The organism is Arthrospira sp. PCC 9901 (genome assembly GCF_059013425.1).
Genome location: NZ_CP102296.1, coordinates 4,743,875 through 5,205,247, shown reverse-complemented (window position 1 = coordinate 5,205,247; position 461,373 = coordinate 4,743,875). Strand labels below are relative to the sequence as shown.

The window sequence follows — 461,373 nt, the reverse complement described above, 5'->3', positions numbered from 1 at the left end:
ACAGACAGGAAAAGGTGGGGATTCCTAGATGGTAAGAACCGATGAGAGAAACGGTGATTAAAAAAATGCCGATCGCTTTGGCGGTTGTTAATTGTACCCGTCCGCTGGCGAGGGGACGAAATCGCTTTTTGGGATGTTGGCGATCGCGATCAATGTCTTGAATGTCGTTGAAAATATAGACGGCTGATGCCATCATGGAAAATAGGACAACCATTAAAATGCCGTTGGCGATCGCATTAATTTCTCCTAACCTACCCCCAAAAATTACCCCCGCCAAACAGAACAGATTTTTCGTCCACTGGTGGGGACGCAGCAACTTGATTATATCCCCAATTTCTCCCGATTTTTCTGGGGTAACTTCTGCCGAATTGGGATTAGATACCCGGGTAGATTCCGGTTTAATTTTTATACCAAATTTAGGTTTCATCACACCCCTTTATCGAAAGCAGTTGTGTATCATCATTATAACAGTTAAGACAACTGTTTGAGCAGCCAAAGGATTTTTTCTTTGACGGGTTTACGGTGTGCGGAACCTGCCTTTTCTGCCTGAATTTTATCATAGTTTTTCTGAAACCAATCGTAACTTTCCTGGAACATATCATCATTGGAGTATTTGGGTTGCCATCCCAAATTTAACAGGGGTTCAACATCGAAATAAAACTCTTTATGATAGGTGAGATAATGCCAAGGTGCGAGGGGGCTTAAACCGACAATATCCAATAGTCTCAAGGTGCCAATTGTCAAAGTGGTGGGGAGACTTTTTACCTGAGAATCAGTACCCGCATAGCTAATTAAATGTTCCAAACCTTCCCTAAGATTCCCAAAGCGATCGCTTCCGACATTATAAATTCCTGGTTTTCCTAAATCCAAGGCTAATAGGTAAGCGTCCATTAAATCCAGAGCATGAATAAACTGGAATTTTATATTTCCATCCCCGATAACGTAGACATTTCGCCCTTCTTGAATCCACTCAAATAGAATCTGAAAAATGCCTAACCTTCCCTCCCCCAAAATCGTCCGCGGGCGAATTACTATTAAGGGTAAACCTTGGCGATCGCAAACCTCACGGACTGCTAATTCTCCCGCCAATTTTGCGCGTCCGTAAATCTCCACAGGTTGGGGTTGAGTATCGTTAGTAATGGGACATTTTGGGTCGCCAAATAAGGCACTAGAACTCATGTGAATAAAACTGCTAACCCCGGCTTTAGCAGCTTCCTCAGCTGCGATCCGACTCCCTTCGACATTCACTTCCCAAAACTTATTTCCCGACTTGGTAAGGGGAACTAAAGCGACATTATGATGAACGATATCAACCCCTTTCATGGCGGCGGCGACACCTTGGCGATCGCGAATATCGCAGTTAATATATTCAAGATCCTGGGGGCGAGTTGGATCTTCCCAAATATCTAGTATTTTGACTTCTTCTCCCCGTTGCGACAACCGACGGGCGATCAGATTTCCTAAAAAGCCGGAACCCCCTGTTACCAGATGTTTCATGGACTACCGCTAACCTTCCAAATAATGACTCTCCCAGCATCGTAAACTAATGTGGCTAATTCGTAAAGGAATTGGATCGGCGGGTAATTATAAAACCATAATCGAGGGGCGATCGCCATAGAATTATCAACCTTCTCTGGACGACAACCTACTACTTTTTGAACCGGAAAATCACAGGATTTAAACATGATCCGACTTCGGAAACTGTGGGGTTTATTGCAGTATAAAATAACGGACTCTAGGGGCCAATATTTTTCCTGCTTTAACCAATAACGCAATACCCGTGCATTATCAAAGGTATCTAAATAGGTTTTATCTCGGACATTTTGGGGAACTAAAACCTGTAAATCTGGGCGCAATTGCTGGAGAAATTCCCCTGCATAATCTTCCTCAGATTGGGAATGTCCGAAGGGATTACCAGGCGCAACAAACACGCGAGAATTGGGTTCAGCATCGGCGGCTAACTGACAGATTACGGCTTTAAAATAAGGGGATAAGTTATCGACGGCTGCAGTGGCTTCTGTAGCGGTTAATCCCTCGGTTACGATGATATAATCAGCCATTAGTTATCAATTCCTCGGTAATTCTCGAACACCCATTTCAGACTACGACGCATTCCTTCTTCTAGGGAAACTGTAGGATAATAGCCTAATTCTCGTTGGGCTTTGGCGACGGAACAGGCGATGGTTTTATTCATTTCTGATAATACATGAATTTTCTGCTGATATAATCCTAAACTCTGCAAAGTGCCATCAACTAAGGTGGCAATATCTCCGGTAATTCCGGGTAATTTTAAACGTTTGTGGGCGCAAGTTTGGTTAAATTCTGATTCTAGCAGTTTCTCGACTGTATCGATAATTTCATTCATGGAATAGGGGCGATTATCGGCTATCCAGTAGGTTTCACCGTTGGCTTTTTCGGATTCGGCTGATAGCAAAAGTCCTTGACAGAGATTGTCTATATAAGCCATCGATCGCAAATTATTTCCATCTCCTACAATGGGACCTTTTCCATCCCGAATCATTTGGAAAAATAGGGTTTGTCGGGGGGGTTGGTTTGGCCCGTAAAACCAGGGCGGACGGACGATAACGGTTTCTATTTTTCCTGATTGCTGCATGGAAATAACGGCTAACTCCATCAGCATTTTGGATTTGCCATAATTCATATAGGGATGGTAGGGGGATTTTTCATCAAATAAATGATCGGGGTGGGGATTGCAACCACAGGGAGAATTAGAAGAGACAATCACAGCCCTTTTGACGCGATTGGTGACGGCGGAATTTAACAGGTTTTGGGTTCCGTTGACATTGATATGATAAAATTCGGAAACGCGCGGAGGGTGAATGATTCCGGCGGTATGAAATAGAATGGCATGATTCGCATTTTCACAAAAGCGATCGCAGTCTTGGGGATTCCGCAAATCTCCGACAATCACTTCAATTTTATCGGAGAGGTTTTTCAGAATTTTGGGGTCTTGACCGGGTAAAATTAGACAGCGAATAATCTGATTATTTCTGGGTTGGGAAAAAGCCTCAATATCTGGAAGTCCTTTAACTAGGGCTTTTACCAAACTGAATCCCAACCAGCCTAATGCACCTGTAACTAAAACTAGATCACTCATGGTTTCTCTCTGGTCCTCCTAGAATAATTAACGGAATTTCTCCTTGTAGGGTGACAAACTCCCCCCTATCAGGATCATAAACCCAAGCGTGAATAGTGGTTTCTCCGGGGGGAATATCCCGCGCGGAAAGTTCAGCGATCCAACCAGATTTTGAGTAGCGATCGCTATGGAAATATTCGGCCACCTGGGGGGTTTCCAAATCGATCGCGGTGTCGGCGAAGAAAAAGTCCTGGTCGCTATATGAAAAAAAGACGCGATCGGGTTGTTGGTCGCGATCGCCAAACGCCGCCCAACCGTTTAGCATAAAGCGATCGCCGGGGTTTAAAGTTAAGGTGGCGAGGGGGGGATTAATATAGCCGTAAATGCTTTCAGGTTGGCGGTTAAAGCCGGGGTTAGGGATGCCATCAAGAACTACTTTAATCTGAGTTTCTCCCGCCAAAGGTAGTAATTCTGAGGATTCCCCTATCTTGATCCATGCTTGAATTGATGTATTTTCATACAGATTAAAAACTGCTGTTTCTATGGCAGCCCGCCAAAAATTTTGGTCAATCTCTGGGTAAGAAATTGCTGTGGCTTCTGAAGACTTGGAAAGTATCATCAGCTGATTATTGTCATCAACTAGCTGGGGATTAAGTTGTAATTTTCCGTGCAATATAATCCAGCCATTTTCATGGTTTTGGGAAAACACACCTGGGGAATTGTCCCAGACGATCGCACCATAATTTTCGGAACTCTTGATAAATTGTAGTTGAGGACTGTCAATAAATCCCAAATCATTTAAGACGATCGCTGTTTGTTTAAAGCGATCGCGAGAGGGGATAATTTCAAACCATTTCCAGCAGCTATCAGAGCGATCGTCCCAAACTTGGATCACCTTCAGACATCTGGTTATCTGCTGAGAAATTTGCCGATATTCTTGACCTTCGTTAATGGCATATACTGAATTAATTGCGGTTAGAAAAATTATCACGATCGCTACACCAGTTAATCCCCGTTTACCGGGAAGAAGGGGAACCTCTCCACTGGCGAAATATAACCCAATTTGTAACACCGCTACCCACAAAAAGAGGGAATTGCTGATATATCTGGAACCCAAAGCAAAATCTAATCCTAAATCGGTAAATAATGCGGCTTCAACCCTGCCAAAAGTGGTAATGGCTGCAAATAGTAAGGCGAACAATGCTAAACTAATCCAGGGGGCGACAGTTTTTAAAAATTGGAACCCGTTTTTTTGATATCCCCAGGCGATCGCACCCCCAAAGCTGAATAATACCAAAACCCCCAAAATATTGGCTAATGGCACAGAATAGAAACCTAGAGGCGCTCCTAATAGGGTGACAAAAAACCGCACCCAAAACACTGGATGATTGAGCAGATACAACAGGTTAAAGTTGCTGGGATTGTTGCTGTCATATCCCAGCAAATAAACGGCGGTAGTAATGGCAAATAATCCTAGCCATATCAGGCTGTTTTTTAATCCTGATTTGATGGGAGTATGGCTTAAAAAAACTGTGGGTAAAATCGCCAACCATGCTATAATGCCTTGGGCTAATGTGAAGCTGGCAATGAGGATGGGTAGAGTCGCCAAAATTAGGCTATTTTTGGCTGGTGGTGAATTGAGAACCCAGAGAGAAGTTGTCACGCACAGATTAACTAGAAATATCCCCAATTGTAATCCCCACAGCCAATTTTGATACTGTCCTAGGGAAAACAGAATCAGACAGGATAGACCATTAATAATGTGGAATTGGCGGGAGTGCGAAATATCTGGATAACATTGGCGAGAAATTTTGACAATTAACATCCCGTTAAGGATGGCAAATAACACCCCGATTAAGATTTCATAAATCTTCTCCCAACCGGAAATAAATGCCAAGGGGACGATAATTAATCTCAGGAAAAAGTAGCGATGATCATTGTACATTTCGGCAAAATCGCTTAACCCAGCTTTTCCCTGGGCTATTTTCTCAAAGATGGTGGCGATCGCCCATTCATCCCAGTGGGGAACTCTCACGCCGTAGATGATCACAAATGCCATTAAAATGACAACCGGAATCAGGTAGAAAGCCGTGGTGGGTATAATTGTTATTTTTCGGGGAATTAACAACATTATTGATGGCAGAAATTAGAACAGTTTTGGCAGTTGGTAATTATTCAACAGCTTTGGTCTAAAAACTGTAACGCATTCCGTCGAGCGATCGCCATAATCGACCCTTGAGGATTCACGCCGGGGGCGGTACATAACAGACTCCCATCAGCAATATAAAGATTCTCAAAGCCATGAATTTTGCCAAAGGAATTGACCGCACACAGGCGACGATTTTCTCCCATAGGACAGGAGGAAAACAGATGAACCGTCATCAAATTGGTACTCGCCGCCGGGAGAATTTCCGGGATGCGATCGCCATCGTCTCTCTTCAACCGCCCAAAACCCGACAAACTGGGATAAACTGCGATCGCCCCCGCCTCAAATAGCAGTTGAGACAATTTCCGCAAACCTTCACCCAAATTTCGCAAATCCTCACCCGTGAGGCGATAGCGCACCAAAGGATCGCGAAAACCGGGGAGGGTACGCACCGACCCCCGACCGGAGGCGGTAATCATGGCATAATAAATCGCCATATTTTCCCAGTGGCGGTGTACCTCCCCCATATACTCAGGATGATCCACCATTCCCACCGACAGGTAAGGGGGGGAACTAATCGAACAGCCAAAACTGAACCGGGGGGCGAACTCCTTAACCTGATGGACGGGAACCCCCATATCAAGGGCGTTAACAGGTTCGGAAAATTGAGCGATCGCCTTAACCGTCGGATGCAGTTGTAGAGAATTCCCAATATTGTCAGTAATCCCACTGCGCCGCAACAAAGCCGGGGTTTGGATAGCCCCGCCACAGATAAACACCGTTTCCGCCTCAATTTCGCCCGTATTAGCCCACATAGTCCACTTTTTACCTCGGCGACCAATTCGGTTAATTCGCGTCTCTGAGCGCAACCTACACCCCGCCCGTAAAGCGCGAGGTATAAAGGTTTTAGTCATTGACTGGCGGGTTCCCTTGGGTGGTAAATTCGGGTCATCCTGGGTTTCATAGCGAAACCAGCGCGGCACTTCTAGGGACTCCCAGCCCAACTTGATAGCCCCTTCGTGGAGTTTCAGAGAGGCGGCGGGGGGTTTTCCTGGTAGGGAACAGACAGTAACAGCCTCTTCGCAGGCTAGAAAATGGGGTAACAGGTCAGCATCTTCTAAGCCTTCCACCTCAAACTCAGTCCGCCACCTCTCCAATATCTGCGCCGGGGTTCGATGGTACAGCCCGCTGTTGATTTCGCTACCTCCCCCCACACAGCGACCTTCGACATATTGAACTTTGGGGGTTCCTAGGGCTGCTGTTAACCCCCCATTGCGATATTTCTGCACCATTTCCTCCTGGGAAAAGGGCGCACAGGACTCTAGGGGAAGAAAAGCGCCTTCTTCGATAAGTAGCACATCCCGTCCGGCTTCGGCTAATAAACAGGCGGTAATTGCACCCCCAGGACCGGAACCAATGACGGCAATTTCACAGGATTGGGGTTCAAACATGGCGATCGCATTGATTGGAATTAACCAAAGATTGCCAACACAGTACCACTAAACTCTCATAAAAGCGCATCAAATCCCGACAGGGGCTAAAAGGGGAATTTTTCCAGGCTTCGATTTGTTGGCGACGAAGCTGGTGGGGTTGACGATGAAAGGGTGAGGCGTTTAGCCATCCCCAGCAGTCGAAAATAACGGTTAATAGCCAGATGGGAAATTGCAGATAATCGGGCATTCGCCTATGTTGTTCCAGGACAAATCGCACGACATCATTATGATAAAATTCGCGGGTTTCCTCGGTGGGGGTGCGATCGCAAATAATTGAGTAACAGAGGGCGGAGGCGGTACTATTAAATACTTGGGTCATGGCTATCAATGGGATTGACTGATTTTTCAAAGTTAAGTGGCGATCGCCAATTACAGCCTGTTCAGAAATCATCTGATCACCTCTCAAAATCTGGATCCCACTCTGGGATCCAGATTTAGGGTGAGGGCAATGTATTAAGCGACTGGTGAACAAGGTCAGGGCAATGTATTAAGCGACTGGTGAACAAGCTGTAACTCAACAACTGTTTCCTTACCGATATTTAGCACAGAAACCCCGTTTTAGTCGTGGCTCATAGTATCGGGGGGGAAATTGGGGGAGTTTCCCGGAGCGCGAACCTACTACCCATCGATCTGATAACATATAATTTATTGTATAGTCGTGTCGCGACGGGTGGAATTGGTAGAGGCGATAATTTCAATGCAAAAAATTGTTGTTGGTCTTTCAGGAGGGGTTGATAGTTCCGCAGCAGCGGCGATTCTGCATCACCAAGGATATGAGGTGGTGGGGTTAACCCTATGGTTAATGCGGGGTAAGGGTCAATGCTGTTCCGAGGGTATGGTAGATGCAGCCCATATCTGCGAACAGCTTGGCATCCCCCATTATATTGTCGATAGCCGAGATCTGTTCCAAACCCATATTATTGATTATTTGGTGGAAGGATATGGGGCGGGGATTACTCCTTTACCCTGTTCCCAGTGTAATCGTGCGGTTAAGTTTGGCCCGATGCTGGGTTATGCTTCTACGGAGTTAAATATTAACCACATCGCTACCGGTCACTATGCTAGGGTTTCCTATAATTCACAATGCGATCGCCATCAGTTAAAACGAGCCGTCGATCGCACTAAGGATCAGTCTTATTTTCTGTATGATTTAACTCAGGATATACTCGCGGGTGTGGTTTTTCCCTTGGGAGAAGTCCCGAAATCCGAAACTAGACGCATCGCCGCTCAGTATAACCTGAAAACTGCTGATAAACCCGAAAGCCAAGACCTCTGTTTGGTCGAGGCGAATGGTTCTATGCGCGCCTTTTTAGATAAATATATTACTGGGAAAAAAGGCGAAATTGTCGATACGGAAGGCAGGGTTTTGGGGGAACATGATGGCATCCACCACTATACTATCGGTCAACGCCGAGGCTTGGGAATTTCGGCACCAGAGCCATTATATGTCCTGAGTATTGACCCCGGACGCAATCGGGTAGTAGTTGGCGATCGCGATCGCATGACTCAAACTGAATGCACTATTAGGCGCGTTAATTGGGTATCCATTGCGCCGCCTTCTGAACCTATCCGCGCCGAGGTACAAATTCGTTATCGCAGTAAGCCATTACCCGTAACCGTGGTTCCTTTATCTTCCGAAGCAGACCCCCAAATTGGTAGCAGAGTCCGACTGATTTTTGATGAGCCTATTTTCGGCATTACCCCCGGTCAGGCGGCTGTATGGTACTCCGAAGATTTACTCCTAGGTGGCGGCGTGATTGAACGTCCGACCAGTTAACCCATAACCCCAAAGTAGAAGAGGCCTGTTCTCCCTATCTTGGGGCTTTCTGGTACGGGGAGGCGATCGCCGAAGCGCTACCAAACCACCTTTCGTGGTATGTTTTCTAAGCAAGTTATCCGATTCAGATAGAATGCCGACAATTTTAGCGATCGCCAATGGGAAAGGTGGAGTTGGTAAAACCACAACCGCTGTCAATCTCGCGGCTATACTTTCCAGCAACTTCTCAACCCTCCTAGTAGATACAGACCCCCAGGGTTCTGCTATGTGGTGGGTTGAACAGGGAGAAATGCCCTTTGATGTCTCAGAAGAAACCAATCCCAGTCTCCTGAAACAGTTAAGGAAAGTTCAACAGGTGCAAATGATTGTCGTCGATACCCCCCCAGCCTTGAAATCCGAATCCCTAGCCGCCGTAGTCCAGGTAGCTGATTATCTAATTTTACCCAGCCAAGCCGCACCCATGGATTTAGTAGCTTTAATGGCTACTGTACGCGATCGCGTCGCCCCCATTAACATTGATTATAAAGTCCTGCTCACCAAAGTTGACCCCCGCAGTATTGGAGATGCTTTTGAGGCTCAAAAGTCCTTGCGGGAATCAGGTATTCCAGTTTTCCAGAATTTTATTCGCTCCTACAAAGCCCATGAACGCTGTCCCCTAGAAGGCGTTTCCATTATTAGGTCTCGCAGCAAAAATGCCAGAGAAGCAGCATCAGACTATCGGCGCGTCGTAGCCGAACTCCTGAGAAGCCTAAAATAAAACCCCAATACAGACAGACATCCCCCGCCGTCCATGGGACTCGAAGGATGTCAGTAGAACCAGAATTATTGGAACAGCCTAGAGTTGTTTAACCTCAGAAGCCAACTTAGCAACCATATCCTTAGCGCTGCCAAATAGCATCATAGTTTTGTCCTTGTAGAACAAATCATTATCAACCCCAGCAAATCCCGTACTCATACCACGCTTAATCACAATAGTATGCTTGGCTTTGTCAACATCCAGAATCGGCATTCCGTAGATGGGGCTATTTTTATCTTCCCGCGCCGCCGGGTTAACCACATCATTAGCCCCAATCACCAAAGCCACATCAGTCTGTTCAAATTGGGGGTTGATGTCATCCATATCATACAACTGCGGATAGGGAACATTCGCCTCGGCTAACAGAACGTTCATGTGTCCCGGCATTCGTCCCGCCACCGGGTGAATCGCATATTTAACATCCACCCCCAAGGATTCTAGCATATCCACCAGTTCCTTAACCGAGTGCTGTGCCTGAGCTACAGCCATGCCATAACCGGGAACAATCACCACAGACCGAGCATACCCCAACATCATCGCCCCTTCTTCCGGGTCGATATTGCGAACGCTCTTATTGGTTGCACCACCAGAAGCGCTAGGCGCTGCCGCTGTACCTTCACCCGTACCAAACCCAGCAAATAGGACGTTGGTAATCGAGCGGTTCATCGCCTTACACATGATCACCGTAAGGATAATACCAGAAGCACCTACCAAAGCCCCAGCAATGATCAGCAGGTTATTCATTACCACAAAACCCGCCGCACTAGCAGCTAACCCTGAGAACGAGTTTAACAGGGAAATCACCACAGGCATATCCCCGCCACCAATGGGGATAACAAAAAGCACTCCCAGCACCAGAGAAATGCCCACTAAAGCCAGGAAAACGGGGACGTTGAAGGGTTGTACACAGATATAAACACTTGCGCCTACAAAGCTAATTAACAGGGCTAGGTTAAAGGGTTGTTGCAAGGGAAACAGAATCGGAGAGCCACTCATAATCCCTTGCAGTTTGGCAAAAGCGATGAGGGAGCCTGTGAAGGTGACACCGCCAATTAAAACCCCTAACACCGCTGTAACAGTAGTTGGTAGGGGGGGAGCATCAGCGGTGGCTAAATAGCGCCAGAACTCGCCTACAGCCACCATAGAAGAAGCAGCACCACCGAGACCGTTAAACAAACCGACCATCTGAGGCATATCAGTCATTTCGACTTTATAGGCGGCGATGCCACCAATAGCGGAACCTATGGCGATCGCTATCAGAATTGTGCCGTAGTTGAGAACCTGCTGATTAAGAAGAGTAGCCACGATCGCAATTAACATCCCAATAGATGCCAAGATATTCCCATTGCGAGCCGTTGCTGGAGACCCCAACTTTTTCAGACCAAAGAAAAACAGGGTTACCGCCACCAAATAACTCAACTCGATGCCTGTTGGTAGAAAGTCGATCATGCTTTAACCTCCTTTTTCTTGAACATTTGCAGCATCCGGTCAGTAACCAAAAAGCCACCCACAACATTAATAGTAGCCAACACCACAGCCACAATACCCAGAATCACCGTGATGTTCCAATCCTGTTCTCCGGCAATAATAATCGCCCCTAAAACCGCAATTCCTGAGATGGCATTAGCGCCAGACATTAGGGGAGTGTGTAGGGTTGGTGGCACTTTCGTAATCACCTCAAACCCGGCAAATGATGCCAGGACAAAAACAAATAAAGCCGAAATCAGAGTTTCTGTTGTCATTCAATATCTCCAGTAGCTTGGAAAGCGTCTAGCTGTTCGTCACCGTACTTTTACCCAGTGACCCAGCGGGGGGAGCCGCTCCCCCCTCACAAATAGGGGAGTATAGACCTGATACCCTTGAGGCTAGAGATGCCTGTGGTCTGTACTATTGACCCACAGGAACTCCCAAAGCCTCTTTAACCCGTTGGGAACGAATTTCCCCGCCGTGGGTAACACAGGCTCCATCGAGGATGTCATCTGCGAAGTTTAGATCAAGTTCTCCCTCCTTGGTTACCATCAGCTTTAAGAGGGCTGAGAGGTTTTTAGCATATACCTCGCTGGCATGAACAGGCATCGAGGCTGGCAGGTTAATGGGTCCCATGATGGTGACACCATTTTTCTGGATGTTTTTACCTGGTTCTGAACCTTCGCAATTTCCCCCCTGTTCGGCGGCTAGGTCTACAATCACTGAACCGGGTTTCATTTGATCCACCATGTTAGCGCTGACTAAAACGGGGGCTTTTTTGCCGGGAACTTGAGCCGTAGTAATCACCACATCAGAGGCAGCCACGTGCTGGGTTAGCACTTCCTGGGTATGTTGTTTGGCTTGCTCTGAGATTTCTTTGGCATAGCCTCCCTCGGCGACCGTATCTTCCTCTAGGGTGACATCTACGAATTTAGCCCCTAAACTTTGGACTTGTTCTTTGACTTCTGGGCGAATGTCAAAGGCTTCTACGATCGCTCCTAAACGCCGTGCTGTGGCGATCGCTTGTAGTCCGGCTACCCCCGCCCCTAGAACTAAGACCTTAGCCGGTCTGATGGTTCCGGCTGCCGTGGTCAGCATCGGGAAGTATTTAGGCAAATTCGCCGCCGCGATCAGAACTGCCTTATATCCGGCAATATTAGCCTGGGAGGATAGGGCATCCATGCTTTGAGCGCGACTGGTGCGGGGGACCATTTCCATACTGAAGGCTGTCACCCGGCGATCGGTTAATTTTTGGATCAGGGTTGGCTCTCCCAAGGGGTTGAGAAATCCGATTAATACTGCCCCCTCAGCCATTTTGCCAACTTCGTCTTCTTGTGGCGGACTCACTTTCAGCAGGATATTGGCTTCTCCCCACAACTTGGCTGAGTCCGTAATCACGTGGGCTCCCGCCTGCTCATACAGAGCATCCGAGAAACAAGACCCTTCTCCTGCTCCGGCTTCCACATAAATCTCTAAGCCTTCTTTCACCAGACGAGATACTACGTCCGGTATCAGGGCCACTCGGCGTTCATTAACATTTAGTTCTTTGGCGATCGCAATTTTCATCAAAAACTCCTATATCTCAAACTCCGTCCCTTTTCGACGGCTTGACCAAAATCTTTTCGCGCTCGCGATCGGGTTTAGCACTCCTATTTGTTTGTGGCAATTGATTAGTGACGAGCGAAACCCGTCCCTATTAGGGGTCGAGAATGGAGTCGCCTCCATCCCCTCCCATTCAGAACCGTGCGTGAAAGTTTCCCTTCACACGGCTCCTAGTCTGATTGCTCCATTGTTAGGGATACAGCGTTGGCGTTATCTAGTGCCGTCTTATCATCGTGACAGTGGCGGTGCAGTAATTGAAGATTCTTGTATTCATCCTTTCCACCTAGGTTTCGAGGTACAATATGGTCAACTTCAACTAAATCTGACGGGGTAAAGTATTGCCCGCACCAGGCACACCTACCTTTTTGCTTTTTGAGTAGTTTGGCTACCCTTGTTGGCGTATCGATTGCCTGTCCTTTCCTGGTTGACCAGTAAGTCCAATTTCCGTCGTATGGTGTTGCATCCGGGCGTATCAGGGTATGTCTGACAATTGGCGTCCAGTTATGCTTATATAGATGTAACCCATCTTTGGCTTGGAATATCCATTTCTCCTGTCTTTCTTTCCCATTACTGAGTTTAACCATTCCCGGTTTAAAGTATTTACTCAGCTTTTCATGACTTGCCTTTCCGCATCTTGAGACTGTCCATGCCCGTAACATTTGCCAGACTGTGTAGTCTAGCTTATTGAAGGTTTCTGTTGAAACTACCCCCGAATAGTAATTCGACCACCCCCTAATGATTGGGTTTAGTTTACTAATCAGGGCTGATTGGGGTGCTGTTTTATGTTGTTTGATTACACCCTTAATCGCTTCTGTATGGGCTTTAACTGCTTTCTTGCTGGGGGTAATGTGGGTTTTGTGACCGATTAATCGACTTGCTGCTCCCCCAGTTTTCCCAGATTTGTGTCTTCCTACCGGGTATTGCCTGATATTGAATCCTAGAAAGTCGAACCCAGGGTTCTCTGCTTTGTCGTTGTACTCAATAGGGTTGAGTGTGTGACAGATTCGAGTTTTTTCAGGTTTAATCTCTAGTCCTACAGGTTTTAGCCACTCGGAAATTGCAGTTTTGCATTGTTCAATGATTCCTAGGTCTTTTGAGATTACCACGAAATCATCCGCGTACCTTATTAGGGTAGCCTGAACGGTTCCCCTTTTCTTGGGATACATTGCCTCGATTAACCTAACCATGCCCAACAGTGCGATGTTGGCTAGGAGTGGACTTATTACCCCTCCTTGTGGTGTCCCCGTTTCTGTATCCTCAAATACGCCGTTATCCAATACGCCCGCCTTGAGCCATTGTTTCAAGTCTCTCTTTAGACTACTTGGACAGTGAATTTTGGACAGTAGGTAATCATGGTTTATTCGGTCAAAGCACTTTGCTATATCTGCGTCCAGTACATAATATTCACCTTTGTTGATACTTTGGTAAATCCTGGCTATCGCATCGTGGGCTGACCTTCCCGGTCTAAACCCGTAGCTTGTACCCTCAAACTTCGCCTCCCACTCGGGTTCTAGCGCCGACTTTACCAAGGCTTGCCTTGCTCTATCTTGGATTGTGGGTATCCCTAGAGGGCGTTTTTCATCCCTTCCAGGTTTTGGAATCCACACCCGTCGCAGTGGTTGTGCTTTGAGGTTCCCCTTAATACTTTTGACAAGTTCCAACCTTTGCCTCGGTGAGATTGCTCTCATTCCATCGACTCCAGCCGTTTTCTTGCCTTGATTGTCTTGGGTCACTCGCCGCACCGCTAAGAGCCTGGCGTAGTATGATTTCACCAATAGACGTTGCAACTTTCTAGCCTTTGCATCCTGTCCCGATTTAGCTGCTTGGAATATCCTCTTTTGGAGCTTAAAGACGTATCGCTGAACCTTAGCCCAGTTGACACTTCTCCATACATTCGTAGTCTTGGTAAGTTTCGGTTTGCCGAATCCCTTACTTTCTCTCGATTTCGTCATATTGACCCCTACTAGACTTTATCCTTGCAATCAAACCGTAACCTGTCAGCATATCCCTGTCATTACAACCGGGCGTTGGCTTCTGGTCACATCTCACCCCCTAATGGGCTTGCGCTTACACTTGTCACTACTGACCACCTCGACCAGATAATCAGAGCCTAATAGGGGTTAAAACGTTCCGTTTATATGGGCATTCCATCTTTAGATTTGTCCTATCCACCGAGGTACTTTTAAAGGTCTGTGAAGGTAGTACCTGTAGTCCCCTTCTTTTCCCTTTGCTCTTTTGAACGCAGCGTATCAACCTCTTTCGCTACTTCATAGTTACGATGGTTCAAGCCGGACATTCGGTTTCCCTAATCATGGATGGTTGGCAGTGGTCTCGGTTCTGGCGTTAGGTTACGCCTCGGAGCCTTCCGTTTCCCGCTTCAATCCCAGGTTTGTGATTCCTGGAACTGGGGGTGGCTATCGCCGTTACCCTCACCTCCGTATCGCACCTCCTCAGGTTACGATTTATTACGATTTGTTACAGAGGATGTTGACCTTGGGTTCCCTGCCTTGATTTGGTATCGATATGATACAAATCGTCGGGACATATAAACAGTTATGGGGATGGTCAGGAGTGCGTTCCTTATATTCAACCGAGGGGTTGAAATCCCCACCAGGCGGTTATTTCGGGTATTGCAACCCTATTTCATGCCTGAACGTCTCGCACACAGGATTCTATGATAGCGATCGAAATTTGATCTGCCTTGGGAAAGCGCGTCATATCAGAACATTTGTCATTTTTTGATGACAACCACTACATCTGACAGCACCCCACCTAGCTGGCCGTCTGGGTTGAAGTAGCTAATCAATCAAAATGTGCAACCTTTGCTACAACAGGCTAATCACTGCTACCACAGCAACTCGACACAATGATGATGATTGTGTCAGAATGAGTGTCTAGTTTGACATCATAATCGTAGTTGTTCCCATTGATTGATATCTTTAGTTTGTCTTTATTTCGAAAATAATCCTTTAACCATAAGTCAAATTGTTACCGCCGTTACACTTATCGCAGGAGTTTGTATCAATGAAAATCCGTTCTCTAGTTTCTGGTTTGACACTGACTGGCTTTTTGTTGGGAGCTTTTCCGACTCTGGTTATGGCGCAATCAGGTCCTGGTGTGACTTTGTTTGGTGGACCGGAAAGGGCGAATTTGCTCAATTTCTTTCTACAAAGTGGCCGCTCTGGTCGCCGGGACCGCTACAGATTAAGAATTCCGTCTAGGAAGTTAAATATGGCTGTGGCTCTGATCTCGATTTCGTATCCTGAGCATTTCGAGGGTAGATTTGACCCAGAGCGCATTGAGGTTCGTATCGGTGATCAGTCAATTCCCCTAGAGGACGTGATCTGGGATGCCGAAAACAATTTTCTTGAAATCTATCCAGAAGAACCCATCCCAGCCGGACAGTCTTTAGAAATTGTGATGTCAAACGTCAGAAATCCTACTTTTGGCGGGATGTTCCACTTTAATGCTAATGTTCGCAGTCCCGGTGATGTGCCTCTGTTGCGCTATGTTGGTACTTGGGTCCTCAGTATTGATTAACAGATGCTGGGGCGGTTGAGTTGATTATCGCTCAACCAACTTGCTGTCAGGTTTTCTGGAGTGTATGTGGTAAAATAAGAGATTGTGATTTTAACACTGATTGTGGGAGGATAGGCAAATGGCTCAACAAACGCTCAAAGGAACTAGCCGTAAGAAAAAGAGAGTATCTGGGTTTCGGGTACGGATGCGGACTAGAAATGGTCGTGCGGTGATTAGGTCTCGCCGGAAAAAAGGACGGTCACGGTTATCTGTTTAAGGGGTTTAACTGTCAAAGCAGTGGTCATAACCCTGATACGCAAGCCATGGGCTCAAATTGGTGATTGATATGAGCCCTAGCTTATATTCCCGCCCGGTGATGCGCCCTCCCTGGTCTAGGTGTCCACTGCTATAACTGATCAAATCAAAATGTTGCCTCAAGTAAATCGACTGCGCGCTCCCAAAGATTTTAAGGCAGTCTATACTAGGGGACTACATCGTAAAACTGCTCATTTAACCCTGAGAGCATTAAAACGGTTAGTTCCGCCTGAGATGGATGCAGGGGTCCCCGCGAGTAGGTTTGGTATTTCTATTAGTCAGAAGGTTAGCAAGCGGGCGGTGCGACGAAATCTGCTCAAACGACAAATTAGAGCGGGACTGCGACAGTTATTACCAACAATCTCGCCAGGTTGGGATGTGGTGATTGTGGTCAAGCCAACGGCGATCGAGTGCAATTATGCAGAAATTCTGCGAGAATTAGAAAAGTTGTTAGTACAAGCAGAGGTTTTACATGGGCATTCGGGAGGAGAGCTTTTATGAAGGTGGGCCCCATATTGGTGATCTGATTATAAATTTACTGATCGGATTTACGATTATCGGCTTGCCTTTGACTGTGGGAGCAGTGGTGCGCGCACTGTGGCTGCGTTATCGTATTACTAATCGCCGGGTTTCTGTGATTGGAGGATGGATGGGACGCGATCGCACTGATGTGGTGTACTCAGAAATTGTGAGTGTCGCCAAAGTGCCCAGGGGACTGGGAGCCTGGGGAGATATGGTGCTAACCCTGAAAAATGGTAACCGTCTGGAACTAAGAGCTTTACCGAGATTTAGAGAGCTTTACGACTACATTAGTGAAAAAATTGCTCAAAAACAGGGAAGATCGCCGGGTGTGATCGGTCAGTAACTTAAAATTCACCTATAGTGGTTGATTATATTTCCTTGTGGTCATAGACAATCAGGAAATATAGATTCAATCAGATGGCGCAAAAAAGTTCCACCCTGGGAACTTAATTGTTAAAATTTGTATAAAAAATCAAGCAGCTAGGTTAACTCTTGACGCATGGACTTTGGTATTGGGTTTCTTTCCAACAATTTGATGTTACCGATCCTGGATTTTTTCTACGGGATCGTCCCTAGTTACGGTTTGGCGATCGTAGCCTTAACTCTGGTGATTCGTTTTGCACTATATCCGCTGAATGCGGGGTCAATTCGGAATATGCGGCGGATGAAGGTGACTCAACCGCTGATGAAAGAGCGAGTGGACAAAATCCAAAAGCTCTATAAAGATGACCCGGTGAAACAACGGGAAGAGATGAGCAGAGTATATAAGGAATTGGGTAATCCTCTGGCGGGTTGCTTTCCACTACTGCTACAGATGCCAATTCTATTTGCTTTGTTTGCTACCCTGCGAGGATCACCCTTCTCGGATGTTAACTACGCCATTGACCTGCAAATTTTTCCCCAAGAACAAATTGAGCAAATTCAACCGCAAATATATAAGAGTAAGGCTCAGAATGTTTATGTAGCAGATGGTGTTCACTCTTCCGTACAGGCTTTGATTGATACTGGTAATAATTTGGCAGTGGGACAAAAAACCCAGGTGAAATTTCAAACAGCACAAGGGGAAAGTCTACAGTCAAAGCTGGATAGTTACGAAAACCCCAAAGTTAAACCCCATTGGATGGTAACTAAAGGGGAAGATAAGGTTCAGATTGATGATGAAGGGAATTTGGTAGCTGTCAAACCGGGTGAAGTGACAATCCAAGCCAGCCTGAAAGGAATTGCTGCTGATAAGGGATTTTTGTTTATTGATGCCTTGGGACGGGTAGGAGCTTTTGATGATGATGGTAATATCCACTGGGATATAGTGGGCATGATTTTGGGATTCGGGATTAGTTTGTATATTAACCAGGTCCTCTCTGGTCAAAATCAAGGTAGTTCGGGTAATCCTCAACAAGATACGGTTAACAAAATCACGCCAGTTTTATTTACGGGGATGTTTTTCTTCTTCCCACTACCGGCTGGTGTTTTACTGTATATGCTGATTGCTAATATTTTCCAAACAGGTCAGGCGTTTATCTTGTCGCGAGAACCTTTACCGGAAAATCTCCAGAAAATTGTGGAGGAGTCGGAGAGACAAACCGGCAAAAAAGACAAAAAAGACAAGAAACCAGGTGAAAGTGGACGTGCTTCACTTCCTTTTGAACCAGGCGGACATTCTAAGAAGAAGGCATAAACTAAGCAATGGACAAGACTCAAATTAGTCGAGGTCAGGAGTGGATAGAGGAACTCCTAAAACTCGGAGATATTTCGGGTGATGTTGTCCCTACGCAGGAGGAAGACTCCTGCTGGTTAACCATTGACAGTCCCAATCTATCCCCTGAACAGGCTAAAAATCTGATTGGTGATGGTGGTGAGGGACTCGATTCGATTCAGTATTTGGTTAATACGATTCTGAATTTGGGGAAAGACAACGGTGAAAAAGTGGCTTATACTGTGGAGCTAAATGGGTATCGTGCCCGCCGCTACCAAGAGTTAAGAGCTTTGGCGGAAAATGCGGCGAGTCAGGTGCGACAAACGGGGATAGAGTTGGAAATTAAGTCTCTATCTTCGGTGGAACGACGGCTAATCCATAATATTCTCAAGGATAGTGAGGGTGTGGAAACTTATAGTCAGGGGAGTGAACCCGATCGCCGTCTAGTGATTAAAGTGAAAGCCTGACAAACATTTTGGCACAATAAGCGACGACCACAAGATTATGGATGCTATTTACATCCCTCATTTGCTTAATGCACATCAGCGGACGGTGGAGTTCCAGTTTGAGGAGTTTATCCCGGGTTTGGATACCCTGACTCCGGTGCGAGGGTATATGCGAGTTAGTCATAAGACGACATTTTTGGATGTCCAGGGTCGTGCGGAGACGATTGTAACTTTGACTTGCGATCGCTGTCTGAAACAGTACAACCACCGTTTGAAAATTCTGACGAATGAGGCGATCTGGTTAGAAAAATCATCTGATTACCAGATCGCTGAAGAGGTGGAGGTGGCTTTTGAAGATTTGGTGGAAACCCTAGACCCTCAAGGGCATTTTTCTCCTACGGATTGGTTTTATCAGCAGTTGTGTTTGGAATTACCAGGTCGTCAACTGTGTGACCAGGATTGTCAACTACCCACGGCTCCGACTGAGGTTTCGGAATCAGTAGATTCAGCGATAGATCACCGCTGGGCAGCCTTGGAAGCGTTAAAAAAACAATTATCTGGATAAAAAAGCCATGAGCCAATTTAACCAGGAGTTTGAATTATTACTGCGATCGCGCTATCCGGTGATTTATATTCCCACATTAGAGGAGGAGCGCCTTGAGTTAACTATCAAGCAGGTAGGTTTGAACCAAGGAAATCGAGCGGTTTATGTGTGGGATTTTGTAGAAGGTTACAACGAGGGAAATCCTAATGATATGGGATTTGCGGTTCGCAACCCCCTCCTTGCCTTGGAGTTTGTGGAAAAAGTGCCGGACACGACACCGGCGATCTTTATTTTGCGAGACTTTCATCGGTTTTTAGATGATATTTCCATTTCTCGTAAAATCCGTAACCTGGCGCGTCGCCTCAAGTCTCAACCGAAAAATTTGGTGATTATTTCCCCCCAAGTTACTATTGCTGAAGACCTCAGCGAAGTGATCACGATTCTGGAATTTCCATTGCCCGATCGCCCCACTATTGCTAAGTCGGTGGAAAGCCTATTGATGGCAACGGGACAAACCCCGGAACCGCGTTTGTTAGATGAAATGGTGCGCTCGTTTCAGGGTCTGTCTCTGGAGCGCATTCGCCGGATTTTGGCTAAGGCGATCGCTAATCATGGGGAACTACAACCCAGTGATATAGAGCTGATTTTGGAAGAAAAACGCCAAACTATTCGCCAAACTCAAATTTTGGATTTCTACCCCGCTAAGGAAAATATATCTGATATTGGCGGACTCGATAACCTCAAAGATTGGCTACTGCGGCGGGGCGGCGCTTTTTCGGAACGGGCGCGACAGTATGGATTGCCCTATCCCCGTGGTTTGCTACTGGTGGGGATTCAGGGGACGGGTAAATCTCTGACGGCTAAGGCGATCGCTCACCATTGGCATTTACCCTTATTACGTTTAGATGTGGGGCGGTTGTTTGCGGGACTGGTAGGGGAGTCAGAATCTCGGACTCGCCAAATGATTCAGTTAGCAGAGGCTCTCGCTCCCTGTGTCCTATGGATTGATGAAATAGATAAAGCCTTTGCGGGGGTTGATGGTAAAGGGGATGCGGGTACAACTAGCCGGGTATTTGGCACTGTGATCACTTGGTTGGCTGAAAAAACTTCTCCGGTTTTTGTCGTGGCTACCGCTAATAATATCCAATCTTTACCGCCGGAAGTTCTGCGTAAGGGTAGATTTGATGAGATATTTTTTGTCGGTTTGCCTAACCAAGATGAGCGGAAAGCGATTTTTGAGGTACACCTAACTAAATTGCGCCCCCAAAGTCTCAAAAATTACGATATCGATCGCCTAGCTTATGAAACGCCGGATTTCTCTGGGGCGGAAATTGAGCAAACTTTGATTGAAGCTATGCACATTGGTTTTAGTCAAAATCGTGATTTCACCACTGAGGATATACTGGAATCCGCCAGTCAGATGATACCTCTGGCTCGTACTGCTCGCGATCAGATTCAATTTTTACAGGATTGGGCGGCGGCGGGTAAGGCTAGATTGGCTTCCCGACAAGATAGCCTCAATAAGCTATTTTAGACGGGGATTAGGCTATTTCATTTGTGGCTCGCCTTGATGTGGTCCCAATGTTCGCTATCATCAGGTTTTATTGAGTCGATTGTTTTTGGCGATCGCGATCAGATAATAAATGTTTCCCAAAATACTATGAGTCTTTATGGCATCTTTAAGTTTTTAGTCGGTGTGTTCCTAGCTATCTTGATTTTGGCGGGCGCAACTCTGGCCGCGGCTTTGTACTTTGCCGCTAGGTTGACGGAACTCCCCCAACGACCGACTTTTGCTACTGATCAACCAGTGGTGGTTGAAACAGCCAGCACCCCTACTCCTGAACCTACTCCTGAGCCTGAGCCTGAACCTGAGCCACAATTAGAGGAGGGGACCTATCGGGCGCGCGTGGTTCAACCCATTGGGTTAATTATCAGGGAGAGTCCTAGCCTTGATGCTAACCGGGTCGGTGGGGTCGGATATCAAGAAGAGGTTATCGTTTTGGAAGATAGCCAGGATAGACAATGGCAGCGGGTTCGCGCCGCCACTGATGAAGGTCGCACCGGTTGGGTAAGGGGTGGCAATACCGAGCCTATTAACTAAATCCTTGGCTTGACGGAAGATGTGATCTGGAACACAACTTTAACCATGAGGCGATCGCACTTAGGGTATGAAACCCATCACCAATTTCCATCCGTAAATTCACTGATTCATTTGATCGCGATCACTGCCAAATCTGGGAAAACTTGGGATGATATATAACACTTACCTATTTTGAGCATCAAAGCTCACTCATCTTTCGTAGTATCTCACTGGATTAGTGTCTAAAACAAGGCTAACAATTCAGAACGCGGTTTTCATCAGATATAAGCGGCCTCTTGGGTCGCTTTTTTTTGCTCCTGTAGGCGGCCCTCAGAACTAGCCTATAGCAATCTTTCAAATACTAGAGGGAATTTTGACAGAGCGTAAAAATTCGGCACTTTCTTCGGGAACAGATGTATTAATATACATTCCGCTTCCCAGTTCAAAGCCGGCGGTTAAGGAAACGCGGGGAATGATGGCAATATACCAATGGAAATAATCCGTGCGCTGTTCAGCCGTGGGTATGGAACGAATGGTATAGTTAAAATCGGGGTTGTTTAAACCAAAATAAAATTGAGACATTACTACTTTGAGGGTTTGGGCTAAATCCTCTATTTCTAAATCCGTAATTTCATCAAAGGAAGAAGCATGATTACGGGGAAAAACCCATGTATGAAAGGGGGAAAGCGCCGCGTAGGGAATAAATGCGGCAAAATGCTCCCCCGTGTAAATAATGCGATCGCCTGCTTTGAGTTCGTCTTTGAGGGTGCGACAAAAAAGACATTCTCCCGTATCATCGTAGTAGCGGACTGCTTCTCTAGCGCGATCGCGCCATTGATAGGGAACAATAGGAAGGGCTGCAATTTGGGAGTGAGGATGTTCTAAAGAAGTCCCAGCACTTCCTCCGTGGTTTTTAAAAATAATGATGGTTTCAACTCTAGGGTCTTTTCGTAGTTCGCCATAGCGTTGGCGATAGACCCGGAGAATATTGCTAATGTCTTTAATATCCATCAAAGCAATATTTAAATCGTGGCGAGGGTGTTCGATTACTACTTCATGATATCCCACTCCCGACAGGGATTTAAAGATACCTTCACCATGACGAACTCGTTGACCAACATCAGAGAGAGCCGGATATTTATTCCCTACTACTCTCACTCGCCAACCACCATTATCAGCCAGTCGTAAACACTCTTGAGTTCCGGTTAGATGTTCATTTCCGGGACAAAATGGACAGTCATCTCGGTAGGTAGGTAAGGGTTCTAATTTAGACAAGGGGGGCGCAAATTCATGGGGTCTTTTCGCCCTTTCTGAGGCAATAATTACCCAGTCTCTAGTGATTAAGTTTTGTCGTAGTTCAGTCATGATACTTTCCTAGTTATGAGCCTAAATAGGCGTTTTTAGGGGGTTAACTACGGTCGATTTGTTGCCTTTCTATCGCTTCAAAAAGAGCCTGAAAATTGCCTTCACCAAATCCTTGTGCTGACTGACGACGTTCTATTAATTCCCAGAAAAAAGTGGGTTGATTAAAAATTGGATGGGTGAAAATTTGCAACAGCATTGATGCTGAATTTGAAGGATGCCAGTCTACTAAAATTTGATTTTTTTTGACGAGTTCCCAATCTTGCTGTAGTCGGTAAGCAGCTCCCCTAGCCTCGATTGTATCATAATAATTTTCGGGAATTGATAAGAATTGTAAACCCTGATTTTTGAGAAAACCAACGGTTTCAATAATGTTGGTTGTCGTCAGTGCAATATGTTGTATTCCTGAACCTCGGTTAAAATTCAAAAATTCTTGAATCTGGGAATTTGGGGAGGCGGGTTCATTGATGGGAAATTTAATTTTTCCTTGGGGGGATGTCATCACCTGACTGTATAAGCCAGAGTAATCAGTTTGAATGTTAAAACTTTGTTCGGGGTTGAGTCCTAAAACAGAATTGTACCAGTTTGCCGCAACATTGAGATCACCTACTTCGACATTTAAGACGACATGATCAATGGCTGTTAAATGAATCGGCGATCGCTTTAGTTTAATCGGGTATTGACAGCCGGGAAGCCATTTATAAGGGGAAATAGCCTTAACTTCGATCAGGGAATGTTGCAAGGAACCCCAACCGGAAATAATTCCCCATTGACTAGCAGCGATCGCACTATCATGGCTTTGTACGGGTTGCAGAAGTTTTGCGCCGCCAGAAATAGCGCGATCTATTGTTTGGGATAAATTGTCTACCCGAAAGGCTATATCAGCAATTCCGGGGGGGTGTTGGCGGAGAAAGTTAGCCACCGGACTCTGTGGGTGGCGGGGTGAGGACAGGAGGATATAAATTTGACCATTAGCCATGGTGATTGTATGATGGTGATCATTGATGTTTTGTCCCACCTCCTCAAATCCGAATTTGTCGATAAACCAGTTGCGAGATACTATGGCATCCTCAACATAGATATGAATGTGGTCGAACTCCATAAATTAGTGATGACAATTTAGCCATAATTGAGACAATCCACCTTTTAGTATAAGAGATACAGACAAGCGATCGTGGGTAAATTAACTCAGTGAGGATTTAATAAACCAACCTCCCAAATTTTCCCAGTTTGTTTCACCTTAAAGCAACCGCAAGACTCCAAAAATTTGGGTAATTTTTTGCTATGATTAAATTGGCGAAGTAAATTATTGATAGGTACATGATATTTGGTCATAAAATGACTCGCTAAAATTGATATATGCACTAAAGAATTAGGGGATTTTTGAGTGATTTCTTTCAGAATACTAACTAACGCCTTTTCTAAATCATCGCTGGATTTAATTGTTGTCGGTGTAGTGTTTGATGTAGTTGCATTGACAGTCTGGGGTGGTAAGTTATCCGTAGAGATAGTGAAATTTTCATTAAATAACGTCACATAAGTCTGAGATGTATCTGAGATTTTATGCACCGCAAAAATCAGAGGGTTTTTGATAAAAATATCCTGAACTTTAAAATCCACAAAGTGTTCAGAAATTACCTGGATTAACGTCAATTTATATTGATGATGATAAAGGCTAGAGATTTTGGTTAGCTTAATCCAATAGCAATTAGTGCGCTTTTGTTCGGCTACAATTAACTCTTGCAATTGTTGCAGCAATTCTTCCACTTTGGGAATAACTTTTTTTGAGGATGATAAGGAATATTTTTGAGTCGTGCCATTTTGACTATTAAATACCACAATTTGGTCTTGATCTTTGCGGACATGATAAACAGTCAAACCGTGAGATTGTAAAGTATTACAGAGATGAATTAAGGCTTGATCTGATGAGCAAACCAGCACTTCTCGCGCCGTAGGATAGTGTACAAAAATTGATGACCCCACCGTTGCCATTTTCAAATCCGCGCTATCCTTTCCTGCGGGTACATGAATCAATTGATAGCCTCGTTGATGAAACTCAGCATCTTTTTTGCCTAAACTGCGCCAGTTCGCAAAAGCCACCCTAATTTGTAAAGGATAATGACAGATTTTTTCTAAAAACTTTTCTGCGTCAGCGTCTAGCTGAATATTTTCCGCATCAAGTAGTAGAATACTCGCTCCATTATCAATCATTCCATTACCATTTAAGTTAGGAATCGAAGCATTTAGATGTTGGTTTTTATCGTAATTTAGGAGTTGCTGAAGTTTAGGCTTGAGTTGATTAAAGGTATTAGTAGCGATCGCCTCTGAATTTAGCAGAGATTTCAGATAAGATCTCACCCTAGATAGCAATACTTCGGGGTTAGGCGCTTGACCCAACCCGTGATTCAATTTAGCTAACAGTTTAGTTTTATACTCAGGTTGTTCCCAGGAAACACTCTGATAGCGGATATGTAAGCACTCCGGGTGCTGTTGTTGAAACGACACAACGGTTTGATAGATCAGGTTACTGATCTGATTAACCGCCGTAGTTCCATTATTTGTCTGTGACACGAGCGACTGATGGGGCATACCCCTACACAAACCGTCAAAATTTGTTATCTATTATTTAGATTAGCATGAAGGATGGCGATCGGGTTAAATTGGGTAAGTAATATTCTCCCGCCTCCGAAATCGGGCCAATCCCTAACCCTTTAGGGTCTAATCACCCACTCCCCAATATTATACCCCCGGCGGCTGATCATGAGATCATACTTGGGTAGAATCTGGCTGGGGAAGACTCAGCCAACCATGTTGATCGGGGAAGAGTTAGGGGATAATGGTTCGATCGCACCATAATTGAGGTTTGAGAAGTACCATGATTAACTGGATTATGTCACAATATAAAACAGTTAATTTAAAAACTGTAAAAATCATGGCACGAGATCTGCGGGGATTTTTGAAAATATTAGAAGAACGGGGACAGTTACGAAGAATTAGCGCCCTGGTAGACCCGGATTTAGAAATTGCCGAAATTTCCAACCGAATGCTACAGTGTGGTGGTCCGGGGTTGTTATTTAAAAATGTCAAAGGTGCCGCTTATCCGGTAGCAGTGAATCTGTTGGGGACGGAACAACGGGTCTGTTGGGCGATGAATATGGAACAGCCCCAGGAGTTAGAAGAATTAGGTAAAAAACTGGGGATGTTACAGCAACCTAAACCACCTAAAAAAATCTCCCAGGCGATAGATTTTGGTAAGGTTTTATTTGATGTGGTGAAAGCCAAACCTGGGCGGAATTGGTTTCCTCCCTGTCAGGAGGTGGTGATTGAGGGAGAAGAGGTAGATTTAACTAAAATTCCCATGATTCGCCCCTATTCTGGTGATGCGGGAAAAATTATTACTTTAGGATTGGTAATCACTAAAGATTGTGAAACCGGAACTCCTAATGTGGGCGTATATCGCTTACAATTACAGTCTCATAATACCATGACTGTTCACTGGTTATCCGTGCGTGGTGGCGCGAGACATCTGCGGAAGGCGGCGGAAAATGGTAAAAAGTTAGAAATTGCGATCGCCCTAGGTGTTGATCCGCTGATTATCATGGCGGCGGCTACTCCCATTCCCGTAGATTTATCTGAATGGTTATTTGCGGGATTATATGGGGGTTCTGGGGTACAATTGGCTAAGTGTAAAACGGTGGATTTAGAAGTTCCCGCAGATTCCGAATTTGTCCTAGAAGGAACTATCAACCCAGGGGAAGTGCTACCCGATGGACCCTTTGGTGATCACATGGGTTATTATGGGGGTGTCGAAGATTCGCCACTGATTAGGTTTCACTGTGTCACCCACCGCCATGATCCCATTTATTTAACTACTTTTAGCGGACGACCACCCAAAGAAGAGGCGATGATGGCGATCGCCCTTAATCGGATTTATACTCCTATTCTGCGCCAGCAGGTATCAGAAATTTGTGATTTCTTTTTACCAATGGAAGCCCTCAGCTACAAAGCCGCAATTATTTCCATTGATAAGGCTTATCCCGGACAAGCGCGGCGCGCGGCTTTAGCCTTTTGGAGTGCTTTACCGCAGTTTACCTATACCAAATTTGTGATCGTGGTGGATCGAAATATTAATATCCGCGATCCGCGCCAAGTAGTATGGGCGATCGCCTCAAAAGTTGACCCATCAAGGGATGTATTTATTCTCCCCCATACCCCCTTTGATAGTTTAGATTTTGCGAGTGAAAAAATTGGTTTAGGGGGAAGGATGGGTATTGATGCGACCACCAAAATCCCCCCAGAAACCGAACACGAATGGGGGGAAGCCCTAGAATCTGATCCAGATGTCGCTAAAATGGTGGAACGTCGCTGGGCTGAGTATGGGTTAGGAGATTTGAATTTAAATGAAGTTGACCCTAACAAATTTGGCTACGAAATGAACTACATTCAGTGACCAAAACCAGACTTTAGGGGCGGGTTTATTGGTGCTATTTACCGCTATTTACAGCCAATAAATAAACCCCAAAACCCGCCTTTTATGAGTTGATTTAATCAAAAATTGCCCCCCGATTTTTCAAGTCAAACTTGGCATTTTCCGAAAGTCCGATCGCCCCTTTAAATTTAGCGTTTTCTACTTTAGCATTAGTCAAAAAAGCACCACTCAAATTAGCCCCTCGCAAATCTGCGCCCTTGAGATTAGCCTCTTTCAAATTCACCCCAATTAAATTAGCTTCCGTCAAATCAGCATTAGTTAAATCATGTTTTTGACCCCCATGATTAGAAATTTTCCAAATCACACGCCACTTAGGGTCTAACTGAGTGTCATCATTAATTAAAGTACCACTCAAATTAGCACCCCTAAAATCAACATTGAGTAACATAGAACCACGCAGATCTGCACCAATCAGATTAGTATTATTTAGTTGTGCATATTGCAGGTTAGCATTACTCAAATTAGCCCCAATTAGTTTGCTTTGAGTTAAGTTAGCCTGTCTGATATCCGCGCCAATTAGCTGACCATAAATCAAATTTACACCACCCATACTGGTACTAAATAGTTTAGCCTTATTCAAAGAAGCCCCCATCAAATTAGCCCCATTCAAATAGGCTTTAGTCAAGTCTGCACCCCGGAGATTAGCATGACCAATATCCGCATTAATTAAATTAGCTTCTATCATTTCTGCTAGACTCAAATTTGCTTGAATAAGGGTAGCATTCATCAAATTAGCTTTATTCAGATTAATGCTATTAAGATCAGCCCCTTGAAGTTGAGCGCCAATTAAAATAGCCTTGTGAAAATCTCGCTCCCCTTGAGCATAAGATGCTAGTAATGTTTCAGCATTCATCTGGCTTTTATCTCCTAGTTAAAATTAAACGGTAATTTTCCGGGTCGTTAATATCAATATCATCAATGAGTCGTGGGAGGTTAAAAAACACAAAAATATGCTACTATGGAGAGGTTTAAGATGATAATGAATTACTCCTCACTTGGTGTGGTTTCCTGGTTTTCTGTTCCGGTATGGTCGTCCACAGATTGGGATTTTTGGCGACGATTTCGGCGGGCTGATTTCATCAGTTTAACCTGATAAGGATCAGCATCCGATCGCCAATAAACTCTATGTCCTCGAATTTCCGCGCAGTGTTCCTCCAGACATTTTAACCAACCTCCGAGGGTTTGAATAGCTGATTTGTCATCCAGAAGCCCCCAGTCTTGTTCCTGACTGGTAAGTTTAGCAAACTTTTCATACGAGGGATAGTCTGGGGTAACGAAGGCTTCCTTAGCATAAAGAATCGGAGCATTAGCACCCTGATAACTTCGATAACTGACCTGGAGATCTCGCAGGTCGATCGCCATTTTGGTTTGTAGGACCGGATGGGGATTAGTATCAAAATCAGGATAAAATAAATAGGTGATTTTCGGCGTTTTAATGTGAAATTTAATCAACGTTGTTCCTTCTAAGCGTCCAATCGTCCGATGGGCGCAACCCTCATACACCCTTAACAGGGGGTCGAGTTTCTCTAGGGCGCTAATATGAACCCAAAGGGAGTTTTGGCGCTTCTGACCTATTTCGCTATTATAACAGCATTCAGCAATTATATCAGGGTTCCCCATACTATAAAGCATGACATCAGCCAAAGCACAAGCCTTCTTATAGCTACCAAATAACCCTTTAATATCATTTTTAACCTGTGGAGACAAATCCGACAATTTCGGGCGTTTTTCAAAGTGACTCAGGGCTAGATAAACCAGCAAATCTTGGCGACGACGATCTGCTACTTTTTCCCATTCTTGTGAGTTAGTGGCTTGCATAATTACCTTAAAAGCGCGTTTAATAGTTCCAAATTCTGCCTCAATTTCGGAAGTTTTTGGCAGTTCTGACCCCACCGGAAGCCGACCGCGATCGCACAAAAACTCTATCAAAGGTTGCAGGAGTTCTTGATATTCTTCAAAACGCTTAACCTGGACACAAATGCGGGGAGAAGAAACTCGCGATCGAAATCGGGAGGCGCGAAAATTCTCAGCTTCTGATTCATCTCTAAATACCAAATAAACACCCAAATCAATCGGGATAGAATCCACATTCAAAACCTGATCAATATAGATTTTCAACTCCTCTTGCTGGTAATACTTTTGAAAGGTATTGCGATTAGTAATCACCCCATCGCCATAAGCAATAATACCACGATCGCAATCATCAATCAAAATTTGCGCCGCCACAATTAACACCCTTTCCGTTAACTCCCAAGACCGAATTAATGCTTCCCGTCTTTCCACCTGACATTCAATCACATTAATCACATAACCCAGATTCACAATTTCCGATACAATTTGGGCAGTTTCTGGGGAATAGTAAGGGTCCCAACCTGCTGAAAAATAACCGCGATCGCTTATTTGTTTTAAATCACCTCCATAACCACAACCATAATCAAAGAAACTGCTATTTTCCCGAAATAATCCCGCTTCCAGCGCCAGGCGTACAGGGCGAGATAAACTTTTCCGAATTATCGCAGCTTTGTGGCGTTCAATGCGAGGAGTAATCGTAGCTGTTTCCCATTCCTGATCAGACAGATACACCACCTGATGATCCTGAATCGCCACACCACATCTAACCAGATGATTTAACCAACCTTGGCGGGTTCCAATACTGCTATAAAGTCGAGTTTTTTTACTCAACAATCCTAGCTTTTCCTCCATCTGGGTTAATTGGTAAAAACTGTCATAAAGGGGATAGTCCGCCGCCACAAAAGTTTCTTTACGGTGTAGGATAGGCGGGTTATTGCTGTTAGTATAGTTAGAAAAATTTACTCTACCCCTAGGGACTAGCACTTGATAACTCGTGGCTAAATCCGGGTGAGCATCTGTATCAAAATCTGGGTAAAATAAATAAGAAATAATCGGTTTATCCGTATGAAATTTAATCAGAGTTGTGGGGGGAACTGGGTTAAGCGCTTGGCGGGCTAGATGTTCATACAGGCGCAGCAGCGGGTCAAGGCGGTTAAGGGCAGAAATATGCACATACAGCGCGGCGGGGAGTTTTTTACCAATGGGGCTTTGGTGACAACAATGGGCGATCGCCCTAAGTTGATGAAGGGCTAGTAAAAGCTGGTTAACCCTCACACAGGCTTGCTGGTAGCTACCAAAAGTGCGATCGATTTCCTCATGCCACTGTGTCGAAAGGTCACTAAATCGGTTAATCTGGGGGGGAAGCTGAAATTCAATCGCTTTCTGGGCTAAGTATAAAATCAAATCATCGGCGGTGGGGTGAACATTTAAACCCCTTGGTGGGCGGTGATTGATGGCAAAATCCCAACTGTCACTGCTACACTGAATGACATCATGGCTGTCCATTACAACTGATCTCCACAGTCGGACTATCTTGGCAGCTATTATATGACATAAAGACCTCCAGGAAAATTCCTCCCTTGCCTTTTTTCAACAAGATTGCTATATATTTATCAGTTTCCGTCAAACCTTAACCGAAATTTTAGATGATTGCGATCGAATATTTATCTATTGCCATTGCTATGCTGCTGTTAGCTAGTGTCATTGCTAGTAAAGCTGCCAGTCGCTTAGGTGTTCCTAGTTTGCTACTGTTCTTAATCATTGGCATTTTAGCAGGTTCCGAAGGTATAGGGGGTATTGAATATAACAACCCCGAATTAACCAGGGCTGTCGGAGACTTAGCCCTGATTATTATTTTATTTTCCGGCGGACTAGATACTAGGTGGGCGAAAATTCGTCCCGTGTTAATTCCCGGACTCACTCTTGCCACAGTAGGAGTCGGGTTAACAACTCTTTTATTAGGGACTTTTGCTTGGTTTGTTCTCGGTTCCTTTTCCACCTTTAATATCGGCATAGAAGGACTTAATTGGACTGAAGGATTATTGCTAGGGGCGATTATTTCTTCTACTGATGCAGCCGCCGTCTTTTCAATTTTGCGATCGGGTAATTTAGGTCTGCGGGGAAATCTGCAACCTTTGCTAGAATTTGAATCTGGCAGTAATGACCCCATGGCCGCTTTACTAACTGTTCAAATAGTGCAAATTGTCGTATCAGGGGAGTTATCATTCTGGCATTTAGCCATCTCAGTCATTGTGCAAATTTTTCTGGGTCTGGCGATGGGATATGGTTTGGGTAAGGGTACAGTTTGGGCAATTTGTAGCATGAATTTAACTGCTGAAGGGCTATATTCTGTAATGACACTCGCTCTAACTTTGCTCACCTATGGTTTAAGTACCGTTGTCGGTGGTAATGGTTTTCTGGCTGCTTATATAGCAGGTTTAGTGGTTGGCAATTCCCAGCTTCCTAGCGCCGGAAAAAATATTTTTAGTTTCTATGAAGCTCTAGCTTGGCTGATGCAAATTATCATGTTCTTAACCCTAGGGCTGCTAGTTTTTCCATCCCAACTTCTTCCGATCGCTTCCGTGGCCATAGCAATGGGTTTATTTTTAATTTTCGTAGCGCGTCCCATTGCTACCCTTTCTTGTCTATCATTAGTAAAGATGCCAATCAAAGAAAAACTATTTGTTTCTTGGGTAGGTTTACGGGGGGCTGTTCCCATTGTTTTAGCAACTTTTCCTTTAACCGCTGGTATTCAAGGTGCTAATCAGATTTTTAATATCATCTTTTTTATGGTGATTTTGTCTTTACTGCTTCAGGGTCTATCCCTATCACCTCTAGCTAAGAAACTTGATTTAATGGCGGAGTCAGAAAATTAAAAATCTCAATTTGCGGGCTAAAATTATCATGAAAATCAACATATTTATAGGGGCGATATTGGCGGTTATTTTAGTCGCCTGTACACCCCAACCAAGCACCATAACAGGTCAGCAACAATCGGGGTTAGAATCAACTACAACCGAAAAATTTACCGATGCGGCTCAAACCATTGATATTAGTGAAATTCAAGCTATAGCCGGACAAACTGTTTATATTCCGGTTTACTCTCATATCTATTTCCGCAATACCCAACAGGCTTATAATTTAGCCAGTACACTTAGTATTCGCAATACAGACCCAAATTCTCCCATCATTATCACTTCTGTTAGTTACTACAATACTGATGGTAATTTGGTGAAAAGTTACCTTGATAGTGCCTTAAAAATGCCACCTCTCGCCAGCATGGAGTTTTTTATTGAACAAAGCAATACTAGCGGGGGTTCTGGTGCTAATTTTCTGGTTGAATGGGTATCAGAAAGCGCCGTTTCTGAACCGATAATGGAATCAGTAATGATTGGTGTATCAGGAACCCAGGGGTTAGCTTTTACCAGTCGAGGACAAGTAATTAATAATCAACCATAGATAATTAGATGGTTTTCAGAACCCCCTCGCTGGGGGAGAGGGTTACTTAACTACAGTCGATTAAAATTCATCCTCAAGAATAACTGCCAGAACCCGCTCAATGATATAATCGGGAGTGGTATTAGTATCTTCATCCAGCAAAACTACAATAGTCATTTCCTCATCAGGAAGATGCCATAAGGCTGATGAATAACCATCTATTCCCCCAGTGTATCCCCAAACATCTCCCCATTCTTTAGCATCCCAACTATTAACTCCTAAGCCATAAAAACCCCCCTCATGATCTGGAAACCAATTAATCATTTGATCAAAGGTATCCTCATTTAGGAGTTCATCGGTCATAAATAGGGTTTCGGCAAATTTTCCTACATCATAAGCACTGGAAATTAAGCCACGATCGCCTAAACCAGTGCCTAATTTTTCCGGACTGATGCAATTTTGACAACTCTTGTGTTTCGGGGGGGGAGTTTCGCGGTATTCGGTAAAGGTATCCTTTAAACCGAGGGGGTCAAAAATCCGCGATCGCATTTCTTGATAGAGAGGATTTCCGGTTACTGCTTCCACAATCAACTCTAGCAAAATATAGTTAGTATTCGAGTAACAATGACCCGCGCCAGGAACCCCCAGAGATTCTAAATTATCTGCCAAACAGATAGCCTCTTTAGCCGTCCAAAACTGATTTTTTTCCCGTTGACTAGCGGCTTGTTGAAACTCATCAGTTTCCAGGTAATCATCTAAACCGCTGCTATGATTAAGCAATTGTCGAATGGTAATTTTATCGCTATTTTCCAGGCGATCGCAGATTTCCTGATCCAGCCATTTCGTCAAATTATCTTCTAAATCAAGGCTACGATTTTCGTATAATTGTAAAACCACCGTAGCCACAAAAACCTGACTAATACCACCAATCCGAAAGCGATCGCGACGCTGGACTTTATGGCGTTTGGTAACATAAGAAAAACCCGATGCTATCTCATATTTGCCTTCAGGAGTTGCCACATAAAGAACTCCCCCCGGCACATTTTGTTCCGCCGTCGCTTCATCTAAAAGAAATTGTAAACTTTCAGTTAAGGCCATCATCATTACAACTAGAGTGTATTATAGTTTAGGATTAGCTATAATATCATTATCCGGCCAAGGAATCACCTTTTGAGTCGCCAAATATTCAGCCACAGCGATCGCGCCATAGCGGTTGAGATGACTAGGGTCAGAGAAATAGTCATAACTATCTGACCAGCGCCACCCCAAATCGAGAAAAACCAAACCAGTTTCAGCAGCCACCCTCTCCATGTGTTCACGGAATTTCTCCTCATAGGCACTGCGAACCGGGTCAAAATAATGATCAGTTAGTGGCATATTGACAAATACCACAGGAATCCGAAATGATTGAGTATAAGCGATTATATTCTTCAAAGATTGGGTCTGAATGCCGTCTAATTGAAAATTTTGATAATCGCTATCATAATAACCGGAAACCTTAGCATGATTTTGATAGTAAATTTCCGGGTCAAAGCGCACCGATAAAGGCAAAAATCCATTGGGCAAAAATCTAGCTTCCTCCTCGGTTTCTGCCTCGGCTAATTCCTGTTGTTCCGAGGGGGTTGGCGGGGTAGCAAAGGCGCGACCATTAGCAAGAGATTGTAAAACTGCCTTGAAGCGATCGCGCTGTCTATAGACTTGGGAAACCTGGGAAATTTGTTCTTGAATAGCCTGTTGAAACTGCTGTTGGTCCCACCTTCCGTCTAGGGCATTTTCCGTCAATGCTATCAAAGTTTCCTGAAGATTTGGGGGTGGTTCAAAGGAATCTGGGGGGACAATTTGAAAAGTTCCTTGGCTAATTTGTTGATAGGCTTCTGATGCAGAAATCGCCTGATAAGTCCGGTCTTCTCGACCACTATTTAGCGCCCGCACCCCATCAGCTAAAATAATCAACTGAGGCAATTGTTCTGGGGGCAAAATCCGCCGAATAATTAAATCAACAATTTGCACTGTTGCCCCATTTATGCCAAAATTAAACACCCGTAAAGGCGGATGACCTTCTGCTACCAATCCCCTACTCAAAACCTCTGGATCAATGCCTCGCAAGGCGCGAGAACTGCCGATAATTAGTATATCTGGGGGTCTTTTATGGGTGGCGATATATTGTTGATAGCGGACAATCTGTTCATCTAGTTGTTGGCTGCGGAAAGTCGGGTAAACAAATTGCGACAAACGGCATTGAGTATCATCAACATCACAAGCAGCAGCGATCGCCGAATTTCCCGGTCGGGAAGTAAAACCAGAGTCATTAAAAACCCCATCACCTTCACTCACAGCCAACACCTGTAAACTCGATAGCCAACCCGTGGGGGGGTCTTGTGTCAAGGTAGGGACTTGTTCCCCTTCAGTTTCCGCCTCCGAAATATCAGCAGAGATAGCAGTCATAGCAATAGAATCAAGCAGACTCCCCACCAGGCGATCGCTCTGCCAAACCATCAGCAATCCCAGTAGCCCACAAGCCACAGCCAGAGCGCGTTTCTGATACCTCTGAGAGGTTTTTTCAACGACAATATCTGGGCAGTTTTTACTGGTAAATAACTGAGAAGCCATCAAAACTTGGCTAATGGTTTCGCTCAGGTGATGCAGTGCTGATAAAACCTGAGATGATGGCAAATCACTATCTGCACCATCAACATTAATAGCCGGAGAAAATACCAACTGTCCGACCTGTTCTCCCACCCCCGTGGCGGTTAATTCTGAGTCGATAAAATCTTCCGAAGCAGTTAATGGTTGATCTATCTCCGTCGGTTTTAAGGAAATACCATAGCGCCAGAGGGGGTGTTTTTGACCCGCCCGCCGTCCATAGATGCGGACTCCTTCCACCCCTTCAATTCCTTGGGCTTGTAAAAATCTAGCGATCACGAGGGCGACGCGAGACTGAGAAGGACAAGTAGGCGCTTCTGTCATCACATGGATAAATTTCCCCTTGCGTAACGCCAGAACTTTAATTCCCCCGGTGGCGAGTTTAGTTTCTAGGTCAGGGTTAATCAGACGTTCAATTTGGAATTTAATCGCATCGATATCCCCTTGGGCGGCGAGGGTCTGGGTGGGGGTTTGCAGGTCGGGATGTTCAAAAGCAGGTAAATTTAGCCAATCAATCCAAGTCGGCTTTTGGGCTTCTTTACCTGTGGGGCTGATTTCTACGCCGTAAATAGTGGCGGCGCGAATACCTTGGGGGCCGATCGCATTTAAAATTTCCCCACAAGCCGTGACAACGGTTTCCTTCTGGGGGGAGAGGCGACGACGATGATTTTTCCCATCCCCTAATTGGTGACAAAACAGGTGTAGGGTAGATTCTTTCAGAGTCGCCCTAAGTCCAATATCTAGTGGCGCTAGTTTTTGATTAAGCAGAATGGCGATCGCCTCAGAGTCTCCCCACCGCGCCCAATCTTTCAGAATGCGATCAGGGGGAGTTAGGTCAATCCGTAGCATCCAATCTGCTTGAGTTTCCCCTTCCACCCGTAGTAAAATGCAGGCATCGCGGAACTCTTGTAGTTGCAATTCCCGCAGCCTACTGGCTATAGGTTCCGCTAATAGGGAAGGGTCTGGGCTGTAGGCTGACTCACACAGTACCCATAACCGCCGCCGTTTAGATCTCCATAGGGTTGATTTGTCGCCTTTATAGTTGCGAATGCTGACTTTGACGCTGACCCCTAACCCACCCAGGATTTCGCTCAGAATACTGGCGATCGCATCAGGATTACCCCGGCGGGCTAAATTTTCCGGGGTTGCCACTAGGGCAGGTTCCACCGGACTATCGGGAGGGGTAGCTAGGTCAGTTGGTGGCTGCTGATTTTCCGCCTCCGTGTCATTAACCGGGGTAATGATGACCCGGGGCGCGTCAGAAACAGTAGTCGTTGAGGAAGATTGGCGATCGCCAATGAATGTGCGATCGGCTATATCTCCCAACCATTTACGCAGTCCCACACCCTGACCCTGATCTCCTGTTGACCGGTTAGGGGTCTTTGTAGCTGTTTCTGTAGCCGAAGTCGGATAATCCAGTTTAACCGTCCACTCCGGGCGTTTAGCACCTGTCTCGCGACCCGAAACAAATATCTTATAAATTTTCGGCGCATCGCGGGGCAGTAAAGATTCTAGCGGCCTGCGGTCTAAAGCCATCTTGAATTGAGACACCACCACCGTCTCTCGAGGAGAGGGCAGTCCCTCGCACAAAATATGTAAATGATTCCCTCGCAACCTGGTCTGTACCTCAACCCCGGCTGTGGCGATCGCATCAATTGACCATTGCGTTAATCCTGAATAATCCCTAACCACGCGCTACATTACGCCAAAATAAGTTACAATCTACCCAATGCGCGAAACGTTCAGTGCATACTATCCGGCTTAAACCCCTGAAAGAATCAACTGACCTCGCTTTCAAACCCTTTGCAGCAGAGACAAGCCACGGCTTGTCTCTAGCTTACTGTTTTTATGTTCGTTTTGAGAGTCTAACCGGCTAATTAAGCCCCGACAATACCATTATACATATTCCCATAGTCAATTTTCCCAGGGGACGCGGTAGCGACCCGCCCCCACATATTCAGCATAACTCAGCGGCCTCTCTTACGGGAAGGTTGCCCCGGATAACATCTTCTGGCATAGTTAGCTTAACCAACTGTTGAGGCAAGTTACAGATGTCTTCTGCTGATGATACCCCTGTTTCCGACCCTATAGCCCCGAAAACCCCCCTTTTACCTTCCGATTTGCTTTTGGGGTTGGCCACAACCCCTGTGGTTGTGGCTTTTGCTGCCATTCCTATAGTGCAAGAGTTGGTGTTGAGTCTCAGTGAGGGTAGCGAGGAAGTTTTCCGAGGCGCGCGCTTACCCGTCCTCCATTTTCCTAACCAGGGAAGCTACTAGCCTCCCAACCTTCCCTGGATGTTTATTTCCCCCAGAATTACTCACCAAATACAGGTAATAAATTCAGCAGCCCGAATTGATGAATAAGGGCTGATGGGGCGGGCATATTTACCCTAGGGGGAAAGCCGATTACCTGGGGTAAATATAATATCTGGCAATATTTCCCAAAAATGTCTCTCACTGATTATAGCACAACCAGGGCTAATTTAATTGATAAATTAGATACAATCATCGAAAATTTGATAGTTTGATGATGGGAGTTTATTAGAAATTTCTGGGGAGATATTTTACCGAATGTCTACCGGGCAAGTATAATGACTAAGATATTCTTGCTAACCACGGAACAGGCCCTATGAGTTCACTGGTCCAATCCTCAGAACCAATCCCTAGCGCAGTAGTGTCATCTAACGTCACTGCAGGAGCTTCTGAACTGTTGTTAAGGAATCGCCTAAAAATTGTCGAAGATTTATGGGAAAGTGTCCTACGTCAGGAGTGCGGAGAGCAATTGGTAGATTTACTTCTACAGATGCGATCGATGACCTCACCAGAAGGACAAGCATCGCCGGATTTACAAGCCAATGTCTGGCAAATTATCAAAGATCTTGATATCAATGCAGCCATTAGAGCAGCGCGAGCATTTGCCTTGTATTTTCAACTGATCAACATAGTCGAGCAACATTATGAGCAGCGCGAGCAAGAGTTAGCCTATGCTCATATCAAACAACAAGGACCACCAGAGAGTCCGTCAGACAAGTCGAATCGCTCAATTTTTGAAACTCGTCATCAGCGCTTTTCCACAGCCGAAGAAACACCAGTGGAGCTATTAAATCAAACTAGCCAACGCCAAAACGATCGCGATTTAGCCACATTCCATAACCTATTTCCGATGCTGCAAAGGCTAAACGTCCCCTCCCAGGTGATTCAGCGGCTACTAAATCAACTCGATATTAGGTTAGTATTCACAGCTCACCCCACAGAAATTGTACGCCATACAATCCGCACCAAACAGAGGAGGATAGCCAAAATTCTCCAGCAACTAGACACAGTAGACGAAAGTTATGGCAAAGTAGACAATAAAGATCCCGAAGCCACCGGGTTAGTAAAAACTTGGACAGGTGAACTACAAGAACAACTAACCGAAGAAATAAGGCTGTGGTGGCGTACTGATGAACTGCACCAGTTTAAGCCCACAGTTTTGGATGAAGTCGAATATAGTTTGCACTATTTCCAGGAAATCTTATTTGATGTAATTCCCCAACTGTACCAAAGGATTAAACAAACCCTACACCCCTGTTTTCCGCACCTGAAACCACCCAACTACGATTTTTGTAAATTTGGGTCTTGGGTGGGAGCCGATCGCGATGGTAACCCGTCAGTCACCCCGTCAGTAACCTGGAAAACAGCCTGTTATCAACGGGGTATGATTATAGACAAATACATTCAGGCTGTGGATCATCTAAATCAACTGTTGAGCCTATCTCTGCATTGGAGTGACATTTTACCAGAATTACTCGAATCTCTAGATCGCGATCAGGTACAACTTCCAGAAGTTTATGATCAGGTAGCCATCCGCTATCGCCAAGAACCCTATCGGCTCAAACTATGCTACATACACAAGCGTCTACAAAATACCCGCGATCGCAATCAGAGACTTTCTACCAGTAACGAAGTAGAAAGGGAACGCGAGCGCATTGTCACCAAAGAAAACGCCGGAAGTCTGTACAATTCAGGCTCCGAATTTCTGAAGGAATTAAAGCTAATCGAGCGGAACCTGCTAGCCACAGGTATCCAATGCCGAGATTTAGAGAACCTCATCTGTCAGGTAGAAATTTACGGCTTTTATCTAGCGCGGATGGATATGCGGCAGGAATCCTCCGTACATAGTACAGCCTTAAATGAAATTGTAGACTATCTGCAACTACTAGCCAGGCCCTACGATGACCTCACCGAAGCCGAGCGCACCCTGTGGCTAACCACAGAATTGCAAACCCGCCGCCCCCTCATTCCCGCCGAGTTACCCTTTTCCCAAAAAACCTGTGAAACCATTAACACTTTCCGGGTCATGCGAGAATTACAGCAGGAATTTGGTCAGGAAATTTGCCAAACCTACATTATCAGCATGAGTCATGATGTTAGTGACCTGCTAGAGGTGCTGTTGTTAGCCAAGGAAGCCGGACTGTATGATCCAGCCACAGGAATTGGTAATTTGCAGGTAGTACCCCTGTTTGAAACCGTAGAGGATCTTAAAAAAGCCCCCTCAGTAATGAAAGACCTGTTTGAGTTACCCCTATATCGCGCACTGCTTGCGGGTGGCTACCAAAAATATCAGCAGGTCAGCCAAGATATGAACGCCTCCCTACAGGAGATTATGTTAGGTTACTCCGACAGTAATAAAGATTCGGGGTTCCTCAGTAGCAACTGGGAAATTCACAAAGCCCAGAAAGCCCTACAAACCTTGGCGGAATCTTACCATGTCAGTATTCGCATCTTCCACGGTCGCGGTGGCTCTGTGGGACGCGGCGGCGGACCGGCTTACAAAGCCATTTTGGCTCAACCCGGTAAAAGTATTAATGGCCGCATTAAGATTACCGAACAGGGAGAGGTTCTCGCCTCCAAATATTCTTTGTCTCAACTGGCTCTGTATAATTTGGAGAGTGTAGCCACAGCCGTGATTCAAGCCAGTTTACTCCATACCGGGTTTGATGAAATTGAACCCTGGAATCAAATTATGGAAGAGTTATCTGTGCGATCGCGATCGTGTTATCGAGCTTTGATTTATGAACAGCCAGACCTAGTTGATTTCTTTGAGCAGGTAACACCCATTCAGGAAATTAGCCAACTGCAAATTAGCTCCCGACCCGCTCGCCGCCAAAATGACAAGAAAAAAGATATTTCCGGTTTACGGGCTATTCCTTGGGTGTTTAGTTGGACTCAGAGCCGCTTTTTGCTACCCTCTTGGTATGGGGTCGGTACAGCCATAGAGCAGTTTATTCAAGAAGAACCCGAGGAAAATATCAAACTGCTCCGTTACTTTTACATTAAATGGCCATTTTTCCGCACCACCATCTCTAAGGCGGAAATGACCATGGCTAAAGTTGACCTAGAAATGGCTCATCACTATGTGCGGGAGTTGAGTCATCCTAAAGATCGCGATCGCTTTGAGGATTTATTTCAGCGCATAGCCAAAGAGTTTAATCTGACCCGTCAAATGGTTCTGGAAATTACCGGACAGCAACAGTTACTAGATAATGATCCCGTACTTCAGCGCTCAGTGCGACTGCGTAATGGCACAATTATTCCTCTCGGTTTATTGCAAGTGTCTTTACTCCAGCGCCTGCGTCATCATGGAACTTCTGCTACTCCCGGCGTAATTCATTCGAGATATAGCAAAGGGGAATTGTTGCGCGGTGCTTTATTAACCATCAACGGTATCGCCGCCGGAATGCGTAACACAGGCTGATCATCTCCAGACCAGGAGATATTGTCAGTCGCCAACTATCACCAGTGGGGAGTTTAGGGGTCTTGGCCCTTAGACTTCCACCGGCTGCTATTTAGCCATTTCCTTGCTACCACAGGAAAAACGTGCTATTGATTAGGGGTATTTTTCAGACGTTCCGGGGGCGGGTTCCGTGAGTTGACTGGTTTTTCCAATGGCATATCTAGCACCCGCCCCTACAGTTCACGCTATCGCAATTTATGTCTGTACAACTTGTACCTTTGCATATCCCTAGTGGTTGGGCAATTCTGCACAATTCTTTTGGTGATGTAGACCCAGTGATCGAACATGGCTACATTATCAATGGTGAGTTTTTTAATGAAAATTTGCTATCCGCTAAACCAATTGAGTTCAACGGAACAGACTGGGTGACAGTGGGTGACAGCTATCTGTTGCAGTTAGGATGGTATCCTGAATATCGTCCAGAAGGCTGTTATCGCTTAACCGTCAGCCAGGGAAGTGGTGATCAAAAAATTGTGGTTAAATACGAGTCTAAAGAACGGGAGGAAATTCGTCAGGTTCTACAGCGTTGTTTGGGTTGGGTTTCCCGTCGTGTGGGTATAGATGAAATTGGTAGCCTACTAGAAATTGAAGGCAAACAAATTGATAAAAATCCGCTAGGTTTCCGGGGAGTCCGCAAAAAAATTGTGGGGATTTCCGGGGATAAACTCAATAGATTAACCTATAGTCAGGTGGGTTGGTGGTCGCCTGTTTACTATGAGGTTTGCAATATGGCTTATCTCGATCAAAAATCAAATCGGATAGACTATAATGGCTTTACACCAGAGAACAAGATGGCATAATAATGCTCACCAAAAACTTACTTGATTGAGGAGATTTAAACACTAATGGTCGTGTCTGAACAAAATCAACAAGCATCCACATATACAGACGATCGCTTTTTTAACCTGCCCTTGTTCGATATCTTAATCGAGTTCTTTAATGAGGATGGTTGGGTTTATAAAGAAATCGAACATCGCCGAGTCGTGGCTTTGGGAATTGAGGGCAAAAATGGTCGTTTTGATTGCTATGCGATCGCCCGGGAAGAGGAAAAACAAATCACGGTTTACTCGATTTTTCCGGTGAAAGTACCAGACTATAAACGCCAAAATATCTCGGATTTTGTCACCCGGGCTAATTATGGCATGGTGATTGGTAATTTCGAGATGAATTTCTATGATGGGGAAATTCGCTACAAAACCAGTTTAGATGTAGCAGGCGATCGCTTAACTCCCGCTTTAATTAAGCATTTGATTTATACCAATGTTTCGACAATGGATAAATTTCTCCCTGGTATTATGTCGATTATTTACGGCAATATTTCACCAGAAGAAGCCATATCACGGTATTAATTAAGTGGGTCAGTAGGGGCAACCTTCTCTGGTTGCCTATCCTTTCCCACCCCAATAAACCTGACTAAACACTTGACAAAAAAGCAGATTTATGGTATGTCTGCTTAAAATCTTTGTGGCCAATCGTCACCAACCCGGATGGTCAAATCCGAATTAATTGCACCAGTAGAAGAAGCCCTAACCGTACCAAAACCGATATATTCTTGCAACATTTCAGCACTAGCTAAATCTCCCCCCTGGACAATAATCTGAGTCGATCGCATAGTATAAGGCAACCCCGGCACAACATAAACATTATTAAAGCCCTGCTTAAACAAATAATCCGCGACTCTTTCGGCTGCTTGTGGGTTTCCAGAGGCATTTTGTACGGCAATTTTAGTACGTTTAGACAATTCCTGATAACCCGATCGCTGTAATGGTCCAGGTAAGACAAACCCGGTAGAATCCACCCGAAAATATTGAGCCATAATGCGATCGCGTGCCGCGTCATCAACCACCCAATAACTCGTATATCCGCCCATGTCTCGCCCAGGTAACATCACCATTCGCACCTGTTGCGGTTCCAAATTCAACCCAAACTTAACCAGAGTCAGCATCTCCTCAAAATCCAAATTAGTATCAACATACTTCAACATCACCCGAATAATCTGAGGAATACGCGGCAACACATCAGGACTCTGTAAACGTTCTCGAATAGCCTCCATTAAAGCCTGTTGGCGTTGAATCCTGCCAATATCTCCATAAGCATCACTACGGAAGCGAGCAAAATGATCAGCCTGATCACCATCAATAGTTTGCCATCCCGGAGATAAATCAATCTCCAACTGTTGGGTATTATCCCGATAGGACATCGGATAGGGAACAAACACCTCCACCCCCCCCAACAAATTCACCAACTCCTTAAAAGCGCCCGTGCTAACCCGGACATAGCGGTTAATCTGCACCTGATTAAGAGTATCGGCTACCACCTCCGTAGCCAAGGAAGCGCCGCCCCAATAGTTAGCCTCATTAATCTTACCCACACCCATACCAGGGATAAAAACCTCGGTATCACGGGGAATTGATAGCAAATTCAGATGGCGATCGCTCGGATTAAAATTCACCAAGATCATGCTATCACTGCGACCCCCAAAAACTTTCCCATCTTGTTCCTCCTGTGGTAGGGGGGGATCTATCCCCATGACCAAAATATTCACAGGTCGGGACAGACGAAACCGAAAGCGATCGCGCCATAATGAATTGAGAACCATCGATGCACTTTGTGGCTGTTCCGGTTTCAATGGAGACAGCAAAGCCGTTAGCGCCCCCAAAGTCGCCGAAGCGCTAGTAATGATCAGTGCAATAAAACTCAAAAATATTACCCGCAGGACTTTAGGTTGTCTTTGGTTGGTGGTGGGATAACTCATAAAATCGCCAATATCCTTTAATCTTGAAAATGAAGTCAACTGAAGCTCAAAACTTTAAATCGCATGATACCCGTTATTCTCGCAGGTGGTAAAGGTGAGAGGTTCTGGCCTCTGAGTCGTCGTATCCGACCCAAACAATTTCTCAGTTTAGACGGTAGTGGTCAAAGTTTATTACAAAGCACAGCAGAACGCTTGCTACCCTTGAGTAAAGGTGGTCCGGGTTTGTGGGTGATTACCTCCGCACTCCTAGAAAATGGAGTTCAGCAACAGTTACCCGATATCCCGCCCGCAAATATTTTAGCCGAACCCCAAGGACGAGATACCGCCCCCGCCGTCGCCTGGACTGTGATTGAAGTTGTCCGTCGCTATGGGGAAGATACCGTGATTGGCTTTTTCCCGGCTGATCATTGGATTGGAAAACCGGATATTTTCCAGGAGGCGATTAAATCAGCGGAAAATTTAGCTATCAGTCAGGATCTAATTGTCACCCTGGGGTTACAACCTCAATATCCGGCTACAGGTTACGGTTACATTGAACAGGGCGAAAAAATTGGCACTTTTGGCGATTTCACTGCTTATCGGGTAGCCCAGTTTACGGAAAAACCTGATCAAGAAAGGGCTGATCAATTTTTGGCTACTGGTCGCTTTAGTTGGAATGCGGGAATTTTTATATTTCGGGCTGGGGTGGTTCTTCAGGAATTACGCACCTATGTCCCCGATTTGATTACCGCCCTGGAAGCTGAAGGAGCCAAGGCTTATGCTAACATTGAAAAAATCAGCATTGACTATGCACTGATGGAAAAAACCCAGAAAGCCTGTGTTTTACCAGTCTCTTTTGGCTGGGATGACCTGGGAGATTGGAATTCCTTAGAACGTCTTTTACCGAAACAAAATGGCAATGTGGCATTAGTCCGTCATTTGGGACTCGATACCCAAGATTCTATTCTGTATGGGAGTGATGAAAATGAGGTGATTATTACTATTGGGGTTCAGGATTTGGTGGTTGTTCGCGATGGTAATGTGACTTTGATTGTTGATAAGAACCGCACCCAGGATATTAAAAAGGTCTTGCCTCAGTTGGAGGATGATCCTGATTTGAGAGAACTTTTATAGGGAGGGCTGGCTACTTATCTGGTAGGGTGCATCTATCTTTGAGATGACAAAGGATAAATCTTGAGCAGCCATTGCTATAAGGCGATCGCTTTCTTTGGTACTATTACGGTTGATTGTTCAAGTAAAACAGCTAAAACAGCCTAGGGGAAAAATGAAAACACGAAAACTTGGTAAATCGGACATTGAAATCACCCCGATTATTTTAGGGACTTGGCAAGCTGATAAACGTTGGTGGAAAGGTATTGAAAAAGCCGACTTAATCCAGGCTATGCAGCAGGCGGTTGACCTGGGAATTACTACCATTGACACTGCGGAAATCTATGGTGATGGTATCTCGGAACAACTGATAGCTGAGGCGTTGTCAGATAGACGCGATCACCTAATTTATGCCAGCAAGGTATTTGCGACCCATTTACAATATGACCAGGTAATTGAAGCGTGCGATCGCTCCTTAAAAAATCTGGAGACCGACTATATAGACCTGTATCAAATCCACTGGCCAACGGGTTCGTTTAATACAGAAATTGTGCCGATTTCCGAAACCATGGCCGCCCTAAATTTGCTCAAACAACAGGGGAAAATTAGAGCCATTGGAGTCTCAAACTTCTCCAAAACTCAACTCGAAGAAGCCAGCCAATATGGGGCTATAGATAGTATACAGCCTCCCTATTCTCTATTTTGGCGAGATGTGGAACGGGAAACCATGGCTTATTGTGTAGAACAGAAAATCTCAATTCTCGCTTATTCTTCCCTAGCCCAGGGACTTCTGACCGGAAAATTCGGAGTTAATCATCAGTTTGATCCAGAAGATCATCGACTCAAAAATAAACTCATCCAAAACCCAGAACATTATAGCCGGGTTCAACAAGCAATTAATCAGTTACGCCCCATAGCAGCAGACAAACGCTGTACGGTAGCACAATTAGCACTTGCATGGCTAATTTGTCAACCCCAAACTAACGCGATTGTCGGGGCTCGTAATAGCAGCCAGGTTGAGCAAAATGTGCAAACTATCGACATTCAACTTTCCCCAGAAGAGGTCAGCCAAATAGACCAAATTGGGCGTATAGTTACGGATCATCTGCAAAACGAATATCCAATTTTATGGAAGTTTTGAAAAATGGCGATCGCTCAAGCAGATAGTGGCAAAGGGTAAATTTTCAGGGTTTCAAGAAAGAAAATGGCAGTTAGTTAACTAACGCAAAACTTACATGGTGACAGCCAAAATAATCCGTTCATTACGGGGCTACATGAACTTGAAAAGGGCAGCATCAATGGAGACTAAGGCAAGTGTTTAACTTAGCTAAATAGTACAGTCACTAAGTTATCGAGTCACTGTTGATTCAATGAATTGGGAAATTGGCTAAGACTGCCTCTAGTTAAGAGAAGCAGCCATAGACTGAGATGAAAAAATTTCGCGAGATTCTTGTCGTACCTGTCCACTCATGGCGGCTACTTGCAAGTTAGCAAAAGCATTGAGTTCAATAGCATCATATTGAGAATTTTGGAGAATGTACCGGAGTTGATTTTCAGCTTCCAAGGTTAAATAACCAGTGGCGATCGCTTGTTGGACTACATCTTGAATACACAGCATAGTGAAATTACGGAGTTGTAATGGGTTTAAACTATATTTAGTATCCCTCTTTGTCAAGATAAAGGCAGTGATTCTGATATAGTGTTACCTGTGATTTGCGGCTGATCAGCATCTGATCTAAATCTCCACTGACTAGGTGAGCCAGATCACGGGTATCCATGATTATAGGTCTAGTTGTATGTACAGGGTTGAGTTTTCCCCAACCTCTTGCCTGCCTGGATCGCCATAATTTATGATGAGCCGAGGGATGATCTGATCAGTAATGGAGGGGAAATGATGGCAACAGACGACCTACAACAACATCTAAACAGTTTAGGCGATCGCTACCCTAAACTAGGACAGGCATTAGAACAAGCAGCAAAAGCCCTGAAAGACTCAGGCACTCCCATCAGTGAGCAGTTGCTGCAAGGGTTGATTAACTATAACCGTGATTTCGCCAATTTCCAACAAAAACTACAAAACCGGGGACAAACCACCGCCGTAGTCGCGAGATCCCTGGTAGATTTACAGCAGTTATACCAAAAAGTAGCCCCAGCCACAGATGAGGGAGCCATTCCTCAGCAGGTTTTATCCTTGCTAGAGCAAATTCTCCGGCTGACCCACAGCGAACAGAAAGACTTTGCACCCCTACAACAAGCCCACAAACAAGCCCAACAACTCAAACAGCACATTTCCCAAGCTGATCTGAAATCAGACCCACAGCTAAAAGCATTGGTGACCGGACAGCACCCCCTCAACATTCTACTAAACTTGGTGAATAGCGGAGAACAACTCAATGATGAACAGTGGGCAAAATCGGCAGAAATTCTCGACAATACTTTTGGTAAATCTTTGGGGGTAGCTATTTCCAGAGGAAAAATTGTCAGTCAGTCGGGGGGGTCAACTACCACTCAACCGCCATTGAATGTGACAGCAGTTGAACGTCCCACGGCTAACCCAGATATTGTCATCCTAGAAGAACCTACCACTACGAAGGCCCCCAGTGATGTGATTATTGTTCCCAGTGTGGAAATTAACCCGAAACCTTTAACTATTGATGGCCAAAATATTGTGTTCGGCAATACTGCCATTGTCGGTCAGCCTACGGGGAAACCGGAAGTTAAACCGGGAACTGTGGGGCTGCGTGTGAGAGTGCATTTACAGGGATTAGGCGATCGCGATTTTGGCGGCGGGGAATATGCTGGAACTAAGGGTCAAGGTCGCCGCTTGGAGGCTTTCCAAATGGCGATTAATCCTCCCATTCCCGGTTTGGATATACAATACATGGCTCATATTGCTCAAGTTGGTGATAGTCCCACAGCGTCCAACGGTCAAATGGTGGGAGAACCGGGACAAAATCGCCAAATAGAAGGGTTTGCGATTAAGCTGGCTGGACCAGAAGCTCCGAAATATGATGTTTTCTATAATGCCCATATTCAAAACAAGGGAGATGTTCCGGTTTGTAGTAATGGTCAATATTGTGGTACTCGTGGGCAATCTTTACGAGTTGAGGGGATAAAAGTTTGGGTAGAACCTAAAAAATAGTCCCCCTTGGTCAATCTCCCTCTAGGGCTACCAGTAAACATAATAATAGGGCTTCTGTCCACTCAACTACAGCCCCATAGGTGTCTCCGGTATGCCCACCTAAACGGTAGTTTAACCAGGTTCCGGTCAGAATAGCGATCGCACTTCCCCCAAGCAGTAAACCCACAGCCACCAGCCAGCGTCCGGGTTCTAACCAAATCTGTAACCCACTCAATCCGGAAAGTAGCAAAACCCCAGGGAGTAAATCTAACGGCGAATAGGTTAAATCTTTGTGAAATGCTCCCTTTCCTTGTGCCTTCAGATAAGGATAACGAGCGATCGCTACTAACTGTCCCCAGCGTCCCCAAGCAGCCACCCCCATCAAAATTAACCAGCGTGTGCGGTCTAAATCAGCGAGGGCGGCGGTTTTCAGCAGTAAAATAGCTACGGCGGCGATCGCCCCAAAAGCTCCCGTCAAACTATCAGCCATCACCTCTAAGCGTCGCTGGGGGTCAGTCACAGCCAACCCATCAGCAGTATCCATCGCCCCATCTAAATGCAGTCCCCCAGTAATCCCAATCCAACCTACCACCACCAAAGCCGAGCGCGTTAAGACCGGACAGCCTAGCAACTGCAAACCCATGTCAGCCAGCCCTAACAATCCCCCAATCATTAACCCCATTACCGGGGCGAGTCTAGCAATTCCCCGAAACTCTAACGTCCAAGACGGAGGAATAGGTAAGCAGGTATAGAAAGCCACAGCAGCAGCTAAAGCCGCTCGTAGCTGTACCATATACCTAATCAGCGATCGCCAGACTGTCTCAAAACTCATAAAACTTAAACTTCAATTTTGCCATAGCTCTATAATATTTCTTAGGTTGTGCCACAATTGAGATCAAACCTGTTGGGGGTCTAAACATATACTCTAATACCGCCAAGATAGTTCATCCTGGCTATGGAAAGTCAAAAGTCAAGAAACATCAAGAAAATCTGATCAGATCGACTTTCACAGTCCTACCTTTGCTACAATTGTGTATAAAGTTAGATCTCCAACACACCCAGGCTGAAATATAATCTCAGCTACCGGGTTATGGGTAGATTTTTGAGAAGAATGCAAGTGGCGAGACAATCTAAGTAGTAAAATTACTCTGTTTTTCTCAAAACTTGCTTCGTTAAGCCTTATACGGTCAAAGGTTCAGGCGAAAAATCTGTCATACCTAGGGTGCTAAATTGTCCTAAACTCTCTGCGTGAAACTGACCTTATAACTATCGGCTTAACTAGGTAAAGGTCCAGGTGGCGATTTTGGTTTAGGAGAAACTATAAAACTAGAGGCTTTTGCTCTATGAGTTACGATCAATTAAATTGCAGGGTGTCTGCTCCATGTATTATCGATACCGGAATCGTTGTTAACAAGCGCGATATGCAGAAGTTGCTGGTTGACCTCGGTCGGGTTCGTTATATACATATCCAAGACAACCAGGTAAAAAGCCAAGGCGAAGGTCAGATCCTGGAAGTGTTTGCGGATCAACAGCAGGCTACTCTCATTGCTAACCATGCTTTGTATTTGAATGTTTACAGTTTTGATTATCTGGAACTGAAACAATCCTCCGATAATGAAACCTATTTCGACTTAGTGCAAGATGGGCGACTACTGCGATTAGTTCCTATGTCTAATCCTTTAGAAGACCAGGCGACCAGGAACTTACAAGCCGCCGCCTTTGATGCAGTCATGGATCAAGTCCTATCAAATAACTGGGATACCCCCATTGATGATGATGATTGCCCCTTTTAATTGTCATCAATTGATCTGATTTTCTCAGTTTTGTAGTTAGACTTCATGCCCCAATCATTTTCGTTTCAAATACAGACTCGCTGCACTCACACTCACGCGAGGGCAGGAGTTTTTGTCACTCCCCATGGTATCGTGGAAACCCCCCGATTTATGCCAGTGGGAACCTTGGCTAATGTCAAAACTTTGACCCCGGCTCAACTCCTGGATACCGGCGCTCAAATGGTGCTATCCAATACCTATCATTTGCACCTACAACCAGGGGAAAAAATTGTGGCGGCGGCGGGGGGAATACATAAGTTTATGGGCTGGAATGGTCCGATATTGACCGATTCAGGCGGTTTTCAGGTTTTTAGTCTCAGTGAAATGCGGACGGTGACAGAAGCAGGAGTACGGTTTCGATCGCCTCACGATGGGGCAATTATTGAATTGTCCCCAGAACGCTCCATTGAGATACAAAATCAATTGGGGGCTGATGTGATTATGGCCTTTGATGAGTGTCCCCCTTATCCAGCTTCTAGGGAAGATGTGGTCGCAGCCACCGCGCGCACTGTTAGATGGCTAGAACGCTGCATAGCTGCTCATGACCGACCAGAGGCAGCCCTGTTTGGTATCGTACAAGGAGGAGTTTACCCAGATTTACGGGTGGCAGCAGCTAAAAAATTAGTAGAATTTGATTTGCCAGGTTATGCCATTGGAGGGGTGAGTGTCGGTGAACCTACCGATTTAATGGAAATGGTGGTTCGCGTCACTACCCCCATTTTGCCAGACCATAAGCCTAGATATTTGATGGGGATAGGAACTTACCGGGAAATGGCACAGGCGATCGCATCTGGTATAGATTTATTTGATTGTGTCATTCCTACCCGTTTGGCTCGCCATGGGGCGGCTTTGGTGGCCGGAGAACGCTGGAATTTGAAAAATGCCCAATTTAGAGAGGACTTTCGCCCCCTCGACCCATCTTGTCCTTGTTACACTTGCCAAAATTTTAGCCGCGCCTATATTAGTCATCTGGTACGCGCTAAGGAACTTTTAGCCTATACTCTCCTGAGTATTCATAATGTTACTGAACTGATTAGGTTTACTACCCGTATCCGAGACGCGATTTTGGGCGATCGCTTTACTGACGAGTTCGCACAATATTTGCAAGTTCAATCCTAACCCTAGCCCGATAAACTGACAAATCATCGCTAAAATGAGAATTGTCGCAAAGATTTGTTAAAATTCTGTAAGCCATATTTTAGTAAGAGGTTAATTGATTCATGGAAGCAGCACTGCTATTGGCAAAATTGCCAGAAGCCTACTCGATTTTTAGCCCGGTTGTTGATATTTTGCCCGTTATTCCCGTCTTTTTCCTGCTGTTGGCTTTTGTGTGGCAAGCTGCTGTCGGTTTCCGATAAGCCCAAACCAGCTCAGGCTATCGGTTCTATAGTGAGGCGTGAAATCCCACAGCCTAGCGTGCCGATAGCCCCTAGTAACAATATTAAGCGCCAACTTCACTGGACTTATGCCATCATGTTGCTAGGTTGAGGTGGTCTTAATCAGGATTTCAGAAATAAAGTTCTTATGTCTACTAATGCGATCGCCCTGTGCAAGTATGTTGTTGTATTGACAACTATAGTTTTAACTCAGGCAGTTCCCCCCTCTGTGGTAGCCCGGTCTTCTCAAGAGGTTGTTAGTCAAATCACTGCTACAGAGTTTTTTGAGCGCGGTGTAGCACGCTACCAACGGGGAGATAAACAAGGGGCGATCGCTGATTTTACCCAAGCTATTCGCCTCAACCGTAACCATGCCCTCGCTTACTATAACCGGGGAGTGGTAAGGTTTAGGATCGGCAATAACTTGACTGAGGCGATCGCTGATTTTACCCAAGCTATCCGCCTTAATCCTGAATATGTTGATGCCTACTATAATCGTGCCATTGCCCGTGTCAAAGTTCAACAATACTGGCCCGCTATTGATGATGTTACCCAGGTGATCAGCCTCGACCCCTCTCATGATCGGGCTTTCTACCTGCGGGGATTAATTTATTCCGAAAATCTTAAAGATTATCAAACCGGGATTAATGATTTTACTGAGGCGATCCGCCTTAACCCCAGAAACTCAGCACCCTATTTTAAGCGCGGGAATGCTCGCTATCGCATTGGCGATCGTGAAAGGGCTATTGATGACTATAACAAGGCCATTGATATCAACCCATCAGACCCGGAACCTTATTATAACCGAGCCATCAGTCGCTACCAAATTGGCGATCGCCAAGGCGCTATCTTTGACCTACAGAAGTCCGCAGACCTATATCTGGATTTGGGTAATTTCGAGAAATACCAAAAGGCGATCGATACCTTAGAAAAATTTGAGAATTAATTCCCGTTAGCACACACCTTTACCGAATCTTTACAAACTTCCGGCAAATTTTACCAAAGTTTTATAGACTTGGTGTTATGTTTTGCCTAGAATGTGGGTAGACGGGTGTTAGATACTTAACCTTAGTGTCCGTCTGACTCCTGTACCACAGGACAGACATAGAGACTAAACAAAGTATCGCATCTATAATATAGCATTTTTCCCGGTTTCCTGTCGTCATGGGCTGGGTTTAGGGACATATTTTAAGGATTTGATCAGAACTATCAGTTTTGATCAGTTTTGATCGCGGCAGTCTCAAGGGTCAGTCAGCACCCCCGGCTGAAGCACGGGGGCTTCGTGCCCCCCGCTTTCAGGTAGCTGACCAGCTTAAGCCTTAACTGGCTACGTTCAGAGCAAGAGTTAAAGTTCCTACCCTGGAATGCGTGCTAGTTCCAGGCCCTAGAACCAAATCGTTAAACAGTTCTAAGGGGTTAAGACAGTGCGATTTGGAAAGTACCGACTCTGAACATTAGCGAAGCAAACGTTACGAGCAATCAGAACAGACGCAACAATGTCTAACCATATTTTCGTTTTAGATACCAACCGCAAGCCCCTGACACCGTGCAAGCCAGGGATGGCACGATCACTGCTCAAAGCCGGGAAAGCATCGGTATTTCGACGCTACCCATTCACCATTATTCTAAACAAGGAGGTTGACGCTAATCCTGAACCCCTCGAACTAAAATTAGACCCAGGCTCTAAAGTCACTGGAATTGCCTTAAAGCAAGGGAATCATATTATCTTTGCTGCCGAGTTGCAGCACCGAGGACAGCAGATTAAAGAAGCATTGCTCTCTCGTCGTCAACTCCGACGTTCTCGACGAAACCGCAAGACCCGATATCGACCAGCTCGGTTCTTGAATCGGACTCGTCCCGAAGGTTGGTTAGCTCCCAGCTGGCAGCATCGAGTAGATACTCTAATGACCTGGGTTCACCGATTTCCTAGACTTGCCCCAGTTGGCCGCATTACCCAAGAGCTAGTACGGTTCGACCTGCAATTGATGGAAAACCCTGAGATATCAGGTGTTGAGTATCAGCAGGGAGAATTACAAGGCTACGAAGTCAGGGAATACCTGTTGGAGAAGTGGGGCAGAACCTGTGCTTACTGTGGGGCTCAAAATGTACCACTTGAAGTTGAGCATATCCAGCCTCGGTCTAAGGGTGGCTCTGACCGGGTTTCTAACCTGACGATGGCTTGCCACTCATGCAATCAAGCCAAAGGCAATGGGGACATTCGGGATTTTTTATCGGGCCAGCCTGATGTCCTGAGTCGTCTTCTCAGGCAGGCCAAATCACCCCTTAAAGATGCGGCTGCCGTTAACTCGACCCGATGGGCCTTGTTCAAGGCTCTGAAAGCAACAGGACTCCCAGTTACCACAGGAACGGGCGGACAAACGAAGTTCAATCGACTGAGGCTCAACCTACCTAAAGCTCACTGGCTTGATGCTGCCTGTGTTGGACCAGTCGAATCACTCGAAGTTCTGACTTCAAAACCGTTGCTGATTTTAGCAAAGGGGCATGGAACCCGTCAGATGTGCGGGACGAATAAGTACGGATTCCCTACTCGTCACCGCTCCAGGAGGCAAATTCATAAAGGCTTTCAGACTGGCGACATGGTGACGGCTACGGTCACAGCGGGGAAGAAAATTGGCTCATATCTAGGACGGGTTCTCTGCCGTGCGTCTGGTAGTTTTGATATTACCACCGCTTCGGTACGGGTGGCAGGCATCAGCCACAAATACTGCCAACCCATTCACAGGAAGGATGGTTACGCCTATGCTTGAAAGATTGACGGGGACTAAAGTCCCCCTGTCGCGTTTCCTCCCCGGTCTAAAGACACGGGGCTTCCACGCTCCCAAGAGGTTTACGTGATGAATTATGGGTTCACCCACTATCATCAGACGACCTTGGACGAGCAACTCCTTTACAACCACTTGCAAAAGTTGGTTGGGGTGTCATCCCCACAGGAGATGCTTGCTTCTTTTCGTTGTCTGTTTTTGGGTGACCAGGAATATCAAGTCACGGAAGTTTGGGAAGCCTTGGAAAGAATTGTTGATTCCGAATCAGTCCGCGATCGCTTTCCGTTTATAATTAACCGCTGCTGCTATATTTTGGTTAACCAATGGCAGAAGCAGTCCCGTCTACAGTGGGCTATTCCAGAACTGATTGATCTACTTCTCATAGAACCGACTACTTTACCCTCTTCCTGGACCGCTCATCGTTTGCGTAGATTACTCTACAAATTTGTGCAAACTGACCAATATCAGGCACTACGTCGGCTCGCTAATGCTTTTAAAGATAGCACCAAACCCGAACCCGATTGTCAACCCAAGCTAGAAAATTTGATTGTTCGTTATCCCTATCTGTACGAACATTGTTTTTTGACCGATCATAGTGAAATTGATCAACGTCAGCAAATTCGGAAAATGCAGGAGGCGGCGGGACGTAAATTCGATCGCGACTTGTATCAATACATTACTTATCAACAAAAAACTACCATCCAGGAATTGGGCGTAAATCCTCCCCATAATCCTACCCTATTGAGCGATCGTAAACTTAGCCAAGCTATTGACCACTTTACCGGACAAGTAGATGGGGGATACACCTATAACGAGTCCTCTCAACTATTTCTGAAACAGAGTAGTAAGGCCAGTTCATATCATGCTTTTAAAGGGGAGCTATATGAGTATTTGACAAACTCTATGGATGGTAAATATGCTAACCGTTACTTTAAAAGGCGGCTGGAGCAAACCCTAAAAGATACCCTATCCCACAATGATTCTCATAGCGTTAACAGTAGTCTAGTTGCCGGAACCTGTAAAAGACTATTCGATTTTTTGGTAGTTGAAAGCGCCCAAAAACCTCAGCATTTTGTCTTAGTTGACCTCACCAATAACCTAGGCGTTACTAACGTCATGGGTTTAATGCTAAAAATTGTTTTGGTATGTCGGCAAACCAAACGAGAACTAGAAAAACGATTCGCTGTGTTATTTACGCATTATGGCAATTTTGAACGACCCCAAGTTGTTTGGCTGGTTGAGTCCCTGGAAAATCTAAATATTGCTTTTAGCACTCATTTCGGAGCATCCGCTATGCGATCGCTCAAGATTTCCTAGACTAGAGTGGGGAGGGAAAATCAATCATCATCAACCCTCCCCCCCAACCAACAATATAGCCCTTTAATTAATTATTAATTAGCAGGGTTTGTTGTTCCTCATGTAAATCTTGGAATAACGGGGTACTGAGGTAACGTTCGCCGTAACTCGGTTGAATCATCACAATTAACTTATCTCGATTTTCTGGTCTTTGAGCCACTTTAATCGCCGCACACAAAGCCGCACCCGAGGAAATCCCAGATAGTAACCCCTCTTCCCTCGCTAGACGGCGACTATAGCTAAAGGCTTCGTCATCACTAACTGTAATTACCTCATCAATTAGGGCTACTTTCAGCACCTCTGGGACAAATCCTGCACCAATACCCTGAATTTTGTGGGGTCCAGGTTCACCACCAGAAAGAACCGGACTGTTAGTGGGTTCAACGGCGATCGCTTTTAATTGTGGTTTCCGTTGTTTAAGCACATCCGCCGCCCCCGTGATTGTACCACCGGTTCCCACTCCCGCGATTAAAATATCAACCCGTCCATCCGTATCATGCCAAATTTCTTCAGCCGTAGTGCGGCGGTGAACCTCTGGATTAGCCAAATTGTTAAACTGCTGTAACATATAGGTATTGGGAACCGTATCGACCAGTTCATAAGCGCGCTGAATCGCTCCTTTCATCCCTTTAGAACCGGGGGTTAATTCTAATTTAGCTCCATAGGCGCGGAGCATAGAACGCCGTTCTAAACTCATGCTATCAGGCATCGTTAAAATTAACTCATAGCCTTTCGCCGCCGCTGTCATAGCCAACGCAATGCCAGTATTTCCTGATGTCGGTTCCACTAGGGTAGTCTTACCTGGAGCGATCAAGCCTTCGAGTTCCGCAACTTCGATCATATATGCTCCAATGCGATCTTTAACTGAAGCTGTCGGGTTCATCCCTTCGAGTTTAACCACAATTTGAGCTAAACAGCCTTCAGCTTGAGGAATTCGATTCAGTTGTACCAAAGGGGTACGACCAATCAATTCTGTGATGTTGTGAGCAATACGCATGGTGATCTCAATAACTACAGTTAACCTCAATTCTATAGTGATTTGGGCAGAGAAAAGTCAACCGTGAACCTGACCAGTGTGGAAAGCAGAAATTGTCAAACTTTCAATATATATGCTAAAATAAGGGGCTTTTTGCTGATACTTCCCCATAATTGAATGCCCACATATCTGCGGCAATTTAATCATAATTAACCTAGTATATCCTCGATATATTATGTTATAATCATGGTTAAATCCACAGATGGGAGATACCATAAAAGTTAAATTTGAGGTAATTAAAGTTGCAAAAGTTTAACCGAGTTAGTCATCCACAAAGACAAAATCAGTTAGAAAAGTTAATTGAACGCTTGGGATTATCTACTCAACAGAAGATTGCATGGCAATTACTTGATTTGGCACTAACTCATCCCAGTGTTTCCACTCAGGATAATTATGAACAACTGGAATTTGTTGGTGATTCCGTGGTGCGTCTGGTGGCTTCAGAACTTTTGTTAGAAACCTATCCTAATGCACCCGTGGGAGAGTTTGCGGCGGTGCGATCTATTTTGGTGAGCGATCGCATTCTGGCGGAAATTTCTGATAGCTATGGTTTGGGAAGATATTTGCTCGTGGGAGGAAGTGCTACCCGCGATCGCCTGGGAGAAGAATCTCGTTTAGCAGATTGTTTTGAGGCTGTTTTGGCTGCACTTTATCTCAGCACCAATACCCTAGAGTTAATTCGTCCTTGGTTAGATCAGCACCTGCTAGAGCGAGCTACTGAGATTTTTAATGATCCGGCTCGCCAAAATTATAAGGCTGCTCTCCAAGAATGGACTCAAAGTTGCTATAAAATTTTGCCCCAATATAAAGTTAATGAAACAGGTTATGCTGGTGATGAAGCGCGGTTTACCGCTTCCGTGTGGCTGAGGGGGGAACAATTAGGTACAGGAACAGGTAGAACTATTAAGGCTGCTGAACAGGCGGCGGCTCGTGTGGCTTTTTTATCAGTAGCCAAAAATGGAGGAGAAACAGATAATGAATGACCCGATTAAAATAGCAGTTCTCGGTACAGGACGCTGGGGTGTCCACTTGATCCGAAACTTTCAAAATCATTCTGGGTTTGAGTTAATAGCAGTAGCTGATAGCAATTCCGAACAGTTAAAAGCTGTGGGAGAACGATTTACACTCAACCCTGAACAAATGTTTGAGCATGGGTTGGCGGCTCTGGAAGTTCCGGGACTACAAGCTGTGGCGATCGCTACTCCCGCCTGCACTCATTATGACTTAATTTCAGCCGCGCTACAACGTGGGTATCATGTCTTAGCTGAAAAACCTTTAACCATAAACCCCGCTAAATCTTGGGAACTTTGGGAACTGGCTCAACAGCAAAATCGACAATTATTTGTCGATCATACCTATCTATTCCATCCAGTAGTTAACCAGGGTAAACAAGTCCTTGCTCAAGGTGTCTTAGGTCAACTACGCTACGGCTATGCTACCCGCACTCACCTAGAACCTGTCCGACAAGATGTTGATGCTCTTTGGGATTTAGCGATTCATGATATTGCTATCTTTAATACCTGGTTGGGTCAAAAACCTGTAGCCGTACAAGCCACCGGAACTGTCTGGCTACAAGGCGATCGTCTTTTGCAAACCGAGGATAATTCCCCAGCCTTTCCCGATAGTAAACCAGGTTTATCTGATTTGGTAGTAGCTACCCTCACTTACCCCGATAACTTTCGAGTTTTCCTACATCTATGCTGGTTAAATCCTGACAAACAGCGCCGTTTAGCAGTCGTCGGAAGCCAAGGAACATTGATTTTTGATGAATTATCCTCCGAGTCTCCTTTAACCCTACAACGCGGCTATTTAGAGCCTGTCAATGGTGGCTGGAAAGGAGCAGGTCAAAGTCGGGAAGTTTTACAGGTCGAACCTGGGGAACCTTTAAAACAAGTATGCGATCGCTTTTTTCAATGTGTTAAAGCCAATCAACCCTGTCCAATTTCTTCCGGTAAAATCGGAGCCGAATTAGTCGATATTCTGTGGGGTTTAAGTCAATCTCTACAAACAGGAGGACTCCCTCACCCCGTCCGTGATAATTCCTCAGAGACTTAAACAAACAAAAAGCGCCCCCCGACCGGGAGGCGCTCTATTTAATCCAAGCTATAAATTAGCCGATTTGAGGTGCAACCAAAGCTACAGGCTCAGACTCAGCAGAAGCCAAATCTAAGGGGAAGTTGTGAGCGTTGCGCTCGTGCATTACTTCCATACCCAGGTTAGCGCGGTTGATGACATCAGCCCAGGTGTTAACTACCCGACCGCTGGAGTCCATTACGGATTGGTTGAAGTTGAAACCGTTGAGGTTAAAGGCCATGGTGGATACACCTAAAGCGGTGAACCAGATGCCGATTACCGGCCAAGCACCCAAGAAGAAGTGCAGGGAACGGCTGTTGTTGAAAGAAGCATATTGGAAGATCAGGCGACCGAAGTAACCGTGAGCTGCCACAATGTTGTAAGTTTCTTCTTCTTGACCGAATTTGTAACCGTAGTTTTGAGATTCGATTTCGGTGGTTTCACGCACCAAGGAAGAAGTTACCAAAGAACCGTGCATCGCGGAGAACAAAGCACCACCGAATACACCAGCAACTCCCAACATATGGAAGGGGTGCATCAGGATGTTGTGTTCTGCTTGGAACACCAACATGAAGTTGAAGGTTCCAGAGATACCCAGAGGCATACCGTCGGAGAAAGAACCTTGTCCGATGGGGTAGATCAAGAATACTGCACTAGCAGCGGCAACAGGTGCGCTGTAAGCTACGCAGATCCAAGGACGCATTCCCAAGCGGTAGGACAGTTCCCACTCACGACCCATGTAGCAGAATACACCGACCAGGAAGTGGAAAATTACCAACTGGTAAGGGCCACCGTTGTAGAGCCACTCATCCAAGCTGGCTGCTTCCCAAATGGGATAGAAGTGCAGACCGATCGCATTGGAGGAAGGAACAACCGCACCAGAGATGATGTTGTTGCCGTACAACAGAGAACCAGCTACGGGTTCGCGGATACCGTCAATGTCCACGGGAGGAGCAGCGATAAAAGCGATGATGTAGCAGATGGTAGCAGTTAGTAGGGTAGGGATCATCAGAACACCGAACCAGCCTACATAAAGGCGGTTGTTGGTGGATGTTACCCAGCTACAGAACCGTTCCCAAGCGTTGGCGCTCTCGCGCTGCTGAATGGTAGTAGTCATGTTGGATATGATTGCTATATTGAGTTTTCGAGGTACTTATCCGGCAGTTGTTTTTCTACCGTGTATATAATATGACACACTCTGTTAAGGTTTGTAAAGGGGTTGAGCCACATTTATTTTAATGGCTGTCATAAGTAGAGCTTATCATCAATTCAACCATAATCGAGTCGAACCCTGAGAGAGCCTGTGGTTCCAGGCGACTATCGGCGGCTTGGGATATAATCATCAGCAACTGAGAAACACGAGAGACGGGGGAACCGCAAATGTCAGTTGAACTCACTGCCAATACTAGCCCCGAAACTGCTACCGAAACGGACTGGGAACCCCCCATGCCGCCCACAGACTTGATTTTTGATGATGGAGAGCCTTTGGAAAGTAACCGTCACCGCATTGCTATGAACGTCCTGATTAGGTCATTGCAACAGGCTTGGAGCGAGCGCCATGATTTCTATACAGGCGGGAATATGTTTATTTACTATAGCAGCGAACAAGCTAGGAACCGAGATTTTCGCGGGCCAGATTTCTTTGCGGTGTTAGATGTAGATGGCACCAAAGAACGACAGGGTTGGGTAGTATGGCAGGAAGGGGGTCGCTACCCAGATGTCATTGTGGAGCTAATGTCTCCCAGTACCGCCAGAGTAGATAAAGGAAAGAAAAAGGATCTCTATCAGCAGATATTCCGAACCCCAGATTACTTTGTATTTGACCCGTTTGAAGCCAACGCCTTTCAAGGATGGCATTTGCATAGTTCGGGAGGTTATCAGCTTTTAGAGGCGAATGAGCGAGGTTGGCTGTGGTGTGAGACCTTGGGCTTTTGGCTGGGAACTTGGTCGGGAACTATAGACCGTGAGGAGGCAATTTGGCTGCGGTTTTATGATACGGAAGGTAATTTAGTGTTGTTACCGGAAGAAGCTGAACGCCAAAAGGCTGAATCCGCCGAACAACGAGCCGAAGCCGCCGAACAACGAGCCGAACGTCTGGCGGAAAGGTTGCGCGCGCTGGGTTTAGATCCAGAGGAACTATAAAAGAGGCGATCGCACAACATCTACTTTCTAGGTAATTTACCCAACGCCTTCCCAGTGGGAGAATGTCTGTGGGAGCCAGTCCCCAAATCGGGAAAGTTGGGGATATAATCATCAGCAACTGAGAAATACGAGAGACGGGGGAACCGAAAATGTCAGTTGAACTCACTGCCAATACTAGCCCCGAAACTGCTACCGAAACGGAATGGGAACCCCCCATGCCGCCCACAGACTTGATTTTTGATGATGGAGAGCCTTTGGAAAGTAACCGTCACCGCATTGCTATGAACGTCCTGATTAGGTCATTGCAACAGGCTTGGAGCGAGCGCCATGATTTCTATACAGGCGGGAATATGTTTATTTACTATAGCAGCGAACAAGCTAGGAACCGAGATTTTCGCGGGCCAGATTTCTTTGCGGTGTTAGATGTAGATGGCACCAAAGAACGACAGGGTTGGGTAGTATGGCAGGAAGGGGGTCGCTACCCAGATGTCATTGTGGAGCTAATGTCTCCCAGTACCGCCAGAGTAGATAAAGGAAAGAAAAAGGATCTCTATCAGCAGATATTCCGAACCCCAGATTACTTTGTATTTGACCCGTTTGAAGCCAACGCCTTTCAAGGATGGCATTTGCATAGTTCGGGAGGTTATCAGCTTTTAGAGGCGAATGAGCGAGGTTGGCTGTGGTGTGAGACCTTGGGCTTTTGGCTAGGAACCTGGTCAGGAACTATAGACCGTGAGGAGGCAATTTGGCTGCGGTTTTATGATACGGAAGGTAATTTGGTGTTGTTACCGGAAGAGGCCGAACGCCAAAAAGCCGAACAAGCTCAACAGCTTGCTGAGGCCGAACGCCAAAAAGCGGAACAAGCTCAACAGCTTGCTGAGGCCGAACGCCAAAAGGCTGAGGCCGAACGCCAGAGGGCAGAACGTCTGGCGGAAAGGTTGCGCGCGCTGGGTTTAGATCCAGAGGAACTATAAAAGAAGCGATCGCACAACATCTACTTGAAATATTTATAGACATAGTTCCCCCTTGAGCAGCAACCATGCTAGGAATTACTCACGCTCAAGTTCCCTTTGTAGGTGATTAAAGTCGATCGCAAATAGATCTACTTTTTGGCGGATTAAAGCCTTCAGCAAGTCGCGACGATTTAAACCAGCTATTGGCGCTGCTTTGTCGTGAGGAATTTTACTTTTTTGATACCAATAGATAGCTGCCAAATCTGGAACCGGCAAACCTGAAATGGGAGAAACTCCTCTGGAGGAGATCTGGCTTGTCTTTTCAGCCTGGAAATTGTCCAGAAACGCAGAACCCGGTTTGTTAAAGAAACCGGGTTTCTTGTCTTATAATCGCGTTTTCTTCCGAGGCGCGGGAGAACCGCGTAATAATCCTTCGGTACTAAGATCCTCATCAATTTCTTCCCAACTAATCCCATAACCGCCGCCACAAATAACCCATTTTCTAACTGTTCTGGGGTAGCTTTTAATAGTCGAGGAAACCAAGCCAAAGGAACTGTAATAGTCCGTTTATTCATTAATAAAACAATACAATTATCTTCATATATCAGATATTTTTTACTCGAATATCAGTCTGAATTGTCCTATTCATACCATGACTCCAAAAATTATTTTACACAGACTGAGTTCCATAAGTAGCTAGTATTGTTAATCTATTGGCTCCGGTGTTATGCGCTTGTACCGGGGTTACAGCATGGTGAGAGTGAGGGCTAAATCGAAATAGATAGGCTTGGAAAGGAAGATATGAAACTTGCGATCGCGTTATCATTTTACCCTCAATTTGTTCCTGTAGTAACAGCACACCTCCCGAAAATTGTGGTTTTGGATCTGGAAACAAAAGCAAGCGAAAAGTCTCACCAAAGGGGTTTCGATCGCTATGAGTGCCAATTTTATCTCCATCGTAGAGTCGGTGTCCAGTCAAGCTGACAAGGGTAGCTGGGGGAGAATCTACAAAATTGCAGAGACGGGTGACTAAGGTAGGTTCTTGCAAAGTTTGTACTAGGTCGTTAAATACACCACCAAAAATCGAAGCTACAGTTAACAGGTTACAAACTTCGTGTTCATAAAATGCTTCTTGTACCCGCAGCCAACGAAAAGGTAAAGCGTTAAGTGCATCGAAAAGTTGCTGGCAAAAATCTATATTTATAGCATTGGGCAGCACAGCATGAGGATAAGGAAGAGCAGACTCAAATTGGGAACGCAGTTCAGTTTCACTGCCCGGAAATAAATTTTGAAGCTCAAAGATAGATTGACTCATTACACATATTCCTCAAATAATTGACTGTTATCAGAATGATTCAAGTTCAGGGATTCTGTGCGGGCACCCCAAGTGAAAATAACAGTCCACCGACCCTCAGTTTTGGTGGCAGAATGCACCTGACTTACAGAATGATAGGAGTTATTGCCGATTCGGAACAAAACCCAGCTATCTCGCTGGTGAGGGATGCGCTTAATCGGCAGTTCTTTGGCGTTAGGGTGAATGCAAAATTCACCGCCTGAAAAGTTTCTCTCGCCCAGCATCCAGCACAAACGTAGTTTCTCCCCGTGGTCATTTGCATCATTATGAATTTCAATTTCATCGCGATCGCCCAGATAGTGAATTACTACCAGACTCTCGGTACAGGGACTGCCGGCTAAGATAGAAGCAATTTCTAGGACATCTTGGCAATTAGGTGCAGCAATTAGCGCTTGAATTACCGAATTATTCCCGGCTATTTCAGGAGACAATACGGCATCGTATTGAGAGTAAAAGTCTGCCAAATGGCGACGCATAGGTACTGTTTTTATAGCTGCCTCAAAACAGTCTATGTGTTTTCCAACTAATTGATTTCCTGCACAGTGAGGATATGGCTTTGCCGACAGAAATGCGGTTAATTCTGCCTCTAAAGCTTCTATGAAACTATCGTGCAATATATTTTTCATTATATCTTGCCTTGTTTTGATATTCATTTTAATTAAATCTGAATCTTTTTTTTGAATTTACCAATCATCATCTTGACTAAATACCAGCCCCAAAAACCTTTCTTACTTAAGTCCAATAGAATTAATATAGGCAAGAAGAATAATAAATAACTGCAAGTGATGCCCCACCAACCCGTACCCGATAAGTAAAGACGTTGCCCGGACAGTTGCAGGCTATTTAAATTTGTTGTATCAATTAAAATTTGAGTTGCCGAGGGTGGCCAGCACAACATGAGTAAAATGCTTAATTCAACCACCACTTTTAGCCAGCTTGTATAGCTACTGGGTGAAAGCTTTTTAGGCAATCCTGCTATCTTAAGCTGACTTACTTCAATGGTTTCTCTCAAGTTATATATTTGATATTTTTCGGGGCAGTCCACTAAAATTCTGACTATGACATAATCTCCTGGCTCTAAATCTAACTTATTTTTATTAATTTCAATATTTGGCAATTGATTTTTATCTTTGGTAATTTGAACTTTTATTTCCTCCCCATCATTGGTTTCTGCATAAGCTAAAATCACGCGAGCATTGCTTTTATCAAAGCCACTCAAATGAATCGGCCATTCTACTTGTGACTTGCAGTCTTCTGGTTTAATCCGTTGATTGCCTGAGTTACGCAGAATAACGATTAATACGCCACCATTAATGATTTGAATGTCTCCTACTTTAATGTCTTGATTTTTGACCGGGCTACTTTTCGGAAGAGGTTCAGAAGATATCACCTCAAAAGAAAGCGCTCTGTAATTTTGTTGCCAGTAAAACAGGATTGTGAAAAAGGTGCCTAAAGCTGTGATGGCTATCCCCCAAAAATTTACATTATGCCATTGGGATTTTAATCCGTTTAACAGAAAATCTAATAAAGTGTAAATCATGGATGCTTTGCTGTAATTACAAGGGGGTTAACTTATTTCCTACTATTTTCAATAGCTTTTGTCATATATTAATTGTGATATTTTTACTGTCTGTGTCCAAATGTCATAACAATATTGGTTCGATCGCCAGATTTTTTAGGAATGGGTGTGATATCATGGGGCGTGTCTTTTCCCATCAAAAAAATCACAGCATGGTTCGGCAAAGAAGGGTAAACAATCGGGGGTTTCTCTGGACGATCCGGGTGCCAAAAGCGAAAATCCCACTTACGGAGAGACGATCCAGGTACTTGCAGCAGCCAGTTAATTCTTACTATCAATTGCCCGTTACAAGTTCCATCCGCATGGTTGAGAATTCGTTCTCCTTCTCGAAGGCGATAGGAAAATATCTCTCTTTGAGCCGTTACAGACACCCCGGTCAAACGAGCTATTTGTTCTACCATTTCCGACTTTTGAAGACGCTGCATCAAGGTTTTAACAATTTCGGGACAGCCACGGGTTTGACTCCAAGCCACAATATCCAAACTATCTTGGCTGTAAATATCTCCAATTCTCCGAGTCCAAGGGGCCGATCTCATTGCTTTTACCAGGGCCTCGAATTCTTCTGGAGGCAGCATGGGAGTTAGTTGAAAGGATGGCGTTGCGGAAGTTAAATTAAATTGAACATTAGGGTTAGAGTCCGTTAACCAAGGAGATGATGCATTTATTACTGGCCCTGGATTAACTGAAGATGTCAAGGGTTCAGCGATCCGGGTTTTAGTCACTGAAGGTGTGCTTTTTTCTTGGAGTGGATTTTGCCGATTACCGACCCAAGCAAACCACTGTATGTCTGGTGGCAAATCTTCTCCCTGGTAGGGACGTAAGGTGACAAAGGAATGACAATCTTCAGTGACCACAATTAGCTCTCCCGGCTCTAGTTGGTTATCTGAAATCAGAACTGGGCGATCGCTTAATTCTGCTACCAAACGGAAAATCTGAACTACAGGAGCATCTAATTGCTTTGATGACCGAGGCATCCAAACTCCCCAAGCTAGAATATTTGTGTCAGCAAAAATGTTTTCTTTCTTTGGACAACCAAGCTGCTTTAATACAGTAGTTATCGTCTGGTTATGACGCGGCCCGACTAGAAAGATATCGTCAATTTTTATCCCTGGTTGGCACGGAATAACTGCGTCGGCACTCAAAAAATCCTGAATGCTATTCAGTGAGAATTTAACCTCATCGTTAGTCTGAATATGTATGGGATTGCGGATGGTAATCATGGGTAAATTTATCGGGGATGATTAATAGCTGGCATCCAATTTAATGGCGACTGTCGGAATGTCTGTTTGACGACACTGGCTGCATAGTTAGCACCAACTTGCTCCAGATCGCTCACTAGATAATCTGCTTCTTGACAAATTATTTTTTCTGTGGAAACATACCATTCCAGCAATTGATAATTTAGGTGCAATTTTCCCTCTGGGTCGGCTACACTTCGATGCAGCGATCGACTAATTGCTGTGGACTGTAGCCCTGTTGCTCCATCAGCAAGGCAGTCATCAAGGTCACATCGTCCTAGCAAAACTCCTATATAAGATTGCACCAATTCAGCAGCACGAGAGTCAACGGATGGCGGGGATAAAAAATAAGCAACTCTATGACAAACATCCTGGCGAATCAAGGCCATTGTTAAACTATCTGCTGTCAGTTTATCTCGCCAAGGAGACAAGGATTTTGCCGTTCGCTTAAGCAGGTATTTCCCCTCTGCTGTGGACAGTTTTAAATTGAGCAGACTACTATAAATTGCTGTTAACAGAATTGAGTCAGACAAGGAGAAAAAAGCACTATCTCGATCGTGGAGGTCATCCACCGATCGCCCAAACATACAAAGCCAGAAACGCTTTTGCATCTCTGGTATAAGATTGGCCTCCAAGCAGCCACCCTGTTCTATTTCAATCACGGGAACCACCCACCGCAGAATATACATTCTCACCAGATGAATGAGAATGTACTCCTCGGCTTTAACTCCACATTCGCGAATAGTTAAAATTCGTTGTTCTTCGGTGTTAACCAGCTTTAAAATAGCCGCAGCCATCCCCCCCTCATCAGGCAAGTTATACTCGATATTGCCAACTTTGATTTGCATTTTAATTTCTATGAGTAATTTGTATGAGTCAGGGCTGGTTGAGCAGATGTTTCCCTTTCCTATTCATGTCCGCTTGCGGAAAGTTTCTGCAACAGAGTTGTCGCCATTTCACGCATTTGGACTGTACGGCTGCGATTAACCGCTTGGCGAGCAAAAATTTTCGCTTGGGAAATATCCCCATCAATACTCCAACGGTGTGCCCAAAGTAGAGAAACACCGGCATCTTTGCGAAAGACTTTTTTGAGTGCGACTCCGGCTTCTTGACCTCGCCCTTGCTGAATGGCTTGGTATGCTATTTTTAGTAGTGTCTCTTGGGATTCCCGTCCGCCGATCGATTCAGCGCTATTAGCGATACAGCCACCGTAACAGGAACGGTCTTCGGCAAATTCGCAGGTATCACAGCGATCGTACACTTGCGGGCGATCGTATTTTTCATCAATAACTCGTTTGTAATAAGCCATTAATTCCGAGAAGTTATCAAAGTCTGTCAGTTGGGTTCGTTCCAAATCGGATAACGCATAACACCGAAAAACTTCTAGGGCTGGGTTCACGTCAATAACTGGGCCACAAGAACGAAAGGCAGCACTTTTGGGCTGTGTTAGCTGAATTCGACCCAGTTGTTCGGGCGTGAAAAAGCACTTAGGTAGCGGACAATCGAGATAGGCTTGAATGTGTTGCCAGTAGGCTGCTTCCAGAAATTCAGCTATTCTTGGGGCTACAGCGCGATACTCTGATGGACTTAATACTTGGACTTCCGGTGATGGGTTCAGTTCTGGATAGGCAACTGTCCAGCGCAAGTATTCAACGCCAAAGGATTCACACACATCTAAAATTTCTTGGTAGTTGAAGTCCTGACGCCAAATATTAAAGCCGATGTTAACAGGAATGCCCAGGTTAAGAGCAACGTCAATGTTGTGCAGGACTAACTCGTATTCACTGCTTCGCCGATAGTCCCGACGCTCGTTGAGATTAACTAGCAGTCTAAGGCGATCGCGATAGGGTTTCAGTTTGAGAATTTCATTGGTATTGCAGATGCCTCCCGTAAAAATAGTGGCATCACCCAAAGCGGGTTCAGCCATCGACTTTTCTAAGAGATAAACCAGGTCTTTATATAAAAAAGGTTCACCCCCAATAATATTCAGATGAAAATTTGGACCACTGCGACCGATAAACTGCACCACCCGATCGACACTTTCACGAGTTAAAACTGTCTTTTTTCCTGACTTACCCATCTCGGTGGAGGCAAAACAGTAGGCACAGTAATTGCTACACTTGTCAATAACAATCAAATTCATGGAATCTACCTAAAATTGATGTTTTGAGATTTTACTGGTGGGCTAAAAGTTGCTGCGTTTAGACTCTATTGCCAGTTAGTTATAATGTCAGCAGCCCTTTTACTCTTAGCCATTTGAGGATTCATCTGTGCTACTTGCTCGATCGCCTCTAAAGGCAAGGTGCGAAGATAACGTTCAAACCGTTTAGTTGCGCCACAATGATTTTCTGGAGTTTCCGGATCGCTCAAATCAAATGCCGGACACCCATGTTCGCAAACAAATCTCGCGGGACAAGTCCGACATTCTTTTTCGTATTTGTCTGTCTTCCCATGAAATCCATGTAATTTCTGCTTCCACCAATCTGGATTGAACCCATCTGGATCGAGTATATTTCCGAGTAAGTAATTTTGGACATTTCCGCTAGAACCAGCGCAACCACAAGGATAAATTTCACCAGTTTTCTTAACAACAATCATATTAATTCCTGCGTGGCAAAAAGGATTGTCACACCTTAACTGAGCCAGAAATTCTTTAGCAGAAGGTGCAGCTAGATGACGCTGGATTTTGGCTAACATTCGCGTCTCTACAATTGCCCCCTCATAGCGAATGAGACTGTCTAAGTTATCTTTAAGAACTCTAAATATTTGCTCCTCGGTTAAAGGTGTGGCACCCGTTCCGTGTCCCACTGCCGAGGCAATATTCAGATGAAAAGCTGTAATTCCTAGTTGGTAGAAAGTTTCGTAAATTTGGGGAACTAATGTCCAATTGTGAAGATGAATAACGGCGATCGCCCCTGAAAAAATACCTCTGGAACGCAATCGCTTTAAGTTATGAATCGTCTTTTTGAAGCCACCTCTCACCTGATTGTGTACGTCTTCTGGGCCGTCTATGGATGTGCCAATCTTCACTCCATGACGCGCAAATACATCAATATGCTCGTCATTTAGTAGAGTTAAATTACTTTGCAAACCAAAGTCTACTGTTTTGCCCTTGTCTCCCATAATTTTGACGGCCAAGGTGCAGGCTTCATCGTACCATTGAGCCCTTTGAAGCAATGGTTCTCCACCGTGAAAGATTAGTTCAATATGAGATTTTCGCGAATACTCAGCGATTCGTTCTATGGCGATCGCGAAACTATCGATATCAAATAAAGGAACTTCTTTTCCTGGAGTTTCTACTTCGGCATAGCAGTAGCTACAATGTAAATTGCAGACATTAGTTAGCTCGATATGAAGTTCGTGAACGTTTCGGAGACTGACCCACGAACGATTGATGGCGGAATAACTACTGCTAACCGTGTTGTCAGGTAAAGTTTTCATCTTGGCGCTTCCGTTAGGTTATCCAAACTCACCGCGAGTTTTTTTGCCTCTCAAACAAAACGAGTTTAGTCTAGTAGAAGGAATCTAATAGAAGAAATTTTATTTGCAGAGGGATGGGCTATTTGTCCGAGAGGCGATCGAGCAGTTATTCTGAGTTGTAGATACCAATCTAATCTTCAGTTAAAAATTTGCTATCCTTAACTCAAAAGAACTGGCGGTGTCTAAGTACCTTTATTGTATTTGTGATAAACGTAATATCCAGGAACGGTGCTTTCGCCTTCTGAGGGAAAGACATGATCCTGAGTCAACTTCCGCTCGTCATCAATCAAACTAAAAAACTCTTCCTGTGAAGGTAGGGTGCTGGATACCGATTCTTGCGGCTGAGTGCTTTCTGATTCCTCCGATTGAGTCCGGAACAACTCTGGAACGTGAAAGTGATTAGAAGTATTTTGAGACATGGCTATAGCCCTATTTCAGTAAACTTAGAATATTTCCTACGCGCTGTTTCATACAAGGTAGGATCTCTGATAGAACATGACAATAAAATCCACCTATTGCAGCTAGTGGTTTTTTAGCGGAATAGTTTTCAACAGGTGTAAATTACTATTGTACTGCTTCTATATTATCTTAATCTATATCCGCGAAAGTAATCAACTCTGGAAAGTGGGATTTAGTACCCAATTTTTCCCAGTGCCCTGAAAAAAATTAGTAGGATTTGGTAGGATTTGGTTCCCGGTGATTGACAAAGTAGGATTTGGTAGGATATAGTTCTTGCTTTAAGATTAAGTCTCTGTATTTTTACTGATGAAAAATATTGAAGAAGTGTTAGAGTGGGCTGAAAAGCTGATCCTTGAGAAAACCGGCGAACCTCTCAAGCCTATAGAGGAAGCCATACTCAAGGGTGTGTGGTCAGGGAAAAAGTATGCTCAAATTGCTAAAGAATATAATAATTGTCGTGAAGCTCACGTTAAGAAAGAAGCCGCTAAGTTATGGGAAAAGTTACGGGAAGAATTAGGAGAAGACCTGAATAAATATAATTTTCGTTCCAAGGTAGAGAAAAAACATCGGGTTTCTCAAGGATCAAATTTTGGTTACTGTGTACAAATTAATGAGGGAAGTATTCATCTTTGGGGGGAAGGTTTACATCCTGTTAAAGAATTGCAAACCCGATCGCCCTCTTCCCCCGACTCTTCTCCTCACTCTTCTTCTCATTCTTCCCCCACCCAAAATTCTTCACCCATTATCGACTTAATCGACGCCCCAGACCTCACGGACTTTTACAACCGCACCACCGAACTAAATACCCTCAAACAGTGGATATTACAAGACCAGATCCGCTTAATTACCATCTATGGATTAAGTGGCATTGGCAAAAGCGTATTAACCAGGCAACTCATCGAACAAATCAAGCCTGAATTTGACTATATTATTTGGAAAAGTCTCACAGAGACTCCCACCTTTTCCTCCCTGAAAAACCAACTGCAACAATTTTTTTACCAGTCACAAAATCCCCCATTTCCTACAATAATTGATTATTTCCGTCACTGCCGTTGCTTAGTCATATTGGATGACCTACACAATCTTTTTAAAAGCGGTGCATTGGCGGGGGAATACTTGACAGACTTTAAAGAATACCGGACAATTTTTCGGAAAATTGCCAAAAACCATCATCAAAGTTGCGTGATTCTCCTCAGTTGGGAAAAACCTAGAGCCATTGCTACCTTAGAAGCGGAAACACACTCCACCCGCACGTTACACCTGAAAGGATTATCAGCCGATGCTGAGGAAATTTTGCGATCGCACCAATTAACCGACTCCGACAAATGGCCGGAATTAATCAACCTCTATCAAGGACATCCTACCTGGTTAAATATCATCGCCTCAACCATAGTCGAACTATTTGATGGTAGCGTTTCCCTATTTTTAAGCCACAGCGAGGACATCTTTTTAGGTGACTTAGAACCCATTTTAGAATCTCAGTTAGAACGATTATCCCAATTAGAACAACAGGTGATTTCTGGTTTCCGAGACCATCAAGCGATCGCCCTTTCTGAACAACCCACTAATCCTGAATTATCCCCATCTGAATTATGGTCAGCCATCCAATCTTTAGTTAGACGGGGGTTGCTAGAAAAAATATCAGAGGGAGAGCGAGGAATGTTTCAACTGCATCCGATTTGGCAACAGTATCTTAAATTTAAGCTAAGTTAGAATAGTTTAAAGAGAAAAACTAGGAGAATCCCTAAAATGCGTTCACCTTTACCCCTGTTTACCGTTGAAGACTATATCATCGCTGAAGCCGAAAGCACCATTCGCCATGAGTATATGGGCGGTTATGTGTTTGCTATGGCGGGTGCTAGTGAAGAACACAATCTCATTGCCGGTAATCTTTATGCCTTATTACGTTCTCATCTGCGGGGGAGTTCCTGTCGGGTATTCATGTCTGATATGAAAGTCAAAGTTCAAGACGATATTTTTTATTACCCTGACTTACTCGTGACTTGTAACCCCGAAGATAATCACCGATACTTCAAAACACAACCTAACCTAATTATTGAAGTGCTGTCAGAAAGTACCGAAAGCACTGACCGACGAGAAAAATTAATGAACTACCAAACCTTAGAAACTTTGAAGGAATATGTTTTAGTCTCTCAAGATGTTATGCAAGTGGAAGTCTATCGTCAAGAAACTCCGGGGAATTGGACAGTTCAAATCTTAGGAGAAGATAATCAGTTAACCTTGGAATCTGTGGGGCTAACTGTGACCGTGGCGCAAATTTATGAAGATGTATTGAATGTGGGTCAGTGAATTTAAGCACAAAAAAGCGCCCCCCTGGTGGGAGGCGCTCTATTTAATCCAAGCTATAAATTAGCCGATTTGAGGTGCAACCAAAGCTACAGGCTCAGACTCAGCAGAAGCTAAATCTAAGGGGAAGTTGTGAGCGTTGCGCTCGTGCATTACTTCCATACCCAGGTTAGCGCGGTTGATGACATCAGCCCAGGTGTTAACTACCCGACCGCTGGAGTCCATTACGGATTGGTTGAAGTTGAAACCGTTGAGGTTAAAGGCCATGGTGGATACACCTAAAGCGGTGAACCAGATGCCGATTACCGGCCAAGCACCCAAGAAGAAGTGCAGGGAACGGCTGTTGTTGAAAGAAGCATATTGGAAGATCAGGCGACCGAAGTAACCGTGAGCTGCCACAATGTTGTAAGTTTCTTCTTCTTGACCGAATTTGTAACCGTAGTTTTGAGATTCGATTTCGGTGGTTTCACGCACCAAGGAAGAAGTTACCAAAGAACCGTGCATCGCGGAGAACAGAGCACCACCGAATACACCAGCAACTCCCAACATATGGAAGGGGTGCATCAGGATGTTGTGTTCTGCTTGGAATACCAACATGAAGTTGAAAGTTCCGGAGATACCCAGAGGCATACCGTCGGAGAAAGAACCTTGTCCGATGGGGTAGATCAAGAATACTGCACTAGCAGCGGCAACAGGTGCGCTGTAAGCCACGCAGATCCAAGGACGCATTCCCAAGCGGTAGGACAGTTCCCACTCACGACCCATGTAGCAAAATACACCGACCAGGAAGTGGAAAATTACCAACTGGTAAGGGCCACCGTTGTAGAGCCACTCATCCAAGCTGGCTGCTTCCCAAATGGGATAGAAGTGCAGACCGATCGCATTGGAGGAAGGAACAACCGCACCAGAGATGATGTTGTTGCCGTACAACAGAGAACCAGCTACGGGTTCGCGGATACCGTCAATGTCCACGGGAGGAGCAGCGATAAAAGCGATGATGTAGCAGATGGTAGCAGTTAGTAGGGTAGGGATCATCAGAACACCGAACCAGCCTACATAAAGGCGGTTGTTGGTGGATGTTACCCAGCTACAGAACCGTTCCCAAGCGTTGGCGCTCTCGCGCTGCTGAATGGTAGTAGTCATGTTGGATATGATTGCTATATTGAGTTTTCGAGGTACTTATCCGGTAGTTGTTTTTCTACCGTGTATATAATATGACACACTCTGTTAAGGTTTGTAAAGGGGTTGAGCCACATTTATTTTAATGACTGTCATAACTAGGGCTTATCATCAATTCAACCATAATCGAGTCGAACCCTGAGAATGCCTGTGGTATCAGGCGGCTATGGGCGGCTTGGGATATAATCATCAGCAACTGAGAAACACGAGAGACGGGGGAACCGCAAATGTCAGTAACTCACTGCCAATACTTGCTCGGAAACGGGGAAGGAGACGGACTGGGAACCCCCCATGCCACCCACTGATTTCCAGTTACAGCCGAGAAGTCGCACTAAACATTACCCTCACCCTCAATCCCTTTCCCGCCTGCGGAGAGGGACTTTCAAGGGGTATTGCATGATTACTGAAAGGGCTGTAAAAGACGATCGCACTAGAGAAAATTGATGGCATTGGTAATTTTACAAGCCACCAATCGTCTCAACTTCAGTAATCAAAAATTGCGGCTTATTATGGTAATGTAGCATTTGTTTTGAAAAATGAAAGTGCCTTACAAATTCGATGGTCATCACTTCCTCTTATGCTTGTTAAGCCTAATCTTAACGTTACTGGTGTCTAGTAATCCGGGAGTTGCCCAACAAACGGGTGAGCGGTTAGTAGTTGAATTAACCCCAGCAGAACAAGCGTATATTCAGGCTAATCCAGTTATCCGAGTTCATGGGGAGTCGGGTTGGCCGCCTTATAACTTTGTTAAGAATGGTAATCCTACAGGATTTAGCAATGAGTATATTAAGATGATCGCGGAAAAAGTGGGGCTGCAAGTTGAGTTTATGGTGGGTCCAACTTGGTCGGAATTTATGACGATGTTGGCTCAGAAAGAAATTGATGTGGTCACTAATATGGTGATCACCGAAGAACGTCAGAAATTCGCGCTCTATTCTGAGCAATATGTATTTGACTTGGTGAATTCTTTGTTGACGCGCAAAGATGGGGAAGATTATACTGATATTGAACAGCTTAAAGGTAAAAACTTGGCGATTGTCAGAGGTTTCTTTTTCGAGGAAATCTTAACCAAATACTATCCTGAGATTAACCTACTGTTGACTAACAACACCTTGGATGCCATGAAGCAGGTGGAAGCGGGGAGAGCCGATGCTGCTTTAGAAAGCCATGCCACTTTTAACTATTATATTGAACGCTATTTTTTGACAGAATTAATCAGTCGTCCTCTGATTAATCACCCTCATTTCTCGAATGTACCTCAATATTTAGGCATCCGCAACGATCGCCCAATTTTGAAATCAATTTTAGACAAAGCTATGGCAGCGGTTTCGGAAGAAGACTATGCCAATCTCCTTCGCCGCTGGTATTTGGCTGCGGATACCGCCAGCTTTAATTTTACCAGAACAGAATTGGAATATTTATAAGATAAAGGTGAGATAAAAATGTGTGTTGACCCTAATTGGATGCCCCTAGATGCAATCATTGATGGGCAACATACGGGGATGAGTGCAGACTTCATGCAATTGTTGAGAGACCGGATTGGCATCCCAATTACGCTGCTTAAAACTCAGACTTGGGTAGAAAGTATTGAGCAATTTAAACAGCGACAATGTGACATTCTCTCCCTAGCTGTGGCTACGCCAGATCGCCTAGAATATGCCAACTTTACGAGACCCCATCTTGAGTTACCTTTAGTGATTGCGACGCGAGAAAGGGAACCGTTTATTCCCGATATCAGGGATGTTCTTAATCACAAAATTGGCATGGTTAAAAGCTACGCTTTTGTAGAAATATTGCGGAACCAATACCCGGATATGCAAATTGTGGAGGTGGCTTCGATTGAGGATGGTTTACAGCAAGTAGAACATGGGCATTTGTTTGGCTATGTGGATGTTTTACCGACGACTTCATATACTATTCAGAAACGATTTCCTTCCCTGAAAATTGCGGGTCGATTTGATAAAATTTTGGCTTTGAGTATTGCGGTTCGTAATGATGAGCCGGAACTTCTGACCATTTTTAAAAAAGCGATCGCTTCTATCGATGAAAAAGCCAGACAAGGCATCATCAACAATTGGATTTCTGTTCGATATGAACAAGGTGTCGATTATCGGGCTATTGGGCGATTTGTATTCATCGGGCTAGGGGTTTTAGCGATTGTTCTGTATCGCCAATATTTACTACAAACTTATAACCGCAAGCTGGAAAAAATCTCGGTTACGGATCCTTTGACAGGCTGCTTCAATCGCCTAAAAATTGAAAAATGCTTGCAGGAACAGGAGTCTCTTTTCCATCGAAACGGACAGAAATTTAGCGTGATTCTCTGTGATATCGATTACTTCAAAAAGATTAACGACACCTTTGGGCATCTCCCGGGAGATGCTGTATTAATCGAAATGGTGGCACTGTTCCATCAAAGACTGAGGAAAACAGATATTTTAGGGCGATGGGGTGGTGAAGAGTTTATCATCATCAGTCCCCAGACTGATTTATGGGGAGCGAAGGCTCTAGCTGAGGCACTACGTCAAGATTTAGCCAGTCACCAGTTTCCCACGGTTGGTTATCAAACGGCTAGTTTTGGGGTGGCTGAATTTCACAGCGGTAATTACTCCATCAGCCATCTAATCAGCCAGGTGGATGAAGCCTTGTACAAAGCGAAAGAAAGAGGTCGTAACTGTGCGATCGCCTATCAACAAAGGCAGGTCATGTAGTCAATGATCATCATCCTGGTGGGGGATGGATAAGTGGCTTTCTTTAGCAGTCGGTACAATATAGCACAGAACAGGCCATCAATAGCCAGAACCCAAATTAGTGGTTGAGCTATAAATGTATGTCACTGGTATTTAAAGGACTTTAATCAATCAATGACTGGCTGAATTCTTGTAAACCTTGATGGTTTAAAATCTGAATTTGCGAACCATTAACTGCAATTAAACCTTTTTGGCTCAATTTAGCAAATGCCCTTGATAGTGTGGCCGGAATAGTTCCTAATAAGGAGGCGAGTTCACCTTTATTTATATCGAGAGTAACCAGACGATCAGTCTCCCTACCAGAATTGATTTGTTGAAAATCGCGATTACTTAAATTTAACAAATAGGCTGCCAATCGCTGTGGGACATCTTGAAATGAGAGAGAATCAATTAAAGAGGTTAATTCTCGCAGATGTTGACAAAGACTGGTCAGTAGATTAACTGAGACAGTAGGAGATTGATGTAGTACCTTTAAAAAAAGTTCACGGGGAAAGAATACTAACTCTGTCGGTTCTAAAGCTGCCGCCGAATTCGGGAAAGGTTGACCATCTAAAGCAGGAACTTCGGCAAAGTAATCTCCGAGTTGGAAGATATGAACAATTTGCTCTTTACCATTGGCCGAAACTTTAAATACTTTAACCTTACCCATTTTCACAATAAAAAAACCTATGGCAGGGTTACCTTGATTAAAAACCATCTCAGATTTGGCAAAGTTTTGAATTTTAGCAATTTGTGTAAAAGGCATTACTTCTGATTCACTTAATCCAGAAAATAGCAATGTTTGAGACAACCAATTATTTAACAACAAGGGATCTATCATGAATAATTAATGATAATTTTAATCTTGAACAAAGTTGATGATATTTGCAATTATCAACATAGTTAATTTGTGAATTTAGACTAGGGAATAAGTGTGAGCATTATTTGATGAGATTATCTCAAGTATAATTGCCGAACTTTGAAGATGTTATGAATTATACCACATCTGTAGCAGAATTATACTATTTTGTGGAAATAAGTTACATGGTGTTAATTGATATATTTTATAATTATATAATTAATTAGGCATTAAAATATACTAGGACATCAACAGGAACATATAAGCCATAATACTTATTATTATCAAAAAATGGTTGAGTAATTGAGGATCACCAGCCACAATTTAAGAATTTCTACAGATGATTTTTGACTTAAGTCAAAGAAATTGATCCGGTTACCATCCTAAATTTAGCTTGACCGGAAGAAAACTTGACATCATGGCAAACCTAACATTAGATAGAGTGACGACTACAGGTGGTTCTTCCAGGCAATTTAGTCTTCCCACCTGGTTGGTGCTAATTTGCATTGTGACGTTCACTGTCCTCATCTCAGCGGGTGCAGCAATTTATAAAAATGCGCCTCCTATACCTGCAACAATTGTTTCTCCACAACAGGAGATGATTCTCAGCCAAGCTGAGATTCAACAGGGTCAAGAAACTTATTTAGCCCGTGGCGGACAGCACATTGGGAGTGTTTGGGGTCATGGGAGTTATCTGGCCCCTGACTGGACAGCAGATGTATTGCACCGTTGGGGATTAGCGACAGCGGGGGTTATTTATAACAGCAATCCTGTTTTTACCCAAGAGGATTTAGAATCGCTACCAGATATCGATCGCGCTACTTTACAAATTCAGGTAGAGAAACAATTTAAAACCAATCGATATGACCCAGAAACCAAGGCTTTAACCTTAACTGAAGCTCAAACCATTGGTTTACAAAAAGTCTTTGAAGACTATCAAACCTGGCTTTCTCAAGGGTCGGTTGTGCATTCTATTCCTAGTGGTTGGTTTACGGATAATACCCAAATCCACAACGTTACCGCATTCTTTGCTTGGACGGCTTGGGCAGCTTCAGCCAATCGTCCCAATGCGCCCTTTTCCTATACGGCGAATTTTCCCCATGATGATCTGATTGGCAATCAAGCCCCGCCTCAGTTTCTGATTTGGTCAATTGTATCAGTGATTGTGTTAATTGCAGCGATCGCCGTATTTCTGTTTATTTATCTCACCCAAGAAGACCCAGAAGAAGTCCAGGTAGTCACAGAACGTCCCAGTATTCGCCTTGCCACCCCTAGCCAAAAAGTGACCACCCTATTTTTTGGGGTCGCCATGGCTCTGTTTTTAGTGCAAATTCTCATGGGGATGGTGACAGCACACTATGCCGTAGAAGGGGATGGTTTTTATGGTGTACCGTTGCAACAGTATTTACCCTATGCAGCCTCTCGGACTTGGCACTTACAACTGGCTGTCTTTTGGATTGCCACTTGCTGGTTAGCAGCGGGACTCTATTTTGCACCCCGATTTGGCAAAAATGAACCACTAGGACAATCCTGGGGGAATGCCGGTTTGCTAACAGCTTTGACCATTGTGGTGGTCGGTTCTCTCATCGGTGCTTGGGCTGGAGTACAAGGGCTTTTAGGAGATAAAAGTTTTTGGTTTGGACACCAAGGCTACGAATATGTCGAACTCGGTCGCCTTTGGCAACTGCTACTAATTGGCGGTATGGTGTTTTGGCTGTGGTTAATGTACCGAGCCTTGAAACCAGCCTTAAAAGCAGAAGGAAGTAAAACCGGACTGAATCACTTTTTCCTATATAGTGCGATTACAATTCCCCTGTTTTATGCCTCGGGGTTAATGTACACCAACCATACCCCTTTGAGCATTGCAGAATATTGGCGTTGGTGGGTAGTTCACCTGTGGGTAGAGGGGTTTTTTGAAGTCTTTGCAACGGTTACAATCGCCTATTTATGCAGTGAACTTGGATTTCTTAAACGTTCTTCAGCCCTGCGAGCAACCTATCTGACTACCATTCTCTATCTCGGTAGTGGGGTAATTGGCACTCTACACCATCTGTATTTTTCGGGAACTCCAGTATTTATTACTGCAATGGGGGCTGTAGCTTCTGCTTTAGAGGTTGTTCCTTTAACCCTGATTGGTTTTGAAGTCGTTAAATCCATTCGACTCTCTCAAGAAGCCCAAGGATTTTATCGAGTTCCCCTCAAATTCTTTATCGGGACTTGCTTCTGGAATTTAGTAGGGGCTGGAGTATTTGGATTTTTGATTAATCCTCCCATTGTCCTCTACTACTCTCAGGGAATTAACACCACTCCCATTCATGCTCACTCGGCGTTATTTGGGGTCTATGGCTCTTTAGCCTTAGCCCTGATGCTATTTGCCTTACGGGAAATTACCCCAGATCATGCTGGGAATGAAAAACTATTTAATTTGTCATTCTGGGGCATTAATATCGGTCTGGTGATGATGATGGTATTTGGCTTGATTCCCAGTGGTTTTTATCAACTGGTACAATCAGTCAATTATGGCACTTGGTACGCCCGCAGTGCTGAGGTGATTAATTCGTCTTGGATGCACTGGACTGTATGGCTAAGGATTCCTGGGGACATTGTTTTTAGCCTAGGTGCTTTACTGATGGTTCTGTGTGTGTTGCGTTCAATTATCGCAATTTTTCAACAACCCACCCAACCCCAACCTGATGCACCTTTAACTGCTGATTATCCTATGTAACCATGATGTATAAAAGATTGAGATTTTACCTCAAACTTATTTTCTGATGAAGCAACGAAAAACCGATGCTAATGTACACATTCACAAGGTAAAAAATGACGACTTTATTTGAAAAGCTGGGCGGTAAGGATGCCGTTAACCTAGCTGTAGACAAGTTTTATGAGCGGGTTTTAAATGACGATCGCATCAAGCATTTCTTTGTTAATACGGATATGAAAAAACAGCGATCGCACCAGAAAGCCTTTCTCACCTATGCCTTTGGTGGCAGCGATAAATATGATGGGCGCTATATGCGGGAAGCCCATAAAGCCTTAGTCGAAGAACAAGGTCTAAGCAGCGAACATTTTGATGCAGTAGCAGAAGACCTAATGGAAACCCTAAAAGAAATGGGAGTTCCTGATGACTTATTAGCAGAAGTTGCCGCTGTAGCCGCGGCCCCGCAACACAAAAAAGATGTCTTAAACCAGTAAGTCAAAAAAACTTAGCCTTTTCCTTTATCCGGGAAAGGCTGGCTTCCCTCTAATCGTCAAAAAAGGAACAAAAGCCATGAATATTCGCGCTCAAATTTCCATGATGTTTCATCTGGACAAGTGCATTGGTTGCCATACCTGTAGCGTTTCCTGTAAAAATATTTGGACCGATCGCCAAGGCCCCGAATATATGTGGTGGAATAACGTAGAAACCAAACCAGGAACAGGTTATCCTACCCAATGGGAAAATCAAGAACAGTATCAAGGAGGCTGGAAAAAACCAGAAGGTAAGGAAAAAATCGAGTTACCTTCCACCAACAAAGTTAAAGGTTTAGCTAATATTTTTCATCAACCCTACTTACCTACTATTGATGATGATTATGAACCTTGGACTTACAAATATGAAGACTTATTTAACGCCCCAGCTAGTGACGATCAACCCACCGCTAAACCCATTTCGCTAATCACTGGAGACGAAATCGATATCAAGGCAGGTCCCAACTGGGATGATGACCTCGGTGGTTCCCCAATTTACGCCAGCAACGACCCCAACCTAGAGGCAATTAGCGAACAAGATCGGCAAACCTTATTTGAAATCGATCGCCTTTTTTTCTTCTATCTTCCTATCTGGTGCATTATATAAACGGGGAGAAGATGGCATGGTTTTAGTCAATCAAAATGTCTGTCGGGGTTGGCGTTTTGGAGTCACCGCCTGTCCCTAAAAAAAAGTTTATTATAACTGGAAATCAGGCAAATCAGAGAAATATATCCTCTGTTTCCCCCGCTTAGAAACGGGTCAACCCCCCGCTTGTTTCCATTCCTGTGTCGGACGCATTCGCTATCTGGGAGTTCTGCTTTATGATGGCGATCGCATTCAAGAAATCGCCTCCTGTGATGAATCAGAATTAGTCACAAAACAACGGGAATTAATCCTCAATCCATTCGCTCCCGAAGTCATTGCCCAAGCCGAAAAAGATGGGGTTAATACTTCAGTCATTGAAGCCGCCCAAAAATCCCCAGTTTAGAAATTCGTCAAAGAATGGAAACTGGCTTTACCTCTGCATCCAGAATTTCGCACCTTACCCATGTTATTCTACGTTCCGCCTTTGCTTCCGGTATTAGGACGGGTAGACAACGGCACCTATAACACCAATAGCGACAACTTTTTTGGCAACTTATAACAGGCTAGAATCCCCATTGAATACTTAGCCAAAATGTTGACAGCCGGAAATAAAGACTTAATTAAAGAAACCTACCGCAAGTTGATTTCTGTACGATTATCTAAACGGTTGCAAGAAGTTGGAGATTTAGATGCTGACAAAGTGCAAGAAGCAATTTCCCAAGCCGGTTTAACCCCTGAAGCGAAGAAATCTATCGCTTGACTTCTCTGGCAACCTGGGACGAACGATTTGTCATTCCTCCCATGCACAGGGAATATGCCATTTCAATGATTGAAGATACTCAACTGCATAAGGGAGAAGTTGGAGTGGGTTTCAGCACCAGACCAGCGAGAGGACTGTCAACCAATTATTAACACTATAACATCAGTATTTCCTGAGAAATTTTCTCCCAGACTCTCTCAGCAAATACATCACTAAATAAGCCAAATCATCAGCATGAATTCATGGGCGAAAGGAAGGAAACCAGAAAACACACCTCACTGCCCAGCTTGATTGTGTGACACAGACTTATCCGAATATTGAGCCATTTTTAGCAGATTTTGTTCAGTTTTTGCAAAATACCCCCACCCCCAACCTAGAAGAAATTTACACCAGCACCTTTGATCTGAATCCAACTTGTTACCCATATCTGGGATATCAACTGTTTGGAGATGGCTATCAACGGGGATAATTCTTGGTTAAATTAAAAGAAAAATACCAGGAACATAACTTTATTGATAACAGTCCAGAATTGCCGAATCATTTAACCATTTTCCGGGAATTCTTGGGTTAGTTAAAACCAGATATCAACTAACTCAACAATTAATTAATGATGGGTTAGTCCCCGCGTTGAAAAAATTAAAGCAGGGTTTAAAGAGCAGAAGCCCTACGGTCAGCTTTCAGAGAGTTTACTGATGATTGTTCAGCCAACTTTAAACCCCGTCACTGAGGTCACTTATTGGGATTACTCATTCCCCAGTCGGTCTGAGCTTGGAATGGCGTACCTTGGCGGTTATATGTCCTATAAGGAACGGGTTTATCCTTGGCATTTTTAACCTTTTTTGGTTTAATCATGTTAATGATTCGCCGAGCATTTCCACCGAGAATTAGGGCGATTACTTCGGTGATGGATGTTGTCCTATTAGTCGGGTTATTTGTGCAAGTTGTTGCCGGAATTTGGACAGCAATATTCTATGGTTGGGGGTCATCCTGGTATGCAGGGGCAGCAGTTCCTTATCTGTGGTCAGTTTTGCAATTTAACCCCAATATTTCCCTAGTCGAAAATTTACCTTTGATGGTCAAAGTTCATATAGTGGGAGCTTTCTCATTGGTAGGATTATTCCCCTTTACTCGGTTAGTTCACTTCCTGTCTTTACCGATTCAATATATCTGGCGATCGCCCCAAGTAGTAGTTGGGAATCAGTCCGTCGGTGCCGTGACTCACTCCGAAAGCAAACTTTAACCAAAAATCCCCTAAAAACAGGAGACTTAAAACTATGTCTCAAGCTAATTCCCATCAAATTCAAGCCCAACAAAACCTCTGGTTAGCCACTCTTGGCTTTGCCGTTTCCTTTGCTTGTTGGGGAATTGAGCCTGTGCCTTGTTGCTCAATATGACCTTTTTGCGTAGTGGCACCATAAACACGCTCACGAATAATTTGCTGATGTATTCTGGAAAAATCAGGGAAATTACAAGGAGTAGCATTCATGTTAAATAAATTTATTAAAGTTTTCCTCATCTCTGCTGTTATCTTTGGGCTGGCAATATTGAACCATACACCCGCAGCCATAGCCGCCGAAAATGGTCAAGTTTGATTTGAACAATCCTGTGGGGGATGTCATACTTTAGATGGCACGGGGAAAGGATTTGCTCCCGACTTACAAGGAGTCACAGAAAACCGCGATCGCCAATGGTTAATTAATTGGATTGCTGAACCGGATAAACTGATCCAAAATGGCGATCCTCTCGCCCAAGAAATTCTCGCCAAATATAATGGCGTTCCCATGCCCAATATAGGATTAACTCTCGAACAAAGCGAAGCAATTGTTGACTATCTGGCTGGAGGAAATCAACACTTTACGGAAGCAAAAAAAGCCGCCCTATTAGCATTTTTTGAACAGCAAAATGCGGTGGTCAATGAACCCGCAGCTACGGAGATTTTTTGCACTTCCTTAACCCATAGTTGGCAATTAGTATTAATGGCTTTAGGAGGTTGCTTAATCTTACTGATTCTGAGTAATTTAACTTGGCGCGATCGCTTTACCGGAGTTCGCAACAAATTAGTCGAAAAATCAATGCAGCATTAAACCCAACCCACTAACTCTGAGTGAGATTTGGGCATAAATTCGGAAAAAAAACGAACCCTGGACTTCTATTATGAATAACCCCTAAAAACGCCGGGAATATCAACAAGCGAGAGGGAAAGGTGGTTTTCGTCGCAGTAGTTGGGATTAAGTGTTAGAAATTATTAGCGCATCCATCACTCATACTGTTAAAAAAGAAGGAGCCGATCGCATCATTGGATTTTCTCCAATTCCCGCCCTGTCTATGTTGAGTTATGCAGCGGGTTCGCGATTTTTGCAACTTTTAGGACTGGTACAATTATCATGGAGAAATTGACCCCTTATTAACCCTACTGGAGAATGGCGATCGCCATTTATCGGTCACCTTTACCGACTTCTCCGATAACGAATCAACTTGCCAACGGGAAGTCCCCGTCAAATATCTAGAAACCGCCAATGGCAGCCTAAAAGTCACCACCATTTATGACCTATTAATGGCGCAATTTGGAGTTACTCGAGGCTTAGGGGGAGACTATCCCGAAAACTATGACGATGAAACCAAACCTTATACCCCCGCATGGCAAGAAAAATTCACAGGAATTGACCGACAAACCGTGATTCAACTAGCCCGTGAATGGGCAGCAAATGCCGAAATTACCGAAGGCAAATCCAGCATTATTATTGGTGCCGGGATTAACCATTGGTATCACAATAATCTCATGTATTGTGCCGCTATTGTCGGCTTAATTCTCTGTGGCTGTGTCGGTCGTAATGGGGGAGGATTAAATCACTATGTGGGACCAGAAAAATTAGCCCCTAATTCTTCTGGGAGTACCCTAGCCTTTGCCTTAGACTGGCAAAAACCACCGCGATTACAAAATACGCCCAATTTCCACTATGTTCATTCCGGTCAATGGCGCTATGAACGGACTCTATTTGAAAGTGTGAATCGGGAGGATCTGCGATCGCTTATCATGAAGAAACCCCCAGGATTTAATCTTCTGGTTAGGGGTCAATAACTACCGATGTGGGGAACGATAGAAGGGACGTTTAACAACCGTTGCGGGGTAGATTTGATTACGGATTTCTACTTCTACTTGGCTGCCGATTTTGGCTAATTCTACGGGAACATAGGCTAAGGCGATCGCCTTTCCCAGGGTAGGCGACATCGTGCCGCTGGTAATTTCTCCCACCACTTCGCCGCCAGCCTTCACAGGATAACCGTGGCGGGCAATATATCGGCCCTGCATTTCTAGCCCCACTAACCGCCTCGATAAACCCCCGGATTTTTGCGCTTCTAGGGACTCACGACCGATAAAGTCCCCCTTCTCATCCCAATGGATTAACCAGCCTAAACCAGCCTCTAAAGGGGTGCTATGGGTATCAATATCTTGCCCATACAAAGCCATTGCCGCTTCTAAACGCAGGGTATCTCTAGCCCCCAAACCACAGGGCGTGGCTCCCACTTCTATTAACTCCCGAAATAGATTTACTCCGGTGTCGGGATTTACCATGACTTCAAACCCATCCTCTCCCGTGTATCCAGTCCGGGCGATAAATGCAGGTTTTCCGAAAAGGGTAGTTTCTATATGTCCAAAATTGGCAACTGCTGATAAGTCCGCTTCTACTAGGGATCCAAGGACAGCTTCCGCTTGGGGTCCCTGGACTGCAATTAATACCTGGCTGCGAGATAGGTCTTCTAGGGCGACTCCGGTTCCTTCCAAATGGGCGACCACCCAAGCCTTATCTCTGGACTTGGTGGCTGCATTAACAATCATCATTCCCCGCTGGTTTCCCGTGGCTGGGTCTAAGCCTTGGTAGTAAAAAATCACATCATCCAATATGCGGCCACTGCCATTTAATAGGACTGTATATTGGGCTTGACCGGGTTGCAGACGACTGAGACTAGAGGGAAATAGGGGTTCGAGGGCATTGATTAGCTGTTCACCTTCGAGGTAAAATTTGCCCATGTGGGAGATGTCAAATAGTCCCACTTGCGATCGCACTGCTTGATGTTCTTGGGTAATACCGGAATACTGAACCGCCATTTCCCAGCCCGAAAAGGGAACCATCCTGCCTTTTAGTTCAACGGATAGGTCATACAGAGGGGTGCGAGTCAGGGTTGGTTTCATTGCCGGAGTCCACGGTAATGGGATAAGGATCTATTTTAAAGCAAACTTTCACAACTGCGATCGCCTCCCTGGAAACTCTCCGTGGTGGACCTGGGCGGTAGGGATGCCACAATTTCCATGAAATCATCCGTATTTTCACGCAATTAAATCGGCAAGTAATTTCCCTAATTAAAATGTTCCCTATTTACAGAAACTTTACAGTAATTTCCCTCACTGCGGTAGCAATCTTTATATAAAACCAGTTATTTTGAAAATGCAAAGGATGAAGAAAAGTTAGCGGGGCTTGAGTTATGAAATCTAATTATGCTAAAACATTAATCGGAAGTGCGATCGCCGCCACCTGCATGATCGCAGCTACTGCTACCACCGCCACGGCTGGACAGTTTCACAATGGCTGGAACTACGGAATTGATGCGAAAGGTGACGGTTCCGGTGGTGCCCAATATGATATCTACGGTATGGCAACCATGCAAACCTCCGATACTATATGGGTTGCCTTAACAGGCGGTACACCATTGGCGGGAGTTGCTGACCGTACAGCAGCGGATGGTAATATTGGCTGGGGTGACTTGTTCTTCAATTTCACCGGAGATGATTTCCTAACCGCCAGCCAAAATAACGCTCTCTTTGGTGTGCGTTTTGCGGGAACCAATGACTCCGGCGCGTCTGAGGTGGGTGTTTATAGCAATGTTCGCGCTAAAAGTGTGACTAGAACTAATAACGGATACAACAGCCTGCAACACTACTACAACTCTGGATTTTATCGCCAGAACACCATGGGTACTGACATCGCTACCAGACAGGAGGCTTACGACTATTTCGGTCAAAGAACTTCTATCGATAACGTGATCGCCTCTGGTAACTTGGTTGGTGGCATTAATATGCACTCCCAACAGGAATTGTTAAATGCTGGCTTAGATTTTGGTAACTTTAACCGAGCGGGAACCCAGACCTTTGGTTTCAGCTTCAGTAAGTCTTTGATTGGCAGTGGTGACTATTTAGCCAGCCTATTCCTAGAATGTGGTAATGATGGTGTAGCCTTGGCGGGAAGTGTCTCTGTCCCGGAACCCGGTACTCTTGCTGGTTTAGCTTTGCTGGGTGTGACTTTCATGGGTAGCAAAGTCCGCAAGGGTCAAAAAGCCTAATCAACGTCAAAATTAAATGGAGTGCGATCGCCATTGCAGCCCCTCGCCCTTTTTGGGAGAGGGGTTTGACGTGAGAAGTCTCAGATCAGATTTAGTCGATCGCATCGGGTTCATTTTCAGGTAAGGTTTGTAGAACAGCGATCGCTTTCTCCAGTAACTCCGCGATGGCTAACCGATATTTTGCCTTGTTCACTGAGATTCACTGAAAATTCATGCACCCGATTGATTGGCTGATTGTCCTAGTTTACCTAATCTTGACCATGGCGATGGGACTCTACCTGTCGCGGAAAGGGTCGAAAAGTTTGGCGGATTTCTTTGTTTCTGGTCGATCGCTTCCCTGGTGGTTAGCTGGTATCAGTATGGCTGCTACTACCTTTTCCATCGATACCCCCCTCTATATTACCGGGGTTGTGGCTAACCGGGGAATTGCCGGAAACTGGGAATGGTGGACCTTTGGCATCTCCCACGTGATTATGATCTACATTTTTGCCAAAATGTGGCGGCGATCGGAAGTTCTCACGGATGCGGAATTGACAGAATTACGCTATGGCGGTGATATGGGCGCAATTTTGCGGGGGGTGAAGGCCTTTATTTTTGCCGTCCCCATGAATTGTATTGCGATCGGTTATGCCATGTTAGCCATGGTTAAGGTGGTTGATGCTTTGGAAATTTGGCAAAGTTTGGGTATTGAGGCGGGAGACAATAACCTTAAACTTTTTAGTGTGGTTGGGGTCAGTATTTTTGTCTTGATTTATGCCGGTTTGGCGGGACTTTGGGGAGTCGTAGCCACCGACTTTTTCCAGTTTTTTCTGGCATTATTTGGGGCGATAGTTGTGGCATATTTTGCCCTGGGAAGTGTCGGGGGGATTCACTCCCTGGTTGAACAGGTGCCGATCGCTTATCCTGACCAAGATATTTTGTCTCTACTTCCCGTTAATTTTGGCGGCGGCGAGGGTTGGATTAGTTTTAGTAAAACGGCGGGAATTACCGCTAGTACATTTTTCGCTTATATCTTTCTTCAGTGGTGGTCTTGGCGACGCAGTGACGGCGGCGGGGAATTTGTCCAACGATTTGCAGCCGCCAAAAATGAAGCCGACGCAGAAAAGGCGGCTTGGACTTTTAATATTATGCACTATGTGATCAGAACCTGGCCTTGGATTTTGGTGGCTTTGGCTTCTGTGGTGCTGTATCCTGATTTAGCCGATAAGGAATTAGGCTATCCTAAGTTAATGTTAGATTTCCTCCCCGTGGGAATTTTGGGGATGGTGGTTGCGTCGTTATTAGCCGCGTTTATGAGTACGGTTTCCACCTCCATTAATTGGGGTGCATCGTTTATTACCAATGACCTCTATTTGCGGTTTGTCAAGCCGACAGCCACTCAAACTGAGTTGGTATTGGTGGGTAGGTTATCGTCGGTTTTAGTCACGGTTTTAGGGGCGATCGCTGCCTTTTTAGCCACGGATGTAGCCACAGTTTTTCGCCTGGTAATTGCCATTGGTACGGGGTCGGGTTTAGTATTAATATTGCGGTGGTTTTGGTGGCGGGTAAATGCGGCGGCGGAATTAAGTGCGATCGTCGGTAGTTTCTTGGTGGGAATGGTCACGAGTCTTTCCCCTTGGTTCAAAATTGAAGACTTTGGTTGGCGGATAATTTTTATCACCATTAGCGTGACTTGTTTATGGGTGATTGTCTTAGTATTAACTCCCCCAGAGTCCGAAACCACCCTAGAAACATTTTATCAAAAAGTGCGACCAGGAGGACCCGGTTGGAGTCGGGAAAGGATGAAAACTGGTTTATTTCCCGCCCAGGATTTAGGCTTAGATTTACAACGGGTTTTAGCCTCTATATTTTTATTGCTGGGGTTACTATTAGCGACGGGAGGATTTCTACTCCTACAACAGGCGATCGCATGGATATCACTAATTGTGGCGGTTATAGGTGGTGTCTGGTTGCGACATTTATCAAGGCTGAAAATTCAACCGACACCCAGACCGGGATTAGATGATCCCATCTAAACTGAGGGCTAGTCATGGTGTGATACGCCTACAAATGGCTGCTATAATAATGCTGGTCAAACATGGCAGTTATAATTTATCATGAGTGCAAATTCTACCAACACCGGAGCCGACGCTATTGATGTGGCGATCGCCCAAGGACTGGATTTTGATGGGAGTCCCATTCCCCCAGAAAAGCTAGAACTATATCATAAAGTGATGGCTTTGGAAGGACAGCGCCAACGCAGTGGGGTTAGTAATACTATGCGATCGCGCATCGTCCGCATTGGAGCGAAACATATCGCCCAGTCGGAACTAAACCAGATGCTAGAAGCGGCAGGTTTTGCACCCCTAAAAGATAAAGAAATCGAGTTTTATTATAACAAATAACCCTCGGGTTTGCTGGCGGCTCATTTCTAATCGCCATGGCTTGACCATTAAATATCTGGTTGGGCTATGGCGATATTAACTCAATCTTTAATTATGCCATATTCCAGAACTTTTGTGAATGGGTAAAACCGATGAAAATTGAATCGATTAACTTGCAGTATTTTAAAAAATTTCGGCACCTGGAGTTGGATTTTACGGACTCGGAAACCGGATTAGCAAAAGATTTGATTGTTTTAATCGGAATGAATGGTGCTGGCAAAACCAGCATTTTACAAGCTATAGCAGCCACTTTAGGGATGGCAACGGGTCGGATCCATCACTTTCATGACTTAAAATGGCTGGGATTTAACTATGAATTATTAGGGAGTAATTGGGGAAAGTTTGAGCCAGGGGTTGCCGTAAAAGTTCAATTTTCATCTCCGGAAATTAAGGCGATTCAAGAGTTTTATCAAAATCTGGAAGGCTCTGGTTATTCTCATGCTCCGGCTCAAGAAAATGTGGTAACTATTAAATGGCGAGATGGACGAGTTCAGGCTGAGACAGCGGCTGAACTTTTCCAATTTAAGGGTAGAGAATATGCCAAAAAATTGGTACGTTCCCACGGATTTAATGTCTTCGAGCGAGTGGGTACAGTGCTGTGGTACACAGAACAAAGAACTTCAACTAGCTTGACTACTGAAGATCCAGATAAAACAGTTGAAATTACCGATGATATTCTGCGCGATCGTTTATCTAAGTGGCGACAGTTTCATCAAGATATTAAATCGGGTAAAATCAAAAATTTACGACCCGGACAAAGAGATTTATATGGGGATCTCGAACGTGCTTATCAAGCTATTTTTCCCGAACGGAGTTTTGAGGGTCCTGTGCTACGAGAGGGAGTAGATGACATTTTAAGTGAGCCTTGGTTTTACCTGTATGATAGTAAGAATCAGTACGAAATTTCGGAAATGTCGGGAGGAGAGCGATCGACTTTTCCCATATTGGTAGATTTTGCTAGTTGGAATATTCATAATTCAGTGATTTTAATTGATGAAATTGAACTGCATTTACATCCGCCTATGCAACAAGCATTACTGAGATCTTTGCCGAAACTTGGGAAAAACAATCAATTTATAATTACTACTCATTCGGATTATATAGAGCAGCTAGTCCCCGATGCAAATATTATCAGATTCGAGATATAGTTATGAGTGTAATTAGTGGTGGAAAAACTATTTTTTGCGAGGGGAAGGAAAGCAGCTTAGATTATCGTTTCCTTAATCGATTAGTTGAGGATATATCAGGCGATCGCCTTTTAATTGACAATCGCCTAAACTGCTGCGAGGTTAACGTTGGGGAGTCCTTTTTACTAACTGGATAAATTCGGATCGATAGCCGTGTAAATCAACTCCTTTGGATGATTCTGCTAATTGTAAGACTTGTGGAAAACTGGAATTTCCGCGATACTGGGAGTTTCTTAACAGCATCCCAAACTCAGCCACAGCCGCCGCAAATCGGAAGTTATCCGAGGTTTGATTCAGGGGAAGACTACGGTTAATTATGGGTTGTTCAATTAACCGGGATTCGGTGTCCGTTGGGGGTTTATAACGGAGTTTCAACCTCATTAATTCATTGCTATTATAGGCTTCTGAACTGACGACATTTTGCTGATAAGTTAACTGATCCACCGCCGGTAAATTTACATCGGATTCTACACCAACGGGGATAATTTCATAAAGGGCTGTTACGGAATGTCCCGCCCCAATTTCTCCCGCATCTTTGGTATCATCATGAAAGTCCTGATTTTCCAGGCGGCGATTTTCATAGCCAATTAACCGATAGGCTTGAACTTGGGCGGGGTTAAACTCTACTTGAATTTTCACATCTTTAGCAATGGTAAATAGGGTTCCGGTTAATTCGGTAGACATCACTTTTTTGGCTTCCATTAGGTTGTCTATATAGGCATAGTTACCATTGCCATGATTCGATAGTTTCTCCATTTTGGAGTCTTTATAATTCCCCATACCGAAGCCTAACACGGTTAAATAAATACCGCGATCGCGATAAGATTCAATCAACCGCACCAATTCCGCATCACTGGATACACCCACATTAAAATCGCCATCAGTAGCCAGAATTACCCGATTATTTTTGGCTTCACTTAGCATCCTGGTAGCTAACTCATAGGCTAATTTAATACCTTCACTGCCAGCGGTTGCACCTTGGGCTTGTAAGCCATCTATGGCGGCGATAATTTTCTGTTTTTCATTACCAGGGGTAGGAGGTAAAACCACACCAGCCGCCCCCGCATAAACAGCGATCGCCACCGTATCCTGTTCGGTGAGTTGGTCAACTAATAACTTAAATCCTTCCTTCAATAGGGGTAGTCTATTGGGCTGATTCATGGAACCAGATACATCCAATAAAAATACCAAATTACTAGGGGGTAATTCCTCGATCGCTAAAGTTTTACCCTGTAACCCAATATGAACTAATTGATGTTGCGGGTTCCAAGGGGCTGAGGATACTTCTGTGGTAACTGAAAAGGGTTCTTCGCCTTGGGGTTGAGGATAATCGTAGGAAAAATAATTAATCAATTCCTCAATTCGGACTGCATCAATGGGCGGACGTTGACGCTGGTTAATAAAGCGGCGTATATTACTATAGGATGCTGTATCAACATCAATCGAGAAGGTAGACAGGGGATTAGCTGCTACTAATTGAAAGTTATTTTCGGCAATTAAATCATAGGTTTCTGTGTTGGGAATTTCGGCATCCAATTCCAGCGGTATTGGTGACGGTGTGGCTGGTGTTAAGCCTGCATCTAAATGGGTTTCCCCTACGGGAGGGGTAGCTAACTCCCGTGGAGGAGACTGTAAGGATCTATTATAGGCATCATCACAGGAGGTAATTAGCAATACTGGTATCAAGCTAATTCCGACTAGCCAAGGTGAAGATTTGCGAGTAATCATTTTGCTGTCATCCTCACTAATTATTAGAGGTTGATAATCAGGCTTAAACCAGCATTATCTGGGGAATCATCACCAGTCAAGGACGAGGTACAGAAGTAGGATTTAGGAGAAACATGGCTCCTTGTTGAGCGATTTCCTCAGATAGATAGATTTGTTTAATGCTGACTAAACCTTCCTGAACGAACATATCCCGCAGCATAGCTTTTTCCCCACTATTAAAAACCTTCTCATAGTAGACTTCCTTAATCCCTGTAGAAATAATCAATTTCAGGCAATAAATACAGGGTTCTAAGGTGACATAAATACTGGCACCAGCGCAGCAAATACCATGTTTGGCGGCTTGAGCGATCGCATTAGCTTCAGCATGAACCGCCCGCGAAGGTAGGGTTTGACTAGCATCACAACTACTAAGTCCAGGATAACAGAAACCCTGGGTAGTACAGTGAACCGAACCGGAGGGGGAACCATTATAACCGGTTGCGAGAATTTGCCTATCTTTGACAATTACCGCCCCCACTGGGAAAGCCAAACAGGTTGATCGGGTGGCTGCTAGTTTAGCAAACATCAAAAAATACTCATCCCAGGTAGGTCTGATGGGGGGTTGGTAATTGGGCGCGATATCTTCCATAACATTAAACCCCGAAACCTGTCGATCCAAATCCATTATAACCCCTAAAGGTTGAATTGAGTTGTTCTACGGCTTCAACTTCGACCCGTACAATTGGCGAGATGACCATCTGGGCGATTTTCATGCCTATTTCTACTTGAAATGAGGTGGTGCCATGATTAATCAAGATCACGCCAATTTCTCCCCGATATCCGCCGTCAATGGTTCCGGGACTATTTAAGACTGTGATTTGGTGTTTGAGGGCTAAACCGCTGCGAGGACGGACTTGGGCTTCGGTGTTGGGGGGAAGGGCGATCGCAATTCCTGTGCGGACTAAATGACTTTTACCAGGGGGGATTTCTATATTTTCCACTGAGAATAAATCCAGCCCGGCATCATCTTCATGGGCATATTTGGGCAAAATGGCTGATGGTTTTAGTTGCTGAACTTCGAGTTTCATGATGGCTATATTTTCCAAGAGTTTAATTCCTAAGTATTGGGGCTGATTGTTGACCAGTTTACTTGACCGGATAACTTAGGGAGCGAGTCGGCTTTTACCGAGGCGATTTTTTTGATACCATTGGGCAATGGCTGGAGTCCATTCTTGTAGATGCGGCCACATCAAATCACAGAGTTTTTGGATTTCTAGTTGAGCGTCTTTTTTATAGCGCAAATCCAGAAAATGTAGAAGCGATCGCAAATTGAAACTCACGACAAAATGCTGTCGGTAGTCAAAGGGAATTTTACCCCTAGCGTGTTCTTCTGACAAACCATTATCTAAATCGGCTTTATAGCGTTTAGCTGCTTCTAAACACCAGTCTAAATCAGCTTGTCGCTGTTGGGGGGAATAATAGTATTTTTTTCCTTGGCGGTCTGTGTAGTCTCCTACTGGACGCAAATAAAAGATATCTTCCAAGTCTTTTTTGTTTTCGGCAAGTTCAAGGATCTGATTTCCCGTATACCGATAAGAATTGTGAACCACAATCCCATTAGCCACGAAATTATGCCAGGGTCCTTCAACCTCCAGATCATAAGTCATTTGTTTTCCAATATATTCGATTTGAGTGACTTTGACCGGATGTGCTTTGAGTTTTCTACCAGTAGGTTTGGGTTTGCTTTTCCAATCTTTTACTGTCAGCATTGGGTGGTAAGATTTGGCAAATTCAGCCTCTTGATTTTGCTGATGAATGTATTCATGACATTCTTTACACAAAGTCACCAAGTTATCGAATGAATAAGCCCGAGATTGATCGGCGAAAATCGGCACTAAATGATGGGCATGAAGGACACCGCCACGAGTTCCACATCTCTGACAAATATAATTAAACTTCTCATGCACTTGCGGGGCAATATCTCTCGTCCATGCACCAATCAATTCTCTTTCGGTAGATACGCCTCCCTTCCAGAAATTAGATTCTTCTCCTTTTTTGGTATATTTTTTGGCGTTTTCTTGGCGCTGGCGACGACTGTCTTCTGAAAGGTTCAAATGATAACCGTATCTACCTTTATTCCAAGGCTTGTTTGAACCTTGGGGTCTTTTATTCAAATTCAAGCCATATTTGTAGATCCACTTTTTGATACTTTCTACAGAACATCCTGCTAATTCTGCCATTTGATTAGCATAAAGTCCTTCTTTCAATCGCTCTTCAAGCCAATCTTGATCGCGATATATACCCGCACCCACAATTGTTTTTAACCCTTTTTTGTATCCCGGCACTATCTGAATATTATGCCGTTTTGCCCACAAACGAATTGTGGCTTCTGAAACACAACACATCTCAGCAATTTCCCGGACGGTGAAGCCTTGATTTGCCTGAAAATCTAACCAATTTTTGTGCGTATAAAGCGCCTCATTTCTCACGACTCCATTGCACATCAACTCGCCATCTTTTGTCATCGCCAAAACTTCGTGATTTTCGTCAACTATCAAACCCAAAGCATCGCCCATGGTCTGCCAACCTGCACTGGTTAAGAGACGGTGATTGATGGTACAATTTAGGGTTTTTCCATCCGCAAGGGTCAGCCGATAGACGGGTTGCAAACCACTACACATCACATTATTGACATGACCGATTTGGAAAGTTCCGGTTTCCTCATTCAGAACCCGCAGGGACATTTTCTGAATCCGTTTCTTGCCATCGCGACGGTATTCTCCCGGGGGTTCGCCGTTGCGACCGATAATTTGGCGAGTCCGAATCGCTTTTTCTCCATTTTCCCAAACATCATATAAATCGGCAATTTTGATTTTTCTCAAACTGCCACTGGCTTGAATAAAGGTGACTTCTGTATCACCATCTAAACATTGGACATCGAAGGAAATTCCCACGCGATGAGTACGTGCTTGCTGCATCACACTATGGGGAAAATAGCCACAGTTAAATGTGATGCTAGGATGTTCTAAGGGGCCGTAGTGTCCACGCTCCCCTGCTAGTAGACGCTTAACAATTATCTCCCCCGCTTCCAATTCTGACGGCCAATGGCTTCTACCATCAAAAACAAACTTGTCTGTATAGTCCTGGTGCATCGCTGCATAAATTACCTGTTGCGGGTTGTGGGTTTTAGCGATGACTTCAACTCGGAACCGATCCATTATGATTAAAAAAAACGCCTCTATCTATTAAACCCTAGAATGGCAACTATGCAGTTATCAAAACGATTTACCCAGGCTGTGACCTACGCGACGGAATTACACGCTAATCAGGTTCGCAAGGGGTCTGGGGTTCCTTATGTGGCGCATTTGTTGGGGGTGGCGAGTTTGGCCCTAGAATATGGGGCCGATGAGGATGAAGCGATCGCCGCCTTACTTCATGATGCGATCGAAGACCAAGGGGGAGTGAAGACGGAAAAAGAAATCCGGCGTAAATTTGGCGATCGGGTCACGGAAATTGTGAAAGGCTGTACAGATAACCATCAGACCCCATTACCACCTTGGCGGGAACGTAAACAGGCTTATATTGCACATATTCCCACGGCTTCGGCTTCTGTGCAGTTAGTGTCTGCTTGCGACAAACTTCACAACGCCCGTTCGATTTTAAAAGATTATCGAGAAATTGGAGAGCAATTATGGGATCGCTTTAGTGGCAAGCGGGACGGTACGCTGTGGTATTATCGATCATTAATAACTGCTTTTCGTGCTGGGGGACTAACGCCCTTGGTAGATGAATTAGATCGGGTGGTTTCAGAACTTGAACGGCTAGTTAAAGCAAATTAAACCCTAATTTACTGGAAAGCTAATGGCAACTGTTCGTTTGGAAAATATTACCCGTAGTTATGATAGCGCTACGGCGATTGAGGGGATTAGCCTAAATATTCCTGATGGTCAGTTTTGGGTGTTGGTAGGACCTTCGGGCTGCGGTAAATCAACGATTTTGCGGACAATTGCGGGTTTAGAAAAAGCTACCAGTGGCGATATTTATATAGGCGATCGCTTAGTTAATGACATTATGGCACGCGATCGCAATGTGGCTATGGTATTTCAGAATTACGCCCTTTATCCGCATTTGACGGTCGCAGAAAACCTGGCTTTTGGTTTAAAAATGCGGGGGACTGATAGCACTAAGATAGAACAACGGATTCAGGAAGTAGCGCGATCGCTATCTATTGAACATCTGTTAAGCCGCAAACCTAAACAATTGTCGGGGGGTCAACAGCAACGGGTGGCTTTAGGTAGGGCGATCGCCAGGGAACCTGATGTGTTCCTTTTAGATGAACCTCTATCTAATTTAGACGCACAATTACGAGACGATACACGCGCGGAACTGAAGCAACTTCACCAGCGCCTAGGAATTACCACAATTTATGTGACTCATGATCAGGTTGAGGCTATGACCTTAGCCGATCGGATTGTGATTTTAGAACAAGGTCGTATCCAACAGGTCGGGACTCCTCAACAGGTTTACAGTAAGCCTGCTAATAGGATGGTTGCCACTTTTTTGGGTAATCCTCCCATGAATATTATCCCGGCTACCTATGGTAATAGTTTATTTTGGGTGGGTAGTCAATCGGTGGCTTGTCCGATGGTTATTCGGGAGAAAATACACCCCCAGGAAGGACAGAGATTTGAGTTAGGAATTAGACCGGAACATTTACAATTAAACCTCAGCGAGTCGGAAACTGATCCGGTTGAAAAAGATGTTTGGGCTTTGGATAAAGTCCCTCTGGAATTAGAAGTTAGTGTGGTTGAACCCCTAGGACGGGAAACTTTAGTGAGGGCTACCTGGCCATCGAATGACCCGAAAACTGTGCAGGGAAACATATTACAATTGATGGCTTCCCCCAGTGTGCGTGTGCGTCCTGGCGATCGCATTCCAGTCACCCTAGATTTAAACTATTTAATGATTTTTGACCCGGCTACTGGGAAAGTTTTATAATCAATCATCATCGGTGGCTCGCAGACTAGAGGCGATCGACCTCCAATTGTCGTTGCTATAATGGTTAAATATCAACCACTATCAACCCCACGGAGGAATTTTTTATGGATACTCAGAAAATTATCAACAATCCTGAATCGAATCGGGAAGATAATCAGGTTTCGATTCAAGAACAATTCCATCAAGAAATTGAACAAACCCCCGATGAAATTTTAGCGATCGCTTTAGAATTTCTACTATTTATGAGGTCTCGCGCCTCGGATTCATCGCGATCGACAGCAGCATCAATCCTTAAAACTCTGGAAAAAATTGGTCAATGGGAAGGAGATGACTTGGAGGAATGTTTAGAGTTAGTCCATACATCTCGTGGTCAATTATATATTTCCACTGATGACACAGATACTCAAGCATTGAAAGCAGACTAACAGATTATATGTATTTATTAGATACCAATCACTGTAGTTTAGCCATGAATCATCAACCGGATATTATGGCTAGGTTAGCAGAACTTTATCAGTCCCAAATTTGTACTTGTGTGATTGTACAAGCCGAGTTAATTTATATGGCGGAGAATTCTCGACAGCGAGACAATAATCTGAATCGGGTAATCGAGTTTTTGCAAAATATTTTGATTTACGAAATTGATTCAAAGACTGCCGAAATTTATGGCTCATTTCAAGCAGATTTGATGAACAATTTTGGACCAAAAGAGAAAAATAAACGCCGTAAAACTCGACTGATTGATATTGGAGTCAGTCAACACGACTTATGGATTGCTTCAATTGCATGGCAACACAATCTGATTTTAGTTTCAGCAGATAGTGACTTTCAACGAATCCAAACGGTGCGGGATTTGACTGTGGAAAGTTGGTACAGACCAACTAACTAAACTTGAGGCGATCGCCTGCTCTATGTGGTCGGCTTAACCTAGTCAAATCGACCATTAGGTGGCTGAAATAAGACGCTGTAAATAGGGGATTATAGGGGATTATGACCAGCATATTGACATCAAAAACTGCCCCAATGATGATGAGGGAATGACTAAGTAATAAGCTACCCGATGACCTAGTTTTGTTAGGTTACTTACTAAAAATAACCATCACCCAACTTGGCTTATATCTGCTGGAATAAGTAATTCATGGCTTCCCCCTGTGTGTGCGTCATGGCGATCGCATTCCAGTCACCCTAGATTTAAACTATATCGGTGGCTCGCAGACCAGAGGTGATCGACCTCCAATTGTCGTTGCTATAATGGTTAAATATCAACCACTATCAACCCCACGGAGTAATTTTTTATGGATACTCAGAAAATTCTCAACAATCCTGAATCGAATCGGGAAGCTAATCAGGTTTCGATTCAAGAACAATTCCATCAAGAAATTGAACAAACCCCCGATGAAATTTTAGCGATCGCTTTAGAATTTCTACTATTTATGAGGTCTCGCGCCTCGGATTCATCAACGGAAAAAACGACAAAGGACGCATCAGAAACATCTAACAAACTGTCTCAATTACCTTATCGTCAAGCGTCCGGAAAATCTCTAGTAGATTACCAAGGAGAATGGGTAGGAGATGATTTTGAAGAATGTCTGCGACTGGTTTTAGATAGCCGTAGCCAGGTCAATTTATCCAACCATCAGCCATTTTAAAGTATGTATTTACTAGACACGAATCATTGTAGTTATCTAATCAGAAAAGAAGCGACCGTATGGGAAAAAGCGCTGGCGATCGGTACAGAAAACTTGGCTACTTGTGTGATAGTTCAGGGGGAACTTATTTTTATGGCTGAAAAGTCGGCACAAAAGACACAAAACTTAGCTAATGTCAATGATTTTCTACAATACTTGCGGATTTATCTGACTGATGAAACGACAGCGGTTATTTATGGGCAAATTAAAGCAGCGTTGTTCGATCAGTTTGCTCCGAAAGAAAAAAGCCAAAGACGAAAAACTAAAATTAGAGATATTGGTTTTGATGATAATGACCTATGGATTGCTTCAATTGCATGGCAACACAATCTGATTTTAGTTTCAGCAGATAGTGACTTTCAACGAATCCAAACGGTGCGGGATTTGACTGTGGAAAGTTGGTACAGACCAACTAACTAAACTTCAGGCGATCGCCTGCTCTATGTGGTCGGCTTAACCTACTAAAATCGACCATTAGGTGGCTGAAATAAGACGCTGTAAATAGGGGATTATAGGGAATTATGACCAGCATATTGACATCAAAAACTGCCCCAATGATGATGAGGGAATGACTAAGTAAGAAGCTACCCGATGACCTAGTTTTGTTAGGTTACTTACTAAAAATAACCATCACCCAACTTGGCTTATATCTGCTGGAATAAGTAGGCGTAGCCAGGACAGATTATCGACATAGTAAACCTAACTAATAAGTGATATTTTTGATGACATTATCACCGATTAAACAGTTAGTTATAATCCGCTCAATTCCTAAATCTACTAATCTCTCAAAGTCTATAATCTTGTCTACAGTCCAGACTACTATATCAACTCCTTTATTCCGAGTTTCCTGAATTATACTAGGTTGGTCTAATATCACTTGATATTGACTACTTAAAATGGCATTACCGGCGGCTTCTGCTTTGCTAATTTGTTGGGGTAGTTGTGAAGCATTCACTACAAAATATCCCAGTTTTATTTGAGGATCTGACTGGCGACATTGCCATAGTAAATCTTCGTCAAAGGATGTTAAAATAGTGCGATCGCCTAAATGGGCTTCCTGGATCAGACCCAGGAGAGTTTTGATTTCTAAGTCCGACCATATAGCATGGGGTTTAATATCAAAATACAGCCATCCCTTAATCGATTGTAGGGCTGCTAATGCCTCCTCTAAGGTGGGGATACGTTCTCCCCTATAAGACTCCGCAAACCACGCCCCAGCGTCTAATTCTTTCAGTTCGGAAATGGTTTTTTCGCGGATAGTTCCGGGGCTTCCAGTAATCCGATTTAGGCTTTTGTCATGAAAAACCACAGGGACACTATCGGCGGTAATCTGTACATCAAATTCTATGGAATTTGCCTGATTATAAATGGCGGCGAGTAATGCGGTTAAGGTATTTTCCGGGGCGATACTAGAAAATCCTCGATGGGCAATTATTTCTACACTCAAGGTGACATCCTCATGGTCTAATTGTGCTGATTTAAAAATTCGGAAATGGTTTGATTGAAGCATTCTGATGCGACTAAAAACGGCCAGTGATTGCCCGGCACTTGTTTAATAGTTAGATTGGTGAGATACTTTTGATAGGGTTTTAATTGCCATTCCATACGATTAACTCCCCTTTCCGGTTTGACCAGCAGGGTCGGTAGAGCGATCGCTTCTGTTAATCCCGGAACTTTCATCACTTCTAAAAATATTTCATTGCGCGCGCTAATGCTAAACTTACTCCCCCATTTTCCATCGGGTTTGGCTTCCATGGCTGCGGCAAAAACTTGCTGTTGCTGAGGACTCCAACCGGAAAACTGTCTGAGTTGTTTAGCTTGGGTTTCAGCGGCGGTGAAACTCTCAAAAGGTCCCATACATTTTAAGGAGTCTAATTTACGATACACTATGGGAAGGGTTAATTTTAGCACCCCGGGCATTTTAGTGATGAAAATAGGATCGACTAAAATCATACAGCGGAAACGTTCGGGGTGTTTTTTTGCCCAAATAGGTAGTAATTTACCCGTCCAAGAATGACCTAAAATGTGGGCGTTGTCCCAGTGATGGTGATCCATTAACTCTTCTAGGTCGGCGATCGCGTCATCGAATGTATAACCGTGATCTGGTTTGTCGCTGTCTCCGTGACCTCTCATGTCAGGGGCGATGATATGATAGCGATCGCCCAGATATTCTGCTAAACTTGTCCAAACTAGGGCATGATCGGCTAGTCCATGTAGAAGCAACAACGGCTGTTGACCGTTAGGGTTCCACTCTAAATAGGAAAGTTTCAGGGTTTTTAATTCTAGGGTTTGGCGAGTCGGTGACATAGCAGAAATCACAAATTTTGATTAAGGATTGGGAATCGCCCCTACTGGTGAACAAGATTAATGATAATCTTAAATGAAATCATCAATTTTGGCAACTAGGCTGAACTTGAAAATCTGGGACTGATAATTTGTCGATGAGCTAAAATTGACAACAGTTTGGTTATGTTTTCGCGCTTTACCCCTAATTTAACCCATGATTCCACCTTCTGATTCTAACACAACTGAACAAGTAAAAAACGCCCTAAAACGTTTTTGGGGTTATGATGATTTTCGTTTCCCTCAGCAGCAGATTGTTGAGACTATTATCGCTGGTCAAGATGCCTTAATTGTTTTGCCTACTGGCGGTGGTAAATCTATCTGTTTTCAACTGCCAGCTTTATTAACCAATGGCTTAACTATTGTGATTTCACCTCTGGTAGCTTTGATGGAAAATCAGGTAAGAGAATTACACGATCGCCATTTAAGTGCGGGTATTCTCCATAGTCAAATGTCCCCCAAACAGCGGCGAAAAACTTTGTATGATTTGGAAAAAAACAGCCTACGATTGCTATATTTATCACCGGAAACTTTATTAAGTAAACCCCTGTGGAATTTAATCTGTAAACCCCAGGTTTCTATTAATGGTTTGATTTTAGATGAATCTCACTGTTTGGTTCAATGGGGGGATACATTTAGACCTGATTATCGCCGTTTAGGGGCGGTGCGTCCCACTTTATTAAAACATAAACCACCAGGTAGCAAAATAGCGATCGCTGCCTTTACCGCTACCGCTGACCCCACTGCCCAAAACACCATTAAAACCGTTTTAAAGTTACGAGATCCTCAAGAATTTATACTGAGTCCATATCGAGACAATTTACACCTACAAACTAGGCGGGTTTTTACTCCCAATGGACGGCAAAAATGCCTGCTAAGTTTTCTGGAAAAACATCAAAATCAAACCGGTTTGATTTATGTTCGCACCCGTAGAGATAGTCAAGAATTGACAGCTTGGCTGGAGAAATTGGGCTATATAACCGCCCATTATCATGCTGGACTATCGGCGGAAAAACGGCGCAAAATTGAATCTCAATGGTTAGAAGGTACCCGGCAATTTGTGGTGTGTACTTCTGCTTTTGGGATGGGAATTAACAAGCCAAATGTCCGCTGGGTAGTTCAGTTTCAACCCCCCCTATTACTATCAGAATATATCCAAGAAGTAGGAAGGGCTGGACGAGACGGAAAACCAGCAGAAGCCTTGACTATTCTCTGTGAACCCACGGGATGGCTGTATCCCGAAGATAGACAAAGACTGTGGTTTTTGCAAGATAATTTTCGCCAACAAATGATGGCCGCTAAACCCTTGATTAAAAAACTTCCCAAAAAAGGCAATTTAGAAACAGTCATCAGTCGTTTTCCCGACAGTGCGATCGCCTTGTCTCTTTTGCATTCTCAGGGAAAATTAGAGTGGGTTGATTTGTTTAATTATCAAATCAAAGATACATCACTATCTTTAACTGAAAATTCTAACACAGTTGCGATTCGCCAAATGACTCGCTATTTTGCTACCCGTGACTGTCGCTGGAAATTTATACTAGAGGCGTTTGGCTTTGGGACAGAAGCACAATCATTTCGCTGTGGTCATTGTGACAACTGCGATCGCCATCGGTCTTAAATTAGTGGCGATCGTCAATTTATTAATGCTATAATTGAAGTCTACACTGTTACCCCAATTTTCTGCCATGATTAAAAGTTGGATTAAACGGCATCCTAAGCGCATCTATTTTTCATTTTTTGCCTTGGTCTTCCTAATTGGTTGTTTGGGAATAGTCGCGGCGGTCTTGTCTTCATTTATCCAGAGACGAGATAGACAAAATGAAAAAGTCGCCCGAGAAGTCTTAACCGAGTTACTGCAAAACCAAAGCCAACAGCTTTTTCATTATAATCGATTCACCGACAATTTAGATGCTTTATATGGCACAACATCTCAGGGTAGACCAGGGTATAACTTTGCGATGAATGTTAATCAAAACCTGGCTTTAATTAATGCTATACCCACCAATTCACGTCTGCCTAATTTTGCTGGTGCTGTATTTATTATTCCTGGAGATTACCTCATACAAACAGTGGCGGCAATTTGTAAAAGTCAGGATAAATTACCGGCTCCGCTTCAATTATCACGGGGTAACTCTCCCGTGGTTGAATGTCCTGATGGTTCAGAGTTAATCATTTCTTTGGCTAGTGCTTTATTGGCAGTTACTGATGAAAATGTTACTCAAAATGTCGGAGGAGTTTGTATAGTACATAATTCATCTAATCAGTTGCGTAAACCGCCCAGAGCAGATGCGATCGCCCCCCCAGAAACTGGAGGAAACAGAATTAAATGTCCTGCGGGTTCTTCTCTCAAAAAATCTTGGGTGATTCCCGTTAGTTAATCGCCCAGTAACTATGGACTACAGTAGATGATTACCCCAGCATCTCTCATATTGTTATGTCCAAAAGTTACCTATACCGAAAAGAGAAATCATAGGTTAAACTAGAATATTGTTGTAAAATTCATTAGTTATGTCTGATCTCAATCAACCCCTGATTTATCCTCATACCCGCCAAAGTGATCAAGTAGACGAATATCATGGCATCCAAGTAACTGACCCCTATCGGTGGTTAGAAGATCTGGACTCTGAGGAAACCAAGGCTTGGGTAACAGCCCAAAATCAGGTAACATTTGATTACCTCTCCACCATTCCCAGCCGCCAAAAATTAAGCGATCGCTTGACCCAATTATGGAATTATGAAAGATATAGCATCCCTTTTCGAGAAGGTCAACGCTATTTTTACTTTAAAAATGATGGCTTACAAAACCAAAGTGTTCTCTATGTAATGGACTCATGGGAAGGCGAACCCAGAGTTTTATTAGACCCAAACCAACTGTCAGAAGATGGAACCGTTGCCTTATCAGGAATTGCCATTAGTGAAGATGGGAATTTAATCGCCTATGGTCTTTCCGCATCAGGTTCCGACTGGCAAGAATGGAAAGTTATGGATATTAACACCCTCAAACCACTCGAAGATCATCTCAAGTGGATTAAATTTTCCGGTGCATCTTGGACTCATGACCATCAAGGATTCTTTTATAGTCGCTATGATGAACCCAACGAAGAAACTCAATTTGAGGATATTAACTATTACCAAAAACTGTTTTACCATCGCCTAGGAACCCCTCAATCAGAAGATGTTTTAATTTACCAACGTCCTGACCAAAAAGAATGGGGTTTCAATGGATTTGTCACCGAAGATGGTCAATATCTGATTATTTCTGTATGGCGAGGAACCGACCCCAAAAACCTAGTCTTTTATCGCGATTTAACTAAACCTGATAGCCCCGTAGTCGAATTAATATCCGAATTTGAAGCCGAATATAGCTTCATTAATAACCAAGGAGAAAGATTTTGGTTTAAGACCGATTTAGATACTCCAATGGGTCGAGTGATAGCCATTGAGATTAACACCGGAAATCGCCATCAAATCATCCCAGAAGCCATGGAACCCCTGGAAGGAGTCAGCACCCTAAATAATCAGTTTGTTGCCCTGTACCTCAAAGATGCCCGTTCCCAGGTGAATATTTTTAACCTAGATGGAACCTTAGTCCGGGAAGTAGAGTTACCTGGTATTGGTTCAGTGGGGGGATTTGATGGTAAACGAAACGACACAGAAACCTTTTATTCCTTTACCAGTTTTACGACTCCTCCCACAATTTATAAGTATAACATAGTCACAGGAGAAAGTCAAATATATCGCCAGCCAACTGTCGATTTTAACCCGGAAGATTACCAGACAAATCAGGTTTTTTATAGCAGTCCTGATGGCACAATGGTTCCCATGTTTATCACCCATAAAAAGGGCTTAAAACTGGACGGCAATAACCCCACAATTCTTTATGGATATGGTGGCTTTGGCATCTCCTTAACCCCTAATTTTTCGGTAAGTCGTTTAGTATGGATGGAAATGGGAGGCGTGTATGTTGTGGCTAACCTGCGGGGGGGTGGCGAGTATGGTCAACAATGGCATCAAGGGGGGATGACACTTAAAAAACAAAATGTTTTTGATGACTTTATAGCAGCGGCTGAATGGTTAATTCAACACAATTATACCCAGGCAAATAAACTAGCTATATCTGGTGGTAGTAATGGCGGTTTATTAGTGGGTGCTTGTATTACCCAACGCCCAGAATTGTTTGGGGCGGCACTACCAGCAGTGGCGGTAATGGATATGTTACGCTTCCATAAGTTTACCATTGGCTGGGCTTGGACTTCTGAATATGGTTCCCCTGAAAATGAGGAAGAATTCCAAGTGCTTTATAGTTATTCTCCCCTGCATAATTTACAGCCAGGAACAGCCTATCCTGCTACTTTAATCACCACGGGAGACCATGACGATCGCGTAGTTCCCGCCCACAGTTTTAAGTTTATCTCAGCCTTACAAGCCGCCCACAGTGGCGACAACCCCGTGTTAATTCGGATTGAAACTAAAGCCGGACATGGGGCGGGAAAACCGATGGCTAAAATCATCGAAGAAATTGCTGATCAGTTTGCTTTTTTAGTGCGAGTTTTAGACATTAATTAAAATTCCCACTCAAACAGCCAGTATTATTCGGACTTGGAAACAATCACTTCTACCGGACGTAAAAGGCGATCGCCATATTGAAATCCCCGCCGGACAATTTTGGTGATCGTTTCATTTTCGAGGTCGGGATTAACTTCGCGATCGATAATTTTACACACATCAAAATCCGGTTTTTCGCCCTGAAAATCAATAGTGAGCACCTCTCGTTTTTCCAGGGTATTGAGTAATTTTTTATGAATGCTGCCGATTAATTGGGGAAAACGGGCGATCGCTTTGGGATCGGGTTGGGGGTTATTGTGCAAATATTCCATCAAAAAATCGAGAGAATCCACAACCTCTAGTAGTTCTAAAAAAAGCATTTCTAGCCGGGCAAATTCTTCCTGTTCTTTACCCATTAATGCTTGTTGCATTAAAGTTTTTTCTTGGAGAAGCTGCCCTATTTTTTGTTGAATCTCGTCACGAAGTTCGGCAGGAATTTCGAGTTTGCTTGCATGATTCATAATCTTAAATACTCAAAAATTGAATAAAGATTTTTTGTCCTAATTGTTGAGCCACCTCGCCGGATTTTTCCGCGCCAATGGCTGACGATAGATCATCAAATTCGGAAATCATCTCGAAAACTGGAATCGGTTTTTCAAGTTCCGAGAAATCCTGTCGCTTAAACCGCTGAATGGGTGGTAAAACCGGATGCAAATAATCAGCAATTAAACGTTCTTTGTCATCCATCAAGGCTTTTCTCGCCCTAGCAATTAAATCGGGGGAGTATTTTTTCCGCTTCATTGCCATCGCAAAAGCCTTGGTAATTTCAGCCTTAGATGCCGAAGGAGAAACCTCTAAAACCTGATAAGGGTTAGGATTGGGTAGTTGATTTGACATAATTTAATAAATTCCACATTGACGATAAATCTGCACAAATTCGGGGTCATTGGGGCAAATTTGATGCGCCCAACGGGCAAATTGTACGGCAGTTTCCCCGTTCATTTTACCTTCATTAACTCCCGCAATTAAAATTTCTATTAACATAGCAGCAATATGTCGCTTCACTTTCTGATTATGGCAGTTTTTGGCGCGACGTACCGCATCATTTAAATTAGATTGCATCAAACCAATAATTTCATTAACCTCAATCTCAAATTCTAAGGCTTCAATTACATAAATTAAACGGGGGTTTTTACTATCGGTTTTTTGCAGTTCTCGAAGCTGAGATAAAGCTCGATTTTTATCAATTTTATGATGCTGTAAATTTTCGCAAATTTCTTGAATACGAGATTCAACCCAATAGCTACAGGAGGCTTCAGTTCCCAATAATTGATACCAAAAATCGCTAAAAGCCAGATGGTCTGATAAACTGTTTAACGCCTGACGCTGAGACTCACATAAGCGCTCAAGTTCTCGATGCCATTCTGGGTGCGATCGCCATTCATTTTTGAGAGCATTTAAAGCCGCGATTGACTCTCGCCAGCGTTGTTTTTGCAGATAGTGAATTCCCTCGGAATAAGCTAAAAATTTTTGGGCAAAATATTCGTTTTTTTGAGAAGAGTTAAATTGGTAACTCCGAGAAGGTTTAAGTTGGATAGCGCGTTCTCCATCTCCGTCAAATGCCGCCGCCACAGCCAAACCCCAGGAGGTATAAAGCGCGGGCAAAATATTGGTTTCTGTTGATGCAGAATTGGAAGTTTGAGGAATCTTAATATTGCTAAATTGATGTCGATAGCGATGGTAACATCCCGGCAATAAAATTAGGTGATTAATTTGGGCTGCTTGATGGGGGAACTTTTTAACTAATTTCAGGGCGATCGCATCCAGACGAAATTGATCTCGCAGTTTCAGATACTCGGCTAAGTTATCGTCTTTTAAGCTATCGATCGCCGTTTCTAGGGTAGCCAGAAAATGACTAAAAATTTCCTCAATATCAATGGAAATTTGCGGCAGCCAAGGAATATTTTGCAAAGCCGGATCGCGCTCTAAATTCGCTAAAGCCGTCGTAGCCGCGACCACCCAATCCCGGCGGGTGTGGCTGTTAATCTGAGCATTATAATAGGTAGCGATCGCCCAATTATGCAGAGATTTACAATCGGCGTTTTTTAGCCAAACTTGTTCCGTGATTTGGGCAATTTTTGGCCAATCTTGACCCTCCCAAATTTTAGCTTCTAGGCGCGGCAAAATATGGTTATTGAGATTAGCTTCAACCACCGTATCTGAGCCGTAACTATGTAAAAATTGACGGCTCATAGCACCAGCATTGTCCAGGTTATTATCATCAACCAACTGTTGAATAGACAACATCAATTTTAAGCGATCGCGCCCCCTTAATGTGCGGACAATTTCCAATTGACTTTTAACCTGGGGATGGGATAGCGATCGCCATTCCACTTCAGCCTGTTGAAAATCACCCTGTTGGAGGTAAGCAAAACCACGCAGATATTTAATTTTTTCTCCTGAATGTCCCTGCAAATGTGCGATCGCCTGTTGCCAATTTGCTGTTTTTAGGGAAACAATTGCCAAGCGAATTTGGGTTTCTGTTAATTCCGGGAGTAACTGATATGATTTTTGGTAAAATGATATAGCCTGTCCTAAATTTCCCGACTTTTCCGCCCCAAGTCCTTGACTATAATAGTCTTTTCCTTGCATCACCCGGTTTAGTGTCCCCCGCAATGTTTGACCATCTTCGCGCTCGAACTTATCTAAGGCTAAATTAATCACATTTAGGGCGGAATTAAATTCACCATTTTTCGCTAAATTTACCGCTTTTTCTAATGCTAATTCATACTGATTTTGTCCCTGAATATATCCTGAACAATCGGCGATCGCTTCTTCTAGCAGTGGAATGGGAAATAATGTTTTCGCTCGCTCAAAACTCAGTTTCCCTTTTTTATAATCTTTTTCTTGGCAATATTTTTGACCTTCTGTAAATAATGTCCTAAATTGATTATATTTCATCATTTTGTGTTCACAGCGAGCGATCGCCTGATTGACAATACTGATATCAAGAATTGTTCGACATTTTTTATATGTTGACAAAGCCTTTGATAAATTTGTCGTATCCAGCGGATCGCCAGCATCAGATTTTTCTAAAGCCTGAGCCGAAGCGATGATGCTTTTAGCAAATTTGATTTTCTGTTTCCACGAATTAATCTCTGACTTAAAATCAGTTAACAAATTCCCCATCAATAGCTGTCGCAGTTTTTGCTCAACCAAAGCCGGGGAATTTGACCATTTGCTAAGAGTAGATTGCCCCTTTTTAGTAGCCTCAATTAGCTTTTTTTTGGCAGCAAGTTTTTGGGCGGTTTTGATGTCCTGCTTAGTGACAGAAACTTTCTTAAAGAAATCAATAATTTCTACCTTAAACAGTGCGTATGTCAGAGCATCAACCCAATTAATAATTGCATTCATAGGCAGTATTCTGGTAAGTTTTGGATAAAAATCACTTCCCCAACTTCGATCTTATTTTCTCTACCTTTTAGATTCGGGTTCGTTTCGATTAATTGTGGCCAGCGCGACCCCTCCCCATAAAACTTGCGCGCAATTCTCGACAGGGAATCTCCCCGTTGAACCGAGTAGTAAAATCCCCCACAGGATGCCGGGCTATTTTTATCGATTTTCGGTTTATTCAGGGAGGGAAGAAATCGAGCAGTTTCTATAACTTCTGTAGGATAAACCGAGGCAGTTTGCACATCAGATTCACCGCTGATAAATCTTCCCAAGGCAATTCCCAAAAGTAAAATTATGATGCCCATTACCAACAACAACTGTTGGATATTTTGAGAGGATTTAGGGGCGGCAATAACCGCAGGTTCAACCGCCAATTGGGGGAGTTCTTGCAGTTGCCGAATGAGGGTGAGATCAGTTTCGCAGTTGGGGCAAATATTGCCCTCAATTTCGGCGCGACCGCACACCGGACAGGTGAGTTTAATCGTCATCGTGTCAATCCTGTAGCAATAGTTCCTGTGGGTAATTCCCGATCTAAATAGGGAATAATCTCAGCCTGGAGTTCTTGCAGCAGGCTATTAGCTTGGCTGCCATTTCCTTGCTGTAATGCGTTCAACAATTGATTAAATTTGACCTCCATACCTCCCGCTTGACTGGGGTTAAGATGGTGAATGCGGCCGATCTCCTCCCGAATTACCACAATCAGTTTGACGCTATCGGGAAGGTTATCAAACTCTCGTTTGCTATCTTCTATTAATTTTTGCAAGCTGGCAATATTCTTGCTATTCAAGGCTTGTTGCAGTTGAGCTACTAAATTCCGCAACCGATATTTTTGATCTTCATGGATTAGCTGATCGCACACTTCCAGCGCTAATTCAAATCGCATTATGAAAATCTTGGCAATATCTAACTCATCATTAGCAAATTCTTCTAATTCCTTGAGTTTGCTTTCAGCTTGGTTAAGGCGATCGCGCTGCACTTGACCATTATAATAAATTTGGTTAGCCGATCGCACCACTTCCCCGGCGATTTCATTAGCACGTTTCACACCGATTTCCGTTAAGTTACCCGCCGCATTCAGTTGTTTAATTCGTTCCTCAACCTGGCGAGAAATCTCCTCATTAACTCCCCCCCGCGAGAATGAACAACTAACTTTAACCTGAGGATTATTCTTGAGAGCCGCCGTCATTTGCAGCGAGTTATTTTCCTCGTCAAGTTCCACCGTCACTAAAATTTCCGTACCTTTTGGATAGGGGCGATCGAGCGCTAACCACATATCCCCGATCCGCTCGTCTTGAAATCGGCGATCGAGTTCCTGGCGGACGCGATCTGGGCTAAAAAATTTAAAGTGAATTAGCGATTGTCCGTCCGCTTCAGTTTTAAAAGTATGGAACTTTTGCACCGGAAGAATATCGCCCTGACTAATGATTACAAATCGCGGCTCATCCACCAATTCAATGCAATAATCACGGGAAACAGTCGTGACTTTTTCCGTAAGTCCCGCCGCCACGATCGCCGCCCCTTCCGCCACCGCATACATGGGGCGATCGTGAACCACAACTTGATGTTGGGGGAAGGCTTGGCGGATTTTTTGTTGCACGATCGGCACCTGCGCGGAACCGCCAACTAACAGAATTGCATCAATTTGATCGAGGGGATAATCTGAATATTTAATCGCGTCCTGAGCAATTTTTACTGAGCGATCGATTAACGGTTCGATGCGTTTTTCAAACTCTTGGCGACTGATGGTAACTTGAATCGGAATTGCCATTCCCATTTCATCAATTAAATGTGCCGAGGTAATAATTTCCGCTGCACCTTGGGTACTCAGTCTAATTTTCGCCTGTTCCGCCTGAATTTTCAATTCCGCCAGCAGCCGCACTCGTTGATAATGCGGCATTTTTTTAATTAAGCGATCGACATTATCGAGGTTTTCAATCCGGGCGATTTCCTGTTTGGCAAATTCCACAATACAGTTATCAAAATCGTCCCCACCTAACCACAAATCCCCCGATTTGGCTGACTCAATAAATTGATTACCAACCGAAGTAATAATCGAACAGTCCAAAGTACCCCCACCAAAGTCATAAACTAAGATGGTACTCACCTCATCTGAGTCCGGACGATAACCATAGGAAATAGCTGCTGCTGTCGGTTCTGGGAGAAGTTCCCGGAGTTTTAATCCGGCTTTTTGCGTGGCGATTTCCGTGGCGTATCGCTGCTTATCATTGAAATAAGCGGGAACGGTAATTACAGCTTCTGTAATGCGGCTAGTTTGCCCCGATCGCTCCTGATAAGTTTGGGCATTACTGACAACTTTTTTAAGAATTTCCGCCGATATATCTTCCGGTAGATATTCCCGTCCACCCAACCAAACCGATAGGCTATTTTCCGTCCCTTTACTGGATTTATTAATCTGATAATTGAAGCGAGATAATTGCTCTTGCACAACCGGATCATTAAAGCCTCGTCCGATTAGTCGCTTGATTGAAATAATGACATTTTCCGTGTCTCCATCGCCCAGTTGGCGATAGGCTTGTTCACCCACGATTAACCCATTGCGATCCGCCGCCACCACTGACCTGGTTAATTTGCGATCGGGCGGTGAGTTCTCAGCAGCAGTCACTACATTGACCTCAGCCCACTTAAAAGCTGCTACTGAATTGGTAGTCCCCAAATCGATCCCAACTATATTTCCCATGATTAATTGACCCTTGATTATTTATACTTTAATTGTCTGCCGCCATTTTGGCAAGCTTGATCCGAAAATTTTAACAAATCTTAACTATCATGATTTATCCAGTTCTTAATTTAGGAATATTGTCGCTCAAGTAAGAGTTATCACAGAGCAGTTTTTTGGCGATCGCCTGCTGTTTGAGAAAATGGGAGTTGAACTCCTGCGGGTTACTGCCTAGTCCTAACTTATACATCACTTCTTTGGCGGCAGTCGAACGATTATCAAATCCCATCGAGTCCGCAGTTAGCGCTGATAAAGTGTCCTGTTTTTCAAGATTTAAGGCTTGTCGCCAATAGGTTAGCGATGCCTCAATTTGTAATGCTGCTGTCAGGGCTGTTGCTAATTTTAAGGTTGACCAGTAGTGATTAGAATCGAGTTTTATGGCTTTCAGATAACACAAGCAACTAATCACTAAAGAATCGCGGGAATTTTTGATAATCGTTGTGGCTTCCTGTTTGGCGGTTTCCATTCCCACCACATCAATTGATATCCCCAACATTTTGATAAAATGGCGATCATAGTTGCCAGAAAAAATGCCATCTCCCCAGAATGAACTATAGCTGCGATCGTACATTTCTCCGGCTTGAAAAAAGATGTGAGGATCTTGGGATTGTTCGGCTTTTTGATAAAGTTTATAACCCTCTGGATTCAAGGTTTGCATTTTGGCGATCGCTGCATTATTTGCCCTCCTCGGTATAGTGGGAGTCATCGGTTTTGGTGGTTTTGGTGGTTTCGGTGGTGATGGTGGTGCAGGTGGTGGTGGTGATGGTGGTCTATTTGTAAGATTGGAAAGATTGGTCAAAATAGCCGAATTTGATTGAATGGGAATGGGATTATTGACATTATCTTGATATTGGTAATTAGGATGAACCCCAGAATTTAATCCCCATTTTTCTTCGAGTTGATAAATGGCGAACGGCGCAGCCCATACCCTTTTGAAGGCTGTATAAAATAAATGCAATACCCAACGTAAAAATATATTTAATAGTGAAACTGATATGATGACAGCTATAAAAGTCCCGAATCCATTCATTAAACTCGCTAATACCCCGAAAATGCTCATCAATACTGACATCCAAAATGCCAGCCAAGCATAAATATATAAGACAAACACAAACCAGATGGCGAAATAAGCTGCTAGTTTTGCTTTCCGTTTCAGAAAATAAGCAGTTAGAAAATATGGTGATATATTCGATAGTAAAAATAAAGGCAGAAGAATTACCCCAGCACCTACCTCATTGATGGCGAATAAAGACAGAAGGAATACTAAGCCAACAATACCAGCCCCAATTTTCCAGATGTTCGTAAAGATGTTATAAGCCTTTTGGAGTTGAGTTTCAGGATCGGTTTCGGAACCGGGAACCGGTCGATCGCGCCACAGAATTTGTAAATACCAAAAAATAAAGTCACGAATCAGCTTAACTTGAATTTGCGTGCCGTCTTTCAAATCAAAGCATTGTCCGTCTTTGATAGCTTGAGGATTGACAAATTTACCGAGTTCCCGTCCATCTAAATAAATGGTAAAATTTTGCCATCCCTTCTCCCAGGAAACAACCAATCTTTCGGGTCCCCCTGGTTGTAGTGCATATTGCTCTTTAAACACCATTCAAACCCTCAAATAAAATAATTGTTTCCTTGGTCCTGCGAATCTAAAAAGCTGTTGTGTCGTGGCGTTTGGCTGAATAGAAAAACCTCCCCGATCAGATCGCCAAGTTTGGTGAATTGATCACACAACTGACCGAGGGGAGGTGAATCATCAGAAGCGGGGGAATTTTCACAGAGGAGATATTCGCCACTTTTGACGATCGCCCAAAATGCGATCGCCGATAGTATCAGACCCAAAATCGTCCTGTGGCTGATGGTTTTCATCTCCTGGTCACCTGGGAGATGTCGTCGCGCGCGCCAACTGGAATAGACCATTGCTCACCTTTGCTCGAATGTTCTATGGAGTTATCGACAAATTTCGCAGGTTTTACGCAATCGTCATATTTCTTTACAAAGTGAGCGATCGCCGCAGAGGTCAATCACCCCAAAACCCCTTATCCCCCAATTTGGGCAAATCTGTTAACTTAGTGATGGCATAGCAGCCACTAACTTACGGAATAACTAAAATCTGACCTTATACATTTCCCACAATTCCCCCGACTGTTTTTTAACAATCTTAGCCCCAGCTTTTTTAATCAAACTTTCCCAATTTTCCAGAGATTCTAAATAAACCTCCGTTCCCAAATAAGTCTCTAAAATCGCCCAATCTTCTGCTAGGGGTAGTTCCCCATTGAGGATATCAAATACCAAAATTCCCTGTGGTTTTAAGACTCGTTTAACCTCCGCCATAACTTCTAGCCAATATTCCAGGGGATAGTAACAACTAAAGCCAGTGGCTATAGCTAAATCAAACTTTCCAGTTTCGTACTGTAACTGGTTGGCGGGGGCTAGTTCAACCCCCTTAAATAACTTAGAATTTAACTGAGGACCTCGGGAATTCAAACCATCTCTAGCCACGGAACTAATTTCTTGACCATGAAATAAAGCATTCCATTCTCGCCAGGGATAAATTAAAAAACTTACTCCGCAACCAATATCTAAACAATATTGATTTTTCTGAGGTTTGGCTAACTCCCAAAATGGGGAAGTGAGTTTTTGTTGGAGAGTTCCCGAAATGCGATCGCGAAAAATCGGCATATTTTCGACTTCTTCGGGGAGTTCAAAAGGTTCGCCTTGATATTCCTGGTTAAAACGGCGGGCTACGGAAGTAATTTGGGACTGCCACTGGTCAGCAGTCCCGCCAGTTGATAATCCGAAAAATCCCAAGGAAGGGTTAGAGTCTGGTTTTTTAGACATTATAGCTGATACAAATTAGCGCTTCGAGCCTTTTAGGGCTTTAGAAAAGTTTTGGCGATAGGAACGATTAGCGATCAACAAAATCGGCCATAATAATGATAATGAGACACGATTTCCAAAACTCTTTTCAAAGTTGGTGCGCCCAAACCCAGACCAAAACTTCCAGACTCCACCAACATAGACGATTAATAGTGCGATCGGAATTAGGACATTCATAATATGACTCTGCTTGCCTAATTTAAGTGGTATTAGCGATTATCTGTCATCTTATCAGAAATTATCAAAGGTCTGCAGATGTTCCCTCAGATGCGATCGCCCTCAAATCTTCTGGGGTGTTACAATTGAGGAGCATCTGGGATTCTACAGTTCCGACTGATATAGGTGTTACGGGAACCTGATCTAGCCACCGTTGCAGCGATCGCTCTCCAGTTGCCATAAATTCCTGTAAAGATTCTAAAGCCTGGTGGCGGTAGAATCCACAGAGAGGTTCCCACCGCGACCCATGACGGGGAATCATAGCCAAATGGGATGGTGGGACCACAGTTAACTGCTCCTTCCAGCCTCGCAAAATATCGGGTTGTAGTTGAGGTAAATCGCAAGCCAGCAACAATAGCCAAAGACAGTCAATTTGACTCAACCCAGTAGCCAAAGCCACCATTGGACCCTGACCGGGGTTAGTTTCCATCAGCAAATGATAACTAGCCCCCACAGCCTGGTAACGTTCTGGCCAAGGTGTTAATACATAGACCTGCTGAGAACAACTCCCCGCCGCCTCAACCACCCGGCGCAGTAGGGGAACCCCCGCCACGGGAATTAAAGCCTTATCCCGACCCATGCGAGAACTACGTCCCCCCGCCAGAATTAAAGCCGCCAGGAAATTATCAGCCATTCCCAAAGACCTAAATTAAGCCATCCATCTGTAACTCTTCAATAATTTGTAACCCGCGCGGATCACCAACCCGTAGCAGAGAAGACTTAGCATCATCGCGGACACTCAAATCCTCATCCTCCTCTAGGGCTTCAATTAAGGCATCGATCGCCCCAGCATAGACCACATTAGAAGGTAATTCTCGGCTTAACTGTCCCAAAGACCAAGCGCAGTTACTGCGAACCGCAGCCACCTCATCCCCACGCAAAGCCTCAATCACCGGGGGAATAGCTTTGACCACCCCATCATATCCCACCTTAGCCATTTGACCCAAAGAACTAGCCGCCCAGAGTCTCACGGCGGGAATATCAGTTTTAATAGCCTCTAGGAGAGTATCTAAAGCCCTCGGATCGCGACAATTTCCCAAAGCCCAAACCAACCCCTTGCGGACATAACCATTCCAATCGGAATTATATTGTTTAATTAGGGCTTCCACGGCATCCGGGCTAGGATTACGCCCCAAAGCATAGGCGACGCTTACCCGCACGAGGGGGCAGGAGTCCTCTAGTAAACTGATCAAAGGTGCGATCGCCCGTTGGTCTTGAAGTTCACAAAAAGCCCGCGCCGCAATCATCCGGTGTTGCGGTTCCGGGGACTCAAGCAACGGCAACATTTCCTCTGGATCTGGCTTAGGGGCTTCTTCCTCTTGCCAATGGTCTAGGGGACTATCAGCGGTTTGCTCAAAATTAACTACACTCAGATCTTGATCCTCCATAATTTCGATTCTACCAAAAAATTGGTTTTCTATAACCCCCATACTAAATTGATAATTAGTTTGGCGATCGGGGGTGTGGGGGGTTTATCATACAGTAGCTGGGCCATGGGGTGAACATTTGCCCCTTCTTTCCGGGTCAAGGTTAGCGCCGCCTTAATCCTCACCCGCCCTAGAGCATGGATCATTTATAATAGGTCACAGCGTCAGGCTTTCATGGTAGGCTTTAACCAATGAGATAAATCTGTTTCTAGTAGTTCTTGAAGTTTAAGGATATCTTCTCGATACAAATCCTGTAGTAACTGCCTTTCTTCCTCGGCTAAAGGCAAGGCAGCTTTGCTTTGATAATTCGCAGCCAGTAAGCGATCGCGGATTTTTTGTCTGGTAGCTTCTGACAGAAATAAACGCAGTATAGATGCCACGGTCTTTCTCACCAGATTCTGAGTTCTTAAGACAGTATTAACGGTCTGGTTTTTGGGAACAGCGGCTTTTTGTGCCCGCTTGGAAGTATCGGGAATAAATGTCGGGTCAACCCCAATAAACTCATAAATATCCTGCATGAAAGCCGTCGCAGACTCTTGTAAATCATCATATAAATAAACTTTGATATTATCTCTGCCAAATGCCTCAAAAAAAGCAGCCAGAGGTTCCGCATATAAACCTTTTCTGATGGTGAAAGATGTAATCGGATCTTTAGTGGCTTGGGCAGATAAACTCGGCACATTCTTGCCGCCAATAACGTCTCTAATGTGCATTAAATAGTCCGAGTAAGCTCGTTCAACCGGATGACGCAGAATAGCAATTAACTTAGCATTGGGTAATAATTTATAAATCTTCGGGATGGAAGTTTTATATTTAAATAAATAGTTAGGAGAAACTTCGCCGATCGCCTTCTCATTCGTGACATTTTTAAACAAATCCGTATATTTATCTAAGGTGTCAATTCGCGATGGTTTACGGCTTTCCTCTAAACTCCATTCTCTTTCTAAAAAATTGGTTTCCTTAACCGGACTCATATAAACTTCCGGGTGTTGATTGAGATAATTGTAAATGGATGTAGTGCCAGACTTTTCTACACCAATAATCAAGAAATTAGGTAATTTAACTTGGTTCATAACTGCTTAATCAGACTCCTTTATTAATTTCTCTAGGATAATTTATCGGCTTTATATCTGCTTAACTAAACCCAAAGATTGAGGTTGATAGCCCAATTTTTCATACAAACTCAGAGCGGGTTTATTGTTAGTAAAAACCTGTAAACTGATTTGGCGATCGCCTCTGGTTTTAGTCCATTGTTCCCCATAATTCATCAAAGCCGCCCCAATTCCCCGTCGTCGATGTTCTGGGTGAACATAAACCAGAAAAATATGAGAAATCCGATCGCCTGTCACCTGATTAATAGCAGTTCCCATCCATAAACAGGCGATCGGGGTGATGTTTGGACCGCCGGACATTTCCACCCACCAGAGAGGGGTTTGGGGTGAGAAATACTGTTCTACAGTGTTCGCCAGGTGAGAGAAATCCTGATCGGGGTACAATTCCCGATAGGTGCGATTCATGAACTTAACCAACAAAGAGCGATCGCGAGTAGATCCAGAACGGATAGTATAACCGGTGACCAAAATTTCAGACACGGATCATTAATTTATGAACAATGGGGGCCATCTGCTCTATAAAACTTAAACAAAACCGGACATAGCCGGATATTGATGTTTATTTCTGGCTTCGTCCGGGACTGTCGGCAGCACCCCGTCCACAAGTGTAATCGTCGGAACCAGGCGATTTTTCTAAATTTATACTGGCGTTCAAATCTCTATCAATCTTCAAGCCACAGTTCTGACATTCAAAAGTCCGACGGACTAGGGGCATTTGTTGACGATGGCCACAGTTAGAACAAAGTTGACTGGATGGATAAAATCTATCCGCAATCATTAACTTTGAACCATAACGTTCTGCCTTGTAACCTAGTTGCCGACGGAACTCATAAAATGAAGCATCAGCGATAGAACCCGCCAAACCATGATTTTTCAGCATACCTGACACATTCAAATCTTCAATGACTACTTGGCTGTGGTTCTTAGCCAAGAAAGTAGTTATTTTATGAATCGTGTCCCGCCGAATGTTTGCTACTCTTTGATGTAGCTTTTGAACTTTTAAGAGACATTTAGCCCAATTTTTTGAGCCTTTGACTTTGCGACTTAAATGACGTTGTAATCGAGCTAGTTTTTGGGTGGCTGCTTTATAAGCCTTGGGATTAGAGAATTGGGTCCCATCGGAGCAAGTCGCCAAATTGTTAATTCCTAGGTCAACCCCGATTCTCTCTCGATATTTAGGTGTAATTTCTGGTGTGATTTCTACGAAAAAGCTAATATACCAGTCCCCTGCTTGGCGGGCTATAGTGACTTTCTTAACCCAACTTTCGGGTAGAGCCTCAAATGTAGAAACCCAGCCCACAAAAGGCAGCTTATGGCGAGTTCCTGACAACTTGAATGGCTTTCCGGAATTGTCAAGGGTAAAGCTATCATGGTAGCCTTTCTTCTTAAATTTAGGATAACTACTTATTCCCTTGAAGAAGCGCTTAAAGGCATCCCCTAGATTAATGAAGGCATATTGATAAACTTTAGAAGACAATTCGGACATCCAAGGATATTGAGGTTTCACATAATTCGTAAAAACCTTTTTGATGGAGTTGACGTTAGGCTTGAGTCCCTCTTCATAAGCTGACATCCATAAGTGTAATCCCCAATTAAACACGAACCGAGCATAACCCGCGTGTTTGGCCATCAAGGTGCGATGACGGTCATTGAGTTTTAGTTGGGTACGGAAGGCTTTGTAAACCATCATTGCATTTTACCATAAATCCTGCTTTTATTATTAGGTTGTGAGCAAAATTCGCCATTGTCCGGGGTTTAACCGTATATCAATTATTGAGTGGCGAATCTTCTGAAGTATTATACGCTATTGTCGTAAGATGTCCTGCAAATCTACGACTAAATCATGGCTCCCCAGAAGAGTTAATCACTCCCATAGGTGCTGGTGCTTGCATATCACCCGGTAGGAAAATACGCGCACTAACGGCGACCAAAGCCAACAGAAAAATCATAACCACCAACAGTGGCGCGATATATTGACGAAAAAAAGCCATAACGGGAACTCTAGCAGTTAGTTATCAAAGGGAAAAAATCTGAGAGTTAATTGTAACCCTGATTGACCAGAAATGCCAAACTTACAGGGATGAACCCAACATTGTGCGGGTGTCTGGCTGGGGGAGTGCTAAATTAGTGGAATGTCCTAATATATTGCCATAATTCCATAAACTACCGAAGCCCTAAAATCCCTAACTGTGGACGATATCGATCGCTACTATCAACTTCTGAACGTCAAACCTGGTGCTTCCCTAGAGGAAATCAAACAGGCTTATCGGACTCTAGCATTATTATGGCATCCCGATCGCTATCCGGCCGACTCCCATATTCAGTATCAAGCCACAGAAAAATTCAAAGAGATCAACTATGCTTACGATCGCCTCATGACCCTATTAAGGGATCCCAACTTCTCCCCTTACCCAGTCATCTCCCCGCCGCCACCCCCCCCACCAGTAACCGCCACACCTATTCAGCGCCCACCAAGACCCCCGAAAGTCAATCCTAGCGAACCCGAAACCAGTGACGAACTCATCCCCTGGGGTTGGTTAACCGGGGCATTTTTCAGTTATACCCTAGTAGGTTGGATTTTAGGATATTTAGACATTTACCCAGGGACGTGGTTATTAGTCGCATTGGTTTGGGTAGGACTATCCCTAGAAGCCAGTTATGGTTCCCAGACCCAGTATCCTTGGTTAATTTCTCTGATGATAGCGGGAGGAATAGCGGGAGCGATCGCCGGAAGTCAAGCGGGGGGGCTAATTACCGCGATCGCCTGGGCTATAGCCGGAACTGCTTTAGGGTCAATTATCGGTTCCGATAGTAACTCACACACGATTATTTGGGGGTTTAGCTTCACCGGAATTTTAGCGATCGCTGGTTGGGTAGCCGGGGCTGAAACCGGGAATGGTTTAGGATCTCTAATTGGGGGAATAATTGGTTCTTCGACTGGGTGGATAATTGGCATTATTTCTGATGCTATGTTTCAAGTCAAAAAACGCGGCGGCGTTGGTAGTTGGTTCGGATTTCAATTAGGAGCGTGGTTAGGAGCGTGGTCAGGAGCCGGGTCTGGGGCAGTCAGGGCGGCGATCGCCAACACCGGACTTGATGCGATCGTCGGCGCTTGGGGAGCCATTGCCATTATTTTTGGCGTAGTCGCGCAAATGGTAGCCGGGGAAAAATTATTGGTTTCCTTCAACAAATTTTATACCGCTTTGATATTAGTTTCGATTTCCGGCTTAGGATTGACATTAGGTAAACTTCTATCAAATTAACGTAAATTTTCTCCATAACCTACGGATTAGTATAATCAACACCCGAAAATAAAACTAGGGTCAAAATCTTGAAATTGAGTGGACAACAATGAAACTAGATTTACGCCAATTTTTTCGGGCGTGTAACCCCGCCAAAACCATAGACGTAGGGAACCCGGAAGAGCGAAAATATTATATCAATTTTTCCCAAGTTCGCGGAGGTACACTCATTGAACAAATTGCTCGCACCATTTCCCGTCTCTCCCCCGATAGCCCAACCTGTCAACTGTTTACCGGACATATCGGCTCGGGAAAATCGACAGAATTATTGCGCCTGAAAGCCGAATTAGAACAGCAGGAATTTCATGTAGTCTACTTCGAGTCCTCTAAAGACTTAGATATGGCTGATGTAGATATTACTGATATCCTGTTGGCGATCGCCCGTCAGGTCAGCGAAAGTGTAGAATCAATGAACATCAAACTGAACCCCATAGGCTTTAAAAACCTGATTCAGGGTTTACTTGATGTCATTAACACCCAAATTAATGTCAAAGCAGAACTGGCCATCCCTGGACTCTCGGAACCGGGGGAATTTTCCCTCACCGTCGGAATTGGTAAACTCACCGCTAAAGCCAAAGACTCCCGCGACCTGCGATCGCTATTACGACAATACCTCGAACCGCGCACTAATAATATCCTGGAAGCCATTAATCAAGAATTACTACTTCCAGCCATTCAACAACTCAAACAACAGGGAAAAGCCGGGTTAGTCGTCATTATTGATAACCTCGACCGGATCATGAATTCCAAAAGCGCCACCGGACGACCACAACCAGAATATTTATTTATCGATCGCGGCGACCAACTCAATCAACTTCAGTGCCATGTCGTTTATACTATTCCCATCGGGTTAATTTTCTCCAGCGACTTGGGACGACTAACCAGCCGATTTGCTAGTGAACCTAAAACACTACCCATGGTTCCGGTTAAATTTCCTGATGGTACACCATACCCAGAAGGTATTGAACATCTCCGAAAAATGGTCATGGTGCGAGCTTTTCCCGCTATTGACCTCAATAATTATACTCATTTAATTACTAAGGTTTTTGATAGTGCAGAAACTCTCGATCGCCTCTGTATTATGAGTGGTGGTCATGTCCGCACTTTACTCGCCCTCCTGTATAGTTGTTTACAACAAGAAGATCCACCTATTGTCAGGAGTATCTTGGAAAATGTCATCCGCCAACGTTCTCATCAGTTACTGTTGGCTATATCATCAGAAGAATGGCAACTCTTACGTCAGGTCGCCCAAACTAAAAAAATTATGGGTCTCAGGGAATATCAAACCCTCTTACGCAGTTTATGGGTCTTTGAATATCGCCATGAGGATGAATATTGGTTTGATATTAATCCAGTTATCGCCGAAGCCCATCAATTTAATCTGATTGACCTTTAATAGTTAGTTAGTATTAATACAGCTTGTTCGCAAGTAACTTAAAACATTACCCTCACCCTAAATCCCTCTCCTAGGCAGGGAGAGGGACTTTGAAATCGTATTACATGATTACTGAAAGGGCTGTACACCAATTTTATCGTAAAATGTTACCGATGTCAATACCGGTAAACTTTGATGATTAAAGGGACAACCAAACTATTAGGAATTGTTGGCTATCCTGTGGAACATTCTATGTCCCCAATTATGCACAACGCCGCGATCGCTCATCTCGGCGTTGATTATGTCTATGTACCCTTTCCAGTGGCTCCTGACCAGTTAGCATCAGCTTATCGAGGCTTTCAAGCTATCGGTGTTCAGGGATTTAATCTCACCATTCCCCACAAACAAGCCATTATTCCCCTACTAGATAATGTGTCTAAATTAGCCACAGCAGTAGGGGCAGTTAATACCGTTTGGTACAGTGATAAAGGTTGGAGTGGTACTAATACAGATGTAGCGGGTTTCTTGGCTCCTCTCAAGGATTTAAACTGCTGCAATTGGCATGAAAAAATCGCCGTAATTTTAGGTAATGGCGGCGCGTCTAGGGCCGTAGTCGCTGGTTGTGCTGAATTGGGAATGGCAGAAATTCATATCGTCGGCAGAAACCCCCAAAAGTTAGAAGAATTGAGGCAAAGTTGGCTACATTCTCCCCTTCCTATTAAGGTGAAGATTCATGATTGGCAGGAATTAAACCCCTTAATTAAACAAGCAGATTTATTGGTAAATACTACCCCGGTGGGAATGTCTCCCCATATCGATCGCTCTCCGGTAGATGCCGAAAATTTTGAGGGTTTAAAATCTGGGGCGATCGCCTACGATTTGATTTACACTCCCCGCCCTACCCGCTTTTTACAACTGGCTAAAAATCAAGGTGCTGTGGCGATCGATGGCTTAGAAATGCTGATTCAACAAGGAGCCGCCGCCCTGGAAATTTGGCTACAACAACCCATCCCGATCTCAGTAATGCGTCAATCTTTAATCATCGATAATTGAGCTATAATGGTAGGGGACGGGTCGGCTGTTAATTGTCAATTCCCCAGGACTGTTTTTGGGAACCCGCCCCTGGGGAATGGTGCATTAGTACCGACAGACTAAGACCCTAGCAAGTATTTTTAGGTACAATTTACATATTAAGCATCAATACCCTGGGGACGAAATTATGATAACCCTATATATTGTCTGTCTAACGGTGGGTGGAGTATGTGTCATATTAGCCGCTGTGGAGGGATTAGACGGTGTAGAGTTTGAGGGCGAATTTGATAGCGATGTAGAATTAGAACATCGCAGAGATGATACCGAAAACCAGCCCAGCCATAGATCCAAAAGAAAAACTCTCCGGTTAAGGCTGCCTTTTGGGAGTGTGCGCTTCTGGACTTTTGGGGTGTGCTTTTTTGGGTTGACCGGAACAATTATGTCAGTTTTGAACCCCGACTTAACCCCGGCTTTTGTGGCTACAGCAGCGATCGCTATTGGGGTGTCCTGCGGAACTGCTGTCGTGTGGGTCTTTGATATTCTGCGATCGCAACAAGCCAACAGTTTAGTTCAATCCCATGATTTCATTGGTCTATCCGCCATCGTGGAAATTCCCTTTAATAGAGACAGTCGTGGAAAAGTACGCCTCAGCGCCGGAGGGTCCGTGCTGTATTTGAGCGCAATTACTGAAGAAAATCAGGAATTTTCCCAGGGCGATCGCGTTTTTGTGGTAGGAATGGAGAAAAATAAACTTTTGGTGGTATCAGAAGCATCCTTCGGAGTCTCAGAAGCATAATCGACAAGTCCAACGTCAGGGTAAGCGGATAGGATGACCCGACATTTCACCTTTTAAATGTTTGCTCAAACCCTTTTGGGGGAAAAACTATGAATCAGAAATTTGTTGCATCTTTAGACACACAGAACCAAGAAATAGTCGTCTTGGTAGCCCAGGCACAAATTCCGACTCAAGGAAGAAACACAAATCAGCTAAGTGATCAGATTATAACTGCCCTACCCATAGCCCTATCAATTTTTGGAGTATTGGTTTTAATCTGGTTTCTCAATGTCTTTATGCAGATTTGCAAACCCAGTGAGGTCCTGATTTTGTCTGGTCGCAAACATCGTACCAAAGACGGACGGGAGGTAGGTTATCGGGTGATTTTTGGTGGACGGGCTATTTGTATTCCCATTCTGGAAACCGTCAAAACCATGGACTTGCGGACAATGCCAGTTCCCGTTGAAGTCAAAAACGCCTACTCCAAAGGGGGAACACCCCTAAATATTCAAGCGATCGCCAATGTGAAAATCTCCAACGATCCTGAAGTCGTCGGAAATGCGATCGAAAGATTTTTAGACCGCGATCGCTCCGAAATTGCCCGCGTTGCTCGCGAAACCCTAGAAGGAAACCTGCGGGGAGTTGTTAGCACCCTCACCCCCGAACAGCTTAACGAAGACCGCCTACGGTTCGCTGAACATATCGCTGAGGATGTTTCCAGGGATTTAGCCAGATTAGGATTACAATTAGACACCCTCAAAATTCAGAGTGTCTCTGATGATGTCGATTATCTTAACTCCATCGGTCGGCGCGAAATTGCTCTCATTGCCAGAGATGCCGAAATTGCCGAATCTAATGCTGTCGCTGAAGCTGAACAGGTAGAAGCCGACTGTCGCCGCCAATCGGAAGTCGCCCTAAGTCAAGCCAGAACCTTTGTCCAAAAGAAAGAAAACGAACTGCGGAAAATTCGCGCCGAACTTGAACAGCAAGCTAGGTCCGAAGAAGAACGCACCATCGCTGCTGGGAAAGAAGCCCGCGCTAGGGCTGAACAACTCCTGCAAACTGTCCGCGCTGAGTTGGAAAGGTTACGACTCGAAGCTGATACCGTCCTACCTGCGGACGCGGAACGACAAGCTAGGGAACTGCAAGCCAGAGGTAATGCGGCCGCTTTAGCGGAAAATGCCCGCGCGGCGGCGGAAGTAAACGACCTGATTAACGCAGTTTGGCAGGAAATGGGCGACGACGCATCGGAGCTGTTTTACTTACAACAAATCGAGATGGTATTGCGGGAAGCTGCCCAAATTCCCCGCCGGGTTGGTCTGGAATATGTCAATGTGATTGATAGTGGAGACGGAGAAGCGATCGCTGGTTTGGTTCGCGCCTATCCCGAAATTTTCCGTCAATTCCTCGAAAGTGTCGATCGCACTTTGGGAATTAATGTATCTAGGACTTTGGGGAAACATAACAACCAGACATTAAATAACAATCAGTAAATTTCATGGCAGCTCAACACAGGTATAGGAATTATGGAAATTATCATCGCTTTATTAGCAGCCCTAGGTTTAGGAACCGGAGCCACTGTATTTATTATCCGCAATCTCTACTATATTTGTCAGCCTAGCGAAGTGTTGATTTTTGCGGGTAGTCGTCGCTCAACAGAAAATGATCGCACTGTGGGATATCGCCTGGTGAAAGGTGGTAGCAGCATTCGCACACCCCTGTTAGAACAAGCCTTTCACATGGATTTAACCAATATGATTATTGAGTTAAAGGTGGCTAATGCTTACTCGAAAGGAGGCATTCCTTTACAGGTTGATGGGGTGGCGAATATTAAAATTGCTGGGGAAGAACCCACAATTCATAATGCGATCGAGCGTTTATTGGGGAAAACTCGCCAGGAAATTGAACGCATTGCTAAAGATACCCTGGAAGGAAACCTGCGCGGGGTCTTAGCAAGTCTTACCCCTGAACAGGTCAATGGGGATAAATTGGCTTTTGCTAAAAGTCTCCTCGAAGAAGCTGAAGATGATTTACAACAACTGGGGTTGATTTTGGATACTCTCCAAATTCAAAATATTTCCGATGAGGTGGGGTATCTTGACTCGATTGGACGACAACAACGGGCGGAATTGTTTAGAGATTCTCGTGTTGCTGAAGCACAAGCTAAGGCTGATGCTGCTATCCGTACTGCGGAAAATCATAAAATGACTCAGTTGAAAAAGTTGGAAACTGAGGTAGAGGTATCTAAGGCGGAAGCTGAACGCCGGGTGGCTGATGCTATGACTAAACGGGCGGCGGTGGTCGCAGAGTCGGAGTCGGAAACAGCCGCTGAGGTCGCTAGGACTCAGGCTGAGGTCTCTGTTCAAAAAGAAAGGATTAAGCAGGTAGAACAGCAACTACAAGCTGATGTGGTCGCACCAGCAGAAGCGGAATGTAAAAAGGCGATCGCTAGGGCGCGTGGGGATGCTGCCCAAATTATTGAAGATGGGAAAGCTCAAGCTGAAGGTACACGACGGCTGGCTGAGTCCTGGAAAGCAGCCGGTCCTAATGCTAGGGAAATTTTCCTTTATCAGAAGTTGGAAGTCTTACTAAAAACTATGGCTTCTACTGTTCCTGAAATTACTGTTGATAGTGCTACTATTGTTGATGCTAATAAGGGGAATACAGCTTCTAAAATGGCGGCGTTTTTGGAAGAGTTGCGCCAAACTACCGGTATTGATGTGGCGGCGGCTGTCCAAAATTGGGGCGGCGGTTCTTCTCAACCTCAACCTGCTTCAACAGCTAAAAATCTCAAATCTTCCCGCACTAATGGTCAAGCTGTACGCCGCACTAATGGCGCTGCACCTAAGCCAGAAGATACTACACAAAGCCTACAGACCGAGGTTAAACAACTACTTGATCATGTCGCACAAAATACTAAGAATAATGCTGAGGCTGAAGAGGCGATCGCTCAGGCTTTGCGACAGTATCCTAACTTCAAGCGTCGTTTACAGATGGTTTTCAAGTCTCAGGGAACTCAGGCGATCCGAAATATGTTTAATCACCCTACTATCTACATCCCTACCGCTATGCTGCAAATGTGGCTAGAACAGGATTAGATTCTATTCCCCCCTCTCCTCTAGGGTGGGGGATCTGTCTCTGGATCGGTCTATGCACAAAATGGCGTTTTTGTCAATAGGTCTAAAAATCGACCCCGCTTTCAACCCCAAAACTCGTGCATCGCCAGTTTTATTTTTTGCTCAGATAATAATTATAACCGCCACATAATCAGGGTTGTAGCCTTTATTTTGGCAAATAGACAAAGTAACCCCTTGGGTGCGATTTCCTAGAGCATAGCATAACCCCCATAATCTCGTCAACTTTTGGCGAGGTATTTGCCCTAAAATTGTATCAATTCTTAACAATATTTTAAAAATCAAATTTATCTAGCCGTATAAATTAGCAAAATTTATGTAATTTTCCGATTTGAGAACAATTAATAGAGGGTGTAGGTGTGGGGAGGTTTATATTCAAATTAATGTGATTGGATCTCATTTAACCTCTGACGTACTGCTTGCATATCCTGCCACATTAACCATTTAGGTTTACCAACATCTCGGGAGGAATTTCTGAGTAGGTATGCGGGGTGAAAAATCGGCATACATTGACGACCTTCCCACTGAAACCACTGACCGCGAATTTTAGTAATCGGGCGTTTATCTCCTAGAAGAGACTTAACTGCAGTCGCCCCCGTGAGGAGGATAATTTGAGGATTAATGAGGCGGATTTGTTCTAATAGATAAGGCTTACAGGCTTGGAGTTCTGAAGCGGTTGGGGTGCGATTTTCCGGGGGACGACAGCGGATAGCATTAGAAATATAAACTTCGGTATCTGTACTAAGTCCTACGGAGTCTAAAATCTTATCAAGAAGCTGTCCAGATCTACCCACAAAAGGAAGACCTTGTTCATCTTCATGTTGTCCTGGTGCTTCTCCGATAATCATAATGGGGGCGGTGGGGTTACCACGACCAATCACAGCATGAGTGCGGTTTTTTCCAAGTTGACAGCGCGAGCACCTATTACAATGATCAGCAATTTGTGCAAGAGTTTGATAGGTTCCCGGCGGTATGGGAGTATGAGCATTTTTGGGAATTTCTTCTAGGTCAAAATCTACGGACTCAGGGTCTTGATTAAGACTAGGAATATCGAAAAGGCTGAGTTGTTGGTCTTGGTTAGACATGAATTTCTAAGTAAAAGTTCAAATCCTGGTATATGCTGAACTGGGATAGTTGCAACTATGAGCCACACCAGTCATTATATATCTAACGGGACTGCTAAGGATGAACCGATTATGTTCCCTAACCCACTATTTCGCGATCGCACTCATGCCGGGGAGGAACTAGCTCAGGTAGTTATTGATAAGATTACCACCGACTCCCCTGGGGCTATGAGTCCGTTGGTGTATGCTTTACCGAGGGGGGGTTTACCCGTGGCTGAACCGATAGCCCGCCGTTTGGCTTGTCCCCTCAGTGTAATTGTGGCTAAAAAAATCACCCAGCCAGATAATCCCGAGTTAGCATTAGGGGCTGTTACTGCTGATGGTTATGTGATTTGGTCTAACCGTCGTCCTAGCCAGTTTTGGGAAAGCCATTCTATTCTGCGTGACGCACAAGAAAAAGCCTATAGTCAATGGCAGGAATTCGCCACCTATTGTCCTTCTAATTCGGTTAAGGATAATTTAATTATAGTAGTTGATGATGGTATTGCTACGGGTATGACTATGGTAGCGGCGATTAAGGCTTTGCGATCGCAAAAACCCGGCGCTATTTGGATTTGTGTTCCCCTCGCACCTATCGAGTTAGTCAATTCTTTACAACAGTTATGCGATCGACTAATTATCCTAGCCACACCAGAAGTTTTCCTGAGTGTTAGCCGTTTTTATCAGGAATTTGACCAGGTGGAAACTACTATAGCGATCGCCTGTCTCCAGCAGCAAACAGAATGGTTATCTTAGATTTTGATATGGGAGGCAATAATTATCATCATCTCAAAGTTTTTACCCAGCTACTTGATTAAATTAGTCTACCCTCATCTTGATAATTAATCAGATCATTTTCCTCAGTTTCCAGGTGAAACTCAATACGACTTTGTATAACTATTTCATCAATTACATCTGGTGCTTTTCCTTGTGTTAAAACTGCATCAAAACGGTGCATCAGTTCGGGGATATTGATGACTTCTTCTATAGACTCTAAATATCTTTGAACAATAGCTTTTATATGATATTTAGCTGTAGCTTGTTTCTTAACTTGATCTAAAACTTCCTCCGGTGGCTGTTCAGTTTTCACAACAAAGGTAATAGGGTATCTCTGTACTTTATCGATATCTAAGAAATATTTACCAGCATCAATAGTTTCTGTCACTTGGAAGAATTTACCTAGGGGTTTCATCACAAAATCTATACCACCATCATTCGCATTAGTTCTACCAGTTTTATACAAAATTAAGTATTCAGTATTTAGACTATTAGGAGACCCAGTAGATTTTTTGCTCTCCGTAATACTGTTTTAAAATCGCATAACTCACAATTTCAAACACTCTGGCATCTACATCCTTGTTTAACAAACTGCGAATAAACTCAATAGCTTGTAAAGGTTCTTGGTTATGAATCTCAATCATCTGTTTACAATAGATAATAAACTGATTAAAAGACTGTCTTCTGGCTATCACAAAAGCATCTATAATATCTATGATTGCCTCAGCAATGTTGATTTGATTACCATTGATAGAAACCTGAAGCAGATTTTCATTTATCCAGTATCTATTAGTTTTTGTATCTCTAATTACCGGTACATAAGATAAAGTGGGGAAGTATTTTTTAAACTCCTGATTTAGTCGATGATTCAGGGCATGATTTTGCAGTTTATTCCCAAAGGGAAGTTGTCTTTGTCTCTGTAAAAGATTAATAAACTGAGCCCCTTCATAATCATCATAGCCACCTCTAATGTGAAATTTATTATTGAGATAGTCTTCAACTAATACATAGATAGCATAGTGGTTAGCAAATCCAGCCCGTGATTTAGAACCTCGATTAGCAGCTTTGGTTTTAAGATTGAGATATTGCAATAACTCACTATTTATCAAAACTTGCTCTCCCTGATTGGGAAAATGAGAATTGAGAATTTCGATAATCTTTAGAGTGAATTCATGCTGTAGTATCGGCATCAAAAATACTGGGTTGAATGAATTAATTTTGGGGACAATTGGTATTTTTTTTAGTCTGATTTTTCGGTGGTGGCAGTAGCTTTTCTCCTTGGTATTCTTGCCATCCTAAAACCCGCCTTAGACCAATTTTAAGATATTCTTCTTGAGATTCTATACTCATAGAAATTCGTCCTAAGCGTTTAGCTACAGCCGCAGTGGTAAAAGTTCCAGCAAAGGGATCAAGTACCAAATCATGTGTGTTGGTACTTGCTAGAATAATTCTTTCTAACAATGATTCTGGTTTCTGTGCTGGATGATTTTCATATTCTGCCATGCGATACCTTACACGGGGAAAATACCAGACATTACCAGGCACTTTTTCACTGTTGTATTGAGTAGGTACTGGTTTTCTATAATCAATTAATTTACGTTGTGCGCCAGTCTTGGCTTCCACTTTAATATCGGCTGAATTGAAAATATAATTTTTCTGGTCTTTCACGCAATGAAGTATGGGTTCATACATAGACCCAAAATATTTCTTTGCTTGCACTCCAGAACTATCATAATGCCAGACAATACGACTAAGAATTGACATTTTTTTCCGCAAGTAAATATCAAAGTATGGCATAGATTGAGTGCTGGTCATTACATATAATGTTCCGTTAGGTTTCAATACCCTGACACATTCATCAAGCCATTGATATGACCAATTGATATAATCTTCTTCGGAATTCCATTGGTCATGAAACTTGGAAAATTTCTTCCCTATATTGTAGGGAGGATCTGCAAAAATCAGATTCACAGAATTAGCTGCAATTTGACTAGATAAAATCTGAATTGCATCTCCATGAAATATAGTATTTCTATCATCTTGATACCGTTGAAACATAAGGATATATCGCCTTTAAAATTAGCCGCCACCCGATATTTTAGCCAGACAAGTAATCAGTTCATCAATTTCTGATGGCTGAGTGAAATAATGAACGCAGGCGCGAATACAGTCGGGGTCGAGGATAGTTCGCACTAAAATATTTTCCGATTCTAAGGCTCTGACTATCTGTGGGTGGGGGAGACTTTGGGTAACTTTAAATGATACTAAACCCGATTCTGGTGGAGAAGTGCGTAAACAATCAATTTGGGGAAGTTCTGATAAACGTTCCCATAGGTATTGACTAAGATTACAAATTTGTTGATAACGTTCGGTGGCAGTTCCCCATTGGTTATGAATAGCGATCGCCTCTCGTAAACCCACCATCAAAGGATAAGCTGAGGTGGCTATTTCATAGCGTCTTCCGTCAGATTTCCAATTAGTCGGTGTTCCCCTTTCGTCAACTTCAATACCCCGCCACCCGATAAAAGTAGGACTCAGATCTGATACAGCATCAGGACTGACATATAAACCCCCTAAACCCTCTGGACCACATAACCATTTATGACCCGTAAAACCATAAAAATCTACTCCAGATTCCGCTAAATTTAACGGCAGAACCCCTACAGACTGCGCCGCATCCACCAATACCCTAACCCCTCCTGAAGCGGCTTTACAGGCTTGCATAATCGCGGTGAGAGGCAAAACCTGTCCTGTATTCCATAAGATATGACTAATTACTACCAGGCGAGTGTTGGATTTGATTCGAGATGCGATCGCCTCTACCGGATCACCCTCATTTAAAGTCTCTAACAGGGGACAGACAGATACCTCTATCTGAAACCGCCGCACCAATTCCCCCACCGTAGCCACTACCCCAGGGTGTTCACAATCCGAGATTAACAGATGATCTCCCCGTTGCCAATCAATCCCCCATAGGGCAATATTACAGCCTACGGTCACATCTTCCGTCAGGGTAATAGTTGCAGATTGTACCCCTAACTCAGAGGCGATCGCCTCCCGTGTTAAGCCTAACTCCTGCTGAACCCAGCTATTTACCTTTTGGGAAAAAGGACCACACTCCTGGACAAACTGATAGGATTTGATAATCTTATCCATCGAGACTTGTGGCAAGGGTCCCTGTCCCCCATAGTTAAAATATGCCTTATTCTCCAAAGCTGGAAAATGTTGTCGGTGGGTTTCTAATGACTTGTTCATGGGTATCAGATATCGCCTTATGATCCACTTTTACCACGAATTTTCAACAACTAACCCATCTACATCAGAATTGGTGCTACCATAGCCTATAATCATAAATTTACCTTGCCCATCCTCAACAATATTAATGCTGATCGAAGATCAACAGCTTTTATTTTACCAACGTTGCGATCGACGGGCCTTTTTAGATGTCTACGGCGATCGCACCCTGAAAGAACCCCCTAGCGACTTTCTCCTCAAATTGATAGCTGATAGCGTCACCTATCGAAAAACTATCATTGCCGATCGCATTTATTCACAGCCTAAATATCCCCCACAAGACTGGGAAGCCGGAATGCAAGCTACCCTAGAATTGATGCGGCAGGGAGTAGATTATATTTACCGTGGGGTGTTATTATATCATAGCCATTCCTCCGATTCTGCTTATGGCGATCGCTCCTTTTTTGACCAACTTCCTGAACAGGTAAGTTATCTCAGTCGCCCAGATTTGCTAGTCAAAAAACCTGGGGCTTCCCAGTTTGGTGATTGGCTGTATATTCCCCAAGATATCCGCCTAGGAAAACGTCCGAAACTTGATTATCAAATTGTAGCCGTATTTCATGGGGAAATATTGGCGGCGATTCAAGGGGTAATGCCAGAAGAAGTGGTGCTACTATTACGCGATCGCGGTGCTTATTCCGTAGACCTCAAACAGCGACTTCCTCAAATGCGGGAAATTGTCCAGGATTATCTGACTCTGATCCAAAACTCTCAGGAACCGGAGATTTTTATCAGTCGCCAAAAATGCAGCCTATGTCAATGGTATACTAACTGTCATGATATTGCTAAATCCCAAAAAAATCTCTGTTTATTACCAGGAATTACCCCCATTCGTCAAACTCGTCTTAATAGTTTAAATTTGACCAGTGTTGAGTCTCTAGCACAAACTCAACCCGAAATCCTCCAAACTTATCCAGAGTTTGATGATGGTGTCGCTGTACAAGTAATTAGGCAGGCTGAATCTGTCTGGAAAAATCAAGCTATTCTCAAGCAAGATATTGATGATATTACTAATATTAAATCATCGAAAAATGGCAGCAAGAAATATCTACCCGATCCCTTTTGGTTACAAGCACCTGTAGAACTATATTTTGATATTGAAGCACAGCCGGATCTCAACTTAGATTATCTTCATGGTGTGTTGGTAGTTGATAGGCGATCGCAAAGGGAAAAATTCTATCCCTTATTAGCCGAAACTACCGCCGATGAACAAATAGCCTGGGAGCATTTTTTAACCCTCGTGTGGCGATATCCCATTGCGCCAATTTTCCACTTTTGCGACTATGAAGCCAAAACTATTAGCCGTTTGGCTAAACTGTATCAGACTCCATCTTATTTGTGGCGACCTTTGATTAAACGCTTAGTTGATGTTCATTATCAAATTGTAGAAACCGTCACATTACCTGTGGAAAGCTACGCCTTAAAATCGATCGCACGCTGGATGGGTTTTGAGTGGCGAGATGCTAAGGCTAATGGCGCGCAATGTGTTTGTTGGTATGAGGAATGGTTAAAAACAGGCGATCGCAGTTTATTAGATGCGATCGTTCGTTATAATGAAGATGATTGTCGTGCTACCTATCACGTTAGACGGTGGTTAGCCGATTTTATCCACAGTCAATCTGTTGGCGCAGAAGTCAATTTTTTGTAGGTCAACTTTGTAATAGGTAAATAATGAGTCACTTGTTTAAATTTGAGGATGATTTTGTCTCTTCCCTACGCTGTATTCCTATGGCGGTTCGCTACAAACTCGATACCTGTGGGATTAAATTAAAACTAGCCCACTGGAATCAATTTCCCCTGTCGGTGCGTCAACAATTAATACAACACCCGACCGAAACCCAAAACGATATTAATACCTATCGTAATTTACTGCAAGATTTAGCGAGTAAATATACAGATATACCCCTAAAAGATTTGCCAGTTGATTCACAGCCACCTTGGTTAGATGCTACTCAGGTTCCGGAAATCGTCCAAAATAAAGCCGCCGAAACCAATTTACAAATTTCTGTAGAACAGTGGGAAAAACTCACACCTATCCAGCGTTTTGCATTGATTAAACTCAGTCGTTCTAACCATGAAAACGCCAACTTTATTCCAGCCATGAAAGAGTTTAACTTAACAGATGCGGGGTAGTTGTTCCCCACTGAGTAAGTCAATCATGCGAGTAGAGCCGATTTTACTTCGCATAGTCACTAATCCCCCAGCTTTGTCTTGAACTTGACCAATCACAGACGCTTGGGGATTTTTTGCAGTTAAAATTGAGCAGGTTTTTTCAACATCCTTAGCAGGTATAAAAGCCACAAAACGACCTTCATTCGCCACATAAATAGGGTCAAAACCCAGAATTTCACAGGCTCCTTGGACATCTTCCCGGATGGGTAGTTGATTCTCGTCTATTTCCATTTGTAAGTTACTGGCTGTCGCTATTTCATGTAAAGCACTAGCTAAACCACCTCTAGTTAAATCCCGCAAACAGTGAATTTCTACCCCCGCATTTAATAATTCTAAAACCAGGTCAGCCACTGGTGCAGAATCACTTTCAATTGTTGTTTCAAATTCCAACCCTTCACGCACTGCCATAATAGCAATACCATGACGACCTAAATCACCACTAACTAAGATAATATCACCTGGCTGGACAGACTCAGGACAAATCCTTAATTCATGTTCAATAATTCCAATTCCCGCTGTATTAATAAATATGCCATCTCCCTTGCCGCGATCTACTACTTTGGTGTCCCCGGTAACAATCTGAATATCAGCCCGTTTAGCTGCCATTTGCATCCTTTGAATGATTTGCCATAAAGTGGTCATGGGTAGTCCTTCTTCGAGGATAAATCCCACGCTAAGATATAAAGGACGCGCCCCCGCCATAGCTAAATCATTCACAGTTCCATAAATTGCCATTGAACCGATATCTCCCCCTGGAAAAAATAGGGGATTAACCACGTATGAATCTGTGGTCATGGCGATTTTTTTTCCGGTTAAAGTTAGGGTGGTGGCATCATGAGGACTATCTGATGATGTGCCGAATGCGGGACGAAACATTTGCTCAATTAATTGATTCATTAATCGTCCACCACCACCGTGGGCTAATAAAACTTGGGGATAGTTTTCAATGGGAATAGGACAGGTTAAATTAAAGTCGGGGTTGCTTTCCATGGGTTGATTAATTGGCTCAAATTTGCTGTTTCTCAGATGTTCTTGTATAATATACAATATCTTTGATAACTGTTAAAGACACTGTGGCTGATAAATTTTACAGCTATCCCCGATTTTGGATCTATACTATCACTTTATTTTTGGGCTATACTGTGGCTGGGTGGTTCCTGGCGGCGTTTCAGGTTCCCTGGTTGGTGTGGTTAATCACTTTCGCGGTTATCCTACATTTGGCTAAGGTCGGGGAAGAAGCTATTGTTTTGGCGAATGCTTGGCTAGTTTTGGTTATGTTTATTGGCACTATTCTCAAGACATGGCCAACGGTGTGGCTGCCAGATTTACCATTCCAAAATGCACCCCTTTGGGCGATGATTTTAATGGGATTATGGGCTTTTTCTATACTGCTAATTATGGCTTTAGCATGGGGTCGCACTATCCTATCTACGGTGGGTTTAAATGACGATCGCCTTTTTTATATACTGCTGGGTATCCCGGTGTTCGCTTTCCTGGTCGGTTCGGTAATTTTTCGCTTAGGTTGGATGATTTAATATGAATAGGAAATCTCAACAATATCAGAGAAATTTACCTCGGATTAAACCCCCAAATCCTGATGACTATTTACAAAAAATGAACCCCGAAGTCTTGGCAAGTTTTAACCCACAACAACTGGCGGAAATTCGCCAAACTTTAGATGCAGCTATACCCAAACCTTCCCCGAAAATTGTCGATCTGAGATTTACTGTCGATTTGATTATAGATCGGTTTTATGTGGTGGTTTTCGTGGGTAAAGAACGCCGACAAAAAAAGCGATCGCCTTTCTTTACTCAAGCTAATAAAATTGCTAATATCATAGCCGCTTCCTTATTGCTCATCGGCTTAAACCTGATGATTAGTGCTATCATATTTCTGGTGCTATATTTAATCAAATCAGCTTTAGGCATTGACTTATTTCCAGGGGAACACCTGATAGACATTTTACCTATCAATTAAAATTTTAATCCTCACTTTATAATTGGTCTGGTGCGTCAGTCATCAATTATCGGGTTTTTCTCCTGGTTTTCCCTGTCTGACGCACCCTACTATATAATTGGTCTAATAATCTAATACCTTTCCAAGTAATTCCCCCGTGGGGTAGGGCGGGTTTATTAATATCGTCGTGGGGAATTGAGAATTGACAGCAGAACCCGCCCCTACAATAATTAATTATTAATTATTAATTATTAATTAATTCTGATTGAGGGTGAGGGTAATATTTTAAGCTATTTCCGAACAAGTATTCTGGTGCGTCAGAAATAAATTATCGTGTTTTTCTGATGGTTTCTGGTGTCTGACGCACCCTACTGTAATAACTCGGTTTCTCCATGGTGACGGTAACGATAATAGGCGGCGCAAGCGCCTTCCGAAGAAACCATGGGCGCACCGAGAGGATGTTCTGGTTTACAGCGGCTTCCAAAGGCGGGACACTGATGGGGTTTTTTGATTCCCTGCATAATTTCACCGCTAATACATTCGCTATAATTATCCGGTTGTGGCGGTGACAAATTAAACCGATGTTCTGCGTCAAATTCCGCGTAGGGCGATCGCAACCCTAAACCACTTTCGGAAATTTCTCCTATGCCGCGCCATTGACGATTGACTACTTCAAATACTTGTGATATAATGGTTTTTGCCGTCTTATTTCCCTCTCTTTGTACCGAACGAGTGTATTGATTTTCTAATGTAGCTTGTCCCTCTTCTAGCTGTTTAATACATAGATAAATCCCCTGAAGAATATCCACAGGTTCAAAACCAGTCACAACAATGGGAATATTATATTTTTTTACAATCGGCTCATATTCAGTGTATCCCATCACTGTGCAAACATGACCAGCCGCTAAAAACCCCTGTACTCGACAGTTAGGACTAGATAAAATAGCCGCGATCGCCGGAGGAACCAACACATGAGAAACCAGCATCGAAAAATTCTCAATTGAGAGTTCTTTCGCTTGATAAACCGCCATAGCTGTAGCGGGTGCTGTAGTTTCAAAGCCGACCGCAAAAAATACCACCTGTTTGTCAGGGTTATTCTGAGCAATTTTTAAACTATCTAAAGGGGAATAAACGATGCGAATATCTCCCCCCATAGCCTTAACTGAAAGCAAGTCTTTTTCGGTTCCAGGGACTCGTAACATATCCCCAAAGGAACAGAGAATAGTATTAGGAAGGGTGGCTATTTCAACAGCGCGATCAATTAGTTGAATGGGAGTCACACAGACGGGACATCCAGGGCCATGAATTAAAGTAATTTGTTCAGGTAATAACTTGTCAATGCCATATTTAACAATGGAGTGGGTTTGTCCCCCACAAATTTCCATGATTGTCCAGGGTTGGCTAGTAATAGATGCGATCGCCTGAGCGTATTTTTGGGACAATTCCAAATCCCGATACTCATCCACAAATTTCATCTTGATATGTCCCCATAAGCTGCTGTGATGTTATTCAGCTTGACCATGATAGATGAAAGGTGGATCAGTTTTGGTAGTCAAAAAAACCGCCTCAACTAATAAGATCCTACCCTTCACCTAATTGTTGTCATTAACGGAATGGTGGAGAAAAGAGTAAACCCCCATTAGTCCATAGCTCATTTTCATTGCGAGGAAGATTAAACTGGGAACCTGCACCTAAATTGCGATCGTAAACTTCCGCGTAGTTTCCGACGTGCCTAATCACCCTAGCAGCAAAATCATTAGTTAAACCCATTCCTGTACCTAAATCCCCTTCCACCCCAAGAAAACGGCGAATGGTAGGATTCTCGCTAGTTTGGGCAATTTCTTCGACATTAGCTTGAGTAATTCCTAGTTCTTCGGCTTCAAACAAAGCAAATGTCACCCATTTGACGGTATCAAACCAAGCTGAGTCATTATTGAGGGTTACAGGTCCGAGGGGTTCCTTAGACATAGTAACATCCAGGATAATGTGATCATTGGGGTTGGGAAGAGTGCTGCGACGAGCCAGGAGTTGAGATTTATCAGAGGTCATACCTTCACAACGACCCTCAGCATAAGCCGCATAGGCGGGGTCAGCCTGTTGGAATGTGACGGTCTCAAAGGTGATACCCCGTTCGCGCATATTATCAGTAAGATTAAGTTCGGTGGTAGTTCCCGCTTCTACACAGACGGCGCGATCCTGAAAATCTTCTAAGCTGGTAATTCCACTATCTGCGCGAACCATCATACCCTGACCATCATAGAATGTGGTAGGGGCAAATTCCATCCCTACAGATGTATCACGGCTGAGAGTCCAGGTAGTATTGCGTGAAAGCATATCTACTTCCCCTGCTCTCATGGCTTCAAAACGTTCTGTGGAATCTAAGTTCCGATACTGAACTGCATTAGGGTCATCAAATAAGGCTGCTGCTACGGCTTTACAGACATCTACATCTAAGCCAGAGTATTCGCCACTCTGATCAACAAAACTGAAGCCAGGAATACCACCATCTACCCCACAAATGAGGAATCCTCGGTTTTTGACAACATTTAGGCGACTTTGACCGCTGCCTCCGGCGGCTGGTCCGTCAGAACCTGGAGATCCTCCGGGTTCACAAGCTGTGAGTGATAAGACTGACAAGCAACTTACCAATAATAGAAAACCCCGTTTACGCATAGTTTTTGAATTGTCTTTGAATCGGTTTACATATCGCCACTAAGCTACCCACTATTAAGGTTTGCACCTATGAGGGAGACTTAAGAGAATAGGGAGAGCCCAATTAATTTGCCATCCTACTACAGGACTACCTTACAACAGCCTGAGAAGGGAGTTGACAATTTTCATAAGCTTACCTTAACCTGGCGATATCGTTCGTGGACAATTTCAAGGGAGTTTGACATAAATTGGCTATGCGATCGCGATCTTCGGGGAAATTGGGGGGGGTAATATATAGAGCGATCGCACACCAGACTCCGTCCCTATTGAATATTAAGCCATTGATTCCCCAGACAGACGAGCCTCGGCTAGGTCACGAATTAGAGATATACGAGAGTTGATATACTCATCCAACATATCCCAATCATGACCATTGATGCTTGACTGACTCTTTAGGCGACCCATCAAGCACTGAACTAGGCTATCATCATCCAGACTTACTAGCTGTGAAGGTTGGGTATTTTCAACTAAAGACCAAAGTTGACGGAGCATTGTTGGAGTCATAAGACCTCCTTATGGTTTGTTCATTTTCTCCCCAAAGCCGGGAGTGGGTGAGCGTCTTAGATATGCAGCCTGTTCACACTAATCTTAAATTTGTGGTGGCCGCCTTTATTTTTTCTTTATAGTCTCAACCATAACTCAAATTCGCCTGATCAAACATCAAATTACACAAGATTTCACATGATTTACAAATCTCTTAACTAACTGAAGCATAACTTGACATAAAGGGTTAATTGTAATAATTTATACAAACTTATGGCAGATAATTCTCAGAGAGTCTTCTAGTGGTAGCTGATCTGCTCAGTTATGGAGGCTAATTATTGATAATTATTAATTACCCACCGCCACAGGGGATGAGTCGAACCCTGTTGGCGAATTTTGAGGACTTGTCTTTCTAGGCGTTGGCGATAACGAAGGGGGAAACCCATAAGAATGTTGCGACTTTGCCAAAGTAAGGTGCTGGTAGTCATGCCTAGACATATACCTAAACCGATCGCAGATAGGCGATTATGAAATAGGCCGTGGCGGACTGTAGCCCAGGTAAAATGTTCCATGAGTAGGGAAATGTCCGATCGCATTCCCCACAAACTCAGTGAGCCAATAACCAACCATAATAGGATAATCACCAGCCAGCGACTCCAAACTATCAACTCATGGAGTCGTTTCATTTGAGTTTTCAGGACTGGATCATCTAATGAGGGTTCAGGATAGGACATGGGACTGTAATTATTTATTTTTCCCTAGACACTGGCTGAGGTTCATCATTAGGGACGATGGTTGACTTAGACGCTTTGCGATCGCGCCACCAACCTAGAAGGGTACTAGCAATAAAAATACTAGAGTAGGAACCTGCAATAAAACCTATAATCAGGGTGAGGGCAAAATATTTGAGAGTTTCCCCGCCAAACAGGAAAATGCAAAACAGGGGTAGGATGGTGGTAACTGTGGTATTGATAGAGCGCGCCAAGGTTTGGTTAACGGCATTATCAACGACTTCCCCGGTAGAAGCATCAGGCATTTGTTTCAAGATTTCCCGGATGCGATCGTAAATTACCACGGTGTCATTAACAGAAAATCCGATAATTGTCAAGAGGGCTACTAAAAATAGGGTATCGGCTTCTAAGCCAAAAACCAGACCGAAAATGGAGAATACCCCCATAGTCAGAAAAACATCATGGAATAGGGCGACAAATGCAAATACTGCATAGTCAAACTGGAACCGGAAAGTTAGATAGACGGTAATTCCGGCGAAAGCGACGAGTAAGGCTTGGAGTCCAGAAATAAAGATTTGACGGCCGAGAGTTGGTCCCACGGTGTCGATTTGGGTAGCGAGGGGGTCAAAAACTCCGATCGCCTCTCGCAAGGCGGCTTCTAGCTGAGTTCGTTCATCAACATTGAGGTTTTTAGTGCGAACGGAAACAATTTGGCGATCGCGTTGAATGGGGTCTTTATCCAAAAGTTGAATGGAACTGCTACCCAAGTCCTGAGCCTGCAAAACTTCCCGCACCTGGTCAATCTCAATGGGGCCATCACAATTACCGGGAACAGTGCAATCAAGTTCCAACTGGAGGCGAGTTCCTCCCACAAAGTCTAGTCCGGGGCGTATGGGTGCGCCAATATCAGGATTAGTCCAGGAAATTAACATCCCCACTATTCCGGCGAGGATAACCGCCGCCGAAATCATCCACCAAAGCGATCGCCGTTTTGTCACACTAAAAGTCATAGTTTCAGATCAAGCCATAATTTAGGGGCAACACAAGAGTTGAGAAAACCATCAAACCTAATTAGTCTTAGGGAGATTTGGACAAAACAATTCAGGCTTGCGGAACTCAGGTAAACTAATCACGGTAAACATGAGAGTGCGGCTAAAGGTAACAGCGGTAAACATACTCACGGCCACCCCCAAACCGAGGGTAAGGGCAAATCCCTTCACCAGTCCAGTTCCCAGCCAGAACAGAGCGGCACAAGCAATACCAGTGGTAACATTTCCATCCAGGATACTGCCAAAAGCCCGATAAAAACCAGACTCGACGGAACGATAGAGGGTTTTTCCGGCTCGGAGTTCTTCCCGGGTGCGTTCAAAAATCAGGACGTTAGCATCAACAGCCATACCGATACTAAGGATAAACCCAGCAATTCCCGGTAGGGTAAGGGTAACTCCCAAGAGGGCAAAAATGGCTAGGGTAAATAGGGCGTAAACCACCAAAGCCACATCAGCGATCGCCCCTGGTAGGCGATAATAAGCCACCATAAAAATTAGCACCAAAATCAAGCCGCCACTGCCGGCATAAATACTGCGCTGAATGCTATCACGTCCCAGAGTTGCACCGACGGTGCGGTTTTCGACAATTTCCACCGGAACCGGAAGCGCTCCCCCTCGCAATTGTACGGCGAGATCATTAGCTTCGGCGGCGGTAAAATTGCCGGTAATTACGGCACTTCCCCCGGTAATTCCGGTATCGGCAAATTCCACGGAAACGGTGGGAGAACTTAACAGACTGTCATCTAAAAAGATGCCAATGGTGCGCCCTGTCCCGGCCAAATTTTTGGTAAGTTCAGCAAAATTTCTGCCGCCTTCACTATTAAACCGCAGGACAATTTCCCAACCATTCCCCCCTTGAGTGGGTTGGGGGAAGGCATCTTGTAGCTGCTGGCCGCGAATTATGGGTTCTTTATAGAATGAGGCGATCGCCTGATTACTTTCATCGAGTTGTTGGAGGAGTTGTTCGAGTCTATCATCGTCTCCGGTGGCGATCGCCTGTCTTAAATCAGCATCTAATGCTCGATTAACCTGTATTTCCGCAAAAAGCTCTCCCTCAGTCCCCGGTCTTTGCTCCCGGAAATCCAACTGAGCCGTCCCTCCCAAAACCCGTTCCGCTTGTTCTGGGTCACTGACACCGGGGAGTTGCACCAGAATCTGATCATCTCCTACAGTTTGCACCACAGCCTCAGAAACACCCAAACCGTTGACACGGTTTTCGATGACACTCTGAACCCCCTCCAAAACCCGCTCATCAATGCGTGGCACATCATCGGAGGTTTGCAACTGAATTGTGAGTTGAGAACCACCCCGCAAGTCTAGTCCCAGGCGAATAGGAACCCGGACCAAAATAATCAGGGAAGTGATGACCAGGAGTAAGATCAGGAAAAGGAGCGATCGCTGTTTTCGCATACTGAATTCAAAATCAGGGATAACGACTCATTTTATCATTAAAATCCGATCCCACGCCGAACTACCAGGAAAGCCATGGAACTTCACCCCAACTCAACCCAGAAGTCCAGACGCGGAACCCATTAAGCTATACCTGGTGGGATAACATCTTCTGAACCGCCTCCAGAACCTGTTCCGGCTGTACAATCGTCAACCTTTCCAACATCCCGTTATAGGGGGTAGGGATATCCTGGGAGGAAAGCCGCAACACAGGAGCATCAAGTTCATCAAAGAAATTATCATTAATCGAGGCGGTCAGTTCCGCCCCAATTCCCCCGGTTTTCATGCACTCTTCCACAATAATCACACGGTGAGTTTTCCGAATCGACTCGCCAATGGTATTCAGGTCTAAAGGCTTGAGGGAAATTAAATCAATCACCTCTGGGTCAAAACCCTGTTTCACCATAGCCGGAACCGCCTGCATCACATGATGGCGCATCCGAGAGTAGGTAAGAATCGTAACATCTTTACCCGATCGCACAATTTCCGCCTGGTCAATAGGAACCAAATATTCCTCTTCCGGTAGATCTTCCTTGAGGTTATACAGCAGGACGTGCTCAAAGAACAAAACCGGGTTATCATCCCGAATTGCCGATTTGAGTAGACCCTTAGCATTATAGGGCGTAGAACAGGCGACAATTTTTAGACCGGGAACCGCTTGGAAATAGGACTCTAGGCGTTGAGAGTGTTCGGCTCCCAATTGACGACCCACCCCGCCGGGTCCACGAATTACCAAAGGCATTTTAAAGTTACCCCCGGAAGTGTAGCGCAGCATTCCACCATTATTAGCAATTTGGTTGAAAGCCAGCAGCAGGAATCCCATGTTCATCCCTTCGATTATGGGTCGCAGTCCGGTCATAGCGGCACCAACTGCCATCCCTGTGAAACTATTTTCAGCAATGGGGGTATCGAGAACTCGCAGATCCCCATATTTCTTATGCAAGTCTTTGGTCACTTTGTAGGAACCACCATAGTGACCTACATCTTCCCCTAGAACCAATACAGCAGGATCGCGAGCCATTTCTTCGTCAGTGGCTTGACGCAGTGCATTAAAAAGTAGAGTCTGTGCCATGAAGATTATCCGAGTATAGTGGATTAATTATTTTAACCAGGGAAGGCGACACAAATATAGAGTAGGCGCGACTCTGTAGGGGCGGGTGCTAGAGTCGCCATGAGAAAAACCAGCCCACTAAAAGCGATCGCCCTAACCTAACCCTAAACCTAACCCACCATTCCCACCGCCAGTAGGGGCGGGTGCTAGAGCAGCCACGGGAGAAACCAGCCCACTAGCTGCACCCGCCCTAACCTAACCCTAACCCTAACCCACGATTCCCACCGCCAGTAGGGGCGGGTGCTAGAGCAGCCACGGGAGAAACCAGCCCACTAGCTGCACCCGCCCTAACCTAACCCTAAACCTAACCCACGATTCCCACGGCCAGTAGGGGCGGGTGCTAGAGCAGCCACGGGAGAAACCAGCCCACTAGCTGCACCCGCCCTAACCCACGATTCCCACCAGCCCACTGAAAGCGATCGCCCTAACCCACGATTCCCACCAGCCCACTGAAAGCGATCGCCCTAACCCACGATTCCCACCGCCAGTAGGGGCGGGTGCTAGAGCCGCCACGGGAGAAACCAGCCAACTAGCTGCACCCGCCCTAACCCACGATTCCCACCGCCAGTAGGGGCGGGTGCTAGAGCCGCCATTGTCCAAACCAGTCCACTGAAAGCGATCGCCCTAACCTAAACCTAACCGACGATTCCCACTTTAGTTGGGGTTATGGGGCGACTTAGGGGGGATATAGGCGCTTTGTGAGTTCGTCCCCGGTCAACTCAACGGGTAATAGTCGCCAGATTATGGGGAAATCGTGGTAGTATGAACCTCCTCCCAATGGAGACGGTAAAGCTGGAGGGGTTGCTCCTTACCTTTCACTCGAATCGGGGGCATTTTTTCCAGGGGTAAACTATGGTCGCCCAGTTTCTTAAATGTACTTGCAGAAATCATAATTTCTCCGGCTTGGGCGGCACTACAAATGCGGCTAGCCACGTTCATAGTATCACCAATATGGGCGTATTGAATTAATCGATCAGAACCGATATTTCCGGCGGCTACAGGTCCGGTATTTAAGCCTATGTGAATTTGCAAAGGTTCCGCATAATCCTTTGTCCAGCGTTCGTTCATGCGGCGGACAGCCCATTGCATATCAATGGCTGCTTTAACTGCTCTTTCCACATCATCTTTGCGGGCGTAGGGAGCCCCCCAAACCGCTACTAAAGCATCACCGATATATTTTTCTAAGGTTCCTTGATAGGGGAAAACAATATCCTCTACCATGACTTTAAAGTATTCATTCAACATAGATATTACTTGGCGGGGTTCCAGCCGAGAAGACATTTGGGTAAACCGAGTAATATCAGAAAATAAGGCCGTAACTTCAGCTTCGATAATTTCTAGTTTGCCTTCTTCCCGTAGTTTGCGACTCACCGCCGGAGCAAAAAATCGCTCTAGTTTGTTACGCATTACCGCTTCTTCCTGCATTTTTTGGCGCAGTTCGGCGTTGTCTATCGCAATAGCCGCTTGATTGGCTAAAGTGCTTAAAAACTCCACATCTTCATTAGAATAAACATCAGACATCGATAGATTATCTACATATAAAACCCCAATTACTTTATCTCTGGGTTTGAGAGGAACGCACACGGAAGCATGAATAGCCTGGTAAAGAATTGACTCAGAATCCTGAAAACGCTCGTCTACATGGGCATCTGAAGTTAAGATGGCGTTCCCAGTTTCTAGGACTGTATTAGTAATACTTTTACTATAAAAATATTCATCCTCTAACACTTGAGAACGATAACGAACTGCTTTTTCTTCGAGGGCTTTAGTTCTCTTGTTCACCAATAAAATTGCCGCCCGATCAACCCCCATAATTTTAAACAGTAAATCTAGGATTTTATCAAGTAGTTTATTCGTGGATTCTGGGGATGATAATTGTTTGCTAACATCTAATAATATTTTGAGTTTATCTACGGCTCGCAAATGGGTATCGGATGACCGCAGATTAAGAACTGAGTGACCATCTTGTTCTTCGGGTTCCAATAAATCCTGCATCCCAATCATATCTGAACGGGGAGAAAACTGGGTAACTACAGCCGTGGGCGATCGCTCAACGTGGGGGGACTTTTTCGACGAGGTGACACCGGAGGCGACAAATTTTAACACCACCCTCCCTAAGCGGAGTACATCTCCATCTTTCAGTGGACAATTTTGGATCATGGCTTCATTGACAAAGACATGATTACTGCTGTTGCGATCGCTCACAGTTACCCGGTTGTCCTGAACCTCAATCACCGCGTGTTGTCGGGACAGACTCATATCTGTAATACAGATAGTATTATCCCGGCTACGCCCGATGGTATTGACACCGCGCATTAACTCATAAGTGACCGGACTCGATGTATCGGGGTTATAGATTAGATATGGCACGTTCGCTCAAGTTTAGCCCTAAGATAACATAGTGAAGATCGTCCCTGATGTGGTAGCAGAAAGAATTTATCTGGTTAGATGAGACAATTAAGCACCGGATCTTTTTTTCTCCTGACTCTATGTATCTGAAAACGCTACATCTCCGACAGTTTCGCAACTACGAAGCTCAAGACGTGGCGTTTGATGCTCCCAAAACTATTTTAGTGGGCAACAACGCTCAAGGAAAATCCAATCTACTCGAAGCCGTCGAATTGCTGTCTACCCTCAAAAGTCATCGGGTTAACCGCGATCGCGATCTGGTTTTGGACAATCATGCGATCGCCCAAATTACTGCTACCCTTGAGCGTGATAGTGGTACACTTGACCTGGCTTTGACTTTGAGGAGTCAAGGTCGCCGAACAGTTGCTATCAATGGTCAATCGGTCAAACGTCATCTTGATTTTCTCAGTATCCTTAATGTTGTCCAGTTTTCTAGCCTGGATTTGGATCTTGTGCGCGGTGGTCCGGCTGAACGCCGCCACTGGCTTGATCGGCTTCTGATTCAACTAGAACCAGTTTATGCCTATATGTTAGATCAATATAACCAGGTGTTGCGACAACGTAATGCTTTGTTAAAACGGGGACCCATGGCAGGAACTACCCCCGAAGAATTGGCCGTTTGGGATGCTCAATTGGCAGTGGCTGGGGCGCGGGTACTCCGTCGCCGCGATCGCGTTATTGAAAGGCTCGAACCTTTAGCGCGGATGTGGCATCAAAGTATTAGTGGCAGTAGGGAAACCCTCAATATCACCTATCAGCCTAACATTGAACCCCCTTCTAAACAACAACAGAGGTGGTCTCGGTGGGCTCCTGAACAGGTACAACAGGCATTTTTGACCAAAATTAGCACCAGAGCGATCGCCGAACGTTCTCAAGGGTTGACTCTAGTCGGCCCCCACCGTGATGATGTCATTTTTACCATTAACCAAACTCCCGCCCGCCAATATGGATCATCCGGTCAGCAGCGGACTTTGGTTTTAGCCCTCAAGTTGGCGGAATTGCAACTAATTGAGTCCGTCATCGGTGAACCCCCTTTACTTCTGTTGGACGATGTATTAGCAGAACTTGACCCCCATCGCCAAAATCAGCTTCTACAAGCCATCTCTGAGCGATTTCAAACTCTGATTACTACTACCCATTTAGGCGCTTTTGACCATCAGTGGTTGCAACAAAGCCAAATTCTCATGGTTGAACAAGGCAAAATTACTGATTTTTTCTGATTTTGCCAAATTTGATACCACCCAAAATCAAAATTAGCTGCTAACATATCTATCTAATGTTTTGTAGACCACTATTATCATACTGATTCAACATGAAGCGACTTTCTGTATTAGCATCTGCTATGGCGATCGCCGCCACCGTTTCCTTGGCTGCTACTGCGACTACCGCTTGTGTGTTCAGCAGCAAAGGTCAAGCTACTGAAGGGGCTGCAACTACTAAGTTGACCTCTTTCTGGCATAATATCAGCCTTTTTAAATCCGACTATAAAGCGATCGCTGCCATTGCTGGTGTCACTGGGTTGGCTGCCGCTGGTGGGGCTTATGCCTATCGCCGGATGGCTATTTCTACCCAACACCCAGAAGCCCCTGGCGGTTCCCTTGATCTTAATGATGACATCATTACCGAAAATACTGCGATCGAAGCCGAACAGCCCACAGAATCAGAAGTGGTTGCTATCAAATAACTTGACCTCAATTCCAGTTTAGGACAGTACAATTATGGGGTGTGATTTACTCGCACCCCTTTTTCGCGCCCCTCCATCCTTAATCACCTTGCCCCTCAATCAACCCCTTCATAGTGAAGATTATATCTAAGCTAAAAATCCCCGGAAAAGCTCAATATAAAATTATCACTATCCTGGCATTTTTGATATGTTTAATCATGCCATTATTTTTGCCTTATTTCTGGATTTTACCCCCCCAAAAAAGTTGTGATATAACCATTTATATAACCGGAAATATATTACATACAGATATCTTGGTGCCAGTGCCAACCTCAGTATTTGACTGGCATCAGTTTATCGACTTATCAGAAGTTGGGAGACAAACCTCTGGCAATTATCGATATCTAGCCATGGGTTGGGGCGATCGCCAAGTTTACCTAGAATCTCCCACCTTCGCTGATTTGCAATTAACAACCGCCCTGAAAGCATTATTTATACCTACTCCATCAGTTTTGCGAGTTCAAGTATATCAGACCCTCCCAGTAGCACAAGATTTACAACTCCTTAATATCAGTGAGGATAATTACTTAAAATTGGTCGATTTTCTGCAAAATTCCTTTAAACTTGACTCCGCCGGAAATCCCATCAGAATCGGCTATGGTTATGGTATCAGAGACAGTTTTTATGAAGCCAAAGGTGTTTATTCCATTCTCAGACATTGCAATACATGGATAGCAGAAGCATTACGGACCGCCCGGGTGCAAACCCCACGCCAGCCTAGCTTACCCATTTTGCTACTCAACAAAGCTAGAAGCAGTTGTTAAATTACCTACTTCCTAGGATAGATAAAAGTTAAATGTTGTGCCATTAAGATTATCTTTTGGTTAAAACTAGCGGGTATAATTTTGGGGATGCCTTCAAAAATGCCCCCCTAGGGGAGACTTGGCAAAAAAATATTTTGGTTTCATCTCCGAACAACTATATTTTTTCAGGACTCAAGCTATAATTTCCTCAAGACCAGATGCTAGAGAAAGTGGGTGCAAATTTAAGTCGCCGATGACATCAAGGGAAAATCAAATGTCCGACAATGAAAATGGGTCTATATCAGGTGTATATTTGACCGTTAACGATAGCTTATCCAATAATTCTTGTGATTGTTCTGATTATTCAGAAGTGGAACCGACCAACCATCTGCAAGAGGAACTTGCCGAATTACGTCGTCATGTAGTCCAACTGCAACAGGAAAATCACAGTCTGAGGCAAAAATTACAGCAGCAGAAAATTAATGTGATTGCCAATCAGTCCAATTCCATCAATTGTCACCACCTGTTACAGATGGTAATTGATTATGTTCCTCAAGCCGTTTTTTGGAAAGACTGTAACTCTGTTTACTTGGGATGTAACCGTCAATTTGCGGAGAAAGTCGGATTACAAGACCCCAGAGAAATTGTGGGTAAAACTGATGATGATTTACCTTGGACTCCTCAAGAGGCTAAATTGTATCAGGAATTCGATCGCCAAGTTATATCCTCAAAATCGCCTCAAATCAAAGTCAGAGGAACCCGCCACCTAGTCCAAGGTAAAGAAATTCTGGCCGAAACTACCAAAATTCCCCTTGATAATCACCAGGGAAATATAGTTGGAGTGTTGGGAATATTAGATGATATTAGCGATCGCCTACAACAAGAGGAACTACTCAAACAACGACTCGCAGCCATTGAAGCCAGCACCGACGGTATCGCTTTACAAACTGCCGAGGGAGTATTTACCTATGTTAACCGTGCTTATTTAGAAATGTTCGGCTACAGCCAAGCTGAAGATATTTTAGGCAAAACTTGGCAGGAATTATATGCTCCCGATGAGATAGAATATATCCTGCGAGAAGTCTCTCCCGTCTTTGCGGCTGAAAATGAATGGCAAGGAGAACTCCGTAGTCGTCGCCAAGATGGTAGTTTCTTCATCCAGGAGATGTCTCTAACTAAAAGTGTCGCTGGGGTGGTGTGTATTTGCCGTGATGTTACCGAACGCAAACAGGCTGAAGCTACCTTAATGCTTTATAAACAGGCTGTGGAAAGTTCTAGTGATGCGATCGCTATGGCTGATGCACAGTGGAATCACTTTTATCAAAATCCCGCCTTTTCCGAGATGTTTGGGTGTGAAACCCCAGAAGAATTTAACCAAGTATTTGGGGGGATATCTGGCGCTTATACTGACCCGCAAATTCCCCGACAAATTTTTGCTGCCATTAGCCAAGGCAAAAACTGGGTGGGTGAAGTCGAACACCGTGCTAAAAATAACCGTGTCTTTCAGGTGTTACTGCGCGCTAGTGCTATCAAAGATGGTCGGGGTAATATTTTGGGTGCTGTAGCATCTTTAACTGATATTACAGCCCGGAAAAAAGCCGAAGCCAGCCTGCGGGAAATCACCTCCGATCTTCAGGAAGCCCAGGAATTAGCCCATATTGGCAATTGGGAATTGGATATCGACACTGGGGAACTTACTTGGTCTGATGAGGTATTTAGGATTTTGGGCTTAGACCAGACCTTGGGTATACCTTCCGTAGAACAATGTCTGCAATGCTATCACCCCGAAGATAGACCATTGGTTGAGAAAGCCCTAGCAGAAACTCGCAATAATGGAACTACTTGTCAGGCAGAAGCCAGAATTATCAAGGATGAAAACTCAGTTAGCTATGTTCATATTAAGTTTAAGGCAATTTTAAATCACGATAACCAAATTGTCAGCCTGTTTGGGACGATTATGGATATTACTGAGCGGAAACGGGCGGAAATTCGCCTCCAACAACAGACCGAGAAACTAGAAAAAGCCTTAGCTAAACTCAAACGCACCCAAACCCAACTAATTCAGAGTGAGAAAATGTCTGGCTTAGGACAAATGGTCGCGGGGGTGGCTCATGAAATTAATAATCCCGTGGGATTTATTGTTGGTAATGTCTCTCACCTGGAAGAATATACCCAGGATTTACTGTTGGTTATTGAATCCTATCGACAATATTATACAGAACCACCATTGGCAATTACAGAATTAATCGAAGAGATTGATCTCAATTTTTTAATTACTGATATTCCTCAGTTGATTAATTCCATTCAGAATGGCGCTAGAAGGATTCAGGAAATTGTTAACTCCCTGCAAAGTTTTTCCCGATTGAATGAGTCGGCAATTAAGGAAATAGACCTTCATCAGGGGATTGATAGCACTTTGATGGTCTTGAAAAGTCGCCTCAGACCCTTACCGGGAGAGCGGGAAATTGTGGTGATTAAAAATTACGGTTATTTGCCTAAAGTTGAGTGCTATGCTGGCCAGATAAATCAGGTGTTTTTGCATATATTTAATAATGCTATTGATGCCGTAAAAAGCCCCGAATGTCAGCAATCTGCTAAGGAACCTACACTGACAATTACTACTGGTTTAACTAAAAATAACCTGGCATTTATTCGCATTGCTGATAATGGAGTGGGTATACCTGAAGAGTTGCGATCACGCATTTTTGACCCATTCTTTACCACTAAGCCTGTGGGTCAGGGGACTGGGTTGGGTCTGTCCGTTAGCTATCAAATTGTCGTCGATTTGCACAAAGGGAAGTTAAACTGCATATCAGAACCCGGTGTCGGTTCAGAGTTTTGTATTCAGATCCCCATACATAGCCACGAGAACACCTAGCACCTTCACCTAGCACCTTCAGCAATTATAGCCTAGCCGGGGAGTTTGGGCAGTTCCGCATCCCTCCGGCTAATGGCTAGAGTATCTTAAACACGGGCCATTACCCCCAACTTTAACATATTCAGATGCAAAATTGGGTTTTTGATCACATAATCTTCACAATTGCTGTTTATATTTGGTAGATAGTTGTAATGGAGGTCATTCAGTAACCGACTCTGGGGGAACTAAAAGCCTGATGGCTGGTTACCGGACTGTTATGGGAGTGGTTAGTAAAACCCATTGGTCAATACCCTGGGGTCGTGGAGTCGATAATTGGGTGGTTCGGAGTAATATAAATGATTTTCTCAATCCCCCCCTCTCCCTGTTACCTATTCCTGAGCTTCTGTGTTGATGGGATTGTGTGAAATTATCAAACTAGATTTATCGGATTGAATCGGTGTCGCACTATTCCTAGTTAATACACTGTGGGGACAAAATTATGATATTTGATATTTTATGGGTGGAAGAAAACCAGGATTTTAACTCTACTTTAGAGGATGCGATCGCCTTGGAGCAGTTTAATATTATCTGTGCAGAAGGCGGGAACTGGGCGGTGCAAATCGCTAAAGAAATCAAACCGCATCTCATTATCAGTAGTTTAAATTTGAGCGATCGCAATACCTATAGATTTATTCATCGGCTACAGCAGAATCAGAAAACCGCTGATATTCCCGTCATCCTAATTCAATCAGAATCGGCGGTTAGTTCTCGCTCCCTGGGTTTTCAATTGGCACGAAATCATTATGTGACTACTGCGAAAAACGTCAATAATTTGATTAAAACCATCTTTAATGACCTGAGCAGAAAAACCGCATCTCGCTCAATTTTTATGCCCTACGTGGCTTAATCTCATTTCACATAAAAATCTTAATCGGGAAACCGGAAACCGGATCGGCACTTGGTCGGTTAAAATGTAAGGACGGCAACCGGACTTCCTAAATATGACGATTATATTAACTAATGATGATGGAATTGATGCACCTGGAATTAAAGCCTTATCGGCCGCTGTAAAGAGTCCCTGTCTTTGGGTCGCTCCCCGCGATCACCTTTCCGGCTGTGGTCATCAGGTCACCACGGCTACCCCCATTAATATATCACGCCTTTCTCCCACTCATTATGCGATCGCTGGAACTCCTGCCGATTGTGTTCGCCTGGCCATTAGCCATTTATGTCCAGATTTGTCCTGGGTTCTCTCAGGGATTAATGCCGGGGGTAATTTAGGTGTTGATACCTACATATCTGGGACTGTAGCCGCTGTTAGAGAAGCCGCTATACATGGCATTCCGGCTATTGCTATTTCTCAGTATCGAAAAGGCGGTAAACCAGCCGACTGGGAACGCGCGACTCGCCTCACCCAAGCCGTCTTGGAAAACCTGCTTAATCAACCTTGTTTACCGCGCAGTTTCTGGAATGTCAATCTCCCCTATCTACAGCCAGAAGAACCAGACCCGGAAATGGTCTTCTGTACTCCCTCCTGTGACCCGCTTCCGGCTAAATATCAGGTGAATGGGGAACAATACCAATATATCGGAGATTATGGTCAACGCGATCGCACCCCTGGTACAGATGTAGATGTTTGTTTCAGCGGCAAAATTGCTATTAGTCAAATTTTCCTCTAAGCCACAGGGGTTTCTGGTACTCTCAATCTCTCCTGTCTACTATCTGTGACAATTCTTAACACTATTTTTAAGCAAATAGGTTTAAGGTAGAAAATCGGGCGGTATAATCAGCCGTTTCCCCAAGATAATACATCTGCTGTAAAATCTCGTTAACAGATCAAATAAATTTACTATGAGTGTTAATCTAGCCACCCAGTTGCGGGAAGGAACCAAAAAGTCCCACACCATGGCGGAAAATGTGGGTTTTATCAAATGCTTTTTAAGAGGGACAGTTGAGAAAACCTCCTATCGGAAATTAGCCGGGAATCTCTACTTTGTCTATACGGCAATGGAAGAGGAAATGGATCGCCATAAAAATCACCCCGTCCTCTCGAAACTATATTTTCCTGAGTTAAACCGCAAGTCTGCTATTGAGCAGGATTTATTGTTCTACTATGGTAGCAACTGGCGGGAGGAAGTTCAGCCTTCCGAAGCGGCTCAGACTTATGTGGCTAGAATTAGAGAGATTTCTGAGCAAGATCCGGTTTTGTTGATTTCTCACCTGTACACCCGTTATTTGGGAGACCTTTCGGGGGGACAAATCCTGAAAGGTATTGCTCAAACAGCGATGAATTTATCGGACGGTCAAGGAACTCAGTTTTATGAGTTTGACGAAATTCCTGATGAGAAGGAATTTAAGAACAATTACCGTCAGATCATGAATGATTTGCCGATTGACCAGGAAACAGCCGATCGCATTGTGGAGGAAGCTAATGCGGCTTTCGGAATGAACATGAAAATGTTTAATGAACTCGAAGGCAATTTGGTAAAAGCGATCGGAATTATGCTATTTAATAGCTTAACTCGCCGACGCGGTAAAGGTTCCACAGAACTAGCGACCGCTACTGACTCGGTGAACTAACGCCATAAGCAGGGGTGGGGTAAACTCTGAGTTAAACCCCTTCCCCTTTTAAGGCTCGATCGCACTGTTGATACAAGTGCTGTAGACTGCCACCATTGTCTATGATCACATCCGCGCGATCGCATTTTTCGCTCAAAGGCATTTGGCTATCAATTCTAGCTTGGATCTGTGTAGGAGTTAGGGAAGATCCATGTCGCTGGATAAGTCGCTGTTTTTGGGTAGACGGTGAACAGTACACCACCCAAATTTCCGTGACTAAATCAGTCATATTCGCTTCAAATAACAGAGGAATGGCTAAAACCGCCGTAGCTTCTGCTAAATGAGACTGTTTTTCTAGTTCTTGGCGTTTTTCCAGGAAGCGATCGCGCACAAAAGGATGGATTTGGCTTTCTACCCATTGCCTTTCCGTTAAGCTATTAAAGATAATATCCCCCAACTTGCCTCGATTTAAGCTACCATCGGAGTAGAGTAAATCTGAGCCGTAGCGAACCGCCAAAGTATTGAGAACAGGTGAGTTAGGCTCTACCGCTAGGCGAGAATAAATGTCCGCATCCCATATCGGTAGTTTATGGGTAGCAGCCAAATAGTTAGAAACAGTGGTTTTCCCCGTACCAATACCGCCTGTCAAGCCAATTAACCGCATGAGTGAGTCAATCAAATACTACAACTACCACTACAGAAGTGAGAATGGGGTGCGAAAAGGGAGGATCTCATAAACTTGTAACCAGTTAGGGAAGGGGAGCAGATAATTATGAACCCAGTACACCATATGCAGTTAGTGCTGATCCCGGTTTCCTGTGCCAGTTTGATGGTTCTGGATATCCTCTCCATTATACCACAAAACTTTTTCGATATCCGGTATAACAGAGCGATCGCTCAACCAATTGTACCCGAACCCAACAGCACCAACACCATTACCCATCAACAGGGAAACCAGACCAACATCACTGGGGGACAACTTTCGGGAAATGGGAGTAATCTGTTCCACAGTTTTACCCACTTTAACGTAGAATCCGGCGCTGTGGCGAACTTTATTGCCACTCCCGAAATCCAAAACATCCTCACCCGTGTGGTGGGTGGGGATGCTTCCCGCATTAACGGACTTTTGCAGGTCACAGGCGGCGCTTCTAACCTGTTTTTAATCAACCCAGCCGGGATTTTATTCGGTGCGGGTGCGCGGTTAGATGTTCCAGGTTCCTTTACCGCTACTACGGCTTCTGGTATCGGTTTTGGCGATCGCTGGATGAGTGCGATCGGTGCAAATGATTATAGCACCCTAGTCGGCACTCCCAACGCCTTCGCCTTTGGGACTAATCCTGGTAGCATTGTCAACGCCGGAGAACTCGCCGTTACCCAGGGAGAACAAATCACCCTACTGGGGGGAACTGTCATCAATACCGGGTCACTGGTAGCTCCTGGGGGAGAAATTACCATGGCGGCGGTCGAAGGTGAAAATATCCTCCGCATTTCCCAAGCCGGACACCTTCTCAGTTTAGAAGTTAGTCCAGCCGCCTCCCCTGATGGATTATCAACTAATCTTACCCCCCTATCCTTGCCGGAACTACTCACCGGAGGGGACGAAAATTATGCCACCGGAGTCAATATTTTAGCTGATGGTCGCATACAACTAACTGGTTCTAATACCCCCATTACTCCTAATCCTGGAGTTGTGGCTGTGTCGGGAACCATCGACACCGACTCCACTATTTTTAACCATTCCCCCCAGATTAACATTTTTGGCGATCGCATCGGAATTTGGGGTGCGAATATCAGCGCCTCCGCACCAGATAACGGCGGTACAATTAGAATTGGAGGTGATTACCTCGGACAGGGTACTGTTCCTAATGCCATCTATACCCTCATCGATGATAATTCTACCCTAGCAGCCAACGCCACCACTAACGGAGATGGCGGCAGGATTATTATTTGGTCTGACGGACATACCCAATTTTCCGGCAATATTTCCGCACAAGGACAACACCAGGGAGGGTTTGTAGAAATCTCCGGTCTCGAAACTCTCAGCGTTGATGGTAGTGTCAATTTGCGCGGCGGAGATGGTAACTTAGGAACCCTACTTTTAGACCCTTTAAATATCAGGATTGTAGACTCCGAAGCCTCTCCCAATAATAATATCGACTTTGATGGTGTAGTCACCGCTGACCAAGGACCAGCAGAATATACCCTCTCCCAAACTACCTTGGAAAATTTAGCCGCTGATGCTGATATTACTCTGGAAGCACGAAATGATATTCGCATCGACCAGTTATCTAACCAAAAACTCGACTTGAGAACTACCACCGGAACCGTGACTTTCCGCGCTGATGCTAACGGAGATGGTCAGGGTTCTTTTATCATGCACAGTGGCGATACTATCTTAACTAGAGGTGGTAATCTCAATATTTTTGGTGTCAATATTGCTACCGGGAATATTAGAACCAGTGGCGGAGATGTTAATCTAACTGCTAGTGGTATTGGTCAGATTAATACCGGGGTTATATCTACTGCTAATAGTGATAATATGGGCGGTGATATTACTCTCCGTAGTAGCCAGGGTTCAATTACTACTAATAATCTGCAAACCGACGGGAGATTTTCCGGCGGGAATATTACTATTAATAGTGGTCGGCAAATTTTCACCGGTCCCCTATCTTCCCAGGCGACTGATACAACCGGAGTCGGGGGAAATATCCAACTAGAAGCCAGTCGGGAGATTTTTTTAGAGGGTATCAATACTTCTGGCTTTCGGGGTGGTGGTGATGTGTCTATTATTAGCCAGGGTAGTCGGATTATTATGGATGATACTAATAATCGGACGAGACCATCTCGGATTATTACCTCCTCCGTTAGGGGTGAGGGAGGCGATGTCTTGATTACCACTAGCGAGAGTATTGATTTAGGTGCGATCGACTCGCGCGGACGGCAATCTGGTGGTAATATTACTTTGGATGCTGGTATAGAAATTAGTGTGGGTGCTATCTCCACCGGGGTTTGGGATGGTCTACTATCTCCTGATACTACAGGGGGTAATATTATGTTGACGGGAGATACTATTAATCTTAATGGTGGTCTTTCCGGGAGTGGGTCTCTATTATTACAACCTGCTTCACCAACCCAAGATATTAGGTTAGGTAGAAACTCGGGACTCTCTGCTAACTCTTCGCCAACAGGAGACCCTTTATCTCTGAATTTTAACAGCTTGGAATTGTCACAAATTACTAGGGGGTTTTCCGAGATTATTATTGGTAGGTCTGATTCTCAGGGGACTATTTATATTGAGGGAGATCTCAGGTTTCAAGACCCCGTGATGATGCGATCGCCTCAAGGTAGAATTATCGCCACTGGTGATGAAAGTTTACCCACCATTAGAGGTGTAGGGAATTCTAGCTTAACCTTACAGGCGGAAAATGAGATTATTCTCGGAAATCTCGTGACAGAAGGCGGAGATATTCGCGTAGTTAGTCAATCGGATATCATCCAAATAGAAGGAATCCACACCCTCCAAAATGGGTCTAATCAAGGCAATATTTTATTACGAGGTTCCGAAATTAATTTAGTCGGCGGTTCTAATTCAGTTCGTGGTAGCGGTTCTTTAGGATTAGAACCCAGCAATTCCGGTCAAATAATGACTTTGGGAAGTGAGGAAAATACCACTGGTTTAGATATCAAGTTATCAGATATAGACGCTTTAGCGCCGGGGTTTGAAAGGATTATTATTGGTAGTCCTGATGGAAATAGTATCATAGAAATAGCCCAAGATATCACCTTTACCAGTCCCGTTTTATTACAATCTTCCGGTGATTTAGGTCAAATTCTAGCGGCGGGAAATATTACCGGAATTGGTGATGCTTCCATCTCCTTACAAGCTGATGGTGATATTCGCATTCGTGACATTAATACCAGTGGCTTAAATATAGACATTAATAGTGCTAGAGGTGAGGTTATTACCGGGAATTTGCAGTCGGGAGGTAATATTAATATACGGTCTCAAGGGAATATTCAGACCGGAGAACTTCGCTCTAATGCAAGTTTAGATAATCTGGCTTTTCGGACAATTGACCTCAGCAGTCAGCGGGGACAAATTACAGTTGATGGCAATATTTTGGGGGATGCAACCTTTTTAAGTCTCGTAGGTCGGGATGATATCCAAACCGGAAATATCACCGCCGGACGTGGTATGAGTTTAAATAGCGATCGCGGAACCATTACCACCGGAAATCTGCAAATAGCATCCCCTGATAGCCTCGACAGTAGCATTAATATCACCGCCTTGGGAAATATTAACACAGGTGATATCAGCACCGCTACAGACGCAGGAACAGGCGCAAATATTACCATTACTAGCAGCCAAGGAGGAGTGCAAAGCCGTAATCTTAACACCTCCGGTTCCACCGCCGGAGGGTCTATAGAAGTACAAGCACCAGACAACATTTTTCTAGGTGCTATTAACACCAATTCCTCCCAGGGAAATGCGGGTTCCGTCCGGCTAACTAGCGATAATGATATTCAAGTATCCCTAATTAATACAGAAGCCGAATTGCGGGGAGGTTCCCTAATAATTGACACCTCTCGATTTTTCCGAGTTACAGATACCTTTGAAGCCATGAATGGTGTAGAAGCCAGTATCTCTACTATCGGTTCAACAAGTAGCGGGACAATTAGATTACCCGCTTTTTCCACCCCTCTAGTTATTGGTGATTCTAGTCAAAATGGGACGGCTGGAGCCATTACTGATGGTCAATTAACCGCTGGTGCAGATACTACAATTATCGGCAATAATTTTGAGCCTAACTCAATTAGACAAACCCCCATTAACCAAACCATTACAACCGAGAATGAAAATTTATCTGATGTAGAAACCACCGCATCTTCTGTTTCTAGTATCCCCGAAAATTTAAGTAACAATAACTCTAACGCCTCCGACAGTGATCAGAATATCTCCGGTAATTCCAATCATGATGCAGAGTCACCCCTAATTAATTCCAACACCGAAGCCAACCCCGACATAGACCGGGCTGGAGACCTCGTAATTCAGGTAGAACCAACCACCGTACCTACTGACCAAATGGCTCGTTCTCCCTTAGTTTCCTCCGTGTTGCAAATTGATTTATTCCGAGGTCGTGAATTTATCAACTATTTCGGCAATAATCTCAATAAAAACACCGTTGATGACCAAAGTATCCGTCAAACCCTCAGCGATATTGTCCGTATCACCAACTACAAACCCGCGATTATTTATGTATCCATACAACCCCAGCAACTAGAATTAAGATTACTTTTACCCAATGGGGAACCAGTCTTTAAAAGCGTTGCAGTTAATCGTGAGGAACTCCTACAAGTAGCGCGGGAATTTAGCCATCAAATTCGCACCCCCCAAAATTTCCAAGATACTCAGTATAAAGAATCAGGACAACAATTATATAATTGGTTAATTGAACCCATCAAACAGGAGTTAGAAAAACATGGCATTGATATCCTAATTTTCTCAATGGATGCTGGTTTGCGTACCCTCCCCCTAGCCGCATTATATGACGGGGAACAGTTCCTAATAGAACACTATAGCCTCAGTCTGATTCCTAGCCTCAGCCTCACTGATACCAGTTATGTTAACCTGCAAAATGCTAGAGTTTTGGCTATGGGTGCTTCTGAGTTTCCTAATTCTCACCTACAACCTTTACCAGCAGTTCCCCTAGAATTAGATTTAATTGTTGGTGAAAAAATGTGGCCGGGTAAGTCCTTTTTAAATGAAGAATTTACCATAGCTAATCTTAAATACCAAAGGGAACAGGCGGAATATCAAATTATTCATTTAGCGACTCATGGAGAATTTGTGTCCGGGGGTGCTGACCGTTCTTATATCCAATTTTGGGACCAAAAGTTATGGTTAAATCAACTGCGAGAGTTACGACTAAATCAACCTCCGGTAGAATTATTGGTATTGAGTGCTTGTACTACGGCTGTGGGGGATGAAAAAGCGGAATTGGGATTTGCTGGACTAGCTGTTCAAGCTGGGGTGAAGTCGGCTATGGCAAGTTTATGGTATGTTAGTGATGCGGGAACTTTGGGATTAATGACGACATTCTATAATGCTCTAACTGCTACTCCCATTAAAGCAGAAGCCCTCCGACAGTCTCAATTGGCGATGTTAAACGGTCAGGTACGTTTAGAAAATGGCTACCTACTTAGTGAGGCTAACATCAGCACTCGTCGCGGCGCGATATCGACTCCAGTCCCCCAAGAATTAGCCAGACAAAACCCGGTTGATTTATCTCATCCTTTTTACTGGGCTGGGTTTACTCTTATTGGTAGCCCTTGGTAATAATATATAGTAGGCTGCATCAGAACAGCCCACACCGATAAAAACCGGATAACTGACGCACCAGCTATAATCATCGCCTTTTGGTTAAATTTAATAAGTAGCCTAGAATACAGACATCAACTCAAAACTATATTAGCTATGCCTAAGTCAAAAAGCGATCGCATTAATCCCAAAAATCTCGACCCAGAACTTTATGAGCGTCTGAAAGCAGAGTCCAAAGCACCCTATCGAGGACTGCGACAGTTTATATATGTATCCTTCGCCGCCTCTGGATTAATTGGGGCGGTAGTATTTTTGGCTCAACTCCTGTCAGGAAGGGATGTAGCCACCGCCTTACCCAACTTTGCGCTTCAGGTGGGGGTCGTAGCCTTAATGGTGTGGCTGTTTCGCCTGGAGCAGCGATCGCCCAAATCCAAGTAACAAAACTTCATGTCCCTAAACAAAAATACATATTTCGCAAACAACCGACAAAAAAATAAAGAAAATATTACGAAATTTGAGATTTTGTTATGGTACCTGTCATAATAATAACATAAGCTCAATTGGGGTCAGCCCAAATAAAGGCCCTAAATATAAATACCCGTTTTCGTTCAATTGGGGTCAGCCATAGCAGGAACCAAGGACTAAAGCAGGTATTAACCCATGGTTGAGCTGCTCAAGCACTTGTTAACTCCTGTTTCTGATAAAGACCCTAAACATATCAAATCCAAAGCCAGCTACCCAATTGGGTAGCTGGCTATTTTAACCCCCACAGGTCTAGGGAGAGTGAAACCCGCCCCTAGAGAGGGCTACTCACCAAATAGGGAGAGTTAATCGCCTGAACCTTCCCGGCGTTGACTAAAGCCTGATAGACAAATGCTGCTACATCGGCGCGGGTGGCCACACGATTGGGATTGAGTTGGCTTTGGTTAGGATAGTTAACCACCAAATTTCCGGTTGTGGCTCCCGCAACAGAGGGAAGCGCCCAAGCCGGGATCTCGCCCGCATCTTGATAGATGGAGAGGACATCGAGATTGTCCGACTGGTAGCCAAGTCCTTGAGCCAAACCCACAATGCTTTGAATGCGGGTAATGGGGTCATTGGGTCGAAACTGACCGTCAGGAAATCCGGAAATAAACCCACCTTGATAGGCGGATTGAATGGCTTGATAACCCCAGAAGGTGCTGGGAACATCAGGGAATTGAGATCCTGATTGTTGGGCGGCGGGGGTAAAAGCATTTTTGACGATCGCCGCAAACTGTACCCTGGTGACTGGCTCATCAGGACGGAAAGAACCATCCTCAAATCCTGACATAATCCCCAGGCTAACTAATGCTTCCATATAGGACTGCGCCCAATGTCCTTGTAGGTCAGAAATAGTGCCAACTTCCAGACCCAAGTTAGGGGGGGTCACAGCCGCCAGTACATATTCAACGAGTCCATAAATGCGGCTTTCGTCGATTTCATTACCTACTGCAGAGATGCTGTTACCTCGGGTGGCATTATATAAATCGTAGCGCTGGTTATTGCGGATCAGGTTCTGACCCGGATCCCCTGCTGTTCCTAGGTTGGGTTGTGCAGTAGCGATCGCCACAATACCATCACGCTGATTATTTTCGATCAAGTTATTGCGTAAAATCGGTTTAGCCGTATGGGAAATCATCACCCCGTCCCGGTTGTCCACAATCTGGTTTTCCACAATTTTCGGGGCGGAATCATCATTAATCGAAATACCAAAACCAGTATTTTGAAAGAGATTTCCCCTAATTAGTCCACCACCAGAACGAGCCACCGAAATACCATTACCATCATTTTGGGCAAAAATATTGTTAGTAATGGTGGCGTTACCTTCAGCACTGATAAAAACCCCATCCCGTTTGCTATTGACAAAGGTTGAGTTACTGATGGTCGGGTTAGACGATTCAACCCATATCCCAGTCCCTCTGGTGTTGGGGTTGGTAATGGTCACTCCCAAAATTTGAGGGTCTCCCAAGGTTCTGATAGTCGCATTTTGACGAGCCAGACTGGGACTGACAAAATTACCCCCACCAATAATCAGCACATTCCGACCATTATTAGACTGATCACCCAGTAGGATAACCCCTGGTTGGATGTTAATCGGAAATGCCTCCCCCGTGTCTGGGCTATAGGTTCCCGGAGCCAACTTAATAGTCGTGCCGGCGGTAGCCCTGGACATAGCATAAGTGATGGTACGGAAAGGAGCCGCTTGAGAACCGGTTACCGTGTCGTTATCCGTTCCCGTGGAGGAGTTAACGTAGATGATTTGGGCTTGTACTAGGTATTCTGGGGAGTTTTGGGAGGTTGGTAATTCATTGGCGATCGCTTTAGGAGTTATGGCTAAATCGGCGATCGCAGCTAGTACCAACGGCGTAGCTAGTAAACTCATACCCCGCCGCCAAAACCCAAAAGCCTTCGGGCTGGGTGTATGATCGCCGTAGGGAGTTTTGCTGGTGAGAAAATACTTATCTTTCATGTAATCGACTTAATATTGGGGATTTATATGCAACCATAGCCAGGTAACTCGAATCGGAAAACCGATATAAAGTTCCATATACCTAGGCACTGGGGACAAAATTTTGAACATCTCTGAGAATTTTAGCTGATGCCGACAACAACTGAGGAAATCGGGGACTTTTATTTTAACTTCCTCAAAGCCGCTATCCCCCAACTGATAGGGATTTAACCATTTTCTCGAAATTTATGGAGGCGATCGGCCAATTTAGGCAAAAATTTTTGGAACCATCTGCCAACCCCCTCCGTCATTTTTGTAAGTATCAGCGCTCTACTTGGCCCATTACTGACCGTGCGATCCAAAATAAGCCCCAGGGCATAACCAACTTGCCCTACTTAAAAGGAGACAGTTGGCCATTTCTTAGAACCCAAGCAATTACAAACCTCAAAAATGTAGTGTTTGTAACTGTTCGTGTATCGGGTGTTTAGAGGAGTTTCTAGTTAAAATTGGTTCAGCCATTGCCAGGGTAACGATTATCTGTTAAGCTAGTTGTGATTTTTTGCGATCTCCCTATAATGTTGGAGGAATTCTCTTAAATCATAGTTTGAGCGGTAATATCGGCAAAAAACCCCATCTAGTTCTAACAGACTTTTCCCGTCTTTTCCTATCACAAATAGGGAAAGAGATTCCGGGTTTTGCTGGCATGGTTCAGGAATACTAAGTGTCAAAACTGGTTTGCCAAATCATCAGCTTTAGCCAAATTACCGTAAAATTACCCTAAATTTATCGGCAAACCTACCGAATATCCAGACTGCTATTGTAGAATCCCAATTGTCGAAAATTATTCATTTGTCCAACATTCGTGAGGAGCACTTATGTCACAGGTAGTTGACCCCACCGAGTTTCAAGTCATTTTTACAGCCAACGGAGCCGTTATAGTTGGTAATCCCAACCAATCTAACCGCATTCGGGGAACCGCAGATGCTATTCGCATGCAGGGTGGCGATCTCGCAGATACCCTAACCGCTGGTGACAACCCCAACATGGTTATCTACGGCTTCGGCGGTAATGACTCAATAATTGGTGGCGAAGGCGACAACGAACTATATGGTAACCAAGGAAACGACACCATCTATGGCATAGCAGGTAATAACCTAATCTATGGCGGTCAAGGTGATGACCTAATCTATGGTGGTGATGGTAATAACAGCCTATCCGGTGACAAAGGTAACGATACCCTAGTCGGCGGTACTGGTAATGACATCATACGTGGTGGTGATGGAGAAGATTTAATCTATGGTGGCGGTGGTAATAACCTACTATTTGGGGAAAAAGGCAACGATACCATCATAGGTGGCCCCGGTAATGACACCATATACGGTGGTCAAGGTGATGACCTCATCCAGGGTGGCGATGGTAATGACTTCCTAGCCGGCGACAAAGGCAACGACACCCTAACAGGTGGTGCTGGTGCTGATACCTTTGCTATCACTGCTAATGCTAACCTAACCCGTGATGTCATTACCGACTTCAATAGTGCCGAGGGAGACATAATTGCCCTACGCGCTGGTGCCGGATATGACTTAAACTCCTTCCAGACTGTAGCCACTGCCGCAGACGCTGGTGGGTTAAGCGGTTTAGTGTACATCCAAAGCACAGGCGTTTTACTATTCAACGGCGAAGAAATAGCCGAATTCTTCGGTACTCCAGATATTACAGCTTCCGATTTCGAGCTATTCTAAGGTTAAAATCCTTGGCGTAGGAGTTAAGTCGTATTGCTTCCATTTTGGGAATAGCAGATTGCTCCTCGATTCTCAATAGTAATTTGTTTAACAGTAGGGTTAGTAATAACCCTACTTTTTTTATGGCATTAATCACACAGCCTATAGCCGAAGGTATCAGGCAATCAATAGCAAAACTATTGGACTGTTTTCCGGATGAATGGCCTCTCGCCTAGAGAATAGGAGTAGTTTGATCTAATGCTGAAAATTTCTGCACATGAGATTGAGGACATGACCTGATCAGATACCTGATCAAATATTCTCAAGCCCGAGGCCATCTAACCATTAATACCCTTTTCAGCCTTTTTAACACCTAATTACTCAATGGATAGTTTGACCTAAGCCATGAGCCTTTGTAAAAGGAAAGTCCCTAACTATGTCACAGTTTATTGAAACCCCTCAAATTGAAGAATTGCCCGACGGAAGTTTAATCTTTCGAGGGGCTACCGACCAGGAAAATTTTTTTGCTGGAGAGTCCGGTGATGATATCATTACCGGCGGGGATAGTGACGACACTTTGTATGGTGGCCTTGGCAATGACACTATTGATGGTCGTGGTGGTAATGACCTGATTTTGGGAGAAGAGGGACATGATTCCCTTATCGGTGGTTCTGGTGATGATACTATCTATGGCGGCGAAGGAAACGATACCATCGACGGCCAAGAAGGTAATGATGTCTTATTTGGAAACCAGGGTCAGGATCTAATTTATGGTGGTCCTGGTGACGATACTATTTATGGCGGTCAGGATAACGACACCATCGATGGCGGTGAAGGCAATGATATAATCTAGGGAAACAAGGGTGATGACCTGATTTTTGGTGGTCCCGGTAACGATACTATTTATGGCGGTCAGGATAACGATACTATCTATGGCGGCGAAGGTGATGATCTCCTGTTTGGGGATAAGGGTGATGATCTCATCTTTGGTAATGCGGGCAGAAATACCCTTTATGGTGGCGAGGGTAATGATACTCTTTACGCGGGAGATGATGGGAATTTACTTTTTGGAAACCAAGGGGATGATCTTCTAATTGGTGGTGCTGGTAACGACAGTATGTATGCAGGTCAGGGTAATGATACTGTCTTGGCGGAAGCTGGAGATAATACCATCTTTGGGGATATTGGAAATGACAGCATTGTGGGTGGGTCTGGCAATGATTTGATGTTCGGTAATCAGGATGATGATACCATCATAGCTGGTTCTGGAAATAATACACTTTACGGCGGTCAAGGTAATGACCTTCTAATTGCGGGTGATGGCAATGATATTCTACACGGTGATCAAGGTAATGATACCTTGATTGGTAGTGCGGGTTCTGATACCTTTGTTTTCTCTTATTTTGGTGAGGAAAATGCGGATACATTGCTGAACTTTAACCCAGACCAAGACCAAATTCATCTGTCGGGTTCGGCATTTACGGCTTTAGGTGATAGCTTGGAAATGGGAGAATTTACGACTATCGAGAACTTTATTCCGGGTCAAACTCCCACCCAAGGTGCTAACTTAATCTACGACTCTAATAATGGTCAGTTCTATTATATTGATGAACAGGGCAATATTTCCAGGGTCGCTAATTTGGGAGTTAACTTAGGTTTGAGTGATGATAATTTTGAAATTATCTAACCTCGGTGGTTGGCTTGCTTAAACCTCAGTTAAGATGGGTTGATAAATCCATCTTTTATTTTTGGTAAATTGACGATTAAAGATTAATGTATTTATGTCAGTAGCTTCGGGTTTAGAACTAAAACGACAAGTTGCCCAACAATTGATGGCAATGGGTTTAATTTGTCAGCAAAATGGGGATTGGGAAGAGGCAATATCACTTTATCAACAAGCGATATCAGAAGCACCTAATTGGTCGGATCTATATTATTATCTGGGTTTGGCACAGTATAAACAGGGTGATTTATCGGAGGCTATTTTTTGTTATCAACAGGGTATTTTAACGGCTAATAATAACCCGAATTCTGCCAATATCAGCATTTGTAATATTCATTATAACCTGGGTGTTTGCTTACAGGATTTGGGTCAAGTTGACCAGGCAATTGAAAGTTATAAACAGGGAATTTTAATTAATCCTAAACTTATCAACTCTTATAATAATTTGGGATGTTTGCTTATCCAAAAAGGAGAGTGTGAAGAAGCCGCGAGAGTTTTAGAATCTGCTATTAATGAATGTGAGGAAGATGAAGTTATTTATATTAATTTGGCTCAAGCATTCTTGGGTTTAGAACAACCAGAAAAAGCTATGCTGGTTTGCCAAAAAGCGATTGCAATACAGCCGGAGAAAAGCACGGGCTACTATCATCTGGCTTGTGCATTACAAAGGTTGGGTAAACATCAGCAAGCTCTGGAATATTTGGAAAAAGTATTAAGGTTAAATCCTGAGTTTAAGTCGGCTTTATATCATCAAATTGATAGCTTAATTGAGAGGGGTCATATTCAAGAAGCGATCGCTCATTTACAAAGGATAGTTACTGATGATAATCCTTGGATTAATCATTATTGTAATCAATCGGAAAAACTTACCCCTAACAATGAGTGGGAAAATGCTAAAGCAGCTTGTGGTAGTTTTTTGCGTGCTTTAAAACAACCGGATATTTCCACTAAAGTTATAGATTATTTTGCCCAAATTCATGTTCATTTGGGTAATGTTATGGTAGAATATGGGGAACCGAAAAAAGGCGAATATCATTATCATAAAGCACTTTTAGCGAATCCTAAATCTAGCTTAATTTATCTACGGCTAGGATATTGTCTCAGTCAACAAGGTAGAGAAAATGCCGCGAAAATTATTTATCAAATTGCTGGGCTAAATTCTACGACAGATGCGGCTAATTTACCAGTAATTAAAGATAAATCAAATCCTGGAATAATTGAGGGCGAAAAAAAATGTGATGGTCTCAATTGTCGCCCCTGTCTTGACCAAATTATTAAATCGTTTAATCCTCGGAGTCTGGGGTCAGAAATATATCAACTAAATTTTGATAAAACATTAATTCAAAACTCGCCATATCAGTCTGTGGATATCCTCAATAATGGCAGAGTTTGGGTAGCACCCCAAAAAAATGAATGGATGATTTGTAATGCGATCGCTGTTTGGGATGATCAGGATCAGTTTGTCCCTAAATTATCTCGGAATTATCCGGGTCAATTACCCAACTGTCAGAATTATCACCCTCATAAATCTTTGAAAATTGCGGAACTTCCGCCCTCAGAATTCGTCGAAGGAACCGTAGCCGTTTTATCTGGCTTATCGGGACACATATACTTTCATTGGATGGTAGATATTTTACCCAGATTTGACATTCTGATCAATCAAGGGTATAATATCTCTCAGATAGACTTGTTTTTGGTTAACAGTTATCAACAACCATTTCAGAAAGAAACCCTGATTAAATTAGGTGTTCCTCTGTCCAAAATTATCGAAAGCGATCGCTATCCCCATATTAAAGCAGAAAGGTTGATTATTCCATCATTTCCCGATGCTTTGGGGTGGCTATCTTCCCAGTCTTTAAAGTTTCATCGTCAGCATTTTTTACCAGCCGTTAAAACTGCCAAGTCTAACTTACCATCTCGCCTTTATATAAGTCGAAATCAAGCAAGTTATCGGCAAGTATTAAATGAAAGTGAGATTATTAACTATCTGGAAAAATATGATTTTATCCCCATCAATTTGGAATCCCTGACCCTCGAAAAACAAGTGTCATTGTTTGCTAATGCTGAGGCAATTATTGCCCCCCACGGTAGCGGTTTAACTAATTTGATTTTTTGCGAACCAGGGACAAAAATAATTGAGTTAATTTCCCCCCATTATATCCGTCATTATTACTGGGTAATTAGCCAACAATTGGGGTTGCACCACTATTACATTAAGGGAGAGGGATTTGACTGCTATCCTATCCGAAAACTGATGTATCCTAACCCTCTGACGGAAGATATTTTGATTTCTCAAACTTCTCTTACCAAAATAATAGATATTCTCGGGATTACCAAATCTAAAACTATGGTTTCTTTTTCTCCCACCCCTATTCGTCAGCTTCCTCAGACTCCAGGTATCAACCAAAACGGATACCATAAAACTGGGGAATTGGACTCACTTAATCAACGGTCTGAGTCTATGTTATATTCCTCATCAACTGTACCCCAAAAGCCTGATAAAGTCAATAGTAGCTTATGGAGTTCTCCAGATGATTTAGAAGTTTATTTACAAGGGGCAGAATCCCTATATAATCAAGGGCATTATCAACAAGCAGCCGAGGCTTGTAAACGGGTAATATCTCAGCGTCCAGATGCCCGTAGTTATAAACTATTAGGTAATGTGAGACAAGCGCAAGGACAGGTTGAAGAAGCTAAACGCTGGTATGCGAAGGCGATTCAACTGCAACCTAATTTTGCGGAAGCATTTACGAATTTGGGGACTATTTACGCGCAGCAAAAACAATGGCAAGAAGCGATCGCCTGTTACCAAAAAGCGATATCCTTGCAGCCGAAACTGGGGGCGGCTTATCGGAATTTAGCTAGGGCGTGGACGCAGTTAGGAAAAACTACAGAAGCGACAGAATGTTGGTATCATGCTTATTCCATAGATCCGGAACTTATCTCAGCGGAAGAACATCTAAATCTAGCCACTAACCTCATGGAAATGGGGCTAATAACACAGGCGGTTTCATCCTATTGTCATGCTATCGAAGCTGACCCTAATTCTCAGGAGGCTTATCGTCATTTAGGGGAAGCAATTAAACGTCACCAAAAACTAGATTATCATGATTTAGAATATCAAGAAAAGTTGACGATACAGGCGACTGGAAGCATCAAGAATCAGTCTGCCAAGCGGCGGCGGATGCGATTAGCCTCTGATGCTTCTGTTGACTTGGGAGATAACCCCAAAAATCAAGGTTTTTTCGCAAAAGTTAAAGGTTGGTTTTCCGGAGGAAAGGAAGGTTATCAGTTAAAGTCTGCTAACCCTAATTATCCCAGACAGCCAGAACCAGATCAGATTTATAATGATTTGTCTTTGGAACCGACTTTCCGGGAACCTTATCAACGTTTTTCTGATATCTGGATGGGCAATGAAACGCCAGAAATTAAGGATTTTTTGGCTGACCAAAGTTTGAGAATTGATGATTATTTACAAAGGGCAGAAGCGGCGGCTAAATTAGGTAATTTACCGGAAGCATTTAACCAGTGTAACAATGCTTTGAAATTACAGCCTAATTTACCAGAAGCCTATAAGATTTTAGGACAAATTGAACAGGCGCAGATTCATCGGGAAGCTGCCCAGACTTTCTATGAAAAGGCGATTAGTTTGGGTTTGCATGATGCGGAAGTTTATCTGAATTTAGGGAGTTTATACGCTTATCATCAACAGTGGGAGAAGGCTATTGTATGTTATCATAAATCCTTGGATTTGCAGCCTAAATCTGCTATGGCTTATTGGAATTTAGCGAAGATTTGGCGGCGGCTGGGTAAAAATGTAGAGATGATTGACTGCTTATATGAGGCTTATTGTTTGGAACCTAATAAGGTGAAGGCTGAGGCACATTTACAGTTAGGAAATAATCTGCTAAAATATGGGCAGAAAACTCAGGCGATCGCCTGTTATCAAAGAGCAATTGAACGGGATGGAAATTTAACTCTAGCCCGCCAGAAACTCCTGGAATTAGAGCGATTAGAGACTACTGCGCCTATGGCAGATCCGCCGGATATTCAACTCAATAGTAAAGCGGAAGTTGCCGATATTTACGAGGTTGAATTAAAAGAGAATAACTCGGATGTAAATGTTCCTGATATTGATGGTGAAATTAAACGGGCAGAATCTCATATAATGGCTAAGGAATTTGCGGAGGCGATCGCAGTTTGTGAACAGCTATTAACTAGGGAAACAGATAATCCCAGAATTTACAAAATTTGGGGTAATGCCCTCCAAGGCTTAGGACAAATTCAGGAGGCGCGAGAAAAGTATAATCAAGCGCTGGCAATTGACCCTAATTTTGCTGAGGTTCATGCTAATTTAGGCAGTCTCTACGCCCGTGAAAAAGCCCTAGAAGAGGCGATAAATTGCTATCAGCGTGCTATTGCCATTAAGCCGAATTTAGCGGCTACACACCGCAATTTAGCCCGGATTTGGAAGCAGTTAGGGAAGGTGGAAGAATGGGCAAAATCTTGGAATCAAGCCCTAGCTTTGGAACCGGAAGGGGGTTCAGCTAAGGAGGATATTTATTTAGGTCATGCTTTGATTGAACAGGGAGATTTGCCAGGGGCAATTACCTGTTATCAGCGGGCGATTAAAGCTGAAAAATGTTCGGTAGAATTGTATGGACATTGTGGCGAAATTTTGATTTCACAAAAACGCTGGCAAGAAGCTATTAATGTTTATCGTCAAGGTGTGGAAAATTACCCCAACCAATCAGATTTTTATGGTAAGTTGGGTCAAGTATTGGTGGAGATGGATAAATGGGATGATGGGATTTTGTTCTATCAAAAAGCTGTGAAAATGAATCCTGAGTTGGTGTGGGCTTATTATGATTTGGCTGATATCTTCTTTGAGAAGGGGGAATTTGAATCGGCAATTTCCTACTATCAAAAAGTTGTGGAATTGGAACCACACAACTGGGAAGCATATCATAGTTTAGGTGATGCTTATCAGCAACAGGGTTTAGTTGATGAAGCGGTGGAGGCTTATCAAAAGGCGATCGCCTTAAAGGATCAGGAATAATGGATGATTATTATGTTTGATGTATGGTGGCGGGGGGAAAGTTGTTAATGATGATGATCATCTTTTGGGGGAACAGGATCATAGCCGCCTGGGTGAAGGGGATGACAGCGCAAAATACGAGCGATCGCCATCCATCCACCCCGAAAAATGCCAAAGCGATCTATTGCTTCCATAGCATATTCTGAACAAGTGGGATAAAAGCGGCAAGCGGGAGGAAGCACCGGAGAAATCAATGACTTATAACCCTTAATCAAACCAATTAATATCTGTTTCATCTCAACTATCCAACATGACAACTTGGGGAGCTAATACCATAGTATCCTGTTCTTGAATAATGCGTCCAATACCGAGAAACTGACCGGATTGGTCATCTACCCGTAACACGGCATCGACATTTCCCGCGACGGGAACCCGCTGTCCGTGACACCAACGTTTTGCATCTTCGGAACCTAGGGCGATCGCCTGTAAATGAGTCAAAGCCAGAGAGGGGTCAAGGGGTTTAAACTTTTCCCGCTTGACCAGATCTTCCAACTCTTCGATAGTCAAACTATTTGCCAAGCTAAACCCACTGGACTGTAGGCGAACTAAACCCGCGAGAGTCCCCCCGGTGTTCAGACGTTCCCCCAAATCCCTAGCAATAGAACGGATATAAGTTCCCGGACCACAGGCGATCGCCAATTCCACCTCTGGAAACTCCCCAGATCGCCAACTCAAAACATCCAACCCAAACACCTCCACCGTCCGGGTGGGAACTTCCACCACCTCACCCCGTCTGGCTCTCTCATATAAGCGCTTCCCCCCCACATGAATAGCACTATAATAGGGTGGCTTTTGCTCAATTTTACCGATAAATTCAGGCAACAGGGCGGCGATATGTTCCAGTTGCAAATGAGAAGCCGATCGCACCTGTAAAGTTTCCCCCTCCAGGTCATCGGTGGCGGTGGTAATTCCAAAGCGAATCACTCCCCGATAGGCTTTCTCAGAGGACAGAAATTGCAGCAGGCGGGTAGCCCTTCCCAATGCAATAGGTAGCACCCCAGTCGCGGCCGGATCAAGGGTTCCTGCGTGTCCTACCCGCTTTAGGTGTAACATACGCCGAACCCTTGCCACACAGTCATGGGAAGTCCACTCCTGTGGCTTATTCAAATTAAGGAACCCCTGCAAATCGGCCATCAATCTTAAATAGTGATCTGATCAATTGCGGTAAAATCGGCGGAAGTGAGATTATCCACACCAACCACAATAGCCACAAAAGCGCGATTAGGATCGAAACTTTGCCTAAGTCGGATCACGGTGCTATCTTCTAGTTCCCCTTCCAGTCCCACAGAAGTACCGGAGACAAACTCTAGGTTAGTAGATCGCAGACCACCCGTGAGCAAAATTTGATCGTCACTCCGAGTATAATCCATAATGACATCGGCTTCGCGAATGTTGACTCCCCCACTGAGGGAACTCACCACAAAGGAATCGCGACCCTCCCCACCAATGAGAGTATCAGCGCCAGTGTCTCCCGACAGCAGATCATTCCCATCGCCACCATACAGGATATCATCGTTTTTACCACCGAAGAGGGTATCGTTTCCATCCCCTCCATACAGCCAGTCATTAGCTAAATTGCCAAACAGCAGATCATCTCCGGCTTCACCATAGAGGGTATCTGCTTCTTGACCGCCATAGAGGGTATCATTACCATTGCCCCCATAAAGCAAATCCCGGCCTTGGTTGCCAAATAATAGGTCATTTCCAGCTTCTCCCAACAGGGTATCAGAACCGGCCTTACCATAGATGGTATCATTGTTGCTACCCCCAATAAGGAGTCGGGTCCGTCACCTCCAATAATGCGATCGGCGGCAGCAGTCCCCCTCACGGTTTCCCCGGCTGAGTCGGTGACAGTAATTTCATTAACTGAACCATTGCTACTCACGGTTTCCCCAAAGTCGGAAGTTCCATTTCCCAAATTATCACCGGAATTATTAGTTCCTCCGTTGACGGAACCTTCTGGGGGAATAATCAGATCAGCGGGTAAGGTATCCACACTGAATAGCTCATCTAAAATCCGTGGATCGATTATAACTCCTACAGATGACATAATAACTCCTAATTTTTTTTAAGTGGGTTTTATTGACTGGAATAAATACCCCGTTCCCTTAATTGTTGCATAAAAAACTCTTCTAGGGAAAGGCGGGATAAATTCATCGATATCAGTTGAGCATTGATATCCTGTAGATGGGCGATAAATTCCTGGGGGTTGCCTTGCAGATTACCGCGCCAATAGTCTTGTTCGATTTCCAAGTTGGTTACCCATTCCTCCAGTTGTTGAGGATTACCACCTTTGCCACTCACGGAATAGGTTTCAGTGATTCCTAATAATTCATCCAAAGAACCGATGGAAATGAGTTCTCCTCGTGATAAAATGGCAACGCGATCGCATATTTTTTCGACATCTGACAGGACATGACTGTTAAAAAATATGGTTTTTCCTTGCTGTTTGAGTGATAAAATAATCTCTCGGATTTGATAACGACCCATGGGGTCAAGACCGGACATAGGCTCATCTAAAAATACCACTTCTGGGTCATTAATTAAGGCTTGAGCCATGCCAATCCTTTGTAGCATTCCCTTAGAATACTGTCGCATCTGTTTTTTGATGGCCGCTGATTTTGCCAGTCCGACTAAATCCAATAATTCGGGAATCCTTTGGCGACTAACTGCTTTCGGGATTTGGAAAAGTTCCGCCGCCAACTCTAAAAATTCCCACCCGGTCAGATAGTCATAAAAATAGGGGTTTTCTGGCAAATAACCCACTCGCTGTTTTACTTGGCGATCGCCAATAGGTTGCCCCAATAAATAAGCTGCGCCAGAAGTGGGACGCACCAAACCTAGTAACACTTTAAATAAAGTCGTTTTCCCGGCTCCATTTTGTCCCAAAAGCCCAAAAGTTTCCCCCTGATATATACTCAGACTACAATTAATCAGGGATTCAATTTTTTGATTCATCCAAAATCCCGTCCGGTAAAATTTACCTAACTTCTCGGTGCTAACTACCGCCGGGGGTAAATATTTCGGTGATTGGGGGGGTATAGTTTCAGCCTGATTCATCGGTTTTTGCTTATATGAAGACGCTCGATCTCAATCTTAATACAAATGTTCATAGCTAGGTTTAACCCGGCATCTAAAGCCTTTTGACTGGCTTCTGGGTGGCTGATTCCCAACTGACCCCAGACGGTTTTCGCCCCAACGGCGATCGCCTCATCAACAATTTCTGGTAGATATTGCGAACCTCGAAAAACATTGACAATATCAATCGTTTCCGGGACCGCCTGCAAATTCGGATAACAAGGTTGACCCTTGACCTCTGTTAATAAAGGATTCACCGGATAGACCCGATAGCCCCGGTTTCGCAAAAATTCAGCCACCATGTAACTAGGGCGCGAGGGTTTGTCGGAATGACCATAAACGGCGATCGTCTGCGACTCCGCCAACACCTGAGCCATTGCGGTATCATCTTGGTTGAGATCAAGCATATTCTGCATATCCTCAGACTTTAGCGCCGATGATAACCCCATCGCGGCGTTTTCCGCATCTGGAAAAGGGAAGATCTTGATTGAATCTAATTGCTACTGGGAGTCGATAACCTTGAACCGATTTACCGATAATCATACCGAGCATCATACCGAGCATCATACCGAGCATCATACCGATAATAATTATGCCCCACCATCACCACCATACCTAGATGGTTGGTGCTTACATGGACGAGATCCTGAGTTTGTCCGATCGCTAATGCCAGTTTTGGGATGGTTTTACCAGCACTATTTTCGGGTCAAAATGGACGGCTGGCAGCATCTTCGAGACTCAGGCAGAATGTTAATTGTCGGTTCCCATAATGGTGGCTTGGCTGCACCAGATATGCACATGGGTTTATATGGCTGGGCCGATCGCTTTGGCTGCGATCGCCCTCTATATGGTTTAATGCACCCCAAAGTCTGGGAAATGTCCCCCACAGTTGCTACTCAAGCCGTGCGGTGTGGTGCTATTCGCGCCCATCCCCGAATGGCGATCGCCGCCTTACAAGCAGATTATCCCGTTTTGGTTTATCCAGGGGGGCCAGAAGATGTGTTTCGCCCCCACAATATGAGAAATCAGATTTATTTTGCTGGGCGGCGTGGGTTTATTAAATTGGCCTTACGCACCGGGTCTCCTATTGTTCCCCTCATTTCCCATGGAGCCCATGATACCCTCATTGTCCTCGCTGATTGTTATCAACAGGCTAAGATCCTCCATGATTTGGGGATGCCTTGGTTACTCGATATTGACCCGGAAGTGTTCCCCATTTATTTGGGACTCCCCTGGGGGTTAAGTATTGGTCCTTTGCCTAATATCCCTTTACCAGGGGAAATCTATATTCGCATCTGTGAACCTATTGTCTTTCAACGCTATGGTCGAGAGGCGGCGGGCGATCGTGATTATGTCGAGTCCTGTTACCAATTGGTCAAAACTCAGATGCAACACCAACTCGATCGCCTTGTCCTCCAGGTCGAGAAATCCTGAGTTTCCCTCTCTGGATAGTTATGCAAATCTTAAATCTTTATTAATTTGGAAAACTGCGATCGACAAAAATTAACACCCCCCAATTTAATCACAACAGCTATAATCCCCCAATTCTCGCCCTTCTTCCCTCCATCCCATCCCTCAATCACCATGATTTACCGTTCGGGATCAAGGTATTCCTAATTAGTAGCTATTGCTACCCGGTTCAAATTCTGGCATAATTAGTCAGTAGCTCAATACAGTGATCCGTTCTTTCATTTTTTTTAACCTGCTACTAACCATCCGTTAAATATCTCCTCTTAGTCTCGTGGTAATCTGGCTAAATAGTCAGGCATTACCCGGAAAATTTTGGAGTTGATTAGCGCCAAATTTAAACCTAGTAAAAAAACCATTTAAAATGTCTACCAAACAAATCATCCGTTGTCCCAATTGCGGTTCTCACGCCGAACGCTATCACAGCCATACAGTCATTAAAACCCAGTGTCACACCTGTGACTATTTAATGATTACCTGTTCTGAAACCGGAAAAGTCTTTGAAGCCTACGCCCCTGGCTTATATGCCAGTGTATTGCAAGCCGTCAGCTAACCTATCAAACCTATCAACTGATTTATGGCCACCCTCTTCCCAGGGTGGTCTCGTTGACAAAGCCTAATTAACTCAATATATTAAGAAATATTAATCATCTCCCTAAGACATCTATGACTAATTCCATTGAAATCTATACTTGGAGTAGCTGTCCATTTTGTTTACGAGCTAAGGCTCTCCTCAAACGCAAAGGCTGGGAGTTTACCGAATATGTGATTGATGGAGATGAAGAAGCTCGCGATCGCATGGCTGCTAAATCCAATGGACGGCGTTCTGTTCCCCAAGTCTTCATCAATGGTCGCCATATTGGTGGCTGTGATGACCTCCACGCCTTAGAAGCCCAAGGTCAGCTTGATTCCCTACTTAGCGCTTAGTTTAACAAAACCCCCAGCAGCAGTCTGGGGGTCGTCCTGATAACTTTTATTAATATCATTAATGAAATTTGCTTTTATTATTGACCCCATCGCTAATCTAAATCCCGCCCACGATAGCACTGTTGCTATCATGGAAGCCGCCCAAGTAATGGGTCATGAAATTTGGATTACTCAAAGCCATCAACTAAGTGTAATTGCTGGGAAAGCCTGGGGAACCCTCACCTCCCTTCATTTAACTCCTATTACTAGGCGCGATCAGACTTGGGTGGTCAACTCCCCCTGGTTTGAGTTGGGCGCTTCCACATTACAGCCCTTAGAAGCCATGGATGCAGTCTTTATGCGGGTTGACCCCCCCGTAACTGTTTCTTACCTATATACCACTTATATTCTCGACTATATCGACCCCACCAAAACTTTAACCGTTAATGCTCCCCAAGGGTTACGCGCTGCTAATGAAAAAATGTATGCCCTCCAGTTTGCTGATGTCATTCCTAAAACTATTGTTAGCCGCAAAAAAAAGGTGATTCGGGAATTTGTCGAACATGAGGGCGCAGCAGTTTTAAAACCTTTGGGTGGTAAGGCGGGTGAGGGTATTTTGTTTCTGGAACCAGACGATCGCAACTTTAATTCCCTCGTGGAAATTAGCACCCGCCAAGGTGTTGAACCTGTCATGATTCAAACCTACTTACCCGCCGCCAAAGATGGCGATAAACGCATTATCTTGTTAAATGGTGAACCTATTGGGGCTGTTAATCGCATTCCTACTGGTAAAGAGTTTCGGGGAAATATGGCCGTCGGCGGTCGCGTCGCTCAAACTAAAATAAGCGATCGAGAGTTGCATATTTGTCGCCGAGTTGCCCCCAAATTAATTGAATCCGGACTATATTTCGTCGGTCTTGATGTCATTGGTGGTTATCTCACAGAAGTTAATGTCACCAGTCCTACTGGGATTAGGGAAATCGATTTACTAGACCATGTAAGTTTGGGTTCTCAGGTGATTCAATGGGTAACCTCTCAAGTTACCCAAATGATTCATAATTCCTGATACATTACCCCGTCGGTTCCCTTTTTCTTAGGGGTTGTGGAGGATAAAAAATTCATATCCATACCATTCGTGATACTCGCGATATATTTCCACCTCCCGTTTTTCCATGTCTAAAATTTTCAACCCCTCCTGATTGTCTTGATAAATTCTATACAGATGATTAATCCTCTCCTCCAAGGGGTTATAGTAATTTAACCAACCCCTCTCTGGTAGCGTGAATTGGTTAATTATTTCATATCCGCAATTAGCAATAATCTCCGATAACTCCCATAGATTTTTCATGGCTGGATAATCAGCTTGCCAAAAATCATAAACCTCCGACGGTGGATTATCCCGTAACCACACTAACTCACTCACCATCATATAACCACCCGATTTGAGATAGGATTTTAATTGCTTTAATCCCGTCTCGAAACCCATAATATAGATGGAACCCTCAGCCCAAATAATATCAAAACTAGATGGCGGAAAATTTAGGGATGACATACTTTGATTTAAACAGGTTATCCTCTCCCCAAAACCTTCGGCGATCGCCTTTTGTTTAAGACTGTCTAAATAAGGTTGATGAATATCGATCGCCGTAATTTCTCCATCCGTTAATCTCGCTAATTCCAGAGTGGACGACCCCGGACCACAACCTATATCTAAAATCTTCCGTTGAGACAAACTTGGTAGCATCCTAAACCCTTGTCTAGTATACTCATCACCCCCCGGACTTTCCCTCAATAAATCCCTATGAATTTCCCAAAAAATCTCATTCATCATTAACTTTTCGCCTGAAAATCTTTAAAAATTGTCTGAAACCCGTACATCAATCTATGTACATTATTAACATCACCCGGAATTATACCACACTCCCATTTTCGCTTCCGACTCGCTAACAACTTCCCCGCTACTTCTGACACACTATTCGACACAAAATAACAATCTCCCGCTACCCGTAACTCCGAGGCTAAAGATAAAAACGCTTGGGCTACTTCTGGCTGTAATTGGGAGGCAGAATATTCACAATTAACCCCCAATAAAATCCGCGACGCGCGAGGTTCCCGCCCGTTATTTCGACAAGCATCCGCCTCCATTTTATATAATACGCAGATATCGCAATCATACAAAACTCGCAGCCGCCCGTGGACTTTCACCCCGATATGTATTTCTAAAGGTGGCTTATTGGCAAATTCAATAAGTCCGTGAGTATAGGGCTGTATTTGCTCATAGATTTTCCCCGGACGTTGACGAAATATTAACCTATCTGTAGCCTGTTTCGTTACATCCTTATAACTGACTTTACCTCCCTCATTTTTTGCCCCTGTCACCAAGATATTAAATATGTAACAATTAAACAGGTTCCTCAGTTGTTGATATCTCCTGAGATTGGGGTTAACGATCGCCTCTAAATTTCCCTTAATTTCCGTCAACAATGATGGCGGATTTTTGGCGGAATTGACCCGCAACTTTCCTAGGGTTTTTCTGACCTGTTCAGCCGCGGCTAATCTTTCTAAAATTTCCGGCTGATAAAACTTGACAAATTCCCCCGTTTGTGCTAGGGTTGAATGCCAGCATATTTCTGATTGGAAATCTGTAGTCAGTCCTTGATTATCTAATAGAGCCGCTATTTCTTGCTCCATTTCCACCCCAGAAATCACAGTGCGATCGATAGCATCAATCAGCATTGATAACTGTTCCTGGGGGCTATAATACGCCAATTTGAGGTCAGGGGATTTTCTCCCCATAACCATTTCCTCAACCGTTTTTCCAGCCGTTAAAATCTCCTCTACCTGTTCAGCGATCCATCCCAATTCTAACTGATTAAGTATTTCGACCAGTTCATCATAAATAGTCCCGCAATTATGTTCGTCCATACTGTTTAAAAACATAACAACCCCACACCTCCACCAGCACTATGGGGGAGGCGACTAATCATATTGTAGCTGATCAATGGCAAAATATGACTTAAAAATCAACTTTTTTTGATCAAAACAGCCCCCAGGACCTGGAAAAGCCACCAGGGGTGGGGGTTTTGGTGGAAGTTAAAACTTAGGTTCAGCGGGTTGACTCTTGAGGAATTCGGTATTAACGCCGGACTCCCGTGTGAGGGCGATTTTACCAGTCCGAGAAATTTCGCGGATGCCAAATTTACTCAATACCTGAACGATCGCCACCATTTTACCAGGGTCTCCGACCACCTCAATAGTCAGGGAGTCATCCCCAATATCAACCACCCGCGCGCGAAAAATCTGAGCCAACTCAATAATCTCGGAACGAATAGCACTGCTAGGGGAGTTAACCTTCAATAACATCAACTCCCGTTCCACACAGGGAACCTCAGTAATATCAAGTACCTTGAGAACATTAATCAGCTTGTAGAGTTGCTTAGTCAACTGCTCAATAATGCGATCGTCCCCAGGGACCACCATAGTAATTCGGGAAACCCCAGATTTTTCAGCAGGTCCAACAGCCAGGCTTTCAATATTAAATCCACGACGAGCAAACAAACCAGCAATGCGCGTCAGAACACCCGCCTCATCTTCAACTAAAACAGAAAGGGTATGTTTCATAATTTTGTCCCCAGGTATGGATGGCCAGTTATATAACTCAAGCCGAACCCTATTCGTATTGCGTAAGTAATTTTATCCGACAACAGACACATTTAACCCAGAAAAATCTGGCCATAGCCGGAAGTTTCTGAGTATGGCATCATCTGAAGTGAAGTAATCACGCCAGATTATGTGTCACTCATTGAGCCTTTAACAGTTAGGTTAAAAGCGCTATTGTTGAGCCCATTCTGGTGGCTTATTCAACTGCTTACTACAATATAGCTATAGTCAGCTACTTGATGCTTCGGCCAACCACCTTTCGCCATAGCGTAACTGATACATTTACGCGACATTTTTCCGGTTGTTCCCGGACAATGCGACGATAGCACTATTACCCGTTAAGGTAACAGAGGCGGTATCCCGCAAAGCTTTTAGAAAGATTCCAAAAGCACCGTTCCAGTCCCGTGGTAGAGTGAACCCGCACTCCGGACATCGGAACACTTTTGAGCCACCTAGCTGGGAATGGACATGACCACAGTGAGTACAGGTTTTGCTGGTGTATTCTTCGGTCACATCTACAACTGTTCAGTTATTTCCGCGCTTATGTCTCAGGGTTAGTTTGAATCGATAATGCGCCCATGTCAGCATGGCGCGGGCAGTCTTAGACCTGATTAGACGCTTCACCTTGGCAACCATATTGGAAGTCTCGAAGGGGGGCAAAAAAATCAGGCTGTGTTATGGGATTGCCAGGGATGCGACCCAATCAACCAAGGGGTTGAATTCCTCACCGGGTAGTTATTTCGCCCATTTCAGCTCTATTTCATACCCGAAGGTCTCGCACCATACTTGGTATTATACCGTATTGCCGTAAAATGTTAACCTAATTTGAGATTAAATCATGCTCTTTACCCATATAGATTACCATACAAAAATATTTCTCGAAATATCAGGCGGAACCAGTGAATCCCCCTCTAATCACCAACAGCCTAAGTAGAAAAGAAAAAAAGCCCGGTTTTATGGAACCGAGCCATCAACATAAATTCAGAATATTTTAAGGATTGACTAATGAAGCTCCCTCACCCAAAGACAGCGAGGTGGGGGTGGGGTGTGGCGGGAACTTTTGCCCCCATACACCCCATGGTAGGATCATGCCACAATCTTGGCCATTGAACCCCCACCTGTTTCTATCGTGGCTGAGTGGGTCGCTATTTTAGTTCAAGCAGTAGTTTCCGGTTCCGTAGCCGTCGGTTCATCATCACGGAACACCACCCGCAACAAAGGCGGAGCCACAAAAGTAGTCAGAATCACCATCAAGATAATTGCGACATCCAGAGAAGGCGACAAAGCGCCACTGTCAGAGCCTACGGCTGCAAATACCAAACCGACCTCGCCCCGGGGAATCATACCGACCCCGATCGCCAATCGGTTGATATTCTCCACGCCAAAGACGCTAAACCCAGAGATAACTTTTCCGAAAATTGCCACAACAATCAGAAAAGAAGCAATCACGAGTCCCTGGCGGTTGTCAGGAACAGCAGGATTAAGAACCTCTAAATTAGTTTTCGCCCCAACGGTAACAAAAAATATCGGTACCAGCACATCAGAAATCGGTCTAGTAAGTTCTTCGAGTTCCCTTCCTGGGTCAGTTTCATCCAAGACTAACCCCGCAGCAAAAGCACCCAAAATCGCCTCTAAACCAATAGCGGCAGCGATATAGGACAGCAACAGCGCCAGAATAAAGGCCGGAATCACAATCCGACCACGGGTTTTGAACTGTTGAGCCAGAGTCACAAAAGTATCATTAAAGAACCTTCCCAGTAAAATTGCACCCACCAGAAACACAGTGGCACTGATAATCAGGAAGATAATGTTAGTAACATCGATTTCTCCGGTTTTGGCTAAACTAGCTACCACCGCTAGGACAATAATTCCGAGGATGTCATCCATGACCGCCGCGCCGAGAATAATTTGACCTTCCTTAGAAGACAAGCGGCCAATTTCAGCTAACACACGGGAGGTAATCCCGATACTGGTAGCAGTCAAAGCGGCACCAGCGAAAATTGCAGCCACAGGCGGAACATTAAAGATGAGAATTAAGCCAATGGTTCCGGCGAAAAATGGAGCCACGACCCCCACAATTGCCACCACTAGGGATTGAACCCCTACTTCCAGCAGTTCACGAATATTGGATTCTAAGCCAATTTCAAATAGTAGGACGATCACACCAATTTCAGCGAGAACTGAGATCACCTCACTTTGAGCCTCAAAGGTGGCTCCAGCAGCACTGATATCTAACCCTGCTGTCGATGACAGTATTTGCATGATCACGGAGTCAGAAGCGCCGACACCACCTTCAGGAAATATGACTAAGTGCAGTGCTGAAATACCAATGACTACCCCGCCGACTAATTCTCCTAAAACTGGGGGAAATCCTAACCAGTTGAAGAACTCGCCACCAACTTTACTGGCTGTATAAATGGCAATTAGGCTGAGTAGTACCGCCAATAACACCATATTCCCATCAGCCTCGGGAGCTTCGCTAATTCCCTCGATGGTGTTTGCCAACAGTGGCACGGGATCAACTCCTAAAGATGAAAACATGGAAAATGGGGAGATTATCCCCAAAACTGATAGAACCATCCATTTTGTTAAAACTCGTTCCTGTCTACTGTAGCGAAAAGTGGGTTCGCATAGAGTTATAAAAAGGATAAATCAACTTTTGTATTAGTTATACATAGGTTACGAGTCTCAAATTATTTCCCAATTACCCAGTCTCATGGAGTGCGTCAGAACCCGCCTCGCCAATCAATACAGCCTGTTCAGAAATCATCTGATCACCTCTCAAAGTCCCTCTCCCTCTCTGGGATCCAGATTTAGGGTGAGGGCAATGTATTAAGCGACTGGTGAACAATCAATAATCGGCAACTGACGCACCTTAGTGGCTGATTTGCTAAAATACCCGATGTTTCAGGGATGGCATTTGGCGACGGACCTGTTGGAGGCGGGTGGGTTCAATATCAGCTAAGGCGACTCCTGGCTGATCTCCCCCATCAGCTAGTATCATTCCCCAAGGATCAATAATCATGGCGTGACCGTGGGTGTGGCGGCGGCCATAGTGACAACCAGTTTGGGCGGGAGCAATCACATAACAAGTATTTTCGATCGCTCTAGCTTTTAGCAAAACTTCCCAGTGGTCTTTCCCGGTATAGGCGGTAAAGGCGGCGGGAACAAATAACACCTCGGCTCCCTGTTTAGATAAATGCCGATACAATTCTGGAAACCGCACGTCATAACATACAGATAAACCCAACTGACCCAATTCTGGGGAATTATAAACAGGTGGGAAATCGGTCCCGGCTTTCACGGTGGCGGACTCGCAGTAAGTATTTCCATCAGGTACATTGACATCAAAAAGATGCACTTTTTCATATCGTGCTAACTCCTGACCTGTGGGGTCTACTAACAAGGCGGTATTGCAGACTTTACCTTCTCCTTTGGGAACGGGAAACCCTCCACCCAAAAGGGTTACCTGAAAACGTTGGGCGGTAGTTTTCAAAAATTTTTCGGTTTCTTCGGCAATTTCTGAACCCTGCATAAGTTTATCTTCTTCCTCACCCATAAACGAGAAGTTTTCGGGTAAGCCAATTAATTCAGCGCCTTGACGAATAGCTAGTTCAATTAAATCGCGAGCTTCTGACAAATTTTTCTGCAAATCGGGCAGACTGGTCATTTGGATCGCGGCAGCAGTGTAGGATTTCATCGATACGGAATCAGAAAAATAAGTGAAAATAAGTGATTTTTATTGTAGTCAATAATCCCACCAGGGAGTAGGTATGCTCGGACAATATTATAGGGGCAATTTATCATTACCCCTATAAATATTAATCTCTTGTTAATGATGCGATCGCCACTTAGGGCGACCTGCCCATTTTTCCGGTTCTAATCCCTAGAGGGGATGAAACAGAAGGTCGGGGAAAAACCGATTAAATTCGATCAGAATACCAGCAGTAATTAACAGCCAAACCGCTGCCAAAACTGGGACAGTAGACAAATATTTCAAAAAGTCCTGCATGAATTGAGTCTCCTAATTGATCTGCCAAACATTCGATACAATTTGGGAAAAATTCCCTTAAACTAACCCGCAAAAGGCTTGAGCTACATCCGCGAATCTCTTAGCGAGGAGAAACGGTGATTTCATTATCCTTAGCAAACATTTCCCCGGTGGTCATTTCTTTGAGAGCAGCCAGAGGCCAGAGAAATCCACCCAGCATCAATTGCACAGCTTTGGGAACTTCGATAATGATTTCCTTTTCGGTGGGCTTTTTATCTTTCCGAGCATACTGGAGGTAAGAACGACCTACCCAACCAATCCATCCGGCGATATATAGGAATAGAACACTGGGGATTAAGAAATCGCCAGCGTGGGACAGGCTACCATCTACAATCAGGTGAGGTAGGCCATCTTCGCCACAGAGTTCTTGGGAATAGCGCTCGAACCGAGCTTTGGCTTGGTCTGGGTTAGCACTGCGGGCGATAGAAGTCTTGGCCCGTTGCTGAAATGCAGCCGAATCGGAGCAGGGAGTTAGGTTATAAGCCTCGGCGGCTGCGCTACCACCGAACCAAAGACCGAGAGCGAGAACTAGAGCCAACAATCGTCGCATAGATTTGTTTCCTTTTGTTACAAAACAATAAGTTTTTTGTACAATCCCAACGGATTAAGGACTTAGGAGCCATCTTACTTTGAATTTAGACTCTTGACACCCATTTAATCTCTTTCTGGGGATAAGCTACTAGATGTAACTCAATCTTATGATTAAATTTATCAGCCAATGGCAACAGTTTTAGCAATTGAAACAAGTTGTGACGAAACAGGGGTAGCAATTGTAAAGAATCGTAAAGTTTGCAGTAATGTGGTGGCCTCTCAAATCCCTATTCATCGCCCCTATGGGGGGGTAGTGCCAGAGGTGGCCTCCCGGCAACATTTGGAAATGGTCAACCCCCTAATTACCGAAGCACTAAGTTCAGCTAATCAGGACTGGACTGATATTGATGCGATCGCTACTACCTGCGCTCCGGGGTTAGTGGGAGCGCTATTAGTGGGAATCACAGCGGCGAAAAGTTTAGCGATGGTTCACCAGAAGCCATTTTTAGGAGTCCATCACCTAGAAGGTCACATTTATGCGTCCTATCTCAGTGAACCGGATTTAAAACCACCATTTCTCTGTTTATTAGTTTCTGGGGGCCACACCAGTTTAATTCGGGTGATCGGTTGTGGTCAGTATGAAACTTTGGGTCAAACCCGCGATGATGCGGCGGGAGAAGCCTTTGATAAGGTGGCTCGTTTACTCAACCTCGGTTATCCAGGCGGCCCGGTTATCGATCGCCTTGCAGCCAGTGGGAACCCCCAAGCCTTCCCTCTCCCAGAGGGTCGCATTTCCCTACCTGGGGGCGGCTATCATCCCTATGATTCCAGCTTTAGCGGCCTGAAAACGGCTGTCTTACGTTTGGTGGATAAATTCAACCAAAAAGGGGTCGAACTGCCCGTGGCAGACCTGGCAGCCAGCTTTCAGGATACAGTTGCCAGGGGGTTAACCAAACGAGCGATCGCCTGCGCCCTCAATTACCAATTGGATACTATTACGGTTGGGGGGGGAGTTGCTGCTAACAGTCGCCTCCGTCATTTGTTACAGGAAGCGGCTAAGGAAAACCATTTAAGGGTTTTGTTCCCTCCGATGAAATTCTGCACTGATAATGCGGCGATGATCGCCTGTGCGGCGGCGGATCACCTGGAACATGATCACACCTCCCCTCTGACTTTGGGGGCTTATTCTCGTATGGCGATCGCTGATGTGATGAACCTCTATGAGGCTATCTGAAACAATCAGGAAGTCAACAAAATTAGCACAAATGTCGGGGTGGGTTCCTAAATATCCACCACCGACAATATCAATCAACCCGTCCTCACCCAGGAGGGCTTAATCATAAGACATTCTGAGTGGCGATCGGTTGTACAAAACGATGGTTAGCCCGCACAAAACAATTACTCGCGGCCCCTTGTTCATCAGTACGTTCAACATACATCCAGGGTTGGTTTTCGTTATCATAAACAATACCAAATCCGGCCGGACCCAGATTAATCTCAAAATCCTGTCCTTGTTTGATCGTGCCAACTACTGGCCAGTTTTTGATATTCATAGTCACCTGACCCTGGTTAGCCAGAAGTTGGTCATAGCTGCTGAGATTATTAGCCATGCGACAGTTTAAACCGTTGGGGTCTCTGTCTGTCACTTCCCAGGTGGTATGAGTTGAACGGGTATAATCGCCATTATCTCTGGGTCTCGGTAAATTCATACCCCCCTGACCCGGTTGCGCCAGAGAAGGGGGATTTTGAGTTACTGTAGGCATAGGACCGGCTGGGGCGACCTGAATGGCATTATTTTGGGCTTGAGGGTTTTTCTGACAAGCGATCGCACTTACCCAAACCATCCCCAGCAGAGAGACAAAACCGATTGTTTTAAAAATTTTAGTATTCATAGGGTCACATATAACTCAATAGGTTCTCCGGTGAGGCTAAATGCCCGCACCTCTATAATCTTCACTTTCACCAGTTCACCTGAGAGTTCCGCCAAATTCCCTTTAAAAAACGTCAGACGATTACCACGGGTACGTCCCATCACCTGGCTGGGGTCTTTGGGGTTTGTGCCTTCCACTAATACCTCCTCAATGCGATCGCGGTATCTTTGGGATCTTTCCATAGCCTTCACATTCACCAGTCGGTTTAACCGTTGTAGGCGATCGGCTTTCACCTCCTCAGAAAGCTGATTTTCCCACAACGCCGCCCCAGTTCCCGGACGGGGGGAATAAGCCGCCGTGTTCAACAGGTCAAAACCAATATCATCAACCAGTTTTAGGGTATTCTCAAACTGCGCCTCTGTTTCTCCCGGAAACCCGACGATCGCATCAGCACTAATTGACGCATCGGGAATATACTCGCGAATAGTATTAATAATCCGACGATATTTTTCATGGGTGTATCCCCGCGCCATGGCCTTTAGCACATCATTATCCCCCGACTGAAACGGGATATGGAAATGTTCGCACACCTTGGGAAGTTCCGCACAGGCGCGAATTAACCTTTCTGTGAAATAGCGAGGATGACTGGTAGCGAAACGGATACGCTCAATACCGGGTATATCATGCACATAATAGAGCAGGTCTGTCAAAGTGTGTTGGTGACGACCGTCTGGGGTAGAACCGGGGAGGTCGCGACCATAGGCATCAATATTTTGTCCCAGCAGTGTAACTTCTTTATAACCCGCCCTGGCTAATTCTTCCATTTCCGCCCGGATAGCTTCCGGGGTGCGGGACTGTTCGGTTCCTCGGACGTTGGGAACTACGCAATAGGTACAGCGTTCGTTGCAACCATAAATTACATTCACCCAGGCGGTGATATTGCTATCTCGGCGAGGTTTGGTGATGTCTTCCACAATATTAATCGGTTCAGTCGCCACCACCTGGGAACCCTCAAATACTTGCTCTAATAGGTCTTGGAGACGGTTGGCGTGTTGCGGTCCCATGACCAAATCAAGTTCGGGAACCCGACGCAGGAGTGCTTCTCCTTCCTGTTGGGCGACGCATCCCGCTACAATTAGGGTCAGGTTCGGATTTTCCTGTTTCCGTTTCGCTTGTCTCCCCAGGTAGGAGTAGACTTTCTGTTCGGCGTTATCGCGAATGGTACAGGTGTTGTAAAGGACGATATCAGCTTGGTTTGGGTCTTCAACGAAGGTTAACCCCATTTCGTCTAAAATGCCTGCCATACGTTCGGAGTCGGCTTTGTTCATTTGACATCCGAAAGTGGTGATATGGTAATGGCGGGGTTTTGTGGTCATGGTTTGATATTAGGGATAACTTATCGATAATGGTCTATCAGTTGAATGACTATTATAATTGAATGGTTGGGTTTGTGATTTTTTATGTCTAGGCGAATTCAGGTTTTGATGGTTGGTGCGATCGCTTTGCTGTCCTTGGGGGTGGCGACTTGGTACACTCATTTGGAGTTATCCCTACTCACGGGTTTATTATTGGCGATCGCTTCTAAGGGTATGCGGCGGCGAGGCTATCCGACCAGGAATTATTCCTCGGAAGATTCCCCAGATATTTGACTTCTGGGGATTGATTCTAGACTAATTAGCGCCACTTCCTAAGATATACAAACTTATTAAGGTGCCGCTATTCCATAAACTGTGTAGTAACATAGGAGCCAACAGATTACGCGATCGTGTATAGACAAAACCCAGGACAATTCCTAACACGAATAAAGGCAAAATTTCCGAGACATTCAAATGAGCCACCGCAAACAGCAACCCACTGGCTATAATTGCACCCCACAGGGAAAAATAGCGAGTTAGGGAAGGTAACAGAAACCCCCTAAATAACACCTCCTCAAACCAAGGTGCTGCTAGAGAAGCCGTCAAGAAAAATATCCCTAAAGCTACCGCATCTCGATTTTCTAAAGCTATGGGTAATATCGGATTACTTCCCCCTTGACCATCCCATAATTTTTGATTGACTAAGGAAGTTAAAATCACTAAGGGTAAAGCTACACAATAGCCACCGAAACCCCATAATAACCAACTATCCCATAATTTGAACCTAAACCAACCTTCCGGGAGAGGGAAAAATGATTTGATAGACAGATATAAAACACCTAATCCACCACCCACTAAAATCATATAAGTTATGAGGATATAAAAGGCTTGCAGTCTCACATCTCCCGCCGCCGGTCTTAAACCGAGGAGTTGAAAAATCAATGGGATTAATAACTGTCCAACTAGGAAAAAACCTAAAACAAACACTTGCACAATCATTTCCGCAGTCCAAGGGACAGACCATTTGACATCAGCATTACGGTTGATAATTGCCTGTTCACGTTTCAGGAACCATTGCACTGCTAAAATGATGGATAGGATAATTCCCGACACCAAACCAAAGCCAGGAATAGCGGAAACAATGGCTAATTTATAAACGGCATTTTCTGACGTTTCCTGCTGTTGATTATTTAGTTGTTGTAAGACATCTTCACGGTTTTGTAAAGTGTAGAGTTGGGCTAAAGTTTGAAAACTGAACCAACCCTCTAAATTTGCCTGTAAAATATCTTCGGCATTAGAGACTATATCTGGCGGTTCTGTCCAGAGTCCTACTAATACTTCCGCTGTGGTACTTGTGGGATAATTACCATTTTCAGAAATTAGGGATTCCCAAGTAGCGATCGCCTCTTGGGAGTCTCCCAGCACTGCTTGGATAATGCCAATTCGCAATTCTAACTCACCTATGGTCTGTGCTAATTCTCCCCTCGAAAATTGTGAGGGTTGATTGGGTTGTAGTCGCTGTAAATTTTGGTAGTTAGACTCCTGTACATTTTGGTATTGTTTCAGGGCAGCATTAACCGGATCTTTCCCGATAATATTATCTCGTAGGGTGAGCAAATTCGCCCGGTCTTCCGTCTGTGGTTGCCACCCAGAAGCCTGGAGAATTAAATTAGTCTGATACAGTTCCAGACGGCTTTGAATTTGGGGCTGACTCCAACTGCCGAGCAGGCTTAAAGTCACATATACTATAGAGATGAAAGTCAGAATGCTTAAAATTATCTGTTTTAATTTCATATATTTTTATTGAAAGGAAATAATCGATTTTTAGGACTTGATTTTACCATTGGGGATGAGTTGCCAAAAGTTCAGCCATTTGAGTAGCTGGTAAAGGCCTAGAAAAGAAATATCCTTGTCCGCTATTACATTCTAGTTCTCGTAGTTGTGCAAGTTGTTCGGCGGTCTCTATTCCCTCAGCTACGGCTACCATATTTAAAGTTTTAGAAATACCAATGATGGCAGGAATTAGCCCCAGATTTTCGGGAGTTCCATCTAAAAGACTGACAAAAGACTTATCAATTTTTATGGTATCTACCGGGAAGGCGTGTAAATAACTGAGGGAGGAGTAGCCTGTGCCAAAATCATCGAGACTTAAACCGATATGGCGATCGCGAAATTTGGTTAAAATAGTTCGGGCTGTTTGTGTATGTTCGACGATCGCACTTTCAGTCATTTCTAATCTCAGACATTTAGGATTTAAACCACTTTCATCCAGGATATCATCAACCGTTGCAATTAGATCGGCTTGGGTAAACTGTCTGACAGAGAGATTCACACTAATACTAACAGATTCATCTACCAATTTCTGCTCCTGCCAATTTTTCAGTTGATGACAGGCTTCTACCAGCATCAAAGTTCCAATAGTAGTAATTACCCCCATTTCCTCAGCCAAGGGGATAAACATACCAGGTGGGACCAAACCCCGTTGGGGATGTTGCCAACGCACCAAGGCTTCCATACTCGAAATTTTGCCAGTTTCTAAGTTAATAATTGGCTGATAATAAGCGATTAATTCTTGATTTTCAATAGCCCGTCTTAGGTCAGTTTCTAAACCCAATAAATCCAGGGCTTCTTTGTGCATAGCCGGGTCAAAGATATGATATTGTCCCCGTCCTAGGGCTTTGGCACGATACATAGCTGTATCTGCATCTCGCAATAAATGTTCGGGTTGTTCATAGTCTCTATTACTGAGAACTACACCGATACTCATATTAATAAAAATCTCTCGGCTATAGATTTGAAACGGACAAGACATCACCTCAAGAATAGAATTGGCGAGATTCCTTACTGGTTCAATTTCATTAACATCATGTACAATAATGGCAAATTCATCTCCTCCCAAGCGGGATAGTAAATCATTATTTTTGAGTATTTTTTGAATGCGATCGCCAATAGCAATTAACAATTCATCTCCCACTGTATGCCCCAAGGAATCGTTCACCACCTTAAAGCGATCGCAATCCATAAACAGCACCGCAAACCCATGACTACTACCCTGTTTTAACCTAGCAATTGCCCAGGATATCTGATCCATAAATAAAGTGCGGTTGGGTAGTCGTGTTAACGGGTCATGGAGAGCCATTTCCAACAACTTAGCATTAGCAATTTCCAATTGTTTAGTGCGTTCTTTAACCCTAGCTTCTAACTCAGTATTTAATTCAAGAATTTTCTTTTCCGCCGCCTTCAGCATCAGGTGATTTTCCACCCTCACTAGAACCTCCTCCATTTGAAAAGGCTTAGTAATATAGTCTACACCCCCAGCGCCAAAGGCTTTAACCTTATCAAAAACATCATTTAAAGCACTGAGAAATATCACCGGAACCTTAGCTAATTTTTGATTGCTTTTCAACTCTTGACAAACCTGATATCCATCCATTCCCGGCATCATAATATCCAGTAGAATCAAATCAGGTTGCACAGTCTTGACGGCCATCAAAGCCATTTTACCATTAACAGCCTTGCGGACATTGTATCCTTCCATCATCAAAATTTCCGAGAGAAGGTGTAAATTTTCCGGCTTATCATCGACGACTAAAATATCTGCTTTTGGTGTATCCACTTGATTTTCACTCAATTCGGCATTTGTTGGATATTAGGTGCTTCCGGCTTTGTTTGTTCCACCAATTCCAGAACTTTATCAAACTGAAAACTTCCCACCCATTCTGTCATTGTATTAGCTAGATTACTGTACTGAGCGGGAATTTCTTGAATCAGGTCTAATAGTAGTAAGTCACTACCCTGAGCCGCCGCAGAATATATCTGATCTAGCCAATATTCTGGCATTTCTCTGATTTGTTCTAAGTTAATTTTTGAGGGTTCGATATTGTCAGTATCTTCGGGAGAATTGAGATTTAAAGATATCTCCGGCTGTGTATTGTAAATATATTGGACACCCAGATATTGACTCAATTTACTGAGCAATTCTCCTCGCTGAAAAGGCTTTCGCAGCAAATCATTGCATCCCACGTTCATAATATCCTGTCTTTGTTCCTCAAAGGCACTAGCAGTCAGTGCAATAATGACGGTCTCCCGACCACCAGGCTGAGAGCGAATTTGGCGGGTAGCTTCATAACCATTGACCACAGGCATTCGCATATCCATAAAAATCAGGTCAGGGTTCCACTGTTGCCAAATAGCGATCGCCTCGGAGCCATTGTTAGCTGCTCTGACCGAAAACCCCAGGACACTCAGGAGTTCCACCAGCAATAAACGATTGCTTTCTCGGTCTTCAACCACCAAAATGCGATAGAGCGCCTGCTTAGGAGCCAGACCGATGACCCTATCCATAATAGATGCGATCGCTGGGTTCGGCTTGTCCTCAGTCCTTTGTACTGGAATAGTAAACGAAAAAGTCGAACCCTGGTTAAGGCAACTACGGACAGTAATTTCACCACCCATTAGTGTGACAAATTGCTGTGCAATTGCCAACCCCAAACCGCTACCCTCGGAAGCATTTAAACCAGTTTCCGTTTGTGCAAAGGCTTCAAACAGTCCTTCACAGTCTTCGGGAGCAATTCCCAGCCCGGTATCTTCCACTTCAAATTGTAATAGATCTGAGGGATACTCGCTTTGGTGAGAAACCCGAACAGTCACACTACCTTCATCCGTAAACTTAATGGCATTTCCCAATAAATTGATCAACACCTGACGCAACTTTTTCTCATCGGCTTTAATATACCTAATCAAACCTTGAGGGCGCTCAAAAATCAGATGTAAATTTTTAGAAGTCGCCCGCAATTTAAATAAATCCTCTAAACTTTTCAGAAACTCATATAAATCAAAAGCATTCACCTGAAGAGTCGCCCGCCCTGCCTCAATCCGAGACATTTCCAAAATATCATTAATCAGACCGAGAAGATGCTCCCCCGACCGATTAATAATCTCAATATGTTGACGATTTTCGGGAGCCAGATTCTGGTTAGTAGACATCAGTTGAGCAAACCCCAAAATCGCATTTAAAGGAGTTCTTAACTCATGGCTCATATTCGCCAAAAACTCACTTTTCGAGCGATTAGCCTCATCAGCCATTTCCTTAGCCTGTTGCAGTTGTCTAGCCTGTTCTTGAGTTTGCGCCAACAATTCCGCCTGTTGAACAGCCACGCCCAACTGAGAGCCAATTTGTGTAACTGTGCGAATTTCAGCAGTCGTCCAACTGCGGGGATGATAATTCTGATAGACTGCCAATAATCCCCATAGTTGATAGCCGCAAAAAATCGGGGTAATAATATAAGCCCTAGCTTGAAACTGTTTTAATAATTCCAGATAACAACCATCGAAATCCATTTTATAAATATCATTCACACATCTATAACTGACTCCTTTGCCATAAATACCACCTTGATTTTGTTGCAAATAAGTATCCGAAATCACATAGCGATGATTCATGACCCGAAAAGCACATTTTTCCTGTTCAATAGCGATCGCTGTGCTATTACTATCTCCTAGAGGTGCGGCGGTAAGTTGCACCCAACCTTCAGCCACGGACTCGGCCATAAATTCTCCACTCCAGTCTTCCCGGAAGCGATAAACCAAAACGCGATCGCAATTTAAAGCCTGTCTAAGTTCCCCAGTAGTAGCACTAAAAATCTGCTCTAGTTCCAAAGTTTTTCGCATTTGCTGAACCATTTGCAGAATAGAGCGTTCTTGTTCCGCCCCTTCCCGGAGAGCCTGTTCAGCCATTTTACGGTCTGTCACATCAGTATGAAATCCCACCATGCGATAGGGCTGGTTATGTTCATCCCAAAGAGCCACCCCCCTAGAGCGAATCCAGCGCCGTTCACCATTATCTAATTCGGTGCGATATTCCACATCAAAAGCGGGAATTTCCTTAGCCAAATACCGATTTAACATCCCTTCCACCCGCTGGCGGTCATCTGGATGAATAATTCTTAGCGCCGAGTCCAAATTAGAGAAACAATCTAAATCCGGTCCGCAGCCCAACATAATTTTTCCCCGGGGGGATAGATAAACCTCATCGGCAGAAATATCCCAATCCCAAATTCCATCATTAGCCCCCTCGACCGCGAGAGTAAATCGTTCTTGACTGCGCCTGAGAGCCTCTTCAGTCTGCTTTTGATTAGTAATATCACTAATAGTACATATAACCCGCATCACGTCCTTTCCCGGCTCATGTAGTGTGGCATTCACCAATAACCACCGTCGCTGTTGAGTTTTCGGGTCATCAAACCCCATAACCACATGATGCACTGCTTCACCTGTAGCGATCGCTTTTTGTACAGGTAAATCTGACAAAGAAATCGGCGATCCATCCTCCACCACCAAATGCCAACCCTCTCCAAACACCTGAAGGCTATCTGGTTCAATATTTAGCCGTAAAAGATCCAATGCCGCCTGATTAAAAACCAAAATTTCTGCCTTAGCATTCAGCAATAACATTCCCACCTGCATTTGCTGAATCAAAGTCCTAAACTGCTGTTCATTGTCTTGGCAAACTTTTTCGCGCGCCAATTGGTTGACCAATTTGTGATCCCATAACTTAGTTAACACAATAAAAAATAGACAGATAACCGTGGCCAATACTACGGCGATCGCCAACCAAGAGGGACTCAAAGAGGGATTCACAGTAATAGGCGTGATTAATTTGGGTATAAACCCAGTCGCCGTAAGTCCTATATAGTGCATTCCACCGATACCAAATCCCATAACCATTGCACTGATCACCTTTTGTCTAGTTTTTTCGACTACAGGGTTATCTTCAAGTCGAAAAGCCAGCCACAGAGAAATCAAAGCCACATCAATAGCGATCGCCACAGAAAACAGCACCAAATGTGCATCATAAACAATCTCAGCTTCCGTGGCTATGGCGCTAATTGCTAGATAGTCCATCAAAGCCAGTGCAGTACCTATACAAATCCCACCTGTAATCAGGATAAACCGACTCGCCTGCTCTCTGAGTGCGAGCCCCAGAAACATCCCAGAAGCCATAATAGCCATCAACAACGACAGCAAAGCCATCCACAGGTTATAAGTAACATCTAGGGGAAATTCTAGGGCGACTATACTCATAAAATCCATAGACCACAAACCTGCCCCCATAGCGATCGCCCCCATGCACAGCCAAAACCTCCACCGTTTCGCCGTCCATAGACCCTCACGGACTTGTACAGCCAAATCCATAGGGATATAAGAGGTAATCACAGCCATTGCCAAAGACAAAGCCATCAAACCCCAATGGTAATCGCCTGTAATCTGATTATTCATCATCAATTTCGCCCACGCCCTAAGCATTTCAACAGTCCCGTTAATCAGAATCCTATCTTGAGGATTTGCTGGGACAGACCCTTAACATCTCTTTACATCATAAATGAGTAGTAGGAAACTGCCCCAAACAAGTTAAAATGCTTCTGGCTTACCATCGAACTTAAAATTTTAAGATGACGACCCGTGTAATCCTTGTCCGTCACGGTCAGAGTACCTACAACGCCCAAAAACGAATTCAGGGCCGCCTGGATGATTCAGTTCTCACCGACCAGGGCCGCGTTGATGCCGCCTGCGTCGCCCAAGCCCTCCAGGGTTTAAGGTTCGATGCTATTTATCACAGTCCCCTACAACGAGCCCAACAAACAGCCCAATTGATTAGCTCTGGACTGGATGCAGCCCCTCAGTTGCAACCGACAGACCTATTAATGGAAATTGATCTGCCTCTGTGGGCTGGACTCCCCCGCCAAGAAGTCCGCGATCGCTTTCCCGAAGATTATCAATGTTGGCAACAGAGCCCCCATGAGTTTTTCATGGTATTAGAATCTGGGCATAAACATTTCCCGGTGTTAGCCTTATTTGAGCAAGCCAAACAATTTTGGCGGCACGTCTCTATCCAGACCAACCAAACCATCCTAGTAGTGGCTCATAACGGCATCAATCGATCGCTGATCGCTACGGCTTTAGGAGTTCAACCCCAATTCTATCAAAGTATTCAACAGTCTAACTGTGGTATTAGCATTATCAATATTGGTGATGTCACCCCCGGAGAACTACCACTACCCGCAGCCGTACAATTAGAATCGATGAACCTCACTAGCCATGTGCGGGAGAAACTCCCCACCCTTCGCCCGGAACATCGTGGACCGAGACTGCTGTTAGTGCGCCATGGAGAAACTGAATGGAACCGAAAAGGACAGTTTCAAGGTCAGATTGATATTCCCCTGAATGATAACGGGCGATTACAAGCTCGCAAAGCTGCCGAATTTCTCCAGGATATTAAAATCGATTTTGCGGTCAGTAGCCCCATGGCACGCCCCCGAGAAACGGCAGAAATTATCCTGGAATATCACCGAGATATAGAACTACAATTTGAGGACAATTTCCGAGAGATTAGCCATGGTTTATGGGAGGGTAAATTTGAATCAGAAATTGAGCAGGATTATCCGGGTTTATTAAATCAGTGGAAAACTGCACCGGAAACGGTACAGATGCCAGAAGGTGAAAACTTAAATCAGGTAGGAGAAAGGGTAGCCCTGGGATGGCAGAATATCATTAATAAATATGATTCCCAACCCCTGACGGGATTAGTGGTGGCTCATGATGCGGTAAATAAGGCTCTGTTGTGTCAATTATTGGGTTTATCACCAGAGCATTTCTGGAATTTTAAACAGGGTAATGGTTCGGTGACCGTAATTGACTATCCCCACGGTGCTAAAGGTAACCCGGTTTTAGAAACTATGAATATTACCACCCATTTATCGGGTAGTATTCTTGACCAAACCGCCGCCGGAGCCCTCTAGGACTGGTCTGTGAATATGAGTAGTGAACTCCTGAAACAGGTGCGGGTATTAGACCCGATGGATGGACGAGATCAAGTGGCAGATGTACTGATTATTGATGGGTATATTACTGCTATTGAATCCCAGATTTATGATTACCCAGAACATACTCAGATCATTGATTCCCACGGTATGATTTTGGGGCCGGGATTGGTGGATATGTATAGCCATACGGGAGAACCGGGCTTTGAAGAACGGGAAACTATTGCATCTTTAGAGGCGGCAGCTAGGGCGGGAGGTTATACCCGCCTGGGGATTTTACCGGATATGCTACCACCTGCTGATAATCTCTCCACGATTCAACATTGGCAAGGTTTAGCACCCCATGGCTTTTATGTCTGGGGGGCAGCCACGAGGGGTGCGGCGGGGGAGATGATGACGGAATTAGCGGAATTGGCGACTACTGAGATTATTGGTTTTGCTGATGGATATGCTCATCGAAATCTTAATCTGTGGCGGCGAGTTTTGGAGTATGTTAACCCGCTGAAAAAAACGATCGCTCTGTATTGTTGCGATCGCACTCTGGCGGACTCAGGAGTAATGCGGGAAGGTTACGCCTCTATCTATAGCGGTTTGACCGGGATTCCTGATTATGCCGAAACTGTGGCTATTTCCGCCGTCCTGGAATTGGTGGCGGCGATCGGAACTCCGGTTCATATCATGCGGGTTTCTACAGCTAGGGGTGTGCAACTAATTCGGGAAGCTAAACAGCGACATCTACCTATTACCGCTAGTACCACCTGGATGCACTTACTATTTGATACAGAAGCCATTACCGGGCGGCTTTCTGACTGTGGTTTAGGCTTTGCGCCGAATCCCTACGATCCGAATCTTAATGTTGACCCGCCTCTGGGTAATCCAGACGATCGCCAAGCCCTAATTCAGGCTATTGTAGACGGGACTATTGATGCGATCGCTGTTGACCACACCCCCTACACCTACGAAGAAAAAACCGTTGCTTTTGCTGATGCACCCCCAGGGGCGATCGGCTTAGAATTAGCCTTATCTCTACTGTGGAAAACCTTTGTCCAACAGCCAGATACCGTTTTTAAGATTCAATGGTCGCCACTGCAACTGTGGCGAGTTTTAAGCACCCAACCCGCCCACTGTTTGGCTATTTCTCCCCCCACTGTTGCCGTCAACCGCGCCGCCGAATTAACCCTCTTTGACCCCGCACAGCCTTGGAGGGTAGATCACACTACCATCAAATCGCGATCGGCTAATACCCCCTGCTGGGGGCAGGAAATGACCGGAAAAGTCATCAAAACTTGGCGCGGTTGACAGCCAAAAAAGTCGGTTAAAAACTGCGATCGACCCCTCCCAGACGGTCTAAGGGCCAGAACCGGACCACAGCCCGACCGATGATATTCTCTCGGGGGACAAATCCCCAATAGTGACTATCAAAGCTATTGTTACGGTTATCCCCCAGGACTAAAAACTCGCCTTCGGGGATGGTTTCCGGCCCCCATTTGTATTGGGGTTCTTCGGCAATATAGTCCTCTTCAATGGGTTCGCCATTCACAAAAACCTGTCCGTCCCGAACCTCTAATGTTTCGCCGGGTAAGCCAATAATCCGCTTAATGAAAGCATCATTGTATTGTAGGCTCAGTTCCTCCGTGGGATTGAAAACTACCACATCTCCCCGTTGCGGTTCGCTGAAACGGTAGCTTAACTTATCAATAATCAGGCGATCGTTGATTTCCAGGGTGGGAAGCATTGACCCAGAGGGAATATAACGAGCCTCTGCGACAAAAGTTCGGATACCCAAAGCCAAAATTATACTTAGTCCAATAGTCTTAATGCCTTCAACCCAAGCATTCTCCTCGTTGTTTGATGGTGATGATGGTGAATTTTTGGGTTTTTGGTCTTGATTGGGGACACTGCTCATAATTTTACAGTCAAAGGACATAATTAATACTGGCAGTAGGGTATACGCCTGGCTAGACAGACAATATCCCGCCTTGATGCACCGTAGCATCACCTGCCGATGGTCTTATATTCTTGATGATAGCTGACCATCAGCTTTTTTGGCAGGTTTTGAGAATATCCCTCAAACATGGTTGCGATCGCCACAGGATTAGCAATATAATACTGGGATTAAGGATACCTCGCTCAATCAATAACAGCCAGGGTCTCCGTCGGAATAATTACTTAGAAAACTGACGGTGATCAACGGAGTTTTAACTAAAAATGGTACAGGATCAAAAATCAACGGTTATAGTCACGGGTGCCTCTTCGGGGGTTGGTTTATACGCCGCCAAAGCCCTCGCCGATAGGGGCGCTCATGTCATCATGGCTTGTCGTAACTTGGAAAAGGCAGAAGCCGCCGCCCAAGAATTAGGGATTCCCGAAGACAGCCGCACTATCCTTCATATCGACCTCGGTTCCCTTGAGAGTGTCCGACGGTTTATCAACTCATTCCGGGCTACGGGTAGAACCTTGGAGGGGTTAGTCTGTAATGCGGCTATCTATATGCCCCTCATAAAAGAACCCCTTCGTAGTCCAGAAGGCTATGAGTTGACCATGACCACCAATCACCTCGGGCATTTCCTCCTCTGTAATGTGATGATGGAGGACATGAAACGCTCTCCCGCTGAGGATAAGCGTATGGTGATTTTGGGAACGGTTACCCATAACCCCGACGAACTCGGTGGCAAAATTCCACCCCGCCCCGACTTGGGAGACCTGGAAGGGTTTGCTAAGGGCTTCCGAGAACCAGTTTCTATGATTGACGGCAAAAAATTTGAACCCGTCAAAGCCTATAAAGATAGTAAGGTTTGCAATGTCCTAACTATGCGGGAATTGCACCGACGCTATCACGACGAAACTGGTATCACTTTCACCTCTCTTTACCCAGGTTGCGTCGCGGATACGCCCCTGTTCCGCAATCACTATCCCCTGTTCCAGAAAATATTTCCTATATTCCAGAAATACATTACCAAGGGCTATGTCTCTCAGGAATTGGCTGGAGAACGAGTGGCTGCTGTGGTCCTTGATGAGGAATATCGCCAGTCTGGTGCTTACTGGAGTTGGGGAAATCGCCAGAAAAAAGGCCGACAGTCTTTTGTGCAACGGGTCTCGCCCCAAGCTAGAGATGAGGAAAGAGCTGAGAAAATGTGGAATCTCAGTCTCAAGTTGGTAGAACTGGCTTATTGATTTGTGTCTGAAAATTGACAACTTTCCGCCGGGTTTTCCCGGCTTTTTTGTCCTTAACCCACAAAAGCTGCTTGGGGTGAGCTGGAAACCGATTTTTTGCTAGAATCTATCCCAGCCACTACTTTGTTGCTAAACTAAGACATTTATACTAAACCAATATGCAAGCTCGTAGAACAGCCCGTGAACTCGCCCTTTTGGGGATGAGCCAACTACCATCAACTCCCGAAAGGCTTGAGACTCAGCAAATGGAAGATGTGGTCCTCGCTGCTGTCCGTACCTTAACCACAGAAGGACAAGAATCCCTAGAGACGGCTATGGCTGAATTACAACGGGGTAACGATCGCCTTTTGAGTAGCCAAACTAGGGCGGCGGATTTGCACAGCGCCCGGACAATGGTTAGTGAGGCGATCGCATTGGCTCAATCAGCCATTAATCGTTTATCTACTGCTGTGGAATTGCCGGAATTGGTACAATTGGCAAGTCAGGAAGATGTCTACTCCTATGCTGTCAAAATTTTGGTCGAGCTTAACAAGCACCGGGAAGCTGTCGATAGTTCCCTAGAAGGGGCCATGGTTGATTGGCAATTATCCAGACTCCCCCGCATCGATCGCGATATTTTAAGGATTGCTGTCACTGAATTGTTATATCTGGGAGTTCAAGAACAAATTGCCGTTAATGAGGCGGTGGAGTTGGCTAAACGTTATAGCGACCAGGACAGCTACCGATTTATTAACGGGGTTCTCCGTCGTGTTGTTGATCACCTCAAAACTCAGTCTTCATCTGTCTAAATTTCGGTGATGCTGTGGGTCTGCTATTACCAATTCCCGCCTCACCAACACCTAAATCTGTTGTCAAATTTGAGTAATTAGTAAAATGGTTTTTAATTGGTTCCGCCGCCAGTTTAGCGATCGCCCCTCAGCAGAAGATACACAACAAGCTGAACCCTCATCAACTACCTCAACTCCCGACCAACCCGAAACTAAAGAACCGCCTCAGCCTACCACTGCTAATGAGGATTATTTACAGTGGGCTAAGGCCGCTTATCAAAATATTCAGCAACAACAAAAGCCAACAGAAGACACCACAGAAGCACCCACAGAAGACACCACAGAAGCCCAGACCCCCCCCGAAGAAGCCGAAACAAGTACCTCTGAGGTTCAGGAAACCCCCGCAGAATTAACAGAAACGACTGAACCTGTGGCAGTGGTTGAGGAAGTCGCAGAGGAAGTCGCAGAGGAAGTCGCAGAGGAAGTCGCAGAGGAAGTCGCAGAGGAAGTCGCAGAGGAAGTCGCAGAGGAAGTCGCAGAGGAAGTCGCAGAGGAAGTCGCAGAGGAAGTCGCAGAGGCGGCGGAAGTTAGAGAAACCGCTGAACCTGTAGCGATTGTTGAAGAGAGTATTGATGAGTCTTTGCCAATTTGGGCGAGAACCCAGGCGGAAAGACAGGCGAGAATTGAGAGATTAAAAGAAACGGCTATTTCCGAACCGGAAGCGGAAGGGGGGCAAACCACAGCCAGCGGTGAGGGAGAATCGACGGATCTAGTATTTGATGAGATGTTCCTGTGGTCGGCGGAAGTTTTGGCTAATCAGGGACGTAGACCAGAGGAAGTAGCAGTAGAGGAAATCACCTGGCTACAAAAGCTGTGGAAAGGTTTAGGGCGGACTCGCCGTAATTTACTCAATCAATTAAAAGCGATCGTCGGTCAGGGACCCCTAAATCAGGCGGCGGTAGAAGAAATTGAGGCTTTATTGCTGCAAGCTGATGTGGGTGTAGAAGCTACTGACGTGATTATTGAGGCGCTACAAAACCGCCTGCTAGAGGATGCTTTACCCCCGGAAGATGCGATCGCCTATTTAAAACAACTTCTGCGAGATCTCCTGGAAAAACCCTATCAAAATGGCTATAGTCCCACATTTGCCCCCGAAAAAGAACAATTGAATATTTGGTTAATTACCGGGGTCAATGGAGCCGGAAAGACTACTACCATCGGGAAAATTGCCCATATTGCCCAAAAGTCAGACTACCGGACTTTAATTGCGGCTGGGGATACTTTCCGGGCGGCAGCAGTCGAACAAGTAAAGGTCTGGGGCGAACGTAGTGGGGTAGAGGTGATTGCTAATCCTGGAAAGAATACAGATCCGGCCGCCGTGGTTTATGATGCGATCGCTGCTGCTAAATCCCGCGAGACCGAATTGCTAGTTATTGATACTGCTGGTAGATTGCAGAACAAAAAGAACCTGATGGAGGAACTTAACAAAATTCGTCGCGTAATAGACAAACAAGCACCAGATGCTAAGGTAGAATCCCTCCTAGTCCTTGATTCAACTTTAGGTCAAAACGGACTACGCCAGGCCCAAGTATTTGCCGAAGTTGCTCAACTTAGCGGTGTGGTCTTGACAAAATTAGATGGAACTGCTAAAGGTGGTGTGGCTTTAGCTGTTGTACAGCAGCTTGGTCTACCGATTCGTTTTATTGGTGTTGGGGAAAGTATCGAAGACCTACGGCCTTTTTCAAGCTACGAGTTTATCGAAGCCCTGTTAAGTGGTTAAAGCTCTGTTAAAGTGCAAAGTTTGGTATGTAAGTGTAATCATTGGGAACAGTTGATCTCCTAATGGAGACTTCAATTAGCACATATTGATTAGCGATGGGGGGGTGGCTGATGATTACTGTTGGTAGAATTTTTTAACTTTAAGTCTACCTAGGAGTCCCCCAGAAGCTGTCAAAGCATAAAGAAAGCGTCGCTTGTTGCTATCAAACTAGGGAGGATTTCTGATGATTGCCAGAAGAATCACTATACTGGTGGTAATTTAAACCTGCCATATCACGAGACCTAACGCTAATAAATTTTCGATGTCTTGGACTTACTATTGCACTCTAACCTTGAAAGAATATATACTAATAATATGACTGCTGTGCCACTTCCCAGACGCTCAGAACAACCTTCAGACTCCCTTTCTAGTTCCTCAGATGCTGATGTGACATCAGCCTCTCACTTAAAGGAAATGGTGGCTAGACTCCATCGGGAACAGCAAAATATTAATGAGTTGCTGAGTTCCCTAAGTTTTGCCCTCCGTAGCTTTAATAATCTCAATCAGTTCTTAGAATTAACTCCCCTAGTTGCTAGTCGAGTGACAGATGCTGATGGGGGTGCTTTGGTGCTGTTTAAACCTAACGGTCAGGTGCGCTTTCAACGCTTACACTGCCAAGATGGTCGTCAGTGTCAGGATATTCGCGCCATTTTAGAGGCGGCTACCAGACAGGTGATATCCCAGCCTAATGATACCATAACGGTGGGAGTGGTTCCCGAGAGTCTCGCGCCCCAATACGTGGCAAACCTAGACCATCAGGTGAGTAGTTGCTTGGGGTCGGATGTGCAACTTTTTAGCACGGAAATCCTGGTTAATAATATATCACGGGGGCGGTTGTATGTGTTCAGCCATGATCCTGATTATCTGTGGACACCAACCCGCCAGAAATTAATTAGACTGGTAGCTGATCAAACGGCTGTGGCGATCGCTAATGATGAACTATCAGTTTCATTACGGGAAAAAGAACGCCTAGACCGAGAATTAGAAATTGGTGCAGAAATTCAACTGCGCCTACTTCCGCGTAAATGTCCGAAAATTCCGGGTTTAGAAGTAGCCGCGCGCTGTCAAACCGCCAACCGAGTCGGGGGAGACTATTACGACTTTATCCCCTCAAATTTTGACAAACATGAACATGAAAATCATCCCGGTTCCGGAGAAGTTGGCTACGGTGACACATCATCGGAACATTGGAGTATTGTCATTGGTGATGTCATGGGAAAAGGAGTCCCAGCCGGGTTAATTATGACCATGACTCGGGGAATGTTGCGCGCAGAAGTTCTCAACCGCCATTCCCCCGCCCAGATTCTCCAACATCTTAACCGGGTGATGTATGCTGACTTAGAAAATTCTAATCGGTTTGTGACTCTGTTTTATTCGGAGTATGACCCGGAGACTAAAATTCTCTCCTATAGTAACGCCGCCCATAATCCCCCTTTATTATGGCAAGCGCAAAGCCACAGTATTCGTCGGTTAGATACTTTGGGAATGTTGATCGGTCTTGATGCTGATACCCGTTACTACCAAGCCCAAGTGCAACTATATCCGGGGGATACTGTGATTTACTATACTGATGGCTTTACTGATGCGGCGAATCAACGAGGCGATCGCTTTGATGAAGATAACCTACAGACAGCCTTTCAATGGGCTTGTCAAAACTCCCATACTCCCAATCGCATTGTAGATCATATATTTGCCGAAGTTCAGAAGTTTATCGGTCCGAGTAACAGTAATATTGATGACATGACTCTGGTTGTGCTACAGGTGCAACCCTCTTAAAGTGGGGAGAATGCCGATTATGTCCGTTGATACTTTCGAGATGTTTGTGCAAACTTTCAGCAACCCTGGGAGCCATATTCTCATTTTAACCCCTCACTGGTCATGGGAGTGGGGGGAAGTCGCAGCTACCTTACCAGTGCTATTCGGTCAACAGGTAAATGTTGATTTATGGACTAACGTTACGAATACCTGGAATAATTTACTGGAAACCGGACAGCTTTGGGCTTTTTTGATTGGATTGGGGATGGGGTGGTGGGCGAAAAGCCTCTTACCCTAATCGGAAATATTTTCCCCAGTCAGTTGCTGCTCAGACATTTATAGCTAATTTAAAGATTATAGGACTATGACTGAAGCTAAAACCTGGAGCCAACGATTTGAAAAGGCTTTGCATCCAGCGATCGCCACTTTTAACGCCAGTATCGGCTTTGATATTGAGTTAATCGAGTATGATTTGACTGGCTCCGTCGCTCATGCCAAAATGTTGGTCAAAACCGGGATTATCTCCCCCGAAGAAGGACAAGCCTTAGTTGATGGCTTGGAGACTATTCGCCAAGAATACCGCCAGGGTCAATTTAACCCCGGTGTCGATGCTGAGGATATTCATTTCGCCGTTGAACGCCGACTTACCGAAATTGCCGGAGATGTCGGTAAAAAACTCCATACGGGGCGATCGCGTAATGACCAAGTGGGAACTGATACCCGCCTTTACCTGAAAGACCAAATTCAACAAATCCGCACCCAGATTCTTCATTTGCAAGGGGTTTTATTGGATCTGGCTACTAATCACGTCCATACTCTCATACCAGGATACACTCATCTACAACGGGCGCAACCTCTCAGTTTGGCTCATCACCTACTGGCTTATGTGGAAATGACCCACCGCGACTGGGAACGTCTGGGAGAGGTTTATCAACGGGTGAATACTTCCCCTCTGGGGTGCGGTGCTTTGGCGGGGACTACTTTTCCCATTGACCGACACTATAGCGCCGAATTATTGGGGTTTGACCGGGTTTATGCTAATAGTTTGGATGGGGTGAGCGATCGCGATTGGGCGATCGAGTTTCTCAGTGCTTCTAGTCTCATTTTGGTTCACCTCAGCCGCCTCTCCGAGGAGATTATCTTTTGGGCTTCCCAGGAGTTTGGTTTTGTCACCCTCACTGATAGCTGTTCCACTGGCTCTAGTATTATGCCCCAAAAGAAAAACCCCGATGTTCCTGAATTGGTGCGCGGTAAAACTGGCCGGGTTTTTGGACATCTACAAGGGCTATTAGTCCTGATGAAGGGTTTACCTTTGGCTTATAATAAAGACCTCCAGGAGGACAAGGAAGCCTTATTTGATGCGGTCAAAACTGTGAAAGGCTGTCTGGAGGCGATGACTATTTTGTTATCCCAAGGGATGGAGTTTCGCCCACAACGTCTCGCTGAAGCAGTGGCGGAAGATTTCTCGAATGCTACTGATGTGGCTGATTATCTCGCTACTAAGGGGGTTCCTTTCCGGGAAGCCTATAATTTGGTGGGTAAGGTGGTCAGAACTTGTCTGGAGTCCGGGAAACTTTTAAAAGACCTTACCCTCGATGAGTGGAAGTCTTTACACCCTGAATTTGATGTCGATATTTATGATGCGATCGCACCTTTACAAGTCGTCGCCGCCCGGAATAGCTACGGCGGCACGGGTTTTGAACAGGTTAAATTAGCCCTGCAAAATGCGCGCGATCGCTTGGTGGCTGCACAATCATAATTATCTCCTTAACCGGGTGTCTCTAACCCGGTTTCTTGGGGTTTGCTATAGTAGTATGGGAAGAACTTGGTCAATCGTTCATCGTCAACCTACTTGATTAATTAGGCTAAATATATGACTCCCACTTGGAATGATTCTTTGAAAATTGGCATCCCCTTGATTGATTTTCAACATCAGCAACTATTCGACCAGATGGATTTATTGATTGCTAACCTGGAACAAAACCGCAGCCCCCAGGAACTTCAATCAACTATCAAATTTCTGGAAATGTATATTAATAACCATTTCAAATATGAGGAGTCCTGCATGAATTTATATAAATGTCCCGTCGCCAAAAATAATCAGAACGCACACAAACGATTTGTGATGAGTTTTGAAATGATTAAAAGTCGCATCGAACATCATGATAACTTTAACTCAATTGTTCTCAGCATCAAACAAGACCTGCGCGATTGGTTTATTGACCACATTAAAAGCATTGATACCCAACTGAAACCTTGCATACCTACCAAAAAATATGGATAATGTGGGGGCGGGTGCTTTGAGTTTCTGGCTGGTGGGCTAGAAGGCTGATAAACCCGCCTTTTGTGGATCATGTAATTGATGGCTTTTTGAAAACTTGTCTATGTCCACTGCTAATCAAGCTGTAGTTTGTCTGAATTTGGGAAATGATTATGTTGGGTCTCAACAATGGGAACTGGCGGCGAATTGTTATCGACAGGCTATTGAGGCTGACCCTAACTTAGCCGCCGCCTATACCAGTTTAAGCAGCATTTGGCAACATTTGCAACAACCCCAAGCTGAGGCGGAAAAACTTTATCAGATAATTAGCGAAAATCCTGGTTCTGTTAACCCAAATTTTGGTTTGATTGTCGGTGAGAGTTTGGAGAAACACCAGGATAGCCAAGGCGCGATCGCTTGGTATAATTTGGCGATCGCTATTCATCCTCAATTGGCAGTCGCTCACTATAAACTCGCCCAGGCATATCATAACACAAATCAGGTCGATTTGGCAATAGCCAGTTATCAGAAAGCCATTGAATTGCAGCCCAATATATATATCTATTATGTCGGTTTGGGTCAAGCACTGACTAGCACCAAACTAGATGAACAAGCTATCACCGCCTATCAGAAAGCCATTGAACTCAAGCCAGACTTTTCTTGGTCTTATCACCATTTAGCAGTCATTTTAACTCGATTAGGGCGTATTGAGGAAGCCATAGACAACTATCGCCAGGAAATTGAATTAAACCCGGATTTTTATTGGTCTCACTTTCACTTGGGCGATTTACTCAGCCAGCAAAATCAGCCGGAAGAAGCGATCGCCGCCTACCGGAAAGCGATCGCCATTAACCCTCAACAACCAGAAGCACATCAACGGCTGACCGAGATTTTATCCCGAGACCAAAAAACTGGCGAAGATGCACTTTTAGGGGGGAGATATGAAGAAGCGATCGCCATTTATCGGGATATGGTCGCCGCTAAACCTGACTATTCCTGGGGATATTATGGTTGGGGTTTAGCATTACTAAACCTGCGCCAATGGTCAGAGGCGATTGAGGTATTTAATCAGGCAATTAATCTCAATCCCGATTGTTTTTGGTCTTATAATAATCTGGGATATTGTTTGTTTAAACAGGGAGAAATCCCCCAGGCGATTGATGCTTATCGAAAAGCGATCGCCATTGATCCAGAAATCCCAGAAGTCTATATTCGCCTGGGTGATACCCTCTTACAACAGCAAGATATTGATGGCGCAATTGCCGCTTATTTAGACGCTATTAAAGCCCAACCGGACGGGGAAATAGCATATATAAAACTGCGGCATTTACGCACCTATAGTTTTATCAAATTACAACCCGAGCAAATAGAGGCGATCGCCTCCGGTTATCAGCAGGCAATTTCCCAGGTTCCCCACTATCCCGAACCCTACATAAATTATGGTGATTTACTCACCGAAATAGGCGACATTTCCGCCGCCATTTCCACCTATAAACAGGGAGTCTTAGCCAAAACCAAAATCATTCGCCCCGAATTTTTTAGCAACCACTGGGAAACCGCATCAGTTCCAGGTCCGAATTTCCTAATTATTGGCGCTCAAAAAGGTGGCACCACCTCCCTTTATGAATACCTTTGTCATCATCCCCAGATAATTCCTAACCTCCATAAAGAAGTCGATTTTTTCATTTGGCAATATTACCGAGGCTTAGACTGGTATCTCGCCCATTTTCCCCCCATTCCCCCTGGCGGCGAATTTCTCACCGGAGAAGCCAGCCCTAGTTATATAGTCGATAGTAAAGTATGCGATCGCATTTCGCAAGCCTTCCCAGAAGTCAAGCTAATTGTCACCCTAAGAAATCCAGTAGATCGGGCTTTTTCTCAATATCAAGACCACCGAAATTGGATGGGTCAAGAACAGCGCACTCTCCAGCAAGCCATGATAGATGAAATTGCCATTCTCGATACCATTGACGACCCCACCCTAGCCGGACGCAAATTTTGGGGATGTCAATATGGTTATCTACTGCGGGGAATGTATGTTTATTTTCTGGAAAAGTGGATGCAAAAATTCCCTCCCGAACAGCTTTTAATCCTCACCAGTGAAGAATTATATAACCACCCGCAGAACACCCTCAAACAGGTATTTGAGTTTTTAGGTCTTCCCGACCATCAACTCTCCGAATACCCCCGATATACCGCAGGTTCCTATAATCCCATACCAGAAACATTACGTCAGACCCTAGGCGACTTTTTCCGTCCCCACAACCACAAACTCGAGGAATTATTAGGCCGAAAATTCCATTGGTCGCCGTAGCCTCAGACCCAAGCCATTTTGATATTAACCGAAAATTCTCTACTGACGCACCCGACTAATTATTGGTCGCTGTCGGGCGGGTTGATTAATATCCTCCTGGGAATGGAGAATTGACCGTCGAACCCGCCCCTACCTAATTATTAATTACCATTAATGGCAATAGTAGCCATTTTGATCCGGTCTTTCCTGTTGCTGACCAATGCGAGTCGCACCTATCAGCGTCGAAATGATGATACATCGCTTTTGACCTGGAACTTCAGGATGATGGATAGCAATGCGTCCCTTCGCAGCTAGAGAAGTTTGCGTGCAGAAATTAGACGGGTTATAGACCGGACAGCCTTGGTAGTTGAATAAAACTCGGTACACCGTCCCCGCGTTTCGGACTTGGTTGGTGTCCGGGTCTACTCTTCGCAGCGTCGTTTCATATTTATTCCTGGTGTTCCTTTCCCGGTTGTGAATTTCTATCCCCGGTTCTAGGTTAGTCCATGAACCTTCTGGGAGTTGACCAGGGGGAGTCTTCGCGGGATGGACTGCTACCTGTACTCGTCCCCCATATTCCCTGATACTCGCTTGCCATGATGTACTAGATAGTATAGCCTCACTTTTGGCTGAGTGGATAGCCCAGTTGAGTCGCCGGATAGAGGTTTGCAGTTTCTGGTTATTCGCGAAACCTAACCAAGTCGGAACCGCTATCCCACCTAGTATTGATATAATCACCATCACCCCTAAGACTTCTAACAAAGAAAACCCAGATTCTGTAGGGGATTTTCGCGATTTCGCACCCGGAGAGTCACTGCTAACTGGTTTTTCAGCCACTAAATTAATAGCCTGTTTCTGAACCAGAAGCAAGTGCTTAATTAATGTATTTTCCATTATTTAACCTGGGTCACAAGGATAGATGTCGTGTAGGTCAGCTAACCGCAGCATACACAACTAACCTCACTCGTAAAAGGCCTCGTTACGGGTGATATCTTTGGTGGTTTATTCTAAACTATGTTTTCGGAAATTGGGGGTAAAGTTTTGTAAAATATTCAGTAGATAATTAATTTTTTGTGTTACAATTGGCTAGTTAGAACTACTCAATCAGGGCAATCATCTCCTTGGAGTTTCTGCGTGGATAGTAGTCTAGTTCTGACAGCCACGCAATGTGTCACGCTATTATCAGCGGAAGATACAACTACCCAAAAAGGATTATCTTCGGTTATATTCTTCTCTGGATCTTGCTCTCGTTCTATAACTCCTAGATGGTCAAACTTTAGGATGTTATCGTCTACTGGTGCGAAAACTCGCAGTGTAATTTGTCCCTCGTTAATCTCGCCATTCACATCGAGAGTTTGCCAATCTGCGTTATCGTCGCTCGGTCGTCCCTTAGAGGTCAAATAAATTCGATATGCGGGTATACCTCCATGCTCACCAAATTCGAGGGAGCGACCTAAACTGGTTAATTGCGCTTGGCTTTGAGCGCGTTGTATGGCGTTAAAAACCCGGTCATTAACGGTGCGAACCTTTTGTCTATTGGCAAACATTATCCATGTCGGAGCGGCGATCGCACTCAGAATGCCAATCATTAAAACTACCACCAACGTCTCAATGATGGTGAAGCCCGACTGGTTTTTGGTGCGCCTGGGATTGACCGATTTTGGGTTAATTAAAATACTCATTTTATAGGTTCCTTTTATTATAAATTCCCTGATTTTATCGGTTAATTGAAAGCACCTAAGCCTTTAACCAAAAAGTTCGTCTCTGGAAAAAGCGATCGCCTATCCTCGTCGAATTCTTTAGCATTCGGATCAATGCGAATTGCCGCATTCATTCTCATGTTAACTAAAGCTGCTGTATTACGGGAGTCTACACATACAAAAAAGCCACTACCCTTATTTCCAGATAGTAGTTTAGCTTCAGTTGGATCAGTTGCTCCAGTTAAGTTAAAAACTGTTCTACAGTGATCAGCGGCTAGACCCTCAACGACACCTGGATATATGTAATCAATCAGAACTTCTCGTGGTCGTGGTCGTTCTGATTCATCTACAATAGGGCCGCTGGCTTCCCAATCATTCATCTTTGTACGGCCGCGAGGTCGAGCAAAACCTGGGTCTGGTTCATGTCCAGCAATATGGCATGGTGGTCCGCCGTCGCAGGTGTTATTGTGTATATCTATGACACCATCGTTGATTTGTAAGCGAGAAATACGTGCCTGACCAGACCAAGTATCAGAATCACCTGTTTGTAAATAGTAAGCAACTAAAGATAAAACTTGGGCATCATCGCAACGGGCATCATCGCAATGATTAGCAGCAACTGGCCTGTTAACCTCACGGGGGGGAACAACATTGGGGATAAACTCCTGTTTCCAGAATAGCAATACCACATTCTGGGAATCAGGAAGATAACCATTTTCATCGTTTTCTATAATCTTAGCAACCCCTTCACCGTCGTAGATATAGATAGCTTGGGAGAGGTCGCGGCGAATGAAATCTGCTGCCGCCTGTAACTCCTGGTTCGATCTGGCTATGATTTCTTCCTGGGTATCGGTTCGTAAAACATCCACCACAAAGAATAGGATGGGCGTGATGATCATACTAGCCACAACAGCCGAAATCAATAACTCAATCATCGTGAAGCCTAAGTCATTCCCCTGGGTGGTTTTTGACCTAGATTTCAATACACAAATTAACCAAAACCGAACTAGGGACAGCATAACTACCTCTCTACCGGGATAATCTTACTTTTGCACTCCATGGGAACCATCACCAAACCTATTAATCCCCTTCATCTTCAGGACATCCTTGTACACGCTCACGTAAACGGTCACTTAAACTCCTAAAGGAACTGGTGCTAGTGGGGCTAATCTCCGTTCGCACCTGCACTAGGGGTTCTCTGGGGTTTCCTAAGCCGACCCTGGAACTCGCTAAATTACTAGACCCGTCATCATTAGCCCCCTCTAGTTGTCCCGATTGGGCAAATGCGTCAGCACGATACACCCTGACAATCAACTCATAACCATGCTGTAGGTTGTCGCTACACTCATTTATGCCAATTCCCTGAACAATCATATCCGTGGGGCTATTGGTTTCACATCTCCCAGTTCCGTCATTATCCACACAGAACAAGTTGGCTGGGGTGGTACAGGCTCGACCAGCCCCACAGTTCAAGCTACCAGTTGCAGTTGGTCCAGCGTTGGGGTCACTGGGATTTAACCGCACCAAGTTGGTATTGGTTGGGTCAGTACGGACAGCACTGATATAACTGTTAGCGGCTCTGCTGGCTAGTTCTATGCGCCGAGCCTGTACCCGTGTGGCGAAGGCAAAACCCAACACGGGAGAAATGCCGACCATCAGGATGCTGACCACCACCATAGCCATGATGGACTCAAGCAGGGTGTAGCCAGATTCGCTACACCGGGAGAACTTGGGGGATAGTTTGGGGTTGAACATGGTTCGGCTCAGAATGCAACATGATTAAATAGGGTGGTCAGTTATGGGCTACTCGGTTGGACTAGGTTCGACGGTTGAAGAACGTATCAGGGTTTAAAGGACATTGATCAGGGCGCAACCCATCAGGGAGAAAGTTTGGGCCGTTCTCCCCTTCTCTGCCACACAACAGGGTATGAACCCAGGGGTCATCCCGACTCACTTCTCGGAAGTATTCATCTGGGGGTTGGGTGGCGGGAGTGGTCAGCCGGGAGGCAAACAGGTCAGGAAGTTGGGGCAGCAGACCGACATCATAACCGTAGTTCCGGTTAGGGGGTCGGTAGAATGGCACTTGACCGTTATCAATCAAACTTCTGTAGGGACGGAGACCTGTTGTTAAGGCTGGTCCGAACTTGGTCAAGTCGGCACTATTTTGATCCAAAACCGGCATCATGGGTCCGCTGGCGTATGCACTGCGTTTGAACTGGATGAATGAACCCTTGATAGTTGCAGTTACCCCGTTCCATCTTTCCAAGAAGCGACTAAAGTTGTGGAAACCACCGTTTAGCTCAGTTTTTTTATCTACTGTTGGTCGGATGGGGGAATCACCACTGGCAATAATTAGGTTAAAGGTAGTTGCTACAGCCGGCTGTAACAAGTTCTGTTGGTCATGTTGGATTGTGTTCAATTGCACCACAGGTTCCCACAGAGGCTGTGCATAAATAACAGGGCTATCAGGGTCCTCTGTAAGAATCTGCCTAAAACCATTGCGTGGCCAATGAACCTTTGGCACATCACCTTCCATTTGAAAGAGCAGTGCATTGGCTTTTGTTGTGGTCACCTTGTCAAGAGTTTCGAAATCTCCATTTACACAGTCTTCATCATATTCACCTGTTTCTTCATTTAAGGATATTTTTCTTTCTGTTTTGTCTTTGTCGTCACTTTTCTCCAGACAAATTTCATCAGCATCCTGTAAGGGTGAATAGGCGTATTTGCCACCAACAACACCCAAGGGGATAGGATGACCCCTTTTATCTAGCAAGAGTTTGTGTTTCCTATCACGAGCAAAAGCAATGCGACGGGGATAGATGCGATCGCTTGCTGGCAGTAATCGCTGTACAGTTGTTCCTACAGTGGGGTTGTCGTCGCTACTACTGTATGTAAAATTACGCCCAATTTTATCTGATGCATACTCCTTATCCTCATCATCCTCACCAGCTTCACTGACTACCCAATCGTCTGGCTGACACATGGAAACTAGAGGTTCACGGCAAATCTCCATCACATATTCAATGCCATCACCTCTGGTCTGAATTGGAGTCACATAGTTGTTAACATAGGAACTTCTGAGGATTTCACTACCAATCCATAACCTAATTGAATTACCTGCATTATTCCAAACATTTTGAGTAGTCATGAAGTTGTTGTCATAGAAGCCGTTAATCCTACGCAGAGCTTCCAGGGTTAGTTTATTTTCGGGCCATTTTTGAGGTTCTGGGTCTGGGGGTGGTGGTGGGGGTGGTGGACCGCCGCCATTCTCATCGCCATTCTCAGCGGGGGGGTAATCCCATTTATCGCCGTCACCATCCAGGTCGAAGTCGAATTCTACTTCATTAAAAAGTATTTCAGGATCACGACCAGTGGTAGGCTCAAACTGATAGTCATCTCTTTTAACCGGGTTCAAACCCTTTAGTCGCCTGTAGTCTTGGCTAAGAACCATGTTGTTGCGGAGGTTATAGTCACCTTCCCAGCGATATCCTTCCCTAAACTCCCTAGAAAGTAGAGTCACCGCATCAGACAAAACCGTGGCAGGTCGCCAGGTATCCCCTGTGCTACAGTCCGGTAGGCGAGGGTCATCGGCACGGCAGGCAAAATCTGGATTCAGGTTGCTGCGAGCATAAAAAGCACTACCCTCGTCAATAAATTCATCCAAAGCAGTGCCACCAGGGGTTTGGTGGAGGTTGAAAGTTCCTTTCACATAGGCAGGCAAATTACTGACTAGGATTAACCCTTTTTCGTCTTCAAAAAAGGTGGTTCGGCGATCTAACCGTTCACCATTAATCAACATGATGCCGTTGGGGCGGCGGGTTTCGTCTAAAACAAAGTCCACTGGACTGGTTATGGAGTCGCCAGTGCTATCATCTCTCAGGGCATCATCACGGGTGGCGTAGACAATGCCACTGTTGGGCAATAAAAACTCGTTATCACCGATCGCTTTTTGGCGTAACTTGTTTAAGTCAATCACCGTGGTGCGAATTTCCAGAGGTTGGCGGTCTTCCAGGGGGCGATCATAAGTGCCTTTACCATCAGCAAAGAAACCGTCATCATCCTCCAGGGCTTTCACCTGGCGGGCATCCAGCAAAGTTCCTTCAAAAATCGTACCATGGGGAATGGTAGCTTCTGTGGGAGTCCCCGCCGCTCCATCATCGATTCGCACAGCGCAAACCGCCGCATCAATAGCCGACTGTTCCTCCAAGCTTCTCTCTGTAGGTTCTTTGGCTAATGCTTTCCGCAGAGGCTCGTTGACAAAGCGCCCATCCGGAAAAACTAGATTAGCCTGGTAGTAAATCTTCTCAAGCAGGCTACCGGATTCATTGCCTGCAAACAAGCCGTCAGCATTTGGTGTCTGTTTGGGTGGATTTAGTATCTGCGCTCGCGTAGACAATGCCATTGTGGGACATACCCTCGCCAGTAGCCGTCGCCGCTTCCCAAGGCAAGCCATGCCTATTTTTAGCGGTTTCCTGGGTGGTGGGGTCGTAGTAACTGCTGATACAGGCTATGGGATTTTGGCGATCGCCCGGCTCCGCCCAGGGAGTGGTTGTATAGTGATACACCACAGTAGCCCGCATTCTCAGGTCGCCGATTTCATCATCAGCCATTTTCGCTTTGCCATCGAAATTACTGTCCTCCCACATAGCCATGGTATCTGGCCACACCACATCAAAAGCGGATTCATTTTCCGGGGTGTCTGGGTTGTCCGCCGCCCGGGCTGGTCGAGTCTGGCTCAGAAATGACTCACTCGGTAAGTAAATCCCTGCCCCGGTAACTATCCGCATCCCTCCCATGAGCGGATCATCGTCTGTAGAGTCTCTAGCCGCTGCCCTTTCCCAGAAACCGTTACGACCTGTATTCCCCAGGTCTGGCATATCGAACATTCGAGTTCGGCGGAAGCGCTCCCCGTCACCTTCATCCCAGACAATATTATTGATAAACTGTGCCGCCTGGGTGGTAAAAATCCCGTCGTTATACCATCTGGCTGGTAAACCATTGCCCAGCAGAACGCGATCGCCAATTAATGTTTCTTGTTGTTGATCTTTAACTAGCTCAGGATTCCTAGCTGGTAAACGCAACTTATTACCACTCGTCCACAGATCCAAACGGCTATGGTTACTCCCATTTGTTGTTGATATGGTGGCATTTCCTCCATCAAGCTGCTGTGGATAAATCCATTCATCCTTGGCTCTTAATTCCTCACCACTGCCATTCAGTGTAGCTGTATCACTATTCGGGTCAAAGTTTTCGCTTCCTACTTCACGGTTAGGAACCCGACGAGTTCTAGCTGTGAAATACATCTCCAGCATTCTCCTCCGGTCTTCTCCATCTTGGTCAACAGCCTCTCGGACCTGTTCCGGGTCTGTAGCTGCCGCGTTTTCCATCTGTGCATCTACCAAACCCTTGATTCTTTCTGCATATTCTAGGTCATTGTAACTTACCGCATTGGGCGCTCTATCTACCGATAAATGGTCTTTACCCCAACTCACTCCCGTTGGTGCGCCATTTGGTCGGAATAGGTCCAGAGTCGCGTTACCCCCTCCACTTGAACTGCTATCAGCAGTACCTGTGCCAAAGTTGCCACCTATGATAATCTTGCTATTTTCCATCTGATAAAAGCAAGAGTTGGGGCTGCTCACCTGACGATATGTAACATTATTATTAGTGAACAGGTTGCCATTGACCATAATCCGGCCGTTTAACTGAAGAGCCTGACGACCCGGAGTTATGTCAATATCACCTTCATAGACTACAGCATTATTAACTAAAGGCACAGCTTGCCTATCTTGCTGCATTTCCACAGCCGCAAAACCCCTACCACTGACGGGTATACTGGCAGCGTAGATAAAAAAGGGTTTTCTCAGAACATTATCCTGTTGGAACCAGTCAGTACCACCAGTAACCAAAGTCGCAACACTTCCCAAGGCTTGTGGACAATGAGGGTTGCTGTTAAAAGGTGAATCTATCCTAGGTACAGGATTACCTCTAGCATCTATGGGAGTTCTCGCCCGATCGCGTTCTGTATGCAGGAAGAAAATTCCGTAAATATTGTATCTATCTGTTTCGCCGTCACCATTGAAATCTTCTTCAAATCCCCAGGCAGTATCTATGGTTCTTCCGTTAAACTCTAGGGTCAGTCGTTCTTCACCGACAAAGTCATACTTACCTCCCCTTAATTCTTGCATTAACACACCATTTTCAGGCGCTCCTGATGGCATAGCCTCAAATGCGTTCTCCAGTTTCACTTTGGCCCGTTCCAGGGCGGGTGTGGCCGCTAACAGCACTTCCTGGCTAACCCGCACATTTTGCGCTACCTGCGCCCGGTCTAAGGCTCGGAATGCGATCGCCACCGTTAACAGTACCACCACTAACATCACCATGGTTACTGTCGGCAACACAAAACCCTCTACTCGCTGGCGATCGCCCCTATTCATATTCAACCAATTTCCCAGGAGCGATCGCTTTAAGCCCCCGATAGCCCGGTTACCAAACTTCCGGATCTCTCCTAACCATAATCGAATAGGTGACTTAGGTTTTCTGTGATTATGCTGATTGTGCATAAGACGACTTCCTGACCTTAGAGTTTAACTGAATACACGGGCTGATAAATAATACGGCGAGATAAATATAAATACACTCATAGCTGTGGTATTATTACCCACAACTAGGCGACTAAGTACCCCGGTTATCCCCGCCAAGGGCAACTAGGGTACACCTTTTTCTATTATCACAAATCGACTGAGTTAATTGTGAGTTAGCGATCGCCTTTCTCCTGTGCGATCGATCACATTGACAAACTCGGTTCGAGGGTTATAGGCTTAGGGAGGATGAGTCCTCACCTACATATTAGCATTCCCAACTCAACCTAAAAAACGATCACCCTTCTATTAATGTTAACTTTTGTAACGAAATGTTAAGTTTTGTTGCGAAAAATTTTTTTCTGGGGGGTCCCTTGCCTTTCCCGCCACCCCGTGCTATACTTTTAGATAATGGGAATAGTGACATTTTTAGAATTTAGGCACAGATTTCTATTATGTAACTGTCCCTATATTATCACCAATTGCCAGAGCTTGTCAACCCCCTACATCAGAAAGTTGATAGACTGTTAAGTTGTGTTGCGGTCTGGGTGGTTAGAAGGTGGCTAGAAACCCGGTTTCTTGAAGTCTGGGGGAGAAACCCGGCTATAATTGGTCATTGATAATATTGGGATGGGGAAATATGAGCGATCGCACTATCACCCTGAAAGTTAACGGAGAGGCGCAAACTTGCGCCCCAGATACTAGCCTACCTAAATTTTTGGAAGATTTGGGGTTAAATCCCCGTTTGGTGGCGGTGGAGTATAATGGGGAAATTCTCCACCGACAGTTTTGGGAAATTACCACTATGGAAATGGGTGATATCCTGGAAATTGTCACCATTGTGGGTGGTGGCTAAACTAGGAGATCTTCACGGGGATTAAAAGTTTCGATTTCTCGGAGTTTTTCGTATAATTCCCTCTCCTGGGTGGTGATCTGTTTGGGGGCGACAATTTGAATTTCCACTAACTGATCACCGCGATCGCCATTTTCGTTAGGATAGCCTTTATTAGCTAGTCTCAGACATTGACCCGACACTACCCCCGCTGGGAGTTTAATTTTAACCCAACCGTCAAGAGTGGGAACCTCTATTTCTCCCCCTAGGGTCGCTTCGCTGGGAGTTACTGGAACCTCACAGATAATATTAGACTCTTCCAACCTGAAAAAGTCGTGAGGTTTGACCGTAATTTTCAGGTATAAATCCCCCCCTTGAATGCCCAAATTTTTGAGGCGAATACGTTGACCGGTAAACATTCCCGGCGGCATATTCACCTCAAGCGATCGCCCATCTTCTAGGCGGATACGTTCTGCTCCTCCAGTGTAAGCCTTTTCCAGAGGTAAAGTCAAGCGCGCCTCAATATCCCGTCGATTTTCCCGAACCGGAACCCGGTGGATTACCCTAGTATTAGGGGATTTATAGGGGTCAGAAGAAGTGACGCGGGGTGTATCATTAGTAACGGTCCGCACTTCCCGCCGCCGTCCGATCAGTTGATCAATAAAACTATTAAAATCGGCATATTCCCCAAAATCGACCTCCGGAGTTTTAGTTTGGGTGCGACCATTAGCCACCCGACTTCCCCAGGTCTTAAATCCGGTCTTCTGGGAGCTTTTTTTACTACCAAAACCCTTTTGTTTCCAAAATTTGCTGTACTCATCATACTGCGATCGCTTTTCCAGATCCGACAGAATATGATAAGCCTCACCAATATCCTTAAACTTCTCTTCTGCTTCCTTATCCCCCGGATTTAGGTCGGGATGATATTGTCTAGCCAAACGGCGATAGACCTTTTTTATCTCATCAGTAGAAGCATCTCTGGAAACCCCTAAAATCTGATAATAATTCCGAAAATTTTGCATAATTTAATCACAATATAAACTCATCAGTCACAGAATCCCAGAAAAGGGAGGAGGGAACCCCACCCCACAGCCTCCCCTGATTACTTACAGCCAGTCGTCCTCATCATCATCCCAATCATTACTTTGGGGATAATATCTTTGACCAGGGCGACCAGTTCCGGTTCCCATGTTATTATCGTAACGGGGATAGCCGCGGCCAGCAGCGGGAGGCATATCATAGGGGTCACGGATACGGCGATCGCCACCGCCAAAAGTGCGACGAATCGATCCAAACAGATCATCATCATCATCTTGGGTAGCAAACACAGACACCTCGCGACTCAAATCATATAGCGCATCTTGCAGATCCGCCCCAATTTGATCAATACCGCGATCGTCATTTCTTTCCAGACTATCCCGCAGCGCCCTAATTAAAGTCTCAATACGGCCCCGTTGACGTTGAGCAAACTGCATCCCATAATCTAGGGCAATCTCCCTTAACTGTCTTTCCGCTTGATAAGTCAAAGCCTGGGCGCGATTGCGTTTTTCCACCCTTTCCCGCAGTAGACGGTCTTGGTCTGCAAACTCTTCCGCTTCCCGAATCATCTGATTAACTTCTTCCTGAGACAGAGTAGAAGCACCCTGAATAGTAATGCTTTGTTCCCGACCAGTGGTTTTATCCATAGCCGTCACCAGGAGGATACCATTAGCATCAATATCAAAAGCCACCTGTACTTGAGGGATACCCCTAGGGGCGGGTGGAATACCGGTCAGCTTAAACCGTCCCAAAGACTTATTATCCTTGGCTAACTCCCTTTCCCCCTGGAGGATATGAATTTCCACCAGAGTTTGATTATTCTCAGAGGTCGAGAAAATATCCGATCGCCTCACCGGGATAGTAGTATTGCGGGGTATGAGTTTTTTCATCACTCCCCCAATAGTTTCCAATCCCACCGATAGGGGTGTAACATCCAATAGCAGGATATCGCGCACTTCACCCGCCAAAATACCCGCTTGAATAGCAGCCCCCACGGCGACCACCTCATCAGGATTAACCCCCTGATTTGGTTCACGGTCAATCAGGCTACGCACCAACTGCTGTACAATAGGCATCCGGCTGGCCCCTCCCACCAATACCACCTCATCGATTTGGGTAGGTGAAATTTGGGCATCCACCAAAGCCTGTTTGACCGGGCGGCGTAACCTTTGAATCAGATCAGCACATAATCCCTCAAACTCTCCCCGAGAAAGTCGAGTTTCTAGGTGTTTCGGTCCGTCTGCGTCCGCCGCAATGAAGGGTAAATTGATGTCAGTTACCCCCACCCCAGATAGTTCTATTTTAGCCTTCTCCGCTGCTTCTGTGAGGCGCTGAAGGGCTTGGCGATCGCGTCTGAGATCCATTCCCTGTTCTTCCAGAAACTTCTCAGCTAACCAATCGACAATTTTTTGGTCAAAATCATTCCCCCCCAGTTGGGTATCCCCGCTAGTGGATTTAACCTCAAATACCCCATCTCCTACTTCCAGGACCGACACATCAAAAGTTCCCCCCCCTAGGTCAAACACCAGAATAGTGCCAAAATCCTGCTTTTGCAGTCCATAGGCGAGGGAAGCCGCCGTCGGTTCATTGAGAATCCGTTTTACCTCTAATCCGGCAATTTTCCCAGCGTCGCGGGTCGCCTGTCTTTGAGAATCATTAAAATAGGCGGGTACAGTAATTACCGCCCCAGTCACCTCCTCCCCTAGATATCGGCTGGCTTCTTCTGCTAATTTCCGCAGTACCATGGAGGAAATCTCTTCCGGTGCGAAATCTCGCTTGAGTCGAGGACATTTGAGGCGGATATTACCATTTTCCTCTCGACGCATAGTATAGGGAACCCGTTTTGATGCCGGGGTTAGGTCTGCATATCTTGACCCAATCAGTCGCTTGACGTTATAAAAGGTATTCTGAGGATTCAAAACAGCCTGCCGCCTAGCCATTTGTCCGACAATCCTTTCCCCCTCTTTAGTAAAGCCAACGACAGAGGGTGTTGTCCGCATCCCCTCAGAATTGGCAATCACGACGGGTTTACCGCCCTCCATGACCGCTACAACAGAGTTAGTTGTTCCCAGGTCAATGCCGACTACTCTACCCATTCGTTGGTGTTCTCCTTGTCTTGTTGGTGTGGCTAGTAGATCTTTTCTAATTTTATCGCTTCCCATCGTCGTCGCCCCAAATGGGGGAGATTCTAATTTTATCGACAGAATGTTACGAGATGTAACCTATAATGAGAACGAAATACAAGCAAGTGATTGAAAGGGTTGTCAATGCGAGTTGCGATCGCGGGAGCGGGTTTGGCTGGCTTGAGTTGTGCCAAATACCTAACCGATATGGGTTATACCCCCATTGTCTTGGAAAGACGAGATGTTCTCGGTGGCAAAGTGGCCGCTTGGAAAGATGAGGACGGGGATTGGTACGAAACTGGACTACATATCTTTTTTGGAGCCTATCCTAATATGCTCCAATTGTTCAAAGAGTTGGACATTGAGGATCGGTTGCAGTGGAAAGAACATACCATGATCTTTAACCAACCAGATCAGCCCGGAACCTACTCTCGGTTCGATTTTCCCGATATTCCCGCCCCCGTTAATGGCATAGTCGCTATTCTTCGTAATAATGATATGCTTACCTGGCCTGAAAAAATTAGGTTTGGCTTGGGACTAATTCCCGCCATGATTCAAGGCCAAAATTATGTCGAACAGATGGATAAATATTCCTTCTCGGAATGGCTTAAACAACAAAATGTTCCCCCAAGGGTGGAAACAGAGGTGTTTATTGCTATGTCTAAGGCTCTCAATTTTATCGGGCCAGAAGAAATATCCTCCACTGTCATTCTAACCGCCCTTAACCGCTTCCTCCAAGAAAAAAATGGCTCGAAAATGGCCTTTCTTGATGGGTCGCCAACGGAAAGATTGTGTCAGCCTCTGGTAGACTATATTACGGAACGAGGCGGACAGGTGCGATTAAATGCTCCGATTCAGGAGTTTTTGGTCAATGAGTCCGGCTGTGTTGAGGGGTTCCTGATTCCGGGGCGAAATGGTGCGCCGGAAGAAGTGCTAACCGCTGATGTCTATGTCTCGGCTATGCCTGTTGACCCGCTCAAGTTGATGTTGCCTAAACCTTGGCAGGAGCTTGATTATTTTAAGCAACTTCAGGGATTGGAAGGGGTTCCCGTGATTAATGTTCATTTGTGGTTCGATCGCAAGTTGACTGATATTGATCACCTGCTGTTTTCCCGATCACCTTTGCTCAGTGTCTATGCGGACATGAGCAATACCTGTAAGGAATATGCTAACCCCGATCGCTCAATGTTAGAGCTGGTTTTGGCTCCCGCTGCTGATTGGATTGGTAAGTCAGATGCGGATATCGTGGCCGCTACTATGGCTGAACTGGAAAAGCTATTTCCTCAACATTTCCCATCACCTGCTAAGTTGCTCAAATATCATGTGGTGAAAACGCCGCGATCGGTTTATAAAGCTACTCCTGGCCGCCAGGCTTGCCGCCCAAGTCAAAAAACGCCTATCCCTAATTTTTATCTCAGCGGGGATTACACCATGCAACGCTATCTCGCTAGTATGGAAGGTGCTGTGCTTTCTGGTAAGCTGACAGCACAGGCTATTCAACAAGACTTGAGGACTAGCTAACGTCCCCCTAATCTCTGAAACGTCTCTAGGGTATTTCCCTGATGACGTTTTGCTAACTGCAAACGCCTATGGCTGATAGCTCAGTGCCTGAAAAAAAAACGAATGCTGCAACTCTCTAAATCCCCCTGCATGAGAACTCCGGCAACCCGGTCAGATTCCTATGAACTCTGTCGCCAAATTACGGCACAGTATGCTAAGACGTTTTACTTGGGTACTCAATTGATGCCACAGGCCAAGCGTGAGGCTATTTGGGCTATTTATGTTTGGTGTCGCCGCACCGATGAATTGGTAGATGGTCCTATGGCAAGTTCTACTACCCTGGAAACTCTCGACCGCTGGGAAGAACAACTAGAATTGATTTTCGCTGGACATCCTATTGATCCGGTTGATGTGGCTTTGGTTGATACCCTCGGTCGCTTTTCCCTCGATATTCAACCCTTCCGAGATATGATCGCCGGTCAACGTATGGACCTGTCCCGGAATCGCTACAACACCTTTGATGACTTGAATTTGTATTGCTATCGGGTGGCGGGGACGGTGGGGTTGATGTCTTTAGCGGTTATGGGTACCGCTCAACCTGATCTCAGTGTTCCCTGGAATCGTGACCAGTCTATTTATTATCCTAAAGAAGAGGCGATCGCTCTCGGTATTGCTAACCAGCTTACTAATATTCTCCGAGATGTGGGGGAAGATGCTCGGCGAGGTCGGATTTATTTGCCTTTGGATGACCTGGCTCTGTTTAACTATACGGAAGCGGATTTATTTAATGGCATAGTAGATGAACGCTGGCGTGAGTTGATGCGCTTCCAAATACAGCGCGCTCGTAAGTTCTATACCCTCGCCGAAGAAGGTATCGCCGCCCTTCATCCTGATATCCGCTGGCCAGTTTGGACGGCCTTAATGCTCTATAGACAAATATTAGACGAAATTGAACGCAACGAATATGATGTCTTTAACCAACGTGCCTATGTCCCTACCTGGAAAAAAATGATGTGTCTCCCTGTGGCTCAGTTGAGGGCTAGGGTTCTTTGACCCCCCCCCTCCCCCTCCCCCCCCCGGCTCTCTCCCTCTGGGAAAGGGGGAGGGAGTTTAATTATCCATTGTCTATTGTCAATTTTCTATGATTGATTGAACCTAAAGAAAATAGGCAAATCACCAGGGACGACATTAAGGCGATCGTTACAATTAATGGTTCATTATCTTGAGCGATCGCGATCGCTATTAAAGCCCAAATTGTCACCAATAAATAGGCGGTTTCCTGGTGGCGAACCCTCATGATAATAGCAATAGTCGCAGCTACAATCATCATGATCGCCGTCCAGACTTGGGGAGGAATACCCCAGCCATTCCAGTTAATCGAATTTAAGGCGATCGCTACATTTACTACCGTGGCTACACTAATCCAACTTAAATATACACTCAGCGGAATATTAATTAACCAAGATTCCCACTTGGGAACCCGCCGCCGACCTACATCTAATTTTACATAGGAATATATCAGCGATAATAAAATCGCTACCATGGCTAAAATAGACTGGGGAAATAACCTATATAAAAACAAGAATATCCAGATAATTTGTGCTATACTTGCGGTAACTAAACCGTAACCCATTTGGGCTAAACGGGGGTTATCTCGTTGGCTAGGGAGTAGCTGATAAATAGCCAACCCGAATAAGCCTAAGTAAATTAACCCCCAAATAGAGAAGGCATAATTAGCCGGAATTATCTTGGTATTCACAAAAAAAGTATTGGAAATATCGCCGACAGTTAAACCATTAATCGGGGCAATATTAGTCCATATATTCACCCCAAAAGCCGCGATAATAGCCAGTAAAGTAGCCCAGCGCCGCCAGGTCTCACCCGCAGAAAATGCACCTTTTTTCATGTAATTAACCCTCAATATTTGCCCCCAAAATAGAGGGAGACGCGACCAGGCGATCGCATCTCCACATTAATTAAAGCCGATTGGGGAATTAGCCATCTAACTGTTGTTAGAAACAGAAGCTGGGCGGCGGCGTTTAATTAGCTTAGGTTTGTTGGAAACAGCATCGTCATCATCTTCGTAATCATCCCTTCCGATACTAGCCGGACGAGTTTGATCATAAGCAAGTTGCAAAGCTGCGGCTGCGATCGCATGGGGATCATATTCCTCGCTTAATTGAGAGACAATAGGCAAGAATGAAGCCATACGTTCCCCAGCCAAAGCATCCCGCACCCGGTCTTTCAGTCGGTCAATGTAACGAGCTTCAATTTCCGCCCGTTTGGGGATTGACTGAATGCTAAAACTTTGGCGCAGGTGACGTTCAATATTTCGCAACTTACGGCGATCGATAGGCTGAATTAGAGTAATTGCCTTTCCTTCCCGACCGGCGCGACCTGTACGCCCAATGCGGTGAACATAACTATCAACCTGATCAGGAAGATCATAGTTGATCACATGGGTGAGGTGATCCACATCCAGACCCCGGGCTGCGATATCAGTAGCCACAATCCAGCGCACCTGACGGCGACGCAGACGCATCAACAGTCGCTCCCGTTGAGACTGATTCAGATTACCATGATACTCATCAACACTATGACCTGCCGCCTGCAATTGATTAGTTAAATCAGCCGCAGATTGTTTGGTTCGCACAAAAATAATCGCCGATTCAGGATCTTCAAGTTCTAAAATCGGTTCTAGGGCGCGGGCTTTAGACCATCCACGAGGAACCATATAAACAGACTGTTCGATCCGTTTGGGGGTAGCCTTGGGAGTTTCCACCTTCACAGTCACAGGGGACTTGAGGTGTCGCCGCACCAACTTCGAGATGGAAGGGTCCATCGTTGCTGAGAAAAAGGCTGTCTGACGATGTTCAGAGTCGGCCGACTCTAAGATTTTTTCTACATCTTGGATAAAGCCCATACTCAGCATTTCGTCTGCTTCATCCAACACCAACCAACGCAGTAAATCTAGTTTCAGTTCACCTCGGTTGAGTAGGTCTAGGATACGCCCTGGGGTTCCCACTACAACCTGAACTCCCCGTCGCAGTCGCTGAATTTGTCGGTCAATGGACTGACCACCATAAACTGTCAGCACATACAGGGCATTATCATCGCTCAAAGTGCGAATAGCTTCCTTCACCTGCATCGCCAGTTCCCGCGTGGGAGTCAAAACCAGGGCTTGAATACCAGCGGCATGAACGTCAATCTGTTCGAGAATGGGCAGCGAAAAGGCAGCAGTCTTACCAGTTCCTGTCTGTGCCATACCCACAACATCCCGACCGGATAGCATTTCGGGTATAGCTTGGACTTGAACTGGGGTGGGTTCTGTGAAACCCAGTGTTTCTAAATGGCGAGCGCGTTGTTCGGAAATACCTAAGCTTTCAAAGGATTGACTCATCAAATCTCCAATATGATTGTTTTTCGCCCGGTTCCTTTGGCTGCCCAACTCCAACACAGATATGTCTTGACTCTAATCACTAAAATGAGTTTTAGTCCGGCGTTAAGCCTTTTTATGGGCATCTAGGAACCATAGCATGTAGGTAAGGTCTCCTAATGTTCCCAAATTTACCCTGGTTAACAACCTAGAGGTTGTCCAGCAAATTTGATTTTTTGAGACCATCTGTTCTATAGCATAGCGCTTAACAAACAGAAACATAACCTTAAATTCCTTAAAATTTCTCTCCCGTGGCAATTCACCTGGATTGTGAATGGCTGTATCTGCTGCTGTATAAGGGTTTGGGCTGATTTGAACCAAAATATAATTTTTTCGGGGAAATTTCATAAAAGACTCTGGAGACTATAAACTAGGGACTGAGGAATAGGGGATGGGGACTGGGTGCTGGGGACTAGGTAACAGATTAGGAATTGGGGGATTTGCTGACTGGTTGTGATTCATTTTGTGCCTCTGGGTTAGCCCTAACGATCACTTCGATACTGTTGGCGTTGATTGGCTTGACCTTTGTGGTAATGTCAAACTTGGGTTTTGGTTGACCGTTGAGTTGCTTCGATTCAACCTGGGCGGGGATAACTGGCGATCGCCCCCTTTGTCTACTAGAAGACATAGTGCGATCGTCTATTGGCCACTTAGGTTTCATGCCTCTAGTTTGCTCCATACCAATATTATGAGGTGTACCCGCCTGGCGAGCCAGTCGCTTCAGAAACGCCTGCATTTTTTGGGCATCTAAATATTTACCCTGACCCCGAATACTAATAATGTAAGCAAAGCTATCTCCAATGGTGACAGCCCGTACAAGTTTGACCACTTCCAGAGCAAATTTAACTCGCACATCTTCCAGTTTATTGCTCACCGCTGTTTTTTCAGGATTCTGATTGATAATCGCCTTGATCGCCTCAACTACATTACTGATCAATGTCGGCGACAATTGCACCTCTTCCATCACTTCGGGATTATCTATATTTTGACCCTTTTTCTTTTTCGGCTTTTTCTTCGTCTTTTTATCGGTAATAATTACAGTCATTTTCAACTTAGTATTTTTCACCTTAGATTTAATTTTGACCTTTTTCTTCTTGTCTTTCTTCGCCTGAATTGTCGGAATTTTCGTGGGACTCATCTGAACCACCGGAATCACTTCTCGACTGTAGGTATCTGATGCAAAGAAACGGTGAATATCAGGCTTTTCTCCTGACTGTTGCACCACATGGGTCAGTTCATGGGCTAGGAGTTTTTGGCCCTCATAACTATGGGGAGCATAAGTATCTTGACGGAAGAAAATATTTCTTCCTGTGGTAAACGCTTTAGCATTCAAAGAACGACTCAGGCGATCGCTTTCCGTATCCCGGTGAATGCGAACTCGCCCCAAATTCAGCCCAAAAGCAGATTCCATCGGTTCCCGAACCCCAGTTGATAGAGGTTCTCCTTGGTTTTGCTGTTCTTCTAAAGCCCTTTCCATTCCCGGCGTTATTGTCTGATTTTCAACATTTCCTGATGCCTCTTTTTTCTGAACTTTACCATTCTTATTATTGGTATTTTTCGCAACACCAACAATCAGATATTTCCTCCCTTTTTTAGTCTTTTTATTCTTGGTCATTTTCAGGGATTTAAGTTTATATTTCTTCTTAAATTGTTTCAGCACCTTTTTAACCCGACGGGCTTTCGGGTTTTTCTTGATTTGCCTTGTTAATTTTTTCGCCACTTTCTTCAGGACTTGGGAAGGTTTCTTCTTTTTGCCCTTATTTTTTTTCCGTTTCTTCTTATCCTTTTTCTTAGCTTGGGACTTTTGGCGTTTATCCTTATTTTTTTTCCGTTTCTTCTTATCCTTTTTCTTAGCTTGGGACTTTTGGCGTTTATCCTTATTTTTTTTCCGTTTCTTTTTATCCTTTTTCTTAGCTTTGGTTTTGCTTTTTTTGGTTTTCCGTTTTTTTGACTTGTTTTTATTAGATTTTTTCTTTTTTTTGTTATTTGATTTTTTCTTATTAGATCCTTTATCCTCCAAAGCACCCATCATAAAAGATGTCGGATCCAGCAGACTCAAAACTGTGCCTACCGACGAAAAAACACCGCCGACAACCTGATCAACCGGAGATTTTAATTTAGTAATCACTTTCTGGATCTTCTTAGGAATACCTCCTAAACCCAAAACACTAGCTAACAACCCCAAAACCAAGGGCAGAATGTCCGCCAATGCCGCTTCAACAGCCTGAGAAATTTGGCTCACAATTTTAGATATAATCGCATCCATCACCTCACCCAGTGCTTCTAAGACATCCCTGATCATCTGCATATTATTTATAAAAAATATCAGCAGATTAACAATGGCTTTAGCAATTTTAATCACTCCAGAAGCAGGGTTAGTCAAACTCAAAACCCATTGAATCCCCGCTATCACAATTTGAGGAATCACCACCTCAAACATGATGCCATTCATAAACAGCTCTTTCATCGTGGATAAACCGGATTTAATGAAGTCCCACAACACCATCACCCCTTTACTGGGGAACTCCACGATCGCCTTAAAAAAGCTCAACGCCAAAGGCGGTAAATCCTCCGGTATCGATGCCAAATACTCTTTTAACGCCCCCGGACCCTTTTCAATCAGAGTCGTTAAAATATCGCTCGCCCAATCTGGTAACTCCCCAGATGCCAGTTCCAAAATATAATCTTTACTCAAGCCCAAAACTTGCAGGATAATATCCAGAATTCCCCGCAAATCAAACTTATCGGGAAACTTGATCGGCATATCCATTCCCAATAGCCAATCAAAGAAAGCATTTTTCAGGTGAGTTACAATATTTTTACCAAAGTTTTTAAATCCATCACCCACCCCACTAAATAGAGCATCCATAATGCCACTGGGGTCGTCAACAAGCGCATCCAAAAAATCCCCCGCTCGATTTCCCACCCCCGGAATCATCTTAATGACTGGCTCCACAATTCGCAAAACCTGCCGCAGAATCCACGCCGCCAGCTTCACAATAAAAGCTAGGGCTTTAGAAATCAAACTTTTATTTTGGTCTTTTAACTCTTGAATACGTTTATCAATTTCCTGAATACTCGCTTCATATTTCTTAGTTAAATCATCAACCAGTTGATTTTGTCGATCACTAATACTGCTTTCCAAACTATCAAATTGTGCCTGCACATTCTCCGCCGCTTCCGTGCCAACTGCTTTCAAGCTGTCCGGCAAATTAGCCACATAATCATTCACGCGATCGCGTCCTTCTTGCACCGCATTTTTCGCATTCGTCAATTCTTCTTCAACAATATCCGCAATCCGATATATCCCCGCTTTCTGTTCCTCAATAAATACTTCCCGAGCTCACTGCATAAATACTATTCACTTCGCCCGGGAGTCCCGTAAAAATTTTATTGATCGCCCACAGCGGGCTATTAAAAAATCTTTTCAGATAAAAGCGAACTCTCACATAAGCCCAACCCGTTTTAATCTCTATCCAGGGTAACCACAGCGGGTTTCTGTTATAATAATAATCATGTTTCCACTGGGCAAATAATTCTTGTTGTTTCGCTTCAAATGCTGCCCTCGCTTTCTTATTGGTGGCTTCAAATTCAGCATTAACCCTAGCATCCATCCGTTCCAGAATGCCATTAACATTCACTTGAGTTGTGTCGTAAATTGCCTGAATTTCTTGGGTAACTCTCGCCCGTTCCTCTTCGTCCTTATGTTGGGATTCAGCTTGGGTATTAGCGACATTAATAAATTCCTGCGATCGGCTATCAAACATTTGTTCTTGAGAGTCAAGAACCGACCCAGCCTGCACATCAAGAGTTTCTTCCTGAATCCCCTCTTCTTTTTCTCTAAATTTTTTCCCCGTTTCCTCAACATTTTCTTCGGCTTGTTCCACCGCACCAGAAACATTTATTCCCGATTCCGACTCATACAATTCCACCCGATTTTTATCAAGAAGTACCTGCCCTTCTTGAGTCGGTTTTTCCGCCGTAAATCCCTCTTCTTTCCGTTGAATTGTCCGTGGGGATTGCACCATCCCCGTATTCACCGGAACCCCCTCAGTTTCCCCTTCTATCTCCTCCTCTTCTGGCGATTCAGTTGCCCCCTCTGGCATCTTCATCACCACTTCCGCCATGCGATCGGCTTCCTGTTCGTATTGATCACCCGCTGCGCCAACAATTAACTTCTTCTGTAGCTTCTGGGGAATTAATTCACTTAACGCCTGCTGAGTTTCCTCCAAAGGCTTTTCAACATCTTCTTCTGACTGAGATTTCGGAACAGTCGCCTCCGCATCTATCGCTTCTGGAATCGGCGCTTCTCCGGTTTCTTCCATCGGATCTGGCGTGGGAATTGAAATCTTAGGTTCCTCCAGTTCCGGTGCTGGCTCCCGTGTCGCTGACTCTTCCAGTTCACCCCCTGAGTCGTCCTTACTGTGTTCAACCTCTTCTAGGATATCTTCCGTAGCTTCAGATGCACCTTTTCCCCCTTCCACATCTTTCTGGCTTTCCGGCTTATTTTGCTCTAAAATAGCCAGAAGATTACTGATAAATTCTTCTTTATTAAACGCTTGTACTTCTTTATGGGAAGCCTCTTCCGACTGCGAGGCTTGGGCTTCTCGCATTTGCTGCTCAGTATCTACCGAGGCATCTTGCGCCTCTCTCGCTTTATCCTGGGCCGGTTTGTGGCTACTCTGTTCCGCTGCTAGATGTTCCGTTTGTGTCACTGCCGCTTGAAATGCTGGATCAGCATTAGGCGATCGCGGCGCAGGTTTACCACTCAAATCTGGCGCTTCCACAACACCAGGATCTCTTAATCCTTCCTGAGCTCCCACCGTTTCTAAAAAGCCATCTTCCGGACTATTTTCTTTCTGTTGTTCTTCCGCTTCTCCCTCCGCTTTCTCTTCCGCTTCTCCCTCCGCTTGATCAGCTTCAGCATCCCCTTGTGCTTTGATTTTTTTCGCCTCTTCTAAATCTTTATTTTGAGTCGCTTCTTCTTTACTTTCTTCTTGATCCGCTTTTTTCTGTTCTGATTCAGTCGTTTTATCCGACTCTTTTTCTAAATTTTCTCCTTGACTTTTCGCTGCTTCTTCATCCTCAGCGTCTAGCAGTTGTTTGGTTTTATCTGCTTGTTTTTCCGTGTTTTGCTGGGTCTTGTGAGCTTCCGAAAAATCTCCGCCCTCCTTTTTCTTACTGTCTATTTCTTTTGCCCATTTGTCACTGACACCTTTTTTGTCTTTTTCTAATTTCTCCTTTTCCTTTTTGCCTTTCTCATCTTGCTCCTCATCTTTACCTTCATCTTTACCTTCATCTTGATTCTCGTCTTTACCCTCATTTTTTTCTTGGGAATTGTCTTGTTTCTTCTGTTGAACTATCGTCTGATTATTCACATCTTCATCTGGTGAATAATTATTATTTTTAGATGAATTTTTCGGCTTTTTATTAATCTTTTTAATATGTTTTTTGCTCTTGTTTTTCTCTTGACTTTCTTCCTGTTTTTTGTCGGGATTTTCTGCCTCTACATCCTCACTTGTTTCTTCTTTCTCTTTCTCTTTCTCTTTCTCTTTCTCTTTCTCTTCTTCGTATTTTTTCTGTGCTTCTTCTCGTTCTTTCTTGATTTTTTGCTCCAGCTTGGATTTTAAACCCATCCCAAAAAAATCGGGTTTCCGCTGAAGTTTTGGTGTTTTTTCCCGAATTTCTTGCCTCGATTTAGACTTCGCTTTCGGCTTAGTTTGTTGTATAGTATGAGTCAGTTCATGGGCTAATAATTTTTTCCCACTCTCCGAGTCCGGCTGATACTCCCCTGTATTGAAATAAATATCTTGACCGTGAGTAAATGCTTTAGCTTCCAGGTTTTGATTCATCTCGGCTGCTTCCCCATCAGTATGAATTCGCACTTCTGAGAAATCCTGACCAAACCGCGATTCCATAAACTCTTGCGTTTCCTCTGGTAGAGGATTGCCGCTTCCTTTTTTGGATTTTAGCTTATTTTCAATATCTTGACTCGCTGCAAATGCACCCGGCACACCGCGTTTGTTATTCGGTTTGAATCGACGATTATTTTTAGTCTTTTTAGATTTTAGCGTAATATTAACATTTTGTTCATCCTCACTTTCTTCCGTAGAATGAAGAAGGCTATAGGGAACAGCCGCACGCCGACGGGGACGGTGGCTATTGATGCGTTGAATAGTCGGAGAAACTACCGATTTTGTCTCCTCTTCCTCCCGTTGAATCGGTGGGGATATAGCAGGTAAATTCATCGACATTACCAGATCAGCCATGTGATCTGCTTCTCGTTCGTATTTGTCTCCAGGTGCGCCAACTATCAGTTGAGGTTGAAAAGATAACCCCCCAGAATTGGCAGAAAACGGTTTTAAATTAATACTAACATTCTCTTCATCCGAACGCTGAATTGGAGAACTACCCAGAGAGGATATTGTCGCCGATAGCGGTTTTAAATTAATACTAACATTCTCTTCATCCGAACGCTGAACTCTGCCGATCGCCTTCCGTTGCATTCGGTTAATTTTCCGAGGGCGATCGCCTTTATATTTCCGTTGAACTCTCGCCCCTGTTTGCTGAATTGTATGGGTTAATTCATGGGCTAATAACCGCCTTCCTCCCACCGAATTCGGGTTATATTGTCCCGCGTTAAAATAGATATCATTTTCGTGAGTAAATGCTTTCGCCCTCAAATTATGACTTAGTTGAACCGCCTCGCTATCCGTGTGAAGACGAACCCCACTGAAATCATTTTCAAACCGAGACTCCATAAACTCGCGGGCCGGGTCTGGAAGTGGAATGCCGCGACCTTTGCGGCGTATAATCCGATTGGCGATCTGAGAAGAAGCCACAAAAGAACCGCCTCCTTTTGGCTGACGTTGTAGTTGCGTGTCCGGCGGTTTGGGTGGGTTTTCCTCCGGTGGGGGGGCGGACGGCGGCGCGAGTTCGTCCATTTCCGCTATCTCTTCTCCACCGATATCGGTTTCTGCTTCCCTGTCTTCCTCTTCTGGGGTAGTTATCAGCCGTTTGGGTTGCAGTTTGGCTGGCGTGTACTCCAGGATCGAAACCCGGTTAAATTGGTAGCCAGAAACCGGATAAGATTGGGGTTGAATTTCTGGTGGCGTTGGGGGAGAAAAAAACGGCGATCGCCCTTCGGTCAAGGTTTCGCTGGTGGCGGTTTCAGTTTCAGAGGTAAATGATGATCGCCCAAGCGGTAAAGTCTTCTTGGTCTGGACTCGGTTGGTTGTGGGTGATAGTTGTGGCGCTTTGGTTCTAATTTTCGACATTTTTACCCCCTTAACCCTGATTAGTCAACCCTTTAGGGGTTTGCCACTTCCAGACACAATCGGCGATATCATGGCTTTTAGCCCTAATCATTATAAGGTTTTCCAGATATAGGCTGCATAAATGTTAACTAAAATTCACAATTTTTACGGAAAATTAGCATTGATATATTACCCAAAGTTGATGGTCAATGGGTATTTTAACTACAAAAACAGATCGATTCTATCAGTTGAGTTAGCCAAATGCGGGCGTAACCAGAAGAAATCCCAGGGCTATTGTCTAACTCAAGGACCAGTTCACCAAAATCTTCAGTTAGGGTAGCTTCTAATTCTTTGATGGTGATATTATATCCAGCGGATGTGGCAATTTTGAGCAAGTCTTGAATGTGGTCAGCCGCCATGATTTTTTCCTGCCATTCTGGATGATTGGCGATCGCTTCTATAAATGCTCGCATATTTATAATTTTACTCCCCAAGATTTGGTATTTATCCAGCCAGGTTGAACCCCTAAATACGCCTTAAATTCTAAAGGTATTCCGGGGCGATAAGTTAGTTTTACATAAGCTAATCTCCGAAATAAGACACTTTCCCAATCCCTACCCAGAAGTTGAGAGCGCCGCCGTAAAGTTTCCGGCCACTTTGCCGGGGAATCTCTCTCATGGGTCAAGCCGCCAAAACTCAGGATTGCGTCTCGTTTTTCAGGTAGACAAAATCCTGTTTTCACTAAACCATCGAGAAAGATTTGCCAGGCTTTTCGGTTTTCTAAATAGCATTCCACCGCCATTTGATTACTGAGACTATTTCCATCTATTTCTAGCTGTAAATTAGTTTTATTTATTCCCAAAGATAGCAGAGATAAAATAGCTCCGATACTATAGCGATCGCCTAACCATCCAAGTTTTTCAAGATACGGATATATTTGTGTGGGAGAAATATCAGCTATATAAAATCTTATAGCCTGGGTATTTCGACTTAATAAAACCCCGCTTTGAAATAATTTTGCCGTTGGAGGTAAAGCCTGGAAAGTCTGGTGAATAATTTGTCTTTGTGCAGAAGTTAACCGACTGTCTAGCCACCAATTGAGATGATTTTCTAAATCCGCCACCTGTTCCGAACCCCAAAATACACTGGGAACCGGAATTGCTCTATCCGTAGTGAAATCACCAGTTAAATCCCCCGTTAAATCAAATTCTAACCACAAATCATTCACAGTCCGATAAAAGGATGTATCAGGGTTAGACCATTCCCGGCAAAATCGGCTAATTTTTCGCCATACTGGATGGTCAATTAACCGAGAAGACAGCGAGGGAATTGTGGCATAACCCGCCAACAAATGATATAATTTCGGAAGCGTTTCCACGGCTTCGCTACCAGCCAGGATGTCGCGACCTCCGGTTTCTGGAACCACCCGCAAAAACAGATCAGCTTGGGGTTGAGGGTCTGCTAGGCGACATTCAAACCCCACCAAAGAGGCGATCGCACTAGGGAAATGTCGCCCCACCGCCGCCAAACGGCTCAGGGATTCTGGCGAAATTAAATCCGGGGAAATAGAAGGGGCGATCGCCTCCCAATAATCAGTCAGACTTGCCATAGGAAAATCTTGAAATTACATTCAAAAATGAGGCTTGGCTTTCCTAAGTTTGATAATCAGGCATTCGTGAAAATTGCCACTCCCAAACCATGAATGGGGCATTGGTGAGCATTTTAGCAAAAGTTGGGAGTCGGAATTTCCTAGATCCGGTGAGGGTGTATCAGCATTGACACTCCCCGCTCTGAAGAGACGGGGATTCTTGGCTCACCGAGACCACTTAAACTAGATTCCTTGCGTCGTCTAGCCCAGAGGTGGGACTCTCCCCAAGCGTTACTTTCGGTATGCCCTACCGTAGTTGCATTTCTGCCAATCCTGTTTAGATTGAAGCAAATATACCTCAAAAACTGATTTGTCTAGTTCCTGTGAATCTTTTACCTGCTGCCAGGAGGAAGCTAGAACAATGCAGCCAAACCGCATAGATCCAATTGTCAAGGTTCAGTGTACGCCTTGAGGCAACAAGGTTTTTTAAGTGGTTGGTTTCCTTTATCCACGCTCAATCGGTGTAGCATTTATCTAGTAAGCGTGTCAAGTCAAACAGCCATGTTGTTCGAGAGTTGATCAGGTCTTGGGCTGACGGGCACTAAAGTACCCGTGTCGCCTTTCATCCTTGCTCTCTTGAGACAAGGTTTTCATGCTCCAGTGCTGTTCGTATAATAACTAAAAAACCCGGCTTGGGTAGAAGCCGGGTCAATGTTCATCATCGATTAGCAGGCCAGATATTCCCGCATTTGGGCTTTACGACGACGCAGGTGGTTCAAAGCCTGGTTTTCCAACTGGCGCACCCGTTCACGACTGATGTTCATGTGTACTCCCACTTTGGATAAGGACATTTCCTTACCGTCATTGAGACCGTAGCGCAAAGTCAACACTTCCCGCTGCTGGGGAGTCAGATCCGCCATCAGGTCTTTGAGATCCTGCCGCAACAGTTGTTGGGTAACATAGTTATCAGCAGAAGCCGATTCATCTTCCAGTAGATCTTGCAGTTCCGTATCCTGGTTATCACCAACTCGCAGGTCAAGGGAAACCGGATGACGGGAAGCTAACAAATAATCCCGAATCTGAGACGGTTCCAAATCTAATGCTTTCGCAATTTCCGTGGGAGTAGCATTGCGACCATACTGCTGGAACAATTCCCGCTGAACTTTTTTAATTTTGTTCAGTTTTTCTGTAATATGGATCGGCAGACGGATAGTCCGAGAGTTTTGGGCGATCGCACGGGTAATGGCTTGGCGAATCCACCAGTAAGCATAGGTTGAGAATTTATACCCGCGCATAGGATCGAATTTCTCAACACCCCTTTCCAGACCCAGAGTTCCCTCTTGGATTAAATCCAAGAATTCCATATTCCGTTTCTGGTACTTCTTGGCGATAGATACCACCAGTCGCAAATTCGCCTCGATCATTTTCTGCTTCGCACGACGACCGCGATTCATGATCTCAGTCATTTCCGACTCACTCAATCCCGCCTTCGCTGACCATTCCGCCGCCGTAGGATCGCGATCGAGTTGTTTCGTTAACTCATCGCGCATTTCCAACAGACTCATCATCTGCTGTACTTTTTTACCGTGGATGATTTCTTCTTCTCTGGTCAAAAGTGGAACTCGACCAATTTCGTGCAAATAAGTCCGCACTGCATCCATGGAAGCACCAGAGCGGGGGTTCCGCGATGTTAATTCAGTTTGTGTGGTTTTAGCAGTTGCCATAGTCAATTTTACCCTCCCTAAACAGCTAATAAACTGGCAGCGACCCCCTAGCAAGGAGTGAGATAGACAGTCAGGATAGTCAATATGTCCTCCGTTATATATATGATCGGTTTCTTGAAAGCCTTGCCTTCTGGTAGATATGTTGTCCTGATGTTCTGAAGCTAAATTCCTTTTACTTTATCGCCACGAGGTTTTTAATGTCCTATTTTGACGCAGGGACCCCAAGATACTGAGATCCATAGACTCACTTGCAAATTTAGTAACTGCGATCGCTCACAACCTTTCTCAATATGACAGCCTTAGTCATCCTCTCTAAAGCCAGTCGAGATGCTTATTTTAAACTTAGCTAGGTTTACATCTCTTCACATTATGTCATACTATTCAGTCTAGGTCAAGTCCTCAATGGTAAATCTGTGATTATACCAATTTATAGGGACTCTTTACTATACTGCCCTAAAATTCCTCATATTTGACACCCCAGCAGTTCAGAGATACCCGAACCATTTTTCCCGGTTTTCACCCACTCAACCAGTAGTCCACACCCCTCGATCATTTCAGCCCCACAGGGAAATACCCCTACTCGGCTGTAGCAAACAGATCTAAAGGAAAATGGCCATAAGTACCGTTCACCCCATTTTCCTCCGAAGACTGACAGGAAACCAGTACCCCACGATACTTTTCTAGGTAGGAGCTAATATGGTAAGAGACACTGCGACCATTAAATTTGATATATACTGGGCCTTCAATGTCGGGAATCTCATCGGAGTTAATCTCCGCGTTGTAACCCAGTTTCGGTAAGTATTCCTTTAATGCTGTTATCGCCTCTGTCCGCGAAGATGCACAAATTCCCAGCATTTGATACTCTGACTCATGGGCTAGAAGCACTAACGCCTGGCGCACCACTGCTGGATTATCTATAGATGCTGTCGCGGTGATATCCATACAAGTGAACTGTTCTAGGAGTCTTTGGGCTTCAACGACAGTTAAATCAGCAGGCGTTTGAGGAGACATTGGGAGTTGGCTTAAAAATTACTTCTATCCTAATCCTAGCAAATCTGTGGCGAAAAAAAAGCCGGATTACCCTGGGAGAAAATAATTTAGGGCGGTATATACCGCCCTACTCTGCTGGTCAAGCTGGAGTCAACTCGCGTTTTTTACGACGAAACAGGGTCGAAAACATCAATCCCGATTTTTGAGATGTAGATGGAGTTTCTGTAGTTTCCTGGTTGGCTTCATTTTCTGCTAAAACCAACATAGAATCAGTAGTCCGCACTACCAGAATACCTTTTGATAGGTCTTCACGCATCTGGCGACCGATTTTCCAAGCGTGGAATTTGACACCACTCCAACGGGGATTGACCGGATATCCAGAAAACCCGGCTCGTAGGGCGGGGATGCAGAATTCTTCAATGGGAGTTGAAACTAATACACCTTCAGTGAGTTGAATGGTTCTGAACTTGGTTTGCTCTTGTTTAACCATAATGTCACCTGATACATTTACGCGACATTTTTCCGGCTATTGCCTGACAATGCGACGATAGCACTATTACCCGTTAAGGTAACAGAGGCGGTATCCCGCAAAGCTTTTAGAAAGATTCCCAAAGCACCGTTCCAGTCCCTGGGTAGAGTGAACCCGCACTCAGGACATCGGAACACTTTTGAGCCACCTAGCTGGGAATGCACATGACCACAGTGAGTACAGGTTTTGCTGGTGTATTCTTCCGTCACATCTACAACTGTGGTTCCAGTTATTTCCCCTTGATGTCTCAGGGTTAGTTTGAATCGATAATGCGCCCATGTCAGCATGGCGCGGGCAGTCTTAGACCTGATTAGACGCTTCACCTTGGCAACCATATCGGAAGTCTCGAAGGTCGGCAGAAAAATTATGCTGTAGTTGTGAGTCAAGTAATGAGCAATTTGCTTGTGGGCTTCATCAACTAGATTGCGGATTTTGGTTCTCATTCGTTGAGCCGCTTGCCTCATCCGTCGCCTTCTTGAACGACAGGGTTCCTTGGCGATTCTGCTCATTAAATCATCCAAATGTTGACATAACCGAGTAATGCGTCCAATATCCCCGGAGCCCAATTCCAGAAACCGAGAGCCATCAAACTCAGTTATGAAAGTTCGGACACCCGGGTCTAATGCAATTACGCCATTCGCTTCAGTTGGGGTAACGGCAACTGGTTCAGGGAAAATCGCCAACCATCGACCTTTGGTAAACACCAACTGAGTCCCTTGCCCGCAAGTTTTAGGGATGGGTTCGGAAACCATGAAAGTTAATCCTTTCGTGAGTCTTGGATACCAACTCCCTGAAGAGAAATTAGTATTATTGAACTTAATCCCTTGAGAGCTGTCATGACAACTTCTAAACCTTGCATCAGGACTGGCGGTCAAAGCCTGATAGGCATCAAAGATGGCATTTTGCCGAATGTGGCAGGGTGTTTCTTTGACCCATTCGGGTAAGTCACTCTGCATCACTTTATTGCGTAACTTTAACTTGCTTAGTCGTTTACCACTCCGGGATAATGCAATTGCTTGGTTGTAGCAATACCGACAAGCAGCCAGCCATTTACGCCAGACTTGATTTAGCTCGGGGCTGGGGTAAATCCGGATCTTCTTTGACCTGAGTTTGGTATTTTCGCAACCCATAGAGTCGGGAACTGAAGCAGTGGAGGATGGTGAGGATGTCCTCAACCATTTCTCGTTCTGGGCTGAGACTTGTCTGATTGAGAACCACGAGTTCACACCCGTTTTGTTCGCAGAGCCATCGAAACAAGTCAAATCCAAACCTTGCCAGTCGGTCTTTATGGGCAACGACAACCATGCGGACATCTCCTGACAAGACTTGTCCCAGCAAGGCCAGCATTTTCTTTCGCTTGAAGTTGAGCCCGCCTCCGATTTCTGAGACGACTTCTGCTTCGGGGTAGAGGTTGGACAGTGCGGCCACCTGTCGGTTGAGGTCTGACTGCTGGGCGCGGCTACTAACTCTGGCATAGATAACGACTTTGCGTTTGTCACTGCCTGATTTGGCAGTATATGACTCAACGTTGTATCGTCGTTGCCCAGCGGGGGTTCTGATGGTCTCGATTGAGCCATTTTCGTCCCATCTGCGGAGTGTTCTTTCATGGACTCCAAGGATTTGGGCCGCTTCCTTGGGTTTGACATATCTGGCAATAGGTTTATCCTCAACCCTTCTCGCTTATTATACCGTATTGCCCTAAAATATTAACCTAATTTGAGATTAAATCATGCTCTGGAGAGAACTTTTTTCTGATGGAAAATTCTTGAGAGTGATTCTCAAAGGCTGGCTCAAGCGACTATCTCGTTCGGTTTAATACCCCATACTGAGATGCAGTGCGTCGCCACGGGTCTGATTGGTGAGCTTCAGCACAGCTCTAGCATAGGCATTTACTAACTTACCCGAGGCTGAATCCAAGATTACAGCGCGGGCTTCCTACCCACCAAACCCGCATATAGCAGTTTTCCCCTACTATTGCGTCTTACGGTTTGGCGATCGCCTTCGCCCCGCGTCCCACAGGTCAGAAACATGGAAGTACAAATGTTGTGTTTGTACATAGCTTGGTTGTCGCTATTTACTGCCATGCCAGGTGTATATATCACACCATACACTATATGTATCAGTTTTAACAGAAGAGGCAAATCTGTCAAGTGATTGTATACTATGGGTACAGTGCGAAACGTTCAGGCATGAAATAGGGCTGAAATGCCCGAAATAAACGCCTGGTAGGGACTTCAACCCCTTGGTTGAATACAAGGAGCGCACTCCTGACCATCCCTATAACTGTTTATATGTCCCGACGCTTAGAGGAATCTAAGCAAGGCAGGGAACTCAAGGTCATAAACGAACTGAGAAATCAGGGAGTAGAGAGTGACGGCGATAGCCACCCCCAGTTTCAGGAATCACAACCCTGGGATTGAAGCGGGGAACGGAAGGCGTGAAGTAGAACCTACTACCAAATGCGACCACTGCCAACCATCCATGACTAAGGAAATCTGAATGTTCCGACTTGAACCATCGTAAATAGTAAGTAGCGAAATAGGTTGACACGCTGCGCTCAAAAGAGTAAGGGGAAAAAGAAGGATAATTGTGCCAATACCTTCACAGACCTTTAAAAGTACCCCGGTGGATAGGACAAGTCTAAAGATGGAATGCCCATATAAACGGAACGTTGTAACCCCTTCTAGGCTCTGATAATCTTGTCGAGTGAGTCAGTAGTGAAAGTGTAAGCGCAAGCCTATTAGGGGGTAAGATGTGACCAGAAGCCAACGCCCGACCGTAATGGTAGGGATATGCTAACGGGTCACGGTTTGATTGCATGGATAGAGCTGAGTAGGAGTCAATATGACGAAATCGAGAGAAGGTAAGGGATTCGACAAACGAAGACCTACTAAGACTACGAATGTATGGAGAAGTATCAAATGGGCTAAGGTTCAGCGGTACGTCTTTAAGCTCCAAAAGAGGATATACCAAGCAGCTAAATCGGGACAGGACGCAAAGGCACGAAGGTTGCAACGTCTATTGGTGAAATCATATTATGCCCGACTCTTAGCAGTACGGAGAGTGACCCAAGATAATCAAGGCAAGAAAACAGCCGGTGTCGATGGAATAAGAGCAATCTCACCAAGACAAAGACTGGAACTTGTTGAGAGTATTAAAGGAAACTTCAAAGCAAAACCACTGCGACGGGTGTGGATACCAAAACCTGGAAGGGATGAGAAACGCCCTCTAGGGATACCCACAATCCAAGATAGAGCGAGGCAAGCCTTGGTTAAATCGGCACTTGAACCCGAATGGGAGTCAAGATTTGAAGGCACGAGCTATGGGTTCCGTCCTGGACGGTCAGCCCATGATGCAATAAGCAGAATTTATACTGCGATAAACCAGGGACAATACTACGTTCTTGACGCTGACATAGCAAAATGCTTTGACCGAATAAACCATGATTACCTACTGTCCAAAATTCATTGTCCAAGCAGCCTGAGGAAAGACCTGAAGCAATGGCTCAAAGCGGGTGTACTGGATAACGGCGTATTTGAGGATACAGAAACAGGGACACCACAAGGAGGGGTAATAAGTCCAATACTCGCCAACATCGCACTGGATGGAATGGAAAGGTTAGTTAAAGAAATGTATCCAAATAAAGGAACAGCCATTCAGGTGAACCTTATAAGATACGCTGATGACTTTGTGGTGATATCTCCATCACTCGAAATCATTGAACAGTGCAAAACTGCAATCTCCAAATGGTTAGAGCCAGTTGGGCTAGAGATAAAACCTGAAAAAACCAGGATATGCCACACTCTCAATCCCATTGAGTATAATGGCAAAATGGAGAACCCAGGGTTCGACTTTCTGGGGTTCAACATCAGACAGTACCCAATAGGAAAGTACAAATCTGGGAAGAATCCAAAAGGGAAACCGCTAGGATTCAAAACACACATCAAACCCAGCAAGAAAGCAGTTAAAGCCCATACAGAAGTGATTAAGGGTGCAATCAAACAACATAAAACAGCACCCCAATCAGCCCTGATTAACAGGCTAAACCCGATAATCCGGGGTTGGTCAAACTACTATTCAGGGGTTGTCTCAACAGAGACCTTCAACAAGCTAGACCATACAGTCTGGTTAATGCTAAGGGCATGGACAGTATCAAGATGCGGAAAGGCGAGCCATGAAAAGCTGAGTAATTACTTTAGACCGGGGACGGTCAAACTCGGCAAAAGGAAAGAAAGACATGAAGCTTGGATGTTCCAAACCAAAGATGGGTTACATCTATATAAACACAACTGGACACCAATTGTCAGACATACCCTAGTACGCCCAGACGCAACACCATACGACGGAAACTGGACTTACTGGGCAACCAGGAAGGGACAAGCAATCGATACGCCAACAAGGGTAGCCAAACTACTCAAAAAGCAAAAGGGTAGGTGTACCTGGTGTGGGCAATACTTTACCCCGTCAGACTTAGTTGAGGTCGACCATATTGTACCTCGAAGCCAAGGAGGTAAAGACGAGTACAAGAATCTTCAACTACTGCACCGCCACTGTCACGATGATAAGACAGCTCTTGATGATGAGATGTTGCTGTACTCTTAACAGAGAGGCAGTCAGACCAGGAGCCATGTGAAGGGAAACTTTCACGCACGGTTCTGAATGGGAGGGGATGGAGGTGACTCCATTCTCGACCCCTAATATTATTGTATCTGCTAACCACCCACGACCCATTGAGAGTAAAAGTCAGCCATTGCGGGGGCTTCCCAACTCTGGTACGGGTTTGTGCTAAACGGGGACAAATCCTAGAGGATACGGTGCGGGGATGTCACTATGAAACTTAAAAGTCTGATTCCGGTGTCTGTTTGGGTTATAGGTTCGCTGTTTTTGACTGTTGAGACGATCGCCATCTCCGGTCCCCCCCATAGCAATATACCCGGTTCCTGCGATGACATCAGTTGTGATCAATTGTTCCACACTTTATCAGAAACTTGGCCGGAGTTTAATCTAACTTGTGAAGGCGATCGCATTTTATCCCTACAGGTGTACGAACATCGTAATGGGGGGCGGCGGGTGGTGCTGGTTTGTTGGAATCGGGAAGTTGACGACTACGGCGCACGAGAAGGAAGTTCCCTCATTACCCTGCCTTTTCCCGGAGAAGAAAATCGCTTTCTTAGCAGTTGGCCAGATGATCAACCATCTGCCCAAGAATTGTTAAATACCTATCCCGAAGAAATTAAAAATGTCCGGTTTCATTGTGCGATCGAAAGTGGGGATATCAATATTTTGGTTTCGGAAGAACGACAGGAAGCCGACCTGCAATGTTACTTCCAGGCTGGTGTAATTTTAGTAGACATAGATGGGGATTATGTGTCGGACGGGGAGAACAGCAGGGGGACGGGAGTCGATCGCATTTTAGGAACTTTTCCACTGCCTTAATTATCTACAATTTGCCGACATATTTGGAGAGTTTAGTCAAAGGTTAAATGCTGAATTTTCTGTTCAGGAACTCCTAAACCCCGCAGCAGAATATAGGTGATAATTTGATGTCCGGCGTGGTTAGGGTGGATACCGTCACGGGTGAGAATATTTTGCGATCGCCCTCCATAGCGCTGATAAGTCATGATAATATGGCGGAAGGGGGTATGTAGGTCAAGAAACTGTACTTGATGTTGAGCAGCCACATCTCGCATAGCATTAATATATTCAACCATACGGATATTTTCGCGGCTGTTTAAGTCTTCATAAATAATCGTAGGTGACAGTAGCAAAACCCGAATATTTCTGGCTCTAGCAGCCTTGACCATCGCGCTTAATTTTTGGCGATAGACTTCTAAAGGAGATGGGTCTGTTTCGGATTCAGAAGATTTATGAAAACTTTGCATCACATCATTAATTCCCACATTAATCACCACTAAATTGGGTCGGTGTAAGAGTACATCTTGATTAAATCTAGCTTCTAAGTCAGTGGATTGATTTCCCGAAACTCCCGAGGGAATAATCTCAATAGACTCTCCCGGATACAGAGTGTTAATGTAGCGTCTGAACAACCACACATAACCGCCATATTGTCCTCCGGCTTGGGTGATACTATCTCCGACCACCACAATTTTATTAGTGCCGCTGAGGGGACTTTGCTGTTGTTCAGAATCAGGTTTTATCGGCTCAGGAATAGCCACAGAAGTCTCTAAACCTATAATCGTAACTACCATTAAAAACGGTAATGCACAATAGCGTTTGAGCCGGGTTAAAGATGGGAGAGTACAAATAGACAGCCTAGCCATTATTTTAATCAAAGCACAAAAAACTATCCCCTATTCTATAATAAGGGTGTGATATTTGCATGGGGTGGTAAACCCATGGGATTGCTATCGTCAATTTTTAACAATTCACATATAGGATACTCAGCGATAACAGTACAGTTACGACCCTGATTTTTAGCTTGATAGAGAGCCTCGTCAGCCTGAGCGATTAAACTATCTACAGATAACTCAGAATGGGGAATTTTGCAAGCGACCCCCAGACTGACGGTAACATAATTACTACTTTTAGAACTGGGGTGAGGAATACGGATATTTTCGACTTGCTTACGGATACGTTCAGCCACTTTCATCGCACCGTTGATGGGTGTATTCGGGAGAATAATAGCAAATTCTTCGCCACCATAACGAGCCACCAAATCTACTGAACGTTGAATAGCGCCAGAAATTGCTCTGGCTATTTTGTGTAAACAATCATCTCCGGCTTGATGTCCGAAGGTATCATTATAGGGTTTAAAATAATCTACATCACAGAGAATTAAAGCTATCGGTTCTTGTTCTCGACAGCAGCGATGCCAATTATAGGCTAAATATTCATTAAAGCGGCGACGGTTAGCCACTTGGGTTAAGTCGTCATACAGAGCGAGGCGTTGTAATTCTTGGTTAGTTTTTTTGAGGGCAATTCTTGACCTTTCTAGGGCTTCTTCGGACTTCTTGCGTTCAGTGACATCAGTTTGAATACCAATAAAATTAGTTAATTCCCCCCGTTCATTTCTCACGGGAGAAATAAACAATTCATTCCAGAATATTGTACCATCTCGGCGATAATTTTGGAGAACGACGCGGCATTCTTCTTCTTCCGCGATCGCCCGTCGAATATCATCTAGGGCGGGTTGATCTCGTTGGTTTCCCTGAAGAAATCTACAGTTAGAACCGAGGATTTCATTAGCTGCATAACCCGTGAGTCTTTCAAAGCCAGCATTCACATAAATAATAGGATTATCTGGTTGATTAGGGTCAGTAATCACCACGCCATTTTGGGTAGCGGCGATCGCTTTTTCTAAGAGTTTTCGCCGTGCTTCTGCTACCTGGCGATCGTGTAAATATATCTGACTGAGGCGGATCTGTTCTTGGAGGGATTGATTTTGCAGTTCCAGTTGTTTTTGCAGTTGATAAAGTCGCAGTTGTGTATTAACTCGGATCAGGACTTCTGAGTTATGAAAAGGCTTAGTAATATAATCTACACCGCCCACTTGAAAACCCGCCATAATCGAGTCAATATCATTAAGGGCGCTCAAAAAAATAATCGGGACTTTGCTAGTATTTTCACTGCTTTTTAAATGGCGACATAGTTCATATCCACTCATCCCAGGTATGCGGACATCAAGCAATATTAAATCTGGCAATTTAGCCTTAACAGAAGTCAGAGCCATCTCGGCATTAAGAGACTGTCTAACATTATAACCAACCTGTCGAAGCAAAGAAGACAAAAGATGCAGATTTTCCGGCTGATCATCAACCACCAAAATATCTGCTTTCAAGGTTTGCTCTGAAATACTACCCATCATATTTAGAGAGTGAAGTCAGCTAGTTCATCCATAATGGAGAACACCCACGCTACGGCTAATTTGATGCCTCCAACCCTAATTTCATCCATAGTTCATCCTTAATACGGCCCAAAATAGAGGCTTGATCCAATGATAACAGAATCCGCCTCACTACTGCTTTAGGCTTATCGTCTCCCCAGGAAGCGCCGTTAGCGAGATAGGTAGTTGTGACCTGACCAATACCATAAGTAGAGACCCCCGCCACCGCCGCCTGAGTAACAGCAACAGACAAATAGGGAGCGAGGGTTGCGCCCCCGGTAGCAGGCGCTGTAACTCCCAGAAAACCTTTAAGGGAACTCAGACCCAAATTAGTAATCAGCTCACTGGCTCCAATACCGCCCATACTGAGGGCAATTTTCTGGAGTAAATCTAAAGCTCCCCGTTGGGTCATAGGGATGCCGTAGAGCTTGGATAAGGTTAAAATCAGGGTGATATCAATAGCCACCCCACTAAGCAAATCAATAGCAGTGAGGGGATTAATAGCGATCGCCACTGCCTTAGTAATGGTAGCATTCCAGATCACACTACGGGCTTGATCGGCGCGAATTTCCAGTTTGCGCTGCACCACCTGCTCATTAACATCTTCCGCATAGAGCATAGTATTAAGGGCGATTAAAGATTTCCCCTCCCGGTGTAAGATATCGAGAATCTTTAATTTGAGGTCATTAATTTGAGGCTCCCCTCGGTTCAATTGAGTTTGAAAACTACCATCAGGGCGGCGCACCGCCGAAGCCACCAAGGGAGAAGCGGCTACCATGACAATTTCATCAGGAGAGAGTAATTCCCGCACTCTCTCATCCCTAATTTTTTCATAAATAGCTTGGCGATCGCCAGGGGGATATTGATCAATCTTATTAAATACCAAAAGCATTGGTTTTCCGGCATCTCGGAGCCAGGAGAGGGCTTGATATTCCACCTGGGTGATATCGCCGGCAATCACAAATAATAATAAGTCAGCTTTTTCCGCCACCTGACGCGCCATTTGTTCACGGGTTTGACCGTCAACCTCATCAATACCGGGTGTATCAATAAGTTCCACCTGAGAGATACGATAAGACATTGCGCCCGTGAGGTGTTCACCTTCCACCTGCCAGGGTTTAGCCTCTGTAGTGCGAGTAATACCATGGGTGGGACCCGTAGCAAATACCGTTTGACCCAATAGGGCATTCAAAATCGAAGATTTCCCACGTCCCACCATACCAAAAACAGCAATTTGTATACAGGTATGCTCTAGTTTATCAAGCATCTGTTGTAAGCCACTGAGATCAGATTCGAGTCCCTGACGTTCTGAGGAGGTCAAGTCGAGATTTTTCACCAAGTCCCGCAGGACATCTTGAGCATGACGCAGGTTTAACTCAGCCTCAATATCAGCAAAAGTCGAAATAGTATTGTCTAGTTCTTGATCTATGCTCATCGGAAACAATGGGTAGAGAAACCCAGGGTTGACAACAGTTGAGGGATAAAGTAAACGGGTTCTGCTAACTCCGCAAAACCCGTCTCTCTATTATTGTGGCTTATTCTGAAGCTGCTAAAAACTGATGTTCATCTTTACTAATAATCCCGCTTAAAACCTCCGCGCTGTTTATTGTTTTCTCTCGGTCTGGCTTTATTGACTTTTAGAGAACGACCCATCCATTCCGCCCCGTCGAGGGCCTCTATGGCTTTAGTTTCCTCATCTTCGTTAACCATTTCCACAAAGCCAAAGCCCCTTGAGCGCCCAGTTTCTCGGTCTGTAGGGATCATTGACCGTTTAACTGTTCCGTATTGAGCAAAAACTTCGCTTAAATCATCTGGGGTAACGTCATAGGACAGGTTACCGACGTATATCGACATGGAATGACTCCAACATTAACACGCTTGACATAACTCAGTTTCGGAGCAATACCTGCCGACACAGAATAGGCAGAATCTGTAACTAGATCTGTAACCGTTTGGGAAGTACAGAACCGAAGCTGACTCACGCCGACAATTCTATCACAAAATTTCTGATCGACAACAATGATTTTGATCACTATGCGATCGCCTTTTCTTTCCCCTGTTCTTTGGTTTCCCTAGCGAATAAAGGACAGGTCAACTTTGCCAAAATTGGTAGTCAAAGCCACATTCAAGTTTTCCAGAACCTTCACCAGCCACTCTAGCCCTTGGGTAGAGGATGATTCATAATGCTTGAATAGCACCGAGAACCGTTTTTCTAGGGAAGGCTTCACCTGACGACACAGCAGCACAATTTTCAGTAACAAGCTGACCATAAGGGTCGGACCAATATTGGCAATCAGATCGATAAATACAAAATGCTGAGGTTTTTGGGGGCTTTCCACCACCAGAAAGTTTAACAGTTGAGAGCAGGTTCTTAACATTAAGAACTCACTAAAAGGTTGATCATCACTTTGGGGGATAGTATTTTGTAACTGCTTATACAGTTTTTCGTAAAATTGTCGGTTCAGGTAACTTGACTTAAAAGAGTTATCACGGAGGTATTCATATAAATCGGATTTAAACTCCCTAAAGGTTTGGTTATAATTGCTATGGGAGATAAAACTATGGGCTAGGTCTCGATAGGTATTTGACCCTTGAACTTTACCGACAAATTGTTGCAGAGCAAAAAATAGCTCCTTGTCGCTCAGGAGTGTCGGGTTAGTCGCAGTAATGGTGGCGGTAGCGGTCTGTTCTTGTCCTTTAGCAGAGCGCGCGTTTTGTCGCATTTGATACAACGCATATTTAGACAATTCCAGTTCAAATTTTTTCTGCTTCTGTAGCTTAATTGTCTGAATCATTTGTTGATGTTCGTAGGGACTATCATCGCTAATTAGACAATATCGGTATAAGTATGGATAACGGGGAATTAGGGTTCTCAGGGGTTTAGTCTCAATTAAATTTGGGCTAGACTGTAATGGCTCGCACAAAACTTCAGCAAAGCGTTTCATAGTTTGATACTGGGGGCTAGTTCGGAATTTGTTAACTAAATACGATAGTTGCTGAATGTACCGGGACTTGATAGCGGAAGGCGCAGCGGAAACTGACTTTTGGCTATCAAATAGATGCACCAAGCGATAAATGACTTGTCGGCGTTCTGGGTTGGCGTGCCATCTGTTGATCAGAATGTAGCAGCATCGGTTGATGATAAAATTAAAGTCACCCTCAATGTGTTTCGCCCGTAACAACTTCCGCATCACTTGCACTATGTGATGATCCGGGTAGCCTGTTCCTTGAATAAAAAGCAGACGAAAGCGCTCAACCAGGATATCTGTACTTTGGGTTTCTACCTGCTCTAGCCAGTGATTATATAGTTCCTGTTCTTCGGGGTATATCGGTCGATTATGACGATCGCCTGGTATATTATTCATTGAACTCAGGGTTGTATAGTTGCGATGGCAAACTTAGACTGCACGACCAAGTTGATAATTGGGGTTAATCTGAACCCAAACATTATCATGATTTTGGGGCTAACTGCCACCATGGTAATCTTGACTATACCCTCTGGGTTATTGCCCAAATTACCTCTGGTTACTGATTCCTATTGATGGGAGTAGATGCGATAAATTATGTCTGAGCTGTTTACCCTGACCCAACTGTTGCAGATTTTAACAGTAAATGGGGAAGTATCCTGTGATTTGTCTACTAACTTCCCTGTGATTGGTATCACAACTGATACTCGTACCCTCCAACGGGGAGAGGTGTTTGTGGCATTGCAGGGCGATCGCTTTGACGGACATGATTTTGTCGTGGCGGCGATCGCTAAAGGTGCCCTTTGTGCGGTGGTTAATCGGGAATTTGCTGTCTCTCACCCGGAATTTCCCTTAATTCCAGTGGCTGATACTTTACAGGCTTATCAGACCCTCGCACGCAGTTGGCGCGATCGCTTTTCTATTCCTATAATTGGCGTGACGGGTTCCGTGGGAAAAACTACTACTAAAGAACTCATTTCCGCTGTACTTTCTCATCATGGTAAGGTTCACAAAACCTTCGGTAATTACAACAACGAAATAGGAGTCCCGAAAACTCTCCTAGAACTTCGCTCGGATCATGATTTTGCTGTCATTGAAATGGCTATGCGCGGACCGGGAGAAATTGCTGACTTGACTCGCATAACCCGTCCTACGGTGGGGGTAATTGTCAATGTGGGAACTGCTCATATCGGCCGTTTGGGTTCGGAAGATGCGATCGCTCGTGCTAAGTGTGAATTGCTGGCGGAAATGCCGGATACATCAATCGCTGTGCTTAATCATGATAACCGCCGCCTCATGTCAACCGCGACTCAAGTTTGGTCGGGAACAACTATTACCTATGGTTTGGAGGGGGGGATTTTACAGGGGGAATTATTAGGACATGAAACTATCCGCGTGGCAGGTATAGAGTTGCCTTTACCTTTACCGGGTTCCCATAATGCCTCTAATTTTTTGGCGGCTTTGGCTGTGCTTAGGGCGATCGCCGGTTGGGAGATTTCCGCCGAAGAACTTTATGCACCACTAGGGACAGGTTTATCGATTCAAATGCCACAGGGACGGGCTAAACGTTACCACCTTGCTCAGGATATTCTGTTGTTAGATGAAACTTATAATGCAGGTTTAGAATCGACTTTGGCGGCGTTAAAATTGTTGGCGGAAACTCCCGGTAATCGTCATATCGCAGTGTTGGGTACTATGAAGGAGTTGGGTGAGCGATCGCTTCAATTTCATCAGCAAGTTGGGGCGGAAACTCAAAGGCTAAATTTAGATGGTTTATTTATTTTGGCTGATTTGGCTGAGGCTCAAGCTATGGCTGAGGGCGCTATGGGAATCGATTTTATTGATATTCAAGACCTCGGTTCCCCCCAAGCTCATCAACTGATGATTGACAAGGTTCTCGCATTCCTTAAACCGGGCGATCGCGTTCTGTTTAAAGCCTCTAATTCTGTCGGAATGAACCGCGTTGTAGAAGGGGTGCGATCGCAATTAATCATCAACCATTGAAGATTACCCTATACAGCCCTCCCAGTCACCTTTTCCCCCTTTCGGTTCGCCTACCATGCACAAAATGTCGTTTTTGTCAAGAGGGGTCAAAAAAGGCGATCGCCTCTCTCCGAAAAACTCGTGCATCGTGATTTTTTATTTGTGCTGGGAGAATAACTTTTCGCGCGACCGAATGCGGGTTGTAGCCGATATTTTGGCGAGTAGACATAGTAACCCCTTGGGTGCGATTTATTTGATGGTAGCACAACCCCCATAATCTCGTCAACTTTTTGAGAGCTATTCGCGATAAAATCGTAACAATTCTTAATAATCTTGAGAAGATTAAATTTATCTGGCGGGATGAATTAGCATAAGTTATGTAATTAGCAGACCAGACATCTTTGGGGGGATAATTCCAGAGTCTGGGGAAAGGTTTAACATTGGAAGGTAATAGTTGACCCCCTTTGAGGGACCCAATCATGTATGCAGTCATTTCTCCCGAAGAGATTAAACTACCAGCAGGCAGTGTCGTCAAGCTACCGGGAACCTGGCAGGAGTATCAGACATTATGTTTGAGCCGGGGTGACGGTTCTATTCCCCGAATTAAGTATCGTTCTGGAGAAGTGTTGCTGATGTCTCCCCTACCCAAACACGGACGAGATGCCAGTCTAATTGCAGACATCATCAAAGTCTTGCTCGATTGGACAGGGCGGGAGTATGATTCGTTTACTCCAGTGACGATGGAACTGCCAGAACAAAGCGGCATCGAACCGGACTATTGCTTTTATATTAACCATTGGCGTGCAGTTTCGGGTAAGGAACGGATTGATTGGTGCAACGACCCGCCGCCGGATTTAGTCTTGGAAATCGATGTCACCAGCTATTCAGATGTTCTGGATTATCTCCCCTATCGAGTCCCGGAGGTGTGGTTATTTCGTCAACAACAACTGTGGATTTACCAACTGCAAGGGGATGAGTATCAGGTGAAATCCCAAAGCCAATACTTTCCAGAGGTGAACGTTGGTGATGTCGTGGCTGGATGTTTAGAAATTGCCTATCAGCGTAATACCAGCGCCGCTATTCGTGACTTAAAGCACCAGTTAGGAGTATTTTAGCCTCCCACTACCGTCTCAGGACGGGCTATGCACAAAATGTCGCTTTTGTCAAGACCAGTCAAAAAAGGCGATCGCCTCTCCACCCAAAACTCGTGCATCGTGATTTTTTATTTTTGCTGGGAGAATAACTTTTCGCGCGACGGAATAGGGGTTTTAGCCGATATTTTGGCGAGTAGACATAGTAACCCCTTGGGTGCGATTTATTTGATGGTAGCACAACCCCCATAATCTCGTCAACTTTTTGACACCTATTCGCGATAAAATCGTAACAATTCTTAATAATCTTGAGAAGATTAAATTTATCTGGCGGTATGAATTAGCAAAAGTTATGGAATAGCCCACCAGACATCTTTGGGGGGATAATTGTTGATTAGAGATTATCCCACTCTTGAGAAACTGCAGTTTTTTGAGATTGTAAAACCTCAGTAAATTCAGCCCAATTGACTTGTTCTACTGGCAGGTCATCAACTAACTCTCCCTGGTGAAGATACCAAACCCTAGTGGCGAACTGACGCGCAAAATCAGGGTTATGAGTAGCGACGATCGCCATATTTTCCCCCTGGTAAAAATCGGTTAAAATTTGTGCCAAACACTGTTGCTGTTGTGGGTTAAGGTTAGCCGTCGGTTCATCTAATAACAGGATATCCGGTTGAATAACTAAACCCCTAGTCAGAGATATCCATTGTTGCTGTCGGCTGGAAAGTTGCACCTCAGTTAGGGCTAGAATATCGGGGGGAATGGCTAACCTTTCCACCCAGAGATTAACCCGTGTGGTCAGTTCATCTTCCGACATTTTTCGCAACCGTAAGGGATAAGCGATCGCTTCCGAAACCCTCATCCCCAAAAGTCTGGGTTCTGGTAAAACCAAGGTGATTTTTTGGCGTAACCAAACCGGGTCAATATTTTGATAATTACTCTCCCCGAAATACAGGCAACCACTACAGGGAGAGATTAGCCGATTAATTAATCGCAGCAACAGACTTTTCCCGGACCCAGCAACTCCCATTAAAGCAATGCGATCGCCTGGTTGAACACAGGCAGAAATATCGAGCAACAGAGGTTTGAGGATAATTGGAGATTTGACAGAGACCTGCTGAAGTTTTAACATCAATTCCCACGGGTTAACTCATGGACTCGCCGCCACTGTTCATCTGTGACCTTAAAATTGGTACTGTTGGGGGCGCGAATCACCAACAGGGTTTGGAGGATGGGATCTTGTTTACAGTCAGACCGCAGTAGGGGGTTATCTAATAGCTTGGTAGTGAATTTGATTTGCGCGCAGGGTTTATAACCTAAGCGAGTTTGATCAATCCAGTAGTTGCGATCGGGAACTTCTTGGAGAGGTTCTGCGGGTGCGATTACTTCCGCAATGGCATATACTCCGGCGGCGGTTCCGGCTTTCCAAATTAATACACCATCCCCCACGCTGATATCTTTACGGTAGCGGGTGACTAACCAGGGCATTTCCTGGAAATCACGGATACCATCAAGCACCCGATAATATTTGGGATTACCTTGGAATAGCCAGTATGCCATTAAATTCCGCTCTCTCTGTTCATTCAACACTCCCACCCGACAATATTGCCATGGGGGATGATCTGATCATACATCTGATCAGCGTTGGGGAAGGTGAGAATTTAACCTAAGCGTTAAAGACGTTGACAATTGTCCAAATATCGACTAGGATTAACAGGAGGGTACAACAGAACAGAATTAAATACATCCAGGGCTGAGATAAAGGCCGCACATCAGTAGTATCAATTCCGGTTTGTTGTTGCGCGATCGCCACTAACTTCCCAAAGCCAGCAATTCGCATGGGTAGCAAATAACCTTCCCCGGACTCACTCACGAAATAATAAACTAATCCCCCTTGTCCGGTGGTCCTCGGACGTAGCGATCGCACCTCTGACCAACTTAAACACCAACCCCGCCGCCAAAACACTCGCACCCACCTCGGATAGGTGACTTCAATAGTGCGATCGTTCACCACTACTCGCTCACTCAGCGCCCCGTAGACAGCCACACCCCCCCCTAAAATACCCCCCCACAACACCTGGGGAGAAATGGGTGTATCGGCGACGATAGCTAGGAATGGTAGCGGAATCATCAACGCACCATACAAACTTAGCAAGGTTATTCGCACAATTGGGGAAATACGAAAAACCACATTTTCTGATAATGCTATCTCTTCGACATCCATCATTTTTGTAATACCCAATCAGCCAGCAGACATTTATATGGTGCATCAATTTTTCCTACTCTGGTGCGTCAGTTGGAGATACTCTGGTGATGATTCCGATTATCTCGGTCTGACGCACTCTAGGGGTTAATCAACAGAACTCAAAGCCGGAGTTGTCAAAACTGAGGGCTTTCCTTCAGAACTGCGACCTGTGATCCGTTCGTGGTAAGCTAGGGCAGCGGCACTGGGGTGGACTTCATCAATAGGTGGGAGTTCTTGGTCAATTTGCAGACGATCGCAGGGAATCTTATCGGATAGAATGGCACTAGCCATTTTTCCTGTGTGAATCTCTAACAGGGCTTCTGGTATAGCTTCAAACACCAAACGCTGACCGGGGAAGACCACCCGTTCAAAATACCAATTAGGGACATTGCTAATTCTGGCAATCTGAATATTGCTAGTAGCGTTAACGTAGCAGCAGAGAACTCGGCCAGGACTGTTATAGGGTAGGGGATCAAGAATTTGAGCCATGTTAAGGAGTATTGCAATATGAGTTTTGTATACAGCCAAACTAACATTTTGCGATCGCTATTGGTTGTAATCGCGACTACCAATCGATCATGATTTTTCCCTGTAACCTACCGACTCTCATATATTCTACGATCCCCCCATCTGGCTCAAGTGAAGCGATCGCAGCCAATTAACCAGCCCTAGACAATGATTGTAAGATGAAAACAGCCAGCTATATTGTTAAGTTATATTAATAAGCAACCCATTCACTCATTTAAAATCATGGACAAAAAAATCCTATACGTTCGCCTCCCCTGCAACCCCATCTTCCCCATAGGGGTAGTTTACCTAGCAGACCATGTACATAAGCTATTTGGGTCTGTAGACCAGCGAATCTTTGACCTAGGGACTGTTCCCCCCCTAGACTATAGTTTAGCCCTCAATAACTGCATTGACGAGTTCCAGCCGACACTGTTAGTATTTTCGTGGCGGGATATCCAAATTTATGCTCCCGTGGGCGGACGGGGCGGAAATCCTTTGCAAAATGCCTTTGAGTTTTACTATGCCAAAAACCCCCTAGTTAAGTTGCGGGGTGCTTTCGGAGGATTACGGTTAGCAGTATCCTACTATAACGAACTGTGGCGTAATACCAGTTTAGTGCGGCAGGGACTCAACCGAGCCAGACGCTATCAACCCCAAGCACGCGCGGTAGTAGGTGGCGGCGCGGTCAGTGTGTTTTATGAACAATTAGGGGAGAGTCTCCCTGATGGCACAATTATTTCCGTAGGGGAAGGAGAGGCTTTATTAGAAAAATTATTGAGGGGTGAAGACTTCAGCAATGAACGCTGTTATGTGGTCGGACAAACTCAACCGCGCGATCGCATGATTCATGAAAAACCGACTAATATTGAGAAAACCGCCTGTAACTATGATTATATCAGCCAAGTGTGGCCGGAGTTTGACTACTATTTTCAGGATGGGGATTTTTATATCGGTGTTCAGACTAAGCGTGGTTGTCCTCACAACTGCTGTTATTGTGTCTATACCGTAATTGAAGGTAAACAGGTGCGGATTAATCCCGCTGATGAAGTAGTCGCAGAAATGCAGCAACTTTACCATCGTGGAATCCGTAACTTTTGGTTTACCGATGCTCAATTTATCCCCGCCCGTCGATTTATTGATGATGCCGTAGAACTGCTACAAAAAATCCTTGATGCTGGCATGAATGATATACATTGGGCGGCGTATATTCGGGCGGATAACCTCACCCCCCAATTGTGTGAACTGATGGTTAAAACCGGAATGAATTACTTTGAAATCGGTATCACCAGCGGTTCCCAGGAATTGGTCAGAAAAATGAGGATGGGCTATAATCTGCGTGTAGTATTAGAAAACTGCCGAGATTTAAAAGCAGCAGGATTTAATGATTTGGTGTCTGTTAACTATTCGTTTAATGTGATTGATGAAACCTTTGACACCATCCGTCAAACCATTGCTTATCATCGGGAATTGGAGGCGATTTTTGGGGCGGAAAAGGTGGAACCTGCCATCTTTTTTATTGGCTTACAACCCCACACCCATTTAGAAGAATATGCCTTTAACAACGGTATACTCGATCGCAATTATAATCCCATGAGTTTGATGCCTTGGACAGCCCGGAAACTTCTATGGAACCCGGAACCCTTGGGGTCTTTCTTTGGGGAGGTCTGTTTAGAAGCCTGGAAACGGAACCCTAATGATTTTGGACGGGGAGTGATGGATATCCTAGAAGAACGTCTGGGGAAATCATCCCTAGAAGAGGCTTTGAGTGCGCCTGTCCAAAGCGATCGCCCTGCTGACAAACAACTGGTCAAGGCAGGTTAAAATCATTCACAGTGTCGGATAGTGGGCGATTTTGCCCACTTTCTTCGTAGAATAGCAACCATCAACCCTAATTTCTGATTATGCAACTCAAACGCTTAGGCCATGTAGCCATCTGTGTCCAAGATATTCAGACCGCGGCCAGTTTTTACCAAAATTTGGGTATGGAATTAGTATGGCAAGATAGCGATTGGGCTTATTTGAAGGCGGGAGATGATGGACTTGCCTTGCTGGGTCCAGGTTACAACCAAGCCAGATCCCATTTTGGGTTTGTGTTTAGCGATCGCACGGAAATAGAAACAGCCTATCAGCAATTACAACAACAAGGGGCAGAAATTACCCCAATTCACGAACACCGAGACGGTACCGCCTCCTTTTACGGTCGCGACCCGGACGGTAACGCCTTTGAGTATCTCTATGAACCCATCAAAAAAGGTGATAATTGAGTGATTTAATCATCCCTGTTTCCGTGGGTAGGTTAAGAGTTAAACAGTTCAGCCAAAAATTATATGTTTTTCAGAGCCAGATTAAAAAGTTATAGGCGATCGCCCCTAGCGGCTTGGGCAGAAATAGACTGGTTATTATTAGTCGCCTGTGTCGCCCTCACCGTATTAGGCGGCATCATGATCCGTAGTGTAGAAATCACCCAAGGACTGACAGACTGGTGGCAACACTGGATCACCGGAGGTATAGGATTAATCCTGGCGATGATAATTGCCAAGAGTAACTACCAAACACTAATCAATTGGAAATGGATAATTTATATTATCGTTAACCTCTCCCTGATTGCCGTTCAATTAATCGGAACCACAGCCCTAGGAGCCCAACGCTGGATTAATATTGCTGGTTTTCACGTCCAGCCCTCCGAATTTGCCAAGGTGGGGATAATTATTGTTTTGGCAGCACTTCTGCACGAGGTCAAGATACCCAGCATTCCAGACACCATCAAAATGCTGATTATCGCGGCTGTTCCCTGGGGGTTAGTATTAATTGAACCCAACCTAGGAACCTCCCTAGTCTTTGGTATGATTACCCTGGGAATGTTGTATTGGGGCAATGTCCATCCCGGTTGGTTAATCCTGTTATTGTCCCCGATTATATCAGCTATTTTAACAACAGTCTATCAACCTGCTGGGATTATTTGGGCTGTAGCCATGGGGTTTGTAGGCTGGTGGAGTTTACCTTTGCGGTGTGTGACCGGACCTCTCGCCTTGGGTATGAATTTGGGGGCCGGAAAATTAGGAGATATTTTCTGGGGGTTTCTGCAAGATTATCAAAAGCAGCGACTGATTGGCTTTTTAAACCCAGAGCAAGACCCCCTAGGAGCAGGATATCACTTAATTCAATCTCGCATTGCCATTGGTTCGGGACAGTTATATGGCCGAGGTTTGTATCAGGGAACCCAAACTCAGCTAGATTTTATTCCCGAACAGCATACCGACTTTATCTTTTCTGCCATTGGGGAAGAATTGGGGTTTATCGGTTGTATTATTGTTTTGGCAGTGTTCTGGATAATTTGCCTGCGATTGGTGATTATTGCCCAAACTGCTAAGGATAGTTTTGGTTCCTTAATTGCGATCGGGGTATTGTCAATGTTGATGTTCCAAGTATTTGTAAATATTGGCATGAATATTGGACTAGCACCAGTTACAGGTATCCCTTTACCATTTCTCAGCTATGGGCGATCGGCACTCCTAAGTAATTTTCTAGCCATGGGATTAGTAGAATCCGTTGCTAACCACCGACAGCGAAAACGAATTTTCTAGGCTTACCAATTCCTGGGGGTTCTTTGTCGGATTCAGTCAGCAAGTCCCCCTAACCCTTTTTGGGTAAGCAGTCGCCATTTTCACAAACCCATCATTTTAGTCAACAGGAGAGTGAACGCCTCGTGTTCCAAAACCTCAAACATGATTTAAAAAATGATTTAATTGCCGGGTTGCTGGTGGTAATTCCACTGGCGACTACTATCTGGCTTAGTATTACCGTGGCTACAGCGGTGATTAAATTTCTCACCCGCATTCCTAAACAAGTTAACCCCTTTGACGGTCTCAATCCCATTCTGGTCAATCTACTTAATATTTTAGTGGGGTTAGCTGTTCCATTAATGGGTATTCTGTTCATTGGTCTGATGGCTAGAAATATCGCTGGTCAGTGGTTACTTAACCTCAGTGAACAGATTTTACAAGGCATTCCCTTGGCGGGGTCAGTTTACAAAACCCTCAAACAACTTCTGGAAACTCTCCTCAGAGACTCAAATGATAAGTTTCGGCGGGTGGTTCTGATAGAATATCCTCGGCGAGGAGTCTGGACTCTGGCTTTCGTCACCGGATCAGCAGATGCAACCATTCAATCTCACCTGTCGGAAGATATGATTGGTGTTTTTGTGCCGACTACTCCTAACCCTACCAGTGGCTGGTATGCTATTGTTCCCCGCCATGAAGCGATCGACTTATCCCTATCGGTAGAAGAAGCATTTAAAATTATCGTCTCCGGTGGTATTGTCAATGCTTCCACTTCTCTAAAGCCTAGCGCTAGTCCTCCTGTGGAAACTCCCCTAGACTCTATTATCCCTCAGAAAACTGCGGAACAACCTGTCACCCTGGAAGAACAACAATTTGCTCCTTAGGTTTACACGACGGAATAATCAGCCTATATTTTCCGGATTCATGACACCACTTTTGAAAAATAAAAGGTAGGTCATTGGATAGGATAACTATGGCTGGTGAATCTCCGTTTACCCCTCACAATCAATATATTTCTGATAAACCGCAGCGGCATCAGTCTTACCGTGGCCGTCTGCATCGTGGTATTATCCTGCTGTTATTGATTACTGCCGGGTTTTGTTTGTACACTGTTCAACTCGCTAATTTACAATTGATTCAAGGAGCTATCAATTGGGACAGAGCGGAAAATAACCGACTTCGCCTAGTTCCTATTCCGGCAAAACGAGGCGAAATTTTCGATCGCCATAATCAAAGACTCACCCGCAGTCGTTTGGCGCGATCAGTTTATATTTGGCCTAGGGAACAGTCACCCCAACAGTGGCAGCAAATTGCTACCCAACTGGGTCCGATTCTTGATATCACTCCCCAGGAAATTATTAATCTTATCGAAAATCAGGGCTATGATTCCCGTCTTTATGTGCGAATTAAACAGGATATTAACCCGGGAATTTTTATTGCTCTCGCCGAACGTTCTGAGGATTTTAAAGGGGTAGAAGTTCGCGGGGAGTCTCAACGTTATTATCCACACAATCATCTGGCTTCCCATATTTTAGGATATATTGGCGCTGCTAGTTTACAGGAATTAAAGGCTAATCCTCAATACCCTATGGGAATGCTAACGGGGAAAATGGGGATGGAACGTATAGCTAACTCTTCCCTTGAGGGAGTGTGGGGAAATCGATTAATTGAGGTCAATTCTCGGGGAGAGGAAATTCAAGAACTAGGTATTCAACAACCACAACCGGGTCAGCCTATTCAGTTAACTTTAGATTTGGCACTACAAAAAACCGCCGAAACGGCTTTGGGCGATCGCTCTGGTGCTGTAGTAGTATTAGATGTGAAAACTGGCGCGATTTTGGCTATGGTTAGTCATCCTAGCTTTAATCCTAATATATTCTCTGGTCCGATGACTGCACAACAATGGCAACAATTACAAAGCGGCGAGAATCCTATGTTAAATAGGGCTGTACAGGGCTACCCTTCTGGTAGTACATTTAAAATTGTTACGGCGATCGCCGGTATAGAATCGGGTAAATTTTCCCCTAATTCAACTGTACCCACTGCGGGGGCTATTACCATTGGCGGCGTGAGTTTTCATGAGCATAGTAATAGTGGTTATGGTACTATTGGATTTAGAAAGGCACTTGCTGTTAGTAGTAATACCTTTTTTTATCAGGTGGGAATGGCGGCGGGACCTCATCAAATTTCTAAATGGGGGAAAGAATTAGGGATTGGTGGTAGTATTAATTTGGATTTATTGGGACTTGATGGTGCTAATCATGGTCAAATCCCTACCCCAGAAGAAAAACAAGCATGGTATAATGAGCCTTGGTATACGGGGGATACTGTCACTATGGCGATCGGTCAGGGGTTGGTTTTAGCTACTCCCTTGGAATTGGCGGTTATGACCAGTACCGTCGCTAATGGCGGCTATCGAGTACAACCTCACCTCTTGGCTTCCCAAACTAATACCGATGAAACTAAACCTATTAAAACTTCCATTTCGGCGGGTAGTTTAAATGTGGTCCGACAGGGATTAATTGATACTGTCAAGGAGGGAACTGCTAGAATTTTGAATGATGGTTCTATTCCTTTAACCGGAGGGAAAACTGGGACTGTAGAAATTCCCGGACACCCCAACAATTCTATGTATGTGGCTTTTGGACCTGCGGATCAACCAGAAATTGCGATCGCAGTTTTGGTCGAAAGAGGTGGTTATGGTTCTGTGTCCGCCGCACCTATTGCTAAGGCGGTTTTTCAGACCTATTTCAATGGGAGAAAATAGCATCAGCAGCGATCGCTCCTATTTGACCCCCACCACCTAACGAAAAGGAAACCCTTTCCGACGACTCAACCAGATGAGAAATTTAGTCCCACTCCACCCCACAATAACACCCGCAACACTGGCGAAAAGAGCGATCGCAAAAGGATGGGAAATTCCCCCGCCATTTTCTGGTTGGGGAAAAATCCTCGGTTCCTCAAACATTAACCCGGAAGTAGAAGCGATAATGGCTCCCGTCCCAATGGCTACACCCCAAGCCTGAATTTCGTCTTGGAGTTTTTGGTTTTGTTGTTGTCGGGTGCGATCGCGTTGGGTTTGTTCAATCTCCACTATACCACGAATTGAGGCGATCGCTTTATCCGCTAAACTCGATCCTTCCACAAAGTAGTTGAGTTCGTCACTAATGCGGGTTTGGAAATAGGGAGAAGTGCGATCGCTAAACTCCCTGAAAATATCCATTTCCTGCTGTTGTAAATCATAACCCTTCTCTCTCAGCGTATTAAAAATATCCGTCAATGTTACCTGATAGTTTTTGGTATTGATGCTAATAGTATTGCGACAATGCTTATAGTTTCGCAACAGTCGCGCATATTCCAAATCTAACGCCGCTAATTCCTTTAACACCTTTTTCAGGTCTTCCAGTTGCGCCTCAGTCAACGCTAGACGGGTTTCATTTTGGGTTAATTCTTGCTTAAAAGACTTGACTTTATGCTCTAATTGTGTATAGGCGCTGTAGGTTTTGCGGTACAGTGTCCGCGTTTCCCGGTAGGCGGAAAGCACCTTATTTCGATAGTAAAATAGATTGATAAATTGGCGATAAGCATCCACCAACTTACCACTGGCTAAATCGTCCCGAAACAGGAAGATGATGATATGGGGTTGCACCTGCGCTTCCCCCTCTAAATTCCCGTCAACAACTTGACCGCCAAACTCAAAAAACGGGCTACCAAACAACTCCCCCATTTTGTGCAAAGGTGGACGTTTAACCTTACGGGAAGGCATCACCTGCGCCAAGCAACTGTGCGCTAAATCTGCCAAATCTTCCGGCTTTTTTGTGCGTTCATGTACTGGCAAAAATGCAGTTAATAGCAATGTTTGCCCCAGAGAGCTTTTGATGAAATCTGGCAGAAAAACCAGGCTTTCTGTGTTTAAATTGCGCCAAAACGAAAGATTGACCTCTGGGGTTTTGTTGCCATTTTCCGATTCTTCGCGACGTAAATTAACCGTTAAGCTATAACTATCATTCAGTCGGTGGGTGTAGATATTCCCCGTTATTTTTAAGTCCGAATTAGGCAGAGTTCCCGTGAGGTTGAGACGGTTCTTAGGATTCAGGTTAACTTCCAAGCCGACGGGTTCTGGGGAGTTTTCTGGGTAGCCGTCAATGTCGAGGCTTTCCGTAAAACCCAGCGTCTTTAAAATATCATCTCCCCTTTCCCATAACTGTTTCGGGTGCGGCGCAAGGGAATCGGTTTCCCCCGTCAATCCCCGCCACAGATGAAACGCGAAAAGGTGCAAATTGGGAGCATAAACCGTGTGGGTAATTATTTTTTTTGAATCCATTGACTCAAACTTTCCCGAACATAGATAAACAAGGATATTTGGGGGGAATTGGGAGCCGGAGTAATAATCACCCTGGTTTCCGTTTCTTCGATGATTTGGAAGTTGGGAATTGTGTATTGTATTTCACCGGGAGAATCTTCTTCGAGTTCCTGGACTTGTTTGCGGGTTCTTTGTCGTCGCGCTTTTTCCAAGTGATTTTGGGCTTGCGGAAATCGTGCCATCCAGTCTATAATCAGATCTGATGCCTGATTGATATCGGCTTCAGATAGATTCTGCAAGTTGGCTGCCAATTCCTTAGCGGGTTCCAAAGCATCTGGCGGTAGGATTGGCGGTTCAGCTTCCAGAAGTTCGGCTAACATCAGCAGGGTTTCGGTTGAGTCTTTCATGGTTATCTGGTTGATTTATCTTCCTATTGTCCAATCTTCTATGACCAATCCTGTCACTTTGCTAAAATCTCGATGATTACGGGTTAATAAAATCATAGACCTCGACAGTGCGATCGCTGCAATTATAGCATCCATCCTGTTCCGGTGCATCCAATACAGACTCATCCCCTCGACGAATGGCTTGTCCTAGTGCTAGGATTTCCTCAAAAGCCGGTTCATCCTTGAAAGTCCCGGTGATTTCTCGTAACCCATTCATCGATTGAGTAGGGGCAATCTGTTCTCGAATTTGGGTGATGGCTGCTTCGACGGCGGCTAGGCGTTCTTCTAATGAACTGTTGCTGGTCATGGATTTTCCAAGGTGGGTCGAGTCTCTAACTATACATCATTCGTCGGGAGATTGGAGGGTGTGGGGTTGCGCTCAATTCATTATTAATTATTAATTATTAATTATTAATTATTGACTAAACACCGATCGCACAAAATGCCCCCCAATGGATAGGATGTTTATAGGGTCGGTAATCGGCGCGTTTAAAACCTAACCCCAAGTTATCTCGGAGTTTCGCCTTGGGATAAGGGTTTCCCGCCGAGTCCTGCTCATTCAGCCACGCCGTTAACTCCTGCTTCGTGACTGCTCTCATCCACTCTTGAGCCTGTTTCAAGGCTAACGCCACCGAGGGCTGGGTCTGCATTTCCTCATACAATTTTACCATCAAAATCGCCGTCGAGACATCATTCACCGCCCAAAGACTGCAAATCACATTCGCCGCCCCCGCATACAGAAACCCTAGCCCCAAACTGATATACTCTTCCAAGTTGGGGGAAAAGTCTGTTAACCCCGTTTCACAAGCCGAGAGAATCACCAGGCGACAGGCGGGTAAATCCAGTTCAAACAATTCTCCCAGGGTGTAACATTTGCTTAGGTCAATCTGCGTGCCTTTGCGCCAAGGGAGAAAACGAGTCTCGGCGGGTTCAGAGGGGGTGGTTTCCTCGCAGAGGGTTAGCCCTTCTGTGTCACTGACGGAGACTTTCGCCCCGGCTAACACCAGGGGAGAGAGGAGGGGACTGTTGAAATTGAACGCCCCATGTCCGGCAAAATGCACATAATCCGCCCCTTGGAAGGCTTGGCGGTGGGGGTTTTGATTGAGGCTGGTTTTGCTGGCTTGCTGGCGAGCGAGACGGCTGGCGTTGGTGGAGAAGTTGGCTAAAATGGCTTCAACCTCTAAGTCGGCATAGTCTAGGTCTTCCGTGGGATTTTGGATGGCAAAGAAGCGCTGGCGGTTGCCGGTTTTGCGTTGGCGTTGGGAGACTTCCAGGAATTGACAACTCGGGCTATAGGTGACTCCCAGGGGGAATCTATCCGCGAGATAGTCCGGTTCATCGTCATCCCCCAGGGGTAAGGCGTGGAGGGGGAATAAATGCAACTCCCGATAGGGGACGACAATTAGGCGGCGGTAGGTGGGGGGAATTTGGGGGAGGAGTTGGGGTAATTCCAGGATATCCCGGAGACGGCGCAGGACGTCGTTGAGATGGGTTTCCCAGTCGTCGGAGTGGTGGCGTTGATAGGTTTGGAGATAGGTTTCGCGCAACTCCTGTAACTGATGCAAGTGTTCCGGGGGGGAGCGATGCACGGAAATGTCCCCGGTTTCGCCACTGACGATAAAGGTATAAATTCCTTGGGGGCTGAGATACCATTGCATCAACAGGGTCTCCTCATCCAGCAACGCCTGAATTTGCGAGAATTGGATGGGTTGGACTCGTTGGGTGAGGCTGAAGTTGGGGTCGTAGGTGTTGATGGTTTCCAGGAGTTGGGTTAAGTCCTTTTGCGCCTGTTCGTACTCTTGACGCAGGCTGTTCATGACTTCCGGGGTGAAGCTGGCAACACTGCTGCCCCGTTGTCCCAGTCCGCCCATGTCCTGATTATCGGGGTTGGTGGGGCGGTCGAGGGTTTCGAGGAGTCGCTGTTTGGCGGTGACTTCCCGACGGAGGCGGTCGAGTTGTTTCAGGAGTTCTGGGGGAATGTCGCCTTTGGGGTAAAGGTCGCGGTTGCTGAGGAGTTCGATGAGGTTGCGGGATTTGCTGCGTTCGACGCTGGCTAAGGCTTTCCCGATATCTTCGGCGTTGATGCAGGCTTGCACGAGTTGGGGATAGAGGTCTAGGGCGGCTTCCCGGCGTTGTTGTTTCTCGCTGTAGGAGTCGGTGAAAGTGCAACGGGTTTCGACGGCTTCAATGGCGGCTTCATAGCCATAGATGGCGGTGTCCCAGTCTTGAATCTCAAAGGCAGCATCGCCTAAATTGCGACCGAGTTCCAAGGCTTCTAGGGGGAATCGGTCGGGGGGACAAATGCTTAACCCTTCTTTCCAGGCGGCAAGGGCTTCAGGAATTCGTTTGAAGTGTTGATAGACAAATGCGAGGGTGTTGTAAACATAGCCCATGCCATATTTATCACCCAATTCCCGACAAGTATCAAGTTTCTTGTGATACAGACGCTCCGCCTCCTCCCAGTTGCCCCGATTGCGCTGGATATCTCCCAACACTCCCCAAGAGGATGCCATCCCGGCGCGATCGCCCAATTCGGTACTCAATGCCAAAGATTGCTGATACAGACGCTCGGCCTCCTCCCAGTTGCCCCGATTTCGCTGGATATCTCCCAACACTCCCCAAGATTCTGCCATCCCTTTGCGATCGCCCAATTCGGTTCTCAATGCCAAAGATTGCTGAAACAGACGCTCGGCCTCCTCCCAGTTGCCGCGATTTCGCTGGATATCTCCCAAACTTCCCCAAGTGGTAGCCATCCCGGCGCGATCGCCCAATTCGGTTCTCAATGCCAAAGATTGCTGAAACAGACGCTCCGCCTCATCCCAGTTGCCGCGATTGCGCTGGATATCTCCCAACAGTCCCCAAGAGGATGCCATCCCGGAGCGATCGCCCAATTCGGTTCTCAATGCCAAAGATTGCTGATACAGACCCTCCGCCTCCTCCCAGTTGCCCTGAAGGCTCTGGATATATCCCAACAGTCCCCAAGATTCTGCCATCCCGGAGCGATCGCCCAATTCGGTACTCAATGCCAAAGATTGCTGATACAGACGCTCCGCCTCCTCCCAGTTGCCCCGATTTCGCTGGATATCTCCCAACACTCCCCAAGAGGTTGCCATCCCGGAGCGATCGCCCAATTCGGTTTCAATTGCCAAACATTGCTGATACAGACGCTCCGCCTCATCCCAGTTGCCCCGATTGCGCTGGATATCTCCCAACACTCCCCAAGAGGTAGCCATCCCTTTGCGATCGCCCAATTCGGTTCTCAATGCCAAAGATTGCTGATACAGACGCTCCGCCTCCTCCCAGTTGCCTCGAAGGTTCTGGATATATCCCAACACTCCCCAAGAGGTAGCCATCCCGGAGCGATCGCCCAATTCGGTACTCAATGCCAAAGATTGCTGATACAGACGCTCCGCCTCGTCCCAGTTGCCCCGGTCGCGCTCAATACAACCTAACTGTCCCCAACATAAAGCGATTCTAGCCCTATCCCCGATTTCCTCATACAACGCGAGAGACTGTTGCAAAGATTTCCAGGCTTGGGGATATTGACTCTTTTTATACTGTTGAAATCCTTGCTGCAACAGAGCATCGGCTGTCGATTTAGTTTCTAGCCGAGGCAACTCATAGTTAACCGCTTCGATTGTATCGGCAAAATCCCGCAACCAGCCTGCATTCCCCTCCCCCTCTTCCGCCATCATCTCGGCAACGGCGCGCATCACCTGCACTAATCCCTCATCCACCAGTTCCGGGTGCTTCCTCAATATCGCCGCTTCCTCCCCACTGTCACAGTTGAGGAGTTCTTGAATCAGGGAGAGATAGGCTTGCACTCGTTGTTCATCCATGACCACGCACCGGATAGGGATACCACCACAATTTTACCCCATGGGGCTAGAATCGACGATAGACAATATCCCGTCGGGGGAGTCGTCAATTGGTCTGAAATCGGCAATACTAGGAGTGAGCATCAATATGGGGTAAGGTAGCCATGACGGAATTACTCGAAAGTGCGATCGCCCGATTACAAACCTTGTCTGAGAGTCAGCAAAATGCGATCGCTGCAATCATCCTAGAAGAAATTGAGCAGGAGTGTCGTTGGGATGAATCATTCTCACGTTCTCCAGATATTCTGGCTCAACTCGCGGCTTCAGCAATGGCTGAATATCATGCTGGTAAAACCCACCCACTTCACCCAGAGAAACTGACATCATGACTCACAAAATCAGCCTCGAAATTCCCGATGATTTGAGCCAACGCCTAGAAGCCAAAGCCCAAATCATCAATCTCTCGGTTAAGATAGAGATCGATATTGGCCGCAAAATCAACGGGACCTCAATTTTGACCTGCTTTAACTTGGAAAATAAACTGTTGTTGGTTTTGGGACGCGAAAAATTCTTGACAATTTCATAGAGTTGTGCTAACTCATCCTCGTCTAGTTTGCTAATTTCCTCATCAATCAATTGCCTGATATTCATGGTTATTTTACTAGGTAACAACAGAGAGTTTATTCAGGCTTTACACCAAAACTCAGATATTCCCACCTCTTCAGGATAGTATCCCCATTTTACCCCATCCCCAGACTTTCAGAAACCCCGTTTCTTAGGGAAATCTTTTGTGACTGCCCAGCTTTGGCTACCAAGGGAGTTATAATTGCCAGATGGATAAATTGCCTAATATATCGATTATAGCTGCCCAGATTCTGGAGATTGTCTACAGAATTATCTTTGTGGAAGTGGGGGGGATACCCTTAATTGTGGTCTGGTTTATGGCGGGTGGTCTGGTTTTCACCCTGTGGATGAGATTTGTTAATCTTAGGGGTTTCACACACGCTATTAAAGTGGTTTTGGGAGTCTATGATAACCCCGAAGATGAGGGGGAAGTTTCCCACCTTCAAGCATTGGCTACCGCTTTATCGGCTACTGTGGGATTAGGAAATATTGCGGGAGTGGCGATCGCTATTGGTTTGGGAGGTCCGGGGGCTGTGGTTTGGATGACTCTGGCGGGTTTTCTGGGAATGAGTAGTAAATTTGTGGAATGTACCCTCGCTCAAAAATACCGCCTCGTTAACCCAGATGGTACGATCGCCGGGGGTCCTATGTATTATCTATCGGCGGGTTTACAGGACTTGGGACAAAAAAACTTGGGTCGGGTTTTGGCCGCTATGTTTGCTGTTTTGGCGATCGCCGCTGCCTTGGGGAGTTCCAGCATCTTTCAAGCTAATCAGTCTAAGGTGGCGATCGCACGAGTTTTTCCCGTATTCGCCTCTCAGGGGTGGCTCTATGGCTCGGTTTTGGTGCTTTTGGTCGGATTGGTCATTATTGGGGGTATTCGCCGTATAGCTCAAATTACGGCGGTTCTGGTTCCCTTCATGTGTGCTATATATGTAATGGCCGCGCTGTGGGTTCTGCTGGTCAATTGGGCAAAAATTCCTGATGCGATCGCTACTATTTTCGCCTCGGCTTTTGACGCTCAAGCTGTCGTGGGGGGAGGTTTGGCAGCCTTAATTCAAGGGTTTAGAAGGGCGGCTTTTTCTAATGAGGCGGGCTTGGGAATTGCGGCGATCGCTCATGCTGCCGCTCGCACAGATGAACCTATCCGAGAGGGAATAGTCGCCACCCTGGAACCATTAATTGATACGGTCATTATCTGCAATATGACCGCCTTAGTTATCATTATTACCGGAGCCTATAATAACCCCGCCTGGGCGAATTTAGGAGGCGCAGAAATCACATCCGCCGCCTTTGGTTCCGTGATTCATTGGTTCCCTTATGTGTTGGCTGCGGCTTTATTTTGCTTTGCTTTCTCCACGATGATAGCCTGGGGATATTATGGGGAATTGTGTTGGCAATATTTATTAGGACAACGCTGGGCGATTATTTATAAACTCCTATTTTTAACCGCCATATTTTTAGGGGCGATCGTCAATCCTCAAGCGGTGATTAAATTCAGTGATGCCATGTATCTAACCATGTCAATTCCTAATCTATTGGGACTATATTTTCTAGCCCCCACAGTCGCGCGAGATTTGACTGACTATTGGCAAAAATTAACAACATCTAATCAGGTCGCCCAAAACAGTTAAACTAGAAAAGGAATTTTTTGCCCCATAATCGAGGAGTTGCTATGCTTGCTAAACGCATTTTACCATGTTTAGATGTTAGAGCCGGTCGGGTGGTCAAGGGTGTCAATTTTGTTAATCTCCAAGACGCTGGCGACCCGGTGGAATTGGCTGCCGCCTATAATGACGCGGGGGCTGATGAATTGGTGTTTCTGGACATTACCGCTACCCATGAAGACCGCGATATCATTATTGATGTGGTCTATCGTACCGCTGAACAGGTGTTTATCCCTTTGACCGTCGGGGGGGGTATCCAAAACTTAGAAATGATTAAAAATTTGTTAAGGGCGGGGGCTGATAAGGTCAGCATTAACTCGGCGGCGGTCCGTGACCCAGATTTAATCAATAAAGCCAGCGATCGCTTTGGTGTTCAGTGTATTGTAGTCGCTATTGATGCCCGTCGGCGCACTGACCCAAATAATCCCGGTTGGGATGTTTTTGTCCGTGGTGGTCGCGAAAATACCGGACTTGATGCGATCGCTTGGGCGAAAGAATTGGCGCAACGAGGCGCGGGAGAACTTCTGGTGACCAGTATGGACGCAGACGGCACACAAGCAGGCTATGACCTGGAATTAACCCGGACTATCGCTGAAAGTGTCGAAATTCCCGTGATTGCCTCTGGGGGCGCGGGAACCTCTCAGCATATCTACGAAGCCTTAACCGAGGGACGCGCGGAGGCGGCTTTATTGGCTTCTCTGTTACATTACGGACAGTTAAGCGTCGCTGAAATCAAGTCCTATCTCGCCACTCGCCATATTCCCGTCCGTCCCCACGCACTCCCCCACGTCTAATGGTTTCCCCACGGGAGTTTTACCTAAACAAAAGATTAAATTTTCCGCATTACCGGCTCAGTTACGAAACTCCTGTTAGAATAGAAGAAATGTTACGAAACGTAACTTATGCTGATTCCTATTCTAATAATTGATATAGCTCTGGTGGCTTGGTCTGTACATCTGATGCAGCAAGCCGCTCGATATCGAGAGTCTTCCTTTGTCCTCGCTGGTATATTAGTGGCTATTTCCGCCGTCGCTATGGTTGTGGTTTATTTTCTCATGGGTTCGTGTATCGACCACCTTACCCAAATGTCTCATCATGCTTACTCCTATATGTGATCTGGTGCGATCGCCTACAGTCCCACCTTTAGACCCCGTGGGGCGACCATTACCAGTGGGGGGCGATCGATTTTCCTGCCTCTGGGCGAGGCTATCAAAAAATTTTTGCCAAAATCATTGACTTAACCAATCATCCTGTGATACATTAAAAGATGTCTTGTCCGGGGTTATAGCTCAGTTGGTAGAGCACTGCAATGGCATTGCAGGGGTCAGCGGTTCGAGCCCGCTTAGCTCCATTTAAGTTGTTAGATCTCTTGTCCCTGAACTATCATGGGATCTACTATTTGCATTTGTTTCCAACTCCATTAAATAAGACCACGCGAGCTTGTGTCATCTCCCAAACCTGAGAAAATCGACTTAAATGGTGATTATCCCTGTCCCTGTCGCCGAAGGGGTAATCTGGTTTCTATTACCTTGACCGAGGCTTTCGGTTGCGATCGCTGTCAGCAGATTTTTGTAGTTGATCAGAGCGGTTATTCCCTAGAACAACTAGCCACCCACTATCCCTACAAACAGGCTTGGCGATGGACTGGACAACAATGGTATCGCGCCACCCCAGGAATGCGATCGCACTATCTACCCCTAACTCTGGGGATGCTTCTCATACCCCTGGTGATTTGGCTACCCCTAGCCATGTACTCTACCGGGGGCAACATCTTGCTTTGGGCGATGGTTGCTGTTATGCTGGCGATGTTGCCAGCAATCATGGTTTGGCTTGCTTACAGGCGTTAGCTCGATGATCATTGATGATTTTTCTTCTACCCCAGATCCATTAAACCCTTCTCGTCGGGCTTATTTTGCTAGTATCGAATTGACACAGATATCAGGAGAAGATCGGGGTCAAGCGATACACAGAATGGCTGATAGTCTCAAACGACGAAAAAATGACATTCTGGAAGCGAACACTCTCGATTTGGAAGCCAGCAGAGAAATGGGGGTTTCCGAACTGATTGGAGATTGGTTAAAACTGACTCCAGTTCGCCTAGAAAACGCGATTAAGGTATTGGAAAGGTTAAGCAGTATCTCCGATCCTATCGGTCGGGTGGTTAGCGCTCCTTACCAAATCAAACAGTATAAGGGCTATTATCAGTATATACCCCTGGGAGTCATTGCCCTCATTTACGAGGCTTTTCCTGAATTAGGGGCGATCGCCGCCGGTTTTGCTCTCAAAACTGCTAATAGTTTAATTCTCCAGGGAAGTAGTGAGGCTAACTCTTCCAATCAAATTATCGCCGAAACCCTACAATCAGCCCTAGAAGATGGGCGAATGCCGCCGGGATGTTTAGAATTTGTTCCCGCTGACCCTGATCATCCTATCCCCGATTTAGTCACCGAAGACAGATATATCAACTTGATTATACCATACGGGCGACCCCAATTAATCCAAGAAGTGATTAATAAAGCCACAGTTCCCATTCTGAAAACAGCCATGGGGAATTGTTATCTTTACTGGTCTGCTACCGCTAGTATGGATTTAGTCCGGTGGATGATTATTGATAGCCATAAAAGTGAACCCGACCCAGTAAATGCGATCGAGAAAGTCTTAATCGATCCTCATCAAAAAAACTCTTCCCTAGTGCGACTCTTAAATAGTTTGCAAGAAGAAGGTTTCCAATTACGAGGCGATCGCGATTTAATCCAAAACTTTCCCGAATTAACGGAAGCCGAACCCTCAGAATGGTATCATCCCTATTTGTCAAAAACCATAGCCTTCCGATTTGTGGAAAACCTCGAAAGTGCGATCGGCATGATGAATCAGTGTAGCAGCAATCATGCCAATTGTATAGCGACCGAATCCTATAGCGAAAGTCGTATATTTGCCCAAAATTCCAATAGTGCGCTCACCTTCATTAACACATCCCCCCAATTTTCACGTCATCAAAACCGAGGGGTTATGGTCGAAAGGGAAGTCGCCTTCCCCAACTCCAATTCAAAACCGTGCTTGATACTTTCACATCACACGGCTCCTGATGTGGATACCCCTTTTGACATCGGGAACAGGGTAACGACTCCCTGCTTTTGTGATTTCAACTTTTGGAGCTAAATACAACATCGTAGTGTTTAAACTCGCTTTCGTCGTAAACACTCCTAATTGTCGCAGTCTCTATATCCACACCGTGACTAGTGGGCATATCCTAACCATTACAGTTAGGCATTGGCTTTCAGTCACATCCTTTCCCCTTAAAGGTATACGCTTACACTTTCACTACTCCGCAGGTACATCCTGCCACTTGAGAGCCTAAAAGGGGTTTAAACGTTCCGTTTATACGGGCATTCCATCTTTAGATTTGTCCTCTCCACCGGGGTACTTTTAAAAGTCTGTGTAGGTGATGTCATGATTACCCTACTTTTCCCCTTGCTCTTTTGAACGCAGCGTATCAACCTGTTTCGCTGCTAAATCATTACGATGGTTCAAGCCGGACATTCGGTTTCCCTAATCATGGATGGTTGGCAGTGGTCGCATTTGGTAGTAGGTTCTACTTCACGCCTTCCGTTCCCCGCTTCAATCCTGGGGTTATGATTCCCAAAACTGGGGGTGGCTATCGCCGTTACTCTCAACGCAATTGTTAAGGAATCATTAATATTTCCAGTTGGGCGTTTTGACCTTGAGTTCCCTGCCTTGTTTTGTATATTTCTATACCAAACGTTGGGACATATAAACAGTTATGGGATGGTCAGGGTACGAGTCCCTTATATTTCACCAAGGGGTGAAAGTCCCACTAGGAGGTTATTTCAGGCATTGCAGCCTTATTTGACTCCTAAACGTCTCGCACGATGCGTTGTTTTTAGGAGTGTCGAATCAGAAAGGATATCGACGGGGTTTAATTGGCTTAGAAAGCCTAATGACCCTGAAACATATTGTACAGGGTAATGGCAGAGTGTCAACTTAACCCGGCTGTCAGAGTCTAAGTTAGCTTCTGACCTACTCAGGAACAACCTTTGTCGCCGGGGCTAGTTTTCCACCAATTTAACTTTTTTAGCCAAACCCAAAAATTGTAGAAGTTGAATAGTCATCCAAGTTAAATCAATTTCCCACCATTTTAGACCATGACGGGCGGAATATTGGAAAGCATGGTGATTATTGTGCCAGCCTTCCCCATAGGTGACAAGAGCAACCCACCAACAATTTTTCGAGTTATCATTGGATTGATATGTTTGATAGCCAAACTTGTGAGTAGCGCTATTGACAAACCAGGTACAATGAAAAACCACAACGATGCGGAAAAAGATGCCCCAGACGACAAAGGGCCATCCTCCGAGAAGATATAAAACCACACCCAAGGCGACTTGAATGGGAATGAAATAATTTTGCAGGAACAGATAAACTGGGTCTTCGTTGATATCTTTGGTAAAGCGGGGAACATCACCATCAGCAGGAATTTCCCGCAACATCCAACCCATGTGACTCCACCAAAAACCCTTGTTAGAATCGTGGGGGTCAAGGGTTTGATCAGAGTACAGATGGTGCATACGGTGTAAACCCACCCACTGGATAGGTCCTCCTTCACAGGCTAAAGTGCCACAAAAAGCAAAGAAATATTCTAGCCATTTGGGAGTTTCAAAACTGCGGTGGGTGATTAAGCGGTGAAACCCTAGGGTAATTCCTAAGCCACCAGTTACCCAGTGCAAAAATACAGCCACACCAATTGCAGCCCAGCTAAAATTACTCGGGACTAGAACAAAAAGTGCGGCCATGTGGAGGAATGCCATAAATATTATGGTCATCCAGTCGAGTTTGAGTTTGGTTTCAGTTGCAATCGTCATGAATATCAAATTTTTGAACAGACCAGACCTGTTGGCGGCATAATATGCAGCACCCCTAATTCAGCTTTAGTCAGGTAATGAGACACAGCATAGAGTCGCTACATGAAGCGCCACAGGCATTATCCCCAATTTTTTCGGGAATTGACACTAAGGTCAAGCACCACCTCCGACGAGTGTTAGATGCTTTCCGTACTCACCGGGTAGGAACCCATCATTTTGCCGGAGTTTCCGGCTACGGACACGATGATCTCGGTCGTCACACTTTTGATCGCGTGTTTGCGGATGTTATGGGCGCAGAAGCAGCGGCGGTAAGAGTCCAGTTTGTTTCTGGAACTCATGCGATCGCTTGCGCCCTTTTTGGTTGTCTGCGTCCAGGGGATGAGATGCTGGCCGTAGTGGGTTCTCCCTACGATACCCTCGAAGAGGTTATCGGTTTACGCGGAAAAGGTCAAGGTTCCTTAATAGAGTTTGGCATACTTTACCGACAATTAGATCTTTGTGCTGATGGAAGTTTGGATTGGTCGGCTTTATCAACGGCGATCGCACCCCATACTCGTTTGGTTTTGATTCAGCGGTCCTGTGGCTATTCCTGGCGCAATTCCCTTTCCATTGCTGATATTGAGAGGGTTGTGCAGATGGTGAAGGCACAAAATCCTGATACCATCTGTTTTGTGGACAACTGCTATGGCGAGTTTGTGGAAGACCTGGAACCGACGGCGGTGGGGGCTGATTTGATGGCAGGTTCCCTGATTAAAAATCCGGGGGGTACTATTGCGGCGGCGGGGGGTTATGTGGCTGGGCGTTCAGAATTGGTAGAAGCGGCCGCCTGTCGCCTCACCGCGCCCGGTATTGGTAGCAGTGGGGGGGCGACCTTTGAACAATACCGATTGCTGTTTCAGGGGCTATTTCTTGCGCCTCAGATGGTGGGAGAAGCGGTTAAGGGAGGACATTTGATTGCTTATGTGTTTGACCAGTTGGGTTATCGGGTTAATCCTGCGCCTCTGATACCTCGGCGCGATATTATTCAGGCGATCGAGTTGGGTTCACCCGATAAGTTGGTGGCTTTTTGTCGCATTTGGCAGAAGTTTTCCCCTATTGGGTCCTATCTTGACCCGGTTCCCGGGGAAATGCCTGGATATGAGAGTGAGTTGGTCATGGCGGGGGGGACTTTTGTTGATGGTAGCACCTCTGAGTTTTCGGCTGATGGTCCTTTGCGAGAACCCTATATTGTTTTCTGTCAGGGGGGGACTCATTGGACTCATGTGGCGATCGCTTTGGAAGCTGCTATAGAAGCGATCGCTTCCCTCAAATGATGCTTAATCAGTCAATTATCCGGGTTCCGAACAGAATAAGGGCGGGTTTTTACCGTAGGTGAGGGCGGGTTCCGTAAGTTGGCGGGTTTTTACCGGGGCGTTACATAAGAAGAAGGGCGGGTTCCGTAAGTTGGCGGGTTTTTACCGGGGCGGATCTAGCACCCGCCCCTACCAGTCGCCCCTACCAGTCGCCCCTGTCATTGGTAGTTATTTAGTCGTGGCGTTGTTGCAATTGTAGACGAATGGCTGCGTGGACGGTGCGAGTAATTGGGTAAAAATAGGCTAATACTAACCCCATGGATAAAAAGGCAATGGGAATGGGGCCTACCATCAGGCGAATTGCCCATAATACCGATTCGGGTTGGCTGATTGCTTCTTCGGAACCCGCTGTGGCTAACAGTCCAGCATGGCTGAGAATTTGTCCGACAATAAATAGGGATAGGGCAATTCCTAGTTTTTGTAACATTACCATAAAACTGTAAAAAATGCCTTCCCGTCGCTGTCCGGTGTTGAGTTCATCGAGATCGACAACATCGGGTAAAATTGACCAGGGGACTAGGTGGGCGGTAGCTATTCCAAATCCAGCGATCGCACCTAAACCATACATGGTCAGCATTTGTCCGGGTTGCAGCATGAATAGTCCGACTCCGGCTAACATAGTGAAGGGAATGCCTAAACAATAGACGGTTTTTTTGTCTACTTTTTGGGCGATCGCATTCCAGAAAGCCATACCCAGTAAGGATACCCCTTGCACTAATAATGCCATTTGGGTTAAGTGGCGATCGGCTAGTTGCATATAATCAACTATAAAATAGGGTAGAATAGCAACCGTTACCTGTACTCCTAACCAGGAACATAAATAAATCCCAATGGCATAAAGAAAGGGTTTGTTACTAAATGCAATGCGGATTTGTTGTAAAAATGGTAATGATGGAGGTCGGGTGATTTCCAATCGTTTCGCTTCTTGTTTAAAGTAGCGTTTACGGGTTCCGAAAACACATATATATACAGATATCATCGCCATTAATCCCCCCAAACCACCCAATAAAGGATATCGCAATTGGGGAGATTCAAATAATCCAAATAAAACCTGGGCTAACACTAAAGCAAACAGACTCCCGCCAATTTTAAAAGCTGATTGAAAGCTGATTAAACTGGTACGTTCGTCATAGTCTTGGGTAAGTTCAGCCGCCAAAGCACCGAGGGGAAGAAATACGGCGGTAAATGCGGTATAAAATAGGATGGTAATCAAGCCATAGTAGCCGAATAGTAGCCAGCCACTAACAGGGGGTACAACCCAATGCAGGAAAAAGCAAATACCCAAAGGAATAGAACCTACTATCATCCAAGGGTAACGCCTTCCCCAACGAGACTGGGTGCGATCGCTTAACCAACCAATCATCGGATCGCTGATAGCATCCCATCCTTTACCAAGTAATAATACACTACCTGCTAAACCTGCATCAAGTCCCGCAATATTAGTCAAGAAAAACAGCAAAAAGAAGACTTGCATACAGCCGGGAATAGCACCGCCAAAATCCCCCATTGCATAGGCTGCTTTAGTGCGAATAGCCAGATGATCACTATGGTAGTCGGTAGCTTGAAAGCGATCGCTGAGTTGAACAAGTGCCGTCTTGGCTTGTTGTCGAGAAAGGCGGATCATAGTTTAGGATTTATCTACAGGTAATTCTCGGATTGATTGATGATAGCATATATACATTGAGTTGACATTGACTTCAGGCAATCATGTTAATTAATAATAATTAATAATTAATTATTAGTTACAAATTTCTGAAAAGCCAGTCGCGCCGCCCCTATAGTACCCGCCTGATTTCCTAATTCGGCGGTAAAAATTTGTAGCCCTTCCCGAGAAGTAGGTAAAACTCGGCGTTGAATTTCCTCCCAGAGGGTTGGTAAAAATAGATTCGCCGCCGCACTAATACCACCGCCTAAAATGACCGCTTCTGGAGTCAAAACATAAATTAAACTAGCTAAACCCGCCCCTAACCGTCGCCCATATTGTTCCCAATAGGCTAAGGCTTGGGAATCACCTGCGATCGCCTTTTTGGCTAGGTCAGAAGGGTGATCACCCGTTTCTCGGCGGATAGCTTGTACAGAGACATATTGTTCCAGAGAACCCTGATTTCCGCTATTACAAGGGGGTCCATCGGGGTTCAAAGTAATTAATCCCAACTCCCCCGCCGCGCCGCGATGACCCACAAATAACTGACGATTGAGGATAATCGCCCCGCCAACTCCTGTCCCCAGAGTTAACATAATCAGATTATCAAAATTTCGTCCCGCCCCTAACCAGGCTTCCCCCAACCCCGCACAATTAGCATCATTAGCCATGATTACTGGCTTTTGGGTTTTTTCTTCCAGCCAGTCTGCTAAGGGAACATCCCGCCAATTCTCTAGGTTAATGGCTACCTGGGAGATACGCCCCGTCCCATCTACTGGTCCCGGTAAACCCACCCCGATCGCCGCCCAAGACTTGACAGGGGCTGTTATTTGTGATATAGCGTTTAGTATTGCTGCCAACACAGCTTCCGGGGTAGCGGGTTGTGGAGTTGCCACCGTCAGGGATTGGTTACAGGAACCGTCCGCCTCAAACAGTCCCAGTTTAATCGCCGTCCCCCCTAAATCAATACCAATGACCTGAGCGGATGTTGGTTTCATTCTACTTCGTCGCGTTCTATGCTGCTAGTATAAATGGGTTCGACGCGAATCCCCATAATACTAGAGGGACGAACTACCAGATACTCCCCTTCAATGGTTTTAATCGGGACATTGAGAAACTCGGTATCAGTGTGCTTAGGAATCAGAACCTTAGTGTACCAGGTCTGAAAATCCTGGATCGTCCTGAACCGGACTTCTTCCCGGTGTCCCCCCTGAATCAAAAGATGAACCGCGTATGAACTAGGTTTAGGCATAAGGATGTTTGGGATAATAAGGGATTGTTGTACTATTTTCTCACTAATCAGGGCGATCGGTCAATCTATCAGTAACTATACACCAACTATAGCCAGATGAAATAAGTTCACCACTACCATCAGTATTTAATCAGTTCCCCGACATCAGTCTAATGATAGCTGATTCTGGAAATTGTCATCAGAACTCATGGCTGATTGGTAGAGCCTCACAATATGGTAATTTGGGCTATTGTTAATGTCTAGGTGGTAGAATGACCAACATTTTTTTGAATCTACTTTAATTAGGCTTTAGGGTTAATATGAATTTGGATATTTACACACTGATAATAATGGTGGTCATCTCATCATGTCTACAATCATTGTTACTGATTATATTTAGATTATGTGTGAATCAGTATCAGGGCATATCAACCTATATGTTAGGCACTATATTATCATCTATCTCTTGGGTATTAGCTCTAATTTACACTACCCAGATGCCCCCGTTTGTCAAACTTTTAGGAAATCTGATTATTGCCAGCTCCATAGTTTTGCAGGTTTGGGGAATTGGCAAATTTTTACAAAGCAAAATTAATCAATATAATTGGTTGTTTATTGGCGCAATTTTTGTGTTTTCACAGTTTTATTTTATTTATGCTTGGGATAACTATTTTTGGCGAAATATCAGCTTGATTGGAATAGTAAGTTTCAGCTATGGGATGGGTTTAAAATATATAATAACTGCCAATATCAGTAACTTTGCTATTACGGCTCGTTGTCTTTCAGCGGTATTATTCGGGGGTATATGTACATTTTTAATCCGTGGAATATTGCTGATTAATAGTCAAACTCAGTTCGCCGTCGAGGCAACCATCCCCAACATATTTACTTTTTTTTCTATGTTTATATTAGGCTTTATGCGGAATAGTTGCTTTGTGTTAATGGTGAGTCAAAGGATGTATTCTGAGTTACATAAAATTGCTCAAATCGACTTTTTGACGAATCTGTTAAACCGAGGAGCGATGACCCTAAAGGTAGAGGAAATCCTAGACATGAATCCCCCCAAATTATTGACATTAATTTTGTTGGACATTGACTATTTCAAGAAAATTAATGATACCTATGGTCATGATGTAGGTGATTTAGTCTTAAAGGAGGTAGCGCGCACCCTGGAATCACAGCTAAATCCACAGGATTTAATCGGTCGTTGGGGAGGAGAAGAGTTTTTAATATTTTTGCCGAACTGTACCGCCGAAAAGGCTGAAAAAATCGCTAACTCTCTCCGGGTAGAGGTGGCGAATACTCCGATATATTATCAGGGTTATAGTCGGGAATATATCAAATGTAGTATTAGCTTGGGAGTGGTGACGACTAACCCCATAAATAAGACTTTAGATGAAATTATGAAAGCGGCAGATTTGGCGTTATATGAAGCGAAAGCTAAGGGACGAAATCGGGCGGAATTTGTGCTGATAGGCTAAATATAGCGATCGCCTTAGTTGATTTTCCGGTTCTAGGGTAGTAGTATGGTCGCGCTTGTCAAGTTCAGTCTGAACATTTAGGCGGGAGTTGAGATTGTACCCTGGCATTGATTACAGTGAGCGATCGCCCATAATTGGGCATCGGATCTAAAATTAGGCTGATGATGTTCAGTTAAATTTAAGTCTAAGTTATGATTTTTAAGCGCCAGGAAGTGGCGTTTAAGCCTGTGGAGACGATGGGAGACCCCAGCTATAAACTAATAGCCTGGGGAATTGTCGGAGAAGCAGGAAGCCTACAGCCAATGCGTCAGCCTGTTCTGACCCAGGTGGTGGTAGGGTACTTCACAGATAACCGAATAACGGATAGTTAAGAGATATGCCGCGACGCGACGACCTAAAAAAAATTCTGCTGCTGGGTTCGGGTCCAATTGTCATCGGACAAGCCTGTGAGTTTGACTATTCAGGGACTCAAGCCTGTAAAGCCCTACGAGAAGAAGGATATGATGTAGTTCTGGTCAACTCTAACCCAGCCACAATCATGACCGACCCGGAAACAGCCCGGCGGACATACATTGAACCCTTAACCCCAGAAATTGTGGAAAAAGTCATCGAGGCGGAACGTCCCGACGCTTTATTACCAACCATGGGGGGTCAGACCGCCTTAAATATTGCGGTGGCTTTGTCGAAAAATGGGGTTTTAGACAAATATGGTGTTGAACTGATTGGCGCTAAATTAGATGCGATTGAAAAAGCCGAAGATCGTCTCCTGTTCAAACAGGCGATGGAGAAAATTGGGGTCGGCTGCTGTCCATCAGGTATTGCGAATAACCTCAATGAAGCCAGGGCTATTGCGGAGCAAATTGGTAGTTATCCGCTGATTATTCGTCCCGCCTTCACTATGGGGGGTACAGGGGGCGGTATTGCTTATAATCAGGAAGAATACGAGGAATTGGCGATCGCTGGGTTGGATGCTTCCCCCATGTCCCAGATTTTGGTGGAACAGTCTTTAATTGGCTGGAAAGAATACGAGTTAGAGGTAATGCGGGATTTGGCGGATAATGTGGTGATTATCTGTTCCATTGAAAACCTCGACCCTATGGGGGTTCATACTGGCGATTCCATTACCGTCGCTCCGGCGCAAACCCTCACCGATAAGGAATATCAACGATTGCGGGATGCGGCGATTAAAATTATCCGGGAAATTGGGGTAGAAACGGGAGGTTCTAATATCCAGTTTTCCGTGAACCCGGTTAATGGAGATGTGATTGTCATTGAAATGAACCCCCGCGTCAGTCGGTCTTCGGCTTTGGCTTCCAAGGCGACTGGGTTCCCTATTGCGAAGTTTGCAGCCAAATTGTCTGTGGGTTATACCCTCGATGAAATTAGCAATGATATCACCAAAAAAACTCCGGCTTCTTTTGAACCAACTATTGATTATGTGGTAACAAAGATTCCCCGGTTTACTTTTGAGAAGTTCCCAGGTGCTGAACCAGTATTGACTACCCAAATGAAATCGGTGGGTGAGGCGATGGCTATTGGTGGCACTTTCTGCGAGTCTTTCCAAAAGGCTATGCGATCGCTCGAAACAGGTTTGGCGGGTTGGGGACTTAATACTAATGAAAAAGTCCCCAGTTTGGATACTATCCGTTCTGGTTTAAGGACTCCTAACCCCGACCGAATGCTAACGCTCCGCTATGCCATGTTATTGGGAATGTCCGTAGAGGAGATTTATGAGTTAACCGGGATTGACCCTTGGTTTTTGGATAAGTTGCAGGAATTGTTGGAGACGGAGAAATTCTTAAAACGCACTCCCTTGAACCAAATTAATCATGAGGATATGCTGGCGATTAAGCGACAAGGTTTTAGCGATCGCCAAATTGCTTTTGCAAGTCAAACCACGGAAGATGAAGTCCGTAAATATCGTAAGGGTTTAGGGGTCAAACCTGCCTATAAAATGGTGGATACCTGCGCCGCCGAATTTGAGTCTACCACCCCTTACTATTACTCTACCTATTGGGAAGAGGACGAAATGATCCCCTCCGACCGCCCCAAAGTCATGATTCTCGGCGGCGGACCTAACCGCATTGGTCAGGGGATTGAGTTTGACTATTGTTGCTGTCACGCCTCCTATTCTTTGCGCGATGATGGCTATATCACCATTATGGTTAACTCCAACCCGGAGACGGTTTCCACCGACTACGACACCAGCGATCGCCTCTATTTTGAACCCTTGACCAAGGAGGATGTTTTTAATATCATCGAGGCGGAAGAACCACTAGGTATTGTGATTCAGTTTGGCGGTCAGACTCCCTTAAAACTAGCCGTCCCCCTGGAAAAAGCCTTGTCAGAATCCACCCTAAAAACTAAAATTTGGGGGACTAGCCCTGACTCTATTGATACCGCTGAGGACCGGGAACGCTTCGAGAAAATTCTCCGGGAGTTGAATATTCAACAGGCGGCGAATGGAATGGCTCGCAGCTATGAAGAGGCTCTCGCGGTGGCGGGTCGTATCGGTTATCCGGTGGTCGTGCGTCCTTCCTATGTGTTGGGGGGTCGCGCCATGGAAATCGTCTATTCTGATGAGGAATTGGAACGATATATGACCTTTGCGGTGCTGGTGGAACCGGATCACCCGATTTTGGTTGATAAGTTCCTGGAAAATGCCGTTGAGGTCGATGTTGATGCGATCGCTGACCATACCGGAAATGTCGTCATCGGTGGGATTATGGAACATATCGAACAGGCGGGGATTCACTCCGGGGACTCCGCTTGTTCCATTCCTACCCAAAGTCTATCAGAAACCGTCCTCGCTACCATACGCCGCCAGACTATTCAATTAGCCAAGGCTTTGAATGTGGTGGGTCTGATGAACATTCAGTTTGCGGTACAAGGTGAACAGGTTTATATTCTGGAGGCTAACCCCCGCGCTTCCCGGACTGTTCCCTTTGTGTCTAAGGCGATCGGTATTCCTTTGGCGAAAATGGCTTCCCGCGTCATGTCTGGCAAGACTTTGGCAGAGTTGGGATATACTCAGGAGAAAATTCCCGATTATGTCTCGGTGAAAGAGGCGGTTTTACCTTTTGCTAAGTTCCCAGGTACCGATGTCCTCCTCGGTCCAGAAATGCGATCGACCGGAGAAGTTATGGGAATTGATACCGAATTCGGACGCGCCTTTGCTAAAGCCGAATTGGCTGCGGGTCAGGTGATACCCATGTCGGGGACGGTGTTTGTCTCTGTCAATGACCGCGATAAAGAAGCGATCGTTCCTGTGGTTCAAGATTTCCTGGCTCTCGGCTTTAAGGTGACTGCTACCATCAACACTCGCAAGGTGTTATGGGAACATGGGGTTAAGGTTGACCTAGAGTTGAAACTCCATGAGGGTCGCCCTAATGTATTGGATGCTATTAAAAATCACGCGGTACAATTGGCGATTATCACGCCTTCGGGGTCGGAAGCACGCGCTGATGGGATTATGATTCGGCGATCGGCTTTGGCTTACAAGGTCCCGATTATTACCACTATCGCTGGCGCTAAAGCCACCATATCCGCTTTGCGATCGCTCCAGCAACGCCCCCTAGATGTTAAAGCCCTTCAAGACTATTACATTTAAAATAGTCTCGCCCTAGGGCTAATGGGCGGGTTTAGACGGAAAGAAAGGGTCGGTGCTAGTAGGGGCGGGTGCTAGATCCGCCATCGAGAAAACCAGCCAACTACCTGCACCCGCCCTTCTTCTTCTTTAACACCATCGAGAAAACCAGCCAACTACCTGCACCCGCCCTTCTTCTTTAACAGCATCGGGAAAACCAGTCAACTACCTGCACCCGCCCTTCTTTTTTAATGCCCCTACATTGGGCGCGTTATTCGAGGTCGAAATTTGGTGAAATTGGGTGAAATGCGATCGCACCACCCAAAACGGCGGCGGGGAAAGGGCGGGTGTATATCATTGGCTGGTGTGTTCAAAACGGCGGTGGGAAAGGGCGGGTGTATATCATTGGCTGGTGTGTTCCATGGCTGACTGCTGCACCCGCCCCTACATTACATTGGGCGCGTTATTCGAGGTCGAAATTTGGTGAAATTGGCTGAAAATGCGATCGCACCACCCAAAACGGCGGCGGGAAAGGGCGGGTGTATATAACTGGCTGGTGTGTTCCATGGCTGACTGCTGCACCCGCCCCTACATTACATTGGGCGCGTTATTCGAGGTCGAAATTTGGTGAAATTGGCTGAAAATGCGATCGCACCACCAAAACCGGCGGCGGGAAAGGGCGGGTGTATATCATTGGCTGGTGTGTTCAAAACGGCGGTGGGAAAGGGCGGGTGTATATCATTGGCTGGTGTGTTCCATGGCTGACTGCTGCACCCGCCCCTACATTACATTGGGCGCGTTATTCGAGGTCGAAATTTGGTGAAATTGGGTGAAATGTGATCGCACCACCCAAAACGGCGGCGGGAAAGGGCGGGTGTATATAACTGGCTGGTGTGTTCCATGGCTGACTGCTGCACCCGCCCCTACATTACATTGGGCGCGTTATTCGAGGTCGAAATTTGGTGAAATTGGCTGAAAATGCGATCGCACCACAAAAACCGGCGGCGGGAAAGGGCGGGTGTATATCATTGGCTGGTGTGTTCCATGGCTGACTGCTGCACCCGCCCCTACATTGGGCGCGTTATTCGAGGTCGAAATTTGGTGAAATTGGGTGAAATGCGATCGCACCACAAAAACCGGCGGCGGGAAAGGGCGGGTGTATATCATTGGCTGGTGTGTTCCATGGCTGACTGCTGCACCCGCCCCTACATTGGGCGCGTTATTCGAGGTCGAAATTTGGTGAAATTCGGTGAAATGCGATCGCACCACCTGTTCAAAACGGCGGCGGGGAAAGGGCGGGTGTATATCATTGGCTGGTGTGTTCAAAACGGCGGCGGGGAAAGGGCGGGTGTATATCATTGGCTGGTGTGTTCAAAACGGCGGCGGGGAAAGGGCGGGTGTATATCATTGGCTGGTGTGTTCCATGGCTGACTGCTGCACCCGCCCCTACATTACATTGGGCGCGTTATTCGAGGTCGAAATTTGGTGAAATTCGGTGAAATGCGATCGCACCACCACCAAAACCGTCGGGAATGCGATCGCACCACCCAAAACCGTCGGGAATGCGATCGCACCACCACCAAAACCGTCGGAAATGCGATCGCACCACCACCAAAACCGTCGGAAATGCGATCGCACCACCACCAAAACCGTCGGGAAAGCGATCGCACCACCAAAACCGCTGACTAACCGCTAATCTTCCCAGGTCTTGAATTTAACAGCCACCAGGTGAACCTCCCCAAAATTAACCCAATTACACAACTAATAATAAACGTCAAACTTGCCGTTGATGCCGGATGAATCGTTGGCGCTTCTTCCTTATTCTGTGAGGGGAAAAACGGGTAGATTTCCGTTAATATACCCTCCGAATAATTCGCGATTGATGAAGCCGCCGCCGATGCTGTACCCACTCCTATACTAGCAGCAGCGATCGCCCTTTCTAGCCGATCTTCTCTTTTCGCTTGATTAATTTCCACAATTCCCTCAATCGTCTTAATCAGATTTTCTAATAAAATCATCCCCGGACTTAAACTCTCATAGTCCGTTTTTACCTGTCTTTCATACTTTTGTGCTGCCAATTTACTAAACTCAGCAAACGTAGTTAACTCACAATTTGGGTCTACCTTCGCAAATTCTTTTAACCTTTGTCGATAGTTGGTTAAATTAATCGTAATTGTCCTTAACTGGGAATGCAGTTGACTTAAATCGATCGCATAATTCCCTAATATTTGTAGCGTCTTTTCTAAAGCCTCTTGTAAATCTTCCGGGTTTTTCCGCTGTTGGCGAATTGTTAAGACCGATTTTTGAATCGTTTGATAATTGTCTTTTAATCGGCGTTTCAAAATCCGACTTTGGCTATAAGCCCAAATAATCTTATGGCGATAGGATAACAGGCGTTGAAAATGGGTCTGTATTTCCTGAATTTTATCTTTCATTGCCGTTAAGTCGCACTCTGCTGGTAATAGCCAAATTAAATAATGGCTTTCTCCTAAACTGTTTTGAATGTCCTTTATCAGCAGTGACTTATGTTCATCATTTAACCGGGGATAATTTCGCAGGTCTTCCGGTTTTTCATTATCCATCAGTCTCAGTAAATTTTCCCAATCTTTCACCGAAACTAACTGGGTTATTTCAAATAAATCGCCCCCTAACAGTTTATTCCCTGGGAAACTCAATTGATTATCTTTTTTATCATCTTTTTTCCAGGGTAGGGGTTTATTGGCGATTTCTGTATAACTCTTTTCGGCAATTTCATTAACTTTCTCTGGGGAATATTTACCGTCAAGTTGACCCCACAATAACCAAGTTTGACCTAGGCTTGAGGGAGTGTTATTAATCCTTTCCTCAATGTATTTTTTCAGTTGACTTAAACTGGTTTTCTGATATTTGCTATCATAGGCATCAACGATTAAACTATAGCTATCCCCCAATTGCGAGGCGGCTAAAACATATTCTATCCCCATTAGAGGTTGTTCCCCCCCCTGCTCGTCTAACAAAACAATATCGCTTTCGGGGTTTTCGAGTTTAGCATATTCTTCCAGTTTTTGCTTATTTTCTGGCGTTAAGTCACTATATGGTTTTTGCAGGTAAGGATGAAACCGCCGCCAAAAATAATAGCGATTAAAATCTATGCTTTTTGAGGTTTGTCCTAACCCTTCCCGTAAGTCATACAGAAACAGTTGCAGTGTGATTTCTTTTAGGGGATACATTCAGTTAACTTAGATAGATGGAGATGACTTAAATAGTTGGCTAAAAAACTCTTTTAGTTTGCCACCTCCCGAAGGATTTAGCGCATCTTTTGAGGCTTTTACTGGGTCGGGAGAATGACAAATTACCTCCACCGTATTGCTTAATTCTGTGCTATAATCATCACTCTCGAATATCGGTAGATAGCCTTTTTGGCGATCGCTTCCCTGCATTAGTCGATCGCACTCCTCCTCATATAATAGGGCTAAGTCTGTATCATTCATGGCGATCGCCTCTAATTGTTTGGTATTATTAGCAACATCGGAAATCGCTGCCAATTGATTACACACATTGGTTGGCAACTTTTTGTTCAAACGCGCTAAAGCGTGAATCAATGCCGTTATGGTTACTTCATCGTTAGGAGTCATAGCTAATTAATTTATGAGGGTGGAAGATGCCGTCAGAGATTCAGGCGACTTCGACGATTTCGTTGATTCGCCTACTCCTAAATTCTACCACAGTCTCGGTCATCTGTATACACCCATTTGATAATTAATTTATCCTGTCCGTGACCCCCCGTCACTCCTACCCAGGAGACTCAGTGACTCCCCCTTAGCTTAATAACCCGAAATCACCAAACTCCCCCAATGATAAACATCAGAAAACGGCATAACTTCCGGGTTTTCCTGTCTTTCAATCCGTCCTAAAGCCTTGGCTAAAATTCCCTGATTACTCTCACTCAAAGGATCTGATAAACAGGATTCATAAACCTTGGCAATTTCTGCCCAGGTCGCCTCACAGCGTAACCAATTTTTCGCTTTATGTAAAGCCACCGCCGCCGTTTCACCCCCTAGATATTCCTGATAAAACTTAATCGCCAATACCGCCGACGATTCATCATTCACCAGCCATAAATCTGATAATCATGATGCCAATCCGTGATGAAAGTTTCCAGTTGTTTCTGTTGCCAAGCCGATAAGGGTATAGCCGTCATGTCGTCTACCGTCAGGATAAAGGTTATCAAATAATAGTTGCCATAATACCAATAAATCATGGCGGTTTCCGGGTTAAGCAAGGCGTGAATTTGTGCTTCTGTTAACCCTAGCTTTATGGTAATCCGGTTTATATTTTAGGGCTTGGTCGTAGGAGGATATCGCTTGTTTATACTCTCCTAAATTATACATCGCCACCCCTCGGTTATTCCAAGCTTTATGGTAATCCGGTTTATATTTTAGGGCTTGGTCGTAGGAGGATATCGCTTGTTGATACTCTCCTAAATTATACAGCGCCACCCCTCGGTTAAACCAAGCTTCATGTAAATCCGGTTTATATTTTAGGGCTTGGTCGTAGGAGGATATCGCTTGTTGATACTCTCCTAAATTATACATCGCCACCCCTCGGTTATTCCAAGCTTTATGGTAATCCGGTTTATATTTTAGGGCTTGGTCGTAGGAGGATATCGCTTGTTTATACTCTCCTAAATCCTTCAGCGTCACCCCTCGGTTATACCAAGCTTCATGTAAATCCGGTTTATATTTTAGGGCTTGGTCATAGGAGGATATCGCTTGTTTATATTCTCCTAAATAAGACAGCGCATTCCCTCGGTTATACCAAGCTACATGGTCATCCGGTTTATATTTTAGGGCTTGGTCATAGGAGGATATCGCTTGTTTATACTCTCCTAAATGATACAGCGCATTCCCTCGGTTATACCAAGCTTCATGGAAATCCGGTTTATATTTTAGGGCTTGGTCGTAGGAGGATATCGCTTGTTTATACTCTCCTAAATGATACAGCGCATTCCCTCGGTTATACCAAGCTTCATGGAAATCCGGTTTATATTTTAGGGCTTGGTCGTAGGAGGATATCGCTTGTTTATACTCTCCTAAATCCTTCAGCGTCACCCCTCGGTTAAACCAAGCTACATGGAAATCCGGTTTATATTTTAGGGCTTGGTCGTAGGAGGATATCGCTTGTTTATACTCTCCTAAATAAGACAGCGCATTCCCTCGGTTATACCAAGCTACATGGTCATCCGGTTTATATTTTAGGGCTTGGTCATAGGAGGATATCGCTTGTTTATACTCTCCTAAATAAGACAGCGCATTCCCTCGGTTATACCAAGCTACATGGTCATCCGGTTTATATTTTAGGGCTTGGTCATAGGAGGATATCGCTTGTTTATACTCTCCTAAATAAGACAGCGCATTCCCTCGGTTATACCAAGCTACATGGTCATCCGGTTTATATTTTAGGGCTTGGTCATAGGAGGATATCGCTTGTTTATACTCTCCTAAATAAGACAGCGCATTCCCTCGGTTATACCAAGCTACATGGTCATCCGGTTTATATTTTAGGGCTTGGTCATAGGAGGATATCGCTTGTTTATACTCTCCTAAATAAGACAGCGCATTCCCTCGGTTATACCAAGCTACATGGTCATCCGGTTTATATTTTAGGGCTTGGTCATAGGAGGATATCGCTTGTTTATACTCTCCTAAATAAGACAGCGCATTCCCTCGGTTATACCAAGCTACATGGTCATCCGGTTTATATTTTAGGGCTTGGTCATAGGAGGATATCGCTTGTTTATACTCTCCTAAATAAGACAGCGCCTTCCCTCGGTTATACCAAGCTACATGGTCATCCGGTTTATATTTTAGGGCTTGGTCATAGGAGGATATCGCTTGTTTATACTCTCCTAAATGATACAGCGCATTTCCTCGGCTAAACCAAGGTTCATGGAAATCCGGTTTATATTTTAGGGCTTCGTCATAGGAGGATAGGGCTTGTTTATACTCTCCTAAATCAGACAGCGCCTTCCCTCGGTTAAACCAAGCTTTATGTAAATCCGGTTTATATTTTAGGGCTTGGTCATAGGAGGATATCGCTTGTTTATACTCTCCTAAATGATACAGCGCATTTCCTCGGCTAAACCAAGCTTTATGTAAATCCGGTTTATATTTTAGGGCTTGGTCATAGGAGGATATCGCTTGTTTATACTCTCCTGAATAAGACAGCGCCACCCCTCGGTTATACCAAGCTTTATGGTCATCCGGTTGAAATTCGATCGCTTTTTCCCAGGAGGATATAGCCCCACGCACATCACCATTATCATATCGTTGTAATCCATCGTTAAACCATTTCTTAGCATCAGTCGGGAGAGAATCAGTCGAGGTTGGGGCGGGGTTGGGGGGTGCTGCTTCGGGGGGAGTTTCTGGCGGTAATAAATAAGCCGCTATCTCGGAAATTGCGCCACAATTTAACTTCTTTAATAATGATAGCTGCCGGGAGATTTCTGGGTCTTTAGCGCTATGCTGAAACCGGGGACACCATTCCCGCCATTGGCTTTCCGTCACCCGGTATTCATTCCGACGCAGCCAACCCATCACCTGGTCGCGGTTCCAACCTTGACCTACCTTAGTCAGCAATTGTCGAAATAACCATTCATATTCATGGTCTGGGAGTCGGGGAGGGTTTGACCTCTGCGGCGGTGGGGGAGGGTTCAGCAAGTTGAGTAACTTATTCCCCACCTGGGTCAACCATTGAAGAAATCGGCGCACCAGGTGCATCAGTTGCTTAAACCATTGACGAAATCGGCGCACCAGGCGCATCAGTTGGTTAAACATAAGTAGTTATCGGGAGTATGAAACCATAAAAAACCCCTGTCGGCTACTGGGGGGTGATAAATATTGTAATCCTTTCCCACAGTCGCGGGTTTCACGTCCTCCACCTACCCCAGCCACCTGTCACAAATTAATTTCCCCTTCTGGGTTTTCGCGGTGCGGATTTTCTGGCGTTAAGTCACCATATCCATGGTTTCTCAGGTCTGTCCTAACCCTTCCCGTAGAAACAGTTGCAGCGTCATTTCTTTTGGGGGGTACATTCAGTTAATAGATGGATATCACTTCAATAGTTGCCTGAAAAACTGTTTTAGTTTGCCAACTACCGAAGGATTTAGCGTTTCTTTGGAGGCATTTACCGGGTCGGGAGAATGAAAAATTACCTCCGCTACCTCCGCCAGATTGCTTAATTCTTTGCTATAATCATCACGCTCGAATTTCGGTAGATAGCCTTTTTTTCGATCGCTTCCCTCAGCCATAAGGCGATCGCACCACAAAAACCGGCGGCGGGAAAGGGCGGGTGTATATAACTGGCTGGTGTGTTCGATAGCTGACTGCTGCACCCGCCCCTACATTACATTGGGCGCGTTATTCGAGGTCGAAATTTGGTGAAATTGGCTGAAAATGCGATCGCACCACCCAAAACCGCCGTGGGGAAAGGGCGGGTGTATATAATTGGCTGGTGTGTTCCATGGCTGACTGCTGCACCCGCCCCTACATTACATTGGGCGCGTTATTCGAGGTCGAAATTTGGTGAAATTGGCTGAAAATGCGATCGCACCACCACCAAAAACCGCCGGGAATGCGATCGCACCACCACCAAAACCGTCGGGAATGCGATCGCACCACCCAAAACCGTCGGGAAAGCGATCGTCTAAACTTGATTATCTATCTGGTAACCATGATTGTAATTTGGTAAAGAGATAATCAACTAGTGAATAAAATTTACCTTGTTTACGAATCAGTGATACAATACAATATGTTACACAGCATACAAGTGCGACAATTATAGCCCCAACCGGTCCCAAACCCTCAGCAGTTAAATACATTCCTCCACCTGAAAATACTACAACACCAGCGTTCTTGACAGGTTTAGGTATACTAAGCATAATATTTAGTCCTTAACTGAATAATATACTCAGTTTGCTTAATAGATGTTAATTTGTCAAGTTTATTGTGAAGTATCGTGATTGTGAATAAAGGCGTACTGAAGCACATCATCGCCAATCAACCATCGGGTAAAGGATAATCGCAAGACCTTTTGGGAGATGCGATCGCACCACCACCAAAACCGTCGGGAATGCGATCGCACCACCACCAAAACCGTCGGAAATGCGATCGCACCACCCAAAACCGTCGGGAATGCGATCGCACCACCAAAACCGTCGGGAATGCGATCGCACCACCACCAAAACCGTCGGGAATGCGATCGCACCACCACCAAAACCGTCGGGAATGCGATCGCACCACCCAAAACCGTCGGGAATGCGATCGCACCACCACCAAAACCGTCGGAAATGCGATCGCACCACCCAAAACCGTCGGGAATGCGATCGCACCACCCAAAACCGTCGGGAATGCGATCGCACCACCCAAAACCGTCGGGAATGCGATCGCACCACCACCAAAACCGTCGGAAATGCGATCGCACCACCACCAAAACCGTCGGAAATGCGATCGCACCACCCAAAACCGTCGGGAAAGCGATCGCACCACCACCAAAACCGTCGGAAATGCGATCGCACCACCAAAAACCGCTGACTAACGGCTAATATTCCCCGGTATTGAATTTAAACGCCACCAGGTTAAACTCCCCAAAATTAATCCAATTAGACAACTCGCAACCAACTTATAGCTTTGTAGTTTGCCTCGCGCCCTTTGCTTTTTGGGCGGGACTGGAAACCCGGCGGGCATAGGGGATAATTCCCCCTTGTGTTCCCTGGTATCATCTTCCGGGGCTTGACGGGATCTCATATCGTTTTTGCCAGTCTTCTGGGGGCTTCAATCTTGCCGTTTTTTACCATATTTTTAAGCTATTTGACATCCTCCCCCCGCCTAACACGGGGATTCCCAGTAGGGGGAGGGTTTGGCAATCATCCCCTTTGCATCTTTGGCGTGGCGGGAGGTTCGCCCATTCCCCTGTCCGCTACTGGGGGGTGATAACTATTGTAATCCTTTCCCACAGTCGCGGGTTTCACGTCCTCGACCTACCCCAGCCACCTGTCAAAAATTAATTTCCCCTAACCCCTTTTTTTTATCGCTCATCTGTGTTACTATGAATTCTGGCAAATAAGCGGACGTGGCGGAATTGGTAGACGCGCTAGATTTAGGTTCTAGTGTCCTCGCGACGTGAAGGTTCAAGTCCTTTCGTCCGCATTTGATTAACCCTGGATGTAGTGGCGGTTGTGGCTACTGCCTAACCTTCCTATGGACTGGCGAGGCTGGTTGATTTAATCTCCTCCAAACCCCATAGTTGCTCTCACTTGACCATTGATAGGGAAAACTGGTCTAATAGCGATCGCATTTCCGATTAACTTCCGTCAGTTAATCACAAACCGCCCACATATATTCCTGTGCGTTTCCCCTTTATGTTCATCCCCAGCCCTGGTCTACTAGCCCTGTTTAACTTATCCACTTACGAGAGTATCAGTGCCTTAGCCCTGTTAATACTTTCCCTACAACTCCCCGCCACCGCGATTTTACTCTCCCGCCTATTTCGAGGGTTACAGCGTCGCCCACAATTACACATAGCCCCCCCCACGCCAGACCTATTGGGTAAAGTTAGCGTCATTGTCCCCACCCTCAACGAAGCCACCCGCCTCGGTCCTTGTTTATCAGGTTTGACCCTCCAAGGCTATGAAGTACGCGAAATCATCATTGTTGATAGTAACTCAGTCGATGCCACCCAAGATATGGTCATCGCCCAAAGCCAGCGCGACCCTCGTTTCCGCTTAACTACCGATGACCCCTTACCTCCCGGCTGGGTAGGTCGTCCTTGGGCTTTACATACTGGCTTTTTACACACTTCCCCCGCGTCGGAATGGGTTTTGGGTATTGATGCAGACACACAACCTCAACCCGGACTGGTCGCCGCCTTGGTTAGGGCGGCAGAAAATTCTCAATATGACCTGATTTCTCTATCCTCTCAGTTTATCCTTAAATACCCTGGGGAATTGTGGTTACAACCTGCCCTCTTAATTACCCTCGTCTATCGATTTGGCCCCCCCGATACGGCTCCTATGACCCCGGAACGGGTTATGGCTAATGGCCAATGCTTTTTGTGTCGCCGTGCGGTTTTGGAAGCGTTGAATGGTTACACCACGGCATCAAATTCCTTTTGTGATGATGTGACTTTGGCGAGAAATGCTGCTAAAAAAGGCTTTCGCGTCGGGTTTTGGGATGGGGCGGCGCTGCTGAAGGTGCGGATGTATGATGGGTTTATGGATACTTGGTCTGGCTGGGGGCGATCGCTTGATTTAAAGGATGCTTCTTCTAGGGCGGGACTATGGGCGGATCTCGGTTTCCTATTATGCTGTCAGGGTCTACCCCTGTTTGTGTTAACTATCGGCTTCGCTTTGGGGTTACTCTCTCCCCACCATAACCCTATATTTACCTGTCTATGGCGCTTAAATGCTTTCCTCTTTATTATCCGTGTCGCTTTGTCGGGTGCGATCGCTTCTTCATATAATTTCAGCCAAGCACAAGCTAAATGGGTATTCTGGCTATCTCCCCTCGCTGACCCCCTCGCTGTTTTCCGCCTCTTTCTCTCCGCTACCCAAAGACCTACCCAGTGGCGAGGACGCTACTATGGATAATTCCGGTCAAAGTCCCTCTCCCCCTCTGGGATCCAGATTTAGGGTGAGGGCAATGTATCTAGGAGAAGGACCTAGGGTGAGGGCAATTTATTAAGGGACTGATAACCTCTCAAAGTCCCTCTCCCCTCTGGGATCCAGATTTAGGGTGAGGGCAATTTATTAAGGGACTGGTGAACAAGCTGTATGTAAAGAAATGTTAAGTTGGGGCCGCGAAAATTTTTTTTCTGGGGGGGTTGCTTTTCCCGGCGACTTGCGCTATACTTCTTAAATAATGGGAATAGTGCCAATTTTATTTTTAGTTAACAGATTCCTATTATATAACTCTCATACCCAAATACTACCATGAGTTCCCGGTGGTTGTCAAGGGTTGGCGCGGGTTCCGAGCCAAAAAATTTTTTTGATGTTAAAAAAGGCACTTTTTCCCAGCCAAAAAAAAGCGCGTAAATCATGGTTAATCAACCTTCTCTTCTGGTTATCTACCCTCCCTGACCCTCTCCTCTCCGCCTCTTGATATCCGCTACCCAAAAACTATGGATAATTCCATATCGGGGAGTTTGTTAAGTTGTGTAACGAAATGTTAAGTTGGGGCCGCGAAAATTTTTTTTCTGGGGGGGGTTGCTTTTCCCGGCGACTTGCGCTATACTTTTTAAATAATGGGAATAGTGCCAATTTTATTTTTAGTTAACAGATTCCTATTATATAACTCTCATACCCAAATACTACCATGAGTTCCCGGTGGTTGTCAAGGGTTGGCGCGGGTTCCGAGCCAAAAAATTTTTTTGATGTTAAAAAAGGCACTTTTTCCCAGTAAGAAAAGCGGGGGAATCCTGGTTAATTAACCTTTAGGAATAGACACTTTCTAGGGATTGAAAATCCCGTTCAACTTCCGCCCACAGCGTGCGATTGTGAGGGTCAGTACGGAGGGCTTTTTTGAGGTAATTGCGGGCTTTATCGGTTTGGCGTTCTTTGATAAGTTGACGCGCCCAACGTTGATAAGTAATAGCCTGCCACTGTCGGATTTCCTGGTCTTGGGGGATTCTGTGGGCTAGTCCTTCCACTAAAGCGATCGCCCTAGGGAATCGCTGATATCTGAGTAATTGCTGCAATTGTTTATAGCAATTTTCCTTCAATTTTTGCTCAGTTTCGGAGAGTTCCGGGTTAAATTGAATGCGGTTTTCCGGCGGATAGACGTTATTTTTCCCCGTGGGATAATGGGAGGTTTTCCCCTTGGGGAATTGGGTATAACAGGCGGTAGCCCAAGCCATTTGGGATTCAGGTTTAGCGACATCTAACAGAAACTTATAAGCCTCCGTTAAAGCGATAAATCTTTCCTTTGCTTGGGGATTATTTTGATTAACATCAGGATGATATTGTCGGGCGAGTTTCCGATAGGAAGCCTTGACCGCTTCCAAACTCGCCCCTGATCTTAAACCCAATGTGCGATAGTAATCCGTTGTGTCCATCTAGGTTTAATCTACCCCAGTTTAAGCAAGAACCGAACCCGCACCACAAGAAACGCGGGCGTGATTAGTTTAGCAGAAATCAGGATATTGCTAAACTGGGCGTTCTTCAATGACCTGATCAATTAAACCATATTCGTGGGCTTCGGCGGCGGACATAAAGTAATCGCGATCGGTGTCTTTCTCAATTTTTTCGAGAGTTTGACCGGAGCTTTCTGCTAACATCTCATTGAGAACCTTACGAATTCGGAGAATTTCTTTAGCCTCAATTTCAATATCAGTGGCTTGTCCGCGAGTCCCCCCCAAAGGTTGGTGAATCATAATCCTAGCATGGGGGAGGGCTAGGCGTTTACCTTTAGTTCCCGCCGCCAGGAGAAATGCACCCATAGAAGCAGCCATACCCACGCAGATAGTCACCACATCAGACCTGATATATTGCATGGTATCGTAAATCGCCATCCCGGCAGTTACCGAACCGCCAGGGGAATTGATATAGAGGTAAATGGGTTTGGAGGGGTCTTCGGAGTCCAAATACAGCATATAAGCGACGATCGCATTAGCAATACCGTCGTCAACCTCTTCCGACAAAAAGATAATTCGTTCGCGGAAAAGTCTTTCATAGATACTGATCCACTGTTCATAGGTACTACCAGGAAGGCGATAAGGAACACTAGGAACACCAATAGGCATAATTACTAATCCTTTTGTTGTGTCTGTATAAGATTGGTTGAATTTAACGGGAGATTTTCCCCGGTGGCGATCGCCACTACCGTCGGGGGGTGGTGAGGAGAGCATATAAACAATTAATCATCAACAATTAATTATCAATTGTCTCCTCTTTTCTGGTAGTTTACCGATACCCGACGGAGGAAATCAAGTCAACTTTAGAGTTGTTAAAACACGGTCGATGATACCATACTCTTTCGCCTGTTCTGGAGTCATGTAAAAAGTGCGGTTCATGTCCTTAGTCAATTTCTCAATGGTTTGACCAGTATTTTGGTGAAAGATATCCATCATTAAAGCCCGTTTCGAGAGGATCTCGTCAGCGGTTACTTGAATATCGGTAGCTTGTCCTTGGGTTCCGGTTTGGGGGTTATAAAGAGTAATCATGGAATTAGGAAGACTAGCCCGTTTACCTTTAGAACCGCAGGACAATAACAAAGCTGCCATCCCCACTGCTTGACCCAAACAGATAGTCACAATCTCCGATTTGATGTGTTGCATAGTGTCATATACAGCCAAAGCCGCCATGACTGACATCATTCCCATGGACTCATTAGCCATACCTGCTAGGACTGGATCACCAATAGAGTTGATGTACATATAGATGGGTTTATTCTGATCGTCGGAGTCAAGATACAACATAGCCGACACCAGGGAATTAGCGACACCGGTTGTCAGAGGCTGATTCAGAAAAATAATTCGTTCTTGACTCAAACGAGTATAGATGTTAACCCACTGCCAGTATTGACTACCAGGAATCTGATAAGGAACGCGAAGAACTTCATCGACAGCCATAATTTGTAAGCACAAGCAAGTTTACTACACACCAACAGGTAATTGTTTGGGCAATTCCTTAGTGCTTTCCAGAACCCGATCAATCAACCCATATTCTTTAGCCTGCTCTGGTGTTAAATAGAACATCCGATCGGTATCTTTGGCAATTTTTTCCACAGGTTGTCCGGTATTTTGGGACAAAATATCCAAGATCGATGCTTTGTTGGCTAGGACTTCTTTAGCCCTAATTTGGATATCAGTAGCCTGAGAGCGTCCCATCCCCATACGAGGTTGGTTTAAAACAATGGTGGCATGGGGGAGACTGGTACGACAGCCTTTTGTCCCGGCGGAAAGAATCATCGCGGCTGTACCCATAGCCTGACCAATGCAGATAGTATGCACAGGGGGTTTCACATAGTTGATGGTATCGCAAATCGCGAAGGCTTCGGTGTCTTGTCCGATGGCATCTCCCGTATACCAAGAGGTTCCGGTAGAGTTGATATAGAAGTAAATGGGCTTTTCTGGATCGGAAAATTGCAGATAAAGCAACTGGGCGATAATTAGTTTGGTGACATCAACCCCTAGTTGTCGCTTATAGTCGTCCGAGGAAACTAGAGGCGACCCTAGATATATAATCCGTTCCTTGAGTAGCAAGGAGGGTAGGTCTGGGGGGGGTGTCCGAATGGGACTGTCGCTGTAGTAGTATGGTGATTGCACAGTATAAACCGATGAACTCATCAAAGAGGTTAAACTATATACTAACGCAACTCGTGGCTCAGTCCTGTGAATAACCGGATGGGAAATTACCGACCATCTGAATTTTGAGTTGCGTCCTATACTCAAATAGGATTTTCACATCCCGGAGGTCTTCTATGAAAGTCAGTTTGCAGCCTTCCCTCAACGATCCGAACCTAGACCCAAATCAAGAATCGAATCAGCGTCAACTGTCAATTTCGGTTTCAGCGGTTCCTGATCCGTTTGAGGGTCAAGTTCCCATGAATCTATGTTTGATTTTAGACCACAGTGGTTCTATGAATGGTCAACCATTGGAAACGGTGAAACAGGCGGCGAAAGAACTTATCGATCGCTTAAATGTGGGCGATCGGATTTCGGTAGTTGCTTTTGATCACCGAGCTAAGGTATTGGTTCCTAATCAAGACCTCACCGATCCTGATGGTATCAAAAAAAAGATTGATGGTTTGCGCTGTTCCGGGGGAACGGCTATTGATGAAGGTATCAAGCTGGGAATTGAGGAGTTAGGAAAGGGTAAACAGGATCGGATTTCTCAAGGGTTTCTTCTCACTGACGGGGAAAATGAACACGGGGATAATAAACGTTGTCTCAAACTCGCAAAACTGGCCACGGAATATAAGTTAACTATTAATTCTTTGGGATTTGGAGACGACTGGAATCAGGATATTTTAGAGAAAATTGCCGATGCGGGTGGCGGTGCCTTGGGATATATTGAATACCCCGAACAGGCGATCGCTGAGTTTGGCCGTCTGTTTACCCGTATGCAATCGGTGGGACTCACTAACGCTTACCTATTATTCTCCCTATTTCCTTATGTCCGCTTGGCTCAACTTAAGCCAGTCGCACAGGTTTATCCTGATACTATTGAACTTCCTATACTGCCAAAAGGAGAACAACTCGCGGTGCGCTTGGGCGATTTAATGAAAGATACCGAACGGATTATCTTGGCTAACCTTTATGTTGATGTTGGCAATTTGTCGATCGGTAAACAGGCGATCGCTCAAGTTCAAGTCCGCTATGATGACCCGGCTTTGGGTATTGAAAAGCTCTATTCTCAGCCGGTTTTGGTGGAAGCTAATGTCCTCGGAGATTATCGCCCTACTTCCGATCCCAAGGTTCAAAAACATATTTTGGCTTTGGCTAAGTACCGACAAACTCAAATCGCTGAAACTAAACTACAACAAGGCGATCGCGCCGGTGCTGCTACTATGTTACAAACAGCGGCTAAAACCGCTTTACAAATGGGCGACAACAGTGCTGCTACTGTCCTCCAAGGTAGTGCAACTCGCCTCCAGTCCGGCGAAGAACTATCGGACTCGGAACGCAAGAAAACTCGCATAGCATCGAAAACTACTCTCAAGTAGAATGGGGAAATGAGGCGGCAAATCCATGTTCTGCCGCTTCCCTCTTCTATTTCATCCCCCAACTTTGTTGATATCAATTCTCAATAAACTCGTCGCTGGCGCTAAGGGTTGACAAGCACGGGGAACTAATGGTAGGATATTGACATACAGTTACATAATGGGAATATTACTCAAAATAATAAAATTGCGACTATTCCCATTATCTAAAAGTGTAGCAGAAGTCACCCCAAAAAGCAAGCACCCCCCGCCAAAAAAAATTTTTCGCAACATTTCTTAATTTTTTGTTACAAAAGTTAATAGATGGGGGATGAATTAAAAGAGGGTTTCGAGTTCTGCGAGGGCGCGATCGAGGTTGTCGTTGATTAAGGTGTGGTGAAATTCCCCGGCGGCGGCGATTTCAGTTTTAGCGCGTTGAATACGACGAGCGATCGCCTCTTGGGAGTCAGTGGCGCGATTTCGTAGACGGTTCTCGAGTTCTTGTAGAGAAGGTGGAAGGATAAAAATTCGCAGAGCCTGTGGAAAGGTCTGTGAGATCTGTCTAGCGCCTTCTAGTTCAATTTCGAGTAGAACATTCTCTCCCTGCTGAATTTTATCTTGGACAGCCAAGCGGGGTGTCCCGTAGAAATTTCCGGCAAACTCAGCCCATTCTAGTAGCTCTTGTTGTTGAACCATTTGTTGAAAGCGATCGCGAGTGACGAAAAAATAGTCTTTTCCATGGACTTCTCCGGGACGGGGAGAACGGGTAGTAACGGAGACGGAAAGATGGAGTTGTGGATATTTTTGGAGAAGCGATCGAATAATCGTTCCTTTTCCCACGCCACTAGGTCCGGTAATGACAATGAGCTGGCCAGTTTTGATGTCAATCATCTTAATATAGTTTTAGGTGAACCCAGATAGGTTTATGAAAGGCGATTAGTACCGTTTTTCTCAACCACAAATCGGTTAGCGACGGTCTCTGGCTGAATAGCTGAGAGAACCACATGATTGGAGTCGGTAATAATCACGGCTCTGGTGCGCCGTCCATAGGTAGCATCAATAAGCTGTCCTCGGTCTCGTGCGTCTGTAATGATACGCTTAATGGGGGCTGATTCGGGGCCGACAATAGCGATGACACGATTACCACAGATAATATTGCCAAAGCCGATATTAATGAGTTGAATATCCATAAAATTTCTACAGGTAGAATAAAGGGAGGTGCGATCGCTTTGATGGTATGAGCCCATAAATTGTATATTCTTACCAACTCGAAAGTATCGCCCACAAAAATTGTAGTCGGATCGGCTCCCATAATCAATATTTAATCTGAAAAACTCTATCTTGGGGTTGATTGAGTCCTTTTTCGCTGTCAACACTGGAAACAGGGGAGATGATGAAAACTCACTCCTGTTCGTGGTGAAAAAACTTGATACGGGCTAGGGTTGATGAACTAGATCACTTAATTTTGTGATCTGTGTCAGTGGTTGTGTCAAAAATCTGTGAAAAAATTAATTGGGTTTGTAAAGAAAGAGTAAATTAGCTGATTAACTATAGCCCTAAGTAATGGTTGATGTTATAGTATAAATATGCCCAAATAAAAGCTATATACCCACTCCGACAAGTTGGGTGTTGCTGACCAAGGTACATTCACACCCTGACAAAACTACGCCAAGCACCCGGTTTCTCTGAGAAGCCGGGTTTAATTAATGGGACTCAATATATTGAATGATTATGGCGTTCGATTAATGATGGTGTGATGTCAACTTGTCTTGGAGTTATTAGAGCATAATTTACGCTAAATTTAGCCAGGATGATAGAGTATTTAAAGTTGAGTTTAATCAGGGTCTTGCTTCCCCAGTCGAGGCTGGCTACGATGGCGATTACTAGCCTGCTGAGTATACCATTTATACCATTCTGTAGAGCTACGAATAGCGAGCCAGAGCAAGAATAAAGCAATTAACCCTCCCTGTTCAGGAGCATCAAAAGCAAACATAACCAGAGCAATACACAAACCATCCTGGACAAAAATTGCCCACAGAGGTAAGCCTCGCAGACGGTAAAACCATCCGGCTTGTACCAATTGTAAGACTAAAGCCAAAAGTCCGCCAATAATTCCCAGTAACCACAACAACCAGGGGGGGAAAGAACTGGCTTCAGCGATCGCCAAACCCATAATCGCTCCGACTACGGGACTAAACAGCAGTTGAAATACCTGGAGAATGCGCTGTCCTAATAATTTTTTAGAGGCGAAAAGTTCAAAGAGGGACCAGCTCACCAAAATACCAATTACCACCTTGGGAGACAGAGCCGAAAGAAGTGGTACATCAGACCATAAATTATTTCGCAGTAATCCAATTAGTAGGAGTGGAAGCGCAATTCTCATACCTCCTGCTGCTGATGCGGAAAGAACTGCTAAAATTTCAATCATAGAAAGCCATTATGCTCCAGTAACTCGAAAAGGATGGTTTGATCCTAGCACCCCATCAAAATCAGTCCAGTCATGTTCAGCTATAACTTAAAATTTAACAAATCTCAATTGATTTGGGGGTAACTATTTTTTTGATGGGTAGCACCCCTCACCATAACCCCACTATTCATCCTATGTTAAGGTAGGATTAAAATAACAATTACCCCAATCTCTGGTTTAATGAGAGACTGGGGCGCAATCAGGAATCTGATCTTCAGTTTTATTCTGAATCAGATTCATTATCATCTAAATCCCCTAGATCTTCACCATCATCAAAACTAGAATAATCCAGTCGAGAATTAGGATTCTCGGCGCTATGCTGTAGAGCAGCAACTAATTGTTGCTTAACGGCTCTGGCCCATAGGTCAAAGTCGAAAGCATCACTGGTTGGATTGAAATTAGTATATGATCCGACGGGGTTAGATTGAGTGGCATTCACAACACTCGCCTCCTAGTGAAAATGTGCAGCGTTTGTTTATAGAGGCGCGTTCCTTCAGGAGATGACTCCCTACTTCCGTCTTTTGGTAAAAATGGCTGATTTGAGAATCAACGATCCCAAAAGATGAACGATTGTTTGCTACCTTATATTATAGCATTATTAAAAATCTAACACAGCCAACTTATCGGACTGCGACCCCCTTTCTGTATAAGAGTTTGAGGAATTTTTGAGGAATTTTTGGCAATTTTCTGAATAACCGTACCTGTGCGGTGGGTTTCTACCCTATTTTTAGACTTGCGGGGACGCTTCACATTTCGTTACAATGAACTCATTAAGGGCTAGGGAAAGATTTCGGACCCTAGCGAAGTATTCGGAGGAAGCCACTATGAATGGCTCTATTCGCGTCGGGACCCTATTTGGTATTCCCTTTTTTATCAACTCATCCTGGTTCATTGTTTTGGGTCTAATGACTCTTAGCTATGGCGGTAGTTTAGCGGTTCAGTTTCCCCAATTGGGGATGGGATTACCCTGGCTGTTAGGATTAGTAGCAGCATTGCTGTTATTTGCTTCGGTGGTAGCTCATGAACTGGGACATAGTTTTGTGGCTATCCGACAAGGTATTGAGGTTAAATCGATTACCTTATTCCTGTTTGGCGGGTTAGCTAGTCTGGATAAGGATGCGAAAACCCCTGGTAATGCTTTTTGGATTGCTATTGCTGGTCCGGCTGTAAGTCTGGCTTTGTTTGGACTGTTTTTGGCGATCGCTTTAAGTTCTGTTGTCGGCGGACCTGTAGGCGCAATTGTCAACCTGTTAGCTTACATTAACCTGGCTTTGGCGCTGTTTAACTTGATTCCAGGTCTTCCCCTCGACGGTGGAAATGTCCTGAAATCCATTGTTTGGAAAATTACTGGTAATCAATACAAAGGGATTGTCTTTGCTAGTCGTGTAGGTCAAGGGTTTGGCTGGTTAGCAATTATTTATGGACTACTTCCGGTGTTAATTTCGGGTAGTTTCCCTAACTTCTGGACGGTTTTAATCGGTTGGTTCCTACTCCAGAATGCGGGAGCTTTGGCTCAGGATGCTAGACTGCGCGATCGCTTATCAGAATATACGGCAGCCGATGCACTCATCCCTAATCATTCGGTAGTCTCAGCTAGTTTATCACTGCGGGAATTAGCTAACGAGTATATTATTGGTAAACCCCAAGCACGTCGGTTTTTTGTTACTGATGATAACGGACAATTAATCGGACAAATTAGAGTGGATGATCTCAAGTTAGTTCCTACTTCTCAATGGCCTCTGGTTTCTGTGCAGGAACTTATACAACCTGTAGATTTGAAAATCACCGTAGAAGCAGAGCGATCGCTGTTAGATGTGGTAGCTTTGTTGGAGGAGCAAAAGATTGATGAACTGCCAGTATTCCGTAACGGTGTATTAGTGGGATTAATTCAAAAAGCATCGATTCGGAATTTTTTAGAGCAGAAAATCCTCACTCGTCCTGCCTAATTTACCACTAGATTATAGATAGTCAACCACGCAGATACCAGCTCGGATATCTGCGTTTTCCTTTGGCATGGTATAGGTTAATGGATAAATTATAACAGCCAGGTACTTTGAGAAAAATCTTCATTGTTCATCGGTTGACTGAGGGAATGTTCGGGACGAGGCACTAAATGAGGTGGCGATCGCTTTGTGGGTTTCTGTGGTATTTGAGAGCGAGATGATTCTAGTTTTAACTGTTCGATATCTTGTAAAAGTTTAGTATTGGTTTCCGACAGATGTAGTGCCGTTAATTCTGCCTGTTCTAGCTTTTCCTTTAAGTCAGCCACCTCTTGAGTAGACTGTTTAAGCTGGGCGATGATTTTATCTTTTTCCTCTAATTCTTGTTGAAGTTTATTGATGTTAATCGCCAATTTGCTCTGGCTGGTTTGAGCGTTTTTCACAGTTGATTGAAGCTCAGAAATCTCGCATTTTAAAGCCTTTTCAGTTTCCTGATACTGCTGTAAGTTCGACTCCAGGGACGCGACCTTAGCTTCTAGTTCCCTCTGGTAAATCAACTGAGACTCATCCGACTCAATTTGACCTTCCCGGTTGGCTTCCTCCCTTGTCGCTTCTGCTAGGGTAGACTGTAATTGCTCTACCTGTGCCTCTGCTTCTTCTGGGGTCGGGGTTTCACTGCTAGGGGATGTGCTTGTATTAATGCTATCATCAGTATCAGCGGATTCTGGCGTGGGACTACCCGCCTTTTTTGCTTCCTGTTTGACCATATCGGCTAGACTCTTCTTAACCATCATCTCCTCCCTTTCAACTGTTGTGTCCCGTCGCCTGATGCGGCTGATACAACTTCATTAAGCATACAGCGATCGCCGAAAACTAGATCCGTTTGGGGGGTTGCAATTTTCGGGTGAGTTATGTTAAGGTAATAAACCGTTGGGACGCATAGCTCAGTTGGTTAGAGCACCACGTTGACATCGTGGGGGTCGCTGGTTCGAGTCCAGTTGTGTCCATTCCCTTTAAACCATTATTATATGCGATAACCGGGATTCACTCAACCCGATGGTCGCACCATTACACACAAAATGCACTCCACTCGGTCTCACTCGGTCTGAGGATACGGGACAATGAGAGCATATCCCTCAGCAACAAATCTTAATTATTGACGGGTTAATCAATAAGCACAACTTAATCAACTTGTCAAATAGCGTTACTCCCCCCCATAACCGGACAAGTGGTAGGGTAGTTCCCTTGTGATACCCGTCAATGGCAAGCCTATCGGTTCGTTTCTCACCATTGACTGCTATCACGTCGGTTGCTTCCCCGGTATGGTTTGCTCCGGTTATGGGGGGAGGATATGGTTTTAAGTCACCTACCGGGAGAGCCACTACTATCGGGAACTATTGGGGAACGATACTGCGATCGCCATGGCGATTATCTATGAGGACAATCCAGGGAATTTATGACTTTAGTGAGTTTTGACAAGGGCGATCGCCTAAACTCCTAAGCAGGTCACCGATACCCACTAACTACTGACTAATTATCGAAAGTTAATCATCGAGTTGATATATTGCCCTAAGAATTGCCTTAACCTCTGGTAAATCTGGATTGATGCCGATATTAGTTAAGGCTTGTTTCCCCATATCTAGTGGCAATGGTTGCCTTTGGTGTCGTGTCAGGATACCTAACTCTGTGGCAAGGTTCCGGCGTTTTTTGTACTTGCTGTTATTAATCGCTACCGAGTGACCAAATGAACGCGCTCTAATTTCCTGTGGTATCCCGTTCATTTCTCCTAGCTGGTTGGCTAAATGCCGGAAAGCATAAATCTGAGTAAATCCCCATTTGTGATGTTCTAACCATTTACGATGATTGCGATTAAAACCATTGGGGTCTTCAGATTCAGTAATAGGCAGACAGACGTTATGAATCCCTAAACGCTTAATCAAAGTCTTGTCTTTTGACATTGGTACCGCTAACCGTTGACCTGTTTTGGTGCTACCACCAAAGTAAGTAAACTCACCAATAACTAGCACTAATTCAGTGTTTTGGGGGTCAGATATAGCCGGAAAGGTCATGCCGTCAATCTTAATCGGTTTAGTCAGGTTTTGTCCTGCTGCTATCTCTGATGGTCTTAACCCATATAAAGCACACATTGCTGACACCCAACACCAACCATCACGCGCATTATTGTCTGTTAAGCGACTGTAGCCAGTATTGCGTTCCTTGTCTAGTAAGCCTAGTAAAGTATCTAAGTCTACACTTTGAGACTCCATAAACACCGTCTGAGTAGGGTCAATTTGGTCTAGTTTATCTAGTGCCTTCTTGCATCCAGCACGTTCTGTTACTTGTTTTAGTCGGTAGTATCTATCCTTAAAGGTTTTGCTACCTACCGGACTATCACCATTCTTTAACGGGCTATATAGCGCTTCTTTGATACCCTCCCATGTAACGTAAGTATCCCAGTCTGTTATCTTGTCAAACACATCTAAGAAGCAATCCTTAAACGACTTCTTATCACTAGCTATATCACGGGAGCGCTTCCGTTTGGTGTTACGATGTACCCCATTAAAGTAATCATCTTCCATCTCTTTAAACACTTGACGATAGGTGATTAAGTCGTTTTCTAGGGGAGTTTTGGATTCATCAAGGATAGTAACCTTGTACCAGTCCAGCCATTCAGATACTGACTGGAATTGTCCGTCAAGGGATTTATGAACTAACCAAGCCTTGTCTACAGCCTTGCGGATACCCTCTGGGGTGAACTGACAATTACAACCCCGTTGCTTACGTCCCCCGGTTTCCGGGTCATTGGTGATGTCTAACTGAATTGTCCCCCGATTGCGCTTAATCCTGACACCCTTGGGACATTGTTTGCGGGACAGGTTGAAAAACTCAAGGACATCCTCAAAACCCTGGTATATGCCACTGTTAACCGTGTTTGCACTTGCACTCATTTTGCACTCACTCCCAATAATGCGCCCAATAATGCGATCGCTTTTGAGTGCATTAAGGTAACGGTAGAATAGGGGTTTAAAGTTGACAACCTGGTTCGAGCCCAGTTGTGTCCATATATGGAAAGCCCTTATCCTGTGTTGCATTGCGATCGCAGTGAGGATAAGGGTTTGATGATAGTGGGGGCGGTGGGACTTGAACCTGACGCATAACCTATAACCCCTATTCTACCGTTATTCAGACATTACTCAAAACCACAATAGGATAACAAGTGAGTAAAATATGAGTAACGCCGCTAACACCCCTACCGTAGGGGGAAAGGGCAACTATGACGAGAGTTACGATAGATTTCTGAAAGCCTACCAAGACTTTAAGGGGGAATGTCCCAAGGGAGTGACTCTCAAGCTACAGAAGTCCGGGACCAGGTACAATCTGCTATTGCAGTTTAAACAACCGCCTACCGGGAAACGGCTACCCAAGACAGCCAATCTTGAGTGTACACCCCAAGGTGTGATAGACGGAGTTAAAAAAGCTAAGTTAGTGGCAGAAGCTCTGGGAACTATTGGTAGTGCTAGTGAATTTTGGGATTGGTATGATGCGACTATCCTAGGAAAGAATCAGATTGAAGATAATCTGATAACCTACCGGGAGATATTCCAACAACTAGAAGATGAGTATTTCGCTGGATACAACCGCAACACGGGACGGAAACGTTCTCGCGATATCGTTAGCGACTTATCATCATACAATCGAACTAAATGGATATTTTTTGAGCAGTTCCCTAATTGGGATGATTACCCTAACTGGGAGAGTTTCAAGGCTATGCTGTACACTCCCTTACAGAATGGAGGGGAATTGATAGGGTCCAAAACATTTAAGGAACGTTATTACGTCTTAAAATCTATCGCCAAAAAATCCCCCAATAAGGACCACCTACTAAAACAACTAGAGCCTATTAATCCCAAACAAACACGATTTACGGTTAAGCAGCGAATAGGAATCGATGCTTTTAAAGGTTGGTGGTATAGCGCCAAACAGGAAGCCTACACCATCAAAAATCATACGGTAAGCAAAGCGCGTCACGCTTGGTTGTGGGTTACCGGTATGGCGGTAATGTACGGGTTAAGACCCACCGAGATAGCGGCTGCTGTTAACTTAACCAAAGCCTACACAACAGAAGATGGTGTAGTTATCAAAGCATTATCAGACCCAGACAATCAAGATAACTATCTAGTCTTGGGTGACTACGCCTACTTTACAGACGGAGATGGTCGAAAGGTAAGTATTAAGACTGGGGGACGGGTTATAGCACCAATCCCTAGCCCTGAGATGTTTAATTTCCTGGAATTAAAACAACCAATACTGCCAGAATATACCCCCAGAGAGGGAAGCCAACCTAAGACTGTAGCTGCGAGGCTTTGATATAGCATTCAGTAAACGAATTGGTGCTATGGGATGTCCGGTAACTCAAAAATATGCTTTCCGTAGGCTGTACAATCTGTTGGGCGAAAAATATGGAGTGCCCATAGAATTGCGCGCCAGGATGATGGGTCATAGCACAATAGTCAATGAGAGTAAATACAAAACCGAAGGGATTGATGCTACCCTAGAAGTCTTAAAGGGGGCATCCAAGTTACCCGTACCGTTAGACGTGGCTCTAGAAAGGTTGACTGCTTTGGGGGTTGACACTGATAACCCTGAGGCGAAATTATTTCTTAGGGTAATTTATCAGATAAATTAATTTACCCACTACAATCTCATAAGTTAATACCCCTAGGTTAAACTCCTAGGGGTTATTTTATGGCTACAAATTGATAGATCCTATTGTGGTTTTGAGTAATGTCTGAATAACGGTAGAATAGGGGTTATAGGTTATGCGTCAGGTTCAAGTCCCACCGCCCCCACTATCATCAAACCCTTATCCTCACTGCGGTTACCGGGATTTACTCAACCCGATAACTACACCCAATTACTCAAATATTACTCATAACCCATTCCTAGCACAGGAAAATAATTCTGTCAACGGATGATTACTCAATCAACAAGCATAACTTAATTAATCTGTCAAATAGCCATACTCCCCCCTAACCAGACACGCGATAGGTTAACTCCCTTACGATACCCGTCAAGGGCAAGCCTATCGGTTCGTACCTCACCCTTGACTGCTATCGTGTCGGTCGTTTCCCCTAAGATGTCTGTTCCGGTTGGGGGGAGGTATGGCTCAAAATCAAGACGACAGCCGTAGTAGATAATTCCCCAACCTATCAATGTACAGTGATAATTAGGTTATTTTTCGTAGGCTAGACCTATAGGTAAACCTATGAGCGATAGCCGTAGTGATTGTCTATGGGCTCAAACTATGATTACTACTAGGGGGATTCTCAGGAATGCGATCGCTAAATCTGGGTTAGTTCCCTCCTACCGTTTGAAAAGTAGGAGGCTAAATCTGGGTTAGTTCCCTCCTACCGTTTGAAAAGTAGGAGGCTAAATCTGGGCTGACATCTCCTACCGGAACTGACTCAATACCCCTAAACCATTTTCTAATCAATAACGATTGCTGAGATGTGAACCGATACCAACATAATCACCTTACCCAAAAATCTTAGCCGTCTGTTGTAGGTAAAGCTATCTGCTAGGGGTAGCTTAGTTAGGGGTATTATGTGGACATGATAGGGTGAGCATTCATGTGTTCCCGTTTACATTATGTAAATACATTATGTAAATACATTATGTAAATACATTATGTAAATACATTATGTAAATACATTATGTAACTTCTAAAATATGCAGATACCCCCTACAGTCAGAAACCATAGGGGTCATTTTAGGATATTGGATTATGGGTTAGGCGCTAGGTAGGCTACTAGGGTTTGCGCCAATCATCAGCATTGGGGGTATCTTTGCGGCTAGGGTTCTGATGATTGTGATTCGATTTACAAATCATATCATTAAAAGAGCCTTTAATAAAATCAAGTAAAATACGCAACAATTCACTGTTATTTATATTTTTTGTTATTTATGATTATTGCTTTAGAATTAATAAATACTTATAAATAAGTAATAAATATATAAGCAAAAACGATAAAACAATTATTGACTTTATACGATAATTGTGCAATATTTAAATTATCGCCACAGACAAATCAAACAAAAAACCACTATCTAAAAAAATAGTGGTTAGTTTACTGTGTTTACTTTTTAGTAATTTAGCTTTTCGTACTCTGTTTAGCCCCGGGATTGTCTGCTGGCGCGCTTGCCGGAATTTCACCTTTTTCTTGATTTTCAGCTTCGCTCTTACCGGCAGTTAATCGATAAATTTGAACAAGCGAAAATTGATTTAGGTGAAAATAGTGCATTAGCAATGTATCAGGACCCCAGAAAAACAAAAGCCAAAATACCCCTACACTTTGAGAAAAAACCGACTTGGGTTGACGATGCTATAAAGAAAGCCACTAGAACGTCATTAGAACTGAAAACAGGAAACAAACCCCCAACGTCAACCTAATTATCTGATGATTGTTGGTAACTGATATTGACCGGAATGGAAACCATTACCTACATACTTAGACTTACTCGGTAGAATGGTTTTAAGTCACCTACCGGGAGAGCCACTACTATCGGGAACTATTGGGGAACGATATTGCGATCGCCATGGCGATTATCTATGCTGTGGGCGTAATGTTGGTACTGGTAACGTGCTGTTGTATTTAAGATAAAAGAAGCTACATATATGTAGCATTTCACTCATTAAACACAAGCCACCAATGGGTATCATCCCACGAAGCAATTATTCAACCGGCGCCATTTATACCCGATTTCACTGGCAACGGATATAGTAGCGACATTTTTATGGGGGGCGAATTTAATGCCTAAGCTACTCCCCGTAATCACCCTACATACTGGAAACTTCAGTAACTATCTACAGGGTCCTAATGGAATCTGTATTGAGCTAGAATCTCCGGAATGGTTTGACTACCTGAGAAAAAACAAATCATTTTCGGTTGAGTTGAATGGTAAACGATTTACAGCCTGCAAAAAAATATCAATCAATGATTTTGCATACTGGAATCTGAAAGGTTGGGACGGTACGGTTAACCATCACATCTATATCGGAAAATCTGACCAAATGACAACCGAAAAAGTCCAACAGGCTGCAATGGCTATGTTTTATCGGTGCAATCCCGGTAGCAAGGCAAGCCCTAGTAGCCTACCTAGCACCTAACCCATAACCCAATAACCTAAAATAGCCCCCTATGGTTTCTGACTGTAGGGGTGTCTGCATATTTTCCCGTCTCAGGCGTGAGTTCTCAGGCGTGAGTGAAGATTATATGAATGCCTACCCTATCATGTCCACATAATACCCATAACTAAATTACCTACAATAGACGGCTAAGGTTTTTGGGTAAGGTGATTATGTTGGTATCGGTTCACATCTCAGCAATCGTTATTGATTAGAAAATGGTTTAGGGGTATTGAGTCAGTTCCGGTAGGAGATGTCAGCCCAGATTTAGCCTCCTACTTTTCAAACGGTAGGAGGGAACTAACCCAGATTTAGCCTCCTACTTTTCAAACGGTAGGAGGGAACTAACCCAGATTTAGCGATCGCATTCCTGAGAATCCCCCTAGTAGTAATCATAGTTTGAGCCCATAGACAATCACTACGGCTATCGCTCATAGGTTTACCTATAGGTCTAGCCTACGAAAAATAACCTAATTATCACTGTACATTGATAGGTTGGGGAATTATCTACTACGGCTGTCGTCTTGATTTTGAGCCATACCTCCCCCCAACCGGAACAGACATCTTAGGGGAAACGACCGACACGATAGCAGTCAAGGGTGAGGTACGAACCGATAGGCTTGCCCTTGACGGGTATCGTAAGGGAGTTAACCTATCGCGTGTCTGGTTAGGGGGGAGTATGGCTATTTGACAGATTAATTAAGTTATGCTTGTTGATTGAGTAATCATCCGTTGACAGAATTATTTTCCTGTGCTAGGAATGGGTTATGAGTAATATTTGAGTAATTGGGTGTAGTTATCGGGTTGAGTAAATCCCGGTAACCGCAGTGAGGATAAGGGTTTGATGATAGTGGGGGCGGTGGGACTTGAACCCACACGACCGGTGAAGGTCAACGGATTTTCATCCTCTCGCAGCTTTCGCTACAGCATCAGGTAGGTTGCTCCCCGCCTAATTGCCTTGAGAATTGGACTCTCTCTTTACCCTCGGCTTAACGTTAGGGTAGCTCCCGTCGAGTCTCTGCACCTTCCGATCAAGAAGTTCCAGAAATTAGGTATTTCCTTCACCCCTTCAAAGGCTTGGCTCAGGATTGCCTTGTCTGCGAACAGATTTAGGTTTCCCTGAGTTTGAGAGCCGTCACTTGAGGGATTTCTCACCCCAAGGCTCAGTTTTCTAAGTCCGTAGCGTCTACCATTCCGCCACGCCCCCAGGTCGCTTATTTAAAAGCACAATCTATATTTGAGCATCTTTCTGGAATTTTGGCAACTATTTTCCCAAATTTTTTGAACGGTAGGGAAAAATCGGAGCGATCGCAAGTGGTGGGAGAGCCTCATAGAGCCTATCTGTAAGTATCATATACCCGGCGTAAACCCGCGCCTACAAATATGTATGACCCGATCGCTGGTCATTGGTGACGTAGCAAAACTGGTCACTGGTCACTTTTCGCGGTTTAATTATAAAGACTGTCGTTAGATTGTCGGATCACCCAACTATGCTGATTACACTGTTACTGTATGTTATTCTTGGTGGGACCTACCTGGTGGTAGCTCCTGGGGCTTTGTACTTTTACCTGAAAACTCGCTGGTATGTAGCTGGTTCCGTAGAGCGGTTACTAATGTACTTTCTGGTTTTCTTTTTATTTCCAGGGCTGATTTTGCTGTCACCATTCCTAAATTTTCGTCCCCAACCCCGACAAATTGAAAGCTAATGCGACGAATTGATGTAATTGGGATTGGAATTGGCATTTTTGTAGCCGGAGGTCTGTTGTACTGGGTTTTTCAGTTATCAGGCTTTGATAGTAGCAAGGCGGGAATTTGGAGTCAGGCGATCTTGGTGGGAGGGTTAGTCCTGTGGCTACTCACCTACCTATGGCGCGCCGTCACCCAGACCATGACCTATAATCAACAGCTCAAAGATTACGAGGAAGCGGTGATTGAGAAGCGCATAGCGGAAATGACACCGGAACAACTCCAACAACTTCAGGCTGAAGTTGAGCAAGAAAAACAGCAAAAATCTGTCCATCGGGAGTCTGGGTCTGTAGATGAGCAATCAAAAAGCTAACCGGACTATCCCCACATATTCGAGTTTGAAATGATCTCAGTTTCTGAATGTTTCCAAAAGTTGCGCTCTGAGAGTCCAGCTAATGGCGATCGCCGCCAATGTGCGCTGATTCCATTTATCACAGCCGGAGATCCCGATTTAGATACTACCGCTAAAGCCCTCCAGGTTTTAGATCAAAATGGAGCAGACCTGATCGAGTTAGGGGTTCCCTACTCTGACCCCTTGGCTGATGGTCCAGTTATCCAAGCTGCTGCTACCCGTTCCTTAAATCGGGGAACTCGGCTAGATGGGGTTTTGGAGATGCTGAAAACTGTTAGCCCTACTATCAAGGCTCCGATTATCTTATTCACTTATTACAATCCCATTCTGTATCGGGGGATTCCTGAGTTTCTCGCACAGATTAAGGATGCTGGGGTCAAGGGGTTAGTGGTTCCAGATTTACCCCTAGAAGAGGCTGAGATTCTCCTATATCCAGCTAAGGAACAGGGGATTGAATTGGTGTTGTTGGTGGCTCCTACCAGTTCCCCCGATCGCCTCAATGCGATCGCTCATCAGTCCCAGGGTTTTATTTACCTGGTCAGTGTTACCGGAGTTACTGGAATGCGATCGCAGGTTCAGACCCGGGTTGAGGATTTACTTAAACAAATGCGCTCTCTCACCGATAAGCCTATTGGTGTGGGGTTTGGTATTTCTCAACCCGAACACGCCAAACAAGTTCGCTCCTGGGGGGCTGATGCTGTGATTGTGGGAAGTGCTTTTGTGAATCGACTGGCGGCGGCTTCCCCAGAACAGGGGTTAGAGGCGATCGCCACTTTTTGTCACAGTTTGAGAACCGCTATTGATGAGGATTAATCCATAGAAACCTCCCCAATAGTAGAGCCTCACGATGTCGCCAAAAGAAAAAGGCTAGAAGTTGTAGTGCTCCCATAAACACTCAGCTTCCAGCCCTTTGAAACCCTCGTAATGTGCCTTTCTGTTATCATCATGGCAGGTTTCTTGTCAAACGGCAAGGGGTCTATTGCAATTACCCACTTTTTCTCGATCGCTCTAAATTACCGCCAAAGAAAAAGGTCGGAAGTGCAGTGCTCCCATAAACACTTATCTCCCAACCCTTTGAAACCCTCGTAATGTGCCTTTCTGTTATCATCATCGCAACTTAATCAGAAAAGATCAAGGGGTCTGTTGCAATTACCCACTTTTTCTCGCTCGCCATGAATTACCCAAAAATTACCGCCAAAGAAAAAAGGCCAGAAGTGCAGTGCTCCCATAAACACTTACCTTCTCACCTTTTGAAACCCTCGTAATGTGCCTTTCTGTTATCATCATCGCAAGTTAATCCCCAAAAATCAAGGGGTCTGTTGCAATTACCCACTTTTCCCATAAAACCCACCCATTCGGGGGATAGCAAACCTTTAAAGGAACTTTCATTGGCCATGTTAACATCATCTTCTCGATTCCAATTTACCGAAGACCTCAATATCTGTCGTATCTTAAATGGAATGTGGCAGGTTTCTGGGTATCATGGACGCATTGATCCCCGGGTCGCGATCGAAACCATGTTTCAATACCATGATGCAGGTTACACTACTTGGGATCTGGCGGATCATTATGGACCTGCGGAAGATTTCATCGGGGAATTTAGGCGACAAATGGCTAATTCTCGCGGTCAGGAAGCCTTATCAACTATTCAGGCGTTTACTAAATGGGTTCCTAGACCTCAAAAAATGACTCGCAATATTGTTGAGAAAAATATTGATATTTCTCTCAAGAGAATGAATGTGGATTGTCTGGATTTGCTTCAATTTCACTGGTGGGATTATCGCGATGATAACTATTTGGAAGCATTGCGACAGATGACTATTCTACAATCCGAGGGGAAAATTCAACATTTGGCTTTGACTAACTTTGATACTGAACATTTGCGGATCATTGTGGAAAATGGGATTAAAATAGTCTCTAATCAGGTGCAGTTTTCCCTAGTCGATCGCCGTCCGTTGGTGGCTATGGTAGAGTTCTGTAAAACCCATGATATTAAGTTAGTTCCCTATGGGGTTCTCTGTGGTGGGTTCTTGTCGGAACAGTATTTAGGGAAGCCTGAACCCATGGCTATGATGTTAAAAACTGTTAGCCTCAAAAAATATAAAAATATGATTGATGCTTGGGGAGGCTGGAAGTTATTTCAAGAGTTGCTGACTGTGTTAAAATCCATTGGCGATCGCCATGGGGTCAGTATTGCTAATGTGGCGGTTCGCTACATCCTCGAACAGCCTACGGTGGCGGGAGCCATGGTGGGAGCGCGATTGAGCATTTCTCAACATATTGATGAGAATGCTAGGGTCTTCGATTTTAGCCTAGATGAAAGCGATCGGCAGCAAATTCATCAAGTCACCAATCGAGGAAAAAACCTATTTGAAATTATTGGCGACTGCGGGGATGAGTACCGTTAAACTAGCTCGGTATATTGTCACCTTGTTGTAGTTTTTTGACCGCGACAGTCAGACGTTTTAAATAGGGTTTAACAATCTCTCGATTATGGTTTTGCAGTTCCCTGACCTGCTGGTAAAGAATCCCTAGTTGTTGTTCCAGTTTAATCAAGTTTCCGGGAGATACAGAGGGTTGGGATAAATGCTCCGAATTGGTAGCTGGTGGGTGTTGTTTGATATCATTGATGGTATTTTCCATTAACCGAAACCGAACATTCATCACTTCCCAATCCTCATGACGCAAAGCATTTTGTTCTAAACGCTGAGTTACCCTTTGTAATTCCGTCAGCACTTCTGTAATTTGATCTAGGTCGCTGTTTTCCTCTGTCGGTCCTGGTAACATCTGAACCTGATCATAAAGGGATTTTACCACCGCACGAACATCAGCGATCGCTGCATCTGTACTCTGTCGCACTTGCTGCTCAAACCGTTGGCGGTTGATGATATTCAACGCCACAGCCACAGTTAAAGGAGCCGCCGCCAGTAACAACGGGCGAGATATAATCGCTGCTACCAGTGAACCTACCCCAGAGGCGACCACAGACACATATTCGGCAATTTTGAGCCAATCTCGCTGATTTTCAGAGGTTGGGGGCGAGGGTTCTGTCGTTTGCATGGCTGTCGCTATTTTGGAGAAAACTGTTATAGAGTTATGCTAACGCAAACTGTCCGCCAGATAGCCACTATTTTTGAGATTATATCTTTTCGGTCTCCAGATTTTTGAGGTTTTGGGCAATTATACCCTTGGGAATATCCCCCCTAGCGGTTTAGAATATACAGTCAACAACGGGAAGATTACCTGTGATTGCTCAACTAGCCTTGAAAGGGAGTTATGAAGTTAAAAGTTATCGAAAATTTTGATGGTTCTTTTACCCTAGAACCACAAGCAAAATCCATACTGTTTAGCCTCCTAACCAGTGATACATTTATCAACCAAATGCGACAGCAAACTGAAGGGAATGGGGTAGAATTTACGGAGTTACTCTTTCAACCTGTCCCCTACAGCATTAATACCCCCAAAGGAATGCCACCGGAATTAGAAGAATATTATCACTCGGATGATTATATCATTGTGAATGTTCCGCCTAATTATATGTTCCAGGCGAAGATTTTTAAACCTAGTCGCCTCTGTGCTATCTATCGTCGAGTTTAATGGCTTAAATGCCTTGGTTTATACCCCTAGCTAACTGGCTGGTGGTATTGTTGTTCATTGCACCTAATTAATCAATCATGACTTCCTCAACTGAGATGATTCCCCTTAGCGGTCTGGAATTTATTGCTTATCTGGATGATTCCGGTAAATTACCAGAATCTTTATCAGGAAAAATCGGGGTTTATGCAATTTTTAATCAACCACAGGTTTTACAATATGTAGGCTATTCTCGTGATGTTTTCCAAAGCCTGAGACAGCATTTAGTGCGTGAACCAGAAGGGTGCTATTGGCTGAAAGTACAAACTATTAATCGCCCTAGTCGGACCCTGCTAGAGGAAATTCGCGATGGTTGGATAGCTGAAAATGGTTCGGTTCCTCCTGGTAATGCTGAACATAGCGATCGCTGGAATCAACCTATTGATGTCAAGCCACAAATGACCTCGGAGGAAGTGGCTAAGTTTGATAGTCTTGATGAAATTGGCAAGGATAAACTACTTAAAACCGTCGCTAAAAGAGTCGAGGTAAATATTTTATCTGCCTTGGAAAAACGAGGATTACAGGAAGAAATCCGCTTTAACCCTAAACTTAAAACTCAGGGTATTCTGGATTTAAAGTGATGGTTTAATTATCTGATGGGGCGGTTTTTGACTTTCTAATAAATTGGGTAAATTGCCCCAAATTTATATATCATTTATCCGCCCTTAAAATGTGGCTAACCCATAATTTTTGGGCATTAAATAAATGGCAATCTGTAGAAACACGGATGATGGCTGATTAAGGTATTAGGTGCTGCTTAGGAGGGGGAAAACTTGCTATTTATAGGGGTTGACTCAATCCCCTATTTATCCTAGAATAATGTGTCAGGGTCTTGGCTGACTACAGTGGCTGGATTCAGGCTTCCCCAATGGTGGGAGTCGGTGTTGGTGTGGCTAGTAATTGTCAGACCAAAAAAATGAAAATCTTTTCGGGAATAGCTAAAAGTGATGCTGTAGTTAGCAGGGACGATTTTAAGATATTAAAGGATGGTGCAGATCATGTCTGTGAATATTCCGCAATGCCAGAATTTGGATCAGCAAGTCAATAGTGTAATTAAGCTATTGTTGCAGGAATCATCTTTGCGATCGCAGGATTTATCAGCAGTCCGAACCTCATTAGAAAAGGCGATTTCTCCGAGATTTGAGATTGTATTTGCTGGCGCTTTCAGTGCGGGAAAATCGATGCTAATTAACGCTCTGTTAGGGCGAGAATTGCTGTATAGCGCTCAGGGACACGCCACGGGTACTATTTGCTACATTGAATATGCTGCTACTCCATCGGATGAAAAGGTAGTGCTGACCTTTTTAAGTGAAGTAGAAATCCGGGAGCAAGTCCACGAACTTTGTCAAACATTGGGGTTATCAACTCCTGGGAATCTTCATGAAATAGAGGAAGCGAAACGACTCCAGGAAGCGGCGAAAACACTCTATGAACAAGAGGGGGGGGAAAGTCGGAATCAGCGCGCCAAACGAGCGAAAGCCTTGGAACAATTGTTAGCTGGTTTTGTGGCGAATCGGGATAAAATCAACGCCCATAATAATACGATTTTATCTATGGGAGAACTCGCGGATAATGGTGTTGATTCAGCCTCCCTATATGCTCGTCGTAGTCAAAATAGTGCAGTTATTAAAAAGATAGAATATTACTGCCATCATCCCCTCTTAGAAGATGGTAATGTAATTATTGATACTCCGGGAATTGATGCACCTGTCCAACGAGATACACAGATTGCTTATGATAAAATTGAGCATTCTGATACCTCGGCGGTGGTCTGTGTATTTAAAACAGCAGCTAATGGGGAACTGACCTCAGAAGAGACTCAGTTACTAGAACGCATTCAGAATAATTCGGGGATTCGCGATCGCGTTTTTTATGTATTCAATTATATTGATGCGACTTGGTACGATGACCAGCTAAAAAACTGTTTAAACCGTCATCTACATACTCAATTCAGTAGTAGCGATCGCGTTTATAAAACCAGTGGATTATTAGGGTTTTATGGGGAGTTAATTCGTCAGACTCATGGTAGCGATCGCTGGGGTTTAGATTCAATTTTTGCCAAGGGTAATCTCTCTAATCCAGAGGCGGAAGAGACACCAAAATTTATAGTAGAATTTAATAACTACTTCTTCACTTCTGGTCAACTTTCCCGCAGTAGCTTTCCCATTACTCCAGCCATAGGTTATGCGGACACCCATCAAGAAAAGTATCTACAAATTCTGAATGCTCACGGCTACAATTTGATGGAGCAATTAGTTCTTGATAGTGGGATTGATCAGTTTCGTGATGATATCACCCGCTATCTCACAGAAGACCGCCGACCCCAGCTTTTTCAAGCCTTAGCAGAAGACCTCCGACCTGTCTGCATTTCGTTAAGGTCTTATTATCTGCAAAACTGGTGGGATTTAGAAAATCAACCCAAAGAAATCGATGCAATTAAGGATTTACAATTACGACAACTTAGCCAAGACTTAAAAACCATTGGCGATGAATTTGAGCAGTATATTAAGGCTCATCTTAATCACACTGTAGCGAGTAACGAAAACGCTATTTATGAGCGAGATTTTCGGAACTTACAAAGAAAGATGATTGAGCGTTTAGATACACTGATTCAAAAATTCTCAGTGGGTGAAGCCTACAAACGCGCTCAAAGTAACCACCCCAATAGTGCTGTGGTTCCTCTATTAGCCATATTAGCGGAGGCTTTTTATAGCTTATCGGATGATTTAAAAGCCACCCTAGTAGAGTCCTGTGAGTCCTTGGTGGCTAACTTTTTCCAACAGTTAACTGAGCAAGTCCATCAAGCTGATTTTTACCATCGTCTATATCGTCTGTTGGGTAATGATGGCGGTATTGATGCTACGTTAAATCAACTTCACCGTAAAGTTCATGATGCTGTAATTAGTGCGGCTCAGACCGAATGCGGTGCTTATGTACGGGAAACCCCAGAGTTTTATGCAGAGGGAACAGTTCCCCATTTCCAACTGCGTCAAACGTTACGGGAAGCCTGTAATAGTGCTGATTATCAAGGGATGGTTGAAGCGGAACCGGCTATTCGTCAACTGCTGAAAATTGACTTTGAGAAAAAGGTTAAAAGAACAGTTATCCGCCATTTTCGGACTGTGATTAATCTGACTCTCAATGATAATTTGCAGGTGGGTGCTAAACATCAATCTGGGGCGATTTTTTCTCAATACGAGATGGCACGAGCTAATTTAGCTAAAACCTTGGAACAGGAAGCGGAAGAAAAGCTGGAAGATAATCATAAATTACAAGAACAAATTAAGCAGAAAATTGATGCTTATAATGACTCAGTAATAGCGATTAATGATTGTTTAGTGGCTATGGGTTTAGGACGAGGTAAATTACCGGATATTAAGGACACAGACTTTGATCCGGTTTTCAATTACCAACAACCAGCTTTTACAGAACCATCATATAATTATAATCTTGAGGATGATCAGGAAACTTCCTCAGAAATAGTGGATGCTGAGTTTACACCAACAGAGAAAAATCCGGTGATGAGCGAGTAAAAGTTTTGTAGGGGTGGGTTATGCTGGTATCTGGCTGAAGCTAACCCCCCCCGTTGATTGTTGGCTATAGAAACCCCAAACCAGGAAATAAACATGAGTAAAACACCCCGCATTCCTTTCCCTCCGGCTGTTCGTAAATATGTTTATGAACGAGATAATTTTACTTGTCAAAGTTGCGGAAAAACCAATAAAGAGGCGCGGCTAACGATTGACCATATTATTGCATTGGCTAGGGGGGGAAGTAATGACCTGAGTAATTTACAGACCCTCTGCTGGGAGTGTAATCGGAAAAAACTCCATTATCACGATCGCCGTTTTCGTCGTCGTTTCACTTAACGGAGGTGGGTCATGTAGTAGGCGCTTAATCATTTTTTCCATGAGATAAAAGTTTGCTAAAATGAGGGTAATGGTATATAGAATCACCCTTTTTGTGAATTAATGACAAACCTGTGGCTAAAAATATCATCGTCTCAGAAGGTTTTGTGGGTCGGTATAGGTTGTCAACGTCACACCCCCAGACTCGTGATAGAAACCGCTATTAAACAGGTATTTCAGGAACATCAATTAGCGGAAGATGCTATCATTGGGATTGCTACCATAGAGGGAAAGGCTGATGAAGGAGGGTTAGTAGAATTATGTAGCGATCGCCACTGGATTTTACAGACATTTTCACCCCAACAATTGCAGGGTGTCAAGGTTCCCAATCCTTCCATGGTGGTACAGCAAAAAATCACCACCCCCAGCGTCGCGGAAGCCGCAGCATTAGAGGCGGCGGGAGTCTCAACCCTACTGGTTCCTAAATGTATCTACAGAGGCGAAAATCTCACGCCAGAAGGGGCAAAAATCAGCCAAGCGGTGACTATAGCGATCGCCAAAATTACATTGATTGAGAGTTGTGGAAAGATAGGGAATAGGACTTGCTAAACATCCCCGATAATCAGCCCCAATCATGGGAAATTCAGCCCTAAACCCTAGCTAATCCGATTCCCGATGAGGGTAAATTTTAACTGACTGGTAATAGTCCCCGTTCAGCCAACCATTGTTTATTGTATAGTTTAGATTGATAACGTCCGCCGCCATCACATAACACAGTAACAATGGTATGTCCGGGTCCCATTTGTTTAGCTAATGCGATCGCCGCACCGACATTAATACCAACAGACCCCCCCATAAATAACCCATCTTTTTCTAAGAGCTGATAAACCACGCGCACCGCCTCCTGGTCATCAACTTGTATAGCATCATCAATAGGAACATCCTGCATATTAGCAGTAATCCTACTATTACCAATTCCCTCAGTAATTGAGTTTCCCTGGGGTTGAATTTCACCAGTTTTCACATAACTGTATAAACCACTACCCATCGGGTCAGCCACCACAGTTTTAATATTCGGGTTTTTTTCCTTCAAAAACAGAGACACCCCCGCAAAGGTTCCCCCCGTACCCGTAGCCGCCACCCAAGCATCAATTTTACCGTCAGTTTGAGACCAAATTTCCGGTCCAGTGGTTTGATAATGCGCTTCCCGGTTCGCTAAATTATCAAACTGATTCGCCCAAATTGCATTATCCATTTCCGCCGCCAAACGTCCCGATAATTTCACATAATTATTAGGGTCTTTATAGGGAACAGCGGGAACTGCACGCACTTCAGCGCCCAAAGTTCTCAAGGCTTCCATTTTTTCCACAGATTGAGTTTCAGGTATGACAATGACGCATTTATAGCCCTTAGCATTACAAATATGGGCTAGACCAATACCTGTATTTCCGGCGGTACCCTCTACCACTGTGCCACCGGGTTTTAGCAAACCTTTTTTTTCGGCATCTTCGATAATATATAAAGCCGCCCTATCTTTAACAGAACCGCCAGGATTTAAAAATTCTGCTTTTCCTAAAATTTCACAACCTGTCTCATCACTAAAACTATTTAATCTGATTAAGGGAGTGTTTCCCACAGCTTCTACAAAGCCACGTTTAATATCCATTGCTAATTTTTTAAAAAGTTGGGTTTTTCAAAGGTGGGGTGACAATTAAGGGATGAGAGATGCTCAAGATTATGGCACTTTTGAATCTATCCACTCATCCCATATTTTAAAGGCTAAATATCCTACTTATTAGGTTGAGGAGTCATGCGTAAATATGGCTTAATTTCCTTGTAACCTTTGGGAAATTTCTGTTTGAGTTCTTCCGGGTCTTTGAGGGAAGGCACAATTACACAATCTTCCCCATCTTGCCAATCAGCAGGGGTAGCCACACTGTAGTTGTCGGTGAGTTGTAAGGAGTCAATCACCCGCAAAATTTCGCTAAAATTACGTCCGGTACTAGGGGGATAAGTTAGGGTCAGGCGTAACTTTTTGTTAGAGTCAATGACGAAAACAGTACGAACGGTTAAAGATGCGTTAGCGTTGGGGTGAATCATATCGTAAAGATCCGATACTTGGCGATCGCTATCAGCTAAAATCGGGTAGTTAATATTAGTTTGCTGAGTCTCGTTGATATCACCAATCCAACCTTTATGGGAGTCCGCATCATCCACACTCAGGGCGATTACTTTAACATTGCGTTTATCAAACTCTGGTTTGAGTTTAGCAACAGTGCCTAATTCTGTGGTACAAACAGGGGTATAGTCTGCTGGATGAGAGAACAGGACAACCCAGCTATCCCCAGCCCAATCATAGAAGTTAATATCTCCTTCTGAAGAGGCTTGGGTAAAGTTAGGGACGGTATCACCTAATCGCAAAGTCATGGTTTTATTTTCTCCAAATTGTGATAGGAACAATGTATTTTTTGATTATACTCCGGTTTGGCGATCGCATAACATTTACAGCATTTCTACCTACCGGAGCATCCGCAAATTATGCCCAAGGGGGATATAACTAACTACACTGCCACCGCTAAGGCTTTCTGAGCGAAGATTTTTTGAATCGCCTCTTCCACTACCCGGTCAGGGGTGGATGCACCAGAGGTTACACCGACAATAATTTCTCCTTCTGGGAGCCATTTTGTCGCCATTTCCAAGTCTTTATTAAGGGGTTTATGTTGAATTTGATTCCCCTCAATAATGCGATCGCTGCTATCGATATGATAAGAAGGGATACCCCGTTCAATCGCCATCTCTTGCAAGTGAGTCGTATTAGAAGAGTTAAAACCGCCAATCACTACCATTAAATCCAGCTTTTCTTCTAATAACCCAATCATCGCATCTTGACGTTCCTGGGTAGCATCACAGATAGTATTGAAACTTTGGAAATGTTCATTGAGATTAGCCGGGCCGTATTTTTGCATCATCGTGCGTTCAAACAGCTTCCCAATTTGTTCAGTTTCGCTTTTTAACATAGTAGTTTGGTTAGCGATACCGACAGATTCCAAATCCCGATCCGGGTCAAAATTAGCCGAATAAGCATTAGCGAACTTAGCCAAAAACTCCTCACGGTTGCCACCATTAAGGATATAATCAGCCACATATTCTGCTTCTTCTAAATTCAACAGCACCAAATACTTATCAGCAAAAGAACTGGTAGCCACAGTTTCTTCATGCTTATATTTACCGTGAATAATCGAGGTGTACTGTTTTTTCTTATGCTTTTCTACCGTATTCCAAACCTTAGAAACCCAGGGACAGGTAGTATCAATAATTTTACACCCCTTATCATTCAGGATTTGCATTTCCTGAACACTCGCCCCAAAAGCAGGAAGGATAACCACATCACCACTACCCACCACCGAAAAATCTTTGTGGGAGTCATTGACCGGGATAAACTCAACATTCATATCCCGCAAATGTTGATTAACTGAGGGATTATGGATAATTTCATTAGTGATCCATATTCTTTCAGTCGGGAAGTGTTGGCGAGTCTCGTAAGCCATAGCGACAGCCCTTTCTACCCCCCAGCAGAAGCCGAAAGCCTCTGCTAACCGGATGGTCACATTACCTTGGGTCAGGATATAGTTATTTTGTCTAATTTGTTGAATTAAGCTACTTTGGTAGGCGCTGTCCATGACACCCGCCACCTCTTCCTGATGACCGAAGCCTTTGCGGTGGTAGGTGTCTGACTGTTGGAGTGAACGTCTAAATGCTTTTGTATCCATAGGGTTGGTTAAATCTAATCCGGCTTTATTAAAGATTTTAACCTTTCGGTGTGATCATGACCAGGATAGATCACCAAATTCCCCTATCTGGTGGGGACAATTAGTGAATTGTCCCCTAATGTTTACATGGCCCGTTCTGTTAACCGAGTTAAAACATGATTAGAACGTTCAACAAAATCCTTCATTCCTTCAGCATCAAAGCCTTTTTGAGCCATTAATGCTAAGTCATAAACATGGTGACAAATCATTTTTGCCAACTCTTCTGAGGGAGAAGAACCGCCCTCTTGAATAATGCTACCCTGACTTAAATTAGCCAGATTTTGAATGAGAGGGTGAGCAGTATTTACCAGTAAAATATGGTCTTCGGGGAAATCAGCCTTCTGCTGTTGCAATAAGGCGGTCATATCCTGTAAACGGCGCATGGCTTCCGGTAGTAAAACCATGGCGGGCGGGGTATCCTCAGATTTGAGAGATTCCGTGCGAATATTCACCCGTGGCTTATTGAGGGACTTCTCAAATAACTCCTTAATTTGTTCGCTGCGGGTTTTATTAGTTTTGGGGTCAACAATTTCGGCTGGCTTATCTTTTTCAATGAGAGTCTCATCAAGTTCCGAGTCTACCCGCAAAAACTTAACCTCTGAGTGTTCCCGCTCCAAGAAACTGATAAAATGGGTATCGATAAATGAGTCGAGGAATAGCACTTCTAAACCTTGACTTTTGTGCAGTTCTATGTATGTAGCTTGGGCGGCTTCATCGGTGCAGTAAAAAACCCGGTTTTCGTGGCGGGATTGATTGCGTTCTAGGTATTCACTGAGGGTAGTATAATAGCGTCCCTGTTCATCAGTGCTAAGGGATTTTTCGGTTTTCACTTCTTCCCAAACATCCCCATCTTCGCTTTGGACTTGTACTTCTGGGGTTTGAGCTTCCCCGGACTCAGTGGGGGGTTTATAAGTGCTGCGGAAGATGAGAATCTCTTCTACCTGTTTCTTAAATTTATCGTCATTGAGGGAACCGAACTTGATAAAAGTACCAACATCCTGCCAACAACGGATATATTCTTGGCGATTGTCTCGATATAATTCTTTCAGGCGATCGCCTACTTTTTTGGCGATATAGTCAGCAATTTTGCGGACTGTGCGGTTAGTTTGTAGGGCGCTACGGGAGATATTCAAAGGAATATCGGTGCTGTCAATTACACCCCGCAAAGGCATCAGGAATTTCGGGATAATTTCCTCGCAGTGGTCGCTGACAAAAACCTGATTACAAAATAGTTTAATATTGCCCTGGTTGACATCAACATCAGGCCGCAGTTTGGGGAAGTATAGAATACCGTTAACAATGAAGGGATAGTCAGTGTTCAGGTGAACCCACAGCAGGGGTTCTTCTTGGAAAGGATACAGATAACGATAAAGGTCTAAGTAATCTTCTTTGGTGAGGTTATTGGGAGACTCACGCCAGGGCGCTGTGTGGCGGTTGATGGTTTCGCCGTCCATAATAATGGGGACGGGCATAAAGTCGCAGTAGGTTTTAATCAGTTGCTGAATGCGACTGGTTTCGAGATACTCTAATTCATCATCCATCAAGGTGAGGGTGACGGTGGTCCCACGGGTGGTGCGGGCAGAATCTTCTAATTTGAATTCTGGGGAACCGTCGCAGGTCCAATGGACGGCTTCTGCGCCTTCTTTGTAGGAGAGGGTGTCGATCTCTACTTGTTTGGCTACCATGAATGAGGAGTAAAACCCTAGACCAAAGTGGCCGATGATGGCTTCTCCGTCGGTGGCTTGGTATTTTTGGATAAATTCTTCGGCGCTGGAAAAGGCGACTTGGTTAATATATTTTTTGATCTCGTCGGCGGTGAGACCGATACCAGTATCACTAACAGATAGGGTTTTAGCGTCTTTGTCGATCGCAATGGTAATTTGTGGGTTGCTGATGTCCCCGGAATATTCTCCGGTGCGGGCCACCATTTTTAATTTAGCGATCGCATCTACCGCGTTAGAAACCAATTCCCGCAAGAATACCTCATGATCAGTGTAGAGAGATTTCTTGATAATCGGGAAGATGTTTTCAGTATGGATCGTGATTGTTCCCTGTTCAAGTACGGTCATGGGCGTTATTTCTCAAATATACATAGTTATCATTTCCTGATCTTGGGCGATCGCCATGACATCATGGGCATGGATCACCCCCATGAGATGATTCGGATTTCCGTATATCAACCATGGACAATGGGGAATGGTCCTCTCCCACCGAGAAAGGGAGAAGGCGATCATTTAGGGGTAGGTTTCGCGCTTTACCTGCTCTCCTGGGGGTGAGAAGACTAATCAACCCGCCCTCTGAAAGATGGGGATAATGATGGATTAATTATCATCGCCTGGGCTGTTGACTGCCACTGGTAACATGGTTAACTCACCCTGATTTAATGGGGCTTCTGGTGTCTTCAAGGGATGATCAAAAGTCAGTGTTCCATCTTTCACCTGAATTTGAATAGTATCGCCCGTGACAAACTTCTGCTCTAAAATCAGGTTAGCGATCGGATTTTCCAACTCCCGTTGAATCGCCCGTTTCAGAGGTCTAGCCCCATAAACAGGATCATAACCCACATCAGCCACATGATCAATAGCAGCAGGTGATAAATCCAGAGCAATTTTTTGATCAGCCAAAAGTCTTTGGAGGCGCTGCATTTGAATGGCAACGATATCGCGCAATTCAGCTTTACTGAGGGTGTGGAAGAGGATAATTTCATCTACCCGATTCAAAAATTCGGGTCGGAAATGCGATCGCAAAGCCTGCATAACCAAAGCAGACATTTCCCCATAGCGAGAGTCATCCCCAGCCACCCCCAGAATATACTCACCGCCGATATTGCTAGTCATGACAATTACGGTATTGCGGAAATCCACCAATCGTCCTTGGGAGTCAGTAATTCTGCCATCATCCAATACTTGTAAGAGGATATTAAAGACATCAGGATGAGCTTTTTCCACCTCATCAAATAGAATGACTGAATAGGGATGGCGGCGGACCGCTTCTGATAGTTGTCCGCCTTCGTCATAGCCCACATATCCCGGAGGCGCACCCACCAACCGAGAGACAGCGTGTTTTTCCATATATTCGGACATATCAATGCGAATCATAGCTTCCTCGCTGTCAAAGAGGAACTCCGCCAAAGCCCTAGCCAACTCAGTTTTACCGACCCCTGTGGGTCCCATAAACAGAAACGAACCGATAGGCCGTCCGGGGTCTTTCATCCCCGCCCTAGCGCGGCGAATAGCGGCAGATACAGCTTCCACGGCTTCCTGCTGACCAATTACGCGCCGATGTAAATGGGATTCCAATTGTAATAATTTTTGTCGTTCGGACTCCAACAGGCGATTAACGGGAATCCCCGTCCACTTAGCGACAATGGCAGCAATATCGGCTTCTGTAACCTGCTCTCGCAGCAAGGAAGACCCCTGAGCCTGCAATTTTAACAATTCTGCCTCCCGCGCCTCTCGGTCGTGGTGAAGAGTCTCTAAGCGGCCGTATTTTAACTGAGCTGCTTTATTGAGATCATAAGCGCGTTCGGCTTGTTCAATTTGCACCCGCAGTTTTTCTTCTTCTTCTTTGAGGCGGTTAATAGCTTCGAGGAGTTCCTTTTCACTCTGCCACTGGGACGATAGAGTTTTCTGCTTGTCTTTGAGGGTGTTAATTTCTTGCAGTAGGGATTGGATACGCATATTTAAACCCAGATCAGCAGTTCGATCTTGTTCCCCTGTGCGTGGGGGTGTACTTCTTTGGCTTTCCCCTTCGACGGAGAGTTTTTCCATCTCCAACTGCATGAGGCGACGCTCAATTTGTTCTAACTCCACGGGTTTGGAGGTGATTTCCATTTTCAACTGGGCGGCGGCTTCGTCTACTAGGTCGATCGCCTTATCAGGAAGGAAGCGATCGCTAATATATCGCGCGGACAGCATTGCCGCCGCCACCAATGCGGAATCAGTAATTTTGACCCCGTGATGGCGTTCGTAACGGTCTTTCAACCCCCGCAGGATTGACACGGTATCCTCTGGACTAGGTTGATCAACATAGACCTGTTGAAATCGTCTTTCTAGGGCTGGGTCTTTTTCGATATGCTTACGGTATTCATCAACAGTAGAAGCACCGATACAGCGCAATTCTCCCCGGGCTAACATAGGTTTAAGCAGGTTTCCGGCATCCATTCCCGAACCTCCAGAACCCGATCCTGCCCCCACGACGGTATGTAGTTCGTCGATAAACAGGACTATTTGACCGTCGGAGTGGGTAACTTCCCGCAATACCGATCGCAGTCTTTCTTCAAATTCCCCCCTATATTTGGCTCCTGCGATTAAACTACCCATATCCAGGGAAATCAACTGGCGGTTTTTGAGGGACTCTGGCACATCTCCGTTAACAATGCGTTGGGCTAACCCTTCGGCGATCGCTGTTTTACCGACTCCCGGTTCTCCAATTAACACCGGATTATTTTTGGTTCGTCTGGACAGACAACTAACCACCCGGCGAATTTCTTCATCCCGTCCGATCACCGGGTCTAGTTTCCCTGCCTTAGCCAATTCGGTTAGATCTCGGCCATACTTACTCAGGGCATCATAACTATTTTCCGGGTTCTGGTTGTCAACTTTAGCACTGCCACGCATGGATTTGATGGCTTCTTCCAGTTTCTCCCGGACTGTAGCTTTGGAGTCATTGGTAGGGCGATCGAACCCTGGTCTTCCTGGTCTGGCGCTGGTGGGGTTTCCACTACCCAAAATCCTACGACCGACGCGATCATCTTCTGCTAGGGCAATAATCAGGTGTTCAATAGCAATGTAGCGGTCTTGCCATGCGGACCGCGTCGCTTCAGCGGTATCTAGCATCAATTCTAACCCACGACCTAGGTAGAGATGGTCAATAGTTCCGACTCGGGGTTGCCGTTTGGTGAAGGCTTCTAATTGTTGCTGGACCTGTTCGGGATTAAAACCAGCCCGCCCTAATATATTATTAGCGAGTCCATTTTGTTCTAAGGCGGCGATCGCCACGTGCTCCACTTCTAAATGCTGATTTTGGAAGCGACGAGCAACATCTTGGGATTTTACTATCGCTTCCCAGGCTTTATCTGTAAATTTACTCGGATCGGTCGGTTGCATTGCTTATTTTTATTGACACCAAATAGGGAACGGGGAATTATGACTCTCAAATAGATGTTGCCGATGTATTTTTCTGGGGACCACCAGAGCCGATTGCCCCAAGGATTTTATCCTACTATGGGCAATCGATCACCTTATCCGTTCAGATCTTAACTGTTTACTGCTAACTGTTTACTTGCCTCAGCCGAGCCCTGGGTTCCCAGTTGAATCAATTCAACTTTATACCCGTCCGGGTCTTCCACGAAAGCAATCACTGTTGATCCGTGTTTCATCGGCCCTGGTTCTCGGCTAATTTTACCCCCTGCTGCCCGAATTTGCTCACAGGTGCTATAAATATCATCCACACCGAGGGCAATATGGCCGTAACCGTCCCCCAGGTTGTAGCTATCAACGCCCCAGTTATAGGTCAGTTCAATGACACTATGATCAGCTTCATCCCCATATCCCACAAAGGCTAGGGTAAACTTTCCCCCAGGATAATCTTTCTGTCGCAGCAGCTTCATTCCCAGAATATCACAGTAAAATTTCAGCGACTCATCCAAGTTGCCGACCCGCAGCATTGTGTGTAAAAGTCTCATGAGATTGGTTCTCCTCCTTATGAAGATTAGTCCTTACCTGTTATTTTAAGGAAATCTCCTCAGTTCGTCACTGCCACTAGCCCCCTCTCCCACTACCTAACCATCAACAACCACACAACCGTTTCTTTTCGGGCGATCGCTATCTCTACCCCTTCTCCCCTTCCCCTCTTCTCCTCAAGGCGATCGCCCTTTCACCACTGTTAACAAACCTTTTCGCTTTTCCTTACCACCGACAAACCCCCTAAAATACCATATATATGTCGGCACGGATTCCCATTCTCTAAGTATAGGTCAAGTTCGGGGATTTGTCAAGGAAAAATGGGGGGATTTTTGGGGATTTTTTGGGTTCCCCTAACTGGGGGTACTGGTGGAGGGTCTACGGGAAAGGCGATCGCACTTTATCACTGTGTCAATAATTGAGAGCCGCACCCTGGGACAGCATAGATTTTCCCATGACTTTACCATAGCCTAAATGATTAAATTTTCCTTAAAAATTCATCGGATAACTTCCCAACTGGATTGATAGGATATAATCAAGCTAATCTACTGATAATCAAACCAATTTGGTAGACGGCGTGCTTTTGAGAAACAAGTAGAGAAACAGCGATCGAAGTCGGAACCCTCTTGGGTTATGGGTGGGGGTGAATCAATACCTACCACATCTCCTGCTAACAGCAAAGAAACCAGCGGTTGAATCTATATAAAAAACGTGACTCAGGGTAGAAGTTTAAGGAAATCTTGAGTCGGGTTTGTCGTGTCCGATTTCTCAAGTATACCCATCACCGTGACTGAGGGGACGAATAGACATTAAATACATTTCGTTTCATGGAGAAATTAAAATGCCTGATGAAGCTGTCAACAATATCATCCCAGATGAATTTGAACCTAATGATAGTCTCGAAACCGCGACCGATTTAGGCTTACTATCTGAATGGAATTACTGGTCTAGTCTCAGTATTCATGAGGGAGACTCGGACTGGTTTAAGTTTGCGATCGCAAATCGCGGACAATCTGATGATTATGTATCAATTATTTCCGAGTACGATGACTCCCTAAATTTCTCTCTGTATGATGCTGAGGGAGTCTTGATTGAGACTTCCAGTAGTGATGATGCCGAGAGCATTAGTTGGGAGGGACTAGAAGCCGGAACTTACCATGTTCAGGTTTATGGAGATGAAGGTATTACTAACCCTGACTATAGCCTTGATATCAACGCTCCCTCGTACATAACTATCACCCCAGATAAATTTGAGTCCAACGATAGTCTGGAAACCGCCACCGATTTAGGCTTACTATCTGAATGGAATTACTGGTCTAGTCTCAGTATTCATGAGGGAGACTCCGACTGGTTTAAGTTTGCGATCGCAAATCGCGGAAAATCTGATGATTATGTATCAATTATTTCCGAGTACGATAACCCCCTAAATTTCTCTCTGTATGATGCTGAGGGAGTCTGGATTGAGACTTCCAGTAGTGATGATGCCGAGAGCATTAGTTTGGAGGGACTAAAAGCCGGAACTTACCATATTCAGGTTTATGGAGATGAAGGTATTACTAACCCTGACTATAGCCTTGATATCAACGCTCCCTCGTACATAACTATCACCCCAGATAAATTTGAGTCCAACGATAGTCTGGAAACCGCCACCGATTTAGGCTTACTATCTGAATGGAATTACTGGTCTAGTCTCAGTATTCATGAGGGAGACTCCGACTGGTTTAAGTTTGCGATCGCAAATCGCGGAAAATCTGATGATTATGTATCAATTATTTCCGAGTACGATAACCCCCTAAATTTCTCTCTGTATGATGCTGAGGGAGTCTGGATTGAGACTTCCAGTAGTGATGATGCCGAGAGCATTAGTTTGGAGGGACTAAAAGCCGGAACTTACCATATTCAGGTTTATGGAGATGAAGGTATTACTAACCCTGACTATAGCCTTGATATCAACGCTCCCTCGTACATAACTATCACCCCAGATAAATTTGAGTCCAACGATAGTCTGGAAACCGCCACCGATTTAGGCTTACTATCTGAATGGAATTACTGGTCTAGTCTCAGTATTCATGAGGGAGACTCCGACTGGTTTAAGTTTGCGATCGCTCAAACCGGAAGAGCTTATAATGTCCTATCAATTATTTCCGAGTACGATGACCCCCTAAATTTCTCTCTGTATGATGCTGAGGGAGTCTTGATTAATACTTCCAGTAGTGATGTGAGGAAAGGCATTAGTTTGAAGGGACTAGAAGCCGGAACTTACCATGTTCAGGTTTATGGAGATGAGGGAGTCATTATTCCTTTCTATAGACTTTTTATCGATGCTCCCTCGGAGATGACCCCAGAGGAGATGACCCCAGATCGATTTGAACCCAATGATAGTATCGAAACTGCCACAGATTTAAAATTACAGCCACACGACGATCCCTGTGTGCCTAGTGACTATGGTGATATGGATTACAGTGCTTTCATCTGGAGTGATATGAGTATTCATTCTGGAGATTCGGACTGGTTCAAGTTCGAGATGACTGATACTGGAGGAAATTATGATTATGTTTTCATTGATTCCTCAGTGTCTGGTGACCCCCTAAATTTCTCCCTGTATGATGCTGAAGGAGTCTTGATTAATACTTCCAGTAGTGATGTTTGGAAAGGCATTAGTTTAAAGGGACTTGACGCGGGAACTTATCATGTTCAGGTCTATGGTGAGGACGGAGCAACGAACCATAAATATAATTTGGGTATTAAAGCTATATTATTGGTTTTCCCAGACGAATTTGAGCCCAATGATAGCATCGAAACTGCCACAGATTTAGGCTTGCTATCTAAAGAATGGAATACCTGGTATGGTCTCAGTATTCATACTGAAGACTCAGATTGGTTTAAGTTTGAGATGCCTCAAACCGGAAAAGCTGGTCATTCTGTATCACTTGGTTACTGGTTTGGTAATTACTACAGTCTTAATTTAGCGCTGTATGACGCTGAGGGAGTCTTGATTGAGACTTCCAGTAGTGATGATTGGGAGTATATTAGTTTAGAGGGACTAGAAGCTGGAGCTTATCATGTTCAGGTTTATGCAGACGAGGGAGTCACTAACCCTATCTATGAGCTCACGATCCATGGTCCATCGAGCCCAACACCCGACAAATTTGAACCTAGGGATATTATCGAAGATGAATTTGAACCTAACGATAGCCTGGAAACTGCCACTGATTTAGGCTTATTATCTCAACAGAATTATTGGCATGATCTCAGTATTCATAATGAAGACTCGGACTGGTTCAAATTTGAGATGGCTAAAATCGGAAAAGCTAATCATTGGGTATCAGTTGGTTCTTCATACTCTGTTGACCATCTTAATTTTGCCCTTTATGATGCTGAAGGAGTCTTGATTGAGACTTCCAGTAGTGATGATTCAAATAGGATTAGTTTAGAGGGACTAGAAGCCGGAAATTACCATGTTCAGGTTTATGGAGATGAGGGAGTCACTAATAACTATAGGCTTAATATCAATGTTCCCTTGGCTGAGATTCCAGATAAATTTGAACCCAACGATAGTATTGAAACAGCTACTGATTTAGGATTACAGCCAAGGGATAGTAGCAGTTATTACAACGATTACGGCGATTACGGCGACTACGGGTTTGTGGAATCTCCTTCCACCTGGAGTGGTTTGAGTATTAATTCTGGAGACTCGGACTGGTTCAAGTTCGAGATGACTAATACTGGACAAATACAGGATTATGTTTCGATTCAATCAAACTCTGTTGACCGCCTGAATTTTGACCTTTATGATGCTGAAGGAGTCTTGATTGATGCTTCTAGTAGTGATGTTTGGATTTGGAATGGTATTAGTCTTAGTTTAAACGGACTCGAAGCCGGAACTTATCATGTTCATGTCTATGGTCAGGACAGAGCAATTAACCCTGAATATAGCATCAATATTCAGGCTCCCCTAGAGGCATTCCCAGACAGGTTTGAACCTAACGATAGCATTGAAACTGCGACGGATTTGGGCTTTCTGTCAAAAATTTCTATGTATAATACATGGATTGGTTATTATACAGTACCCCATTCCTGGAGTGGTTTGAGTATTCATTCTGAAGATTCCGACTGGTTCAAGTTTGAGATAGGTGATACCGGAGGAAAGTATAATTATGATTCTGATTATGTTTCAATTCTTGCCTCAGGGTCTGGTGAAAACCTGAATTTTGCCCTGTATGATGCTGAGGAAGTCTTGATTGGGACTGCCAGTAGTGATGTTTGGGGCATTAGTTTAAAAGGACTCGAAGCCGGAACTTATTATGTTCAGGTTTATGGCTCCGACGGAGCGACAAATCATGACTATACTCTGGCTATTGACCCTCCCCGGGCAGCAATCTTAAATGATACGGAACCCGAACCGGAACCAGAACCAGAACCTATTGTTGAGGAACCGGAAACCGAACCCGAACCGGAACCGGAAACGGAAACCGAACCAGAACCTATTGTTGAGGAGCCGGAAACGGAACCAGAACCAGAACCTATTGTTGAGGAACCGGAAACGGAACCAGAACCAGAACCTATTGTTGAGGAACCGGAAACGGAACCAGAACCAGAACCTATTGTTGAGGAACCGGAAACCGAACCTATTGTTGAGGAACCGGAAACCGAACCCGAACCAGAACCTATTGTTGAGGAACCGGAAACCGAACCTATTGTTGAGGAACCGGAAACGGAAACCGAACCAGAACCTATTGTTGAGGAGCCGGAAACCGAACTAGTTGTTGAGGAACCCGAAGTCTTTGAACAACCGATTTTTGTGCCGATTCAATTTCCGAGTTTTCCTTCTGTGAGTTCTCCTGAGGCTTCCGAGGATACGGAAACTGTGAGTGAACCGGAACCCCCAGTCATGGAACCGATTAATTTACTGGTTGATGTGGGTGAGGTGATACCTGCAATACCGGAAGCGCCGCCACTTTCTGCTAATAACTCGATTACTCAACCTTTCCCTAATCAGTGGTTTGGTAGTGATGGGGATGATGTGATTATGGGTAGTGATTCTGATGAAACTTTACTAGGTTTTGAAGGGGATGATTTCCTGGATGCACGCCAGGGAAATAATACCCTATTTGGGGGTCAGGGAAATGATACTTTAGTTGGGGGTTCCGGTCGTGACGCTTTGTTGGGAAATAAGGATGATGATATCCTGTTTGGTGGTAGCTCTGGTGATACTCTCTATGGCGGTCAAGGTCATGATACTCTAGTGGCGGGTGAGGGTAATTCTCTGTTGTTTGGTGATAAGGGGAATGATATCTTGTATGGGGGTTCCGAGGGAATTGATACGTTGAATGGGGGAGAGGGAAATGATACTTTTGTGATGCTTCCCGGTGAGGGTTATACTGTGGTGGCTGATTGGGAGATGAATCAAGATGTGATGGTTTTGTTGGGTAATGCTACTAACTATCGCATAGGGGATTTACCCCTGGGATTTACTAATGCTACTGCTATTTACCAAATTGGCGAGACTGATAAAATTGTCGGTATTATTGAGGGTGTGACGAGTTTGAACTTGGAAGATAGTAGTATCTTTCGGTTTGTGGAGGGGGTCGGGAGTCTGGCTTGAAGTTGCTAAAACTGATTAATAAGTAGACTGGCTGGCTGATTAATTAATGGTGTCGGGGTGGTTCGCTAACTGCTCCGACTTTGACATGGAAAAGTCCCAGAAAAGCGATATATATGTCGGCACGGATTCCCATTCTCTAAGTATAGGTCAAGTTCGGAGATTTGTCAAGGAAAAATGGGGGGATTTTGGGGATTTGTTTGGTTCCCCTAACTGACTGGTGGAGGGTCTACCGTCAAAGGCGATCGCATTTTATCACTGTGTCAATAATTGAGAGCCGCACCCTGGGACAGGATATATTTTGCCATGACTTGACCATAGCCAAAATGATTAAATTTTCATTAAAAAGTAACCCCCTTTACTTGCCAATAAGAGGGAGAGGATATAATCGAGTTAATCCACCTCATATACTTAGTCGAGCCTATATGAAACTAAGATTCAAACCATCACGTAATGTGGCAAGTTACAGCACTTTAGCCATCAGTATTGCTATGGCAATTACCCTAGGGCTACCTGGTGCGGCTTCAGATAACCGCTTCGTTCAACAAGTGCGTCAACAATTGATGCAAGCGGGAGTGGCTTTGGGAATTTCGGGGAGTTATCAGCTTAGTCATGAACCATATTTGGGTGATATTGGTCATAACCAAAAGGATTATCTCTACCTGAACTTAAATTCGGGTTCATCTTACATTCTGGTCGGCGTTTGTGATGAAGATTGTCGAGATATAGACTTATCGCTTTATGATGAAAATAACAATCTGATTGACTCTGATACCGCCCTTGATGACTACCCAATGGTAGAAGTTGACCCCAAATGGAGTGGTCGATTTAAGGTTGAGGTAACCATGGCTAACTGTAATGCTTCAACCTGCTATTACGGGGTGGGGGTTTTTGCTCGGTAATCATCTTAAATGGAAATTATGACTTGGGAAATATATGGGGGTAATTGATGAATTCCCCTTTTTTTGCTGAGGACATTTGTGGGAATGTCGCTAACTGCAATTCCCAATTTTATGGGTAATGACTCGCCTGGGTTTAATTTTAACAGTAGACTTTAATAGTACACTCAAAAAAGCCATATATATGCCGCCACGGATTCCCATTCTCTAAGTATAGGTCAAGTTAGGTTATTTGTCAAGGAAAAATCGGTGAATTTTTGGGGATTGTTTGATTCCCCTAATAGCGGACACTGGAGGAGAGTATACCCCGAAAAACTTGGATGATAGGTCACGGTTGAATTATGTTCTGTGTGGGTGGGGTGTTGTCTGGTGAAAATTTATGGCAGAATCAGGAATTAAGAATATGGACTGGTAATGCGGAAAAAGACAAAATTTCCCTATCTGGTGGGTTCTAAATGGACGGCTACCCAAAAAACTTGGGGATGGCGACATTTTCAGGTGGTTAACCGTAAAAATCAGGGTCAGTTGGTTTTTGCGGAGTTGGTGGCTTCCTGTGACCCGACGGTTAGATTTTGGTTGAATGCTAAACAGCTTAAAGATCGTAATCTGTGGGAACCTGGGTGGCAGTCTACCCAAGAACTTGATGATGGAGATTGATATATGGATTATAGCTATATTCAACAGGCGATCGCTCAATTAGAAGCTGTCACCAGTGAACTAAAGAATATGGTTGATCATGTTCCTCCCGAACAGGCTAAAATTCTACAGGTTAGGGAAGTTGAGGAGAAGATTAGGAATACTCTAGCCCATATAGAGGCGGCGATTAACCCCCCTAGTTTGGAACATTTGCCGCCAGATGTGCTAGAAAGGGCGCAGGCCTTAAAAATTCCCCTGGGAGATGTTGAGGTACAAATGGCGATGGTATCTCATGATTTGTCTCAGGTGATGGCAATTCTGACCGAAATGGAAAACCGCGCCCAAACTATTCGCAGGCGACGAGAATATTTTTTGGTTAGACTTCCTGATATGCCTATTGAAGTTTTGGGGTCGCGGCTTCCGGTGTATACAGCCGCGGATTTTCAAGCGCCCCCTGAACCTGTATCTAAGGAGGTTCGAGATCAACTCAAGGCTAAGTATGGCATCGATCGCTTAATTATGGAGAAATCTGTGCGATCGCGCGCGACCCTCTTTGATCAAATTAAACAGGCGAAACAGACCCTAGAACATCCATCACCCCAAGATGAATAATCAAAATAGACCATAGGTAAATTGGTGGCTATGGTCTTATTGACAACGCTTTTGCCAAAACTGATAAGCTGAATAAGCTAGGGTAACTACTCCGGTTTTAATTGCTGATTCATCTACCTGAAACTTAGGGTGATGTAGGGGATAATTTGGTTGGTCTGGTTGTCCTATTCCTAGGCGAAACATTGCGCCCGGTGCATAATTTAAATACACCGAAAAATCTTCCGCACCCAGAGAAGGTTCCGGGAGAATTTCTACACTTTCATTTCCCCAGGCTTCCCTAACTGAGGCTTCGATTAATTGAGTTAAGGCTGGATCATTCTGCACACTGGGAACACCCCGGCGATAGTTCATTTGATACTTAGCCCCATAGGTTTGACAAACATTAGCTACTATGTTCTCTATCCATGCGGGTAAAGTTTCATAGGTTGATTGATGAAGCGATCGCACTGTTCCCAATAATTTTACCTGATCCGCAATCACATTAGAAGCACGTCCGCCAGTAATTTGACCAATAGTTAATACCACTGGTCTAAGGGGGTTATGAGTGCGACTAATTGCCTGTTGTAGAGTCGTAATTACTTGGGCGGCGATCCAAATTGCATCAATGGCTTCATGGGGACGCGCACCATGTCCAGACTCTCCCAAAATAGTCAATTCTAAATCATCCGCCGCCGCTGTTAATGCCCCTACTCTAATGCCAATACACCCCGCCGTAATAGTCGGAAAAACGTGCAATCCCAAGATAGATATAACGTCATTCATTACCCCATCTTCTACCATCCAAGTGGAACCCCTAGCGATTTCTTCAGCCGGTTGAAATAAGAATCGCACAGCCCCCGGTAGCGAGTCCTGTAGGCGTGATAAAACCATCGCTGTACCTAATCCTACCGTAGTATGTACATCATGCCCACAAGCGTGCATTACGCCGGGATGACGAGAGGCATATTCTAGGTTAGTTAATTCTTGAATAGGGAGGGCATCCATATCAGTACGAATTGCTAACCATTGATGATGGTTACCAGTTCCTTTTAATTCCCCTACTACTCCGGTTTTTCCTACCGCTTCTTGAATGTGCAACCCACAGGAAGATAATACCCCCGCTATATATGCAGAGGTTTGATATTCTTGACCGCTAAGTTCTGGGTGTGCATGAATGTGACGACGAATTTCTACTAAACGGGGATATAGGGAATTGGTGAGGTCTTTGATTTCAGTGAGGATGGAGTTTTGCTGTTTACTCATGGCAATAATAGGCTGATCAGGCAGAGTTTTAACGGTTGGCTAGAATACAACCACTGCGAGGGGGTAATATCAGTTCCAGATGATTCTCTCCCTCTAAATTAAGCCAGCGGGCGGTACAATTTCCATAGACAACTCTTTCAGGTTTAGTGGTGAGTTGGGGAACTGGTATATTAATTGTAGCAGATTCTAAGCTACTATTAACTGTGATGATTAATTCTTCCTGACCTTCCGGGGAATTGGTGGTTAAAATTCTGGCAAAGCTATAAACTAGATCTTGGGCGAAGATAACTTGATAATTCCCGATTCTGAGAGCCGGGTATTTATGGCGGAGGGTGATGAGATTTTTGTGGTATTCTAGTAAGTCTAAATCCCATTTTTCTTGGGGCGGGAAACCACGACGACAATCGGGGTCAAATTCTCCTGGTAAACCGACTTCATCACCATAATATATACTGGGAGCCCCCGGGAAGGTTAATAATAGTAAGGTAGCGAGTTTAACGCTGGCTTGATCTTCCTGAACTATGGTAATTAAACGGGCGACATCGTGGCTATTAAGTAGGTTAAGTTGAGTGAGTTGAATCTCCCAAGGATAGAGGGCGAGAAGTTCCTGGATTTTACTGCTATATTCGGCGGCGGAAAGGGGAGGATAGGGATAATAAGAAGGCGCTTCTACTAATTCTCTACGGACTCTGGATTGGGCTGTAAAGGCGATGGTAGGTCCGGTAAATAGATAGTTCATTACGCCATCAAATTGGCTGCCATCGAGCCACTGACGGGCATCTGTCCACACTTCTCCGACGATATAGGCTTCTGGGTTACAGGCTTTGACACGACTGCGAAATTCTTGCCAAAATCCGGGTGTTTCTATTTCAAAAGGAACGTCTAAACGCCAGCCGTCTATACCAAAGTTAATCCAATATTCGGCGATCGCCATAATATATTCACGCACATCTGGATGCTCATGATTAAATTCCGGTAAAGCCCGGTTATTCATCCAACCGACATAATTGGCGGGTTGACTACCATCATAGGCAGACAGAGGCCAGTTTTCCACCTTAAACCAGTCTAACCAAGGAGAATTAGGGCCGTTTTCTAGGATATCATTAAAGAAGAAAAAGCCTCGACTAGCATGGTTAAAAACCCCATCTAGGACGATTTTAATCTCGCGACTATGGGCAGCATCTATCAATGCTCGCAGGGCTTGATTACCGCCTAAAATTGGGTCAACTTGATAATAGTCATGGGTATGGTAGCGATGGTTACTGGCTGATTGAAATATGGGGGTAAAATAAATCGCATTAATCCCCAAATCTTGCAGATAGTCGAGTTGTTCAATTACCCCCCACAAGTTACCGCCTTTATACCCCTGTAAAGTCGGTGGTTTGTGCCAATCTTCCCACTTAGGATGACTAATAACTGAGGGTCGAGGTAATTTGTTTTGGGCAAAACGGTCAGGAAAAATTTGATAAAATACCGAATGTTTTACCCAGTCTGGAGTGTAAATTGTCATGGTTACGATTTGGAAAACACCAATATATATTTAGGGCGTATCAATTGCTAAGTCACTTATGCAGCCACTTATGAAAATATTTGAACCTAAATATGACGCACGATAACCATAATACCATAGTAGTTAGTGGTCAAATTGTGATCTGGTGGCTCTGAGACTGTGAACATCAGATAAATTTGGGCATAATTGGGCTAGTTGTGCATTGCGGATAGTATCTCCTATCTGCTAGGATTGACACCAGGCCGAACCTCAATGAGAATCACAAGTGTCAAGTCCAGAAGAAACAGCCCTGGTTCCGAAATCATCTGGTAAGGATGCAGGTTTAGCCCCCCTACTCCTCACCGTGGTTGAATTAATCCGCCAGTTGATGGAAGCGCAAGTTATCCGGCGCATGGAAGCTGATACCCTGACAGATGAAGAACTTGACCGCGCGGCGGAAAGTCTGCGTAAATTGGAGGCGCAAGTGTTGGAGCTATGCGAAATTTTTGATATCGACCCAGCAGACTTGAATATCGAACTGTCGGAGTTGGGTTCCCTTCTCCCTAAGTCCGGTGGCTATTACCCAGGGGTCTCCTCGGAAAATCCCTCGATCTTGGAACTTCTCGATCGCCTTCTGAATACGGGTATAGTGGTAGAGGGAAGTGTTGATCTGGGTTTAGCCCAAATTAACCTGATTCATGCCAAGCTGAGATTGGTGCTAACATCAAGGCCCCTATCATAAGGGTCTATTATAGCCTACGGATGACCCAAAGTTCTGCCATGGGCAGGTTTTTGGGGATGGGGTGCTAGTGATAGGTGCTAGACTGCTGATAATTGCTTTTTTATGAGTTACTAATATGAGTTACAGTCTGTATTTGTACGGGATTTTACCTAAAACTAAGCTGAAGTCTTGGCATTTGCAAGGCTTAGATAATCAGCCCGTTTATACTCATGAAATTGATGGGTTTATTTTTCTGTATTCCGAGGCGCAACAGGAACGGTATTTAGCCAGCCGTAGGAATTTGCTAGGTCATGAAAAGGTGTTAGAAGCCATGATGCAGGAGGGATATAGGACGATACTACCTTTGCAATTTGGCTTGATTGTTTCTGATTGGGATGCGGTAGCTAAACAGTTAGTTAATCCTTATCATGAAAGACTGAAAGAACTGTTCGTTAAGTTGGCGGGTAATCGCGAGGTGGGGGTGAAGGTTTTTTGGGATGAAACCGCTGAACTTAATGCTTTAATGGAGGAAAATCAAGACCTGAGAGAAAGACGCGATCGCCTGGAAGGCAAACCCCTCAGTATGGATGAAGTGATTGCTATTGGTAGGGAGATAGAGTCGGAAATTTTAGACCGCAAAAATGAGATTATCACCGCTTTTCAAGATGGCTTAATTCCCTTGGCTTTAGATTATGTAGAAAATGAATCTATGACGGATTTAATGATTTATAACGCCGCCTATTTAATTCCTTGGAATGGTGAAGAAAAGTTTAGTCAGAAGGTGGAGGAAATCGACAATTACTTTCCCAAACGGCTGAGGATTCGCTATAATAATTTTACGGCTCCCTATAATTTCACACAACTTGATTAATGAGAGGATAAATCTATGGTTTTACGATTATTACTCGCCCCTCTGACCGCTCCCCTGGATGGTATTGTATGGATAGGTGAACAAATCTTAGAACGCGCTGAGGCTGAACTAGACGATAAAGACAATTTAAATAAGCGTCTTTTGGCTCTTCAATTAGCCTATGATATGGGCGATATTTCCGAGGAAGATTTCGAGGAACAAGAGGAACAGTTATTACAAGAAATTATCGCCCTAGAAGAGTCTCAGCGACAGTCGGAGTTAGCATCAGATGATGATGAATAATTATCGTTTTTTTTGGGCAACGTGCCCGCGCCCATCTATCGGCTTTTCTTGAGATTAGAAATGTGTAGTGCTTCAGTGATGGTGCGTCAGTCGAGAAGATGATTGTTGAAATCCTAATTTATTCGCTCTGACGCACCCTAGGAGGCTTATAGTTGATACCTGTGAGTCGGGGTCAATGCCTAAGCGTTTTAGCTGTTCGGCGAGACGTTGCGATCGCAATTTTTCCGCCGCTAATTCTTCTTCGGCCCGCCGCGCCCGTTCTTCTGACTCTTGGGCTTGTTGCTGTGCCGCTTCCGCTTGTTGGTGTAACTCTACAGATGTCAAAAAACGACGACCATCGGGATAATACAACTCTAAACCCGTGGGCGGAAATTCAAAGCGAATCTGGAGGCGAGGACTCACCCAACCAGACATTTCCTCAATCATTTCTAACCCACTCTCACCACGCCGCCATCCTGCCAAATCCAAACGTTCCGGGTCATATATATAATATTCTTCCACCCCGCAGGGCTCATAAAACTTAAATTTCCGGTTCATCTGCTCTATAAAACTTAAACAAAACCGGACATAGCCCGATATTGATGTTTATTTCTGGCTTCGTCCGGGACTGTCGGCAGCACCCCGTCCACAAGTGTAATCGTCGGAACCAGGCGATTTGGTATGGTCGAAAGAGAGGTCGCCCCCTCCAACTCCAATTCAAAACCGTGCATGCGAGTTTCCCAGCACACGGCTCCTGATGTGAACACCCTATTATCAGTAGGAACAGGGTTACTACCCCCTGCTTTATGACCTCAACTTTGGGAGCTATATACACCACGTAGTCTTTAAACTCGCTCACGTCATAAGCACTCTTACTTGTCGCAGTCTCTATATCCACACCGTGACTAGTGGGCATATCCCAACCATTACAGTTAGGCATTGGCTTTCAGTCACATCCTTTCCCCTTATGGGCATGCGCTTACACTTTTCACTACTCTACGAGATGTACTCGCAGAGAGCCCAATAGGGGTTTAAACGTTCCGTATATATGGGCATTCCATCTTTAGATTTGTCCTATCCACCGGGGTACATTTAAAGGTCTGTGTAGGTAGTATAGAAAGACTCCTACTTTTCCCCTTACTCTTTTGAGCGCAGCGTGTCAACCTATTTCGCTACTTTATAATGACGATGGTTCAGGCCAGACATTCGGTTTCCCTAATCATGGATGGTTGGCAGTGGTCGCCTATAGTAGTAGGTTCTACATCACGCCTTCCGTTCCCCGCTTCAATCCCAGATTTGTGATTTCTGAAACTGGGGGTGGCTACCGCCTTTACTCTTTCCCATAATCGCCCCAAGTGAGTTATAATACTCCTCCTAGGTAATACTTGGACGGTATATTGCGATTTCTTAAAATGGGATTGACCTTGAGTTCCCTGCCTTGCTTAGAATCACAACTTCCTAAGCGTTGGGACATATATACAGTTAAGGGGTAAACTGGTCGAGTCAGTCTATCTCCCTCTAGGAGGTTATTTCAGGCATTGCAGCCTTATTTCACTCCTAAACGTCTCGCACTTCTAAATTTATACTGGCGTTCAAATCTCTATCAATCTTCAGGCCACAGTTCTGACATTCAAAAGTCCGACGGACTAGGGGCATTTTTTGACGATAACCGCAATTAGAACACAGTTGACTGGATGGATAAAATCTATCGGCAATAATCAACTTTGAACCATAACGTTCTGCCTTGTAACCTAGTTGACGACGGAACTCATAAAATGAAGCATCAGCGATAGAACCCGCCAAACAATGATTTTTCAACATTCCAGACACATTCAAATCCTCAATGACGACTTGGCTGTGGTTTTTAGCCAAAAAAGTAGTTATTTTATGAATCGTGTCACGGCGAATATTAGCTACTCTTTGATGTAGCTTTTGAACTTTTAAGAGACATTTAGCCCGATTTTTTGAGCCTTTGACTTTGCGACTTAAATGGCGTTGTAATCTGGCTAGTTTTTTGGTCGCTGCTTTATAAGCCTTGGGATTAGAGAATTTTGTCCCATCGGAGCAAGTCGCCAAATTGTTAATTCCTAGGTCAACCCCGATTCTCTCTCGGAATTTCGGTGTGATTTCTGGTGTGGTTTCTACAAAAAAGCTCATATACCAGTCACCTGCTTGGCGCGTTATAGTGACTTTCTTAACTAGACTGGGTGGTAGAGCCTCAAATGTAGAAACCCAGCCCACAAAAGGCAGCTTATGGCGAGTTCCTGACAGATTGAATGGCTTTCCGGAATTGTCCAGCGTAAAACTATCATGGTAGCCTTTCTTCTTAAATTTAGGATAACTACTTATTCCCTTGAAGAAGCGCTTAAAGGCATCCCCTAGATTAATGAAGGCATATTGATAAACTTTAGAAGACAATTCAGACATCCAAGGATATTGAGGTTTCACATAATGAGTAAAAACCTTTTTAATGGAGTTGATATTAGGCTTGAGTCCCTCTTCATAAGCTGACCTCCATAAGTGTAATCCCCAATTGAACACAAATCGAGCATACCCCGCGTGTTTGGCCATCAAGGTAGCTTGACGGTCATTGAGTTTTAGTTTTGTCCGGAAAGCTTTGTAAGGGTTATGGTCGAAAGGGAAGTCGCCTTCCCCAACTCCAATTCAAAACCGTGCTTGATACTTTCACATCACACGGCTCCTGATGTGGATACCCCTTTTGACATCGGGAACAGGGTAACGACTCCCTGCTTTTGTGATTTCAACTTTTGGAGCTAAATACAACATCGTAGTGTTTAAACTCGCTTTCGTCGTAAACACTCCTAATTGTCGCAGTCTCTATATCCACACCGTGACTAGTGGGCATATCCTAACCATTACAGTTAGGCATTGGCTTTCAGTCACATCCTTTCCCCTTAAAGGTATACGCTTACACTTTCACTACTCCGCAGGTACATCCTGCCACTTGAGAGCCTAAAAGGGGTTTAAACGTTCCGTTTATACGGGCATTCCATCTTTAGATTTGTCCTCTCCACCGGGGTACTTTTAAAAGTCTGTGTAGGTGATGTCATGATTACCCTACTTTTCCCCTTGCTCTTTTGAACGCAGCGTATCAACCTGTTTCGCTGCTAAATCATTACGATGGTTCAAGCCGGACATTCGGTTTCCCTAATCATGGATGGTTGGCAGTGGTCGCATTTGGTAGTAGGTTCTACTTCACGCCTTCCGTTCCCCGCTTCAATCCTGGGGTTATGATTCCCAAAACTGGGGGTGGCTATCGCCGTTACTCTCAACGCAATTGTTAAGGAATCATTAATATTTCCAGTTGGGCGTTTTGACCTTGAGTTCCCTGCCTTGTTTTGTATATTTCTATACCAAACGTTGGGACATATAAACAGTTATGGGATGGTCAGGGTACGAGTCCCTTATATTTCACCAAGGGGTGAAAGTCCCACTAGGAGGTTATTTCAGGCATTGCAGCCTTATTTGACTCCTAAACGTCTCGCACCATGATTGGATTTTACCATGAAGAATCCGACTTGATGAGTATGTCGTCAGGGAAATTTGGCATGGTCTGGGGTTTGACCGTATACTCATTATTGAGTTGCGAATCTTTGGGGTATTGTACGTTATTGTCCTAAGATGTAAAGCAAATCTTGGATTAAATTCTTGCTCCGCCAAACGATTCCCCGGTGAGAGAATTTCAAACACCACCTGGGGCGCTATATTATCTTCCTCCCACTGTCGATAGGAACCTCGATGACCTTTGGGCCGTCCTATGGCTACCATGGCATCGGGAGCTTGACGGGTTTTATTATCCCCTTCCACGGGATACCAGAGTAAATCTCCCGCCACGAACACATCAGGCCGATGGGCAAACAAAATTTCTAAGTTTTCTTTAATTACCACAATCCACTGGAATTGCTGGGTATTTTCTGCCATCGGCTGTCCGTCACTGTCGGGATAAATTACGGTTGGGGAAACTTGCTGAACCATAGTTATTTTCTCATACTGGATGAGTCGGGCTAATCTGTGAAGCTGTTTTATAGTATAGCAGTTTTCTTTTGAGGGGGTTTCGTGTTACTTTCTCAAGATACGAGGTAAGCTGGAATATTAAGAAAACCGAACCTACAAGGCTACAAGGGTAAGGTGATGATGCGAAAAGACGGGTAGAGCCCCTTGAGTTAATTTGGGCAACCCACCCGCGCCGATCTATCGGCTTTTCTGTGAATTAGAAATTAGATTTATAGATGAGTATAGCGCCCTGGTCGCCCAGTTGTAACTGGGAGTCCTCAGACCAGGTGATATAGCGGATTGGGTTTCCGCTAGGCATTTCCAGAGTTTGGAAACCGGGTGTTTGTGTAGGGTCTGGGAAAATGCGGTTATCCAACAAAACCAAGGTCTCTACATGGGGGGGGAGAACGATCGCCTCTGGTCCCAAATCGCGAGATAAACCCTGTTGTTGGTAGTCAGATAAATATAGGTCTACCAGGCGATAATAGTAATGGCGAGTCAAAACCACGGTGGTTTCGGGGGAAAAGCGATCGCGCACAAACTCGATCCTCTCGCCTATATCGCGGTTAAACACCCGTACATCCTGGGCGGTAGGCATTCCCGCTGGACCGAAGAGGAAAAATAAACCATTTACACAGACGATCGCCGCTGTTACTATCCCCCAACCTGAGAAGACGACAGATTTCTGAAAAGGCTTGGGTATAGTGGCGGATATAGTTGTAAAAAAATCGGGTTTTTGTTTTTCCCAACGGTCTCCTAACCATACAATTGTTAGACCTGCCATCATCATAATTCCTGGCATAATTGTAAAAGTTTGAGACTTGCGGCGCAGATGTACAAATAGAAAATAAAGCATTCCGGGAACCCAAGATAAAGACAGGGTTTGAATGCGTCGATCGCGCCGAATTAGGTGTGCAATAGCTTGGCGATCGCATACCAAAATCCACAACATCGGAATAATGGCTACACCTATTAGGCGGAAATATGCTTTCATAAACACCATTAAATTGTCAAAGATTTTCACCAAAGAATCAGCGTCTCTGCGTTCTGTATGTAGGGGGAGCCATTCCTGTACTAATTGCCAATAATTATCCCAGCCGCCGCTACTTGCAATTAAGGGAATAAACCAAACAGCCACGGCTGCCAATCCCAAACTTACAGCTATAAATACATCGGTTAATTTGAACCTATATCCCGAATTGGGAGACCCAAAACGCCATCCTAAAAATAGGGAAGTCAGGGCTAGGGGCAACATAAAAAATGGGGTACTAGGGCGAATACCTCCGGCTAATCCCATCAATATAGCTAGGGTAAATAGGGCGGGTCTATTTGCGAAACTGGTTAAATAAGCGGCGGCAATAATTAGCACCACCCAGCTAAATTCTAGGGTATGGGAAAAGGCAGTTACACTGTGATACCAAAACAGGGGACTGGTGAGAGTTAGGAGGGCTACAGATAAACCTACTTGATGATTATACCAGCTTTTTGCTAATAGATAAAGGGCGGCTACTGTCACCCCAGATGCGACGATATTAACGGCTACCAGACTCAAGGTAGGGTCATCTAAAAATAGGTGAAAAAATCGCGCCATCCAGATAAAAATGATAAACATTCCTGGCATTTGCGGCTGTGTTTTGCTAACATCAAACTCTAACACTGCCATGGCAAAATGCCCCTCGTCTCCCTGGGGGAATTGGGTATGAAATGGGAGTCTAGTTAGAATGGTTAGAAAAAATAGGACGGTGGCAATTATCCACTTTGGGGAGATGCGATCGCCTTTTTTTAACGGGGGGATGACACCAGAAGTCTTACTCATAAATATTTGGGCAAAATAGTTATCAAATGTATGATATCTTAAAACCGGAGTTTATGTATTATCAATATTACGCTACCTAGGTATTTGCCAAATTACCCAGTTTTCGGCTTGGTCTATCATTTTTCCTTCTAGCTGAGGATGCCAGTCTCGGCGGGTCAGAATATAATCAGCGTCAAAACTTCGGGCTACTGCTATCAATTCTGATGCTGATTTTTGGCGATATTGTTCATCTAAAACGCTGGGTGATTGATGGACGATTCCTGTGATGCTTTGCATCCGTTTTTCCCATTCTATTATACCCCTATCTGTAAACGGAAAACTTTTAAAAGACCAGAGGACCGAACGTTGAGAGTAGAAACGGAATTTTTCATCGGAAGGGGGAACTAAAACTAGGGCATTTGGGGAACTTTGCTGTTGAAAACGCTGGGCTAAAATTTCGACTGGTTGGTGGGGTGTGGCGGTGATTTTTAGCCGATGTGGTATTGACCATATTCCGGTAATTATTAATAGTGATAATATCGAAATTTTTAGGGGTTTTGGTAGTCTACTTTTACAGGCAATAATTGGGTAAGCTAGGGTGAATCCTAAAAATAGGTGATAGTGATAATTTAACACTAAAGTTAATATGAGAAAAAGCACTGAAATATAGTTAATCCATGGAGATTTAATAGCTGGGTGATTTTGTCTAATTAAAAAACCTAAATACATCAGGGCTATGATCACCCCAAAATAGGAACATAGCATAATTGATATTCCTAAAATTAATCCTGTTAATACAGCAATTATCCAGGTTTTTTTGAGTTGTGAACTATAATTTAATGATATTCCTAGGGTGATGGCTACAATTAATAAGACAATCCCACTATTTTTAATTACAGATATGCTAATTAATAAACAGCCTAGGGGGAGATTTCCGGTTCGATATGCTTGTTTCACCCAAAGAGCGATCGCTATTAATCCTAGTAGTTGTATAAAAGGACTGGTGCGCGCTAATTGTAGTTTAGCGAAGGTCGCCACGGGAATCACTTCTACAAAAATATAACCCATAGATAATAATGCTAAACCGACAATTAAGAGGATTTGTAAATTGGTTTTTTGCTCGGCTTTTAATATGGATGAAGTCCGCATCATAATTAACCCAGAAATCACGAAACCGATAAAATTTAACCAACCCCTAGAACCTGTTAAACCAAACTGGGAATAAATTAGATGATGGGGATGGCGAATATAAGCGTATAAATGAATGAATTTTTCCGGGGTAATTATCTGGCTGTCAGTTTCTGATAATAACTTCATAGGAACATATACACAGGCGGCAAAAATTAGCCAAATTATTAATCCGATGATTATCGATTTACTGGATTTATTATCATTAATTTTTTTTATAGCCATAATCGGAATAAATAATATTCCAGGAATAAAACCTATTAAAAATTGCAGTAAAATGGCTAAACCAAATAGGCTATATCCGATAATCCAACGACTGCGAAAACTATAGTAAATCCCCCAAATGGCTAAACCCATAGCTAAGACGGCGGGGATGGGTTCTTGGCGAAATAAATTGGTAAAACCAATAGTTCCATTGGCGGCGGTTAAGCCTAAAAATACCAGAATACTTGGGGATATAGAGTCGGATAGGAAAATTTTGCCGATCGCATATAAACCCAGCATAAAACTGGTAAATGCTATGATATAATAAACCCAGATAATTCCGGCAATACTCAATCCTAACTTAGCCGGAAAAGCTATTAAATGGTAATAAAAAAAACGGGGGTTAAATTCCACCATTTCCTGTACATAAAAATCGCGAGGGTAAAGATGATTATCTACCAGAAAAGCTATGGCTGGTAGTTGATTACGGAGATTAGCTGATCCTAGTTCATAGCCATAAAAAACTAGAGTTGCGCCTATTAATAAAAAAGCGATCGCTCCTAGTTGCCATCCCCGAAGTCTAGGGCTGAGGTTCATAGTACACCTGAGAAATATTATATAAATTTTGGGGCAACTGTGAAATTACCGAGTTATAATAGTATCATGACTTACTCAAACCCTCTTTACCCTCTAACTTGAGAAAAGCCGCCGATCGCTTTGACCGACAGCCCTATGTATATTCCATTCTACAGATTGTAGAATCCCAAGTGTATTGACTACACCAGGATAGTTTTTGCTCCCCAAATTGTCAAAAAAAATGCGATCGGTTGCATTTTAGCGAAAACTTGCATCTTTCCCACTGAAATTGTGCCGATCGCATCAGATACCAACTTAGCTGTAACTCCTACCAGATAAGGGTTAGGGGAGGCTAAGTGGTGATATGTCCATTATGGGTTAATTATACCCCTGGGGATAGAGTCCGGGTCATATATCAAAAATGGTATAATCGCAGATGTAATGTATATCAATTAAGAGGTACTCTCCCCTGATTCCCATTCATGATGATAACCCAACTCAGATTAACCCTTGGGTAACCAAGGTGTTAATTATTATCAATCTGATAGTTTTTGCACTACAATTTCTGGTGATTGTTTCCGAGCCTGAACAAGTAGAAAAAATTATCTATACTGGTGCATTTATACCCTGTCAACTCGCCCAAAGTTGTCCATCTGATATACCAGCAGCAACATTTACTTTTCCAGCTTGGTTGACTCTAATTACCTCGCAATTTATGCACGGTGGTATTGGTCACATTGTGGGAAATATGTTGTTTCTGAGTATTTTTGGCAACAATATTGAAGATTGTTTAGGTCATTTCAAGTTTTTGATTTTCTATATACTATGCGGAATAGCAGCGGCGTTGATTCAAGGGTTTTCCTCCCCTGATTCTATCATACCATTGTTGGGAGCAAGTGGAGCGATCGCCGGAGTTTTAGGAGCCTATTTAATTCGGTTTCCTCGGGCAAAATTATTAGTAATCTTCCCATTTTTCCCATTTATTCCTATTAAACTTCCGGCTTATTTCTTCCTAATTTTATGGTTTGCATTCCAATTTATTGCCGGGAGTTCTACTGCTAATATAGATACAGTTACGGGAGAAGAAGTCGGGGGGGTAGCTTATTGGGCTCATGCGGGAGGGTTTATTTTTGGTATAATTCTTGCGCCGATACTGGGGTTATTTTCCTCAAGAGGAGGTGCAAATAACTAAGATTCCAGAACCCCAATACTTTCAGGAGATACAAACACTTCAACCTGTTGACCTGGCTGGTATCTTTGGAGGTCATCTCGATGCCAATTTTGGACTCTGACCATAACATAACAGTTGGGGGAGAGTTTAACTTTGTAGCGGGTATCAGTACCGATATAAACCCTTTCTTCCAAGAGTCCAGACCAACTGGGAATATGAACAGACTTGGCTGGATATAGAGTAATTTTTTCGGGTCTAATTACTAATGTTACAATTTGTCCGACAGAAAGACTATGTTCGGCGGCAATTTGAATAGGTAGAGATTCATCAACTAACACGGTTTGCTGTTCATTATTAATTTGTATAACCCGTCCGGTGAGGAAGTTACTATCCCCAATAAAATCAGCGACAAATCTAGTTTTTGGATACTCGTAAATTTCGATAGGAGTTCCGACCTGTTGAACCTCTCCCTGGTTCATAATAGCAATGCGATCGGACATAGTTAGGGCTTCTTCTTGGTCGTGGGTAACATAAATAAAAGTAATTCCGATACGTTGCTGCATTTGTTTAAGTTCCAGTTGCATTTGTTTCCGCAATTTCATGTCTAAAGCGCCTAAAGGTTCGTCAAATAATAAAACCTCTGGCTGTTTAACTAGAGACCTAGCTAAGGCGACGCGCTGCTGCTGTCCCCCGGATAGCTGACGAGGATAGCGATCGCGCATTTCGGTTAATTTGACTAACTCCAACACCTGAGAGAGGCGATCGCTAATTTCCGCAGAGGGTAAATTTTCCATCTCCAGTCCAAAGGCGATATTTTGGGCGACAGTCAAATGAGGAAACAAAGCATAATGTTGGAATACAGTATTAACCGGACGGTGAAAGGGAGGTCGCTTACCCATAGCTTGACCGTGAATATAAACTTCTCCGGTGGTAGGTAATTCAAACCCAGCAATCATTCTTAATGTGGTAGTTTTCCCACAGCCAGAAGGTCCGAGGAGGGAGAAAAACTCCCCATCTCGAATCTGTAAATTTAAGTCATTGACTGCTAAAAAATCTCGATGCTTACTCCCCCGAAAGGTCTTAGAAACATTGACGAGTTCAACCGCATGATTCATAGTAGCTAAATTAAGACCCTACACCCAACTTAACCTCTGTCCATGCTTGATCATAAAAGATGGTAGCTTCTCCGACATCTTCCAAATATCTGAGTTTCGCAAAAACTTCGGGAGGGGGATAAATACCAGGATTTGCCAAATTTTCTGGTTTAATCAACTTTTCAGCGATCGCCGTTTTATTAGGGGAACCATAGTTAATAAAATTGGAGATTTTGGCACTAATTTCTGGTTCCATGATAAAATTAATGAATTTCAAAGCCAGATCCGGGTTAGGTGCGCCTGTAGGAATGACCATATTATCCATACCAATAATTGTGCCTTCTTGAGGAATTGCATAACGCAACCTAGGATTTTCTTGCATTACTTGAAAGATATCGCCGCTGTATTCCATAGTCATATCAACTTCACCTTGATTAAGGAGATTTTGACCAGTATCAGGAACAAAGGCGGTGATATGAGAACTATTTTGAATTAAGAAATCCCTAGCGGCAAAAATTTCATTTTGGTTAGTAGTATTAGGATCATAACCCAAATAAATTAATACCGCCCCCATGGTGTGTCGCATATCATCTAATAGGGAAACCCTGGAGGCAAAATTAGGGTCAAATAATTGAGACCAACTGTTAATATTTTCCCCGACTCTATCAATGTTATAACCTATTCCCAAAGTCACCCACTGATAGGGAATACTATATTGATTTCCGGGGTCATAGGGAGGGTTAGCAAACTGCGGGTCGAGATGGATAATATTAGGAATCCTCGCCAAATCGAGAGGTTGTAACATTCCCTGATTAACCATAATTTTTACCATATAATCGGGGGAAAATACCACATCATAACCCGGATTGCCGGCTTGTAGTTTGGCATACATACTTTCCCCACTCTCGTAGGTATCATAGTTAATTTTAACGTTATATTCTCGTTCAAATTGAGCGATCGCCTGTGGGTCAATATAACTTGACCAGTTATAGATATTGAGAACATTCTGTGAACCTGTCCCAGTCAGAGACCCATCAGGACTGGTAGCCGCACAACCCCAAGGCAAAATCACACCCAATACAAACAGTAATATTAACGTTAACAGTCGCTTCATTGTCTAGTCATCTCTCCTAAATTAACCCTAAGATAGCGTCTGAAAAGACTCCACCTGTAAAACCGGACCAATCATCGCCAGAGTCATCACATCTTCGCGAATAATCCCCTGAACGATCGCCTTTTTCCCCGACTGCTGTAACTCCGGGGGTGCATCCTTCAACTCATAGGTTTGTTCAGCACTAACCAGCGCCCAAGTCCCCGTCCCAAAACCTTTTTTTTCCACAACACCTTCAACAGTGATAGTCATATTGAGTCACCCTCCAATGATGTCAAAAACTTGATAGATTCCGAATAATTCCCCTCCACCGACATAGCAGAGGGGAAATAGAAGTCAAGGTGCTAATAGTTAAGCGATCGTCGTTTCCGACTTCAAGGCTAAACTCGCCAAACCGATACATAATAGGGCGTTAATCACCAAGAAACCACGGGCGATCGCACCACTTCCCAGACCCCAAACGGCTGGGGAAATAAAGGCACTGATCACCAAAAAACTAGCCACGCCAATAGTAGTACCGATCGCCAGCCACTTCCATTCTGGATGACCGAGGAATAGTACCACCAAAACCGCCGGAATCAATACACTAGCAAACACAGGATTCAAGATACTGCTACCCTGAATTGCGCCGCCAAGTTCAGGTAAAGAACTACCCATAACCCGCATCGGCCATTGAGGCAAATCAAAGATATACAGACCCCGCAATAAAAATAGACCACTGCTTCCGGCTATCAAACCGCCAGCCATAGACCAACCCCAGCGGAAGGGGAAATAATTGCGGAGGAACCAAGCCAATAAATAGGACCCCAAAACCATGGCAATTTTGGGCAATAAAGCCACCGCACCGCCATCAATCCAGAAACGCGGACTCAGATAACCACTTTCCCGCAGCCAGCGGAAAAAGTCACGGAAGGAAATTTGTCCCCGCAGCGCCACTTGTACAGCACTAGCAGCGTCCAAATGACCAGCGCCAAAATGATTAAAGGGGTCTTCCGCCACTTGACGGGAGGACTCTTTGAGAATGGCTACAATTTCATCAGGGCTATCAACCCCGGTGGCGCGAATTAAAGCTGCCACTCCAGCCACATGGGGGGAAGCCATACTGGTCCCCTGAAAAGCGGCAAAGGTTGAGCCGCCTGTGTCGGGGTTAATGGTTTCCTGGAGAATGCCTCCATCTTCATTGCCGCCTTGGGTCAAGCCGCCGGGGGCAGAAATATCCACACCTGCGCCAAAATTAGAGTAGGGGGTTTTGTTTCCGGTAGAGTCGAGGGCAGAAACTGCTACCACTCTGGGATAACGGGCGGGATAAGCTGCCGCATTTTCTCCAGAGTTACCAGCGGCTGCAATAATTACTACACCCTTGTTATAGGCGTAGTCGATCGCATCTTTCATCAATTGAGTTTCGCCGCCACCACCGAGACTCATGTTAATGACATCAGCGCCATTGTCAGCCGCAAATCTAATCGCCTCTGCAATGTCGGAAATTGTGCCACCACCACCGGCTGAGAGGACTTTTAAGGGCATGATTTTGGCGCGGTGGGCAATACCTGCCACCCCATAGCCATTGTTGGTGGATTGGGCAATAGTTCCGGCTACATGGGTTCCATGTCCGTTATCATCGGAGGCTTCCCGGCGGTTATTCACAAAGTCATAACCGGGGACAAATTCGGTATCTTTTAAATCGGGAACCCGACTGACTCCGGTATCAATGACCGCGACGGTCACCCCTTCTCCTTGGGTTTCTTTCCAGGCTTCCTCTACATTGATGCTGCGTAAATTCCACTGTTTACCGTAGAGGGGGTCGTTGGGAAAGTTATTTGAGTCACCCCAAATAATCGCCCCCACATTCATGGGTTGAGTGTCAATGCTGTAAATAAAGTTAGGTTCGATCGCTTCTGTGTCTTGGCGGAAAGACCTTCTTAGGGATCTGAGTAGATCGCGATCGCCACGAACCACATAAATGTTATCGTCCTTTGAGAATTTACTGTTTAACTGAGGAACTACTTGATACTGATCGGCGATCGTTCTAATGCGATCGGCTATTTCCGTTTGAGTCAAATCTTCCCGAAAATCTAGTACAATCGAATCGAATGTGCCTTGGGTAGCCAAGCCAGTGAAGTTAGACACCGCCCAGCCCAACCCAAGCAGGAATAGGCAAAGTAGTAGAAATCTTTTCATGGGTTTTTGCCATAGTTAACGGCTAATTCGTCCAACGGTCAGTTACCGACCAGACAAATCATCAAATTGGTGACTCTATTGTATCTCGAAGATTCTAAATTCGTATTAAACGCTCAAATCAGATAAATTATGGAACGAGGATTACTGTGGCTTCCCCTGCTGGCTGTGTTTATTGGACTCGCCTGGTCTGGGTGGAATGAATATCAGAAGTTAGAAGCCTATAAGCCGTGGGCCGAAAAATTTGATCAAGCCAAATATGATATCTATGCGGTCTTAGGTCACAGTGGCGACCAACTGACCTGGGGTAAACCCACTCGCCACGGTCCCGTTAACTTACAAACTTTTTCTCTCCGGGATGTTCAGTCAATATGGCTATTGGTGGATCATAAATCTGTCAGCCTCGATCAACTCCCCCAAAAAGGAAAATCCGTCGAGTTAGAATTTATCCTGCAAGATGAACCTGACCCGATCCGTGTTCCCTTTACGCAACTTTCCCTCGCCGCCCAGTGGTGCCAATATTTGCAGGACACTTGGCAGAAAATTAACGCCTAATTTCCCGGCTTCATGATTACTATTCTTTCGGCTGACTATTTCCCTTAGAGAATAGTTTTGCTCTCATAGCCGCCTGGGACTCAACTCTTGACATATCCTGGTCTATTAGTCCGGTGAGGGCTTCCGTTAATTGGGACGGGTCCATAAATATTACTTTGGCATTCTCACTCATGCTAATTTGTTGATTAGCGTCTACGAACTGTTTAGCAATTAAAAACTGTAAAAATTCTCGACTGTTTGGATCTAGCTTCAGCACTTCTGCTAACACTTTAATTGATGCGGCTTTACCTTCTGCTATACTGATATCAGCCTTTTTTTGACTCTCGGCAGCCCTTTGAGCCTCCATGGCTAATTTCACCTTAGCCGGAGGTTCAATGCTTTGTAAATCAACCCGTACTACTTGCACTCCCCAATTTACCGTTTTTTCGGCTAGGCTATGCAGCAGTGCGGTATTAATTTCATTAATAGAGGAAAACATATCCTCCATATTTCTTAATCCCACTTCCGCCCGCAAAGTGGTAGTTACTAAATTAGCGATCGCATCTTCTACTCCCTGAATGTCATAGAAGGATTTTCGCATATCTTGGATTTTCCAAAACACCAAAGCATCAATGGTTAGGGGAACATTATCTTTAGTAATTGCCTCTTGTTTGGGAATATCTAACAGCCTCTCCCGCAAAGTATCATAGTGTACTATTTTTTCAATCACCGGGATCACAAACTGTAAGCCAGGCTTCAGAGTTCGGTTATATTTCCCTAACCGAGCCACTAATGCTTCGTCTCCATCACTGATAATTCTAATTGAAGAATTTACCCCAAATCCAATGCCTAACGAAATCAATAGCGCGAGGATATACTGAGCCATAGAACCTCACATTTATCTGATAATTTTAAAGTTAGTTTAACCTATCCAGTCACACCCTGCCATTGATTATAGCACAATTTTGGCTAACAGTAAATATATCCACTTAACATTTACCATATTTACTGTTAACTTTTAGGTAACTTCTCAAGTCTCTGGTGAGTGAGATGGATAATTTACTGATTTGACTCCGACTCGGTTTCCGGTTCCACCTCAACAGTTTTAGCTGTTTCTGTTAACTGAGCCGCAATATCTTCTTTAATAGCACGGCGATAAAGTTTTCCCTCAAATTTCGCCAATTCCTCACATACCTTTTCTACCCAAGTTTGTTCTACCAAAGCAATTAAAGCAGAACTACCAGGGGTTAAAGACTCCGATAAATCCTTGAGGTCTTCTTGGGGGAAACCCAAATCAATAAAGTGGGTAACTAAAGCCCCAACACCCGCACCGCCAGCAGTCATAGCAATTACGCCTAAAGCACCAATGGGATTAAATAAAGCAATTAATCCAGCGGTGATACCCCCCATAATTGCACCCCCACGCGGGCCAGTGTCTCCGGTTTCACTAATGGAAACTTTGCCTTTTTCATTCTTGACCATGACCGCCGCATTAACAATCAAAATAATGCCAGCGCGCTGCATATCTTTAAGGACTTTCAGAACTTCCTTGGCTTGATTTTTGTCATTATATGCAGCAACAATTAGAGTTGTAGGGGTTTCGATTGAGGTCATGTGATTTGGCTCCTGTAGAAGAGTTAACTAAAATATGACCAACTCTAGCACAATGGAGACAATCACAGTACAATAGTTTCAGCCAAGGAGAGTAAGTGGTAATCTGGGCCTGTTTGACCTGCCCGCCAAATATCTCTAACGGACTCCCCAAATAACGATAACGTTCAATGACACATCTACAAATGGGAACCCTATATATTGTTGGTACTCCCATAGGGAACCTAGATGATATAACATTTCGGGCTTTGCAGACTTTAAAATCCGTGGATCTCATTGCGGCGGAAGATACCCGCCACACGGGGAAATTACTACATCACTTTCAGATTGAAACGCCCCAAATTAGCTACCATCAACATAACCAAAGCCGTCGGCTTCCTGAATTAATCGATCGCCTTAATGGTGGAAGTGCGATCGCTATAGTAACTGATGCGGGAATGCCGGGAATTTCTGACCCCGGTACCGAGTTGGTACAAGCCTGTATCGAAGCTGGTGTTCCTGTAGTTCCCATTCCTGGTGTTAGCGCCTGTTTAACCGCACTGAGTGGGTCGGGACTACCAACCGATCGCTTTGTGTTTGAAGGCTTTTTACCCGCCAAAGGTAAAGACCGCCAAAAACGCCTAGAAGCCTTGCGTTCCCAGTGTCGGACCATGATTTTATATGAGTCTCCCCACCGACTGCGACAGACTTTGAGCGATTTAATCGATATTTTGGGCGACGATCATGGTGTGGTGATCGCGCGGGAATTAACCAAACTCCATGAGGAATTTTGGCGCGGTAGCCTGAGGGGGGCGGCGGAATATTACCAAAACAGGGAAGTCCGAGGAGAATTAACTATTGCGATCGCACCAGTTACACCCACAACCCCCACCCTGTCAGAGGAAGATATCCTCGCGCAATTACAACAGTTACTACAGCAGGGACTGTCGCGATCGCAAGCCAGTCGCCAGTTAGCCGAAAATTTATCACTGTCCCGTCGCCAAATTTATCAACTCGCCCTTACCCTTGCTGACCAATAACACTAAAATGTAAAGTAACGTTAAGACAAAATCCACAAAATATCATGGTACTATTCGGATTCGGCAAGAAAAAATCTCTCCCTAAGCCAGAAGAAGCCCTTCCTGGACGCGATCGAGTCATGTCAGTTCCTGATCGCCACTATATCAATGGGAACCCCCTTAAACCCCCTTTTCCCGAAGGCATGGAACAAGCCGTTTTTGGTTTGGGCTGCTTTTGGGGCGCTGAACGGAAATTCTGGCAACAGCAGGGCGTGTTTAGCACCGCTGTAGGCTATGCGGGAGGATATACCAAAAATCCCACCTATGAAGAGGTTTGCAGCGGTATGACTGGTCATACAGAAGTGGTATTGGTGGTATTTGACCCCAAAGTGATCAGTTATACTGATTTACTCAAACTCTTCTGGGAAAGCCATAACCCCACCCAGGGAATGCGCCAGGGTAATGATACCGGAACTCAATATCGATCCGCTATTTATACCTATTCAGACGAACAACAACGCCTAGCTTTGGCTTCTCGCGATCGCTATCAACAAGCACTCTCCGCCGCGAGTTACGGTGAGATTACCACAGAAATTGCTCCCGCCCAGGAATTCTATTATGCTGAAGCCTATCATCAGCAATACCTAGGCAAAAATCCCAATGGTTATTGTGGTTTAGGTGGCACTGGTGTGGGATGTCCCGCTATGACCGAAACTTCCGTTTAATCCCCTGAATTTCCTACGGTGCGTCCGACTCAAACATCAGTCTGACGCACTATTTATTTGCCTCCCTCAATTATCCATGATTTTGATTGCCTATCCAATGGCTGATTTCCTGTTGAATATGCTTAACTTCTGCTTCCTGTAGTTGCTGTCCGATACGGTAGGTGCGACGGCGAGAAAATACAAAAAATAACGGTTCTTGAGTCACAATTTCTAAGCTGTGGTGAAAATTGCCTTCGCTATCCTGTAGACATAAAGGATTAATTTCTTGGATATAAGAAAGTTTCCCCCTCTGGCGGCGAGTGAAAGCCGAGGAATGCCAGCATATTTCATAGGTGCTACTATCAAAGTTTAGGCTAATTCTCTCGAAATATTTTTCCCCAGATGTCAGGATAGCTACTAGAAATATCAGACTGACCGGCATAGCTAAAATTAACCCAATTAATGGCAGTGCCGCGATCACCTCTAATAAAAATAGGGCGATTTTTCCGGTGGGTATCGGTAGCTTTTCCAAGATTATTAAAGTGATGATTATCGATACAAATACCCCCGACTTAACTAGAATATTCAGATTATTTAACTTTTCCTTAGTCGTGGCTACTAACCATTTGGCTGTGTGGCGCATAGGGCGAATAAATTGCAGGGAAAACCGACAGGGAATTTGAATTGTCAATTTATCATCAGTTTGGGATAAGTTGATATTTGACTCTGTGGCGGGTGCAATTAATGCCCGAAAATTGAGTTTTTGTAACTCTAATAATGCGTCATCAGCACTAGGAAAACGGTTTTCTGGTAGGGGTTCTGTCAGACATTCTAACCAGGTGATTAAACGGATATCTGTTTTGGGGGGAATGCGATCGCGAAATTTTACCCTAAAACTTTCTTGGGGAAAATCAGCCGGAGGACAACCTGTTAATAAATGTACTAACGTCATCCCTAACGCATAAAGGTCAGAAGCCGTCGTTGACTGACCGCCAAATTGTTCAATGGGTGTATAACCTAAAGTTCCCACCACCGTAAAAGTCGCGCCAGGGGTGGGAAATTGAATCTGTACCGAACCAAAATCAATTAAATATATGCGGTTATCTTCACCCCAAATTAAGTTACTTGGTTTAATGTCTCGGTGCAAAATTGGCGGCGCAAATTGATGTAAATAACTGAGAATTTCTAAAACTTCTGTCGCGATCCACAAAACTTCTGGACGACTAAAAGTGTATCCAGATTCTAGTTTTTGCTTCAGGGAAACACCGGGTAAATATTCTGTGACTAAACCAAACCATAAATTCTGGTCATCAACCGAGAAATAATCCCGGTAACGCACTAGACGAGGATGGTCGAGTCGTTGGAGAACTTCTGCTTCCCTTTCTAGGAGTTTCACATCATCCCATTGCATACCATTTCCCATGGCTAATAGTTTAATTACCACGCGATCGCGCCTTTGGAGATCTCGCCCTAACCAGGTTTGGCGGACTGGGTTACTGTTTAGGGATTCCCGGAGTTGAAAGCGATCGGCTAGAATAGTCTCAGTTGATAACATTGATACATAATCTTCAAACAGGGTGCTATAACTATTCTGCCATAAATGTAGATATTTGTGCTTCCCAAATCTAGTCTCATCAAGTAAACTACACCATTTGACCTGTTATAATTATCCTAGGGCGAAATTATAGTCAAATCCTCCTTAACCATTCATGCTTACTACTACAAATACAAAGGAGTTCATATCATGCTACAAGCCAAACCCAGATTTCAAAGTTTTGACGAATATTTATCTTATCATGATACTTCCGAAAAACTCTATGAATTATTTAACGGAAAACTCATAGAAATGCCCCCAGAATCAGGTTTAAATATACAAATTGCTAATCGTCTGTTTTTGGTTTTTGCTTTGATGATAGGAACAGATAGAGTCCGAGGTCAAGGATTAGAATTAGAAGTGAGAGGCGAACCCAAAAATCGTTATCCAGATTTAACCATTATTAGACCAGAACATATTGAGCAACTCTCCCAACGTAATACCATTCGCCTGTCGATGTTACCACCTTTATTAGCCATAGAAGTCGTGAGTCCTGGAGAGTTACAAAGAGACAGAGACTATGTAGCCAAAAGAATACAATATCAAGATTTATCCATTCCCGAATATTGGATAGTTGACCCCCAAACTCAAACCATCCTAGTTTTAGAAATCACCGAAACTGGCTACACAGAAATCGGAGTTTTTGCGGGAGATAATTTAATCATATCACCCCAATTTAGACAGCTTGATTTAACAGCATATCAAGTGTTTAATCCCGGTTATTAATTAACCCTATTAGTTAAAGGAGTTCATCTCATGCTAGAAGCCAAGCCCAGATTTCAAAGTTTCGATGAATATTTATCTGATCATGATGCTTCCGAAAAATTCTATGAATTATTCAACGGAGAACTCATAGAAATGCCTCCAGAATCAGGTTTAAATATTGAAATAGCCACATTTTTACTAATTCAATTTGCTGCTATTGTCGGCTATCGTCGCGTCCGAGGTCAAGGATTAGAATTAGAAGTGAGAGGTGAACCCAAAAATCGTTATCCAGATTTAACCATTATTCGACCAGAACATATTGAGCAACTCTCCCAACGTAATACCATTCGCCTGTCGATGTTACCACCTTTATTAGTCATAGAAGTAGTGAGTCCTGGAGAGTTACAAAGAGACAGAGACTATGTAGCCAAAAGAATACAATATCAAGATTTATCCATTCCCGAATATTGGATAGTTGACCCCCAAACTCAAACCATCCTAGTTTTAGAAATCACCGAAACTGGCTACACAGAAATCGGAGTTTTTGCGGGAGATAATTTAATCATATCACCCCAATTTAGACACATTGATTTAACAGCATCTCAAGTGTTTAATCCCGGTTCTTAATTAACCATAGGTAAGTCCTGGCGGGGCTAAAAACCTGTTAATAATTTAGCCCCAAGGTACTCAGGATAACTTAAAGATACTTTTTCAACAGTAACTGAAGCTGTTGTTTTCGAGGTTGTGGTACTTTTGCTAAAGGAGTAAGAATGGCATATTTTAAGGCAGAATGTGCCTCCGACTCTGGCATATTTTGAGAGAGTCGTTTAACGGTTTCCTGAATTACTTTTTGGGCATTAACTGCATTATGCTTGAGGTTATCAATCACTAAATCAACGGTAACATGATCATGGTCGGGATGCCAACAATCATAGTCAGTTACTAAGGCTAATGTAGCATAGGCTATTTCAGCTTCCCGTGCGAGTTTGGCTTCTGTTAAATTAGTCATACCAATTACAGTCCCCCCCCAACTTCGATACAAATTAGACTCAGCTTGGGTGGAAAAAGCGGGTCCTTCCATACAAATATAAGTTCCGCCTCTGTGTAGGGTTACTTCTGGTAAATTCAAAGCGGATATAGCATCACCGACCACAGCAGCCAACTGGTTACAAACCGGATGACCAAAACCAATATGGGCGACAATTCCATCCCCAAAAAAAGTCGAAATTCTGGTTTTTGTCCGGTCAATAAATTGGTCAGGAATTACCATATCTAAAGGCTTAACCTCAGCTTTCAGAGAACCGACAGCGGAGGCGGAAATAATATATTCGACTCCCAAACTTTTCATGGCGTAAATATTCGCCCGATAAGGTAACTCACTGGGAAGAAGTTTATGATCTCGTCCATGACGCGCCAGAAAAGCTACCCTCATCCCTTCTAAGGTTCCTAAAATAATCAGATCAGAGGGAGACCCAAAGGGTGTCTCAACTAGGACTTCTTCTAAGTCGGTGAGGGCTTCCATTTGATAAAGACCACTGCCGCCAATAATGCCAATTTTAGCCTGGGTCATAATTGCATTCCCTATTGATGATATTACTCAAGATATTGTAGCGGAACTTGTTTAAGATTATCTGAAACTTGCCAATTTTGGGGGAGTCCTATCGCCACCAACTCTTAACAATTAATAATCAGAGGTTTGCTGATTACACCAACTTGCGATATAATACTATTAGTCTCTCTCGGTGATTAGAAAATCATTAAAACCATGGCTATAGCAGCTTGATTTAACCTATCTATAGGGATTTAATAGTAAACTACCGCCCCATTCTGATGATGTCGATCGCCTATCAAAACGCCAATATTGTTGATAATTGTTAAAAAAAGTTTGTCCCAAAATTCCATCAACTTCTAACATATCCAAAACGGAGGGAGAGGACAAAATCACGGCCTCTAAATTTGTTAGTTTATGGGTTCCTAATTCCACGGTGGCGAGGGTTGATAGGGTCGCCGCCTCTAACCCACAAAATCCCAAAACCTGGACAGGACTACGGGATGCTGGATCGATTTCCAAGCGATCGGCTAAATCTTCGGAAATAAAGATAGTATCAGCCCCGGTATCCAACATAAAAGTAAACGACCCCCGATCAGCGATCGCCACCTCTGCTAACATGACCCCCAAACGACTTTTTAAAGGTATCGCCGCCGCCGATAAATGTGGGGGAAGAGGAGAGGGTGACAAAAGCTGAAGCTGTCTAGTTTCAGGATTTACGATCAGATCAAATTCCGCCAAAACATCCATTCCCAACACCCCAGATAAGCCATCAGGAATTGTCTTATTAGCAAATTCCAAAACCTGTAAATCCATCACCTGTGCTTCCCCCATTTTCAGAGTAGGAAGAAGATGTAAAGTTGCATCCATCTCTGGACAATCATCACCCGCTACTGCTGACTTAACGCGATCGCCTGAAATTTCCTCTCCCACCAATCCCAAATCGGCGACTAAGGGACTTCCCACCATAGTAGTAGAAGCGCCCGTATCAAACAAAAAGCCCCCCCTACTTTCCCCGATTTCCACATCAACCGCAAACACCTGACTACCCTCAATCGGATGCAGAGAAACCTGGCTTTCTCCCGTAGTTTGAGGACGGGGTAAATTCAGCCCTTCCAACTGGACGATCGCCCTTAAATCCCACCCAGATTTTAACGACGGGAACACCGCCCCCACCGCCCCCACCGCCACAGTAGCAGTAGTTAAACCCACTATACATATTACCCCCAAACCATCCCATAATTTACCCATTTACCATCTCACTCAACCTTTTTTTAGAAACTTATTCTTACTTAATTATTGCCGATTAAGCACCATAAAGCATCTCATAGCAACTATCAGACATCTCAAAATTAGCCGTCACATTTTGCACATCATCCAAATCATCCAAAGCATTCATTAACTTCATGAGCGATCGGGCTTTTTCCACATCATCAATCTCCACAATATTGCTAGGAATCCAACGCAATTCGGCTTCCACCACCCGAAACCCAAAATCATCTAAAACCTGATTCAAATGTTCCAAATTTTCCACCACTGTAAACACTTCCACCCCATCAGTATCATCAACAGGAGTCAACTCGTAGGACTCAGCCTCCCCTTCCACAGAAGCCTCTAACAACTTCTCCTCATCAATAGGACCCGCCAAAGTTACAACCCCCTTTTGTTCAAACATCCAACTCACACAACCCGTTTCCCCCAGGTTTCCCCCATTCTTAGTAAAAGCCGATCGCAGATCCGCCGCCGTCCGGTTCCGGTTATCCGTTAATCCCTCAATTAAAACCGCCACGCCACCGATACCATAACCCTCATATCGGATAGACTCCAACTGCGACCCCTCCGAAAAAGTACCGGAGCCTTTAGCGATCGCCCTTTCGATATTTTCATTAGGAATACCCGCCGCCTTCGCCTTCTCAATAGCTGTTCTTAACTGAAAATTTCCCCCCGGATCAGCACCTTGTCGCGCCGCCACAATAATTTCCCGAGAAATTTTCGTAAAAACCTTACCTTTAACCGCATCAACCCTAGCTTTCTGGCGTTTAATATTCGCCCATTTACTGTGTCCAGCCATACCTAATCAACAATTTTTGCAAATCTCAAAAAACTCAGTATTAATTAAAACGGATATCCTCTTCAGTGTCATTAAGATGGGAAGTATCCCCATTAAGTTCCATCACCCATTCTCCTTGTTTATGCACTAATTTAACCAAACAGCATAAACTCGCATGAATATCCGTTTCCTGTAGGGTAGGAATTAGCCCCATTGCGGTCCCTAACACTGATGCACCATGTCCTATTAATAATAAGTTATCATCTGGATAAGCCGCCACCAGACGCTGTACCACCTCTTTAGTACGCATCAAACATTCCTCCCAAGTTTCTGGATACTTCGGTGTTCCCATGGGGTAAGTGGTATCAATGGGCGGAAATTTAGCCCTCAGAGTTTCCAGCGGGAGAATTTCCGGGCTTTCCTTCATCCATTCAGGATTTAGCCATTCTCCCAGTCCCCAATCTAATTTTATGGGTAGGTCTAGGGTTTTGGCGATCGCCTCCGCAGTTTGAACCGTCCGCAGAAATGGTGATGAGAAAATTTGGGTGATTCCTTCCCCCACCAGTCGTCTAGCTAATTGTTTAGCCTGAACCAAGCCGTCCGGGGACAGATGAGGGTCATAACGACGTTCTGCGGTATTAAACCATTCAGGATTGACAAAATCAATCCGGTTTCCGTGTCTAGCGATCCAAACGGTTTGAGTCATGATTAGGGTAGTAATGTCAAAAAAACTTCCCCTATCATACCGATTTTCGTCCACCTGACAACCTTAGCCAACTTAGTGGCGATCGTACACCATCCACAGGATTGGGAAATTAGCGCTAATATTTACTACAGGGGTTCCCTGTTCTTACCCAGTCTCATAATTATTCTCTAAAAGCCGTGCTAAATAACTCTTTCAGCCGTAAACGTACTTATATATTAGGTTTTTTTATCGGTTTAATAATCGCGGTATTACTCGCTATTTTTTCCGCACATCCAGCCCATAGCCAAGATAGGTTTGGTATTAATTTAGACTCTAAAACCGCTCCCGTCATCCTCGATGGACGACTCATACTCAAAGTTAGTAATGCTGAAGGATATCCGGCGGATTTTCGGGCTAATCTCATTCAATCTAAAATACTAGAAGCCGCTCGTTCACCTATCCCCATACAAGTCACGCTTAGGAATGATGATATTTTACCAACTCTCTGGCTAAATGATGGATATTTATTGACTGTTACCGAACGAGATACCGACGCGGGTAATGATGTTCTCGAACAAGCACAAATCTGGCAACGTCAAATTCAGTTGGCTATTAATCGCGGTCAAAGAGAGCGCACCAGCGAGTTTCTCAGAACCGCCTTATTCCGTTCCCTCACTATTTTACTCTTAGCCCTATTTATTCATTGGATTTTAGGGAAAATTTGGAAAGATTATTTCCGCAGTTTTTGGGCATCATTTTTGCCCCAATCTCAATTATCACCAGAAGACCAAAAAAAGTATAATCATAGTGTTGAAATCTTTATTAATTTGACTCTCGGTAGTGTCAGATTGGGCTTATGGCTGGCTATTATTATTTATATAGCTAATCAATTTCCCCTAACTAGACAATGGAGTTATCAAATTCGGGGAACTCTCCTGGCTACCTTGACTTCCGATATTATTAACCTAGACAATAAATCTTACTCCCTCCCCGATTTATTGGTTTTATTACTCCTATTATGGGCATTGGTTTTTGGGGCAAAATTATTGGCTGATGTTCTGCGATCGCGTATTTTAGAAGCCACCGGAATTGGTCGAGGCGCTCAGGAAGTCATCGCCGTAATAGTCAGATATTCCTTAATCTCTATTGGTACTATTGTTCTCCTCCAAGTTTGGGGTTTAAACCTTAGTTCTCTCACCATCCTAGCTAGTGCATTTGGTGTCGGGATTGGTTTTGGGTTCCAGGATATCGCCAAAAATTTCGGTAGTGGTTTAGTCTTATTATTCGAGCGACCAATTCAAATTGGAGACTTTATTGAAGTCGGAGAATATCAAGGAACCGTTGAAAGGGTCGGCGCTCGTAGTACCGTCATTAAAACCTTAGATAGAGTGTCTATTATTGTTCCTAACTCCCGTTTTTTAGAATCCGAATTAATTAACTGGGATCATGATAATTCCCTCTCCGGTTTACGACTTCCCCTTGGGGTCGCTTACGGTTCCGATGTAGAATTGGTGCGAAAAAGCCTCCTAGATGTCGCCCAAGCAAATTCTGATGTATTAACCATTCCTTCCCCCCAAGTTTTATTTAAAGGTTTTGGCGACAGTTCCCTAGATTTTGAACTGCGGGTTTGGACTCGCTATCCCAACCGCCAAGTTATCATTAAAAGCGATTTATACTATCAAATTGACGCGATCTTCCGACAACACCATATTGAAATTCCCTTTCCTCAGCGGGATCTACATATTCGAGGTCAGGTTCCCCTCGAGTTATCCCCAGAGTTGGAAGCATTTATCAAAAAAATCCTAGCGACCAAAAACCAATAGTCAGATCAAATCCCCTTCATATCACCCCCCACCAGGAGTTGATGACCCGTGTCCCCTTTCTATTTCCGATTCTGACCCATCAGATCACCAGACTCTGCCACCGGGTCTCATCCCTAGTCCCTTCTAGTCCCTTAAAGATTGCTCAAATTTTTTCCCAAACAATCTTGACAAACTAAAATTTTTATGACAGTATAGTTAAAGTCAAGTCAAATGCGGGTATAGCTCAGTGGTAGAGCGTCACCTTGCCAAGGTGAATGTCGCGCGTTCGAATCGCGTTACCCGCTTTCAAAGACCATAACCCAACTATATCCGTAGGAGTAGTTCCCAGTCTCGCATCATGTCTGTTGACCACAGCCATTTGGACCCTAGGGCATGAGGTTTAAACGCTTCCGGTGCTTCTGAAAGCACCTTATCTCTAAATTTACGCGCCTTACTCCACTCTATCGCCTGTTGATCAGCACTTAGGGACTCAGCCGATTTCATTAATACCAATCCCAAACCTGCATAGGCATTTAACACATCCATATTCTCCAGCGTCGAACCATCCACATGATCTAAGCTATCCCTGTCTTCGCCCACGTCTGTCTCCTTAGTGCGAACATCTCCGCCAGTCAAAGCCCATGTTCCTTTATTCACTGATGCTAATTGATCGTTAAAAGAACTTCCCTCCCAGCTTAAAATCGGCTCTGCTAACTCCAAACTACGATACCAAGTTTGATAAGCCCGTCGTAAATCACCCGACCTATAGTAAGCAAATCCTAACGCTGTGTTATATTCCCGGGAATTTGGCTCCCCATCAACTGCTCTCACCCAAAATCGACGCACATCATCCAGACTATAATCAGCATTACCCCTCTCAATAGATTGCCAAGCTAAACGTCCCCGTAAAAAATTGATAGCAGGTTCGTCTTCATACTGAAACGGAACCACAGACAAAGCTGCACGAGCTTCAGCTAGCGCCCCACGATTTAATAACTCTTCCGTAGCCTGCACCCCTGCTTCCAAATTAGCCCGATCAAACTGTTCGATCGCAATTCCTGAAACTTTGTCAGTGGTAGCATCTTCCAAACCTGTGGCTAACGTTTCTGAAGAATTGATATTATTGCTGATTGTTTGATTAACCCTTAACGGATAGCCCAACATATCATTAATGCGATCGCGGAAAATCCACACCCCGAAACTGATCGGTAATAAAATCATCACCAGCAGCAGTCCTAACACACCACTGAGCTGGCGTTGGGAACCTCTGGGACTATCAGACTCCTGAACCCGCCTTTGATCATCCCTTGCCTCACCATCATAGCTTCGGGACACTGTCTGCGAACCAGAACCACTATTTTTCTGATTAACACCAACTATTCCAGGTGTCATAAGTTGTTGGAGAGTATCCCCAATAAATCCCAAATCTTCCCCATTTCCTTCTAAGTCTAAAGTCTCATCAAAACTCTCATCATCCAGCAAGTCCTCAGTGTCTGCTAATTCCCAAAGGTTTGTATAGTTAGCCTCAGACATATCTGGACTACTCCCTTGTATATCCTCCCGGTAGTTACCTGAATCAGCCCTAGGATTTGGTGTTAAGATGCCATCAAACTCATGGTGTAAGTACAATACAGGTAATGCCCAATAGATTTGATTGGAACCATAGGCAGAAATTAGCCCCTGTCTAGCCCGACTTAAACTTAAATCTATTGGTAATCCTTGATTGAGTTGGCGGTACAACAGGCGCGTTAGCGTCAAAGCTACCTCATCAGGAATGCGTTCAGCCATCGCTAACACCCCGGGAACTCCTCGCCGCACTAATGCTTCTGCCAGGTTAAGTTCTGCTTGATCATTAGCATCCGCTAGGGGATTATTATAAGCACCTCTACAGGAGTTTAATACCGCTAGAAGTACACCATTATTTACCAGCAGTCCCGCTAAATCATCCCCACTGATGGTTTCACTTAATCCTGTACGACCGTTCACCAAATATAAAGCGCCACCCGTCGAGGTATAGCTGCTGTGTCCAGCATAATGAAATATCTGATATTGACCCTGTTCTAAGGCTTGGGTGATTTGATGACGATCAGGCTGTTCTAATATCGTAATCTCAATGGCACTATGGTATCCCCCATTATCACTCAATTCCGGCTGTAGTTCCTCTTTCAGGTGTAGAGCCTCTTGTTTCAGTTGTAAACTATTTAGGTCATTGGGGGCGGCGATCGCCATTAAAATTCTTAAAGGTTGGTTAGGTTTCCCAGAATGTCTGGGTAGGCGTAGTCGGCTTTCTGGTTGGTAGCGAGAAAAAAAGACATCACATCCCGTAGCCAGCGGTCTTCCCCCTTCGTGGAGGACTTCCCAGGGTAGGCTATTGAGCCGTTTTCCTTTCAAACCTAATCGCAACTGTAAAGGTTTCTGTCGATTACAGGCGATCGCTTGGGCGCTCGCCCAACTGTCCCGCAGCCTCCCTTGGAAGAGACTGTTATAAAGTTCTTGACCCAGTTCTACTAAACTCAAAGACCGCGACCCATTGGCTAAAACTAGCCCCCCCTTAGCATCTCCCCGCATAGCTAATGATGAACCCTCCAGCACTTCCAATAGAGGATCTTTCATTAAATAACGGGTATATTGTAGCCATTCTTCCACTGGCCACTTTACCTGTTCCTCCGCCAACGGGACACCGGATGGCACTTTCGGTGTTCTTTCCGTCCGTACCAAATATTCATCATCCCCCACTGGGGTAACAGAAATCAGAAACTCCTGGGTCATTGGTCTCCGTCTCAGAGTTAGGTCAGTTCGAGAGCGTTTTTAACTTCACTTAAATATATATCCCCTCCATTTTACAACGGGGATCCGGGGATTAGTCAGTCATCGCCTACTTAGTAATGACTTCAACAACTAACGATTTGCTCCCAAGTTTCTCGAATTTCCAGCCGATCACCCCTCAAACCCAGATCTTCTTCTATATATATAGTCGCAGTGATCATATAGCAGTGAGCCACCTCTATATATTAAGTCACCCGTCCCATAATATGGCCCCTTATCATGTGGCCCTTACATCCGAGACTATCAGACAACCACCCTAGCCCCACTTCCCCGCGTTCATAGTTATCCGCTCCGCCACCTTCAACTCTCCCGGATTTCTAAAAATTTTTTTCAGGGAAAACCCTTGTGTAGTGGGGTTTTTGGGGTATCACTCAAAAAAAGTCAAAATTTTTTGGGAAAAAGGGTTGACAAACCTAGTTAGGTAATATACATTGGTAAATGCGCTCGAAGGGGAGGCAACGAACCGGAACGCGCCCGAACCTAGAAAAACTAATAGTTTGAAAGCTTAATGACCACCCCAGGTCAATGAATTTATCGGCTACTACTCAGGTTTACCTGAGAGTTAGCCACAGTATAAGCCAGGAGTTCAGAAAAAGCAAGCTGAACTCGTGAAATCCAAAAAATCGGTCTTAGTGCCGACAACACGGAGAGTTTGATCCTGGCTCAGGATGAACGCTGGCGGTCTGCTTAACACATGCAAGTCGAACGGGCTCTTCGGAGCTAGTGGCGGACGGGTGAGTAACACGTGAGAATCTGGCTCCCGGTCGGGGACAACAGAGGGAAACTTCTGCTAATCCCGGATGAGCCGAAAGGTAAAAGATTTATCGTCGGGAGATGAGCTCGCGTCTGATTAGCTAGTTGGTGAGGTAAAGGCTCACCAAGGCGACGATCAGTAGCTGGTCTGAGAGGATGATCAGCCACACTGGGACTGAGACACGGCCCAGACTCCTACGGGAGGCAGCAGTGGGGAATTTTCCGCAATGGGCGCAAGCCTGACGGAGCAAGACCGCGTGGGGGAGGAAGGCTCTTGGGTTGTAAACCCCTTTTCTCAAGGAAGAACACAATGACGGTACTTGAGGAATAAGCCTCGGCTAACTCCGTGCCAGCAGCCGCGGTAATACGGAGGAGGCAAGCGTTATCCGGAATGATTGGGCGTAAAGCGTCCGTAGGTGGCTGTTCAAGTCTGCTGTCAAAGACAGTGGCTTAACTACTGAAAGGCAGTGGAAACTGAACAGCTAGAGTGCGGTAGGGGCAGAGGGAATTCCCGGTGTAGCGGTGAAATGCGTAGATATCGGGAAGAACACCGGTGGCGAAAGCGCTCTGCTGGGCCGCAACTGACACTGAGGGACGAAAGCTAGGGGAGCGAATGGGATTAGATACCCCAGTAGTCCTAGCCGTAAACGATGGAAACTAGGTGTAGCCTGTATCGACCCGGGCTGTGCCGAAGCTAACGCGTTAAGTTTCCCGCCTGGGGAGTACGCACGCAAGTGTGAAACTCAAAGGAATTGACGGGGGCCCGCACAAGCGGTGGAGTATGTGGTTTAATTCGATGCAACGCGAAGAACCTTACCAGGGCTTGACATGTCCGGAATCTTGGTGAAAGCCGAGAGTGCCTTCGGGAGCCGGAACACAGGTGGTGCATGGCTGTCGTCAGCTCGTGTCGTGAGATGTTGGGTTAAGTCCCGCAACGAGCGCAACCCTCGTCCTTAGTTGCCATCATTTAGTTGGGCACTTTAGGGAGACTGCCGGTGACAAACCGGAGGAAGGTGGGGATGACGTCAAGTCATCATGCCCCTTACGTCCTGGGCTACACACGTACTACAATGGGGGGGACAAAGGGTAGCCAAGACGCGAGTCTGAGCCAATCCCGTAAACCTCTCCTCAGTTCAGATTGCAGGCTGCAACTCGCCTGCATGAAGGAGGAATCGCTAGTAATCGCAGGTCAGCATACTGCGGTGAATCCGTTCCCGGGCCTTGTACACACCGCCCGTCACACCATGGAAGTTAGCCACGCCCGAAGTCGTTACTCTAACCGTTCGCGGAGGAGGATGCCGAAGGCAGGGCTGATGACTGGGGTGAAGTCGTAACAAGGTAGCCGTACCGGAAGGTGTGGCTGGATCACCTCCTTTTTAGGGAGACCTACTTCAGGATATCGTGCCTTAACAACTATAGCCGTGTCTTGAGGTCATCCTTAGGTCGGATGGGGCGGTCAGAGAGCTTTCAAACTTTAGGGTTCGTGTTATGGGCTATTAGCTCAGGTGGTTAGAGCGCACCCCTGATAAGGGTGAGGTCCCTGGTTCAAGTCCAGGATGGCTCACATCCACCCCAAACTGGGGGTATAGCTCAGTTGGTAGAGCGCTGCCTTTGCACGGCAGAAGTCAGCGGTTCGAGTCCGCTTACCTCCACTCTCCTTTAATTAGGTGCTAGTTGGGGTGAGATCGGATTTCCTCTGATAGTCAATTTATCACTGTACAGCTCCTAAGTCTGTAGATGTTAATCTAGGACTAGATAGCTGGACATCTGTTCCAGTCAGAACCTTGAAAACTGCATAGAGAAAAGCATAATGGTGTAGGAAAACGTCGTAAAGACAATTCCAATGTAGGTCAAGCTACAAAGGGCTAACGGTGGATTCCTAGGCACACAGAGGCGATGAAGGACGTGGCGACCCACGAAAGGCTTCGGGGAGCTGGAAGCAAGCTTTGAGCCGAAGATGTCCGAATGGGGCAACCCAGAAACAGCTCGCTGAATCCATAGGCGAGTATGAGCGAACCCGGTGAACTGAAACATCTTAGTAGCCGGAGGAAGAGAAAGCAATAGCGATTTCCCAAGTAGTGGTGAGCGAACGGGAAACAGCCTAAACCAATGGGATTTCCCGTTGGGGTTGTGGGACAGTCATCAGAGACCGCCGAGGCTAGACGAAGCAGTTGAATACTGCACCAGAGAAGGTGAAAGTCCTGTAGTCGAAAGCCAAAACGGCTCGACTGTATCCCGAGTAGCACGGAGCCCGTGAAATTCCGTGTGAATCCGCCTCGACCACGAGGTAAGGCTAAATACTCCTGTGTGACCGATAGAGAACCAGTACCGTGAGGGAAAGGTGAAAAGAACCCCGGAAGGGGAGTGAAATAGAACCTGAAACCGTTAGCCTACAAGCAGTGGGAGGACGATTTAACGTCTGACCGCGTGCCTGTTGAAGCATGAGCCGGCGAGTTACAAGTTATGGCAGGTTAAGACCCAATAGGTTGAAGCCCAAGCGAAAGCGAGTCTGAATAGGGCGTTACGTCATGATTTGTAGACCCGAACCCGGGTGATCTAACCATGTCCAGGATGAAGCTTGGGTAAAACCAAGTGGAGGTCCGAACCGACCGATGTTGAAAAATCGGCGGATGAGGTGTGGTTAGGGGTGAAATGCCAATCGAACCCGGAGCTAGCTGGTTCTCCCCGAAATGCGTTGAGGCGCAGCGGTTGAGGTTTAAACCTGGGGGTAAAGCACTGTTTCGGTGCGGGCTGCGAGAGCGGTACTCAAATCGAGACAAACTCTGAATACCAGGGGTACACTCAACCAGTGAGACGGTGGGGGATAAGCTTCATCGTCAAGAGGGAAACAGCCCAGACCACCAGCTAAGGTCCCCAAATCACTACTAAGTGATAAAGGAGGTGGGAGTGCCCAGACAACCAGGAGGTTTGCCTAGAAGCAGCCATCCTTAAAAGAGTGCGTAATAGCTCACTGGTCAAGCGCTCCTGCGCCGAAAATGAACGGGGCTAAGTAGTGTACCGAAGCTGTGGAATAGGCAACTATTGGTAGGGGAGCGTTCTGTAGTAGTGTGAAGCACTAGCGGCAAGCAGGTGTGGACGAATCAGAAGTGAGAATGTCGGCTTAAGTAGCGAAAATGTGGGTGAGAATCCCACACCCCGAAACCCTAAGGGTTCCTCCGGACGGCTCGTCCGCGGAGGGTTAGTCAGGACCTAAGGCGAGGCTGAAAAGCGTAGTCGATGGACAACGGGTTAACATTCCCGTACCGTTTGCAGTTGATGAAGGGGGACGAAGTAGGTGTTCGTCATCCGGATGTTGGTTACCGGTGCAAGTGTTCGAGGTGTTGAGGTCTGGTGAAAACAGACTGAGCTGAGGCACGAGTCCGACCCGCTACGGCGGGGAAGTGATAGTCATCAGGCTTCCTAGAAAAGCCCTATACATCTTAAACTGTAAATGCCTGTACCCGAAACCGACACAGGTGGGGTGGTTGAGAATACTAAGGGGCGCGAGATAACTCTCTCTAAGGAACTCGGCAAAATGGCTCCGTAACTTCGGGAGAAGGAGTGCCTGCCGAAAGGTAGGTGGCACTGAAGAGGCCCAGGCGACTGTTTACCAAAAACACAGGTCTCCGCTAAGTCGCAAGACGATGTATGGGGGCTGACGCCTGCCCAGTGCCGGAAGGTTAAGGAAGTCGGTTAGGAGTAATCTGAAGCTGATGACCGAAGCCCCGGTGAACGGCGGCCGTAACTATAACGGTCCTAAGGTAGCGAAATTCCTTGTCGGGTAAGTTCCGACCCGCACGAAAGGCGTAACGATCTGGGCGCTGTCTCGGAGAGAGACTCGGCGAAATAGAATTGTCTGTGAAGATACGGACTACCTGCACCCGGACAGAAAGACCCTATGAAGCTTTACTGTAGCCTGGAATTGGGTTCGGGCTTCGCTTGCGCAGGATAGGTGGGAGGCTGTGAAGAATTCCTTGTGGGGGATTCTGAGCCATCGGTGAGATACCACTCTGGCGAGGCTAGAATTCTAACCTTTTCCCGTTATCCGGGAAAGAGACAGTTTCAGGGGGGCAGTTTGACTGGGGCGGTCGCCTCCTAAATGGTAACGGAGGCGCGCAAGGGTTCCCTCAGGCTGGTTGGAAATCAGCCGTAGAGTGCAAAGGCATAAGGGAGCTTGACTGCAAGACCTACAAGTCGAGCAGGGACGAAAGTCGGCCTTAGTGATCCGACGGTGCTGCGTGGAAAGGCCGTCGCTCAACGGATAAAAGTTACTCTAGGGATAACAGGCTGATCTCCCCCAAGAGTTCACATCGACGGGGAGGTTTGGCACCTCGATGTCGGCTCATCGCAACCTGGGGCGGTAGTACGTCCCAAGGGTTGGGCTGTTCGCCCATTAAAGCGGTACGTGAGCTGGGTTCAGAACGTCGTGAGACAGTTCGGTCCATATCCGGTGCAGGCGTAAGAGCATTGAGAGGAGCCTTCCCTAGTACGAGAGGACCGGGAAGGACGCACCGCTGGTGTACCTGTTATCGTGCCAACGGTAAACGCAGGGTAGCCATGTGCGGAGCGGATAACCGCTGAAAGCATCTAAGTGGGAAGCCCACCTCAAGATGAGTGCTCTCACTGGGTTAGCCAGGTAAGGTCACGGGAAGATTACCCGTTAATAGATGTCAGGTGGAAGTCCAGTAATGGATGTAGCCGAGGCACACTAACAGACCGAGGGCTTGACCTCTTTTACACTCGCTTTTTCTCTATGCAGCCTTTAGGGTTTGGTTTCTACACTACAATTTAATATGATGACTCTGCCTCTTTCTTCATTTGATTGAGGCTTTGTTTTTTATTGGCATCAAAGTGTCGGCTTAATACAAGCCGACTTCATATTAAATCGTCACAGGAGACTCAACATAAATATTCGGTTCTTGCATATTGTACTTAATGCCATACCGCTTGAGTCTTTCCGTCAAACTTTGATTAGTTGATGCTAGTAAACTCTTACGCAGTGAAATGGCATTTTCACTAGAACCTAAAATAAAGAATGTCACCCTAGCGCGAAGATTACCCGTTTCTCCATAATTAAATAGCGAAATCTGGGTGCTTCCGGGGTCTATACCAAATACTGAATCGGTACATTCTTTAATGGCTTGTTCTACTAAAGCCTGTTCGCGATCGTCAAGTTGAGTGATAAAATCCAGATATAGTAAAACCATCACTTTTTTACCACGACTGATATTTTCGATCGCCAGCCTCATTAAATTAGAGTTGGGAATAATTGCCAAGGTTCCCTTAGCCGCAATCCGAATTTTAGTAGACCGTAACCCAATAGATTCTACTCTCCCATAAATACCCTCAAGATCATCACCACGTTTTGGCAGTCGGATGTATTCTCCACGGACAAACGGACGATCTAAACGTAAAACTATTGTGCCTAAAATCTGTTCTAAGGTACTTTGGGCAGCAAATGCTACCGCTAAACCACTTACTGAAGCCCCTGCTACTAATGCACCTAGGGGCAGTTGTTGACTTTGGGCAAATGCTACGGCTGCTGTAAATCCAATTAAAACATTGGCAATGGTTTCAAATACCAAAAAAGTCTCGTCAACTTCCATGCCATATTTTCGGATAATCGGAATACCATAAATCCGCACCAATTGCCTAAATAACCGGGAGGCTAACCAGGCTATACTAGCAATTAGGGCTAGACTAACAAAGGGGCGAATAAAACGATATAAAGCCCGATTTTCTTCTAACCAAATCATTGACATAGAAATCAGAGTAAAAATGCCAACCATCCTAAAAGGTTGTTGGATCGGTCGCACAAAGTTCTCGGAAATTTCTTTGCCATTTATAGGTATAGCCCGCCTAATAATATATTGTATGAGGCTAGGGGTGTATTTTCCTATTAAGCAAGATATCAATACAAAGATTATGAAAATCAGCGGCTTAGGAATAGAATATTCCTGAATAATATCAAAAATTGCGGCATCAGGATCAATGGGGTTCCACATGGTATTTAGCGTTTTAACTGTAATTAGACTGTGATGGGTGAATCAACGTAAATATTTTGATCGTCGATATCAAAGGCGATTCCGTATTGCTGTAAATTCATGCTAATGTCTTGACTTGCTAGGTCTAGCATCTGACGGCGCAGTTCTAAGTTATTACGATTTGCACCTAATATAAAGAAGGTTACTTGGGCTTGAGTTTTGTTTTCTCCGGTGATTTGCTGTAAATTCTTAAAGCTAACATCGGTGCCTCTAGGGTCAATACCAAAGGTGTTTTTAGTGCTTTCTAAAATTACTTGACGGATGAGAGCTTGTTCATCAGAGTCAATGGCAGAATGAAAGGTTAATCCTAGGATTGATATAATTTTTCTGGCTCCGGTATAGTTTTCTATACTGAGTTGAGTTAGGGAACTATTAGGGACTATAACTATGGTTCCTTTTCCTGATGTGCGAATTTTGGTCGATCGCAATCCCAAAGATTCTACCCGCCCGAAAGTCCCATCAGGTAAACCGATATAATCATCAACGACAAACGGGCGATCCAGATACAGAACAATTCCCCCTAGAATTTGGCTGAGGGTATTTTGAGCTGCAAAAGCGACAGCCAAACCACCTACCCCTAAACTAGCAATTAATCCGACAATATTAATTTGGTGAGTCTGAGCAAATACAACAATTGCGACTAGAATAATTACGCAGTTGGCTAGAATTTTGCCTACCAATAAAAACTCACTGTTAATATTGCGACCTTGTTTTGAGGCTACGTCAATAATATATAAGTCAAAAAATCTCTTAAATATTTGAGAAGCCAACCAACTGAGCAGAATAGTTAGGGATAAACTGATGATAACTTCTAGGAAACCCAGATAAATTATGAAGGGAGAATTAAGCCATAAAATTTCAATGATTACCAACAATACAGCCACAGCGGCAGGGATTTTATAAGATGATAAAATCTTGGAATAACTAGATATGCGTTCTTCAGGAATAAACTTAGCGATCGCCATTCGCCATAGTTTCGCTAGTAGCCATAAACCGCCCAAAGCCGAGATTAACCCCAACAGTAGTAATGCCAATTTCAGGATGGGATTAAACCCCAAAATGATCGCATCTGATGTTGTTTCAACCATAAACCATTCAACTCTCAACCATAACCAGGACTCGTTGAGAAGATATCAAGGCATCCATTAGTGGTGAATGTGTGTATCAGACATCGCCATCACCAGTTAACCCGTTAACCCGCAATCCTTTACCAGAACCAGACTCAACCAGAGTACCTGATCTAATTATAAAGGGCGATCGCACCTAGTGGCATCCATCTCCAGGCATAAATTCTTCTCAGCACCATCTGCCCAAGCTACAATATGCTAAGATAAAGAATTGTGTAAATTTAACCAACCGTAAAATTCTCAACTATGGCTCTGACACAACAAGATAAGCAAAAAATCATGGCCGAGCATCAAGCTCACGAAACAGACACCGGATCTTCCGATCTACAGGTAGCCATGCTCACCGAAAGAATTAACCGACTCAGCCAACACCTCAAAGCCAATAAGCATGATCACGCTTCCCGTCGTGGTCTTCTCCAGATTATCGGACGCAGAAAAAGATTATTAGCCTATATTAATAAACAGGATCAGCAACGCTATCGCGAACTGATCACCCGTTTGGGAATCCGGGGCTAAATCCGATAGCAGATTTACCCGCTCATACTAAATTCCTGTCAACCCACCCACAGCACTCACAATCTACCATGTCCTCCGATCGCACCCGCCAACCACTTCCCTTTGAACCGAAAAAAACCCGCAAAAAGCAGGCTGAAAGTAGCAAACCAGCCGCCTCAGACCAGGGAAAATCGGATAAATCGGCTTCGCCCAAGGTAGCTAAAACCCCAAAAACTAGCCGCACATCGGACACCTCTGCGCCGCGCCGTCAACCTAGACGGGAAGATATGACTATTCCGGAAGTAGTCAGTCAGCGGATGGTGTCCCGGATGGTGGTTTTATCCGGTATTCCTCTGTTAATGGCTATATCTACCTTTGTGGGCAGTTATTTTATTGTCACCAATGAGATATTCCCCCTACCCAACACAGCAGTCTTGCTGGTGAGTCTGGGGTGCTTTGGCTTGAGTGTGGTGGGTCTTAGCTACGGAGTTCTCTCGGCTTCCTGGGACGAAAACCTAAGTGGGAGTTTCCTCGGCTGGCAGGAATTTAAGATCAACCTAGGGCGGGCGATAGAGGCTTGGAAAGAAAGTCGCCAGCCAAGTTCACCCAAAAATTAAAAAAGCCTACAGGAATTCCCTTACCCGAAAAGGTAGGGGATGAAAAGAATTTAAAGCGTAAACAACAGCAACTATCCCGAAAGCAGAAAGGGTCTAATAGCCTTAATAAAGCCGGAACGAAGAAAGTCGCTAGAGTTTACGGTAAAATCACTAACTGTCGTGAGGATTTTATACACAAGCGATCGCGTAGGATAGTAGGCGAAAACCAAGTCATTGTGACGGAGAATCTAAATGTCAAAGACATGATGAAAAACCACTGTCTGGCTGACCTTGAAAAAGTGGGATGGGGAATGTTTATGACTATGCTTAAATACGCGGAAAATGATGGTTAAAGTTTATCAAGAAGTTGATAGGTTTTTCCTTCAGATAAAACTTGTGATGTGGGCTTAAATCAGGTGGGTAGTTTACGGCTTGACATCAGGGAATAGACTTGTGAAAATTGCCAAACCAAACAGGATAGAGATATTCACTGAGCGATTTCTCTCAGAGATGAGGGGCTACGAGTTTTTACCTGTGGGACGCGGGGCAAAGCTGATCGTCAGACTGTTGGTGATTAGAGGGGGATTCACTGGTAATAACCAGATATTTCGGGAAATATTTTTCTAAGTATGGTAGTCTATTGAGTAGAGAGTTAAGCAATAGCCAAAGATGGTTTGCTGAAGCATCAAGTAGCTGACTATAGCTATATTGTAGTGAGCAGTTGAATAGACCACCAGAATGGACTCAACAATAGCGCTTTTAACCTAACTGTTAAAGGCTCTTAGAGTGACACATCATCTGGCGTGATTACTTCACTTCAGATGGTGCCCTACTCAGAAACTTCCGGCTCTGGCCAGATTTTTCGGGGTTAAATGTATCTGTAAGTCATAGTAGTAGAGGACCAAAGACATCTACTACTGTGCTGGTCTCTGGGTAAGAATCCGGCGCTGTATGCTTGCGTAGCGCGTAGGGACAGTTGACATTAGGTCTGTACCCTTTATTAGCCACTCAAAAATGGTGGCTGCGACAATTTTGTGAGGTTTACATGATTATTGTAATGAAAGTTGGCTCTCCAGAAGCCGAAATCGAACGTCTTAGTGATGAACTCCGCAGCGGTTGGGGTTTAACACCAGAAAAAATCGTCGGAAAACATAAAGTTGTAATTGGGCTAGTAGGAGAAACAGCAGGTCTTGATCCCCTACAACTCCGGGAAATTAGCCCATTTATTGAACAGGTGTTACGAGTCGAAAAACCCTACAAACGTGCTAGTCGGGAATTTCGTCACGGCGAGTCCAGTGATGTAGCTGTTACCACTCCCAGTGGAATAGTTCACTTTGGCGAAAATCGTCCCCTAGTGGTGGTGGCGGGTCCCTGTTCGGTAGAAAATGAACAAATGATCGTGGAGACGGCGCTGCGGGTAAAAGCTGCTGGGGCGAAGTTCTTACGCGGTGGCGCATTTAAACCTCGCACGTCTCCATACGCTTTCCAAGGTCATGGAGAAAGCGCTCTGAACCTTTTAGCTGCTGCGCGTGAAGCGTCAGGACTGGGAGTGATTACAGAGTTAATGGACGCAGACGACTTAGAAAAGTTGTCTGAGGTGGCGGATGTGATCCAAATTGGCGCTCGTAATATGCAGAATTTCTCGCTGCTGAAAAAAATAGGGGCTCAGGATAAACCAGTATTGCTGAAGCGGGGTATGTCTGCGACTATTGAAGAATGGCTAATGGCCGCAGAATATATCTTAGCGGCGGGTAACCCGAATGTGATTCTGTGTGAACGGGGAATCCGCACTTTCGATCGCCAATATACCCGCAATACCCTTGATTTGTCGGTAATTCCGGTATTGCGATCGCTCACTCACTTACCAATTATGATTGACCCGAGCCACGGCACGGGATTTGCGGAGCACGTTCCATCTATGGCTAGAGCGGCGATCGCCGCCGGGACAGACTCCCTGATGATCGAAGTTCACCCCAACCCAGCCAAAGCCATGTCAGATGGTCCTCAATCCCTGACTCCGGCAGATTTTGATCAACTAATGCAAGACCTATCGGTTATCGGTAAATCGGTTAATCGCTGGTCGGAGGAGTCAGTTGCAGTCCCCGCCTAGTCTAATAAAGGTTTAACGACCATATAAGTCTCAAATGCACGGGTTAAGGCTCGTGCATTATTGATTAGTCTCTATGGGAGGAATCACTATTTTTAATCAGCATATCCACCTGATGGGTGACATTTTTAAGTAGCTGGTACAGCAGAGGCAAATTTTCCGATGAGAGATTAGCGGAATTACAATGTCCTTGCAAGTCATTAAGTTTCCTTTGCAATTGTTGAGCCAGACGCAAAGCATCCAAACTCAATTTTGATAGTTGTTGCTGTTGATAAAACTTTAAAGCCGCTCCTCGTAATACCTGTAAATTAGCTTCCTCGCCATAATTCCCAGGAACCAATCGCAGCCGCAACAGCAGATGAGTATTATAATAAATCCGCTCAATTTCTATCTGTTTGGGTTGGGAAATTGGTAGCATAGGCAGTTTCACCAACCGCTTTAACTCATTAATCACCCATTGAAACTGCGATGGTTCTAAATTATCAATAACAGACTTGAGAATACCATTTTGGCTCCATAAAATCCGTCCTTTGGATTCTTGCCTCTCAAAATACAGTCGGCCAATACCCTCCAACAACACCCTAGCTAGTAACTCTTCCAACAACTTTGGTGGTGGTAACTGAGACAGTTGCTCTATGGGACTACTCAGATATTCGGGACGAAGATCCAGCTTAGGTAACATTTCATTAATCTTTGAAGCTGGAGGTTGTTTAGCCCTTGGCAGTTTTGGGGAATCTGGCGGCGATGTTTCCCCGGAGGTTAATGGTTCATCGGGAGGGGTAGGAGAGTTATCTAAAGGAGTTTTTTCGGTGGTGGGTTTTTCGCTATGGTACAAATAAGCAGTCAGAATAGAGCGATGGCTCTCAGCCGAAATCTGCTGACTCACAACAGAGCAATTTAGATATGCTAGGATCTGGTGGGCATAATTTAGGGCTAATTCATCATCAGGATCGACCATACCTAAATGCAGGGTATTATCCTTGAGAGATATGGGCAGAATCCGGTGATGCAGACAGACTTCAAAAGGCAAAACACTATCAACCAATGGGAAAATCTGTCCAGCATCTAAATATTCCTTTTCGCCTGTTTCAGAATTTGTTAACATGAGCCAATGAAAAACTTAATTTGACAATAGTAACTATCTGTGTTTGCCTGAAAATTTAACTTAAACCGGCAATTATTAATTGTTCTAGTGTGTTGATTTACTGTGTCACGGTTTTTAGTGTCAGGTACAAAACTTGACGGGATTTGATATTTATTAGCATACCCATACCCCAATCATAGCACGCTCGGCGATCGCCATTTTCTTGTTTAAACCCCTAGGTAAGTTATTGAGAGTTATGTTCAGAACATTTCTGTCACCGGCCCTCAGTCCCATGATATTACTATCATTATTATCAATACTACTGCCTTATAGTAGTATGGCTGCCACTACTACCCCAGGAGTAGATGTGGCAAAAACGGGAATTTCCCCAAAATTTGCCACGGCCTATCATGTCAGCGATTGGCTACAATATTCTCCTAGTCAACTAGAATTAGTTATTCGCTTAGGAGAACGTCGGGTTTATGTCATGAACAACGCGCGTGTTGTAACTAGCTATCCCATAGCCATTGGTAGAGACGGATGGGAAACCCCCATCGGCCACTATCAGGTTATTCAAATGATCGAAGAACCAATCTGGGAACATCCTCTAAATGGAGATATTATCCCCCCAGGTCCAGATAACCCCCTTGGTAGTCACTGGATTGGGTTTTGGACTGATGGCACTAACTACATAGGTTTTCATGGCACCCCCAATGAAGAAACCGTCGGACAAGCCGTTTCCCATGGTTGCGTTCGTATGTTTAACCGGGATGTGTTAGCACTATTTAACAAAGTGCAACTGGGAACTCCCGTCATTGTTGAACCCTAGATTGAGATGAGGATTGGTCATCTATGGAAAAAAATCCCAGGAGACTCTAATATGTCTCCTGTTTTCGCGCTCAGTAGAAAATCGACACCTAATGCGACTAAAATAGACAAATTGCCCGAAATCCTCGAATGCTAACTCAGAAAACCCCTAAACCCCTCCGTTGGCAGCGCAGCAAATACTCACCCCTCACCCGACAGATTGATGTTTTTTCTGCCGCTGGGACGTTTCTGTTCTATTTGTGGTGGGATCGGCTTTGGGGAAATAATGCCTCTGCCACTAAACAAAAGCGGGCAAAATGGTTAATTCAAACCATGCTTGACCTGGGGCCAACATTTATTAAAATTGGACAAGCCCTTTCCACCCGTGCTGATATTCTGCCCTTAGAATATGTGGCGGAGTTAGAAAAACTCCAGGATAAAGTACCTCCTTTTAGTGCCGATCGCGCTGTAGCTATTATTGAGTCAGAATTGGGTAACTCTTTATTTAGCCTTTATCGTGAGTTTAATGAGCGTCCCTTAGCCGCCGCCAGTCTCGGACAAGTTCACCGGGCTAAATTGCATACAGGAGAACAGGTCATAGTTAAGGTTCAACGCCCAGGACTTAAAGAACTTTTTGATCTGGATATGCAAGCCGTCCGTCGTGTGATGCGCTTCTGTCAACGTTCTTTTGCTTGGGCAAGACTCTATGATCTCGATGCTATATATAATGAATTTTTCATGATTTTATATCAAGAAATTGATTATATTAAGGAAGGCAAAAATGCCGATAGATTTCGAGATAATTTTGAGAATTATTCGGGAATTATGGTTCCTAAAGTTTACTGGGAATATACCACCCATAAAGTTTTAACTCTGGAATATTTACCGGGGATTAAGGTTGATGACCGGAAAACTCTACAAGCCTGCGGTGTTGATATTAAACGAGTTAATCAATTAGGGATTTGTTGCTATCTTAAACAGATTTTACAGGATGGCTTTTTTCAAGCAGACCCCCACCCCGGAAATATTGCTGTTAGTTCTAATGGTAGTCTGATTTTCTACGATTTCGGGATGATGGCTGAAATCAAGGCTTTGGCTAAGGATCAGATGATCCGCAGCTTTTTTGCAGTGATGCGAAAAGATGTGGATGTGGTGATTGATACTCTGATTGATATTGGTTTAGTTGAACCGATGTCTGATATGACTCCGGTGCGGCGCTTGATCAGGTTTTTGTTAGATGAATTTACGGAAAAACCTATTGATTTTCAAGCCTTTAATGTGATTAAAGATGAACTTTATATAATGTTTGAACAGCAGCCTTTTCGCCTACCTGCTGAGATGACATTTTTACTCAAATCTTTAACTACTTTAGACGGAGTAGCCCGCGCCCTAGACCCTGAATATAATTTGGTAGACTGCGCCCAACCTTTTATTAAAAGTGTTACTGTTTCTAAGCAGGAACGGGGTAGTTTAGTGGGAGAGTTGACTAAACAGGCGCGAGATTTTATCAATTTTAAATTCAACCAACCTAGCCGCGCTGAGTTATTTATTAGTCGCCTAGAACAACGCATTGAGGAAGGGGAAATTAAGTTTAGGGTTCGTTCGATTGAAAGCGATCGCGCTTTGAAACGGGTTAATTTTGCCCTCAAAACTTTGATTCATGGTTGTTGGTCAGGATTTACTCTGATTTCGGGAATACTATTAATAATTGCTGGTAAAAATGGCTGGGCTGTTTTTTTCCTAGTCATCGCTGGGGTGGGGGTGGTAATATTTTTGCGATCGCTTCTCAACCTCTCCATTCGTGAACGTCTCGATCGCATGGCGGAACAGTAACAGCCTAGCCTCCTCAGTCATCCCTGTTAGAGATTCCTTATTCTTAATTAATGATCCAGACTAGAGAGATTTATTGACGTTGTAGTAAAACGGCGGTTTGCCAATAATAGGCTTCTTGGCGAATTTCAATTACTTGAAAAAACGGTTGTACCATCTTACAGAAATAATCGAGGTCATAAAAAACGAGCGATCGCGTATCTCGACCCAAAGTAAACATAGCAAAATCCGACTTACTATATTCATCATATTTTTGTAAACATTCAGCCCTTTGATCTGGCGGCCAAACATTATTATTAGATAACCACTTTTCCTTAAAGTCTTTAATTAGATTCATCAGATGCTGTTCTTGGATAGTAATATAAGCAATACCACCAGGACTAATAATCCGACGAAGTTCTAATAACCAAGCCTCAGCCAAATCGTCAATATGGGTAAAAACCGAACCCGCATAAATCAAATCAAAATATCGATCCTCAAAGGGTAAATGGGGATTAGTGGTACAGGTCAAAAAGTGAAAAGGAGGCCTCATATATTGCTTACACCAGTTAATGCAGTCAGCATTAATATCAGCCCCCCAAATTTCGCAGGTATTAGCTTGATCGCTTAAAAATCTCATCATTCTTCCAGACGCACAACCAAAGTCTAATATCCGGCTTCCTGGGTTTAAAGAAAACTTAGCTTTTTCTAGGGATTCTAAAAGTAGGCGAATTTGAATTTTACCAGATTCAAGATAGTAGTCCTCCCCCCTGTCTGCAAATACTAGCATGAGGGGACGTGGAGGGATGGGAAACTGCCAGGTTTTGGTTTTATAGTCTTGTATTGGGGGGGTAGGTTTAGGCATCATGTAGGATACTGAATCCCCTGATTTTGGGTAATATTTGAGCCAATCAATAGGTTCAAGATTATGGGAAATTTTCGGGTCTTGTGATTGAAGATGCTCTGATTTTTTTTGAAGTTCTTGTAATTTATTCTGTGCGGTTGTAAAATCCGGCTTCAGTTCCAAGACCTTTTGAAAATAAGCGATCGCTTCATCAACCCTTTTAACTTTCTGTAAACACTTAGCCAATTTATAGTAAGTTTGAGGGGAATTGGCGTTAAGTTTGATGGCGCTTTGGTAAACCGGAATCGCCTGGTCAAATCGCTTGAGATAGACTAAGGTATCAGCTAAATTACTATGAGTCCAGAAAAAATTAGGGTTAATTTCAGCAGCTTTTTGATAAACGGGAACCGCCTCCGACCAGCGTTTAAGGTGTCTGAGTGCATCTCCCAAATGATTATAAGCCCAACAAAAGTTAGGGTCAATTTCTATAGCCTTTTGATAAACGGGAACCGCCTCCGACCATCTTTCAAGTTGAATTAAAGCCTCACCCCAATTATTATAAGTCCAGAAAAAAGTCGAGTTAATCTGAGATGCTTTTTGATAAACAGAAGCAGCATCTTCCCATTGTTCTTGTTGACTGAGAGCTTGTCCTAGGTTATTATAAGCCCAGAAAAAGTTAGGGTCTAGTTGAATAGCTTCCTGACAGACTGGAACAGCATCTTCCCAGCGTTCAAGTTTAATAAAAATCCCACCCAAACTATTATAGGACCAGGAATCTTCGGGATTAAGTTTAATAGCTTGTTGATAAGCACCGATCGCCTCTTCTAATCTACCAGCTTTCACCAGAAGATTACCCCATTTTTGGTAAGCATCAGCCCAACCGGGGACCAAGACAGTAACTTTACGATAACAGGCGATCGCCTCTTCAAGTTTATTTTCCGCAACACAAGTATTCGCCTGCTGATATAGTTGCTTAACAGCAGCTTGAATTTTTTTGCTAAAAGTTTGGTCAGCATTAGGTTGAGGGGTATCTTGAGACATAAAAACCTCCAGAAATGCTTTGATACCTCAATTCTATCAGCCCTCTGGACTTCTGGGTGAGATTTCCCCAGGGACAGATCACAGTAGTTGTTTTGTGATCATATTTCCGTGATAGTCTGTCAAAGTCCGCAAGCCTCCACACTTAAAAATAAATGTTCCAGCAGCCATAGAGTTCTATCCCACTCTCGACCAGCCATCACACTCAAGGCGGGTAGATGACCTTCGGGGGCTTTCAGAGAAAATGATAACTGATCATAGTCTTTGACATATATATCATCTGATGGGTGGCGATCGCACCATCCCACCCGTTGAGCAAATTCCGTAGTGTTTTGTTTAACCTCTTCCCAAATCCGCCTTTGAACCCCAAAGCCAAAGCGACCGCGACTAGCCTGTTCCCAAACTTGATTAATTTCCCTTAACTCTCGACAGGGAAAAGTAGCTATTTGTGCGGTACTAAAACACCCAGCCTGACTACCGACAATTTCCAGCATTAACCGAGAAGTTTCAGCATCAGCCTCCCGCCATTTTCCGGCTTTCATGAGATCCTGTAACTTTTGATAAGGATTGAGTTTAGGGGCAACTTTGGGGGGAGTTGGGGGAGTGGCAGCGTGGGTATATTTTTGGGTGATCGGTGGAACAATGCGCTGATAGTTCTGGGTAGGTATAGGTTGATACTGATAGGGATAGGGCTGTTTAAGAATTTGTAGCACTTCTTGAGCCGACTGATAGCGATCGCGAACAAAATCCCGGGTTAAGCAGTCCAAAACCTCTGCTAATTGTCGCGGGACGGAAGTATTAGGGGGTAAACGTTCTCGCCACACCCAAAGCCCTTCCATAGCATCATAGAGGTCATCTGTGCCACTTTCCTGGGGTAAACACCCAGTCAGCAAACGCAAACAAGTCACCCCTAAACTATACAAATCACTAGCGGGGTAGACCTGACCTCGTAACTGTTCCATGGGTACATATCCAGGTGTACCGACAGTAGTTCCCTGTCCCACGGTGGTAGTTCCCGTCACCTGTTTAGAGACACCAAAATCAATCAGGATTAACTGATTATCGCGGCTACGGCGCATGATATTTTCTGGTTTGATGTCACGGTGAATAATATTGCGATTGTGGATAATCTGGAGGATCTCAAGCAATTCAGACAAAATTTGATAAATTTGATCAGGATTAAAATGTCCCCTTTGCTGTAACTCCTGCAACAGATTCTGTCCATCAATATATTCTTGCACCAAATACAGTCGCCTATCTTGTTCAAAATAGGCAATCAACCCCGGAATTTGGGGATGTTCCCCTAACTCATATAACCGCTGGGCTTCTTGTTTAAATAATTCCGTGGCTTTTTGTCGCGCTGCTGTTCCCTGAACTTGTGGCATAAATTGCTTAATGACACAGGGATGATCCATCCGATCAACATCTTTGGCTTCATAGGTGCGACTGAACCCCCCGTATCCCAATTGTCGAATTACCCGATAGCGGTTTCGGAACAATGGCAGCAAAATCGCCGCCCCACAGCTTTGACAAAATCGATAACCCTCATTATTAAATGGGTTAGGGCAACTTGGGTTGCAACAGTACAGCATCTCCAGGGTTGAACGAGTTTGCTCTATTGTCTCATGTTTCTCGATCTACCCTGGTGGCTGTTCAAATTTGCTCAGGGTTTTTTGAGGATAATCCATTACATCAGACTTACCCAAACCTACTGGACTGTTTCGGCTAAAATAGGGTAATAGATACCGAGGACGGAGGACTGCAATTATGGGAAGAGGTCGGCGAGATAAAGTCTATCTAACGGTCGAACAGAGAGAAAATCTGGAACAAATCAGTCGAAATGGTCATGCACCCGCCAAAAAAATCCTACACGCTCGTATTTTGCTGATGTCTGATGAAGGAGAAATGGCTCCGAGAAAATGGACAGACCAACAAATAGCAGAAGCTTTACAAGTCCATCAGAATACAGTGGGGCGCATTCGCCAAAGATTCCTTCAAAAAGGGGAACAAGTGGCTCTCAATCGGCAACCGAGAAAAACTCCACCGACTCCACCCAAAGTAGATGGAGCCACCGAGGCTCAAATTATTGCCCTGTGTTGTTCGGACCCCCATCTGGGAGAGCTCAGTGGACGCTCAGACTGTTAACATCCGAACTCAAAAAACGGCAAATTGTCACCGAAATTTCCTGTACGACCGTGTGGCGGACTCTAAAAAAAACCAATTGCGACCTTGGAAAACCCAACGATTCTGTATTCCCGAACGAGATTTAGCCAGATTTGTGGCTCAAATGGAAGTCGTTCTCGACCTCTACAGTAGCGTCCACAGTGAAGAGGAGCCTTTAATCAATATGGATGAAGCCTCAATCCAACTCCGAGGACATCTCTATGAGGCGGTCGCCATGAAACCCGGACATGACAAAAAAGAGGACTATCACTATACCCGTGAAGGGGTGCAAGCTTTGTTCATGTTTTTCGATCCCAATCGGGGCTGGCGACGGGTCAGCAACCGAGACTCTCGGACGAGGGTAGATTGGGCTGAGGAAGTGCGTCAACTTTTAGATGAAGACTATCCTCATGCTCGAAAAGTCAAGCTGGTGTGTGACAATCTGAATACCCATAACATCGCCTCACTTTATGAGGCTTTTCCGGCTCCCGAAGCCCATCGTTTGGCCCGGCGGCTGGAAATTTATCATACACCCCGGAATGGCAGTTGGTTAAATGTCGCCGAAATTGAACTGAGTATTTGATCCAAGCAATGTTTGGCCCGAAGGATCGCCACCAAAGAAGCGCTGCACCGGGAGATAGAAGCCTGGCAAAAAGAGCGAAATCAGACCGCATCTCGGGTAATCTGGAAATTTGCCACCGGCGATGCCCGCCTCAAATTAAAACATCTTTATCCGGTTTTTGAAATGGCTTGACCTCCAGAATTCCCCCACACTTTCTGAGAGTTAGTTGGGAGCGATCGCCTGTTTCTTGCTGTCCGTTTTCGGCGATCGCCCGTTTGGTGTCGTCCTTTTGACGCGATCGCCTGTTTTGTGCTGTCCGTTTTCGGCGATCGCCCGTTTGGTGTCGTCCTTTTGACGCGATCGCCTGTTTTGTGCTGTCCGTTTTCGGCGATCGCCCGTTTGGTGTCGTCCTTTTGACGCGATCGCCTGTTTTGTGCTGTCCGTTTTCGGCGATCGCCTGATAGTTTTTGAGCGTCACTGTTTGTGGAGCATACTAAAGCAGCAAATTAGCCGAAACGGTCCACTACCCATAACTAGACTTTTCTATGTCACCATCGCTCCTGACGGCCTTCTGCTCTATAAAACTTAAACAAAACCGGACATAGCCGGATATTGATGTTTATTTCTGGCTTCGTCCGGGACTGTCGGCAGCACCCCGTCCACAAGTGTAATCGTCGGAACCCGGCGATTTGGTATGGTCGAAAGAGAGGTCGCCCCCTCCAACTCCAATTCAAAACCGTGCATGCGAGTTTCCCAGCACACGGCTCCTGATGTGAACACCCTATTATCAGTAGGAACAGGGTTACTACCCCCTGCTTTATGACCTCAACTTTGGGAGCTATATACACCACGTAGTCTTTAAACTCGCTCACGTCATAAGCACTCTTACTTGTCGCAGTCTCTATATCCACACCGTGACTAGTGGGCATATCCCAACCATTACAGTTAGGCATTGGCTTTCAGTCACATCCTTTCCCCTTATGGGCATGCGCTTACACTTTTCACTACTCTACGAGATGTACTCGCAGAGAGCCCAATAGGGGTTTAAACGTTCCGTATATATGGGCATTCCATCTTTAGATTTGTCCTATCCACCGGGGTATATTTAAAGGTCTGTGTAGGTAGTATAGAAAGACTCCTACTTTTCCCCTTACTCTTTTGAGCGCAGCGTGTCAACCTATTTCGCTACTTTATAATGACGATGGTTCAGGCCAGACATTCGGTTTCCCTAATCATGGATGGTTGGCAGTGGTCGCATCTAGTAGTAGGTTCTACATCACGCCTTCCGTTCCCCGCTTCAATCCTGGGGTTATGATTCCCAAAACTGGGGGTGGCTATCGCCGTTACTCTCAACGCAATTGTTAAGGAATCATTAATATTTCCAGTTGGGCGTTTTGACCTTGAGTTCCCTGCCTTGTTTTGTATATTTCTATACCAAACGTTGGGACATATAAACAGTTATGGGATGGTCAGGGTACGAGTCCCTTATATTTCACCAAGGGGTGAAAGTCCCACTAGGAGGTTATTTCAGGCATTGCAGCCTTATTTGACTCCTAAACGTCTCGCACTTCTAAATTTATACTGGCGTTCAAATCTCTATCAATCTTCAGGCCACAGTTTGGACATTCAAAAGTCCGACGGACTAGGGGCATTTGTTGACGATAACCGCAATTAGAACACAGTTGACTGGATGGATAAAATCTATCCGCAATCATTAACTTTGAACCATAACGTTCTGCCTTGTAACCGAGTTGCCGACGGAACTCATAAAATGAAGCATCAGCGATAGAACCCGCCAAACCATGATTTTTCAGCATACCTGACACATTCAAATCTTCAATGACTACTTGGCTGTGGTTCTTAGCCAAGAAAGTAGTTATTTTATGAATGGTGTCCCGCCGAATGTTTGCTACTCTTTGATGTAGCTTTTGAACTTTTAAGAGACATTTGGCCCAATTTTTCGAGCCTTTGACTTTGCGACTTAAATGGCGTTGTAATCGAGCTAGTTTTTTGGTGGCTGCTTTATAAGCCTTGGGATTAGAGAATTTTGTCCCATCGGAGCAAGTCGCCAAATTGTTAATTCCTAGGTCTACCCCGATTCTCTCTCGATATTTCGGTGTAATTTCTGGTGTGATTTCTACAAAAAAGCTCATATACCAGTCCCCTGCTTGGCGCGTTAGGGTGACTTTCTTAACCCAACTTTCGGGTAGAGCCTCAAATGTAGAAACCCAGCCCACAAAAGGCAGCTTATGGCGAGTTCCTGACAGATTGAATGGCTTTCCAGAATTGTCAAGCGTAAAACTATCATGGTGGCCTTTCTTCTTAAATTTAGGATAACTGCTTATTCCCTTGAAGAAGCGCTTAAAGGCATCCCCTAGATTAATGAAGGCATATTGATAAACTTTAGAAGACAATTCAGACATCCAAGGATATTGAGGTTTTACATAATGAGTAAAAACCTTTTTGATGGAGTTGACGTTAGGCTTGAGTCCCTCTTCATAAGCTGACATCCATAAGTGTAATCCCCAATTGAACACAAATCGAGCATACCCCGCGTGTTTGGCCATCAAGGTGCGATGACGGTCATTGAGTTTTAGTTTTGTCCGGAAAGCTTTGATTGGTTATGATCGAAAGGGAAGTCACCTTCCCCAACTCCACTTCAAAACCGTACTTGAGACTTTCACCTCATACGGCTCCTAATGTAGATACCCTTTTTGTCACTAGGAACAGGGTTACGAACCCCCGCTTTATGATTCCAACTTTGGGAGCTTGGCATACAACTCGTAGTCTTTAAACTCGCTCTCGTCATATTACTCCTACTTGTCGCAGTCTCTATATCTACACCGTGACTAGTGGGCATATCCTAATCATTACAATTAGGCATTGGCTTTCAGTCACGTCCTTTCCCCTCAATGGTATACGCTTACACTTTTCACTACTCCTTGTGAGTAATATTGTTCACTTTTTTATAAGGAGAACCAATGAGGAGTTTAAACGTTCCGTTTATATGGGCATTCCATCTTTAGACTTGTCCTCTCCACCGGGGTACTTAAAAAGGTCTGTGTAGGTGTTTTATGCAAAACCCTACTTTTCCCCTTGCTCTTTTGAGCGCAGCGTGGCAACCTATTACGCTGCTAAATCATTACGATGGTTCAAGCCAGACATTCGGTTTCCCTAGTCATGGATGGTTGGCAGTGGTCGCATTTGGTAGTAGGTTCTACCTCACGCCTTCCGTTCCCCGCTTCAATCCCAGAATCGTGTATCCTGAAATTGGGGGTGGCTATCGCCTTTACTCTCTACTCCCTGATTTCTCAGTTTGTTTATGACCTTGAGTCCCCTGCCTTGCTCAGATTTCTCCAAGCGTCGGGACATATAAACAGTTATGGGATGGTCAGGATACGAGTCCCTTATATTCCACCAAGGGGTGGAAGTCCCACTAGGAGGCTATTTCGGGCATTGCATCCCTATTTCACTCCTAAACGTCTCGCACGGTTATGGTCGAAAGGGAAGTCGCCTTCCCCAACTCCAATTCAAAACCGTGCTTGATACTTTCACATCACACGGCTCCTGATGTGGATACCCCTTTTGACATCGGGAACAGGGTAACGACTCCCTGCTTTTGTGATTTCAACTTTTGGAGCTAAATACAACATCGTAGTGTTTAAACTCGCTTTCGTCGTAAACACTCCTAATTGTCGCAGTCTCTATATCCACACCGTGACTAGTGGGCATATCCTAACCATTACAGTTAGGCATTGGCTTTCAGTCACATCCTTTCCCCTTAAAGGTATACGCTTACACTTTCACTACTCCGCAGGTACATCCTGCCACTTGAGAGCCTAAAAGGGGTTTAAACGTTCCGTTTATACGGGCATTCCATCTTTAGATTTGTCCTCTCCACCGGGGTACTTTTAAAAGTCTGTGTAGGTGATGTCATGATTACCCTACTTTTCCCCTTGCTCTTTTGAACGCAGCGTATCAACCTGTTTCGCTGCTAAATCATTACGATGGTTCAAGCCGGACATTCGGTTTCCCTAATCATGGATGGTTGGCAGTGGTCGCATTTGGTAGTAGGTTCTACTTCACGCCTTCCGTTCCCCGCTTCAATCCTGGGGTTATGATTCCCAAAACTGGGGGTGGCTATCGCCGTTACTCTCAACGCAATTGTTAAGGAATCATTAATATTTCCAGTTGGGCGTTTTGACCTTGAGTTCCCTGCCTTGTTTTGTATATTTCTATACCAAACGTTGGGACATATAAACAGTTATGGGATGGTCAGGGTACGAGTCCCTTATATTTCACCAAGGGGTGAAAGTCCCACTAGGAGGTTATTTCAGGCATTGCAGCCTTATTTGACTCCTAAACGTCTCGCACCATGATTGGATTTTACCATGAAGAATCCGACTTGATGAGTATGTCGTCAGGGAAATTTGGCATGGTCTGGGGTTTGACCGTATACTCATTATTGAGTTGCGAATCTTTGGGGGTATTGTACCTTATTGTCCTAAGATGTCAAGCAAATCTTGGATTAAATTCTTGCTCCCATAGGTGGTCAAAGCCGAACCCTTACACCCCCCTAGCTAATTTGGCTGACAATTTGGGTATTAATGGGTACTTTTGACTCTCCCCCCTCTCTTGAGAGGGGGATTCACAATCGACCCAAAAACGGTAATTAGGGGCGGGTTCACGAACAATCTGCTCGAAATAGAGGATGATTGCTAGAGGCGGCGGCTACAGCAGGGGAAGTCGAAACGCCCCTACCCAGTCTAAAGATTAGGTGACCCTATGTAGTTGTTGATGCCAAATGCTTCTCAATCACCTCAGAAATATCTGAGGGTTTGACTCGGGTATAATGAGCCTTATCTGGCATGACAACTAAGTTGGGTCCTAATTTACATTTTTTCAGACAACCTGTTTTTTCAATCTTAACTTCATCATGCAATCCGCGATCGCATAAGGCTTGCTCCAGCACTTGACAAACGGCTTGTCCTCCTCGCTTCCGACAATCTGATTTCTGACAAATTAGAATTTTAGCGGGTTTAGGCTGACTTTTAGTTGGGGAACTGGGAGACTTTACCGGGCGCACTGATGGTTCAGAGGCTAGTATAATCCTGGTGGCTTTTAGTTTGACCTTGGCATTTTTTAAATTGAGGATTTTTTCGCCAAATACTCTCACCTCTACCCCCTCAGATAACAGGTGTTTTGCCTCGTAATTCAATCGCTTAGATAGCTTAATTGTATACAATCCTGATGTGGTCATCAGTTGCATTATTTGCGGGTTTTTGCCTTTTAATAAAATCTGCAAAACCCTACCGGAAAGGCTGAAATCCGAAACTTGCTTATTGAATTTAGACATAATTTTAGAAGTGTGTTTGGTGTGCTTTGGTTAATGGGATTTATGGCCTAACTACGATGCCAGGCTCTTTCCAGAGATAGGGCTAGTTCCCGTGGCGATGCACTTAACCTTCTCACGACACTAGCAAGCTGAACAGCTTCGGTGGTGTTGGTAATCTTTACCCGCAGGGGGTGATCTACCTGACACCAACAGGTAATTCCCAATTCTTGGAGGCGCTGATAGACCTGCCACCTTTTTGACCAGGCCACTTCTACTACTTCACCGGACTTGGGATCTAATTCTGATGAATTCATTACTACATCTAAATGAAAGATATTTGCACTACATTGGGCTGATTACTGCTGCCCTAGCTGAAAATTGCCTGGGCTAGTCCCATATTTCATTGATAACATAAATGAAATATTTTCTCAATAGTTAGTTTATAAAAGTTTACGAAAACCTCAGCCCCAGGGTCAGATTAATGGCAAATCATACATCCAAATATATACTTACCGAAAAAAATCTGTAAATTTAGATACATTTTGGTGAAAATTATGCCAAAATTTTAGTAGGGGAATTTTTTGATCATAAAATCGGAGATTTAAAATCATGAGTTTAGAAGAACAAGCCCGGGAATTGTTGGCCCAGAATCGTCACCATAAGCAGCATCTTCACGAAACGATGCGATCGCGAGCGGAGGAGGAAGGCGATCGCCCAATTATTGCGGACTCTCAAGGGCGGGAACTGTTAGCCGAAACCCGTCACCATGATGAACATATCCACGAAACGATGCTGTCGCGGGCGGCGGAGGAAGGCGATCGCGCACGTCGCGCTGGTGGTTCGGAGCCTAATCACAGTATGGCGGACTCTCAAGGGCGGGAACTGTTAGCCGAAACCCGTCACCATGATGAACATATCCACGAAACGATGCTGTCGCGGGCGGCGGAGGAAGGCGATCGCGCACGTCGCGCTGGTGGTTCGGAGCCTAATCAAAGTATGGCGGACGAACAGGCGCGGGAACTGTTAGCCGAAACCCGTCACCATGACGAACATATCCACGAAACGATGCTGTCGCGGTCTGGTGAGGGATATTAGCAATAGTAGAGGTAGAGTTAGCATAGCCCCATGAGGGGAGACAAAACCACCTAGGAAGGTAGTTAGCAACCTACTTTCTTAGGTGGTAGATCTGGCTAATTATCGCCCAATGTTCCGACTGAATTAACTTGGCAATTTCCGTATTGTTCCGGTGGAATAGTCACATCAGTCAGCCAGAGACTTTGAACATCATCCTCTCGGAGCCAGCCTCTGTCTCCTGGCTGTAGGGTGGTGATTTCCTCTAGGTTATCTATTTGGGGTTGATTAATCCCTTGAGGGTCGGAGTCCTCAAATTCTGTCGGTAAAGGGGTATTATTGTCTGGTGTAGCTAGATTATCCGATGAGGGAAGGGAACAAATTTTTAATTCTACCCAAGTTCCGTCATTTTGGGTTGTTTGTCGTTCGAGAACCTGAAAGACACTATTGCTAGGCACTTCCCCTTTCAATTCCCCCGTCACAAAGTCTTGATGCAATACAATAGGACTTGGTGGGATGTTATTCTGTGTAGTCCGAGCAGAACTCAATTGAATGATTGATGTAAGCTGCAAATCCGCCTGATAGGGAGCAGTTGGGGTTGAGGTAGAAGGAGGAGTGGGTATGGTGTTAAGAGGGGTGCTAGTGGGTGGCTGGTCGGGTTCTGGGGTTTTCTGACCGCCTAGGAGTGTCCAAGCTAAGGCTCCGCCAATACCGAAAAGTATTAAAATACCTAATGATAATAACCAAATTGAACGGCTTTTGTTTTTGTCAACTACAATTAATTCGGTTTGTATAGCGGAGTCGTCAGAACCGCTGAGGTCTGATGAGGTATCGGCTATGGTGTCATCATTAAGACTAATAGCGGGAGGAACGGAAATTTCGGGTAAGTCTTGAATTGTCTTGGGGGAAACTTGAAAATGCAGTAGGGCGATGGTAACGTTATCATGGCCGTTTTGGGTGTTGGCAATTTTCAAGAGGCGATCGCGTACTGATTGGAGGGTAGTTTGACCCTGCAAAACTGGTAAGATTTCGCTCTCCCAATATTGTTCTACCCGATCGCGATCGCTCAATCCATCGGAACATAGGACAAAGATACAATCGGAGTCAACGGGAAATCTCTGGATGGTAGGATGTAAATTGAGAGAGTGGGTAATTCCGAGGGCTTGAATTAAGGCTCCCGATGATACTTGCTGTAATGCTTCACGATAGATGGTATAGCCTAGTCTAACTTCTCGGGAGGCGACATCATCATCAAGGGTAACCTGGTAGCAACCGTCAGATGTAATCCAGTAGGCGCGGGAGTCTCCAATATGGGTTAAATATATTTCATGAACATGAGCCAAAGCCATGACTATAGTAGTTCCCATGCGTTGACGACCCTGGCGGTCTTCGGTATCATTGCGATCGCTAATGGCATCGTTAGCAATACTAATGGCTCGCTTCAACCGATTAGTCAAGGAAAGGGGGTCCCAATGGGCGGGATGTAGGGGAATTTTTTCCATTTGTTCCCGTACAATGTCAATAGCCAAACCAGAAGCCACCTCGCCGCCTTCTTGTCCGCCAATACCATCGCAGACAATAGCCAAAGCCATAGAGTTTTCATCAATACCAGAGGTAGTTTCACCGTCAGGATAGCAGGCATCTTCATTATGCGATCGCGTAGGACCTGCATCTGTGACGGTGACAATATCCACTTGTCTTTCTAAAGACCGTCCACAAATGACTAAGGCTTGGTCTAGTTGACTGGCCAAGCGCATCGACTTTCTAATTTCCCCGGCTATCAGTTGTTGGGTAAGTTGTTCCAAAAATTTCTGAATCCGGCGATCTGCTGTAGGAATTAAGGATTGCCAAACTGACCCCAGTTGAGATAGTCCTGCGGCTTTAGCTTGGTAGCGTAATTCCAATAATCTGACCAGAGGCCCTTCTACCCGCAGCAGGTCAAAATCAAGTAGACTGGAAGCGACCCCCTGACAACTCAAGGGATACCACAATGTAGCTATCTGCCATAACCAGTTTAATTGACGCATGGCTGATGCTTCTTCCCAGACTTGGGATAGTAATGGTCGAAGTTCCCCTGACTTAGGTTCAATGGGGCATCCTTCTAACAGCCATATATCTTTTTTTAGGGGACTTTTGGCTGCAGGTATCCACCCATAGACCTGGGGAATGTGGAGTCGCTCAGAAAACAGTTTCAGGTAACAGGAAATCTCCTCGGCGGTAATATCATTTCCGGGAGTTTGCGGAAGTTGTTCGGGTTGAGTGTCCACAAAAATACGACCGCCCTGACTGAGATAGCGATCGGCAATCAAAGTTCCAGCGGGCATATCCTCAAAGCCCGTAACGAGCGCCCATAGATAGTATTTTCGCATATCATTTTGCATAGAGGGTTCTCACATCTGGAGTAGCCACCAAATTGGGTTCAGGGAATATTTGGATACCAGACCAGAGTGTCTCGTTTCATACCAATACAATCGAGGGTTACGACACAGACAGCAGCCAAGCATTGGAACAACAACACATAGAGTGGTGAAGAAGGGGCGCGTGCGTCACGAAATGTAATCTTTTCGTGTTTTCCGAAAATTGTCGGGATGTGACGCACCCTACAGTTATTTGCGCTGAGTGACTGGCTGGTGTGAACTATTGTAGCGCTTATTATCTCCCAGTATAGTTATCATAGGACCGGGATTTGATTAATTTTAGGATGGGGTTTCTACTCGTGGCAGTCCCATACTATAGTTTACTGCCCTAGTACCGAGATTATAGGAGATTTGACCGGATTGCAAAAGCGATCGCACAAAATGCTCTAAATCTGATCCAATGCGACGGAGATTATATTCTGTCAAATCTTCCCCTTCCGATGCGGCGACTAACTCATCAAACTTTCGGTAGACTTGTTGCAGGGCTTCATCGTTCCAGTTAAATTCATTATCTGGGTCAATGTCAATGGTCAATTTTTCTTCACTGGGAATGATTTCGTTATCCTGAAGTTCCGCAGTCAAAATGTGAATGTGACGGGTTGTAGACTTTAACAGCATAGTTTAGGATGAGTGAGACTAAGTGCCTATTATACACTTATTACGGCGACTGTGATCCCAACAATCACCAGAGGCTAGGCTAATTGATAAATTAACCGCCTAGGCTATTCACCCCCGACGGGTAGGGGCGGGTTCTGCCATCAGTTTTGTGTTCCCACAGGGTAGCTTTTTTAACCCGCCCCCGGGTGGTAGGGGCGGGTTCTGCCATCAGTTTTCGGTTCCCAGAGGGTAGCTTTTTTAACCCGCCCCCGGGTGGTAGGGGCGGGTTCTGCCATCAGTTTTCGGTTCCCACAGGGTAGCTTTTTTAACCCGCCCCCGGGTGGTAGGGGCGGGTTCTGCCATCAGTTTTCGGTTCCCAGAGGGCAGCTTTTTTAACCCGCCCCCGGGTGGTAGGGGCGGGTTGTGCGATCAGTTTTGTGTTCCCAGAGGGTAGCTTTGTTAACCCGCCCCCGAGGAGCAGTTTTGTGTTCCCAGAGGGTAGCTTTGTTAACCCGCCCCCGAGGAGCAGTTTTGTGTTCCCAGAGGGTAGCTTTGTTAACCCGCCCCCGAGGAGCAGTTTTGTGTTCCCAGAGGGTAGCTTTGTTAACCCGCCCCCGAGGAGCAGTTTTGTGTTCCCAGAGGGTAGCTTTGTTAACCCGCCCCCGAGGAGCAGTTTTGTGTTCCCAGAGGGTAGCTTTTTTAACCCGCCCCCGGCTTGTAGAGACAGATGGGCGGATCAGCAAATTCGAGAGCGATCGCGCCAGTAGTAGTGCGGGCCCGTCAAGTGGGCTGGTGTTTGACATGGCTGACTGCAGAACCCGGTGGGCGGGCCCGTCAAGTGGGCTGGTGTTTGACATGGCTGACTGCAGAACCCGGTGGGCGGGTTTATCAAGTGGGCTGGTGTTTGACATGGCTGACTGCAGAACCCGGTGGGCGGGTTTATCAAGTGGGCTGGTGTTTGACATGGCTGACTGCAGAACCCGCCCCTACGGTGTAATTGTGAAAGCATTGGGGGGGTTGGGGTTCCTGTGGTAGGCTGCGCGATCGCGAATTGGAAATTAACGTCAAGACAGCCCCTAAAACATAAGATACAATCCAAGTAGGAGCTTAAAAACCCATAAAGCAGTAACTATGAAGTGAATGCCTTTCATCAAGAACTTTTAGGGCGAGTCTGGGTCGCTACAGCCTCCGGACTGGATCTCTTTGACCCGGAGACGGAAACCTTTACCCATTATCTAAACGGTCCCAACAACTTGGAAATCCAAGGCGGAAATCAGGTGATCTCCGTCTATTCCATGTATGAAGACAGCCAGGGTCAGTTTTGGCTGGGTACAGGTCAAGGCTTGGGTACATTGGACTTGGAGAAAAAGCAGTTTACCCATTATCAGGTCGAACAGATTATCTTTAATATTTTAGAAGAAGATATCACCGCCGATCACCGTGGTGGGAAGCTGTGTCTAAGTCCCAGCAGCGGGCTGATTCAATTCGACCCCCAAACTCAACAATTTCGCTCCTATAATGTTCATGATGGACTACAAAGCGATTCGTTTTCCATGAGAAATAGCAGCTATAAAAGCCGGACGGGTGAGTTGATTTGGGGGGGGATTAATGGGATTACCGCTTTCTATCCTGAACAGATTATGGATAATCCCCACATTCCATCTAATGATATCCTATATCTGGCAAAAATTGAAGCCGGAAAAGCTCCATTAGATGCCCATCCTGTTAATTTGCATGAATTGATAGATAGTGTGGCGGGAATAATTGCGATCGCTGCCAGGAAAAAGGATCTAAAGTTGGCTTTGGAAATCGACCCTAACTTTCCTAGTCAGGTATAAGTCGATGATAAAAGACTCCGAAAATTTCTTCTTAATCTCTTGATAAATACAGTTAAATTTACCAATAAAGGCAGTGTCATATAGCGGGTTAAACGCCTCGATGATGCCAGGAAAATTGATAATTTAGAGTCCCGAATTTATTTTGAAGTTGCCGATACCGGAGTCGGCATTGCTGAGGAATATTTAACTAAACTTTTCCATATATTGGCACAGGTTTTAGATATGAAAAAACGAGAATATTGATGGCTTTAAAACTTGTCGCCGTTTCAAGTCAGATCCATCTAAACAAGGCATTCCTATCTTGTTTATGACTGCCTTAAATGATGAGGATAATAAGGTTAAAGGGTTTGATGTTGGTGGCGTGGATTATATTACTAAACCTGTGGGACAGAGAGAAGTATTAGCACGGGTTAAAACTCACCTGAATTTACAGCGAAAGCAAAAACTGTTGGAACGTCTAGCGGCGATCGATGGATTGACATAAATTCCCAACCGTCGTCAGTTTGATAGTATCCTAGAAAAGGAATGGAAACGCGCTGAACCGCATCAAAGTCCCCTCACCTTGATTATGACCGATATTGATTACTTTAAAAATTTTAATGATTTCTATGGTCACACATTGGGGGATGATTGTCTGAGAAAAGTTGCCCAAACCTTAGCCGCTTCAATTAACCGCGCCTCTGGTTTTGTCGCCCGATATGGAGGCGAAGAATTTGCTATCATTCTTCCTGATAACCCTGAAAATCTAGCCCTAGATATCGCCAATAAAATCCGCCAAAGTGTTCAGTCATTAAAAATTGAGCATCCCACTTCCCAGGCTTCCGATTATGTCACATTGAGTCTGGGAATTGCCACTATTATACCAACCCCCAAAATTCCACCTAACTATTTGATTAAAAAGGCTGACCAAGCCCTATATCGTGCTAAAGCTGCCGTACGAAATCAAGTCCAATACTAAACTACACTCACAAACCGGATTCAGCTACCTTAATCACTGAACCCGGAATTGAGAAGTTTTAGGAAATCTTCGCCACCTCAGCAAATCGAATTTTCAAATAATCTTCCTCCATTTTCGCCCCAGAAGGCTGCAAAGCCGCTAAAGCCTGGGGTAAAACTAAATTGCGGCGGTGGTTACCAATACGGATATTTAACTCATCACCCGTCTTGTTTAACTGTATCTGTTCCTTGGGAATTCCCGGTAAGTATAACTCCAAACTATAGTGTTCTTTATCTTGGATAACCCGCATAGTATTTTCCTGATAATAAACCTGAGTCGGATCTTCATCTTTATACAGGATATCCTTCAGTTGCTCTAATGCTTCAAAACCGCACATTTCCTTAGTAAATAGTTCTACTTCTTTGACAGGAAGAGGGCGGAAATTATCATGGATTTCCTGGCGATATTGCTGTTGGTTCTCCTTCCAGCGTTGGAAAAATGGATCGGTTACTGAGTCGGGGATAATCCGATTCGCAATCACTAAATCCGTGGCTACATTGTACAAACTCAGATAAGCATGGGCGCGCAAGGATTCTTTAATTACCATTTTTTCTGGGTTAGTTACCAGACGCACTGAGGTTTTCTGATTATCAGTTAATACCTTTTCTAAGGCTTCGATTTGCTCGTAAAATTCATAGGGTGCATCCATTACTTCTTTGTCCGGGAGCGAAAAACCAGCAATAGGTTTAAAGATGGGTTCCACTAAAGGACGCAGAGCGGCTGACATCCCTTGTAACGGTTTATAAAATTTTCTCATATACCACCCACCTACCTCCGGCAAACTTAATAGGCGCAGAGCCGTCCCTGTGGGCGCTGAGTCAATGATGAGAACCTCAAATTCCCCCTCGTCATAGTGCCGCTTCATTCGCACCAAGCCGAAAATTTCGTCCATTCCGGGAAGGATAGCCAATTCCTCGGCTTGAACGCCATCAAGTCCCCGCGCTTGCAGAACTTGAGTGATATAGCGTTTGACAGCCCCCCAGTTTCCCTCTAATTCCATCAGTGCGTCTAGTTCTGCGCCCCATAGGTTGGGTTTCACCTGGCGGGGTTCATGGCCGAGGGGTTCATCAAAACTATCTGCTAGGGAGTGGGCTGGGTCTGTACTTAATACCAAGGTTTTATAGCCTAGTTCGGCACACCGTAAGCCTGTGGCCGCGGCAACGGAGGTTTTACCAACGCCTCCTTTTCCGGTCATTAAAATCACGCGCATATAGTTTTGAGTCCCGCTTAAGATATGTTTACATTATTCTAACGTTTAGGGCTGTTTTGTTGAAAAAGCTGTTTGACTACGGCGAGGCGGGAACAGTTCCAGTAGTCTATGTGGCGGTCAATTAAGCCTTCTGGGTTGATGTGTAGGTGGCTGTAACCGGGGATGGATAGTCGCGGAGCCCAGGGCAGTACAGATACGGTCCAACTGAGAGTCCATTGGGTCTCGATGGTGTCCCCAGATTCCGAAATATCATGTAAGTCTAATTGGATATCCTGAAACCAGGTAGCCATGAAGTTGATCATTTTTTGATAGCGATCGCATCCCGAAAATTCATTAACAGGGTCTTTAAAATAAACGTTTTCTGCATAAATACTATAGGTTTGATTATCGGGAAAGTTTTGATAATCTTGTTTGATGGTTTCAATGAGATGGTGAGCAACCATAGGATTAATTTGAGGTTTTTTTGATGGGATTGTAGCCGATATTTCTCGGATTACTAAAGATATGAAATATCCCTAAATATCGCCGTCAATTTATGGGAAAGGTTGACGGGATTATAACATTTATGGTAAAATATGTCAATGGCTATGTATATATCAGTTTTCCCGTTACAACTAATAATGATAATGGTGGCGCAACTGTGTTTAATGATATGTATAAATACTCTAGCTGCAACCATTTTGGTTATGGATAGTTCAATAATGATTAAATCCTTGTTATTATGGAACTAGCATACATCAAAATCCCGGTTGATGATTAGTGTTCATCAATCAGCCGAAAATTCGGAAAGTTCAAGTCACAGGAGTAAAAATACCTTATGACGAATTCGGAAATTCCCACATCGAAACCTATCAGAGATTCTCTCCATCATACCATTGTGGTCGTGGGTGGGGGAGCGGCTGGTATAACTGTGGCAGCCCAAATTTTACAACAGGATAGTAGCCTAGATATAGCTATTATTGAACCCTCAGATAAACACTACTATCAACCAGCTTGGACTTTAGTAGGTGGTGGTGCTTATCGTCTTGAAGATACTATCCGGGAGGAAAAAGACTGTATTCCGGCGGGTGCTACCTGGGTGAAAGCAGCAGCAAAAACCTTTGAACCAGAGGAAAATCTAGTAATTCTCCAAGATGGACGAGCGCTCCACTATGATTATCTGATAGTTTGTCCAGGGATTCAAATAGACTGGGATAAAGTAGAAGGATTAACAGATGCGATCGGGAAAAATGGCGTAACTAGCAACTATTCTAAAGATTATGCACCGTATACCTGGGAAGTGATCAAGAATTTTCCAGGTGGGAATGCTATTTTCACCTTTCCGGCTACTCCTATTAAGTGTGCGGGAGCGCCTCAAAAAATCATGTATTTGGCGGATGATACTTTCATCAAAAATGGAGTTAGGAATAAGTCGAATGTGATTTATGGCACTCCGGGAGCCAAAATTTTTGGGATAACAGGTTACTGTGAATCCTTAGAAAAGATTGTGGAACGCCGAAATATTGATGTCAAATATAAGCACAATCTGAAAGCGATTATTCCCCAAAGCCAGGAAGCAGTTTTTGAAAAAACCACGGAGGCGGGAGTAGAGGAAATCAGGATTAAATATGATATGATTCATGTCACGCCGCCAATGAGTGCCCCTGATTTTATTAAAAACAGTCCTTTAGCGGTGAAAGAGGGACCCACGAAAGGTTGGGTAGATGTAGACAAATACACGCTGCAACATAATGTTTATCCGAATGTTTTTAGCTTAGGGGATGCTTCGTCTCTTCCCAATTCTAAAACGGCGGCTGCTATTCGGCGACAAGCACCCGCATTAGTGGAGAATTTGTTAGCGGTGATGGCTGCTCAACAACTAGGGGGAAAATATGGCGGGTATGCTTGCTGTCCGTTGGTAACAGGTTATGGGCGGACAATTATGGCAGAGTTTGATTATGATGGTGTTCCGAAATCTAGTTTTCCATTCGACCCGACGGAAGAACGTTATAGTATGTGGTTAGTTAAGCGCTATGCTTTGCCTTGGCTGTATTGGAATCGGATGTTAAAAGGGAAACCGTTTGAGGCGGATATGTTAGCGGGAATCAAATCTTAGGCTAACTTGTCAATACTTAGTAAATCCCGACACTGACCTAGGGAATTAGGGACAGTGCCGGGTGATTAATTAGGAAGCTAGAATGCTTCTTGAAGAACCCGGAGCTTTTCAAACTGTTGGTTTTGCTGATTTATCTGAACCGATAGGGAATCACAGACTAACTCACACAACTCGAATAAGAAAGGATTAGCAATTTCATAATAAACATTAACCCCCTGTTGCCGGCGAGTGACAATACCAGCTTGAGCAAGCATTTTTAAGTGTTTGGAAACGTTAGCTTGTCCTAAACCAGTGGCTTCAATAATTTGAGTAACATTTTTGGCACCAGTTTTTAAGCAGCAAACAATCTGGAGGCGACTGACTTCGGAAAGAACCTTAAAAAAGTCAGCCATAAGAGTCAATGCCTCGGGTGGAAGTTTAGAGACTCCGCACTCCCCAGAATTGGATTCAAGCCGGAATTGTGATGCTTTGACGGAAGATTTTGTCATGATTAAGTTAGGTGAGTTGAATAAGTTATAGCAAAGGTGTAGTTACTATATTACCACACAGTAGAGGTTGTTGTCTCATTTATTTGAGGCTGATTTATGATGGGTAGAGTAGCGATCGCCTCAAGGAGCCCGAAAGGAAACCCCGGCTTTAAGCTACAATTGAGGAAGTATATGAAATTAGATAGGTATCGCCATCAGGTAATTAAGCAATCTGGCCAACTACCCTCACCCCCCCATCCCATGACTGATTCGACCGATGACACAATTTTAATTGTCGAGGATAACCGCTCAAATCTGAGTTTGATTGCGGATACGATCGCCAATGTGGGTTGTAAAATAGCGATCGCCACCAATGGCATTGAAGCGATCGCCCAAGCGGAAGCGATCCAACCGGATCTAATTCTGCTGGATATCGTCATGCCTAAGATGGACGGCTTTGAAACCTGTCGCCGTCTGAAACAGAACCCTTCAACCTGTAATATCCCAGTAATTCTGATGACAGCCCTAGACGATACGGCCGATAAGGTGAAAGGCTTATCCCTAGGAGCAGTGGACTATATTACCAAACCGTTTCAGCCCGAAGAAGTGCTGGCCCGTGTTAATGTACATTTAAAGATCCGTTACCTAACCCAACAACTAGCCGATCGCAACTTCCAACTAGAACAAAGAGTAGCGGAACGCACCCGCGAACTAACCCAGGCTCTAGATAACCTGCGAAAATTTCAACTACAACTGGTTCAGAGTGAAAAAATGTCTACCTTGGGTCAACTGGTGGCTGGGGTAGCCCATGAAATCAATAATCCGATTGGTTTTATCGAAGCGAATTTGAGCCATGCGAGTATTTATGTGTTCGACTTGCTGAAACACTTGCAAATGTACCAGCAGATGTTCCCGGACCCACCGCCGGATCTTGAACATCACGCGGAGGATATCGATCTTGAATATCTGATGGAGGATCTACCGCAACTGATCGCTTCCATGCGAGTGGGGACAGAACGCATCCGCAATATTAGCCAAAGTCTGAGGACTTTCTCACGCTCCGATGAGAATAATGTGGTATTGTTCGACCTGCATCAAGGCATTGAAAGCACTTTGCTAATTTTACAGCATCGGTTAAAAGCGAATCCCGATCGACCTGCGATCATGGTGATTAAAGAATATGGGGATCTTCCGCTAGTTAAATGCTACCCCAGCCAGATGAATCAGGTATTCATGAATTTGATCACTAATGGTATTGATGCGATCGAGTATGCTAGTGAGGGTTCCAGCTATGAGGAGTTAGAGAAAGACCCCCACTGGATCAAAATTACCACTGAACTGGGAGAAGATGGCACATCAGCGGTGATTGGGATTGAGGATAATGGAATTGGCATGACTGCACAAGTGCAAGAGAAAATTTTTGATTATCTATTTACGACTAAATCTATTGGTAAGGGTACAGGTATTGGGTTAGCTATCTCTCGCCATATTATCGAGGAAAAACACGGAGGTAAGTTAACCTGTACCTCCCAAATCGACTCAGGGGCTAGGTTCACGATTACTATTCCACTGGTAACGGAGGACTCGGACTAGACCATCCATTCGGAAGCCCTACCCCCCAAGTCAATGGGAATACTGACGGCTTTTCCTAGCCGGGGGCGATCGCGAGTGTTCAGGATATAATTGGTAACCTGTTCTGATCCTCCCAAACTGGTGAGATAATCAGCGATCGCATTGAGGTGATCGAGATACTCAGCCTCACCCAGATGAAAAGAAGCCTGTTCTAGGTACTTCCACATAACTTGGACAAAAATTTTGCCCCGCGTCCGCCGCATTTGGATATCATAGGAGACTCCCCACTTGTTTAACAGAAGTTGTCGTAAGTCCTGGCCCGTCATAAGCACCTCTTGCATGGACTGAGAAAGAACTGAGAATCCTCGCGCCGTTTGTCGTGGGAATGTGAAAAGTTGCATGATCTGGAAATACTCGATAGCCGCTTTGGCCGACTCTATTTAAAGGGCGGATGTAGCGGCAAAGGCGAATAAATTCGCTTACCTACTATTGCTATCTTTTCATTGATATGCCATAATAGCATAACCTTGTTAAGTTGGGCAATGATTGTATACGAGTTCAAAATAAAAGCCAAACCATCTCAGTACCAAGCTATAGACGAGGCTATTCGCACATCTCAGTTCATCCAAAACAAATGTTGGCGCTATTGGATGGACAATAAGAGGGTGGGAAAATATGACCTTAATAAATATTGTGCTGTCTTAGCGGCTGAGTTTCCTTGGGCTAATGAATTGAACTCGATGGCTAGACAATCAGCGGCTGAACGCGCTTGGTTGGCTATTTCTCGCTTCTACGATAACTGTCAGAAAAAAGTTAAGGGGAAAAAGGGATTTCCTAAGTTCAAGAAAAATGCTCGCTCAGTTGAATATAAAACTAGCGGATGGAAACTTTCGGAAACCAGAAAAGCTATTACCTTTTCTGACAAAAAAGGTATCGGAACTCTGAAATTAAAGGGAACCTGGGACCTCAACTACTACGATATAAAGCCAATTAAACGAGTCCGATTAGTCCGCCGGGCTGACGGATACTATGCTCAATTTGCGATCGCTGTCAATGTCAGGATAGAGACTGAACCCACTCATAAAATAGTAAGTTTAGACTTAGGAATTAGATAATTTATTGCTGACAATAAAGGCAATGTTGAACCATCTCCTAAGTTCTACCGCCAAGCTGAAAAGCAGTTAAAGAGAGCCAATCGAAAGAAGTCTAAAAAGTACAGTCCAGCTCGCAAAAAAGCCAAAAACAAGCAATCTAACAACTATCACAAAGCTAGAAATAGATATGCTCGTAAGCATTTAAGAGTAAGTAGGCAGCGAAAAGAATATTGCAAGAGATTGGCGTATTCCGTTATCCAATCTAACGATTTGGTCGCCTATGAAGATTTGAATGTAAAAGGGCTGGTAAGAAATCGAAAACTAGCTAAATCTATTTATGATGCGGGTTGGTCTACTTTTCGCGGTTGGCTAGAGTATTTTGGCGTTAAATATGGCAAGGTCACGGTAGCTGTGCCAGCTCACTATACCAGCCAAGAATGCTCAAACTGCGGTCAAGTGGTGAAGAAAACCCTATCAGAAAGAACACATATTTGTTCGCACTGTGGATATCTAGCCGCGCGCGATGTTAATGCGGCAGTGAATATCCTAAAACGCGGACTAGCTACGGCGGGGCACGCCGGAACTTACGCTTGGGGAGATTGGCCCTCTTGGGCTGTTGGTGCGAACCTGCGGTCTAATGGTGAGTAGCGCGAACCAAGAATCCCCGTCTCTTTAGAGCGGGGAGTGTCAAAACAGCCCCTTAAAAAATGTAATAATGCCTTAATAATGCTTTAATGAATGGATGTCAGTCCTGTAGGGGTAGATGAAATGGTTTTCCTGCGTTGCAGGCTCCAAGGGTCTGTAAGGACTGGGAAACAACCATAGTCCCTACAGATTAAATTTGACCCCGCCTTTGTAAAGATAAAGTAACATAACACAGACAAACTGCGTCGATCATGACTCAAATTTCTGCTAACTCTGATGTTCCGAGTATGGGACGTCGCCAATTTATGAATCTGCTGACCTTTGGTTCAGCAACCGGGGTGGCCCTAGGTGCGCTGTATCCCTTCGTCAAATATTTTATTCCTCCTTCAACTGGGGGAGCAGGTGGCGGTGTGATCGCCAAAGATGCTTTGGGTAATGATGTGGTAGCCAGCCAATTTGTGGCTACTCATAATGTAGGCGATCGCGTCTTGGCTCAAGGTCTCAAAGGTGATCCTACCTACCTAGTAATTGAAAATGATGGCAACCTGGCTGAATATGGCCTGAATGCGGTATGTACTCACCTGGGTTGTGTGGTTCCCTGGAACAGCAGCGAGAATAAATTTATCTGTCCCTGCCACGGTTCCCAGTATGATGCTACTGGTAAGGTAGTGCGTGGTCCGGCTCCCCTGTCCTTGGCGCTGGTTCACACCGAAGTTGTGGACGACAAAGTAAGTTTCATTCCCTGGACTGAAACCGATTTCCGCACCAATGAAGCTCCCTGGTGGGCTTAATTGAGACTCAGAGGGGGGATGGTAATAAGATCTATCCCCAATCTGTGATCTAATGATAATTTACATTTTGAGAGAGATAGAACATTCCGATGTCAAACACTGACCGATTCGCAATTCTGCGTCGTGGTATTGGGGCAACTTTGCGGGTGTTATTAGTTGCAGTGGCAACCGCAGGGCTGTTCCTAGCGGGGGATTTGGTATTACCCCAGAGTGCTGCGGCTTATCCTTTCTGGGCTCAGGAAACTGCCCCAGAAACTCCCAGAGAAGCTACAGGCCGTATTGTTTGTGCTAACTGCCACTTGGCTGCTAAACCTACAGAAGTAGAGGTTCCCCAGTCTGTCTTACCTGATACGGTGTTTAAGGCTGTGGTGAAAATCCCCTATGATACTAATGTACAGCAGGTGTTGGGTGATGGTAGCAAAGGCGCTCTGAATGTGGGAGCGGTGTTGATGCTTCCAGAAGGCTTTAAAATTGCTCCCGCCGATCGCATTCCTGAAGAGATCGCCGAAGAAGTCGGTGGTCTTTACTTCCAACCCTACAGTGCTGATCAAGAAAATGTGGTGATCGTTGGTCCAATTCCTGGCGATCAATACCAAGAAATTGTCTTCCCGGTTCTGTCTCCAGATCCAGCTACTGATAAGTCTATCCACTTTGGTAAATATGCCGTCTACGCTGGCGGAAACCGGGGTCGCGGTCAACTTTACCCGGCCGGTAATGCCAGCAATAACACGGTTTATAAAGCCTCTGTGGGTGGAACTATCACCCAAATTACTCAGGAAGAATATGTTGGCTACCAGGTAACTATCACGACTGCTGAGGGTGATTCGGTGGTGGAAACTGTGCCTCCTGGTCCTGAGTTGATTGTTTCTGAGGGTCAACCTGTGGCGGCTGGTGATTCATTAACCAATAATCCTAATGTGGGTGGCTTTGGTCAAGATGATACTGAAATCGTACTCCAAAGTTCGACTCGGATTCAAGGTCTGCTGGCATTTTTTGCCCTGGTGATGCTAACTCAGATTCTGTTAGTTCTCAAGAAAAAACAAGTGGAAAAAGTCCAAGCGGCTGAGATGAATTTCTAATTCTGGCTGTCCATTGGCTTCAACGTTGAAAGTCCGGGGGTAGGGTAAATAATTGATAATTAATAGTTGTTAATTGTGGATTCTGCCTCCGGCTTTCTCACTGCAAATTAATCAAATTTATCAATTTTTTAAAAGTGGCGATCGCAACGGAAACAATTAAAGCGGGAAAATTCGACTGGTTTTATCGGGAAATTAACCGGGAAGTGACAGATAAACCGCCTATCTTATTTTTACATGGGTTAATTTCTCAAAGTTACAGTTGGAGTGTAATTATGGAGGAAGTAGGCGAGAAGGGATACCGAGCGATCGCACCCGACTGGCTAGGTTCTGGATTTTCCGAGAAACCCGAAAAACGAGATTTCCCCTATACTCCAGATGCGTATATTCAAGCATTAGAAGAGTTTTTAACTACCCTCAAATTAACTAAGTTTTATTTGGTTGTTCAAGGTTTCTTAGGTTCCGTGGGCTTACAGTATGCCCTGCGACACCCAGAACAAATTGAACGGCTGTTAGTATTAAATACCCCTGTCTCTACCGAGGCAAAATTACCCTGGAAAATCAAACAGATGTCATTGCCTTTTGTCGGGGATATGATGACTCAAGACCCGTTATTAGTCGATCGCACTCTGGAGGGAGGCAGCCGTTATGTGATTGAAGATAAAGATCTCGATGTCTATCGCCGTCCGTTTCTCAAGTCTTCCTCTACCGGGCGGGCGCTCATGGCAACCATTAAGAATCTACAATTAAAGGAGGCTATGGAAGAAATTGTCTCCGGCTTCCCCAAATGGGATCATCCCACAGAGATTGTCTGGGGGACTGCTGACCCTTGGCTAGATCTGTCTATGGCTGAAAGTTTGGTCGAGAAGATTCCTGGGGCAGTATTGGTTAAACTAGATAAGGCTGGACATTATCCCCAAGACCATTGGCCCCAAGAAATCGCCGAATCCCTACTGCTATTCCTGCGAAAAAAAGCACTTTGAACCCCAAGGGCTACCCTTGACCATGGTGGGGAGCATGATTTAATCTCGAATTAGGTTAATATTTTAGGGCAATACGGTATAATAAGCGAGAAGGGTTGAGGATAAACCTATTGCCAGATATGTCAAACCCAAGGAAGCGGCCAAAATCCTTCGAGTCCATGAAAGAACACTCCGCAGATGGGACGACAATGGCTCAATCGACACCATCAGAACCCCCGCTGGGCAACGACGATACAACGTTGAGTCATATTCTGCTGCCAATTCAGGCAGTGACAAACGCCAAGTCGTTATCTATGCCAGAGTTAGTAGCCGCGCCCAGCAGTCCGACCTCAACCGACAGGTGGCCGCACTGTCCAACCTCTACCCCGAAGCAGAAGTCGTCTCAGAAATCCGAGGCGGGCTCAACTTCAAGGGAAAGAAAATGCTGGCCTTACTGGGACAAGTCTTGTCAGGAGATGTCCGCATGGTTGTCGTTGCCCACCCAGACCGATTGGCAATATGGGGATTTGACTTGTTTCGATGGCTCTGTGAGCAAAACAGGTGCTCACTCATGGTTCTCAACGAGACAAGTCTCAGTCCAGAACCAGAAATGGTTGAGGACATCCTCGCCATCCTCCACTGCTTCAGTTCCCGATTATACCGACGGAGTAAATACAAAACTCAGGTCAAAGAAGATCCGGATTTACCCCAGCCCGGAGCTAAATCAAGTCTGGCGTAAATGGCTGGCTGCTTGTCGGTATTGCTACAACCAAGCAATTGCATTATCTAGGAGTGGTAAACGACTAAGCAAGTTAAAGTTACGCTGGGGAAGTGATGCAGAGTGACTTACCCGAATGGGTCAAAGAAACACCCTGCCATATTCGGCAGAATGCTATCTTTGATGCCTATCTCGCCTTTTCAGCCAGTCCTGGCGCAAGGTTTAGGAGCTGTCGGGATAGTTCTCAAGCCATCAAGTTTAACGATGCTAATTTCTCTTCAGGGAGTTGGTATCCAAGACTAACGAAAGGATTAACTTTCATGGTTTCCGAAGCTATCCCTAAAACTTGCGGGCAAGGGACTCAGTTGGTGTTTACCAAAGGTCGATGGTTGGCGATTTTCCCTGAACCAGTTGCCGTTACCCCAACTGAAGCGAATGGCGTAATTGCATTAGACCCGGGTGTGCGAACTTTCATAACTGGGTTTGATGGCTCTCGGTTTCTGGAATTGGGCTCCGGGGATATTGGACGCATTACTAGGCTATGTCAACATTTGGATGATTTGATGAGCCGAATCGCCAAGGAACCCTGTCGTTCAAGAAGGCGACGGATGAGGCAAGCGGCTCAACGAATGAGAACCAAAATCCGCAATCTAGTTGATGAAGCCCACAAACAAATTGCTCACTACTTGACTCACAACTACAGCATAATTTTTCTGCCGACCTTCGAGACTTCCGATATGGTTGCCAAGGTGAAGCGGAAAATCAAATCCAAGACTGCCCGCGCCATGCTGACATGGGCGCATTATCGATTCAAACTAACCCTGAGACATCAAGCCGAGATAACTGGAACCACAGTTGTAGATGTGACGGAAGAATACACCAGCAAAACCTGTACTCACTGTGGTCATGTGCATTCCCAGCTAGGTGGCTCAAAAGTGTTCCGATGTCCAGAGTGCGGGTTCACTCTACCCAGGGACTGGAACGGTGCTTTTGGAATCTTTCTAAAAGCTTTGCGGGATACCGCCTCTGTTACCTTAACGGGTAATAGTGCTATCGTCGCATTGTCGGGCAATAGCCGGATAAATGTCGCGTAAATGTATCAGCTAGTCGTGGGGATTAAGTCCCTGATTGTCTATAATACTAATTGCGAATATGACTGAAACATCCCCGAATCCGAAATTTACACCCCCAGTGGTCGAAAGTAATGTAGACCAACAAGCCTTGATTAAGCAACTTAGACGCAAAGAAGGGAGTTGGGTTGAGTGGGGTCAGGCCTGTGCTACTCTGCAAAAGTGCGGTAAAAATTCCCAGGAGATTTTTGAGGATACTGGTTTTGAACCTGTGCAACAAAATCAGGTAATTGTGGCTTCTCAGGTTTACCACTCCATGGTTAAGGGGGAAGCCTCCGAGAATGTGCGATCGCATTTTTGGCAAAAAGGCAGCGATATCCTTTATGAACTTCGCATCCTCACCCAACCCCTGCGGGTGGCGGCGGCCGGGTTGATTCTCGAGTACAATTTAGATGCCGATGAAGCCCGAAATATCGCTAGGGCGCTGAAAGATTTTTCCCTGAGCGGGGGTATGCCGGAAGGATTTTCTACCGATGCGGGGGATATGGTAGCCTATTATTTCGCCAAATTGGCTCGCCAACAAAAGGATATCCAGGAGCGATCGCGCCTGATTGCTAAGGGTCTAAAATTTGTCAAATCTACGGCGGCTAGAAGCCAGCTAGAACAGCTTTTAACTGATTTTACGGTTTCATCTCCCAAAACGGCCCCTCGCCTGCCAATGTATCGTTTAGAGGAGTCTGAGGAACTTCCTTGTATTGTACCTGTGGCGGGGAGGTTTCCCCTCAACAAGGAGGATTGGCAAGCTGTTCCCCTGTGTGAGGCGATCGAACCTTTTGGAATCATCAAATTTAATGGAGAAGGTGCTTGGCTGGCTTTACCAGGTTGGCAGGTAGTCCGAAATGCTGAAGACCCGGTGGTGATTTTATGTCAAAGCGATCAGCTTCCTACTCCTCTCCCTGGTCAGGTTGAGGAAGTAGTTGCACTCATTGATCGCGCAGGTAGAACATGGCAAGCAGACAGTTATTTTCTAGTGGAGATTGAGGGTCAACTAGAATTGCAATGGTTTGAGGACAAACCAGAAACGCCTCTGCTAGGCAGGGTGATTCTGATTTTGCGCCCAAAACGGATTGTCGATGAAAATCAGATGACCGATATTTGGCAAATTGAGGAATAGGGCAAAAGCACCTAGAGAGCAGCAGCAGAAGATACTCGCTATTCGCGATCCAGTTATCCTACCCCGCCAGCTAGGGGCAGATTTAACGGGAACGACGCGATCGCATATTCGGGGGCAAAAAGTCAGCAGGTTCTTCCTCAATCCGATAAGGCCAGATATCAATAGGTTGAATTGAATAACGTTTCAACTCAGACCGACGATTAGATTGACCCGCCATCACCACTAAAGCGATCGCCAAAATACTACCACCCAAGACCACAGCCAGAATCACCCCCACCAGAAACCATAGCATAGCAGTTGGCAATCCATTGGAGCCAGAATTGCCTTGAGACAAGCGGTTTTGATCCAGGGTCAAATTACTAACCCGACGCTCCTGTTCTTGCAGTTGCATCGTCAGGCGTTCATTTTGCATTCGCTGCTGTTCAAGCTGAGTCGTAAGAGTTTCAATTTGAACCCGATGTCGCTCCAGTTGACTCGTTAGTTGGTCAATCTGAACCCGATGTCGTTCCAGTTGAGTAGTGATTTGTTGATTAGTCGTTTGTTGTCTTTCCCATTCTCGAAGTACATGAGACCCAGAACTTGAGGAATCAGAGGAACTAGGTGGGGGAGGTAAAGGAAAGGTGGGGATCGGAATCTGCCCATTGGGAAACGTCCCTAATGTTGACTCCGACACATTAGGCGGTGGCGGGAGAATTCCAGATGGGAAACTTGGGGGTGATGGTTCATCCTTTCCTAAAGACGATTGGTTACTCAAAAATAACCATGCGAATAGGAGTAGCATGGCTACCATTAAGGTAAACACACATCCCCATAAAAACCCCGTAGTCGGACTCATGCGTTTGGATTTCACACTTAGGCAGCTATAAGAGAATTCCAGGTTAAATCCTTTTGAACAGCCTAATGGCCTATCTAGGGTGATCAGTACAAGAGAGACTTGCCATTGGACATCATGTACATCTCTTAAATCTGACTGCTTAGGAATCTAACCGAGTTGCATATTAACACGAAAAATCATACAGGAGTTGTTAGACCCCTCTCTTGACAGCCTCGGCTCCAAGGACTATAAAGCCTTGATCCGCCATGAATGGGGATAAATCTGTCACCCAATCTTTTCACACAGTTACCCATTCATCACCGCATTGGGCAGCCATGAGTTTGCCGATCAGGGTACTACCACCATAATTTTATTTGGTCCTAGGGCAATTATGTTACTCTGATTCCCAACCGAATTAAAAATAAATCACAAAATGCGGCCAATGATGTCCACACTGAAGTAATTTTATACCGTTTCGGATCAGGAGAATTTAATGAGACTCAAGATTCAGGCTGTAATCATGATGATCGCGCCATTGGGATTGATCACTGGTGCGCGCGCCGCTGACTCTGATGACTTACAGAGGCTTCTAACTACCAATCAATGTCCTGGCTGTGATCTGCGGGGAGCCGACTTGTCAGCCGCTCAACTTTCTGGGGCTAATCTTTTTCAAGCCGATCTGGGCGGCGCTATCCTCCGACAAGCAGATTTACGCAGTGCTAATCTGCAAGAGGCTAATCTGTATAATGCCGACTTGGGGGGTGCGAGTTTAGCTGCTAGTAATTTGTTTAAGGCTAATCTTCACCATGCGAACCTACAAAGGGCTGATTTGCGTGAAGCCGATCTCGGTCAGGCTATGCTGGGTCGTGTAGACTTGCGGCGGGCTGATCTTAGGGATGCTAATCTATTTCAGGCTAACCTCGGTCAGGCTTATCTGGAAGAGTCCGATTTGATGAATAGCAATCTCCAAAGGGCTTTTTTATTTAGGGCTAATCTGGAACGTGCTAATCTGACCGGGGCTAATTTGCTGGGAGCAGATCTGCGGGGTGCTAATTTTTCTGATGCCGATCTCACTGGTGCCAGTCTGGTGGGTGCGGCCTTGAATGATACTAATATCAATCGTGCCCAACTGTCTAATACAAACTTGTCTGGTGCTTTGTTACAGGGAACAACTCTCGGTCCGGTCGTGTGCATTATTGATCAATCTGTTAATTGTGCCGCTCCCCCTGCGCCACCACCTCCCTTGCTTCCGGCAGATTTTTGGGACGATTAATCTCCTGAGATAGGGGTTTTTGAGTTTTTATCTGGCGATCGCTTTTCAGAATCCGGTAATGGGAGTATACTAAATGTGGGGGCTAAAAATCCCCATATCCTCTAAACTCGCTAAACCTAGGGTTAGCTTCTAAACATCATGAGTGCCCAACCTCTATTAAAGTTTGAAGTCCAGACAGCCGCTCAATTGGCAGAATATCTGCGATCGGCGACAACCTGGCGTGAAGTTGAGGCACTCACCCAAAACTATTCCCATTGGAAACGTGAAGCCTGGAAGTTACTCCCTGAAGCTGAACAGGAGAGGATTAAATATCTTAAACATTGGCAGGAGCACCCAGTAGCCCAAAAGTTTCCCCCCGGTTCTCTGGTGCAACGCATCAATAGCAGCACAGAGAGGGTGGGTAAGGTCGTTAACTACTGGAGTGCATACGGTGTCGATTATGTAACTTTTCAGGTGGAGCAGGATATTGATTGGTGTCGGGCTAGTTTTCTGCAATTGGTGAACCCAGAAAAATCAACCGCCTATTAGGGTAAATTGCCACTCAACCGGATTTGATCTAAGCTACAATAGCCCAAATCCCCTGCTGATCTAAATTTATCCTGAATGCGCTTACGCCATCTCATTCCCTTTTTCGATCCTACTGCCCAGAATTGGGCAACAGAAGCTCGCCTGCTGCGCTGGTTAACCTTTTTGTGGCTATTTGTCGGTCTCGTGGCGATGTTTTCTGCTTCCTACCCCAGTGCTTATACTGAACATGGGGATGGTTTGTACTACTTCAAACGCCAGGTAACATGGATGTTGGTGGGGATGGTAGGATTTAACGTGATTGTTAATACCCCTGTGCGGGTCGCTTTACGGACTGCTCAGTGGGGATTATTCGCGGTGATGGGGTTATTGTTTCTTACTATAGTCCCCGGTTTGGGAACTACTATCAACGGGGCGACTCGATGGCTGTCACTAGGCCCAATTCTCATTCAGCCTTCGGAATTAATGAAGCCATTTCTGATACTACAAGCGGCGCGGTTTTTTCCCCGTTGGGATCGGTTAAGTTGGCGATCGCGACTAACCTGGTTAGGGATTTTTCTGCTAATTTTGTTGCTCATTTTAGCCCAACCCAACCTCAGCACCACTGCTCTTTGTGGTATGACATTATGGTTAATCGCCCTCGCCGCCGGACTTCCTTTTTTGTATTTGGGCGGTACTGCTGTTGGTGGGTTAATCTTGGCTACTATTAGTATTAGCCTACGAGAATACCAAAGGAAGCGGGTTCTCTCCTTTATGAATCCCTGGGCTGATCCCGTTAATGATGGCTACCAATTAATTCAGAGTCTACTAGCTGTCGGTTCTGGCGGTCTTTGGGGCACTGGTTTGGGATTGTCCCAACAAAAGTTATTTTATCTGCCGATTCAGTATAGCGATTTTATTTTTGCCGTTTATGCCGAAGAGTTTGGCTTTGTTGGTGGGGTGCTGCTTTTGTTGCTGCTAGTCGCTTATGGGACGATCGCCCTCAGAGTCGCTCTTAAAGCCGATAATATTGAACATCAACTGGTAGCGATCGGGACTATGGTCGTCATGGTGGGACAGTCTTTGCTGAATATTGGGGTAGCTACTGGGGTACTACCAACTACTGGTTTGCCTTTACCCTTATTTAGTTATGGCGGAAGTTCCATGATTGCTAGTTTAGCAATATCTGCTTTATTGATTCGGGTAGCCCGCGAAAGCAGTGAAGCACAGGTTATTCCCATCAGACCCCTTGCTCAAAACCGGGGTTGACAAGTCCCGTGGACTGATGGTATATTATCCACATAATGTCTACTTGATAATTTCTCTATTTGCATTAATAAAAAAAATTAAAACAATACCATTATTTAAATAATACCATAGGTCGGCCACAAAAGCAACCCTCCCGAAACCCAATCGCGGGTAGGGAGGGATTTCTTTACAAAAGTTAACATAACTAATTAATTCTTAACTATTTGACTGTTGAGATTAGGGAATTAGATACAAAATCAGGACATTGTGGGTTTAAGGGAAGTTTGAGCCAAAACTTAGTTCCTTTGCCAATTTCTGACTCGCACCAAATTTCCCCACAGTGGCGGGAGACGATAATTTCACGACTGATATATAGCCCTAAACCCGTACCTTTACCGATTTCTTTGGTGGTAAAAAATTGCTCGAAAATTTGGTTTTTGTTGGTTAGGTTGATGCCTTTAGCATTATCTGCAACCATGATCGTGATATCTTCTGAATTAGCCTGGGTTTTAATTGTAATTAACGGCTGAGACTGTTGGGGTTTGTGTGTCCAGTCCCCTACTTCATCTAAAGCATCAATGGCATTGCTGATCAAATTCATAAACACCTGATTAAGTTGACCTGGGTAGCAGAGGATTGACGGTAGTTTCCCATAGTCTCGAATTACTTGAATCGGCGGACGTGATGGTGTGGCTTGTAAGCGGTTTTTTAAGATGAGTAAGGTTCCCTCTAAGCCTTCTTCCAGATTGACTTTTAGCATTTGGTCGCTGTCTTTGCGGGAGAAGTTACGCAGCGATCGCACAATTTGAAAGAGTCGCTCTGAACCCATTTTTAGGCTAGATATAACTGTCAAAAAGTCCGTCTCTAAAAACTCTAAATCTATGGAATCTATGTATTCTTGAAGGCGCGGATCGGTCGGGGAATAAATATCTTGATAAAGCTGAGTGAGTTCTAGTAGGTCTTTGCTATAGTTTTCCACATGGGCTAAATTATGAAATATCGAGTTAACTGGGTTATTGATTTCGTGGGCTAAACTAGCCATCATCTGCCCCAATGATGCCATTTTTTCCGATTGAAAAAGCTGTGTTTGGGTGTGTTTAAGTTCCTCTAAAGTTTGCTCTAATTGCTGTGCTTGAGCTTGAGCGATCGCGGCGGTGGAACAGGCTTGTTGATAAAGTTGAATTTGGGTCTGTTCAAGATCTAGTTGTTCGATTTCACTTTCCCGTTGATATTGCGCTACTACAGCATCAAGAATAGATAGCAATTCATTGGGGGCAGTATTGGTAATATAGTCAAGGTGAGGATGGCTCGGTGTTAAGTCAGAGTCCGCAGTTGTGGCTAAAGTTCTGACTGCTAAAATATACTCGCGGATGCGTTTATCTAAATTTAGCGGCTCTCGGAAATACATCGATCGCACTATAGCCGAAGGAGATGTTAATAAATTCATCTCACTATCACCGTAGAGTAAGCCTTTATGCGATCGCTCCATCAGAGCAATATCTTTAATCAAAGTTTCCCGAATCACCTCCCTTTCGGCTGGGTCAGAAGTAGTAACTAACTTGAGGCTAAAAAAAGCTGTTCTCTGGGAAAGCATCCGCTGACGACCACTGACATTCACCACCGCCGCATTCACCTTCCGGGTGGTGTTAATTTCTTGCAGATCAAAATAACTCTCAAATTGTTTCATCAATAGCCGTGGTAGCTGATGCTGTTCATTAAGCAGGGATAGATTTACTGATTTCATCTTTCCACCCTCCTGGGGACTCTCCCTATACCTGTACTCAGGAAATCGCCAATGACAGGAAAACAGGGGCAGGATTTTTCTGGCATCCGGGTTTCTCCTAAATTAGTTGAGTGTGCAGGTTTTTTGATGGGAAACTTGCCCAACCCACTCCCACTTATGGGGCAATGTTAGCTTTAAGAAAATGTTATTTTATCTGGTTACCTCAGAAACACTAGCTTAACCCTGTATACTTGTTTAACTGCTGACGACAGAGCCAGGAACTAGCTACCCATTCGGTGGGTGTCCTGACTCAAATAACCTAGCGCCCAAGGCACTTAAGTCTCATCAACTCTGGCTATTTCCATCCCCCACTAGAATCGGTACTCTCATTTAGTGGTGGGTTGTTGACTGGCTTTTAATTAGTCCTCGATTAATTACCCCTATTATCAAATTATTTTACCATCCGAGTTTTTTATTCAGTATCTAAAGTTACAGATTATCAAATTATTTAAAATTCACGACTAGACCATAGCACAAAAATAGGCTTTTGTTTGTGAAAAAAAGTTAAATTTTTCGACCATTACAGATCAGTTCAGCAGAAGATAGCCTAGTAGGGGCTAGGTTCAACATAACTTGACAGTTTCAGCCAGCCCCTACATTTACCTAAAGCCTGCTGGCAGAATAATGATTATTTTTTAAGATCACGAGCCATGTTACGGAACATATCTAAACTGGAGTCAGCACGACGACGATCGCTTTTAACCTCTGGTGCTGGAGATTCAGTAGCTTTGGGCTGGGCCATTTCCATCGCTGGTTTAGCGGTAGCTTTAGGAGTCTCGAAGGGTTGTCCTCCCGACATTTTAGGGAAAGACTTCTTAACTTCTAAAGGCTTACGCATATACTCAATATCGCCTAAACTCTTGGCGCTATCGGGATCAAGATAGAAAGAACTTCCTTGAGTTTCTGTTGGTTCTGATTTGCGACCAAATAAGCCTCTAATAAATCCTGACATAGTTTTTTCCTAGGTGGGGTGTTGGGTATATGTTAAATTTTATCAAAAATTGTGTTGATTATGATAATTTTTTACGGATTTCTCAATGCACGCTCATCAATGCCAACTTTATGTAAAGTTTTGTGAAAAAAATTTAAGAAATATTACAAAAAATTTTTTTTGCTCTGGGGTGGTGGCTTTCCTGGCTGATTGGTGGTATTATTTTAAATAATGGAAATAGTGACATTTTTTTTGTTATCAAATAGATTACCATTTTCTAAATACATATCTGTAGCTTACCATTAATTACCCCCACTTGTCAACCCTGGGGCGGCGCGTTTTGGGAAAAATTGATTAAAAAATCAACTTAGTTAACAGGAGAATTTAATGACCGAAGTTTAGAGTCTGATAACGAGTTTGTAGTTGATTAATGCTGTAGAGGGACTCCAAATTAAGGCCAGCATTTTGATAAAGTTCAGCCCCCCCTTGATGGCGATCGACTAAAGCGATAACCTTATCAACGCTGTATCCAGCATCAGTAAGGCGTTGTACAGCTTTGATGGCAGATTTTCCAGTAGTGACAACATCTTCGAGAACTACGACGTTAGCGCCGGGGGGTAGTTCGGGTCCTTCGATATAGGCTTTAGTTCCGTGTCCCTTAGCTTCTTTTCGGATAATGAGGGCGGGTATAGGTCGATTTTCGTAGACAGAAACGACACTAACGGAGGAAACCATAGGATCAGCACCGAGGGTAAGTCCGGCGACTGCTTCTGTTTCGAGGGGAAGTAATGGTAAAATTAGGCGAGCGATCGCCACCGACCCAGCGGGATGTAATGTGACTTGTTTACAATTAATATAGTAGGAACTCTGCTGACCAGAGGAGAGAACAAAATCCCCTTCTTGATAAGCGAGTTGACACAAAAGGTCAAGTAGCCACGATCGCAGGGTATCTAAAGGTGCACAAGAGGCATTGAGATCTGAAAGAGCAGGAATTTCTGAAGGGTTAGTCATAAGGGCGGGAAAAGGTAGGAAACAAATCTGTAATCACTCCATCTGATCGTACACTGGGAGAGACCATCTGATCAAACAGATTCACCAAGGTTAATGCCATGAACAGAATTTTATTACAGAGTATCAGTGGAGTGTTAGGGGTAGCGATCGCCTCATTCGTGTGGGTTGAGGGAGTTGTGGCGCAACCGAGAACCCGTTTCCAGCCTTTTGCGGAAGACTTTAACCAGGCGGCGACCCGCAGTTCTGGGGATGCTTTTAAAAATCAATCCCTGATGGGTCAACTTTCGGTATTCTTCGGGTTAAGCTATCCCTGGCCGGGTGCTATTAATGGTTTTCCTGAAAGTTTGATTGCTGATGATGCCAGACGAGTGAATCAACTGTATAGAGAGAGAATGCTCCAGCAGACCCTAAGCAGTCCGACTATCCGCACTGCCGATCTAGCGAACCCATACAACACCTCAATTTTGACTCAACCTTCTGTGATCAACGAATTGTCTAACGACACTCCGGGGGGATTTTTGTTTAATCCCTAATGGGAGCGAGTCCAGTTTTTGATCAGGTGCGTCATCAAAGGTTAATGACGCACCTGCAAAGGGACTACTGAGAAACAGCTTGATTGTTTTGTTGAGATGCGATTTTCTGAGTCAAAACTTCCAAGGCTTTGCCATATTGAGGATCATCAATAGTGCCAATTTTGTCGCGGTTTTCGCGGAGGATATCTCGCTGTTGTTCGGTGAGTTCAACGATCACATCAGGCTTAATTCCCTCATGATTAATGTCACGACCATTAGGGGTAAAATATTTAGCGATCGTGACCGCCAAACCGGAACCGCGACCCACGCCACGAACGGACTGAACTAGACCCTTACCAAAAGTGTTAGTTCCGACCAAAACGGCGCGGCTGTTATCTTGTAGAGCGCCGGATAGAATTTCACTAGCACTAGCGGAACCGCCATCAACAAGAATCACCATAGGCTTATCAGTGAGGGCGCGATTATTAGCGCGTTGTCGATCCATTTCTCCCTGACGATTAACGGTAGAGACTATATCGCCTTCTGTTAGCCACATACGGGCGATTTCAATACTAGCATAGAGCAGACCGCCAGGATTAGAGCGTAAATCGAGAATATAACCTGAAACATTCTGTTGTTCGAGGTTAGTGATCGCCTGTCGCATTTCCTCAGCAGCATTAGCACTAAAATTGTTCAGACGAATATAGCCGATATCGCCGACGGGGGAAGGTTTCTTAGAGTAGCGTACCGGGTGAATTTCAATCTGAGCGCGGGTAATATTAAACTCAATTTCCCTTGGACCGCGCAAAATAGTCAACTTAACCTGAGTCCCAATTTGTCCACGAATCAAACTGACAGCTTCATTGAGCTCCATTCCCTCAGTGCTGCGGCCATCAATTTTAGTAATAATATCCTGAGCCTGAACCCCAGCATCAAAAGCGGGAGAGTCCTCAATAGGGGAAATAACGACGAGTTTATTGGTTTCCTCATCTTGGGTAAGTTGGATACCAACCCCGGTCAGTTCTCCCTGAGTATCAATTTGCATATTTCTGAACTCTTCGGGGTTCATGAAGCGGGTATAAGGGTCATCGAGTTTACCCAACATTTCGCGGATAGCTTCATAAGCCTGTTGATCATTAGTATATTCTCGGCTTAGAAACTCATTACGAAGTTCCCTCCAATCTACCTGGTTAAAGGTACCGTCAACGTAACTTCTATCAATAATTTGCCATACTTCATCAATTAGTTCCTTCGGGCTTTCCCGAAAGGATGCTTGGCCGGAAAGGTGTATACCAGCGCCCGCAACAGCAACAGCGGTCAGCATAACTGCTGTTGCGCCTATAACAAGCCCACTTTTTGATATAATCATTTATCTGCTGAACCGGAAGAGAATACTAAGAGCTATTAACAGCATACTAGCACATCAGATCTGGCGATCGCGGAGGTTAACCAAAAGCCCAATGTGACCGGGACTCCCCCACCCCGTCAGAGGTGGGGTCAGCTTGATTTTTATGGATCTACCCAGCGTCCATCTGCTTTGATGAGATTAATTAATTCTTCGACACCTTGATCTTCGGGAACTTTCTTAATTTCTTCCCGACCCCGATATAGGGAAATATAGCCGGGTTGTTTTCCTACATAACCATAGTCAGCATCGGCCATTTCTCCAGGTCCGTTCACAATACAACCCATAACAGCAATATCTAGTCCAGTCAGGTGTTTGGTTGCTTCTCGGACTTTGTGGAGAACTTCTTCGAGGTTAAAGAGGGTGCGACCACAGGAGGGACAGGCGACATATTCTACCATAGTTTTCCGCAGTCCTAGGGATTGCAGAATGCTATAGCAAACAGGAATTTCCTTTTCTGGGGCTTCTGTGAGGGAAACCCGAATGGTGTCACCAATACCATCTGCTAAGAGGGTAGCAATACCAGCGGTGGATTTAATGCGGCCATATTCTCCATCTCCGGCTTCGGTAACTCCCAAGTGTAGGGGATAGTCCATCCCTAGGTCATCCATGCGTTTAGCCATGAGGCGATAGGCTGCTAACATGACGGGGACGCGGGAGGCTTTTAGGGATATCACTAAGTTCTGAAAGTCTAGGGATTCACAGATGCGGATAAATTCCAGGGCTGATTCTACCATACCTTCGGGGGTGTCGCCGTAGGTAAATAGCATTCTTTCGGCTAGGGAACCATGATTAACGCCGATACGCATGGCTTTACCCTGGTCACGGAGGGAGATAACTAGGGGTTTGAGGGTTTCGCGGATTTTCTCGCCGATTTCTTGAAATTCGGCGTCTGTGTATTCGCTACGATCGCCTTTAGGTTTCTCAAAGACGTATAATCCGGGGTTAATCCGCACTTTATCGACGTGCTTGGCGACTTCTAGGGCAATTTTCATGCCGTTGTGGTGAACATCTGCGACTAGGGGGACGGGTTGATAGGTGGCGGCGAGTTTTTGTTTGATTTCGCCTACGGCTTTGGCGTGTCCGACGCTGGGAACTGTGACGCGGACGATTTCACAACCCATTTCATGCAGCCGACGAATGGAGGCGACGGAACCTTCTATGTCCATGGTATCTTCGTTAATCATGGACTGAACTACGACGGGGTATCCTCCGCCAATGGTGATGTTTCCGACCCGGACTGGACGGGTTTGGCGACGGTGAATTACTGTGTCAACGGAGGGCTGACTAGCTGGGGTCGGAGTGGTTATGGGTAGGGTTTGCATGATCTGAATTTGATAATTGCTTAGTTTTAAGAGTGGGTTCTCAAAATTCAATAGGTGTCTATATTAAAGATAGATTGCCACAAATTGGGGACTTGTGGTTGATCCGATCGCTTAAATTGTTTAAATTGTCACGAATACGGGTAGCGATCGCTTGATTGTAGATTAGATAATTGGCTATGAGTGAACATCTGCGCTATTTTTCGGGTTTTGAGTCTTTAGCAGTCGAGTGGACAGACAAAATCTGGTCAAGGGGTGTACCCTTTTGGTTGCGGGCTGAACCTAAATCCAATCGGGTGGTTTTGTGTTTACATGGGTTTACCGCCACTCCTTTTGAGGTGAGACCAGTAGCGCAAGCCTGTCTGAGTCGGGGGCTTGATGGGGTGGGGCCTTTATTGCCTGGTCATGGTTTTCAAGAATTAGCAGACCAGAAGTTATTTTTTCCGAAAATGACGGCGGAAGGAATGTTATCTGCTGTGCGTCGGGAGTTGGAATTAGCCCGATCGCATTATGAATTTGTAGGTATTTTTGGGCATTCTATGGGAGGTGCGATCGCTTTAAAAATGGCGGCGGAGGGGCGAGTAGATGCCTGTGCGGTCACTGCACCAGCGTTAAAATTACCGCCTCGGGCTGTGATTTTATTGGCTTTATTTGGTTGGGCGAATATTTCTATCCCCACTCAACCCAAGCCTTTTGATAACCCCGTTTATTTATTTGATAATTGTCCGGCGGGGCGGGCGCTGCAACGACTAGCCAGGATAGCCAGATCAGAGTTATCTTCAATTACTTGTCCGGTGTTAGCTATTCATTCCCATAGGGATGATTTAGTCAGTCCGGTGGTAATTAATTGGATGGAAAAACAACTACCAAACAATTTAGATGTCCGTTGGTTTGACCAGTCAGGTCATGTCATGATTTTAGATGTTAATGGGGAGGAAATTAGCCAGGCGATCGCCGATTTTTTTAGCCAGAGGAGTATCTAAAATTTTCCCCCAGGGCGCGATCGCCCGAATTTTTCACTCTTCAAAAATTGCCCCTCGTTTAATCAAATCTTGTTTAACTTCCTCAGACAATCCCGAATCATGCCATAATCTAGCTTGTTTAACAATAGCCCCCGTAAAGTCCGCCCCTTTCAAATTAGTAAGGGCTAACCCAGCTTGGTGCAAATCAGCATTTTTGAGGATAGCATTATGGAGGTTAGCATCACTCAGATTACAGTTATTTAGATTAGCCTCTGTCAAATTCGCGCCGCACAGGTCTGCGCCGCTGAGACTAGCCAAAGCCAGACTGGCCCTATGTAGATCTGCGCCACTCAAATTAGCATCACTCAACAGCGCCCCACTGAGATCTGCACCACTAAGGTTAGCAAAACGCAGGTCAGCATTACTAAGATCTGCATCACTTAAATCAACTCCCCGCAGGTAAGTATTTTGTAAGTTAGCGCCACTGAGGTCAAGGTTACTGAGATGTGTTCCCAGGAGTCTTGCGCCCACAAAATCTTCCGATATTTTCAATTCTGCTAAGGTAGCTAACTCGATAAAATCATCAGTTTTAGCATCAACTACGGTCTGAATAAGGCCCTGTAATTGGGCAAAATTCCAGCCTTGGGCTACAGCTTTTTTAGTCAAGGCTTGTAATTCTTCTAAAGTCTGATGCTGTTGCGCCACAGGAGGCTGTTCTGATTGTAATTCTTGCGATCGCAACCAGATGGCAAATTTACGCTCTAGGATCGCCAATTTATTGGGGCTAATATTTTGCGGCCAAAGTCCTTCAACACCAGTCATAATTCAAGAGAGTTTAGAGGAGATTAATTCAACTTTTAACTGTCTCCAAAAATTGCGCCTTTTCGTTGCAATTCAGGTTGCAGTCGCCGAGAAATACCGATCGCCTCAGTAAATTCGACATTTTCCACCATGATATCAGCTAATTCCGCGCGGCTGAAATCTGTTTTCTGGAGGTTAGCTCCTGTCAAGTTTACCCCACTAAGGTCCGCATAGGTAAAATTAGCACTCTGCAAATTAGCATTACTGAGGTTAGCGCGGGGGAGATAGGCGCTAGTGAGATCAGCTTGGGTCAGGTTAGCATTACTGAGGTTAGCGCGGGGGAGTTTAGTTCGTAGATCGGCTTGAGAGAGGTTAGCCTCTTGTAAATTAGCATCTCGGAGGTTAGCGTTACAGAGGATAGCGTTACTGAGGTTAGCTCCCTGTAGATTAGCATTGGTGAGGTCAGCCAGGGTCAAGTTAGCATTAGTGAGGTTAGCCTGGGCTAAGTTAGCGCCGCGCAAGTTAGCATTACTTAGGTCAACCCCGGTTAAATCCTGCCCATAAAGGTCTTCTGTGAGGCTTAAACCCACCTGTTCGAGAATTTGGGTAAATTCTGCCATCCCGACTACTCCAAGCCACTGATGGGCAATTTCCCATTGTTGGAGGCGACAGTTATTGACCTGTTGAGATTCTTGGATATGTTCCCAGGTGAGTCGGAGGCGCTGTAGTGCGTTGATTTTCTGGGTACGATCGCCCATTTGATTAGCAATTTCCAACTGTTGTTGATAGCAGGCGATCGCTTTTGGTAACTCATTAGTAGCATGATAAGCCATTCCCAGGTTAGTCAGGGCGTTAAGCTGTCCTGATATATCCCCAATATCTTCAGCGATACGGAGGTGAGTTTGATAGCAGGTAATGGCTTCTTGAGAATTAGACAAAGCAGCATAAGCTATACCCAAATTACCCCAAGTAGCGCCTTCCCGTTGGCGATCGCCCAATTTTTGATAGATAGTCAGGGCTTCGCGCCACAATTCCAAAGCCGCCGGAATATCACCTTGATGATATTGAGAAACCCCTTGTTTAAATAATTGATTAGCCTGGTAGTCCGTCATATTTTACCCTATTTCAACAGCCTAATTGTCTGATAATTCTGGAGTGACGGTTTCCGATGTTTTTTGGCTCAAATACTGATAGACTTGTCTGGACATTTTTTGAATCATTGATTCAGCCGCTGTGTCGCCATTGTTTCTTTGGGCTAAAATAGCTAAAATGTAGCGTTTACCATTGGGCATATCAACTATACCCACATCGGCTAACATAATGTTTAGGGTTCCAGTTTTGTGGGCGACTACCGCCCCATTACTGACCCCGCTAGGTAATAGGTGATTATTTTCTGTTTCTGTCATAATTCGCAAGAGGCGATCGCGTGATGTCATCGAAAGTAAACCCCCTTGGTGAATTTGACTCAAAAGACTAACCATATCCCTAGGCGTAGTTTGATTAGTCCCTTCAATATCAGGTAAAGGGTTACGCACCAGAGTATCTGTCAGACCCCAACTGCGGAACTTTTGATTAAGAACCTGAAACCCTCCCAGCCGTTCTACAATCATATTAGTGGCTGTATTATCACTAATTGTCATCATTTTAGTAGCAGTTGCTAAGGCTGTATATTCAGTCCCAGGCGGCTGATATTGCATAATCCCCGCTTCTCCCACCTGGTGATTTTCCGTCATCACCAGCATTTCATCTAGGCGAATTTCTCCCGCATCAACGGCTTGCAAAAACGCCACTAAAATCGGGAGTTTAATTGTACTAGCTGCCGGAACTGTGGACTGTTCTCTTAAACCAACATATCCGCCAGTATTCAGGTCTAAAAACATCAAACCCGGAGTAATATCTGGGGATTCTGCCGCCACCAATTCCAGTTGATTTTTTAACTCTTTGATTTCCCGGTTTAATTGCAGAGATAGGGGCAAAGCCTGGGTGTTTACTTGGCTGTTAATTCTAGTTTCCTGTGTCTCTAAATTCTCAATAGAACTAGCCCCGGCGGTAGCACGACCGAGGGAGTTGAGAATTGAGAGAACTGTTCCCGAAATCACCCCGATACCAATGCCTAAAATCAGCAACCGGGTTCCATAAACTATGGGAGAGACACGGCGACTCTTACGCCTTACCACCCGTTTTTTCACAGGGGTAAGGGGTTGCATAGTCCGCTGAGGGGGGGGATATACTTGGGGAGTGATAGACCTATTTAAGGGGACTATGTTAGATGGTTTACCGTTGCTAACTCCCTGACGCGGTTTAGGTTTTCCCCGACGGCGTTTTTTCGAGTTTGGTGGTGGTAGCTGAGGTGTCTTTTTCCGGTTTCTGGTAATGGGGGGTTTTTGTCGAAGTTGATCTAACACGGGGTCGAAATATCCGTTTTCAGGGATATGTATGGGGGGAATTTGACCAGTTGGGGAACGGTTGGGGGAGACAGGTCTCCGTGAGGATGATTGTGATTGAGAAGTGGGACTAGGGGAACGGCCACGACGCTGATCACGAGATTGAGGGCCTTTTGACTTCCGGGACTTGGCCCCCCATTGGGAAACAAAGGATAAAAATGAGCGACGGGGATATCGGTGAGCCACACCTAACACCTAAAAATCATCAAAGAGGACAATAGACTATGGAAATTACACCCATCAAGTCGTAGGGGCTGGTTCTGCAATCATCTCTATTGAGGTCCAGACTCTTTATAACCCGCCCTTACTTAGCAATAGGAATCGACAGTTGAGCCTGGGAATCAACGATATCGAGATTACCATTAACTGGGCGGATGTTGCTTAACAGTTAATGCCCATTCTACCTGAGAGATAACCCCCCGTAGCATAGCAACTTCTGTACTAGATGGCTGGGCGCGGTTAAATAAATGCCTAAATTTTTCCATACGACTGCTGACGGTGTGGGGGTAGACATAACCGATTTTGAGTAGGAGGGTTTCTAGCTGTTGATAGTATCCTTCCAGTTGGTCGAGGGTGGCTGATAATGGTTCTGATGGTTCTGGGCTGGGTAATGTATTCTGGTCGATGAGGGTTTGAGCGCTTAGTGAGAGTTCGTAACAGCAGACAGCCACGGCTTGGGCTAAATTTAGGGATTCATAGGCGCTACTGCTGGGAATGCGAACTATCCTTTGAGCATAGTTTAGTTCTGTATTGCTCAAGCCACGATCTTCGGGACCGAAAATCAGGGCGGCGGGGCTGTGGAGTAGCCAGGGGAGGGTGGTTCTGGGATGTTCAAGGGTTCTGTCAAAACTACGATCGCGAGCGGTGGTGGCGATCGCCTTTTGGCATCCGATTAAGGCTTGGGGTAAACTGTCTACTATCTGGGCTGATTCTAAAATATCTTGGGCATGAACTGCCATGGTTTTAGCTTCGCAGCTCATGGGGTCACAGTGGGGGTTAACCAGTACCATTTGGGTTAACCCCATATTTTTCATTACCCTGGCGCACGACCCCACATTTAACGCTCCCGCCGGTTCAACCAATACAATCCTAATTTTAGCTAATGCGGTTTCCCACTGAGTCTCTACCATTGCTATCATAACCGCTGATATAATAAGCGAGCGATCAATGTTCTAGTATGGCACGTCAGCGAGCTAAGTCAGACTTACCTCAGAAAATTTGCCCAGTCTGCGATCGCCCCTTTGTTTGGCGCAAAAAGTGGGCAGACTGTTGGGATGAGGTTAAATACTGTTCCGAGCGTTGCCGTCGCCGACGCAACGAACAGAATTAAAGGGGAAATATCCCCGTAAATTGTACAGCTATGGGTGTTAATGTGCAACCAAAACTAATCATACATGGTGGGGCGGGTAGTTCTCTCCAAGGTAAAGGAGGCGTAGAAACTGTTCGCAAATCTCTTTATCAGGTGATAACTGAGGTTTATGGCTTACTCGAAAAGGGTATCACTGCTGAGGATGCGGTGATTCGTGGCTGTCAACTTCTCGAAGATGATCCCCTATTTAATGCTGGGGTCGGTTCGGTGTTGCAGTCTGACGGACAGATCCGCATGAGTGCGGCTTTGATGAATGGCAGTTTACAACGCTTTAGCGGGGTGATTAATGTCTCTAGGCTGAAAAACCCCATTGAGTTGGCTAAGTTTCTGCAAACCTCTCCCGATCGCATTTTATCGGATTATGGGGCTGCCGAACTTCTGCGGGAGTTAAATATAGCCCCTTTTGACCCCCTAACCGATCGCCGTCTTTATGAGTGGATCGAAGACCGCAAGCAGGATTTTAACCGCAAAATGGCTAATGTGGTCGCCGAAACCTCTGATCATGAAGCTGGTCGCGGCACTATCGGGGTCGTCGCTTTAGACCAAAATGGTCGGATCGCCGCCGGAACTTCTACTGGTGGTAAGGGGTTTGAACGTATTGGTCGGGTTAGTGATTCGGCTATGCCTGCTGGTAATTATGCCACAGCTCAGGCTGGGGTGAGTTGTACGGGTATCGGTGAGGATATCATTGATGAGTGTCTCGCCGCCAAAATTGTGATCCGCGTCGGAGATGGTTTGTCTTTGCGATCGGCTTTTGAACGTTCTTTTGCGGAGGCTAATGATCGTCAGCGGGACTTCGGGGCGATCGGTTTGGATGCTTCCGGGGCGATCGCTTGGGGAAAAACTAGCGATGTGATTCTCGCCGCCTTCCATAATGGTCAAACTATGGGAGATAGTTTAGAAATGCTACCGGGAACTCAGGTGTTAGTGGCTTAGTTAGCCCCAATTTCCCCCACCTTCCCTCCCCCACCACTGGGGGGGGTTATTAATACTGAAGAAAACTTAATATTTTTTTTACTTTTGAGAGCCGGTGATCTGACCTATAAACTTATATAGTTGTGTTAATTTTTTCAACATTTTTGTACCAGTTTAACTGGTATAGAATATAATAAAAATTGCGTTCTGTCCTGGAAATTTACTGAGAGGCGAGAGATTTTTTCGCCCCGACAATCAACAAAAATTGAGGCAGATAAATTGGACAATCAGTTGATTGGGGTTAATAGTAAGTTCAGAGGTGCGGTAGTCAATTGAGAACCCGATTAACTTGGTAGTCTGGAGAGAACGCTTTGTTAATCAGTACCATCACAGCCCGATTGATGGAAACCTAGGCTAAGGTTTGGGATGGAGGCTAATAATTAGCAATCCATCAGTCAAAGGCTGTAGGATGAAACCCAGCGTATTCATGCTTAGGAGTCCATAAAAATGAGACGGATTCTAGTTGTAGATGATTCAGCAACCATGCGAAAAATGGTAATGGCATCTCTCAGAGATGTTAAAGATGTAGCTTTTAGCGAGGCGGGGAATGGATTAGAGGCGATTGAGCAATTAGAAATCGCCCCGTTTGACTTAATGATTTTAGACTTAAATATGCCAGATATGCACGGTCTGGAAGTGTTGCGGTTTGTGCTAAACCACCCGGAATATAGGGAAACACCGATTGTGATTTTAACCACGAAAGGGGATGATGAAAGTCGTAGTGAAGCCCTAGCGGCGGGTGCAGCTTGCTATTTAACTAAACCATTTCATCCGAAATCGTTATCGGGGGAAATTGTCAACTTATTATCAGAGCCATGTGCGAGTAATATAAATTAAGAGAGTACCAAGGCGATCGTGTCTAGTCCTACAGAAAGCAACAACTTTTTTGATGACTTTTTAGATGATTATTTTGCTGAGTGTGAAGAGCATTTAGCCGTCGTGCGGCGGGAACTCTTGGCGCTAGAGTCCTGTATGAATCAGCCCCAAATAGAGGGTTCGATTCTGAATGAACTGTTCCGCAGCTTTCACTCAATTAAAGGACTGTCGGCGATGGTGGGTGTGCGGGAAGCGGAGAAATTGGCTCACCAAATGGAGAGTTATCTGCGATCGCTAAGAGATGGTCAAACCTCCCTGAAACCAGAGGGTTTTGATGCTCTGATGTCGGGAACTCAAATTCTGGAGAGAGCGATCGAAGCTCATCGCACGAAGGAAGATCCCCCGGACATTGAGGAAATTATCAGCCAATTGGAAGCCTGTAACCCTCCGGTGGTGGCTAAAACCCCAAATGCAGCTATTACCCCCTTTGAGGTGAAGCTGAAACCAGAGGAAATGAAACGACTGGAGGCGTTAGTCGGTGAAGGAAAACCGATCTGGCATTTCGTCTTCACTCCTAGTACAGAGCTATCCAAACAGGGGATCGGAGTTAACGCCATTCGGGAACAACTGCAAGCGATCGGTGAGTTGATTTATGTGTCTCCGCGCCTAAATGCCAATCAGAAAATCCTGTTTGATTTTATTGTCGCAACTGAGGAGCCGGAAAATCACGATTTAGGCCCTGAGCCGAAATATCTGAGTTGGGAACCATATCAAATTCCCAGTCCAGTTTCTGAAGCCAGCAGTAGCTCATCTAACTCGGAGGTTGAACCTTCCAGAGGACCGGAAGCGCCAGCAACAGCCGCAGCGCCAGAAGAAGTTGAGGCTGTTGCGGTGGTCTCTAGTGTCCAGTCAGAGGAGCCAGAGAGGAAAGAGTCAGAGTCCGGGAAAGAAACTGCGGAAGCGGAAGCATTGGAGATCTCAGAACCGGAAACCAGTAATGCTATCTCTCCGACTAAGTCAACTAGCCCCCTAATTAGTGGATCTAACTTAGTACGGGTAGACCTACCGAAACTTGATGAACTGATGCGGATGGTGGGAGAATTAGTAATTACGCGGGCACGACTGGAGGAAAACCTCAAAAATTTACCCCCAACGGTCCCGGCGGCTAGGCGGCGAACTTTACAGGAGATTAACCTAACTTTAGAACGACAACTGCGGGATCTGCGTCAGGGGGTGATGCAGGTGCGACTGGTTCCCATTGCGGAAATTTTCGCGAGGATGCAGTTTGTAGTTAGGGATCTGATGCGACTAACGGGAAAACAGGTAGCTCTGGAAATTTCCGGCGCGGAAACTGAGATTGATAAGTTTGTGGTTGAGCGAATGATGGACCCGTTATTGCATTTAGTCCGTAATGCGGTTAGTCACGGGATTGAATCGACGGAGGAACGGCTAAAAGCGGGGAAATCTGCTATGGGTGCGATCGCCTTACGCGCTTCGGCGGCGGGGGAAATGGTGATTATTGAAATTGAAGATGATGGTCAGGGAGTCGATATTTCTAGGGTGTTAAAACGGGCAAAACAACAGGGTTTATTGTCGGATTCTGTATCGGAGACTAATGATCCAGATAACTATGATTCCCAGACGATACTCGATCTGTTATGTTCCCCTGGTTTTTCGACCAAAGAAGAGGCGGATCTGGCTAGTGGTCGGGGTGTGGGAATGGCGATCGTCAAAAACACCGTTCAAGAACTGGGAGGTTGTGTAAAATTCACCACGAAAAAAGGAAAAGGCAGTCATTTTATTATTGATTTGCCGTTGACTTTAGCGATTACTGATGCTCTGATTGTGGAAGTTAGCGGTCAAACCTTTGCCATTCCAGAATCCTCTATACAGGAGGTATTATCTATTGAGAATGAGAGAATTATTTGCCTGGAAGGTCAGGAAATAATTTCCTATCGAGGTCATGTTTTCCCCCTGCGATATTTAGCGCGTCTATTTAACTGTGCGGTGACTACAGACAACTCGGAAAAATTAACTGTTGTGGTGATTGGTAATAGCCTTAATTCCACCGGTTTAGTAGTGAATAGAATCTTGGGACTGCGAGAAATTGTAGTGCGGCCGTTAACTGATCCGTTGCTGCAAAGTCCGGGAATTTCTGGGGCGACCGAATTGGGCGATGGTCGAGTAGTTTTAATTATGGATGTTCCGGCGTTAATTCGTAGCAAAATTAATCAATTTTTAACAACACCAAAAACGGCAATTAACTCCGGTTAATTAATTCAATAATTCCCGAAAAACTGGATGTTAACTAACCGTTGATGCCGATTATTTTAGGGCAATAATGGGCGAAAAATGGATTAGTTTAGTGTAGTGATTCAATGATTATATCTATGACTAAATCAGCAGATACATCTCAACCTTTTATTTTATTTGAACTTGACCATACCACTTATGGTATTCCCTCTGGTGTTGTCCAACAGATGGAAATGGTTGAGCAAATTACGCCAGTTCCTAACTCAGCGTCTTTTGTGGTAGGGGTGGTATTCTCCCGTGGTCAAGTGATACCAGCAATTGATTTGAGGGTACGATTTGGATTTGCCAAAATACCGTATACCCTGCGAACCCGACTAATAGTGATTAATACTAATCAGCGGACAGTGGGTTTAATTGTAGATACAGCCAGGGAGTTTGTATCAATTCCGGCACAAACTATTCAGCCTTCACCGGAGGGAATTTCTAGCTTGAGTGGGAAATATTTGGCGGGAATTGCCACTTTAGGAGAAAGAGTGATACTAATTCTAAATGTGGAGGAATTGTTAGTGTTACCGGAATTAGTATCAGAAAGGGGTGGCTAGGTTGATGGGGGGGGGAATGGGTCTGATGGGAGTTGTTATTTGTATTGAGAGTGAATGAGGTAATTTGAAAATGGGTAAAAAATCTAAAAATCCGAAGAAGCCAGATAATAGTTATCTGGAAGCTGCCAATTTTCAGAATTTCCAAACATCAGAGGAGAGGGAAAAACTGAAATTGGAAATGATGGAAATTAGGGACAATGCCGATCGCGTTAATACAGTGGCGATCGCGATCGCCAAAATAGCGAAACAGGTAGCGGAAGGGGCCGAATCTCAACTGCAACTACTCGATCGCACTTCTAACAGTGTCAACCAGATGAATAAATCCCTGGGAGAAACGACACTCCAAGCGGAATCAGTAGCCAGTTCGACAGAGGAATTAGTTTCTTCGGTAAATGAGATGGCTGCATCCATTGAACAGGTGTCCGCTAGTAGTATGGCACTAGCGACGGGTGTGCGCCAAACGGTAACATCAATTCACGAGAGTACCAGCAACACGGCGAGAGTAGCAGCAAACGCCCAAGAAATGGCAACTTCTGCCACCCAGGTGATCGCGTCGATGACCCAAATGACCACTTCCATTAGAAACGTGAGTGACGACACGGAAAATCTGACCGTATCGGTAAATCAGACGGCTTCTTCTATGGAAGAAATGACCAGTTCCATTGCGGGAGTAGCTAACAATGCGGATGATTTAACGGCTGCATCAGAAGAAACCAGCGCCTCCATCAACGAGATGGCAGCATCTATCGAGGAGGTATCCGCAACTATTGAGAACCTGGCTTCTACGGTAGAAGAGGTATCAACGTCTATCGAAGAAATTGCCCAATCAGTGCAGGGGGTAGCCAATAACGCGGAACAAATTACGGAGGTAGCGACGGACTCAGCCACGAGTGCGGAACAACTCGATCGCTCTATCCAATCAATTAGCAGCCTAACCCAAAAAGCCAATGAACTTACCCGTGCTGTGGGAGTTGATGCGGATAAGGGGGGTAAAACCATTGAAAAAGCGATTCAGGGTTTGGCAAGAGTGCGCGAATCCATGGTTAAATCGGCTGATGTAATGCGGGATATGGGTAAACGCACCAATGAAATTAGCACCATTGTTGATACAATTAACTTAATCTCGGAACGGACTAATCTGCTATCACTAAATGCTTCCATTGAAGCAGCTCGTGCGGGAGAAGCGGGGCGGGGGTTTGCTGTGGTTGCGGAAGAAATCCGCAATTTGGCCGATCGCGCCGCCCAAGCGACGTTCGATATTGCTGCAATTATTAAGGCATTACAGTCGGTGGTGCAAGATGCCGTGAGTACATCGAATGATGGGCTACGAATTGCGGAAGATAGTGGCACTCTAGCAGAAGATGGGTTATTGGGTCTTAAACAAATTCTGGCAGGAGTTGAACAAACGACGCAATTAATGAACCAAATTGCGATCGCCTCTCAAGAACAACTGACGGCTGGACAACGGGTGGTAACGGCGATTAATATGACTGCTACCCAAGCCAAAGAAGTAGCCATTGCTACCCATGAGCAAGCCAAAACTACTCAGGGAATTGTGCAGTCCACCCGACACATGAGGCAAATTGCTCAACAGGTAACACAGGCTATGGGAGAACAGGCGCGAGCGGCTAGGGATGTAATTAAGGCGGCTCAGAATACCAATAATTTAGCCGGACAAATTCGTAAGGCTACCTTTGAACAAAATAAGGGTGCTGAACAAATCATGCAGGCGGTAGAGTCCATGCGCCGAGGGGTGATTAGCACGAACCGTGCTTTAGCGGAACAGTCCACAGCAGGGGAGCAAATCTCGAAGGAGTCCGAGCGGCTGTCGCAATTGATTAGCAATGTGACGCGATCGATGACTGAACAGAGTAGCAGTGCGAACCAAATTAGCCAAGCAGTGGAGAGTATCCAAATGCAGTCTGAACAGGTGGCTAAGGCTATGCAGGAACAAAGTAGGGCGGTACAGGACATGAATTTAGCTACTCGTAGTATTGCCAAACAAATAGCTTTGATCCGCACATCTAATTTAGAGCATTCGGATGTTTCTGGTAATCTGCTGGCCAGTATAGAAACCTTACAAACTATTGCCAAAAACAATAGTTCAGGGGTACACCAAACTAATGAAAAGGCTCAAGGTTTGCTGTCACATACTCAAGCACTTATGGAGGTTTTAAAGGTTGGCAGTTAACAGCTAATCACAGTTAAAAGCTGCTAACATTGGCACTGGAATGATTAGGGGTAGCCCGAAAGTCTATCCCTATAACGAACCCTCTCAATTGTTGAGAGGGGGCTAAAATTGATAATTAAAATTGTTAATTGTCAGCCCAAATTAAAACTTACCCCCTTAAAAATATGACGATTAGTATTTTTACAACAGATGAGCAATTATTGGTGAGATCCTGGGATTCTCAACTAGCTATGATGAGCGGCTTAGATGCAGAAGAGGTCTATGGTTGTCCGTTGACCGAGATAATTCCTGATTTGGAATCGAGGGGTTTACTGGCTCGCTTTAATCAGGTTCTGGAAGATGGTACTATCGAAACCCTAGCACCGGATTTTCACCATTATTTAATTCAGTGCCCGCCACCGAAACCCTCGAAATATTTTGAGTCAATGCAGCAACGGATAACTATTGCACCTTTGCGAGAAAAAACGGCGATCGTGGGTTTGGTGATTACTTTAGAAGATGTCACGGAACGCATGGAGGCAGAATGGGAATTAGCTAATGCTCGCACATTGTCAAATTCTGAGCCAGAAATCGACTCTGATATGTCAGTCCATGAGTCCCTAATTGCTGCCCTGGCTGACGATCGCTGGCAAGTGCGCCAAAATGCTACCCGTCACTTGACCAATGTTAAAGCGCCAGAATTGAACGCGCAACTGTTGCAATTGTTGCGACAACAACATCACAATCCGAATATCCTCAACAGCGTGATCCAGGTTCTGACTCTCACGCAAGTTGATATAGTCCCCGCTTTGATTGATTGCCTCAAGGAAGAGGATTCGGATCTGCGGATTTATGTAGTCCAAACCCTCGGACAAAGGAAAGATCCCCGGGCTGTCTCTGTCCTGATTGATATGTTGGATGATGAGAATGTCAATGTCCGGTATCATGCTATTGAAGCTCTGGGAAAACTACAAGCCCTAGAAGCGGTTGATAGCCTGGTTAAAATCGCTGAGTCAGAAGACTTTTTCCTGGCCTTCCCTGCCCTTGATGCCCTAATGCAAATGGCTAATGCTAAACTGGCTCCTCAACTGGTTCCACTGCTGCAAAAAACCCTGAATTGGCAATTGCGCCGAGAAGCGGTTGATAATTTGGCGATAACTGATGACCCAGAAATTATCCGCAGTCTACTGCGATTGATGCGGGAACAGCATCGCAACCCCAATGTTCTTAATGCGACTCTACAAATTCTCGCCCTCAGTAATGTAGACCCAATTCCGGCACTGGTGGAATGCTTGGGAGAACCAGACCCGGATCTGCGAATTTATACGGCTCTGGCTTTGGGAGAACGCCACGACCCCCGTGCTATCCCTGCTCTGATTGGTTTGCTCAATGATCCAGATATCAATGTTCGCTATCATGCCATTGAGAGTTTGGGACAACTGAAGGCAAAGGAGGCGGTGGAGCGTTTGGTTGAGATTGCTACCAGTGGGGATTTCTTTTTGGCTTTTCCGGCGATCGAAACTTTGGTGACTATTGGCGATACAACGATTATTCCCAAACTTCTGCCCCTATTGGAAAATGAGTTGCTTTGTAGTCCGGTGGTATCGGCTTTGGGTAAGTTTGCGGATGCTGATGCGGTAGCGCCTTTGGTGGCTCAACTCAGTCGCCCTTTGACATCGATCGCAGAAATTGTTTTAGCCTTGGCGGAAATTTACGCTAATTATAAACAACTGGAAGAAGGACAACATATCGCTGATATGACTCGCCAAGTCATAGAAGACCAGGCGGTGGAAAATATCCTAGCAGAGATTGAACAAGGCTCTTTGTCTGGCCCGGAGTTACGGGGGATGGTGATGATTTTGGGTTGGCTGGAAGGAGAGAAAATTGAGCAAACTTTAGGAAAACTCCTGAATAATCAGGAAGTTCGCGATCCGGTTATGGAAGCGTTGGTTGCTTATGGGGGAAGGGTAGCGCCTCTATTGATTATGCAGTTGGAAGCGGGAGACTTGGAAACTCGCAAGGCGGCGGTTATGGCTTTGGGACGTATCGGCAGCACCCAGGCGGTTCCGGCTTTGATGTCTTTGTTGGGTAATGCTGAACCGGAACTGGTGATGGTGACGACTACGGCTTTGGCTCACATTGGCGACGGTCGCGCTTTTGAGGGGCTGTTGCAGTTACTGGCACATCCTGACTCGGCGGTGCGTTTGGGGGCGATCGCTGCTCTCAATTCTTTGGGCCATCCCGCTATGCCTCCACGGATTTATGATCTGTTGGCTGACCCTAACCCATTAGTACGAGAGTCGGCGGTGAGAATTGCTGGGTATTTTGCTTTTGAGAATTGCAAAGACCGATTATTGGCTTGTACACAAGATTCCGAAGATCGGGTTTGTCGGGCGGCGATTGAACATTTGCCCTATTTGGAGGATGACCGGGTTCTGCCGCTCTTGGTGCAAACTTTGGCTCACCCTTCAGCTTCTTTGCGATCGGCTGTGGCTCATGCTATGGGAGAATTGGAGAATATCGAAACTCTCCCTTATCTACTACAAGGGTTGGATGACCCAGAATCTTGGGTTCGTTATCAGGCCGCTCGTTCTATTGGTCGCTATGCTGACACTTTAATTGATATCCTGGAATCGGGTTCAAGTTCATCTCTACCAGAACCTTTGGCTGAACTCAATGTTGCTGAATGGGCTGAAAGTGCCTTTGTCGCCCTGAAACAACTGGCTAATCATGACCCTGCTGATCCGGTTAGAGCGATCGCTGCTGAGTCCTTGGGGGCTATTGCCGGTGTGAGGGCCACTCCCATTTTGTCTCGGTTGGCTGAGTTGGAGGATGAAGGCGGAGACGTGGCCCGTGCTGCTTTGAGGGCTTTGGGACGGATTAACCGCGCTCAGGCTATACCCCCTTTACTCACCGCTCTCAATTCCCCTAACTCTGAACGTCGTCTTGATGCTCTCCATGCCTTTCGTGAACGGGGAGGAACTGAAGCCGGAGTAGCTTTGCAATGGATGGCCGCCGCTGACCCCGAAGAACGTCTGGTTTATGAGGCGATCGAGTCTCTTTCCCGTCTCGCTACTCCAGAAGCCATTTCAGCCTTGCTGGAATTGACCGTTGACCCTAGCACGCGAGAGGCTTGTCTTAATGCTTTGGTGCGCCGTAATTGTCCCGAAACTTTAGAGGCAGAATATATTGAATTAGTCGCTCAGGGATTAAAACACATCCATCCGGGAGTTCGCTGTTCTGTCGTCGAGGTTCTCAAACGTTTTAAGCATCCCATAGCTTCCGAGTTTTTGATTCAAGCCTTGAGTGATGCTGATCAAAATGTCCGTCTGGCTGCAGTCACCGCTTTAGTTTATCTGGGAAATCACAGTTGCGATGAACAATTAGCTAAACTGGCTCGCACTGACCCCTCTCCCGCTATCCGTCGCGCCGCTCATCGAGGTCTACATTCCTCTTAAAATTGTCCTTTGTGGTTAGGATCAGGTGCTTGACGGTTTTTAACTGTTAAATATAGCCCCAATTTTACGGTAGATTATCAGGATTTATATGTGATCTATGTCATTTCGCCCAGACTCTCTAGAACTATCGGAAAGTACCTTTATTATTCTGCGGGATTTAATTCACGACCGCACTGGTTTGTACTACGAATCCAGCAAAAGAGACCTGTTGGCGGATAAGGTGTATCCTCGATTAGTAGACAAGAACTTTGATTCGTTTTTGGATTACTATTATCTACTTAAATATGATCCTGATGCCGATGGTGAGTGGAAATGCCTGATGGATGCTCTGTCGGTTTCGGAAACTTTCTTCTGGCGGGAATTTGACCAGATTCGGGTCATGGTTGATGTGTTGTTACCATCATTAATAGACAAATATAAAGCTGGTTCTCCATCTCATGATTGGCCGATGTGTAGACCTATTCAAATTTGGTGCGCGGCTTGTTCTACTGGTGAAGAACCTATCTCAATTGCTATGGCTTTACAAGAGGCGGGTTGGTTTGACAAACTACCTATTAATATCTACGGTAGTGATGCTTCCCCTAGGGCAATTAATAAGGCTAAGGAAGGACTATATCGACAATATTCATTTCGGGCAATTCCTCCTAAAATTCAGGATAAATATTTTGACAAAGAAGGAGATAATTGGCGAATTAAACCGAGTATTCATAAGCGAATCACCTGGCAAGTTGCCAACATTACTTCCCCTCAAGAAATTGCCAACTTTAGAAATATTAACTTTATTTTTTGCCGAAATGTGTTCATCTATTTTTCGGATAAATCTATCCAGAAAACTGTTAAACTATTCTCGGAAAGAATGGCAGAATCGGGTTATTTATTTATTAGTGCCTCCGAGTCCCTGTTAAAGTTTGAAACCGATTTCAAATTGATAGATATTAGACAAGCATTTGCCTATCAAAAAAAGCGTTAACTTACCTGATATAATATAAAATATACTACTGAGGAGCCATGAGATGAAAAATATTATCCGAGTTTTGATTGTAGATGATTCCGCCTATGTCCGTAAGGTGATTAGACAAATGCTGTCTCGTAGTCCCTTTATTGAGGTGGTTGATGTCGCTCATGATGGTGCCGATGCTCTGGAAAAAATTGAACGGCTGGGAGACCAGGTAGATGTCGTAACCTTGGATTTGTTGATGCCTAAAATGGACGGTGTGGAGTTTATTAAACACCAAATGGCGCGCCGTCCCCTACCTGTGATTGTGGTCAGTATTGCTAATGAAGGAGGCGAGAAATTTCTGGCGGCTTTGGATGCTGGGGCCGTGGATTTTGTCCATAAACCTACGGCCCTCGCTACCGAAAAAATGTTTGATATTAGTGATGAATTAATCGCCAAAGTGAAAACAGCATCTACTGTCCCTATTCACTGCATCACTAATGTTAATGAATTGCCCTCATCACTGCCATTACCTCGCCCTCCTATGAGTTCCGGAAAAATTGAATTGGTGGCGATCGGAATCTCCACAGGAGGCCCTCAAGCCTTGGCGTTTTTAATTCCTCAATTGCCGGAAAATTTGCCAGTTCCGGTTGTGGTGGTTTTGCATATGCCTGTGGGATACACTAATATGTACGCCCAACGCCTCAATCGTCTTTGTTCTCTCGATGTTAAAGAGGCTCAAGCGGGAGATTTGGTCCGCCCCGGTGAGGTGCTAATTGCTCAGGCTGGACACCATCTGAGTTTTAAGCGTAATCATGATCAAAATGTGGTTGTCCGTTTGCACACTAAACCTTTTGATTTACCTCACCGTCCATCGGTGGATGTCATGTTTCAATCGGCGGCGGAGATCTATAAAGACCGGGTTTTGGGTGTGGTTATGACTGGAATGGGATCTGATGGTAAACAAGGTGCAGCTTGGATTAAGTCCCACGGTGGCTCGGTTTTTACGGAAGCTGAAGAAAGCTGTGTGGTCTATGGGATGCCTAGAACAGTTGTAGAAGCTGGTTTAAGCGATCGCAGTATCCCCCTGAATCAGATGGCTAAAGCGATCGTAGATTATTTATAAATTAGATGTTCTTTAGGGTTTGGGAGTTCTCGTGATGCTGCTCACAGAAAAACAACAGAATGCACTGATTGGATTTATCAATATGATATTATCCAGACGACCGGCAAGTTCTTTATCAGCATTAATTCAATGTCCGGTGATTTTGGATGTTTCTAATATTTGGCTGTATCCTCTTAGTAAATGTAAAACCGAATTTGCCGACTGCTTTGCTAATGAGGTGGCTAATGTCCGTCAAACTTTGTCTGGTTCCTTGTCCGGAGATGCCTTAATACTTCTTGACTATCCCGTCGCCGTGATGTTAACTAATTTACTCCGCCAAAATTCGAGACAACCTATTGAACATCTGAATATTTCCGCCTGTGAAGTGTTGACAGAAGTTGGCAATATTTTACTGAGTAGTTTTCTGCGTATTTTAGGCAACTTAATGGGAAGTCCGATTACAGTTTCCGAGCAGTCATTTTCCATTGACCCCCTAGAATCAATGATTAATTCTCTGATTTTAGAACATCAAGAAATCCGCTATGTTTTAGTTGTCAAAACTAAATTTATTCTCTGTGATAATTCCCTAGAAGCATACTTGTTTTTTGTATCTGGGGTTATGCCTCTATCTTGTATGATTAGAGGCATTGAGTCTGTCAGCAATGTGGCAGTTTCTAGGGTTTAGATAATGTGGGGAATCTCTAATTATAAATTATCAGGAGAAAAGGCAGTCGAAAACATAGCAGATATCCGAGAAGTCAACCGTCTTGATCAACAATTACATAATTCCTTTAAAAACAAATTTTTAATCGAACCATCACTAACCAGGCTGTTAGTCAGTTTTCAGGCGAATAAAACTCAACCTATTTATCGTTGGTATAAGTATAAAGAAGCCTTTTCCGCATCTCTAGTTCAACTGTTATTGGCAAAATATGGATTGACTCAAGGCAAAATTTTAGACCCATTTGCAGGTAGTGGAACTGCTTTATTTGCAGCTAGTGATATCGGCATTAATGCTGATGGTATTGAATTATTGCCCATTGGTCAAAATATAATTGATACAAGAAGGCTGTTAAATTCCGAATTTACAGGCGATGATATTCACAGGTTAAAAAACTGGGTCAACTTAAAATTATGGAAACAATTTGAACATCAACTCACTCTACCAGAGTTTAAAATTACCCAGGGTGCTTACTCCCCAGAAACTCAAACAGCAATTGAGAAATATCTAGCAGCTTGCGAACAGGAAAATCCTCAAATTCAAACCGTTTTACTATTTGCTTTGCTTTGTATTTTGGAATCGATAAGCTACACCAGAAAAGATGGTCAGTATCTACGTTGGGATTACCGTTCGGGTCGAGGTAGTGGCAAAAAGTCTTTTAATAAAGGCAATATTTTAGATTTTGATGATGCTATTACTCAGAAAATCAATGAAATTATTAATGATTTAGAACCACCTACACAGCAAATTGAACTTTTCCCTACCCATAAACCTCAAGGTAAAATTCACCTATATAAAGGGTCTTGTCTGGAAGTAATGCCATGTTTACCTAATGGTAGCTATGACGCTATGATCACATCTCCACCTTATTGTAATCGATATGATTACACTCGTACCTATGCCTTAGAACTAGCTTTATTGGGAGTGTCTGCAAAAGAATTAACCCATCTTCGTCAGGAAATGTTAAGTTGTACTGTTGAAAATCGCCCTAAAGATTTGTTGGCTATTAATCAAAATTGGCAATTAGCTTTAAGTGTGGCTGAAAATCAAACTCTATTGCAAGCCATATTACAATTTTTAGAACAGCAAAAATCACAGGGCAAATTAAATAATAATAGTATACCTAGAATGGTGAAAGGATACTTTGACGAAATGGCTTGTGTGATTCAAGAATGCTCCCGCCTACTTAAACCCGGAGGACTTTTATTTATGGTTAATGACAATGTGCGTTATGCTGGGATTAGTATTTCCGTAGATATGATTCTTTCTGATTTAGCTGAAAATTTGGGTTTGGTTGTTGAAAATATACTTATTTTACCAGGCAATAAAGGTAACAGTAGTCAGCAAATGGGAAGTCATGGGCGTGAACCTTTAAGAAAATGTGTTTATGTCTGGCAAAAAACATCAATTAATCATAATAAATTTAAATTTATGTTGATTTAATAATAAATATACTCAGGTGAATTTACAATCTATCCTAGCTTTAGGTGAACTGAAGGGAGGGATAGATCCAGCGGGAGCTGATGAACATTGGAAAACAGCACAAGCAGCACTAAATCGGATGCGACAAGCATTATATCAAGTGGGATATTCTCCTTATATGTTCTTTGTCGGCGCAGCCATAGCAACTAGGATGGCTGCGGAAATTTGGGAGCAACTAGAAAATGGGACGCTCCATAATGCAGCTAATCTCAATCAAGAAAATCAAGTAGCATCTATTTCTCGTTGGCTGTGCGATCTGTAGGAGTTTTATTTGAGATGTGGACTCGCTAAAAAAACGTTACAATCTTTGATAGTTCCCAAACTAATCAACTAGACTCATGAGCGAAACCCTACAAACACAACTCTATGAAATTGCACAATTTGCTAATACCCTAGTGCGCGAACAACTAACCCATGTGGGATGGCCAAGCGTTCTCATCCTGTTGGCTGCTGGGTTGCTAACCAGTTTGACCCCCTGTATGCTGTCTATGTTGCCGATTACGATTGGCTATATTGGTGGATATGAAAATCAAAATCGCACCACAGCGGCCATTCAGTCTACCTGGTTTGCTTTGGGACTAGCAACTACTTTAGCGGGATTGGGGATTTTTGCCTCTCTGGTGGGACAGGTTTATGGTCAGATTGGCTGGGGTTTGCCTATTCTGGTGAGTGCGATCGCCATTTTGATGGGATTGAACCTTTTAGAAGCCTTACCCCTGCAACTTCCGGCTTTTGATACCATGGGGTGGATTCCTGAAAACCTCCCCCATTCTGCGCGGTCTTATCTGTTGGGGTTAACTTTTGGTTTGGTGGCTTCTCCCTGTAGTACCCCCGTGTTAGCGACGATTCTGGCTTGGGTTTCTACCACTGGCGATATCCTTCTAGGGGGGGTGCTGCTGCTGTCTTACGCTGTGGGTTATGTGGCTCCGTTGATTGTGGCGGGTACATTTACGGCTACTATTAAAAGGTTGCTGGCTTTGCGTCAGTGGTCGGGTTGGATTACTCCGGCTAGTGGTGTTTTACTGGTAGGGTTTGGGGTGTTTTCTCTGTTGTCCCGACTGGCTCCGATCGCCTAGTTAACTTTTGCAAAATCTTGATTTAATTATGACTGCTAAAGATGTGGTTTTATCCAAACTTTCTAGTTGGGGAACAGCACCCCGACAATTTTTCCGCAAAGAATTACTTCCGGTGTTGGCGGATTTGCGATTAGCGATTGTTTTATTATTAGCGATCGCTATTTTTAGCATCTCTGGAACTGTCATCGAACAAGGACAGTCCGCCGCCTTTTATCAAGCTAACTACCCAGAAGATCCGGCTTTGTTTGGGTTTTTAACCTGGAAGGTATTACTACTGATAGGGCTAGATCATGTCTACCGCACTTGGTGGTTTTTGTCAATCCTAATTTTATTTGGCTCTAGTCTCACCGCCTGCACTTTCACCCGGCAGTTACCGACCTTAAAATCGGCACAACGTTGGCAATATTACGAACAGGAAAAACAGTTTAAAAATTTAGCTTTAAGTGCCGAGGTGAAAAATGTATCCCTAGACCATCTCAAACACACCTTAGAAAGCCGTCGTTATCTGGTATTTCAAGAGGGAAATAAACTTTATGCTCGCCGAGGTATAATTGGTCGGATTGGACCCATTGTAGTTCACGCTAGTATGTTGATTATTTTGGCGGGTTCAATTGTGGGTGCGATGACGGGTTTTATTGCTCAAGAACTTGTGCCTAGTGGTAAGATATTTGGCATTCAAAATATTATTGATGCTGGACCTTTTTCTGAGTCTCAAATGCCCCAAGATTGGGCGGTTAAAGTTAATCGGTTTTGGATTGATTATACACCTGATGGCACTATCGATCAATTTTATTCAGATTTGTCGGTAGTCGATCGGGAGGGACAAGAACGCGATCGCCAAACTATTCATGTTAATAAACCCCTACGTTATGATGGTATCACGTTTTATCAAGCTGATTGGGGAATAGCTGGGGTAAAAGTTCGGATCAATCGTTCCCCGGTGCTACAACTACCAATGGCGCAACTAGATACCGGGGGAAAAGGTCGCATTTGGGGAACTTGGGTTCCCACCAAAACTGATTTGAGTGAGGGAGTCTCCCTGCTGGCGAAAGATTTACAGGGAACTGTGTTAATTTATGATAATGATGGTCAGTTAGTCTCAACAGTCCGCGAGGGTATGTCTCTTGACATCAATGGGGTCACCCTCTATGTTGATGAGGTGGTGGGAAGTACGGGATTGCAAATTAAAGCTGATCCAGGTATTCCAATTGTTTATGCAGGATTTGGATTGCTGATGATTAGTGTATTAATGAGCTATGTATCTCATTCCCAAATTTGGGGACTCCAGCAGGGTGATCGGCTTTATATTGGCGGTAAAACTAACCGCGCTAAGGTGGCGTTTGAGCGTGAAGTGGTGGCGCTATTAGACCAAATCGAGTCGGAACAAACCATCAGCTAAACTATCATTCCCCCCTCTCTTAGAGTAATAGGGGGGGGATTTGCTCATAGATTTTACGGGTGAGTTTTGATTAACAATTAAATCAATATCAACGTTTATTGATAGGGTGATAATTACTAAATTTCAGGGTCTTTTCAAGTTAATTTTCTGGGTAAAATCCCCTATCTCGATGCGGAATATATCCCCCAGATACGAAAATTTTGATTAGCCTCATATTCTAAATATCTGCCAATATTATGCTGGTTCCAAAGTTCAACCAAGCCATTATCAAACTCTTTGGGAATACCTCGATTAGTACAATTTTAATTGTACCATTTGTAGTCCAAGTAGTGGGAGCCACCGGACTGGTGGGTTATTTATCCTTCCGCACCGGAAAAAGTGCGATCGCCGATTTAGCGAATCAATTAATCGAAGAAGTAAGCGATCGCGTTTACCAAAACCTAGACCTTTATCTAGCAATTCCCCATCAAATAAACAACAATAAACTGGATGCTATAAAATTAGGATTTTTAGAAATTAATAACCTGGATACTTGGGAAGAATTCCTATGGCGACAAGTTCAACACTACCCCTATATTAACTTTACATCGGTTGGTAATTACCTGGGAGACTATCGCACCGGGGAAAGGCTGTCTGACGGAACTCTGATGATTAATTTATCGGGAGAGTCCACCAATTTCGACTTCTATTCTTACTATACTGATAGCGAAGGAAATCGCACCACAGTGGCGCTAATGGTTCCCCAATTTGATATCCGTGAACATACATCTTATACCAGTGCTGCTGAAGCAGGAAAACCCACATGGAGTGATGTTTATATCTCTTTTCTAGAACCCACCTTAATTTTAAGTGCTTTGCATCCAGTTTATAATGATAATAGTGAATTAGAAGGAGTTTTAGTAGCCGCCTTACGTTTAGACCATATCGGCGAATTTCTGAACCAACTACAAATCGGGAAAACCGGACAAGCATTTCTGATTGAACGTAACGGAACTTTACTGGCTACATCTACTCCTGAATTACCCTTTACTATTGATGAAAATGATAACCGAGAATTGCTGAACGCTAAATATAGTAATGACCCCATAACTCAAACAGCCACACAATATTTATTTAATCAATTTGGGGATTTAAAGAATATTGATACTCGCCAAAGTATCAGGTTTAAATTTGACAGCGATCGCTATTTTTTAAAACTGCTACCTTTTGCAGATGAGCATGGTTTAGATTGGCTGATTGTCGTCATTGTCCCAGAGTCAGACTTTATGGCAGAAATTAACGCCAATATTCGCACTACTATTCGACTTTCTGTTGGTGCGATGATTGGTGCAGTTATTATTGGTATTCTGACGGCTCGTTGGATTACTTACCCAATTTTTCGCCTGAATGCTGCTGCTAAAGATTTAGCTCAAGGAAATTGGTCAGAGTCTCTGAAATTAGACCGTAACGATGAATTAGGACAACTGACAGCCGCTTTTAATAGTATGGCTCAACAACTCCAGCAGTCATTTCATGATTTAACATCCTTAAACCAAGCCTTATCAGAAAGCGAAAGTAAATTAACTAAATTTTTAAATGTACTCCCGGTGGGTGTATCGGTTCATGACCCAGAAGGAAAAGTGATTTACTTTAACAAGACCGCCGAGGAGTTACTTGGTATTGAAGAAATCCCTGATATTGATGGCTCCGAAATCTGTATTAAATATCAAGTTTATCTAGCTGAAACTAATCAAATATATGCGACGGAAAAATTGCCAGCTATCCGAGCCTTACAAGGGCAGACTTGCATTGTAGATGATTTAGAAATTGAGCGAGATGGTGGTCGAATTTCTTTAGAGGTGAGAGGAACCCCAATTTTTGGTGATGGGGAAAATATTATTTATGCCATTGTGGCTTTTCAAGATATTACCGAACAAAAACGAGCCGACAAAGTTTTAGCGGATTATAGCCGTACTTTGGAAGCAGAAGTTTCTCAAAGGACGGCTGAACTGGCGGAAGCTCATGCAGAAATTATGGCTTTAAATGAGTGTTTAAAAGCCGAAAATTTACGCCTAGAAACGGAATTAGAAGTGGCTCAAAAATTGCAACAAATGATTTTACCAAAACCGGAAGAGTTAAACAAAATTTATGGGTTTGATGTAGCGGGATTTATGCAGCCTGCTGATGAAGTGGGTGGAGATTATTATGATATTATTCTACAGGATGGACAATTAACTATTGGTATTGGTGATGTGACCGGACATGGCTTAGAAAGTGGTGTTTTGATGCTGATGGCACAAACGGCAGTTCAGACTCTTTTGGCGGTGAAAGAAACCGATCCAGTCAAATTCTTAAATGCTATTAATCAGGTGATTTATAGTAATGCTCTGCGGATGAACTCTGATAAAAACCTGACCTTATCTTTTGTGAAGTTTCGGGAGGATAAATTTTATTTAAGTGGACAGCATGAAACTTTAATTATAGTCCGTAATAATGGAGATATTGACCAAATAGATACCTTGGATTTAGGCTTTCCTATCGGCTTGGAAGAGGATATATCGGATTTTATTAGTCAAGTGGAGGTAAAGGTTAATCCCGGAGAAATCATAGTTTTATATACTGATGGTATCCCGGAGGCTATTAATGAGAAAGAAGAAATGTATGGTATGGAACGCCTATGTTTAGTGCTTCAGCACAACCGCCATGAGTCAGTTCATACTATTTGTGAAAATGTGGTTAAAGATGTTATGAATTTTATTGGCACACAACAGGTATTAGATGATATAACATTAGTGGTGTTAAAAAAAACACAACCATATAATTCGGTAGATTTGACCAAACTACCAAAATATGTGAATAAATTAGCCTAAAAAATCCTGGGGTTAAACCATAAGCAAATTTTATATAAGCCTTGGTATTAATTGGGAGGTATGTGGATCTATAATTATCGATAAAAAGCTGACAATATCATGGCATATCAAAAGGTAAATCAAATCATTATTAAATTATTTGGTCAAACTTCTATACGGAGTATTTTGATTCTACCATTTGTGGTGCAAGTGGTGGGAGCAGCCGGACTGGTGGGTTATCTATCTTTCCGAACCGGACAAGAGGCGATCGCAGATTTAGCTAACCAATTAATTCAAGAAGTTGGCGATCGTATTTACCAAAACCTAGAATTATACCTAGAAATTCCTGCTAATATAAACCAAAAAAAACTGGATGTGATCAAGTTAGGATTTTTAGAAATTGATAATCTTGAACCCTGGGAACAATACCTGTGGCGACAAGTACAAAATTACCCCTATATTAATTTTACCGGTCTGGCTAACAGCCAAGGAGAATATCGAGCTGGTGAAAGGCTATCTGATGGTTCTTTTATGATTAATATTATTGGACCAGAGATAGATTTTAGCTTCCATTCTTATCATACCAATGACCAAGGCGATCGCACTACTCTAAAAACCATAGTCGAGAACGCAGATCCACGCAAGCATACAGTTTATATCACACCCAAAGAAGCTGGTAAACCCATCTGGAGTGAAATTCATATCTCCTACTTAGAACCCACGCTACTTTTAAGCCATCTTTATCCAGTCTATGATGATAGTAATAACTTCCAAGGTGTATTAATTTCAACCTTACGTCTAGATCATATTTCGGAATTTCTCCATAGCCTTAGTATTGGGAAGTCTGGACAAGCATTTATTATAAGACGTGACGGGACTTTCTTGGCTACTTCCACCTTAGAATTACCCTTTACCATTGATGAAGAAGAACGCCGAGAATTAATGAATGCTCACCAAAGCAATAATCCCATTACTCAAGCAACGGCTAAAGATTTATTTAATACCTTTGGCGACCTCAAAACTCTAGGGAGTAACCAAAATCATGAGTTACGATTGAATGAAAATCTGTACTTTGTGAAAGTTAGACGTTTACAGGATGAGTATAATTTAGATTGGCTGATTGTTGTAGTTGTACCAGAGTCAGATTTTATGTCTGAAATAAACGCCAATATTCGCACTACTATTAAACTTGGTATTGGTGCAATGATTGTGGCAATTATTATTGGTATTATGACAGCTAGGTGGATTACTTTGCCAATTTCCCGCCTGAATATTGTCGCCAGTAATTTAGCCAAAGGAGACTGGAAACTGTCCCTATATCTGCAAAGAAATGATGAAATAGGACAACTTACAAATGCTTTTAATACAATGGCCACCCAACTACAAAAGTCATTTCAAGATTTAACCACCCTCAATGAAGCCTTAGTAGAAAGTGAAAGTAGACTAACCAAATTTTTAAACGTTATTCCGGTAGGAGTAGCTATTTATGCACCGAATGGCGAGCTAATTTATTTGAACAAAACCGCCGAATATTTACTATCATTTGAGGATAGGAGAGACTTAGAAAACCATGCTTTCCAGCTAAATAATTATATTTATAAAGGGGGAACTAATCAATTATACAGAGTTAGCAATCTCCCCTATAATAGAGCCTTACAAGGTGAAACTGTGGTGTCTAATGATCTAGAAATTCAAGTAAGCGATCGCCGTATTCCCTTAGAAGTGAGAGCAGCTCCTATTGTGGACAACCAAGGCAATATTATCTATGCAATTGTGGCATTTCAAGACATTACCGAAAACCAAAAAGCTGCCAAAATCTTATCAGATTATAGTAAAGCCTTAGAATTAGAAGTTAATCAACGCAGCGCGGAACTTGCTCAAGCTCATGCCGAAATTACGGCTCTGAACCAATGTTTACAAGCCGAAAATTCTCGCCTCGAAACCGAATTAGAAGTAGCTCAAAAACTGCAACACATGATTTTACCGAAACCGGAAGAATTAGCACAAATTTCTAACTTTGATGTAGCGGGATTTATGCAGCCAGCGGACGAGGTTGGGGGAGATTATTATGATATCATACTAGAGTCCGATGGCAGATTAACAGTAGGTATTGGTGACGTAACCGGACACGGTTTAGAAAGTGGTGTGTTAATGCTGATGACACAAACAGCGGCTCGCACTTTATCAGCCTTACCAGAACCCGACCCCGTCAAGTTTTTAAATGCGATTAACCAGGTAATTTATAGTAATGCGATGCGGATGAGAACCGATAAAAATTTAACCCTGTCTTTCTTAACATTTCAAGATGATAAATTTCATTTAACCGGACAGCATGAAAGTTTAATTATACTTCGTAACCATGGAGAAATCGAACAAATTGATACAATGGATTTAGGCTTTCCGATAGGTTTAGAAGAAGATATCTCAGATTTTATTAATCAGCTAGAGGTGAAAGTCAATCCAGGAGAAGTGATGGTTTTATATACCGATGGTATCCCGGAAGCCGTTAATGAGCAACAGGAAATGTATGGTATGGAGCGACTTTGTGGAGTGCTTCAGGAAAACCGCCACGAGTCAGTTGATAGTATTTGTGAAAGGGTAGTTAAAGATGTCAAGCAATTTATCGGCACACAAAAGCTGTTAGATGATATAACCTTAGTAGTTTTAAAAAAAATAGCATAGCCGGAGTAGAGACCGACTCAGGAAGCCGAGAGCCATGCTAATGTTAAAATCTAGTCAACAGATATCCTAGATATGCACTCAGGATCTAAGCTATGGCTGTACTACTTACCTGGATCGCGCTAATTCTGAGCATTCTGCTAACAGAGACATTTTGGCTAGACCCTCTGAGCTTTCTGAATTGGCTACACCTACCGAATTGGACTGGGTTAGCATTTGTGGGGTTAATTGTGGCTTGGTGTCTTGGGGAATAAGTACCAACCCGCCCAAAAAATAGTATCTTGTATCAGAGATTTATTTAAAGGTCTATGGTTCGTCAACTGTCTTTTAGCCCTAGGGTTCGTTTTACCAGTAGCGCGCGCCCCACTGTTCGCAAAGAAGCGCCGCGACCGCTGTATCGTGGTTTACTATTAATGCTGGTAGCCACAGGATTGATAGGTTTGCAGGTTCATCGGCTGGTACAACTGCAACTGGTGGAGGGAGCAGAAAACCGACTGAGAGCGGAAGAAAACCGTATCCGGCTGATTCTAGTCCCCTCAAATCGGGGTCGAATTCTCGATCGCAATGGTAGAGCCATAGCCGATAACCACCAAGTGCGGGGGGTTTATTTATGGCCAAGGGAAAAGACCCCAGAACAGTGGAAACAAGCGGCCAACCAACTGAGTGAGTTACTGGATGTACCAGTAAGCAGCATTTTAAACGAACTAGAACGCATCGGCTACCAATCCGCCACCTCAGTCCGCATTACCAATAATGTGACTCCAGAAGCCTTTATCTGGTTAGCGGAAAATGCCGAGAAGATGTCCGGGGTTGAAGTTAGGATGGAGTCGAGTCGCCACTATCCCCACGGTAATTTAGCTGCTCAATTAGTTGGCTACATTGGGGAAGCCAACCTACAAGAATTAAAAGCTAACCCCGATTGGCCAATGGGCATGGTGGTGGGACAGTTGGGGGTTGAAGCCTCAGCCAATAAAGATTTAGTGGGAGTGTGGGGCGCTCGTTTGGTGGAAGTGAACGCCAAAAACGAGGAACTGCGGATCTTTGGTGAGAAACCCTCTCAAGGGGGTAGAGACGTACAACTAACCATAGATATCAATCTCCAGAGAGCGGCGGAACAGGCTCTGGGACCGCGACGGGGAGCAGCAGTAGCCCTGAATGTGAAAACTGGGGAAGTGTTAGCAATGGCGAATAGTCCACGATTTGACCCTAATTTATTTACTCGCCCCATTACCCCCCAACAATGGGAAGAACTCCAAGCCTTAGAGCATCCGTTTCTGAATCGCGCCTTACAGGGATATCCCCCCGGAAGTACATTTAAGATTGTTTCCGCTGCTGCTGGTATGGGTTCTGGCCATTTTAGTCCGGGTTCGGTAATTGCGACCTCAGATTCAATTACTATTGGTGGGATTACCTTTAACGAACATAGTGGCGGGCTTGGGGTAATTGGGTTTCGGGATGCTTTAGCCTTTAGTAGTAATACCTTTTTCTATCGCCTGGGTATGGCAATTGGCCCGGAAACTATGGCTAAATGGGCTAGAAATTTGGGAATTGGTACTACGGATTTAAGATTGTTGGGGTTAACAGAGGGGTCTAGTGGATGGGTTCCTACCCCGGAAGACAAGGAAAAAATGTTTGGGGAACCCTGGTACTTGGGGGATACTGTCACGATGTCTATTGGTCAGGGAGCGGTACTAGCTACCCCTCTGGAGTTGGCGGTGATGGTATCGGCGATCGCCAATGGTGGACAGCGAGTTAAACCCCATTTACTCTCTTCCATGACTAATACTCCCGCTAGCCAACCTGTACCCACGGGATTGGCTCCTGATGTGATTAAAAAAATTCGAGAGGGGTTAGTTGCTACGGTCCAGTATGGAACCGCTCAGGTGATGAATGATGGTAGTATCCCTTTAACTGGCGGGAAAACCGGAACTTCTGAGGTTTGGGGACAGCGATCGCACTCGGTTTATGTCGCCTTTGGTGCTGCGGATCAAGCAGAAATTGGCATTGCTGTAGTCGTGGAAAATGGCGGTTTTGGCTCTAGGGCGGCGGCTCCGGTGGCTCTGGAGATGTTCCGAACCTACTTTGCTGGTAAAAAATAACCACCCACCCAACCGGGTAACACCAAACCCGGTTAGGTAGGGATTTCAGGCGGTGGCTACTTCCTCCGTCGGACATATATAAATTTTTATAATCATAATCAAGGATTTATATAAGTAAACCCTTGCGTTATAGCGATCGCCTTGCTAAATTAAATCTATAGCAACCGAGGAGGAGGCATAGCAGATATGAATACACCCAACTTAAATACCCAGCCAAATTTCATCTTAAAACCCATCAAAACCTGGCTCGATAACTTTCAAGTCAAAAATCCCAAAACAGCCCGATTAATCTGCAATTTAATCCCCGCACAATGCCCCTTTGAACGCACTATCAAACTGTTTGGGCGTACAGTTTTACAGATTCCCCCCCTCTGCAAATTCAATCCTTTTTATGAGGAAGTTGTGGCTATGCGATTTCGCGCCCTTTGCTACTTAGCCGATGAATGTGGAGAAGATATTTCTCAGTTTTTTGTAGCCTAAGATAACCTGTCTCTAGCCCAAATTCTAGCATCATCTCTCTTCCGGGTGGAGACTCCCGTTATACCTGCTGTCTTTAGGGGGATAGGAAAGTCGTTCAGCCTTTTCACACAATCAATAATTATCTGTGAAAATGTGATAATAACTGAAAAAGCCTACCGATACCACTTTGGCTATAACACCCTGCCAGAGCGCATTGGGGAATTTGGCGATCGCGTTTTCCCCCTGGATACCAGCGATAATCAAACGAATAAAAAGGCACCTCTATACCCGCAAAATGGCAACAACCCAGGGACTAACCGCCTTATTAAAAATTCCGGTTATCAAGTTTATTTACACCTTAAACACCGGAAATTCCACCATCGCCTATTAGTGAAACAAAACTCTAACCCCGATTTCCCTCTCATAGGTATTGTGGATACCAACAGATATTTCAAGTAAAAATCTGGCAATAGTCGGAAGTTTCTGAGTATTGCACAATTGGGAATAATTCAGTATTGGAGACACTTGAGATCCCCATGTCACGGTAGTTAGCGATCGCCAAAGTGTCCCCGAACCCACGCCAACTTTCACACTCTTGATATTGGCAATAATCGGCAGTTTTATACTCAAACACCGATCGCCCCTATCCTCCTTTCACTTTTCGGTTTGTTCTCCACCCGCTATAAGCTAAAGTCCGGGGGGTACAATCATAGCCATCGTCTTACCCAGAAAGGGTTTCAGCCTCTGTCGAGACTCAAAAATGTGGCAGTTTCAAAAATTATCGTCTATGACCTTGACAAAACAAATAGCTTGTGATTGATTAGATATATACAGACGAATATCGAGGCTTCGGTGTTCGTCTCATGGGTACTACCTTCGATTCTCAGGTCGATGTATGTCCAGATATTCTGGTCTGGTATTGGCTTGAGTCTAGGGTTAGTTCTCCAAGTGACTTGCTAGTTCAGCATATGTAGATATGCATGTATCTGGGGGTTGGAGGTAATGCCTTTGAGACGTTAACCGTTCTATATAAAGGAAAGTCCATAGCTGATGCTTGTGGGAGTCCTTTGTCTGCTTGATATTCCTGTAGTTTTTTTACTAACAGGAAGTTCAATCATGAATTCCAAACAAAAAAATAATAAGAAACGGCAACTGCTTGATGAGTATGGTGCGTGCTGCTGGTGGTGTCGTAAGGATTTACCCTCTAAACAGCTTACACTTGACCATATTAAGCCCAAAAGCAAAGGTGGTTCTGATTCCTTAGAAAATTTGCGTCTTGCTTGTCGTGAATGTAATTGCAAGCGTCGCGATAGTCTTTTTCCACCGCAAAGCCTGAGTTATAGACTGGTTATAACTAAATAGGATGCCATTCTTATTCAATCCCCCTAACCTCTATTGCTGAATGGTATTTAGGGGGATGAATTGAAAAAATCACATCCTTTGATATCTTCACAAATATTATGCACAAAATTTTGATTTTCAATAATACGAAATTACTCCGTCAAGCCTTAACGCACCGCTCTTATATCAACGAAAATCCCGGAGAAACAGAAGATAACGAACGATTAGAGTTTCTTGGAGATGCCATTCTGAATTTTATCAGTGGGGAGTACCTATATCGAACCAACCCCGAAATGGGAGAAGACGAAATGACCCGCCGACGTTCAGCTTTGGTGGATGAAAAACAACTGGCTCGATTCGCTATTGAAATAGAATTGGACTTCAAACTTCGTCTCGGACAAGGGGTTATCAAACAAGGTGGATATCAAAATCAAAATTTACTGAGTAGTGCCTTTGAAGCCGTTGTTGGGGCTTACTATCTCGACCATGATCGAGATATTGAAACCCTACGTCCTGTGCTCGAAGATTTCTTTAAGTCTGTCCCTAAAGATCTGTTTATTGTTCGTTCGTCAATTGATCCCAAAAATAAGTTGCAAGAATTTTCGCAAGCCAGGGGTAGGGGTACGATTCCAAAGTATGTCACAGAACAAATCGGCGGAACAGATCACGCTCCCGAGTTCGTGTCAAGGGTTTATTTGGACGAAAAACTTTATGGCGAAGGCCGGGGTCTTCGCAAAAAAGAAGCAGAGAAAGAAGCAGCAAATGATGCGATAATTAGATTAAAAAGAATTGGATTAATGTGACAATCACTTGCTGACAATCACCCGCCAAGCGACAAACAGGAGAAAAGACAGATAGCCAAAAACCGCCAGCCAGTCCAACAACTCGCTGGGAATCACAAAAGGTTGGTCAAACATCGCATTCAATCCAGTTCAACGATCAATATTGTAAGACTGTAGGGGCGCAAAGCTTGCGCCCTTTTGTGAGGGTGGGGTGACAGAAAACCCTTCCCCACGCACGGAGGAATCTTGAGTCTTTAGTACAGCGTGCGGAACCCATCACGACCGGGACATAAACGCCAGCATCAACATTTGAGTGGCGGGACTGGCGGTCTTAATCTGGGTGGCGATCGCAAGACCCTCGCGATGTAAATCTGTGCAGTTGACCCTGATACCAGGGAAGGAAGCAGAAACCGCCGCTCGTGAAGTTTGGGAATCCCCCCCGTTATAGGGTCAGCTTAACGGAGTCTGATGTCAGCGATATGCTTTTTAAGAGTTGTTTCTGGTAGAGGTCCTTGGAGGTGACTCCAGGGGAGAACCTGGTTTAATTCCCAGTCTTGATTAACATAAAAATCTATGGGGGGAAGCTGTCCGCGTAATTCCTTAAACCCCCGCCGATAACTTCCGGGACTGTCCCCATAATGGCGGACTTTTTCCAAGAGATCAGATAAACGGCGATCGCCTCTGGAAATTAAAGCCTGAATTACCGACCATCGATAACTTTCCGGGCGAAAATCCATCCCATTGGAGCGCAGTTTTTTCTCTAAAAACTTTAATCTTTTTTCGGCGGCTGGATTCACCCCAAACCACTGAAAAGGAGTGTGAGATTTCGGAACAAAGGTACTACAACCCAGCGTCAGACGTAAACCAGGGGCGGCTTTTTTAATCTCCTGCATCATAGCAACTGTCGCCTCTAAATCCTCTGATTCTTCCCCCGGTATCCCCACTATACCATAGAGTTTAAGGCTTTTTAATCCTCCGGCTTTCGCATTAATGGCAGCTTGGATAATTTCATCATTATCGAGTTTTTTATTAATGATTTTACGGAGGCGATCGCTACCACTTTCCACCGCTATAGTAATACTACGAGTATCCCGTTTCGCCAAAGTAGCCGCTAGTTTCACCGTCACCGTATTCGTGCGAACCGAAGCCAAACTCAATCTCACATCATCATATTCTGGCTGACTCAGATAATCCAACAATTCGTTAAATTCGGGATGTTGAGTCACCGAAGCACCCAATAAACCCAGCCTTTTAGTGACAGTTAAACCCCGATTAATTGCCGGAATTAAAGATGATTCAAGATTCGCCGTCCGGAAAGGTAAAGTCAAATAACTAGCCAAACAAAAACGGCACATTTCTGGACAACTGCGAACCACTTCCACCATATAAATATTTTCCCAAGCCGCCAATTCCGTGACTACCGTGGAAGCTGATAGAGTATTTCCGCGATAGGTTTGTTTTTGCACCTGGGGGGGAATATCACTATCAATAGGTTTAATAGAAGCGATCGCCCCATCAGGACTGTGATAAGTCACCTCATATAAACTGGGGATATACACTCCCGGAACCTGTGCTAAGTGGCGTAATTTAGTCTGTCGGTCTGCTTGTCTAACCTGTTGATAGGCGCTGATAAAATTAGGTATTAAATCTTCGCCATCTCCCAGTAAAATCACATCAAAAAAATCAGCAAACGGTTCTGGGTTAGCCGTGAGGACAGGTCCGCCGCCAAAAACTAGGGGTTGTTGATTATCGCGCGAGTGCGATCGTCTGGGCAGTCCTAAATCTTCCAACTGCTGTAAAATGTTACTGTAGTCTAATTCCCAGGACAGAGAAAACCCTAATAATTCTGGGTTATTTGGTAGAGGTTCACTCAGATCTGTAAACAGGCGGCTAACTTGTACATCTTGACGGAGTGCTAAAGTCGCCCATACTATCTGATAACCTAGGCTAGTAATTCCCACACTGTATTCATTGGGGAAAGCCAAAATCACCGGAACCGCATTAGTTTCCGGTGTAGCTGGGGTAAATAATAAACGTTCGCGGGCGAATTTGGTAACAGTCACAGTATAAAAATTGACCTAATCAGATTGAGGATATCCATATTAGTGATATTTTAACTTAAACCACAAAATAGTCGAAGCCAATACGAAAGTCGCCACATTAGTTAGGATAATCGGTAGATCTTGAATCAGGGTCCCATATACAATCCATAAAAATACCCCCGTACAGAAAATTACGAACATTCCCAGGGAGACATCACGGGTTGATTTAGTTTTCCAGGTTTTAATTGCTTGGGGAAGAAATGCAATAGTCGTCAGCATCCCCGCTAATAGCCCAATTCCAGTAATTGTGTTCATAAATTGATGAGCAAATCCTGTGCTTAATTCAATAAAAATCCCACCCAAA

Annotated in this window: 412 protein-coding genes, 6 tRNA genes, 2 rRNA genes, 7 pseudogenes and 1 riboswitch (1 of these 428 running past the window's edge); of the genes and pseudogenes, 220 read left to right on the top strand and 207 right to left on the bottom strand. The window is 44.7% G+C overall.

What is annotated here, in order from left to right; translation table 11 throughout:
- The 7 genes in view from NLZ44_RS23145 to NLZ44_RS23115 are tightly spaced (at most 44 nt apart) and all read right to left on the bottom strand, a layout consistent with a single transcriptional unit that may run on beyond the window.
- Positions 1-427 carry the start of a UbiA prenyltransferase family protein gene (locus NLZ44_RS23145; protein WP_493751296.1) on the bottom strand. It extends 632 nt beyond the left edge of the window, so the window shows 427 of its 1,059 coding nt (coding positions 1-427); the start codon lies at positions 425-427; its stop codon lies beyond the left edge, outside the window.
- A gap of 44 nt (positions 428-471) precedes the next feature.
- Positions 472-1,497 carry an NAD-dependent epimerase/dehydratase family protein gene (locus NLZ44_RS23140; RefSeq protein ID WP_493751295.1) on the bottom strand — a complete coding sequence of 342 codons (1,026 nt, stop codon included), beginning with the start codon at positions 1,495-1,497 and terminating at the stop codon, positions 472-474.
- The gene (locus tag NLZ44_RS23135) at positions 1,494-2,060 is read right to left on the bottom strand and encodes a YdcF family protein (protein ID WP_006619134.1); all 567 of its coding nucleotides are present in this window, start codon (positions 2,058-2,060) and stop codon (positions 1,494-1,496) included. The genes NLZ44_RS23140 and NLZ44_RS23135 overlap by 4 nt, the downstream gene beginning before the upstream one ends.
- Positions 2,060-3,118 (bottom strand): NAD-dependent epimerase/dehydratase family protein, encoded by a 1,059-nt coding sequence (locus tag NLZ44_RS23130; RefSeq protein ID WP_493751294.1) that lies wholly within the window; start codon positions 3,116-3,118, stop codon positions 2,060-2,062. Before NLZ44_RS23130 ends, NLZ44_RS23135 begins: the two co-directional genes overlap by 1 nt.
- Positions 3,111-5,228 (bottom strand): hypothetical protein, encoded by a 2,118-nt coding sequence (locus NLZ44_RS23125; protein WP_493751293.1) that lies wholly within the window; start codon positions 5,226-5,228, stop codon positions 3,111-3,113. Before NLZ44_RS23125 ends, NLZ44_RS23130 begins: the two co-directional genes overlap by 8 nt.
- Before the next feature lie 44 nt (positions 5,229-5,272).
- On the bottom strand, positions 5,273-6,694 hold the full coding sequence (locus NLZ44_RS23120) for a GMC family oxidoreductase N-terminal domain-containing protein (protein ID WP_493751292.1): 1,422 nt from the start codon (positions 6,692-6,694) through the stop codon (positions 5,273-5,275).
- Positions 6,687-7,127 carry a hypothetical protein gene (locus NLZ44_RS23115; RefSeq protein ID WP_006622032.1) on the bottom strand — a complete coding sequence of 147 codons (441 nt, stop codon included), beginning with the start codon at positions 7,125-7,127 and terminating at the stop codon, positions 6,687-6,689. Before NLZ44_RS23115 ends, NLZ44_RS23120 begins: the two co-directional genes overlap by 8 nt.
- A gap of 306 nt (positions 7,128-7,433) precedes the next feature.
- Between NLZ44_RS23115 and mnmA the strand changes: the two genes are divergently transcribed.
- Both mnmA and NLZ44_RS23105 read left to right on the top strand, forming a co-directional pair.
- A complete protein-coding gene (gene mnmA, locus NLZ44_RS23110; RefSeq protein WP_493751291.1) occupies positions 7,434-8,513 on the top strand; it encodes a tRNA 2-thiouridine(34) synthase MnmA in 1,080 nt (359 codons plus the stop codon).
- 133 nt (positions 8,514-8,646) lie between these two features.
- Complete coding sequence (locus tag NLZ44_RS23105; RefSeq protein WP_006622030.1) at positions 8,647-9,270, top strand: ParA family protein; 624 nt, start codon at positions 8,647-8,649, stop codon at positions 9,268-9,270.
- A 78-nt stretch (positions 9,271-9,348) separates the two neighbouring features.
- Here NLZ44_RS23105 and NLZ44_RS23100 read toward each other — a convergent pair whose 3' ends face one another.
- The 4 genes from NLZ44_RS23100 to ltrA (NLZ44_RS23085) form a co-directional block, all read right to left on the bottom strand.
- Positions 9,349-10,758: an NAD(P)(+) transhydrogenase (Re/Si-specific) subunit beta gene (locus NLZ44_RS23100; RefSeq protein WP_493751290.1), complete on the bottom strand. Its 1,410-nt coding sequence runs from the start codon at positions 10,756-10,758 to the stop codon at positions 9,349-9,351.
- Positions 10,755-11,051: an NAD(P) transhydrogenase subunit alpha part 2 gene (locus NLZ44_RS23095; protein ID WP_006617139.1), complete on the bottom strand. Its 297-nt coding sequence runs from the start codon at positions 11,049-11,051 to the stop codon at positions 10,755-10,757. Before NLZ44_RS23095 ends, NLZ44_RS23100 begins: the two co-directional genes overlap by 4 nt.
- A 145-nt stretch (positions 11,052-11,196) precedes the next feature.
- A complete protein-coding gene (locus tag NLZ44_RS23090; protein ID WP_493751289.1) occupies positions 11,197-12,342 on the bottom strand; it encodes a Re/Si-specific NAD(P)(+) transhydrogenase subunit alpha in 1,146 nt (381 codons plus the stop codon).
- Positions 12,343-12,548: 206 nt separating this feature from the next.
- A complete protein-coding gene (gene ltrA / locus NLZ44_RS23085) occupies positions 12,549-14,330 on the bottom strand; it encodes a group II intron reverse transcriptase/maturase (protein ID WP_493751288.1) in 1,782 nt (593 codons plus the stop codon).
- 1,072 nt (positions 14,331-15,402) lie between these two features.
- On the opposite strand from ltrA (NLZ44_RS23085), the gene NLZ44_RS23080 reads away from it, so the two are divergent.
- The 9 genes from NLZ44_RS23080 (at position 15,403) to NLZ44_RS23040 (ending at position 21,518) form a co-directional block, all read left to right on the top strand.
- Positions 15,403-15,918: a DUF2808 domain-containing protein gene (locus NLZ44_RS23080; protein WP_008051938.1), complete on the top strand. Its 516-nt coding sequence runs from the start codon at positions 15,403-15,405 to the stop codon at positions 15,916-15,918.
- A gap of 118 nt (positions 15,919-16,036) precedes the next feature.
- On the top strand, positions 16,037-16,174 hold the full coding sequence (gene rpmH / locus NLZ44_RS23075) for a 50S ribosomal protein L34 (protein ID WP_071533534.1): 138 nt from the start codon (positions 16,037-16,039) through the stop codon (positions 16,172-16,174).
- Positions 16,175-16,323: 149 nt separating this feature from the next.
- Complete coding sequence (gene rnpA, locus NLZ44_RS23070) at positions 16,324-16,713, top strand: ribonuclease P protein component (protein ID WP_006622024.1); 390 nt, start codon at positions 16,324-16,326, stop codon at positions 16,711-16,713.
- Positions 16,685-17,077, top strand: coding sequence for a PH domain-containing protein (locus NLZ44_RS23065; RefSeq protein ID WP_493751287.1), 393 nt, complete (start codon positions 16,685-16,687; stop codon positions 17,075-17,077). Before rnpA ends, NLZ44_RS23065 begins: the two co-directional genes overlap by 29 nt.
- Before the next feature lie 156 nt (positions 17,078-17,233).
- Positions 17,234-18,409, top strand: a complete 1,176-nt coding sequence (yidC, locus tag NLZ44_RS23060) for a membrane protein insertase YidC (RefSeq protein WP_006622022.1) — start codon at positions 17,234-17,236, stop codon at positions 18,407-18,409.
- A gap of 8 nt (positions 18,410-18,417) precedes the next feature.
- A complete protein-coding gene (locus NLZ44_RS23055) occupies positions 18,418-18,894 on the top strand; it encodes a Jag family protein (RefSeq protein ID WP_006670705.1) in 477 nt (158 codons plus the stop codon).
- 37 nt (positions 18,895-18,931) lie between these two features.
- Entirely contained in the window at positions 18,932-19,438 is a 507-nt protein-coding gene (locus NLZ44_RS23050; protein ID WP_111890951.1) for a YceD family protein, read from the top strand.
- A 7-nt stretch (positions 19,439-19,445) separates the two neighbouring features.
- Positions 19,446-20,951 carry an AAA family ATPase gene (locus NLZ44_RS23045; RefSeq protein WP_493751286.1) on the top strand — a complete coding sequence of 502 codons (1,506 nt, stop codon included), beginning with the start codon at positions 19,446-19,448 and terminating at the stop codon, positions 20,949-20,951.
- A gap of 126 nt (positions 20,952-21,077) precedes the next feature.
- Positions 21,078-21,518: an SH3 domain-containing protein gene (locus NLZ44_RS23040; RefSeq protein ID WP_493753064.1), complete on the top strand. Its 441-nt coding sequence runs from the start codon at positions 21,078-21,080 to the stop codon at positions 21,516-21,518.
- Between the two features lie 333 nt (positions 21,519-21,851).
- Here the strand turns inward: NLZ44_RS23040 and galT are convergent, their stop codons facing one another.
- The 3 genes from galT to NLZ44_RS23025 all read right to left on the bottom strand — a co-directional run bounded on the left by galT (position 21,852) and on the right by NLZ44_RS23025 (position 25,448).
- Positions 21,852-22,862: a galactose-1-phosphate uridylyltransferase gene (gene galT / locus NLZ44_RS23035; RefSeq protein WP_493751285.1), complete on the bottom strand. Its 1,011-nt coding sequence runs from the start codon at positions 22,860-22,862 to the stop codon at positions 21,852-21,854.
- A 43-nt stretch (positions 22,863-22,905) separates the two neighbouring features.
- Complete coding sequence (gene hppD / locus NLZ44_RS23030) at positions 22,906-23,961, bottom strand: 4-hydroxyphenylpyruvate dioxygenase (protein ID WP_493751284.1); 1,056 nt, start codon at positions 23,959-23,961, stop codon at positions 22,906-22,908.
- A gap of 86 nt (positions 23,962-24,047) precedes the next feature.
- Positions 24,048-25,448 (bottom strand): NYN domain-containing protein, encoded by a 1,401-nt coding sequence (locus NLZ44_RS23025; protein WP_493751283.1) that lies wholly within the window; start codon positions 25,446-25,448, stop codon positions 24,048-24,050.
- A 343-nt stretch (positions 25,449-25,791) separates the two neighbouring features.
- On the opposite strand from NLZ44_RS23025, the gene NLZ44_RS23020 reads away from it, so the two are divergent.
- Positions 25,792-27,309: a UbiD family decarboxylase gene (locus NLZ44_RS23020; protein WP_493751282.1), complete on the top strand. Its 1,518-nt coding sequence runs from the start codon at positions 25,792-25,794 to the stop codon at positions 27,307-27,309.
- Positions 27,310-27,403: 94 nt separating this feature from the next.
- Here NLZ44_RS23020 and NLZ44_RS23015 read toward each other — a convergent pair whose 3' ends face one another.
- Positions 27,404-28,201 carry a pentapeptide repeat-containing protein gene (locus NLZ44_RS23015; protein ID WP_111890946.1) on the bottom strand — a complete coding sequence of 266 codons (798 nt, stop codon included), beginning with the start codon at positions 28,199-28,201 and terminating at the stop codon, positions 27,404-27,406.
- A gap of 131 nt (positions 28,202-28,332) precedes the next feature.
- The gene (locus tag NLZ44_RS23010; protein ID WP_493751281.1) at positions 28,333-30,705 is read right to left on the bottom strand and encodes a DNA phosphorothioation-associated putative methyltransferase; all 2,373 of its coding nucleotides are present in this window, start codon (positions 30,703-30,705) and stop codon (positions 28,333-28,335) included.
- A gap of 140 nt (positions 30,706-30,845) precedes the next feature.
- Here NLZ44_RS23010 and NLZ44_RS23005 point away from each other — a divergent pair, with 140 nt between their 5' ends.
- Both NLZ44_RS23005 and NLZ44_RS23000 read left to right on the top strand, forming a co-directional pair.
- Entirely contained in the window at positions 30,846-32,075 is a 1,230-nt protein-coding gene (locus NLZ44_RS23005) for a potassium/proton antiporter (RefSeq protein ID WP_111894475.1), read from the top strand.
- Positions 32,076-32,103: 28 nt separating this feature from the next.
- Positions 32,104-32,658: a DUF3124 domain-containing protein gene (locus NLZ44_RS23000; RefSeq protein WP_493751280.1), complete on the top strand. Its 555-nt coding sequence runs from the start codon at positions 32,104-32,106 to the stop codon at positions 32,656-32,658.
- Between the two features lie 60 nt (positions 32,659-32,718).
- On the opposite strand, the gene NLZ44_RS22995 is transcribed toward NLZ44_RS23000, so the two are convergent.
- On the bottom strand, positions 32,719-33,741 hold the full coding sequence (locus NLZ44_RS22995; RefSeq protein ID WP_493751279.1) for a serine hydrolase domain-containing protein: 1,023 nt from the start codon (positions 33,739-33,741) through the stop codon (positions 32,719-32,721).
- Positions 33,742-33,756: 15 nt separating this feature from the next.
- Positions 33,757-36,972: an SGNH/GDSL hydrolase family protein gene (locus tag NLZ44_RS22990; RefSeq protein WP_493751278.1), complete on the bottom strand. Its 3,216-nt coding sequence runs from the start codon at positions 36,970-36,972 to the stop codon at positions 33,757-33,759.
- Positions 36,973-37,331: 359 nt separating this feature from the next.
- On the opposite strand from NLZ44_RS22990, the gene NLZ44_RS22985 reads away from it, so the two are divergent.
- From NLZ44_RS22985 to NLZ44_RS22970, 4 genes are all read left to right on the top strand, one after another.
- Entirely contained in the window at positions 37,332-37,556 is a 225-nt protein-coding gene (locus tag NLZ44_RS22985) for a hypothetical protein (protein WP_006622004.1), read from the top strand.
- Between the two features lie 352 nt (positions 37,557-37,908).
- Positions 37,909-41,016, top strand: a complete 3,108-nt coding sequence (gene ppc, locus NLZ44_RS22980) for a phosphoenolpyruvate carboxylase (protein ID WP_493751277.1) — start codon at positions 37,909-37,911, stop codon at positions 41,014-41,016.
- Between the two features lie 236 nt (positions 41,017-41,252).
- Positions 41,253-41,855 carry a hypothetical protein gene (locus tag NLZ44_RS22975; RefSeq protein ID WP_493751276.1) on the top strand — a complete coding sequence of 201 codons (603 nt, stop codon included), beginning with the start codon at positions 41,253-41,255 and terminating at the stop codon, positions 41,853-41,855.
- A 45-nt stretch (positions 41,856-41,900) separates the two neighbouring features.
- Positions 41,901-42,404 (top strand): type III secretion system chaperone family protein, encoded by a 504-nt coding sequence (locus NLZ44_RS22970; RefSeq protein ID WP_006622001.1) that lies wholly within the window; start codon positions 41,901-41,903, stop codon positions 42,402-42,404.
- Between the two features lie 104 nt (positions 42,405-42,508).
- Here NLZ44_RS22970 and NLZ44_RS22965 read toward each other — a convergent pair whose 3' ends face one another.
- Complete coding sequence (locus tag NLZ44_RS22965; protein WP_493751275.1) at positions 42,509-43,810, bottom strand: LCP family protein; 1,302 nt, start codon at positions 43,808-43,810, stop codon at positions 42,509-42,511.
- A 63-nt stretch (positions 43,811-43,873) separates the two neighbouring features.
- Here NLZ44_RS22965 and NLZ44_RS22960 point away from each other — a divergent pair, with 63 nt between their 5' ends.
- Both NLZ44_RS22960 and NLZ44_RS22955 read left to right on the top strand, forming a co-directional pair.
- Entirely contained in the window at positions 43,874-44,923 is a 1,050-nt protein-coding gene (locus NLZ44_RS22960) for a mannose-1-phosphate guanylyltransferase (RefSeq protein ID WP_493751274.1), read from the top strand.
- Positions 44,924-45,074: 151 nt separating this feature from the next.
- Positions 45,075-46,040: an aldo/keto reductase gene (locus NLZ44_RS22955; protein WP_111891044.1), complete on the top strand. Its 966-nt coding sequence runs from the start codon at positions 45,075-45,077 to the stop codon at positions 46,038-46,040.
- Between the two features lie 258 nt (positions 46,041-46,298).
- Here NLZ44_RS22955 and NLZ44_RS22950 read toward each other — a convergent pair whose 3' ends face one another.
- Positions 46,299-46,517: a hypothetical protein gene (locus NLZ44_RS22950; protein WP_006621997.1), complete on the bottom strand. Its 219-nt coding sequence runs from the start codon at positions 46,515-46,517 to the stop codon at positions 46,299-46,301.
- 207 nt (positions 46,518-46,724) lie between these two features.
- Here NLZ44_RS22950 and NLZ44_RS22945 point away from each other — a divergent pair, with 207 nt between their 5' ends.
- Positions 46,725-48,041: a hydrogenase gene (locus tag NLZ44_RS22945; RefSeq protein ID WP_493751273.1), complete on the top strand. Its 1,317-nt coding sequence runs from the start codon at positions 46,725-46,727 to the stop codon at positions 48,039-48,041.
- Between the two features lie 10 nt (positions 48,042-48,051).
- On the opposite strand, the gene cobS is transcribed toward NLZ44_RS22945, so the two are convergent.
- Positions 48,052-48,852 carry an adenosylcobinamide-GDP ribazoletransferase gene (gene cobS / locus NLZ44_RS22940; RefSeq protein WP_493751272.1) on the bottom strand — a complete coding sequence of 267 codons (801 nt, stop codon included), beginning with the start codon at positions 48,850-48,852 and terminating at the stop codon, positions 48,052-48,054.
- 511 nt (positions 48,853-49,363) lie between these two features.
- Between cobS and NLZ44_RS22935 the strand changes: the two genes are divergently transcribed.
- From NLZ44_RS22935 to NLZ44_RS22910, 6 genes are all read left to right on the top strand, one after another.
- Entirely contained in the window at positions 49,364-49,813 is a 450-nt protein-coding gene (locus NLZ44_RS22935; RefSeq protein ID WP_006621994.1) for a hypothetical protein, read from the top strand.
- 45 nt (positions 49,814-49,858) lie between these two features.
- Positions 49,859-50,971 carry a tRNA guanosine(34) transglycosylase Tgt gene (tgt, locus tag NLZ44_RS22930; protein WP_006670746.1) on the top strand — a complete coding sequence of 371 codons (1,113 nt, stop codon included), beginning with the start codon at positions 49,859-49,861 and terminating at the stop codon, positions 50,969-50,971.
- 101 nt (positions 50,972-51,072) lie between these two features.
- Positions 51,073-51,210, top strand: a complete 138-nt coding sequence (locus NLZ44_RS22925) for a photosystem II reaction center protein K (protein ID WP_006617292.1) — start codon at positions 51,073-51,075, stop codon at positions 51,208-51,210.
- Positions 51,211-51,376: 166 nt separating this feature from the next.
- Positions 51,377-52,174 (top strand): tetratricopeptide repeat protein, encoded by a 798-nt coding sequence (locus NLZ44_RS22920; RefSeq protein WP_493751271.1) that lies wholly within the window; start codon positions 51,377-51,379, stop codon positions 52,172-52,174.
- Positions 52,175-52,724: 550 nt separating this feature from the next.
- Positions 52,725-53,996: an RNA-guided endonuclease IscB gene (iscB, locus tag NLZ44_RS22915; RefSeq protein WP_493751270.1), complete on the top strand. Its 1,272-nt coding sequence runs from the start codon at positions 52,725-52,727 to the stop codon at positions 53,994-53,996.
- Between the two features lie 186 nt (positions 53,997-54,182).
- A complete protein-coding gene (locus tag NLZ44_RS22910) occupies positions 54,183-55,328 on the top strand; it encodes a Sll1247 family protein (RefSeq protein WP_493751269.1) in 1,146 nt (381 codons plus the stop codon).
- 67 nt (positions 55,329-55,395) lie between these two features.
- On the opposite strand, the gene cysK is transcribed toward NLZ44_RS22910, so the two are convergent.
- Positions 55,396-56,364, bottom strand: a complete 969-nt coding sequence (gene cysK / locus NLZ44_RS22905) for a cysteine synthase A (protein WP_006621989.1) — start codon at positions 56,362-56,364, stop codon at positions 55,396-55,398.
- 281 nt (positions 56,365-56,645) lie between these two features.
- Between cysK and rnc (NLZ44_RS22900) the strand changes: the two genes are divergently transcribed.
- Together rnc (NLZ44_RS22900) and NLZ44_RS22895 are read left to right on the top strand one after the other, a co-directional pair.
- The gene (gene rnc / locus NLZ44_RS22900) at positions 56,646-57,386 is read left to right on the top strand and encodes a ribonuclease III (protein ID WP_111890739.1); all 741 of its coding nucleotides are present in this window, start codon (positions 56,646-56,648) and stop codon (positions 57,384-57,386) included.
- The gene (locus tag NLZ44_RS22895; protein WP_187758066.1) at positions 57,379-58,458 is read left to right on the top strand and encodes a Gfo/Idh/MocA family protein; all 1,080 of its coding nucleotides are present in this window, start codon (positions 57,379-57,381) and stop codon (positions 58,456-58,458) included. Before rnc (NLZ44_RS22900) ends, NLZ44_RS22895 begins: the two co-directional genes overlap by 8 nt.
- 55 nt (positions 58,459-58,513) lie before the next feature.
- Here NLZ44_RS22895 and psbA (NLZ44_RS22890) read toward each other — a convergent pair whose 3' ends face one another.
- Both psbA (NLZ44_RS22890) and NLZ44_RS22885 read right to left on the bottom strand, forming a co-directional pair.
- A complete protein-coding gene (gene psbA, locus NLZ44_RS22890; RefSeq protein ID WP_048894885.1) occupies positions 58,514-59,593 on the bottom strand; it encodes a photosystem II q(b) protein in 1,080 nt (359 codons plus the stop codon).
- Positions 59,594-59,711: 118 nt separating this feature from the next.
- Entirely contained in the window at positions 59,712-59,873 is a 162-nt protein-coding gene (locus tag NLZ44_RS22885; protein WP_493751268.1) for a hypothetical protein, read from the bottom strand.
- Here NLZ44_RS22885 and NLZ44_RS22880 point away from each other — a divergent pair.
- Both NLZ44_RS22880 and NLZ44_RS22875 read left to right on the top strand, forming a co-directional pair.
- Positions 59,857-60,618, top strand: coding sequence for a Uma2 family endonuclease (locus tag NLZ44_RS22880; protein ID WP_493751267.1), 762 nt, complete (start codon positions 59,857-59,859; stop codon positions 60,616-60,618). The genes NLZ44_RS22885 and NLZ44_RS22880 overlap by 17 nt on opposite strands.
- A 149-nt stretch (positions 60,619-60,767) precedes the next feature.
- Positions 60,768-61,592 (top strand): Uma2 family endonuclease, encoded by an 825-nt coding sequence (locus NLZ44_RS22875; RefSeq protein WP_493751266.1) that lies wholly within the window; start codon positions 60,768-60,770, stop codon positions 61,590-61,592.
- Positions 61,593-61,667: 75 nt separating this feature from the next.
- Here NLZ44_RS22875 and NLZ44_RS22870 read toward each other — a convergent pair whose 3' ends face one another.
- The 10 genes and pseudogenes from NLZ44_RS22870 to NLZ44_RS22825 form a co-directional block, all read right to left on the bottom strand.
- Complete coding sequence (locus NLZ44_RS22870) at positions 61,668-61,832, bottom strand: UPF0175 family protein (protein WP_493751265.1); 165 nt, start codon at positions 61,830-61,832, stop codon at positions 61,668-61,670.
- A 123-nt stretch (positions 61,833-61,955) separates the two neighbouring features.
- A pseudogene (locus NLZ44_RS22865) lies at positions 61,956-62,146 on the bottom strand (DUF2442 domain-containing protein).
- A gap of 95 nt (positions 62,147-62,241) precedes the next feature.
- On the bottom strand, positions 62,242-62,886 hold the full coding sequence (locus tag NLZ44_RS22860) for a hypothetical protein (RefSeq protein ID WP_493751264.1): 645 nt from the start codon (positions 62,884-62,886) through the stop codon (positions 62,242-62,244).
- A complete protein-coding gene (locus tag NLZ44_RS22855; RefSeq protein WP_493751263.1) occupies positions 62,886-63,578 on the bottom strand; it encodes a 2OG-Fe(II) oxygenase in 693 nt (230 codons plus the stop codon). Before NLZ44_RS22855 ends, NLZ44_RS22860 begins: the two co-directional genes overlap by 1 nt.
- Before the next feature lie 5 nt (positions 63,579-63,583).
- Positions 63,584-64,465 carry a hypothetical protein gene (locus tag NLZ44_RS22850; RefSeq protein ID WP_493751262.1) on the bottom strand — a complete coding sequence of 294 codons (882 nt, stop codon included), beginning with the start codon at positions 64,463-64,465 and terminating at the stop codon, positions 63,584-63,586.
- 83 nt (positions 64,466-64,548) lie between these two features.
- Positions 64,549-65,478 carry a hypothetical protein gene (locus NLZ44_RS22845; RefSeq protein ID WP_493751261.1) on the bottom strand — a complete coding sequence of 310 codons (930 nt, stop codon included), beginning with the start codon at positions 65,476-65,478 and terminating at the stop codon, positions 64,549-64,551.
- Between the two features lie 254 nt (positions 65,479-65,732).
- Positions 65,733-66,590 (bottom strand): hypothetical protein, encoded by an 858-nt coding sequence (locus NLZ44_RS22840; protein ID WP_493751260.1) that lies wholly within the window; start codon positions 66,588-66,590, stop codon positions 65,733-65,735.
- A gap of 59 nt (positions 66,591-66,649) precedes the next feature.
- Positions 66,650-67,885, bottom strand: a complete 1,236-nt coding sequence (locus tag NLZ44_RS22835; protein ID WP_493751259.1) for a radical SAM protein — start codon at positions 67,883-67,885, stop codon at positions 66,650-66,652.
- Positions 67,886-67,950: 65 nt separating this feature from the next.
- Positions 67,951-69,183: a radical SAM protein gene (locus NLZ44_RS22830; protein ID WP_493751258.1), complete on the bottom strand. Its 1,233-nt coding sequence runs from the start codon at positions 69,181-69,183 to the stop codon at positions 67,951-67,953.
- A gap of 221 nt (positions 69,184-69,404) precedes the next feature.
- Positions 69,405-69,641 carry a hypothetical protein gene (locus NLZ44_RS22825; RefSeq protein WP_493751257.1) on the bottom strand — a complete coding sequence of 79 codons (237 nt, stop codon included), beginning with the start codon at positions 69,639-69,641 and terminating at the stop codon, positions 69,405-69,407.
- A gap of 346 nt (positions 69,642-69,987) precedes the next feature.
- On the opposite strand from NLZ44_RS22825, the gene NLZ44_RS22820 reads away from it, so the two are divergent.
- On the top strand, positions 69,988-71,394 hold the full coding sequence (locus NLZ44_RS22820; protein WP_493751256.1) for a helix-turn-helix domain-containing protein: 1,407 nt from the start codon (positions 69,988-69,990) through the stop codon (positions 71,392-71,394).
- A gap of 36 nt (positions 71,395-71,430) precedes the next feature.
- Positions 71,431-71,991 carry a Uma2 family endonuclease gene (locus tag NLZ44_RS22815; protein WP_493751255.1) on the top strand — a complete coding sequence of 187 codons (561 nt, stop codon included), beginning with the start codon at positions 71,431-71,433 and terminating at the stop codon, positions 71,989-71,991.
- A gap of 60 nt (positions 71,992-72,051) precedes the next feature.
- On the opposite strand, the gene psbA (NLZ44_RS22810) is transcribed toward NLZ44_RS22815, so the two are convergent.
- Positions 72,052-73,131: a photosystem II q(b) protein gene (psbA, locus tag NLZ44_RS22810; protein ID WP_048894885.1), complete on the bottom strand. Its 1,080-nt coding sequence runs from the start codon at positions 73,129-73,131 to the stop codon at positions 72,052-72,054.
- 572 nt (positions 73,132-73,703) lie between these two features.
- Between psbA (NLZ44_RS22810) and NLZ44_RS22805 the strand changes: the two genes are divergently transcribed.
- Together NLZ44_RS22805 and NLZ44_RS22800 are read left to right on the top strand one after the other, a co-directional pair.
- Complete coding sequence (locus NLZ44_RS22805) at positions 73,704-74,591, top strand: transporter substrate-binding domain-containing protein (RefSeq protein ID WP_493751254.1); 888 nt, start codon at positions 73,704-73,706, stop codon at positions 74,589-74,591.
- A gap of 18 nt (positions 74,592-74,609) precedes the next feature.
- Positions 74,610-75,878 (top strand): diguanylate cyclase, encoded by a 1,269-nt coding sequence (locus tag NLZ44_RS22800; protein ID WP_493751253.1) that lies wholly within the window; start codon positions 74,610-74,612, stop codon positions 75,876-75,878.
- Positions 75,879-76,020: 142 nt separating this feature from the next.
- On the opposite strand, the gene NLZ44_RS22795 is transcribed toward NLZ44_RS22800, so the two are convergent.
- Complete coding sequence (locus NLZ44_RS22795; protein WP_315638675.1) at positions 76,021-76,737, bottom strand: Crp/Fnr family transcriptional regulator; 717 nt, start codon at positions 76,735-76,737, stop codon at positions 76,021-76,023.
- A gap of 436 nt (positions 76,738-77,173) precedes the next feature.
- Here NLZ44_RS22795 and NLZ44_RS22790 point away from each other — a divergent pair, with 436 nt between their 5' ends.
- The 3 genes from NLZ44_RS22790 to NLZ44_RS22780 all read left to right on the top strand — a co-directional run bounded on the left by NLZ44_RS22790 (position 77,174) and on the right by NLZ44_RS22780 (position 80,593).
- A complete protein-coding gene (locus NLZ44_RS22790) occupies positions 77,174-79,480 on the top strand; it encodes a nitric-oxide reductase large subunit (protein WP_493751252.1) in 2,307 nt (768 codons plus the stop codon).
- Between the two features lie 95 nt (positions 79,481-79,575).
- Positions 79,576-79,950 (top strand): group I truncated hemoglobin, encoded by a 375-nt coding sequence (locus NLZ44_RS22785; RefSeq protein WP_315638679.1) that lies wholly within the window; start codon positions 79,576-79,578, stop codon positions 79,948-79,950.
- Between the two features lie 76 nt (positions 79,951-80,026).
- The gene (locus tag NLZ44_RS22780) at positions 80,027-80,593 is read left to right on the top strand and encodes a nitrate reductase subunit beta (protein WP_111890745.1); all 567 of its coding nucleotides are present in this window, start codon (positions 80,027-80,029) and stop codon (positions 80,591-80,593) included.
- A gap of 231 nt (positions 80,594-80,824) precedes the next feature.
- Here the strand turns inward: NLZ44_RS22780 and NLZ44_RS22775 are convergent, their stop codons facing one another.
- Complete coding sequence (locus NLZ44_RS22775; RefSeq protein ID WP_321176516.1) at positions 80,825-80,947, bottom strand: hypothetical protein; 123 nt, start codon at positions 80,945-80,947, stop codon at positions 80,825-80,827.
- Positions 80,948-81,164: 217 nt separating this feature from the next.
- Between NLZ44_RS22775 and NLZ44_RS22770 the strand changes: the two genes are divergently transcribed.
- The 7 genes and pseudogenes from NLZ44_RS22770 (at position 81,165) to NLZ44_RS22740 (ending at position 84,411) form a co-directional block, all read left to right on the top strand.
- Complete coding sequence (locus tag NLZ44_RS22770) at positions 81,165-81,332, top strand: hypothetical protein (RefSeq protein ID WP_006621978.1); 168 nt, start codon at positions 81,165-81,167, stop codon at positions 81,330-81,332.
- 295 nt (positions 81,333-81,627) lie between these two features.
- Entirely contained in the window at positions 81,628-81,801 is a 174-nt protein-coding gene (locus NLZ44_RS22765) for a Nitrate reductase, delta subunit (fragment) (RefSeq protein WP_008056631.1), read from the top strand.
- A 351-nt stretch (positions 81,802-82,152) separates the two neighbouring features.
- Entirely contained in the window at positions 82,153-82,572 is a 420-nt protein-coding gene (locus NLZ44_RS22760) for a respiratory nitrate reductase subunit gamma (RefSeq protein ID WP_006621976.1), read from the top strand.
- Between the two features lie 412 nt (positions 82,573-82,984).
- Positions 82,985-83,110 (top strand): annotated as a pseudogene (locus NLZ44_RS22755) (hypothetical protein); the annotation flags it as partial.
- A 3-nt stretch (positions 83,111-83,113) separates the two neighbouring features.
- The gene (locus NLZ44_RS22750) at positions 83,114-83,416 is read left to right on the top strand and encodes a hypothetical protein (RefSeq protein ID WP_046321145.1); all 303 of its coding nucleotides are present in this window, start codon (positions 83,114-83,116) and stop codon (positions 83,414-83,416) included.
- Between the two features lie 148 nt (positions 83,417-83,564).
- The gene (locus NLZ44_RS22745; RefSeq protein ID WP_008056625.1) at positions 83,565-83,729 is read left to right on the top strand and encodes a molybdopterin-dependent oxidoreductase; all 165 of its coding nucleotides are present in this window, start codon (positions 83,565-83,567) and stop codon (positions 83,727-83,729) included.
- A gap of 157 nt (positions 83,730-83,886) precedes the next feature.
- On the top strand, positions 83,887-84,411 hold the full coding sequence (locus NLZ44_RS22740) for a molybdopterin-dependent oxidoreductase (protein WP_006668909.1): 525 nt from the start codon (positions 83,887-83,889) through the stop codon (positions 84,409-84,411).
- Here NLZ44_RS22740 and gcvT read toward each other — a convergent pair whose 3' ends face one another.
- Complete coding sequence (gcvT, locus tag NLZ44_RS22735; protein WP_493751251.1) at positions 84,412-85,524, bottom strand: glycine cleavage system aminomethyltransferase GcvT; 1,113 nt, start codon at positions 85,522-85,524, stop codon at positions 84,412-84,414.
- 290 nt (positions 85,525-85,814) lie between these two features.
- Here gcvT and NLZ44_RS22730 point away from each other — a divergent pair, with 290 nt between their 5' ends.
- From NLZ44_RS22730 to NLZ44_RS22710, 5 genes are all read left to right on the top strand, one after another.
- Complete coding sequence (locus tag NLZ44_RS22730) at positions 85,815-86,669, top strand: PEP-CTERM sorting domain-containing protein (RefSeq protein ID WP_493751250.1); 855 nt, start codon at positions 85,815-85,817, stop codon at positions 86,667-86,669.
- Positions 86,670-86,881: 212 nt separating this feature from the next.
- Positions 86,882-88,684, top strand: coding sequence for a sodium:solute symporter family protein (locus NLZ44_RS22725; protein WP_008056610.1), 1,803 nt, complete (start codon positions 86,882-86,884; stop codon positions 88,682-88,684).
- An 81-nt stretch (positions 88,685-88,765) separates the two neighbouring features.
- The gene (locus tag NLZ44_RS22720; protein WP_006621964.1) at positions 88,766-89,053 is read left to right on the top strand and encodes a small RNA NsiR4-regulated ssr1528 family protein; all 288 of its coding nucleotides are present in this window, start codon (positions 88,766-88,768) and stop codon (positions 89,051-89,053) included.
- Between the two features lie 131 nt (positions 89,054-89,184).
- A complete protein-coding gene (locus NLZ44_RS22715; protein WP_046321136.1) occupies positions 89,185-90,240 on the top strand; it encodes an AAA family ATPase in 1,056 nt (351 codons plus the stop codon).
- Positions 90,241-90,242: 2 nt separating this feature from the next.
- Complete coding sequence (locus NLZ44_RS22710; RefSeq protein ID WP_006621962.1) at positions 90,243-90,416, top strand: hypothetical protein; 174 nt, start codon at positions 90,243-90,245, stop codon at positions 90,414-90,416.
- On the opposite strand, the gene NLZ44_RS22705 is transcribed toward NLZ44_RS22710, so the two are convergent.
- The 4 genes from NLZ44_RS22705 to NLZ44_RS22690 all read right to left on the bottom strand — a co-directional run bounded on the left by NLZ44_RS22705 (position 90,382) and on the right by NLZ44_RS22690 (position 95,204).
- Positions 90,382-92,007, bottom strand: a complete 1,626-nt coding sequence (locus NLZ44_RS22705; protein ID WP_493751249.1) for a vWA domain-containing protein — start codon at positions 92,005-92,007, stop codon at positions 90,382-90,384. The genes NLZ44_RS22710 and NLZ44_RS22705 overlap by 35 nt on opposite strands.
- 76 nt (positions 92,008-92,083) lie before the next feature.
- Positions 92,084-92,671: a deoxycytidylate deaminase gene (locus NLZ44_RS22700; RefSeq protein WP_008056603.1), complete on the bottom strand. Its 588-nt coding sequence runs from the start codon at positions 92,669-92,671 to the stop codon at positions 92,084-92,086.
- Positions 92,640-93,074 (bottom strand): dUTP diphosphatase, encoded by a 435-nt coding sequence (dut, locus tag NLZ44_RS22695; protein WP_111890751.1) that lies wholly within the window; start codon positions 93,072-93,074, stop codon positions 92,640-92,642. The genes NLZ44_RS22700 and dut overlap by 32 nt, the downstream gene beginning before the upstream one ends.
- A 75-nt stretch (positions 93,075-93,149) precedes the next feature.
- Positions 93,150-95,204: an FAD-dependent thymidylate synthase gene (locus tag NLZ44_RS22690; protein WP_493751248.1), complete on the bottom strand. Its 2,055-nt coding sequence runs from the start codon at positions 95,202-95,204 to the stop codon at positions 93,150-93,152.
- A 48-nt stretch (positions 95,205-95,252) separates the two neighbouring features.
- On the opposite strand from NLZ44_RS22690, the gene NLZ44_RS22685 reads away from it, so the two are divergent.
- The 6 genes from NLZ44_RS22685 (at position 95,253) to NLZ44_RS22660 (ending at position 99,092) form a co-directional block, all read left to right on the top strand.
- Positions 95,253-95,825: an HD domain-containing protein gene (locus NLZ44_RS22685; protein WP_174447131.1), complete on the top strand. Its 573-nt coding sequence runs from the start codon at positions 95,253-95,255 to the stop codon at positions 95,823-95,825.
- Between the two features lie 22 nt (positions 95,826-95,847).
- The gene (locus NLZ44_RS22680) at positions 95,848-96,984 is read left to right on the top strand and encodes an ABC transporter ATP-binding protein (RefSeq protein WP_006621955.1); all 1,137 of its coding nucleotides are present in this window, start codon (positions 95,848-95,850) and stop codon (positions 96,982-96,984) included.
- Positions 96,985-97,088: 104 nt separating this feature from the next.
- Positions 97,089-97,409 (top strand): hypothetical protein, encoded by a 321-nt coding sequence (locus NLZ44_RS22675; protein WP_315638716.1) that lies wholly within the window; start codon positions 97,089-97,091, stop codon positions 97,407-97,409.
- An 8-nt stretch (positions 97,410-97,417) separates the two neighbouring features.
- A complete protein-coding gene (locus tag NLZ44_RS22670; RefSeq protein WP_008052923.1) occupies positions 97,418-97,873 on the top strand; it encodes a type II toxin-antitoxin system VapC family toxin in 456 nt (151 codons plus the stop codon).
- 406 nt (positions 97,874-98,279) lie between these two features.
- Positions 98,280-98,633 (top strand): hypothetical protein, encoded by a 354-nt coding sequence (locus tag NLZ44_RS22665; protein WP_111894018.1) that lies wholly within the window; start codon positions 98,280-98,282, stop codon positions 98,631-98,633.
- 3 nt (positions 98,634-98,636) lie between these two features.
- Positions 98,637-99,092 carry a type II toxin-antitoxin system VapC family toxin gene (locus NLZ44_RS22660; RefSeq protein WP_111894016.1) on the top strand — a complete coding sequence of 152 codons (456 nt, stop codon included), beginning with the start codon at positions 98,637-98,639 and terminating at the stop codon, positions 99,090-99,092.
- 283 nt (positions 99,093-99,375) lie between these two features.
- On the opposite strand, the gene NLZ44_RS22655 is transcribed toward NLZ44_RS22660, so the two are convergent.
- Complete coding sequence (locus NLZ44_RS22655) at positions 99,376-100,182, bottom strand: glycerophosphodiester phosphodiesterase (RefSeq protein WP_493751247.1); 807 nt, start codon at positions 100,180-100,182, stop codon at positions 99,376-99,378.
- Positions 100,137-100,979 (bottom strand): alpha/beta fold hydrolase, encoded by an 843-nt coding sequence (locus tag NLZ44_RS22650; RefSeq protein ID WP_493753063.1) that lies wholly within the window; start codon positions 100,977-100,979, stop codon positions 100,137-100,139. The genes NLZ44_RS22655 and NLZ44_RS22650 overlap by 46 nt, the downstream gene beginning before the upstream one ends.
- Before the next feature lie 193 nt (positions 100,980-101,172).
- Between NLZ44_RS22650 and NLZ44_RS22645 the strand changes: the two genes are divergently transcribed.
- From NLZ44_RS22645 to NLZ44_RS22635, 3 genes are all read left to right on the top strand, one after another.
- Complete coding sequence (locus NLZ44_RS22645) at positions 101,173-102,633, top strand: RecQ family ATP-dependent DNA helicase (RefSeq protein WP_493751246.1); 1,461 nt, start codon at positions 101,173-101,175, stop codon at positions 102,631-102,633.
- Between the two features lie 67 nt (positions 102,634-102,700).
- A complete protein-coding gene (locus NLZ44_RS22640) occupies positions 102,701-103,393 on the top strand; it encodes a type IV pilin-like G/H family protein (protein WP_493751245.1) in 693 nt (230 codons plus the stop codon).
- Positions 103,394-103,523: 130 nt separating this feature from the next.
- The gene (locus tag NLZ44_RS22635) at positions 103,524-105,581 is read left to right on the top strand and encodes a prolyl oligopeptidase family serine peptidase (RefSeq protein WP_493751244.1); all 2,058 of its coding nucleotides are present in this window, start codon (positions 103,524-103,526) and stop codon (positions 105,579-105,581) included.
- Between the two features lie 23 nt (positions 105,582-105,604).
- Here NLZ44_RS22635 and NLZ44_RS22630 read toward each other — a convergent pair whose 3' ends face one another.
- The 15 genes from NLZ44_RS22630 to NLZ44_RS22560 form a co-directional block, all read right to left on the bottom strand.
- Entirely contained in the window at positions 105,605-106,081 is a 477-nt protein-coding gene (locus tag NLZ44_RS22630; RefSeq protein ID WP_006621944.1) for a nucleotide exchange factor GrpE, read from the bottom strand.
- 4 nt (positions 106,082-106,085) lie between these two features.
- Complete coding sequence (locus NLZ44_RS22625) at positions 106,086-106,457, bottom strand: J domain-containing protein (protein ID WP_006621943.1); 372 nt, start codon at positions 106,455-106,457, stop codon at positions 106,086-106,088.
- Between the two features lie 3 nt (positions 106,458-106,460).
- Positions 106,461-108,974 (bottom strand): tetratricopeptide repeat protein, encoded by a 2,514-nt coding sequence (locus tag NLZ44_RS22620; RefSeq protein ID WP_493751243.1) that lies wholly within the window; start codon positions 108,972-108,974, stop codon positions 106,461-106,463.
- The gene (locus NLZ44_RS22615; protein WP_111891367.1) at positions 108,971-109,501 is read right to left on the bottom strand and encodes a LysM peptidoglycan-binding domain-containing protein; all 531 of its coding nucleotides are present in this window, start codon (positions 109,499-109,501) and stop codon (positions 108,971-108,973) included. The genes NLZ44_RS22620 and NLZ44_RS22615 overlap by 4 nt, the downstream gene beginning before the upstream one ends.
- Positions 109,498-111,711 carry an Hsp70 family protein gene (locus NLZ44_RS22610; protein WP_493751242.1) on the bottom strand — a complete coding sequence of 738 codons (2,214 nt, stop codon included), beginning with the start codon at positions 111,709-111,711 and terminating at the stop codon, positions 109,498-109,500. The genes NLZ44_RS22615 and NLZ44_RS22610 overlap by 4 nt, the downstream gene beginning before the upstream one ends.
- Before the next feature lie 94 nt (positions 111,712-111,805).
- The gene (locus tag NLZ44_RS22605) at positions 111,806-113,353 is read right to left on the bottom strand and encodes a hypothetical protein (RefSeq protein WP_493751241.1); all 1,548 of its coding nucleotides are present in this window, start codon (positions 113,351-113,353) and stop codon (positions 111,806-111,808) included.
- Positions 113,354-113,361: 8 nt separating this feature from the next.
- Positions 113,362-113,667 carry a hypothetical protein gene (locus NLZ44_RS22600; RefSeq protein ID WP_493751240.1) on the bottom strand — a complete coding sequence of 102 codons (306 nt, stop codon included), beginning with the start codon at positions 113,665-113,667 and terminating at the stop codon, positions 113,362-113,364.
- 186 nt (positions 113,668-113,853) lie between these two features.
- Positions 113,854-114,588, bottom strand: coding sequence for a class I SAM-dependent methyltransferase (locus NLZ44_RS22595; protein WP_493751239.1), 735 nt, complete (start codon positions 114,586-114,588; stop codon positions 113,854-113,856).
- Positions 114,589-114,603: 15 nt separating this feature from the next.
- Positions 114,604-114,804, bottom strand: a complete 201-nt coding sequence (locus NLZ44_RS22590; protein ID WP_006668895.1) for a hypothetical protein — start codon at positions 114,802-114,804, stop codon at positions 114,604-114,606.
- Between the two features lie 64 nt (positions 114,805-114,868).
- Positions 114,869-115,477, bottom strand: a complete 609-nt coding sequence (locus tag NLZ44_RS22585) for a molybdenum cofactor guanylyltransferase (protein ID WP_493751238.1) — start codon at positions 115,475-115,477, stop codon at positions 114,869-114,871.
- Between the two features lie 10 nt (positions 115,478-115,487).
- Complete coding sequence (locus NLZ44_RS22580; protein ID WP_493751237.1) at positions 115,488-116,231, bottom strand: HEAT repeat domain-containing protein; 744 nt, start codon at positions 116,229-116,231, stop codon at positions 115,488-115,490.
- Positions 116,232-116,434: 203 nt separating this feature from the next.
- Positions 116,435-117,343, bottom strand: coding sequence for a sulfotransferase family protein (locus NLZ44_RS22575; RefSeq protein WP_006668892.1), 909 nt, complete (start codon positions 117,341-117,343; stop codon positions 116,435-116,437).
- 51 nt (positions 117,344-117,394) lie between these two features.
- Complete coding sequence (locus NLZ44_RS22570) at positions 117,395-117,862, bottom strand: GNAT family N-acetyltransferase (RefSeq protein ID WP_006668891.1); 468 nt, start codon at positions 117,860-117,862, stop codon at positions 117,395-117,397.
- 79 nt (positions 117,863-117,941) lie between these two features.
- The gene (locus NLZ44_RS22565; RefSeq protein WP_493753062.1) at positions 117,942-119,069 is read right to left on the bottom strand and encodes an RNA-guided endonuclease InsQ/TnpB family protein; all 1,128 of its coding nucleotides are present in this window, start codon (positions 119,067-119,069) and stop codon (positions 117,942-117,944) included.
- Between the two features lie 154 nt (positions 119,070-119,223).
- Positions 119,224-119,373: a DUF8624 family small hydrophobic protein gene (locus NLZ44_RS22560; RefSeq protein WP_493751236.1), complete on the bottom strand. Its 150-nt coding sequence runs from the start codon at positions 119,371-119,373 to the stop codon at positions 119,224-119,226.
- A 198-nt stretch (positions 119,374-119,571) separates the two neighbouring features.
- Between NLZ44_RS22560 and NLZ44_RS22555 the strand changes: the two genes are divergently transcribed.
- From NLZ44_RS22555 to NLZ44_RS22530, 6 genes are all read left to right on the top strand, one after another.
- Positions 119,572-120,645: a J domain-containing protein gene (locus NLZ44_RS22555; protein WP_369299294.1), complete on the top strand. Its 1,074-nt coding sequence runs from the start codon at positions 119,572-119,574 to the stop codon at positions 120,643-120,645.
- An 88-nt stretch (positions 120,646-120,733) separates the two neighbouring features.
- Positions 120,734-122,080, top strand: coding sequence for a P-loop NTPase fold protein (locus tag NLZ44_RS22550; RefSeq protein ID WP_493751235.1), 1,347 nt, complete (start codon positions 120,734-120,736; stop codon positions 122,078-122,080).
- Positions 122,081-122,254: 174 nt separating this feature from the next.
- Complete coding sequence (locus NLZ44_RS22545) at positions 122,255-123,112, top strand: shikimate dehydrogenase (protein ID WP_493751234.1); 858 nt, start codon at positions 122,255-122,257, stop codon at positions 123,110-123,112.
- Between the two features lie 166 nt (positions 123,113-123,278).
- A complete protein-coding gene (locus NLZ44_RS22540) occupies positions 123,279-123,887 on the top strand; it encodes an NfeD family protein (protein ID WP_493751233.1) in 609 nt (202 codons plus the stop codon).
- Between the two features lie 89 nt (positions 123,888-123,976).
- Positions 123,977-125,359, top strand: a complete 1,383-nt coding sequence (locus tag NLZ44_RS22535; RefSeq protein ID WP_493751232.1) for a flotillin family protein — start codon at positions 123,977-123,979, stop codon at positions 125,357-125,359.
- A gap of 33 nt (positions 125,360-125,392) precedes the next feature.
- Positions 125,393-126,964: a flotillin family protein gene (locus NLZ44_RS22530; protein ID WP_493751231.1), complete on the top strand. Its 1,572-nt coding sequence runs from the start codon at positions 125,393-125,395 to the stop codon at positions 126,962-126,964.
- A 416-nt stretch (positions 126,965-127,380) separates the two neighbouring features.
- Here NLZ44_RS22530 and NLZ44_RS22525 read toward each other — a convergent pair whose 3' ends face one another.
- Positions 127,381-128,085, bottom strand: coding sequence for a uracil-DNA glycosylase (locus tag NLZ44_RS22525; protein WP_006621922.1), 705 nt, complete (start codon positions 128,083-128,085; stop codon positions 127,381-127,383).
- Positions 128,086-128,142: 57 nt separating this feature from the next.
- Between NLZ44_RS22525 and NLZ44_RS22520 the strand changes: the two genes are divergently transcribed.
- Positions 128,143-128,859 (top strand): phosphoribosyltransferase, encoded by a 717-nt coding sequence (locus NLZ44_RS22520; RefSeq protein WP_006621921.1) that lies wholly within the window; start codon positions 128,143-128,145, stop codon positions 128,857-128,859.
- A gap of 58 nt (positions 128,860-128,917) precedes the next feature.
- Here the strand turns inward: NLZ44_RS22520 and NLZ44_RS22515 are convergent, their stop codons facing one another.
- The 4 genes from NLZ44_RS22515 to NLZ44_RS22500 are packed head-to-tail and all read right to left on the bottom strand — an operon-like array spanning position 128,918 to position 132,135.
- Complete coding sequence (locus NLZ44_RS22515; protein ID WP_233497900.1) at positions 128,918-129,346, bottom strand: type II restriction endonuclease; 429 nt, start codon at positions 129,344-129,346, stop codon at positions 128,918-128,920.
- 25 nt (positions 129,347-129,371) lie between these two features.
- On the bottom strand, positions 129,372-130,070 hold the full coding sequence (locus tag NLZ44_RS22510; RefSeq protein WP_493751230.1) for a hypothetical protein: 699 nt from the start codon (positions 130,068-130,070) through the stop codon (positions 129,372-129,374).
- 22 nt (positions 130,071-130,092) lie between these two features.
- Positions 130,093-130,938: an adenine-specific DNA-methyltransferase gene (gene yhdJ, locus NLZ44_RS22505; protein ID WP_493751229.1), complete on the bottom strand. Its 846-nt coding sequence runs from the start codon at positions 130,936-130,938 to the stop codon at positions 130,093-130,095.
- A 21-nt stretch (positions 130,939-130,959) separates the two neighbouring features.
- Entirely contained in the window at positions 130,960-132,135 is a 1,176-nt protein-coding gene (locus NLZ44_RS22500) for an aminotransferase class V-fold PLP-dependent enzyme (RefSeq protein ID WP_193520473.1), read from the bottom strand.
- Between the two features lie 127 nt (positions 132,136-132,262).
- On the opposite strand from NLZ44_RS22500, the gene NLZ44_RS22495 reads away from it, so the two are divergent.
- Positions 132,263-133,822, top strand: coding sequence for a TM0106 family RecB-like putative nuclease (locus NLZ44_RS22495; protein WP_493751228.1), 1,560 nt, complete (start codon positions 132,263-132,265; stop codon positions 133,820-133,822).
- 23 nt (positions 133,823-133,845) lie between these two features.
- Positions 133,846-134,307, top strand: coding sequence for a nitrate reductase associated protein (locus NLZ44_RS22490; protein WP_493751227.1), 462 nt, complete (start codon positions 133,846-133,848; stop codon positions 134,305-134,307).
- Here the strand turns inward: NLZ44_RS22490 and hypE are convergent.
- Positions 134,290-135,336 (bottom strand): hydrogenase expression/formation protein HypE, encoded by a 1,047-nt coding sequence (hypE, locus tag NLZ44_RS22485; protein ID WP_493753061.1) that lies wholly within the window; start codon positions 135,334-135,336, stop codon positions 134,290-134,292. The two genes, NLZ44_RS22490 and hypE, sit on opposite strands and share 18 nt — an antisense overlap.
- Before the next feature lie 83 nt (positions 135,337-135,419).
- On the opposite strand from hypE, the gene NLZ44_RS22480 reads away from it, so the two are divergent.
- Both NLZ44_RS22480 and NLZ44_RS22475 read left to right on the top strand, forming a co-directional pair.
- A complete protein-coding gene (locus NLZ44_RS22480) occupies positions 135,420-135,881 on the top strand; it encodes a hypothetical protein (protein ID WP_493751226.1) in 462 nt (153 codons plus the stop codon).
- Between the two features lies 1 nt (position 135,882).
- Positions 135,883-136,323, top strand: coding sequence for a hypothetical protein (locus NLZ44_RS22475; protein ID WP_493751225.1), 441 nt, complete (start codon positions 135,883-135,885; stop codon positions 136,321-136,323).
- A gap of 347 nt (positions 136,324-136,670) precedes the next feature.
- Here NLZ44_RS22475 and hypD read toward each other — a convergent pair whose 3' ends face one another.
- The 9 genes from hypD to NLZ44_RS22430 form a co-directional block, all read right to left on the bottom strand.
- Positions 136,671-137,777 carry a hydrogenase formation protein HypD gene (gene hypD, locus NLZ44_RS22470; RefSeq protein WP_493751224.1) on the bottom strand — a complete coding sequence of 369 codons (1,107 nt, stop codon included), beginning with the start codon at positions 137,775-137,777 and terminating at the stop codon, positions 136,671-136,673.
- Between the two features lie 130 nt (positions 137,778-137,907).
- Positions 137,908-138,975, bottom strand: coding sequence for an amino acid ABC transporter substrate-binding protein (locus NLZ44_RS22465; RefSeq protein WP_493751223.1), 1,068 nt, complete (start codon positions 138,973-138,975; stop codon positions 137,908-137,910).
- A gap of 312 nt (positions 138,976-139,287) precedes the next feature.
- Entirely contained in the window at positions 139,288-139,518 is a 231-nt protein-coding gene (locus NLZ44_RS22460; RefSeq protein ID WP_111893180.1) for a hypothetical protein, read from the bottom strand.
- 314 nt (positions 139,519-139,832) lie between these two features.
- On the bottom strand, positions 139,833-140,231 hold the full coding sequence (locus tag NLZ44_RS22455) for a hypothetical protein (RefSeq protein ID WP_111893182.1): 399 nt from the start codon (positions 140,229-140,231) through the stop codon (positions 139,833-139,835).
- Positions 140,232-140,245: 14 nt separating this feature from the next.
- Positions 140,246-141,238, bottom strand: a complete 993-nt coding sequence (secF, locus tag NLZ44_RS22450) for a protein translocase subunit SecF (RefSeq protein ID WP_493751222.1) — start codon at positions 141,236-141,238, stop codon at positions 140,246-140,248.
- A 57-nt stretch (positions 141,239-141,295) separates the two neighbouring features.
- Positions 141,296-142,687 carry a protein translocase subunit SecD gene (gene secD, locus NLZ44_RS22445; protein ID WP_493751221.1) on the bottom strand — a complete coding sequence of 464 codons (1,392 nt, stop codon included), beginning with the start codon at positions 142,685-142,687 and terminating at the stop codon, positions 141,296-141,298.
- Positions 142,688-142,814: 127 nt separating this feature from the next.
- Positions 142,815-143,798, bottom strand: coding sequence for an alpha-ketoacid dehydrogenase subunit beta (locus tag NLZ44_RS22440; RefSeq protein ID WP_006621902.1), 984 nt, complete (start codon positions 143,796-143,798; stop codon positions 142,815-142,817).
- Positions 143,799-144,221: 423 nt separating this feature from the next.
- Positions 144,222-144,437, bottom strand: coding sequence for a hypothetical protein (locus NLZ44_RS22435; protein ID WP_493751220.1), 216 nt, complete (start codon positions 144,435-144,437; stop codon positions 144,222-144,224).
- 141 nt (positions 144,438-144,578) lie between these two features.
- Positions 144,579-146,207 carry an adenylate/guanylate cyclase domain-containing protein gene (locus NLZ44_RS22430; protein WP_493751219.1) on the bottom strand — a complete coding sequence of 543 codons (1,629 nt, stop codon included), beginning with the start codon at positions 146,205-146,207 and terminating at the stop codon, positions 144,579-144,581.
- A 119-nt stretch (positions 146,208-146,326) separates the two neighbouring features.
- Here NLZ44_RS22430 and recF point away from each other — a divergent pair, with 119 nt between their 5' ends.
- The 7 genes from recF to NLZ44_RS22395 all read left to right on the top strand — a co-directional run bounded on the left by recF (position 146,327) and on the right by NLZ44_RS22395 (position 154,149).
- The gene (recF, locus tag NLZ44_RS22425; protein WP_493751218.1) at positions 146,327-147,466 is read left to right on the top strand and encodes a DNA replication/repair protein RecF; all 1,140 of its coding nucleotides are present in this window, start codon (positions 146,327-146,329) and stop codon (positions 147,464-147,466) included.
- Between the two features lie 92 nt (positions 147,467-147,558).
- The gene (locus NLZ44_RS22420; protein ID WP_493751217.1) at positions 147,559-147,930 is read left to right on the top strand and encodes a hypothetical protein; all 372 of its coding nucleotides are present in this window, start codon (positions 147,559-147,561) and stop codon (positions 147,928-147,930) included.
- A gap of 197 nt (positions 147,931-148,127) precedes the next feature.
- On the top strand, positions 148,128-148,733 hold the full coding sequence (locus NLZ44_RS22415; protein WP_493751216.1) for a TIGR02117 family protein: 606 nt from the start codon (positions 148,128-148,130) through the stop codon (positions 148,731-148,733).
- Between the two features lie 253 nt (positions 148,734-148,986).
- A complete protein-coding gene (locus NLZ44_RS22410) occupies positions 148,987-151,590 on the top strand; it encodes a PAS domain S-box protein (RefSeq protein WP_493751215.1) in 2,604 nt (867 codons plus the stop codon).
- A gap of 478 nt (positions 151,591-152,068) precedes the next feature.
- Complete coding sequence (locus NLZ44_RS22405; RefSeq protein ID WP_493751214.1) at positions 152,069-152,476, top strand: response regulator; 408 nt, start codon at positions 152,069-152,071, stop codon at positions 152,474-152,476.
- Between the two features lie 94 nt (positions 152,477-152,570).
- Complete coding sequence (surE, locus tag NLZ44_RS22400) at positions 152,571-153,248, top strand: 5'/3'-nucleotidase SurE (RefSeq protein WP_493751213.1); 678 nt, start codon at positions 152,571-152,573, stop codon at positions 153,246-153,248.
- Positions 153,249-153,420: 172 nt separating this feature from the next.
- A complete protein-coding gene (locus NLZ44_RS22395; protein ID WP_006621891.1) occupies positions 153,421-154,149 on the top strand; it encodes a biliverdin-producing heme oxygenase in 729 nt (242 codons plus the stop codon).
- A 31-nt stretch (positions 154,150-154,180) separates the two neighbouring features.
- On the opposite strand, the gene coaE is transcribed toward NLZ44_RS22395, so the two are convergent.
- Positions 154,181-154,792: a dephospho-CoA kinase gene (gene coaE, locus NLZ44_RS22390; RefSeq protein WP_493753060.1), complete on the bottom strand. Its 612-nt coding sequence runs from the start codon at positions 154,790-154,792 to the stop codon at positions 154,181-154,183.
- Positions 154,793-154,900: 108 nt separating this feature from the next.
- On the opposite strand from coaE, the gene NLZ44_RS22385 reads away from it, so the two are divergent.
- Both NLZ44_RS22385 and NLZ44_RS22380 read left to right on the top strand, forming a co-directional pair.
- Positions 154,901-160,465, top strand: coding sequence for a CHAT domain-containing protein (locus NLZ44_RS22385; protein WP_493751212.1), 5,565 nt, complete (start codon positions 154,901-154,903; stop codon positions 160,463-160,465).
- Between the two features lie 138 nt (positions 160,466-160,603).
- Positions 160,604-160,885 carry a DUF3493 domain-containing protein gene (locus NLZ44_RS22380; protein WP_111892482.1) on the top strand — a complete coding sequence of 94 codons (282 nt, stop codon included), beginning with the start codon at positions 160,604-160,606 and terminating at the stop codon, positions 160,883-160,885.
- Positions 160,886-161,243: 358 nt separating this feature from the next.
- Here NLZ44_RS22380 and NLZ44_RS22375 read toward each other — a convergent pair whose 3' ends face one another.
- Positions 161,244-162,938 (bottom strand): DUF1565 domain-containing protein, encoded by a 1,695-nt coding sequence (locus tag NLZ44_RS22375; protein ID WP_493751211.1) that lies wholly within the window; start codon positions 162,936-162,938, stop codon positions 161,244-161,246.
- Positions 162,939-163,792: 854 nt separating this feature from the next.
- Between NLZ44_RS22375 and NLZ44_RS22370 the strand changes: the two genes are divergently transcribed.
- The 5 genes and pseudogenes from NLZ44_RS22370 (at position 163,793) to NLZ44_RS22350 (ending at position 171,420) form a co-directional block, all read left to right on the top strand.
- Entirely contained in the window at positions 163,793-164,659 is an 867-nt protein-coding gene (locus NLZ44_RS22370) for a calcium-binding protein (RefSeq protein WP_493751210.1), read from the top strand.
- A gap of 415 nt (positions 164,660-165,074) precedes the next feature.
- On the top strand, positions 165,075-165,491 hold the full coding sequence (locus tag NLZ44_RS22365; protein WP_493751209.1) for a calcium-binding protein: 417 nt from the start codon (positions 165,075-165,077) through the stop codon (positions 165,489-165,491).
- Between the two features lie 18 nt (positions 165,492-165,509).
- Positions 165,510-165,734: pseudogene (locus tag NLZ44_RS22360) on the top strand (calcium-binding protein); the annotation flags it as partial.
- A gap of 21 nt (positions 165,735-165,755) precedes the next feature.
- Positions 165,756-166,325, top strand: a complete 570-nt coding sequence (locus NLZ44_RS22355) for a calcium-binding protein (RefSeq protein WP_493751208.1) — start codon at positions 165,756-165,758, stop codon at positions 166,323-166,325.
- Between the two features lie 94 nt (positions 166,326-166,419).
- The gene (locus NLZ44_RS22350; protein ID WP_493751207.1) at positions 166,420-171,420 is read left to right on the top strand and encodes a tetratricopeptide repeat protein; all 5,001 of its coding nucleotides are present in this window, start codon (positions 166,420-166,422) and stop codon (positions 171,418-171,420) included.
- A gap of 44 nt (positions 171,421-171,464) precedes the next feature.
- On the opposite strand, the gene yidD is transcribed toward NLZ44_RS22350, so the two are convergent.
- From yidD to NLZ44_RS22325, 5 genes are all read right to left on the bottom strand, one after another.
- The gene (yidD, locus tag NLZ44_RS22345; protein ID WP_493751206.1) at positions 171,465-171,695 is read right to left on the bottom strand and encodes a membrane protein insertion efficiency factor YidD; all 231 of its coding nucleotides are present in this window, start codon (positions 171,693-171,695) and stop codon (positions 171,465-171,467) included.
- Position 171,696: 1 nt separating this feature from the next.
- Positions 171,697-172,593, bottom strand: coding sequence for a tRNA pseudouridine(55) synthase TruB (gene truB / locus NLZ44_RS22340; protein ID WP_493751205.1), 897 nt, complete (start codon positions 172,591-172,593; stop codon positions 171,697-171,699).
- A 5-nt stretch (positions 172,594-172,598) separates the two neighbouring features.
- Positions 172,599-173,129 (bottom strand): calcium-binding protein, encoded by a 531-nt coding sequence (locus tag NLZ44_RS22335; RefSeq protein WP_493751204.1) that lies wholly within the window; start codon positions 173,127-173,129, stop codon positions 172,599-172,601.
- A gap of 409 nt (positions 173,130-173,538) precedes the next feature.
- On the bottom strand, positions 173,539-174,519 hold the full coding sequence (locus NLZ44_RS22330; RefSeq protein ID WP_493751203.1) for an ABC transporter ATP-binding protein: 981 nt from the start codon (positions 174,517-174,519) through the stop codon (positions 173,539-173,541).
- Positions 174,516-174,944 (bottom strand): CoA-binding protein, encoded by a 429-nt coding sequence (locus NLZ44_RS22325; RefSeq protein WP_111891593.1) that lies wholly within the window; start codon positions 174,942-174,944, stop codon positions 174,516-174,518. Before NLZ44_RS22325 ends, NLZ44_RS22330 begins: the two co-directional genes overlap by 4 nt.
- Positions 174,945-175,056: 112 nt before the next feature.
- On the opposite strand from NLZ44_RS22325, the gene NLZ44_RS22320 reads away from it, so the two are divergent.
- The 4 genes from NLZ44_RS22320 to gshB all read left to right on the top strand — a co-directional run bounded on the left by NLZ44_RS22320 (position 175,057) and on the right by gshB (position 177,976).
- The gene (locus tag NLZ44_RS22320) at positions 175,057-175,971 is read left to right on the top strand and encodes a lysophospholipid acyltransferase family protein (protein ID WP_493753059.1); all 915 of its coding nucleotides are present in this window, start codon (positions 175,057-175,059) and stop codon (positions 175,969-175,971) included.
- A gap of 397 nt (positions 175,972-176,368) precedes the next feature.
- Positions 176,369-176,557, top strand: a complete 189-nt coding sequence (locus NLZ44_RS22315; RefSeq protein WP_111891587.1) for a hypothetical protein — start codon at positions 176,369-176,371, stop codon at positions 176,555-176,557.
- 113 nt (positions 176,558-176,670) lie between these two features.
- Positions 176,671-176,931: a glutaredoxin 3 gene (gene grxC / locus NLZ44_RS22310; protein WP_006669555.1), complete on the top strand. Its 261-nt coding sequence runs from the start codon at positions 176,671-176,673 to the stop codon at positions 176,929-176,931.
- Between the two features lie 61 nt (positions 176,932-176,992).
- The gene (gene gshB / locus NLZ44_RS22305; RefSeq protein ID WP_006625444.1) at positions 176,993-177,976 is read left to right on the top strand and encodes a glutathione synthase; all 984 of its coding nucleotides are present in this window, start codon (positions 176,993-176,995) and stop codon (positions 177,974-177,976) included.
- A 27-nt stretch (positions 177,977-178,003) separates the two neighbouring features.
- Here gshB and NLZ44_RS22300 read toward each other — a convergent pair whose 3' ends face one another.
- The 8 genes and pseudogenes from NLZ44_RS22300 to NLZ44_RS22265 form a co-directional block, all read right to left on the bottom strand.
- Positions 178,004-178,741: a class I SAM-dependent methyltransferase gene (locus NLZ44_RS22300; protein WP_233497629.1), complete on the bottom strand. Its 738-nt coding sequence runs from the start codon at positions 178,739-178,741 to the stop codon at positions 178,004-178,006.
- Complete coding sequence (locus tag NLZ44_RS22295) at positions 178,741-179,850, bottom strand: hypothetical protein (protein WP_006625442.1); 1,110 nt, start codon at positions 179,848-179,850, stop codon at positions 178,741-178,743. The genes NLZ44_RS22300 and NLZ44_RS22295 overlap by 1 nt, the downstream gene beginning before the upstream one ends.
- Before the next feature lie 153 nt (positions 179,851-180,003).
- On the bottom strand, positions 180,004-180,531 hold the full coding sequence (gene ilvN / locus NLZ44_RS22290; RefSeq protein ID WP_006625441.1) for an acetolactate synthase small subunit: 528 nt from the start codon (positions 180,529-180,531) through the stop codon (positions 180,004-180,006).
- 321 nt (positions 180,532-180,852) lie between these two features.
- Positions 180,853-181,245: pseudogene (locus NLZ44_RS22285) on the bottom strand (zinc ribbon domain-containing protein); the annotation flags it as partial.
- Positions 181,246-181,725: 480 nt separating this feature from the next.
- Positions 181,726-183,111, bottom strand: coding sequence for a cation:proton antiporter (locus tag NLZ44_RS22280; RefSeq protein ID WP_493753058.1), 1,386 nt, complete (start codon positions 183,109-183,111; stop codon positions 181,726-181,728).
- Between the two features lie 349 nt (positions 183,112-183,460).
- Positions 183,461-184,270, bottom strand: coding sequence for a carbon-nitrogen hydrolase family protein (locus NLZ44_RS22275; protein WP_006619224.1), 810 nt, complete (start codon positions 184,268-184,270; stop codon positions 183,461-183,463).
- A gap of 186 nt (positions 184,271-184,456) precedes the next feature.
- Complete coding sequence (psaJ, locus tag NLZ44_RS22270; protein WP_006619223.1) at positions 184,457-184,582, bottom strand: photosystem I reaction center subunit IX; 126 nt, start codon at positions 184,580-184,582, stop codon at positions 184,457-184,459.
- A 100-nt stretch (positions 184,583-184,682) separates the two neighbouring features.
- Complete coding sequence (locus NLZ44_RS22265; RefSeq protein ID WP_493751202.1) at positions 184,683-185,171, bottom strand: Photosystem I reaction center subunit III; 489 nt, start codon at positions 185,169-185,171, stop codon at positions 184,683-184,685.
- Between the two features lie 168 nt (positions 185,172-185,339).
- Between NLZ44_RS22265 and tsaD the strand changes: the two genes are divergently transcribed.
- Positions 185,340-186,386 carry a tRNA (adenosine(37)-N6)-threonylcarbamoyltransferase complex transferase subunit TsaD gene (gene tsaD / locus NLZ44_RS22260; RefSeq protein ID WP_006619221.1) on the top strand — a complete coding sequence of 349 codons (1,047 nt, stop codon included), beginning with the start codon at positions 185,340-185,342 and terminating at the stop codon, positions 186,384-186,386.
- Between the two features lie 103 nt (positions 186,387-186,489).
- Here the strand turns inward: tsaD and NLZ44_RS22255 are convergent, their stop codons facing one another.
- On the bottom strand, positions 186,490-187,044 hold the full coding sequence (locus NLZ44_RS22255) for a hypothetical protein (protein ID WP_315638984.1): 555 nt from the start codon (positions 187,042-187,044) through the stop codon (positions 186,490-186,492).
- On the bottom strand, positions 187,041-188,399 hold the full coding sequence (gene miaB, locus NLZ44_RS22250; protein WP_006625435.1) for a tRNA (N6-isopentenyl adenosine(37)-C2)-methylthiotransferase MiaB: 1,359 nt from the start codon (positions 188,397-188,399) through the stop codon (positions 187,041-187,043). The genes NLZ44_RS22255 and miaB overlap by 4 nt, the downstream gene beginning before the upstream one ends.
- 84 nt (positions 188,400-188,483) lie before the next feature.
- Between miaB and NLZ44_RS22245 the strand changes: the two genes are divergently transcribed.
- The gene (locus NLZ44_RS22245) at positions 188,484-188,672 is read left to right on the top strand and encodes a hypothetical protein (protein ID WP_493751201.1); all 189 of its coding nucleotides are present in this window, start codon (positions 188,484-188,486) and stop codon (positions 188,670-188,672) included.
- A 21-nt stretch (positions 188,673-188,693) separates the two neighbouring features.
- Here the strand turns inward: NLZ44_RS22245 and NLZ44_RS22240 are convergent, their stop codons facing one another.
- From NLZ44_RS22240 to NLZ44_RS22230, 3 genes are read right to left on the bottom strand one after another with little or no spacing between them, the layout of a single operon-like run.
- Positions 188,694-190,172, bottom strand: coding sequence for a CPBP family intramembrane glutamic endopeptidase (locus NLZ44_RS22240; RefSeq protein ID WP_493751200.1), 1,479 nt, complete (start codon positions 190,170-190,172; stop codon positions 188,694-188,696).
- Between the two features lie 43 nt (positions 190,173-190,215).
- A complete protein-coding gene (locus tag NLZ44_RS22235) occupies positions 190,216-191,994 on the bottom strand; it encodes a two-component system response regulator (protein WP_493751199.1) in 1,779 nt (592 codons plus the stop codon).
- Positions 191,995-192,005: 11 nt separating this feature from the next.
- Positions 192,006-195,659, bottom strand: a complete 3,654-nt coding sequence (locus NLZ44_RS22230; protein ID WP_493751198.1) for an ATP-binding protein — start codon at positions 195,657-195,659, stop codon at positions 192,006-192,008.
- A gap of 170 nt (positions 195,660-195,829) precedes the next feature.
- Between NLZ44_RS22230 and NLZ44_RS22225 the strand changes: the two genes are divergently transcribed.
- Positions 195,830-197,176: a histidine phosphatase family protein gene (locus NLZ44_RS22225; protein ID WP_187758163.1), complete on the top strand. Its 1,347-nt coding sequence runs from the start codon at positions 195,830-195,832 to the stop codon at positions 197,174-197,176.
- Between the two features lie 15 nt (positions 197,177-197,191).
- Positions 197,192-198,496, top strand: coding sequence for a dihydroorotase (locus tag NLZ44_RS22220; protein ID WP_493751197.1), 1,305 nt, complete (start codon positions 197,192-197,194; stop codon positions 198,494-198,496).
- Positions 198,497-198,512: 16 nt separating this feature from the next.
- Here the strand turns inward: NLZ44_RS22220 and lepB are convergent, their stop codons facing one another.
- Positions 198,513-199,103, bottom strand: coding sequence for a signal peptidase I (lepB, locus tag NLZ44_RS22215; protein ID WP_493751196.1), 591 nt, complete (start codon positions 199,101-199,103; stop codon positions 198,513-198,515).
- A 302-nt stretch (positions 199,104-199,405) separates the two neighbouring features.
- On the opposite strand from lepB, the gene NLZ44_RS22210 reads away from it, so the two are divergent.
- From NLZ44_RS22210 to NLZ44_RS22175, 8 genes are all read left to right on the top strand, one after another.
- Positions 199,406-200,371, top strand: coding sequence for a protochlorophyllide reductase (locus tag NLZ44_RS22210; protein ID WP_493751195.1), 966 nt, complete (start codon positions 199,406-199,408; stop codon positions 200,369-200,371).
- A 158-nt stretch (positions 200,372-200,529) separates the two neighbouring features.
- Positions 200,530-201,159: a transcription antitermination factor NusB gene (gene nusB / locus NLZ44_RS22205; protein WP_493751194.1), complete on the top strand. Its 630-nt coding sequence runs from the start codon at positions 200,530-200,532 to the stop codon at positions 201,157-201,159.
- Positions 201,160-201,244: 85 nt separating this feature from the next.
- Complete coding sequence (ftsY, locus tag NLZ44_RS22200) at positions 201,245-202,918, top strand: signal recognition particle-docking protein FtsY (RefSeq protein ID WP_493751193.1); 1,674 nt, start codon at positions 201,245-201,247, stop codon at positions 202,916-202,918.
- Between the two features lie 354 nt (positions 202,919-203,272).
- The gene (locus NLZ44_RS22195; RefSeq protein ID WP_493751192.1) at positions 203,273-204,733 is read left to right on the top strand and encodes a PP2C family protein-serine/threonine phosphatase; all 1,461 of its coding nucleotides are present in this window, start codon (positions 203,273-203,275) and stop codon (positions 204,731-204,733) included.
- 19 nt (positions 204,734-204,752) lie between these two features.
- Complete coding sequence (locus tag NLZ44_RS22190; protein ID WP_493751191.1) at positions 204,753-205,010, top strand: hypothetical protein; 258 nt, start codon at positions 204,753-204,755, stop codon at positions 205,008-205,010.
- Positions 205,011-205,076: 66 nt separating this feature from the next.
- Positions 205,077-206,471, top strand: a complete 1,395-nt coding sequence (argH, locus tag NLZ44_RS22185; RefSeq protein ID WP_008050997.1) for an argininosuccinate lyase — start codon at positions 205,077-205,079, stop codon at positions 206,469-206,471.
- Between the two features lie 114 nt (positions 206,472-206,585).
- Positions 206,586-206,996, top strand: coding sequence for a bacteriohemerythrin (locus tag NLZ44_RS22180; protein WP_493751190.1), 411 nt, complete (start codon positions 206,586-206,588; stop codon positions 206,994-206,996).
- A 100-nt stretch (positions 206,997-207,096) separates the two neighbouring features.
- Positions 207,097-209,286 (top strand): tetratricopeptide repeat protein, encoded by a 2,190-nt coding sequence (locus NLZ44_RS22175; RefSeq protein WP_493751189.1) that lies wholly within the window; start codon positions 207,097-207,099, stop codon positions 209,284-209,286.
- Positions 209,287-209,436: 150 nt separating this feature from the next.
- On the opposite strand, the gene NLZ44_RS22170 is transcribed toward NLZ44_RS22175, so the two are convergent.
- From NLZ44_RS22170 to hpsA (NLZ44_RS22145), 6 genes are all read right to left on the bottom strand, one after another.
- On the bottom strand, positions 209,437-210,159 hold the full coding sequence (locus tag NLZ44_RS22170) for a pilus assembly FimT family protein (protein WP_493751188.1): 723 nt from the start codon (positions 210,157-210,159) through the stop codon (positions 209,437-209,439).
- Positions 210,160-210,365: 206 nt separating this feature from the next.
- Entirely contained in the window at positions 210,366-210,947 is a 582-nt protein-coding gene (locus tag NLZ44_RS22165) for a prepilin-type N-terminal cleavage/methylation domain-containing protein (protein WP_493751187.1), read from the bottom strand.
- A gap of 41 nt (positions 210,948-210,988) precedes the next feature.
- The gene (gene hpsC / locus NLZ44_RS22160) at positions 210,989-211,984 is read right to left on the bottom strand and encodes a hormogonium polysaccharide secretion pseudopilin HpsC (RefSeq protein WP_493751186.1); all 996 of its coding nucleotides are present in this window, start codon (positions 211,982-211,984) and stop codon (positions 210,989-210,991) included.
- A 61-nt stretch (positions 211,985-212,045) separates the two neighbouring features.
- Complete coding sequence (hpsB, locus tag NLZ44_RS22155) at positions 212,046-212,720, bottom strand: hormogonium polysaccharide secretion pseudopilin HpsB (RefSeq protein ID WP_493751185.1); 675 nt, start codon at positions 212,718-212,720, stop codon at positions 212,046-212,048.
- Between the two features lie 61 nt (positions 212,721-212,781).
- Entirely contained in the window at positions 212,782-215,367 is a 2,586-nt protein-coding gene (gene hpsA, locus NLZ44_RS22150; protein WP_493751184.1) for a hormogonium polysaccharide biosynthesis protein HpsA, read from the bottom strand.
- Positions 215,309-217,528 (bottom strand): hormogonium polysaccharide biosynthesis protein HpsA, encoded by a 2,220-nt coding sequence (gene hpsA / locus NLZ44_RS22145; protein ID WP_493751183.1) that lies wholly within the window; start codon positions 217,526-217,528, stop codon positions 215,309-215,311. Before hpsA (NLZ44_RS22145) ends, hpsA (NLZ44_RS22150) begins: the two co-directional genes overlap by 59 nt.
- A 658-nt stretch (positions 217,529-218,186) precedes the next feature.
- Between hpsA (NLZ44_RS22145) and thiS the strand changes: the two genes are divergently transcribed.
- Positions 218,187-218,402, top strand: a complete 216-nt coding sequence (thiS, locus tag NLZ44_RS22140; protein WP_111890915.1) for a sulfur carrier protein ThiS — start codon at positions 218,187-218,189, stop codon at positions 218,400-218,402.
- On the opposite strand, the gene NLZ44_RS22135 is transcribed toward thiS, so the two are convergent.
- Positions 218,399-219,400: a DnaJ C-terminal domain-containing protein gene (locus tag NLZ44_RS22135; protein WP_493751182.1), complete on the bottom strand. Its 1,002-nt coding sequence runs from the start codon at positions 219,398-219,400 to the stop codon at positions 218,399-218,401. The genes thiS and NLZ44_RS22135 overlap by 4 nt on opposite strands.
- An 84-nt stretch (positions 219,401-219,484) precedes the next feature.
- Entirely contained in the window at positions 219,485-221,512 is a 2,028-nt protein-coding gene (dnaK, locus tag NLZ44_RS22130; RefSeq protein WP_493753057.1) for a molecular chaperone DnaK, read from the bottom strand.
- Positions 221,513-221,683: 171 nt separating this feature from the next.
- Here dnaK and pds point away from each other — a divergent pair, with 171 nt between their 5' ends.
- Together pds and crtB are read left to right on the top strand one after the other, a co-directional pair.
- Positions 221,684-223,060 (top strand): 15-cis-phytoene desaturase, encoded by a 1,377-nt coding sequence (pds, locus tag NLZ44_RS22125; protein WP_493751181.1) that lies wholly within the window; start codon positions 221,684-221,686, stop codon positions 223,058-223,060.
- A gap of 102 nt (positions 223,061-223,162) precedes the next feature.
- Positions 223,163-224,092 carry a 15-cis-phytoene synthase CrtB gene (crtB, locus tag NLZ44_RS22120; RefSeq protein WP_493751180.1) on the top strand — a complete coding sequence of 310 codons (930 nt, stop codon included), beginning with the start codon at positions 223,163-223,165 and terminating at the stop codon, positions 224,090-224,092.
- A gap of 61 nt (positions 224,093-224,153) precedes the next feature.
- On the opposite strand, the gene NLZ44_RS22115 is transcribed toward crtB, so the two are convergent.
- From NLZ44_RS22115 to NLZ44_RS22060, 12 genes are all read right to left on the bottom strand, one after another.
- On the bottom strand, positions 224,154-224,945 hold the full coding sequence (locus tag NLZ44_RS22115; protein ID WP_493751179.1) for a TspO-related membrane protein: 792 nt from the start codon (positions 224,943-224,945) through the stop codon (positions 224,154-224,156).
- 96 nt (positions 224,946-225,041) lie between these two features.
- A complete protein-coding gene (locus tag NLZ44_RS22110) occupies positions 225,042-226,439 on the bottom strand; it encodes a DEAD/DEAH box helicase (RefSeq protein WP_493751178.1) in 1,398 nt (465 codons plus the stop codon).
- Positions 226,440-226,899: 460 nt separating this feature from the next.
- Positions 226,900-229,749, bottom strand: a complete 2,850-nt coding sequence (locus tag NLZ44_RS22105) for an eCIS core domain-containing protein (protein WP_493751177.1) — start codon at positions 229,747-229,749, stop codon at positions 226,900-226,902.
- A gap of 49 nt (positions 229,750-229,798) precedes the next feature.
- Positions 229,799-233,752, bottom strand: a complete 3,954-nt coding sequence (locus NLZ44_RS22100; RefSeq protein ID WP_493751176.1) for an eCIS core domain-containing protein — start codon at positions 233,750-233,752, stop codon at positions 229,799-229,801.
- Between the two features lie 197 nt (positions 233,753-233,949).
- The gene (locus tag NLZ44_RS22095; protein WP_493751175.1) at positions 233,950-234,204 is read right to left on the bottom strand and encodes a Nif11-like leader peptide family RiPP precursor; all 255 of its coding nucleotides are present in this window, start codon (positions 234,202-234,204) and stop codon (positions 233,950-233,952) included.
- A 2-nt stretch (positions 234,205-234,206) separates the two neighbouring features.
- Positions 234,207-235,340, bottom strand: a complete 1,134-nt coding sequence (locus NLZ44_RS22090; RefSeq protein ID WP_493751174.1) for a hypothetical protein — start codon at positions 235,338-235,340, stop codon at positions 234,207-234,209.
- A 704-nt stretch (positions 235,341-236,044) separates the two neighbouring features.
- Positions 236,045-237,043: an RNA polymerase sigma factor, RpoD/SigA family gene (locus NLZ44_RS22085; protein WP_493751173.1), complete on the bottom strand. Its 999-nt coding sequence runs from the start codon at positions 237,041-237,043 to the stop codon at positions 236,045-236,047.
- Between the two features lie 576 nt (positions 237,044-237,619).
- Entirely contained in the window at positions 237,620-238,054 is a 435-nt protein-coding gene (locus NLZ44_RS22080) for a DUF1824 family protein (protein ID WP_493751172.1), read from the bottom strand.
- A gap of 118 nt (positions 238,055-238,172) precedes the next feature.
- Positions 238,173-238,523, bottom strand: coding sequence for a hypothetical protein (locus NLZ44_RS22075; protein WP_006618146.1), 351 nt, complete (start codon positions 238,521-238,523; stop codon positions 238,173-238,175).
- Positions 238,524-238,540: 17 nt separating this feature from the next.
- Positions 238,541-239,692, bottom strand: a complete 1,152-nt coding sequence (locus NLZ44_RS22070; protein ID WP_493751171.1) for an RNA-guided endonuclease InsQ/TnpB family protein — start codon at positions 239,690-239,692, stop codon at positions 238,541-238,543.
- Positions 239,613-240,218, bottom strand: coding sequence for an IS607 family transposase (locus tag NLZ44_RS22065; protein WP_493753056.1), 606 nt, complete (start codon positions 240,216-240,218; stop codon positions 239,613-239,615). Before NLZ44_RS22065 ends, NLZ44_RS22070 begins: the two co-directional genes overlap by 80 nt.
- Before the next feature lie 263 nt (positions 240,219-240,481).
- A complete protein-coding gene (locus NLZ44_RS22060; RefSeq protein ID WP_493751170.1) occupies positions 240,482-240,646 on the bottom strand; it encodes a hypothetical protein in 165 nt (54 codons plus the stop codon).
- A gap of 760 nt (positions 240,647-241,406) precedes the next feature.
- On the opposite strand from NLZ44_RS22060, the gene ltrA (NLZ44_RS22055) reads away from it, so the two are divergent.
- Together ltrA (NLZ44_RS22055) and NLZ44_RS22050 are read left to right on the top strand one after the other, a co-directional pair.
- A complete protein-coding gene (gene ltrA, locus NLZ44_RS22055; protein WP_493751169.1) occupies positions 241,407-243,164 on the top strand; it encodes a group II intron reverse transcriptase/maturase in 1,758 nt (585 codons plus the stop codon).
- Between the two features lie 228 nt (positions 243,165-243,392).
- A complete protein-coding gene (locus NLZ44_RS22050; protein ID WP_493751168.1) occupies positions 243,393-243,998 on the top strand; it encodes a hypothetical protein in 606 nt (201 codons plus the stop codon).
- A 32-nt stretch (positions 243,999-244,030) separates the two neighbouring features.
- On the opposite strand, the gene NLZ44_RS22045 is transcribed toward NLZ44_RS22050, so the two are convergent.
- The 5 genes from NLZ44_RS22045 to NLZ44_RS22025 form a co-directional block, all read right to left on the bottom strand.
- Positions 244,031-244,843 carry an SGNH/GDSL hydrolase family protein gene (locus NLZ44_RS22045; RefSeq protein ID WP_315686481.1) on the bottom strand — a complete coding sequence of 271 codons (813 nt, stop codon included), beginning with the start codon at positions 244,841-244,843 and terminating at the stop codon, positions 244,031-244,033.
- Between the two features lie 35 nt (positions 244,844-244,878).
- Complete coding sequence (locus NLZ44_RS22040; protein WP_315686483.1) at positions 244,879-246,387, bottom strand: diguanylate cyclase domain-containing protein; 1,509 nt, start codon at positions 246,385-246,387, stop codon at positions 244,879-244,881.
- Between the two features lie 55 nt (positions 246,388-246,442).
- A complete protein-coding gene (locus NLZ44_RS22035) occupies positions 246,443-247,840 on the bottom strand; it encodes a GTP-binding protein (protein WP_315686485.1) in 1,398 nt (465 codons plus the stop codon).
- A 137-nt stretch (positions 247,841-247,977) separates the two neighbouring features.
- Positions 247,978-248,259: an RNA-binding regulator gene (gene rbp / locus NLZ44_RS22030; protein WP_006670338.1), complete on the bottom strand. Its 282-nt coding sequence runs from the start codon at positions 248,257-248,259 to the stop codon at positions 247,978-247,980.
- A gap of 218 nt (positions 248,260-248,477) precedes the next feature.
- Positions 248,478-249,770, bottom strand: a complete 1,293-nt coding sequence (locus tag NLZ44_RS22025) for a Sll1247 family protein (protein ID WP_493751167.1) — start codon at positions 249,768-249,770, stop codon at positions 248,478-248,480.
- Between the two features lie 198 nt (positions 249,771-249,968).
- On the opposite strand from NLZ44_RS22025, the gene NLZ44_RS22020 reads away from it, so the two are divergent.
- Positions 249,969-251,375 (top strand): UDP-N-acetylmuramoyl-tripeptide--D-alanyl-D-alanine ligase, encoded by a 1,407-nt coding sequence (locus NLZ44_RS22020; protein WP_493751166.1) that lies wholly within the window; start codon positions 249,969-249,971, stop codon positions 251,373-251,375.
- 76 nt (positions 251,376-251,451) lie between these two features.
- Here the strand turns inward: NLZ44_RS22020 and NLZ44_RS22015 are convergent, their stop codons facing one another.
- Positions 251,452-251,583, bottom strand: a complete 132-nt coding sequence (locus NLZ44_RS22015) for a hypothetical protein (protein WP_315663997.1) — start codon at positions 251,581-251,583, stop codon at positions 251,452-251,454.
- Between the two features lie 250 nt (positions 251,584-251,833).
- Between NLZ44_RS22015 and NLZ44_RS22010 the strand changes: the two genes are divergently transcribed.
- Positions 251,834-252,469, top strand: coding sequence for a Uma2 family endonuclease (locus NLZ44_RS22010; RefSeq protein ID WP_493751165.1), 636 nt, complete (start codon positions 251,834-251,836; stop codon positions 252,467-252,469).
- A gap of 27 nt (positions 252,470-252,496) precedes the next feature.
- A complete protein-coding gene (locus tag NLZ44_RS22005; RefSeq protein ID WP_493751164.1) occupies positions 252,497-252,697 on the top strand; it encodes a hypothetical protein in 201 nt (66 codons plus the stop codon).
- Between the two features lie 142 nt (positions 252,698-252,839).
- Here NLZ44_RS22005 and NLZ44_RS22000 read toward each other — a convergent pair whose 3' ends face one another.
- The 4 genes from NLZ44_RS22000 to NLZ44_RS21985 all read right to left on the bottom strand — a co-directional run bounded on the left by NLZ44_RS22000 (position 252,840) and on the right by NLZ44_RS21985 (position 255,179).
- A complete protein-coding gene (locus NLZ44_RS22000; RefSeq protein WP_493751163.1) occupies positions 252,840-253,577 on the bottom strand; it encodes an ABC transporter ATP-binding protein in 738 nt (245 codons plus the stop codon).
- The gene (locus tag NLZ44_RS21995) at positions 253,577-254,005 is read right to left on the bottom strand and encodes an EVE domain-containing protein (RefSeq protein WP_006625378.1); all 429 of its coding nucleotides are present in this window, start codon (positions 254,003-254,005) and stop codon (positions 253,577-253,579) included. Before NLZ44_RS21995 ends, NLZ44_RS22000 begins: the two co-directional genes overlap by 1 nt.
- A 106-nt stretch (positions 254,006-254,111) precedes the next feature.
- The gene (locus NLZ44_RS21990; RefSeq protein WP_493751162.1) at positions 254,112-254,672 is read right to left on the bottom strand and encodes a hypothetical protein; all 561 of its coding nucleotides are present in this window, start codon (positions 254,670-254,672) and stop codon (positions 254,112-254,114) included.
- Between the two features lie 123 nt (positions 254,673-254,795).
- Entirely contained in the window at positions 254,796-255,179 is a 384-nt protein-coding gene (locus NLZ44_RS21985; RefSeq protein ID WP_008051205.1) for a DUF1830 domain-containing protein, read from the bottom strand.
- 261 nt (positions 255,180-255,440) lie between these two features.
- Here NLZ44_RS21985 and NLZ44_RS21980 point away from each other — a divergent pair, with 261 nt between their 5' ends.
- From NLZ44_RS21980 to mrdA (NLZ44_RS21960), 5 genes are all read left to right on the top strand, one after another.
- On the top strand, positions 255,441-257,021 hold the full coding sequence (locus tag NLZ44_RS21980; protein ID WP_493751161.1) for a photosystem II high light acclimation radical SAM protein: 1,581 nt from the start codon (positions 255,441-255,443) through the stop codon (positions 257,019-257,021).
- Positions 257,022-257,101: 80 nt separating this feature from the next.
- Positions 257,102-257,464, top strand: a complete 363-nt coding sequence (locus NLZ44_RS21975) for a VOC family protein (protein ID WP_006625373.1) — start codon at positions 257,102-257,104, stop codon at positions 257,462-257,464.
- Positions 257,465-257,527: 63 nt separating this feature from the next.
- Positions 257,528-258,784 carry a rod shape-determining protein RodA gene (gene rodA, locus NLZ44_RS21970; RefSeq protein ID WP_493751160.1) on the top strand — a complete coding sequence of 419 codons (1,257 nt, stop codon included), beginning with the start codon at positions 257,528-257,530 and terminating at the stop codon, positions 258,782-258,784.
- A 122-nt stretch (positions 258,785-258,906) separates the two neighbouring features.
- Positions 258,907-259,644, top strand: a complete 738-nt coding sequence (locus NLZ44_RS21965) for a DUF502 domain-containing protein (protein WP_493753055.1) — start codon at positions 258,907-258,909, stop codon at positions 259,642-259,644.
- A gap of 89 nt (positions 259,645-259,733) precedes the next feature.
- Positions 259,734-261,527 (top strand): penicillin-binding protein 2, encoded by a 1,794-nt coding sequence (mrdA, locus tag NLZ44_RS21960; RefSeq protein ID WP_493751159.1) that lies wholly within the window; start codon positions 259,734-259,736, stop codon positions 261,525-261,527.
- Positions 261,528-261,563: 36 nt separating this feature from the next.
- Here the strand turns inward: mrdA (NLZ44_RS21960) and NLZ44_RS21955 are convergent, their stop codons facing one another.
- The 4 genes from NLZ44_RS21955 to NLZ44_RS21940 form a co-directional block, all read right to left on the bottom strand.
- A complete protein-coding gene (locus tag NLZ44_RS21955) occupies positions 261,564-263,084 on the bottom strand; it encodes a hypothetical protein (protein WP_493751158.1) in 1,521 nt (506 codons plus the stop codon).
- On the bottom strand, positions 263,066-263,470 hold the full coding sequence (locus NLZ44_RS21950; protein ID WP_493751157.1) for a hypothetical protein: 405 nt from the start codon (positions 263,468-263,470) through the stop codon (positions 263,066-263,068). The genes NLZ44_RS21955 and NLZ44_RS21950 overlap by 19 nt, the downstream gene beginning before the upstream one ends.
- A 76-nt stretch (positions 263,471-263,546) precedes the next feature.
- The gene (locus tag NLZ44_RS21945) at positions 263,547-263,816 is read right to left on the bottom strand and encodes a hypothetical protein (protein ID WP_493751156.1); all 270 of its coding nucleotides are present in this window, start codon (positions 263,814-263,816) and stop codon (positions 263,547-263,549) included.
- Positions 263,817-263,931: 115 nt separating this feature from the next.
- Positions 263,932-267,348, bottom strand: a complete 3,417-nt coding sequence (locus tag NLZ44_RS21940; protein ID WP_493751155.1) for a CHAT domain-containing tetratricopeptide repeat protein — start codon at positions 267,346-267,348, stop codon at positions 263,932-263,934.
- Between the two features lie 143 nt (positions 267,349-267,491).
- On the opposite strand from NLZ44_RS21940, the gene NLZ44_RS21935 reads away from it, so the two are divergent.
- The 8 genes from NLZ44_RS21935 to NLZ44_RS21900 all read left to right on the top strand — a co-directional run bounded on the left by NLZ44_RS21935 (position 267,492) and on the right by NLZ44_RS21900 (position 272,777).
- Positions 267,492-267,716: a hypothetical protein gene (locus NLZ44_RS21935; RefSeq protein ID WP_493751154.1), complete on the top strand. Its 225-nt coding sequence runs from the start codon at positions 267,492-267,494 to the stop codon at positions 267,714-267,716.
- Positions 267,713-267,913 carry a hypothetical protein gene (locus tag NLZ44_RS21930; RefSeq protein ID WP_493751153.1) on the top strand — a complete coding sequence of 67 codons (201 nt, stop codon included), beginning with the start codon at positions 267,713-267,715 and terminating at the stop codon, positions 267,911-267,913. The genes NLZ44_RS21935 and NLZ44_RS21930 overlap by 4 nt, the downstream gene beginning before the upstream one ends.
- A 247-nt stretch (positions 267,914-268,160) precedes the next feature.
- Positions 268,161-269,585, top strand: a complete 1,425-nt coding sequence (locus tag NLZ44_RS21925; RefSeq protein ID WP_493751152.1) for an alanine/glycine:cation symporter family protein — start codon at positions 268,161-268,163, stop codon at positions 269,583-269,585.
- Between the two features lie 41 nt (positions 269,586-269,626).
- Positions 269,627-270,412, top strand: a complete 786-nt coding sequence (gene hisF, locus NLZ44_RS21920) for an imidazole glycerol phosphate synthase subunit HisF (RefSeq protein WP_006616338.1) — start codon at positions 269,627-269,629, stop codon at positions 270,410-270,412.
- A gap of 108 nt (positions 270,413-270,520) precedes the next feature.
- A complete protein-coding gene (locus tag NLZ44_RS21915; protein ID WP_006625359.1) occupies positions 270,521-270,733 on the top strand; it encodes a hypothetical protein in 213 nt (70 codons plus the stop codon).
- A 163-nt stretch (positions 270,734-270,896) separates the two neighbouring features.
- A tRNA-Ala gene (locus NLZ44_RS21910) sits at positions 270,897-270,969 on the top strand.
- A gap of 91 nt (positions 270,970-271,060) precedes the next feature.
- On the top strand, positions 271,061-271,465 hold the full coding sequence (locus NLZ44_RS21905; protein WP_493751151.1) for a hypothetical protein: 405 nt from the start codon (positions 271,061-271,063) through the stop codon (positions 271,463-271,465).
- 4 nt (positions 271,466-271,469) lie between these two features.
- Complete coding sequence (locus tag NLZ44_RS21900; protein WP_493751150.1) at positions 271,470-272,777, top strand: gamma-glutamyl-phosphate reductase; 1,308 nt, start codon at positions 271,470-271,472, stop codon at positions 272,775-272,777.
- 908 nt (positions 272,778-273,685) lie between these two features.
- Here NLZ44_RS21900 and NLZ44_RS21895 read toward each other — a convergent pair.
- Positions 273,686-274,498 carry an acyl-CoA desaturase gene (locus NLZ44_RS21895; protein WP_493751149.1) on the bottom strand — a complete coding sequence of 271 codons (813 nt, stop codon included), beginning with the start codon at positions 274,496-274,498 and terminating at the stop codon, positions 273,686-273,688.
- A 77-nt stretch (positions 274,499-274,575) separates the two neighbouring features.
- On the opposite strand from NLZ44_RS21895, the gene NLZ44_RS21890 reads away from it, so the two are divergent.
- A complete protein-coding gene (locus NLZ44_RS21890) occupies positions 274,576-275,811 on the top strand; it encodes a methionine gamma-lyase family protein (RefSeq protein ID WP_493751148.1) in 1,236 nt (411 codons plus the stop codon).
- 211 nt (positions 275,812-276,022) lie between these two features.
- Here the strand turns inward: NLZ44_RS21890 and NLZ44_RS21885 are convergent, their stop codons facing one another.
- From NLZ44_RS21885 to NLZ44_RS21875, 3 genes are all read right to left on the bottom strand, one after another.
- The gene (locus NLZ44_RS21885; RefSeq protein WP_493751147.1) at positions 276,023-277,474 is read right to left on the bottom strand and encodes an MFS transporter; all 1,452 of its coding nucleotides are present in this window, start codon (positions 277,472-277,474) and stop codon (positions 276,023-276,025) included.
- A 107-nt stretch (positions 277,475-277,581) separates the two neighbouring features.
- The gene (locus NLZ44_RS21880) at positions 277,582-278,490 is read right to left on the bottom strand and encodes an ROK family protein (RefSeq protein WP_493751146.1); all 909 of its coding nucleotides are present in this window, start codon (positions 278,488-278,490) and stop codon (positions 277,582-277,584) included.
- The gene (locus NLZ44_RS21875; protein WP_317268866.1) at positions 278,487-278,744 is read right to left on the bottom strand and encodes a hypothetical protein; all 258 of its coding nucleotides are present in this window, start codon (positions 278,742-278,744) and stop codon (positions 278,487-278,489) included. The genes NLZ44_RS21880 and NLZ44_RS21875 overlap by 4 nt, the downstream gene beginning before the upstream one ends.
- Positions 278,745-279,220: 476 nt before the next feature.
- On the opposite strand from NLZ44_RS21875, the gene NLZ44_RS21870 reads away from it, so the two are divergent.
- From NLZ44_RS21870 to carB, 3 genes are all read left to right on the top strand, one after another.
- Positions 279,221-280,204, top strand: a complete 984-nt coding sequence (locus NLZ44_RS21870) for a GGDEF domain-containing protein (RefSeq protein ID WP_493751145.1) — start codon at positions 279,221-279,223, stop codon at positions 280,202-280,204.
- Between the two features lie 191 nt (positions 280,205-280,395).
- Entirely contained in the window at positions 280,396-280,575 is a 180-nt protein-coding gene (locus NLZ44_RS21865; protein WP_493751144.1) for a hypothetical protein, read from the top strand.
- Between the two features lie 5 nt (positions 280,576-280,580).
- Positions 280,581-283,814, top strand: coding sequence for a carbamoyl-phosphate synthase large subunit (gene carB, locus NLZ44_RS21860; RefSeq protein ID WP_493751143.1), 3,234 nt, complete (start codon positions 280,581-280,583; stop codon positions 283,812-283,814).
- 420 nt (positions 283,815-284,234) lie between these two features.
- On the opposite strand, the gene NLZ44_RS21855 is transcribed toward carB, so the two are convergent.
- Positions 284,235-284,357: a hypothetical protein gene (locus NLZ44_RS21855; RefSeq protein WP_493751142.1), complete on the bottom strand. Its 123-nt coding sequence runs from the start codon at positions 284,355-284,357 to the stop codon at positions 284,235-284,237.
- Between the two features lie 60 nt (positions 284,358-284,417).
- Here NLZ44_RS21855 and NLZ44_RS21850 point away from each other — a divergent pair, with 60 nt between their 5' ends.
- The gene (locus tag NLZ44_RS21850; RefSeq protein ID WP_493751141.1) at positions 284,418-284,555 is read left to right on the top strand and encodes a hypothetical protein; all 138 of its coding nucleotides are present in this window, start codon (positions 284,418-284,420) and stop codon (positions 284,553-284,555) included.
- Positions 284,556-284,732: 177 nt separating this feature from the next.
- Here NLZ44_RS21850 and NLZ44_RS21845 read toward each other — a convergent pair whose 3' ends face one another.
- Positions 284,733-285,149, bottom strand: coding sequence for a hypothetical protein (locus tag NLZ44_RS21845; RefSeq protein ID WP_493751140.1), 417 nt, complete (start codon positions 285,147-285,149; stop codon positions 284,733-284,735).
- Positions 285,150-285,275: 126 nt separating this feature from the next.
- Here NLZ44_RS21845 and NLZ44_RS21840 point away from each other — a divergent pair, with 126 nt between their 5' ends.
- On the top strand, positions 285,276-285,479 hold the full coding sequence (locus NLZ44_RS21840; protein WP_493751139.1) for a hypothetical protein: 204 nt from the start codon (positions 285,276-285,278) through the stop codon (positions 285,477-285,479).
- Here NLZ44_RS21840 and NLZ44_RS21835 read toward each other — a convergent pair.
- The 6 genes from NLZ44_RS21835 to NLZ44_RS21810 all read right to left on the bottom strand — a co-directional run bounded on the left by NLZ44_RS21835 (position 285,476) and on the right by NLZ44_RS21810 (position 291,162).
- Positions 285,476-286,999: a hypothetical protein gene (locus NLZ44_RS21835; protein ID WP_493751138.1), complete on the bottom strand. Its 1,524-nt coding sequence runs from the start codon at positions 286,997-286,999 to the stop codon at positions 285,476-285,478. The genes NLZ44_RS21840 and NLZ44_RS21835 overlap by 4 nt on opposite strands.
- 9 nt (positions 287,000-287,008) lie before the next feature.
- A complete protein-coding gene (locus tag NLZ44_RS21830) occupies positions 287,009-287,404 on the bottom strand; it encodes a hypothetical protein (RefSeq protein WP_315645596.1) in 396 nt (131 codons plus the stop codon).
- Positions 287,405-287,593: 189 nt separating this feature from the next.
- Positions 287,594-287,881 (bottom strand): CHAT domain-containing protein, encoded by a 288-nt coding sequence (locus NLZ44_RS21825; protein ID WP_111893123.1) that lies wholly within the window; start codon positions 287,879-287,881, stop codon positions 287,594-287,596.
- Positions 287,878-288,030 carry a hypothetical protein gene (locus NLZ44_RS21820; protein ID WP_164468733.1) on the bottom strand — a complete coding sequence of 51 codons (153 nt, stop codon included), beginning with the start codon at positions 288,028-288,030 and terminating at the stop codon, positions 287,878-287,880. The genes NLZ44_RS21825 and NLZ44_RS21820 overlap by 4 nt, the downstream gene beginning before the upstream one ends.
- Positions 288,031-288,043: 13 nt before the next feature.
- The gene (locus tag NLZ44_RS21815) at positions 288,044-290,605 is read right to left on the bottom strand and encodes a tetratricopeptide repeat protein (protein ID WP_493751137.1); all 2,562 of its coding nucleotides are present in this window, start codon (positions 290,603-290,605) and stop codon (positions 288,044-288,046) included.
- A gap of 275 nt (positions 290,606-290,880) precedes the next feature.
- Entirely contained in the window at positions 290,881-291,162 is a 282-nt protein-coding gene (locus tag NLZ44_RS21810; RefSeq protein ID WP_235720272.1) for a hypothetical protein, read from the bottom strand.
- Between the two features lie 45 nt (positions 291,163-291,207).
- Between NLZ44_RS21810 and NLZ44_RS21805 the strand changes: the two genes are divergently transcribed.
- The 5 genes from NLZ44_RS21805 to cruG all read left to right on the top strand — a co-directional run bounded on the left by NLZ44_RS21805 (position 291,208) and on the right by cruG (position 294,414).
- Positions 291,208-291,366 carry a hypothetical protein gene (locus tag NLZ44_RS21805; RefSeq protein WP_493751136.1) on the top strand — a complete coding sequence of 53 codons (159 nt, stop codon included), beginning with the start codon at positions 291,208-291,210 and terminating at the stop codon, positions 291,364-291,366.
- Positions 291,353-291,526 (top strand): hypothetical protein, encoded by a 174-nt coding sequence (locus NLZ44_RS21800; protein WP_493751135.1) that lies wholly within the window; start codon positions 291,353-291,355, stop codon positions 291,524-291,526. The genes NLZ44_RS21805 and NLZ44_RS21800 overlap by 14 nt, the downstream gene beginning before the upstream one ends.
- Positions 291,527-291,860: 334 nt before the next feature.
- Positions 291,861-292,364: a hypothetical protein gene (locus NLZ44_RS21795; protein WP_493751134.1), complete on the top strand. Its 504-nt coding sequence runs from the start codon at positions 291,861-291,863 to the stop codon at positions 292,362-292,364.
- A 528-nt stretch (positions 292,365-292,892) separates the two neighbouring features.
- Positions 292,893-292,975: transfer RNA gene (locus NLZ44_RS21790), tRNA-Leu, on the top strand.
- A gap of 212 nt (positions 292,976-293,187) precedes the next feature.
- On the top strand, positions 293,188-294,414 hold the full coding sequence (gene cruG / locus NLZ44_RS21785) for a 2'-O-glycosyltransferase CruG (RefSeq protein ID WP_493751133.1): 1,227 nt from the start codon (positions 293,188-293,190) through the stop codon (positions 294,412-294,414).
- A gap of 842 nt (positions 294,415-295,256) precedes the next feature.
- Here cruG and NLZ44_RS21780 read toward each other — a convergent pair.
- From NLZ44_RS21780 to NLZ44_RS21765, 4 genes are all read right to left on the bottom strand, one after another.
- Positions 295,257-295,877 carry a J domain-containing protein gene (locus NLZ44_RS21780; RefSeq protein ID WP_493751132.1) on the bottom strand — a complete coding sequence of 207 codons (621 nt, stop codon included), beginning with the start codon at positions 295,875-295,877 and terminating at the stop codon, positions 295,257-295,259.
- A 90-nt stretch (positions 295,878-295,967) separates the two neighbouring features.
- Positions 295,968-296,564 carry an ATP-dependent Clp protease proteolytic subunit gene (locus NLZ44_RS21775; RefSeq protein ID WP_493753054.1) on the bottom strand — a complete coding sequence of 199 codons (597 nt, stop codon included), beginning with the start codon at positions 296,562-296,564 and terminating at the stop codon, positions 295,968-295,970.
- Between the two features lie 183 nt (positions 296,565-296,747).
- Positions 296,748-297,392, bottom strand: coding sequence for an ATP-dependent Clp protease proteolytic subunit (locus NLZ44_RS21770; RefSeq protein WP_493751131.1), 645 nt, complete (start codon positions 297,390-297,392; stop codon positions 296,748-296,750).
- 24 nt (positions 297,393-297,416) lie between these two features.
- The gene (locus tag NLZ44_RS21765) at positions 297,417-298,109 is read right to left on the bottom strand and encodes an ATP-dependent Clp protease proteolytic subunit (protein ID WP_493751130.1); all 693 of its coding nucleotides are present in this window, start codon (positions 298,107-298,109) and stop codon (positions 297,417-297,419) included.
- A gap of 134 nt (positions 298,110-298,243) precedes the next feature.
- On the opposite strand from NLZ44_RS21765, the gene NLZ44_RS21760 reads away from it, so the two are divergent.
- Positions 298,244-299,488, top strand: coding sequence for a vWA domain-containing protein (locus NLZ44_RS21760; protein WP_493751129.1), 1,245 nt, complete (start codon positions 298,244-298,246; stop codon positions 299,486-299,488).
- 312 nt (positions 299,489-299,800) lie between these two features.
- Here the strand turns inward: NLZ44_RS21760 and gmk are convergent, their stop codons facing one another.
- The 4 genes from gmk to NLZ44_RS21740 all read right to left on the bottom strand — a co-directional run bounded on the left by gmk (position 299,801) and on the right by NLZ44_RS21740 (position 302,370).
- Positions 299,801-300,355 carry a guanylate kinase gene (gmk, locus tag NLZ44_RS21755; protein WP_493751128.1) on the bottom strand — a complete coding sequence of 185 codons (555 nt, stop codon included), beginning with the start codon at positions 300,353-300,355 and terminating at the stop codon, positions 299,801-299,803.
- Positions 300,356-300,387: 32 nt separating this feature from the next.
- Positions 300,388-300,654, bottom strand: coding sequence for an extracellular matrix/biofilm regulator RemA (gene remA / locus NLZ44_RS21750; protein WP_493753053.1), 267 nt, complete (start codon positions 300,652-300,654; stop codon positions 300,388-300,390).
- A gap of 644 nt (positions 300,655-301,298) precedes the next feature.
- Entirely contained in the window at positions 301,299-301,892 is a 594-nt protein-coding gene (locus NLZ44_RS21745) for a DUF4126 domain-containing protein (protein WP_493751127.1), read from the bottom strand.
- Positions 301,893-302,151: 259 nt separating this feature from the next.
- Positions 302,152-302,370, bottom strand: a complete 219-nt coding sequence (locus NLZ44_RS21740; RefSeq protein ID WP_493751126.1) for a hypothetical protein — start codon at positions 302,368-302,370, stop codon at positions 302,152-302,154.
- Positions 302,371-302,413: 43 nt separating this feature from the next.
- Positions 302,414-302,502, bottom strand: a riboswitch (Glutamine riboswitch).
- Positions 302,503-302,755: 253 nt separating this feature from the next.
- Here NLZ44_RS21740 and NLZ44_RS21735 point away from each other — a divergent pair.
- Complete coding sequence (locus NLZ44_RS21735; protein ID WP_493753052.1) at positions 302,756-303,877, top strand: site-2 protease family protein; 1,122 nt, start codon at positions 302,756-302,758, stop codon at positions 303,875-303,877.
- 89 nt (positions 303,878-303,966) lie between these two features.
- On the opposite strand, the gene NLZ44_RS21730 is transcribed toward NLZ44_RS21735, so the two are convergent.
- Positions 303,967-304,665 (bottom strand): hypothetical protein, encoded by a 699-nt coding sequence (locus NLZ44_RS21730; protein WP_493751125.1) that lies wholly within the window; start codon positions 304,663-304,665, stop codon positions 303,967-303,969.
- Positions 304,666-304,804: 139 nt separating this feature from the next.
- Between NLZ44_RS21730 and NLZ44_RS21725 the strand changes: the two genes are divergently transcribed.
- Positions 304,805-304,878: transfer RNA gene (locus NLZ44_RS21725), tRNA-Val, on the top strand.
- A 253-nt stretch (positions 304,879-305,131) separates the two neighbouring features.
- Entirely contained in the window at positions 305,132-305,347 is a 216-nt protein-coding gene (locus tag NLZ44_RS21720) for a hypothetical protein (RefSeq protein WP_493751124.1), read from the top strand.
- 68 nt (positions 305,348-305,415) lie between these two features.
- Here the strand turns inward: NLZ44_RS21720 and NLZ44_RS21715 are convergent, their stop codons facing one another.
- Complete coding sequence (locus NLZ44_RS21715; protein WP_493751123.1) at positions 305,416-306,819, bottom strand: site-specific integrase; 1,404 nt, start codon at positions 306,817-306,819, stop codon at positions 305,416-305,418.
- 280 nt (positions 306,820-307,099) lie between these two features.
- Here NLZ44_RS21715 and NLZ44_RS21710 point away from each other — a divergent pair.
- From NLZ44_RS21710 to NLZ44_RS21690, 5 genes and pseudogenes are all read left to right on the top strand, one after another.
- Positions 307,100-308,558, top strand: a pseudogene (locus NLZ44_RS21710) (recombinase).
- A 579-nt stretch (positions 308,559-309,137) separates the two neighbouring features.
- Entirely contained in the window at positions 309,138-309,272 is a 135-nt protein-coding gene (locus NLZ44_RS21705; RefSeq protein ID WP_493751119.1) for a hypothetical protein, read from the top strand.
- 798 nt (positions 309,273-310,070) lie between these two features.
- Positions 310,071-310,322, top strand: coding sequence for a hypothetical protein (locus NLZ44_RS21700; protein WP_493751122.1), 252 nt, complete (start codon positions 310,071-310,073; stop codon positions 310,320-310,322).
- Positions 310,323-310,398: 76 nt separating this feature from the next.
- Complete coding sequence (locus tag NLZ44_RS21695) at positions 310,399-310,533, top strand: hypothetical protein (protein WP_493751121.1); 135 nt, start codon at positions 310,399-310,401, stop codon at positions 310,531-310,533.
- Positions 310,534-310,682: 149 nt separating this feature from the next.
- Positions 310,683-311,039 carry a hypothetical protein gene (locus NLZ44_RS21690; RefSeq protein ID WP_493751120.1) on the top strand — a complete coding sequence of 119 codons (357 nt, stop codon included), beginning with the start codon at positions 310,683-310,685 and terminating at the stop codon, positions 311,037-311,039.
- 318 nt (positions 311,040-311,357) lie between these two features.
- Here NLZ44_RS21690 and NLZ44_RS21685 read toward each other — a convergent pair whose 3' ends face one another.
- Positions 311,358-311,492 carry a hypothetical protein gene (locus NLZ44_RS21685; protein ID WP_493751119.1) on the bottom strand — a complete coding sequence of 45 codons (135 nt, stop codon included), beginning with the start codon at positions 311,490-311,492 and terminating at the stop codon, positions 311,358-311,360.
- A 1,055-nt stretch (positions 311,493-312,547) separates the two neighbouring features.
- Here NLZ44_RS21685 and ndhL point away from each other — a divergent pair.
- From ndhL to NLZ44_RS21665, 4 genes are all read left to right on the top strand, one after another.
- Positions 312,548-312,763, top strand: a complete 216-nt coding sequence (gene ndhL / locus NLZ44_RS21680; RefSeq protein ID WP_006616115.1) for an NAD(P)H-quinone oxidoreductase subunit L — start codon at positions 312,548-312,550, stop codon at positions 312,761-312,763.
- On the top strand, positions 312,763-313,116 hold the full coding sequence (locus tag NLZ44_RS21675) for a DUF3007 family protein (RefSeq protein ID WP_006626076.1): 354 nt from the start codon (positions 312,763-312,765) through the stop codon (positions 313,114-313,116). The genes ndhL and NLZ44_RS21675 overlap by 1 nt, the downstream gene beginning before the upstream one ends.
- A 30-nt stretch (positions 313,117-313,146) precedes the next feature.
- Complete coding sequence (gene trpA, locus NLZ44_RS21670) at positions 313,147-313,968, top strand: tryptophan synthase subunit alpha (protein ID WP_493751118.1); 822 nt, start codon at positions 313,147-313,149, stop codon at positions 313,966-313,968.
- Between the two features lie 581 nt (positions 313,969-314,549).
- Positions 314,550-315,563 carry an aldo/keto reductase gene (locus NLZ44_RS21665; protein ID WP_493751117.1) on the top strand — a complete coding sequence of 338 codons (1,014 nt, stop codon included), beginning with the start codon at positions 314,550-314,552 and terminating at the stop codon, positions 315,561-315,563.
- A 1-nt stretch (position 315,564) separates the two neighbouring features.
- Here NLZ44_RS21665 and NLZ44_RS21660 read toward each other — a convergent pair whose 3' ends face one another.
- On the bottom strand, positions 315,565-316,215 hold the full coding sequence (locus NLZ44_RS21660; protein WP_493751116.1) for a hypothetical protein: 651 nt from the start codon (positions 316,213-316,215) through the stop codon (positions 315,565-315,567).
- Between the two features lie 216 nt (positions 316,216-316,431).
- On the opposite strand from NLZ44_RS21660, the gene NLZ44_RS21655 reads away from it, so the two are divergent.
- The 5 genes from NLZ44_RS21655 to NLZ44_RS21635 all read left to right on the top strand — a co-directional run bounded on the left by NLZ44_RS21655 (position 316,432) and on the right by NLZ44_RS21635 (position 321,245).
- The gene (locus NLZ44_RS21655) at positions 316,432-316,752 is read left to right on the top strand and encodes a hypothetical protein (RefSeq protein ID WP_006626083.1); all 321 of its coding nucleotides are present in this window, start codon (positions 316,432-316,434) and stop codon (positions 316,750-316,752) included.
- 77 nt (positions 316,753-316,829) lie between these two features.
- Positions 316,830-317,369, top strand: a complete 540-nt coding sequence (locus NLZ44_RS21650; protein WP_493751115.1) for a GIY-YIG nuclease family protein — start codon at positions 316,830-316,832, stop codon at positions 317,367-317,369.
- A 417-nt stretch (positions 317,370-317,786) separates the two neighbouring features.
- Positions 317,787-320,321 carry a dynamin family protein gene (locus NLZ44_RS21645; protein WP_493751114.1) on the top strand — a complete coding sequence of 845 codons (2,535 nt, stop codon included), beginning with the start codon at positions 317,787-317,789 and terminating at the stop codon, positions 320,319-320,321.
- Positions 320,322-320,414: 93 nt separating this feature from the next.
- Positions 320,415-320,657 (top strand): HNH endonuclease, encoded by a 243-nt coding sequence (locus NLZ44_RS21640; protein WP_006669063.1) that lies wholly within the window; start codon positions 320,415-320,417, stop codon positions 320,655-320,657.
- A 102-nt stretch (positions 320,658-320,759) separates the two neighbouring features.
- Positions 320,760-321,245 carry a cobalamin biosynthesis protein gene (locus tag NLZ44_RS21635; protein ID WP_008050316.1) on the top strand — a complete coding sequence of 162 codons (486 nt, stop codon included), beginning with the start codon at positions 320,760-320,762 and terminating at the stop codon, positions 321,243-321,245.
- 79 nt (positions 321,246-321,324) lie between these two features.
- Here the strand turns inward: NLZ44_RS21635 and NLZ44_RS21630 are convergent, their stop codons facing one another.
- The 6 genes from NLZ44_RS21630 to gloA all read right to left on the bottom strand — a co-directional run bounded on the left by NLZ44_RS21630 (position 321,325) and on the right by gloA (position 330,131).
- Positions 321,325-322,302, bottom strand: a complete 978-nt coding sequence (locus NLZ44_RS21630) for a cysteine synthase A (protein WP_006618942.1) — start codon at positions 322,300-322,302, stop codon at positions 321,325-321,327.
- Positions 322,303-322,424: 122 nt separating this feature from the next.
- Positions 322,425-323,063, bottom strand: a complete 639-nt coding sequence (locus tag NLZ44_RS21625) for a peroxiredoxin (RefSeq protein WP_006626089.1) — start codon at positions 323,061-323,063, stop codon at positions 322,425-322,427.
- 134 nt (positions 323,064-323,197) lie between these two features.
- Entirely contained in the window at positions 323,198-324,406 is a 1,209-nt protein-coding gene (locus NLZ44_RS21620) for a 4-hydroxy-3-methylbut-2-enyl diphosphate reductase (RefSeq protein WP_493751113.1), read from the bottom strand.
- Positions 324,407-324,528: 122 nt separating this feature from the next.
- On the bottom strand, positions 324,529-326,514 hold the full coding sequence (gene htpG / locus NLZ44_RS21615; RefSeq protein WP_493751112.1) for a molecular chaperone HtpG: 1,986 nt from the start codon (positions 326,512-326,514) through the stop codon (positions 324,529-324,531).
- A gap of 252 nt (positions 326,515-326,766) precedes the next feature.
- Positions 326,767-329,553, bottom strand: coding sequence for an ATP-dependent chaperone ClpB (clpB, locus tag NLZ44_RS21610; RefSeq protein ID WP_493751111.1), 2,787 nt, complete (start codon positions 329,551-329,553; stop codon positions 326,767-326,769).
- A 149-nt stretch (positions 329,554-329,702) separates the two neighbouring features.
- Complete coding sequence (gloA, locus tag NLZ44_RS21605) at positions 329,703-330,131, bottom strand: lactoylglutathione lyase (RefSeq protein ID WP_006669071.1); 429 nt, start codon at positions 330,129-330,131, stop codon at positions 329,703-329,705.
- Positions 330,132-330,970: 839 nt separating this feature from the next.
- Here gloA and NLZ44_RS21600 point away from each other — a divergent pair.
- From NLZ44_RS21600 to NLZ44_RS21585, 4 genes are all read left to right on the top strand, one after another.
- A complete protein-coding gene (locus NLZ44_RS21600) occupies positions 330,971-335,734 on the top strand; it encodes a hypothetical protein (RefSeq protein ID WP_493751110.1) in 4,764 nt (1,587 codons plus the stop codon).
- Between the two features lie 422 nt (positions 335,735-336,156).
- Positions 336,157-336,633 (top strand): hypothetical protein, encoded by a 477-nt coding sequence (locus NLZ44_RS21595; protein WP_035759673.1) that lies wholly within the window; start codon positions 336,157-336,159, stop codon positions 336,631-336,633.
- A 411-nt stretch (positions 336,634-337,044) separates the two neighbouring features.
- Entirely contained in the window at positions 337,045-337,287 is a 243-nt protein-coding gene (locus NLZ44_RS21590; protein ID WP_111893252.1) for a TIGR02450 family Trp-rich protein, read from the top strand.
- A gap of 3 nt (positions 337,288-337,290) precedes the next feature.
- Complete coding sequence (locus tag NLZ44_RS21585; protein WP_111893250.1) at positions 337,291-337,878, top strand: hypothetical protein; 588 nt, start codon at positions 337,291-337,293, stop codon at positions 337,876-337,878.
- 36 nt (positions 337,879-337,914) lie between these two features.
- Here the strand turns inward: NLZ44_RS21585 and NLZ44_RS21580 are convergent, their stop codons facing one another.
- Entirely contained in the window at positions 337,915-339,120 is a 1,206-nt protein-coding gene (locus tag NLZ44_RS21580) for a M20 family metallopeptidase (RefSeq protein WP_493751109.1), read from the bottom strand.
- Between the two features lie 28 nt (positions 339,121-339,148).
- Positions 339,149-340,630, bottom strand: coding sequence for a glycoside hydrolase family 13 protein (locus tag NLZ44_RS21575; RefSeq protein ID WP_493751108.1), 1,482 nt, complete (start codon positions 340,628-340,630; stop codon positions 339,149-339,151).
- A 265-nt stretch (positions 340,631-340,895) separates the two neighbouring features.
- Here NLZ44_RS21575 and NLZ44_RS21570 point away from each other — a divergent pair, with 265 nt between their 5' ends.
- The 3 genes from NLZ44_RS21570 to NLZ44_RS21560 all read left to right on the top strand — a co-directional run bounded on the left by NLZ44_RS21570 (position 340,896) and on the right by NLZ44_RS21560 (position 342,483).
- Positions 340,896-341,351, top strand: a complete 456-nt coding sequence (locus tag NLZ44_RS21570) for a gas vesicle protein K (RefSeq protein WP_493751107.1) — start codon at positions 340,896-340,898, stop codon at positions 341,349-341,351.
- Positions 341,352-341,466: 115 nt separating this feature from the next.
- Entirely contained in the window at positions 341,467-342,201 is a 735-nt protein-coding gene (gvpF, locus tag NLZ44_RS21565; RefSeq protein ID WP_493751106.1) for a gas vesicle protein GvpF, read from the top strand.
- A gap of 15 nt (positions 342,202-342,216) precedes the next feature.
- Positions 342,217-342,483, top strand: coding sequence for a gas vesicle protein GvpG (locus NLZ44_RS21560; RefSeq protein WP_493751105.1), 267 nt, complete (start codon positions 342,217-342,219; stop codon positions 342,481-342,483).
- Positions 342,484-342,555: 72 nt separating this feature from the next.
- Here NLZ44_RS21560 and NLZ44_RS21555 read toward each other — a convergent pair whose 3' ends face one another.
- From NLZ44_RS21555 to NLZ44_RS21530, 6 genes and pseudogenes are all read right to left on the bottom strand, one after another.
- Positions 342,556-343,020, bottom strand: coding sequence for a hypothetical protein (locus NLZ44_RS21555; RefSeq protein ID WP_493751104.1), 465 nt, complete (start codon positions 343,018-343,020; stop codon positions 342,556-342,558).
- Positions 343,021-343,034: 14 nt separating this feature from the next.
- On the bottom strand, positions 343,035-343,193 hold the full coding sequence (locus NLZ44_RS21550) for a hypothetical protein (RefSeq protein ID WP_493751103.1): 159 nt from the start codon (positions 343,191-343,193) through the stop codon (positions 343,035-343,037).
- 826 nt (positions 343,194-344,019) lie between these two features.
- Positions 344,020-345,033 (bottom strand): RNA-guided endonuclease InsQ/TnpB family protein, encoded by a 1,014-nt coding sequence (locus NLZ44_RS21545; RefSeq protein ID WP_493751102.1) that lies wholly within the window; start codon positions 345,031-345,033, stop codon positions 344,020-344,022.
- 1,080 nt (positions 345,034-346,113) lie between these two features.
- Positions 346,114-346,458, bottom strand: a pseudogene (locus NLZ44_RS21540) (Uma2 family endonuclease); the annotation flags it as partial.
- 235 nt (positions 346,459-346,693) lie between these two features.
- Positions 346,694-348,292: an ArnT family glycosyltransferase gene (locus NLZ44_RS21535; protein ID WP_493751101.1), complete on the bottom strand. Its 1,599-nt coding sequence runs from the start codon at positions 348,290-348,292 to the stop codon at positions 346,694-346,696.
- 72 nt (positions 348,293-348,364) lie between these two features.
- Positions 348,365-350,260, bottom strand: a complete 1,896-nt coding sequence (locus tag NLZ44_RS21530) for a DUF6798 domain-containing protein (protein WP_493751100.1) — start codon at positions 350,258-350,260, stop codon at positions 348,365-348,367.
- Positions 350,261-350,762: 502 nt separating this feature from the next.
- Between NLZ44_RS21530 and NLZ44_RS21525 the strand changes: the two genes are divergently transcribed.
- A complete protein-coding gene (locus NLZ44_RS21525) occupies positions 350,763-351,431 on the top strand; it encodes a rhomboid family intramembrane serine protease (RefSeq protein WP_084831810.1) in 669 nt (222 codons plus the stop codon).
- Here NLZ44_RS21525 and NLZ44_RS21520 read toward each other — a convergent pair.
- The 4 genes from NLZ44_RS21520 to NLZ44_RS21505 form a co-directional block, all read right to left on the bottom strand.
- On the bottom strand, positions 351,428-352,525 hold the full coding sequence (locus NLZ44_RS21520; RefSeq protein ID WP_046321357.1) for an ABC transporter ATP-binding protein: 1,098 nt from the start codon (positions 352,523-352,525) through the stop codon (positions 351,428-351,430). The genes NLZ44_RS21525 and NLZ44_RS21520 overlap by 4 nt on opposite strands.
- Positions 352,526-352,535: 10 nt before the next feature.
- Entirely contained in the window at positions 352,536-353,618 is a 1,083-nt protein-coding gene (locus NLZ44_RS21515) for a polyamine ABC transporter substrate-binding protein (protein ID WP_008050291.1), read from the bottom strand.
- 27 nt (positions 353,619-353,645) lie between these two features.
- Entirely contained in the window at positions 353,646-353,867 is a 222-nt protein-coding gene (locus NLZ44_RS21510) for a hypothetical protein (RefSeq protein ID WP_006626122.1), read from the bottom strand.
- 99 nt (positions 353,868-353,966) lie between these two features.
- Positions 353,967-355,793 carry a S8 family peptidase gene (locus tag NLZ44_RS21505; RefSeq protein WP_008050288.1) on the bottom strand — a complete coding sequence of 609 codons (1,827 nt, stop codon included), beginning with the start codon at positions 355,791-355,793 and terminating at the stop codon, positions 353,967-353,969.
- Positions 355,794-355,922: 129 nt separating this feature from the next.
- On the opposite strand from NLZ44_RS21505, the gene NLZ44_RS21500 reads away from it, so the two are divergent.
- Positions 355,923-356,345, top strand: a complete 423-nt coding sequence (locus NLZ44_RS21500) for a hypothetical protein (protein ID WP_006626124.1) — start codon at positions 355,923-355,925, stop codon at positions 356,343-356,345.
- Between the two features lie 19 nt (positions 356,346-356,364).
- On the opposite strand, the gene NLZ44_RS21495 is transcribed toward NLZ44_RS21500, so the two are convergent.
- Complete coding sequence (locus NLZ44_RS21495; protein WP_111892012.1) at positions 356,365-357,210, bottom strand: SPFH domain-containing protein; 846 nt, start codon at positions 357,208-357,210, stop codon at positions 356,365-356,367.
- 173 nt (positions 357,211-357,383) lie between these two features.
- A complete protein-coding gene (locus tag NLZ44_RS21490; protein ID WP_006626126.1) occupies positions 357,384-357,938 on the bottom strand; it encodes a DUF1269 domain-containing protein in 555 nt (184 codons plus the stop codon).
- A 167-nt stretch (positions 357,939-358,105) separates the two neighbouring features.
- Here NLZ44_RS21490 and rsmI point away from each other — a divergent pair, with 167 nt between their 5' ends.
- Both rsmI and msrA read left to right on the top strand, forming a co-directional pair.
- Entirely contained in the window at positions 358,106-358,954 is an 849-nt protein-coding gene (rsmI, locus tag NLZ44_RS21485; protein WP_006669257.1) for a 16S rRNA (cytidine(1402)-2'-O)-methyltransferase, read from the top strand.
- A 44-nt stretch (positions 358,955-358,998) separates the two neighbouring features.
- Positions 358,999-359,658: a peptide-methionine (S)-S-oxide reductase MsrA gene (gene msrA / locus NLZ44_RS21480; protein WP_006626128.1), complete on the top strand. Its 660-nt coding sequence runs from the start codon at positions 358,999-359,001 to the stop codon at positions 359,656-359,658.
- A 70-nt stretch (positions 359,659-359,728) separates the two neighbouring features.
- Here msrA and NLZ44_RS21475 read toward each other — a convergent pair whose 3' ends face one another.
- Positions 359,729-361,192, bottom strand: a complete 1,464-nt coding sequence (locus NLZ44_RS21475) for a serine/threonine protein kinase (RefSeq protein ID WP_008050270.1) — start codon at positions 361,190-361,192, stop codon at positions 359,729-359,731.
- Between the two features lie 189 nt (positions 361,193-361,381).
- On the opposite strand from NLZ44_RS21475, the gene NLZ44_RS21470 reads away from it, so the two are divergent.
- Together NLZ44_RS21470 and NLZ44_RS21465 are read left to right on the top strand one after the other, a co-directional pair.
- On the top strand, positions 361,382-361,957 hold the full coding sequence (locus NLZ44_RS21470; protein WP_493751099.1) for a Uma2 family endonuclease: 576 nt from the start codon (positions 361,382-361,384) through the stop codon (positions 361,955-361,957).
- A gap of 30 nt (positions 361,958-361,987) precedes the next feature.
- The gene (locus NLZ44_RS21465; RefSeq protein ID WP_493751098.1) at positions 361,988-362,563 is read left to right on the top strand and encodes a Uma2 family endonuclease; all 576 of its coding nucleotides are present in this window, start codon (positions 361,988-361,990) and stop codon (positions 362,561-362,563) included.
- A gap of 70 nt (positions 362,564-362,633) precedes the next feature.
- On the opposite strand, the gene NLZ44_RS21460 is transcribed toward NLZ44_RS21465, so the two are convergent.
- The 4 genes from NLZ44_RS21460 to NLZ44_RS21445 form a co-directional block, all read right to left on the bottom strand.
- Positions 362,634-363,506: an S-methyl-5'-thioadenosine phosphorylase gene (locus NLZ44_RS21460; RefSeq protein WP_493751097.1), complete on the bottom strand. Its 873-nt coding sequence runs from the start codon at positions 363,504-363,506 to the stop codon at positions 362,634-362,636.
- A gap of 219 nt (positions 363,507-363,725) precedes the next feature.
- A complete protein-coding gene (locus NLZ44_RS21455; RefSeq protein ID WP_493751096.1) occupies positions 363,726-364,736 on the bottom strand; it encodes an aspartyl protease family protein in 1,011 nt (336 codons plus the stop codon).
- 55 nt (positions 364,737-364,791) lie between these two features.
- The gene (locus NLZ44_RS21450) at positions 364,792-365,556 is read right to left on the bottom strand and encodes a YebC/PmpR family DNA-binding transcriptional regulator (protein ID WP_006626134.1); all 765 of its coding nucleotides are present in this window, start codon (positions 365,554-365,556) and stop codon (positions 364,792-364,794) included.
- A 40-nt stretch (positions 365,557-365,596) separates the two neighbouring features.
- Positions 365,597-366,241: a histidine phosphatase family protein gene (locus NLZ44_RS21445; protein WP_493753051.1), complete on the bottom strand. Its 645-nt coding sequence runs from the start codon at positions 366,239-366,241 to the stop codon at positions 365,597-365,599.
- 176 nt (positions 366,242-366,417) lie between these two features.
- On the opposite strand from NLZ44_RS21445, the gene NLZ44_RS21440 reads away from it, so the two are divergent.
- Both NLZ44_RS21440 and NLZ44_RS21435 read left to right on the top strand, forming a co-directional pair.
- Positions 366,418-368,043: a mechanosensitive ion channel family protein gene (locus tag NLZ44_RS21440; protein ID WP_493751095.1), complete on the top strand. Its 1,626-nt coding sequence runs from the start codon at positions 366,418-366,420 to the stop codon at positions 368,041-368,043.
- A 212-nt stretch (positions 368,044-368,255) separates the two neighbouring features.
- Positions 368,256-368,327: transfer RNA gene (locus tag NLZ44_RS21435), tRNA-Gly, on the top strand.
- Positions 368,328-368,346: 19 nt separating this feature from the next.
- On the opposite strand, the gene NLZ44_RS21430 is transcribed toward NLZ44_RS21435, so the two are convergent.
- A complete protein-coding gene (locus tag NLZ44_RS21430; protein WP_493751094.1) occupies positions 368,347-370,791 on the bottom strand; it encodes a CHAT domain-containing protein in 2,445 nt (814 codons plus the stop codon).
- A gap of 697 nt (positions 370,792-371,488) precedes the next feature.
- Here NLZ44_RS21430 and NLZ44_RS21425 point away from each other — a divergent pair.
- The 4 genes from NLZ44_RS21425 to NLZ44_RS21410 all read left to right on the top strand — a co-directional run bounded on the left by NLZ44_RS21425 (position 371,489) and on the right by NLZ44_RS21410 (position 376,333).
- Positions 371,489-372,977, top strand: a 16S ribosomal RNA gene (locus NLZ44_RS21425).
- A 114-nt stretch (positions 372,978-373,091) separates the two neighbouring features.
- A tRNA-Ile gene (locus tag NLZ44_RS21420) sits at positions 373,092-373,165 on the top strand.
- 15 nt (positions 373,166-373,180) lie between these two features.
- A tRNA-Ala gene (locus NLZ44_RS21415) sits at positions 373,181-373,253 on the top strand.
- 196 nt (positions 373,254-373,449) lie between these two features.
- Positions 373,450-376,333, top strand: a 23S ribosomal RNA gene (locus tag NLZ44_RS21410).
- The 16S and 23S rRNA genes sit together here with 2 tRNA genes alongside, the layout of an rRNA operon.
- Positions 376,334-376,481: 148 nt before the next feature.
- Here NLZ44_RS21410 and NLZ44_RS21405 read toward each other — a convergent pair.
- Both NLZ44_RS21405 and NLZ44_RS21400 read right to left on the bottom strand, forming a co-directional pair.
- Complete coding sequence (locus NLZ44_RS21405; RefSeq protein WP_493751093.1) at positions 376,482-377,606, bottom strand: mechanosensitive ion channel family protein; 1,125 nt, start codon at positions 377,604-377,606, stop codon at positions 376,482-376,484.
- A 23-nt stretch (positions 377,607-377,629) separates the two neighbouring features.
- The gene (locus tag NLZ44_RS21400; RefSeq protein ID WP_493751092.1) at positions 377,630-378,733 is read right to left on the bottom strand and encodes a mechanosensitive ion channel family protein; all 1,104 of its coding nucleotides are present in this window, start codon (positions 378,731-378,733) and stop codon (positions 377,630-377,632) included.
- Positions 378,734-379,018: 285 nt separating this feature from the next.
- Here NLZ44_RS21400 and rpsO point away from each other — a divergent pair, with 285 nt between their 5' ends.
- From rpsO to aroF, 4 genes are all read left to right on the top strand, one after another.
- The gene (rpsO, locus tag NLZ44_RS21395) at positions 379,019-379,288 is read left to right on the top strand and encodes a 30S ribosomal protein S15 (protein WP_006617943.1); all 270 of its coding nucleotides are present in this window, start codon (positions 379,019-379,021) and stop codon (positions 379,286-379,288) included.
- A 68-nt stretch (positions 379,289-379,356) separates the two neighbouring features.
- Positions 379,357-379,884, top strand: coding sequence for a PAM68 family protein (locus tag NLZ44_RS21390; protein ID WP_493751091.1), 528 nt, complete (start codon positions 379,357-379,359; stop codon positions 379,882-379,884).
- Entirely contained in the window at positions 379,845-380,216 is a 372-nt protein-coding gene (locus tag NLZ44_RS21385; RefSeq protein ID WP_006626142.1) for a transposase, read from the top strand. Before NLZ44_RS21390 ends, NLZ44_RS21385 begins: the two co-directional genes overlap by 40 nt.
- 692 nt (positions 380,217-380,908) lie before the next feature.
- On the top strand, positions 380,909-381,973 hold the full coding sequence (gene aroF / locus NLZ44_RS21380; protein ID WP_493751090.1) for a 3-deoxy-7-phosphoheptulonate synthase: 1,065 nt from the start codon (positions 380,909-380,911) through the stop codon (positions 381,971-381,973).
- Positions 381,974-382,037: 64 nt separating this feature from the next.
- On the opposite strand, the gene NLZ44_RS21375 is transcribed toward aroF, so the two are convergent.
- Entirely contained in the window at positions 382,038-383,075 is a 1,038-nt protein-coding gene (locus NLZ44_RS21375) for a GspE/PulE/PilB domain-containing protein (RefSeq protein ID WP_111894563.1), read from the bottom strand.
- Positions 383,076-383,391: 316 nt separating this feature from the next.
- Here NLZ44_RS21375 and NLZ44_RS21370 point away from each other — a divergent pair, with 316 nt between their 5' ends.
- Both NLZ44_RS21370 and NLZ44_RS21365 read left to right on the top strand, forming a co-directional pair.
- Positions 383,392-383,883, top strand: a complete 492-nt coding sequence (locus NLZ44_RS21370; RefSeq protein ID WP_493751089.1) for a L,D-transpeptidase — start codon at positions 383,392-383,394, stop codon at positions 383,881-383,883.
- A 128-nt stretch (positions 383,884-384,011) separates the two neighbouring features.
- Entirely contained in the window at positions 384,012-385,694 is a 1,683-nt protein-coding gene (locus NLZ44_RS21365; RefSeq protein WP_493751088.1) for an ABC1 kinase family protein, read from the top strand.
- A gap of 70 nt (positions 385,695-385,764) precedes the next feature.
- Here NLZ44_RS21365 and NLZ44_RS21360 read toward each other — a convergent pair whose 3' ends face one another.
- Together NLZ44_RS21360 and NLZ44_RS21355 are read right to left on the bottom strand one after the other, a co-directional pair.
- Complete coding sequence (locus NLZ44_RS21360; RefSeq protein ID WP_493751087.1) at positions 385,765-387,555, bottom strand: tetratricopeptide repeat protein; 1,791 nt, start codon at positions 387,553-387,555, stop codon at positions 385,765-385,767.
- 119 nt (positions 387,556-387,674) lie between these two features.
- Positions 387,675-389,144, bottom strand: coding sequence for a protein kinase domain-containing protein (locus NLZ44_RS21355; protein WP_493751086.1), 1,470 nt, complete (start codon positions 389,142-389,144; stop codon positions 387,675-387,677).
- Between the two features lie 175 nt (positions 389,145-389,319).
- On the opposite strand from NLZ44_RS21355, the pseudogene NLZ44_RS21350 reads away from it, so the two are divergent.
- Positions 389,320-390,469, top strand: a pseudogene (locus NLZ44_RS21350) (IS630 family transposase).
- On the opposite strand, the gene NLZ44_RS21345 reads toward NLZ44_RS21350, so the two are convergent.
- The 3 genes from NLZ44_RS21345 to NLZ44_RS21335 form a co-directional block, all read right to left on the bottom strand.
- Positions 390,429-390,755: a hypothetical protein gene (locus NLZ44_RS21345; protein WP_493751085.1), complete on the bottom strand. Its 327-nt coding sequence runs from the start codon at positions 390,753-390,755 to the stop codon at positions 390,429-390,431. The pseudogene NLZ44_RS21350 and the gene NLZ44_RS21345 sit on opposite strands and share 41 nt — an antisense overlap.
- 107 nt (positions 390,756-390,862) lie before the next feature.
- Entirely contained in the window at positions 390,863-391,021 is a 159-nt protein-coding gene (locus NLZ44_RS21340; RefSeq protein WP_493751084.1) for a hypothetical protein, read from the bottom strand.
- 809 nt (positions 391,022-391,830) lie between these two features.
- Positions 391,831-392,844 carry an RNA-guided endonuclease InsQ/TnpB family protein gene (locus tag NLZ44_RS21335; protein ID WP_493751083.1) on the bottom strand — a complete coding sequence of 338 codons (1,014 nt, stop codon included), beginning with the start codon at positions 392,842-392,844 and terminating at the stop codon, positions 391,831-391,833.
- 580 nt (positions 392,845-393,424) lie between these two features.
- On the opposite strand from NLZ44_RS21335, the gene NLZ44_RS21330 reads away from it, so the two are divergent.
- Positions 393,425-393,823, top strand: a complete 399-nt coding sequence (locus tag NLZ44_RS21330; protein ID WP_006623292.1) for a hypothetical protein — start codon at positions 393,425-393,427, stop codon at positions 393,821-393,823.
- Between the two features lie 1,237 nt (positions 393,824-395,060).
- Here NLZ44_RS21330 and NLZ44_RS21325 read toward each other — a convergent pair.
- Together NLZ44_RS21325 and NLZ44_RS21320 are read right to left on the bottom strand one after the other, a co-directional pair.
- Positions 395,061-395,633: a (2Fe-2S) ferredoxin domain-containing protein gene (locus NLZ44_RS21325; RefSeq protein ID WP_493751082.1), complete on the bottom strand. Its 573-nt coding sequence runs from the start codon at positions 395,631-395,633 to the stop codon at positions 395,061-395,063.
- Positions 395,634-395,680: 47 nt separating this feature from the next.
- Positions 395,681-395,926: an Asr1405/Asl0597 family protein gene (locus tag NLZ44_RS21320; RefSeq protein WP_006616110.1), complete on the bottom strand. Its 246-nt coding sequence runs from the start codon at positions 395,924-395,926 to the stop codon at positions 395,681-395,683.
- A 295-nt stretch (positions 395,927-396,221) separates the two neighbouring features.
- Between NLZ44_RS21320 and NLZ44_RS21315 the strand changes: the two genes are divergently transcribed.
- Positions 396,222-396,707: a hypothetical protein gene (locus NLZ44_RS21315; RefSeq protein WP_493751081.1), complete on the top strand. Its 486-nt coding sequence runs from the start codon at positions 396,222-396,224 to the stop codon at positions 396,705-396,707.
- A gap of 95 nt (positions 396,708-396,802) precedes the next feature.
- On the opposite strand, the gene NLZ44_RS21310 is transcribed toward NLZ44_RS21315, so the two are convergent.
- Positions 396,803-399,064 (bottom strand): PP2C family protein-serine/threonine phosphatase, encoded by a 2,262-nt coding sequence (locus NLZ44_RS21310; RefSeq protein ID WP_493751080.1) that lies wholly within the window; start codon positions 399,062-399,064, stop codon positions 396,803-396,805.
- 315 nt (positions 399,065-399,379) lie between these two features.
- The gene (locus NLZ44_RS21305) at positions 399,380-399,718 is read right to left on the bottom strand and encodes an NAD(P)H-quinone oxidoreductase subunit M (RefSeq protein ID WP_006615757.1); all 339 of its coding nucleotides are present in this window, start codon (positions 399,716-399,718) and stop codon (positions 399,380-399,382) included.
- Positions 399,719-400,424: 706 nt separating this feature from the next.
- On the opposite strand from NLZ44_RS21305, the gene NLZ44_RS21300 reads away from it, so the two are divergent.
- From NLZ44_RS21300 to NLZ44_RS21285, 4 genes are all read left to right on the top strand, one after another.
- Positions 400,425-400,694 carry a hypothetical protein gene (locus tag NLZ44_RS21300; protein ID WP_493751079.1) on the top strand — a complete coding sequence of 90 codons (270 nt, stop codon included), beginning with the start codon at positions 400,425-400,427 and terminating at the stop codon, positions 400,692-400,694.
- A 139-nt stretch (positions 400,695-400,833) separates the two neighbouring features.
- Positions 400,834-401,535 (top strand): sensor histidine kinase, encoded by a 702-nt coding sequence (locus NLZ44_RS21295; RefSeq protein ID WP_493751078.1) that lies wholly within the window; start codon positions 400,834-400,836, stop codon positions 401,533-401,535.
- 238 nt (positions 401,536-401,773) lie between these two features.
- Positions 401,774-402,019 (top strand): response regulator, encoded by a 246-nt coding sequence (locus tag NLZ44_RS21290; protein ID WP_493753050.1) that lies wholly within the window; start codon positions 401,774-401,776, stop codon positions 402,017-402,019.
- A complete protein-coding gene (locus NLZ44_RS21285) occupies positions 402,020-402,493 on the top strand; it encodes a diguanylate cyclase (protein ID WP_493753049.1) in 474 nt (157 codons plus the stop codon).
- A gap of 58 nt (positions 402,494-402,551) precedes the next feature.
- On the opposite strand, the gene NLZ44_RS21280 is transcribed toward NLZ44_RS21285, so the two are convergent.
- Positions 402,552-403,742 (bottom strand): TRC40/GET3/ArsA family transport-energizing ATPase, encoded by a 1,191-nt coding sequence (locus NLZ44_RS21280; RefSeq protein WP_493751077.1) that lies wholly within the window; start codon positions 403,740-403,742, stop codon positions 402,552-402,554.
- Between the two features lie 38 nt (positions 403,743-403,780).
- Positions 403,781-404,185 carry a C6orf136 family protein gene (locus tag NLZ44_RS21275; RefSeq protein ID WP_493751076.1) on the bottom strand — a complete coding sequence of 135 codons (405 nt, stop codon included), beginning with the start codon at positions 404,183-404,185 and terminating at the stop codon, positions 403,781-403,783.
- A gap of 374 nt (positions 404,186-404,559) precedes the next feature.
- On the opposite strand from NLZ44_RS21275, the gene NLZ44_RS21270 reads away from it, so the two are divergent.
- Positions 404,560-405,837, top strand: coding sequence for an NAD(P)/FAD-dependent oxidoreductase (locus NLZ44_RS21270; protein WP_493751075.1), 1,278 nt, complete (start codon positions 404,560-404,562; stop codon positions 405,835-405,837).
- 77 nt (positions 405,838-405,914) lie between these two features.
- Here the strand turns inward: NLZ44_RS21270 and NLZ44_RS21265 are convergent, their stop codons facing one another.
- Positions 405,915-406,325, bottom strand: coding sequence for an ArsR/SmtB family transcription factor (locus NLZ44_RS21265; RefSeq protein ID WP_493751074.1), 411 nt, complete (start codon positions 406,323-406,325; stop codon positions 405,915-405,917).
- 240 nt (positions 406,326-406,565) lie between these two features.
- Here NLZ44_RS21265 and NLZ44_RS21260 point away from each other — a divergent pair, with 240 nt between their 5' ends.
- Positions 406,566-407,897, top strand: a complete 1,332-nt coding sequence (locus NLZ44_RS21260) for a hybrid sensor histidine kinase/response regulator (RefSeq protein ID WP_493753048.1) — start codon at positions 406,566-406,568, stop codon at positions 407,895-407,897.
- Here NLZ44_RS21260 and NLZ44_RS21255 read toward each other — a convergent pair.
- The gene (locus NLZ44_RS21255; protein ID WP_493753047.1) at positions 407,894-408,202 is read right to left on the bottom strand and encodes a DUF3067 family protein; all 309 of its coding nucleotides are present in this window, start codon (positions 408,200-408,202) and stop codon (positions 407,894-407,896) included. The two genes, NLZ44_RS21260 and NLZ44_RS21255, sit on opposite strands and share 4 nt — an antisense overlap.
- Before the next feature lie 216 nt (positions 408,203-408,418).
- On the opposite strand from NLZ44_RS21255, the gene NLZ44_RS21250 reads away from it, so the two are divergent.
- The 9 genes from NLZ44_RS21250 (at position 408,419) to NLZ44_RS21210 (ending at position 415,406) form a co-directional block, all read left to right on the top strand.
- Positions 408,419-408,991, top strand: a complete 573-nt coding sequence (locus NLZ44_RS21250; RefSeq protein WP_493751073.1) for an RNA-guided endonuclease InsQ/TnpB family protein — start codon at positions 408,419-408,421, stop codon at positions 408,989-408,991.
- Between the two features lie 3 nt (positions 408,992-408,994).
- Positions 408,995-409,618: an RNA-guided endonuclease InsQ/TnpB family protein gene (locus tag NLZ44_RS21245; RefSeq protein ID WP_493753046.1), complete on the top strand. Its 624-nt coding sequence runs from the start codon at positions 408,995-408,997 to the stop codon at positions 409,616-409,618.
- Between the two features lie 248 nt (positions 409,619-409,866).
- Entirely contained in the window at positions 409,867-410,406 is a 540-nt protein-coding gene (gene petC, locus NLZ44_RS21240; protein WP_006616506.1) for a cytochrome b6-f complex iron-sulfur subunit, read from the top strand.
- 89 nt (positions 410,407-410,495) lie between these two features.
- Complete coding sequence (gene petA, locus NLZ44_RS21235) at positions 410,496-411,485, top strand: cytochrome f (RefSeq protein ID WP_493751072.1); 990 nt, start codon at positions 410,496-410,498, stop codon at positions 411,483-411,485.
- Positions 411,486-411,619: 134 nt separating this feature from the next.
- On the top strand, positions 411,620-412,465 hold the full coding sequence (locus NLZ44_RS21230; RefSeq protein WP_493751071.1) for an alpha/beta fold hydrolase: 846 nt from the start codon (positions 411,620-411,622) through the stop codon (positions 412,463-412,465).
- A 109-nt stretch (positions 412,466-412,574) separates the two neighbouring features.
- Positions 412,575-413,183, top strand: coding sequence for an IS607 family transposase (locus NLZ44_RS21225; protein ID WP_493753045.1), 609 nt, complete (start codon positions 412,575-412,577; stop codon positions 413,181-413,183).
- Positions 413,140-413,289, top strand: coding sequence for a helix-turn-helix domain-containing protein (locus tag NLZ44_RS21220; protein ID WP_493752974.1), 150 nt, complete (start codon positions 413,140-413,142; stop codon positions 413,287-413,289). Before NLZ44_RS21225 ends, NLZ44_RS21220 begins: the two co-directional genes overlap by 44 nt.
- Positions 413,279-414,256 carry an RNA-guided endonuclease InsQ/TnpB family protein gene (locus NLZ44_RS21215; protein WP_493751070.1) on the top strand — a complete coding sequence of 326 codons (978 nt, stop codon included), beginning with the start codon at positions 413,279-413,281 and terminating at the stop codon, positions 414,254-414,256. The genes NLZ44_RS21220 and NLZ44_RS21215 overlap by 11 nt, the downstream gene beginning before the upstream one ends.
- A gap of 58 nt (positions 414,257-414,314) precedes the next feature.
- A complete protein-coding gene (locus NLZ44_RS21210; RefSeq protein ID WP_493751069.1) occupies positions 414,315-415,406 on the top strand; it encodes a RuBisCO accumulation factor 1 in 1,092 nt (363 codons plus the stop codon).
- A gap of 82 nt (positions 415,407-415,488) precedes the next feature.
- Here the strand turns inward: NLZ44_RS21210 and NLZ44_RS21205 are convergent, their stop codons facing one another.
- Complete coding sequence (locus tag NLZ44_RS21205) at positions 415,489-416,241, bottom strand: DUF3450 domain-containing protein (RefSeq protein ID WP_315642007.1); 753 nt, start codon at positions 416,239-416,241, stop codon at positions 415,489-415,491.
- Between the two features lie 472 nt (positions 416,242-416,713).
- Here NLZ44_RS21205 and NLZ44_RS21200 point away from each other — a divergent pair, with 472 nt between their 5' ends.
- The 3 genes from NLZ44_RS21200 to NLZ44_RS21190 all read left to right on the top strand — a co-directional run bounded on the left by NLZ44_RS21200 (position 416,714) and on the right by NLZ44_RS21190 (position 419,266).
- On the top strand, positions 416,714-417,493 hold the full coding sequence (locus NLZ44_RS21200; protein WP_493751068.1) for a pentapeptide repeat-containing protein: 780 nt from the start codon (positions 416,714-416,716) through the stop codon (positions 417,491-417,493).
- Positions 417,494-417,631: 138 nt separating this feature from the next.
- Positions 417,632-418,021 carry a hypothetical protein gene (locus NLZ44_RS21195; RefSeq protein WP_493751067.1) on the top strand — a complete coding sequence of 130 codons (390 nt, stop codon included), beginning with the start codon at positions 417,632-417,634 and terminating at the stop codon, positions 418,019-418,021.
- A 75-nt stretch (positions 418,022-418,096) separates the two neighbouring features.
- The gene (locus tag NLZ44_RS21190; RefSeq protein ID WP_493751066.1) at positions 418,097-419,266 is read left to right on the top strand and encodes an FtsW/RodA/SpoVE family cell cycle protein; all 1,170 of its coding nucleotides are present in this window, start codon (positions 418,097-418,099) and stop codon (positions 419,264-419,266) included.
- Between the two features lie 199 nt (positions 419,267-419,465).
- On the opposite strand, the gene NLZ44_RS21185 is transcribed toward NLZ44_RS21190, so the two are convergent.
- The 3 genes from NLZ44_RS21185 to pyrE all read right to left on the bottom strand — a co-directional run bounded on the left by NLZ44_RS21185 (position 419,466) and on the right by pyrE (position 422,970).
- On the bottom strand, positions 419,466-420,989 hold the full coding sequence (locus tag NLZ44_RS21185) for an ATP-binding protein (RefSeq protein WP_493751065.1): 1,524 nt from the start codon (positions 420,987-420,989) through the stop codon (positions 419,466-419,468).
- Between the two features lie 667 nt (positions 420,990-421,656).
- On the bottom strand, positions 421,657-421,980 hold the full coding sequence (locus NLZ44_RS21180) for a hypothetical protein (RefSeq protein WP_493751064.1): 324 nt from the start codon (positions 421,978-421,980) through the stop codon (positions 421,657-421,659).
- A 363-nt stretch (positions 421,981-422,343) separates the two neighbouring features.
- Positions 422,344-422,970 (bottom strand): orotate phosphoribosyltransferase, encoded by a 627-nt coding sequence (gene pyrE / locus NLZ44_RS21175; RefSeq protein ID WP_493751063.1) that lies wholly within the window; start codon positions 422,968-422,970, stop codon positions 422,344-422,346.
- Between the two features lie 98 nt (positions 422,971-423,068).
- Between pyrE and NLZ44_RS21170 the strand changes: the two genes are divergently transcribed.
- Positions 423,069-423,503, top strand: a complete 435-nt coding sequence (locus tag NLZ44_RS21170) for a hypothetical protein (RefSeq protein WP_493751062.1) — start codon at positions 423,069-423,071, stop codon at positions 423,501-423,503.
- Between the two features lie 64 nt (positions 423,504-423,567).
- On the opposite strand, the gene ctpC is transcribed toward NLZ44_RS21170, so the two are convergent.
- Positions 423,568-424,851 (bottom strand): carboxyl-terminal processing protease CtpC, encoded by a 1,284-nt coding sequence (ctpC, locus tag NLZ44_RS21165; RefSeq protein ID WP_493751061.1) that lies wholly within the window; start codon positions 424,849-424,851, stop codon positions 423,568-423,570.
- A gap of 140 nt (positions 424,852-424,991) precedes the next feature.
- Positions 424,992-426,212, bottom strand: coding sequence for a (E)-4-hydroxy-3-methylbut-2-enyl-diphosphate synthase (gene ispG / locus NLZ44_RS21160; protein ID WP_493751060.1), 1,221 nt, complete (start codon positions 426,210-426,212; stop codon positions 424,992-424,994).
- Positions 426,213-426,388: 176 nt separating this feature from the next.
- Between ispG and NLZ44_RS21155 the strand changes: the two genes are divergently transcribed.
- Entirely contained in the window at positions 426,389-427,192 is an 804-nt protein-coding gene (locus tag NLZ44_RS21155; RefSeq protein WP_008055431.1) for an alpha/beta hydrolase, read from the top strand.
- A 33-nt stretch (positions 427,193-427,225) separates the two neighbouring features.
- Here the strand turns inward: NLZ44_RS21155 and NLZ44_RS21150 are convergent, their stop codons facing one another.
- From NLZ44_RS21150 to NLZ44_RS21135, 4 genes are all read right to left on the bottom strand, one after another.
- Positions 427,226-427,993: a pentapeptide repeat-containing protein gene (locus tag NLZ44_RS21150; protein ID WP_493751059.1), complete on the bottom strand. Its 768-nt coding sequence runs from the start codon at positions 427,991-427,993 to the stop codon at positions 427,226-427,228.
- A gap of 35 nt (positions 427,994-428,028) precedes the next feature.
- Positions 428,029-429,084, bottom strand: a complete 1,056-nt coding sequence (locus tag NLZ44_RS21145; RefSeq protein ID WP_493751058.1) for a pentapeptide repeat-containing protein — start codon at positions 429,082-429,084, stop codon at positions 428,029-428,031.
- Between the two features lie 21 nt (positions 429,085-429,105).
- Complete coding sequence (locus tag NLZ44_RS21140; protein ID WP_493751057.1) at positions 429,106-430,602, bottom strand: serine hydrolase; 1,497 nt, start codon at positions 430,600-430,602, stop codon at positions 429,106-429,108.
- 176 nt (positions 430,603-430,778) lie between these two features.
- Positions 430,779-431,546: an RNA methyltransferase gene (locus NLZ44_RS21135; protein ID WP_008055438.1), complete on the bottom strand. Its 768-nt coding sequence runs from the start codon at positions 431,544-431,546 to the stop codon at positions 430,779-430,781.
- Positions 431,547-431,593: 47 nt separating this feature from the next.
- Here NLZ44_RS21135 and NLZ44_RS21130 point away from each other — a divergent pair, with 47 nt between their 5' ends.
- The 22 genes from NLZ44_RS21130 (at position 431,594) to rnc (NLZ44_RS21025) (ending at position 458,988) form a co-directional block, all read left to right on the top strand.
- On the top strand, positions 431,594-431,746 hold the full coding sequence (locus tag NLZ44_RS21130) for a DUF2256 domain-containing protein (protein ID WP_493751056.1): 153 nt from the start codon (positions 431,594-431,596) through the stop codon (positions 431,744-431,746).
- A gap of 30 nt (positions 431,747-431,776) precedes the next feature.
- The gene (locus NLZ44_RS21125) at positions 431,777-432,721 is read left to right on the top strand and encodes an isoaspartyl peptidase/L-asparaginase (protein WP_493751055.1); all 945 of its coding nucleotides are present in this window, start codon (positions 431,777-431,779) and stop codon (positions 432,719-432,721) included.
- Positions 432,722-433,207: 486 nt separating this feature from the next.
- Complete coding sequence (locus NLZ44_RS21120) at positions 433,208-433,597, top strand: response regulator (RefSeq protein WP_493751054.1); 390 nt, start codon at positions 433,208-433,210, stop codon at positions 433,595-433,597.
- 18 nt (positions 433,598-433,615) lie between these two features.
- Complete coding sequence (locus tag NLZ44_RS21115; protein ID WP_493751053.1) at positions 433,616-435,850, top strand: chemotaxis protein CheA; 2,235 nt, start codon at positions 433,616-433,618, stop codon at positions 435,848-435,850.
- A gap of 116 nt (positions 435,851-435,966) precedes the next feature.
- Positions 435,967-436,431, top strand: coding sequence for a chemotaxis protein CheW (locus NLZ44_RS21110; RefSeq protein ID WP_008055446.1), 465 nt, complete (start codon positions 435,967-435,969; stop codon positions 436,429-436,431).
- Between the two features lie 70 nt (positions 436,432-436,501).
- A complete protein-coding gene (locus NLZ44_RS21105; RefSeq protein ID WP_493751052.1) occupies positions 436,502-438,622 on the top strand; it encodes a methyl-accepting chemotaxis protein in 2,121 nt (706 codons plus the stop codon).
- 164 nt (positions 438,623-438,786) lie between these two features.
- Positions 438,787-442,059 carry a HEAT repeat domain-containing protein gene (locus tag NLZ44_RS21100; protein ID WP_493751051.1) on the top strand — a complete coding sequence of 1,091 codons (3,273 nt, stop codon included), beginning with the start codon at positions 438,787-438,789 and terminating at the stop codon, positions 442,057-442,059.
- Between the two features lie 97 nt (positions 442,060-442,156).
- A complete protein-coding gene (locus NLZ44_RS21095; RefSeq protein WP_008055451.1) occupies positions 442,157-443,029 on the top strand; it encodes a CheR family methyltransferase in 873 nt (290 codons plus the stop codon).
- Positions 443,030-443,072: 43 nt separating this feature from the next.
- Positions 443,073-444,122, top strand: coding sequence for a protein-glutamate methylesterase/protein-glutamine glutaminase (locus NLZ44_RS21090; protein WP_493751050.1), 1,050 nt, complete (start codon positions 443,073-443,075; stop codon positions 444,120-444,122).
- A 34-nt stretch (positions 444,123-444,156) separates the two neighbouring features.
- Positions 444,157-444,786, top strand: coding sequence for a chemotaxis protein CheC (locus tag NLZ44_RS21085; protein ID WP_493751049.1), 630 nt, complete (start codon positions 444,157-444,159; stop codon positions 444,784-444,786).
- Between the two features lie 3 nt (positions 444,787-444,789).
- Positions 444,790-446,265, top strand: a complete 1,476-nt coding sequence (locus NLZ44_RS21080) for a TRM11 family methyltransferase (RefSeq protein ID WP_493751048.1) — start codon at positions 444,790-444,792, stop codon at positions 446,263-446,265.
- A 16-nt stretch (positions 446,266-446,281) separates the two neighbouring features.
- Positions 446,282-446,566, top strand: a complete 285-nt coding sequence (locus NLZ44_RS21075; RefSeq protein ID WP_493751047.1) for an AvaI/BsoBI family type II restriction endonuclease — start codon at positions 446,282-446,284, stop codon at positions 446,564-446,566.
- A 76-nt stretch (positions 446,567-446,642) separates the two neighbouring features.
- Positions 446,643-447,380, top strand: a complete 738-nt coding sequence (locus NLZ44_RS21070) for a cytochrome c biogenesis protein CcdA (protein WP_493751046.1) — start codon at positions 446,643-446,645, stop codon at positions 447,378-447,380.
- A gap of 28 nt (positions 447,381-447,408) precedes the next feature.
- Positions 447,409-448,779 carry a cytochrome c biogenesis protein gene (locus tag NLZ44_RS21065; RefSeq protein ID WP_493751045.1) on the top strand — a complete coding sequence of 457 codons (1,371 nt, stop codon included), beginning with the start codon at positions 447,409-447,411 and terminating at the stop codon, positions 448,777-448,779.
- 236 nt (positions 448,780-449,015) lie between these two features.
- Positions 449,016-451,628 carry a SpoIIE family protein phosphatase gene (locus NLZ44_RS21060; protein WP_493751044.1) on the top strand — a complete coding sequence of 871 codons (2,613 nt, stop codon included), beginning with the start codon at positions 449,016-449,018 and terminating at the stop codon, positions 451,626-451,628.
- Positions 451,629-451,727: 99 nt separating this feature from the next.
- Complete coding sequence (locus NLZ44_RS21055) at positions 451,728-454,289, top strand: SpoIIE family protein phosphatase (RefSeq protein ID WP_493751043.1); 2,562 nt, start codon at positions 451,728-451,730, stop codon at positions 454,287-454,289.
- A gap of 92 nt (positions 454,290-454,381) precedes the next feature.
- On the top strand, positions 454,382-454,540 hold the full coding sequence (locus NLZ44_RS21050; RefSeq protein WP_014274359.1) for a hypothetical protein: 159 nt from the start codon (positions 454,382-454,384) through the stop codon (positions 454,538-454,540).
- Between the two features lie 54 nt (positions 454,541-454,594).
- A complete protein-coding gene (gene mrdA / locus NLZ44_RS21045) occupies positions 454,595-456,385 on the top strand; it encodes a penicillin-binding protein 2 (RefSeq protein WP_493751042.1) in 1,791 nt (596 codons plus the stop codon).
- 186 nt (positions 456,386-456,571) lie between these two features.
- On the top strand, positions 456,572-456,865 hold the full coding sequence (locus tag NLZ44_RS21040; RefSeq protein ID WP_493751041.1) for a Mo-dependent nitrogenase C-terminal domain-containing protein: 294 nt from the start codon (positions 456,572-456,574) through the stop codon (positions 456,863-456,865).
- A gap of 132 nt (positions 456,866-456,997) precedes the next feature.
- Positions 456,998-457,303, top strand: a complete 306-nt coding sequence (locus NLZ44_RS21035; protein WP_493751040.1) for a hypothetical protein — start codon at positions 456,998-457,000, stop codon at positions 457,301-457,303.
- A 657-nt stretch (positions 457,304-457,960) separates the two neighbouring features.
- Complete coding sequence (locus tag NLZ44_RS21030) at positions 457,961-458,206, top strand: HNH endonuclease (protein WP_493751039.1); 246 nt, start codon at positions 457,961-457,963, stop codon at positions 458,204-458,206.
- Positions 458,207-458,304: 98 nt separating this feature from the next.
- On the top strand, positions 458,305-458,988 hold the full coding sequence (gene rnc, locus NLZ44_RS21025) for a ribonuclease III (protein WP_493751038.1): 684 nt from the start codon (positions 458,305-458,307) through the stop codon (positions 458,986-458,988).
- Positions 458,989-459,422: 434 nt separating this feature from the next.
- Here the strand turns inward: rnc (NLZ44_RS21025) and NLZ44_RS21020 are convergent, their stop codons facing one another.
- Both NLZ44_RS21020 and NLZ44_RS21015 read right to left on the bottom strand, forming a co-directional pair.
- The gene (locus NLZ44_RS21020; protein ID WP_493751037.1) at positions 459,423-461,030 is read right to left on the bottom strand and encodes a B12-binding domain-containing radical SAM protein; all 1,608 of its coding nucleotides are present in this window, start codon (positions 461,028-461,030) and stop codon (positions 459,423-459,425) included.
- Positions 461,031-461,069: 39 nt separating this feature from the next.
- Entirely contained in the window at positions 461,070-461,324 is a 255-nt protein-coding gene (locus tag NLZ44_RS21015; RefSeq protein WP_493751036.1) for a SemiSWEET transporter, read from the bottom strand.
- Positions 461,325-461,373 lie beyond the last annotated feature (49 nt).

Excerpts from the sequence above, each read along its gene's own strand:
- NLZ44_RS21955 (WP_493751158.1), bottom strand. The coding sequence starts at position 263,084 with ATGGATTCAAAAAAAATAATTACCCACACGGTTTATGCTCCCAATTTG.
- yidC (WP_006622022.1), top strand. The coding sequence starts at position 17,234 with ATGGACTTTGGTATTGGGTTTCTTTCCAACAATTTGATGTTACCGATC.
- NLZ44_RS22295 (WP_006625442.1), bottom strand. The coding sequence starts at position 179,850 with ATGTTTTTAAACAGTATGGACGAACATAATTGCGGGACTATTTATGAT.
- msrA (WP_006626128.1), top strand. The coding sequence starts at position 358,999 with ATGGTACTATTCGGATTCGGCAAGAAAAAATCTCTCCCTAAGCCAGAA.
- NLZ44_RS21430 (WP_493751094.1), bottom strand. The coding sequence starts at position 370,791 with ATGACCCAGGAGTTTCTGATTTCTGTTACCCCAGTGGGGGATGATGAA.
- lepB (WP_493751196.1), bottom strand. The coding sequence starts at position 199,103 with ATGAGCAGTGTCCCCAATCAAGACCAAAAACCCAAAAATTCACCATCA.
- NLZ44_RS22100 (WP_493751176.1), bottom strand. The coding sequence starts at position 233,752 with ATGTCGAAAATTAGAACCAAAGCGCCACAACTATCACCCACAACCAAC.
- NLZ44_RS22830 (WP_493751258.1), bottom strand. The coding sequence starts at position 69,183 with ATGAAAACTTTACCTGACAACACGGTTAGCAGTAGTTATTCCGCCATC.
- NLZ44_RS22565 (WP_493753062.1), bottom strand. The coding sequence starts at position 119,069 with ATGGTTTACAAAGCCTTCCGTACCCAACTAAAACTCAATGACCGTCAT.
- NLZ44_RS21650 (WP_493751115.1), top strand. The coding sequence starts at position 316,830 with ATGACTTCCTCAACTGAGATGATTCCCCTTAGCGGTCTGGAATTTATT.
- miaB (WP_006625435.1), bottom strand. The coding sequence starts at position 188,399 with ATGACCACAAAACCCCGCCATTACCATATCACCACTTTCGGATGTCAA.
- NLZ44_RS22995 (WP_493751279.1), bottom strand. The coding sequence starts at position 33,741 with ATGATGATGGCCTTAACTGAAAGTTTACAATTTCTTTTAGATGAAGCG.
- NLZ44_RS21620 (WP_493751113.1), bottom strand. The coding sequence starts at position 324,406 with ATGGATACAAAAGCATTTAGACGTTCACTCCAACAGTCAGACACCTAC.
- NLZ44_RS21050 (WP_014274359.1), top strand. The coding sequence starts at position 454,382 with ATGGCTGTACTACTTACCTGGATCGCGCTAATTCTGAGCATTCTGCTA.
- NLZ44_RS22675 (WP_315638716.1), top strand. The coding sequence starts at position 97,089 with ATGGATACTCAGAAAATTATCAACAATCCTGAATCGAATCGGGAAGAT.
- NLZ44_RS22955 (WP_111891044.1), top strand. The coding sequence starts at position 45,075 with ATGAAAACACGAAAACTTGGTAAATCGGACATTGAAATCACCCCGATT.
- NLZ44_RS22700 (WP_008056603.1), bottom strand. The coding sequence starts at position 92,671 with ATGGATTTGGATCGACAGGTTTCGGGGTTTAATGTTATGGAAGATATC.
- NLZ44_RS22090 (WP_493751174.1), bottom strand. The coding sequence starts at position 235,340 with ATGGCAAGTCTGACTGATTATTGGGAGGCGATCGCCCCTTCTATTTCC.
- NLZ44_RS22595 (WP_493751239.1), bottom strand. The coding sequence starts at position 114,588 with ATGTCTAAAAAACCAGACTCTAACCCTTCCTTGGGATTTTTCGGATTA.
- NLZ44_RS22245 (WP_493751201.1), top strand. The coding sequence starts at position 188,484 with ATGTCTAGGCGAATTCAGGTTTTGATGGTTGGTGCGATCGCTTTGCTG.
- secF (WP_493751222.1), bottom strand. The coding sequence starts at position 141,238 with ATGACTTTTAGTGTGACAAAACGGCGATCGCTTTGGTGGATGATTTCG.
- NLZ44_RS21450 (WP_006626134.1), bottom strand. The coding sequence starts at position 365,556 with ATGGCTGGACACAGTAAATGGGCGAATATTAAACGCCAGAAAGCTAGG.
- NLZ44_RS22265 (WP_493751202.1), bottom strand. The coding sequence starts at position 185,171 with ATGCGACGATTGTTGGCTCTAGTTCTCGCTCTCGGTCTTTGGTTCGGT.
- NLZ44_RS21125 (WP_493751055.1), top strand. The coding sequence starts at position 431,777 with ATGGGTGTTAATGTGCAACCAAAACTAATCATACATGGTGGGGCGGGT.
- NLZ44_RS21545 (WP_493751102.1), bottom strand. The coding sequence starts at position 345,033 with ATGGCCAAACACGCGGGGTATGCTCGATTTGTGTTCAATTGGGGATTA.
- NLZ44_RS21315 (WP_493751081.1), top strand. The coding sequence starts at position 396,222 with ATGAGTTTAGAAGAACAAGCCCGGGAATTGTTGGCCCAGAATCGTCAC.
- NLZ44_RS22380 (WP_111892482.1), top strand. The coding sequence starts at position 160,604 with ATGCCTAAGTCAAAAAGCGATCGCATTAATCCCAAAAATCTCGACCCA.
- yidD (WP_493751206.1), bottom strand. The coding sequence starts at position 171,695 with ATGAAACAGATATTAATTGGTTTGATTAAGGGTTATAAGTCATTGATT.
- NLZ44_RS22330 (WP_493751203.1), bottom strand. The coding sequence starts at position 174,519 with ATGAATCAGGCTGAAACTATACCCCCCCAATCACCGAAATATTTACCC.
- pds (WP_493751181.1), top strand. The coding sequence starts at position 221,684 with ATGCGAGTTGCGATCGCGGGAGCGGGTTTGGCTGGCTTGAGTTGTGCC.
- NLZ44_RS21310 (WP_493751080.1), bottom strand. The coding sequence starts at position 399,064 with ATGCAAAATGATATGCGAAAATACTATCTATGGGCGCTCGTTACGGGC.
- secD (WP_493751221.1), bottom strand. The coding sequence starts at position 142,687 with ATGCGAAAACAGCGATCGCTCCTTTTCCTGATCTTACTCCTGGTCATC.
- NLZ44_RS21190 (WP_493751066.1), top strand. The coding sequence starts at position 418,097 with ATGCGCTTACGCCATCTCATTCCCTTTTTCGATCCTACTGCCCAGAAT.
- NLZ44_RS22785 (WP_315638679.1), top strand. The coding sequence starts at position 79,576 with ATGACGACTTTATTTGAAAAGCTGGGCGGTAAGGATGCCGTTAACCTA.
- NLZ44_RS22115 (WP_493751179.1), bottom strand. The coding sequence starts at position 224,945 with ATGAAAAAAGGTGCATTTTCTGCGGGTGAGACCTGGCGGCGCTGGGCT.
- NLZ44_RS23015 (WP_111890946.1), bottom strand. The coding sequence starts at position 28,201 with ATGAATGCTGAAACATTACTAGCATCTTATGCTCAAGGGGAGCGAGAT.
- NLZ44_RS22960 (WP_493751274.1), top strand. The coding sequence starts at position 43,874 with ATGATACCCGTTATTCTCGCAGGTGGTAAAGGTGAGAGGTTCTGGCCT.
- NLZ44_RS22540 (WP_493751233.1), top strand. The coding sequence starts at position 123,279 with ATGATAACCCTATATATTGTCTGTCTAACGGTGGGTGGAGTATGTGTC.
- NLZ44_RS21870 (WP_493751145.1), top strand. The coding sequence starts at position 279,221 with ATGCCCCCGTTTGTCAAACTTTTAGGAAATCTGATTATTGCCAGCTCC.
- mnmA (WP_493751291.1), top strand. The coding sequence starts at position 7,434 with ATGCAAAAAATTGTTGTTGGTCTTTCAGGAGGGGTTGATAGTTCCGCA.
- NLZ44_RS21915 (WP_006625359.1), top strand. The coding sequence starts at position 270,521 with ATGCTGATTCCTATTCTAATAATTGATATAGCTCTGGTGGCTTGGTCT.
- NLZ44_RS22165 (WP_493751187.1), bottom strand. The coding sequence starts at position 210,947 with ATGAGTATTTTAATTAACCCAAAATCGGTCAATCCCAGGCGCACCAAA.
- NLZ44_RS22670 (WP_008052923.1), top strand. The coding sequence starts at position 97,418 with ATGTATTTATTAGATACCAATCACTGTAGTTTAGCCATGAATCATCAA.
- NLZ44_RS23115 (WP_006622032.1), bottom strand. The coding sequence starts at position 7,127 with ATGATTTCTGAACAGGCTGTAATTGGCGATCGCCACTTAACTTTGAAA.
- NLZ44_RS21255 (WP_493753047.1), bottom strand. The coding sequence starts at position 408,202 with ATGACGGGCCAGGACTTACGACAACTTCTGTTAAACAAGTGGGGAGTC.
- NLZ44_RS22750 (WP_046321145.1), top strand. The coding sequence starts at position 83,114 with ATGCCCAATATAGGATTAACTCTCGAACAAAGCGAAGCAATTGTTGAC.
- NLZ44_RS22110 (WP_493751178.1), bottom strand. The coding sequence starts at position 226,439 with ATGAGTCAATCCTTTGAAAGCTTAGGTATTTCCGAACAACGCGCTCGC.
- NLZ44_RS22950 (WP_006621997.1), bottom strand. The coding sequence starts at position 46,517 with ATGCTGTGTATTCAAGATGTAGTCCAACAAGCGATCGCCACTGGTTAT.
- NLZ44_RS22535 (WP_493751232.1), top strand. The coding sequence starts at position 123,977 with ATGAATCAGAAATTTGTTGCATCTTTAGACACACAGAACCAAGAAATA.
- truB (WP_493751205.1), bottom strand. The coding sequence starts at position 172,593 with ATGGCCGATTTGCAGGGGTTCCTTAATTTGAATAAGCCACAGGAGTGG.
- NLZ44_RS22855 (WP_493751263.1), bottom strand. The coding sequence starts at position 63,578 with ATGAATATCAAAACAAGGCAAGATATAATGAAAAATATATTGCACGAT.
- NLZ44_RS22410 (WP_493751215.1), top strand. The coding sequence starts at position 148,987 with ATGTCCGACAATGAAAATGGGTCTATATCAGGTGTATATTTGACCGTT.
- NLZ44_RS21550 (WP_493751103.1), bottom strand. The coding sequence starts at position 343,193 with ATGCACGGTTTTGAATTGGAGTTGGAGGGGGCGACCTCTCTTTCGACC.
- ppc (WP_493751277.1), top strand. The coding sequence starts at position 37,909 with ATGAGTTCACTGGTCCAATCCTCAGAACCAATCCCTAGCGCAGTAGTG.
- NLZ44_RS22640 (WP_493751245.1), top strand. The coding sequence starts at position 102,701 with ATGATTAAAAGTTGGATTAAACGGCATCCTAAGCGCATCTATTTTTCA.
- NLZ44_RS22800 (WP_493751253.1), top strand. The coding sequence starts at position 74,610 with ATGTGTGTTGACCCTAATTGGATGCCCCTAGATGCAATCATTGATGGG.
- iscB (WP_493751270.1), top strand. The coding sequence starts at position 52,725 with ATGTCTAACCATATTTTCGTTTTAGATACCAACCGCAAGCCCCTGACA.
- NLZ44_RS22230 (WP_493751198.1), bottom strand. The coding sequence starts at position 195,659 with ATGATGAATAATCAGATTACAGGCGATTACCATTGGGGTTTGATGGCT.
- NLZ44_RS21305 (WP_006615757.1), bottom strand. The coding sequence starts at position 399,718 with ATGCTGTTAAAGTCTACAACCCGTCACATTCACATTTTGACTGCGGAA.
- NLZ44_RS22440 (WP_006621902.1), bottom strand. The coding sequence starts at position 143,798 with ATGGCACAGACTCTACTTTTTAATGCACTGCGTCAAGCCACTGACGAA.
- NLZ44_RS22045 (WP_315686481.1), bottom strand. The coding sequence starts at position 244,843 with ATGGCTAGGCTGTCTATTTGTACTCTCCCATCTTTAACCCGGCTCAAA.
- NLZ44_RS22655 (WP_493751247.1), bottom strand. The coding sequence starts at position 100,182 with ATGCTTCAATCAAACCATTTCCGAATTTTTAAATCAGCACAATTAGAC.
- hpsC (WP_493751186.1), bottom strand. The coding sequence starts at position 211,984 with ATGCTGTCCCTAGTTCGGTTTTGGTTAATTTGTGTATTGAAATCTAGG.
- NLZ44_RS21690 (WP_493751120.1), top strand. The coding sequence starts at position 310,683 with ATGCCTAAGCTACTCCCCGTAATCACCCTACATACTGGAAACTTCAGT.
- NLZ44_RS21375 (WP_111894563.1), bottom strand. The coding sequence starts at position 383,075 with ATGTTAACAAATTCTGAAACAGGCGAAAAGGAATATTTAGATGCTGGA.
- argH (WP_008050997.1), top strand. The coding sequence starts at position 205,077 with ATGACTGAAGCTAAAACCTGGAGCCAACGATTTGAAAAGGCTTTGCAT.
- NLZ44_RS21820 (WP_164468733.1), bottom strand. The coding sequence starts at position 288,030 with ATGATTTATTGGTATTATGGCAACTATTATTTGATAACCTTTATCCTG.
- gcvT (WP_493751251.1), bottom strand. The coding sequence starts at position 85,524 with ATGAAACCAACCCTGACTCGCACCCCTCTGTATGACCTATCCGTTGAA.
- NLZ44_RS22420 (WP_493751217.1), top strand. The coding sequence starts at position 147,559 with ATGAAGCGACTTTCTGTATTAGCATCTGCTATGGCGATCGCCGCCACC.
- NLZ44_RS21855 (WP_493751142.1), bottom strand. The coding sequence starts at position 284,357 with ATGGAACACACCAGCCAGTTATATACACCCGCCCTTTCCCGCCGCCGT.
- NLZ44_RS21660 (WP_493751116.1), bottom strand. The coding sequence starts at position 316,215 with ATGCAAACGACAGAACCCTCGCCCCCAACCTCTGAAAATCAGCGAGAT.
- NLZ44_RS21735 (WP_493753052.1), top strand. The coding sequence starts at position 302,756 with ATGAATGGCTCTATTCGCGTCGGGACCCTATTTGGTATTCCCTTTTTT.
- tgt (WP_006670746.1), top strand. The coding sequence starts at position 49,859 with ATGCCCCAATCATTTTCGTTTCAAATACAGACTCGCTGCACTCACACT.
- NLZ44_RS23130 (WP_493751294.1), bottom strand. The coding sequence starts at position 3,118 with ATGAGTGATCTAGTTTTAGTTACAGGTGCATTAGGCTGGTTGGGATTC.
- NLZ44_RS21595 (WP_035759673.1), top strand. The coding sequence starts at position 336,157 with ATGAAACTAAGATTCAAACCATCACGTAATGTGGCAAGTTACAGCACT.
- NLZ44_RS22375 (WP_493751211.1), bottom strand. The coding sequence starts at position 162,938 with ATGAAAGATAAGTATTTTCTCACCAGCAAAACTCCCTACGGCGATCAT.
- NLZ44_RS23000 (WP_493751280.1), top strand. The coding sequence starts at position 32,104 with ATGAAAATCAACATATTTATAGGGGCGATATTGGCGGTTATTTTAGTC.
- NLZ44_RS21195 (WP_493751067.1), top strand. The coding sequence starts at position 417,632 with ATGAGTGCCCAACCTCTATTAAAGTTTGAAGTCCAGACAGCCGCTCAA.
- NLZ44_RS21300 (WP_493751079.1), top strand. The coding sequence starts at position 400,425 with ATGGGCGGATCAGCAAATTCGAGAGCGATCGCGCCAGTAGTAGTGCGG.
- NLZ44_RS21325 (WP_493751082.1), bottom strand. The coding sequence starts at position 395,633 with ATGTCTAAATTCAATAAGCAAGTTTCGGATTTCAGCCTTTCCGGTAGG.
- NLZ44_RS21770 (WP_493751131.1), bottom strand. The coding sequence starts at position 297,392 with ATGGCTGTCGATGAAGTTCTTCGCGTTCCTTATCAGATTCCTGGTAGT.
- NLZ44_RS21935 (WP_493751154.1), top strand. The coding sequence starts at position 267,492 with ATGACGGAATTACTCGAAAGTGCGATCGCCCGATTACAAACCTTGTCT.
- pyrE (WP_493751063.1), bottom strand. The coding sequence starts at position 422,970 with ATGACTAACCCTTCAGAAATTCCTGCTCTTTCAGATCTCAATGCCTCT.
- NLZ44_RS22625 (WP_006621943.1), bottom strand. The coding sequence starts at position 106,457 with ATGTCAAATCAACTACCCAATCCTAACCCTTATCAGGTTTTAGAGGTT.
- NLZ44_RS21505 (WP_008050288.1), bottom strand. The coding sequence starts at position 355,793 with ATGAAAAGATTTCTACTACTTTGCCTATTCCTGCTTGGGTTGGGCTGG.
- gmk (WP_493751128.1), bottom strand. The coding sequence starts at position 300,355 with ATGATTGACATCAAAACTGGCCAGCTCATTGTCATTACCGGACCTAGT.
- rbp (WP_006670338.1), bottom strand. The coding sequence starts at position 248,259 with ATGTCGATATACGTCGGTAACCTGTCCTATGACGTTACCCCAGATGAT.
- NLZ44_RS23020 (WP_493751282.1), top strand. The coding sequence starts at position 25,792 with ATGGCACGAGATCTGCGGGGATTTTTGAAAATATTAGAAGAACGGGGA.
- NLZ44_RS22730 (WP_493751250.1), top strand. The coding sequence starts at position 85,815 with ATGAAATCTAATTATGCTAAAACATTAATCGGAAGTGCGATCGCCGCC.
- psbA (WP_048894885.1), bottom strand. The coding sequence starts at position 59,593 with ATGACTACTACCATTCAGCAGCGCGAGAGCGCCAACGCTTGGGAACGG.
- dnaK (WP_493753057.1), bottom strand. The coding sequence starts at position 221,512 with ATGGGTAGAGTAGTCGGCATTGACCTGGGAACAACTAACTCTGTTGTA.
- NLZ44_RS23055 (WP_006670705.1), top strand. The coding sequence starts at position 18,418 with ATGGACAAGACTCAAATTAGTCGAGGTCAGGAGTGGATAGAGGAACTC.
- NLZ44_RS22650 (WP_493753063.1), bottom strand. The coding sequence starts at position 100,979 with ATGTCACCGACTCGCCAAACCCTAGAATTAAAAACCCTGAAACTTTCC.
- ndhL (WP_006616115.1), top strand. The coding sequence starts at position 312,548 with ATGCTGATTACACTGTTACTGTATGTTATTCTTGGTGGGACCTACCTG.
- NLZ44_RS21585 (WP_111893250.1), top strand. The coding sequence starts at position 337,291 with ATGGATTATAGCTATATTCAACAGGCGATCGCTCAATTAGAAGCTGTC.
- mrdA (WP_493751042.1), top strand. The coding sequence starts at position 454,595 with ATGGTTCGTCAACTGTCTTTTAGCCCTAGGGTTCGTTTTACCAGTAGC.
- NLZ44_RS21720 (WP_493751124.1), top strand. The coding sequence starts at position 305,132 with ATGGCAAGCCTATCGGTTCGTTTCTCACCATTGACTGCTATCACGTCG.
- NLZ44_RS21335 (WP_493751083.1), bottom strand. The coding sequence starts at position 392,844 with ATGGCCAAACACGCGGGGTATGCTCGATTTGTGTTCAATTGGGGATTA.
- hpsB (WP_493751185.1), bottom strand. The coding sequence starts at position 212,720 with ATGTTCAACCCCAAACTATCCCCCAAGTTCTCCCGGTGTAGCGAATCT.
- NLZ44_RS21100 (WP_493751051.1), top strand. The coding sequence starts at position 438,787 with ATGACGATTAGTATTTTTACAACAGATGAGCAATTATTGGTGAGATCC.
- coaE (WP_493753060.1), bottom strand. The coding sequence starts at position 154,792 with ATGCGGTTAATTGGCTTGACAGGCGGTATTGGTACGGGGAAAACCACT.
- hppD (WP_493751284.1), bottom strand. The coding sequence starts at position 23,961 with ATGGAGTTCGACCACATTCATATCTATGTTGAGGATGCCATAGTATCT.
- NLZ44_RS22685 (WP_174447131.1), top strand. The coding sequence starts at position 95,253 with ATGCAGTTATCAAAACGATTTACCCAGGCTGTGACCTACGCGACGGAA.
- rnc (WP_493751038.1), top strand. The coding sequence starts at position 458,305 with ATGCACAAAATTTTGATTTTCAATAATACGAAATTACTCCGTCAAGCC.
- NLZ44_RS22195 (WP_493751192.1), top strand. The coding sequence starts at position 203,273 with ATGACTGCTGTGCCACTTCCCAGACGCTCAGAACAACCTTCAGACTCC.
- NLZ44_RS21990 (WP_493751162.1), bottom strand. The coding sequence starts at position 254,672 with ATGATGGATGTCGAAGAGATAGCATTATCAGAAAATGTGGTTTTTCGT.
- NLZ44_RS22775 (WP_321176516.1), bottom strand. The coding sequence starts at position 80,947 with ATGACTGAAGTATTAACCCCATCTTTTTCGGCTTGGGCAATGACTTCG.
- NLZ44_RS21655 (WP_006626083.1), top strand. The coding sequence starts at position 316,432 with ATGAAGTTAAAAGTTATCGAAAATTTTGATGGTTCTTTTACCCTAGAA.
- surE (WP_493751213.1), top strand. The coding sequence starts at position 152,571 with ATGACGATTATATTAACTAATGATGATGGAATTGATGCACCTGGAATT.
- NLZ44_RS22465 (WP_493751223.1), bottom strand. The coding sequence starts at position 138,975 with ATGCGTAAACGGGGTTTTCTATTATTGGTAAGTTGCTTGTCAGTCTTA.
- NLZ44_RS21890 (WP_493751148.1), top strand. The coding sequence starts at position 274,576 with ATGAGACACAGCATAGAGTCGCTACATGAAGCGCCACAGGCATTATCC.
- NLZ44_RS21830 (WP_315645596.1), bottom strand. The coding sequence starts at position 287,404 with ATGACTCCTAACGATGAAGTAACCATAACGGCATTGATTCACGCTTTA.
- NLZ44_RS22580 (WP_493751237.1), bottom strand. The coding sequence starts at position 116,231 with ATGGAGGATCAAGATCTGAGTGTAGTTAATTTTGAGCAAACCGCTGAT.
- NLZ44_RS22605 (WP_493751241.1), bottom strand. The coding sequence starts at position 113,353 with ATGGTGTTTAAAGAGCAATATGCACTACAACCAGGGGGACCCGAAAGA.
- NLZ44_RS22845 (WP_493751261.1), bottom strand. The coding sequence starts at position 65,478 with ATGCCTCGGTCATCAAAGCAATTAGATGCTCCTGTAGTTCAGATTTTC.
- NLZ44_RS21060 (WP_493751044.1), top strand. The coding sequence starts at position 449,016 with ATGCTGGTTCCAAAGTTCAACCAAGCCATTATCAAACTCTTTGGGAAT.
- NLZ44_RS22190 (WP_493751191.1), top strand. The coding sequence starts at position 204,753 with ATGTCCGTTGATACTTTCGAGATGTTTGTGCAAACTTTCAGCAACCCT.
- NLZ44_RS21715 (WP_493751123.1), bottom strand. The coding sequence starts at position 306,819 with ATGAGTGCAAGTGCAAACACGGTTAACAGTGGCATATACCAGGGTTTT.
- NLZ44_RS21760 (WP_493751129.1), top strand. The coding sequence starts at position 298,244 with ATGAAAGTCAGTTTGCAGCCTTCCCTCAACGATCCGAACCTAGACCCA.
- NLZ44_RS21925 (WP_493751152.1), top strand. The coding sequence starts at position 268,161 with ATGGATAAATTGCCTAATATATCGATTATAGCTGCCCAGATTCTGGAG.
- NLZ44_RS21590 (WP_111893252.1), top strand. The coding sequence starts at position 337,045 with ATGCGGAAAAAGACAAAATTTCCCTATCTGGTGGGTTCTAAATGGACG.
- rpmH (WP_071533534.1), top strand. The coding sequence starts at position 16,037 with ATGGCTCAACAAACGCTCAAAGGAACTAGCCGTAAGAAAAAGAGAGTA.
- NLZ44_RS21530 (WP_493751100.1), bottom strand. The coding sequence starts at position 350,260 with ATGAACCTCAGCCCTAGACTTCGGGGATGGCAACTAGGAGCGATCGCT.
- NLZ44_RS21340 (WP_493751084.1), bottom strand. The coding sequence starts at position 391,021 with ATGCACGGTTTTGAATTGGAGTTGGAGGGGGCGACCTCTCTTTCGACC.
- NLZ44_RS21510 (WP_006626122.1), bottom strand. The coding sequence starts at position 353,867 with ATGACTATCACTGTTGAAGGTGTTGTGGAAAAAAAAGGTTTTGGGACG.
- ctpC (WP_493751061.1), bottom strand. The coding sequence starts at position 424,851 with ATGATTATATCAAAAAGTGGGCTTGTTATAGGCGCAACAGCAGTTATG.
- NLZ44_RS21995 (WP_006625378.1), bottom strand. The coding sequence starts at position 254,005 with ATGGCATACTGGCTATTCCAAGGTAATCCCAAATATTATCGGGTGCTT.
- NLZ44_RS22035 (WP_315686485.1), bottom strand. The coding sequence starts at position 247,840 with ATGAGCATAGATCAAGAACTAGACAATACTATTTCGACTTTTGCTGAT.
- NLZ44_RS21200 (WP_493751068.1), top strand. The coding sequence starts at position 416,714 with ATGAGACTCAAGATTCAGGCTGTAATCATGATGATCGCGCCATTGGGA.
- NLZ44_RS21475 (WP_008050270.1), bottom strand. The coding sequence starts at position 361,192 with ATGTTATCAACTGAGACTATTCTAGCCGATCGCTTTCAACTCCGGGAA.
- NLZ44_RS23120 (WP_493751292.1), bottom strand. The coding sequence starts at position 6,694 with ATGTTTGAACCCCAATCCTGTGAAATTGCCGTCATTGGTTCCGGTCCT.
- NLZ44_RS21080 (WP_493751048.1), top strand. The coding sequence starts at position 444,790 with ATGTGGGGAATCTCTAATTATAAATTATCAGGAGAAAAGGCAGTCGAA.
- NLZ44_RS22875 (WP_493751266.1), top strand. The coding sequence starts at position 60,768 with ATGTCAGTTGAACTCACTGCCAATACTAGCCCCGAAACTGCTACCGAA.
- carB (WP_493751143.1), top strand. The coding sequence starts at position 280,581 with ATGCCGCGACGCGACGACCTAAAAAAAATTCTGCTGCTGGGTTCGGGT.
- NLZ44_RS21455 (WP_493751096.1), bottom strand. The coding sequence starts at position 364,736 with ATGGGTAAATTATGGGATGGTTTGGGGGTAATATGTATAGTGGGTTTA.
- NLZ44_RS21675 (WP_006626076.1), top strand. The coding sequence starts at position 312,763 with ATGCGACGAATTGATGTAATTGGGATTGGAATTGGCATTTTTGTAGCC.
- NLZ44_RS23010 (WP_493751281.1), bottom strand. The coding sequence starts at position 30,705 with ATGGACAGCCATGATGTCATTCAGTGTAGCAGTGACAGTTGGGATTTT.
- NLZ44_RS22520 (WP_006621921.1), top strand. The coding sequence starts at position 128,143 with ATGAGCCACACCAGTCATTATATATCTAACGGGACTGCTAAGGATGAA.
- NLZ44_RS21210 (WP_493751069.1), top strand. The coding sequence starts at position 414,315 with ATGACTGAAACATCCCCGAATCCGAAATTTACACCCCCAGTGGTCGAA.
- NLZ44_RS23125 (WP_493751293.1), bottom strand. The coding sequence starts at position 5,228 with ATGTTGTTAATTCCCCGAAAAATAACAATTATACCCACCACGGCTTTC.
- NLZ44_RS21110 (WP_008055446.1), top strand. The coding sequence starts at position 435,967 with ATGACTAAATCAGCAGATACATCTCAACCTTTTATTTTATTTGAACTT.
- NLZ44_RS22350 (WP_493751207.1), top strand. The coding sequence starts at position 166,420 with ATGTCAGTAGCTTCGGGTTTAGAACTAAAACGACAAGTTGCCCAACAA.
- NLZ44_RS22715 (WP_046321136.1), top strand. The coding sequence starts at position 89,185 with ATGAAAATTGAATCGATTAACTTGCAGTATTTTAAAAAATTTCGGCAC.
- NLZ44_RS21365 (WP_493751088.1), top strand. The coding sequence starts at position 384,012 with ATGCTAACTCAGAAAACCCCTAAACCCCTCCGTTGGCAGCGCAGCAAA.
- nusB (WP_493751194.1), top strand. The coding sequence starts at position 200,530 with ATGCAAGCTCGTAGAACAGCCCGTGAACTCGCCCTTTTGGGGATGAGC.
- NLZ44_RS21865 (WP_493751144.1), top strand. The coding sequence starts at position 280,396 with ATGATTTTTAAGCGCCAGGAAGTGGCGTTTAAGCCTGTGGAGACGATG.
- dut (WP_111890751.1), bottom strand. The coding sequence starts at position 93,074 with ATGAAACTCGAAGTTCAGCAACTAAAACCATCAGCCATTTTGCCCAAA.
- NLZ44_RS22850 (WP_493751262.1), bottom strand. The coding sequence starts at position 64,465 with ATGATTTACACTTTATTAGATTTTCTGTTAAACGGATTAAAATCCCAA.
- rpsO (WP_006617943.1), top strand. The coding sequence starts at position 379,019 with ATGGCTCTGACACAACAAGATAAGCAAAAAATCATGGCCGAGCATCAA.
- NLZ44_RS22060 (WP_493751170.1), bottom strand. The coding sequence starts at position 240,646 with ATGGCAGTAAATAGCGACAACCAAGCTATGTACAAACACAACATTTGT.
- NLZ44_RS22705 (WP_493751249.1), bottom strand. The coding sequence starts at position 92,007 with ATGATTACTCGCAAATCTTCACCTTGGCTAGTCGGAATTAGCTTGATA.
- NLZ44_RS22475 (WP_493751225.1), top strand. The coding sequence starts at position 135,883 with ATGAATAGGAAATCTCAACAATATCAGAGAAATTTACCTCGGATTAAA.
- NLZ44_RS22095 (WP_493751175.1), bottom strand. The coding sequence starts at position 234,204 with ATGCGAGCATTTATAGAAGCGATCGCCAATCATCCAGAATGGCAGGAA.
- NLZ44_RS21695 (WP_493751121.1), top strand. The coding sequence starts at position 310,399 with ATGGTTTTAAGTCACCTACCGGGAGAGCCACTACTATCGGGAACTATT.
- NLZ44_RS22780 (WP_111890745.1), top strand. The coding sequence starts at position 80,027 with ATGAATATTCGCGCTCAAATTTCCATGATGTTTCATCTGGACAAGTGC.
- NLZ44_RS22000 (WP_493751163.1), bottom strand. The coding sequence starts at position 253,577 with ATGTTAAAACTTCAGCAGGTCTCTGTCAAATCTCCAATTATCCTCAAA.
- hypD (WP_493751224.1), bottom strand. The coding sequence starts at position 137,777 with ATGAAATTTGTGGATGAGTATCGGGATTTGGAATTGTCCCAAAAATAC.
- NLZ44_RS21130 (WP_493751056.1), top strand. The coding sequence starts at position 431,594 with ATGGCACGTCAGCGAGCTAAGTCAGACTTACCTCAGAAAATTTGCCCA.
- NLZ44_RS21205 (WP_315642007.1), bottom strand. The coding sequence starts at position 416,241 with ATGAGTCCGACTACGGGGTTTTTATGGGGATGTGTGTTTACCTTAATG.
- hpsA (WP_493751184.1), bottom strand. The coding sequence starts at position 215,367 with ATGGCATTGTCTACGCGAGCGCAGATACTAAATCCACCCAAACAGACA.
- htpG (WP_493751112.1), bottom strand. The coding sequence starts at position 326,514 with ATGACCGTACTTGAACAGGGAACAATCACGATCCATACTGAAAACATC.
- rodA (WP_493751160.1), top strand. The coding sequence starts at position 257,528 with ATGTTTTTCAGAGCCAGATTAAAAAGTTATAGGCGATCGCCCCTAGCG.
- ftsY (WP_493751193.1), top strand. The coding sequence starts at position 201,245 with ATGGTTTTTAATTGGTTCCGCCGCCAGTTTAGCGATCGCCCCTCAGCA.
- petA (WP_493751072.1), top strand. The coding sequence starts at position 410,496 with ATGTCAAACACTGACCGATTCGCAATTCTGCGTCGTGGTATTGGGGCA.
- NLZ44_RS22545 (WP_493751234.1), top strand. The coding sequence starts at position 122,255 with ATGATTAAAGGGACAACCAAACTATTAGGAATTGTTGGCTATCCTGTG.
- NLZ44_RS22005 (WP_493751164.1), top strand. The coding sequence starts at position 252,497 with ATGCACAAAATGTCGCTTTTGTCAAGACCAGTCAAAAAAGGCGATCGC.
- NLZ44_RS21330 (WP_006623292.1), top strand. The coding sequence starts at position 393,425 with ATGGTTCAAGCCAGACATTCGGTTTCCCTAGTCATGGATGGTTGGCAG.
- NLZ44_RS21040 (WP_493751041.1), top strand. The coding sequence starts at position 456,572 with ATGAATACACCCAACTTAAATACCCAGCCAAATTTCATCTTAAAACCC.
- tsaD (WP_006619221.1), top strand. The coding sequence starts at position 185,340 with ATGGCAACAGTTTTAGCAATTGAAACAAGTTGTGACGAAACAGGGGTA.
- NLZ44_RS21940 (WP_493751155.1), bottom strand. The coding sequence starts at position 267,348 with ATGGATGAACAACGAGTGCAAGCCTATCTCTCCCTGATTCAAGAACTC.
- NLZ44_RS22395 (WP_006621891.1), top strand. The coding sequence starts at position 153,421 with ATGAGTGTTAATCTAGCCACCCAGTTGCGGGAAGGAACCAAAAAGTCC.
- NLZ44_RS22985 (WP_006622004.1), top strand. The coding sequence starts at position 37,332 with ATGTCTTCTGCTGATGATACCCCTGTTTCCGACCCTATAGCCCCGAAA.
- NLZ44_RS21880 (WP_493751146.1), bottom strand. The coding sequence starts at position 278,490 with ATGAAACCAACATCCGCTCAGGTCATTGGTATTGATTTAGGGGGGACG.
- NLZ44_RS21135 (WP_008055438.1), bottom strand. The coding sequence starts at position 431,546 with ATGGTAGAGACTCAGTGGGAAACCGCATTAGCTAAAATTAGGATTGTA.
- rnpA (WP_006622024.1), top strand. The coding sequence starts at position 16,324 with ATGTTGCCTCAAGTAAATCGACTGCGCGCTCCCAAAGATTTTAAGGCA.
- NLZ44_RS22220 (WP_493751197.1), top strand. The coding sequence starts at position 197,192 with ATGAGTAGTGAACTCCTGAAACAGGTGCGGGTATTAGACCCGATGGAT.
- NLZ44_RS21835 (WP_493751138.1), bottom strand. The coding sequence starts at position 286,999 with ATGTATCCCCTAAAAGAAATCACACTGCAACTGTTTCTGTATGACTTA.
- NLZ44_RS22630 (WP_006621944.1), bottom strand. The coding sequence starts at position 106,081 with ATGAATCATGCAAGCAAACTCGAAATTCCTGCCGAACTTCGTGACGAG.
- NLZ44_RS21625 (WP_006626089.1), bottom strand. The coding sequence starts at position 323,063 with ATGACTTTGCGATTAGGTGATACCGTCCCTAACTTTACCCAAGCCTCT.
- NLZ44_RS21950 (WP_493751157.1), bottom strand. The coding sequence starts at position 263,470 with ATGAAAGACTCAACCGAAACCCTGCTGATGTTAGCCGAACTTCTGGAA.
- NLZ44_RS21170 (WP_493751062.1), top strand. The coding sequence starts at position 423,069 with ATGAACAGAATTTTATTACAGAGTATCAGTGGAGTGTTAGGGGTAGCG.
- NLZ44_RS23050 (WP_111890951.1), top strand. The coding sequence starts at position 18,932 with ATGGATGCTATTTACATCCCTCATTTGCTTAATGCACATCAGCGGACG.
- NLZ44_RS22050 (WP_493751168.1), top strand. The coding sequence starts at position 243,393 with ATGAAACTTAAAAGTCTGATTCCGGTGTCTGTTTGGGTTATAGGTTCG.
- NLZ44_RS22620 (WP_493751243.1), bottom strand. The coding sequence starts at position 108,974 with ATGAATGCAATTATTAATTGGGTTGATGCTCTGACATACGCACTGTTT.
- NLZ44_RS22840 (WP_493751260.1), bottom strand. The coding sequence starts at position 66,590 with ATGCAAATCAAAGTTGGCAATATCGAGTATAACTTGCCTGATGAGGGG.
- NLZ44_RS22910 (WP_493751269.1), top strand. The coding sequence starts at position 54,183 with ATGCTTGCTTCTTTTCGTTGTCTGTTTTTGGGTGACCAGGAATATCAA.
- NLZ44_RS21745 (WP_493751127.1), bottom strand. The coding sequence starts at position 301,892 with ATGATTGAAATTTTAGCAGTTCTTTCCGCATCAGCAGCAGGAGGTATG.
- NLZ44_RS21090 (WP_493751050.1), top strand. The coding sequence starts at position 443,073 with ATGAAAAATATTATCCGAGTTTTGATTGTAGATGATTCCGCCTATGTC.
- NLZ44_RS22010 (WP_493751165.1), top strand. The coding sequence starts at position 251,834 with ATGTATGCAGTCATTTCTCCCGAAGAGATTAAACTACCAGCAGGCAGT.
- NLZ44_RS21180 (WP_493751064.1), bottom strand. The coding sequence starts at position 421,980 with ATGTCAGGATTTATTAGAGGCTTATTTGGTCGCAAATCAGAACCAACA.
- NLZ44_RS21945 (WP_493751156.1), bottom strand. The coding sequence starts at position 263,816 with ATGACCAGCAACAGTTCATTAGAAGAACGCCTAGCCGCCGTCGAAGCA.
- NLZ44_RS22180 (WP_493751190.1), top strand. The coding sequence starts at position 206,586 with ATGACTCCCACTTGGAATGATTCTTTGAAAATTGGCATCCCCTTGATT.
- NLZ44_RS21580 (WP_493751109.1), bottom strand. The coding sequence starts at position 339,120 with ATGAGTAAACAGCAAAACTCCATCCTCACTGAAATCAAAGACCTCACC.
- NLZ44_RS22935 (WP_006621994.1), top strand. The coding sequence starts at position 49,364 with ATGAGTTACGATCAATTAAATTGCAGGGTGTCTGCTCCATGTATTATC.
- NLZ44_RS22385 (WP_493751212.1), top strand. The coding sequence starts at position 154,901 with ATGAACCCAGTACACCATATGCAGTTAGTGCTGATCCCGGTTTCCTGT.
- trpA (WP_493751118.1), top strand. The coding sequence starts at position 313,147 with ATGATCTCAGTTTCTGAATGTTTCCAAAAGTTGCGCTCTGAGAGTCCA.
- NLZ44_RS22510 (WP_493751230.1), bottom strand. The coding sequence starts at position 130,070 with ATGCCGATACTACAGCATGAATTCACTCTAAAGATTATCGAAATTCTC.
- NLZ44_RS22895 (WP_187758066.1), top strand. The coding sequence starts at position 57,379 with ATGAATGACCCGATTAAAATAGCAGTTCTCGGTACAGGACGCTGGGGT.
- NLZ44_RS21685 (WP_493751119.1), bottom strand. The coding sequence starts at position 311,492 with ATGAGCGATAGCCGTAGTGATTGTCTATGGGCTCAAACTATGATTACT.
- NLZ44_RS21085 (WP_493751049.1), top strand. The coding sequence starts at position 444,157 with ATGCTGCTCACAGAAAAACAACAGAATGCACTGATTGGATTTATCAAT.
- NLZ44_RS22970 (WP_006622001.1), top strand. The coding sequence starts at position 41,901 with ATGGTCGTGTCTGAACAAAATCAACAAGCATCCACATATACAGACGAT.
- ltrA (WP_493751288.1), bottom strand. The coding sequence starts at position 14,330 with ATGACGAAATCGAGAGAAAGTAAGGGATTCGGCAAACCGAAACTTACC.
- NLZ44_RS22585 (WP_493751238.1), bottom strand. The coding sequence starts at position 115,477 with ATGGCTGATAATTTCCTGGCGGCTTTAATTCTGGCGGGGGGACGTAGT.
- NLZ44_RS21215 (WP_493751070.1), top strand. The coding sequence starts at position 413,279 with ATGCAGAGTGACTTACCCGAATGGGTCAAAGAAACACCCTGCCATATT.
- NLZ44_RS22490 (WP_493751227.1), top strand. The coding sequence starts at position 133,846 with ATGAGTCACTTGTTTAAATTTGAGGATGATTTTGTCTCTTCCCTACGC.
- NLZ44_RS22500 (WP_193520473.1), bottom strand. The coding sequence starts at position 132,135 with ATGAACAAGTCATTAGAAACCCACCGACAACATTTTCCAGCTTTGGAG.
- rsmI (WP_006669257.1), top strand. The coding sequence starts at position 358,106 with ATGACACATCTACAAATGGGAACCCTATATATTGTTGGTACTCCCATA.
- NLZ44_RS22460 (WP_111893180.1), bottom strand. The coding sequence starts at position 139,518 with ATGACTCCAACAATGCTCCGTCAACTTTGGTCTTTAGTTGAAAATACC.
- NLZ44_RS22610 (WP_493751242.1), bottom strand. The coding sequence starts at position 111,711 with ATGGGAAATATAGTTGGGATCGATTTGGGGACTACCAATTCAGTAGCA.
- NLZ44_RS21250 (WP_493751073.1), top strand. The coding sequence starts at position 408,419 with ATGATTGTATACGAGTTCAAAATAAAAGCCAAACCATCTCAGTACCAA.
- NLZ44_RS23100 (WP_493751290.1), bottom strand. The coding sequence starts at position 10,758 with ATGATCGACTTTCTACCAACAGGCATCGAGTTGAGTTATTTGGTGGCG.
- NLZ44_RS22530 (WP_493751231.1), top strand. The coding sequence starts at position 125,393 with ATGGAAATTATCATCGCTTTATTAGCAGCCCTAGGTTTAGGAACCGGA.
- NLZ44_RS22080 (WP_493751172.1), bottom strand. The coding sequence starts at position 238,054 with ATGTCTCCTCAAACGCCTGCTGATTTAACTGTCGTTGAAGCCCAAAGA.
- cysK (WP_006621989.1), bottom strand. The coding sequence starts at position 56,364 with ATGCGTATTGCTCACAACATCACAGAATTGATTGGTCGTACCCCTTTG.
- NLZ44_RS21185 (WP_493751065.1), bottom strand. The coding sequence starts at position 420,989 with ATGAAATCAGTAAATCTATCCCTGCTTAATGAACAGCATCAGCTACCA.
- NLZ44_RS21980 (WP_493751161.1), top strand. The coding sequence starts at position 255,441 with ATGGACAAAAAAATCCTATACGTTCGCCTCCCCTGCAACCCCATCTTC.
- petC (WP_006616506.1), top strand. The coding sequence starts at position 409,867 with ATGACTCAAATTTCTGCTAACTCTGATGTTCCGAGTATGGGACGTCGC.
- NLZ44_RS21515 (WP_008050291.1), bottom strand. The coding sequence starts at position 353,618 with ATGAAGCGACTGTTAACGTTAATATTACTGTTTGTATTGGGTGTGATT.
- NLZ44_RS21370 (WP_493751089.1), top strand. The coding sequence starts at position 383,392 with ATGGCTGCCACTACTACCCCAGGAGTAGATGTGGCAAAAACGGGAATT.
- NLZ44_RS22405 (WP_493751214.1), top strand. The coding sequence starts at position 152,069 with ATGATATTTGATATTTTATGGGTGGAAGAAAACCAGGATTTTAACTCT.
- NLZ44_RS22645 (WP_493751246.1), top strand. The coding sequence starts at position 101,173 with ATGATTCCACCTTCTGATTCTAACACAACTGAACAAGTAAAAAACGCC.
- NLZ44_RS23095 (WP_006617139.1), bottom strand. The coding sequence starts at position 11,051 with ATGACAACAGAAACTCTGATTTCGGCTTTATTTGTTTTTGTCCTGGCA.
- NLZ44_RS21405 (WP_493751093.1), bottom strand. The coding sequence starts at position 377,606 with ATGTGGAACCCCATTGATCCTGATGCCGCAATTTTTGATATTATTCAG.
- NLZ44_RS21355 (WP_493751086.1), bottom strand. The coding sequence starts at position 389,144 with ATGCTGTACTGTTGCAACCCAAGTTGCCCTAACCCATTTAATAATGAG.
- clpB (WP_493751111.1), bottom strand. The coding sequence starts at position 329,553 with ATGCAACCGACCGATCCGAGTAAATTTACAGATAAAGCCTGGGAAGCG.
- NLZ44_RS23140 (WP_493751295.1), bottom strand. The coding sequence starts at position 1,497 with ATGAAACATCTGGTAACAGGGGGTTCCGGCTTTTTAGGAAATCTGATC.
- NLZ44_RS22920 (WP_493751271.1), top strand. The coding sequence starts at position 51,377 with ATGTCTACTAATGCGATCGCCCTGTGCAAGTATGTTGTTGTATTGACA.
- NLZ44_RS22975 (WP_493751276.1), top strand. The coding sequence starts at position 41,253 with ATGTCTGTACAACTTGTACCTTTGCATATCCCTAGTGGTTGGGCAATT.
- NLZ44_RS21155 (WP_008055431.1), top strand. The coding sequence starts at position 426,389 with ATGAGTGAACATCTGCGCTATTTTTCGGGTTTTGAGTCTTTAGCAGTC.
- NLZ44_RS21055 (WP_493751043.1), top strand. The coding sequence starts at position 451,728 with ATGGCATATCAAAAGGTAAATCAAATCATTATTAAATTATTTGGTCAA.
- NLZ44_RS21600 (WP_493751110.1), top strand. The coding sequence starts at position 330,971 with ATGCCTGATGAAGCTGTCAACAATATCATCCCAGATGAATTTGAACCT.
- NLZ44_RS21665 (WP_493751117.1), top strand. The coding sequence starts at position 314,550 with ATGTTAACATCATCTTCTCGATTCCAATTTACCGAAGACCTCAATATC.
- NLZ44_RS21015 (WP_493751036.1), bottom strand. The coding sequence starts at position 461,324 with ATGAACACAATTACTGGAATTGGGCTATTAGCGGGGATGCTGACGACT.
- NLZ44_RS22815 (WP_493751255.1), top strand. The coding sequence starts at position 71,431 with ATGCGTTCACCTTTACCCCTGTTTACCGTTGAAGACTATATCATCGCT.
- NLZ44_RS22680 (WP_006621955.1), top strand. The coding sequence starts at position 95,848 with ATGGCAACTGTTCGTTTGGAAAATATTACCCGTAGTTATGATAGCGCT.
- NLZ44_RS22025 (WP_493751167.1), bottom strand. The coding sequence starts at position 249,770 with ATGAATAATATACCAGGCGATCGTCATAATCGACCGATATACCCCGAA.
- NLZ44_RS23065 (WP_493751287.1), top strand. The coding sequence starts at position 16,685 with ATGGGCATTCGGGAGGAGAGCTTTTATGAAGGTGGGCCCCATATTGGT.
- NLZ44_RS21815 (WP_493751137.1), bottom strand. The coding sequence starts at position 290,605 with ATGTTTAACCAACTGATGCGCCTGGTGCGCCGATTTCGTCAATGGTTT.
- NLZ44_RS22020 (WP_493751166.1), top strand. The coding sequence starts at position 249,969 with ATGTCTGAGCTGTTTACCCTGACCCAACTGTTGCAGATTTTAACAGTA.
- NLZ44_RS22615 (WP_111891367.1), bottom strand. The coding sequence starts at position 109,501 with ATGACGATTAAACTCACCTGTCCGGTGTGCGGTCGCGCCGAAATTGAG.
- NLZ44_RS22325 (WP_111891593.1), bottom strand. The coding sequence starts at position 174,944 with ATGCTTGATCTCAACCAAGATGATACCGCAATGGCTCAGGTGTTGGCG.
- NLZ44_RS21645 (WP_493751114.1), top strand. The coding sequence starts at position 317,787 with ATGTCTGTGAATATTCCGCAATGCCAGAATTTGGATCAGCAAGTCAAT.
- NLZ44_RS22135 (WP_493751182.1), bottom strand. The coding sequence starts at position 219,400 with ATGCAAAATTTTCGGAATTATTATCAGATTTTAGGGGTTTCCAGAGAT.
- NLZ44_RS23045 (WP_493751286.1), top strand. The coding sequence starts at position 19,446 with ATGAGCCAATTTAACCAGGAGTTTGAATTATTACTGCGATCGCGCTAT.
- NLZ44_RS23080 (WP_008051938.1), top strand. The coding sequence starts at position 15,403 with ATGAAAATCCGTTCTCTAGTTTCTGGTTTGACACTGACTGGCTTTTTG.
- NLZ44_RS21560 (WP_493751105.1), top strand. The coding sequence starts at position 342,217 with ATGGTTTTACGATTATTACTCGCCCCTCTGACCGCTCCCCTGGATGGT.
- NLZ44_RS22015 (WP_315663997.1), bottom strand. The coding sequence starts at position 251,583 with ATGTCTACTCGCCAAAATATCGGCTACAACCCGCATTCGGTCGCGCGA.
- NLZ44_RS21030 (WP_493751039.1), top strand. The coding sequence starts at position 457,961 with ATGAATTCCAAACAAAAAAATAATAAGAAACGGCAACTGCTTGATGAG.
- NLZ44_RS22965 (WP_493751275.1), bottom strand. The coding sequence starts at position 43,810 with ATGAGTTATCCCACCACCAACCAAAGACAACCTAAAGTCCTGCGGGTA.
- NLZ44_RS21635 (WP_008050316.1), top strand. The coding sequence starts at position 320,760 with ATGACAAACCTGTGGCTAAAAATATCATCGTCTCAGAAGGTTTTGTGG.
- hisF (WP_006616338.1), top strand. The coding sequence starts at position 269,627 with ATGCTTGCTAAACGCATTTTACCATGTTTAGATGTTAGAGCCGGTCGG.
- NLZ44_RS21400 (WP_493751092.1), bottom strand. The coding sequence starts at position 378,733 with ATGGTTGAAACAACATCAGATGCGATCATTTTGGGGTTTAATCCCATC.
- NLZ44_RS22495 (WP_493751228.1), top strand. The coding sequence starts at position 132,263 with ATGCTGATCGAAGATCAACAGCTTTTATTTTACCAACGTTGCGATCGA.
- grxC (WP_006669555.1), top strand. The coding sequence starts at position 176,671 with ATGACTAATTCCATTGAAATCTATACTTGGAGTAGCTGTCCATTTTGT.
- NLZ44_RS21145 (WP_493751058.1), bottom strand. The coding sequence starts at position 429,084 with ATGACGGACTACCAGGCTAATCAATTATTTAAACAAGGGGTTTCTCAA.
- NLZ44_RS22550 (WP_493751235.1), top strand. The coding sequence starts at position 120,734 with ATGAAACTAGATTTACGCCAATTTTTTCGGGCGTGTAACCCCGCCAAA.
- recF (WP_493751218.1), top strand. The coding sequence starts at position 146,327 with ATGTATCTGAAAACGCTACATCTCCGACAGTTTCGCAACTACGAAGCT.
- NLZ44_RS21575 (WP_493751108.1), bottom strand. The coding sequence starts at position 340,630 with ATGACAATTTACACTCCAGACTGGGTAAAACATTCGGTATTTTATCAA.
- hypE (WP_493753061.1), bottom strand. The coding sequence starts at position 135,336 with ATGGAAAGCAACCCCGACTTTAATTTAACCTGTCCTATTCCCATTGAA.
- NLZ44_RS21280 (WP_493751077.1), bottom strand. The coding sequence starts at position 403,742 with ATGCGCGTGATTTTAATGACCGGAAAAGGAGGCGTTGGTAAAACCTCC.
- NLZ44_RS22300 (WP_233497629.1), bottom strand. The coding sequence starts at position 178,741 with ATGATGAATGAGATTTTTTGGGAAATTCATAGGGATTTATTGAGGGAA.
- NLZ44_RS22795 (WP_315638675.1), bottom strand. The coding sequence starts at position 76,737 with ATGATAGATCCCTTGTTGTTAAATAATTGGTTGTCTCAAACATTGCTA.
- yhdJ (WP_493751229.1), bottom strand. The coding sequence starts at position 130,938 with ATGTTTCAACGGTATCAAGATGATAGAAATACTATATTTCATGGAGAT.
- gshB (WP_006625444.1), top strand. The coding sequence starts at position 176,993 with ATGAAATTTGCTTTTATTATTGACCCCATCGCTAATCTAAATCCCGCC.
- NLZ44_RS21630 (WP_006618942.1), bottom strand. The coding sequence starts at position 322,302 with ATGGATATTAAACGTGGCTTTGTAGAAGCTGTGGGAAACACTCCCTTA.
- NLZ44_RS22075 (WP_006618146.1), bottom strand. The coding sequence starts at position 238,523 with ATGGTTAAACAAGAGCAAACCAAGTTCAGAACCATTCAACTCACTGAA.
- thiS (WP_111890915.1), top strand. The coding sequence starts at position 218,187 with ATGAGCGATCGCACTATCACCCTGAAAGTTAACGGAGAGGCGCAAACT.
- NLZ44_RS21535 (WP_493751101.1), bottom strand. The coding sequence starts at position 348,292 with ATGAGTAAGACTTCTGGTGTCATCCCCCCGTTAAAAAAAGGCGATCGC.
- NLZ44_RS21555 (WP_493751104.1), bottom strand. The coding sequence starts at position 343,020 with ATGAACCGGAAATTTAAGTTTTATGAGCCCTGCGGGGTGGAAGAATAT.
- NLZ44_RS22255 (WP_315638984.1), bottom strand. The coding sequence starts at position 187,044 with ATGAATACTAAAATTTTTAAAACAATCGGTTTTGTCTCTCTGCTGGGG.
- NLZ44_RS22660 (WP_111894016.1), top strand. The coding sequence starts at position 98,637 with ATGTATTTACTAGACACGAATCATTGTAGTTATCTAATCAGAAAAGAA.
- NLZ44_RS22665 (WP_111894018.1), top strand. The coding sequence starts at position 98,280 with ATGGATACTCAGAAAATTCTCAACAATCCTGAATCGAATCGGGAAGCT.
- ilvN (WP_006625441.1), bottom strand. The coding sequence starts at position 180,531 with ATGAAACATACCCTTTCTGTTTTAGTTGAAGATGAGGCGGGTGTTCTG.
- NLZ44_RS21985 (WP_008051205.1), bottom strand. The coding sequence starts at position 255,179 with ATGGCTCAAATTCTTGATCCCCTACCCTATAACAGTCCTGGCCGAGTT.
- NLZ44_RS22280 (WP_493753058.1), bottom strand. The coding sequence starts at position 183,111 with ATGTTTTCATCTTTAGGAGTTGATCCCGTGCCACTGTTGGCAAACACC.
- NLZ44_RS21845 (WP_493751140.1), bottom strand. The coding sequence starts at position 285,149 with ATGATATACACCCGCCCTTTCCCCGCCGCCGTTTTGAACACACCAGCC.
- NLZ44_RS21490 (WP_006626126.1), bottom strand. The coding sequence starts at position 357,938 with ATGACCTCAATCGAAACCCCTACAACTCTAATTGTTGCTGCATATAAT.
- NLZ44_RS22770 (WP_006621978.1), top strand. The coding sequence starts at position 81,165 with ATGTTGACAGCCGGAAATAAAGACTTAATTAAAGAAACCTACCGCAAG.
- NLZ44_RS23005 (WP_111894475.1), top strand. The coding sequence starts at position 30,846 with ATGATTGCGATCGAATATTTATCTATTGCCATTGCTATGCTGCTGTTA.
- NLZ44_RS22315 (WP_111891587.1), top strand. The coding sequence starts at position 176,369 with ATGTCTACCAAACAAATCATCCGTTGTCCCAATTGCGGTTCTCACGCC.
- NLZ44_RS22040 (WP_315686483.1), bottom strand. The coding sequence starts at position 246,387 with ATGATGGGTAGTATTTCAGAGCAAACCTTGAAAGCAGATATTTTGGTG.
- NLZ44_RS22880 (WP_493751267.1), top strand. The coding sequence starts at position 59,857 with ATGTCAGTTGAACTCACTGCCAATACTAGCCCCGAAACTGCTACCGAA.
- NLZ44_RS21900 (WP_493751150.1), top strand. The coding sequence starts at position 271,470 with ATGATCATTGATGATTTTTCTTCTACCCCAGATCCATTAAACCCTTCT.
- cobS (WP_493751272.1), bottom strand. The coding sequence starts at position 48,852 with ATGAGTTTTGAGACAGTCTGGCGATCGCTGATTAGGTATATGGTACAG.
- NLZ44_RS22170 (WP_493751188.1), bottom strand. The coding sequence starts at position 210,159 with ATGGAAAATACATTAATTAAGCACTTGCTTCTGGTTCAGAAACAGGCT.
- NLZ44_RS21775 (WP_493753054.1), bottom strand. The coding sequence starts at position 296,564 with ATGCCTATTGGTGTTCCTAGTGTTCCTTATCGCCTTCCTGGTAGTACC.
- NLZ44_RS21445 (WP_493753051.1), bottom strand. The coding sequence starts at position 366,241 with ATGACTCAAACCGTTTGGATCGCTAGACACGGAAACCGGATTGATTTT.
- crtB (WP_493751180.1), top strand. The coding sequence starts at position 223,163 with ATGCTGCAACTCTCTAAATCCCCCTGCATGAGAACTCCGGCAACCCGG.
- NLZ44_RS21390 (WP_493751091.1), top strand. The coding sequence starts at position 379,357 with ATGTCCTCCGATCGCACCCGCCAACCACTTCCCTTTGAACCGAAAAAA.
- NLZ44_RS22820 (WP_493751256.1), top strand. The coding sequence starts at position 69,988 with ATGAAAAATATTGAAGAAGTGTTAGAGTGGGCTGAAAAGCTGATCCTT.
- NLZ44_RS21500 (WP_006626124.1), top strand. The coding sequence starts at position 355,923 with ATGGAACGAGGATTACTGTGGCTTCCCCTGCTGGCTGTGTTTATTGGA.
- NLZ44_RS22835 (WP_493751259.1), bottom strand. The coding sequence starts at position 67,885 with ATGAATTTGATTGTTATTGACAAGTGTAGCAATTACTGTGCCTACTGT.
- NLZ44_RS22725 (WP_008056610.1), top strand. The coding sequence starts at position 86,882 with ATGCACCCGATTGATTGGCTGATTGTCCTAGTTTACCTAATCTTGACC.
- NLZ44_RS22575 (WP_006668892.1), bottom strand. The coding sequence starts at position 117,343 with ATGAACCAAGTTAAATTACCTAATTTCTTGATTATTGGTGTAGAAAAG.
- NLZ44_RS21470 (WP_493751099.1), top strand. The coding sequence starts at position 361,382 with ATGCTACAAGCCAAACCCAGATTTCAAAGTTTTGACGAATATTTATCT.
- NLZ44_RS21885 (WP_493751147.1), bottom strand. The coding sequence starts at position 277,474 with ATGATCCGCCTTTCTCGACAACAAGCCAAGACGGCACTTGTTCAACTC.
- NLZ44_RS21765 (WP_493751130.1), bottom strand. The coding sequence starts at position 298,109 with ATGAGTTCATCGGTTTATACTGTGCAATCACCATACTACTACAGCGAC.
- NLZ44_RS22415 (WP_493751216.1), top strand. The coding sequence starts at position 148,128 with ATGCCATTATTTTTGCCTTATTTCTGGATTTTACCCCCCCAAAAAAGT.
- remA (WP_493753053.1), bottom strand. The coding sequence starts at position 300,654 with ATGGATATTCAACTCATTAATATCGGCTTTGGCAATATTATCTGTGGT.
- NLZ44_RS23040 (WP_493753064.1), top strand. The coding sequence starts at position 21,078 with ATGAGTCTTTATGGCATCTTTAAGTTTTTAGTCGGTGTGTTCCTAGCT.
- NLZ44_RS21095 (WP_008055451.1), top strand. The coding sequence starts at position 442,157 with ATGTCATTTCGCCCAGACTCTCTAGAACTATCGGAAAGTACCTTTATT.
- gvpF (WP_493751106.1), top strand. The coding sequence starts at position 341,467 with ATGAGTTACAGTCTGTATTTGTACGGGATTTTACCTAAAACTAAGCTG.
- NLZ44_RS21895 (WP_493751149.1), bottom strand. The coding sequence starts at position 274,498 with ATGACGATTGCAACTGAAACCAAACTCAAACTCGACTGGATGACCATA.
- NLZ44_RS21065 (WP_493751045.1), top strand. The coding sequence starts at position 447,409 with ATGACTGCTAAAGATGTGGTTTTATCCAAACTTTCTAGTTGGGGAACA.
- NLZ44_RS22525 (WP_006621922.1), bottom strand. The coding sequence starts at position 128,085 with ATGTCTAACCAAGACCAACAACTCAGCCTTTTCGATATTCCTAGTCTT.
- NLZ44_RS22560 (WP_493751236.1), bottom strand. The coding sequence starts at position 119,373 with ATGGCTTTTTTTCGTCAATATATCGCGCCACTGTTGGTGGTTATGATT.
- NLZ44_RS23105 (WP_006622030.1), top strand. The coding sequence starts at position 8,647 with ATGCCGACAATTTTAGCGATCGCCAATGGGAAAGGTGGAGTTGGTAAA.
- NLZ44_RS21875 (WP_317268866.1), bottom strand. The coding sequence starts at position 278,744 with ATGCCTAAACCTAGTTCATACGCGGTTCATCTTTTGATTCAGGGGGGA.
- NLZ44_RS21265 (WP_493751074.1), bottom strand. The coding sequence starts at position 406,325 with ATGACAAAATCTTCCGTCAAAGCATCACAATTCCGGCTTGAATCCAAT.
- NLZ44_RS21105 (WP_493751052.1), top strand. The coding sequence starts at position 436,502 with ATGGGTAAAAAATCTAAAAATCCGAAGAAGCCAGATAATAGTTATCTG.
- NLZ44_RS22590 (WP_006668895.1), bottom strand. The coding sequence starts at position 114,804 with ATGAATGTCCTAATTCCGATCGCACTATTAATCGTCTATGTTGGTGGA.
- NLZ44_RS22720 (WP_006621964.1), top strand. The coding sequence starts at position 88,766 with ATGAGTGCAAATTCTACCAACACCGGAGCCGACGCTATTGATGTGGCG.
- NLZ44_RS21320 (WP_006616110.1), bottom strand. The coding sequence starts at position 395,926 with ATGAATTCATCAGAATTAGATCCCAAGTCCGGTGAAGTAGTAGAAGTG.
- NLZ44_RS23025 (WP_493751283.1), bottom strand. The coding sequence starts at position 25,448 with ATGCCCCATCAGTCGCTCGTGTCACAGACAAATAATGGAACTACGGCG.
- psaJ (WP_006619223.1), bottom strand. The coding sequence starts at position 184,582 with ATGCAGGACTTTTTGAAATATTTGTCTACTGTCCCAGTTTTGGCAGCG.
- NLZ44_RS22925 (WP_006617292.1), top strand. The coding sequence starts at position 51,073 with ATGGAAGCAGCACTGCTATTGGCAAAATTGCCAGAAGCCTACTCGATT.
- NLZ44_RS22355 (WP_493751208.1), top strand. The coding sequence starts at position 165,756 with ATGTATGCAGGTCAGGGTAATGATACTGTCTTGGCGGAAGCTGGAGAT.
- NLZ44_RS22740 (WP_006668909.1), top strand. The coding sequence starts at position 83,887 with ATGGCGCAATTTGGAGTTACTCGAGGCTTAGGGGGAGACTATCCCGAA.
- NLZ44_RS21270 (WP_493751075.1), top strand. The coding sequence starts at position 404,560 with ATGACGAATTCGGAAATTCCCACATCGAAACCTATCAGAGATTCTCTC.
- NLZ44_RS21640 (WP_006669063.1), top strand. The coding sequence starts at position 320,415 with ATGAGTAAAACACCCCGCATTCCTTTCCCTCCGGCTGTTCGTAAATAT.
- NLZ44_RS21520 (WP_046321357.1), bottom strand. The coding sequence starts at position 352,525 with ATGAATCATGCGGTTGAACTCGTCAATGTTTCTAAGACCTTTCGGGGG.
- NLZ44_RS22455 (WP_111893182.1), bottom strand. The coding sequence starts at position 140,231 with ATGTCCTATCCTGAACCCTCATTAGATGATCCAGTCCTGAAAACTCAA.
- ispG (WP_493751060.1), bottom strand. The coding sequence starts at position 426,212 with ATGCAAACCCTACCCATAACCACTCCGACCCCAGCTAGTCAGCCCTCC.
- mrdA (WP_493751159.1), top strand. The coding sequence starts at position 259,734 with ATGGCTGGTGAATCTCCGTTTACCCCTCACAATCAATATATTTCTGAT.
- NLZ44_RS22600 (WP_493751240.1), bottom strand. The coding sequence starts at position 113,667 with ATGGTCTATTCCAGTTGGCGCGCGCGACGACATCTCCCAGGTGACCAG.
- NLZ44_RS22070 (WP_493751171.1), bottom strand. The coding sequence starts at position 239,692 with ATGGGTTGCGAAAATACCAAACTCAGGTCAAAGAAGATCCGGATTTAC.
- NLZ44_RS22370 (WP_493751210.1), top strand. The coding sequence starts at position 163,793 with ATGTCACAGGTAGTTGACCCCACCGAGTTTCAAGTCATTTTTACAGCC.
- NLZ44_RS21930 (WP_493751153.1), top strand. The coding sequence starts at position 267,713 with ATGACTCACAAAATCAGCCTCGAAATTCCCGATGATTTGAGCCAACGC.
- hpsA (WP_493751183.1), bottom strand. The coding sequence starts at position 217,528 with ATGCACAATCAGCATAATCACAGAAAACCTAAGTCACCTATTCGATTA.
- NLZ44_RS22225 (WP_187758163.1), top strand. The coding sequence starts at position 195,830 with ATGACGACCCGTGTAATCCTTGTCCGTCACGGTCAGAGTACCTACAAC.
- cruG (WP_493751133.1), top strand. The coding sequence starts at position 293,188 with ATGTTCATCCCCAGCCCTGGTCTACTAGCCCTGTTTAACTTATCCACT.
- aroF (WP_493751090.1), top strand. The coding sequence starts at position 380,909 with ATGATTATTGTAATGAAAGTTGGCTCTCCAGAAGCCGAAATCGAACGT.
- ltrA (WP_493751169.1), top strand. The coding sequence starts at position 241,407 with ATGACGAAATCGAGAGAAGGTAAGGGATTCGACAAACGAAGACCTACT.
- NLZ44_RS21780 (WP_493751132.1), bottom strand. The coding sequence starts at position 295,877 with ATGGACACAACGGATTACTATCGCACATTGGGTTTAAGATCAGGGGCG.
- NLZ44_RS22210 (WP_493751195.1), top strand. The coding sequence starts at position 199,406 with ATGGTACAGGATCAAAAATCAACGGTTATAGTCACGGGTGCCTCTTCG.
- gloA (WP_006669071.1), bottom strand. The coding sequence starts at position 330,131 with ATGAGACTTTTACACACAATGCTGCGGGTCGGCAACTTGGATGAGTCG.
- NLZ44_RS21730 (WP_493751125.1), bottom strand. The coding sequence starts at position 304,665 with ATGATGGTTAAGAAGAGTCTAGCCGATATGGTCAAACAGGAAGCAAAA.
- NLZ44_RS22825 (WP_493751257.1), bottom strand. The coding sequence starts at position 69,641 with ATGTCTCAAAATACTTCTAATCACTTTCACGTTCCAGAGTTGTTCCGG.
- NLZ44_RS21360 (WP_493751087.1), bottom strand. The coding sequence starts at position 387,555 with ATGTCTCAAGATACCCCTCAACCTAATGCTGACCAAACTTTTAGCAAA.
- psbA (WP_048894885.1), bottom strand. The coding sequence starts at position 73,131 with ATGACTACTACCATTCAGCAGCGCGAGAGCGCCAACGCTTGGGAACGG.
- NLZ44_RS22690 (WP_493751248.1), bottom strand. The coding sequence starts at position 95,204 with ATGGATCGGTTCCGAGTTGAAGTCATCGCTAAAACCCACAACCCGCAA.
- NLZ44_RS21260 (WP_493753048.1), top strand. The coding sequence starts at position 406,566 with ATGACTGATTCGACCGATGACACAATTTTAATTGTCGAGGATAACCGC.
- NLZ44_RS22710 (WP_006621962.1), top strand. The coding sequence starts at position 90,243 with ATGAGTGTAATTAGTGGTGGAAAAACTATTTTTTGCGAGGGGAAGGAA.
- NLZ44_RS21120 (WP_493751054.1), top strand. The coding sequence starts at position 433,208 with ATGAGACGGATTCTAGTTGTAGATGATTCAGCAACCATGCGAAAAATG.
- NLZ44_RS23090 (WP_493751289.1), bottom strand. The coding sequence starts at position 12,342 with ATGAAAATTGCGATCGCCAAAGAACTAAATGTTAATGAACGCCGAGTG.
- NLZ44_RS21070 (WP_493751046.1), top strand. The coding sequence starts at position 446,643 with ATGAGCGAAACCCTACAAACACAACTCTATGAAATTGCACAATTTGCT.
- NLZ44_RS21465 (WP_493751098.1), top strand. The coding sequence starts at position 361,988 with ATGCTAGAAGCCAAGCCCAGATTTCAAAGTTTCGATGAATATTTATCT.
- NLZ44_RS22365 (WP_493751209.1), top strand. The coding sequence starts at position 165,075 with ATGTCACAGTTTATTGAAACCCCTCAAATTGAAGAATTGCCCGACGGA.
- NLZ44_RS22275 (WP_006619224.1), bottom strand. The coding sequence starts at position 184,270 with ATGAAATCCTACACTGCTGCCGCGATCCAAATGACCAGTCTGCCCGAT.
- NLZ44_RS21975 (WP_006625373.1), top strand. The coding sequence starts at position 257,102 with ATGCAACTCAAACGCTTAGGCCATGTAGCCATCTGTGTCCAAGATATT.
- NLZ44_RS21495 (WP_111892012.1), bottom strand. The coding sequence starts at position 357,210 with ATGGCTCAGTATATCCTCGCGCTATTGATTTCGTTAGGCATTGGATTT.
- NLZ44_RS22635 (WP_493751244.1), top strand. The coding sequence starts at position 103,524 with ATGTCTGATCTCAATCAACCCCTGATTTATCCTCATACCCGCCAAAGT.
- NLZ44_RS23135 (WP_006619134.1), bottom strand. The coding sequence starts at position 2,060 with ATGGCTGATTATATCATCGTAACCGAGGGATTAACCGCTACAGAAGCC.
- NLZ44_RS22175 (WP_493751189.1), top strand. The coding sequence starts at position 207,097 with ATGTCCACTGCTAATCAAGCTGTAGTTTGTCTGAATTTGGGAAATGAT.
- NLZ44_RS21150 (WP_493751059.1), bottom strand. The coding sequence starts at position 427,993 with ATGACTGGTGTTGAAGGACTTTGGCCGCAAAATATTAGCCCCAATAAA.
- NLZ44_RS22805 (WP_493751254.1), top strand. The coding sequence starts at position 73,704 with ATGAAAGTGCCTTACAAATTCGATGGTCATCACTTCCTCTTATGCTTG.
- NLZ44_RS21275 (WP_493751076.1), bottom strand. The coding sequence starts at position 404,185 with ATGGTTGCTCACCATCTCATTGAAACCATCAAACAAGATTATCAAAAC.
- NLZ44_RS22085 (WP_493751173.1), bottom strand. The coding sequence starts at position 237,043 with ATGGCAACTGCTAAAACCACACAAACTGAATTAACATCGCGGAACCCC.
- galT (WP_493751285.1), bottom strand. The coding sequence starts at position 22,862 with ATGACTGAACTACGACAAAACTTAATCACTAGAGACTGGGTAATTATT.
- NLZ44_RS21460 (WP_493751097.1), bottom strand. The coding sequence starts at position 363,506 with ATGACCCAGGCTAAAATTGGCATTATTGGCGGCAGTGGTCTTTATCAA.
- NLZ44_RS22860 (WP_493751264.1), bottom strand. The coding sequence starts at position 62,886 with ATGAGTCAATCTATCTTTGAGCTTCAAAATTTATTTCCGGGCAGTGAA.
- NLZ44_RS21705 (WP_493751119.1), top strand. The coding sequence starts at position 309,138 with ATGAGCGATAGCCGTAGTGATTGTCTATGGGCTCAAACTATGATTACT.
- NLZ44_RS22240 (WP_493751200.1), bottom strand. The coding sequence starts at position 190,172 with ATGAAATTAAAACAGATAATTTTAAGCATTCTGACTTTCATCTCTATA.
- NLZ44_RS22790 (WP_493751252.1), top strand. The coding sequence starts at position 77,174 with ATGGCAAACCTAACATTAGATAGAGTGACGACTACAGGTGGTTCTTCC.